This window comes from Paenibacillus sp. OV219 (genome assembly GCF_900110075.1).
Lineage (GTDB): Bacteria > Bacillota > Bacilli > Paenibacillales > Paenibacillaceae > Paenibacillus_Z.
Window position 1 is genome coordinate 864868 of sequence record NZ_FOCJ01000001.1, and the last position, 415018, is coordinate 1279885.

The window sequence follows — 415018 nt, forward strand, 5'->3', positions numbered from 1 at the left end:
TGATTTCATCATGAGCTTGCCAGATGGTTACGACACCGAGGTGCAGGAGCGCGGCAACAGCCTCTCGATGGGGCAGCGTCAGCTCTTATCCTTTGCACGCGCATTGCTTGCAGATCCTCGGGTACTCATTCTCGATGAAGCGACAGCGAGTATCGATACGGAGACGGAGCTGAAGATTCAGGAAGCGCTAAAGAAGCTGTTGAAGGGCCGTACGTCCTTCATTGTGGCTCATCGCCTATCTACAATCCGTAATGCAGACCGCATCGTCGTGCTCGATCACGGTCAAATTGTTGAGCAAGGCAGCCATGATGAGCTGATTCGCCAGCAGGGCACCTATAATGGGCTCATCGAAGCGCAGTACCGCTTTTTATCGGCATAATTCTTGATTTTTCGCGAGAGAACCTCCACAATGGAAGAAAACATTCTTCCGGGAGGTTCTTTCCTTTTATGTATGGATCACCGCTATCTTCTAACGCTCGCAAGATTATGCTGCTTGGCTCCGGTGAGCTCGGCAAGGAAGTAGTTATTGAAGCGCAGCGCCTCGGCATCGAGACAATCGCTGTAGATCGATACGACAATGCGCCTGCGATGCAGGTTGCGCACCGTTCTTATGTCATCGACATGCTTGATTCAACTGCGCTCCGCGACCTCATTGAGAAGGAGAAACCGGATTTTATCGTTCCAGAGATCGAAGCGATCGCGACAAGTGCGCTTGTCGAGCTGGAGCAAGAAGGCTTCCGTGTCATTCCGACTGCACGTGCTGCGCTGCTCACGATGGACCGCGAAGGTATTCGTCGTCTCGCTGCTGAGACGTTGCAGCTGCCAACAGCTCCATACCGTTTCGCAGATACGCTTGAGGAGCTTAAAGCTGCCGTTGCGGAGCTCGGCACGCCATGCGTCATTAAGCCGATTATGAGCTCGTCCGGTAAAGGGCAGAGCGTCTGCAAGACGGAGGCTGATACAGAGAGCTGCTGGCAATATGCGATGGATGGCGGACGTGCCAAGAAACAACGCGTAATCGTCGAAGGCTTTATTCATTTTGACTCGGAAATTACGCTGTTGACCGTTCGCTCATCATCCGGCACGACGTTCTGTGCGCCGATTGGACATGTGCAGAAGGACGGCGATTACATCGAATCGTGGCAGCCGCATGAGATGACGCAGCAGCAAATCGAAGAAGCGCAGACTATTGCTCGCGCTGTGACGGACGAGCTGGGCGGTTATGGTATCTATGGCGTGGAGCTGTTCCTGACAAAGGAAGGCGTACTGTTCAGTGAAGTATCCCCGCGTCCGCATGATACAGGCATGGTTACGATGGTGACGCAGGATCTGTCTGAATTTGCGTTGCACGCGCGTGCGATTCTTGGCTTCCCAGTACCGACAATTCGCCTATTGACGCCTGGCGCGACGTATACGCTCAAGGCGGACCGCGATTCCGAGAACTTCCGTATTGGCGGTTTAAACGAGGCGCTTGCGCTGCCTAATACACAAGTGCGCGTCTTCGGCAAGCCGGTGACGAAGCCGGGCCGCCGAATGGCGGTAGCGATGAGCTCTGCGGGTTCCTGCGATGAAGCACGAAAGCTGGCGAAGAAAGCGGCTGAGCAGCTGAGCATTTCCTACGAATAATGGCTTGAAGAGGGCTGGCGCTGAGGCGCTGGCTCTTTTGTTTCTACTCGTACGACTTTTATAGCTGTTTCTCTGGTGAAATTTGCAAATTGATCCCGAAAGCATTACTTTAAAAAGAAAACGAGTTTTTTAACATTATTGAATTTGAAATTTTCAATTATACAATTTTCTATAATGTCTCTGCGAAACGTAAGCTTTTGCCGAAATGACGGCGACAGCCGTATACACTTGACGAATGATTAAGCTTGTAGAAAAAGAGAGAGGAGATGATGCCGCGATGACAAGGTCAACATCGAATGTACTATGGCGGTCGATTGGCATAAGTGCTTTAGTATCGACCGTCGTGCTGCTGGCCGGCTTCGGCTATGCCGTCAAGGATATGATTGCGCCTGTAGCATCTACATACGAGGGTGACCAAGCTGCCGAGCCTGCTCCGAGTAAACAGTCCTCATTAAGCCAAAGCAAACAGATCACAGTAGCTGCAATTGGCGACTCCTTGACGAAAGGGACGGGCGATTCAACAGGGCAAGGTTATGTGAAGCAGGTGGTCGGTTTGTTGAAGGCCAAATATCCGTCAATACCTGTCAAGCTTGGCAACAACTTGGCTCTGAACGGGCTACGCGCGGATCAGCTAGCGCATTTGCTTAACACGGATAAAGGCTATCGCTACGCGCTGCAGCAAGCGAATTTAATAATCTTCACGATAGGCGGCAATGACTTGTTTCAAATTGCGTCCGGTCAATCCTCGAATCAAGCGACAGGCGATATTAGCCTTGATCATGTGAAAGCTGAGCTGCCGAAAGGGATTGAACGATTTACGAAGGTTGTGGGGCTGCTGCATGACATTAATCCGAACGCGCAAGTCGTCTATGCCGGCCTTTATAATCCGTTCTTCGATCTTCAAGAATTGCGCGATGGCAGCCTGCAAGTACAGAAGTGGAATGAAGAAGCGTATGCCATTATGCATCAATATCCGAATATGACGATGGTTCCGACGTTTGATCTATTCGAGCGGACGATCGGTACCTATTTATCGAATGATCATTTTCATCCCAACCATGACGGTTATGGGCAAATCGCGGAGCGAATCGTACAATCGCTCGAATAGGAGAGCAAGCCTATGCGCACAAGTGCAGCAGCAACTGATGATGTCGTGCTTTCCGTTCAGGATGTGAAGAAGCGGATTAGCGGTAAAATGATTATTAAGAATGTTTCTTTCGACGTCAGACAGGGTGAGATCTTCGGCTTCCTCGGTCCGAACGGTTCGGGGAAGACAACGACGATCCGTATGCTCGTTGATCTTATTAAACCGACATCCGGCGTCATTCGCATATGCGGTCATGATGTGCAGCGAGACCCAGAGCAAGCGCTGAGAAATATTGGCTGTATCGTTGAAAATCCCGAGGTTTACAGCTATATGACCGGATGGGAGAACCTGGAGCATTTTGCCCGGATGCAAAAGGGTATTGATGAGAAGCGAATTGCTGAGGTTGTCGGTATCGTTAGCATGCAGCAGCGTATTCACGATAAAGTGAAGACTTACTCACTAGGTATGCGACAGCGCCTCGGCATCGCGCAGGCTCTGCTTGGGCGTCCGAAGCTGCTCATTCTCGATGAACCGACGAACGGGCTTGATCCGAAGGGAATTAAGGAGCTGCGCGAGTTCGTGCGAATGCTGGCGGATCAAGGGATGAGCTTGTTCATCTCCAGCCATTTGCTAAGCGAAATCCAGCTTATGTGCGACCGGGTTGCGATCATTAGTCATGGCGAGGTGCTGGCAGTCGGCACAGTCGACGAGCTGGTAGGTCAAGCGGGCAATTACGTGCTTTGGCAGTTCGATCAGTCGGAAGCCGGCAGACAGCTGCTGATCGGTGAGCCAGGATTGAAGATAATCGGCCATGACGAGCACCACATTGATGAGAACATTATTGCAGGCTTGACGGATCCTATTATTACGACGATGAATATAGACCGGATCGCCGCGATTGTTGAGAAGGCAGTCCACTCAGGCATCGGTGTCCTGTCAGTGCAGAAGGTTGCACCAACGCTGGAAGAGTTATTTTTGCAAATGACGGAGGGTGAAAGCATTGGATAGTCTGCTCCCGCTCATTCAGAATGAGACGCTCAAGGTATGGAAGAAGAAACGGTTTTTCGTAGTCGTTCTCGTGCTTCTCGTTCTTATTCCGATTTTTACGTATGCTCAAATGAAGATTGCGCAAACAAATCAGAAGAATTTCAACGATTGGCGCAATCAGCTCGTTCAACAAATTAATGAATACCAGAACATGCTCTCAAGCGACCGGATTCCGGAGGAGTGGAAGCGTCAACGTCGAATTGCGGTTCAGCAGCTCCAATACTATCTGGATCATGATGTCAATCCGAATTCGCCGAATGGCGTTACGTTCACGCGCAGCTTCATGTCGAATGCGGTAACGTTGTTCTATCCACTGCTCGTTCTTGCCGTTGCATCGGACCTTGTCTCGGGTGAACGGTCAACGGGGACGATCAAGATGTTGCTAACAAGACCTGTCCGAAGATGGAAGATCTTGTTTAGCAAGCTCATCGCGCTCACCTTTTATGTTTCTTTAACCGTTGTCGCGAGCGCCATTCTCTGTTATCTTATATCAGGCGCAGTATTTGGCTATGGCGGCTGGCAGATGCCAGTCTTCACTGGCTTCGTTATTAACGGCTCGAGCGTAGAAAGCACTTATGTGCATGCCGTACCGCAATGGCTCTTCGTGCTTATGGAAGGCGGACTCATCTGGGTATCGTCGATGACAGTCGCGATTCTGGCGCTGATGGTGTCCGTACTCGTTCGAAGCACAGCCGCAAGCATTGTAACGATGATGGCAGCGATTATCGCAGGGACGATTTTGTCGAGTATGTCCTCCTCCTGGGAGAGCGCTAAATATATTTTCGCGGTCAATTTGCAGCTTACCGACTATTTGGCAGGCTCTCCGCCACCGATACAAGGTATGACACTTTCTTTTTCACTGCTGATCCTTGCGATTTGGGCGGCTGCGGGACTGTTCGTCTCATTCCGTGTATTTACGAAACAGGACATCATGAATTAGAATTGCTTGAAGTGAAGAGCGAATGCGAGTAAGGCGTTAAAAGATAGCATGAAGATTATAGAGGAGGAGCCTATGACTGAGCAGATCAATCTGTTTACAGGCGAAACGAATTCGGCTGCTAGCAATTATGATGCAGACGACATTCAGGTGCTGGAAGGACTGACCGCAGTCCGCAAACGTCCCGGTATGTATATCGGCAGCACGAGCACATCCGGCCTGCATCATCTCGTCTGGGAGATTGTCGATAACGCGGTGGACGAGCATCTCGCGAAGTTCTGTTCCGCGATTGATGTGACGATACATAAAGACGGTTCGATTACCGTTCGCGATAACGGACGTGGCATTCCGACGGGGATGCATAAAACCGGCATTCCGACGCCTCAGGTTGTGTTTACGATGCTGCATGCAGGCGGTAAATTTGGCGGCAACGGATACAAGAAGTCCGGCGGACTTCACGGCGTTGGCGCTTCGGTAACGAACGCGCTTTCCGAGTGGCTGGAAGTTGAAATTTACCGAGATGGCAAAATCCATAAGCAACGCTTCGAATATTGGGTTGATGATAAAGGCAAGGAGCATGTCGGCGAGTCAGTGACAGGTCTTGAAGTCATCGGCAATACGAACCGTACGGGTACGAAGGTGACGTTCAAGCCGGACGTGCGTGTGTTCCACGGTAATATTTCGATCAACTATGATACGCTGTCCGAGCGCTTGCAAGAGATTGCTTTTCTGAACTCGGGCCTTAAAGTGACGGTGAATGACAGCCGCAGCGGCAAAGAGGATCAATTCCACTATGAAGGCGGCGCGAGCCAGTTTGTCCAGTTTCTGAACGAGGACAAAACGGTGCTTCACGATGTCATTCATTTTATTGGCGAGAAGGATGAAATTGAGTTGGAGGTTGCGCTTCAATATAACGATGGTTATACAGAAACGATGGCTTCCTTCGTTAACTCGATTCCAACGCGCGGCGGCGGTACGCATGAAACAGGCTTCAAGACAGCGTACACAAGAGTCATGAACGATTACGCGCGCAAGAACAGCCTCTTGAAGGAGAAAGAGAAGAATCTAGACGGTAACGATCTGCGCGAAGGCATGATGGCGGTTGTCAACGTTAAGATGGGTGAGGTTGAGTTCGTCGGACAGACGAAGGACCAGCTCGGCAGCGCTTCGGCGCGAAGTGTAGTTGATGCGATTGTTTCGGACAAAATGCAGGTGTTCCTCGAGGAGAACCCGCAAGTGGCGCAGATGCTGCTGAAGAAAGCCGTGCAAGCTTCGAAAGCTCGCGAAGCGGCGCGTAAAGCCCGCGATGAAATTCGCAGCGGCAGGAAGAAGAGTGAGAGCTCCAATCTCGGCGGCAAGCTAACGCCTGCGCAGTCGAAGGACGTTACGCGCACGGAGTTGTTTATTGTAGAGGGAGACTCTGCGGGCGGTTCGGCGAAGCAAGGCCGCGATTCGAAGTATCAGGCGATTCTGCCGCTAAAGGGCAAGCCGATGAATCCGGAGAAGGCGAAGCTGCTTGATATATTGAAAAACGATGAATATAAGGCGGTTATCGCAGCAATCGGAGCCGGTATTGGCCCAGAATTTGATGCGGAATCGTGTAACTATAGCAAAATCATCATTATGACTGATGCGGATACGGACGGTGCGCATATTCAAGTGCTGCTTCTGACTTTCTTCTACCGCTACATGAAGCCGCTGATCGATCTAGGACGTGTCTTCATCGCACAGCCGCCGCTTTATAAGATTACTCGTAAATCCGGCAAGCTGGAAACGGTACGTTACGCTTGGACCGATGAGCAGCTGCAAAACTACTTGAAGGAGTTCGGCAAAAACTTCGAGCTTCAGCGGTACAAAGGACTTGGCGAGATGAATCCAGAGCAGCTGTGGGAGACGACGATGAACTCGGAGACGCGTACGCTACTGCAGGTTCAGATCGAGGATGCCGCGAAAGCGGAACGCCGCGTATCGACGCTTATGGGCGATAAGGTTGACCCACGTAAGCGCTGGATCGTGGAGAACGTTGATTTCACTGAATATGTAGAGTAGATTCACAAAAACTTTTTAGGAGAGTAAGGGCATGAGTATGTTAGAACAGTTTTTGCCCGCGTTTCTGGAAGAGGTTGTTGGCGACCGCTTCGGACGCTATTCCAAATATATTATTCAAGACCGCGCCATTCCCGACGTTCGCGACGGGCTGAAACCGGTGCAGCGGCGTATTCTGTACGCCATGTATGATGCAGGCAACACGCCTGATAAAGGCTACCGCAAATCAGCGAAGACTGTCGGCGACGTTATGGGTAACTACCATCCGCACGGCGATTCTTCGATCTACGAGGGTATGGTGCGCATGGCGCAGCCTTGGAAATTGGCGCATATGCTCATTGACGGCCACGGTAACTGGGGTTCGATCGATGACGACCCGGCAGCAGCAATGCGTTATACGGAAGCACGCTTGTCGCCAATTGCGATGGAGCTGCTTCGCGATATTGAGAAGAGAACGGTCTTATTCAAAGACAATTTCGATAATACAACGAAGGAACCAGTCGTACTGCCGTCCCGTTATCCAAACCTGCTTGTGAACGGGGTAAGCGGGATCTCGTCCGGTTTCGCAACAGAAATTCCGCCTCATAACTTGAGAGAAGTTATTGATGCATGTAACGCCATGATGGAGAACCCGGACATTGAGCTTGCACAGCTGATGTCCATTGTGAAAGGGCCCGACTTCCCGACAGGCGGCCTCATTATGGGCGAAGAAGGCATTCGGGATGCGTACACGAGCGGTAAAGGCCGGATCTACCACCGTTCTAAGTCGACAATTGAAGATTTGAAGGGCGGACGCCAGCAAATCGTCATTACGCAGATCCCGTTCCAGGTCGTTAAGTCGCGTCTCGTTACTGCAATGGAGAACATTCGTATTGAGAAAAAGGTTGAAGGCATCGCTGAGGTGCGCGATGAAAGCGGTCGTAACGGTCTGCGCATTGTCGTTGAGCTAAAGAAGGATGCGGATGCAACGGGGATCTTAGCGTTTCTGCTGAAGAAAACCGACCTTCAAGTGGCCTACAGCTTCAACATGGTTGCGATTGTCAATAAGACGCCGAAGCAGCTCGGTCTGAAAGAAATGCTGAGCGCTTATATCGCACATCAGCGGGAAGTGGTTACACACCGCTCCCAATATGAGCTTGAGAAGGCAGAAGATCGTGCGCATGTGCTGGAAGGGCTTGCGAAGGCTCTTAATTTGCTAGATGAAGTCATTGCGACAATTAAAGCTTCCAAGAATCGCCAAGATGCGCAGAATAACTTGGTAGCAAAGTTCACGTTCACCGAGCGTCAAGCTGATGCGATTCTAACACTCCAATTGTACCGTCTGACGAATCTGGAGATTACTTCGATTGAGAAGGAATTGAAGGAAATCCAGAAGAAGATCGCTTACCTCAACTCCATCCTGGGGAGCGATAAGAAGCTGACAGGCGTTATTCGGGAAGAGCTTCTTGAAATCCGTGAGAAATTCGGCATTGACCGCCGCTCCGATATTCAAGGCGAGATTGAAGAGCTGAAGGTTAACCTTGAGGTGATGGTACCAGCTGAAGATGTGTTCGTGACGCTGAGCCAAGAAGGCTACATTAAACGGACTTCGAAGCTGTCCTTCACGCGTTCCGGCGGTGAGCTTAATAACGCTGGCGTTAAAGAAGGTGACGTCATTCGCACGCTGCTCGACGTGAACACCATTGACCAGCTGCTGCTCTTTACACGCAAAGGCCAGTATTATCAGCTGCCTGTTCACCAGATTCCAGAGTTCAAGTGGAAGGATACAGGTACAGCCGTCGTCAACGTGGTGCCGCTGCCTAAAGATGACAGCATAATAAGCGTCTTCCCTGTGAAGGATTTCGAAGCGATGAATCAATCGCTCGTGTTCGTCACACGTCGCGGTCAGGTGAAACGTACGGAGCTGAAGGAGTACAAATCGACGCGTTCAACTGCAATCGCGGCCGTGAAAGTAGCGGACGGCGACGAGGTATTACGTGTTCTGACGAGTGACAATAGTATGGAATTGCTGCTCATCACGAAGAACGGCCTAAGCATTCGTTTCCCTGAGAATGAAGTGAATCCGATGGGACGTGTTGCGGCAGGTGTTCGAGGCATTGTGATGAAAGATGGCGACGAGCTAATCGCGGCAGAACGTGTTCTGGGAGATGAAGGAGAAGTGCTTGTCATAAGCGAGCTTGGCTTTGCGAAGCGGTCACTGCTGCTGGATTATCCGATCCAAGGACGCGGCGGTAAAGGGGTTGCGACGTTCGAGTTCAAGGTTGGCAAAGGCGTTCGTACGAACGGCAATGAGCTTATTGGCGGATTGCACTGCAAGGAAGCGCGTGAGCTTGTCCTTATTTCTTCGTCGGGGACGAATACCATCGTATCTACGGAGAAAGCGCCGATTGATGATCGCAAGTCAACAGGACGTGCGCTCGCACCAGTAGATAAGAAAGATGTACTTATTTCATTGTTTGTTCGCTCTGAGTTGACGCGGGAAGGTTAAGATAAGTACAGTAAAGATACGTAAAGTAAAGTAAAGTAAAGTTAATTTAGTTTAGTCGAATGGCAGATGTGGTGGTTCCTTACGTTCTACCATCTGCATAATAAGATCAAGCACGACCCATAATGGCGCAGGTTCATCTAGTCGATCCAGCCATCTTGGGTCTTTTTTTATGCCGAGATCCGCTAATTTACGTACGAGTTCAGCTTTGCGCTCATCCATAATTGGTCACGCTCCTTTAACGTTTTGCTTAAAAGCAAAACAGGCTTCCTCAGGTGATGCAGGTGTGGCTAAATTCGAGCCGGTACAACAGCCTATAGCACCAATGTATGTCTAAAGCTGTCAAATGGTTCTCTTTTGAGGCGATTAATGAGACAAAATATTAACTGGGTTAACCTTATATTCGACAATATGACATGCTATAATTAAGCTAAGGATACTCGTACAGAAAGCAGGTGGAGACAATCGTTTCTACGGAATTTGCCCGGTTGTGGATGAAGATGACGAAGGAATGGAAATCGCATCTCGAGGAAGCGCTGGCGCCGAATTTAACAGAAGGTCAGCTCAGCGTGCTGGAGTTGCTCAAGCAGCATCAACCGATGAAACCGTCTGATTTGCTAGTGTATTTGGAGACAACACCTGCCGCGATTACGACGCTGCTGGACCGGATGGAGCGGGGCGGACTCGTCGTGCGTAATCGCGATGAGAGCGACCGCCGCATCGTGTGGGTAACGACGACCGAGAAAGGACAAGTCGAGACCGTGCGCGGCGTAGCAATCCGCGACGCCTACATTACCGAGGCACTGGACCGGATCTCGTCACACAATCAGCAATTACTGGTATATTTGCTTGGAAAAGTAGCTAACTCATAAACATATGGTATGACAGCAGCGCAGGAGTGATCTTGCGCTGCTGTTTTTGTGTTGAGGGGGGCTCTGCGCCGAGACCGAGTAACATTCCATTATTTTGATGCTGAGAGAACGCATGCGTGCTCTCAGCGGGAGAAAAGCGTTAGTTTGGTGCTGAGAGAACATATATGTGCTCTCGTGATGGCGAGAAGGATCGAGCCTTGCCTATCGTGACCAATAATCTGAGAGTCTGCATTTACGTTCAGCATTGGAGAGTGAAGTAATGAAGATGAGAGAGGGAAAACCCTCTCTCATTGAAGGACGACGCTTGTGAGTGCCAGTGGTTTGTTTCCAGCTAAACAACAAAGAAACCTCCAGCTTTACGCTAAGCTGGAGGTTTTGATAATCTCATTGACCACCGAATTACCCGGCAGCAGGCAGCTTTAACAGCTTGCCTGACATCGCGTGGATGCGCTTGGTCAGTTGGCTGTACATGCTGGATAAGCTGCGGTAATCGGCAGAGGTCAAGTCTTTGAGCGATTTGGAGTCTATGGTTTGTTTCAGCGGGACGACGGAGAATTTGCTGATGCCGCGCGTGGTGCCGCGGTGGACCCAGGTCGGGATCGCTTCAACATCCGTGATCGTCGTTTGCTTGGACGGCCCGTCTTTGTGAATATGAACCTTGTAGATCACGCCATAGTCCTTCGACTTGCCTTGCTGACTGGAAATGAAATTTCCCATCGAATAAATAATGAGTCCCTTGTGCACGGTGCCATCTGGCTGAGCGGCCTCGACCATCTCATAGGGCTGGACAACGTGCGGATGAGAACCAGCAATGATATCGGCGCCAGCGGCGATTAGCTTGCGCGCCAGATTCTTCTGCGTATCATTCGGCGCAGTTTGGTACTCGGTGCCAAAGTGGAGGACCACTGTGATGAAGTCTGCTCCTGCAGCGCGGACCTTCTTAATGTCCTGCAGCATCTTCGTTTCGTCAATCAGTGAAACAGCGTATGGTTGATCCTTCGGAAGAGGAATTCCATTCGTCCCGTACGTGTACGCGAGCAGCCCCATCTTAATGCCTTTGCGCTCCACGATGGTTATCCGTTCGGATTCTGTCTTCGAACGAGCAGTGCCTTTAATATCAAAGCCGAGCTTCTCAAGCTTCGCCAGCGTCAGCGAAATGCCTTTGGCACCACGGTCGAGCGCATGGTTGTTTGCATTCGTGACCGTTGTGAAGCCGGCATACTTGAGCGCATCACCGAGCTCGGTCGGGGCGTTGAACCTCGGATAGCCGGAGTAGCCAAGCGACTTGCCGCCAATCGGCGTCTCCAAATTCGCCAAGGACCAATCTCCCTGTTCCAAAATCGGCTTAACCGCCGTGAAGAACGAGTTGAAGTTATACATCTTCGTCTTCTCACTGTACGCACCAGGAAGCTGAGGCATGTGCATCATAATATCGCCAACGGCTATCCATGTCGCATCGGCTGAAGGCTCCGGCTCTGATGGAGGGGGAGTCTCGGAGTTCGCCGATCCTTCACCTGAAGAAGATCCATTTGACGACGAATCAGGAGCAGCGGTGCCATCCCCAGTTCCATCATCACCGTTCTGCGACGGTGTATCATTCGACGACGAATCCGGCGCAGCCGAACCATCCCCAGTTCCACCATCCCCATTCGCAGCCGGATCATTCCCTGAGTTACCCGTCGTGTTAGTCACACCAGAATCAGGTTTATTCGAAAGTCCATCATTAACCGATGGTTCATTGCCACAGCTGCAGAGCAGCAAGATGAGCAGCGGCAGCCACAACCATCGAGCTTGTTTGGTCATGAGCCGTCAGTTCCTTTCTGCGGCAGTATCGTTCGCGCTCGAGCGTAATCCGCGTCGCTGAATCGGCTCCAAGGCTCCGTCTTCGGTGGGGCAGCATGCAACGTCAGCCACTCCTTCGTAACAGGGTGTGACACGCCGACCATGGCGGACCATAAGGCAATGTCTTGCTCGCCCTGCACCGCAGGAGCGCCGTACTTGCGGTCGTATACGAGAGGACAGCCAATCGCCGACATTTGGGCGCGTATCTGATGCGAGCGTCCAGTCAGCAGCTTCACAGCAACGAGAGAGAAGGCGCCGTGCTTCGCGACAACCGCATAGTCGAGAATCGCTTCTTTGGCATCCTGCACCTGCTTCGTATGAACAGTGACGATATTTCGTCCCGCATCTTTACGTAGAAAATGCCGCAAACGCCCTGACGAAGCTTCTGGCGTTCCATGTACAACTGCAACGTACAGCTTATCAAAAGAACGGCTGCGAACCGACTCTGACAAACGTCCTGCTGCCTTGGAAGTCTTCGCAAACAGCATCGCGCCGCCGACTGGCCGATCCAAGCGATGTACAAGTCCGACAAAGACATTGCCAGGCTTCCCGTAGCGCGCCTTCAAGTCTTCCTTGAGCAGCGTCACCATATCCGGCTCACCGGTATCATCGGCTTGGGATAGTATCCCAGGCGGTTTAATTACGGCGAGTAGATGGTTATCTTCGTAGAGAACTGGCAGGAGCGGTTCAGGGCCGTGCTCCAGGCCTTTTCCCGCTTCCTTGTCCATTGTCATCTTACTTGCCCTCCCAGCGGCCAAGGATGCCGCATGGGAGTGTAAGGCCGGATTCCGTAATCGGCAATCCAATCTCCCCACAATGAATCGAGCCCTCAAACTTGCGGCCCACCGTCATATGCAGCATGTTATGCAGTACAGTAGGGGATAGACCAGTCGTATAGGAGTTAACCAGCACAAACAGCGGATCCTCCGACAGAATCGTCGTACAGAAATCCAAGAACGGGAAGAGATTCGTCTCCAGCTTCCACATCTCGCCGTTTGGTCCGCGTCCGTAAGAAGGCGGATCCATAATGATCGCATCATATTTCTTGCCGCGGCGCTCTTCGCGCTGGACGAATTTGAATACATCATCCGTAATGTAACGAATTGGAGCGGATGCAAGGCCTGACAGCTCAGCGTTTTCTTTTGCCCACTGTACCATACCTTTAGCCGCATCGACGTGACATACCTCAGCTCCAGCAGCAGCAGCAGCGACAGTTGCGCCGCCTGTGTACGCGAACAGATTCAACACACGGATCGGACGACCTGCATTCCGGATCTTGTCCATCATCCACGTCCAGTTTACAGCTTGCTCGGGGAACAAGCCCGTGTGCTTAAAGCTCGTAGGTTTAATATGAAATTTCAGCTCACCGTACTCAACTGTCCAACGTTCCGGCATTTTCGTGCGGAATTCCCATTCGCCGCCGCCTGAGGAGCTACGGTGATAATGGCCGTCAGCCGTCTTCCATTGTTCATTCTCATTGGCAATCGGCCAAATAACTTGAGGGTCCGGTCTGCGTAAGACGTAGCGGCCCCATCGTTCTAATTTTTCTCCGTCTCCCGTATCGAGAAGCTCGTAGTCTTTCCATAAGTCAGCGTTGTACATGAAGATTTCCTTCCTTGACGTTAAATTTGTAGCCTACACCCCGTACCGTTACAATGTAGATCGGGTTTGCAGGATCGGGCTCGATTTTTTTGCGAAGATTGCTGATATGCACCATCAGAGTGCGTGTATCACCCATACTGTCATGGCCCCAAACGATCGTATACAGGTCGTCTAGTGCAAAAGCGCGATTCGGCGTCTTAGCGAGTCGAACGAGAAGCTCAAACTCCTTAGCGGAGAGGAACACTTCCTTATCCCTCACATGGACAGTTCGTGCCGGCAGGTCGATCACAAGGCCATCAAGCTGCAGCACCTCTCCGGTCATACGCTCGATTGAACGTTGCTCATTGACCGATTGGCGGCGCAGATGTGCTTTCACGCGCGCGACGAGCTGGCTAGGGCTGAACGGCTTGGTCATATAATCGTCGCCGCCTACCGTAAGACCATGTATAATGTCAGTATCGTCGCTCATGCAGCTAATAAACAATATGGGAACGTTGGAAACGGTACGTATTTGCTTACAAACCTCGTACCCATCCAAATGCTTGAGCGAAATATCGAGCAAAATCATGTCCGGAGAGATAGATTCCGCCATGTGGACGGCATCTTCACCGTTGTCTGTTGTATGTACAGCGTAGCCTTCGCGTTCCATATAAAGCGTTATGAGCTCGGTAATGTCAGCTTCATCGTCTACAACTAATATTTTGCTCCCACTCATCTTCGTTTCTTCCCCCTCTTCCTAGGCTATTATAACGAAAGGAGACAGGGGTGGGCAATCCGCGTTTCCAGGAGGTTAGCACAATTCGGCGTCATTTATGTTATTTTCTGCTTCTCGTGATTCCGCTTCTTGGATTAACGAGCTGCTCCGTCGAGAGCAAGCAAGTCGAACCTGTGGCAAAGCAAGGGACAATTGACCTTCGCAGCTGGCAGTTTGAAACAGACGGTCAAGTTGAACTGTCGGGACAGTGGGCGTTCTATGCAGGCAGGCTGCTGCAGCCGGGTGATGCTGTTCTTGAGCAGCGCACAGCGACTGTGCGAGTGCCTCGGTCGTGGAACAGCTATCGGAACGTACAAGGCATTGACGAAGGTCAAGGCTATGCGACTTATAAGCTTACAGCGCTCATACAGCCAACGGATCATGTGCTTGCGATGCGTCTGCCGAATATTTTTAGCAGCTATAAGCTGTGGGTGAATGGCAAGGAACTCGTAGAACTCGGGCATGTCGGAACAAGCAGGAGCGGCTCGAAGGCGGAGCAGTTTCCGAAGATCGTCTCGTTCAACACGAATTCAGACAAGCTCGAAATCGTCATCCAAGTATCCAATTTTCAGCATCGAAAAGGTGGCATATGGGTTCCAATGCAGCTCGGCGACAGCGATTCGATCGTTGATGCGCAGATGAAAACGACCGCTAAGGAGATGCTGATCCTCGGCAGCCTTATTATTATCGGTGTTTATCACATTGGTCTGTATGCGTTTCGGCGACAGGAGCAGTTTACGATGCATTTTGGCCTGCTCTGTCTATTTGTTGCTGCAAGGGCAAGTGTGACAGGGGAGAACTACCTGCTGCGGCTATTCCCGATTTCGTGGGAAGCAGGACTTAAGATCGAATACATAGCTTTCGCGCTAAGCGCGGTAACGGGTTTTCTCTATGTGTACAAGCTATTTCCGCTGGACGCCTCGAAGCGAGTCATTCCGTTTGTAACGGGAATTGGGCTATCTTTATGCGTGTTTGTGCTCCTAAGCCCTGCGATCATATTCTCGAAGCAGCTCCCACTGTTTCAGCTATTCGTCGTCGGCGTTGCGATCTACTCGCTTGCAGTCCTCATTACCGCTCGGATGCGGCGAAGAATCGGCTCTACATTCGTCCTTACGGGGCTTGCTGTCTTTGTAGTGACGGTGCTGAACGACATGCTGTTCTTCAATGAATGGCTCGTCTATACGCAGTTGGTCCCGCTGGGCTTGTTCTTCTTTATGCTGATGCAATCCTTTATTATCTCAAGGCGCTTCTCGAACGCGATGGTGCGAGTGGAGCATGTATCCAATGAGCTTCGCGAGCTGAATATCCATCTGGAAGAGCGGATTGAAGAGCGCACGGTCGCGCTCAGCGAAGCGAATGCAACGCTTGCACAAACGAACCGGGAGCTGCAACGGTCAGAGACATCCCGAAGGCATCTCATGACGAACATTTCGCATGATTTGCGAACGCCGATTACGCTGCTGCAAGGATATTTGGAAGCTTTCCAAGATGGCGTAGTGCAGTCGGAGCAGCAGCAGCAGCGTTACATTCGGATGATGCTCGGCAAAGTAGGAGGGCTCAACCGGCTCATCCGTGATCTGTTTGAGCTGACGAAGCTGGAGGCGGGTCAGACGCGGTTTGATTTTGCGAAGGTGCCGCTTGGGCAATGGATCCAGCAGCTGCATGATATGTACGAGATCGACGTCATTAGCAGCGGTTTACGGTTCAGCTGCGACTTCCACAGCGTCAGCTCCACTGAGGATGGCCATGCGCATGAGATGGAACAGCAGAACCGCATTCTACTAAGCCTCGACTTGGCAAGAATGGATCAAGTGCTGGCGAACGTCGTGTACAATGCAATCAAGCATACGCCCAGAGGCGGCGAAATAACGCTCTCCTTCTTCTTCGAAGAGCATACAAGCCGAGTAATCGTAACCGTGAGCGATACAGGCAGCGGGATTGCGGATGAGCATTTGCCGTACATATTCGATCGGTTCTACAAGAAAGATGTATCGCGTAATTCTGCGGATGGCGGAAGCGGACTTGGACTTGCAATTGCAAAAGAAATTGTGGAGGCGCATGATGGCGCGATAGGTGCGGTGAGTACGGTGGATAAAGGGACGATGATCTGGTTCATGCTCCCGGCGGAAGTGCGTATGGTGGGCTAATCGACTTGCTTGATGACGGCCATCATGCGGTCAATGGATGCTTTACGCTTCTCCTGATCCATATGGCTCAACAACCTAATAATTTCCATTGTCTCAGGCGTTAGTGTCGGTGATTCCCGTCTTGATGCTTCTCCTCCGATAATATAGTCGAGTGAAACGCTGAACAGGGCGGCAAGCTTCCGCAATGTGTCATAAACAGGCTGTCTATTGTTAATCTCATAATGGCTGTAGGCGGACCGGGTAATGCCGATCTGCCTTGCCACCTCATCCTGCGAGTAATTGTGGCGCAGCCGCAGCTCTCGCAATCGATCTCCCATTGTCATCATCGCAAACTCCTTACCTCTTATTTATTCATCTGATTAGATACAAAATGTCCTATTATGTACTTTATGATACAAATTGTATCGTTGTCAAGTGATTTCCTCTACGAACCACTCTAATTAGGAGAAGATTGTCAAGCTATGAAGCAAGAAGAGAAGGACCGGACGCTGTTGACTCTCTATTGTCAGTAGGCGTTCAGTCCCTTTGTGCTGCATATTAATGCAAAATATATCTTCGTGCACCGATGCTCGCACTCACCGTACCAAGCTTAAGTCTTATTGGGATAACGCGGTTTGGACGAATGTCTGAGGAGGCGTACTTAGACAATGCGGAGAAGTCCGGGTAGATGAACTGATCCTCCAGATAGGCAGATTCCGTAGCGTCAGGCGCTCGGTGCTTGTTTAGCGCTCTTATAATGCCTTCACCGCTCTCCATGCCGATCCCATGCCCGAAATAATGATCATCCCCCATCTTGATCACGTTCTCGCCTTGCCAGATTCGTTCCTCCGGATTAACCTCCGGATTCTTGAAGTAAAGAACGTCGCCGGGTTTAGAGTTCGAGCTTGGCGCATCTTCTCTTGTTAAACCGAGATTGTTATCGAATTGCCACGAGTGCAGATATAGCTTCGGAAAGAGCCGGTTGAACGTGTCTTCGCCGAGCGTTTCTAAGACCGCTTTATATTCAATGATCATAACAGCGGTCGCACATTCAAATCCATATTTACTCGCGTTCTCGAAGATGTCTCGGATGCCATCCGCCGCAGTGACGTTCCGTTTCAGCTCGAAGCCGCCCTCGCTAGTCAAATTCCAATATTCCGAATTACAGTACGACGTCCGAAACGTCGCGAATCCCACATCACTATTGCGCATGTCTCTGGCCGCAGCCAATATATTCGACCTTAAAACAGGTTCGAAATTCATCTCATTTCCGCCTTTCTTGTGCAGCTCGCACGCCTATTCCAACATTGTATGGGCAAAGGATAATGCTTGTGCATTTAGCAAAACCCTGTAAAGGTTGAAATCCGAGTTTTCTTCGAGCTTTGATGTAATAGTTTTGCATCAGTTTTACATCAGGAGTACATGGGATGTAACTTTAGCATCTATTCTATTTTCCTATAGTGTATTTTACAGTGGTACATCTGGGACAGTGGGACAGTTTCGGGAAAAACCCAGCAACGGCGCGGGTTTGTGCGTTTGACTTAGTGTCCAACTGCATGCAATTCCCGGGGGACATTCTCATTTATAAGTGGGTCAGTAGGGGAGAGGACGAAAAAAAGCAGCGCAGATTATACTGCGCCGCCTTTAGATGTAGTTTCGGACACTTAACGAATTCAGCGGTTTGCCTTGCCAACTGGAAAATACAAAAAATCGTTCGCCGCTCTCTCAAAGGTTAGCGGCTTTTAGTCGTTTCATCGCACATTCTTTCTTGTACTCGCGCAGCAATGGAATCTATTCCGTACGACAGGTTTGATTTTAATCAACTATTACCTAGTTTGATACAAGTCGCCTATGCCATGATGAACCTGTCGCAGCACGCGGCTTATCCATTCAGAAAGGGTGATTCCGATGAATGACAACCTGAACATCGCAACCGCTACGATACGGAGGGCGACGTTAGCGTAACCCTCCATAACGAATGGAGGCCGTTAACTTGATCATTGAAGATCAAATTATCGCGCAATGGTGCGCCGAGTTATACGACCAGAACTTGTTTGAGACGGATGGGGACGTTCAGTTTCTGGCGGGATTATCCGAGGCTCCTGTACGGCCTAGGCGTGTAGCATCAGTGTGTACGCTGACTATCGCTGGTCTAGTCTCAACAATATCGAAGGAGGTTATCAAAATATGCAACGACCCCAAATATGGCACTATGGCCTTGTCGCGCAATCGTGGGCGAATGCCGGGACGGAAGCTGGTCCGGAAGCGGCGTACTACAAGAAGCTGATCGAGACGTCCGGACAACCGGCGCTTGATCTGGGCTGCGGCAGTGGACGCTTGTTGCTCCTCTTTTTGCAGGCTGGTCTGGATGTGGATGGCTGCGACTACTCGGAGGATATGCTTGCAGTCTGCCAGGAGCAAGCAGCAAAGCAAGGCCTTTCACCCCGGCTCTATGCGCAGGCAATGCACGAGCTGGATCTGCCCCGGCGCTACAGGACGATATTTGCCTGCGGGGTGATTGGTCTCGGTGGAGAGCATCGTCTGACTATGCAGGCAATGCAGCGCTGCCATGAGCATCTACGTCCAGGCGGCACGTTCGCATTCAACTATATGGTGCGATGGAACGATCCGCCCGCTTGGCTGGCGAGGTTGCCTGAGTACAGGCGGGCTGAACCCGAGGGATGGCCCGCATCCAGTGAGCGCCAGCGCCTAGCCGACGGCACGGAGCTGGAAATGGCTGCCCGGACACTTGAGACAGATCCCTTGGAGAACGTCGCCACCCGTCAGATGCGAGTCCGGCTATGGCACGAAGGAGACCTTATCAAGGAGGAAGTTCACACGCAAAGGGTGGATGACTATACGAAGAACGAGTTGGTGTTGATGCTTGAGCGCGCAGGCTTCAGCGACATACAGATCTTTGGAGATTTCAGCGACGAACCAGCTACCGCAGACCACAAAGAACTGAGCTTTATCTGCCGAAAATAAAATCGCGTCCCAACCAAAACTCTGATAACGTAATCGCGAAGCTAAAGCCTGCCGGCATTGCCGGCAGGCTTTATTTTCCGAAGAAGAGAGAAACTATAATTCTTGTCCTTTCCAAAAGACAAGAAGTTGTATTGTTTTCCGATTTACGCGGAAACATTATGCTCACGGCTACTGTCCCACTCGCTTTGAAGAAGTGAGACAATCAAATGAGGATCAAACCCTTGATAATACTGAAGTATTTATATAATGTCCCACTGTCCCATATGTCCCACATAGATTGCTAGCGTAAAGAGGATATAAAAGTGGATTTCTACGTACGAAATAGTTGGAAAGAACCGTATCCACACGGAAAAGGAAGGGAAACCTTACTGCGTGGACATAAGTTTACCGGTTTGCGCTTTTGTTGCTTTTACAGCTGATTTTTGATCAATTACATCCGTTTTACATCTGGCGTGGTGAATCAGTATCTGTACAAGTGGGGGGTCATGCTTAATGACGTAACCCTGCAAAGGTTGAGACAAGTTTTAGAGTGGTGGAGGAATGTCATGCGCAAAGTTATGTGCATCTTGCAAGCCGTCTGTCTTCTTGGGATCAGCATCATGCTCAGCAGTCATCGCGCCGAAGCGGGAGATGAAGGGGCAAAGCTGCGCGTAGCCGCGAGTCCAGAATCGGTCAGGGCAACGGAGCTTGCAATCGGCAGCGATGAAGCGATATCGAAAATGTTAAGCCATGGCGTTCGCGTCCGAATTTATGCGATTCCCGTCACGGATACATTCGTTACCTTCAAGAAAGGGAGCGAGGAGAGCTCTCTTCCGGTCGATCGATACGGCGTTGTATATGACACCGTTTCGCATGAGAAGCTGATCCTGCAAGAGCCAGATCGGGTTCTTCTCTCACAACAGGTTCGCGAGCTTCGAGGGGCGCACTATGGCCGATTGCTGCCTTGGGAAGAAGCGAAGGTTTATGTTCCGAACATGTCGAGCTTCTCGCTCACTGATCTGGAAACTGGCTTAACCTTTCAGGTGCAGCGGCGGGCAGGCAGCAGTCATGCCGATGTTCAGCCTCTTACCCGTGAGGATACCGAGATTATGAAACGCATCTATAATGGCAAATGGAGCTGGAAGCGCAAAGCGATTCTCGTTCAGGCGGACGGTCAGGTGCTCGCAGCATCGATGCACGGTAAGCCGCACGGCGGAGATGGAATTCCTGACAATGATTTTCCAGGCCACTTCTGTGTTCATTTCCTCGGGAGCACGACACATAAGACACAAACCGTCGATCCGGAGCATCAGCTTATGGTGTTCAAGGCTGCTGGTAAACTGCCTGAGTATGTTGGCGCGATGAACCCGGACAAGATCGTTGCCACCTTCTTCAAAACGTTTAATTTGAAAGAAATTCAAGCTTCACGAATGTTGTTTGAAGCCCCTTATAATGACAAGCTTGAGCGTCTCATTGCACACGTGGAACGGATCGCTGCCGATCAGAAGAAAGTGATCGCTGCGAACGCTTCGGAAGACGAACTAATAGCGGATCTGTCGCAGAATGTAAGGATGTTAGCAGAGAACAAGAAAGTGCTAAAGCTGAAGCTGGGGCTGATTCTCGTTCGGGAATCGCCGGCAGAGCCGTGGAAGATCGAGTCAATTGCCGCGATAGACAATAAGGGCAAAGATATGCTTGATGCGGATAAATAAGAATCGTGGCTAATGTCAAACACCTTGCGAATTGAAAGACGCGCCTGTTTAAAGGGAGTCTCCATGCAAGGTGTTTGTTGTTTCGTTTTTCGATTCGTTCATTCGCTATATTTGTTTCGGTAATGAGCAAGTGCGAGCAGCGGCCAGATGAGCGGATAGCTCTCGTAGCAAGTATAGATATAACCGGGTAAACCGGCTCCATTCGGGTAGCGCGCAGCAAGCGATTGCTGCTGCAGATGCTCGCCAGGCAGATTGCGGAGCAAATAGGTGCAGGCGCGCTGCATCCCTTCAGTTGGCGTCTCATGGACGGCGATGAGTGCGTCCAGCGCCCAGGCGGTTTGAACGAGAGTGGAAGTGGGGAGAGGGACGAACCGCTTCACCTCGTCACTCCCGCAAGATTCGCCGAAACCGCCGTCTGCGTGTTGAATGCTGTGCAGCCAATTGACCGCGCGCCGAATTCGTGGATGCTGTGGCGACTCGTTGACAGAGGCGAGTCCGGTCAGCGCTGCCCATGTACCGTAGATATAACAGACGCCCCAACGCCCGTACCAGGATCCGTCCAGTTCTTGATGGCTGTAGAGCCAATTCGCTGCGCGACGGATGAAATGGTGCTCGGTCGTCAGTCTGGCGAAGCGGCCGAGATATTCGAGCGTCCTGCCGGTCAGATCCGGTGTTGACGGATCCGTTGCTGCATCTTCCGCACCGTCGAGCGGTACCCAGCTGATCAGCTTGTTATCTTGGTTGCGTTCGAACGCCGCCCAGCCGCCGTCGCTGTTCTGCATCGCGAGCAGCCACTTGAGTCCTCTCTCACGAGAGGTAGCAGAGACATCTACGGTTAACGAATGAATGGCTCGCAAGACAGCCGTCGTATCATCATTGTCGGGATGGATCGTATTGATGTTCGAGAAGCCCCAGCCACCTGGCTCTGGATCAACGACATTGTGCTTCCAGTCGCCAAGCTTTGTATGCTGCCGCGAAAGCAAGAACTGCCCTGCACGCATAATAGAAGGATGAGACGGGGAGAAGCCGGCAGCTTGCAGCGCATGGCTGATTAGCGCGGTGTCCCAGACGGTGGATGTTGTATTCTGGAGTGTGGCGGCTCTGCCATGCAGCGTCCAGTCTGGCGCAAGCAATGTCTCTAGCGCTTGGAGCGCTCCGGCGATAAGCGGATGCTCCGCTTTGAAGCCGAGTGCACGGAGCGAATGAACCATCAGAATGGTCGCTGTCGCATAGCTATACAGCGAGCCATCGGACTCGATGCGCGCTTGCATAAACGAGACAGCGCGATCGGTTGCTTGCTGATGTAGCTGGAGGCGATCATCATCAAGCTGCCGCAGCTTATAATGAAAATGCCTCTGCCAGCTGCCCTGCTGCAGCCTTAGCTCCTCGCTCTCGCTGCGCAGCGGCTCGAGCGGGATGATCGATGGCAGTGTGAATGCCGGCTTGCGGTCGCCGAGTATGAGCATCGGCGCCATATGAACGCGCGCATAGCCGGAGAATTGATAGAAGTGAAGCGGCGCTGATTTCGGCAGCAGCATCAAAGTGAGTGGAACAGGAAACCAGCGCGGCCAACGATATTGTCCGACAGCGGCGAGCAGGAACTTCGTTACTAAGCTCTCGATGCGGGATAGGCCGCCGAGCGCTTGCAGCGATTCGCGAGCTCGCTTCATATGCGGCTCATTCGGGGTTCTGCCGGCGAACTGCAGGGCAAAGTAGCACTCCGCTGTAGCGGCTGCATGTCCAGGCGCCTCGTTCGGGTAGATGCGCCAAGCGCCGTCGGAGCCTTGCATGAGTTCGATCCGCTCCCTCAATGCAGCAACTAGCTTAGGCTTCGGCACTTGCATGCTCTGCAGCAGCATGATCGCTGCCGCATCTGTGGACGTCCCGGAATCAATGAAGCCTAGCCGCCAGCTGCCATCAACGCTTTGTCTTGGCAGCAGCCGATTGACGAGCAAATTGATGCCGGCTTGAATCTGGTTCAGATCTGGCTGCATAGCGGCACCTCCTTCCGTGCTTACATCAGGCATTTGTAGTCACTTCGATGCTGCCCTTCGGGTATAAGTGTATGACGCTAACGCCTTCATTCATGAGGAGTTTGGCACAAAAAAGTAACAAATCTAGTTGAACTGGCGCGCAAATAAGGAAAAGATTCACGTAATGGATGGACAACTTGGCTGGAACTCTTTATTATGAAAATAATTCTCAATTGAATTCGAACTAGGCATCCAGAGGTACAAGATGTACATAAGTAAAGGTGGTTTATCATTGTGCAGTCCCATTCAATTTCTAGAGCAGAACAGCCGGACGTAACGATTCAATCGCGTCCGCTCGCTGCTATTATCCTACTCATCGGCGGGAGCGCGCTTCTCTTACTCAGCGCGGCGCTGTCGATCGCAGTTGGAGCGGCAGACATCTCGCTTGCTACGGTATGGGAATCGCTCGTTCATTTCAATCCGGATCTGACTTCCCATCAGGTCATTCACCAGCTGCGGATTCCGCGTGTTATTGCTGGAGCGTTAACCGGTGCGGCGTTCGCAACGGCAGGCGCGCTTATGCAGGGGATGACCCGCAACCCGATCGCAGATTCAGGATTACTAGGCATTAATGCAGGCTCTGGCCTCTTGCTCGCCGTATGCTTTGCTTTCTTCCCAGGCATGTCCTTCGTCAATTTGCTGTTCTTCTCGTTCATTGGAGCTGCATTCGCGGCTGTCATCGTATTCGGTGCTGGCTCAATGGTGAAGGGTGGACTTACGCCGGTTCGCCTTGTGCTTGCAGGGGCGGCAGTATCTGCTCTGATGCTTGCAATTAGCGAAGCGATTGCGATTCATTACAATGTAGGCCAAGAGCTCACATTCTGGTATGCGGGCGGCATGCAAGGCGTTCAGTGGGCACAGGTGAAAATCATTACTCCTTGGATACTTGGCAGTATCGCGATTGCTATTCTGATGTCCCGCTCCATTACACTGCTAAGCCTTGGCGAAGATATCGCGACAGGTCTCGGCCAGCGTACAGGGCTTGTCAAGGCGATAGGGGCGCTGCTCATTCTCATCTTGGCCGGCGCTTCTGTCTCCATCGTAGGCGCAGTTGGCTTCGTCGGCCTGATTATTCCGCATGTCGCGCGATATCTTGTTGGCGTTGATTATCGCTGGATTTTACCGTGCTCTGCGGTGCTCGGCTCGCTTCTCGTCGTACTCGCTGATATCGGCGCAAGAATGTTCAACCCATTCGCTGAGACGCCGCTTGGTGCACTCATCGCCATCATCGGCGTACCGTTCTTCCTCTACCTCGCCATGAACGAGAGGAGGGAGCTGTAGATGGTGTCAACTTCCATTGTCGCTTCAGCGGAAGCAGCTCGTCGTAAACGGGCTTTCTCCATAATGACGCTATTATTCGTTCTCATCGTGATTGTTTTCATTATTAGCATGGATACGGGCCAATTGAAGCTGACACCGCATGAGGTGCTGCGTACCTTAATTGGCAAAGGTGATGCGAAGCAGGAGCTGATTCTGTTCCAGTTCCGGCTTCCTAGGATGGTCATGTCGCTGCTAATTGGCGCTGCTTTTGCCGTATCGGGCTGCATCCTGCAAGGGGTTACACGCAATGCGCTCGCAGAGCCGGGCATTCTTGGCATTAATGCCGGCGCAGGGCTCGTCGTCATCCTGTTCATCAGCGTCTTTCCGGTCAGTAGCACGATCTTCCTGCTGCCGCTGCTCGCATTGGTTGGTGCAGGAGGAACAGCAGCGCTTATCTTCACGCTCTCCTACCGGCGTAATCATGGTATCTCCACGATCCGGATGCTGCTTGTCGGTATTGCGGTTGCTGCGGGAATATCTGCTGCGATGCTTGTGCTGACGCTTCGCCTCAATCCCGAGCAGTTCAAATTCGTGCAGGTCTGGCTAGCTGGCAGCATCTTGGGCACCGATTGGCGCTTCGTGCTCGCGCTTGTGCCTTGGCTTGTCGTGCTGTTGCCGCTTGTATTCTTCAAAGCGCGAGTGCTCGACGTCATGAACCTCGGCGATCTCACTGCAAGCGGACTTGGCGCTGCGCTTAGTCGTGAGCGGCTTATCATGTTTGCGTCTGCTGTCGGATTAGCTGGCGCAGCAGTCGCACTCGGTGGTGCCATCGGCTTTGTTGGGTTGATTGGCCCTCATCTGGCGAGACGGCTAGTCGGTCCGCAGCATCCGTATTTACTGCCTGCTTCGGCGCTTGCCGGAGCGCTGCTGCTTATCATTTCTGATACATTCGCACGGCTATACAATATTCCGACAGGTATTGTCGTTGCTGTGATCGGAGCGCCGTATTTTCTTTATTTACTGATGCGGACCAAAGGCTCCAGCTAGCTATCGAAAAAGGGGAGATATTCGAATGCTCGCAAGGTTCTTTTCCTATTACAAACCTTATAAGAAACTGTTCTACCTAGATTTCTTCTGCGCGATCTTCGCAGGGTTTCTGGAGCTAGGTTTTCCGCTGGCGGTGAACCAATTCGTCGATAAGCTGTTGCCAGGCAAGGACTGGATGCTGATCTCATGGGCATGTGTAGGCTTACTGTTTGTATATATCCTCAATGCACTACTCAATTATATTGTTACATACTGGGGCCACATGCTCGGCATCAATATCGAGACTGACATGCGGCGCAAGCTGTTCGACCATATTCAGAAGCTATCGTTCCGCTTCTTCGATAACAATAAGACAGGCCATCTCATGTCCAGGCTGACGAATGACTTGATGGAAATTGGCGAAATGGCGCATCATGGTCCGGAAGATTTGTTCATCGCCGTGATGACGCTCGCAGGCTCTTTCACACTCATGATGTTCATCAACTGGAAGCTGGCTGTACTGACATTCATCGTCGTACCTCTCATGATCTATCTCGCCATCTTCTTCAGCCGCCAAATGACAAAAGCATTCCATCAGCTGTTCTCTGATATCGCAGAATTCAATGCGCGTGTTGAAGATAATGTCGGCGGTATGCGCGTCGTGCAAGCGTTCGCGAACGAGCCTTTCGAGAAGGATCAGTTCCAGGTAAACAACGGAAAGTTCCGCTTAACGAAGCTGTTCTCTTACAAAATCATGGCGTTCAACTCATCCATCAACTACATGCTGAAACGCCTCGTCACACTGTTCGTCATGGTGTGCGGCACTTGGTACGTCATTCGCGGCGAGCTGACGTATGGGGAGTTTATCGGCTTCCTACTACTGGCGAACGTGTTCATTGGACCGATTGAGAAGATCAATGCGGTCATCGAGAGCTATCCGAAAGGCATTGCCGGCTTCAAACGTTATGTCGATCTTCTGGACACGGAGCCAGAGGTTGCAGACCGTCCGAGTGCGCGTGATGTGAACACATTGCAAGGAAATATCAAGTTCCAAGATGTGTCTTTCGGCTATGAGAATGAATCGCATGTGTTGGAGCATATCCAATTATCGATCCGATCAGGGGAGACGGTGGCTTTCGTTGGACCATCCGGAGCGGGCAAAACAACGCTGTGCAGCTTGCTGCCGCGGTTCTACGATGTTGTAGGTGGCAGCATTACCGTGGATGGCATCGATATCCGTGACATGAAGCTGGCTTCGCTTCGCAAGAATATCGGTATCGTGCAGCAGGATGTGTTCCTGTTCTCGGGAACGATTCGGGAAAATATCAAGTATGGCAAAATGGACGCGACCGATGAGGAGCTCCTTACGGCAGCACGTAGAGCGCAGCTTGAGGTGTTCATCCAATCGTTGCCGGAGGGGCTCGATACGATTGTAGGTGAGCGGGGCGTGAAGCTGTCCGGCGGCCAGAAGCAGCGGGTTGCAATTGCGCGGATGTTCCTCAAGAACCCGCCAATTCTTATTCTTGACGAAGCGACTTCGGCGCTAGATACCGAGACGGAGTCGGCGATTCAGCAGTCGCTTGCAGAGCTGTCGCAGGGACGTACAACTCTCGTCATCGCGCACCGACTTGCAACGATCAAGAATGCGGATCGCATCGTGGTCGTGACCGAGGATGGCGTCTCCGAGCAAGGCCGGCACGAGGAGCTGCTCGCAGCAGGCGGACATTACAGCAGGCTGCACCATGCGCAGTTCCAGCATGCATAATTCATTGTAAAAGCGAGAAGGGTAGCTAGTCGCTCATGCGGCCAGCGCACCTTTCCCGCTTTTTTTGCATCCGTCCATATGGCACTGGTATAATATTTTGCTGGAAGCTGTAACTTTAGAGGAGTGAAAATAATGAACTCATTCGAGAATCGTTTAGCGCAATATGCTGCGCTGGCAGTCGAGGTTGGCGTCAACATTCAGCCAGGACAGAAGCTATGCATTATAACTCAATTGGAAGCGGCGCCTTTCGTACGCCTCGTCGTGAAGCATGCGTATGAGATTGGCGCAAGCTATGTTCACGTGGAATGGACGGATGAGCAGATCATCCGTACTCGGCTCGAGAAGTCGCCGGAGGAAGGGCTATCGTTCTACCCAGAGTGGATCGTCGATGGGCGTGTTAAATTGGCGGAAGAGGGAGCTGCATTCTTGTGGATTACGGCCGAGAATCCAGATCTGCTGAACGGCATCGAATCGTCGCGCATCAGCGCAGTGACGAAGCCAGCTCAGACTGCACTTCAACCATTCCGCAAATATACGCTTAGCAATGATTGTGCTTGGTCCATCGTCGCTGTCCCAACGCCAGAGTGGGCTGAGAAGGTGTTCCCAGGAATGGAGTCTTCGGCTGAGCGAGTAAATGCATTGTGGGAAGCGATCTTCGCTGCGACCCGCGTGGATGCGGCCAATCCGATTGCGGCATGGCGCGAGCATGCAGATGGGCTTCGCAGCAAAGCGGAACGCTTGAACGAAAGCAGATTCAAAAAGCTTCGTTACCGCTCCACATCATCGGGAACGGATGTGTCGATCGGCTTGCCGGAAGGGCATCTCTGGGTAAGTGCGGGTACGAAGAATAAGCAAGGCAGTGTATTTATTCCGAACATGCCGACAGAGGAAGTGTTCACTTCGCCGCATAAAGGCAGCGTGAACGGAACCGTATATAGCAGTAAGCCGCTCAGCTATAACGGCAACTTGATTGACAACTTCTCGATTACATTCTCCGATGGCCGCATTACGTCATACGAAGCTGAGCAGGGCTATGAAGCGCTCAAAGGGCTTGTGGAGACGGATGAAGGCTCGCACTATCTCGGAGAGATCGCGCTTGTTCCATTCCAATCACCTATTTCGAATACGAACTTGACGTTCTACAACACCTTGTTCGATGAGAATGCAGCATGTCATCTGGCAATTGGGTTTGCATTCCCGTTTTGCCTCGATGGCGGGCTTCAGCTGAGCAAGGAAGAGCTGGCGGAGCGCGGTTTGAATAATAGCTTGACGCATGTTGATTTCATGATCGGCAATGCAGATCTCGATATTGATGGCGTGCATGAGGATGGTTCGGTTGAACCGCTGTTCCGCGGCGGCAATTGGGCATTCTAATCGCAAAATAAAAAATCGGCCCGAGAACATCTCGGCCCGATTTTTTATTTTAGCAGTTTCTCGTATAAGCAGAAGCCGCTTGGCGAAGTGCCTTTGTAGGTATAACCAATTCCGCTGTAGAATTTGTTCAAGGTTTCATTGTTTGCAATGCAATCCAGGCGAATACGGTCTTTGCCTGTGAAGGAAACCCCTTCCTCTGCCCATCTCACGATGTCGGCGCCAAGACCTTGCCTTGCGTAATCACGATTAATCGCGAGGCGATGCAGGTAAACGATAGACTCATGTCCATCTGGACCCCATAGGCTATGATCCCACTCACCTGGCACCTGCATAAGAAGGACGATACCAGCGAGCGTGTCGCCGTCCTTGAACATGAAGAGCTCGCCTTTCTCGATATGTCCGGTCACATTATGGTGATCATCACCGCTCAGAAGTGCGCTCCATTGTGTAGAGCCTTTGCTTTGCAGCCAACGCGCTGTGCTTACAAGCAGGTTCATCACATCAGCGGCGTCCGATGGTTTAGCTTGTACGACGCGGATGCGGTCGCTTACGTATTCTTGTTTCATAGTGAATGCTAGCATAGATGAGTTCTCCATTTAGATAGTGTAGTGTAGCTCTGATCTATTGTAGCATTCAAGGCTAACGGCGATCAAACTTGCGGATGTTTGGCATAGTAGTGCATGCTGAGCGGCCACCAAATAACAGCGAAGATCGGATAGATGGCCCATATTTCATCTGGTGATGAGATAGCGTTCACTATAATGAAGAGCGCGCTCGTGAGCAGCGAAGCGCATAGCGAGAAGTCGAACCATCTGCGCGAACGGGTGAAATAGATGGACATCGGCCACCATAAGATTGTATACGCCACGAAAATAATCCAAGGATACTCCGGAGAGAATAGAAGGTTGAGTGCGCCATACGATCCGATGATTAAGATACTGCTGATAATCGCCATGCCAAGTGTAGCGGCGTAACGGCCGGCGTACATGAGGATCGGCCACCAGATGACGGCTAGCGCCGGGTATAAGAACCAAGGATGGCCAGCACCTTGAATAATATTTTCCCAGATGAGATAAATAATAAGCAGTAGAGTCGATACGAGCGAGTAAAGCTTGATTCGTCCTGTCGCTGCAAAATACATCGCGATCGGCCACTGAATGAGAGCGAAGGCAGGGTGGACGAACCATAAGTAATCTGGCGATGTAATGATGTTCACAATCAATAGGAAGACGATGGACATGATGCTGCCGGTTACGGCAAAGTTTGCACGATGGTTTCTCATATTGGTGCCTCCTTAATTACCAGCCTAGCCACTTGTAGAACATGACAAGCGGCCACCAAGCGACTACGAATGCTGGGTACACGAACCAGATTGTGTTTGGCGAGTAGTACATGTTTATGAATAGGAAGAAGGCGATTATGAGGCAGCTGCCCCAAATCGAGAAGCCTAAGTGCAGGCCGAACCGCTTACGTGGATCTATTACATGCTTGTTGCGGATGACGCCGAGCTCTTCCTTGATGTCCGAAATATCGCCAAACTCGACTATCGCTTTGTTCGTCGCATCTTCTTCGCTCTTGCCGGCACGCACAAGGTCGTACACTTTTTCTTCGAGATTTTGCGTAATTTCCTCTTGAATTAATTGTTTCTGCTCGCTGTCTGGGATATCGCGGAACCATTCATCAATATGTGTGCTAATCTTCTTCATTTTATAACCCCTCCATGAAAATATTGACAATCTCTTTAATTTCGTTCCATTCCTCAACCGTTTCTTTTAAGTATGCGCGGCCAAGCATCGTAATCTTGTAGTAGCGGCGTTTGCTGCCATGTGATACGTCGCCAATATACGATTCAATTAACTCTTTGCGCTCGAGCCGTTGAAAGACGGCATACAGCGTTGCTTCCTTGATTTGGAAACGGTCATCCGTCCGCACGCTGATTTCCTTGGAGATCTCATAACCATAGCGGTCTTCTTCATAAATAAGCCGCAGGATGATCGCATCGAGATGTCCGCGAATGATGTCACTTCGTATCATGCAAGGTCCTCCTGTAAATCATAATCCTAAGCCTGTTGAACGTGACTATGATTTACTCTGTCACATAGTGCTCTATCAGGCATAGTTCTATCTGATGGAGTAAATTTATCATAGATTACTCTATGTGTCAAAGTAATCGTTAAAACTTTTTTTATACAAACTCACGACGATGCGATGCACATCGCAAACGTAAATTGGAACAGACTGAGGATCGTTTAGGAACCCGAATAATGAGATCCAATCGATCAAGCACAAGCCCGGGATGAAATTCCTGGGCTTTTAGTATGTGAGCAGAAGGCCAGCTTTGCTTTATTGATAAGGGTTTAAGTGAATATTAGGATCACCCTAAAATTATTAATAACAAAATAACTAAAATTCACAAAACTGATATACTAATTTTTTACTGTTTGCTATAGTAGAGGGGTGGAAATGAAATCGCTTACCGAAACAATGCCGCTTGACGGAGGGGGATTGGTTTTGCGTGGATTAGAGGCTTCACAGACTCCGATATTGGATGTCCAAAACGTGACGCGAGTTTTCGGAAGAGGGGAAACACAAGTTTTTGCATTAAGAGGTGCCACACTCAGTGTGGGCACGGGTTCATTAATTGCATTGAAGGGGCGATCCGGCTCAGGCAAGACGACCTTGCTTAATATTATGGGCGCTTTGGATGCTCCGAACGAAGGCTCGATCTTCTACGGCGACAGAGACGGAAGCCGAATGAGCGAACAACAGAAAAACGAGATGAGAAAAAAAGAAATCGGGCTGATTTTTCAATCGTTTGCTTTGGTGCCGTACTTGAGCGCCTTTGAGAACGTCGAACTGGGACTTCGGATAGCCGGCGTGCCGGCTTCCGACCGCAAAAGGCTGGCCGAGGAAGCGCTTAGCTTCGTCGGGCTGGCGCAGCGTATGCACCATCGCCCGCAGGAGATGTCCGGCGGCGAGCAACAGCGGACAGCGATCGCCAGGGCAATCGCCCACAAGCCAAAGCTGATTTTGGCGGATGAGCCGACGGCCGAATTGGATTCCCGCATGGGCAAACAAATCATTGAGGTATTCCGTGAACTGGTAGGCACCTTAGGCGTAAGCGTCGTGCTCACAACCCACGACCCGCACATCATGGATCTTGTCGATCAGGTTCATGCACTGGAGGATGGACGAATTGGTTCGGAAATCATCAAGTATATATAAATCCCGGGCGCTTGCGCTCGGCGTGCTGCTCATCGCGAGCTTAGCGTCGACAGGCTGCAGCCTGCTGCCGAAAGAGCAATCAACGTTAAAGCCTCCGCTAGTCAAGCCGGCGCAGGCCGAGGTTCGAACGATCGACGCCAAGAGCGGAAGCATCGTGAAGCAGGTTGCGGGCTCTGCGACCTTCGTGCCAACGAAGATCGAATACTACCAACAACAAGGTGCCGGCGTTATTCATTCGGTGGATGTCAGGGCCGGCAGCGCCGTGAAGAAAGGCGACGTGCTCGTAACTCTTGAGAATAACGGGTCCGACATCGAACTGCTGGAGCGCCAAATCGAGTACGAACGCAAGAAACAGGCGTTTAACGATGCTGTCGAAGCTGGAGACGCGGAGAGCGAGCATATCGCCAAACTTGATTTCGAGCTTGCCGATCTGCAGTACAAGAGGGCGAAGTCGAAGGCTGACAGCAGCGTCATACGCGCCAAAACGGACGGCGTCATCTCCTATTCGACTGATTTGCAGCCCGGCGATCATTTCGACGCTGAGCGGGTGCTGGCGGCAGTCGCACAGCCTAGCGGCATGCGGTTGGCTCTCGAGGTGGCCGCTAATCCGGCACTTGCCGATATTAAGATCGGAATGGATGCGGACGTCACGTATAAGGAGAAAACGTACAAAGGCAAGGTGACGCAGACACCGGCCTCCGCTCCGGAAACGGCGGACGAACGGCTGCGTGACGAATACGGTAAGACCGTCTACATCGAGCTAGGCAAGCTACCCGAAGGCGCATCGTTCGGCGCGCATGCGGAGGCGACGATCGTCGCAGCCCGCCGCGATAACGTCATTGTGCTTCCGAAGAGCGCGATCCGCGCGTATTTCGGTCGGACGTTCATTCAGGTGCTGGAAGGAGAGCGGCGCAAGGAGATCGATATTGAGACTGGTCTCACAACCGCGACGGAATACGAGATCGTGAAAGGCGTTCAGGAAGGAATGAAGATCATACTTCCGTAAGCCACCGGGGGGAATCGAGGGAATTATGTCCGTTCTCATCATGCTTCTGCGAAAGATGGCCAGAAACTATTGGCTCGTCATCTGCTTGTTCAGCGGTATGCTCTTATGTATCGCGCTGACGTCAAGCATGCCGATCTATAAGAACGCCGTGCTTCATCATATGCTCGTACAGGACTTGGAGCGGAGCTACGAACAGACCGGGGATCACCCGGGTATGATCGCCGCGCAGTTCACCATGCAGACCGACAACGCTAAGGTGCAGGCTAACGTGTGGAACCTGTTCGACGCTTATTGGTCCTCGCATATCGCCAGCAGCCCTCTGCTCCATGTTACGCAGGATCAAAGGCTGGTGGAGACGGTTCGGTTCAAGCTTACGCCAGCCGATCCTACACGCGTTGATCCGAAAGTGAAACGCAGCGCCAAGTTAGCCATGCGCTCCGGCATCGAAGACCATGTTCGGCTGATTGATGGCAAACTACCTACGGCGGCGAAGACGAATGGCGTCTACGAGGTCATGGTCACAGACAGCGCCCTCGGACAGCTAGGCATGCTGCTTGGGCAAGAATACGTCATTAAGGATCCGAAGGTGAAGGATCAAGCGATCCGCATCAAGCCGGTCGCCGTCATCGTAGAAAAGGATCTGAACGATCCGTTCTGGGGCATGCAGAATTTGAAGAACGACCAGAACACACTCTTCCTGCCTGATCGGCTGTTCGAACAGGATTTCATCGCGAAGCATCCGATCATCATCGGCAAGCTCGGCGGGACGGCGATCGGGGATTATTCCCAATTCGACTTAGATACGGCTGCTTACATCCTGCAGCTGAAGACGAACCTGGCGCCAGACATGATGGGGGCGTACAACTATTCGGTCAGCTCTTCCGTCTCCGTGCCGGGCAGCGAGGCGATGACGGCATACAGCGAACGGGAGAAGACGCTGCGCACGCTGCTCTGGTCGCTTAACGTGCCACTGTTTATACTCATCACTTTCTATTTCTACATGGTGACGAGCATGCTTGTCGAGCGCCAGCAGTCGGAGATATCCGTGCTTCGCAGCCGCGGCGCATCGCGATTCCATCTCGTCTTGATGTATGCGGCCGAATTCGGACTGCTCGCCATCGCGGCCTTCGCCATCGGTCCCTGGCTCGGTGTCTCCTTTACTCGCATTCTCGGATCGACGAGCACGTTCCTGAACTTCGTCGACCGCGGATCGATGAAGGTGCAAATGGATGCCGAGAGCTGGAAATACGCGGCAGGCGCGGTGATCGCCGCCTGGGTGCTCAATCTGGTTCCGGTCTTCATCGCAACGAAAAATTCGATCGTCGACCAAAAGCGAGCGAAGGCACGAGAAGGCAAACGGGCCATTTGGCAGCTCTTCGGCGTCGACATCGTGCTGATTGCCGTAGCGTTGTACGGCCATTACATGTTCCGCCAGCGGATGTCGGACCTCGTCAAGCTGGGGCTTGACGGTAAATCGCTGTCCGCCGATCCGCTGCTCTATACGATCCCGACTCTGTTCATTCTCGGCTTCGGCCTTCTGATGATACGGCTATATCCGTTGTTCGTGGCACTCTTCTACCGGATGGGCCGCAGACTGTGGGCGCCGCAATATTACACGACGCTGCTGCTGGTCATTCGCCGGAACCGCATCTATCACGGACTCATGCTGTTTCTGATTCTGACCGTCGGCACGGGTATCTATAATGCCAATACGGCACGCACGCTGAACGTGAACATGGAAGACCAAATCTGGTATGCCGCCGGCAGCGACATTGTGCTTCGCCAGCACTGGGAGAACGATGCGCCTGCGAACGCCTCACCGATTCCGCAGGCGACTCAGCCGGTGCAGTCGGCACCGCCGCCGGACATCATCCACTACTTGGAGCCGCCGTTTGAATTGATCGAATCGCTGCCTGGCGTCGATACGGCTGCGAGGGTGTTTACGAAGGAAGAAGGGGAAGCCTGGCTGGGCACGAAGAGCGGCAAGGTCAAGCTGGTGGGCATCGATACGGACGCCTTCGGCAATGCCGCATGGATGAAGGACAGTCTGACGCCGTTCCCATTCTATGAATATTTAAATTTGATCGCCTCGGATACGCATGCAGTACTGCTGTCTAAAACCGCGGCCGATTATTACGGCGCCAAAGTCGGCGATACACTGGATGTCGGTTGGGAAGGGATTCGTCCGACGCGCCTCATCGTGTATGGGATCGTACCGTATTTTCCGGCATTTAACCCAAATCCAGTCGCTGGGCCTAAGGAAGGCGACGGTAAGCTTCAGAATCCCATGCTGATTGTCGGCCACCTGGACACGATCCAGACCGAGCTCGGCATGGAGCCGTACGACGTTTGGCTGAAGCTGAAGCCCGGCGCGAACAGACAGGCACTGCTTAACGAGATAGGAAAACGCCAGATCAAGCTCGAGAAGTTCGATGATACGATCGGCAAAATTTCCGAGAGCCGTATGGACCCGTTCCGAATGGCGATCAACGGCGTTATGACACTCGGTTTCATCATTTCGCTTGCGATCAGCTTTCTTGGTTTCATGCTCTTCTGGCTGCTCTCACTCCAGGGACGCATGCTGCAGTTCGGCATTTATCGCGCGATGGGAATTTCCTTCAAGCAGCTTCTCGGCATGATGACGCTGGAGCAGCTGCTGACGACAGGGGCCGGCTTCTTCATCGGCATTGCGACCGGTTTCGCTGCTGGGCAAATTTACGTTCCGTTGTTCCAGCTTTCCTTCGATCCAGGCCGGATCGTGCCGCCGTTCCAAGTCATTTCCGACCACGCGGACGTCTTCAGGCTCGGCATCTCAACCTGTTTCATGCTTGCCGCCGCGCTTGTCATACTGACCTGGCTGCTAAAACGGATGAATATTCACCAAGCGGTCAAGCTCGGGGAGGATTAACTATTGATTACATGCGAGAATCTAGTTAAAATCTATAAAACTGCCGAAGTCGAGGTTGTTGCACTACAAGGATTGAATCTGCAGCTGAACCAAGGCGAAATGGTTGCTGTCATCGGCAATTCGGGCAGCGGCAAATCAACCCTTCTGAACATGCTTGGCGGCTTGGACCGCCCTTCGGCAGGCCGATTGACGATCGCCGGTAAGGATATGCTGAAGCTGACCGACAAGGAGCAGAACGTCTATAAACGTGAAACAGTTGGGTTTATTTGGCAAAATAAATCGCGTAATCTCGTACCCTACTTGACCGCGCGAGAGAATGTAGAAATTCCGATGCTGCTGCATGATCGGAAGAAGAAACGGCTCCGGGCGATCGAGCTGCTCGAAGCGGTCGGGCTCGGTTCACGAACCGGCCATAAGCTTCAACAGCTTTCGGGCGGCGAACAGCAGCGCGTGGCCATCGCTATTGCGCTAGCCAACCGACCGAAGCTGCTGCTTGCCGACGAGCCGACGGGCGCACTGGATACGCAGACGTCGGACCAAATCATGGCGCTGCTCCGCAAACTGAATTCAGAGATGGGATTGACCATCGTTATCGTGACACATGATTTGGATCTGGCCAAGCAGGTGCAGCGGGTCGTGCTCATCCGGGATGGACGGACGTCTTCAGAGATGATCCTGCGAACGGACGAGTGCGCAACGGAGGACGTGTCAGACGAAGAAACGGAGCTCGATACTCACATTGAATATGCCGTCATGGATCGTTCTGGCCGGATTCAAGTGCCCGAGCGTTATTTGGAAGCAGTAGGCGCCAAAGACGCGGATAAGGTACTGCTGCGACTGGAAGAGGATCATATCGTTTTGCGTCCAATTGCGCCGGCGGGCAAAACGGGGGGCTGAGCGCTCAAACGAAAAGACAACTAAACGCAAAATAAAAAGAGAAACGGACGGGTCATCATGAGAGCAAAAGTGAGAATTCAAGAAATCGCCGATTTAGCAGGTGTGTCCAAGTTTGCTGTTTCTCGAGCATTGTCTGGGAAGAGCGGTGTGAGCGCCCAAACGCGGGAGAAAATCCTGCGCGTCGCCGGCCAGCTGGGTTACTTCAAGAACAACGAGCAGCAGCAGCAGCAGCAGCAGCAGCGCTTCACGGGCGAGCTGCAAGAATTCGAAGAGGTTAAATGGGACGGTACGATCGTGGTCATGTTTCCAAACTTGCGCTATCAGAACAGGGAACACATTTATTGGGGGCCTGTATTTGAAGGAGTGTCGTCGCGCCTTCGCCAGCGCGGACTTGACATTATTACGATAACGGAGCCTTCCGACGATAACGTATTCAAGCTGCTGAATCCGGAGGCGATCCAGGGCATAATAACGATCGGGACCGTCTCAACGCAAATTTTGCTCAAAATCAAGCAAATGGACATTCCGGTCGTCATGGTCGACCATAGCGATCCCGTCTTTGCGTGCGATACGATCTTCACGGATAATTTCAACAGCATGCAGCAGATGATGATGAAGCTGATCAGCAAAGGCTACCGCAAATTTCAGTTTGTCGGGAACATCAAGGATGCCCAGAGCTATTTCGACCGTTGGCTTGCGTTCCGTTCCACACTCGAGAGCTGCCAGATCGAACTTCAGCAAGACCCCATGCTGATTGGTCCCGAAGCGCACGATATCTTTCTCTTGTTCAAGCAATATCGACCGGTCGATCTGCCAGAAGTTTACGTATGCGCACATGACGTTAATGCGAAGTTCTTCATCGAGCATCTGGGCTACCTGGGAATCGAAGTTCCATCGCGCTGCGCAGTAACCGGCTTCGACAACACCTGCCATTCCCATCCGATTCTCGCGACAGTGAACGTGAACAAAGAACTGCTCGGCATGCGAGCCGTGGATCAGATGCTATGGCGCATTCAAAACCCGGCAACCGCGCACGAGAAAAAATTGATATATGCAGACGTTATTCTGCGGGAGAACTACGCCTACCTGTTGAATGGGGAAGTCGAGCGAGAAGAAGCCGGCACGGAAGCTCAATAGCAAACGACTACCAACCTAAATTTTTTCTAAAATTTTGTTGATTTTGCTTCCTGTTTGTTCTTGTTTAGGTGTATCGCAAGACAGAATAACACGTCGATTTTCCCTCTACCAGCTAATATTTGACCATCATACTGCGTAAGCTGCTCTTTATCCACGCAACGTTGACGCTCCATATCATTACGCATTGCCCTAAACTACAAGAGTAATACTCGGTATGCACACTGTTAGATAGATCGATGGTATAGATCAGATCCAACACAGATTGTTCCTGGAGTCTCCGCCTCTCCGTTTAGTTTGTAAGCGCTACAAGCGAATTCGAAGAGAGCCGGGGGCTCTTTTTGTGCGCGGAAAAGGACTATCGATTTACCCTAATGAAATAACAAAATGAAAACAAATAAGTAATAACGTTGCATAAATGTTGTTAAAATTGCAAAAATATTATTGACTATTTTTGGCTACCGATGCTATTATTGGCATGTAAGTCATCAAACACTTCGCAAACCGGTGGTGATGGGGGTACGGTAAAACTAAAAATGTAAACGGTTACGAAGAAGAGATACTAAAAAAAACATCTCGGAAACCGGTGGACCTTGCCGGAGCAAACAGGTATTGCTCACTAAATAGCGGGAGGTTGTTTTGCAAATGAGAAAAATGAAAGCACTTACAATTTTGCTTGCAGCAACGATGCTTACGTTAACGGCTTGTGGAAGTGGCAGTAACAACTCAAATGGCAACGCTGCCAATAATAAGCCTGCCAACGACGCGGCAACAAACACGACAACGGGCAATGACGCGGCAGCGAACACCGGCAACGACGCCTCAGGCAATAATGCGGCAGCGACGAACGATGCTGCTATCGCACCAATTGACCTTGGCGGGCGCGAAATCCATATCTCCGCATGGTGGGACGGAACGCCAAAGGGCGACACGGCCGATTCCAAGAAAGCGCTTGATAAACTCCACGAAGTCGAGAAGAAATACAACGTCAAGATCAAATACGACAACATCCCGTTCGATAAATACATGGATAAGTTCACGACGGCCGCGCTCTCCGGAACGCCTATGGCTGACATCTCCATCTTAGAGTTCAAGCGCGCGCTTGCCCCGATCAAACAAGGCCTGATCCTTCCTCTCAGCGAATACACACAAGCAACTAGCGATATCAATAACGAACAAGAACACACGGTCAAGCTTCCACAGCTCCTTGGAGAAGAATACTTCTTCGGTGGCAAAGGTGTATCCACTGTAGGCATGTTCTACAACCGCGATCTGTTCAAGAAACTGGGCTTGCCAGATCCGCAAGAGCTGTACACAAATGGTGAATGGACATGGGATAAATTCCTCGAAATTGCGAAGCAATCGACGACGGATACGAATAACGATGGCAAGCCGGATACATGGGGCTTCGCGGACTGGGCACCAGGCGCGGCTCGCGACTTCGGCGTAACGAACGGAGCGGTGTTCGTCAACGACGACCTAACCGTCGGTTTCACGGATCCGAAGATGATCGAAACGTTGGAATTCATCAACCGGCTGTACAACAAAGAAAACGTCGTGAAAGTCAAAAAAGGCGACAAAAACAGCTGGGATGAAACGTCCACGTTCAAAGACGGCGACGTCGCTATGTCCTCGAACTTCGACTGGAACGTCGGTGGTCTGCCGTTCGAAGTCGGCGTCGTACCGAACCCGCAAGGTCCAAGTGGTGATGGTAAATACACTTACGCGAACACCGCTCAGAACGGCTGGGTCATTCCGAAGGGCGTAAAAGAACCGCAAATGGTTTACCAAATCTATGAAGAGCTGCAAGATTTGCCTTCTACGGAAGAGTACCTTGGCCAAAATGGACTGGAAGCGCTCTTCAAAAACCAAGCGGACATCGATATGGCACTGCAGCACATCAACAATACCGGCCGTATCTCGCTTGAAGAAGGCGTTGCGGACTACCCTTGGTTCACGGTCTTGGACGACATCATCAAGAAGAACCAATCCGTTACCGCTACAGTTGAGAAGTACAAAGCACCTGCACAAGCCGCACTTGATAAATTGAAATAATTTATTGACACTTGCTGGCATTGAAGGGAGGGGAGGCCGGATGTGCCGGTACGACCCTCCTTTTCTATGCAAATGAAGCCTAACAATCGGAAAAAAGTAGATAACAAATATAAAAAAATAGTAAATTATGTTTGGTATAAATATAGTTTTGTTATGTGCCAATAGGACGATGGTACGCGAGTGCGCTTTCGTCAGCGGGATGCGTGATCCGCAGATCAAGTCGCCGCCTAGGAGGGCTGACATTGAAAGGGAGAAAACTGCTTAAGAAATGGGGAATGACGGCGGCATGCGTCATCATCGCGCTAGTACTGCTCGTCGTATGGACAAGGTCGGGCAATGACGGCACGGCAGCCGCGGGAAGCCAATCGGCGTTCGCCGAAGGCACCAAGTCGATGCTTCAGGATGGCCGCGGTGATTACGCGGAATATCTGTCGAAGCATGAGAAGATCGGCTTCGCCGATCAGGAGATTGTCCTGGATGCCGCTAGCTACGCCAAGACGGAGGGTGATGGCTTCGAGAAGCTGGTCGATTATGAAGGCCAGACCGGAATGTCCCTCAAGACCGGCGAGCAAGGCAGCGTATCCTGGGATATCGATGTGACGCAAGAGGGCTTCTACAACATTAAACTCCAATACTACCCGATCGCGGGCAAGAGCTCGAACATCGAGCGTTCTCTGCAAATTGACGGCATCGTTCCATTCACGGAAGCGTCATACCTGCAATTTGATCGCGTGTGGGACAACGAGCTGGTTCAAATGAAGCAGGACAATCTGGGCAACGACCTGCGTCCGGAGCAAATCGAGAAGCCGGCGTGGCGTGAAGCGCTGCTCGAGGATTCGGACGGCTACTACGCCGATCCGTTCAAGTTTTACTTGAGCACCGGCCATCATACGCTCACGTTCGTCTCGCAGCGGGAGCCGATGGTCATTCATCAACTGAAGCTGTATAAGCAACAACAGCCTGCTACTTATGAAGCAACGCTCAAGCAGTACGAGAAGGACGGACTGAAGAAGGTGGACAGTCAGCTGATTACCGTTCAAGGCGAATCGGCTGTCGCGAAGTCGTCACCGACGTTATATCCGCAGACGGAACGTTCCACCTCCTCGGTTACGCCTTATAGTCCGAAGCTCATTCGGGTCAATACGATCGGAGGCTATAACTGGCGTCTGCCAGGGCAGTGGATCGAGTGGGAAGTCGACGTGCCGGAAGCCGGTCTCTATAAAATCGCTATGAAATCCAAGCAGGAATTCGTTCGCGGCCTGTACTCGACGCGGCGTCTGTTAATTAACGGCGAGGTTCCGTTCAAGGAAGCGGAACAAATCCCGTTCCGTTACAAGAACGGTTACCGAATCGACGTCATGGGCGGGGACGAGCCGTACCTGTTCAAGCTCGTTAAAGGCAAGAACATCATTCGCATGGAAGATACGCTCGGCGAATTCGCTCCGCTAATCCGCGAAGTGAAAGAGAGCCTATACAATCTCAATGCTATGTATCGCAAAATCATCATGATTACCGGCGCATCGCCGGATAAATACCGGGATTACCGCTTAGACAAGCAAGTGCCGAAGATGCTGGAAACGTTCCAATCCGAGAGCGAACGGCTTACCGCTGTCAGCACCGAGCTGAAACTGCTGTCGGGTGGAAGCAGCGATTCCGAGGCGCTTCTGAAGACGATGGCGCTGCAGCTGAAAGAATTAGTGAAGGATCCCGATACGATTCCGCGCCGCCTTGCCGCATTCAAGAGCAACGCCGGCGGACTCGGTACTTGGCTGCAGAAGGCAATCGAAATGCCGCTGCAGCTCGACGAAATTTACATCGCTTCGCCGGACAAGAAATTACCTTCATCCGGAGAGGGCTTCTTCTCGAAGCTGAAGCATGAGCTGTCGACGTTCGCATATTCCTTCGTGATCGATTACAACCAAATCGGGAACGATTCTGACAAGAAGAACCAGAAGTCGATAACCGTTTGGATCGGCAGCGGCCGCGACCAGGCGAACACCTTGAAGGCGATGATTGACGAAACGTTCACGCCGCAGACGGGCATCAACGTGAATTTGAAGCTCGTGCAGATGGGCACTTTACTGCCGGCAACCTTGGCCGGCCGCGGTCCGGACGTCGCGATGCAGATCAGCAACGACATTCCCGTCAACTATGCGATGCGCGAAGCGGCCGCCGACTTGACGCAATTCTCCGATTATCAGGATGTGGCGAAGCGGTTCCGTGACAGCGCGCTTGTTCCGTACACGTATGAGAAGGGCGTATATGCGCTGCCGGAGACGCAAACCTTCAACATGCTCTTCTACCGGAAGGACGTGCTGGCAGAGCTGGGTCTGGAAGTACCACAAACCTGGGACGACGTGTATAAGCTGCTCACCGTCCTGAGCAAGAACCGGATGCAGTTCGGCATGCCGATCACGGTTCCGCAGACATCGGTGCCGGTTCCTGGTCAGAACATCCCGCCGAACTCGATCTACGGCTCGATGCTGATGCAGAATGGCGGTCAATTCTACCGCAATGACGGCAAAGAGTCCGATCTGGATTCGAAGATCGGGGTAGAAACGTTCAAGACATGGACGGACCTGTACAGCGACTACAAGCTGGAGCGCGAATTCGACTTCGCGAACCGGTTCCGCACAGGCGAAATGCCGATCGGGATCGTGGATTACACCACGTACAACCAGCTCACCGTATTCGCCCCGGAAATCCGCGGCATGTGGGGCTTTGCGCCGATTCCGGGCACAAAGCAGCCAGACGGTACCATCCGCAGAGATACACCGAGCACGGGTAACGGTACGCTGATGATGGGCAGCGCGAAGGACAAAGATTCTTCCTGGGAATTCATGAAATGGTGGACCAGCGAGAAGACCCAAACGAATTTCGGCCGGGAGATGGAAGCGCTGATGGGAGCATCCGCGCGTTATCCGACGGCGAACATCAAAGCGCTCGACAGCTTGCCTTGGCCGGTCGCCGATTACGATAACCTTAAAGCGCAGTTCGAATACGTTAGAGGCGTTCCCGAGGTGCCGGGCGGCTACTTCACCGGACGTCATCTGCAGAACGCGTTCTTGAAAGTGGTTGTCGAGAAGAATACGGAAGCACGCGAATCGATTATGGATTATACCCAATACATTCAAGACGAAATCAAAGCGAAGCGCAAAGAATTCGGCCTGCCGGAATAAGGAGGGATCCACGTGTCAACGATCGGTACACCGAGTCAAACTTCAGTGACTGTAGTCGCCGGGAAGCCAGCCGTAGAAACGACAAGCTGGTGGGCGATCAAATGGAAGGAAATAAAGGCGAGGAAGCATTCCTATATTCTGATGTCACCCTATTTGCTGCTGTTTGCCGTCTTCACCGTGCTGCCTGTAATAATGTCTGTCATCATCAGCTTTACGTACTTCAACATGCTTGAATTCCCGCGCTTCATCGGGTGGCAGAACTACTCCCGCCTGTTCCTGGAAGACGATGTGTTCTTGATCGCAATTAAGAACACCATCCTCTTCGCGGTCATTACCGGACCGCTCAGCTATATGGCTTGCTTCGTCTTCGCCTGGATCATCAACGATCTTCGCCCGAAGCTGCGCGCGTTCATGACGCTGATCTTCTATGCGCCTTCCATCTCGGGGAACGTCTACTTCCTCTGGCAGATGATCTTCTCGGGAGACCGTTACGGCATCGCGAACGGTTTCCTGATCAAGATGGGCGTTCTGCTCGACCCGATTCAGTGGCTGAAGACGGAGCAATACATCATGCCAATCATCATCCTCGTGCAGCTCTGGCTCAGTCTTGGAACAGGCTTCCTCGCCTTCATCGCGGGTCTCCAAACCGTGGACAAAACGCTGTATGAAGCTGGCGCGGTCGACGGCATCAAGAACCGTTGGCAGGAGCTCTGGTACATTACGCTTCCTTCGATGAAGCCGCAATTGATGTTCGGCGCCGTCATCCAGATCACCTCATCCTTGGCGATCGCGGACGTGTCCATCTACTTAGCCGGCTTCCCTAGCGTCAACTACGCGGCCGAAACCATCGTAACGCACTTGATCGACTTCGGAACGATCCGATTTGAGATGGGATACGCATCCGCGATCGCGACCGTATTGTTCACCTTGATGGTTGGAACGAACCTGGTCGTGCAGCGACTTCTCAGGAGAGTGGGGGAATAGACGATGAGGTTAGCGCTTCCTATTCGCAAAAAACGAGTGAACCGATCTTTCACCGGAACGTTCTGGATGTTCGTGTTTCTGGCTGCTGTCGCCGCTTTCATGGCGCTTCCGCTCGTATATGCAATCAACGCGGCGTTCAAGCCGCTCGACGAAATCTTCCTGTTCCCGCCGACACTCTTCGTTCGGCATCCGACGACGAGCAACTTCATCGATCTCATGACGCTACTCGGACAATCGTGGGTTCCGTTCTCTCGTTACATTTTCAACACCTTCTTCATTACCGGGATGGGCGTGGTCGGTCACGTGCTGCTGGCTTCGGCCGCGGCATATCCGCTCGCGAAACACAAGTTTCCCGGATCGAAGTTCATCTTCACCGTCGTCGTGCTCTCTCTAATGTTCACGCCTCAGGTAACAGCGATTCCGAACTACATGGTCATGTCCTGGATCGGCCTCATTGATACGTACTGGGCCGTTATCGTGCCAGCATTCGCGTTCTCGCTGGGACTGTACCTGATGAAACAATTCATGGAGCAAATTCCCGACGCGCTGCTGGAGTCGGCCAAGATCGACGGTGCCAGCGAATACCGGATCTTCTGGCAAATTGTCATGCCGAACGTGAAGCCGGCTTGGCTGACCTTGGTCATCCTGCTCTTCCAGATGCTCTGGGGAACGGACGGCAACGGCTTCATCTATAGCGAGCAGCTGAAGACGCTTCACTATGCTTCGAATCAGATCATATTCGGCGGCATTGCACGCGCCGGCGTCGGCTCGGCCGTCGCGCTAATTCTGATGAGCGTGCCGATCGCCTTATTCGTCTTCTCGCAAAGTCGCATTATCGAAACGATGACTACATCCGGCATGAAGGACTAGGGGGAGGTGGAAGCGTGCAATTGAAGAGAGTTTTGCTGCTGGTCGCCATTATATCGCTGGTCGCTTCGATCGGCATTCCGGCTGCGTCCGCAGCTACGCCATACGAAGCCTACACGTACGATTACTACGGCGATTCATCGCCGCTGCCAGCTCCGTACGTGCCGGATGCCGCAATTACGGGCGAAAGCTTGGGGGTCGGTGACTTCAAAGAGCCGAGCGACATGTACGTTGCACCGGACAATACCACGTATATCCTGGACAGCGGCAACGCGCGGATCATCGTGCTGGATTCAGACATGCACGTGAGCCGCGTCATCGAGACGTTCACGAACAACGGCAAGAAGGACGGCTTCGCCGCGCCGCAGGGGCTGTTCGTCTCGGACAAGAATGAATTATACGTGGCGGACACCGACCATGGTCGCGTCGTCGTGCTGTCTGAGAAAGGCGATCTGATCCGCATTATCGACAATCCGAAATCGGATATTTTGCCGGCGGCTTTCAAGTTTGTGCCGTTAAAAGTGACGGTCGATGCTGCGGATCGTGTATTCGTCATCGCGCGCGGCGTATTCGAAGGCATTATGCAGTTCGACGACAAGAACAATTTCATGGGCTATGTCGGCACAATCAACGTGTCGCCTTCTGTCTGGGACCGGCTGTGGAAGTCGTTGTCCACCAAGGCACAGAAGGCGCAGATGCAGCTGTTCATCCCGACTGAATTCTCGAACGTCGACATCGACAACAAAGGCTTCGTGTATGCGACCGCTATAGACATCACGTCGGACACTCCGATCAAGCGGCTGAATCCGTCCGGCGACGACGTCCTGAAGCGGCTCGGCTACTGGGCGGTCAGAGGTGATATCCGATTCCGGATGTTCGGCAACAATTCGGGACCGTCCAAGTTCACCGACATCAAGGTGCTCGGCGGTGGCATGTACGTCGCGCTCGACTCCAACCGCGCACGGCTGTTCACGTACAACGATGAAGGCGATTTGCTGTACGCCTTCGGCGGCCGAGGGAACCAACTCGGGGTCTTCAATACGCCTGTAGCCGTCGAGCAGATCGGCGATAAGCTTGCGGTACTGGACAGCGGTAAGAAAAACCTCGTCATCTTCCGTCCGACGAGGTTCGGAGCCCTTGTTCGGCAAGCCACGACAGAGCACTATAACGGCAACGACGATGTCGCAGTCAAGATATGGAGCGACGTGCTTCGCTTGAATACAAACTATGAAATCGCTTACCTCGGTATCGGCAAATCGCTCCTCATGCAGAAGAACAATGAGCAGGCGATGGAATATTTTAAGCTCGGCATGAGCCGCAAAAACTTTTCGGTCGCTTACAAGCGCTATCGCCGGGAAGTGCTCAAGGAACATTTCGGCACGTTCATGACCGTCGTGCTTACCCTCATCATTGCGTTCATCGCTTATCGCGTTGCAAGACTAGTCATCAGAAGGAGGGCTGTGAAACATGAAGCAGGACTTTCTTAAATTTCCGCTCCATCTTATCGTGCGTCCGTTCGACGGATTCTGGGACATGAAGTACGAGGGCAAGGGCAAATTGAAGGTTGCGCTGCTGATCTTGCTCGCGCTCATCCTGACGACGATTTTGCAAAAGCAATTTGCCGGCTTTCTCGTCAACATGGTCGATCCGCGCTCGTTGAACAGCCTGGACGATCTGGAATTCACGATTCTTCCTTTCTTGTTATTCTGCATCGCGAACTGGTCGATTACTACGCTCATGGAAGGGGAAGGGAAGTTCAAAGAGATCGTGATGGCGACCGGGTACGCGCTGCTGCCTATCGTGCTCATCAACCTGCCGATGACCTTCATCAGCCGATTCATGACGCAGGAGGAGACGGCGTTCTATTATCTCTTGAACAGCATCTCCAGCATATGGTTCGTCGTGCTGCTATTCGTAGGGATTATGACCGTCCACCAATACACACCTGCCAAGACGGTGCTGACGATGGTGCTGACCGTCGTTGCCATGGGGTTCGTTGTCTTTATCGCCACCTTGGCGTTCAGTCTAGGTTCCCAGCTCTACTGGTTCATCTACGACGTTTACCGTGAAATCATATTCCGGACCTAAAGGAGGCCGCACCCTTGAAAAGACGAACAAAATGGTATGCGGCGCTGGTCTGTATCGGGATTGTCGGCGTGGGGGCACTCGCCTATAGCTTGTATACGAAAGGCGCTCCTCCCGCCGACATAGCTGCTTTCGCACGATCGGACATAAAGCCTGCTGCGACGACCGAACTGAAATATATGGCGGACCGCAGTAAAGCCGTCCCAGGCATGAAGCTCATCGCGCAGACGGATGCGCTCGCGCTCTACATGAATACGGAAACGACAGAAATCGCCATCCTTAACCTGGCGAGCGGCAAGGTGTGGCACAGCAATCCGGGGGATATCGGTTCGGATGCCAAAGCATCGCCATTCGAGAAGGACCGCTTGGCCGCGCAAGTGACATTGAACTACCGCGATTCAATCGGGACGCTAGGCGCGATCACCAATTTCACGGACAGCATCCAGCGGAAGCAGTTTAAGACGGAGGGGATCAAGAACGGTGTACGGATTACCTATACGATCGGGGATACGTCGCTCGGGATTGATGCGCTGCCGAAACGGATCAGCAAGAAACGCTTCGAGGAGAAGGTGCTGAGCAAGCTGGACGAGAAGACGGCCGCTTACGTATCGAACCGGTATTATCCACTGGACAACAATCCGGATGTACTGGAGCGGCTTGATACAGAAGTGTCGAGAGCGCTCGTGCTGAAGCGGGTGCTCGATGCCTTCGCCAAAGCCGGGTATACGGCGGAGGATTTGAAGGCGGACAATGACGAGAACGGCATGTCCGGCGGCAGCGCTTCGACGAAGCCAAACTTCACAATTCCGATCGAATATCAGCTTTCCGGCGATTCTCTTCTCGTGCATGTTCCGGTGAAAGACATCCAGGAGAGCAAAGGCTACCAGATCCGTTCCGTCGAGCTGCTCGACTTCTTCGGGGCGGCAAGCCAGGATGAGCGAGGCTACATGCTCGTTCCCGACGGTTCCGGCAGCTTGATCAACCTGAATAACGGTAAAGTGAGCGAAGAGGTCTACGTGCAGCGGGTGTACGGCGACGACGAGAACGACAATTCGAAGCGGCGCGGGCAGATCGCCGAGGCCGCACGTCTGCCGGTGTTCGGTATGAAAACGGGCGACGATGCGTGGTTCGCCACGATCGAGAAGGGCGAGGGCATCGCCAGCATTAATGCAGACATTAGCGGTCGTAAAAATTCCTACAACAACGCCTTTGCCAGCTTCACCATTCGCGGCGAAGACGAGCTCGAGCTGTACAAAGGCAACAAGGTGGACGAATTCCAGCTGCTTACAGACGATCGCTTCACGGGCGACATTCAGCTTCGGTACAACTTCCTTTCCGGTGACCAGGCGTCGTACTCGGGCATGGCGGCGCTGTACCGGAACAATCTGGTGAAGGAAAACGTGCTGCAACCGTTGAAAGCGCAGGACCAGCTGCCGTTCTACGTCGACCTGCTGGGCGCGGTGGATAAACGAAAATCATTCCTCGGCGTGCCTTATAAAGGTCTAATGACGATGACGACGATCGACCAAGCGAGCCAAATCGCCAAGGAAATCAAGAATGCTGGCGTGTCCAACGTACAGATGCGCTACGTCGGGTGGTTCAACGAAGGGATCGACCACAAGATTCCGGAGACCGTCAAGCTCGACAGCCAGCTGGGAAGCAAATCGGACCTGTCCAAGCTGGCGGCTCAGCTGAAGGGCATGGGCGGCAACTTGTATCCCGACGTCGCGTTCCAGCATGTGCTGCGCGAGAACCATGACTTCAAGCCGGCTTCGGACGCGGCCCGCTTCGTCACGAGAGAGCAGGCTCTACTGCAGCCATTCGACCGCGCACTGAACGCGATGAACACCGAATGGGGTTCCTTCTACTTATTGTCCCCGGCGAAGCTGCCGTACTTCGTGGACCACTTTGTCGATAGCTATAAGAAGTACAAGATGGATTCGGTCGCGCTGCGCGACATGGGCGATACGTTGATTGCCGATTATCGCGTCAATCGTGTCGTGTTCAGGGACGTCGCCAAGAATATCGTGACTGATCAGCTCGGCATAATCCAAAAGAGCTATCCGAACGTGATGATGACCGGAGGCAACCAATACGCCTTGAAGTACGCCGACCAGCTGCTGAACGTGCCGATGGCCTCCAGCGCATTCAGCATTGAGGACGAGGTCGTTCCGTTCTACGAGATGGTCGTCCACGGCTACAAGGATTATGCCGGCGCGCCGATCAACCTGGACGACGAGCAGGACCTGTCGTATCACCTGCTTCATTCGCTGGAATACGGCGCTGCGCCGCATTTCTTCTGGTCATACGAGTCGTCTTCCAAGCTCAAGCTGACAACTTACGAGTCATTGTTCTCGACACATTACTCGGAATGGCTAGGGGATGCGGCAGCTTTGTACAGCAAGCTTAACAAAGTGCTTGCCGGGCTACAGAGCGAGACGATCATGGAGCATGCGCAGCTGAAGCCTGGCGTCGTCAAGGTAAGTTACAGCAACGGAACGTCGATTTATGTGAACTATACGGATCAACCGGTCACCGTGCAAAACGTGCAAATCGGTGCGGAAAATTATTTTACTGTGGGTGGTGACAAACAGTGAACGTAAAACGATTAACTTTGACGCAGAAACGCGCGCTGCTCGGTATCTTGTTCATCCTGCCCTGGCTGCTTGGCTTCGTGTTTTTGTTCGCGACGCCACTGTTTCAATCGATTCATTTCAGCTTCAGCAATATGAAGATTGCCCCGGGAGGCGGGTATACGCTTGACTTCATCGGATGGGATAACTTCAAGAATGCGTTGTCGATCGATCCGAATTTCAACCGTATTCTGACTCAGTCCTTGAGCGAGATGGCATGGAACGTGCCGATGATCTTGTTCTTCAGCTTGTTTACGGCGACGATGCTGAACACCAAGTTCGTCGGACGCCCGTTCGCGCGTGCGATCTTCTTCCTGCCGGTCATTCTCGCATCCGGCGCTATTGCCGCAGCCCAGACATCTGGCCTCATTCAACTAACCGGCAGCTCCGAGATGGCGAAGGAGCTCGGGCAGCAGCAGAACGGCTTCGACCCGCTGTCGCTCGCCTTCATGTTGTCCGACGCGGGACTTCCAATGTGGTTTATTGAATACATCATCAGCGCCGTTCAGCGAATCTATGAAATCATCAAGAGCTCCGGCGTGCAGATTCTGATCTTCCTGGCCGCACTCCAATCGGTTCCCGTCTCCATGTATGAGGTAGCCAAGATGGAAGGCGCGACGGCTTACGAGACGTTCTGGAAGATTACATTCCCGATGGTCAGCCCGTTAATCTTGACGAACATCATTTATACGATCATCGACTCGTTCACGAACAGCCAAGTGACGACGACGATCTACAACACGGCGTTCCAGGCACAAAACTTCGGGCTCAGCGCCGCGATGTCCTGGATTTATACCGCGGTTATCAGCGTTGTGCTCATCATTGTCGGCATTCTCGTATCTAGAAAAGTGTTCTACTACAATTGACGGGATAGGAGGGCGAAGGCATTGAAACTACCCGATTTGCAAAACGAAGCCGTCGTCATACAAATGCAAAAGGCGCGCAACAAGACGGTATCACTGCTGTGGCTTATTTTCCGGTACATTCTGATCATCGGGATTTCTTTTATCATTCTCTACCCGATCCTGCAGCAGCTGTCGGTCGCCTTTAAGGATAAGACGGATATCTACAATCCGACGATCTACATGATTCCGGTGCATTTCACGATGGAGAATGTGCGTTATGCGATGGCCGTGCTGGATTACTGGCCGCTGCTGAGGAACACGCTAATCTTCGCGGCATCTACGACGCTTCTCCAGGCTGCTTCATGCTCGCTGGCGGGCTACGGCTTTGCCCGGTTTAATTTCCCAGGGAAAAACATTCTGTTCACGCTCGTCGTGCTGACCATCTTGATTCCGTCGAGCACGCTGATGGTGCCGATGTACATTCATTTCCGCTCGTTCGATTTGCTCGGTGTCATCCATCTGATCACCGGCAAAGAAGGCATCAACATGCTTAACACATACAGTCCATCGCTGATTACGGCCGCTTTCGCCAACGGCTTGAAGTCCGGCTTGTTCATTTATATTTTCCGGCAGTTCTTCCGCAGCATGCCAGGCGAAATCGAAGAGGCGGCGCTCATCGACGGCGCGGGCGGCATCCGCACCTTCTTCACGATCATGCTGCCGAATGCGGTTCCGCCGCTCATTACCGTCATCCTGTTCTCATTCGTCTGGCAGTACAACGACATCTTCTACGCCTCGCTGTTCAACAGCGCGAGCGACTTGATGTCAATCAAGGTATCCTCGCTGCCTGCCGACGTGAACCAGTACTTGCCGGGCATCATGGGCATCGGCACCGGAACGAACGTCAAGGTGGATCCGAACCAAGTGTCCATGATCGTCGACACTGGGATTCTGCTCGCGATTTCCCCGTTAATCGCGATGTACCTCTTCGTACAGCGCTTCTTCGTCGAGAGCGTCGAGCGTTCGGGCGTCGTCGGCTAAGCGCGAGGCAGCGGAAGGGGAGTGCGGTATGAACAAACGAATGCTTACCTTCGTCTCCATTGGAGGACTCCTGCTAGTTGCTGCGGCGCTTCTGCTATTCATCCCGGCTATTAATGGCCGTAACGAGTCTCCCCGGTCTGAGCCTGACGCTCAGGCAGGGGAGGCGTTAACAACAGCAGGAAAAGCGCCGCTCATTCGCAACGTGAAAACGAATACAGCGGATGTCGGCCTCTACGAGAAGTTTGAGCTTGCTTTCGAAGTGGATGGCGAGTACGACAATCCTTACGATCCCGACCAGATCGACTTAGCAATGGCGCTCGCCTCGCCTTCTGGCAAGACATGGAGCATTAACGGCTTTTATGACGCGACGGATGCAAAATGGAAGTTTCGATTCGCGCCCGACGAGAAGGGCACGTGGCATTACCGGTTCTACGCCGCCGGTCATGGCGGCGCCGACCAAAGCAACGAGGTCGAAGGCGATTTCGAAGCGGTCGCATCGGGCAGCCGGGGCTGGATTCAGCTGTCGCAGACGAACAAGCGGTACATGGAATACCGCAACGGCTCGACCTTCTACGGCATCGGCATTGCGTATCCGTGGAATATCACGGACGCGAGCTTGGACAAAATCGTGGCAAACGGCGGCAATCTGATCACATACTGGAACGGCAATTACGACGGCGAAGGTAATGGAGGCGGGAGGAATCAACTGCAATCGTACGAAGCCGGCGTCGACAGGATCGATCCGCTGAAAGCCCAGCGGGTGGACGATCTGCTCGCGGCGTTCGAGCAGCGCGGACTGCATATGAGCTTCGTCATCTGGCCGCACGACTCTCTGACCGAGCTATTGGAGGGCTGGCCCAATACATGGTCGCAAAACGGTTATTCGGCGCTTGGCCCGGCGAAGGATTTCTATGCGAGTGACAAGATGTGGCGCTATCAGGAACGGCTGTATCGATACATCATCGCGCGCTGGGGGTACAGCCGGGCGCTTGGCATCTGGGACTTGGTCGACGAGATCAACGGCACGGACGGATGGGCGCAAAATCCAACCGATGTGACGGATGCCTGGGTGAATAAGGTGCACGATTACTTCAAGGCACATGATCCGTACGGTCATCCGACAATGGGCTCAATGGCCGGCAACCGGCAGGACTACTGGGATTACGCCTATCGCACGCTCGATATTGCCGACCGTGAAAACTACTATAATTTCGGCTATGACGCGTATGCTCGCGACATACGCAAACGTTGGGACAGCTACGAGAAGCCGCTGATGATCGGCGAAACCGGCAACATTACCGATACGGTGAAATACCATCAGGCGATCTGGGTGTCGCTGACGAACGGTCTTGCGTCGATCCCGGTCTGGTGGGATTTCGATCATGTCAGCGACGATATGTTTCGGCAGATGAAGCATTTGGCTGCGTTCGCGGCGAAGATTGATTTCCACGAACCTCGCCTTCCCGTTAGCGTCAGCGTTGATCAAGCCTCGAAGTCGCAAGCTTGGGTCATGCAGGGTAAGCGAACATCATTCGGCTGGCTCATGACCGAGAAGGGCGGAGCGGGCGGAAGGGCGGTAAAGTTGACGGACTTTGCAGACGGTTCCTATGCCGTCTCGTGGTACGATCCATGGACCGGTACGACAATCGGCGAAGGGGGTGCGGAAGCGTCGAGCGGCTCGCTCTCCTTGGAGTCGCCTGTATCGAAGCAGCTGGATCTATCCTTTACGATTACGCGAAAATAACGATGGCGACAAGGAGAGGAAGCAGGATGAACGTCGAGTGGGCGCAGCGAATGAACGTTGAACCGAAACTGATTAATCCGCTGGCTGACGATTGTGCGAGGCGGCTAATGGCTTATCTGTGCGATACGTACGGCAAACGGATGCTGACCGGACAACAGATCGGCGTCCACGCTACACCGGAGATGGACGTGATATTCCACGAGACGGGGCACTATCCGGCTGTCGGCGGCTTCGATTTCATGAATGATTCTCCGTCACGCACGGAGCGCGGCTCCGTCGGTACGGATACGACGCTCGCCTTGCAATGGTGGCAGGCAGGCGGGATCGTCACCTTCTGCTGGCATTGGAACGCGCCCAAGGATCTGGTCGATCGACCGCCCGACAACGGCTGGCACCGCGGCTTCTACTCCTCAGCCACGACGTTCGATCTTGCCAGAGCGATGGACGATCCGTCGTCGGAGGAATACGTCTTGCTGCTTCGCGATATTGACGTTATCTCCGGCTTGCTCGTGCAGCTCCGCGAAGCCGGCGTCCCCGTCCTGTGGCGGCCGCTCCACGAAGCGTCCGGCGGCTGGTTCTGGTGGGGCGCCAAGGGATCGGAACCGTGCATCCGGCTCTGGAAGCTGATGTACGACCGGATGACGCAGCTGCACGGCCTGCACAATCTGATCTGGGTGTGGAATGGGCAGCATAAGGACTGGTATCCGGGCGATGCGTACGTGGACATCATCGGCGAAGACGTATATTCGCCCGCACAGAATTATCAATCAAATGTCGGCCGCTTCCGGCAAGCGCTGAGCTATACGGATGCCGCAAAGATTATCGCGCTGTCTGAGAACGGACCGCTTCCGGATCCCGACCTGATGATCGAGGACGGCGCGCTTTGGCTGTGGAATTGTACGTGGTATGGTAATTTCCTTCATAAACAGGAGGAAGGCGAGACGGTCGTTTCGAATCAATACACCGAAGTGGAGATGCTGAAGAAAGTTTATCGGCATCCCTTTACGGTGACGCGTGATGAGCTGCCCGATCTCGTCCATTACCCCCTGTCTCATCCCTAACAGACAGCGAACCGATTCGTACTGAGACCGACGTTCTTATTACGAGAGATTCCAATTCTAGCATAGGAGCTGATAGAAACATGAGTTTGCGAGTACTGACGGCAGAACAAATTGAACAGTTCATCAACAAAGGCTATGTGCATATTAAAGGCGCCTTCTCGCGGGAAGCGGCTCTGGAGGCGCAGTCGTTCCTGTGGGGCAAGCTGGAAGAGAAGGTCGGCGTCGTGCGTGAGGATCCCTCGACTTGGCAGGAGCCGATGGTCAGCATCCGTGAGAATTACCGCCACGCCGCTTTCGACGTCTGCAATACGGCACTGTTCGCCGACGCCGTCGAGGATTTGACGGGCGCGGATCGCACGATCCATCGCTTCGTCGCCGGCGAGACGGCGGGCGACAAGCTCCCCGGCTGGGGCTGGTGGCCGGTCAACTTCTTCGTCGGCCGCGACGAGCCTTGGTTCGTGCCGACGAACGGCTGGCATTGGGACGGCATTCATTTCCGGCATTACGTCGATTCGCCGGATCAAGGGCTGCTCTGCCTGTGCCTCTTTTCGGATATCGCGCCACACGGAGGTGGCACGCTGGTCGTCCAAGGCTCCCATAAGACGGTCGCACGTCACTTGAACAGGTTTCCGGAAGGCGTCGAGCTGGGGGAAGGCATTCGCGCTCTGCATGCTGAGCACCCGTATTTCGCCAAGCTTACGGAGCGGGACGGCGAACAGCTCAGCGCAGAGGAACGGAATGCTTATTTCATGGATCAGGCATACATCGAAGAAGACGGCACGCAGCTGCAGGTCGTGGAAACGACAGGGGAGGCCGGGGATGTCATTCTGTGCCATCCGTTCCTCGTGCATGCCGCATCGCCGAACCACAGCGGGAAGGTCCGATTCATGTGCAATCGAACGTCGCCGCTGAAGGAGAGACTGTCGCTGCAACGAGAAGAATATGGCGATTACTCACCGCTCGAGCGAAGCATCCGGGCATCCGTCCATAGCTAAAATGCGTCGACTGAAATCGTATTTTTATATACGGAGGGTTGTCTGGTGGAGAAAGAGATCAGATTTATTAAGGAAATGGATTATGAAACAGCGCATGCACTTCAGTGTGAGTATTTGGACAGAGAGACCTTTGAGGATTTTTTGCAACGGGTGAAGAGTGATCCTGACTTGTATTTCGTAACGGTGGATGGTAGTGAAGTGGTTGGTGTTTGCTATGGAAGTCCATCTAAGAAAAATGAGGCAGTCATTAATTTGAATGGGATCGCGGTTAATCTGGATCATTCAAAAAATTATGCTAGAGTTGGGCTTGGAACAAACTTGCTGCTTATTTTCGAAAAAGCCGTGAAGCAAAGGGGATACAATAAAATTGGTGTAGGCTCAGCTGATGACCCCAAAGTAGAAGCTTTTTATTTGAAAAATGGATTTAAACCAACGGAATTGGTAGTCATAGGTTCAAATCATGAGGAAATGGATAGAATCCGAGTTAATGACTTTGAAAGCGGGATTTTACGAAGAGAAGAACTAAGACGTAGTTACAATCCAAGAGAAGTCATCTTCATTTTAGAAAAATATATTGAATGAGTTTACTTCAAGGGAGTCGTGACACATGAAAAGATGGAGCATTGCGCTCGCTGCCACGCTGCTCGTGTTTGTTGTGGCAACGGGGTGTATGGACGGCTCGCAAAACCTAGGAGAGAAGGTATCAAACAAGGCGGAGAATGTCACGCCGGCAGCGAATAAAGTGGAGAAGAATACGCCGTCTGCGGGCCCGACTCCGACTGCTTTGCCCGAGACTACTCCGGATCCGAAGTTACCGAAGCGCGATCCACAGTCGGGGCCGCTTGACGTATTTCAACAGGCGAAACGGCTCGGGAGAGGCATCAATCTTGGCAACGCGCTTGAGGCACCGATAGAAGGGGAATGGGGAGTCACTTTACAGGAAAGCTATTTCAAGACGATCAAGGATGCAGGCTTCGAAACAGTTCGGGTTCCGATCAAGTGGTCGGCACACGCGGATATGAATGCTCCTTACACGATTGAAGCCAAGTTCTTCGAACGGATTGATTGGGTCGTCGACCAGTCGCTGAAGCAGGGGCTAAACATCGTTCTTGACATGCACAATTACGATGAAATCTATCAGAATCCAGATGAGCAAGAGGCTCGGTATCTGGCGCTATGGAAGCAAATCTCGGTACGGTACAAGGAGCTTCCCGGCAATGTGTATTTCGAACTGCTCAATGAACCAAATAGTTCTCTGACGTGGTCGAAATGGAATCGAATGCTGAAGAAAGCACTCGATGCGATTCGGAGCGAGGATCAGTGGCATTCGGTCATTATCGGTTCCGTCAGCTGGAGCAATTACGCTGAACTTGTGTCGCTCGACATTCCGGATGACGAACGCAACGTCATCGTTACGTTTCATTATTATGATCCTTTTCCCTTCACCCACCAAGGGGCAGAATGGGCAGGGCCTGAGATTGGAACCACTGGTATTCTTTGGCCAGGTCCCCCGGCACAGAAGGTGGAGCCGATCGCTGCCGCCAAGCAGGTACAGTGGGTGGACGATTGGTTCCGCAATTACAATACGAATCCGGCAGAAACGAATCCGGCAGGTCCCAATTCGATTGTGGAAGCATTTGATAAGGTGGCAAATTGGGCAAAGGAGAACAACCGACCGGTCTATCTTGGAGAATTCGGCGCGTACAGCAAAGCTGATATGCCTTCACGAGCACGCTGGACGACCTTTGTGCGAGAGGAAGCGGAGAAGCGTGGCTTCAGCTGGGCTTACTGGGAATTTTGCTCAGGTTTCGGCGTATATGACCCAGTAGCTAATCAGTATCGAAAGGAATTGTTGGAAGCACTTATTCCTCCTAATTAGCAAAGTTAGTGAAAAGATTTATTCGGGAGTGGATGCTATGAACACAAAAGTTCCTGTTCCTGTGCTAAATATCATTGGCCCTGTTGGCATCGGAAAGTCGAGTACCGCAGATGCCATATCAGAATTTCTGGAATATGACCATGCTCTTCCGCATGCGGTAGTCGATCTTGATCATGTGAGGCGTGGGTTTCCTCCGCCCAAAGATGATCCTTTCAACAAGGTGCTTGGATTTAATAATCTAGCTGCCGTCTGGAATAATTATCGTTCGTTTGGAGCCAAGTGTCTGATTATTCCTAGTGTCATGGAAAGCGATGAGGATCTGAACAAGATTCGACTATCAGTACCCGGAGCTGATCTATTCCTAGTTCGTCTAGTAGCATCACTTGACGTCAACCATGCTCGGATTCGTGGCAGGGAAAAGACCGTCGATTCATTGAATTGGCATCTAAAACGCTCGACCCAACTCGCTGAGGAGCTCGCCGTAAAGAAATTGGAGCATGTAGTTGTAGATACGGAGAATAAGTCTCCGTCCGAAATAGCCCGAGAAATTATCCGCAAATGGGGAATCGTTGAATGGCACACCAAGTCATGCTGAATTGGTGTAACCAGGTCAGGTAACTTATATCATCTGAGAACGCAGCCTAAAGACGGCAGCTAGCTGGTGGACGAAGGGAGAACAGCCGGATGTCTCCGCTGTTTGGAAGACTGCTTCCAAAGACTCCGTTCAGACCTGGAACGCCATAAAGGCATCTAATAGCGGCGACAAAGTCATTTATGCAGGGCATACCTAACCTATAAGCGAAAATGATGGGACCAAAGGCGTGATTCCTGGGAATGCCGAGGGTTGGATGCTAATCGCAATAACCACTATGGTAAATATTAACTGAATAGTCTAGGCTGCTTAGAAAATGCGGGCCGAGAGAGGAAAAAGCCTCTCTCGGCACCCGAGAAGGCCGAGAAAGTAGCCTTTTCTCCTCGAAGAGAGGGAAAACCCGCTCTCAGCCCCCGAAATCGCGGGAACCCCGCGGTGAGAGAGGAAGAAGCCTCTCTAGGAGAACGAAATCGCCCGAGACGCAGCCTTTTCCCGCAAAGAGCGGAAAAACCCGCCCTCACCACGCTGTTCCCGCGCTGCAGCAATCACATAAACAAGAAGAAGCCGAGAGACCAATCCTGATCTCTCGGCTTCTTCTTCCTTACCGTTTGCGAAGCATCTTCGTGTTCACCCAAGCACTGCTGCTGCCAGGCTGCGGATTTCGCTCGCCCGCTTGATCGTTGATGCTCCGGTTGACAGCGATCTGTCCGCCTTGGGTCGCTGCGAATCCGACGTGGCGGTTGATCATGCCGCCGCTTTCCGCTTTTTGAATGATTTTGATCCGATGGCCGTAGTGAATCGAAATATTGTAGGTGATGTTGACTACTTTTCTGCAGGAACAACGGTGTAGTCTGCCCATCTCTCATCCTCCAATCCTATTTGCTCTACGATATGAATCTATGAGAGGGGAGACTTGTGCGCATGTCCGCAAATAAAAAAAGGACAGCCAGTTGCTGGCTTGTCCTCTTCGTTGAACCATTAAATTTCCATGTTAAACTGCCACAAAATGCCGAACTTATCTGTTGCTTGTCCATAAAGCTTGCTCCAGAAAGTCTCTTGCAGCGGCATTGTAGCTGTACCATCACCACTAATGCGATTGTAGACACGAGTAAGCTCTTCTGCGTCGTTAATGACGATTGCAAGCGTGATGTTATTGCCCATCGTGAGCGGCATTCCCGGGAAAGTATCAGAGAACATGAGGTCGCTGCCATAAGCATGGATGCGAGCGTGCATGATGTGCTTTTCAGTTCCTGGAGGAAGCGGGTAATCCGGATGCGCCGGCACACTGTCGAAAGTTGCGAGGTTCGTTACTTCGACATTGAACACTTCAGCGTAGTATTCTACAGCTTCACGTGTGTTGCCGGGGAAATTGAGGTATGCACTGATTGCCATTACGATCATGCCTCCAAAGGGTTAGTAGAATTTGGTACAGAAGTACCTCCAATAGTTTAACATGTCCGATGCCAAAAGCAAATTTGGAATCAACAGGAAATCCCGCATTCAGTTAGCTCTCCGCCGTTTCATCCAAGTCTTCATTGTAAGCAAGTATGCCACGTTTAAAATAATGCAGCTTCTCATCGCTGGTCGTTTCCATCAGGTTCTGAATCAGAAGCTCTACGCTCTCTTTGTAGCTGTTGCTGTTGTAAAGCGCCATGGCGAGGAACACTTGAATCGCACGATTGTCTGGGAATTCCTGCCTTCCTAGACGCAGCGTTTCTACCGCTTTATCGTATTGCCCCCAATAGCGATAAGTGCTGCCGAGCCCCATCAGACACCGTTCCCGATCTGCACCGGATAGACCAAGTCGAAGAGCTGACTCGTAATAAGGAATGGCTTCCTTACCAAGGCTGGAATTGTCATGCGCGATGCCAATCTGATAGTTGATTTCGGCATCCACTGGATATTCGGCTAATAAAGACAATAATTGCGTCCGAACTTCGCCTAGCAGCGCTTGATCCTGCTTAGCACGACCTTCCTCACGTTTTTCGACCAAATCAGCTAGCAGTTCTCTTTTCATACCTGCACCATCCTAACTTTAATAAGGAGCCAACAAAGATGGACTCATTTTATCATAGCGCCTGGTATCCTTTGTATAAGTTTCCAGTAGAAATTCGTGCATGGAGGGCAACATATTTTACAATCATTTTCGAAACGATATAATCATGATAGAATTACGTGAAAATCGCGCAAGCTGAGGGAGCCTATATGAAAAAGCCCATTTTTTATTCCATCATCGGAATTAGCTTGGCCGCCTTGGCCGTTACGCTCTATTCCATGTTTACGCTATATTCCAATGACCTTGGCATGACTAACATTGCGGAGCCTGTGCTAACGTCATCCAAGCCGCATATCGTTATCATTTCTCAGGAGCAGGGCAGCTATATGATGAACGAAATCCAGCGTGGAGCGCGGGATGCAGCGGCGTCGCACGGCATGGCAATCGAGTTCTGGGGGGTCTACCGCTCGAATGTGGAAGAGCTTATTAAGCAGGTCGATATTGCAATCGCTTCCAAAGTCGACGGCATTATTATCGAGGGCGCAGATCGGCCGGATTTTGTCCAGATGGTCAATAAGGCGATATTCAGCGGAATTCCTGTCGTGACGATCAATTCAGATTCACCGGATAGTCTGCGTAAGTCGTATGTCGGATCGGACCATTATCAAGAAGGCATTCTGATGGGGAAGCATATTGCTCAGAAGCTGGTCGGGCAAGGCACGGTAGGCGTCATTACGAACACGGAAGCTTCGGACACGGATAAGCTGCGTCAGCAAGGCTTGCATGAAGTGCTGAAGAGCTATCCGGCTATCAAGCTTGTTACTTCCTCGATGGACAATGTGAATGGACCTGCGAATATGCAGACCTTTGATATCCTGAATCATTATCCAGCTGCAAAAGCATTCATTGGCTTGAAGGCGGAGTCTGGCAGAAGCATCGTGCAAGCAGGAGGGACCCGTTCGCGGTCAAGCCATTATCAAGTCTTTATGTTCGACGATTCACCTCAGACGATGAAGTTGATTCAGGAGAATATCGTTGAATCTGGCTTGTCACAGCATTATGAGGAAATGGGCAAAATGAGCGTCGATCTCGTGAAGCGCTGGCTCGACAGCGATCAGCTGCCGCTTAACAACAGTTATTTTACTCCAATCAGCGTCGTGGATTCGGCGGATGAAGGAGGCAGCAAATAGCATATGAAGACGATCCGCAGCAAAATGATGCTTTTGTCGATTCTCATCTGGATCATTATGGCGCTCATCTGGCTGTCCATGAGTGCATTCAACCAGAAGACTGTCGAGCAGTACAACCAGATTCTGCAGCGCTACTTGCTTATGAATCAAGCTTCCCAGCAGAGCCAACAGACGCTCACTTCGTTGAATAATTACCGCATTACCCCGACAGAGGCAAATTTAAGGCAGTATCAGGACGATAATAATACACTGTTCCATACAAAGTCCGAGCTGAGCTGGCTTCGCAATCCGAACAATGAGATGCAGCTGGATAACTTTCAGAATATGATCGAGAGCCAGTCTGAATCGATGGATCTCGTCGTTCGGTTCCAGACGGATAATGACGAAGACTCGGTTGCCAAGAAATTCGATGAAGCATCAAACATTTCCAAATACATTTCCGAGACTACGCTGACGCTAATCAGTGGCGAGCAGAAGACATACGATGCGTTTTACCGCAAAATCATAAAGCGCAGCAATGACTTGTTCCGAATGGGCTTCTGGACACTCGCCCTCGTATCGCTATTGCTGCTGCTGTTCTCTTTCCGATTCGTAAACAGCGTGACCCAGCCGATTCTGAAGCTGACGCAGGCGTCGCGTGAGCTCTCGCGCGGCAATTTCCAGAAGCCAATTGAGATCAGCAATAACGACGATATGGCTTTTCTTGCCAGAACGCTCGACAATATGCGGCTTAACATCGGTAATCTATTCGATGAGATCCAGAGCAAGGCGCAGCTGGAGTATGATCTGCACAAGCATAAGCTGATGCTGAAAGAAAGTGAATTGAAGAGTCTGCAGAGTCAGATTAATCCGCATTTTCTGTTCAATACGCTGAATATGCTTTCGAAGGAAGCATTTCTGGCAGGTGCTGACAAGACGAGTGAGCTGATTAGCTCGGTTGCCGGAATGCTTCGTTACAATTTGCGCAGAATGGACAGCCGGGTGTCGCTGCGTGACGAGGTTGAAGTGCTTGAGGAGTATTTGACGATTCAGAAAGCGCGATTCGATGATAGGCTGACGGTCATTCGCGAGATCGATGAGGAAGCACTTGATATCGAAGTGCCGATCTTGATTTTGCAGCCTCTGGCGGAGAACGTATTTATATATGTAATCGAACCATCTGAAGAAGGCGGAACATTGACGCTGCGTGTGAAGCAAGAGCAGGATCAAGTCATCGTTCAAGTTGAGGATACCGGACAAGGCATGAGTCTGGAGCAAATCGAGAAGCTGCTATCGGAAGCGGAGAGCACCACTTACAAAGGCCATTCTACAGGTATCGGTATTCGCAACGTCCAGCATCGACTTCAGTTGTTCTATGGCGTTGATGATATTATTACGATTGAATCGAAAATCGGCGAAGGAACATGCATTACGCTTACGCTTCCGAGGGGGAAACAACAATGATACGCGTATTAATTGTAGATGATGAGCCGATTGAACGAATTGCATTACAAAAAATAATAACCGAGGGACTCGCAGAGGTAGAGGTCGTTGGACAGGCTTCTAATGGCAGGGAAGCAATTGAGCAAACGAAGCTGCTGAAGCCAGACCTCATTACGATGGATATCAAGATGCCGGGATTAAGCGGGATTGAAGCGATTCAGGGAATTAAAGCAGCTGGCGTTCGTGCCAAATTCATTATGGTGACTGCATTCGATACGTTTGAGTTCGCCAGAGCCGCACTGCAGCTCGGCGTTAGTGATTACTTGCTTAAACCAAGCAAGAAAGCAGTCATTCTCGAAACGATCGGCAAAGTCGTTGACGAGATTATTGAAGAGCGTAAGGAACAGGAGCGCCAACGACTCGAGTCGGAGCGATTGCGAAAAATGCTGCCGATTGTGGAGGCCGACATCGTATCTCAGCTATTATTCGATGATGTGCAATCTGTTCATCTTCGCGAGAACATCGAGCTGCTTGGCGTACCGGGATCAAGAGGCGGCTTCGTCGTCAATCTGCTGCTCTCGGATTCGAAGAAGGGCGATGGCGGACCAAGCGAGCTTGAGCAGTTATACGAGACGATCATCGCTCAGCTGAATGACGCTTCGGTTCATTATTGGATCGGCAAGCTATCCGGTAAGCAAGTACCGATTATCGTGTTCGTGTCCGGGGAACTATCTTACCGCAATCATGCGGTCGGAATTGGCCGTAAGTTGGTGCAGCTCGTACAGCGGCATAGCGACTTTGAACCATTCGCCGGAATAGGTGGACTCTGCATTGACATTGGCGATGCGATGCGCAAGTCGTATCATGAAGCGTTGCTCGCTTCTGTTGATCTCACTATGCCAGCGCGCTATTGTTTGTATGAGGATCTGCCTCAGCATGAAGGTGTCCCCGCTCGGATTGAGACGCTTGAGATGGAGAAGAATGTGCTGGAAGAAGTCCGGCGCGGAAGCTGGGAAGCAGCGGCTGACCAAGCCCTTCAAATGATTGATGCCTATGAAGGAGCCGGCGAGCAACTCGGCATGGCGCAGCAGCGCATCTTCGAGGTGCTGATCATCGCAACACGGATGCTGCATGAGATGGGCGTAGGTGTGGAGACGCCCTATTATCCAAACCAAGCGGTAAGCTATGTGCAGCTGAAAGGCGAGACGCGGGCTATCATTAACCGGCTTTCACATACAGCTGCTGCGCTAGAGGGGGAGATGGAGTCTGATCTCTTGCTTACGCTGAAGCGCTATATTAAAGAGCATGCGCACGAGGAATTGTCGCTTGAGCGCATTGCGGCACATGTAGACCGCAATCCTTTCTACGTCAGCAAGCTGTTCAAAGAATATTTCGGCATGAATTATATTGATTATTTGACCGAATGCCGTGTAGAGACAGCGAAGCATTTGATGCAGGAAACAGATAAGAGCTTGAAGGAAATTACGTTCGACATTGGCTATAATGACCCGAATTATTTCAGCCGCGTATTCAGGAAGATCGTCGGCAGCACGCCAACCGATTACCGGAAACAGCTGCTGCGGCCGGCCGCGAAGAAACAGAGCTAAGGAGCGATGATGCGTGTTGCCTAAACAGAAACTTTATAAAGTGATTGGCGCAGCTTCGATCATTGCGATACTTGTGTTCACGTCATCCTGCACGCTGCTGAATTCGGATAAAGGGAAGATCGGCGAAACACTTAAACAGCCGGAGCGGTTGGATCATGTACGCGCTTCAGGTGACGACGATCGGCTCGTGATCGGGTTATCTATAGATACGCTTGAAGAGGAGCGGTGGGTAAAGGACCGCGACTTGTTCAAGGCTGCCGTTGAGGAGCTTGGCGCCAAGATCGATGTACGAGCGGCAAACGGGGACGACGCGAAGCAAATCGCGCAAGCGGAGAGCATGATCTCAAGCGGCGTCGATGTGCTCGTCGTTGTGCCGCATAATGCGGAAGCATGTGCAGCCATAGTTGCGAAGGCGCATCAAGCCGGAATCAAGGTCATTTCTTACGACCGGCTCATCCTGGATTCCGACGTCGACCTGTACATTTCCTTCGACAATGAGAAGGCGGGCGAATTGCAGGCCGAGGCCATCGTGAAGCAGGTACCGAAGGGCAACTTTGTCTTGATTGAAGGCGCGGATACGGACAATAACGCGCATATGTTCAAGCAAGGTCAGATGAACGTCATTAAGCCGCTCGTCGATAAAGGCGACATTAAGATCGTATATGATCAGTTCACGAAGGAATGGATTCCGGCTAACGCAAGAGCCAATATGGAGGTTGCATTGGCGGCGAATCAAGGCCATGTCGACGCTGTTATTGCAGCCAATGACGGCACGGCAGGTGGAGTCATTAACGCGCTTACAGACCACCATCTGGCCGGTACGATCCCGGTCTCCGGGCAGGATGCCGAGCTTGCGGCAGCCCAGCGGATTGTGGAAGGGACGCAGACGATGACGGTTTACAAACCGATCCCGAAGTTGGCGGAAGCGGCAGCTGAACTCGCAGTCAAGCTAGCGAAGGGCGAGGAGGTAAACACCGATAGGACGGTGTTTAACAAGAAGATTGACGTACCGGCCATTCTGCTCGAACCGATCGCGGTCGATTCGAACAACATGGAGGAGACGATCATTGCTGATGGCTTTCATAAGAAAGCAGACATTTACCGCAATGTGAAATAGCGGCACCAAAGGACGCTTCAGCTTATAGCTGGGGCGTTTTTCTTATGCAGATTATCCATTATCCGCTCTGCTCGTCCCAGAATCACAAAATAGTGTAGATAGACTAAAAAATGTGCTATTGTATAGCGCTTTCAACATGTTTAGCCGGTGCTATAGTTGGTTTGTAAGCGTTTTAGAAAAACCGAGAGGGGAAACAAACATGAAAAAAGGGTTCAAAGCAGTAGCGCTTCTAGTCGTTATCATGCTGTTCGCAGCAGTTGTAGCGGCATGTGGCAAAGACAACAAAGTAAGCGTAGGTATCGTACTTCCGACGAAGGATGAGCCACGTTGGGTACAAGATGAGCAGCGCTTCAAAGACGCGCTCAAGGGCACGGATTACACAACTGACATTCTGTTCAGCCAAGGTTCCTCGGCGAAAGAGAAAGAAAACGTTGAGACACTTATCAATAAAGGCATTCAAGTATTGATCATTTGTCCGCAAGACGGCGACGCGGCAGCAGCAGCTGTTGAATCCGCTAAGAAAGCCGGCGTTAAAGTTATCTCCTACGACCGTTTGATCACGAAAACAGATGCTGTTGACTACTACGTTACATTCGATAGCGTTGCAGTAGGTAAAGCACAAGCGCAATACCTCGTTGACCACGCTAAAGGCAGCGGCGAGCCACTGTACCTGTACGCTGGAGCAGCTTCCGACAACAACGCATTCTTGTTCTTTGAAGGCGCATGGTCGGTTCTTCAACCGAAAATCGCTGATGGCACATTCAAGATTGCAAACTCCAGTGAAGCTGAAGGGCTGAAAGGCAACGCAACTCTGGAGCGCGACCAAATGAGCAAAATCATCGGTCAAATCACGACGAACTGGGATGCAAACGAAGCGAAGAACAAAGCACAAACTCACTTGACTGCAGCAGCAGCTGACATGAAAGGCGACGTTGCTATCCTTGCTCCTAACGATGGCACTGCTCGTTCGATCGCAGACGTATTCGGTTCCGACAAAGATGTGAAGAGCTTCGTAGTATCGGGTCAAGATGCTGAGCAAGCATCCATCCAATACGTAATCGACGGCAAACAATCGATGACAGTATTCAAAGATGTTCGTAATCTCGTTAAAGACGCTATGGGTATGGCGCTTTCGATCCTCGACAGTAAAACACCTGAAACAACAGGCGAGTACGATAACGGCAAAATCAAAGTACCAGCGAAACAAACAGATGTTATCGTTGTTGACAAAGACAACGTGAAATCGGCTCTGATTGATTCCGGCTACTACAAAGCTAGCGACTTCCAAGGTCTGTAATCCATAAAAGGCATTTCGGGGAATAGTGATAGATCATCTATCACTATTCTTCGATTAATCATTCAGGAATGCCTATCGACAGCGATGCCAAGTTCAAGCCTGAATGATTTAGTTAAGGAGTGCGAGAACATGAGTGACTATATATTAGAGATGAGAGGCATTTCCAAAGAATTTCCCGGCGTTAAAGCTCTTTCGAACGTAAGCTTCAAAGTGAAAAAGGGTGAAATTCATTTCTTGGTCGGCGAGAACGGTGCAGGTAAATCGACGCTGATGAAGGTGCTCTCGGGCGTATATCCGCACGGCTCTTACGACGGAGATATCGTATTCGAAGGGAATGTACAAAGCTTTGCCAAGATCAGCGATAGCGTAAAAACAGGTATTGCCATCATTTATCAAGAGCTTGCGCTGTTCCCTGATTTGACGGTATACGAGAATATTTTTGCAGGCAACGAAATTAAACGCGGTTCATTTGTGGATTGGAATCACACCATTATGCGGGCGAAGGAAATGCTGCAAATGGTGAAGCTAGATGTGAACCCGGAGACGCTTATTAAAGATCTGGGCGTCGGTAAGCAGCAGCTTGTCGAAATTGCTAAGGCATTAACGAAAGAAGTGAAGCTGCTCATCCTGGATGAGCCGACCGCTGCACTTAATGAAGATGACAGTGAAAACTTGCTGGAGCTTCTAAGGGAGCTTCGTAATCAAGGCATTACATGCATCATGATTTCGCACAAGCTGAAGGAAGTCATTGCGATTGCCGATAGTGCAACCGTACTGCGCGACGGACAAACGATCTGTACACTTGACGCCTCCAAAGGTGAAATTACCGAAAATGCCATTATCAAAAACATGGTCGGCCGTGAGATCGAGGATATTTATCCGAAGCGGGCAAACAAGATGTTCGGCAATCCAATTCTGGAGCTTCAGAACTGGTCAGCATACGATCCGAATCTCGGTCGCAGCGTCGTCAAGAACGTCAATTTGCAAGTTAAACAAGGCGAAATCGTCGGTATTGCCGGCTTAATGGGCTCTGGACGAACAGAACTTGCACAAAGTATCTTTGGTAATCCGAAGTCTTATAAATTGCAGGGCGACTTGCAGCTTGACGGCAAGAAGCGTACGTTCAAGCATCCGCAGGATGCAATCAAGGCAGGCATTGCATATGTAACGGAAGACCGGAAGGGCGATGGCCTCTTCCTCATTCAAGATATTAAGAGCAACATTGTGGCAGCGAACCTGCATGGTATCGCGAAGAACGGCTTCATTAACCAGAATGAAGAAGTGAAAATTTCGAACGCATATAAACAATCACTGAATATTAAGACGCCTTCGGTCGAGCAGCTTGTCGGCAAGCTCAGCGGCGGTAACCAGCAGAAGGTATCGCTCGGCAAATGGCTGTTCGTCGGACCGAAGCTGCTTATCTTGGATGAGCCGACCCGCGGTATCGACGTAGGGGCAAAGTTCGAGATTTATACACTCATGAACAAGCTGATCGCAGAAGGAATGAGCATCATCATGATCTCGTCGGAGCTTGGCGAGGTGCTCGGAATGAGCGACCGTATCTACGTGATGGCGGAAGGCCGCATGACGGGCGAGCTGTCCATTGAAGAAGCGGATCAAGAGAAAATTATGCAACTTGCAACGCAATAGGGGGAACACACTGTGAATTTCTTTAACGAAGGAAAATCGTTGATAAAAGTAAATATTCGCGAATACGGCATGTATATCGCATTGTTCGTCATTATGCTGACGTTCTCCATTATGACTGACGGCTTGTTCATGTCATCGCGGAACATCAGTAACCTGCTTGATGCGACCGGCTATATCGCGGTACTTGCAGTCGGCATGACGCTCGTCATCGTCATTCGTCACATTGACTTATCTGTCGGTTTCATGGCGGGCTTTCTGGGCGCAATCGCTGCGATCTTCTTGACGCAGCTTGGTGTACCCTTTTACATTACGATTCCGATCATTCTCGTATTTGGTATTATTGTAGGCTTGTTAAACGGCTTCCTGGTCGCCCAGATTGGTATTCCATCCTTCGTTGCATCGCTCGCAGGGATGTTGATCTTCAGAGGCGCGCTGCTTATGGTGACAGAGAAAACAGGTACGATCATTATTAAAGATGATCATTTCAACGCGATCGGGAACGGCTTTATCCCATCGCTCGGTAAAGTGGCCGGACTGAACGTGCTATCCTTGATCCTTGGCGCTGTAGCTATTCTGCTTTACATTTTCGTGGAAATTTCTAATCGCAAAAAGAAGCAGCAGTACAATTTCGAAGTCACTTCGAACAATATTTTTGCTGTTAAGCTTGTATTTGTTTCCGCTATTATCGCTTATATCACATGGATTATCGCTGGCTACAACGGCTTCTCCTGGACAGTTGTTATTATGCTGCTCGTCGTCATTGTTTATCAGATTCTATCCACGAAGACGGTGCTTGGGCGTCATATCTATGCGGTTGGCAGCAACCCGGAAGCGGCTCACCTGAGCGGTATCAGCGTGAAGAAGATTACGTACATCGTATTCGGTTCGATGGGTATGTTGTCTGCGCTTTCCGGTATTCTGTTTACAGCGCGTTTGCAATCTGCGACAACAACAGCAGGTACGCTGTTCGAGCTTGATGCAATTGCAGCGGCTTATGTCGGTGGCGTGTCCGCGGCAGGCGGCGTTGGTAAAGTAACAGGCTCGATCATCGGTGCGATCGTTATGGCCTCGCTCTCAAGCGGTATGAACCTGCTCGGTGTTGGCATTTCGTATCAGTATATGATTCGTGGCGCGGTGTTAGCTGCTGCAGTTATTTTCGACGTCATGACGCGCAAAAAGAGAGGTTAATCCTTCATTTGTTCAATAGTTGCTTCAAGCTGCCAGGAACCTCGCGTTCCTGGCTTTTTTTTACACGTAAATTCAGGACCTCCTCTTGCCGATATAGTTAGAATGAGCGATTACATATAAACAGGACGATATTGTCCGAACCTATAGGAGGATTACATAAGAGCAATGAGGACGCTAGTACCTGATTATTATGAGAAATTCACGTGTATTGGTTCAGCCTGCGAAGATACTTGCTGCTCAGGGTGGAGTATCGCAATCGATGAGCAGACATTAAAAAAATATAAGCGCGTACCGAAGCAGCAGCTAGATATTATGTCAGGCGTGAATGGGAAGTCATTCAAGACCATTGAAGCGAACTGCCATTTCCTGACGGAAGAGAAGCTATGCCGGATTCAAGCTACACTTGGCGAAGCCTATCTGTCGCATACCTGTGACAAGTTTCCAAGATCAGTCAATGTGGTGGACGGTGTAAAAGAAGCTTCCGCGACGCTCGCTTGTCCGGAAATTGCAAGGCTTGTGCTATTTAACCCGAATGGCATCGATGTGAATTATACCGAAGAAGAGATTGAGCTCCCCGTTGATAAACGATTCAAACCAGATCCCTATATGAACATCGTACGAGACCTCGTTCTGGGCATCTTGCAGGACCGTCGATATGCAGTAGACGATCGGATGGTCATTCTTGCGATGTATTTCAATGATCTTGTGAAATATAAAGGACTTGAAGATGAGTTCTTGCATGGCGATTTCCGTGATGTGCTGCGTGATGTGAGCGGGGAATCAGCAAGCCAGTTCCAAATTGTCCGCGACATTCTACACATCCTGAAGGACGAACAGAAGGAAGCTGCGCGATATAAAGCGCTGATCGCTTCGGTAGACGGATATTTGGGCGGCTCCAACAGCAGCTACGCGGAAGCCTATGCGAAGCACTACAAGCCATTCATGGAATCTAACGCGCATATCCTTGAGAACTTCCTTGTCAATTATGCGTATCGCACAGTCGATTTCTCTAAATCAATCGAATCGTTCTTCTTAATGACCGTCCTTTACGCGATGCTGAAGTATCATCTCATTGGCATTGCTGGCGCGCATAAAGGGCTGACGGAAGAGCTTGTCGTCGATACGATCCAGCCGTTCATGAAACGGTTCGAGCATCACCCGGGTACTGCGATGATTACAAGCTTCTTCAAGAAGAACGGATACTTCTCGCTTGCTGATTTTATTCGATTAATCAAGAATTAATAGCTGAAGGAGTTGGAGGTTCAAGATGAGTAAAGAGATGTACATGCAATCGGTGCTCGACATGATGGAAACGTATCAGAAAGCTTTCTCGGAGGAAACGATTCTGCTTGTGATGGATTTGGAGAAGGTATGCGGGTTTCTGCCTACACCTTCGATTAAAGTCACAATTCCCGTTGGAACGCCACGCAGCGCCTTGGTGCAAACCGTGTCGGAGCAAGCACTCTGCCTGAACGAAGTATGCTATGAGGAACGTGGTCCTGAAGCGTACGGAATTGCGTATGTAGCTACCGCATCGCCGCTGCGATATAACGGAGAGCTTATAGGTGTACTTACCTCCGTTACGGTGAACGAGAAGTTTGAGATGATCCGTAATTCCTCGGAGAGCCTTGCTGCTTCGGTCGAAGAAATGACGGCAACCTCTAATCATCTCGCCTCCGGTTTCGCATCCATTAATAACGAGATGGATCAACTGTCTGTAATGTCGACGACGCTTGTGGATGATATTAGTGCGATTCAATCCATTATCGGTGTTGTGCAGGAATTGGCGGACACGTCGAATTTACTTGGATTAAACGCTTCTATTGAAGCGGCACATGCCGGCCAATATGGTCGGGGGTTTGCTGTCGTTGCAAATGAAATTCGCAAGATGGCGAATCAGAGCAAGGATGCCTCAGGCACGATTCGAACGCAGTTAATCGACATGCAGAGCCGATTGAATGAGATCAATCGCTTCGTGGAGACGGTCAAGACAGACATGGCCCATCATTCTGATAGCGTTAAGGAGCTGGATTCCGCATTCGAGCATATTGCAGTAACGGCGAACGAACTCCTCAATCGTTTCTCCGCGGACAATCGAAAATAATCGAATTGACGTCGCCAGCTCCTTGAATAGAAGGGGCTGGCTTTTTTTTCTTGAGTGATGCAGCATTGACAACATCTTTAACTCTCAGTTACTGTAAAACGTGGTACGAATTCGGGCTTGAGAGGGTGCAAACTGATCATGGATAATGGCATAGCTGTCATTGTAGTAGAGAAGGAGCCGGATGGACAGTTGCGGCACATTGATGAGCGGACTTGGTCGACAGCGATGATTACATCGCTTGAGCATATCAATTTCATTACGATCGGCAATCAGGAATATAAGACGATTGAAGGTCGGTTGAACTTGGATGCAGGAAAACTTGAAATTTTAGTCGTTGCTGTACGTAATGAATAGAGGCTATAGATTGCAACATGAGGAGGGGTAGTATTGAAATGGGATGAAGGTCAGGCCGAGTCGCTGCGGTCTAAGCTGTTTACGAGAGATGGCAAGCCGCTCCGGATCTTATCGACATCGCTTGGTCTTGCGCTAATTGCAAATGCTGCATTCGGTGCGATGGTCTTTGCAGAGGGGACTACTGGGGCAGAGCAGCCGAAGCTGGTGGAATTCTCAAATGAAGCCGTGAAGCAATATTTTGACCCGGCAGTGGATTGGAATTTGCCCATGCTTCAGGATGAGAACGCCGAGGAGCAAAGTGACGATACGGCAACGGGAAGCGGCGGCAGCGGTGGAGTTGTGAGCGGCGGAGGCGGAGGTACTTCGAGCTCCGGGGATACGATTATTATAAACAATGGTTCACACTCGAGCTTTGGCTGGGACGATCTTATGTTATATCATTTGCTGTTCAACCAAGGCTCGTCCTATTCGACTTCGCGTTATTATACGACTCATTCAACCTATACATCGAGCACGCACCAGCCTTACAAGCCGAAGACCTCTTATTCGAGCGACAGTTTTCAAAATAAACCGGTTACCGGCTCTAGTGTGCGTCCAGTCACTTCAAACAAGAGCGGATCGGTTACACGTCGCTCGAAGTCAACCTCGTCCTCGCCAGGCGGGATCGGCGGCAAGTCAAGCTCAATGAGCTCGTCGAGCAGCAGTAGCAGTTCGTCGAAGAGTTCGTCGCATTCTATCTTTGGAGGATTCGGTGGTTGATGACGGCTGCGAATCGGTTTGAAGTTGTTGGTGTACCGCATCCGGACCGCGCGTCTCGCATTGCACAGCTGCGTGAGCTAGGGTTCAATTGGGCGGACCTGGCGGAGGAGCCGTACTGGATTGATCAGATCGTCACGATGCCGCGGCCGTTGTTTGAAGAATTGGAGACAGCTTCTGCGAAGCTGTGGCTGATCCTGGATAAGACCGCTCGCTATATTCATGGCAAGCCGGAATTTTATGAGCTGCTCGGCATTCCTGAGGTGTTATGGGATGCGCTTGATCTTCTTCCGATTCCGCAAGATGGGCTCATTAGCCGGTATGCACGGTTTGATTTTGCCATCTCGAATGAGGGAGCCATTAAGCTGCTCGAACTGAACGCCGATACACCGACTGGTTATGTCGAAGCTTCAATTGCGACGCCATGGCTTTGTGACGAAGCGGGCATCGGATCACCGAATGCCGGAATGGCGCAGCGAGTGGCTGAGGCATGGGGCTTCGAACGCCCTGAAGCGGCAGCGTGTGTAGGTTACGGCCAGCATATAGAGGATTCAGGTACCATCGAGGCACTTATGAAGCATAGTGGCTTATCGATGCGCTGCGTGGATTGCCTTGAGCTTTGGGTGGACGAAGGTGTGCTGAAAGATGGCGAAGGCCAGGCGATTCGCAGCCTATTCGCGTTGTACCCGAAGGAATGGATGGCAGTGGACGATGGCGGGGAAGCGCTAGCTTACGCGATAGAAAGCGGCAATGTGATTTTGTATAACGGGATTCATAGCGTAATGCTCCAATCAAAAGGGTTGCTAGCCACTGTTTGGGGATTGTACGAATTAGGGCTTCTGTTCGACGATCAGGAGCGAGACGCCATTAGCCGATATATGCTGCCTGCATATAACAATCCGGTCTTCGAAGGCAGCTTCGTCTCGAAGTCCATGTTCGGACGCGAGGGCGGCTCTGTCCGTCTGTTTAATCAAACAGGCGAGCTGGAGCTTGCGGATGTGGATGGCTATGATACAAGCGAGCTGTTTCCACTGATGTATCAGAAGCGGGCGGAGCTTGCACGCATCGATACGGCAGTCGGCGAGCTGCATCTGCTTACTGGTATGTTTGTGATCAACGGAGTTCCTTGCGGAATGCTTGGCCGTGCAGGTGGTCCGATAACGGGCAATACGAGCCATTTTGTGGCAATAGGGGTGAGAGAAGAATGAGGAAGGTAGGCAGGTTGGGGCTACGGCTTTATGGGCTGACGTTGCTCGTGCTGCTTGCAGGGCTGCTGCTTGGCGCATGTGCATCGGATCAAAAGTCTGTATTTAACGTGAGTGCTGATGATATGGCTACGGAGGATTCGGCTGCAACTGGTGCTATTCCATGGGATTATCGCATCGTGCAGGGCAAGGTTGGCGATTTGGTAGGCAGCGATATGGTCATTCTGCCGGATAATACATTGATGGCGAACGATAGCAACTATGCGACGGGCGATGATATTTGGACATTGCAATATATGACCGCTGAAATGTCCTCGGACGTTAGCGGAAGCAACTCGATTAAGCTGTCGGCGTGGAATCCGATCAAGTCGTTCAAGAGTGAAGCGAGTGCAAAGGAAGATCTCGCGAAGCTGAAGCTGTCCCTGCAGACTGAAGTGCCGCTCGTTGGTGTGTATAAGACGTCCTTCCAAGGCAAAACGCGGGATTTTGCCGTCATTACACTGCCTTCGGGCAATCAGCTCAAGCAGCCGATTGACGATAAACGATATGAGAAGCTGAAGAGCTTGAAGAATGTGATGATCAACGTTGAAGAAGTTCATGACTACCTCAATTATGATCTCGCATATGCCAAATTCAGGGGGTGGGCGTAATGACCGTCTTTATTAATCTTGTCGTAAGTGTAATTGCAATTATAGGGCTTCAGCTGGCGGGCATGCTGATCTTCAGCTGGATGACGCCGTTTAAGGATATGGACGAGCTGCGCAAAGGCAATGTGGCCGTCGGTCTTGCGCTTGGCGGCAAATTCTTGGCAACAGCGATCATTCTTGGTGTCGCTGCCTACACGAACACGTCGATCTGGCATGTGATCATGTGGTTCGGGGTTGGATATGTTTGTCTCGTCGCAGCCTACTGGATATTTGAGCTGGTAACGCCGAATTTAAACATTGCCGAGCATTTGCAAAAAGGCAACGTAGCGGTTGGGACGCTGCTGTTCTGCGTGTTCCTTGGCACGAGCTTTGCTGTGAGTAGTCTAATTATTTAGTTTGATCTTGGTATAGAGTAGCAAATAACCGCCGGTTCCTTCGTGGAGCCGGCGGTTTGTCGTTGTCTGGATGAATGTGAAATGATCGCGATGATCCCGGTTGCGGCAATCGTACAAAACTGCTAACGCTTGCCGCACTGCGGGACCCAACAACGGAGTGCTTTCGCGCTCCGTTGTTTATTTTTGGCGAGAGAGAGGCTTCTGTACAAGCGCACATCGCAGAAAGCCATCTACTAGAAGGAGATGACTGGTAAGGGATGGCTTGCTTGGGTAGCGGGAGGGGAGCGGTATGGGCGACAACGGCTCGATGAAAAATGAAGTGTTTCTGGATGCTTCATTTCATCATCGAAATTATCATCATAAATGCTCCTGTACAGGTTCGTTAAGCTGTGACGGTTGCCGAGGCGTGACTGGGGCTACTGGACCGACCGGGGCGACAGGTGCTACGGGTCCGACAGGTGCGACGGGTGCTACGGGAGCGGCTGGCCCGACCGGTGCTACGGGTCCGACAGGTGAAACGGGTGCTACAGGAGCAACAGGTGTGACTGGCCCGACCGGTGCTACGGGAGCGACAGGAAATACAGGCGTTACTGGCCCGACTGGCCCGACCGGAGTAACAGGGGCAACAGGTGTGACCGGGGCGACAGGAGCGACAGGTGTGACTGGCCCGACCGGTGCTACGGGAGCGACAGGAAATACAGGCGTTATTGGCCCGACTGGCCTGACCGGAGTAACAGGGGCAACAGGGTCAACAGGTGTGACCGGGTCGACAGGCGCAACGGGTGTGACTGGCCCGACCGGTGCTACGGGAGCGACAGGTGCGACAGGTGCGACAGGTGCGACTGGGGCGACCGGAGCGACCGGAGTCACAGGTGCAACAGGTGCAACAGGTGCAACCGGAGCAACAGGTGCAACAGGTTCAACCGGAGCAACCGGCCTGACTGGCCCGACTGGCCCGACCGGTGAAACTGGCGCGACGGGGCCGAATTTTGCCGCGACGGGATTCTCTGCGTTTTTGGCGGCGTTATCTATTGCAGCAAGCACACAGCTGACGAACTGGTCCGTTGCGAGCCCATATTACGGGCACGCAAACTTCAATGCGACGACTGGCAACTTCACCGTGCCCACGACAGGCAGGTACACGATTCTCGCCACGATCAACTACTCGACTACAGCTGCGCTCTCGGTAAGCCTTGGCGCAGGTGTCAATCCGGCTTTTGCTGTGCAGCGGACTTCACCGACTTCTACGACCTTGGTAAGCGGTCTTTTTCCAATACTAAACGTTAATATCATACTCTTGCTTACGCTTCGCGCAGTTCTCGGCAGCGGTGTTGTCACGTTAGCAGGTGAAGTCACGTTGAATGCCGGTGACGTCGTTGGGTTGTTCTATAACGCGAACGGACTGACAGTTTCCATAAACGTCGGAAGCGGCGCGACGAACGGAGTTGTCTGGTCGATGCATGAGATCACCTGAGCGCAGGTGTGCCCAATTGCCTACAAAATCTTTTTTTCAAATGACCATGCAGGAGGCTGAGGCATTTAATATACTGTGCATCAATCCAAGAAGAGGGGGGACTCTGATCTATGCCATCGCCATTATTAGCCGTGAATCTCGTCGTCAAACTACCCGCCGCTTCATCATGCCCCCCAAAAAACAAGAAACCTAAATGCGTCAACTCAAAGAAGCGATGCGAACGTCATCCGAGGAAGCGGCGGCTTCGCCCAGTTTTTCCATGTCCCCCTCAAAATCCTCATCGTTACGTACCTGTAAAAGAGATGCGTTCCATCTCTTATTGCCCACCGCTTCCACCGCCGCCTCCTTTACCAGCAATCGTGCCAATCGTGCCAATCGATCCGGTGAAGCCAGCGAACAACATTATCATCGACAAGGAATGCTGCGGATCGATTTTGATCCAAGGGGTCCAGCCTGATTTTCACATATGGGAAAATGACGTAATCGCTATGATCAATCTCGTCCAAATTAGCATCACCTCAAGCGCTAGCAGCACACAGTCGCTCGAAGTGCTCATTGTAGGCAGCGAACAAAAAAAAATGACTGTACCGCCGGGCAGTACAATCAATTATATTGGGCAGCGAATCCACGCGGTTATCATCCCATCGCAGGGCGATGAGTTCACCTATGTAGAAGGGCGATTTGCCATCTCGATAAGCATTAAGCTACCGGGCTGACGACACTCGCTTTCTTTATTAGATTGTATAACGAACGGTTATGCAAAACTCTCCTTGAACCGCACCAGTAGCCACTAGGTTGATTGTATTGAAGCGGCTCACGGTAAACGTCGTGGATCCATTTGGAGGGACGATAATCGTTTGAACAGGTATGACCACACCGGTCAGCAAGAAGTTTATCGTCACCCCCACAGTGCCTGTTACGATTTTGACATAGCCGGTGCCTTTAATAATTTGGGCCAAGTTGTCGGAGTAGATGATTTGAGTGCCAGCTGCTGCAAACTGCCAGTTTATACATACTTTGTCTTGCACAGCGATGCTCTCTGAACAGCAGCTAAGCGCAGAACTAGAATCACACATGGACGGATGCCTCCTTCATGAGCGTATTAGGTAATCGGGTAACGTGCGGTAATGCAAAATTCACCTTGATAGGTCCCGGCATCTGTACCGGGTAGCGTCAATGTGATTGAAGCGAAACGACGATAAGTAAAAGCGAGACTCGTTCCAGGCTCAATGGTGATTGGGGTAATCATCGGAGCGCCAGCACTGTTAAGTAGATTGAACGTTATTGCTGCTGGGCCAACGTCGTATTGCACATAGCCGGTACCTACGAGGTTCTGATTCAAATTATTCGTGAAAACGATAACAGTAACATCGGCTGCAACGACTGTGCCGCTCCAAGGGGAGCAAACTTTATCTTGAACATAGTTCTTTTCGGAACAGCAGGTTAATGCGCTTGCGCTGTTGGAACAGGACATAGTCAGATAACCTCCTATTTAGGTTCTGAACTATTTAATGCAAGGAGGTGAGGGCTCGTTTGGACAGATGCCTGAGTGCAACTGAAATAATCGCAGTAATTTCGCTCCTAGTTATTGGGGATAGAAGCTGCCTCGTCAAACCATTCTAAGAATAGTCTCTTGAACCAATTCTGCGCAAGAAGCGTGCGGTTATCAATAAGGGGGAGCTAGCTTGACTATGACGACAGAGCAGCGTATCACGCTGCATGGCTTTAACAATTTGACCAAGTCGCTCAGTTTCAATATGTACGATATTTGCTTTACGAAGACAAAGGAAGAGCGCGAGGCCTACATCAAGTACATTGACCAGCAATACAACGCGGATCGGCTAACTGCCATTCTAAAGTCTGTTGCGGATATTATCGGTGCTTATGTGCTCAATATCGCAAAGCAGGACTACGAACCGCAAGGCGCAAGCGTGACGATGCTCGTCTCGGAAGGACCGATCGAGCAGGCGCCGGATGAATCGTTTGAAGAGTCGCCTGGCCCCCTGCCGAAGGCCGTTGCCATGCATCTGAGCACAAGCCACATTACGGTACATACGTACCCGGAGTACCATCCGGACGAAGGCATCAGTACCTTCCGTGCGGATATCGACGTATCCACTTGCGGGGAGATTTCTCCGCTTAAAGCGCTCAATTACCTCATTCACTCGTTCGACAATGATATATTGACGATGGATTACCGAGTGCGTGGATTTACACGCGATATTAATGGGTACAAGCTGTTTATCGATCATGATATCAGCTCGATCCAGAACTATATTCCGCCCGAGATTCAAGAGCTGTACCATATGATTGATGTCAACGTATATCAGGAAAATATTTTCCATACCAAATGCAAGCTCCGCGAATTCGATCTGAACAATTATTTGTTCGGGTATACGAAGGATACGCTCAGCAGGGAGGAGCAGCTGGAGATTGAGAAGAGCGTGAAGTGGGAGATGGATGAAATCTTCTATGGCAAAAATATGGTGTTCACCTAAAGCAAAAAGACCGCCAGCAAGGAGTTATGTTAACTCCAATGCTGGCGGTCTCTTCTTGTTATGTCATGAAGCAGATTACTTCATAACTGCACTCATGTGTGCTTCTGTAATGGACCAGTGAGATGCAGTCCAATATTTTGCCTTATCCTTGATGAGGATAATTTGCGGAGACTCGTGCTTCACTGAGGTATCTTCAGCGATTTGGTTGGATACCGGTCTAGACTCGATCACTTTAACGAGCACGAAATCAGTGTCGTCTTGTTCCGGGTTGTTGTTCAAGAAGTTCGAGAACTCGGTGAATGCATTCGCACTTACCGGGCAAGTTGTACTGTGCTTGAACACTACGAGCGGGCGTGAACTCGAGCCTTCCAAAGCCGTGTTCCATTCTTCGACGGATGTCAGTTCTTTTAATGCTGGCATAGAAAGCAGTCTCCTAACTGTTATGAAATGAGTTACAGAATAACCATCCTTAACATCATATCATAACGGAGAGCAGCCATTCCACTTTGCACTTAGCAAGAAAGTCTTATTTCTGCTGCAGCAGCATCGTCCACAAGGATGCCTGCTCATAGCCAAGACGCCATGCAGCGACACCTGCCAGATCATATTTCTTAGCGATGGCAAGGCGAGCTTTGACTGAGTCTGCTGTCTCTGCCCAGAACACATGCGTGTAGCCGTCTGCGCCAGTGTACTTGTACTTACGCTGGCCTGAAATCGGATCGTAAGTGCCAACAGCGCCGGTTTCTTGAATAAGGCTCGGCAGATCTCCCATAAGCAGAGCGCGGTTGCCTACCAGATTGCCGCTCGTGTCGATGCTCCATTCCCGCACGTAGAACGGAACGCCAAGCATCAGCTTACTGCGCGGAACGCCATACGCGAGGAACTGCTTCACGCCTTCCTCAACCCAAGACAGCTCAGCGACAGAGCCGGCTTCGCTGCTGCCTTTCCAGTGCTGATCATAGGCCATAATCATAATCATATCGACGATGCCTGCAAGTGCATTATGATCGTAGGCGGTCATTGCATCCCATGCCAAGTCGCCGCGAGGCAGGTCGATCGAGACTGTAAGTCCTGCCGTGTGAGCCGCTTTCGTAAGAGAACGAATGAATTCGGTATACAGTGTGCGGTCACTGCCAGCCATCATTTCAAAATCGACGTTAACACCAGCAACATGGAGAGTCTTCAGCTTACTAACGAGCGTGTTAATGAAGTTGGTCTTCGCCGCTCCATTACGCAAGAAAGCGCTCGTCAGCTTGCTGTCGAATTGGTTGCTGACGAGAGGAGTCACCTTAATGCCGGACGCAGCTAATGAGGTCATTAGCGCTGGATCGGAGTAATCGCTCAGCGTGCCGTCTGCGCTAGCAAGCTCGAACCAGGAAGGAGAATCATAATCGAGCCCTTGCGTCTGGCTGATTTGATTCATAATGCTGACTGTACGCGCTGTACCGTTCCAGCCAAGAAGCTTCAGCTTCTTCGTATTGTCCCAGACGATGCGGGCATCAGCAGTGGTTACTTCCGTATTCGCATATTGGCTGGCAAATTGTACGGCTCCCTTACGCGTATGGAAGGATCGGAGCAGCTTGTCTCCTTGTATGACACTCAGGTAAGGGATGTTCGTCCACCACGTGAGACCGTCCTTAACGACCGATGCACCGGACAAGGAGTTCGCGACAGCGATTGCTTTCGTAATGCTGTAATAGGAACCGACAACACGACCCGTTTGGGTCACATCAAAGCTCGGTTTATTCGTCTGGACGACTTGTCCCGTCTGTGTGTTAACGACGTTGCTGCCCGGCAGCGCAAGCGAAGCGCGGATCGCATCTAGCAGGAAGCTGTATGTTTTGTCGGTAAGCGATGTGCCGTCTTCGGTTTCAATGCTGTATACAGGAGCTGAGGCGCGTTGAACATTTTCCTGATAAACGGTTATGTTGTCCCAGACCCACTGATTGGTTGATAAATCGATAATATGTATGTTGCCGAATGCCTTAGCCGCTTTCTTCGCTTCGGCGAGAGTCGCGAAAGACCAGTTCGCTAATGTTTTATCTCCTTGATATAAGCGATAGGCGGGGTATTCACTCTGAACGAAGCCAGGCTTCTCCAAATCGCGGATTTGGGCGAAAGGAACTTTGCTAGCAAACTGCTTCGCTTCTGTAAGCGTGGTAAACTCGCGTCCTGGTGAGGAAACGCCATTCTCGTACACTTTGTAATGGGGGAAGTTGTCCCAGATCCATTCACGACCAATAATCTTCTCGACATGCGTATACGTGAAGTTCTTTGCATACGCAACAGCACTTGCGCTCGTCGTAAACTCTTTGATCGCGATATCGTTGTGATAGACGCGATACTTCGTCGTCTGATCGCTAGAAGAGGCGGCGTCGACTGTAACAGCTGTCGTTGCAAGGCCAGCCTGCAGTGCGATGACCAACGCGAATACGAGCGGCTTCTTGATTCGAATAAGCATGGTAAAACGTAACACTCCTCTCTTTTATCTATTCTATTAGACGTAGAATAGAGAGAGAGGTTGCGCGGATTTCGACAAAACCCGATATTTTCCATAAAAAAAGCGGGTACAGAGCTCGCTCTGTACCCGCTTCAACCTAACTTTGTGCACGATTAGTCTTCAATATCCGCCCAAAATTCTTCATCCGCATCCAGTGTGATCTGGGAGCGGAACTTCCGTATTTGATACTGCTTCCACAAATACTGCTCTATCGCTTCGAGCAAGTTCGCCTCAATCAAATATTGGTTTCGGCCATGTATCCAAACTTCCGCAGTATATCCGTATTGCTCTTCCCATGAAAGCTGTACTTCGACGTCTGTTGGCGAGACTCCGCGACGTTCAGCCATATGGAGGCAAACGGCATTAATAATCTCGTCCGTAAAGATTTTCATCGTTAGTACGGTCTCCTATGTTCAGGATTCGAAGGTTTGCGACGCGTCTTGAAGTAATGGAATATGCCGCGTATCGCGACGATTAAGATATAGATCGCCAGCACGTTAATGATTAAACCGAAGAAATCGCCTAGGAAGCCCATTCCTCCAAACATGCCACCGAACAGCATACCCGCCAATCCGCCGATCATCAGCCCCTTCATGAAGCTGCCGCCGCTGAAGAAACCGCGTTTCGTCGTCGTTGATGTAGCTGCTCCGGACTTTGTCGTGCCTGTTGTGCTTTTGTTCACATTATCTGCAGGCTTCGATGGGGTTTGCGTGTAACTCTTCTTTGGTGACTTGAAACCGCCGCCCCGTGGTTTAGCGTCTGCTGACCCTACGCTGAACGCAAAGAACAGTGCAAAAGCCATCAATAGTAAAATCCCTTTTTTCATCTGTAGTTCTCCTCCTGGTAGAAATGCGATGGCTGAATATATTGCCTTTCAGTTCAATTACGTCTAATATAGTCAAAGGTTTCAAAAAGATGTCTCGAAAACTCAGTAAATTCAATGTAATCTTGTTTAACAAGATGAGAAAAGTCACTCGAAAAGTCACATTTCTTGCAATTGAGGGGTTTCGAGTAGATCCGAGAACACATTTTTAAGCTTTTCTACGACGTTGCGCTGCATCTTCTCGGTAACATGAGTGTAAATCTTAAGAGTCGTTTTAGGCTCATCATGACCCACTCTTTTCATAATCATCCGAAGATCGACCTCAGCTTCAGCAAGCATGCTAATATGTGTATGCCTTAAAGTATGCGGAGTTACGTGCTTTTTAATTCCTGATTTTCTCAACAGACGCTGAAAACGTAACTCAATGGTAGCATGCAGCATAGGCTTTCCGTTTCTAGATAAAACGAACTCGCTATCATTGTTTCTTTCTTTCAAATTCCAAAGCATTTCCATAATGAATGGATCGACTTCAAACTCTCGAATAGAACCCTTAGTTTTAGGTGTACCTTGAACATAATTGGAATGAGTACTCCTGGTGCTGGCTGTCTTTGTTATTCTAATTCTGTTTAATGCTCTATTCAGATCCGTAAATTTTATGGCTATTAGTTCACCTATACGCATACCGGTGAAGGCCAACGTATAAACAATTTCCTCGTCTAAATCCTTTCCTGCGTCCCTCGCTGTATTTAGAAATAATGCTAACTCGTCACGCTCCAAGTATTTCTCTGAAATTGGACTGTTTTCAAGTTCCTCAACTGTGAGAATTTTCTCGGGAATTTTCGAACCCGAAACCGGGTTTTCTTTGCGATACTTCATTCTTAACGCGAACTTAAAGATCATGTTAGCAGTGGCGTTTATTCCTATTATGGTTGAGTGAGCATATTCATCATCGAACAACTCGTTTAGCAGCTTCTGATACGTTCCAGAAGTTATCTTATCTTGAACCATACGCCCAATTTTCTTCTTTAATACAGAAACACAGAATTTTCTTTGCTCAATAGTCGGAGGTTTGACTTTGCTACGCTCGTAATCCAGAAGCCACTCGTCTGCTAGATCTTGAAATCGAAGACCTTTCGTCTGTCTTGTATTAATACCGGATTCCTGAGCTTTGATGACCGCGTCAACACGTGCTTCTGCTAAAGCTTTTGTATCTCCGCGTCGTTTAATTTGTCGCCGCTCACCTGTATCTAGGTCAGCTGGGCCGTCCTTCGTACAGATCCATTTATACCCTTGTTTATTTTTTGCAAGGATTTTCGTAAATGAAGCCATCCTCCATACCTCCATTCTGAATGTGAAATCTAATGTCTATTTGAAGGATTTCCTCAATGTCACTCAAGCGCATAACGAGCCGATGAATCAATGTACAATCGAGCTGATTTCCAACCTGCCTGCATCGCTCCTCAGCAAAGGCGAAGACGGTGGGGAGGTGGACACCGACCCTATTGGGCTTGTCTTCTCGGATCGTATACGCGCTAAGAGGGACTGTGACTGAAGTAGTAGAATCATATTCATCAATCTCGGTACGCTCGAATGGTGCATCTAGAGGAATATAAAGTCTCTTCGTCCAAGTTGCTTCCGATAGTTTGCCGATTTTATACAGCAACCAGGTGGGGCATAATTCCCCGAAATAGCCACTCTCGGTGAAAATTACTGATGCTCTACCCATTTGAAACGATCACTTCTTTGTGCAGCTGGCGATGGAGCTGCTCGATGAGTCGGAGGGAAGCATCCGAAAAAATACGAGCGTCCGGATGAGATTGTCGATTTCTATGTAGTTGATCGATTCGTTCTTGTTGAATCCTCCGTTGAATTTGATTGATTCTGCGCTCAACGATGCGAAGTGGTAAAACAAACTCTTCTGCCAGTACTTTTAAGTAGTAGGAGCGATCCTGAATGGACTTAAATTCTTCAAGCATATATGCCGGCATAGCAGAGTAGAGTTGAAACAGCCCTGCCTGGGTCTCCTGCAACTCCCGGAACTGAACAGCCATATGTGTGTCTTGACATCCAGTGTGCTGCAATGGGTGACATAACTCGTGGAAGAATACATCTCGACGATGTTCTTCGGTCAAGTAGGCATTGATGAAGATAAAAGAGTAATCGTCATCCTTCCATTCAGCAAACGAGGGGCCAAGGTAGGTCCGAACTTCAACATTCCAAATCGCGGCGATTCGTTCAATTTCAATATCGCTAGCATAATGAATTCCATTCTTGCGATATGCTTTGTTTATCCATTTCTCCAAATCAGTTTCTTTATAAAGAATAAGATCTATGTAATTCATGTTGCCCCTCCTAAATACAAACATATGTTCTATTTTATAATGAAAAATAATAGCCCTTTGTTATGGGCTATTTTTCTTGATGCGAAATTCAAAAGCATGTTTCTGATAGTGCATGCCGTTGATGACGATTTCATATTTGGTATGGCGCTCGATCTGGCCACCGTAATCGTGAAGCTCACCGTCTTGCCAAACTTCGACGTGAGTACGGTAGAGGAACGCTTCGTTAAGTTCACTTGTCTTCATGAAGTCATTTTCCCTCTTGTTTATTCTTCCGTGCTTTTCTCATCGCTTCAATCGCGGCTCCAGCAGCTGCACGAGCAACTTCGATTTCTTCCTCTGTATACTTGTCGGCTCCACCGAAAAATGCTCGTCCAACAGAGGTATCCTCATTTTCGGAATGCTCTACAGCTCCTTTAGAGCCTTTAAATTTCTTATCAAGATCTATGTATTTTTGAGCTAGTTCATCAGCATTTCTGAATTGAGACTTACCAAATAAATAATCAACTGAAACTTCAAAGATGTCCGCAAGCTTTTGAGAGGCTTCGAAATCGGGTTCCCTTTTACCATTTTCCCAATTGGAATATGTAGAGCGTGCAACACCGACCTTTTTTGCAGCCTCTTCCTGTGTCCAGCCCTTTAATTGTCTTTCATTCTCAAGGTTTATGAGCTTCATGTTACCACCTCAAAGCAATTATATAGTTTCAATTTGAAACATCAAACATCGGTTTCAATAAGAATCAAAATACTGTTGACATGTTTCGTATTGAAACATATAATCAACTCATAAACGTTTCATATCGAAACATTGGAGGTGGTGAGAATGACTACAAATAGAAAATGGCTGGTGGCTCTTAGAGGTGAAATGACTCAAGAAGAGGTGGCTGAGAAAGCGATGCTCAATCGTAGTTCATATGCCAATATTGAGTCCGGTAAACGGAAGCCCAGTGTAGGTGTCGCAATGAAAATTGCAGAGGCACTCGGATTTAGTTGGACGCTTTTTTTTGACGAAAATTGTTTCGAATCGAAACATTCGGATAGGGTGTGTTCGTAAAATTCACTTGTTGAATTGGAAAATAAAGTTCATCAGCGAAACAAAGGAAGTGAAAACAATGCTTAAATTCGAGTTCGATTATGAACTGCTTCAAGGAATAATCAATGCTGCTGTAGATTCAGCACTTGAGCGGCACTCACTATCAAATAATTTACCTCCAATTCTAAACCGTACGCAATTTATGGAGCTCTTGGACATTGGCGCAACGAAAGCAGCCGAGCTCTTGAACCGAGAAGATTTCCCAGTAATCCGAGAACTGGGTCATCCGAGAGTTTTGACGCATTTATTGCTCCAATGGTGTGAAGATCACACAGATTGGGTCAATAAGAACACCGGCTCTTCATCATTAATTGGAACAAATAGATCAGTAAACCTTCGTCGTGCTAAATAAATTACATTGAAAATTCGAATTCTTGAGGGATTGAATTGACCAGCTCAGCAGCAAACACCATCCCCATCGATCACATGAGAGATCGATACTGGCGAGGAACATTACATCTCTTCTCCAAGCAACCTAAGCTTCGCGGAGTGTTCACAATCCAATATTTTAATTTGCACTACCGCTCAATTAAAGCATCTGGATTAAAACGTATCTCCGCACCTTGGTCGCAAAGCGAGAAGTTCATGCTCAATCTTGCTCTACACCTTTATAACGAATGCCATAAAGTCAACCTATGCGATATGGACTATTTAGATCCAAACAATAAGCAATTGGCATTCGAAGCAATCAAAATGCGGTTTGGATAAAATAGCGCCTGCCGGTGTTATAAACGGCAGGCAAGATAAGGGAATGTTGTTGGTGAGTAGATTGTAACAAATTGGATCGTCACATATCGACTGCTTCTTTGTGCCAGTTTGTCACAAAGCAATGTAAGCATGCGTATATGCAGCTCAGTACGATTTTATATGTGACAAGGAGATGGAATGAATATGTCATTTGGACAAGCATTACGGGAATTAAGATTGGGAAGGAAAATGTCTCAATCAGAATTTGCAAACCTATTATCTGTAGATCGTTCGCAGCTTTCACGTGTCGAGAATAACGAACGCGAAGCGACATTACAGATGAGGCAGCAGTTGTCGAGATCATCCTGGCGTATGGCGCTTATAATCGCTGACGAGGAAACTGACGGCTTTATTAGCAACATATTGAAGGATGTACCGAACCTTGATTTACACCCCGCAGCTCTTAAGGACCTATTACTCAAGGAATTGGACGAAGCTGAAGTAGCACTGGAGGCGCTTGTAATGGCGAAACATATCGATCCGGAGAAACGACGACAATCCGCCGAGCGTGTCTACCTTGAACTACGAGATGTCAGTCAAAAAGTAGCGGTAATGCAAGGTGTGCTAGAAGAAGAGTTCGGCCTTGACCGCAAACAACTCATTAAGCAGCACGAGGCTGAAGTGAAAAGAGGGGATCGATAACATGTCGCGAGAGCAATTGGCTGCAGAAGCTCAGCAAGCTGGAAGGAACGCTATTCATAATTTGATGTGGATGGGAAAGCACCCTGATCGGTATGACAGAGATAAGCACGAAGAAATGGTCGCGTATCTTCTTTTAATGATTCGCTTTGCAAATTATGAAATGAAAAATGCCCGCCGGCCAGGGCGGACATCAGTAGGATCCCGTACTAAGGAACTCTTGTTCTCTATTTTACCAATACGTAAGCGTTTGTCAAAGGGGGATATATCACTTGGATAAGCAAACTTGGACGCAGGAATTGTTATGGGTGAAACGTAATCGAGATGGTGTGATTGTTGGGATTCAAGAGAAAACACCTCAACATGGAGATATTGTTCCACTTGTACCAAGGAAAGAAGCCAGTAATAAACAGGCGGTTGTAGTGGGGGATTAAAAAAGCGACAGAGGCACTTGCCTTTGTCGTCAGCCGTCTGAGTTGATCAGGCTGTCGACGATGCAGGCAAGATTAGCATCATTGCACTTTGGCAATTAAATAGCTTCAATTGAGACGAATTGCGCATCGTATGGCCTCGAGGTGGTGAATTATGAATTATTTACGTGAGATTAACGCCTTCTTCGATTGGCTCGAAACAAATCCGTTGGAAGCATCCACACAAACTTTGTGGTTTCACCTTATGGCGGTTGCAAATAAGAGTGGATGGCCAGAGTGGTTTGCAGTAGCCAATCCCCTGTTACAGGCTAAAGTAGGCGTCACCGAAAACACCCTGACGAAGCACAGAAACTATTTGGTCCAGAAAGGGAGGATCGAGTATAAAAGTCAGGGAAAGCAACAGGCAGGCAGATATCGCCTCATTCCCTTAACCTCAAATAATGAGGTAAACCATGAGGTAAAGTATGAGGCAAAGTATGCGGTAAACCATGAGGTAAAAGGTTCAGCATTATTTAAACTAAACGAAACGAAACAAGACAGTGGTGAAATGTCCGATATCGTCAATCTGAACTTCAGGAAAGCAATTCGAGTTATTGATACCCAATTCCCAGCCAGGATTAATTCCCTTCAGTCTCAGCACCTAGAATACTACATATCCAAGGGAATGGAGCATGATCTTGTAACTAAGGCGGTTGATATAACACGGCTGAAAAAGAAAGACATTGGTTATTTATGGGGTATCCTTCAGCGATGTGATGAGCGAGGTATCATGACGCTGGCAGCCTTTGAAGCTACACAGCCGAATCAACCTCTGAAACCGAGCACAGCTTCGTATTTCGAACAGAAAGCGAGGGAAGCGGAACTTGAAGAAGTCTGAAATTTACACACTGTTTGCGTATATTAATCGTTACTACGCTAATTTTGGCGGTGATGATGAGAAGGTCGCAGCCTGGTATGAGTTGCTTACTGATGTGCCTTTTGACTTGGGATTGGCTAATTTAAAGCTGTATGCATCTACTGAACCCAAGTGGCCGCCTACTGTCGCTGACTTGCGCAAGGGTAAGGATACCGTAACGGTATTTCAGAACCAATTGCGGCATGATGCAGTCCAGTTTATTGATGAGTTGGAGCAGCATTGTCTAACGGCTACGCAGCCGCCATCAAACGTGAAAGAAAGGATGCGAGAACTTGCTGAAAGAAACTCCAATCGTAGACATCAACATGGAGCACCTGCCAAGGAGCATTGAATCAGAGCAAGCGGCCCTTGGTTCGGCAATTCTTGATTTTGAGGCATTAGACAAACTTGCTGAAGTGCTCCGAGGCGATGAGTTCTATTACGAGCCACATTCTCGTTTGTTCCGTGTCATGGTTCAAATGCGAGAGGACGGTCATCCCATTGATATTGTTACATTGAGTACAGCATTACAATCGCGAGATGAATTAGAAAAGGTCGGCGGGCTTAGTTACATCACGAAGATGGCTAGTGCTGTCCCGTCTTCGTCGAATGTTGCACATTACGCAAGTATTGTGTTGGATCGGTTTCTCCAGCGTTCTGCCATATTGGAATATAGGGATAGATTGCAAGAAGCGATCCGAGCTGGCGATGCTAGGGAAATCGTTTCGGGAATGCAGGAAACAGGGGCGACACTCGCTGAGCGGGCTGCTACAGACTCGGCATTTAAACGAATTGGAGATATCTGTGTTAGTAATTTCGAAGAGCTTGAACAGCGGTCACTGAATCGTTCCGAGAATGGTGTAACCGGAATACCTTCGGGCTTCATTGATTTGGACAAAATGACTTCCGGTTTCCAACGTAACGATTTGATTATTGTTGCTGCTCGGCCCTCAGTGGGGAAGACGGCGTTTGCTCTTAACATTGCACAAAACGTCGGTATTCGTGCTAAGAAGAACGTTGCCATATTTAGTTTGGAAATGTCAGCATCTCAATTGGTAAACCGGATGATAGCTGCTGAAGGAAATGTGGATGCAAGCCGGATCCGGACGGGATATCTGGAGAACGAGGATTGGGAGAAGGTAGCGGTAGCTTCCGGAAGCCTTCATGAGGCGAACATTTATATCGACGACACTCCAGTGCTAACCGTTTCGGACATTCGGAGCAAATGCCGAGCTCTGAAAAAGCAACTGGGCAATATTGGGATTATATTGATTGATTACCTCCAATTAATTTCGAGCAGGACACGTAAAGAGAACCGGCAACAGGAAGTCTCCGAAATTTCTCGTACGTTAAAGCAGCTCGCTCGTGAGTTGGAAGTACCGGTTATTGCCCTCTCTCAATTGAGCAGGGGCGTTGAGCAACGCCAGGACAAGCGCCCGATGATGTCAGACCTTCGTGAATCCGGTTCAATCGAACAGGATGCCGATATTGTTGCGTTCCTCTACCGAGATGACTACTACAATAAGGAATCTGAGAAGAAGAACATTATTGAAATCATCATTGCTAAGCAAAGGAATGGACCGGTTGGAACGGTTGAACTAGCTTTCTTAAAGCAGTTTAACAAATTCGTTTCACTGGATCGGCAACAAGCTAGTTAGGAGGCGAACACTTGAGCTTAAATGAACAGAAACATGCACTTATTCAGAGAGTCATTCAGAATTGCGAAGCCGGAATCGAACTTGTCGCGTTAACCGAAGACAACCGTTTTGCCGGAATGCATGATGGCATCCTAAAATCCTTTGTTGTATCGCCTTTCTGTGACGCAGCTTATACGTGGAGTAGCTCGATAGGAAGCATTATGGATCGGGGAAGAATGGTTGAAATTACTGAGCCTTATCATTTTGTTGACGATGTGATTGGCCGGCAGTTGGAGATGGAACTATGTGTATAACAATTAATATCGGGGATGAGTCTATGAGATGGGATGATTTTAGATGTAGCGATTGCCGTCAAGTTTATTCATTGCTTCAACCAGAAGGGGATGAAGTAGAAGAACCGCGCTGTCCTTGTTGTTCAAGCGAGTATTTTGTAATCGTGGACTCAACAGTGTCAAGATCGGGTTTATCACCATTCCGTGAGAAAGAAGCGGAAAGTCATTGTCTTAATAAGTATCATAATAGTGTAACGGAGTTAGTAGACGAAAATGTCGCGCTAAAGTCATCTTTGCTTCTAATCCATAAGTTATGTCAGACAGGGAGGGCTTGGAGTACTGAGGCGAAAGTATATAAAATCGCAAATGATGTTCTAGGTAAATAATGAAAGTCCGCGATTTATTCACGGACTTCGTTAAGAATAATGTTCTCTAACTGACATGAGTTATTTTATTACTAGTGATTATCATTGTATTCTTTGTTATGTTCTAATGCTTGGCGATATACTTCATTTTCACTAATATCATTAGATGACACTACTCTATAATCTTTGTGTTTCTTCAAGCTACGGTAGTGTGGGTCACGTCTTCCTAAATCAGTGTCCATACTACCTGGTGAACCAAACCACTTATTGCAATTGCCACACGAAATAACTGTGATTGATTTGAAGCCTATATTAACATTTACAGACGTTATGTCTATTTTTTGCTCATAATATTGGCCTGGTGTACAATCACACATAATAATTTGACGAATCTTTTTGATAACTTCTGCTTCAGCTCTCGCGGTTATTTCAGTAAAAATAATTCTATTATAGATTAGGGAAGTTGTCCTAAATAGTGACGATGCACGTTCTAGTACTTCTTTAGAAGGATCAAGTTTCATTGTAAATTAGTCTCCTTGTCATTAAATGTGGAATTTGTAAATTTGGGGAATTTTCCATAAAAAAACCCGGACTCTATTGGGGAATGGTCTCCGGGGCAAGGCACACTCGTACTCTTAATATATCACAGCGAGAGGATGAGGGGAATATTGGCTATGACTCTATATAAAGAACAAATGGAATTATTTCCGACAGCTGGGAGGGATGATGTCAAGGCAGCGAAATCATTGCTTTCACGATACCGGCGGATCAAGATGGTCGTTGACGATTTTGAACGAAATGGATCGGACAAGCTTCCGCCTAAGCAAGAAGCTTTGTATAAAGCCTATAAATACCAAACAGGGATTATTGAACGGGCTGTCAATCTTATAACGGATGATGAAATAAAGCGTATCATCGAAATACGATATCTTAAAGGGCAGCCGCATCATGTAACAATTGCCAGGTTTGAATTGTGGCATCCCTCTACAGTGGATCGTAAAATTAATAAAGGCATCGAGTCTGTTGCAAATACGTTGTTGTTGTGGAATTGAACAACATTATCATGTTATGGAGAAGAGAATTAATGAAAAAGCCCGTAGATAACACGGGCTTTTTTTAATTTCATTAGCTAATCGAACTGGCAATTATATTTAAAATGAGATTGTTTACAATTGGTAATAATGTTGTACCATTGAATTGTGGAAAAATCTGTTGCAGAAAAAGAACAAGTGTGCCAAGTAAAGGAGGAGTACGAATGAATCAGGATGTTCTAAATTCTCGAATTGATAGATTAGAGAAATTCCTTGATCAAGGAAAACTTCACATAAACGACGCATCTACAATAGAGTCCTTGATGAATGTAAGGCTATTACCAGATAACGTGAATGTAAATCCGGAAACTGTTGACGGTCGTGTGCGAGCACTTGCTCTAGCAGTTGAAATGATGGAGCACGAGGAAGAACTTTTGAGTATACCACTGTTAGAGACACAAAAAGCCTATTTTAAAGTGCTGGATTCATTCTTTGGGACAGTGTTTAATCAGATGATGGAGAAGGGACTTAACCCACACCAAGTTGCAACAGTAATCTCAAAGAATAAGAAAATTGTACATTCTTTTATTGAAGATCATGAGGCCCTTCAAGAAGGACTGCACGAGCTATGGCAGTATTACCTACCGATCATACAAGCACACCTTAGACGCTTGAAAGGAGTTATCTCAGTTTTTGGTGGAGATATCTTCCCATCATACTCTGGAAGCATAGCTAGGAGTGCTGGGTTATACGTTGACACCATTCTTGTCCCGGACCCAATGCTTAGGACAACGTCTTTTTTTAAACAAATGTCACCTGATAAAGCACTTTACTATTTAGCTAAGCATGCCCTTAATGCACTTCAATACAAGGAACTTGCACTTGCTGAATTGGATTCACCAATTATTGTTTTTGTACCTGATGAAACATATCTTGGCGAAAATGATTTTGATTTGCTTGACAAGCAATCACAATCAGATATTCTTGAACACTTGAAAGAAATGTTCAGAGTAAACTTCACGGATATGGATGAAGCAGATTCTTTTCTCCAAGACCTCGAAACAACCGAAGATCTCTTCCAGAAGTTAGTGAATGAAGAAAGAATGCTATTTGATACAGAATGGGAGCATCTTACTAAGACGGAACAATTTGTTAAGTGGAACAGGGAAAACTCTTGGGCTTTTAACAATATCCCTGGAGGCGGTTCAATTGGCTTTAAAGTAAAATTCATGGTTCAATCAAGAATGATGCAGTCCAAAGACATCGTTAATCGAGCATTACAGTATAACGGCATCCCGATTGTCAACGCTCCTACTTCTTGGCAGTACCTCCTTTGGTCATATCAGTATAGTTCAAACACTCCAAATTCCAGCTCCCAAGTAAAGAACATGTTGATCAGTAATTCTTTAACGAAAATTAATTACGATATTATCGGCAATTTATCAGACACAGCGCTTATCAAGTTGCGTCAAGAGAATGTATTAAACGAACTTAGAGAACTTCTATCAAAGGGTATTGAAGAAATATCAACTGCTGATAACACATCTTTCGATGAAGTGACAACTAGCGTTTTCACCAACATTCAAGAATCATTTAGTAAACATGAAGAAGAAGTACAAGAATTAAAGAGTAGGAATAAAAGATTTTGGGGACTCAATTTAACTAACTCAATAGTTACTGTTGGCCTTGACATTGCAGCTGCAGCAACGGGAAATACCAAATTAGGAACTATAAGTGCCGCTTTAACTGGGATTCTAGGTGCCCCTTCGTTCAAGGAAATATTCACTGATGGCGGAAAGCTCTTAGAACAGAATAAGAAAATTAAAAACTCAGCAGTCGGCATCCTTTACAGTAACCAAAATAGGTAAGAATTTAATTTAAGGCTTGATAAACTTATAAAGCTTCAAATACAGGGAAGGTAATGAATTATAGACACCATGGTATACGATCAGACGATTGGGTGCCGGTGTTTCAAAGGTAGAATTAGAAGCACATCAAAACATGGATTTCATCATTGGTGTAAGTAATAGTCCAATGACAGAATACGCGTGTAAATTGTATGATTGTAGCGTCAAAAATGAGAGTGCCTAAGGGGTACAGTGAAATCACAAAGAGCAAATGCTCGGGTGATACCTACTGTACCCTTATTACATGTAGGACTCGGCCATGCGGTGGGTCAATTGACCTTAGGCGCCAGTCGCCAGGCGTGTGGAGATGAGGTGGGGTTCGAAACCCCATAAGTTTTTTACAGGAGGTCACGAATTCAATCGTGAATTGTTGTGAGGAACTTATTTGAACAGAGGAGTTGATCCGGTTGTAACCGAGGAGAAAGCCAAGACCTACCGACACCTCTAAGGTGCAGCCGACTTGTTGCCGAATTACTGCAAGATATGCTGAATCACTTGGACGGAAGGTGTGGTAAGAGTTAAGATAGTATATTAGAACTATCAGATTCCCGAAATTATGGTATTATTAGTTTGTTTAACTAATACCATCATAGGGGGAGCATGAATGAGTCGTACAATACACTATTATCTATGCTACATCTTACACAATCAAAAAAAGACTAATATTGATTTTTCGGACTTTGTAGACAGAGTTATGGTACTTAATCCCTCAAAGAAATTTAGGAATCTAAAAAGTGGCCAATTCTCTATGGTTGAAATGGTGGAGCCGGATCCTAATAATGCGCAGACCGCACAACACAGAAGTGTTGCATTTGGTAAATATCGTGATTATAAACCATATACCGGGACAAAAGGTACCGATACCGCTGAATTGATTAAAAATGATGTTCTTGAAATTACTTCAACTTTATTTATTCCACAATCGCGGTTAGCCCTAATTGAATACAATCATTTTGGTGGTAGACCAAAGCACTTGTTAGATTATCTAAATTCTTTTCTTCCGAATGAGGAAGGGAATAAATGGGAAGTAGAGCTTGTTCCACTGGAAGCATTAAGAGGTTTTGGTGATGTTGAACTCTCGCAGGATATAAGGCATATTGAATTTAAGCTGAACTTGGTGAATCGTATAATTCCTAATAACTTAGTTCAACCTGGGCGACCAGAAAGTTTATTTTTAGACATCTTTGGAAAATCTATTGAGACGAATAGTATTTTTGGTGCTAATACGGCTTCGATATCTTTTGGGAATGGTAGAGCACGTAAAGATGTTATTAAGCCTGGTAACTTGATTCCCTTAATTAAGGGTCTTAACCTAGATGATGAAATGTTTGAATCAATCAAGGTTAAGTACAAGAGTCCGCTTACCGGTAATATTGAAGATATCGATCTAAAACATAGTGATATCTATAAGAGAGTAATCCTAAAAGACGATGACGCTGATGGTTGGGAACATATCGTCGAGCACATGAGGCAAGATTACTTTGCAAATGGTCGTTATGGTGATTCAGCACACTTAAAATATGCAAATGATTTAATAGTAACTAAGCTGCCTAAGATCATTGAGAGTTTTAGTAAGAAAGATTCGGATGAGACAAAAGAGAAAAATAAAACGTTTAATGAAAATATTGAACAACAGCTTCTAGTATGAGAGGTGAAAAATGGTTGATAAAATATTAGCCGGAATTGAAAAATATTCCGTTAGAGTAATCGTTATCGTTGTTCTTTGTGGTTTAACATTAAATTACCTCGCATCATTATACTTTACGAACTATTTTGTTGATGGAATAAATAAGGCTTTACTAGGTCCAATCAGTGATAATCTGGTTAAGAAAGAAGGGGTTCTAACAACTATCGCAGCGGTATTTACCGGGATTTATTTCACGGTATTTACTTTATTCGGTAGCTTAAAGCTTGAATCGACTTTTGCTCATATTTCAAAAAACAATTTTTTTCGACTAGTTGGATTTCTGAATCGAGCATTCGTTGGTGCTTTTATTTATTTGTTTGCTACAATAGCTATCTCTTTTTTAATCGATGCTGATAAGGGGATGAACATTCCTCATGTCATTATTCTTTTGGTTCTACTTTTGTATATGATGCTTTCGGCTTTTCGTTTCGGGCTGTTTTGCTATCTAATTTTTAAAAGGGATCTTGGTAAATTACATGAGCTCTTAAATGCTGTAGAAGCTGATAAGAGAGAAGTTGATAATGTCATGCAACGGATGAAGCTCTTTTTAGATGATTATGATAACGAGAGAAATTCAGAGCGGACAGTTCAAATGAAGGAATTTATAAAGAATAGAAAAAAGGAACAGTAAGGATTGAACTACTGTTCCTTTTTTATTGATTGCATTCGAACCAACGAGCAAACTGAAAGCCTGCATCGAAAGTGAACGACGATAAGGTGTTCTTGCTATAAAAGAAAATGACTCGGGGATGCTTTCCCACGAGTCATTTTCTAATTTAACGCGAAACTATATAACTCGGCAATGGGGTGGTGGTTATGTGAATACTGTACAGCCAATTACTGATCCGGAATTGATAGCAGATATTCTCGATTATTTGCGTCAAGTAAGCATGCGAAATTACATGCTGTTCTATATTGGTATTAATACGGGATTTCGAATAAGCGATATTTTACGCTTTCGGGTCAGGGATGTAATTGGTACGCATATCAACATCCGTGAGAAGAAGACTAAGAAGGAGAAGCGTCTTTTGATTTCTGCTGTTCTACGACGTGAATTGAAAGCATTTGTCGAAGGTAGGCAGCCTCACGAGTATCTTTTCCAAAGCAGGCAAGGGGTCAACCGTCCGATAGGCCGCAGCATGGCTTATAAGATTATGAGGACTATTGCAGACGTATTCAAGCTGGTGGAAGTCGGGTGCCATACTCTTCGCAAGACTTTTGGGTACTTTCACTACAAGACTCATAAGGATATCGTCTTGCTTCAGAATCACTTTAATCACTCAGCCTATAAAATAACCTTGCGGTATATTGGCGAGCTCCAAGAGACGATGGATACGTCAATGAAGAGCTTCAGAATCGTCTGAGTTCACCATATTGCGGTTACGGGTAACTCATTCTCTTAAATGCCAGCAAGCCTTGTTAAAACAAGGGGGTTAGGCTGCTGTACGAGTTACTCACAATGTACCGATATGGGTAACTCAAAGGGGGGTTTTTCATAGAGGAAAAAAATGGGTGGATGTCGAATGTTATCACAAGGAGGTGGTACATTTGGCACGGGTGAAGACATTCGCAGAAGCTCATCTCGAAGAATTGGAAGTGAGGATTAACAAGTTTATGGACAGCCTTGAGGATGTGTTAAAGGTTGTAGACGTTAAGTATGCAATCGCTCATGAGGCTGTTGCAACTGATAGCCAAACTGGCGTATATCCAAGTATGGTATATACTGCTCTCGTCTTGTATGACAGGAAGTAATGCTTTATGTAGTCTAAAGAGCTGTGCCTAATATGGCGCAGCTCTTTTATTTTGTAAAGGAGTCGAATCCATGCCGTTATCACCCAAGAAACCATGCGGCCATATCGGATGCACCCAAATAACTAGGAAGCAATACTGTGAGAAACATGTTGAGGACAAGTATCAGTATGATCGGCAACGGGGATCCGCTGCTCTGCGGGGGTATGACAGCAAATGGCGTGCTGCCAGGGCTGGGTACCTGAGGAAGCATCCTCTCTGCGTCGAGTGCTTGAATCATGAAGCGGTAACTGAGGCAACTGTTGTGGACCATATCAAGCCTCACAAGGGAGATAAGACGCTGTTCTGGGACCGCAACAACTGGCAATCGTTATGCAAAAAGCACCACGACATAAAGACTGTCAAGGAAGATGGAGGCTTCGGATATCGTTTGAACTAATTAATTTCTTTATCGATACTCTTCTTCAAAAAGTTTTGAAGGCGTGAGAGAAGTTCTTCTTCACAATCGCTACATATGGAAATGGGATAAACATTTGAAGGCTGCATAATGTATTTTTGTTTCTCGGATTCATGTCGTATTGCGGTCTTTACTTGCTTGCAATGTGCGCAAAATATGTCCAAAGCAAAGATCATATCTACAACCTCCTGTCAGTAGCTGTATTCATTATATTCAACTCATTAGGCCAAGGAACTAAGAGAGTCTAAAAACAATAGAGGTGTATTAGCCCATGAAAACCGAAGTTAAGCTGCTAGACGGCGCAGTAATTGAGATCGACGAACAGAGCGCAAATAAGCTCATGTCAAAGATTCACCAATCTGTTAATGCATCACAGGTAACGGTGATCGTGAATGACACAGGCGGAGTCACGTACTTCCTTCCATTCAGCAGCGTTCTCTACGTTCGAACACTTGAGGAAGAACTTGCTGAAGAAGCGCCAATGGCTTCTGAAGCAACTACGACTCCTGACATTGACATGACGATTGAACAACTGAAAGAAGCATTGGTATCCGCACCCGATGTAGAGGCTGTCCAACACTTCCTAACGTATGAACAGTCCAAGGAGAAGCCGCGAAAGTCGGCCGTTGAGATGCTTGAGGCGAAGCTTGTAGAGTTAACAACCGGTACCTAGGATGCCCCCGGGGGGCCGAAATCTAAGGGTAATGGGGGCGAGACCGCAGGGGTCTCGTTTGTGAAAAAATGTCCCCAAAACAAAATGAGATACGAAGCCATCATGAAAGGAGGAATTTGGAAATGAGTCAGGTCGTCCACTTTGATCATATGCGCGTCGGTCAGAAGGGCGGCGGGAAGCATTGGACAGCAGCCGAGGTTCAATCGCGGGAAGAAGCAGGCAAGGCGTTTGAGAGAAAAAAGAAGCGAAATCTGAAAGTGCCGTCTTGGCTCGATGACAATGCTCGGAAGGTTTGGCGCAAGATCGTTCGGGACATGGAAGAGTTCGATATCTTTGATCCACTTGACGAGGACGTTCTTGCAGCCTATTGTGATGCCGTTGCGAAGCACCAAGCGATGAACGAGTCAATTGATTCGCAGGGCTTTACAATAGAGGGCAAGGGCGGCATAGAAATTGTCAACCCACATGTAACAATGGCGAATAACTATGCGAGGCTCATTCTCCAGTTTGGTGAGAAGCTCGGTATTACAGCCGGTGCGCGTGCGCGACTAGCGAAGCGGATGGCCGAAGGGAAAGATCCAAATGATGAACTCTTCGACTGAGGTTGATTGGAGCGATGTTCACCCCGTTAACCGATATGCTGCAGAGATCGTAATGCAGATCCGACCAAGCTGCAAGATGGAATGGTTGACCTGCAAGCGTCACTTGGATGATCTTCAGAGGCAGGCGACGGAGGGATTCCCCTACGTCTTCGACGAAAGCCGAGCGGATCGGCTGTATGCCTGGTTCGAACGCTGCTGCCGTCATGTCCGCGGTCCTTTCTCCGGTGAGCTTATTGAGCTGCTTCCATTTCAAAAATTTGATCTTGGGTGCATTTTCGGCTGGGTTCATATGGATAGCGGCAAGCGCCGATTCAAGAAGGCATACAATCAACGGGCTCGCGGTAACGTTAAATCGACCGAGATGAGTGGGCTTGCTTTATACGGTATGTGCGGAGATTGCGTCTATCCTCCAGGTATGCCCGAGTTCAAACGTTTCGAGGAAAGCCCGGAAGTGGAGTGCGCTGCAGTCGATAAAACGCAAGCCAAGCGGGTTTGGTTGGATGCGCAGAAAATGGGTGAAGCAAGCCCCGATATTCACAAGCGCTTGCGAATTAAGCGAACGTATATTGAGCATGCGAATCGCGGTGGATGGCTGCGGCCATTATCGAAAGACACCAAGAACAAGGATTCTGGCGCACCTTGCATCGTTATTATTGACGAATACCATGCACATTCGACAAGTGAAATCGTTGACGTCCTTTACTCGGGCTTCGGCAAGCGGCTCCAGTCGCTGATGCTGATTATTACAACGGCCGGGAAAGATGCTGAGAACAGCCCGTGCAAGAAGGAATACGACGCGCTGTGTAAGATGCTCTCCGGAGATACGCCCATGAATGAAACCTACTTTGTGATGATTCGCGAACTGGAGAAGGAAGACGATCCTCACGATGAAACGGTTTGGATTAAGGCAAATCCCATTCTTCAAGAGAACAACGAGTATGCGGAGGAGCTGCGGGGGCAAATTCGCGCCGAACATGACGAGGCATACAATACTGGTGACCCGGCGAAGATTCGTGAGTGGCTGACTAAAAGGGTTAACCGATGGCAGTCGGATAGTGAACATAAATTCATGTCCGGCATCATGGACAAGTATAAAGCGCTCGGAGTTTCGCGAGACGCTTTTTTGGCATTGGTCAAAGGCTGGCGAACTTGGTGTGGGCTCGACTTGGCGAAGACAACGGATCTTACCGCTAACGCCTTTGTCTTTAAACTTGAAGATGGACGATATGCAGTGACGGCACACGGGTTTATGCCAGCAGCTCGGGCACAGGAGCACGAACACTCGGATAGGGTACCTTATACATCATGGGCAGCTGGTGGATGGTGTACATTGACTGAAGGATCGGTTACCGATTATCGCTACATCAAGAGCCATATCCAGCAGCTTGAAGAAGAGCAAGGTTGGATGGTCAAGGAAGTTTGCTACGATCCCTACAATGCCACGCACTTCACACAAGAACTGGAGGCGGAGGGGTATGAGCGGGTTGAGATTCGTCAAGGTGTTCAGACGCTCTCGGAGCCAACAAAGTTTTTTCGTGAGCTCGTCTTGAAAGGGCTGCTTGTTCACGATGGAAGCCCGCTATTGACCTGGTGTGTCTCTAATGCAATTGAGGTCGTGGACAACAACGGCAATATCAAGCTGAGTAAGAAGCATAAAGACGACAGCCAGCGGATTGACTTGCTAGCCGCCATTATTAATGCACTAGTCCGGGCTATGCTGCTTGATCAGGAAACCGATTTGAATAGTCACATCCTGAATGATGACTTTACGTTCTAAGGGAGGGGGTGAAACGTGAAATTTAAAAGAAGCTACTTCCGCCGCTGGTGGGAGCAAAGGTCGAACTTGATTTCCGATTTAAAGAACCCTCAGCAATGGTTGATGGATCTATTCGGCATCGGTAAGACAGCCAGCGGCGAGCAGGTCACCAGTGAGACAGCCATGATGAACAGCAACGTGTATACCTGTGCTTCAATTCTAGGTGGGGACATTGGCAAACTTCCGATTCAAGTTTTTCGGCGGCGTGGCGGCGGGATAGAGCGCGATACAAGTCATCCAGTGAGTAAGTTACTCGGGGTCAGATCAAACCCTTATATGAGCGCTTACACATTTAAGGAGCTCATGCAGGTGCATATGGTTTGTTGGGGGAACGCCTATGCCAACATCGAATGGCACGAAGATGGACCGTTCAACGGGATGCCCAAAGCGCTGTGGCCTCTTGATCCCTCAAAGACGGATGTGCATCTCGACCCTATTACTGGCGAAGTCTGGTATGTGACCACGCTACCGAGCGGTGAGAGGCGCAAGCTTCGACATTACGAAGTGCTCCACTACAAGGCAATCAGCAAAGGTGGATTAAAGGGCATAACGCCGATCGCAGTCATTCGTGAAGAAATCGGGGTGCAGCAGGCTCAGCGGAAATTTCTTGGCGCCTTCTACGCGAACGGAACGGCGACACGCGGCATACTGAAGGTTCCTGGTGCGACTCTCGATAAGCCGGCGAAGGACAAGGCTCGTGACGAGTGGCAGAAGGCCAATAGTGGTCTTTCGAATGCGCACCGAATCGCCATCCTAGATGCGGGCATGGAGTACCAAAGTCTTGGCATGCCTCTCAATGATGCCCAGTTTATTGAAACAAGCAAGTTCGGGATCATGGAGGTTGCAAAGATCTATAAAGTGCCGGGCTATAAGTTGGGGATAACGGATGTTAAATTCAACAACATGGAAAACCAATCGCTTGAATACGTGAAGAGCACCCTGCAACCTATTATTGTGAATTGTGAAATGGAGAATGATTTCAAGCTGTTCACCGAGATGGAACGCAAAAAGTATTATACGAAGTTCAACGTCACCAGTGAGCTACGCGGGGACAGCACTAGCCGAGCGCAATTTTACAAAGAAATGATCGCCATGGGTGCTTACACCATTAACGAGGTGCGTGAACTGGAGGAGCGGGACAACATTGGCGAGATGGGGGACAAGCATTTCGTCAGTTTGAATTTTGTCAGTCTCGATAAAATGGATCAGTATCAATTACTGAAGGCTGGGCTTGGCAAGGATGCCACGAAAGGAGGTGGAAGCAGTGAGTAAAGAGAAGGTGTTACGCTTCATTCCGGCAGATAATATCGAGGTCCGCAGCAGCGAAGGGGAATCAACCACCAGGACGATTGCCGGATATGTTGTGAAATTCAACCAGCGAAGTCAATTGATCTGGGGCGAGTTTTACGAGCGGGTCGCAAAGGGTGCGTTCTCCAGCAGCCTACGAGACAACACGATTAAGGCATTCTGGAACCATCGAAGCGATTTCGTGCTTGGATCAACAAAAAATGCTACTTTGCGGTTATGGGAGGATGATGTTGGTCTTCGATTCGAGATCGACCTTCCGAACAATAGCTGGGGGAATGATGCCTTTGAATCGATCCAGCGTGGTGATGTTGATGGGGTCAGCTTTGGTTTTTATGTGAGGGCCGACACGTGGCAGTACCTGAAGGAAGAAGATGTGTATGAGCGAACGCTACTCGACGTGAATTTGTTCGAGGTCTCGCCAACACCATTCCCAGCTTATACAGACAGCGAAGTGAGTCAGCGCAGCATTAATGAGCTAGGTATCACGTCGAAAGAGCAGCGCAAGCGTGAACTGCAACAAGAGAAAATGTTAATCGAGCTGGAACTAGACCTATTGGATTGCTCTTAAATCCTTAATAGGTCTATTTTATTTAACCACATATAAATCTGGGAGGGTTTCAAAAATGGACGAAAAAGAACGCGAACTGCGGCAGAGACTTGCCGCTAAGTTGGAAGAAGCGCGCCGATTGATGGCTGAGAGTAAAATGGAAGAAGCGCGCAGCGCAACAAGCGAGGCTAAGCAGCTTCGAGAGCAAATTGATTTGCTTAAGGAATTGCGTGACACGGATACGCCAGGTGCTACGGTTCCGGTTGAACCGGAGGCTCGTGGTAATCAATCTGGTAATCCAGCAGCATGGTCCGTTCCGTCTTACCGCAGTGCATTCTTGAAAGTATTGCGGAATCGCCCGCTGACAGGTGACGAACAGCGGCTAGTGGAAGAAGTCGAGCTGGAAGTTCGCGCTGGCATGCAGGGCGGTGTTGGCGAAGATGGTGGACTAATTGTGCCACAGGATATCCAGACGATGATCCATGAGTTGAAGCGTGAATTCGTGTCACTCGAACCTTATGTGACCGTGGAGCCGGTATCAACTCGTTCGGGCTCACGCGTAATTGAGAAGAACGCTGATATCACGCCATTCGCGGAGATTACGGAAATGACGGATATCGGTGATCTCGACAATCCGAAATTTAAACCGCTTGCTTACACCATTAAGGATCGAGGCGGAATCTTACCAATCTCCAACACGTTACTTAATGACACAGACCAGAATTTGATGCAATACATTGCAAGATGGATTGCAAAGAAGTCGGTCGTTACGCGGAACAAGCTGATTCTAGACAAGCTCGCGGCACTTACCAGAAAACCGATTGCTAATTTGGATAGCATTAAGAAGATTCTTAACGTTGATCTCGATCCGAATATCGCCCTTAATGCAATTATCCTTACGAACCAGGACGGCTTTAATTACTTGGATAACCAGAAGGATGCTGACGGAAAGGACTTGCTTCAACCGGACCCAACACAGCCAAGTCGTAAGTTGCTGAAGGGTAAACCGATCGTGGTGCTTGCTAATCGTTGGTTGCCCTCGACAGGTACAACAACGAAAAAGGCTCCGATCTACATTGGTGACCTGAAGGAATTTATTGTTCTCTTTGACCGCCAGCAGTATTCCATTACTTCGACCAATGTCGGCGGCAAATCATTTGGCCGAAATACAACAGACGTGCGTGCAATCCAACGTGAAGACCTGCAGCTTTTCGACGACGAGGCAGTCATCGCAGGCGAGATTACACTGCCGTAGGGGAGTGTCCGCTATGCTGACAACTTTGTCTCGCATGAAGAAAGCCCTGCAAATGGATGAGAACGATTCGAGTATGGACGAAACGCTCGCCATGTATGCGGAAGCAGCCTCGCAGAAGATCGAAGCGCACTTAAAGCGGTCATTGAAGCGGGCTATTTATCAGGAACGGGTGAGTGGTTACGCCAACTCCCCGTATCTGAATTTAAAACAGCATCCTATTATCGGTTCCGTATCATTAACAGATATGAACGGCGCCGCGATAGAGCCTGACTTTCTCCTTCCGGAGGAAGGTCGATTGTTCAGGAACTATGGCTGGCCGAACGGCAAACATAACATTATTGTGGAGTATGAAGCTGGCTATGTACTTCCACAAGATGCAAGTCAAGGAAATCCCCGGACACTTCCGGAGCCAATTGAACTTGCTTGCCTATTGTATGCACAGACATTAATGCGAAGTCCAGGAGTAATAGCAGAGCGATTCGGCAATGTCTCCATAACATACACAGAACCGAGTGAAGGTTTACCTCTTGCTGTTTGTTCGTTGTTAGCTCCATATGTAGGGAGCTGGGTGTGAAAATGAACCACTTATTTATTGATCAAGCATCCATCACGCGCAGGAAGGATAATTCAGTTATAGATGCTTGGGGGAAAGCGGAAGTGTTAGAACCAAGCACACACCGTTGCCGGATTGAAAGCGTCGGGCAATTAGTTATTGACCAACACGGCAAGGAAATCACAAGCGGCACTTCAATAACCTTTCTCGGAAGTGTTCCAATCTCATATGAAGACGAGGTACATTGGAACGATGCATTCGGGCATGAAATGGGGAAGACGCCGATCCGAATCGAAGCTATTCGTGATTTTCAAGGAAAAGTACGCACTACCGTGGTGAACCTTCCATGAGTTTCGAAATTAACTTAAACGATGTCTATCGGGGCATCGACTTCGCGGACCAGCGCTTCCGCGCTGCGGCTGAACGGGGCATGCAGAAAGCGATGGAAGAGCTCAAGGCAGATGCACAGGCTGGAGCTCCTAACCTGACTGGCGAACTGCGCCAGCGTGCGCATGTAAGAGTGTCTGTATCGGGATACAGTGTCACTGGGGAAGTATCCTTCTCGCTTTTAAAGAAGAACAAGCGCGGCTGGGCAACGGATGTCGCGCTGTTCTTGCACGAGCACCGGAAATTCAAAGAGCCATCGACGCCAGGTACTGGACCGAAGTACCTTGAACGGCCATTGAAGGCGAAATCAGCGCGGTACCGGGAAATCATTGCACAAGAAATTGCGAAGGAGCTGAGAGGTTAATGCTACGAGCCATTTATGTGGTTGATTATCTCAGGGATGAATTTCCTCTTGCGTACTTCGTAAATGAGTTCCCCGAGAACGCGCCAGATTCGGCTGCATATGTTCAGGTAACAGGTGGGTTTCCTCCAGATCCTGAGTCATCGTATAGGAGAACATCCTTTCAAGTGTTGATTCGGGGCAGTGAATTCGAAATGCAAGAGACCGAAGAATTAGCTCTGGAGATTCACTCTCACTTACACGGGAGAACAGAGTTCGAGCTGCAGACGGGCGGCATGTTCATTCGCCAGTGCGCAGCCGATCAACCAGCCCCGCTGTACATTGGCCGCGACGAGAACAAGCGACCAATGTATAGCTTGAATTTTACATGCGTCTATTTGGAGTGAGGTGAAGGACTTGAAAGATTCTAAATTATTAATCCGATTAACGCTCGCCGATAACCATCAAGTCAATTTCGGCACGGCGGATAAGCCAGATTACAAGACCGACGGAGATGAAGTGAGCTGCGACAAGAAGGCTGCAGCTGCACTTGTAACCGACGGTCTTGCTGTTTATATAAATCAAAGCGAAAACAAGGAGGAAAACACAGATGGCAAGTGATATTACAAAAATTCAGCTCGGTCCGTGTAGAGTGACATTCGATGCCGGACTTGGCGGTACACCGGTTGTGTTCGAAACGACACAAGGCGGGGTGCTTTTAAATTATGATGAGACCTCGCGTGAGATCAAGGTTGATCAATTCGGTGATACACCTGTTGGCGAAATCATCATTGGCAGAAATGCTTCAATAGAAGTGCCATTTGCTGAAAAGGATCTGGACAAGCTCTCTAAAATCATCCCAGGCTCTAAGCTTACGACAAATGGCACGGCTCCAACCAAGAAACGGGTGGATATCGATGCATCGAAAGTCATTAACCTCTTAAGTATTGCTAAGATGGTGAAACTCGAACCGCTCGCTGCTGATGCAACGCCAAATGATGCTATTGTTTTGTATAAGGCAGCGCCAAGAACAAACCTGAAATATAAGTTCAGTTACGACGGAGAACTGATCACAAATGTAACGTTTAAAGCGTATCCGGACACTGCAACGGGATATCTTGTCGCATTTGGTGACATAACGGCGTAATTACAACAAAGCAAGAAGAGCCCTGAAGAGGGTTCTTCTTCTTTTTTTAAGGAGGCTAAGAGGCATGCAATGGTTTAGAAAACAAGAAGATCAGGATCAGGATTTTGTCATGTTCGGAGAAAAACGGGTTGATATTCCAAAGCTCACCGTTGCGAAGTGGAAGGCACTGTTCGGCAAGGTCGAAACACTGCCCCAGCTCCTGTTGGACGTGATCGCTTCTCGCCAAACTTCGGATTTTACGGCGACTGTGTTGGTTGGCATTCAAATGGCTTTTGATGAGATCGTAGAACTCGTCGCTGTGCTGACTGAGCTGGAACCGGCGTGGATCGAAGAGAATGTCGACCACAATGAGTTGATTCAATTCATTTCGAGGACTGTCCAACGGAACAATTTAAATGAAGCTGCAAAAAAGTTCCTCGCCCCGTTCGGCAAGCTACTTCAAAGCAAGCCGGTCGCGGGCCGGTAACGCTAGACGAATGGCTGGCGGAGGCGGCTCTGAAGCTTGGAACGACGCAACTGCGATTGGAAAACGACTTCTACATGGTAGATCTCCCGCAGCTCCTATACAAGTTGGAACTGAAGATAGCCGAGGAGCGAGTGATCAATCTGCTTTCAATCTGTGCGCCAAACATGGAGCAGGAGAAATTTGAGCAATTTTATCAGTCTATTAGCGGTATTTTGCACCAAGTATCTGAGAACGATGACAATAAATTCGATGCAGAGGGCTTGGCGAAACTTCGGAGACGGCTGCAGGGGGGTGGAGAGTAGATGTCAGGAGCTACGGCGAACGCAACGGATGTCGGCGCGATCAGAGCTAGAATGGAACTCGATGCAAGCGGTTTTAATGAATCGCTATCGAAAGCTAAGCAGACCATGAGCACGTCCACGAACGAGGCGCGCCAAGTAACAAAGCAAATTCGGGATTTAGGAAAGTCCCTTACTGATACCGGTATGAGTGCTAAGGAAATGCGTCAAATTCAGAGGGAGATTCGTGAGGTTAAGCCGGAACTTCTTGAGCAGGAATTAAAGCGGGTCGAGATTCAGCTACGCAAGCTTGGCGCGAGCAGTGAGATGATCGAGAAGGTTAAGCAGAAGATGCGCGAAGCGCAGCAAGAGACCAAGGAATCCATTAACCGCGTGGAGGCCTTAAGCAATGCCCTTATCGCGCTAGGAGCGGGGGCAGCGCTAGGAAAGCTAATTGGTGAAATTGAGACTCTTGCCGATAAAGCCAACGCTTATATTAACGCACAGCGCGGGCTAGAAGAGGTATCAAAGGCGTTAGGGGTAAATGTCAAAGAAACCATTGATCTGGTACAAGATCTGGTCGACCGTGGATTTTTGAATCTTGCCCAGGCCTCTGGGACGGTAAAGACCCTTCTAGCGTCTGGACTAAATTTGGATCAGACCAAGAACCTGATTCTCGCGACAGCGGACGCCGCAGCATATAACCGTGAAGCTCACCTAAGTTGGGGAGAAGCCATTGAACAGGTTGCTCAAGGGGTAAAGACGGGCAACTCGGAATTGACAGACGCTGCGGGGATTACGACGAACCTGAGCGTTATGTACGATCGTTACGCCGGCTCTATTGGCACAACCGCTGATAAGCTTTCGGATGCACAAAAGACACTGGCTGCGTACAACGGCATTATGCAGGAATCGTCGATGTACACCGGTAATGCAGCTACAGCAATGGAAGGTTATAACGGTACTCAAGCGCAGTTCAGTCAAACGATACAGACGGCCGAAGCGGAGCTAGGCGAGGCTTTTCTTCCTTTGCTTCAGGAGCTAATGGGGCTCGTTATACCAATTATCAAATCCATCGGAGACTGGGCAAAAGAGCATCAAGGACTCGCAGTAGGAATGGCAGCAGGGACCGCAGCTGTGCTCGCAATAACGGCAGCTGTCACGGCGTTAGTGCCTCTGATTTACACTTTAACAACGGCATTAGCGGGCTTGGAGATCGCGCTTGGTCCAATCGGTTTAGCAATCGCCGCGATTGGCCTTGTTGTTGGAGGGTTTGCTGCGTATACTGCAGGCGCTTCCTCAGCTTCTCAGTCTGCGCTGGAATTCGCCAGCTCGCAAGAGATCCTGAATGCCAAGCTGATGCAGTCACCGCTTAATATGCAAGTCGAAGAATTCAAGAAGCTGACGGCTAGCATTGAGACATTAAACCCGATCATGGAAAAGCGCAATGCATTAATGGATGATTACAACAAGAGAATGGCACTTGCTCAGAGTGGCAAGGGGAACATCGACAATACGCATGAAATTTATGAGCTCGCAGATGCCATAAAGAGCTTAGACAAGGAGCTCCGAGGGCTCGGTTTTGAGTCGGGGGATGCCGCCGCAGACGCACTCGGTCGTATGAAGGAGCAAGCGAAAGGGGCCGCAGGCGCTCAGGTGGCACTAGAAGAAGAAAACGTTCGAGTGGTATCTGGGCAAGTTAAGCATATCGACGCTATGAACAAGCTACAGAAGCAATACGAGCAGCTGAGCAGTAAGGAAAAACTATCGGCGCAGCAAAAGCAGCAGCTCGCACAGACGGTGGAGCAACTTAAGCGAGAGTATCCGGATTTACTTGTGCAGCTTGATGAAGAAGGAAAATGGCATATCAATAATGTCGATGCTCTCAAACAGCTGATAGATGCAGAGAAAAGCACCGTCGATGCCGCCGCCGAAGGATCTAAGCAGCGTCTTGAGATTGCAAAAAATGAGGCACAGACGCGAATTGATTTACTTAAACCACAGTTGGCAGCGATGCAAGCGCTAGAAAATAAACCGATACCTGAACCAACGGTACCTGGTCTCGGTAACTTTACTCAAGATGCGTTAAAGCGCACGCTGAAGAACGCCATTAAAGATACTTCTGGCCAGATTAATACCGCGCAAGCAACTGTTCTACAAGCAGAGCGTGATGTCGATGCGATCACCGTTGGCAATTACAGCATCTTTGATAAACCGCTGCCTGGCAGCGCCACTACTCCAGATAAGGGGAAAGGGAAAGGGAAGGGCAAGGGTAAGACTGCTGCAGAGATCCAACAAGAGCAGTACCAATCATCTCTGAAATACATAGAACGGAAGCGGCAATTGAACCAAATGTCTGAAGCAGACGAGCTCCAATCTCTTGAACGGTTGCAGGGACGCTACCAGAAGAACAGCGAGATCCGGCAGGATCTTGAAGTCCGCGTGTATCAGCTCAAACAGCAAATGAACAAGGAAGAGAAAGAGCAACTGGATGAACAGCGCAGAAAGAAAGAAGAAGAAGCGAAGAAGCTTACTCAAGCTCAACAGGACCAGTACCAGACATCGTTGAAATTTATCGACAGGCAGCGAAGCTTGAACCAGATGTCTGACAGTGAGGAGCTTCAAGCGCTTCAGCGGCTGAAGGAGCGGTACAAAGATAACAGTGAGATCCGACAGGAACTTGAAGTGCGCATCTACCAGCTGAAGGAACAAATGGGCGATAAAGAAGAGCAGCATCAAGAAGAGCTGCTTAAGGAAAGTGAAGAGGCTGCGAGGACGAAGTTCGAGGCATCGAGCGAGTGGAGCGAACAGGAAGAGAAGCGGATGCGTTTGGCTGGAAAATCTGAAGCGGACATTACTGTTATGAAGCTGGAAGCGTGGACACGTGTAAGAGACCGTTATGCAAAAGACTCCGAGTTTTACAAGCAGGCAGACAATGAGGTCTACGAGAATAAGATAGACCTCATGCAGCGAGAAGAGGACAAACAGAAAGAAATCGAGAGCGATCGGAAGGAGCACATTAAGCAAGCATCTGATGTTGCCCTGGATGCGATTGAGCGAGAGAAACAAGCTGAGCTTGATGCGCTGGACGAGCGTCGAAAGGAAATCGAGCATTTTTACGATGGGCAGAAAGAAGCGATTGACGACTCAGAGCGAGTCATTGAGCGCAAGGCACTCATCGCTGACCTTGAAAAATATCGTCTTGCCACCTCGGAGCAGGGAAAACAGAAATACAAGGAGCTCCAAGATAAGCTGCGCCAAATGGATAACGAGGACGAAAAGCGCAAACTGGATAAAGAACGGCAGGACAAACTAGATGACCTCGAACAGAAAAAAGATGACATCGAATCGTGGTACGATGACCTGAAACAAGCCTTCGTGGATTACAGCGGGGATATGAAGCCCCTTTATCAGCTGCTCGAAGATGAGCGATTTAAGGTATTTTCGGCTACCAATGCTAAGATTAGGGCGGAGCTTGCAGCTCTGGCAAGTGAATATGCTAGGTTGTCAAGTGCGGTTGGATCTTCCTCAGGTACCGGAATAACGGACACCGGAACAGCTAGTTCGTCAACAAGCTCATCTTCATCAAATTCCCAAGGTGGAGGTGGAGTGATGGACACCGGAACAGCTACCGCGACAACAAGCTCATCTTCATCAAATACTGGTCGGAAGTTTAAGGACACGCTCGCCAATGGTGCAGTGTGGTCACCGGAGGCCGGGGGTTATGTTCTTGACGGTCGCGTAGTAAGCACAACACCCGTGTATTATCACACAGGCGGCATTGCCGGTCAGGTACCGTTTCGAATCGGCGATAAGTTGATGCCGGATGAGCTCCACTCCATTCTTCGAATGGGTGAAGTCACGTTGACTCCGAAGCAAGTAGGGTCACTAGTCGCTTCGACTCAAAATCAGCAAGCAGCACCGATCATTAATAATTATAATGCACCGCTTGTACAACACAGCGGTGATGTGCGTTTGGAAGACCAGGCTGATATACAGAGCTACTGGGGCGAACGTGATGCGGTTGCACAACGAATGCTAGCTAGGGGTGAACGTTTATGACGGTCGATAACGACGGAGCGACGTTCGATGGCATCAGTTTCGCTTCTCTTGGCCTTAAGCTCGTAAAGTCGAATATTCCATTATTGCCGGAAACGCGTCAAACGGAGGCTGAAATACCTGGACTGGATGGATCACTAGATATGGGTGCGGAATACGGCCCTCGTCTCATCGAGCTTGAAGTAATATTACAGGAGTCAAGTGAGATACAATATCAAAACAAGTTGCAACAATTGGCGAAGCTTTTTAATGCTCGTGCGGGAGCAAAATCGCTTGTTCTTGACCGGATGCCTGGTAAGCGGTGGTTATGCAAATACAACGGCAGTATTGGAATCGAGAAGCTGCTACAACTTGGGTCATTCACCTTGCCACTAAAAGCGTTTAGCCCATTCTCAGAGAGCGTGCATCATACAACGTATCCATTGAGATATGGGCAAGGGTACACTTATGGCATGGGGCTAAGGCGAGGAAGTCAGTATTCATTTGCCGTGAAGTCTTCACCTCAGCTAATCACTGTGCATCATGCGGGGACTCACGAGGCGTATCCCGTCATAACGATCACCGGTTCTGCATCGAACTTGACGATAACCAATACGACAACCGGAGAGTCTTGCAGCGTGAACGTCACGCTTGGGCCAACGGATGTACTGGAGCTTAATTGCGCTCCGATGGAGCAGACGGCAAAGAAGAACGGAATCAACGTCTTAGGCTTATTTTCCGGACGATTCCCGAAGCTAATTGAGGGTCTGAATAGTCTCACCATTACAGCGACCAGTCCAAACATGACGGTCGCTTTTCGTTTTCGGCACACTTACTTATATTAGAAAGGAGCTTGCCTATGAGTCGCTTTAAAACGATTAGTCAGGAACTAGACCTGCAGTCGCAAATTGACCTGCAGTCTAACTTTGATCAAGCGGATGCGGATCTCACTAGCCAACAGCAACAGATTACAACTGAGCAGCAGTTACGAATCACAGCCGACTCCGCTCACGCCAATGCGACAACAGCGCACACGGCCACGCAGATCGAATACACAACGGGCACAAGCGTTAAGGCGAAATTGGATGCACAGCAAGCGCAGATTAACAATATTATTGGGTCAGCTGGCAGCGGAAACTCAGAGATTGTGGATGCCCGCCTTGGCGCGGATGGAACTGCCCGATCAACGCTCGGAACTCTAGTACGAGAAATTCATGCACAGCAGATCGAGACAGCAACACAGTCGGTTACGCTCGCGCACGGCTTGAACATTATTTAGGAAAGGAGGAGCTGACATGGTTGCACAAGCAAGTACAGCCAAGGTGACGATTTATGGGAGAACCCTTGTTAATTTACTTGGGACCGATGGTAATTGCGAAGATAAGAGCAAGTGGACCTTTATCGGGAATAGTGCCTCAGACGATACCACTACTTTTGTGTACGGTAGCAGATCAATAAAGCTGGTTCCAACTTCAAACCACAATATCATGAAGCGCCAAGTAGCCTTAACCATAGGCAAGTACTATTTGCTAATGGCTCAAGCCAATCAGTCACCTACAGCAACGGGTTACAAGATTGTACAAAGAAACTCGGATATCGCGGATGGAACAGTCGATGCATCTCAAAATATGACGATTGATGGAACTTGGAGAACTGGTTACATTAAGTTCTCTCCTACAGTCTCAAATCCTTATATAGGCTTATATCGCGGTGGCAGTGATAGTGTGGATAAGACTGCATTCGTTGACGGGTTCCGTTTATACGAGGTTGACGCTGCAACGTATGCTAAAATCGACGTCGATCCCGAGTATTCCGGAGACAAGTTGGCGGACAAGTTTCCGTATGTCGATAGCGCCAAGCACGTACAAGGTGCTACGGTTCGTAAGGCAGGGAAGAATCTATTAAGCGCATATGTCGATTCATTAACAACCAGTGGTTCGCAGTCTGTACCTTATGTTCTCGATACATTCGGGACCGGTTCCAATAAATTCAACCTAAACGCCGCTCCATCTCAGCAGTATTCTATTTCATTTACAGCAGAAGGTTCGGATGCCCTTTTCTCTATATACAGCGTAAATGCGAGTGGAGCTCAGGAGTCGCCCGCACTCTATTTATCTCCAGGTGCCGGAACGAAAAACGGAACATTCACGACAAGGTCTACGACTGTCGCATTAGTTGTATACCTACAGTCAAACACATCGGCGGCCGTAAGGTTCTCTAACTGGCAGCTCGAACTAGGTTCCGTTGCAACATCATTCAAACCACACAATGCTGATTACATTTACCTTCAAACTAATCTCGCTTCAAAACCCGACGGAAGTGTTAGAGACTTGGCCTATGAGCGAGAAGGAATATGGTACAAGGAAAAGTTGTGGGTAACAGGAGTTGTTTTGGACGGATCGGCAGCTTGGTCAAATCATGCTGCACCATTATACGCAGGTTCAAAACGTGTGTATCTAAATAACACTGGACAAAATTGGGTGGCATCCGGGGCTTCGGAAGATAAGAGCCGTGTAACGCGATTCGATGGGGTTATTATACCCAACATTGATCCTGGTATAGTTACGGATGCTCAAGTTATTAGTGGTGGCGGACCTTTTAACTTATATATGTCAGTTTCGAATGCTTTAACCGGTTTTGGCGATTCATACGTGCCGAGCAATGCCGATTGGAAAGCGTATTTTTATGGGTGGAAGATGAATAATGGGACATTCGGTACACCATATGATGGAACCGGGACAAAGACTTGGACTGTGTGGAATGCAACGAGTAATACAGGGGCTGTAACGACGGCGCCGACTTCGATGGCAGCAGGATGGACTCCTTACACGATTGATTATGTCCTGGCACAATCAATTGAAGAAGTCATCTTAGGCGGGGAAGGGGTTATTTCTCTTGCATCTGGTGGCAATCAGGTTGAATTACTAGAGGGTGTCGTGCTACGAGAAAAAGTAGTGCCAACAACGGGAGGATCAACAGCTGATTATCATATTAATGCTGTAGGAGTACCGAGTGCTAGTGATAATCCCCTGAAATATAGAAACTCTAAAATCTTGAAAGTTTTCAAGAACGGGGTAGATGATACTGCAAACTGGTCGTTTGTCGTAACTCTTGCTTACGGATCGCAGCGGGTGTATCAATCTAAAACTATTTTCGATGCATCTGCCGAATATACCGTCACCTATACCGTTCTCGATAAACACACCTATACGGCCAACGCAATCGAAGCCAAGGTCGAATATCAATCTACGGCCAAGAGCATCCAAGGAGTTATCGTACAGCAAGCGGCCGACAACACGACGCAAATCGAAATCTTGGTCCGAAGCATGGCCGAAATGTACAAGCGCGTGAAAGCGTTGGGAGGGTAAACGATGAATTTAGCAGCTATTCGTGAATTTTGCATCCAGCACGGCATTCCTCCCGAGGAGCTAGATCAGCTTACCGAACCGCCTGTCATCCGCGATATTGGAAAAGCGCTGACACTTTCCATGCAAAATGATGATGACCTCGGATCGACAATGGTCGGCATTATGATTATGGTCGATGAACTATCTGCTAAGACCGCAGCTCTTGAGCAGCGGATAGTCCAACTGGAAGGAGGCGCTGTGTAATGCTTACCTATTACCGCTATAAACTCGAAAAGGGCATGATGACATTAGCGGACGTACCTGAACCATATCGGACGCAACTGCAGGGACCTTTAAACACAGATCAAGGCGATGGTGAGGAATGATATCCAGACTTGAATTATGGGACCAAGCGGGGCGGTTGGCGTTTTTGCCAGCCGCTTCTTCTGTTCGAATCCGTGAAGTGCTGAACGGAGAATATTTCGTTTCGTTCGAGCACCCTAAGTCTCCAGGCAGTGATGAGCGATATACCGGTTTGATAACTGACAACGAAATCCGGTTCCCTTCCGACATAGAAGGAGGTCAACGATTTGTCATTAAGCACGAGTCCGGTGGCAGGAAAGACAAGGTGAAGAAGAATCTAGAGGCACACCATATTGCCATTACGTTTGGTCAGTATTTCTTTGACTCTTACATCGACTTCGCTGCGGCACAACTACCGGGACCATTACTCACCCAACTGTTTGCAGGTACACCGTTTAACTACACAGTCAACGGTGTGTTTTCGCCGCAAGACATTTTCGACTGGGGAGAAAAATCGCGTCTGGCATGTCTCTATGATCTATGCGAAGTTTTTGGTGCGGAGCTTACGTTCAACAATCAGTCCATAACCTTCAGCACACGCAGGGGAGCTGACAATGGTGAGCAGATTCGGTATCGGAAAAATCTGAAAGGGATCGAGCGGACCGTCCATACGATGGATCGTGTGACAAGACTTTACGGGTATGGCAAGGATGGATTAACCATCGAGGGGATGTCAGGGCACGCCACGAAATACATTGACTCATCCTACTATGATTCGCAGCGTCCATACGAAGCAAAGCAGGAATGGCCCGATATTGATGATCAGGGGCGACTCTTGGCTGCCATGCAAAAGTACCTGTCGGAGAACGAGCTTCCGAAGGTAAGCTACGAAGTCGATCTCGTCGATTTATTCAAAGCCGGAATTGCAGTTGGTTTTATCGGCGTAGGCGATACAGTGCGCGTAATTGACGAAGAGTTAGGATTCGACTTTAATACTCGGGTATTGGAATATGAGCGTTACCCGTTCGAACCACAACATCCACGCTTAGTACTCGGAAACTTCCAAGATCGGGGCATGTCGGATTACATGCTGACGTATCGTCGTAAGCAGCGTGAGATTGAGGCAACTTTGTCTAGGCGAGCTGCTGAGCTCGATCTGCAGCAAGCCCAGCTCGCTCAGGCACAAACTGATCTGTCTAATTATATTGATGGTGCATTTAAAGACGGTGTCATTACGATTGCAGAAGCACAGGCAATTGCGGAGCATAAGCTTCAGCTGGCAAACGAAAGAGCGGATGTGGACGCAGAGTATGCTAACGTGTACAACAATACGTATTTCACTAACGCTACGCTAAAGTCTGCGCTAGGATCAGGTAAAACGAACTATGATACCGCGTACACAGCGCTTATATCCGCCATCGACACTGCAATTGCTGACAGTAGTATAACGTCGACGGAGCGGAACAATGTGACAGCAAAATTCACTGATTTGAACGGCAAGCTTGCTCTGCTGCGCCAAGCGCTTCAGAATAGCTGGGCATTCATATCACAGACTGCCGTGGATAAAGTTGCAGGACAAGGTATTGTTAGTGGTGGGATTATTTCGATACAAAACCGCACTCAAACGGTGATCAAGACGACGCTTACCCAAGCAGTGACCGGCACTGCGGCCACAGTAATTAATGTTGCAAGCACGGCTTCGTTTGATGCGAGCGGAATAGCATATGCTAGCTCAGCGAGTGGTAGTGATATAACTGATTTCAATTATACTGGGAAAACTGCAACCTCCTTTACTGGTGTTTCTGGGTTGGATGTCACCTTACCCCTTCCGGCAAGTGCTTATTTGTTTAGTCGTCCACAAGGAGACATCGTTGTATCGGCAATGGAGGTTATCATGCCGGACGGTAAATATTTGACCATCCCGGAAACGCGCTTCGCAGCTCAGATACTTGGTGCAGGCTTCTCAGATTTTGACGGATGGGAGTTTCGGTATCTTTATGTCGATTCTGGAGGCGTTGTACGACTTACAAATGCAGGTACGAGCGGGGGCTGGACGGCGTATCCTCCTAACCCTCCTACTGGTAGTATTCGGATTGGATATATTCTTATCGGTTTTGGCAAAGAAGACCCGGACGGCGGGCTAAATAGTTCCAAGGATTTTGGAACAGATGGCTTCCCAGTATTCAAGGAAAAGATTTACCATGACGTTCGGTACCGCGATGAGAGAGCAATTCGAGCGGTTGCCGGAGACATTGCTTATGGTGGTGTGCCCTACGGTGCACAGACGCTGGCCGTGAGTGCGGCAGCCGGAACGTATCAAACGTACTATGTGCAGATTGGGGCGGGTCGCCGTAGTGTTAACCTGTCGCTCTCATTGGATGATGGCAGCGGTTATGACAATTACACCTATGGGGCTCAGCTGACTGTTGGTCGGAAGGCTGCAAACAACGCAGACGGACTAGGGCGATCCTTGTGGGCGACATACGTCGATGTGGATAATGTACGCGGGCACGTGAATGGGCAACGTAATCTGTCTCCATATGGCGTACATGTCTTATCTCCCCGTGTATGGAACAAGACCTACACAATGCTCTTTGATGTGGATTTGACGCCGGACCCAAATAATGGCGGCGTTATTGCATTCAAGCTTACGTTCCGCAATTACAGCGGTAGTGTCTCTGAAAGCTTCAATTTAAAACTAAACTGGCATGCTTTATAAGCTCCGCTCTCGCGGAGCTTATTTTATTGCCAAAAGGGGAGAGGGAAATGAACAGATTTATTAGATCGCTTTTTAGCCTGGACACGCTCATCAAACCAGCAAATGGGATTATAGCATCGGTTGGTGCAGCAATCTCGCCAATAATTAGCCGAGCAACAGAGAGCGGGAAGTTCTGGGCGTTCGCATTGTTCTTTGCAATCGTCATTGCAGATTGGATCGCCGGTACTGCCGCGGCGAAGAAAACAGAGACGTATCGGAGTGAGTACGGACAAACGGGAGCTTTGCGAACTGTTTTCCTGTTGTTTATACCGTTTATCGGCATGCTGTTGGACAAGGTTGCATCCTCCACATTTGGAGTAAGTCAACCGGGTGTTGCCTTTTACGGTCTCACGTTCATGCTCGCGTACCACAGCTGGGAGAGTATGACGGCAAATACGTTTAGAGCAGGCTGGGGGCGGTGGATTCCGAAGAAGGTACTCAATTTTGTATCGTCTGAAATCAAGGCAAAGGGACAAAGGGCTTTAAATATGATGGAAACTTCGAGAGGAGAGGTTAAGGATGCAGGCAAAACAAGCAAGTGACATTAAGGTGATTGACGTATCCAAATGGCAAGACAAGATTGATTGGAAGGTAGTTAAGGTTAATGGTGTACAAGGCGTGTTTATTAAGGCAACTGAAGGAGCGAGCAGAGTAGACCTCAAGCTTTCCTCACATGCCGAAGGCGCGCAGCGCGTCGGAATGCCGTATGGCCTTTATCATTACGCTCATCCTAATCTTAACGATCCACTTAAAGAGGCGGCATGCTTCGTAGCTACCGTAAAGCTGTACAAGCCTGTGTTCCCGCATGTGCTGGATGTTGAAGGTGAAGAGATGGCGAAAAAGGTCGGTGCGGAGAAGCTAACGGCTTGGTGTGTAGCGTGGTTGCAGGAGGTAGAACGCCTTACAGGTCATCCGGCGATGATTTACACAGGCGCGAGCTTTGCGCGGTCCTATCTTGGCAAGAAACTTGCCAAATGGCCGCTTTGGGTGGCTCATTACGGAGTAGAGCAACCCATGAGCAACAGTACGTGGCAGCAGTGGGCAGTATTCCAGTACACCGATATCGGACACATTGATGGCATCAGCGGAAATGTTGATACAGATGCGATGGAGCGAGTCTTTTACGACAAATATGTTCATCCGAATGTGCCGCAACCATTAGGTGAGGACAATATCCCGGTGATTGTCAATGATAACCTGGTAGCTTACGGTCGCGTTATTGACGGTCATGTGTACTTACCGTTACGTCCGCTGGGCGATGCACTCGGTGCAAAAGTACATTGGGACGCATCAGCTGCTACAGCGTATCTCAACGGCAAGGCTGTTGGTGGTTTCAAGCTACGCGAGGGAAGAACGTATATCGGCGTCAGAGTTGCAGCCGTGATGCTTGGCGGGAATGTAGCCTGGGACGGTCAGACAAAGAAAGTATATTTTAATAAGTGATTGTTCCAGTGTGTTGGCAGCTCTGCTCAAATCTCCAAGCGCTTGGGGATTTGAGCAGGGCTTTTTTATATTCATTCAGTCTCTACTGAAAGGGCAGCGTTTTCGTCATGAATGATTACTACTGACAGGAAGTGTTTGTACCAAGAAGGAAGGACAGCTAGCTAAGCGGATTGAATCATTCCTAGTCTTTGAAAGGGAGATCGTATATCATTAAGCAGATACATTTGAAGAGGTTGTGAGAATTTGAAACCAAAACTCGGCAAGTCTTTACAGAAAGCCAATAATTGTTTGCATAATGCGAGTACCCTATATAATAGTATGAAATTCAAAGAAAATCTCAGTATGGATGAAATCGTGCAAACATGCTCATTTGTAGGTATGGAATACATTCATGGCATTGGACATTTGTTTGTCACGGATTATAACCCAAATCCCAAAATGACTGAGTATGACTATTCGTTCATGTACAACATTAATGAATATGATACAAAGATGGCGTTTGAGGCTGTACGAGGATATATCTCATGTCGATCCCTTATTGGAACTCCTACTGTCAACCATACCTATGCGGTTAAAATACTCCAACATTGTTGTTTAATATTAAGGGATAAATTGGATTCGCTTATTAAGTTGGAAGTCTCAGAATCGCTTAAGTGATCTGAGGCGACGCCATATGTAAACGGAAGAGGTGTTTCAAGCTATAAAATGATTAGCGGGAAGACATACATCGGAGTTCGATTTGCCACCGTACTTCTTGGCGGCAAGGTGTCATGGAATGGTCAGTGAAGAAGGTTTATCTAATAAAATAAAAACTGTCAGCTCTGTTCAGAACCGCTTCTTTCGTTTTAGCTTCTGATAAACGGAAATATATTTATCCAATTCTCGGCTTACTATTAATACGTTTTCATGCGTAAGACACCCGCAAATAAGTACTTGCCTATTCATTTCAATTTGCAATAAATAAATTCTTTCTTCTAAAAAATTCTCCATACACTACCGTCCTCAAAGAGAGTATGATTATTATTTACTGATGATTACTATGTATGTCGTAGGACCTTAATAATCTGATATTAGATTCCAATGACATTTCGGTCCAGTTAAATAATGTAAAAAACATGCTCATAGTCCCAAATGCTTGGGGATTTCGGCAGGGCTTCTTAATAATTCAACCAATCAATTTCTTCGGCAAGAACAGCTCTCTCAATCAAGTTCATGTCGAACCATTCCCCGTCTAATTTAAACCGGCGCAGCTGCTGGTCCACTCGCTCCACGACGCCTTCTAGGATAATCTCTTCAAATGGATCGAACAACTTCACGCGGATCAAAACATTGTGCTGCATCGAAGCTCCAAACGCCGCAGAGATGTCGTCCCATGCTGCATCATCAACTATTCGTTGATCCCGGCGCCGAAGATCGCGGTTGTGCTCGTTTAGCGTTCGCTTATGTTCAGGTAGCATCATCCTACTGTCCTCCCAAAGCCAGTTTCCTCCGGTAGTTAATTTTTTTGTATCTCCCATATAAAACCCTCCAATACAAGAACATGTGTTCCTAATTATAGATTATTTCTGATTAGAATTTCAATACGAGATTCACGCTTGATACAGCGATTGATTTATACACATCTACCCATTCATCTACCGACATAAAAAATCTTACCGAACCTTACTGGCGTTTACAGGCTAAATTACAGCATATGAAACCATACAGAACCTAAAAAAACCGGGATAAAACGCACTCGTAATGCGTAGGTCCGGGTTCAATTCCCTACATTGGACTAACGGGCACGCTAGTTCAATAACCAGCGACAGTCTAGGACTTTATTTTTCCGGTCTAAGGCAGCGGCTGGTTTTATAATGGAGTCAGTCTAAACTGAATATTTAAGGTCTTATAAATAAAACTTTTTTTGATGAAAGATTTTGCTTGATGTGGTTTCTAGGTAGTAGGAAACGGAAATAAGGCGGTTGAGACATTGATTGAATGGGATGTTACGGTGGATTTACAAGTGGTATAGAAACTAACTTAATTTTTTTATAATAACAGACGTGTTTACGTTTGTTTGTGTACCCCCAGCCAAAGTCTGAAGGGTAACTGCGGCAGCTGAACTATGATTTCGCAGAGTAAGAACATCACCGGCAGCTAGAGTGATTATAGCTTGCCCGTTGTTTTGCTGAGTGCCGGCACCTGAACCGTAAACGGTTCCTGTAACCTGAGTACCATTTTTAAATAGTGCAAACTGATTGGGCTCTACACCTGATATGAAAAAAGTAATCTCATAATTGCCGGGATTGGTAACCCCAATCTGAGAGCTTCCGAGAACATGCGTAATTCCAGGAGTAAGAATACCATTCGTATCAAAAGTAACATCAGCCTCGACAGGGACCGTTTGGGCACTTACATTAAAAATAAATCCGGAAACAATCGGGGGACCGATAGGTAATATAATCGCCATTCATACTCACTTCCTTAATGTTTGTATATTTTAGTAGTTATGTACGCAAACAACATACTCTGACGGTCATTTAAAATGAAGTGCCGACAATCCTAAATGATTAGAATTGTCGGTATTCCATCAATCAGATTAGGTTACGATTATTTCAATGATTATTGGGACCGCAGGATCGAGTGTATCACCATCAGGAATAGTAATCGCAGTCGTTGTAAGCGTTGAAGTATCTCCTTCTTGAATCTGTGCATTAATATAAAGGTTGTAGTACGTTGGAATCGGAAATGCAGTAGCAGGTACACCAGTATCATTGGTGGTGGCTGTAGCAAGAATATTATATGCAGCGCCGACACCTGTTCCATCTCCCGCTGTAGCACTAAATCGTCTAGCAGCAACAAAGGGTTTGATTATAGCCATTTGATCACCCCCCTTCACTCTGATAGTTTATGCTCTTGATAGAAAAAGGGGAGGGCTAATCAAATGAGAGAATGAATACTTTTCAATAATTATACATTTTTTAGGATTAATTGAACCGACAATCTAACTATTTCAAGTATAATTGGGGTACCTGCATATACAATTTCATTTTCGTGTGAAATGGTCAAGTCACTTGGACTTACCCTATAAGAGCCGCCAACTTGCATAATCCCGTTGATGTAGAGATTCGCATAACTATTTTGATCAAGGTCTGTGAAACCAGCAATTGATTCATCATTATCGTTTGTGAATTGGATTGCGGGAATATCTGCCGGTAGAGCAATATCAGAGCTTGCAATATAAAAATACCTTTTTGCAATTAGCATGCTGTTGACATAGGGGATGATGGTGGATCCCGTTGGCCCTGGAGGCCCCGGATTTCCTTGTGCTCCTTGCTGAGCGATTATATTAATTTGTGGCAGTGGACTTGTTACATGAATAATCTTATTTCTGAATTTTTTACGTTTTGTTTTTCTTTTCAGGCAACAAGCAATGTTTTTTTTCTTTGTACAACCTTTTCTTTGAGGGGTACAAGAGCTCCACAATTTCAGTTCGAATTCAGATGTTCTACGAATATCCCCCTTTTTGATGATACAGTCTTTTCTAAGTAATGGTTTCATTCTTACTGGAGTCATTTGATTTATATTATTGACATGATCACACATCAAGCTAAACACCTCCCTTACAAGTCATAGGATGACAATGATGGCCATCAGGGAATCCAACTTATATTACAGTATTTCCCACGTCGTAAGTACCCTTTAAGTTATGTAATGGTTCTATAAAGTGCTTGGATATTTGACAGGGAGGCAAATGATCACCCCCAATTGTCATGAAGGCATAACTGCAAGAGATTGTCCATTTTACTTATATTGCAAACGGCATGCGGAAAGCTAGAGAATGTTAAAACTGCTGGAGGCGGAAATGGTCAATCGAGAACTTAAGATTCTTTTGGTAACGAATATCTTATTTGCTTTGTTTATTCTTGGTTGGTACAAACTACACTTAAAATATCAAAATGATGTTTTGGACGGAAAGAAATCGTCACCATAAAACTTGAATGTGCGGATGGATGTAAGACAATAAAACAACACCATTACAGAAAACATTGTGACTTATGAGAATGTTAATGAACTAAGGATATTTGAAATAGATTATAGTGCAATGTTTTTCATGCACCTTTCGCTCGAAGATGGGACACAAATGAAATTCGTGGTAAACGTTGCTAACGAAGATGGACGTACCGCCTTACTCGTCGATACAGCGGATAGCGGGCAAGGCTACGAAATACCCAAAGATCAGGCAACTGAGCTAAGAAAGATTATTTATAAAGGCTAATCATGGTAAGTCTTAGTTAAGCTAACGGAGAACTTTTGCAAATCGAAGAACAGGCTGCTAATCATCGGCAGCCTGTTCTTGTTTCTCTGCATCTTATCAGCATATAATTAAGAGTAATGTTACTAAAGGAGCATTAAAAGTAAAGCAAATACTCAAAAATTGAACGTGGAGAGTCACATGAAAAGTCACGAATCCTGCGAAATGAATCGGTTTAAATTGAATGCTTTCTAAGTAAAATGAGTGAAAAAACGAGTGATTATCAGCAAAATCGAACTTGTAAAAGTATAAATGAAAACATTAAAAAGATGTCTAATATAGTCAAAGGTTTCAGATTTCATTCTCTTTTTTCGGAAAGCGAGGGATAACGGTGGAGAAGAACTATCCGGAGGCGTACGAAGCGTATCTCTATGAATTTCATGCAACTAGAGATTACTTCGAATGCCATGAGATTCTAGAAGAATATTGGAAGTCACTTCCCGGAGATCCGCTAAGTGAAACGTGGGTCGGACTCATTCAGCTGGCCGTTAGCTCGTATCATCATAGAAGGAACAATTTCCGCGGCGCACTGCTCATGATGCGTCAATCTGGGCAGCGACTCACAGCGACTAGGCTTGATGAGCTTGGACTTCATGGCGAAGCCGTTTGCGCGCTTATAATGATGAGGATTACTGCAATTGAAGCTGGAGAGCCGTTTGTGGATATCAATTTACCTATAATAGATGAAGCGCTTCTTGCGAGATGCTTGCAAAAGGCTGAGCGTGAAGGAGATCAATGGGCAGCTCTCAGCCGGGAAGCGGAAGACCTTATTCATCGCCATACGCTTCGCGACCGCAGTGATGTGATTGCAGCACGAGCGGAGGCAGCAAGCCGAAGAAGGCAGCAACCACCCCCAACACAATAATAAAAGCTTAGCTCCATGAAGAGGGAATCCTCTTGAGAAGCTAAGCTTTTTTAAATGCGAGTTATTTCGTTTCTGCCGCTGCTTCGTAACCGTCCACGATCAGATCGAGCTTGCCGGTTTCTGGATCAATAATGAGGCCATGTATCGGTGTGTTGACCGGAAGGAGCGGGTGATTCTTAATGATGCCGACGCTTCGCTCAACGCTGTCCTGTACGTTATCGAAGCCAGTCAGCCAGCGCTCAAGGTGCATGCCGGAGTTCGTCAGCGTACGAATCGTTTCATCCGTTACGCCACCTTCGTACATATGCTGAATGACCACGTCAGGATTGAGGCCAGTCATGCCGCAGCCATGGTGGCCGATGACGACAACTTCCTCAGCGCCGAGCTCATAAACAGCGATCAGAATGCTTCGCATAATGTTGCCGAACGGCTGTGTCACGATTGCGCCGGCATTCTTAATGATCTTGGCATCGCCGTTCTTCAAATTAAGTGCCTTAGGCAGCAGCTCGATCAGGCGCGTGTCCATACAAGTGACGATAACCATTTTCTTCTCAGGGAAACGACTCGTGATGTATTTCTCATACTCACGGTTCTCTACAAACTGTTCATTGTACTCCATTATCTCTTTAATGTTGTTCACAGTAGTTCCTCCTCACCCATGTCCGAGATTCTTGTGATGTTAGTATGACTTTATTAACCGCATATTAGCGGTATAAATCTGACTGTCGCTCTTCAAGCTGAACGCATTCCGGTCCTCGTTGAAATCGACCTTTAATTTCGGCTCGAAGAATACTTCGTAACGAGGCTCGTACCAAACAGAATATGGCGTACCTTCGCCGAGCTTATCATCCGCAAGCGGAGCTTCAATCACCTGCAGGGCAGGGACGCCGCTAACGACGCAGCCGCAGCCTTCCGTATCGTACAACAGCTTCAGATGCTTGGTGCCATCCTGCATGATCGGTTCAAGCTTAGCTGCTGCGGAAGGTGTAAATGTTATATGCAAGGGTAGGACTCCTTTCGCCAATGCTTGTCTACTAAAGTGAAGATGATTAGGTTGATTATACGGGTTGCAAAAAGTATGATCAAGTAGAAGCTGGTAAACGTTATGGAAAGGTGATGACAGTTTAATGACAAATTCGAACAAAGCGCTGGACTTATTCGTTGAACGAATCGCGCTCATTAAGAGTTATGAAGAGTCGCTGGGACTGCTTTATTGGGATTTGCGTACAGGAGCGCCACGCAAGGGGATGGACGTCCGTTCGGAGGCGATCGGCAATTTGTCCGGGCAAATGTTCAAGCTTGCGACAGACCCAGAGCTTGGAGAATGGCTAACAGAGCTGGAACAGCCAGCTGCATATGAGGGATTAAGCGAAATTCATCAGCGTCTAGTGAAAGAGACACGTAAGGATTACGACCGCAGCGTCAAGATCCCGCCGAAGCTGTACCAAGAATATGTCGTACTGACTTCGCAAGCAGAGTCGATGTGGGAAGATGCGAAAGCAAACAGCGATTACGCGTCGTTCGAGCCGTACCTCGACAAAATCATTACATACACGAACCAATTCATCGACCTGTGGGGCGTAAAAGGTACTCGTTATGACACACTGCTTGATATGTACGAGCCAGGTATGACTACGGATGAGCTTGACCGAGTATTCGGCGGCTTGCGTGAGAAGCTTGTGCCGCTATCGGCTGCGATAGCAAATTCGCCCCATCAGCCAGAGACCGGCTTCTTGAAACAGCAATATGCGAAGGAATCACAGAAGAAGTTCAGCCTGTTCATCCTCGATCAGATGGGCTTCGACTTTACAGGCGGCCGGCTTGATGAGAGTGCGCATCCTTTTGCAACGGGCCTTAATCCAGGCGACGTGCGGATTACGACCCGCTACTTGGCGGATGATGTGACGAGCGCGTTGTTCGGTACGATCCACGAAGGCGGTCATGCGTTGTATGAGCAGAACATCAGCAAGGAACTGATTGGCACGACGCTTTGCACAGGAACGTCGATGGGTATCCATGAGTCGCAGTCTCGCTTCTGGGAAAATGTCATCGGACGCAGCACGGGCTTCTGGAAACGGTATTTCGGTGATTTGCAGCAGCACTTCCCGAACCAACTGGACGTCGCGGTAGAAGATTTCTACCGCGCAACGAATGTCGTGCAGCCTTCCTTGATTCGTATCGAAGCAGATGAGCTGACATACAACCTGCACATTATTATTCGCTATGAGATCGAGAAGCTGATCTTTAATGAAGGCGTGAAAGCGTCAGAGCTGCCTGCGCTTTGGAATGCGAAGTATAAGGAATATCTTGGCATTGAGCCAGAGAACGACGGTGAAGGCGTTCTTCAGGATGTGCACTGGTCAGGCGGCTCGTTCGGTTACTTCCCGTCATATTCGCTTGGCAATATGTACGCTGCACAAATGACAGACACGCTCGAGCGTGAAATGCCGAACTTCTGGGAGCTTGTCGAGAGCGGCAACCTCATTCCGATCAAAGAATGGCTGACGGATAAGGTGTACCAATACGGCAAGCTGAGAACGCCTTCGGAGCTCATTACGAGCATAACAGGCAAGCCGCTTGATCCGGATTATCTGTTCCGCTACCTGCAGAAGAAATATACCGACATCTATAAGTTGTAAACTCATCCATTAGCCGCCCCCTGCGTCGCAAGACGCAGGGGCGGTTTTGTTAAACTATAAGAACGTACGCTTGAGGAGTCGAATATGGGTATACGTGTGATAAAAACCGCTATTGCAGCACTTGCAGCACTTTATACGGGGCATTATCTGGGGCTTCAGCCACCGCTCGCTGCAGGCCTGCTTGCCATCCTCGGCGTAGAAGTGACCGTAATGCGCGGTCTTCGCAATGCATTGGCGAGGTTCTTGGCTTCCGTGCTTGGGCTATTTTTTGCCTCATTACTATTCGTACTGCTCGGTTTTCACCTGTGGACGATCTCCATCTTCATTCTGATCGCGTTTCCGATTCTTTCGAGGTCTCGGCTGCTGAAGGAAGGCATCGTGACGAGTGCGGTTATCGTCTTCCACGTGTATGCGAAGGAAGAAGTAACGACTCATCTAATCGCAAATGAAATTATGCTGCTCATAACTGGAATTGGCTGGGCACTCGTCGTGAACCTGCTCTATATGCCGAAAGAGGAGCATAAGTTAATAGAGCTTCGACATGAGACAGAAGAGAAGTTCGGCGCAATTTTTATGAAAATGGCTCAGACGTTACGTCAGCCGACGTTGATTTGGGATGGAGAAGAGCTGCTTGATGCGGGGAAAGCGATAGAAGAAGGCATTCATCGGGCGGACGTAAGCCGAGAGAATTTGATCTGGCGCGGGCTTCGCAGCGACTATAGCGTGAAGATGCATTGGTCGAATTACTTCGAGATGCGTCAGCAGCAGCTCGATTCCGTCAGCCTCATGCTGACTCAATTGGCTCACGTTTTTGAAACATTGCCGCAAGGCGAGCTGGCGGCCGAGCTATTCGAGGATCTAGCCGGCGATCTGAAATCAGATGTGTACGAAGGCAAGGTGGAAACGAAGCGTAAGCTGCTCGGGGAGAGGTTCCGCAGCATGCCGCTGCCAACAGCCCGCGAAGAGTTCGAGATTCGGGCGGCAATCTGGCATCTGCTGCATGAGCTGGAGCACTATCTCTCCATTGCGAAGAGGCTGAAAAAGCAAAAAAACAGCCTAGAAGCCGCTGTTGGGGCTGATTAAGGCTGGATGCGGCAGAGCTGTTTGACTATGAAACCAACCTTTTAAAATATAGAAAGTAAAAATTTGTACATGTCAAAAAGAAATAGTCACCGTAGACGAATGTCCTGCATACACTTTAATTGAATGATTGTATGGAGGAGGTTAGATCGATGGCTTATGCAGATAAACAGCTTAAGGCTAGAGAAATTATTACCAAAGCTGTCTGCGGCAAAGGTCGTAAGTTTTCCACAGTAACTCATAACGTTACGCCGCCTCATCACCCAACGAGCATTTTGGGCGCATGGATTATAAACCATCAATATGAGGCGGTCCGCTCAGGAGACGGGATCGAAGTTATCGGTACTTACGATATCAACATTTGGTATTCTTACAACAAAAACTCGCAAACAGATGTAGCCAAAGAGACGCTCTCTTACGTGGAACACGTGCCGCTCTCCTATCTGGATCCGAAGCATCGGGCTTCGACCGAGGAAGTATCTGCGGAGTCAACGCAAGAGCCAAATTGCATTGAGGCGAATATTTCGTCTAGCGGCAATGGTGTCGTTATTCGCGTGGAGCGCGAATTCGCGGTTATTCTTGTTGCTGAGACCAAAGTATGGGTAGCCACTTTGCCAGGCGGATCGGATGACGGTAAGGATTATGAGTATGGCGATGACGGTGATTTTGAAGATTTGGATCCGGAGCTGCTCGACGACGAGCTGTAATGATGCGATTACAGCGGTTGTAATGTAATGTATGCGAGGGCAGTGAAAGATTCGAGGGCGAGAGCCCTCTTTTTTTTCGAAAAATATGAGCTGCAGCGCTTGTTTGCAGGTGCTGCAGTGAAATGGAGTGGCTGCGCGTGGGAGGCAGCGTATGGATTGTTAACGGGATTGAGCGAATTCGGATCAGCGTTTCGGGAATGCTCGAGCAGGACAAGGGTAAGGACTGGGACAAGTACGAGGACAAGTTTAAGGATAAGGTGGGCGTTAGTGATGATTGTTCTGATGTTCCCGTTCATGGCGATGTCATCATTGTTGGCGGGAAAGGCTATATAAGCACGGAAACCTTGCCAAAGTATCATGCTCTTAACGATGGTGCAAGCATATTTGCCGCGGAATCGGAGGATGCGATACGCAGGCGGCTGAGGCGTGCGGGTGTTGCTGTGTGGAGCGGGAACAGAAGTGAGAGCAGTCGTGCAAGTGCAAGTGCAAGTGCAAGTGGAAGCGAGAGCGAGCGTGCGCGCGGGAGCAGAAGTACGAGCCCCGGCACAAGCGCGAACCCGTTCGAGCAGCCGGGTGTGGCGCATAGAGGCTTTCGTGTGTCCTTGTTTCAGCTGTTGCCGATTATGGTTGAGCGACTACCCTTACACGGAAGCAGCGTCATGATGCGGGGGAGTGGGAGGAGCGAGCAGCTGCAAGAAGAGGACTCGCGATATCGCCCTCTAACTCGGCTTGCTGCTCGGGCACTCTACGCCTGCGGGCTTGATTGCGGTTCGGTGTTCATCCATGCGGATGAGCAGGGCAGATTGTTTGTTGCTTCTGTGAGTCTCCCGCCCTCTCAGCAACTTCTAGATGCTGAGAGCATTTGGGGCAAAGCGGTTACACAGCTAGCACAGCAGCTCGGAGATATCAGGATAGGAAGCGGGCAGCAACAACAGGTGCTGCTTGGCGCCGATCCTGAATTTCTGCTGCTCTCGGAGAGCGGCAAAGTCGTCTCCGCCTTCCGTTACCTGGAAGGCGGGCATGGCGCTGGCTGCGATTCGGTTCTCATCGGCGGGCAGATCAAGTACTCTGTCGCAGAGCTGCGACCTGCGCCGACAGATTCGCCGGCTGAGCTCGCACGGAACATCCAGAAGCTGCTGCAGCTGGCTGCAAAGCGCATACCGGATCAGCCACCGCTGCGCTGGGCCGCAGGCGGGATGCCCGCTGCTGGCTTCTCGCTTGGCGGCCATTTGCATTTGAGCGGTGTCCCGCTTACTGGTCGGCTGCTCCGCTTGCTGGACAGCTACATCGCATTTCCACTTGCGATGATTGAATCACCTGCGGAGCATAAGCGGCGTCCGCGCTATGGCAACCTTGGCGATTTCCGCCTGCAGCCGCATGGCGGCTTCGAGTACCGGACACTGCCGAGCTGGCTCGTGTCGCCACTTGCCGCGAAAGCAGCCTTCGCGCTGGCGCTGCTCTGTGCTCGAGAGAGCGGTACGCTCGAGGCTTGCCCTTCGGCGGAGGAACGGTATATTGACGCCTACTATGCAGGCGACCGCGACGCGCTGCGCGGCTGTCTGGATGATCTCGCCGCGTCGATTGCGCAGACAAAGTCGTACCGCGAGCTCGCAGGATGGATCGAGCCGCTTCTGGCTGCGATTCGATCGGGGAGGACATGGGACACAGGGATTGATATTCGTGTGAAATGGGGGATTTTGCGCGCCGATGCTCATTGACCGTAACTAGCGTAACCATGCGAAGAACCCGCATCCGGAAGGATACGGGTTCAGGTCGGAATGAGCGATTTTCGCATGATTGATTAATCGAAGTTATGGATAAGATTGATGATCCGTATCGCGAATGCGGTACAAGCTCATCAGCCTATCGATGGGCAGAGACTCCGGCAGAGCAGCGGCGCGGTCCTGATACCAGTACGCCGTTGATGCGTACCAGTAGGGCTTCAGATGCTTGGCTTCCCACGGATTTACGAAGGAGATCCTTAGATTTTCTTTGAATGCAATTGCGTCGCGTTCATGGAACCGGTACATGCTGATCATGGAACGGAGTGTGTCTTTGAGAGGTACACCATGCAGCTCGCTGTGGAACTCGCCGTTGCGGAAGTACCATCCCCCGTTAAAATAATCCTCCAGCCCCGTCCCTACAATCGTCGGTTCGCTGCTCTCCGTGTCAATATGGATGTACTCGGGTGCCTCCAAGTAAGATAAGTAGTTCAGCTCCTCGCCCTGCATGGACAACGCGCAGCCGACATAATGACCTACCTTTGATGTCGAGCACCGGGAGCGGATCGGGTCCGTTCAGACGATTTGTTTGGAACAGGCAATGGAACCTTCCTTGTCCGGATTGCGGCTCATCGTACTCCTCGTAATTGGCGTTAAAGAAGACGTCGCATGGAATGCTCTCGTGCAGATTTTCAAGCTCGATTCGAACTTTATTGTAAGGCATCGGGAAGTAGCAGTAGAAGCCGCCGCTCGACATGCCCAAATAACGAGAAACATAATGGCGAAACTCGCAATGCCCGATTCCGAAGAAATCACCGACTGGCGCTTCTACGGATGGATGCGGCTCGCCGTCCCAGTAAATGCGCAGAATAAGCTTTTTAAGTGTGGACGGATCGTTCTCTGCTGACACATCCCAGTGCCTCCAGAACCAACCAGGAAAAGTAAGCCACATTCGCGTAATCATCCCCGGTTTATCACTTTCGACCAGTGTTGTAGCAGGAGCGCCAGGCTCAATCCGTTTGGTCTTGCTTTTCGTGTGCGGATCGAATGTCGTAAACTGCTTCGAAGTCGTGCTCCGCAGCTCGGATATGGTGTTCAGCACAAGTATCCACTCCTTAATAGGTACTATTTTAATGAAAGTAAAGATGAAACCGCTTACGATTGGCTTGATTATATAATGCGATGTGTAAGGTGTAAACTGATATTCGGTAAACAAAATGATTCAAATTATTATTTTTGTATGTTTTGTTTAATTACACTCTGTGATAGCTGAGTATTCTCCAAGCGAGGTGCTTTTCTGCTATAATAAAGGTCTGTTGTTTATCGCTCATATCTATAGGAGGATCGACATGACTGCATATACCCCCATGATTCAACAATACTTAGGCATAAAAGAGGGCGCGCAGGACGCGATTCTTTTTTTTCGCCTAGGTGATTTCTATGAGATGTTCTTTGACGATGCGATTCATGCATCGCGAGAGCTTGAGATTACTTTAACGGGCCGTGAAGGCGGCGGGGACAAGAAGATCCCAATGTGCGGCGTTCCCTATCATTCTGCTGACAATTACATTGCACGTTTAATCGAGAAAGGCTATAAAGTCGCAATCTGCGAGCAAGTCGAAGACCCTTCGGCTGCAAAAGGCGTCGTCCGCCGCGAAATCATTCGCGTTGTAACTCCCGGTACGGTTATGGAGACGAAGTCGCTTGCGGATAAAGCGAATAACTTCATCGTAGCTGCTGCGATTCAGGACGGCGTTTTTGGCGTGGCAGCCTGTGACCTTACAACTGGGGAGCTGTACGTTACTTCGTTCGCTGCAACTGCTGAGTCGCTCTACGATGAGGTGAATGTGTATCATCCGTCTGAGCTCGTCGGCGACGCGGAAGCGCTGGAGATGCTTCGACCGGCTGCTTCAACGTGGAATCGACCTGTCTTGTTTACGGAACGGGTTCCGATGGACAAAGCTAGGCTCACCGAGCAGTTCAGCCAGCTTGCGCTGGATGCTCTAGCACCAGCAAGACATCGTGCCATCAGCCTATTGATCGGCTATCTCGATGAGACGCAGAAGCGCTCGCTCGGACACGTTCGGCGAATCTCGGTCTACGAGCCGAATCAATATATGATTCTCGATCCATTCACAAGACGGAATCTTGAGCTAACGGAAACTGTTCGTGACCGTAATAAGAAAGGCTCTCTCCTGTGGTTGCTTGATCGTACACGCACTTCGATGGGTGCGCGGCTGCTTCGCCGCTGGATTGATAAGCCGCTGCTGTCAAAGGCTGCCATTGATGAACGGATGGAAGCGGTGGACAAGCTGTACCACAGCTTTATTTTGCGCGATGAGCTTCGCCATGAATTGAATGAAATCTATGACCTTGAGCGGCTAGTTGGCCGAGTCGCATATGGCAGTGCGAATGGACGCGATCTTAATGCGCTTAAGTCTTCGCTTCAGCATGTCCCAGCACTGACGGCGCTGTGTAAGGACTCCGAGTCGGAAACATTGCGTAAGCTGGTCGATGGCGTTGATGCTTGTGCTGATCTCGCACAGATGATCGAGACCGTTATCGTTGAAGAGCCGCCGGTTTCCGTAAGGGAGGGCGGGCTGATCCGCGCCGGCTATGACAGCTACTTGGATGAGCTGCGCGAAGCGAGCGTGAATGGGAAGAAGTGGCTAGCTGAGCTGGAGCGGCGCGAGCGTGAGGCGACTGGCATCAAGTCGCTGAAGATTGGCTACAACAAGGTGTTCGGTTATTATCTGGAAGTGTCGAAGGCGAATATTGGCATGTTGCCAGAGGGCCGCTATGAGCGGAAGCAGACGCTGACGAATGCAGAGCGCTACGTAACGCCTGAGCTGAAGGCGAAAGAGACGCTCATTCTCGAAGCGGAAGACAAGATGGTCGATCTCGAGTATGCCAAGTTTGTCGAGCTTCGCGAGCATCTGACCGCACATCTGCACAGGCTTCAGAAGCTGGCGGAAGTTATCGCAGCGCTAGATGTATATCAGTCGCATGCAACAGTCAGCGGCGAGCAGCGCTATGTAAGGCCGAATGTGACCGATGACTACAACTTCGTTGTGCGTGAAGGTCGCCATCCGGTTGTTGAAGCGGTGATGGAGGGCTCAGCATTTATTGCGAACGACACGACGCTTGTGAAGGATGATGGACAAGCTTCAATGCTTCTTATTACCGGCCCGAATATGGCGGGTAAGAGCACCTACATGCGCCAAGTGGCTTTAATCAGCATAATGGCGCAGATTGGCTGCTTCGTTCCAGCGAAGCATGCTGAAGTGCCGCTGATTGACCGCATCTTTACGCGGATCGGTGCAGCTGATGATCTCATCGGCGGGCAAAGTACGTTTATGGTTGAGATGAAAGACATTCAAGTTATGACGGAAAAAGCAACAGAGCATAGCTTGGTCATCATCGACGAGCTGGGCCGAGGCACATCGACCGGCGAAGGTATGGCGATCGCGCAAGCGGTCATCGAATTCGTCCATCACGAGGTTGGCTGTAAAGCACTTGTGTCAACGCACTTCCATGAGCTTTCTCATCTCAGCGAGACGCTTCCAAATCTGGCGAATGCCTGTATGGCGGTGCAGGAGACGGGCGACAATGTCACGTTCCTGCGCAAGCTCGTTCCAGGCGCTGCGGGTAGTAGCTACGGTATCTACTGCGCTCAGCTCGCCGGTTTGCCTGGAAGCATTATCGAGCGCGCTTATTCGCTGCTCGAGCTGCATACCTCGCAGGAGGATGCGGCGGCGGTTGCGGCAGCAGCAGTTGCGTGGAAATCTCCTTCGCAGGCGCCGCACCAAGCTGCCGAGTTGGCTGCGAAGTACGTAGCGCCAGCACTGGAGGATGTACCGGCGACACCAGCAGCTGTATCTGTAGTTGTACCTGAACCTGAACCTTTACCTGTATCACAAGGAGCTGAGCTGCCATCGTCGCTCAGTGCTGGCGGCGTCGTTCAGCTCTCGATCTTCGAAGAGCCAGTGGCGAGCGCTGACACCGGCAAGAACCGCAAAGGAAGCACTCGCGCAGAACAAATTGCCGATCAGCTGCGCAAGCTCGATCTGTTTAATATGACACCAATGCAGGCCATGCAATTGTTGAATGATATGAAATTAAAGCTTCACGAGGACAAGTAGGAGGTGCTTCTTAGATGAGCAAAATCCGCATATTGGAGGAGCAGCTTGCCAACCAGATCGCCGCTGGCGAGGTGGTAGAACGGCCGTCATCCGTAGTGAAGGAGCTTGTCGAGAACGCAGTCGATGCGGGGAGTACGACGATCGATATCGTCATTGAAGACGGCGGACTTGCGCTCGTGCGCGTCACAGATAACGGCTCTGGGATCGAAGGGGACGATATCGAGACCGCGTTCTACCGTCATGCGACGAGCAAGCTCTCGTCCAGTAAAGATTTGTTCCGAATCGCGAGCCTCGGCTTCCGAGGCGAGGCGCTGCCGAGTATCGCGGCAGTGGCGCGAGTGGAATGCATATCCTCGCCGGATCATTCAGGACTTGGGCGCAAGCTGGTCATCGAAGGCGGAACCATTACCTCTAACGAGGAAACGAACGCGCCGCAAGGAACAGATATTAGTGTCCGCGAGCTGTTTTATAATACGCCTGCCAGGCTTAAGTATATGAAGACGATACAGACGGAGATCGGGCACATCGCCGATTATGTCAATCGGTTAGCTCTTGCTCATCCGGGCATCGCATTCACATTGAAACATAACGGAAGCTTGCTTCTGCGTACGCTTGGCAGCGGAGATCGGCTTCAAGCTTTTGCAGCGATCTATGGTACAGCGACCGCGAAGGCGATGCTCCCAGTTGAAGGCGAGCATCCAGATTATGAGCTGCGCGGCTACATCTCGAAGCCAGAGCAGACACGTTCGAACCGTAACGGCATCACGATTGTGGTCAATGGCCGTTACATCAAGAGCTTTATCATTAATCAAGCGATCATGCAGGCCTATCATACGTTACTGCCGATCAACCGGTTTCCTCTCATCGTTTTGGAGCTGGGCATGCATCCAAGCTTGCTCGATGTGAACGTTCATCCCTCCAAGATGGAGGTCCGTTTCAGCATGGAAGCTGAGCTGAGAGAATTTATCGAGGAAGGCGTGAAGCGCGCCCTCGGCAAGCAGCGCCACATCCCAGGTCCTGCGCAGCCGGCGGACCGTTCAAAGCCGGTCTATATTCAGGACCGGATTTCATTTCATCGGCCTGAAGCGAGCTTTGGCAGTGGCGCAGCTGGTTCGGAGTCGGCAATAGTGACGCCAGTGCAGCAGACAGCTCAGTCGGCGCAGCCTTCGATGCAGTCAACACCGTCATATGCGAACGAAATTGCAGCGTCAGCACAGCCTGCATCGGCAACGCGACCAGCCGTTTCCGTCTCCGCGAGCGATATTGCAGCAGCGCTCCAAACCGCTGAGCAATCTTTTGCAGTACAGACGGATGAAGCAGCAGGAGGCAGCTATTCTGCTGCTCCTCAGCGTCCATCATCCGATTATTCGCCGTCAACACCAACGCCATCGCGGGGCTCTTCGTACACCATCGGCAATGCTGCAGCAAGCAGCCGAGGAACCGCGACCGATTGGCAATCGCAATCAGCGAACCGTCCCGCAGTACCCCGGGACGCGACAGAACGGCTCTATGCACCGCCTAGCGTTCAGCGCGAGGAGCCTGTCCTGCGCGAACCATCTGCAGCGCCAGTCTATGCGGCCGACAGCAGCAGCAACAGCGGGACGCAGATGAATGACCGCGGTGACGCGCCGGTATTCCCTGAACTGTACTGGATCGGGCAGCTGCACGGCACGTACATCATTGCGCAGAATGAAGAAGGACTGTTCCTCATTGACCAGCATGCTGCGCATGAGCGAATTAATTACGAGTACTATTTTGACAAATTCTCAAGACCGGAGCAGGCTAGCCAGCAGCTGCTGGTTCCGCTGACACTGGAATTTACAGCTGTCGAAGCGAATGCGCTGAAGAACAAATTGCATCACTTGGTTGAGGCTGGAGTTGAGCTCGAGCCGTTCGGCGCCCACACATTTCTTGTGCGCTCCTATCCAGAGTGGCTGCCTGCAGGTGAAGAGCATAATGTCATCGAAGAGATGGCAGAATGGCTGATCAGCGAACGTGGTGCGGTCGATATCGGCAAGATGCGCGAGAAATCTGCCATTATGTGCTCCTGTAAAGCGTCCATTAAAGCGAACGACAGGCTAACGCGCGAGGAAGGCGAAGGGCTATTGAAGCGGCTAGCTGCCTGCATTCAGCCTTATACATGTCCTCACGGCAGACCGATTGTTGTCCATATGACAACCTATCAGCTGGAAAAAATGTTTAAGCGGGTGATGTCATGATCGTCACTACCCCGCAGAAACCATCTCCAGGACAGCTTGCCTACGCAGAGCAGATAGCAGCAGAACTTGGCGGCAGACTCGTTCCGCGTAAGCAGGATTCGCTCACGCTCCTTCGAGAGAAGTACGGCGATAACCGCCTCCTTGTTGCAGATGAGAGGGGCTTGCGCTATTATGAGGAATCGGAGGAGCCGCTGTATTTTCATCCCAGCATGGCTTACGTCCGAGTGAAAAGAATGCGCAAGGGCGAGCTTGATCCGCTTATGACTCTCACCGGCTGCGAGCCTGGCGATGCGGTTGTCGATTGCACGGCAGGACTTGGATCGGATTCGATCGTATTCTCTTATGCGGTTGGCGCGGAAGGCGCGGTTACGGCGATTGAGAGCGAACCCATTCTGTACACCGTCGTTCGAGAAGGGCTGCAATCCTATCACACGGAGCACACGGACGTGAACGAGGCATTCCGCCGAATCCAGATTCGTAACACGAACCATCTCGACTATCTAGAGCAACTGCAGGATAAGAGCGTCGATATCGTTTATTTCGACCCGATGTTCCGCAAACCGATGCACGATTCATCCGCGCTTCAGCCACTTCGAGGTCTCGCGAATAACGAAAAGCTCAGCGAACAATCGGTGCAGGAAGCGGTGCGCGTTGCTCGCAAAGCCGTCGTGCTCAAGGAGCATGCAGCAAGCAGTGAATTCGAGCGGCTGGGATTCAAACGCCAGCATATAAACAAAATTGCTTACGGAGTGATCCTGCCAACATGATTTCAGCATCAAATGAGAGCGGCAAACAAAGACTGCTCGTGCTCATCGGGCCGACTGCGGTTGGTAAGACGAGAATGAGTCTTGATATTGCGAAAGCATGGAACGCCGAGATTATCTCAGGCGATTCCATTCAAGTGTATAAAGGAATGGATATCGGCACGGCTAAGATCAAGCTAGAGGAACGGGAAGGTATTCCCCATCATTTGATTGATATTTGCGAGCCTGAGCATCCGTTCTCGGTTGCGGAATTTCAAGAGCGGTGCGCCGCGCTTATTCCGGACATTGCGAGCCGAGGCAAGCTGCCGTTCATCGTTGGTGGTACTGGTCTCTACGTCGAGTCGGTCGCTTTTGGCTACGATTTCGCCGATGTCGGCGGAGACGACGAATTCCGCGAGGAGATGCGCCTGTATGCTTTGTCCCACGGCGCCGAAGCGCTTCACGAGCGGCTCCGAGCGGTCGATCCGGTAGCGGCGCAGCGGCTTCATCCAAACGATCAGCGGCGCGTTATCCGAGCACTCGAAGTACATCATCTGACTGGTGGTACCGTATCTGAGCAGTTAGAAGGACAGAAAAAAGAATCTCCTTTCGAACTGTGTATTATTGGTCTTACTATGGACCGCGCGGTTCTTTATGAGAGGATCAATCAGCGCGTCGATGCGATGATTGAAGAAGGGCTGGTTGAAGAGGTGCGTGGGCTGCTCGCCAGAGGTGTTCCTTCGAATGCGGTGTCCATGCATGGGCTCGGCTATAAAGAAATCGTTCACTATTTGGAAGGGCATCTGACGCTTGAGGAAGCGGTTGAGATGCTGAAGCGGGACACGCGCAGGTTCGCTAAGCGGCAACTATCGTGGTTCCGGCATATGAAAGATATCCATTGGATTGATAGTTCGGAAAACTTTAACAAGAATTTGAACTTGATTCATGCTATAATAGCAGGAAAGTTTAGGATGAATCTTGAATATACTTTTAACCAACCTTTTGACGATGGGGGTAAAATACAATGAACAAATCAATCAACATTCAGGATACATTTCTGAATCAACTTCGCAAAGACAGCGTGCCGGTAACGGTTTACCTGACGAATGGCTTCCAAATTCGCGGTGTCATCAAGGCGTTCGACAACTTCACGATCGTCATTGACAGCGAAGGCCGTCAGCAAATGGTGTACAAGCATGCGATCTCGACCTTTACCCCACAACGTAACGTTTCGCTAATGCAGATTCAAGAGAACAATGAAGCGTGAGTGTCATGTAAGCACGTTTTGAAACCTTTTTAAACCATGTTACGTTTAATTGGATAGCGGCAAGAAAGAGCAACCCTTGCGCTCATGCGGGGTTGTTTCTTTTTGTTACGGTTATGTCGTTTCAGTATGGACCGTTGCCGTTTACACATATAGGGTATAAATAGAGAGAGAGGATATCTCACGGATGAACTGGAGGGGACCTTACAGATGACTGAAGGACCACGCAGCACGAGGAGTAGTAAGGCGGAAAAGACCGGGAAGCCCGGCAAGAAGGGTAAGAAGCGCATCAATCGGCGCAAAGCAGCGATTTGGTTATTCTTCACCGGTGCGATTGCTGTTGTTTGTGGCATTATCGGGTATTTGTTGATTATCCTGAACGGTGAACGCATTCTCTCAGAGAATCAAGATAAATTCGTGCTTCCGGAAGCGTCCACGATCTATGATTCGCAAGGCAAAGAGGTCACCAAGCTCTATCAGGCAGGCGGCAATCGTGAGAACGTCGAGTTCGCGGAAATTCCGGAGTTGATGCGCGATGCGGTAATCGCGACAGAGGACCGACGTTTCGAAGCGCATTCCGGTATCGACCTATATTCGATTGGCCGTGCCATTGTACGAGATATCGTAGCACGCAGCGCCGTTGAAGGCGGCAGCACAATTACGCAGCAGCTTGCGAAGAACTTATTCCTGACGCAGGACAAAACCTTCTTCCGAAAAGCGACGGAAGCATCAATTGCAGTCGCGCTTGAGCATAAGAAGACGAAGGATGAGATTATTACGATGTACCTGAACCGGATCTATTTCGGCAAAGGGGTATACGGGATTAAATCTGCAGCAAAGTACTATTTTGATACCGATTTGAAAGACTTACAGCTATGGCAAATGGCGACGCTTGCGGGTATCCCTAAGGCGCCGGGCACTTACAATCCGATTAGCAATCCGGATAACTCGATGGAGCGTCGCGGCGTTGTACTTCAGCTGATGCAGAGTCAGGGCTATATCACGCAAGCGCAGATGGATGAAGCGAAGTCGGTCAAGTATGTGCCTGTTGAGCATGCGAAGACGGCGAGCGATACGTATCCGGCGTTCCTGGACTTCGTCATTAACGAAGCCGAGCAGGTCAGTGGTTTGACGGAGGAACAGCTGCGCAGCGGCGGTTATAACATCTATACGACGCTGAACACGCAGGCTCAATCCGCTGCTGAGAAGCAGTTCGAGGATGACGACAACTTCGAGAAGAGCGTTGATGACCAGCAAGAGCAAGCCGCAATGATTATTGTCGACCACCGTAATGGAGCGATTCAAGGGCTTGTCGGCGGTCGGGATTATGTGAAGAAAGGGCTGAACCGCATACTTGTGCCGCGTCAGCCTGGCTCTTCATTTAAGCCAATTACGGTCTATGGTCCTGCAATTGATTCAGGTGACTGGTATCCGTGGTCAATCTTGCAGGATACGAAGACTTGCTATGGTTCTTACTGTCCGACAGATTCGAATAAAGTCAAATATGTCGGTCCGATCCAAATGAAGCAGTCTCTCAAGGAATCGCGTAACGCATCTGCGGTATGGCTGCTCAATGAAATCGGAGTGAAGACTGGACTCAAATTCGCGGACAAAATGGGCTTTACCCTCGACAGCACGCAAGACCGTAACTTGGCGATTGGCCTCGGCGGTTTGACGAATGGGGTAACGCCGTTTGAGATGGCGAAGGCATACAGCGCTTTTGCGAATGATGGCAAGTCGGTTGATCCGCATTCCTTAACCAAGATTACTGATAAGGAAGGCGATTCGCTATACGAGTATAGCGAGCCGAAGTCGGAGCAGCTAATGAAGACGGAGACTGCCACCTATATGACGCAAATGATGCAGGCTGTTCTGGAGAAGGGCGGAACAGGCGTTAATGCCCGCCTTGATCGTCCAGTAGCAGGTAAGACCGGTACGACGCAGAATGGTATCCCAGGTCTCGTGAATGGATACAACCGTGATGCCTGGTTCGCTGGTTATACACCGGAATGGACGGCCGTCGTCTGGATGGGCTATGATCATACCGATAAGGATCATATGATAAAGAAGAGCAGCTCCCAAGCCGCAGCATTGTTCGGCAAAGTGATGAGTGAAGCGATGAAAGGTGTGCCAAAAGGAAGCTTTGCGAAGCCAAGTGATGTTCAAGAAGAGCAGCCACCGGTTGGCATTACGAACTTTAACGCCATCTACGACGAGCAAGCTGCCATTGTGAAGCTGGCTTGGTCACCAGTTGAAGGCACAGGCATGACCTACCGTATCTATCGCAAAGAAGCGAGCGAGGCTCAATTCACGAAGCTGATGGATGCACTCGATGCGACTGGCGTGGACGATATGAGCGTAATGCCAGGGATGAGCTATCAGTACTATGTCACAGCGTACGATCCGCAGAAGGAAATGGAAGGTACGCCTTCTGAGACGCTCAAGGTCGATATTCCTGAGGTGGAGATTACACCTCCTGCGGAAGAAACGCCAGGCAATGGTAATGGAGGCAACCCAGGCAATGGAAACGAGGGAACACAGCCTGGTGAGACTCCAGGTAACGGAACCGAAACACCAGGTAACGGCGGACAGGAAACACCAGGCAATGGTGGGACGGAAACGCCTGATAATGGCGGTACAACGCCTGGTGACGGTGGAAACAACGGACAGACGCCTGGTAACGGCGGCACGCAGACGCCTGGGAATGGTGGACAGCCAGCTGAGCCAGGAACTGGCAGCGGCGGCAATGCCGGTACTAACAGTGGCACGGGAACGACGCCAGGTGCAAGCACGGATAATGGGGCTGGCAACGCATCAGGCGGCGATCAGACCCAGCCTGCGAATGACGGCACATTACCGGTTGACAGCCAACAAGGCCAGAACGTGCAGAGCGGCGGCACGTCCAATCAAACAACGACTACGACTACTACCCCTTAATATGTGGGACATTTGGAGGCAATTCCGAACATGATGAACCGAACTGCGCTAGTACTCATTCTGTCAGCTATGCTAATTGTGGTAGCTGGATGCGGCAGTAAATCCGAAAACAATACGATTCAGAACAATCAAGGCGCGGTTAGCGATACGACGAACAATTCGGCTGGAAATACAACGACAGGCGGAGCCTCGAATTCGGCGACAACAACACCGAAGCAATGGAAAAAGATGCCGGAGATGTCCATTGATACTGCGAAGACGTACAGTGCAGTATTCAAAACGAACAAAGGCGAGTTTACGGTCGACTTGTACGCGAAGGATGCGCCGCAAACCGTTAACAGCTTCGTCTTCCTATCTAAGGAGAAGTACTATGACGGCGTTCCGTTCCACCGCATTATTCAGAATTTCATGATTCAGAGCGGCGATCCAACGGGTACTGGAATGGGCGGTCCTGGTTATAACGTGCCAGACGAGTTCAATAACGGGTACAAGTTCGAGGATGGAACGCTTGCGATGGCCAACACGGGTCAGAAGAACACAGGCGGCAGCCAATTCTTTATTTGTACTGGAGCGGACGCAGCTTTCTTGAATAAACAGCCGAACTACACCATTTTCGGTAAAGTAACCAAGGGGATGGATGTCGTGAAAGAAATCGCGAAAACGCCGGTTGGACCTGGCAACGGTGAGCAAGCAGATAGCAAGCCGACAGAGGATGTCCATATCGAGACGATTACCATTACAGAGAAATGAGCTTGAATTGAAGAGGGGGCAGCGGTTGCTGCCCTCCTTTTGCATTTTGAGGCAAGCAGGGCTTGGTTTATTTTACTGGTTGACTGGAATATGGACGTTATGTTGTGGTAAGCTTTTTTTAATAAGGGAAATCTACCCTTCTGCAACGTTCTGACTGAGGTGTCAGGTCTGCAGGTGTGCTTCCGCGCTGTAACGTTTGGCGCGATCCTAACGGAAAGGTCGTTCCGTATGAAACGAAAATTTTCTGACCGAGCCAATTGGCGCCGCATTTTGCGAAGAAGCTATACGTGCCTTGCGATGGACGCAGACGAGTTTAGAGGACTTGTAACGTTCTACCGCATTCATGAATTGCGTGAACCGCTTTGGAAAGAATACAACGGGCGTAGATTATGCCTCGCTGACCGCGGATATTTATGGATGCAGCATTTTCCGCGAGGAGAACATTTTGTAGTGACGACGATGTTTGATGATAAGAACCGGGTCGTTCAATGGTATATCGATATTTGTAAGACGCAAGGTCTGACAGACCAACAGGTGCCGTGGTTTGACGATTTGTATCTGGATGTCGTTGTACTGCCGACCGGGGAAGTGTTCCTGCTTGATGAGGATGAGCTTGAGGAAGCTGTAAGTCAAGGTACCGTAACGATCAAGGACGCTGCCCTTGCGCGCAAGACGGCGGGAAGGCTGTTGTCTACGATACGTAACGGACGATTCCGATATTTCACGCTCAGTCTCAAGCATCGCAAAGCACTTGCTCAGAATGGAGAACTTAGCGAATCATGAAATCAGTCCCAGCTACGAAGAAGCCCAAGAAGCGCAGCGTCCGCAGTCGGTACCGGATTATTCGGCTCCTGCTGCGGATTACCGCTTTCGGTGCAGCATTCGGTGTATTCTGGTGCGCCTATTTGCTTTACCTCATTAACGGCTACGACGCCCCGAAGACCATTCCTAAGGCTGACGCTGCTATCATACTCGGTGCGGCCTTGTGGTCTGACAAGCCAAGCCCTGGACTTAAAGAGCGGCTCGATTATGGCCTCGGTTTGTACAAGCAGCGGAAGGTCGCGCATTTTATATTGTCGGGTGGACATGATCATAACGGCTCTACCTTATCTGAAGCGGAAGGGATGCGCGATTATCTGACGGCGAAAGGCGTGCCTGTGGAAGCGATGGTGCTGGAGGAGGATTCACGCAGTACATACGAGAATTTGCTGTTCAGCAAACCGCTTGCGCGTAAGCACGGGTGGAACCATCTGTTTATCGTGACGAATGACTTCCATGCGCCGCGGGCTCTGGATATTGCCCAGTACCTTGATTATCCGGGCGATACGATGGCGCTTGGTTTCAAGTCACAAGTACTCTCAATCAGTTACAATTACTCGCGTGAGGTACTTGCCTTCACGAAGTGGAAGCTTGATGAACTGCTGCTGAGGATGGGCGTTCAATTGCCGAATTCCTTTTGACATAGACTCTGTAAGCCTGGCTTCGAAAACTGTTAATATGGCAGATATCACTAGAATACAATGGATTATACGTGCAGCTGATGCCGATGATCCAGCGAAGGATAGGTGATGAAGCAGATGGACGATCGAGTCGTATCAACAGGAGGGGGCGGCAGCGGCAGACCTTCGCGGCAAATTAATGTGGTGCTTCGCAGCAGTGAAACTTTTGCAGCATCGACGAGCAGCTCGGCGCAAGCGCTTGACAGCGAGCCGGTAGCTGCGGCAAGACCATTGTCCGCGAATGATCCATACCTCGAAATCCAGCGGGAGCTTGATCCGATGGTCGGTTTGGACAATGTCAAACTGCTCATTTATGAGATTTATGCGCTGCTGCAGATTAGCCGAATGCGCTCAGACGCAGGGCTGTCAGGCGGCTCGCATGTGTACCATATGATCTTCACAGGCAATCCGGGGACAGGCAAGACTTCTATTGCGCGGATTGTAGCGAAGCTGTTTAACAAGATGGGCGTCCTCTCGAAAGGTCACATGATTGAAGTCGAACGAGCTGATTTGGTTGGCGAGTATATCGGTCATACTGCTCAGAAGACGCGTGATCTCGTGCGAAAAGCGCTTGGCGGCGTTCTGTTTGTGGACGAAGCGTACAGCTTGGCTAGAGGCGGCGAGAAGGATTTTGGCAAGGAAGCAATTGATACGCTCGTGAAGGCGATGGAGGATTATCGGAATCAATTCGTTCTTATCTTGGCCGGTTACCCGCTTGAGATTGAGAATTTCCTGATGACGAATCCGGGCCTTCCTTCCAGATTCCCGATCCAAATTGATTTTCCCGATTACTCCATAGACCAGCTCATTCAGATCGCGGAGCTCATGGCGAAGGATCGGGACTACACGCTTATGCCGCAGACGATATTTAAGCTGAGGCAGCATCTTATGCAAGAGAAAGCGATCTCGATGTTTTCTTTCAGCAACGCGCGATATGTGCGCAATATAATAGAGAAAGCGTTCAGGCATCAAGCTGTTCGCCTCTTGAATCAATACTCGAGCAGTTCTCCTGGGAAGCAGGAGCTGATGACTGTTCGCCCGGAAGATTTGAAATGGGATAAGTAATAGGCAAGCATAGAAGGAGTTGCATGGCAAGTATGCGGCAAAGTACGTACGATACAGAAAATGAACTGCAGGATCGCGCGGTCCTCGTCAGTCTGGTAACGCCAAATATAAAGCGGGGTACTGGCGATCCTGAGCATTCCTTGCAAGAGCTTGTCAGCTTGGCTGAGACGGCAGGCGTTGAAGTGCTCTCCACGTTGACGCAGAATAAAGAGTCGGTGGATACCAAATGGTTTATCGGCAAAGGGAAAGTCGAGGAGCTGCGAGCAGTTGCTGAGGAGTTAGGCGCTACGACGGCGATCTTCGATCAGGAGCTCTCCGGTGCGCAGGTGCGCAATCTGGAAGCGACGCTCGATCTGAAGATTATTGATCGGACGCAGCTCATCCTCGATATCTTCGCGCAGCGGGCTAAGACGCGCGAGGGTATTATTCAAGTTGAGCTGGCACAGCTGAGCTATTTGCTCCCGAGGCTGTCTGGCCACGGCAAGAATCTCTCCCGTCTAGGCGGGGGGATCGGAACGAGAGGTCCCGGTGAAACGAAGCTGGAGACGGACCGCCGTCATATCCGGGATCGAATCTCTGATCTAAAGCATGTCCTCGACGAAGTTGTCCGCCATCGGACGCTGCACCGTGAACGCAGACGGAAGTCCGGCGTGCAGCAGGTTGCTCTGGTTGGCTATACGAATGCCGGCAAGTCAACATTGCTTCGTGAGCTGACAGCCGCGGACGTTTATGTCGAGAACCAATTGTTCGCAACACTTGACCCGACATCAAGAACGCTGGAGCTGCCGAGCGGCAAAGAAGTAATACTCACCGATACGGTTGGATTTATTCAGAACTTGCCGCATGACTTGGTAGCGGCTTTCCGGGCAACACTGGAAGAGGTGAACGAAGCAGATCTCGTTCTGCATGTCATCGATAGCTCATCCATTATGCGTGAGGAGCAAATTCGCGTTGTAGAGCGGATTCTGAACGAGCTTGGGGCGGCAGGCAAGCCGACGCTGATGATCTATAACAAGATCGATATGTGCGAGGATGTTGACTCTGAGCTGATACCGGCGAACGGACAAGATACCCTCGTCATGAGTGCGTACAACACAGACGATTTGCTCCGTTTGAGACAGATGATTCAAGATCGGATGACGGGGGATACGAAAACTTTTATGCTGCCGGCTGAACGCGGTGATCTGATCGCTCTTGCGTACCGAACAGGTGACGTTATCGAACAGACCGTTGATGGCGATTATATGCGATTGACTGTGCAGCTGAGCAAACAGGACTACGAAGTGCACGGGTATAAGCTAGAAGCATTCGTGGAACTGGCATAACGAAGGAACTATTGAGGAGAGACATCTATCGTGAGGCAGCATGAAAGTGAAAGTTGGCTGGAATTAACCAAGTGGGCGGAGGCTGCGGAGACGCAGACCGCCCCTGTTTTTCGTTCTATCGATGGTATTAGTGAGCGCAATCAGTGGAAAGTTATCGCTGCATTTCAGAAGCACAAAGTAAGTGATTTTCATTTTAATGGCTCCACTGGATATGGATACAATGATACAGGGAGAGAAGTACTTGATCTCGTCTATGCGGATGTGATGGGGGCGGAAGCTGCGTTAGTGCGACCTCATTTTGTGTCAGGTACTCATACAATTAGCTGTGCTTTGTTCGGCTTGCTGCGCCCAGGCGACGAGCTTCTCTACATCACTGGCAAACCTTACGATACACTGCATAAAGTCATTGGTAAGCCTGGTGACGGGCAAGGCTCACTCCAGGATTTTGGCATCAGGTACGGGGAAGTTGCACCGCTATCGGATGGCTCGATTGATTGGGATACGGTAGGGGCACGCATGAATGAACGTACGAAGGTCATTGGTATTCAACGCTCTCGCGGCTATGACTGGCGTTCCTCGTACACGGTTGCTCAAATCGGGGAAATGGTGAAGCGTGTCAAAGCGTTAAAGCCGGATGTGTATGTGTTCGTCGATAACTGCTATGGGGAATTTACAGAGGAGCTTGAACCGACGGAAGTAGGCGTTGATTTAATGGCCGGTTCGTTGATCAAGAATCCAGGCGGTGGCTTGGCGCCAACTGGCGGTTATGTGGCTGGCACTCAGAAAGCGGTAGACTTAACTGCTTATCGGCTTACAGCGCCTGGTATTGGAGGCGAAGTTGGTGCAACGCTCGGCACTCTTCGGGCGATGTATCAAGGTTTGTTCTTGGCGCCGCATATTGTGGGACAAGCGCTTAAAGGAAGCGTGTTCGGCGCCGCGATGTTCGAACTGCTAGGATTCGAGAGTAATCCGCGCTATGATGCGCCGCGGACAGACCTCATTCAAGCGATCCGTTTCGACCGCGCGGAGCAACTGATCGCTTTCGTACAGGGCGTGCAGCGCGCATCGGCAGTAGATGCGCATGTCGTGCCAGTGCCGTGGGACATGCCTGGTTATGAGCATCCTGTCATCATGGCGGCAGGTACGTTCATGCAAGGCGGCAGCTTGGAGTTATCTGCGGACGCGCCGATTCGTGAGCCTTATATTGCGTATATGCAAGGCGGCCTCACGTATGCCCATGTCAAATATGGTGTTCTGAATGCTTTAACTGTACTCGCCGAACGAGAATTAGTTGTAATTAAACCTCACACAACTTGACACGTTTTTGGCATGGCGGTACAATGTAAGTATATATCAGATACTGGAAGGTTGATGCGACATGGGTGACGAAATACGCAGAAATATGGCGCTTTTTCCAATCGGCATCGTGATGAAGTTGACCGACTTGACCGCTAGGCAAATCCGTTATTATGAACAGCATGACTTGATTGTTCCAGCTCGGACAAGTGGCAACCAACGACTATTCTCGTTCAACGACGTAGAGCGGCTGCTAGAGATCAAATCATTGATTGAGAAGGGCGTCAACATTGCGGGCATTAAGCAAGTGATGAATCCTGTTTCGAAGGAATCCGAAGACGCGACAGTCGTCAGCGAGCTGTCGGAAGTGAAGAGACGCGAGCTGTCGGACGCGCAGCTGCACCGTTTGCTGAAGCAACAGCTGCTTGAGAAGAGACCGGGCAAAGCTTCGATGATTCAAGGTCAGCTGTCCCGTTTCTATAACAAGAAATAAAACAAACATTCGCCTAAGGAGATGATTTGAGTGAGTTTCACAAAAGATGACATCAGACGTATCACCCAGGAACAGAATGTCCGTTTTATTCGTCTTCAGTTCACCGACTTGCTTGGAACAATTAAGAACGTAGAAATTCCAGTCAGTCAGTTAGAAAAGGCACTTGATAACAAAATGATGTTCGACGGTTCTTCGATCGAAGGCTATGTACGGATTGAAGAATCCGATATGTACCTGTATCCGGACCTTGACACATGGGTTGTATTCCCATGGGTTGCGGAAGATCGCATTGCTCGTTTGATCTGTGATGTATATATGCCAGACGGTACACCGTTCGCGGGCGATCCGCGCGGTATCTTGAAACGTTCGCTTAAAGAAGCAGAAGAGCTTGGCTTCACGGCGATGAATGTTGGTCCTGAACCAGAGTTCTTCTTGTTCAAGACAGATGCGAAAGGCAATCCGACGACAGAACTGAACGACCAAGGCGGATACTTTGACCTTGCACCGATGGATCTTGGCGAAAACTGCCGCCGCGAGATCGTACTGACTCTGGAAGAGATGGGCTTCGAGATTGAAGCTTCTCACCATGAAGTGGCGCCAGGTCAGCACGAAATCGACTTCAAATATGCGGATGCGATCAAAGCAGCTGACCAAATCCAGACGTTCAAGCTCGTCGTTAAGACGATTGCACGTCAGCATGGTTTGCATGCGACGTTCATGCCTAAGCCGTTGTTCGGCGTAAACGGTTCCGGTATGCACTGTCACCAATCGCTGTTCCGCGGCAACGAGAATGCATTCTATGATGAGAGCGATAAGCTTGGTCTTAGCCAAACTGCTCGTTATTACATGGCTGGCGTACTTCGCCACGCTCGTGCGTTCGCAGCAATAACAAACCCTACCGTTAACTCGTACAAGCGTCTCGTACCTGGTTACGAAGCACCTTGTTATGTAGCTTGGTCTGCAAGTAACCGCAGCCCGATGATTCGTATTCCGGCATCCCGCGGTCTTAGCACACGTATCGAAGTGCGCAGCCCGGACCCTGCAGCGAATCCTTACCTCGCGCTTGCTGTTATGTTGAAAGCGGGCCTTGATGGCATCAAGAACAAGATTGCTCTTCCAGCTCCGACAGACCGTAACATCTATGTGATGACGGACGAAGAACGTATCGACGAAGGTATCCCGAGCTTGCCGGGCGACCTGAAAGAAGCGTTGACAGAGCTGCTTCGCAGTGAAGTCATCTGTGACACACTTGGCGATCACGCACTTGCACACTTCTATGAACTGAAAGAAATCGAATGGGACATGTACCGTACGCAAATCCACGAGTGGGAACGCGATCAGTACTTGACTCTGTTCTAAGAAACGTTTCTAATCCCCTTGTGGCCATTGTGGCAGCAAGGGGTTTTTTATTGTAGAACGGATACGCTGCGCTCCGCTTCTTCACCCGTGACCTCTGTCCCGCATACACTATATGTTAAGAGGGTACAGGAGAGAGAAGGCGACAGTGATGAACGGAAAAGTGGGAACGGACGCGCAATTTCGGCTAACAGGAGCGATACTTCGGAAGGTCGCGGGGATCATGATTCCGTTCTATCGTAAGATCGCGTGCAATTATTCATTCGCGCTGAGATGGTCGAAGGCTGTTCGTACGACGGATATTGATACGTTAGCGAAGATGTTCAAGTCAGTTGCGCCATCGGCAAAGCTGAGCAGCTTGTCATCCAACGGAATCGGGTATTTCTTCGACTTCGAATTTCCGGATCCGATTATCCAATACTCATGCGGTTTAACCATTCCACCAGGCAGAACGCAATTTACGTTCTCTACACCGGTTCACCGAATGATAGCTCGAGCGATTCTGCCATTCTATCGCGCACTACGCTCGTCGAGTGCCTATGCGGCAGCCGTAGCGAGAGCGATCAATTATCGTAATATCAAACGGCTGAGAAGGCTGGTTCGCCGGAAAGTCAACTCGCTTGCGCTCAAGCGAATTCTTATCGCGTTCTCGGGCGTAGCGTTTAACTTTAAGTACAAACGAAGTAAGTTTATGTATCAAAGCTTGTTATTTCGGGAGCTTGTAGGTTAATTGACATCCTGGGAGAGAAAAGAGAGAGGGCCATCTGAGGTGCTGCGGCAGCACTTTCAGATGGCCCTTTGTGATAAATAGTATTAGTGAATGTCTCTGAACAAGCCGATGACTTTGCCGAGAATGGAGACATTGCGAAGACGGATCGGTTCCATCGTTGAATTCTCCGGTTGAAGGCGGATGTGATCCTTCTCCTTGTAGAACGTCTTTACCGTTGCTTCATCTTCCTCAGTCATTGCGACTACGATATCACCGTTGTTCGCGGTTTGCTGTTGACGAACGATCACATAGTCACCATTGTGGATGCCTGCTTCAATCATACTCTCGCCAATAACATTAAGAATAAAGACGGTATCATCGCCAACTCTATCCGCAGGAAGAGGGAAATAGTCTTCGATGTTCTCAGTTGCGGTAATCGGTACGCCTGCGGTTACTTTACCGATGACAGGCACTTTGGAAATTGCGAGCGGGAACGGTACGATCTCGTCGCCGTCCAAAATCTCAATTGCACGAGGCTTCGTCGGGTCGCGGCGAATAAGACCTTTCTTCTCAAGGCGGTCCAGATGGCCGTGAACGGTCGAGCTGGAAGCGAGTCCAACAGCTTCGCCGATTTCACGAACAGAAGGCGGATAGCCTTTCTCGCGTACTTCCGTCTTGATGAATTCTAGTATCGCCTGCTGGCGGTTTGAAAGTTTCGACACCGGAATCACTCCAAAGTTTCATTTGTGTCAAATTATAGCACAGAACCGGAGTTCGTACAAACATAAGTTCTTGAAAACACAGGTTCGCGTATTTGTACGAACAAATGTTCCAAAAACGCTTGACTACAAACAAATGTTCGTGTTATTGTTAATTCAACGACAACAGAACAAACGTTTGGGGTGCTGGATAATGATGACAACGATATCTTCTTACTCAACTACTTATAAAGGAAACACGAGAAACAACCATACAACGAAGCATGTATGGAATGACTCTAGTAAGCAACGTCTTCTATTAAGACTAGCAGTTGCGGGATTACTGTTCGTACTGCTGTTCACGGGTCTGACATTGATGACGAGCTACGCTGGGAGCGAGCATCCTGCTGAACCAACTGCAATGGAGCGTATGGTTGTGATCGGAGCAGGCGACACGCTGTGGGATATTGCTGGCAGAGTGCGCGAGTCGGGACAAGATATTCGTGAAGTGGTGTACAGCTTGAAGAAGCGGAACAATTTAACGAATAGTACACTGCAAGCTGGGCAGTCTTTAATTGTACCTGTTGAATAACACTTATAATGAATGTATGAACTAGAAAGTTAAGCCTGAGCGCATGATTCGCTCAGGCTTCTTCAATCTCTGGAAGGACCTGTGTTACCTTGACAATGGCTCCTTATTAATGTCAAAGTAAAGGTTGACATGTTGACCTTAGGCAGGGAAAGGAGTGCAGTAGAAATGAACGCTATAGACAAAGTCATTGCCCGTATTAACGAGCTCTCTCGCAAGAATAAAACCGTCGGTTTAACACCGGAGGAGCTTGTTGAACGAGACGAGCTACGCCGTCAATATCTCAACAACTTCAAAAGCAATTTCCGTAATCAACTCGATACCATTAAATGGGCGGAAGATGAAGAGAACGGAGAGAACGGCGGAGGTTCGGTTAAGCACTAATGACTTCTATCATGTAGGAGGGGACGAGCATGGAGTATCGGTTACTAGGCAGAAGCGGCCTAGCTGTGTCTGAGCTTTGTTTGGGAACGATGACGTTTGGCAATACAACTAGCGAGACAGATTCCATCAGTATGGTTCACCGGTTCATGGAGCAAGGCGGTAATTTCCTGGATACAGCCAATGTATATGTAGGCGGACTTTCAGAGGAAATTGTCGGACGAGCCATTAAGGACCGTCGCTCGGATGTTGTTCTGGCGACGAAGGTCAGATTCGCTACCTCTACCAATGCGAACGGGGTTGGAGTATCGAGAAAACATATTATGGATGCTGTCGAAGCAAGCTTGAAGCGGCTCGATACTGACTACATAGATCTCTATCAAGTGCATGTATGGGATCATGCGACACCAATCGAAGAGACACTGCGTGCGCTTGATGATCTAGTAACAGCAGGCAAGGTCAGATATATCGGCTGTTCGAACTTCTTCGCATGGCAGCTAATGAAGTCGCTTGCAGTTAGTGACTGGAACCGCTATGTTCGGTTCATCTCTATTCAACCACAATACAGCTTAGTCAGCCGCGAGATGGATCGTGAGATGATCTCGCTGTGCCTCGAAGAGAATGTTGGTATTATTCCTTGGGCACCACTTGGCGGCGGGTTCTTAACTGGCCGCTATGGGGCAGAAGAGCCGACTAGCGGACGTCTGACATCCAAGGTAGGCGAGAGCTCATGGGCGAATCGTTCGACCTCGAACAACTTCGCAGTGCTTGAGGCGGTTAGGCAGGCTGCGAAAGAGCTGGATAAGACGCCTGCTCAAGTTGCGCTCGCATGGCTGCTACGCAGGGAAGGTATTACGTCGCCGATCTTCGGTGCGAGTACGCTTGCCCAATACGAAGAGAATATGGGTGCAATAGGCTGGTCGATACCAGAGGCAGTATGGAAGCAGCTTGATGAGGTTAGTGCTTTGCCAAGTGAATATCCGAACCGATTTATTGCCAAATTCGCTCGACAGTTGTAATGAAAGAACAACAATTAATTTGTGATTATGTATTGTAGGAGGAGCATCCTTGTCAAGATCGTGGGAACGTAAAGTTCAGAAGAACCAAGCTCAAATTAACAAACAGCGGAAGAAGCGCGGTCAAAAGCCACTTTTGTCCGCGGCATCTAGCGTAGAAACGCTCGATACATTCAGAGGCCGCAGCTATCTAATGCCTGCGTTCCTGCTTCTGTTCATTTTATTCTATGTCATCGTTACTGTAACATCGGAGAACTTTAAGGAAACAGGCTCTATGTTCTGGGTAACAATCGGCTGTTACGTCGTATTGGCACTGCTCTTCATGTTCCGTCGTCCTTACCTTGCGATTGGCAAAGATTTTATTCGCTCCCGCCGGTTTACAGGCGATCGTTCGATCTATGTTAACAACATTAAAGCGATCAATGTCCAGAAGGGCTATATCGTGATCGAGCAGCACAAAGGCGGCAACTGGGTGTTCTCCCGCCTTATTAACCGTTATCCGACTGAGCAAATAACAGACCGCTTGCGTTCGTTTGCCGGGCAGCATGCTATTGCTTTTACAGAAAAATAAGTAAACGAGAGTGGAGTGCAAATCATGGCGAAGCAAGCAGTTCTATTTGATCTAGATGATACGCTGCTATGGGATGACCGCAGCGTACAGGAAGCGTTCGACGCAACTTGCGAAGCAGGAGCAGCCCAGAGCGGCGTAGATGCGAAGGCGCTTGAAGAAGCGGTACGCCGCGAAGCGCGTGCGCTCTATGAATCGTATGAGACTTTCGCATTCACGAAGATGATCGGTATTAATCCTTTCGAAGGGCTATGGGCGAACTTCCTCGAGGGCGAACAGAAGGAATTCCGGATGCTGCAGGAGCTTGCGCCAGGATACCGCCGCGATGCTTGGACGCGTGGACTTTCGTCACTCGGTATTGATAATCCGGAGCTCGGCGCGCAGCTTGCGGAACAATTCCCTGCGGAGCGCCGCAAGCGTCCTTACGTATACGAAGAGACGTTCGCTGTACTCGATCAGCTGAAAGGGAAGTACAAGCTGCTGCTGCTGACGAACGGTTCACCTGACTTGCAGCGCGAGAAGCTGGCCGGCGTACCTGCGATCGTTCCGTATTTTGACCACATCATCATCTCTGGCGAATTCGGCAAAGGGAAGCCTGCCGCTGAGATTTTCCACCATGCGCTGGAGCGTCTCGGCATCGAGCCGGAGCACGGCATTATGGTTGGAGATAAGCTGACGACTGATATTCTCGGCTCGAATACGATTGGCATGACATCCGTTTGGATTAACCGCCATGGCATGAAACGTACAGACGAAATCATTCCAGCTCATGAAATCAAACATCTCGAAGAACTGCTGCCGCTGCTCGTGTAATGAAGCTGCAGCCACCTAAAAGAAGAAGACCCGCCATCATGGCAGGTCTTCTTCTTTTCTTCGTTTATCATCCAACTGTTATGCAAAAGCCGGATCTTCGAGATTCGTTGCAACCCAGCCATCCTTCTCGATGAAGAGGCGAACTGCGATAATTTCGCGGTTGTCCATTAGCGTGAAGAAATGCGCTCTGTTCTCAGGAACGGAGATGACATCGCCAGCTTCCAGCTCAACATCGAAGTAACCCGTTTCCTCATCACCTTTAATAATGAAGATGCCTCGGCCAGATACGATACCGCGAATTTCATCTTCTGTATGCGTGTGGATCTGCTCGAATTTCTTCAGCAGCTCCTCGATGTTTGGAGTCGCGTCCGAGAGGGAGATGACATCCCAGATTTGATAGCCGCGGCGTGCAGCGAGCTCGCGGATCTCTTCATCGTACGTAGACAGAATCGTTTGTTTCTCTTCATCGGAAAGAACGAATTTGTTATGAAGTTCAGCGGGCAGCTTGCTTGCTTCCCAGTGCTCATACAGCACTTCTTGATTGTCTAGAAACGCACGGACGTTCTCTTCGCCGGAGATGCGTTCGTTCGTGCTGCGAATACGAATTTCAGCCATCGAAATAATCCCTCTTTTCACAAAATCATAAATGCCAATACGATTAAGTATAGAACAATTTGGTTGCCCTGTCGACAGCACGGACCCTATGCCTGCAAAAGGTTCTTTGCACTTACGGTGAATTCTGGTAGAGTAAAAGGAAATGATTTTTTTGGTGGAAAGGAAGACATCAATGACGAAACCGACGATTGGGGAAATGCTCGAAAGACGCATTCTTATACTAGATGGTGCAATGGGTACGATGATTCAGCAGGCTGATCTCGGGCCGGATGATTTTGGCGGCGAAGAGCTGGATGGTTGTAATGAAATGCTCGTTCTCACGCGTCCTGATGTCATTCAAGGCATTCATGAGGCTTATTTGGAAGCTGGCGCTGATATCTTGGAAACGAACACGTTCGGTGCGACAAGTGTCGTACTGGTGGAATATGATATTCCAGAGAAAGCACGAGAAATCAACCTCGCAGCAGCTAGAATCGCTCGCGCTGCTGCGGACAAATATACGACGGCGGACAAGCCTCGTTATGTTGCAGGCGCGCTCGGTCCAACGACGAAGACGTTGTCTGTTACAGGCGGCGTAACGTTTGATGAGCTCGTAGAGAGCTATTTTGAACAAACTGTTGCTCTAATTGAAGGCGGTGTGGATGCGCTCCTTCTTGAAACCTCCCAAGATACACTTAACGTTAAAGCGGGTACAATCGGCATTCATAAAGCGTTCGAAGCGACAGGCATTACGCTCCCACTCATGATCTCTGGTACGATCGAACCGATGGGAACAACACTTGCCGGTCAAAATATCGAATCGTTCTACATCTCGCTGGAGCATATGAACCCGATCTCGATCGGTCTGAACTGTGCGACAGGTCCAGAGTTTATGCGCGATCATATCCGTTCGCTGTCGGGCATTGCCCGTTCAGCAGTCAGCTGCTACCCGAATGCAGGCTTGCCGGATGAGAACGGCAATTACCATGAGTCGCCGGCTTCGCTTGCGAAGAAGATTGCTGACTTTGCTGAGCAAGGCTGGCTGAATATTGCCGGCGGCTGCTGCGGTACGACACCTGCCCATATTCGCGCGCTCGCGGAGACTCTCTCGAACTACGCGCCGCGGACGAAGATGGGCGAGCATCCACCTGCAGTTTCCGGTATTGAGACGGTTTATATCGAAGAAGAAAACCGTCCAATTATGATCGGTGAGCGGACGAATATTTCCGGTTCGCGTAAATTCAAACGTCTCATTAAAGAAGAGAAATTCGATGAAGCGTCTGAAATTGCTCGCGCACAAGTGAAGAACGGCGCTCATATTATCGATATCAACTTACAGGATACTGATATTGATGAGGCATATGCGGTGCATAAGTTCATTCCGGAAGTTGTAAAGAAGATTAAAGTTCCGCTCATGCTCGATTCAACCTACGATCACATTATCGAGCTGGGTCTCAAATATTCTCAAGGTAAAGCGATCATTAATTCCATTAACCTTGAGGATGGCGAATCGAAGTTTGAGAAGATTTTGCCGCTCATTCATCGCTATGGCGCAGCCGTCGTCTGTATCCTGATTGACGAGCGCGGCCAAGCGGTATCGCGTGAAGCAAAGATGGAAGTGGCGACTCGCTCGTATGAGCTCCTTACGGAGAAGTATGGGATGAACCCGGAAGATATTATTTTTGACCCGAATATGTTCCCAGTTGGCTCTGGTGATCCGCAGTACATCGGTTCTGCGGTTGAGACGATCGAAGGTATCAAGATGATCAAGGCGAAATATCCGAAGGCGAAGACAATTCTTGGCCTAAGTAACATCTCCTTTGGCTTGCCGGATGCAGGCCGCGAGGTGTTGAACTCGGTCTATCTGTACCACACGACCAAAGCCGGCCTTGATTACGCGATCGTAAACACAGAGAAGCTGGAGCGATATGCATCCATTCCTGAGGAAGAGCGCCGTTTGGCGGAAGATCTCATCTTCAATACGAATGATGATACGCTCTCGGCATTCGTCGCTGCGTTCCGTGAGAAGAAGGTCGAGAAGAAGGAGAAAATATCCAATCTAACGCTCGAGGAGCGGCTTGGCTCTTATATCGTAGAAGGCACGAAGGAAGGGCTCTATCCGGATCTCGACGAAGCGCTAACCAAGTACGCGCCGCTTGATATTATTAACGGTCCGCTGATGCTAGGGATGAGTGAGGTCGGCCGTCTATTCAATAATAACGAGCTGATCGTAGCTGAGGTTCTTCAGAGCGCCGAGGTCATGAAAGCTTCGGTTACGTATCTGGAGCCGCATATGGAGAAGGCTGATTCTGCGGTCAAAGGGAAGATTATTCTTGCGACAGTTAAAGGCGACGTGCATGATATCGGCAAAAACTTGGTTGAAATCATCCTGTCCAATAATGGCTATAAGATTATCAACCTTGGCATTAAAGTCGCTCCAGAGCAGCTCATCGAGGCTTACCGTAAGGAGCCAGCAGATGCCATTGGCCTGTCGGGTCTTCTTGTTAAATCGGCTCAGCAGATGGTGTTGACGGCACAGGATTTGCGCAATGCTGGCATCGATGCACCTATTCTTGTAGGTGGTGCAGCGCTCACACGTAAATTCACCAAGAATCGAATTGGACCTGAGTATGACGGTCTTGTACTGTATGCGAAGGATGCGATGGACGGACTTGATATCGCGAACAAGCTGATGAATCCAGATTCTCGCCGTGTTTATCAGGAAGAGATGGAAGCGTTCAAAGCTTCCGGCGGAGTCGAAGAAGAAGAGAAGAAGCCATTGCCTGAGCTGACACGTGCGGTGAAGTCTTCGATTAATCAGGATGCACCAGTGTATATCCCGCCGGATACTGACCGACATGTGCTCCGAAACGTACCTATTCCACACATCGTGCCATACATCAATATGCAGATGCTATTAGGTCACCATCTCGGATTGAAGGGTAATGTCGATCAATTGCTCGCAGAAGGTAATGAGAAGGCTGTTAACTTGAAGGAAACCGTTGACGGGCTGTTGGCAGATGCTGCGAAAGGGCTGCTCCAAGCTCACGGCATGTATCGCTTCTATCCGGCGCAGTCTTCGGGCAATGATATTATTATCTATGATCCGAAGCAGCCTGGCGTGGAGATTAAGCGCTTCTCGTTCCCAAGGCAGCAAGTAGAGCCATACCTGTGTCTGGCGGATTACTTGAAATCGGTAGAGAGCGGCGTGATGGATTACGTCGGCTTCCTCGTTGTCACTGCCGGTGAAGGAGTCCGTGAGAAAGCAACTGAGCTGAAGGATAACGGTGACTACTTGCGTTCGCACGCATTGCAATCCGTTGCGCTTGAAGTTGCGGAAGCGATGGCAGAGCGTGTCCATCATCTGATGCGTGATACATGGGGTTACCCGGATCACCCGGAAATGACGATGAAGCAACGCCACGGTGCCCGTTACCAAGGCATTCGCGTCTCGTTCGGCTATCCGGCTTGTCCGAACCTCGAAGATCAGCAGCCGCTGTTCGAGCTGATGCAGCCGGAAGATATCGGTATAGAGCTGACTGAAGGCTTCATGATGGAGCCTGAAGCTTCAGTATCGGCAATGGTGTTCGCGCATCCGCAAGCACAGTACTTCAACGTTGATAAGGCATAGCAAATAGTTTCTTATACCCACCCTCCGAAAAGCGCGGTTGAAGCCCGTGTTTCCGGAGGGTATTGTTATAGCTGATGATTGGAGGGATAGATAAGTGAAGCTTACGTTTCTCGGAACGAGTGCAGGTAGGCCGACAAAGTCTCGCAATGTGACGTCGATCGCATTATCGCTGCCTGAGCCGTTCTGCGGATTTTGGCTGTTTGATACAGGAGAAGGAACGCAGCATCGTCTGCTTGCGAGCGGGCTGAAGCTGAATAAGCTGGAGCGGATCTTCATCACGCATCTGCATGGCGACCATCTATATGGATTGCCAGGACTTCTTAGCAGCCGCTCGTATTTCGAAGGTGCAGGACCGCTGCAGGTCTATGGACCGAAGGGTCTGAAGGCATATTTGGACGTTATTTTTCATCATAGTGGCGTGCATTTAGGCTATGAGCTTGAAGTCATTGAAATACAGGAGGGTGTCGTTGCCGAGGATAGTCGCTTCATTATTGAAGCTGCTGCGCTCGAGCACCGCATGCCTTGCTTTGGCTATCGGATCACGGAGAAGTCGCAGCTGGGTCAGTTGAATCTGGGTTTGCTCGCTGAGCTTGGAGTTAAGCCTGGGCCTCAATACGGCAAATTGAAGCGTGGGGAAGACATTATGCTTGAGGATGGACGTCATGTCTGTTCGGCAGAAGTGGTCGGACCACCGATTGCCGGTCGGGTTATTACGATTCTTGGAGATACGAAGCCATGCGATAATGCGGTCGTGCTGGCGGGCAGTGCTGATTTGCTCGTCCATGAGGCGACGTTTGCCGGCGGCATGGAAGTGAAGGCGGAGGCGTATGGGCACTCGACGATTCGCCAAGCAGCCGAGATAGCACAGAAAGCCGGCGCGAAGCGGCTCGTCGTGACGCATTTCAGCTCGCGCTTCGACGAGGAAGCGGTTGCGGAGATGGTAGATGATGCGAAGCAACTGTTTCCGAACATCGAGCCTGCGTCGGATTTTGCCGAGTTTATCGTAAAGCGATAGCTACTGCTGATGCAGCCCACTGATGCCATACTTACAAAAACATCATCAATCTCAAATCATCTCTTTACAGTCTGCTGTTACGCTATTTGCGTTAAAGCATTATAGCGCAGACTCGCGAAGGGATGATGGTGGATGGATACAGGAAGTCACCTCTTGTTTGGCGCCACGTTGGCAGGACTTTCGCTCGTTGATCCGACAGTTAGCGCACATCCTGATCTGTTGTACGCGGTATTAGCCGCGACGCTGATTGGCAGTCATGCTCCTGATTTTGATGCGGTTATGCGGTTAAAGGGTGGGTCGGCTTATATTCGCAACCATCGCGGATTAACCCATTCGCTGCCTGCACCTCTCGTCTGGGCGCCGCTCATCGGCTTACCGATTGCGTGGTTCTTCGGAGTTCAGGAATGGAGCTGGACCGTCATCCTATGGGCGTTCATCGCAGTCTGTTTCCATATTACACTCGATTTGTTTAACGCCTATGGCGTACAATGCATGCGGCCATTCACTAGGCGATGGCTGCATCTCGATGTACTATGCCTACTCGATCCTTATCTATTCGCGATGCATGCAGCCGTTGTGTTACTCTGGACCACCGGCGCGACGCCGAATCCGGTGAGGATGTTTCTGCTCGTATATGCCTTGACGCTGATTTACATGTTATGGCGGTTTCTCGTATCCCGTTCCGTAATTAGAAGCTTATGCAGAGCTTACCGAGTGAATCTGGGGCAAATCACGTTAACCCCGACGCTGTTCGGTATGGCATGGCAGTTTGTAATCGACACTGGTGATGCTTTCATCAAAGGTAATCTGAATCGCAGCGTTGTCCATGAAGAAGCGATGCTGTACAAAAGAAGCCCAGAGAGACTAGCCGCTGCCGCTGAAGCGACAATCGACGTAGACGGGGTGCAAGCTTTTCATCATCTTGCCGCTTGTATCCATGTGGACGTTGAGGAGCATGCGGACGGCTACTTGGTGATTTGGAGCGACGTCCGATTCTGGCATAAGAAGCATACGCCATTCACCGCCGCAGTGAGGCTGGATCGTAATTTTAATGTCATTCATGAACGTGTCGGATGGAACAAGAAAATGTGGGAGCCGCCGTTTGTATAATAGGAGAACCGACTTTGTTTGCCTCGGTGGGCAGACGAAGACGGTTTTTTGCTTTAATTGCGAGACTGACGAGATTAATTATTTCCATGCCCTTTTTGGGGCTTTTACTGATAGGTATTGAAGGGTTATAATTACGAGAACAACCGTTCTATAGAAAAGAGTTGAAACTATGACCTTTAGAAAGAAAAACTTGACCGAGGTTATCCAAGAGCTTAGGACAAATGAAAATATAGTCAATTGGCACGAGATCGAACCACAGGAAGCGCGATATAGCCCAATCCCGGAGGCTGTTGATCCGCGAATCAAAGACGCTTTTGCCAAACGAGGGATCGAGCAGCTGTATTCCCACCAGTACAGTGCCTTTCAAGCAGTCACGAATGGTGAGAACATTGTAACGGTAACGCCAACGGCTTCGGGCAAAACCATGTGCTACAACTTGCCAGTGCTGCAAGCGATCGCAAAGGACGACACGAGCAGGGCACTGTATCTTTTTCCGACGAAGGCGCTCTCTCAGGATCAAAGAAGCGAACTAAATGAAATTATCGATGAAATGGGAATCGACATAAAAAGTTTCACCTATGACGGCGATACTTCGCCGGCTATTCGTCAGATCGTACGCAAGGCTGGGCATATCGTGATCACAAACCCGGACATGCTGCATTCCGGTATATTGCCGCACCATACCAAATGGGTTAGCTTGTTTGAGAATCTAAAGTATGTCGTTATCGACGAGTTGCATACATATAGAGGCGTTTTCGGGAGTCACGTAGCGAACGTATTGCGCCGTCTTAAACGAATTTGCAGCTTTTATGGCAGTAATCCTACATTTATTTGTACGTCTGCTACAATCGCGAACCCAAAGGAGTTAGCAGAACAATTGACGGGGCAGCCGATGCGCTTAATTGACGATAACGGGGCGCCTAGAGGCAGGAAGCATTTTGTTTTCTATAACCCGCCGATTGTAAATAAGGCACTTAATATTAGAAAAAGCGCATCTGTTGAAGTGAATCATTTGGCGACGGAGTTTCTAAAAAACAAAATTCAAACCATCGTCTTTGCGAGGAGCCGGGTTCGCGTAGAGCTGATTCTCAGTCATCTGCAGGAACTGGTTAAGAATCAGATCGCTTCTAAATCTATTCGAGGCTATCGGGGCGGTTACTTGCCGAACCAGCGAAGAGAAATTGAGAAGGGTTTAAGGGCCGGGGAAATCTTAGGCGTAGTTAGCACGAACGCATTAGAACTGGGTGTAGATATCGGCCAGCTACAGGTGTGCGTTATGAACGGCTACCCTGGAAGCGTGGCAAGCACTTGGCAGCAGGCAGGCCGGGCAGGGCGCCGTCATGGCGAAGCCCTCATCATTATGGTAGCTAGTTCGACTCCGATAGACCAATATATCGTAAACAATCCAGATTACTTCTTCGAACGCAACCCGGAATCTGCGCGGATCAACCCCGAGAATCTTATCATCCTTGTGGATCATTTGCGGTGCGCCGCATATGAATTGCCTTTCAAGCACAGCGAAGAATTTGGTACGCAGGGCGTAACGGACATCATGGACTATTTGGTAGAGGATCGAATACTGCATAAGAATGGCGACACATATTACTGGGCGAATCAGTCTTTCCCGGCGAATAACATCAGCCTGCGTTCTGCTTCCCAGGAAAACGTAGTTATTGTAGACCAATCGAATGTAGCTGATGTAAAAATAATCGGCGAAATGGACCGCTTTAGCGCCATGACCTTGCTGCACGATGAGGCAATCTATTTGCACGAAGGGGTACAGTTCCAGGTTGAGAAGCTGGACTGGGACCATAAGAAAGCTTACGTTCGCGAAGTGGACGTAGAGTATTATACCGACGCTAACCTAGCTGTACAGCTTAAAGTATTGGAAATAGATCGAACCACGAATAGGAATAAAGCCGCACTTCATTACGGTGATGTTTCGATAAACGCCATACCTACTATATTTAAGAAAATCAAACTGACGACCGGTGAGAATATTGGGAGCGGACCCATTCATCTTCCGGAAGAAGAATTGCATACGAGCGCAGCCTGGATCGAGTTGAAAGAAGTAGACCCTGAAATAGGGGTGAAGACTTTGGAACAGTTATTACTAGGAATTTCAAACGTGCTACAGCATATCGTGCCTGTTATGGTCATGTGTGATCGCAATGACATCCATGTCGTATCGCAAATTAAGGCGTCGCATTCTGGGCTTCCTACCGTGTTTCTTTACGATCATTACCCTGGCGGTATCGGACTGGCTGAAGAAGTTTATAAGCGCTTCGGTGAAATTAAGGAATCTGCACAGAACCTTATCGGAAAATGCATATGTGAGGACGGGTGCCCGGCATGTATTGGAACGGAAATAAATGGAATAAACGGGAAGAGAAGAAGCATCCAGCTGCTAGCGCAGCTTTAATTCGTGCGTTAGTCACAATGAAGAATACACAGAGCCATAGCTGTCTAAGCGGCTGCCCGGCAAGTGTAGGCGTGTCAACATGAGCGGGCTGCGCGATAAGCTGCTAAGGATGCGCAGCAGTGCGGCTGCCCAAGCGGAACGGCTTGCGGGTATGGTCACGGAAGAGACGGTTGATCAGGTAGCAGAGGTATTGGATGAAGAGATATCGTCCTCTGCGCCAGCTATTGCCGAAGAGTCTAATGAACTGTCCGCTGACTGGGAAGAGCTGAACGTTCGTATTGTCGAGTCGACCGAAGGAACCTTTCTTGTACGCGAAAGTCGTTATCCTTTAATGCATCGGCATGGCATTCATCGACTGGGGGAACTGGAAGAAACACAGCTGCACATGGACGTATTCCGTAAGCCGGAGCAGACGCAGCTCGACTACACCAATCTGCTTTTCCTCGACCTTGAGACGACGGGGCTAGGCGTGGGCACTGGGAATGTGCCCTTTATGGTTGGGCTGGCTTATTTGCAAGAAGATGTATTCGTCGTTGAGCAAATGCTGATTCGCCATCCTGCTGAGGAACGCGCAATGATTGGCTACTTGTGTAATTTGCTGCCGAGCTTCACGCATCTCGTTACGTATAACGGCCGTACCTTCGATTGGCCAGTCCTTCATAATCGATTCATCTTAAATGGCTTCCGCACCTTCAAGTGGGAACCGATTCATGTTGATCTGCTGCATCCATCACGCTCCATCTGGCGCAACACGCTCGTTTCCTGCAGGCTAAGCCATGTTGAGGAAGAGCGCCTTGGCATTACGCGGGAAGATGATGTGCCTGGTTCGCAGGCGCCTGCGATTTATTTTCAATATCTTGCAGACGGAAAGCCGCAGCCGCTGCTTGGCGTTTTCGAGCACAATGAATGCGATATGCTCTCGCTCGCCGTTCTTGCCATCCGGTTCGGATATTTGCTGAGCGGTGGACTAGGCAAGCAGGTCGCGCTGCCGAGTGAAGCCGAGGAGCTTCTTCGTACAGGTCTTTGGCTCGAGCGGATGGGGAAGAAAGAGCTTGCAGAGCCGCTATATACGCTTCTGACAGATCATCCTCAAATCTCCCCAAAATGCTTGTGCATGCTGGCGGAGCGGGACAAGAAATGTGGAAATTGGGAGCGTGCTGTGTTATTGTGGCAGAAGGCTGTGCAAGATGCAGAAGCTGCCAATTGGCCGGATTATGAGGCTCATATCGAGCTAGCGATGTATTATGAACATCGGACCAAGGAACTGCAGGCAGCGCTCTCGCTAGCAGAGGAAGCGCATTCGATCGCACTGCGTAGGCACGCTGGACTTCGAATTCAGAATAAGCGAAGAATAGAGCTTGAGCTGATTCGCAAGCGGATCGACCGATTACGCGGTAAACTGCAGAAATGGAACCGAATTGAACAAGCAGAATAGGGGTGGACGATTATGGGCGTTTCACACGCACTTCGCGGTCTGCTCATTGATTTGGACGGAACGCTTTATCATGGCGGCATTATGATTCCTGGTGCTGATGAGCTTATACAGATGCTCCGAGAGCAGGAGCTCAGTTATTTATTTGTAACGAATAATTCAACCGCAACGCCTGAGGTCGTAGCAGAGCGGCTGCAAGCAATGGGTATTCCCGCAAGTGCGGATGAGGTGTGCACCTCCGCGCAAGGGGCGGCAGCCTACATTGCGCAGCAACAGCCGAATGCTCGCGTGCATGTCATCGGCGAATCGGGTTTGCGCGCAGCGCTGGAAACAGCAGGCTTGCAGCTTGTCGAAGACGAACCGGATATTGTCGTGCAAGGCATCGACCGGCAGCTGACCTATGATAAGCTTGCCAAAGCGGTGCAATTCATTCGCAGCGGCGCACAGTATATTCTTACGAACCCAGACCTGCTTCTTCCTTCCGAGCATGGTCTCATTCCAGGGGCAGGCTCAATTTCTGCGCTCCTTCGCACTGCGACAGGCGTCACGCCAACTGTGATCGGCAAGCCATCGTCGATATTGATGGATTTTGCTCTGCAGCGCATGGGTCTGGAAGCTGGAGAGGCATGGGTAATCGGCGATAATCCGGCAACTGATATAGCTGCTGGGCATGCCGCAGGTTGCAGGTCGATCCTTGTTTTAACTGGACTCGCAACTGGCGACAATTATAAAGAGCTGTTGAGTGCTGCAGGCTGTGAAGCAGACGTCATTATCCATGACTTATATCAATTAAAGCAGTACATTCGTGATCAGCTGGCGCGTTTTTAACGCCCATAGGAAGGAAGTTGTACGATGCCGGAATATCCGGAAATGGAACATTATCGCATGATGCTGGCGGAACGCATATCTGGCCAACCAATTATGAAGGTTGCCGTCAATAGGGAAAAGTCGATCAACGTTCCCGTGGAGACATTCGAAGCAGAGCTGGTCGGCCGAACGGTGTGGTTCGTCGAGCGCCGTGGAAAAATGCTTCTCTTCCATCTCGATAACGGGAAACGGTTGCTCCTTCATCTCATGCTTGGCGGATTAATCCGTTATGAATCGAATATTCCAAATGATGATGGAACGATGCCGGAACGATCAGACCGCTCCGTTCAAGTTGCGATTAGCTTCCCGCTAGGCGATCTTTGCTTCAGCGGACTCCGTCTCGGCTATTTGCATCTTCTCTCCGTTAAGGAAGCCACTGCAAAGCTCGCTGATCTCGGGCCAGAGCCGTTCGACAAATGGCTTACATTGCCGAAGTTTATTGAGCGGTTCAAAGGCAAGCGCGGATCGCTCAAGACGGCTTTCGTCGAGCAGCGCGTCATTGCGGGTATCGGTAACTGCTATGCAGATGAGATCGCTTTTGCCGCTGGAGTGAAGCCGGCAGCACGCATATCGGAGATCGAGTCCGAAACATGGGAGCGCATCTATAATGCCATGCACAGCGCACTTGAGCGGGCAGTAGGGTATGGCGGCTATATGGAGCTGCCGCTCACGAACAATGATACCGTGACTGGCGGCTACAACGAGCATTGCCTCGTCTATGATCGCGGCGGCGAGCCGTGCGTCAACTGCGGAACACCAATCACGCAAGAAGAGCTTAATTCACGCAAAGTGTTCTATTGCAGCCAATGTCAGAAGGACAGGTGAGCAAGACGTATGCGACTCGGCTTTCATGTATCGACGAGGGGCGGTTACGTTCAAGCGGCGCGCAAAGTGAAACAGCTTGGCGCGAACGCATTTCAATATTTTCCGAAAAATCCGCGAAGTCTTGCCCTTAAGACGCCTGATTTGAACGATGCACTGCGGTGTACTGCATATTGCCGAGATCAAGGAATCGTGTCGATCGCGCACTCGCCATATTTGACGAACGTTGCGTCAGAAGACGTGGAGCTTCGGGCAAGGACGGTGCTATCGCTGCTGAACGATCTCGAGATCGCGGAAGCATGCGGGTCGCTGGGAGTCGTTGTTCATTTCGGTGTATACAAGGGTGCAGATCCGCTGGAAGGTTATCGTAACGCGGTGCTGGCGCTTAGTGCGGTTACGTCACAATGGCAAGGTAGTGCGAAGCTGCTCATTGAGAACCAAGCTGGCGATTCAACGTTCATGGGGACGACGATGGAGGAGCTTGCACAAATCCGCAGCCTAGCTATCGATCCGCACAAAATCGGCTTTTGCCTCGATACTTGCCATCTGTTCGCCAGCGGTGTCTGGAATGGGAGTCCGGATGCCGAATGGTTTCATAAAGCGAAGGAGCTTGGGGTGCTTGAGCATTTGTCAGCTGTGCATCTGAACGATTCGGTTTATCCGAGCGGGGAGAAACGTGATCGCCATGCGCGCATAGGCGAAGGTTACATCGGCGAAGCAGGGCTTGAATGGCTTCTGAGGCATCCGCTTATGGCTGAGGTGCCTTTCGTGCTTGAGACACCAGCTGATTCTGATGGTACACATCGGCAGCAGCTTGAACGTATTCGGCGTCTAAGGGGAGTCGAGCAGGTTGATTAACGTTTATTTAGATGATTTTCGGCCATGTCCAAAGGGTTTCGTCCTTGCTAAGACAGCAGAGGAATGCAAGCTGCTGCTGGAGCATGAAGAAGTAGACCTTCTATCGTTGGATTTCGATCTCGGATGGGGACAGCCAACCGGTCTAAGCGTCGTGCAGTATATCGTCGATAGCGGCCGGTATCCGCGCACTTGTTATTTTCATACTTCAAGTCCTGCTGGACGTATGCAGATGATACATTTACTGACGCAGCATGCGCCATTACATATCAGTATTCATCACGGCCCGATGCCGGGGTGAGTGTGGCTCGTACATATGGGAGGGTAATTTGTGATTACGTTAAAAGACATAACGTTCCGTCGTGAGGAGCGTCAAATACTTAGTGGCATTAATCTTCAAGTGAATAAAGGTGAACATTGGGTTATTCTCGGCCGCAACGGCTGCGGAAAGACGACGCTGCTTGAAATGATGACAGGCTATCAGTTCCCATCCTCGGGTACTGTAGATGTGCTTGGCAATCGCTTCGGCGAATGCGATGTGCGGGAAGTGCGCAAGGAAATTGGCTACATTAGCCAATCGGTTCTAGAGAAGCTGACAATGCGTGACCCGGTATGGGAAGTAGTCGCAACTGGCGAGTACGCCTTCCTGCGTTTCTACCAAACCATCGATGAGGAGGTTCGTCAGAAGGCGCTTCGTCTACTGGATGAGGTTGGGATCCTGTATACAGCGGGGCAAACACTGGCGACACTATCTCAAGGTGAACGCAAAAAGGTTCTGCTTGCTCGTGCGCTCATGTCGAATCCGAAGATTCTCATTATGGACGAGCCATGCGCGGGACTTGATCTCTATGAACGCGAGAAGCTGTTGATTGATCTTGGCCACTTGAGCAAGCGTGACATTACTGTCGTTTATGTGACGCATCATATGGAGGAAATTATCCCGCTGTTCACGCATGTTGCACTTGTGCAGGACGGAAAGATTCTATCAGCGGGACCGAAAAAAGAAGTGCTAAGCCCAGAATGGCTCAGCCGTGCATACGACTGGCCAGTTGAAGTAGAATGGGCGGATGACCGCCCGTGGATTCGGGCATTACCAGGAGGCATAATAAAGTGAGTCATTGGATAGGGACAGCGAACCACGGCTTTGCATCGCTCGCGATGGAAGAGCTGCGTCGGTTCGTTAATGGCATTAAATTCACCCAGCTAATCGCGGGTGAAGTATTCAAGATGGAAGTACCTCTTAGCCGCGAGGAGCTGCTCGACCTTCTGCAGAAGAATGAACCAGTTTTCTTACGCCACATTCAGCACATCGAGCGCGCTTTGCCGATCCAAGGCAGTGCAGACGATCTGCAGGCGCTGTCTGATCTGGTTCGTCACGCACGCTCGCGCGTAGATAATCAGACTGTAGCGGTTCATCTCCGCCGCGTCGAGAAAACGCCGTTCATGTATTCCGCTGCCGACACGAAGTCAGTGCTGGATGCAGTCTTAATGGAGGTCGGCGCTGAGACAGTCATGCAGTCGCCTGACGTGATCCTATCGATCTTCGCTGGAGCGGAAGAGCTTTATGTTGGCTGGGGTACACCGGCTGAACAGTTGTCTGATTGGCCGGGAGGCGCAGTACGCTTTCAACGCGAAGAAGGGCAAATTTCACGTGCGAAATTCAAGCTGCTCGAAGCCGAGCGTGCTTTCAAGCTATACTTTGAGACCTATCGGCAAGCTGTCGACATCGGCGCTGCACCAGGCGGCTGGACACAGCTGCTGCTTGAGCGTGGACTGCGCGTAACGTCCATTGACCCGGCTAACCTGCATCCGTCGCTTTCGGCTTACCCGAGACTGACAGTAATGAAGAAGAATGCGTCGGATGTCAATTTTCCATCGGGAACGTTCGATCTTCTTGTCTGCGATATGAGCTGGAGCCCGATGCAGATGGCGAAGCTCGTGCTTGAGAAGACAGACGCACTCTCAGATGGCGCAACAGCGATTATTACGCTGAAGTTGATGCATAAGAAGCCGCTGCAGACGATCCGCGACGTTGTCGCGAAGCTGGAAAGCGCGTTCGAGCTGAAGAAGGCAAAGCAATTGTTCCACAACCGCGACGAAATTACGTTATACTTGGTAAAGAAGTAGCACGATTATACGCAAGATGGGAAAGCATCCCGATTGAAACGACTGCCTGGCAGTTGTTCTTTCGGGGTGCTTTTTTTGTTTAGTCATCTTTTTAAGAATCAGGAGGGATCGTTATGGAACGGAATGAGCATGCCATTCACAGTTATGAGCCTGGCGTCATCATTGGCGGACGCTATCGGGTAATTGGTCGTATTGGACGCGGAGGTATGGGCGAGGTATATGCTGCTGAGGATATCCGTCTGCAGGGCAAGCTTCGTGCTGTGAAAATGAGCCTTGCGAACGTCGATCATGTATCAAGCAGTGCTGAAGAAGCAGGACTGCTCATGCGGCTGAACCATCCACATCTGCCGCTTATTATTGATTATTTTCCGCCAGACCAGCATGGTCATGAGCTGTTAGTCATGGATTATATCGACGGCATGACCTTGCAGGCTTATATGGCTGAGCACGAAGGCATTATTCCGGCTGCCCGCGCAGCCGATATCGGCATACAGCTGGCAGATGCGTTACATTACTTGCACACTCGAAATCCGGCCATTATTCATCGTGACTTGAAGCCTACAAACGTCATGATTGATCGGAGCGGCTTTGTGCGTCTGATTGACTTTGGCATTGCGCGGGAATATAAGCCTGGGAAGGAGCAGGACACTGTGCAGCTAGGAACGCCGGGCTTTGCCGCCCCTGAGCAGGAAGGGGAGCAGCAGAGTGATGTTCGGACGGACGTATTCGGTTTAGGAGCGCTTCTCTATTACTTGCTTAGTGGCGGGAGGAAAGTAGCAATTGATGGCGATACACCGAATTCGGGATCTCATCAGCTATCACATGTGCCCAGAGAACTAGCAGCTGTAATGAACCGAATGATCGACCCGAATCCGAGCTTCCGGTATAGCAATGTCATGGAAGCGCAAAACGCGCTCACGAAATGTTTCGCGACACTGCCAGTAATAAGTGATATCCGCCATGAGAAGACTGGGTCCTCTCGGAAACAAAGCATCATTATTGCTTCGTTATCGCCTGGAGCCGGCGGGACATTCATCGCATTAACACTTGCACACTTGCTACAGGCGCGCCAAATCCCATGTGCGGCAATTGAACATCCAGAGCTCGAGCCAGAATGGCATGCGCTCCTAACGCAGCCTGCTAAGCAGCATACTGTTGCGCTCACAGTACCCATGTATCGCAGCTTCTACTCGTCTACCTCGCGACTGCTTCAGTGGTTCGTGCTTGAGCCAGCCTTCTTGCAGTCCAGTCTCGACTCTGCGATGCAATACAAGCTGTTAAACGCCTCCATTTCAGCGCCGATCCAGATTACGGATGTCTCTAGTAAGTGGACTTCACAATCATTACGGACATCTGATCTGGAGTTGGAGTTGATCCAATGCGATATGCTTGTGTTCATAGTTGATCCCGCGGTGTCCAAATGGACGCCTCATCGTATGAAAGCAGCCGAGCGCATTAGCTATGAGCGTGATCAGGCGGGCAAAGAGACCTACTGGCTTGCGAATAAAACGATGAAGTTCCGATATCGCAGCGAATGGATAAGCGCGATTCCAAAGAAGCCGCTGTGCGAAATCCCGATGCTGCCAGCTGAAGAATGGGTGCAGCAGCAATGGTCAGGGTCATGGGCAACAGCGAATAGAAGCTGGCTTCCCCAGCTGGAACGTGCTTTAAACCCGCTCATTGCGCGGATCGACAAGGCTCGCTAATGCTTGCATTGGCTCATCGGCTTCTTTATGATAGTGAAGAAGTCTACTACGAAGTGGGTGCGAACCAAGAATGAACGAACGCATTCTAGTCATCGAAGATGAGGATGGTATTGCCAGAGTCCTCCAATTAGAGCTGGAACATGAAGGATATGTAGTCGGTCGCGCTGCTGACGGCAGGAGTGGCTTGGAGCAAGCGATGAACGGCGAATGGGATATGCTGCTGCTAGATGTCATGCTGCCAGAGCTGAACGGTATTGAAGTGCTGCGCCGAATTCGCCAGTCCGGCAATCCGATTCCGATTATTTTGCTGACTGCACGCGATACGATTCCTGATAAAGTAAGCGGCTTTGAGCATGGCGCTAACGATTATATTACGAAGCCATTCGCGATGGAAGAGCTGCTAGCACGAGTCCGCAATCTGCTGCGAATTTTTCAAGCTCAGCCGAAAGAAGCGGAGAGCCCAGATGTGCTTAAAGTGGCTGATCTGTCAATTGAGCTGCGCACACGCAAAGTGTATCGCAAAGATGTGCTGATCGAGCTCACACCGCGAGAGTTTGAGCTGCTCGTCTACTTGGCGGAGCATCGGAACGACGAGAAGTCACGGGAAGATATTTTGTCCGAAGTATGGGGCTATGATTTCATCGGCGAGACCAATCTTGTCGACGTGTACATTCGATATTTACGGCAGAAGATTGATAAAGGCTATCGGCATAAGCTCATTCATACCGTGCGCGGCGTCGGGTACATGCTGAAGGAGCCGGATGCATGACGCTGCGAAGAAGGTTTACGTTCTTTACGATCTTTTGGCTCATTTTCATTCTGATCTTGTTTAATATATTCGTTTATTTATTTGTGATAAAAATCACGATGAGAAGCGAAGATCAGCTGCTTACGAATAAAGTAAATATTCTGCTTGAGGATAGGCGGATTAGCGAACCTTCGCAGCTGTCGAACGCGGATCTGCTCAGAGATTATTACAATGTCGACGAGCTGATGCGCATCGTGAACAGCAGCGGCAAGATTCTCAATTCGCAAGGGTCAGACCCTGAACTGCTGGCGCTCAAGCCTGTGTTTACAAACAAGCATGATACGGGCATGTTCTTCATCGAAGGACGCAGAGTGCTCTATATGAAGGTGCCGCTATACAAGAATAACGAAGTGATCGGTACGCTGGAGATTTACCGCAAGCTGCAGCTGCTAGACAGTTACTTGCAAGTGCTTGTCATCGCGCTGACGATTACGAGTATCGGTGCCATTCTATTCGCCATCTTCGGTACTTATTGGTTCACCTCCAGGCTCACGTCGCCAATTCAGCATATGGTCCAGACGATGAGAGAAATCGACAGAAGCGGGAAGCTGCGGCAGATTGAGCTTGCGCAGCGCGATCAGTCTGCTGAACTGCTACAGCTGGCGCGGGCGTTTAATCAGATGATTAATCGTCTCGATCGGCAGTTTGAGCGGCAGAAGCAGTTCGTCGCAGACGCATCGCATGAGTTGAAGACGCCGCTTACGGTCATCAGCAGCTATGCCGGCATGTTGAAGCGGTGGGGGCGCGATGACGCGAATATTCGCGATGAAGCGATTGAAGCGATTAGCAAGGAATCACAGCGGCTGCAGAATTTGACGAAGTCCATGCTGCAGCTGGCGCACGCAGAACAGGAAGATTGGCTGAACATCGAGAGCTTCAATCTCGTACAATTAGCGGATGAGACGGCAGATATGCTGCACTTGACGTTCCAGCGGATGATTCGTGTACATACTGGCAAGCAGGATGTCAGGCTGAATGGAGACAAGGATAAAATCCGCCAGCTCCTCGTCATTCTGCTCGATAATGCCATTAAATACAGTAAAGACGCGATTGATATTACATTATCGGTGAACAAAGGTATCGTACGTTTGTCCGTGTCGGACAAAGGGATCGGCATTCCTGAGGACGAAATAGCGAATCTGTTCGAGCGATTCTACCGCGTTGATGGAGCGAGAAGCCGGGCTACCGGGGGAGCAGGTCTTGGCTTATCTATCGCCAAACGCATCGTCGATATGCATGAGGGCAAGATCGACGTGTTCAGCAAGCCGGATCAAGGGACGACAATTTCGGTCGCGCTGCCGCAAAAGAAATAAATGAATAGGGGATGCAAAATGAGCAGTTTACGAGTATGTGCCGTGCAATACAAGCTTGCGGATATCGCAAGCTTCGACGAGTTTGCCGCGCAATCAACACACTATGTAAGGAACGCATCCGAGTATGGCGTTCAGTTTGTTTTGTTTCCGGAGTTTTTCACGACACAGCTTCTGTCTATTGGAGACGAACAGGGACGTCCGCTCCCGATCGAGCGGCTACCAGAGTTTACAGATCGCTACATCGCGCTGTTTCAGTCACTCGCAGCCGAATACAACATGCAAATCATCGGCGGTACGCATGTCATTGATGTTGGCGGCGGCAAGCTGAATAACGCTGCGCATCTGTTCTATCCAAGCGGCCGCATTGAGCGGCAAGCGAAGCTGCATATGACGCCGACCGAGCGTGAAGAATGGAACATGCAACCAGGCGAAGGACTGCAAGTGTTTGATACGGAGTTTGGCACAATCGCGATGCTGACCTGTTATGATATCGAGTTTCCGGAGATCGTTCGGATGGCGAGAGCCAAAGGTGCGGACATTATTTTCTGCCCATCCTGTACGGATGACCGCCATGGCTTCTATCGTGTTCGCTACTGCTGCCATGCTAGAGCGGTTGAGAATCAGGTATATATCGTAACGACAGGTACGGTTGGTTCGCTGCGCAAAGTCGATTTCATGCGTGCGAACTTCGGACAAGCAGCTGTTATTTCGCCTAATGACATTCCGTTCCCGCCCGCAGGCATCATGACAGAAGGCATTATTAACGATGATATGCTCGTTGTTGCTGACCTCAATGTCCAGCTCCTTCACGATGTTCGCGCAGCCGGTTCTGTTACGACTTGGCGTGACCGCCGAATTGATCTATACGGCGATTGGAAGTGAGCCTTTACAGGAGGGAGTCTTTAGCGAGATGCGTAAATCGTTAGTCGTCTACTTGAACGGCAAGCCCATCGAGATTGTCATTCGCAATTATACGGCTGCCGATATTGAAGGCATGATTGAGATCCAGCGGGTCAGCTTCCCGCCGCCATTCCCATCCGAGCTGTGGTGGAATGAGGAACAACTCAAGCAGCATACTGCGCTGTTTCCGGAAGGTGCAATATGCGCAGAGATGGGCGGCAAGCTCATCGGTTCGATGACTGCGCTTCGAGTAAGTGACGAGCAGTTGCAAGCTGATCACAGCTGGCAGTCCATCACAAGCGGCGGTTATATAACGAATCACAATCCGCAAGGCTCTACGCTCTATGTCGTAGATCTGTGCGTCATTCCGGAGCTGCGCAAAGCCGGCATCGGCAAGTGGCTTATGCTCTCCATGTATGACGTCGTCATTCACCTTCGGCTCACTCGTTTGCTGGGAGGCGGACGGATGCCAAGCTATAATAAAGTGAAGGATGAAGTATCTGCGGCGCAATACTTGCAGGGGGTTATCGAAGGGAAGTTCAATGATCCTGTCATCTCATTCCTGCTTAGGTGTGGCCGGATGCCGGTCGGTGTTGCGGACAATTATTTGGAAGATGAAGAATCCTGCAATTATGCTGCTTTGATGGAATGGCGCAATCCTTTTATAACCTAATCTACCTGTCGAGAGGATGTATTGAACAATGGACTATATCCGTATAATATCCATTCATGATCCGCTGTTTGCCAGCATGCACAAGCTACTTGAAACGGTTTTCCCTCCTGAAGAAGTGTATGCCTTTGAGAAATGGGAAGGTCCGCTGCAGGATGACAGCATCCATGTGTACGTAGCGGTACATGAGGGTCAGGTGGTCGGCACAACTGAATATCGTTACTATCAGAAGCTTCGCGTAGCGATGACGGATTTCACGATTATTGGTCGCCCAGGTCTTGGCATCGGCCGTTTCCTGATGAAGAACAGAAGCGCTGATCTGGCGCGCTTGGCGGCAGCGAGCGAGACGGAATCACTCGGCATGTTCGCGGAGATTTATAACCCAGCGCTTGCGCAGTCAGATTTCGGCGGCATCTACCCAATGAGCCCGTTTGTCCGTCGCGAGGTGCTGTCGCATATCGGTTATATGCGACTTGATTTCCCATATGTACATCCGTCTTGGGAAGAGGACGGCGCAGCTGTCGGCGGCTTGGACTTTTGCTTCCTGCCACAGGACGAGGACAGAACGGAGCTCCCGGCATCGCTCGTGACTGATTTTCTAACAACCTACTATTCTGCGCTACCGATTAAGCCGGATGAATGGTATGCCATGATGGAGCAGCTAAAGAAAAAGACAACAATCGCACTCCTTCCTCTGTAGGCGGAGGCTTGTCTACTCAAAGGAGTGATCATCATGACCCTATCTATCACCTTCTGGGGAACAGGTGATTCTATGGGGGTTCCACGCGTTTATTGCTCTTGTGCTGTCTGTGAAGAAGCGAGAGGAAGCGGGCTAAATCGCCGATTTCGCTCGCTCGTCCATTTGGCAGACGAAGAGTTCGGCACGATGCTCATCGACTGCGGTCCGGATTGGCGCAGCCAGATGGAGACGGCATCGCTTCGGCAGATCGATACGATGCTGATTACACATGCGCATTTCGACCACATTGGCGGACTGCCGGAGTGGGCGGATATGAATAGATGGCTTGGACGAAGAGGACGGGCGTATGCGATGCCTGATGTCATTGAAGCGATCAAGCGCCAATTCCCATGGATATCGAACCAAATTGATTTTCTTCCGATTGAAGGTTTGATGCAGTTTGGCGGATGGGAAGTGCTCTGCTGGCGCGTGAATCATGGCAAGAACGGACATGCTTATGCATTCCGTTTCAGCCATCTGGCTTCTGGCCGAGCGTTCGCGTACTGCTCGGATTCGATTGCGCTTCAAGGCGAGGAACTTGTGCCGCTCGCGGAGCTGGATCTGCTTATCATCGGAACGAGCTTCTACAAGGAACAGTTTCCGTTTGAGTCGAGATCGGTGTACGATGTGACAGAGGCGCTGGAGCTCATTCAGGAGCTTGGGCCAGGTAGAACCATGCTGACGCATATGTCGCATGATATTGATCTCGCACATCATTATGCGCTGCCAGAAGGTGTGACATTTGCTCGGACTGGTATGACTCTTATCGTATAATCATATGGATAGGCGATTGTCCGCTTGACTTCTGAGTGGCTGGAAAGCTATATTAAAAATAACTTTATGCAGTAAGGGGAAATTTTAATGCGGGTTATGGTTCTTAACTTCTAAATTGGATAAGACTTGGAGCCTCAAGTGCTTCAAGTGGCGTTTGGCAGAAACAACTTTTGTGTGTTGTTCTAAATTTGCGGTTTATCCGTAAGTTTATTTCATCGTGAAGTTGTCATGCTTACGCCGACCAATGAGTTAAGAACATGACAATTTCCGCCTGCTGGACGGTAAATTAGCGTGCTCTTGGAGCACGCTTTTTTCATTGTATTCAATCTGCCTGATCGCAGGTTGAGAGTCAATGGGGATTTTCCGTCAACTTGAGACAGGGATGGGAAGCGTGATGCGCTACTCATCCCTGTTTTTTTATGTTCACAATCTAATAGACGAAGGATGGATCATTAATCATGAATAACCGCACAATGACGAAATTAGAATTCGATAAAATTAAAGCGATGCTGCTTTCCTATACGGTCTCAGGTCCGGGAAAAGCACTCGCAGAGAGGCATGAGCCAAGCGCGCAAGCAGGCCAGGTTAGTGCGTGGTTGACGGAGACGGCAGAGGCTGTTCGATTGCTCGCAACCGGAGCAAGCGTGCCGATCTCGGCGATGGAGGGGATGGAAGCTTTCATGGCGCTGCTCGGCAAAGGCAAAATCTACTCCGAGCTCGAGCTTGGCAACCTAGCCGTATGGCTTACTTCAGTCGCACAGATGAAGAGGTACATGGCAAGCAAGCAGATGACAGCTCCAACGATTAGCAGCTACGCCGATTCGATGCATGACTGCCCAGAGCTATTGCAAGAACTTGACCGTTGCATTCGGCACGGTGTGCTGACCGATCAGGCATCGCCTGAATTAGGCGATATTCGCAGACATCTTGCTGCTGCAGAGGATCGGATTGAGCGCAAGTTGAACCAGCTGCTAGGCAAATACAAGTCTGCGCTGCAAGATCCACTAGTCAGTAAAAGGAATGGGCATTTCGTTCTTCCCGTGAAACGTGAGCTGCGCAAGCAAGTGCCGGGCACGGTTTGGGACGAATCGGCAAGCGGTCAGACATTGTTCGTTGAGCCGGTCGACGTTGCCGATCTTCAAGTAGAGTGGCAGATGTGGAAGTCAGAGGAGGAGCGGGAGCGCACGGCCATATTGTCACAACTGTCCGATCTCGCAGAGGAACAAGGCTATAAGCTGAAATGGAATGTTGAAGCGATGGCATCGTTTGATTTCATATTCGCTAGAGGGAAGCTGGGTCGTACTTATAATGGCATTGCAGCAGCAATCGCTGAGAAGCCTTATGTGCGGCTCGTTGGAGCTCGCCATCCACTGTTGGGAGAGAAGGCTGTGCCGCTTACCGTTGAAATCGGCGGCGATTGGCGCCAGCTTATTATCACTGGGCCTAATACAGGCGGCAAGACGGTCGCCCTCAAGACGATTGGATTGTTTGCGCTTATGACACAATCGGGCCTACTGATACCGGCACAGCCTGGTACTGAACTCGGCCTTTTCCAGTCGATTCAGGCCGATGTCGGCGACGGTCAGAGCATCGAGCAGTCGCTCAGCACGTTCTCCGCTCATATGGACTGCCTTAGCGAAATGCTTCGGAGTGCAAATGCAAGATCGCTTATTCTACTCGATGAGCTTGCAGCCGGAACGGACCCGGGCGAAGGCATTGCGCTCGCCATTGCTGTTCTTGAAGAGCTGCTCCAGCGGGGTTCGCTCGTCGCAGCCACGACACATTTTAACGAAATTAAACGATTCGCTGCTCGCACGAAAGGCTGTACGAATGCGCGGATGGCATTCGACGCAGAGACGTTGAAACCGATCTATCAGCTAGAAGTCGGCGAGGCAGGGGACAGTTATGCACTTGCCATTGCAAGACGGTTCGGCTTGCCGGAGAAGGTTGTTCAGCGTGCCGAAGAGCGGCTGAAGGCGACAGCGCGAGCTGCTGCCTCCGCTGCTGCGGGGGATTCGACAGAGGCCGAGGATGAGTTTGCACTAGAGGGAAAAGAGTGGAAGCTTGCTCCTGAGAGAGAGAACAAAGTAAAGCGTCCGAAAGCTCAATCGAATGAGGAGCCACAAGAAGGGGCTAAGAAACCTTTTGAAGTCGGAGATTGCGTATGGATCTATCCGCTGAAGCGAACCGGGATTGTCTATCAGCCAGCCAATGAACGTGGGGATGTCATCGTTCAAGTGCAGAAGACGAAGATGACCTTCAATCGCAAACGGCTGTCGCTCTATATTCCAAGCAAGCAGCTATATCCAGAAGGCGAATACGATATGGATATTGTGTTCGAATCCAAGGAGAACCGCAAAGTGCGTCATCAGATGAAACGGAAATATGTGCCGGGGCTTGCGATTGTCACACCTTCGGAGGAACAGGAGGGATAACGATAAACAAAACAGCCAGCTCCCACGCAATAGCGCGGTGGAACTGGCTGTTTCTCTATTTACAATTAGTCGCGACTCCCAATCACAAGCAACAGGCCATCTCGCAGTTCAATCGAACCTTGTTCACCAAGCAGCTTATTGCTAATTCCGAGCGATTGGCCGATTTCAAGCGTTGCCTCTTGTAACGGATACTGGAATCCAGTCAATGTGATGCCTGTCACTTGTTCAGTTAGAGGTAGCAGTGATATGTAAGTATAGCCTTTGTTAAGGACATTAAGTATTCCTGTAGATGCTAGCTGGATACAGTTATGCTCGTCAATAATCGCGGCGGATATGCCTTGTTGCTGAGCCATTCGAAGCAGATGCACATTCGCGAGCGAGTGATCGAAGCGAGTTCCGAGCGCGCCAACCATTATGATCTGCTGCGGATTTCGAGACAAGGCGAGACGCCAAGCAAGCTCCGTATCGGTGTAATCTTTATCAATCGGATCGTAATCAAGGGTTTCATCACTCATCTCGCGGATGAATGCAAGCTGTCCTTGCGTCACTGAGTCGAAATCGCCAAGCGAGATATTCGGTTCATACCCATTCTCTGCGAGGAAGAGCGCCCCCGCGTCCGCACCGATCAATAGATCGCCATCCTCAATTATATTGAGCGCCCATTTGCCCAGACGACCACCGGTAAAAATAACGATTCGTTTAAGCTCCATTTGCTTCACCTGCCAGCCTTTCAATCTAGAATCTACGTTACACTGATTTCGCTTTAGCCAGTATACTTCCGATTGCCATGCGTTGACTAGCTGATATTCGGTCATAATGAATGAAGGTAATGCTTGAAGTATACGAAGACCGCGGCTACAATGAGTAAGGATTATGAATCGGGGAGACACGCGGGGGCATCATGAGATGAATATTCAGATGGACATGGATATTTTCACGGTATTCAGCATTATAGGGACGATAGCGTTCGCCGTGAGTGGAGCCATCGTTGCGATGGAAGAAGAGTATGATATTTTGGGTGTGTACGTGCTTGGTCTAGTTACTGCTTTTGGCGGAGGGGTCATTCGAAATCTGCTCATAGGCGTTCCAATTCCGACGATATGGACACAGGGGATGCTGCTGAAGACAGCAGTCGTCGCTATGACAGTCGCATTTTTTCTACCAGTCAAATGGCTCAAAACGTGGAAGAAGAGTGAAGCGTTCTTCGATGCTATCGGGTTATCTGCCTTTGCCATTCAAGGGGCGCTGTATGCAACGGGTAAGTATCCACTTAGTGCTGTGATGGTGGCAGCGATGCTGACGGGGATTGGCGGCGGTATGATCCGTGATGTGCTGGCTGGGCGGAAGCCGCTTGTATTGAGGGACGAGATCTATGCCGTGTGGGCAATGGCGGCAGGTGCTGTCATCAGCTTAGGCTGGTTCCATACACCGGCGCAGCTGCTTATTTTGTTCGTGATCGTCATTGTTTTCCGCATGCTATCTGTTCACTATAACTGGCGCTTGCCGCGCCGGTCGTTGAAATATGCGCTAGCTCAATCCGTTCATACCGATGAGAAGAGAGCCGCCGCAGCAAATCAAGAGCAAGTCGAGAGGAATCAACATGATTAACGTATTGTTTGTATGTCTGGGCAACATTTGCCGCTCGCCGATGGCAGAAGCCGTATTTCGGCATCAATTGAAGGAAAAACATCTGGAGGATCGCATCACAGCTGATTCGGCCGGGACGGGCGATTGGCATCTTGGCAAGCCACCTCATGAAGGCACACGGAAGCTGCTTGACGAGTATGGCATCTCGTATTCAGGCATGCGTGCTAGACAGGTGCTCATACAGGATTATCAATCGTATGACTATATCATCTGTATGGACAGGAACAATGAGCGTGATGTGCGCCAGCTGTTCGGCAACAAGTCGGACGGTCATGCGAAGGTGTTTAAATTTATGGATTTATTGCCAGAGCAGGCGAGTAAGGATGTGCCGGACCCGTATTACACTGGTAATTTCGAAGAAGTGTATGGACTGGTATCCGAAGGCTGCGCGAGGCTGATTGAGCGAATCGGTGCGGAGCAAAGCGAGCTTACATAGACGTTGAAGTAGAAAAGGACCGTATTCCCGAGTTGGGAGTACGGTCCTCTTTCATTTCGTGCCAGCTTAAGCCTCTGCGTGCAAAAAAGTACGAAGAGCATCCGGGATATGCTGCTGCCAGAAGCCCCACACGTGATCGCCATTGTGCTCACTGTACGCGATACGAGCTCCTTTGCGCTCTAGTATCGCTCTCATCTCGCGGTTAATTGCCACGAAATCATAGACTGTATCACTATCGGATTTAAATGCAGTTTCTTGCAAGCCTACGATCATGAACAGAGATAGCTGACTAAGATCAGGAGCTATCTCGACGATTGCACGTGAAGCGGGATAAAAGGCGCCAGACAAGGAAATAACTTGATCGAACAAATCCGGATAGGAGAGTGCGATATGAAGACTTACAGTTCCGCCTAACGAATCGCCTGCAAGAATACGAGCGCTCTTCTCCCGTCTAGCTGGATACTTGGACTCGATATATAGAATAAGTTCATCTCCGAAGAAAGCGACATAACCCTTATGGCGATCACCATTCGGTGCATACTCTGCCGTACGGTGCGCGAGGTCGACCTCGACGCCTACTATAATGAACGGTTCGATTCCTTCATCGAGAATGAGCTGGTTCGCTGTAGTTGCTATACGTCCGAAGTTAAAGAATTGTTCGCCGTCCTGACAGTAGACGACAGGATAGCTGAGCAGCTCGTTGTAGCCCGGCGGCAGATAGATGCGTAGATTCCGCTGAACTTCCGGCAAATTTTGACTAGAAATAACATCCTTCACGATCGTTCTCTTCAAATAACGTGCATCAGTCATGAATAAAACTCCTTTGTCCTTGCATGGTTTGTACGTGTTGTGGGTAAACAAAAGGGAGGCGGTTCAATGCAGATTTTACAAGTGTTTCCTATTCTGCCTCAGTTGTATTATCCTGTACTAGTACATTGATAGTTCTGTTACATATACAATTTAGCAGGCTGATAGATGAAATGTTGCAAAATACAACGGTTTATACAGTTTTATGCTTTGACCATTTCGGTTAAACAGGTTTATAATCATTCTATAACAGAGATACTCGTTTTTTCAAATATTCAACTGAGGTGAACAATATGAGCAAGCTGCCTTACGAAGTTCAGACGGAGCCTGTAACTCCACTTTCTGTTCTGTCCCCAGAAGGAGAAATCGTCAATGAAGCGATGATGCCGAATTTGTCGGATGAGCAATTGAAAGAAATTATGTATCGTATGGTTTTCACACGCACATGGGATGAGCGTGCAGTTAACTTGGGAAGACAAGGACGTCTAGGATTCTACGCTCCTGTTTCCGGTCAAGAAGCTTCGATGGTCGGTAGTGAGTACGCCCTGAATAAAGATGATTTCGTTTGCCCGGGCTACCGTGATATGCCACAGATCGTATGGCACGGACTTCCGCTCTATCAAGCATTCCTATATTCCCGCGGTCACCAGCACGGCGGTCAAATTCCAGCAGATGTGCACGTATTGATGCCACAAATCATCATCGGCGCACAAATCTTGCACGCAACAGGCGTTGCAATGGCATTCAAGAAAAAAGGCGAGAAGCGCGTAGCGATCACTTATACAGGTGACGGCGGCTCTTCCGAGGGCGATTTCTACGAAGGCATGAACTTTGCCGGCGTGTTTAAGCTCCCAGTTATTTATGTAGTACAAAATAACGGCTATGCGATCACAACTCCTTACTCGAAGCAAACTGGCGCATTGTCCGTAGCTCATAAAGCAGTAGCTGCAGGTATCCGCGGCATTCAAATTGACGGCATGGACGTTCTTGCCGTTATTAAAGCAGTACAAGAAGCAGCAGAACGCGGCCGTAACGGCGAAGGCGCGACGCTGATCGAGATGCTGACTTACCGTTTCCGTCCGCATTCCATGGCGGATGACACTTCGAAGTACCGTACGAAGGACGAAGAAGCGGAGTGGGTGCTGAAAGATCCAATCACTCGTTTCGCGAAGTTCCTGGAGAAGAAAGGTCTGTGGACCGAGGAAGATACAGCTCGTGTGAAAGAAGAAGCGAAAGCGACTGTGAACGAGCACATCAAGAAAGCAGAACAAACAGAGAAAATGACAGTGAACGGCTTGATCGACTCCATGTTCGAACATACACCGGCACACCTGGAAGCGCAAAAAGCCGATTTTCAATAATGGGATGACAACGTAAAGCAAGCTAAGGAGGAACTCGCGACAATGGCTCAAATGAATATGAAAGAAGCGATCCGCGATGCAATGCGCGTGGAGCTGAAGAATGACCCGAACGTGTACGTCTTCGGTGAAGACGTCGGTAAGGTCGGCGGCGTATTCCGTGCGACTGAAGGACTTCAAGGAGAGTTCGGCGAAGACCGCGTATTTGATACGCCGCTTGCTGAATCTGCAATCGCAGGTATGGCAGTAGGTATGGGACTTCAAGGTTTCCGTCCAGTTGCGGAAATCCAATTCGTCGGCTTCATCTATGAAGCGATGGACCAAATGTTCATCCAAGCAGCGCGTATGCGTTACCGCTCTGGCGGCCGTTACAACTCGCCAATCGTATTCCGTACGCCTTTCGGCGGCGGCGTTAAAGCGGCTGAGCTGCACACGGATTCGCTCGAAGGCTTGGCAATCCAAACGCCTGGTATCAAGGTTATCGTGCCTTCCAACCCGTACGATGCGAAAGGTCTGCTTGTAGCGGCAATCCGCGACAACGACCCTGTATTCTTCATGGAGCACCTGAACTTGTACCATGCATTCCGTCAAGATGTGCCTGAAGAGGCGTACACAATCGAGATCGGTAAAGCGAACGTCGTTCGTGAAGGTTCCGATGTGACGATTATCGCTTACGGCCTGATGGTTCACACTGCGGTTAAAGCAGCTGAAGAGCTCGAGAAGAGCGGCGTGAAGGCTGAAGTTATCGACCTTCGTACGTTGCTTCCACTTGATATCGAGACAATCGTAACTTCGATTAAAAAAACAAACCGTGCGATCGTTGTGCAAGAAGCACAAAAAACGTCCGGTGCAGCAGCAGAAATCATTGCTCAAATCAACGAGAACGCGATTCTCCACCTGGAAGCGCCAGTACTCCGCGTAGCTGGTCCAGATACGGTGTATCCGTTCGCGCAAGTTGAAGATGCTTGGCTGCCAAATCCGGCACGGATTGTTAAGGCTGTTAATCAAGTGATGAACTTTTAATCATAGACATCAGGTTGTGAAGGAGGTCACGGAACGTGGCAAAATTCGAATATCGTTTCCCAGAGCTCGGCGAAGGACTGCATGAAGGCGAAATCGTCAAAATGCACATTACGCCTGGTGCTACGGTAACGGATGAAGATATTATCATGGAAGTGCAGAATGACAAGGCGATCGTAGAAGTTCCTTGTCCTGTAAACGGCAAAGTGCTTGAAGTGCTCGTGAAGGACGGTCAAGTATGCCACGTCGGCGATATCGTTGCGATTATCGACGCGGAGGGCGAACTTCCTGAGCAAGCGGCTCCAGCCGGTGACAGCCATAGCAATGCAGCTCCGGCTGCGGCAGCTCCAGCAGCGGCACCTGCGCCAGCACAAGCAGCGGCTCCGGCTGCACCTGCAGCTCCGGCAGCATCGCCAGCTCCTGCGAAAGCAGCTGGCGGTCTTGTACTTGCAACGCCAAGCGTGCGCAAATACGCTCGTGAGAAAGGCGTAGATATTTCAACAGTTGCGGGCTCGGGCAAGAACGGCCGCATCACTCGTGAAGATATCAACGCATTCGCAGCAGGCGGCGGCTCAGCGGCACTTGCAGCAGCAGGCGCAGCGGTTGAAGCACCGGCAGCAAGCGAAGCGAAAGCTAGTGCTCCAGCAACAACTGTGCAAGTTGCCCACGACCGCGTTGAAGAGCGCGTACCGTTCAAAGGCATCCGCAAAGCGATTGCGAACGCAATGGTGAAGTCGATGTACACGGCTCCTCACGTTACAATTATGGACGAAGTTGATGTAACGGCACTTGTTGAGCTTCGTACGAAAGCGAAGCCTCTTGCAGAGAAGAAAGGCGTTAAGCTGACTTACCTGCCATTCATCGTGAAAGCACTCGTAGCGGCATGCCGTCAGTTCCCGATCATGAATGCGATGCTCGATGAAGAGAAGCAAGAGATCGTCTACAAGAAGTTCTACAACATCGGTATCGCTACAGATACAGACAACGGCTTGATCGTTCCTGTTATCCACGATGCTGACCGTAAGAATGTGTGGATGGTAGCTGATTCCATTAAAGACTTGGCTACACGCGGCCGCGACGGCAAGCTGACGCCAGCTGAAATGAAGGGCAGCACAATTAGCATTACGAACATCGGTTCCGCAGGCGGGATGTTCTTTACACCAGTTATCAACTTCCCTGAAGTTGCGATTCTGGGTACTGGCCGTATATCCGAGAAGCCGGTTGTGAAGAATGGACAAATCGTCGCTGCTTCCGTAATGGCTCTTTCCCTGAGTTTTGACCACCGCCTCATCGACGGCGCAACAGCTCAAAACTTCATGAACTACATTAAACAGCTGCTTGCTGATCCGCAATTACTTGTAATGGAGGTCTAAAACGATGGTAGTAGGAGATGCTTCTCTAGATATTGATTTGCTCGTTATCGGCGCAGGCCCTGGTGGCTATGTGGCAGCAATTCGTGCCGCACAGCTTGGTCAAAGCGTGCTCGTTGTAGATAAACAATATGTTGGCGGTGTGTGCTTGAACGTAGGCTGCATCCCTTCCAAGGCGCTAATTTCCGCGTCGCACCAATATGAATCCATTGGCCACGCATCTTCCTTCGGTATCACGGCATCCGATGTGAAAGTGGAATGGAGCAAAGTGCAGGAGTTCAAGAACGGCGTCGTTAAGAAATTGACTGGCGGCGTTGGCGCCCTGCTCAAAGCAAATAAGATCCAATTCTTCAGCGGCGAAGTGATGTTCATTAACGAGAACGAAGCTCGTGTATTCAATGAACAAGAAGCACCTCGTTACCGCTTCAAGAACTGCATTATCGCAACTGGCTCGCGTCCAATCGAGCTGAAAGCATTCCCGTACAGCGGCCGCATCGTGTCTTCGACAGAAGCACTTAGCCTGCCTGAAATTCCGAAGAGCCTCGTCGTTATCGGCGGCGGCTACATCGGTGTAGAGCTTGGCCAAATGTACGCTCGCTTCGGCACGCAAGTTACTGTAGTTGAAGGCTCGGATTCGATCCTTCCCGGCTTCGACAGCGACATGTCTGCACTCGTAGCGAAGAAGCTGAAAGCGTCCAAAGCGGAAATCGTAACTGGCGCACAAGCGAAGAGCGCTGTTCAAACAGAGAATGACGTTACTGTAACATACACCGTTAATGGCGAAGATAAGACAGTAACAGCAGATTACCTGCTCGTTACGGTTGGCCGTCGTCCGAATACGGATGGTGAGCTTGGCCTTGATATGATCGGCGTAAAAATGACTGACCGTGGCATGATCGAGGTTGATGAGCAATGCCGCACTAGCATTCCACACATCTTCGCAATCGGCGACATCGTTGCAGGCCCAGCGCTTGCGCACAAAGCGATGTACGAAGGTCGCGTTGCTGCTGAAGCGATTGCGGGACAACCAAGCAAGATCGACTACAAGTGCATTCCACTTGTGGTCTTCTCCGATCCAGAGCTCTCGAGCGTAGGCTACAGCGAGAAGGAAGCGAAGGAGAAAGGCTACAACGTGAAGGTTGGCAAGTTCCCGTTCAACATCAACGGACGCGCGTTGTCCCTTGGCGCGAACGAAGGCTTCGTGAAAATCATTGCGGATGCGGATAACGGTCTTGTGCTTGGTGCGCAAATCGCTGGTATCGAAGCTTCTAACATGATCGCAGAGCTTGGTCTTGCGATTGAAATGGGCGCAACACTTGAAGATATCGCCCTGACGATTCATGCTCACCCAACGCTTGGCGAGATCGTACTTGACGCAGCTGAAGTTGCGCTAGGTCACCCGATCCACGCAATCTCCAAATAATAAGCTTCATTTGATACAAGAAGAGGTCGCGCCGCAGCTCACTGCAGCGGGCCTCTTTTCTACATAAATTACTCTTCTTCTCATTCATTCTATAGCAAGGTGGTGCAGCTACATGTCAACAGATACAGGCAGCAAATTCACGAGTGAATCGAGATCGACGATGATGCAGCTTATTTTCCCGCTCGATACGAATTATCATGGTACGATGTTCGGCGGTAAGGTGATGGAGTACATGGACAAAATCGCTGCGATTGCAAGTATGCGCCATGCACGCGGTCCTGTCGTGACAGCGTCGACGGACAGCCTTGATTTTGTTGCACCGATAAAGGTTGGCGATATGATTGATGTTGAAGCATTCGTAACCTGGACGCATAAGAGCTCGATGGAGATCTACGTTAAAGTACAAACGGAGAATGTGTATACAGGCGAGCGGAAAACGGCAGTCACTGCATTCTTCACCTTTGTTGCGCTTGATGAGAAGGGGAAGCCGACTAGAGTCCGAGCAATCGTCCCAGAGACCGAAGAAGAGAAGCAGCTTCATGCGTCTGCGCCTGATCGCTACGAACTACGAATGCAGCGAAAACAGGACAGACAAAAGGGCAAATAAATGGTATAATCTTGGGATAGGTATTGTTAAGAGGAAGGGGTTTGACGTCAAGTGAGAGCTTATCTAGACTTGCTTCGCGATGTGCTTGAGAACGGTGTTGAGAAAGAAGACCGGACGGGGACTGGGACGAAGTCCGTGTTCGGGCGCCAGCTTCGGTTCGATTTAAGCAAAGGCTTCCCTCTCGTTACGACGAAGCGAGTGCATATGAAATCCATTATTCATGAGCTGCTCTGGTTCTTGAAAGGCGATACGAACGTGCGTTATCTGCAGGAGAACGGCGTTCGGATTTGGAATGAATGGGCCGACGAGAACGGCGACCTCGGTCCTGTGTATGGCTCGCAGTGGCGCGCTTGGGAGACGTCGGATGGCCGCAAGATTGATCAAATCACAGCTGTTGTCGATTCGATCAAGCGCAATCCCGATTCCCGTCGCCATATCGTTAGCGCATGGAACGTTTCGGAGATCGATAATATGAAGCTGCCGCCGTGCCACTTCGTATTCCAATTCTATGTCGCGGGTGGCAAGCTGTCCTGCATGCTGACGATGCGCTCCTCGGATACATTCCTTGGCCTGCCGTTCAACATTGCACAGTATGCTCTTCTAACGCATATGATTGCACAGCAATGTGATTTGGAAGTCGGCGAGTTTATTTATTCCGGCGCAGATGTTCATATATACAGCAATCATATTGAACAGGTCGAGCTTCAGCTGACGCGTGAGCCGTTCCCATTGCCAACTCTTCATATTAAAAGGAAACCGGACTCGATCTTTGATTACGAATACGATGATTTCGAGATCGTAAACTATCAGCATCATCCAACGATCAAAGCGGAAGTCGCGATCTAAGAAGGGACCGAGTTCTCGAACATGACAATTACGATGATCGCCGCAATGGCACAGGGTAGAGTTATTGGTGTTGATAATGGAATGCCGTGGCATCTGCCTGCCGAAATGGCTCATTTTCGCCGTTCGACTCTTGGCCGGACGGTCATTATGGGGCGCAAAACGTTTGAATCATTCGGATCGCGTCCGCTTCCGAAACGTCGAAATATTATTTTGACGCGGAGTCATGACTTTGCGCCGGAAGGCTGTGAAGTTGTTCACTCGATTGAAGAGGCCCTTACGAAGTATAGCGCCGATTCTGGGAATAACGATGAGCTGATGGTTATAGGCGGGACGGAGATTTATAAGCAGTTCCTTCCATATGCAGACAAGCTGCTGTTGACTGAGGTGGAAGCGGATGTCGCAGGTGATGCGCATTTCCCGGAATTTTCCTTAGGTGAGTGGTCTGTTATGAGCCGTGAGCCATATGCAAAAGATGAGAAAAATGCATATGACTTCGAGATCGTAACGTATGTAAGGAATTGAAATGCCGTACAATATGTGATAAAGTGCAAATGATTGTACGGAAAATCCATTTATAGTGATGAGCCTGCTTGCTACGATAATGAGAATAGTTAATCAGGTTTATAATGGGAAAGTTTGATATTGAATAATAGACTGATTCCCGATATAGTTTTAGAGAGATATGCAACATTCGGAATGGGAAAATGGATGGAGGAAAAGCAGTCATGTCTACACCTACAGGTTTTATGGACTACAAACGCGAGCTGCCGGCAGATCGCGATCCGCTTGAACGGATTAAGGATTGGGAAGAATTTCATAAACATTTTAGCGATGATCAATTGAGAACCCAAGGCGCGCGCTGCATGGATTGCGGAACGCCTTATTGTCATACAGGTATGGAATTGTCGGGCGGTGCTTCCGGCTGTCCAGTGAATAACCTCATTCCGGAATGGAATAACTTGATCTACCGCGGCCTATGGCGTGAAGCGCTGGATCGTTTGCACAAAACGAACAATTTCCCTGAATTTACAGGTCGTGTTTGCCCGGCACCGTGCGAAGGCTCTTGTACAATCGCTCTGATCGGCGATGCGGTTACTATTAAGACGATCGAACAGTCGATTATCGACAAAGGCTTCGAGGAAGGCTGGGTTGTACCACAGCCGCCGCTAATGCGTACAGGCAAGAAGGTTGCAGTTGTTGGCTCCGGTCCCGCTGGCATGGCTACTGCTGCACAATTGAACAAAGCTGGTCACACAGTAACGGTTTACGAGCGTGCAGACCGCATTGGTGGCTTGCTGACATACGGTATTCCGACGATGAAGCTCGATAAGAAAGTCGTTCAACGCCGCGTTGACCTGATGGAAGCGGAAGGCATTAGCTTCGTTACGAATGCTGAAGTTGGCGGCAACGTGCCTGCTGAGCAGCTGATGAATGAGTTCGACGCAATCGTTCTTTGTGGCGGTGCGACGAAAGCTCGCGAAGTGGATATTCCAGGCCGTGACCTGAATGGTGTTCATCTTGCTATGGACTACTTGAACGGTACAATTAAGAGCTACCTTGACTCCAATTTGGAAGATGGCAACTATATTTCGGCAAAAGATAAAGACGTCATCGTTATCGGCGGCGGCGACACAGGTACAGACTGCGTAGCAACAGCGCTTCGTCACGGCTGTAAGTCGATTACACAATTCGGTACAGTGGGCAAAGCTCCGCTCGTGCGTGATAACGAAAAGAATCCTTGGCCGCAATTCCCGAACGTGTACACGCTTGATTACGCTCAAGAAGAGGCGAAAGCTCTGTACGGTGCTGACCCTCGTGCATTCTCCGTGCTGACGAAGAAATTCGTAGGCGACGAGAATGGCAACTTGAAAGAGCTGCATACGGTCCAAATTGAGCGTACAGTTGATGAAACTGGTCGTAGAATTTATACCGAAATTCCAGGTACAGAGAAAGTATGGCCAGCTGATCTCGTTATGATTGCAGTTGGCTTCGACGGACCTGAGCAAACTTTGGTTCAGAAGCTTGGTCTTGAAACTGACCGCCGTTCGAATGTGAAAGCGGCATACGGTCAATACAAGACTAGCGTAGACAAAGTATTCGCTGCAGGCGACATGCGCCGTGGACAAAGCTTGGTAGTTTGGGCAATCAACGAAGGCCGCGAAGCTGCTCGCGAAGTGGACCGCTACTTGATGGGAACAACCATGCTGCCATAAGATTAAGCTGCATAAGTAACGGCTGATTACAAAAGCGCCTTCGGGCGCTTTTTCTTTCTTTTTAGCGAATAGATAAAGAGGAGTGTTGGTGGAGATATGATTCAGTATGGAGCGGATACAATAACACAGCTGCGATTTCTGTCCTTTAAGCCGCGGTTAGAGCGCCGTAACAACCAGTGGGTTGACATCGTGATGCGTGCGGAAGTTGCTGAGGAGACACCTGTACCAGAAGGCTTGATTGAAATGTCGATCTATGTCATTTGTACGCTTAGCGGTGCCATCGCGCAGATCGTTCCGCTTGACGAGGATTGCGACTGCGAGTTTCAGTTCACATCAGACGAGAAGGAACAGATTCGCGCTTACATCGAGAGTGAAGAAATTCAGTCTCAAATTGCGAAACTAGCACTCTCTTAACGCTAGCGGTTTGTGGTAAAATGTACCTGATTGTATTGCTGCGATCAGGAGGATGATGGCCACGTGACAGGACTAGCTGCAGGTGTGCTCACACGGACAGATATTCATAATATCCGCCATTATGTTCAGTATAAATATGGCGACTTGCCAAGTGAGCGGCGTGCAGAGATCGTCGCTGACGCGATGCAGCGTGTTGTACAGCGGCAATTGCCGGATTTCCCGGCTGCGTACAAACGTCAGATTAGCACAGAGCTGCTAAGAAGCATTGCAACTGGCAAACAAATGCCTATTCAAGAGAAGCATATATTTGAAGCCTGTCTCTCACTTTCATTCGAAGACGAACCGGAGCTTCTTGCGGTGCTACAAGTTTGGACGGAGCGTTGTCTTGGTGTGAAGCTAGAGCGGGACGTATTTCGAGGCATTGTCGATGAGGCCAAGCATATCATAAGCAATCCATTGCTTAATATGGAAGCTTGGGATGCTGTTATTGGAGCAGCAGCTGCTAGAGCTGAGAATAGCGGATTACTGGCAGAAGTGATCGAGTTGACGCATACGCACACGATGAACACAGGGCTGAGGGGCAAATCCCGCCAATTTCTAATGATGGCAGTGCTGCTTGTTGCTGCTATCCTTAGCTATTATGCATCGTATTCGTTGCCGTTTTTTGATTCTGAGGCAAAGCAACCGATGAAACCGATCTCGGTAGAGATTAAGGCTAAGCAGCCGGAAATAAAGCAGCTGCAAGACGGTCTTCCCAAGGAGCTTCGATATATCGAGGTTGACCAAACGAAGCTCGTCCAATTTCTGAGGAAGAAATCATCACTTCTTGCAGAAGAACCGTACTTAAGTGCAATACTAAGTGCGGCTAAGGCGAATAATATTCACCCACTGCTGCTGTTTGCCATCACAGGGCAGGAGCAAGCTTTTGTACCCAAAACCTCGAAGAATGCCCGCGATATCGCGAACAATCCGTTTAATGTGTTCCATAGCTGGCAGGAGTTTAATACAACAATCGCGGATTCGGCGAGAATCGCATGTAAAACCATTAATCGGATCAGTGCCGATCGACCAGCAAATAACGACGCCTTCGTATGGCTGAATATGGAATATGCGGAGGATCCAAACTGGTCAAACGGTGTGAGCAGTATAATGGATACGATGGTTCGCCAAATTATGATTGAATGAACGGTAAAGAGGCGATTGTTTGAAGACGTTAATTATTGCAGAGAAACCCGATATGGGCCGGACAATTGCTGCTGTAGTAGAACCGCGAGCACAGAATAAACGATCGTATCTGGAAGGCGAGAACTATATCATCACTTGGGCGATCGGACATTTAGTCAGTCTCGCTGAGCCGGATCAGTACGATCCGAAATATAAACGGTGGAATGCAGAGGACTTGCCGATCATTCCGGACCGTTTCAAGCTGTGGCCGAACGCGCGCACGAAGGATCAGCTGACGATGATTGCAGAGCTCTCGAAGCGCTGCAACCGTTTAGTCAATGCATGCGATGCGGGGCGCGAGGGACAGCTTATTTTTCATTTGATTAGGCAGTATTTGAAGATGCCGCAGCCGACGGACAGGCTGTGGATTTCCGACTTGACGCCGGAGACGATACGCCGTGGGTTCGATTCGCTGCGCAGCGATCAAGATTATGACCCCCTCACACGTGCTGCACGAGCGCGCAGTGAAGCGGATTGGCTCGTAGGCATGAATGCATCGAGAGCGTTCACGATTCGTCATAAGACGCTGCTATCCGTCGGGCGGGTTCAAACTCCGGTACTGGCACTGCTTTATGATCGTCATAAAGAAATTACGGCTTTCGATAGTGAGACATATTTTGTCGTGCAGGCGACATTCAGCCAAGAGGACTTCATCTATAAAGGCGCTTGGCAGGGTGATCGAATTACGAAGCGAGAGCAAGCAGATCAGCTGGCAGCTAAGGTTGCGAACAAGCCGGCGAAGATCATTAGCTATACGGTGAATGAATCGAAGGAATATCCGTATCGGCTGTACGATCTGACGCTGCTGCAGCGCGAAGCAAATGGGAGATTCGGCTATCCGGCGAAGAAGACACTGGATATCGCGCAAGCGCTGTATGAGAAGCATAAGGTGATTACATATCCGCGGACAAGCTCTAACTATGTGACGGAAGAAAATATCCCAGTCATGGGTAATGTTCTTAACATGCTTAAACAAACTCCTTATGCAGATTTGGCTAATGGCGCGGATCGGAGCAGAGTGCATAAAGGGAATAAAGCTGTGTGTAATCCGGCAAAAGTAGAGGATCACCATGCGATTCTGCCGACGCCGAAGCGTCCAGGTGCTCTAAGCAAGGAAGAGCAGAGCATTTATGACATGATCGTGCGACGTTTCCTGTCGCATTACTATCCGCCTGCGGTATACAACAACCATGATGTACTGACAGAGGTCGAAGGTGAGCAGTTCCGTACACGAGCGAAGGAACAGCTCGAAGCTGGCTGGCGGGTTGTGCTGAGCGGCGCAGACGATGGGGATACAGGGGCTAAGAGCAAAGGCAAAGGGAAGAAGAAGACGGATGACGGCGCAGATGATGGCGATGATGAGCTCGTCGAGACAGATCGGCCGTTCTCTGTGAAGCAAGGTGAACCGGTCCACTGTGACGCTGCAGAGGCGCTGGAGAAAGCAACTACTCCGCCGAAAGCATTCACTGAGGGAACGCTGCTCAAGGCGATGGAGAGCGCGGGCAAGGCCATCGAGGACGAAGAGCTGCGAGATGCAATGAAGCAGACGGGACTTGGCACGCCAGCGACGCGAGCTGCGACCATTGAGCGGCTGAAGCAAGTCGGCTATATCACGACCGCAGGGAAACGGCTAGATATTACGACGAAGGGCTGCGCTGCGATTGAGCTAATCCGCGGTGCTGGCGTCGAGCTGCTTGCTTCGCCGGAGATGACAGGCAGATGGGAGCAGCGGCTCCATCAGATCTCGCGAGGCGAAGCATCCGATGAGCAGTTCATTGCGAAGGTGAAGCAGTTTGCCGAGATGATCGTCGGCAAAGTGAAGCTGCAGCGTCCTGCGGCGGCAAGCGTCTTCGCGGAGTCTGAGTCCGCAAGAGGCGGCTCGAAGAGCGCCAAAGGCAAGGGACGAGGCGCAGCGAAGTCAAGCGAAGCAGGAGAAAAGAAGCCGCGCTCCTCGCCTGGCAAGGAGAAGACGAGCAAAGCGACGGCTTCCGCTCCTACAAGCAAGTCAGCGACAGCAGCTTCTCCGAGCAGCGGGCCGACAGTGATTGCTCCGTGCCCTAGACCGGGGTGTGGCGGCGAGATCGTCGAAGGCAAACGAGGCTATGGCTGTATGAAGTTCCGCGAAGGCTGCAAGTTTGTCATCTGGAAGGAACACCAGGGTAAGAAGGTGACAGCGGCGATGGCGAAGGCACTTGCGGTGAACGGAGAGACACGTAAGTCGACGTTCAAGCTCGAAGACGGAGAGAGTGTTTCTGGAAAGCTGATTCTAGTTGACTCATCGTCTGGCGACGTGCAATTTCAGCCTGCTCAATAGCGATTCTAGCATGGGGGAGACACAATGACTCGTAACGTAGTAATTGGCATCGACGGCGGGGGAACGACGACAAGGTTGTTAGCAGCGAACTTGAATGGCGATGTATTGGCTTATGTTGAAGAAGGCTGCTGCAATCCGGGCAAGGATCCACATGCGAAACAGCATGTACAGAACGGGATTAATCGTATCCTGACTGCTGCCAACGTTGGCCTCGATCAGGTTATTGCTATCGCGGCAGGTTTCGCAGGATTAGATCGTGTTGAAGATCACGAATGGGCAGCAGATTTCTTAAACATCGATGGCCTCGATTGTTCTAAAGTAATCGTGAACGATGCCGTGGTTGCCCATTCAGGCGCATTAATGAACAAGCCGGGCATCGTTGACATATCCGGCACTGGCTCGATCATCTTCGCTATTAATGAGGCGGGCAGGCAGATTCGCAACTATGATTTCCGTCACTATGCGCCTACAGCGTCAAGATTTCTAGCTTTTGACGCGGTGTATGAGATCATTGCTGGCAACGGAGTAGCTGAGGACGAACCATTCGTGCAAGAAGTCCTTCACTTCTGGGGGATAGATGATGTCGCTGCTCTAAGTAAGTTTGGCAGCAACGGATTTATTGCTGACGATGTCGAGCTCACTCTCCGATTCGGCTTGATGGGGCCGCTTGTTACCGCAGCAGCAGCGAGTGGGAGTCCGCTCGCGCGAAAAGTATGCGATAACGGAGTACAAGCGCTCGATACGGGAATACGGCTTCTCGGCTCTTGCTTCGAAGCAGAGTCCATTAACGTCGCTTTCATAGGCAGCGTCATTCGTGATGATTATGTTCGCACGCAGCTCACGCACGCTCTAGAGCGCATATCGAATCGCACATACCATGTTGTAGAGCCGGTACTCCCTCCGGCAGCGGGTGCCGTACTGCTTGCTATGGAGGCAGTGGGTCAGACGGCGGATGAGAAGATGGTAAACAACTTGAGACAATAGCGTCAGTCCATAAACGAAAATAAGGCTTGTCCCGATTACAGAGGAGCAATATGCTCTAGTAATGGGACAAGCCTTATTTGTGCGCATTAGCGGTTGGAACAGCCGAACGAGCATCATTGCGGCGCATTAATTACCGCGCTTCTGCAAGTAGCTGTATATGCTCGTTGGGATGTCACGCAGCTGATTGAGTGTGAAGAATGCGCCTTTCGGCTCTACGTCAATGCCTACGATATTGTAGGCCCATTCGGAATCAGCCTTCATATGAATGGCATTAATGCCATTCGTAAGAGCAGGGATAACGTCAGTACGGATGGAATTGCCGATCATCCACGTATCTGGGCGATTAAATTTGCCTTCACGCAGAATACTCTCCATCGCTTCAATGTTCTTCTTGGACCGGACGTAGATACGTGGTCCGAAATATCGCTCAAGCTGCATCTGTTGAATCTTCCGCTGCTGGATGAGCAACTCACCGCCAGTGTACAGATGAAGCTCATGTCCTCTTGAAGCAAGCTCTTCGAGTGTCTCCTCCATATGCGGATAAGGTTCTACCTCATGCTCATAAACGCTGCGACCAAGCTTCCACAGCTGCTCCTCTTCGATCGGAGAGGTGCGTCTGCCGACAAGGTTAGAGAAATGACGGTACGTATCAACGAACGACTGGGGGAAATGATCGCTCTTGAACCCAACAACATGAACGCCTGCGATATCAATTTCCGTTTGCTTGTCGCGAATTTCCGCAACCGTAATGTTATAACCGCGGAACCAATCTGTCATTAGATCGGTGAACTGGTCAATTACGAAGTAAAAATATTTGTTGCAATAAATGAGGGTATCATCGAGATCGAATAAAATGGTTTGTTTCATCTTAGGCACGGCTCCTTCTCCAGATGACTTCGATGTAGATACAATCTACCGCATCTTGGGATTCGCCGTCAAATCGAATAGGATTGGAACAATTTACAAATACTGTAGCCGGAGGTGAATGAAGAGATGCCAACGAATCGAAACACGAAGAGTAAGAACCGCGACAGGGAAACCGGAATGAAACAATACTACGTCAGTATTAGCCCGGAGAAACAAGCGAACAGACCGCCGAGTATGAACGGAATTAATAAGCAATTACCATAAACGAGCTGTAATAGGGAGATCAGTCTCTATATGTACTCGTTAGCGAAGTCTATTGCCGCTGGCGAAGCCATATAGAGACTGTTACATACATACATCTAAGCGCATTTATTCAAGCATATTTATTAAGTTTCGCAGTCAGATCCTGCTTAATATAAGCGATCCGCTTACGTACATAGAAATCATAACTAGCGCCTTTCAATTCACGAGGACTGATAACCGATTCCGAACTGTTGTCAATAATGGTCAATGAGCCGTTGGAGAAAAATTTAAACGTCAAGTCTCTGAAAGGGCGATGCGTCTCGATAAAACGATAATTTTCACAGTTGTTCATGATGGTCAGCCTCCTTATGATTGGCGAGTAGTTTAGAACACTTGTTCTTATTTCCAGTATAGCAAACATTTGTTCGTATGGAAACTATTATTTTTTTCCCTTAAACTAGATTCATAGATTTGTACGAATTGTTAAATGGATGCAGCAGCAATCGCAATTATAAAGGAGCCCAATCATGATCAGAGTTAGTCAGTTAACGAAACAAATTCCCGGCGGACCGAAAGTGCTAAAGGGAATCAGCTTAAATATAGAACCAGGTGAATTCATCGCCATCAAGGGTGCTAGTGGAAGCGGCAAATCAACGCTGCTTCGTTGCCTTGCCATGAGAGAGAGCTGGACAAGCGGAACTTACCATGTGAATGGCGTTGATATTCTGAGGAAAGGCATCTTAGGCAAAATGAAAATTCGCCGCGAGATGGCATATCTCGAAGCGAAACCGTCGCTGATCCCAAACCGTTCGGCGCTGAAGAATGTGCTTATCGGCGCTGTAGGTCAGACGCCGTTCTGGCGCAGAATGACAGGCATGGTACGCAATGATGATTATATGGGCGCCATGGATATGATTGAGAAAGTAGGCTTGCTCGAGAAAGCGCATCAGAAGGGTGATAAGCTTAGCGGCGGCGAGCAGCAGCGAGTCGCGATCGCCAGAGCGCTCGTGCACGGTGCGACCACGCTGCTTGCGGACGAGCCGGTAGCAGGACTTGATCCGCATGCGGCGGAGCAGGTTCTTGCTGACTTGAAGCGGATGTGCAAGATCCAGCAGATCTCAGTCGTTGCAGTTATGCATCAAGGGGATTGGGCAGAACGGTTTGCCGACCGGATTATCGGACTGAACAACGGTGAGCTCGTGCTCGATATTAAAGGCAGAAGATTGACGGAACGGGAGAAAATGCTGCTGTGAGCCTCTCATTGAACTTGCAAGCAAGCGGTATAAAGCTCCGACCTATCGAACATGATGAGCTGGATGCTGCCCACAAGTTAGAGCTGTCTTGCTACACACCTGAAGCGGCGGCCAGCCGCGAGGCGTTTACGTTCCGTCAGGCGAATTTCCCACAATACTTCTGGTCTGCTTGGAATAGTGATGAACAGCTTGTTGGGCTCGCTTGTGCTATACGCACTTATGCCAGCAGCTGTGAAGAAGACGAGGTCAAAGGCGCGCATCGTGCGGAGCCAGGCGGTGAACACCTTTGCGTGCTATCTGTGGCCGTATCGCCATCAGCGCGGTTAAGCGGCATCGGCAAGGCGTTAATGGAAGCGCTTCTCCGGCAAGCAGAGCTTGATAAGCTAGCTTCGGTTATCCTTATGTGCGAGGAGCATCTCATTCCTTTCTATGAAGGACTTACGTTTCGTTATATCGGGCCTTCCAAATCCGCACATGGCGGAATCGCCTGGCATGAGATGAGCAGAATCATCGAGTAGGTAAATGGCATACAATGGAGCATTAACCTATATAGGCAGGTGTTCCATCATGGCATTTCAGTTTCCGGCTGTAGTCCAGGCATCGCGGATTACGTTCCCAAAAGCAGAGATTTGGGTTCCCGTAGTCAGCGGGCTGCATAATGCGGCTGCGCGAAACAGCATAAACGGCAAGATCCGGCAAACCGTCCGCGAGCTTGTTGAGAATCAAGGCTCGCTATCTGATCCAAGAGCAGAGATGCAAGGTTACTTTGAAGTGAAGACGAACGAGAAGGACGTGCTCAGCCTGTCATTGTTTAATTATGCGTATACAGGTGGTGCGCATGGGCTGACGCTTCAGGAGTCGCTTACGTTCGATACGACAACAGGAAAGTCCTATTCGCTTGCTGAGCTGTTCAAGCCAGGGAGCAACTATGTGAATCGACTCTCGGATATCATTAGGACACAGATCGCAACGCGCCAAATTGCGACGCTCGATCCGTTCCAATCCATCCGGCCTGATCAACCGTTTTACGTTGCCGATCGCTCTCTCGTCGTCTATTTTGCGCTCTATGAGCTGACGCCGTATGCGTTTGGATTTCCGTATTTTCCGATTTCGGTGTATGATTTAAGTGATATTATTAATCCGAACGGTCCGCTTGGACGGATGGACGTCAACAATTAACTACAGGGAGATTCCTATGATTTATGTTCTCATCCTTCTGCCAATTGCACTTATTCTCTTAGCCCGCAAAGCCAAGCAGAAGCAGCGGGAGAATAATAAGCCGGTCATTGAGCGAAGCCCTCTCGGCGACATCAATATGCAGCCCGTTCCGGCTCATAGGAATGCTCCATCAGTTCAACCTGCTCTCCATAGTGATGCGTCTAGCAGTGCAGAGCAATCCGTGCTTATCGTAGATGATCAAATGGCGATTCGGATTTTGCTGCGGGAGCTCTTCGAGCAAGAGGGACTACAAGTATACGAGGCGGCGAATGGTACGACGGCGATTGAAGTTGCGAGAAATTATAAGGTAGACTTCATTCTTCTCGATCTGAAAATGCCGGATATGGACGGAATCGAAGCGCTGCAGGAGATACGCCGGTTCAACCAAACGGTGCAAGTCGCGATGATTACCGCCTTTGTCGACCCAGACAAGCTCGATAAGGCGAGAGCGCTTGGTGTGAAATCTTTCTTTACAAAGCCGTTTGACATTGAGTACTTACGCAGTTATGTAATAGGGAGCTTGCAGAGTGAATAACGCGATCTGACCGAATACTAATGCAACAACCGCCGCAGGCTATGCTGGCGGTTTTTTAATCTTTTAGGCAAGTGCTGACATTTGGAGGCCGCTCATAGAGTCAATTAGGGGGTGGCGCTAATGATATGGCTTGGTGTGGGGTTCGTATGCTTTATCGCTCTATGTGTATTCGCCCTCTTCCTAGCAAGATCGGCTGAGCAGCAGTTAAAGCGGTCGCTGCATCAATCGCTACATAATCATTCTGCATATGTGCGCTACATGCAAGATAAGCATGACTTGAATGGGATTGGATATCCGCAGCAGCTCACCAGGCATATAGGTGGGTTCTCTTCCTTTGGCATGGCTTTCTCAACGATGGCATTAATCGGCGGTGCTGTGATGCTGCTTGGTCCTGCTATTGCGGCAGGAGGGCCGATAACGGTCGGCTTCGGCTGGCCTATTCTCGCGTTGTTCGGACTTGTAACGGCTTGTTCGCTCGCATCCTTTGCATCTGCGACGCCAACTGCAGGTGGGAGCTATCATTGGGCGCTAGCAGCAGGGGGGCGGAGATTCGGGCTCTGGTCCGGCTGGCTGCATCTATTGGGCTCTCTACTCATGCTTGTTACTACGAATCTTTTGTTAGCAGACTGGATCTACGCCCTTATGGTAGAATACCTTCATTACGCAGGCGGCAAAGAATTGTTCTATATGCTGCTGCTCGTTATCTGCTTCACGCAGGCAGTCGTAAACGCGAAAGGGGCTCACGCGATTGGGCGGCTCCTAGGCGGCAGTGCAATACTCCAATTACTGCTCGTCGCGGCTATCATATCGTATCTTGCTTATCTTGTATGGCCTGGTATCTATCCGGTTCAGCTGCTTGCAGGAGATCGAAATCTATTTAGTAAGGCGCCATCGCTTACGGCCTCAGACTCGGGAACCCATTCGCTAATACTCGGCATGCTATTGCTTCAGCGGCTCTTTATTGGCTGCGAGAGTCCAGCTCAACTCACTGAAGAGACGAATGATCCGCGCATTAACGCACCATGGGCTATTTTCTTCTCGACGGTTGTGACAGGTGTTCTAGGCTTCGTACTATTCACATTCCTTCTGTTGCATTATCCGCTCGGTGGTTCAGGAGGTTACAACTCCTATTTAGAGATGACGAATTGGTTCGTTAGCATGTGGTCCAAATGGGGCTCAATTCTAGAATCAGTCTTCTTGATGGCGATTGTCGCTGCGTGTTGGATAAATGGAACAGCCATTATGGCATCTGCCTCGCGTAATCTATTTGCGCTTGCGCGCGATGATTCAACACCTTGTGCCAAGTGGCTGGGGATTGTCTCTGTCCAATATCGGACCCCTGTGTACGCCGTCATAGTTGTATCTAGCGCTGCATGCTTGGCGATGCTTGGGTTGAAGGCCGCTTCTCTAGGTATGACTTCACAAGCTGCTCTCGTCCAACTGATAGCTTTGACAATCACACTGATCCATGCTGCATACGCATTGCCCATAGCTGCAAGATTGAGAGAAAACTTGCGTACGATCAGAACGGGCGGGCAGGCGAAACGTCATAGAGGGCCATGGCACCTAGGGAGATATAGCGGGGTCATTGATGTTACCGCCTTCTGTTGGCTGGCAGCGAGCAGCGGGATTGCTTTGTTTGAGTTGAGCGCAGGTGTATTGTTATGGTTCTGTGCGGCGCTGTTAGCCGGCTGCGGGTGTATTGAGCTGAAGCACCATGCCATGATGAAGAAGCAGCCGGTGAAGATCGTAGGCTCCTCCAGATTTACGCGAACCTCCATCGACGAATGTATCAGAATTGAAAGAAAATTCCCGCAACATTGAAAATATCTCTTGAGAAATAGATCAGAAATAATTCGGTAATATTTCCTCATTTCCTTATGATCATTTCCCGGGTAAGCGCACAAAGCAACAGGAAGAGATTGGTTTCGACAATCATTCAATCGACGTAGGTGTCGAAAATAGGCATTTGAGGTTAATGGCATTAAACGTTGCCATTCCTTTCATTTACGGCGTATAATTCGCCTAAGGCTGTAGTGAATCGGAGGAAAGATATGTGGAACTTGGAACGGTATTGTCAATAAATGTGGGAAATTTGCAGAAGATGCTGCATGGCTCCAAGGAAATAATTACAGGCATCAACAAATCAGCAGTCGGGAAATTTCCCATCTCATTGTCGCGGTTAGGGCTTGAAGGCGACGCCCAAGGCGACCTTGTTTACCACGGAGGAGAAGATAAGGCGGTATGCGTATATTCTGCAGATCATTTCCCATTCTGGTCAGGCAGATGGCAGCGTGCTGTAGAAGCAGGAGCGTTTGGCGAGAACTTCACCGTAACGCAGCTTACGGAAGGCGATCTCTGCATCGGCGATATTCTAAGCGTTGGAGAGGCAATTGTCCAGGTAAGTCAGCCGAGACAGCCGTGCTATAAGCTCGGCATGAAGCACGGACTGCCGCAGCTTGCGCAGGAGGTGCAAGAGACAGGGTATACAGGGTTTTATTTGCGCGTATTGAAGGAGGGAATCGTTCAAGCAGGAGACAAGCTGATTCTGCAGGAGCGCCATCCGGCTGGTATAACCGTTACAGAAGCAAACCGTGTCATGCATATGGATAAGAATGATCTCGCAGGAATCCGCAGCTTGCTTGCAGTTCAAGAGCTTGCAGTAAGCTGGCAGCAATCGCTGAGCAAGAGGGGGGAGGCGCTTCGCACCAATGGCTGAACAGCAGATGAAAGATGAATTCGCCGTTTATTTGGATGCCTATCCGCTCGAAGCGGGATGGCGTGCGGAGAAAGAAGAAAGCGGCATGAACAATACGACGCGAATGATATATTCCGGCAACGATAAATACGTGCTGCGTGTCTATAATAATCATCAAGATCAGGCCATCGTTGCTCTCGAGCATCACTTCCTCGAACAGCTTCAGCATTCGGAGCTGCCTTTCAATGTGCCGAAGCCTGTGCAGAATATACACGGTACAACGATTACGGTCGGTCCTGGGGGCAAGCTAGCCGCCTTGTTCTGCTATATTAGTGGTAGTCGGCCAACACCGGAGTTGCCGGCACATCTTCTAGGGCTAGGCAATTCGGCAGGTGAGCTATCCCGCGCATTTGCGAGGTTGGAAGCGAGTGTGCCTAGCGAGCTGAAGCCGCAATACCTACCATATTATGAGTTGCGCGAAACGTATGCCTATTTAACCAAAGCAAAGCTTGCGGAGCTATGCGATAGCGCTGAAACACCAGAGGAACAAGTCGATAAGCTCGAATTTATTATGGAGCAGCTCGATCAGTTAATGACATTAAGGAATCAACTCACAGAGCTGCCTCATCAATGGATTCATGGCGATATCGGGTACACGAATGCGCTTGCGGATGGAGAGCGGATCGTTGGCATCCTAGATTTTGAATTCTGTTCAATTGATGTGCGGGCAATGGAGCTGGCTATTGTACTCTCTGGGCTGCCGAATGAGCAGACCGATGAATCATTAAACCGAATCGCGCTGTTCGCCCAAGGCTACGGCGGAGCAACACGGCTCACGGAAGCGGAATTACTATTGCTGCCGTCGCTCGTTAAGCTTAGGATGCTCGATATCTTTTTTCATTTTGCTGGTCGGCTGCTCGCAGGTCTCGATGAAGCGGTCGTTTGGCACCATCAGATCAACAGCGTCCATTTCATCTGCAAGTGGGTCGATTTGCACGAGGATTCGCTTCAAGCAATCTTACGACAATATCTCTTACTATCATGAATGAGAAGACAAACCCAATCATTTCATCCTTCGCGAAGAAGCATGAACGATTGGGTTTTTGTCATATAGATAAGATTGCAGGCTTACCATACGGGTAGCAGGAGGGCATCCTTATGAAAAGTACAGCAGAGCAGCTTGGATATGGCCCGAATGAGAGAGTGCTTATCATTAATGCGGATGATTTCGGCTTATGCCACTCATCGAATAAAGGGATCCAAATGCTGCTCGACAACAGGGTCGTCTCCTCTGCGTCGCTGATGATGCCCTGCGGCTGGGCGAGGGAAGCGGCGCTATGGTGCGCAAGGCATTCGCAGATGGATGTCGGGGTTCATTTGACTACGACAAGTGAATGGGACCTCATGAAATGGGGACCCGTATATAGAGGTGGATCAACGCAATCGCTTGTAACGAGCGAGGGATATTTTCACAGAGATGTCAAGACGTTCGAGCGCCGGGCAGATGGGCAGCAGGTGAAACTGGAACTCATTGCGCAGATCGAAATGGCTCTGCAGTTAGGCGTCAATGTCAGCCACGCGGACAATCATATGGGCAGTTTGTATGGTTTGCAGACAGGCCGAGATTTCTTGAAAGATGTATTTGACGTATGTGCAGGCTTTGGTCTACCCTTCCGGCTGCCGCGGTTCCTACTGCTCGAGTCAGGTGATCCAGCTCCACCTGAGCTTGCTGCACAAGCGATGAAGTTTGCGCAAGAAGCAGACGCAAGTGGTGTTGTTGTTCTCGATTATTTGGTTGCACTGCCGTTTCACTCGCCTAGTCCGCATGAGACATACGCACAGTTTAAAGCGCAGATGATCTCCCTCATTCAGCGTTTGAAACCTGGCGTGACCGAGCTGTTTATTCACCCGGCACTCGTTACGGATGAGCTGACAGCTTTCCATTCGGATCCGCTTAGGCGCGGCATGGAGATGGAGATTTTTCGGGATTCCGATGTGCTGGAAGCGATGCGTGCCGAGAATATTATTCGTATTGGATGGCGGGAACTGCGTCATTATCAGCGGAGAAAGGGATAGCCGAAAGAGCTGTTGCTCGGTTGTCCGCTGCTGGTAGGCAGGTGTCCTGTGCCATCCTTGTTTATGTAAACTGGACAAGCTGTACTAACACAGGCAAGAGCCTGATTTAGCTGTAATAGTCGTATTAAGGGGCTGTTTTGGAAAGAAACGCTATTCGGCTTTTACAACTAATGGTATACTGATAGTTGTGAATTTATAAATTATTCAGTCAATTCAGCAGTCAATTCAAGAGGGGAGTGGATCGAGTGTCGGTACTTCCAAAGCAGAATGACCTGGGATTCTTCGAAATTAGACTGGAATCGATCGGCGGATTGGGCGCGAACTTGGCTGGCAAAATGTTGGCTGAAGCAGGCGTTGTTGGAAGCGGATTCAATGGTGTGAGCTTTTCCTCGTATGGATCGGAGAAGAAAGGCTCGCCGGTTAAAGCGCATATTCGGTTCTGTGATATGGAGACGAATATCCGCGATACAACACCGGTCGAGCGGCCTCATATTGTCGGTGTGTTTCACGAGAACCTATCCAAAACAGTCAATGTCATCAGTGGAATCTACGAGGATAGCGTCGTACTGGTTAACTCTACGAAATTGCCTGAACAGCTGAAAGAGAAGATGAATTTGTCCGCTGGTACACTCGCCGTTGTTGATGCAACAGGGATCTCCCTCGAGGAAAACAATCGGGTTAACATGGCGATGCTAGGCGGCTTGTTCCGACTCTGCGACTTCTTGGATTTTGAGCATATGAAAGGCATTATCCGCAAATCGCTTGAGAAGAAGTATCCGCAAGCGGTTGATCCTGCGCTGCGTACGTTCCAGCGGGGCTACGACGAGGTGAAATTCCAGACGTTCGCGCTGCCGGAAGGCGAACAGATGCCTGAGCCGAAGCGGTGGGATACTCCGACGCTCGGTTACGAGACTCAGCCAATCGGCGGGATGATTATCAATCCCGGCAACAGCGTGCTGAAGGACCTTAGCATCTCGAGACAAGGGATGATGCCGCATTTTGACGATGAGAAATGTATTCACTGCGCCGCATGCGATACCGCATGCCCGGACTTCTGCTTCGTATGGGATGAGCAGCCGGACAAGAAGGGACGTCCACAGATGTTCCTGCAGGGAATCGATTACCAATATTGCAAAGGCTGCTTGAAATGCGTTGTCGCTTGTCCGACAGAAGCGCTCTCATCGCAGCGTGAGACGGACGGCTATGGTGAAGAGCACCGTGTACCGCACAGATTTGTTTGGGCAAATGCGAATTAATGTCGTTGTAACTCTTACGTAAAAGTCAAGAGAGGAGCGGATTAGCAATGGCCATCGAGATTAACAAAGAAGTGAGTCAAGGTACTGTCGAGCAGCGAATGGTGTACGAGTCAGGCAACGAAATGGCAGCGTATGCCGCGCATCAAATTAATTATCATGTGATGGGGTATTTCCCGATCTCGCCTTCAACGGAGGTCGCTCAGTTTCTAGATTTGATGAAAGCGAACGGTCAGCATGACATTAAGCTGATTCCGGCGGATGGAGAGCATGGCTCCGCAGGTATTTGCTACGGTGCATCTGCCGCTGGCGGACGCGTGTTTAACGCGACAAGCTCGAACGGTTATCTTTATATGCTAGAGCAGATGCCTGTGCAGTCGGGTACACGGTTCCCGATGGTTATGAACTTGGTGTGCCGTTCGGTATCCGGTCCGCTTGATATTCATGGCGACCATTCCGACCTCTACTACGCACTGAACACGGGCTGGCCGATTCTTATGTGCCGCGACCCGCAGGCGGTTTATGACATGAATATTATGGCGATTAAGCTGGCGGAAGATCCGGAAGTTAGACTCCCGGTTCTCGTTGCATCCGACGGCTATTTCACGTCCCATCAGAAGCGCCGCGTGCAGACATTCGCACATCGCGCGGACGTTCATGCGTTTGTCGGCGAGCATTCGCCGGAAGGGTTCAAGCATGTGCTCGACCGCAATAATCCGGTCACAGTCGGCCCTTACATGAACGAGCCAGACTATATCAACAACTGCTTCCAGCAGTCTGAAGCGATGTACAGAGCTGGCAAAGTGTTCGATCGTATCCGCGAAGAATATGCGGTGATAACAGGGCGCGATTATCCAATTCTCGATCAGTACCGGATGGAAGACGCTGAGGTGGCGGTATTCCTGATGAATTCCGCATCGGAAATTATTAAAGACGTTGTCGATCAGCTGCGTGCCCGCGGCATTAAAGCAGGCTCAATTGCACCGAACATGATCCGTCCGTTCCCGGCTGAGCAGATTGCTGAAGCGCTTCGCGGCGTCAAAGCAGTCACCATCGGCGACCGAGCCGACTCATATGGCGCTCACGGCGGCAATATGACGAATGAAATCAAGGCTGCCTTGTTTACGCAAGGCGTGAAGGACACGCTTGTCATTAGCCGGATATTCGGCCTCGGCGGCAAAGACTTCTATGCGGAGGACGGTCATCATCTGTTCGAGCTGGCGATTGAAGCGGCGTCAACAGGTAAAGTGGCAGTTCCGTTCGATTATTGGGGCCACACGCCGGGAGATCCGGACAAAGCGCCGAAGCGCGTGCTTGAGCCGCTCGTGTACGAAGACTTGAAGACGGGTCTTATCACCGTAGACCGTGATGAAACGACTGGTAAGCTGAAGGTGAAAGTGCCTCCGATTCGCCAGCTGATGAAGAAGCCGAAGCGGCTAGCTCCTGGCCATGGCGCATGTCCGGGCTGCGGTATCTTCTCCGGACTTGAGCTGTTCTTCAAAGGCATCGAAGGCGACATTGTCGCGCTCTATCAAACCGGCTGCGCGATGGTTGTAACGACAGGCTTTCCGTATTCCTCTCACAAAGCGACGTATATCCATAACTTGTTCCAGAACGGCGCGGCAACGCTGTCGGGTGTTGTGGAAATGTTCTGGGAGCGCAAGCGCCGCGGTGAGATGGATCAATACGGCTTGAAGGATGACTTCACGTTCGTCATGATTACAGGCGACGGCGGTATGGATATCGGTATGGGCCCTGCAATCGGCAGCGCACTCCGCAACCATAAGATGATTATCCTCGAGTACGATAACGAGGGCTATATGAATACAGGCGCGCAGCTGTCCTACTCGACGCCGCTCGGCCACCGCACGTCGACATCGAACGTTGGCAAGCACCAAGGCGGGAAGCTGTTCCACCACAAGGACACGGCGCAAATTATGGCGGCAACGAACATTCCGTACGTCTTCACAGGATCGGAATCGCTGCCTCAGGATTTGCTCCGCAAGGCGGCGAAGGCGCAGTATTATGCGCAGAATGTCGGTCTTGTGTACGGTAAAATTCTGATCACTTGTCCACTCAACTGGCTGTCCGAAGAGAAGATCGGTCAAACGCTCATCGACGAAGCTGTAAACTCTTGTTTCTTCCCGCTCTATGATGTAGAGGAGGGCGTGACGACAATCACGTACAATCCGGAAGAGAAGGGTAAGCGGATTCCGCTCGCTGATTGGCTGAAGAACATGGGCAAGACGAAGCATATGACCCGACCAGAGTACGCACCTGCGCTGAAGTCGTTCGAGGACGAAGTCGAGCGCCGCTGGAAGCGCCTCAAAGCGAAGCACGAGAACGAGTTTCTGTAAAATTAAAGCGATCGGCTGGTCGTAAAATAAGTTAGGCGGAACAGGGCGCGGCGGCGAATAGGCGTCTGCGCCTTGTTTTATTCCAATTAAGTTAAGGTGGATGGAGCGAGAATGGCAATCGTGCTGAGGCATCGGGTAACAGGGGAAATCGCATGCGGTATGCTGAGCAACGTGTATCAGTTTGTATATTACGGCGCGCTCTGGTGGGAAGATATGGAGCAGGCGGAGACGCTGTTCGAAGAGGAGCTTATAAGTGCAGGTTATGAGCAAGATTCGAACTGGGATCTGCTCGAGGTGAAAGAAGCGCGTTTGAAAATATTCAATGTCAAGCTGAACAACGACCCAAAGCGCAAGCTACTGCTTCAGAATGACGGGAGCATTACGCTGATAAAGGCTTAATTTGGAGCTTATACAAGAGGGTGAGGCGCGAGCATGCAGATGACGGATGATGCTGGGATTCAGCAATTAATGAGCTCGCAGACTGATGAGGACATTCAGTCCTTCGGTCAGCAGCTGCATGGCGGCGGGTTCACGGCGCTGCGCCGTTTTCTCGATGATTTCCGGGACTACCTGCGCCAGTATGAGGATGGAGCTTGCGATCTAGCGGATGAATTGATTAGGCGTGCGAAGCTTGCGGTACCGGAGCCAGGCAGAACAAGCCCATCATGGACGTATATTTGGACCGAGTTCGAAGGCATTATCCATACGAAACGGGATGTGTTCCAGTCCATTCCCAAGAGCCAACGGGATGGGGAATGGCAAGTGCTGCTGGATAATCCTCACTCGAATCAGAACATCGCCGTATATCCGGGACTCACATTCATTGAAGCGGTTTATATGTTTGCTTATTTCCGAACGGGACTGACCAATAGCGAGTACATTAGGCTACAGAAGATCTCCACAGTGATGACGTACACTGGTGCCGAGAGAGACGGACCGCAACCGATTGAGAGCCTATAACTGAACATGCATGAGCAACATAAGAGGCTTTGATTCCAACGATCAGCGAGCGAACGCTGTGCGGGATTCAAAGCCTCTTTGGTGTTTAAGATTGTAGCGGTGTGCTGCTTCTACTTATTCCCTTCTGCTGCAAATGCGCCGCGATCTTCCGCCCGTGGAATCGGCCGGATTCGATGAAGATCTCGTTCGCTTCTCGCCTTGATGCGACGACTCCAGCTAAGTAGATGCCGGGGACGTTGCTCTCCATCGTCTCATCGTTGAACGTCGGATAGCCTTCTTCCTCGATTGTGACACCGAAGGAAGAGAGGAAGCCGCGGTCGGGGTGGAAGCCGGTGAGTGCAAGAACAAAGTCATTCGGCAGCTCATCTCGCTCACCTGTTTCATTGTTCGAAATGACGACATTTCGTGGATGAATTTCGACAACGCGTGAAGAGAATTTCATTTGAATTCTTCCTTTGTTCACGAGACTTTCGAAGATCGGACGAACCCACGGCTTAATGCTGGAGGAATACTGATCTCCGCGATATACAACGGTGACCTTTGCTCCTGCCCGTTCCAACTCAAGCGCCGCATCAATAGCGGAGTTGCTTCCACCGATAATTGCCACCTTCATACCTGTATAAGGATGCGCCTCGCGGAAGAAATGAGTCACTTTATCGGCCTTCTCGCCAGGGATGCCAAGTTCATTGGGGTGATCGAAATAGCCGGTAGCGACGATAACAGCGGCTGCGCGATATTGAATAAGCTCGCCGGAGCGATCATGGCTGTCTAGTTCGAAGCTTCCATCCTCCTGTGAACGGATTGCGGTCACCGTCTCGTAGGCGTTTATGCGAACGCCATGCCGCAGGGAGACATTACGATAATACGACAGTGCTTCTACGCGAGACGGCTTATCATTCGCAGTTGTGAATGGGATACCCCCGATCTCGAGCAGCTCCGGCGTGCTGAAGAAGTGCATATACGTCGGATATTGGGAGATGGAATGGACGACATTGCGTTTCTCGATGATGAGCGGCGTTATGCCAATCGCCTGCAGCTCAATTGCAGCGGCAAGACCGCACGGACCAGCGCCAATAATGATAACCTGTTCAGCTTGCATAGTAGACGAATCAGCTCCAATAGGGGTTCACGAAATTTTGAACAATCAAGCTCTATTTTAGCACAGCTAGCAGGTCATGGCTTGCTATAAAACAAGCATATGACTCTGTGTTGCGTGAGTAGATTTGTTGTATAATGAGCTAAGCTTGTATAAAGGGGGAGATGGAATGCGACGGCGATTTGTGATTGAAGCCGTAATGGTAGCAACCTATGGACAATTGCTTGTGCCAAGCCGGCCTGTCGATTTTGTCTTGCCATATTCGACGATAATGGAACTTTACGACATGAAGGACGGCGCAGATCCGGTTATGGATGATCCGGAAGAAGATGCTCATGTGAAAAGCAAGATCAAAGAGCTGATCGCTTTCTTCGAGGATCCGTTCAACCGGAAGAAGATTGAGCGTGCGCTGCAGATGCCTTGGCGCCAAAGCTCGCCGCTGCTGCTGAATGACCGCATCCAATTTACGGTTGTGCATGCCGTTGATAATGCGCAGTACGGGGAATATTTTGACCCGATTGAAACCGAGCTGCTGCTTACATCGCAGAAGCTGAGCATCCCGCTGCTATCCGATCAGTTCGAGTTCCAGGATAAGCTGCTCGAAGCGGAAGTGCCAGTGCAGGTGTATGATATCGAGGACTACGAATTCGCAGTTGAGCAGGGGATAACTGCCGCTGATTTCGAAACGAGAAACGATATATAGTGTGGTTTGGTGGAGAATAAATAAATTTGTAAAAAGCCTCTTGCGCTTCGCGACAAAGGGATGATAAGATTTGGATGTTCCATTTAACGGAAAACTAACTAACGAAAGGAGGGCGATGGATATGACTAACATGACATTTGAAGTGCGCAAATCCATGCAGGATCAGCTCCATCGGCCCGACTTCTTACGCAGAGTGCAGCAGCTGTAACTAGCGCTGCAACCGATTCTGTGTGTGAGGAGACTTTGAGCCATGTGGCTCGAAGTCTCCTTTTTTGTTACACAGAATGTGTATTCGCCTATCGCGAAAGGCGAAGAAAGTTCGATTTTCGTTCCGGAGCCTATGCATGTCTGCATAAAGGGGGAAGCAAGACAATGAAAGTGTTATTAAGACTTATGAAATATATGCGCCCCAGCATGAGATGGGTAGTTATCTCAACTGCGCTCATGCTGCTCGGTACGCTGCTTGACCTCATTGCGCCATGGATGCTGAAGCAGATATTCGATGAGGGCATCGGGGAGAGCAATGCGAAGATCGTGCTCGTGTTTACACTCGGACTTATCGTATTGCAAATCGTGAAGAGCTCCGGCATGTTCTGGCAAGGTTATGCGCAGGAGCTTGTCGGCCAGAATGTCGTCTATTCGCTGCGAAGACAGATGTATAACCACTTGCAGCGTCTGTCCTTTACGTACTATGACAAAGCGCAGACGGGACAGCTCATGTCACGAATGACGGGCGACATCGAGTCGGTGAAGAACTTTATCGGCTTCGGAGCCATGGCGATGTTCATGGGCATTGCGACTTTTGTCGGAACAATCGTGTTCATGCTCTTCATCCAATGGAAGGTTACGCTGCTCAGTATGGCAACCGTGCCGCTGCTGCTCTTCGCATTGTACCGGTTCAATAAAAAAGTCGGTCCGGCATGGGGCCAAATTCGGGAGCAAATGGGCAAGCTTACGACGACGCTGCAGGAGAACATCTCCGGTATTCGTGTCGTGAAAGCGTTCGCTCGTGAGAAAGTCGAGCAGAACAAGTTCGAATCGCGTAACGATCAGAACTTCGAGACGAACATGGATCGTGCCAGACTCGAAGCCAAAGCATTCCCGTTGATGAACTTCTACGGCGGTGTCGTATTCGTCACCATGGTGTGGTTCAGCGCTTACTTCGTCGCGAAGGGTGAGATGTCGCTCGGCTCATTCATGGCGTTCCAATGGTATACATGGGGCATAATCTGGCCGCTCAACATGCTTGGCTGGCAGATCAACATTATGCAGCAAGCGCTCAAAGCGGCTCCGCGCGTGTTCGAGGTGCTTGATACACCTGTCGACATTAGCTCGGAGACAGGGGATACGCAAGATTCGAACCGCATCCGCGGCAACGTTACTTTCGATGGCGTATCGTTCCACTTCGCAGACCAGAATCCAGAGACGGATACGGGCATTCTGGAAGGAATCTCGCTTGGCGTGAAGCAAGGCGAAGTCATTGCAGTGCTTGGTTCTACTGGCTCTGGCAAAAGCTCGCTAATCGCGCTGTTGTCTCGCTTCTACGATGTAAGTCAAGGCAGGCTGCTTATCGACGGCATTGATGTTCGCGACTATGAGCTCGAGGGGCTTCGCCGCAAGATTGGCATCGTGCCGCAGGAGACATTCCTGTTCTCGGCTACAATCCGTGAGAACATCGCATACGGCGTGCCTGAAGCGACGCAGGAACAGATCGAATGGGCTGCACGCAAAGCGCAAATCCATTCCTTTATTGAAACGATGCCATTCAGCTATGACACGATTATCGGCGAGCGCGGAGTAGGGCTATCCGGTGGTCAACGCCAGCGTGTCGCGCTTGCACGTGCGATTCTGATGGATCCGCCGATTCTCGTACTTGACGAAGCGACGGCAAGCGTGGATACAGCAACAGAGTCTGCGATTCATGAAGAGCTGTTGGAAGTTATGAAAGGACGCACAACTTTCATCATTGCGCAGCGGTTGTCTTCTGTGAAACGTGCTGACCGCATTATCGTGCTCGACGGCGGCAAAATCGTGCAGCAAGGCACGCATCGCGAGCTGTTCGAGGAAGATGGATTCTTCCGCAATCTGTTCAAGCAGCAAGAGGCTGCTTCGGCGAGATAACAAGCAAGCCACTACTCAATTAACCGCATTAAATAATAGAGATTAATGGCATAAAGGAGGGGGACGGCATGAGTCAAGTCGAATGGGATTCCGACGAAGATTTGGAAGAGAAGCCGTTTAACAGAGCGTACATGAAGCGGCTTATCCGCTATGTACTGCCTTATCGTAAAGTATTATCCATCGTTCTTGTAATTGTCCTTTTGAACATGAGCCTAAGCTTAGCCGAGCCGCTTCTGCTTCGATATATTATCGATGAAGGCATTGTGAAGCAAGATTTCTTTGTCATCAATATGATCGGTTTGGTGCTGCTCTCGTTCAAAGGACTGGGTTGGCTGTTCGGCTTCTTGCACACAAGAATGATTAATTTCACCGGACAGCGCATTCTGTTTGATCTTAGGCAGCAATTGTTCAATCATCTTCAAACACTTTCATTTCGTTTCTTCGACGGACGTCCTGCGGGCAAGATCATGTCCCGTATCACGAATGACACGAATGCGATCGGCGAGCTGATTAACGGTGGCTTGATCACGATGGTAATGGAGTTCACGCATCTTATCGGGATCGTGGTCATTCTGCTGTGGATGGATTGGAAGCTTGCGCTGCTGTCCTTTGTGACACTACCGCTGCTCTACATTATCGTTGGCAAGATGCAGCCGAAGATTGAAGGCTCTTGGACGCGATCACGCAAGACAATGTCTGCGATTAACGGGAATTTGAATGAGACGATTCAAGGCATTCGCGTCATTCAGGCATTCTCTCGCCAGTCGGAGAACAACCGCCGATTCGAAGAGCTTAACGCCCGTAACAAGTTTGCTTTCATGCGTGCAGTAAAGCTGGAGTCGATGGTATGGCCGTCGGTTGAGATGGTCGGTATGATCGGTACTTGCGTCGTGCTATGGTTTGGTGCGAAGCAGGTTATGGATAAAGAGCTGACGCTTGGCTTCATCATGGCGTTCATCAATTATCTATGGCGGTTCTGGGGACCGCTCAGCGCGCTCTCCAAGGTGTACAGCCAAGTGTTGTCTGCGATGGCATCGGCGGAGCGAATCTTCGAAGTACTCGATTCCGAACCCGAAGTGAAGGATCGAGCTAATGCGAAGGCGATGAAGGAAATTAAAGGCGAAGTTGTATTCGAAAATGTTTCGTTCCGCTATGAAGCGGATAAGCCGGATGTGCTGAAGGGCATTCATTTGCGAATTAAGCCAGGCCAGCGAGTTGCGTTAGTGGGTCCGACAGGAGCGGGCAAGAGTACGGTTGTAAACCTGCTCATGCGTTTCTACGATACGACAGGCGGTCGCATTCTGATCGACGGTCAAGACGTGAAGGATGTGACGCTTGAATCGCTCCGGCGTCAAATGGGCATCGTGCTGCAAGATTCGTTTATTTTCTCCGGTACGATTGAAGAGAACCTACGCTATGGTAACGAGGATGCGACCGACGAAGCGCTGCGCCATGCGGCGGAGAGCGTCCGTGTCGACAAGTTCGCGTTTCAGTTCGCAGACGGCTATCAGACACAGGTCGAAGAGCGCGGCTCGAAGCTATCTGTCGGCCAACGCCAGCTGCTCGCGTTCGGGCGAGTGCTGCTGTCTGATCCACGTATTCTCATTCTGGATGAAGCGACTTCGAGTGTTGATACCGAAACGGAGCAGCATATCCAAGCAGCGCTTCAGACGATGCTGGAAGGCCGCACAGCGTTCATTATTGCGCACAGACTGTCGACAATACGGGATGCAGATGTCATCCTCGTCGTGAAGGATGGTCAGATTGAAGAGCAGGGCTCGCATGATGAACTGATGAGACAAAGCGGCTTGTACCACAAGCTCTATATGACGCAATACGAGATGCAGCAATCGCTCGCGATGCAGACGGGGGCATAAACTTTACTGAATATGAACGAGGCCTCTTACTCCGCTTAGTTAGGATAAGAGGTCTTTTTACGCGAATGATAGTAATAATGAAGGAGGCGATGCCAGATGACTCAGGAAGAAGTGTTAACGGCAGGCAATGTGAATCACATTGTCCGTATCGCGAACACCATTCACCCTACAGGTTACTGGAGTCCATACGTGCTGAGCTTCTCCAACATTAGGGAAACAAGGCTTTGATGGTGCGCCTACAGTGGTGCCGCTGAAGGAAATGCTGCCTATCATAAAATGGTAGACGACAGACACTTGGCGCATTATGAGAGTGAAATTCGGTTCGTTAATGATCATTTCATAGATTAGAGCTAACTGCAGGCGATGAGATCTTTTCATTTTATATGAGTTTGTTTCCATCCTATACGGGTAAACTATATAAATGAATTGACATTAAGGCGCAAATTTAATAAGCTTACAAGGAATTTTCAAATCTACAAAGCGGGAGATTAAATATGAAATTCAACATGAAAATTAAAGATTTTGCAGCGGCAGATACAAATGTGGCAGCAGGATTATATCATTTTGTCGTTACAATGTCGGATAACACGCAGTGCCGACTGATTTTCTCGAAGAGCCCGGATTGGAAGTTGATCGGTGTTAATCGTCTTCTGACTGTACCATGCCCGATTTGCAGAAGAGATTACTACTGTAACTGCATGTCCAAATATGCAGAAGCGTTTGAGCGCGAAGTGCTTGATAAAGAGCTTATTTCATCCGTTCTTTAATGGTACAAGCCCAAATGGGCGATAAGCTGCTTGCTCATGCGGCAGCCGATCTGTTATACTTACGAGCAATAAGCACACAGGCCGATGAAGAGTATCCAACTCGGAGGCGTTGCGTACAGCGTTTGGCTGCTTTTGCGATTGATCGCTATGGCTGAACACTCCAAGCATTCCGGTTCTCGCACCGTTACCTGCGAACTAAAGAGAGCTAACTTGTTTAGCTAATTTGGGTGGCACCGCGAACGCGTTCTTCGTCCCATGTCAGGGGACTGGAGGAGCGCGTTTTTTCGTTTATACAACATTTGACGAGGAGTGTTCACCATGCTAGACATTAACGTAATTCGCCAGCAAGCAAATGAGTTCCAGGAGGCGGCAGATCAGAAGCGCATCACGATTGATATTCGTGAGCTGCTTGCCATTGATGACCGTAGGCGGGAGCTGATGCAGTTAACTGAATCGCTGCGCGCGGCGCGTAACCGTCGGTCGAAAGCGATTGAAGGGTTGATGCGTGAAGGCCGCAAAGCGGAAGCTAAGGCGGAGCGGGAGGAAGCTGCTGCCCAGCAGGAGCAATTGAAGCAAGCGGAAGAGGAGTACCGCGAGGTTGTCGCCGCGTATGAGGCTCTGATGCTTCTTGTACCGAACCTGATGTCGCCAGATACGCCAATTGGCAAGAGCGATGAGGATAATGTGGGAATCAGGCGAGTTGGCGCGGCACCTGAGTTCGATTTCACGCCACGAAGCCATATCGAACTGGGGCAGCAGCATGAAATGATTGATTTGGCACGTGGCGTGAAGATCGGGGGTACGCGCCAATATGTACTGCGGAATTACGGGCTACAGCTCCATCGCGCCGTTCAGCAGTTAGCGCTTGATCTGCTAATAGATAAAGGCTTCGAGACGCTCGACGTACCTGTTCTCGTGAAAGAACAAACACTTGTGGCAACGGGGTATTTTCCAGCAAATCGGGACCAGACCTACGCCATTAACGGTGAAGACAAGTGGCTTGTCGGCACATCGGAAGTGCCGCTAATTGCATATTGCAGCGATGAAGTGATTGATCTGACCGAGCCGAAGCGGCTTGCGGCGGTCACGCCTTGCTACAGGAGCGAGGTAGGATCGGGAGGGCGCGATGTTCACGGGTTATACCGGGTGCATCAATTTGCGAAAGTCGAGCAGGTCGTACTGTGCCGCGCTGATTTGGCTGAATCGCTTACATGGCTGGAGAAGATGACGGCAAACAGCGAAGAGCTGCTGCAGCTGCTAGAGCTTCCTTACCGCGTCGTTGCGGTTTGCAGCGGCGATATGTCGCAGAAGAACTACAAACAGTACGATATTGAGACATGGATGCCGAGCCGCGGCAGCTATGGCGAGACGCATTCGGCGTCGCTTCTGCTTGATTTTCAGGCGAGACGCTCGAATATTAAGTACCGTGACGAAGATGGCAAGCTGAACTATGCCTATACGCTGAACAACACGATGGTCGCTTCGCCGCGCATCCTCATACCGCTTCTTGAGAACCATCAGCGGGAAGATGGCTCGATCTACATTCCCCACGCACTACGTCCCTATACGCGAGGGCTTGCCGAGCTTAGGGCCATTCCGAAAGTCTAGGTCTAGCCTGCCTGTCCAATAGCGGGTATACTGGAATGGATAATCTTCCACGGAATGGGAAACGAGAGGGGAACCGCCTGTATGAGTTTGGGGAAAATCGCACACGCAGCAGATCGTATTCGTTCTAATGTCAGTAAAGTCATTGTCGGTAAAGAAGATATCGTAGATAAGCTCATTATTGCGATACTCACATCAGGTCATGTACTTCTGGAGGATGTGCCGGGTACGGGCAAGACCTTGCTCGCTAAGGCGCTCGCGAAGTCGATAGACGGTGAGTTCAAACGGATTCAATTCACACCGGATTTGCTGCCGTCAGACTTGACTGGCATTCATTTCTACAATCAGAAGCTCTCTGAATTTGAGTTCCGCCCGGGACCTCTCTTCGCCAACATCGTGCTGGCTGACGAGATTAACCGTGCCACACCTCGTACCCAATCGAGCCTGCTAGAGAGTATGGAGGAGCGTCAAGTGAGTATTGACGGAACGACGCACCAGCTCGGCAAGCCGTTTCTTGTCATTGCAACGCAGAATCCGATTGAACAGCAAGGTACGTTCCCGTTGCCGGAAGCGCAGCTTGACCGTTTTCTATTTAAGTTAAAAATGGGTTATCCGACGAATGAGGAAGGCATCGCGATCATGAAACGTTTCATGGCGAACAGCCCGCTCGAACAGCTGGAGCCTATCATCGGAGTCTCTGAACTTGAGGAAGCGAAAGCGATCTATACGAGCGTGGCTGTCAGTGAAGAGCTGCTCAGCTATATGCTTGCGATTGTTGAAGCGACTCGCGTTCACCCGGATGCGGCGCTTGGCGCAAGTCCACGAAGCTCGCAAGCGCTGCTTCGCGCATGCCAAGCGAAGGCTGCAATTGCAGGAAGGCAATTCGTGCTTCCTGATGATGTGAAAGCGATGGCCGTTCCCGTACTTGCGCATCGTATTGCGCTGCGGAGTGTTCAGCGTATGCGCGCAGACGCGGCAGAGCATGTCATTCAGGCGATCCTGGCGGCGGTACCGGTGCCAGCAGACGCTCCGCTCGTTTCCCGTTCATAAGCGAAAAGGCGGGAGGAGGAGCGAGCGATGGGAATTCAATGGTATATATTAAGCACGCTGATGGTCATTATTGTGCAGCGTTTTATTTTCAAGTATCGGGCGATGCGAGGAGTTAGTTATACGCGTTCCTTCAGTGTGGCAACCTGCTTTGAAGGGGATCGCATTGAGATGGTGGAGCGGATTGCGAACCGCAGAATAATTCCAGTGCCATGGCTTCGCGTCGAATCGCAGATGCATGCCGGCTTGAAATTTGACAGCGATTCCAATTTCGATGTGAGTAAAGGGCAGTTCTACCAGAATCACCGAAGCTTGTTCAGTTTAATGGGCAATAAGCAGCTGACAAGGCGACATACAGTGCAAGCCGTAACGCGCGGCTGCTACCGGATTTCCAGTGCGTCATTAACGTTTGGCGATTTGTTTGGCGCGTTCAGCGCTTATCAGTCTGTACCGCTTGAGGTGGAGTTGCTCGTCTATCCACAGCCTGCCGATCCTTCGCTAATCCAGCTTCCATCGCGAAGCTGGCAGGGGGATATTACGGTGAAACGATGGATTGTCGAAGATCCATTCGCGATTAGCGGCGTACGGGAATACCGGGCTGGCGATTCCCTCAAGTCGATTAACTGGAATGCGACTGCGCGTGCGGGAGCGCTGCAAGTTCACCGCCGTGACTATACAGCGGACTACCGGCTGGTTGTGCTGCTGAACGTTGAGGATCATGAAGGTATGTGGGAGGTCGTGAACAATACGCCGCTCATAGAGGAAGGCATTCGGTATGCGGCGGCTGTTCTGCAATATGCGACAGAGCAGGGGATGGAGACGGCTTTTGCTTGTAACGGGCATGAGCTCGATCAACCAGGGGCTGTGATGTCCGTGGAGCGAGGGAGCGGGGCAGAGCATCTGGTCCATCTGTACAATCAGTTGGCGAAGCTCGTCATCGTACGAGCGTTGCCATTTGATACGATGATTGATAACCTCGCCGAACAGTGGGAAGAGCGCTACGATGTCGTCGTGATCTCAGCATTTATGAGTGAGAAGATTGAGCGTGCGATGCGTAAGCTTCGTGAGAACGGACATTCGGTCGATTGGCTTCCGGTTCGGGACCAAGAGGAGGCTGCAGGATGATAAAAAGGCTTACGGGCACAAGACTGCTCCTCCCGACTGCGTTAATAGAACTTCTCTTGCATTTGCCACTTGTTCTGATTGTCTATGTTTATCGGCCAAGCTTTGCTCCTACGCTTACGGAAATGCTGCTGCTCCTACTCGTAGGCTACGTCATCGGCTATGGTGTGAATGCGATCATTCGGTTCGTTCGTGCGTTCCCGCGTGTGCTCGTTGCGGCCGTTATCGGTGGAGCGGGCGGCATAGTGTTATTCGGCGTGAATTTCGATGGCATCTATACGGCTCTCCTGCTTGCCGCAGCTGCGTACCGTGGCGGCAGATATGTGATTTCGCCGGCGTCCAATCGCTTGATGCCGCGGGAATTTGTGCTCGGACTGATGTATTATTTCTTCGGTTCGATCGTATTCAGCTTCAAGGCGGAGTTTGATCATTACCAGAAGCTGGTGCTCGTCTGTGGGCTGTTCGCGCTCGTGGTGACCTTGTTCCAGACGAACAGAAGCAATGTGAATCGTGAAACTCTATCCGGCGCAGTGAAACCGGTGGTCGAACCTACAGTTAGGCGCCATAACCGGATCTTTGTCGGTATCATCGCAGGTATTTCGGTCTTAATCGTCATCTCGTACCAGATGCAGGCGATCTTTAGTGCCATATACCGTTATTTTGAAGAGTTGTACCGGCAAATGCCGAAAGAAGACGTTAAATCACCGCTTCAGTCAGGTGGTCAAGATCAGTCGCCTTTCCCAACTGAGTTGCTAGGCAAGCCTACGAGAACAATGCCGCATTGGGTGGATATTGTACTTTATATTATTGTGGGTCTTGTAGTCTGCTTCATCCTATGGCTATTGCTGCGCCAGCTGAAGCATCTGCCAGAATGGCTCCGATCCCTTCAGCAGAAGCTGAGAGATCTGTTTAGCAGGGATAAAGGTAGCTCATCTAAAGGGTATGTCGACCAGGTGGAGCGAATTCAAAAATCTCGAAAGCTGAGCGAGCTATGGAGGGGACGGTCCAAGGAGCCTCGTGTCCGTTGGAAGGACTTAGTGGATAATGAAGCGCGAGTTCGCTACTTGTACCGGCGCTGGATCGGCAATAGCGTGAAGAAAGGGTATGCTTTCAGACCGAATCTGACTCCTCTGGAGGTTGCGGCAGAATTGCAGTCCCAGAAACTGATTCATGCAGATACAGCAGCTACGACAGAGCTTGTACAAGCATATCAGCAAGTGCGCTACGGTAGCGGGAAATTATCGGATGAGCAAGTTGGTCGGCTCGCCGACTCGATGGGCCGTACGGACGAAAAAAGCAAACGTTAGTGAAATGAACATATTTAACCAGCAGCTGGGCATCCTACTTGCGGACAACTTGAATAGTGTCGCGAGGGAGGACTAGCGAATGAATATGCAAAATCAACCGCCAGTGAACAGCCAACAGCTCAGCTATGAGCAGTTTCAAGCACAGGTGAGGCAGCGTGAGCTGCAGGAGCAGGAGCAGGCACAGCAAGCGCTGAAGCGTGTGGGGCTCGATCCAAAGTCTCAGCAGGTGCAGCAGGTGATCCAGCAGCTGCGCAGCATTGAACAGGAACTGCAGCAAGCGGAGAATCAGCTTCAGATGCAAATGGATGCTCAGCGCCGCCAAATTAAGCTGATCCAGCAGAAAATCCAGCATACTGTGGCGCAATTCCAAAGCGCAAGCGCAAATTCGAATTCTTATATGCAATAAAGAGTGACCGGTTTGAAATAGCCCTTCTCGCGATCCCGTTCGGATCTAGACGAGAGGGGCTTTTATTTTGCGACAATAATGTAATATAAGTGTTATGTAAATTAACATAAAAAGCTTGAAAATAAGAACGTATGGAACTATTATGTTATATAATATAACATTTATAGCTGAGCTGCACTACACGATGGACATGTCAGGATCATTCAGGGAGGGAGCCCAGCATGGATATTGTTTCGTTGCTCGCTGTATTGGACGGAATGGAAGAAAGGACAGTATCTCCAGTTCTCGCTACGATTGTCCGGACCACTGGACATTCGTACCGTAAGAAAGACGCCGCCATGCTGATTCTGCCCGGTGGAACCAAGGCGGGAAGCATTAGTCCCGGATGCTTGGAGGATGACCTGCAAGCACGAGCAGACATCGTTGCTTCGTCAGGAATGCCGGAGCTGGTCGCCTATAACATGAAACCGCATGAGGATGCGATTTGGGGAGAAGCGATAGGTTGCGGCGGCGAGATTACGGTGCTGCTGGAAGCGGTACAGGGAGAGCTTCTACTCTTGCTGCAAGCAGCATCACAACTGCTGCAAAACGGTGAGCCAGCCCGGCTCTGCAGGCAATGGCAAGGTCCATTCATGGGCTATACGCTCAGTCGAGGTCTTATTAGAGGTACCGGCTTCAAGGCGGCGAGAACGGATCAAGCGTTTCTTGATTCAGTGTGGATGCCGAAGCCGAGATTGATCCTGTTCGGCGCAGGTCATGATGCAGAAGCGATTGCGGCACTAGCAGAAAATGCGGGATTTCACGTAATTACTACTGATTGGCGCGATGGTCGTCTGATATCGGGTCATAGCATGATCGGTTCGCCGGCTGAGATTCAAGATTCGCTGAACATGGGGCGAGGCGATTACCTTATTGTTTGCAGCCATCATCAGCTGAAGGATCGTGCAATGTTGGAACAAGCGCTGCCACTTGGACTGAGCTATATCGGCATTCTTGGCTCAAGAGCGAGAATCGCCATGCTGCTAGATGGTCTGATCGTTACAAGCAATTTGCATGCCCCAGTCGGGCTGCCGATTGGAGCTGACGGCCCACTACAAATTGCAATTAGTATCGCCGCAGAACTTATTGCTGTTCATTCCCGATCCGTTCATGCGGCAGTGGAGAGGGAGGATATGTATGAGAATCGGCTGCATTTATTTGGCGGCGGGCTCGAGCAGGAGGATGGGCGAGCCGAAGCTGTCGCTGGAGCTGGCTCCGGGCATCACGGTTGGAGGCCAGGGCTTGCATGAGCTGCGCTATTGTGGCTTTCATCCGCTCACGGTTGTCGTACGGTCGGATGATCCGCTGCTCTGGCTGTGTGATCGTAATCGGAAGGATCGGCTGACTTCACTTCCGAAAATTCGTATAACGCCATGTAAGGATGCGGTGAATGGGATGTCTTATTCACTGCGAAGTGGGCTTACAGCGCTGCTGCCGGAGAAGATGGATGCTGTGCTCGTTGCCCTCGCTGACCAGCCGTTTATTTCAGCGTCGCATCTGAAACGACTTGTCTATGTATATCGCGAGGACCCTTCGTTGCACTATGTTGCAAGTGGCTATGGAGAGACAGTAGGACCACCGCTTATTATGAATAAATCGTTGTTTCCGCAGCTGCTGGAGCTGGATGGAGATCGTGGAGCTAGACATATTTTGAAATCGCCGGATTATGTTGGGAAAGTCGTTCGTTATGCCGCCGAGTGGACATTCATGGACATTGATACGCGAGAGGAGCTTGGAGAGGCGCGCCAGCTCTGGTCGCAAATGCAGATGAATGCGAATTAGAGGAGGGATCGCCTGTGGCAGCGCCACTTAGCATGGCCGGGGAATACGCGATCGTCTGGCAACCTCACGATGCGGCAGAGGCATGGCGGCTGAAGCAGACCTATGGCCCTGATTGCGAATATATCGCAGGCGGGACGTGGCTAGCGGTTCAATGGGAGAATGAATCGTTCGCAATGCCTCGCCATCTCATTGATCTTGCCTCAATCCCTGGCGTTAGAGGAATAGCGGTGCTGGGAGATGAGTTGTTCATTGGTTCCTTAACGTCATTAAACGTATTACGTAGTGATCCGCTTGTTGCAAGTGAGTATCCTTTAGTGACAGAGGCGATCAGGACGATTGCTGCGCCTTCCATCCGTAATTTAGCTACAATTGGCGGTAATGTAGGCTCTAGGACAGGTGATCTGCTGCCTGCGCTTCTTCTCTATGAAGCCGAACTGCTCTGGCATGATGGTCATAGCTCGAAATGGGAACCTGTGTCTGAATGGCTGGAACAGTCGAAGGATGTTATTAGGCAGCAAGGGCGGATCTTGCTCCAACTCAAGCTGAAGCCGTCTTCTCATAGAGGTCAGGTGCTTGCCTACTATGAGAAAGTGGGGAGAAGAGAAGCATTCACGCCATCTGTCGTCACTTGCGGATTTGTAGCAGAAATAGAAGGTGCATGCACTTGTCGGAAGGTTAGCCGAATCCGAATCACTGCAGGTGGCGGTCTCATGAAACCAGTGAGACTGCCGAAGTCGGAGGTGCTGCTCGTGGGGAAGGCGCTGGAGCCTCAGCTTATGGAGCAGTTCTATGAACAGCTGGTAGATGAGATTGAACCTGCTGGCGATCTATTCGTATCAACAGCCTATCGAAAGCAGACTGCCGCTAATCTAATTGCCGCAGGACTATGGCAGAAGTGGCAACGTTCGGAGGGATGAACATGCTGTTAAACCGGGAATCCAGCAGCACGCGCTGGCGTACGAGACCGGACGGTCGTGAAAAAGTGACGGGTCAGCTATCCTATCTGACCGACCGGATAGCGCCTCATATGCTCATTGGCAGAGTTCTTCGCAGTCCTCATCCGCATGCGCGCATATTGGCTATCAACACGGAGAATGCGGAGAGGTTGCCAGGCGTACATGCCGTTCTTACTTACAAGGATGTGCCAGGCATGAACGGATTCGGTATTGCCGTGCAGGATCAGCCAGTGCTGTGCTACGACAAAGTGCGTTATGTCGGCGATGCCATTGCTGCTGTGGCAGCTGAAACCGCACGTCTAGCGGAGCGTGCGCTGGCGCTCATCGAAGTGGAATATGAAGTGCTGCCCGTTGTCGATGACCCATCGGCTGCGCTTGCGACGGACGCGCCGCGACTACACGCGAAGGGGAATGTGCTGCATCGAGCGGAATTCAAACGCGGCGATGTGGAGAAAGGGTTCATGCGCTGTAAGCACATTGTTGAGGAGACCTATCATTCGTCGCGGCAGATGCACACCTATATGGAGACCGAAGGTGGTCTGTTCGTCCCAGAGGAAGAAGGAAGGCTCACTGTATACGCACCAACGCAGCATGGCTTCATGGATCGGTTGCAGCTCTCCAGAATTACGAAGCTGTCTGAACAGACGATTCGGATCGTCTCCAGTCCAATCGGCGGCTCCTTCGGCGGAAAAGATGAGCTTAACGTTCAGCCATATGGAGCGCTGCTTGCATTGCACACGCAGAGGCCGGTCAAACTCCACAACTCTCGCAAAGAGTCGGTCCGAACCGGGCTGAAGCGCCATCCGATGACAATTAAGATGCGTACGGGAATCGACGAAGCGGGTACGATTCTAGCTCATCAGGTCATCATCACGGCAGATACGGGCGCTTATGCGACGCTTGGCGCTGAGGTGCTGAACTTCGCTACCGAGCATGTGCTTGGTCCATATCGCTACGAACATGTGGATGTACGAAGCGTATCGGTCTATACGAATAACGGGATGTCAGGGGAATTTCGCGGCTTCGGCGGCAATCAGGCACTCCTAGCACTGGAGGGGCAGATGGATCGTCTTGCCGAGATGAGCGGCATGGATCCGTGGGCCTTCCGCCTGCACAATATGCGAAGAGCAGACGATCCGGGCCCGTTCGGGCAGCCGATTGCGCCAACGAATGGCGCTCAGCTCGTATGGGATGCGCTCGCTGCATCGCCGCTTTGGAATGAGAAGCTGCGGCAACAGCATGGTGGCCGAACAGCATCGGAGGAACAAGCAGCTGATTCGCGGCTGCGCACAGGCATCGGCGCCGCCTTCATCATGCACGGCGCGGGGCTCGGCGCAGGCATCCCTGATCCGGCGGGCGGCAGGCTTGTCCTCGCCGAGGACGGGAAGATTGAAGCGCAATTCGGCTACGAAGAATGCGGACAGGGACTGCTTGCGACACTTGAGCTGATGATGATAGAGCAGTTCGGCTTCGCTGCTGAAGACCTGAGGCTCGTCATCGGCGATACGGATGCGGTGCCAGACAGCGGTTCAACGACCGCATCAAGGGCGACAACGATGATGTGGCAATCGCTGCAGCAGCTTCGGCCTTCTTTTGAACGGAGAGTACTTGAGGCAGCGGAAGCTATAACCGGACATCCTGCAGAAGAGTTACGGCTTGGTGCTGGCGGCGTGTGGCAGAAGCTAAAGCAGCCTGAGCAGCAAGTGGGGTCGACAGCCAACGATGTTGAACTGATCATTAGCTATAAACAACTGGCAGCTAGTTCGCAGGGTACAGAACAGAAGATTCGCGTTGAAACGAAATTCGCTTTTCCGACAACGTCTTTCAATCGAACTGGCGCGCATTACTTATACACCTTCGCCGCTGTCGCAGTGAAAGTCGAGGTGGATACGTTAACGGGACGGGTTCATGTCCTTGACCAGTTTCATACGATTGCAGCCGGTCCGGTTATGAATCCGCAAGGCTACCTCGGGCAGATCGAGGGCGGCAGCATTATGGCGCTCGGTTACACCTTGACCGAAGAAGCGCTAATGCAGGGTGGGCATTATGTAACCCGAAACTTGGATACGTATCTCATTCCGACCATGAAGGATGCAAGCGGACGGATTGCGGTACAACCGATTGAACAATTGGCTGAAGGTGACCATTATGGCCCGCGAGGCATTGGAGAGATCGGCTCCGTCGGATTGGCTCCAGCGATCTTGTCGGCTGTTCATGACGCGACCCGCAAGCGGTTGAACCAACTGCCAATCGACCCGCATTCACTCATCGAACGAACGAGATTTGCGTAAGAAAGGCGGAGGGGATCGCGATGAAGAAACTATCGGAGCTGCAGCATTTTCCGCATCCCATGTTCAATTGTACCGTTAATGATGAACCGCTTGCATTGCATGTACCTGCAAGCAAAAGATTGCTGTCGATCCTCCGTGAAGACTTGCTGCTTACCGGCACGAAAGTGGCATGCGAAATCGGTAGATGCGGAGCTTGTATGGTTCTCATTGACGGCAAACCGGTGAATGCGTGCTTAACGATGGCTTATCAGTGCGCAGGCAAGCGCATTACGACGATTGAAGGTCTTGCAGGCGAAGGAGATGATCTTCATCCGGTACAGCAAGCTTTTCTCATGGAAGGCGGTTATCAATGCGGTTATTGCACGCCGGGCATGATCGTATCCGTCACAGCGCTGCTCAAGGAGAATCCGAATCCGACGCAGGCTGATGTGGAGGAAGCGTTGTCCGGCAACCTGTGTCGTTGCACTGGATATGGCGGGATACGGCGAGCTGTGCAGCATGCAATTGAACAAGGGAGGGATTCGACATGAACGACAGGCTTCAGCTCTGGCAGCTGAATACGATGAGCCGTGAACTGTTCACGCAGCAGCTCGGCGGGATATTTGAGCATTCGCCTTGGGTAGCAGAGAGGGCGTGGGGGATGAGGCCCTTTCATTCGTTATTGGAGCTGCATGAGGCCATGATTCAAGTGGCGAGGGAAGCGCCTGAGGAGCAAGTTCTCACCTTGCTGCGCGCGCATCCCGACCTCGCTGCCCGAATTCAGATGACAGCGTACTCTGAAGAAGAACAGACGGGAGCAGGGCTGCAACAATTGACGCCGGAGGAGTTCAGCCGATTTACCGAACTGAATGCTGCTTACATGCGGAAATTCGGGTTCCCTTTCATTATCGCGGTCTACGGCAAGAGCAAGTCGGAAATTGCAGCAGCGATGGCAGTCCGGCTCGAACATTCCGCAGCGCAGGAGCGCAGGCAAGCACTGCTTGAAATTCAGCGCATCTCTTGGCTGCGTATTCAGCGGAGTATCGAAGAATAAAGAAGGGAGATGATCACATGCTGCAGCTACGAGATGGCCGTACGTTGTATTACGGCAAAGGCGATGTGCTCACTTACCGCACGTATGCGGCACCACTTGGAGTAAAGCCGATCCCAGAGTCGGCTTATATCGGGGAATCCAATGTGATTTTCGCCCATAATGTGAAGTTCTCCGTATGCAGCGAGCAGCTGCTCACTTCGTTCAGCAAAGGCGATAACTCACTCATCGTTGCAACCGATTCGATGAAGAACTTCATCCTCCGGCAAGCTGCTAGGTATAGCGGAAGTACTACGGAAGGCTTCCTCGCGTTCGTTGGCGACGCATTCCTTAATCAATACCCGCACATCAGCACAGTTGACATCCAGGCGGACAAAATCCATTTCGACACTGTACGCGCAGGCGGCCGCGAGAGCAGCGGGCTCGTCTTCAAACCATCGCATAATGAGCATGCGCATGCATCGCTTGTTATGAATCGCAGCGACCAGGGAGGCGAAATCGTATCGCATATATCCGGCCTGGCTGACCTGCAGCTTATTAAAGTAAGCGGTAGTTCGTTCTACGGCTTTATCCGGGATGAATATACGACGTTACCCGAAAGCTACGACCGACCGCTGTTTATTTACTTACACATGAACTGGCATTACACGGATACCGCTGACGCACTCGACAGCTCGAGAGGACGATACGTGCCGGCAGAGCAAGTCCGGGATCTTGCGCAGCATATCTTTCATTCCATCGCATCGCCGTCCATCCAATATCTCGTCTGCCAAATCGGGCTTCATCTGCTGAAGCGTTTTCCGCAGCTGGCGGGAGTCCATTTCGAATCGAACAACCGAACGTGGGAAGCGATCGCCGATCACGATCCGCATGCGCGTGCTTGCGTTTACACGGAACCGCGTCCTCCTTATGGGTTTCAAGGCTTCTCACTCAATCGCTCTGATCTGACGAGCGGCGAATTTGAAATGGCGGACTGCGGTTCTGCTTCGCGCGCTTCGGTCAAGCCGCTGGCTTCGCCATGAGAGGGCGGCTTACTACACATGTGCTGGATACGTCCCAAGGGAAGCCGGCTGTCGGCATGCGTATTGAGCTATGGGTACGTTCATCGCTTGGAAGAGAACCGCAGCTGGTGAAGTGCGCTGTCACCAATGCCGACGGCCGCGTTGATGAGCCGCTGCTCGGCAGTGGCGAGCTTCACATCGGTGAATACGAGCTGATCTTCGCGGTTGGGGAGTATTACGGACTTCTCGAAGCTGCGCCATTTCTAGGCAGTGTCCCCGTTCGCTTCACCGTAACCGATTCGAATTCGAATTATCATATTCCGCTGCTCGTAGCACCTGGTGGATATAGCACCTACCGGGGAAGCTGAAGCAAACTTTGCATTCCAGCTGGCAGAATGGTAGAATATTTTACCAACCAACCATGTAGGGAGTGCATAACTTATGTCAGATCAGCCAATACCCTCGGTGCATCCATACTATCAGCATGCGATTGAAGCGTTTAAGCTGCTGCCTGCCGCGTCAGACGGGCTAATCCAGCTACAGAATGCTTTTGCAGCATCGAATGAGGATTTCCTCGCGATCGAGCTTAAACATATGATTGCAAGACTAGAAGAGATTAAGGTGCTGTTCTCCAGTGGGCCGCAAGGCTAAATTAGTTCAGGCAAAGTCGGTTGATAGCGAAACCCGCGTGTTTTCACGACGGGTTTTTTTGTGCATTTTCTGGCGAGCGAGAAAGAGGCGCGGAAAGTGGCCGAAGAGTATCTCTCGATGATACACTTTGGCGTGAATTTGCCGAAAGTGGCAAAAAAAGAATCACTCAGTGATACACATTGATTTGATTTTCGCTGAGATAGGAAAGCCGCGATTGGTGCACTCCAGAAGGTCGCCATTCGCCGCACTGAAGCCGAGCGAAAGACTCATCAATCTACCAATTAGACCTAGTGTGTTGTCTCGCGCCTTTTACTCTAGCAGTTCATACGATAAAGGTATGGAAGAGTAGAGGAGGCGTCCCTATGCCGATCTTGGATACAGGACTGCTCGTTAATCGGGAAGCACGGCGCACCGTATCGTTGACCATTCATGTCATGAATCGTGGCAGACAGCAAGCGACAGCCGGCATTCAGATCTATTCGGCAGTTTCGCCGCGCAGCAAGCAAAGCGAATCAATGGAAGGGGATGAGGAGAGCCAGTATAGCGGGTACGGACAGATTCAAATGGAGCGTTCGACGCTCGTTCAGCTTCAGCCAGAGCAAAAGGCATCATGTACGTTTATGATGGAGCATGACGTCAGTCATTTGCAGCTGTATGGGGTGCGGATTACGACGACTGGGCTCGCTGCGGGGGAAGTCACTGCGGCGGTTGCGGAGCGAGATGAGGATGGCGCGCTTATTGTGCAGCAGCAGGTGCCCGTCACAGGAGGTTATATGGATGAAATGATGCATGCCTATGTCGCGAATCATACGCAGCATTCCATAACGGTCATCCAAACGGCCACGCATACCCGAATTGCAACGATCCCACTTCCGGCAGGCAGCAGTCCGAGATCGCTCGACTTTACGCCAGATGGTCGCGAGGTATATGTCACCTGCCAAGGGGACAAAACGGTCCGTGTCATTGATACGCTAACCCACGAAGTGACCGGCGAGTATATGTTGCCGCAAGGCGCTGTGCCCATAGCGATTGCGATTGCGAAGCATGCTTCAATTGCGTACATTACGACACTGGTCGAAGATTATTTGATCATCGTGGATACTCTAACGAGATCGCTTGTGAAGCTAGTGCCGCTGCCAAAAGGGAGTGATCCGGTTCAAATGGCCATTGCGCCAGATGGAAAGCGTGTGTATTGCTGTCTCATCAATAAAGCCGCGATTGCAGTACTGGACTCGGTGAAGCAAACGCTTCTGCCGATGATTAAGCTTCCGCATGGGGCGAAGCCGTCGTCTATTGCCATTACACCTGACGGGGCGCTTGCCTATGTGACAGATGTACATCATGATCGTATCTATGTTATGCGGCTCAGCTCGAATACGATGGTGACGTCGATCAGGCTGGATGCTGGCGCAGATCCGCAGAAGATCGTCATTACACCGGACGGCGCGCTTGCTTATGTGGCAGCGCGTGGCGGGGATGAAGTGACGGTCATTAACCTGTCACGGAACGAGATCTTGACCAACATTGAGCTGCCAGGTGGCAGCAATGCGAGTGATGTCGCGATTACACCAGACGGCGCGAAAGTGTATGTGAGCATTCTTACCTTCGGTTATGTAGCGGCGATTGAAGTAGCCAGCCAGCTGCCCATTGCGATTCTACCCACTGGGAGCTTCCCGTCAGGCGTTGCGATATCGCCAATATTGCTCCACTAAGTTAAGCGTAAAAAGCCGCAGAACCCGCGAGTGCGTTCATGACATGCACTCGCGGTTTCTGCGGCTTTGTCTTCATTAGAGAGGCAGCCATTCCAGCACACGCTGGATTTGTTTATCCCAATAGCCCCATTCATGCTCGCCCGGTCCTTCTTCATAAGTGAGCGGCAAGTTCAGCTGCTTCACATGATCACGGAATCGGATGTTGTCCTCATATAGGAAGTCTTCCGTGCCGCAGCATTGGTATAATAACGGTATAGGGATGTCTGCTTGCGCTGCAAGCGTATCCGCTGCGAGGTACAGATTGTTCGGCAGCTCATTCACATAATTGTCCGTACCGAAGACTAGCCTAGCTTCTTCCGGCATCCGATGAGTGAAGCTTGCCACATCGAAACCGCCGGACAGGCTGGCTGCCGCTGCATATTGCTCTGGCTTATTCAGCGCCAGCTTGAATGCGCCGTAGCCGCCCATAGACAAGCCTGCGACGAAGTTATCTTCTCTGCGGTCCGATAGAGGGAAGAATGAACGCGCGATTGCCGGCAGCTCTTCGCTGATGAAGGTCCAATATTTGCCGCCGGCTGCCATATTGGCATAAAAGCTGCGGTGGACGGCGGGCATGACGACCGCGATGCCAAGCGATGCGACATAGCGCTCGATCGAAGTGCGGCGAAGCCAGATCGAGTGGTCATCGGACATCCCGTGCAGCAGATACAACGTGCGGTGCTTCGTCTGTGCTGCCGCTTTGGAATCCATGCCGATTTGAGAAGGGGCCGATTGCGGTAAGATAACGTTCATTGAAGTGGAAAGTCCGAGTGTTTCCGAGAAGAAATCACATTGAATAAGTGCCATAAGCGCCTCCTAGACAGATATGTAATCGCTGTAATCTAATCTCTTTTATTGTACACGCAATACAAAAAAACTTAAACGAGCAAGTGAGGAACAACCACAATGAAGCTGACTTCACTCGGCACCCCGCGGGGCTTGCTGACAGACGAACTGCAAGAGCAGCTGTACGCTTGGAAAATAAAAGATGTCGCCTTGCTGCAAGGCGGCTCGCTGCTCTGGAAATGGCATGACAAAGGCGGAGATCGCATCGGCGCAGTCTATTCCTGTACGAAGAGCATTTTATCCGCGCTAATTGGCATTGCGATTGAACAAGGGCTGATCGATAGCATCGAAACGCCAATCAGCCGATACTTTCCGCAACTTGAACGAGCAGAGGATGAGCGGAAACACGCAATTAGAATCAAGCATCTGCTCACCATGACTTCTGGCATAGAGTGGCCGGAGTTTGATAAGCCGTATTGGCAGATGAAGCGCACGGATGACCCGGTTTCATTCATCCTCTCGCAGCCAATGGAGCATGAGCCTGGAGATGCTTTCGCCTACAATTCCGGCGGATCGCATCTGTTATCAGCGATATTGACGCAAGTGACAGGCATGTCCACCTATGACTATGCCGATCGGATGCTGTTCAAGAAGCTCGCATTCCGACGACCGAGATGGAACAGTGATGCTGCAGGCATCTATGAAGGTGGAGTGGGGCTGCATATGACCGTCGCTGATATGGCGAAGTTCGGTCAGCTTTACTTACAGGGCGGTCGCTGGGAAGGCGAGCAGGTGGTGCCAGAAGCGTGGGTAGCGGCATCAACGACGGCGCATCACAAAGGGTTCTCCCACTACGATCCTCCGATATTCGGGGAGTACGGGTATCACTGGTGGGTTTCCTCGCAGGCACATAACGGGGTAATCGGCTTCTATTTTGCAAAGGGATATGGTGGTCAATATATTGCCGTTGTCCCTTCCCTTGAGCTCGTGGCTGCGATACGCAAGGAACCGGAAGGGAAGAGCAGCGCCATCTACGCCAAACAACTTCTACTCGAAGTAATCGTTCCATTCTGTTCATCTTCTGTTCATTAACCGGTGATAATATTTCGCTCATAACACCAAAGGGGAAGGACAGGATGAGTCATGGAAGAGAAAGAACCTAAAGAAACGAAAGGAAATTGGAAGCAGCTGCTGAGGTTGATTGCGAGGACGAAGCCCTCGAAAGCATTAATTATATTTGCAATTATTATGAGCTTGGGAGGAACGGCTGTCTCGCTGATCATTCCGCTGTTTACGAAAAATCTCATTGACGGATTTTCGATAAGCAATCTGAGCTGGCAGCAGATCGCCGGCTTCGGCGGGATCTTTATCCTTCAGGCGGTTGTCAGCGGCTTCTCCGGTTACATGCTTAACGTAGCGGGCCAACGCATCGTCGCGAATTTGCGGGATCGGCTGTGGAAGAAGCTGCTTGTGCTTCCGATCCCATATTACGATAGCAATCGGACAGGCGAAACGATCAGCCGCATGACGAACGATACCGGCATTGTGAAGCAGCTAATCGCTGAAAATTTAACGAATTTCTTGTCCGGCATTATTAGCGTCATCGGATCTGTCATCGTCTTGTTCTACATGGATTGGCAGATGACCTCGGTCATGCTCGGCGTCATTCCGATTGCGGCACTGTTCATGGCTCCGCTCGGCAGGCAGATGTATCTTATCTCCAAAGGGCTGCAGAAGGAGACGGCTTCGTTCACAACGACGCTTACACAGGTGCTCTCGGAAGTGCGGCTTGTGAAATCAATGAATGCAGAGCGCAGAGAATATGCAACAGGCAGCAAATGGATTAAGAGCTTGTATCAATTCGGGGTCAAGGAAGCGAAAGTGCAGGCGTTAATTGCGCCGCTCATGTATTTCGTTATGATGATGCTGCTCGTCGTCATTATCGGCTACGGCGGGATGCGCGTCGCTTCAGGCGCACTTAGCGCAGGCGAGCTCGTCGCGTTCATTCTATATTTGATTCAGATCGTGATGCCAATGACGCAAATTACGACGTTCTTCACGCAGTTCAAGAAGACGGTCGGCGCAACGGAAAGGATTAGCTTCATACTCGATTCGCCAGAGGAGGATCACGAGCAAGGGAAGTCGGTTAGCGAGACGGCACAGCCAATCACGTTGAACAGTCTCGGCTTCGCTTACGGCAGCGGTGAGCCGGTGCTCACGAACCTTGATTTCCGCGTTGAACCCGGCACGGTGACAGCGATTGTTGGACCGAGCGGAGGCGGCAAAACAACGCTGTTCTCTCTGCTGGAACGTTACTACGAGCCTACAAGCGGCAGCATCAAATATGGGGGCGAAACGATTGATAGCTTTAATCTGCGGGAATGGCGGAGCCAGTTCGGGTACGTGTCGCAGGAGAGCCCGCTAATTGCAGGCACGATCAAGGCGAATATTAGTTATGGCATCGAACATGACGTTAGCGATGAAGCTCTTATGAAGGCGGCCGAGATGGCTTACGCGCATACATTCATCAGCGAGCTGCCGGAAGGTTATGATACGGAGGTTGGTGAGCGAGGAATCAAGCTATCAGGCGGACAGCGGCAGCGGATCGCAATTGCAAGAGCGCTGCTGCGTGATCCGAAGATACTCATGCTCGACGAAGCGACATCAGCACTGGACAGCAAGTCCGAGGTCGTTGTGCAGGAAGCGCTGAAGAATCTGATGGCTGGCCGTACGACGCTCGTAATCGCACACCGGCTGTCAACGGTCGTCGACGCGGACCAAATTATTTTTGTTGAGAAGGGCAAGCTTACGGGAAGCGGCACTCATGAGGAGCTACTGGCTACGCACCCACTTTACCGAGAGTTCGCAACTAGGCAATTGCGCTTGCAAAGTGTAGAAATCGTAGAATAAGCGTAGTCACATTGGACATGCACCGTGTATAGTGGTAGCTGCAAACCAAATTATAACGGTATTAGACTTTAGGAGGAAAAAGCTCTTGCAAACGAAATTTTTGAAACCTCTATGGGGAATGGAAGGCAGTTACCGCGAGATGTTTACCCGCATTCAAGCAGCAGGCTTTGACGGGGTTGAAACACCGATGCCGGATGTGGCAGAAGAATCGGAGTTTAAAGAGCTTCTTCAAGAGTTCGGTCTTGATTTCGTACCACAGATCTTCACAGGCGGCACTGATCATGCAGCAAGCTTCCAAGAGCAAGTGGAACGCGCTGTATCGTTCAAACCGTTGTTTGTGAACTCGCATAGTGCACGCGACTCGATGACATTCGATGAGCAAATTGATTTCTTCACAAAAGCACTTGCGGTTGAGCGTTCGACAGGCCTTATGGTTGGTCATGAAACACACCGCCAGCGCGCAATGTTTACGCCTTGGACGACAGCACGTTTGCTCGAAGCGTTGCCTGAACTGAAGTTGACGGCAGATTTAAGCCACTGGACATGCGTATGTGAATCGCATTTGGAAGACAACCAAGCGGATATCGCGCTTGCAGTTTCCCGCACGCTGCACATCCACGCTCGTGTTGGCTATGCTGAAGGTCCGCAAGTACCAGACCCATCCGCACCTGAATATGCAACTGAGGTTGCATTGTTCGAGGGCTGGTGGAAGCAGATGATTCAAGCACGTGCCGCACAAGGCCAGCAATTCGCTTACGTTGCGCCAGAATTTGGCCCTCCAGGCTACCTGCACACACTACCGCACACGAATGTGCCGGTTGCAGACCTGTGGGAAGTGAACGACTGGATCTACAGACGTTTCCGTGAAAATGTGAAGCAGTGGGTTTAATAATTCCATTCTCAATGATAATTATTATCACTGTTGGCTATACTACGGTATAGAGGGACAGGATGAGCCGCCTCTGACAAGGCGGCTCATTGTTTTTTTACACCAAATAGAATTTGAACTTTTGCCATAGGGACGGCGACAGCCGTTTACACTTGACGGCTTAAATTTTTGACTCGAATGTTTTGCAGTCTGTCTCTTCCGAGTTTTTCGCGTTCTGTCCGCGGTTGTTGACTACATAGATGGACGAAGCATTGCAGTTATTGCCTGCAGCCCAATACTTGCAGGAGTTCACTTCACATAGTACGTCTTTAGCCATAAGTAGATCACCTCCATTCTTAATTAGGATGGGCGTATTGGCATGCCTTTTATACCCCATACGAGAAGTTTATTGCCGATGTCATATTGAAACAGCTATGATGGGAATAACTTTTTCGGGTAGAAAGGTAAGAGGGCGGCAAGCAAATGCGTACGATTATAAATTGGGTCCTATACGGATTAATTGTTGGGGTATTTTCTGGCTTAGCGTCCGCGCTGTTCTTAGCTGGGCTTGATGCTGTGACGAATGTGCGCGAGGCGCATGCATGGCTGCTGTTTCTGCTTCCGCTTGCAGGAGCGATGGTCAGTTATGGGTATATGAGGTGGGGCGGAGCAGCTTCGCGCGGTAACAATCTCATTGTGGAACAGATTCGTTCTTTGCAAGTGGATCGGGTAGAACGTGTTCCGCTGCGGATGGCGCCTATGATATTGCTGGGCACGTGGGTCACGCATTTGTTCGGCGGATCAGCAGGACGTGAAGGGACGGCTGTTCAGATGGGGGGCAGTCTCGCGGATCTCGCTGCACGCTTCTTTCGGGCCGATGCAGTGGATCGGCGGATCCTATTATTATGCGGCTTAAGCGGCGGCTTCGGAGCCGTCTTCGGAACTCCGCTCGCTGGCGCTGTGTTTGCTCTTGAAGTGGTAACGTTGGGGGGGCGAATGGCATACAAGGCGATCGTCGCTGTTGTCATCTCGGCATTCGTGGGAGATTGGCTAACGCGCGCAGTTGGCATCAAGCATTTATCGTACAGCATGGGCGGCATTCCGTCATTCTCGATGCTGCTGCTCGTGAAAGTGGCTGCAGCTGCGATCTGTTTCGGCCTTATGAGCTGGCTGTTCGTGACGGGAGTCAAGCAGTTGAAGGGTGTCCTCAGCCGTATCGTTCCGCGTGTCTATGTAAGGAGCTTCATTGGCGGAGCTGTAGTGATCGCGCTCGTCTACATCGCCGGATCGCGAACCTATCTCGGGTTAAGCTTGCCCTTGCTCGTGCAATCGTTTCAAGAGCAGCTCCCTTCTGTTGATTTCGTCTGGAAGAGCGTAATTACGGTCATTACGCTTGGCTCGGGCTTTCTCGGCGGAGAAGTGACGCCGCTCTTCGTAATTGGCGCCGCACTCGGTAATGCGCTCGCGCCGGTTCTGCATCTCAGTGTACCGTTCCTCGCTGGACTTGGACTGATTGCCGTATTTGCTGGGGCAGCCAATACGCCGCTTGCTTGCATCGTGCTTGGCTATGAATTGTTCGGCGGCGCAGGGATCGGCTATATGTTCGTTGTTTGTCTCATCAGCTATATGTTTTCTGGGCACGCAGGTATTTACGAATCGCAGCTGCTCGGAGTGCCGAAGCCGCGCTTTCTCATTCGAGTGCCTGGCGCGGGGTTATGGCTTGGACGCGCAAACGCGAAAAAGAAGGGAAGAACCGCTCCTCATTAGAGCGTTTCTTCCCTTCTTGTATTCTTGCATTAGACGCGGCGTGCCGTTGTATAGTGCTGGCTCCACCAACCGGACTTGATGCTCGAGACCACAACGCCCGGCTTGCCATATGTGTGCAGAATTTTGCCATTACCGAGATAGATTGCAACATGGTGAACGGGCTTATAGAAGAAGACCAGATCGCCAGGCTTCAAGTTGCTGCGGCTTACATATGAACCAACCTTTGATTGGCTCTTAGAGGAACGAGGCAAATTGATGCCGTACTTCTTGTACACATATTTCGTGAACGAAGAGCAGTCGAATACACGTGTAGTACTTGTCGAAGCGCCAAATTTATAAGGTGTTCCCAAGTATTTTTTACCCGTGCTGGTTATGCCTGCTGCCGTAGAAGATGAGGTTGCGTGTGCCGGCTTTGCTTGCAGCGCCACAGTGCCGCCCATTAATAATGAAAAACTAAGTGTTACGCTCAAAGCTAGTTTGCTCATGTTTGTCTTTTTCATAATTGTTCCCCCATTAGTTGTTTTCGGTAGGACAAAATGACCTAAAGCCACTATAGCACAAGAAAAAATCCCATCATTTACTTGGTAAGCGGATTCTTAAGCAATTTCAAGGTATCTGAGCGAAGTATGAGAATTCGATTAGAAAATCTTCATTGAGCGCATATTGACAGGCACGATCGAATACTATCATGGAATGATGTGAAAAGTTAGGCGGATAAAGGGGCGGCATGCGTGATGGATTACTTCTATTTCTGCAGCATTGCTGGTATTGTCGGCTTGTCCGGTTATTCCATCGTTCGTACGCGGCGGCGAAGCGCGAGGCTTAGCTGTATGGCGGGCATGATGATTGCGATGACGATTGCGATGATGGCAAGTGTCACCGTCGGCACGATTATGGGTATCCTCTATCCGCATGACCTGACTTCGCCAACCGTACTTGCCGTGCTGCTCGGCATCGTTTGCGGTTATATGGCAGGACAGCCGATCAGTGCGATGGCGGCGCTTGACGGTATGCTTGCAGGCATAATGGGCGGCATGATGGGCGCTATGCTTGGTGTTATGCTTGGCAGCCATCCTGAGATGATGGCCGTGTTCATTGACGTTATCTATTTGTTCATTCATGTTGTACTTCAGCAGCTCATTCGCGAGGAGTCGCAAGGTGCAGGGGAAGAAACAACGGCGAAGGTGAAGGAGTCGGTGCTGTTTCATCCGTATGTATTCGCCTTTGGCATCTTCGTTCTGGCAGCTGTGTTTCTATATCAAATCTAAATCTAAGCGGGCTTAGGCGGATGTACCCGAATTAATGTCTCCCGGTCAAACACCCAATCCATCAGCACCTTCTGTACATAATTTAAAGAGTACTCAATACCCCAGGAGGTGCAATGCTCATGTCTGGTCATGTAGGTGGAGCTTTTACGAGCGCTGGTGTAATTCTCGTACTTTTCATTCTGCTCGTAATCGTAATTTGTGGCTGCGTTGGCGGAGTAGGCGGAGGTCACGGCGGCTATGGTCCTGGTAATATGCCAGGAAACGTCGCTGGTGTCGCAGGCCCAGGTCCTTACAAATACTAATATAACAACGCGAGGAGGTGTCTCGCAGGCCACATGTTGGCTTGCGGGATGCCTTTTCTTTTGCTCAGTTGTATACCCCTGGGTGGTATGATATAGTTCGAAGCAGAAGGAGGTGTGCGGTATGCAAAATAGGGAGGAAGCAGCTTGTGATAGCCATCAGCACTCGCGTGCGGATGGACACCGGAAGAGCGCGCATTCGGACGAGGTCAAGAATAAGCTTATTACGCGGCTTAATCGGATCGAAGGCCAGATACGCGGGGTGAAAGGGCTGATTGAGAAGGATACTTACTGCGATGATGTCCTTAATCAGATCGCCGCGGCGCAATCTGCGCTGAACAGCGTAGGGAAGCTGCTGCTGGAGCATCATATGAACAGCTGTGTGATTGATCGTATTCAGCAAGGGGATAACGATGTCGTGAAAGAGCTGCTGATTACGATGAACAAGCTGATGAAGTAAAATCCTGCGAGCATGGCATGTAGATGCACATGTTTGTAGGATCATTTTTTCGCCTATTGAAATACCCCCATGGGGTATGTTAAGGTAGATGTAAGATATACCCCTGAGAGGTATACGAACGGTGAAGGGGATTGAGAGCATGGCGACGACGCAGAAGACGACGCTTCAAATTAGCGGCATGACCTGTGCTTCATGTGCAGCGCGAATCGAACGAGGGCTGTCGCGCATGGATGGTATTACGAGCGCTTCGGTTAATCTGACAATGGAAACGGCAAGCGTAGAATATAATCAGGCAGTTATTGAGGTTGCTGCTGTCATTACGAAGGTGGAGGGTCTTGGATTCCACGCAGAGGTGAAGTGGGAATCGAAGTCACCGGCAGAGATGCGCCAAGCGGACATCCGCAGGCTGCGCAATCGGCTTTTCATCTCTGCGCTTTTATCGCTGCCGCTGCTGCTAGCGATGGCAGGGCATTTGCCCTTTACCGCATCCATTGCGCTTCCCACGTGGCTGATGAATCCGTGGTTCCAGCTCGTACTGGCAACACCAATACAATTCTATATCGGTGGACCGTTCTACATAGGAGCCTATAAAGCTGTTCGGGGCCGAAGTGCGAATATGGACGTTCTTGTCGCGATGGGCACATCAGCCGCATACTTCTATAGCCTCTATGAAACGGTAGCATCCATCGGCGGCGGCATGCATAGGTTGGAACTGTACTATGAAACAAGTGCGCTGCTTATTACCTTCCTGCTGCTCGGCAAGCTGCTCGAGGCGCTGGCGAAGGGCCGATCCTCGCGAGCAATCAGCGCGTTGATCGGTCTGCAAGCGAAGACGGCAACCGTCGTTCGGGCAGGCGAAGAGCTTGTTGTTCCCGTGGAGTCAGTCGTGCAAGGTGACCTTGTCGTTGTAAAGCCCGGTGAGCGGATTGCCGTGGACGGCGTCGTTATGGATGGCAGCTCTTCCGTAGATGAAGCGATGTTGACCGGCGAGAGTATACCGGTACAGAAGGTCGAGGGCGATTCGGTCATTGGTGCAACAGTGAATGGCACCGGCATTATGCGCATCCGTGCCACGAAAGTCGGCAAAGATACGTTACTCGCGCAAATCATTCGAATCGTTGTGGAGGCGCAAGGGTCCAAAGCGCCGATCCAGCGTATAGCAGATGTGATCTCTAGCGTGTTTGTTCCGATTGTTATCGGCCTCGCGCTTATTACGTTCCTCATCTGGCTGTTCTTCATCGAGCCTGGCGAGCTCGGCACAGCGCTTCGCGTGGCCATCGCTGTGCTCGTCATCGCTTGCCCGTGCGCGCTTGGACTGGCGACGCCGACCTCGATCATGGCAGGCTCCGGTCGAGCGGCTGAGCTTGGCATTTTGTTCAAGGGCGGCGAGCATCTCGAGCGTGCCCATCGGATCGATGCGGTACTGCTCGACAAGACGGGGACGGTGACGGAGGGAAAGCCTTCGCTCACCAGTTACATGGTGGAGTCGGCATTTGAAGAGCGCCAGCTGCTCAGCTGGATTCGAACAGCGGAGAGCAGCTCGGAGCATCCCCTCGCCAGCGCGATTGTGAGCGGCCTCGCAGAGCAAGGAATCGCGCTGGCGGTTGGCAGCGCTGAGCAGTTTCGAGCGGTACCCGGCTACGGAATCGAAGCGCTCGTCGATGGGCGTATGATCGTCATCGGCACAAGGCGATATCTTGCGTTGCATCAAGTGGAGGTACCGGCATCGGCGCTCGCTCAGATCGAGCAGCTTGAAGAGATCGGCCAGACTGTCGTGCTCGCCGCAGTTGACGGCATCTATGCGGCAAGCTTGGCTGTCGCCGATACGGTGAAGCCGACTTCGCGAGCAGCGGTTGCGGCTTTAAAGCAGCTGGGGCTGAAGGTCATGCTTATCACAGGCGACAATGCGGCAACCGCTCATGCGATCGCGAAGCAAGCAGGGATTGATCAGGTCCTTGCCGAAGTGTTACCCGAAGGCAAGGCGGAGCAAGTTAAAGCGCTGCAGCAGCAAGGCATGAAAGTCGCAATGGTTGGCGACGGCATTAACGACGCGCCAGCGCTCGCGACTGCGGACGTCGGCATGGCGATGGGAACAGGCACCGATGTGGCGATGGAGGCAGCAGACATTACGTTGATGCGCGGCGATCTGAGCAGTATTTCTGAAGCCATCGCAATCAGCCGTAAGACGATGGTCAATATTAAGCAGAATTTATTCTGGGCGCTTGCCTATAACGCGATTGGTATTCCAATTGCGGCAGCGGGCTTGCTGGCGCCATGGGTAGCTGGCGCAGCGATGGCGCTAAGCTCCGTATCCGTCGTACTCAGCTCGCTTCGGCTACAGCGTTTCAAACGATAATTTTACAAGAGGAGTTGTTACTCATGACAAGCACCATTCAAGTAAAGGGCATGTCCTGCCAGCATTGTGTGAACAGTATTGAAGGCGCGTTGAAGAAGAAAGACGTAAAGGCAAAGGTTGACCTGCCGGCAGGTCGCGTGACGGTTGAGTTCGAAGAGAGCCGGATAACGATGGCGCAAATAAAAGAAACGATTGAAGACCAGGGCTTCGACGTTGTATAACCAAGCAAGCCAATGCTATGGCAAGTGATACAGCGTGCGAAATCGATGCAGGAAAATGCAGGCTAACCCAACGCGGGATTAGCCTTTTTCGCTATAAATATGCTATGATGAGGGCTTGATCATTGCAACTGGAGGCCTAATTTTCGTGAATCCATATCCTTTTGAATTTGACCCTAAACAGCCATTCGTCCAGCAAGCTAGTGACTGGATCGCGGATGTCTTCTATGAGCGGCTGCCGGAGGCAGGCTTTGAGCTTCGGGATGAACAAATTTATATGGCGTTTCAGCTGGAACGCGCGTATAACGAGAAACAGACGATTTTTGCAGAAGCTGGCGTAGGGACAGGCAAGACGTTCGTCTATTTGCTTTATGCCATTAATTATGCCAGATATACACGTAAACCAGCGATTATCGCTTGCGCCGATGAATCGCTTATTGAACAGCTCGTGAAGGCTGAGGGAGACATTGCGAAGCTTGCGCAGCATCTCGGACTTACGATTGACGCAAGACTTGGGAAATCCATGAATCAGTACATCTGCTTGAACAAGCTGGATGAAGCCCGCGCAGGCTTCGAGGATACGGAGCTATACGATGAGATGTACAAGACGCTTCCTGATTTCGTGAACAATCCTGGCACGATGAAAGCTTTCTACCCGTACGGAAACCGCAAGGATTACGCGGATCTGACTGATGAGCAATGGGCAGGCGCGGCATGGGATGTATTCCAGGACTGTCTGGTGTGCAACCGTCGGCACCGTTGCGGACAGACACTCTCTCGCGAGCACTACCGTAAAGCGGCGGATATTATCATTTGCTCGCATGATTTCTATATGGAGCATGTATGGACGTATGAAGCGCGGAAGCGGGAAGGTCAGATGCCTCTCTTGCCGGAGCATAGCTCGGTCGTGTTCGATGAAGGCCATTTACTCGAGACTGCAGCTCAGAAGGCGCTCACCTATAAGCTGAAGCATCATGTGTTCGAGTCGATTATTATCCGACTTCTGCAAGGTGAAATTCGCGAAGAGCTCGCGGTCGTCATTGACGAAGCGATTGATCAAAGTGAATTTCTTTTCAAGCTGCTTGCTGAGAGCAGCCGCTCGGTTGTTGCCTCTCATCGCAAAGAGGTCATCATGTCAGATGAGCTTCTGCGCGAAGTAAATAAGTTCGGCTCTGTGCTCAGCGCGATTGAGGAAGAGTTAGTCTTTGAGAGCGGCATGTTCACGATTGATCCGTATCAGCTCACCATCGTTGAGGAGCATATCGAGATGCTCCAAATTGCCCTGAATCTGTTCAAGCAGCCGCAAGGCTTGATCTCCTGGGTGGAAGAAGATCATGAGGGCGTTACGCTCGTCATTATGCCGAAGCTGGTGAAGGAGATACTGCGTGAGCGTGTATTTTCAAAAAATATGCCGATTGTGTTTTCCTCTGCAACGCTGTCGGTCGGCGGTTCTTTCGACTATATTGCTGAGAGTCTTGGCGTTCAAGACGCGCTCTCTTTCACAGTTGCATCACCGTACGATTACGAGCAGCAGATGAAGGCGTCTGTGGCTTTAACGGACGATGTGGCGCTGAAGCATAAGCTGACCCTTGAGAGATTACGGCAGTCAGAAGGACGAGCACTCATTCTGTTCCCTTCGAAAGAAGAGCTGCAGCAGTTCCGTACAGATATGGCGCATATTCCGGGCTACAGCCAGTATCGGTTCTTATTCGAGGGCACATCGGAAATTAGCCATCTGATCTCCGCCTTCCAAAATGACGAGCCGAGCATTCTATGCGCGGTCACTCTCTGGGAAGGACTGGATATACCTGGACCATCGCTGTCGCAAGTCATCATGTGGTCGCTGCCGTTTCCTCCGAACGATCCGGTATTTGCTGCGAAGCGCAGAGATGCCGAGATACCTTTTGAGACTGTAGATATGCCTTATATGCTGCTTCGACTCAAGCAAGGTCTAGGAAGGTTGATTCGCGGACGCGATGATTCAGGCATCATTACAATCTATGGACAGGAGCTGGCTGACCAGCGCGTCATGGATCAGGTGAAACGTATTATGCCGGAAGGCGTGGAGCTGCAACAGTTGTAAACGCGCGGAATTGACATCTAGTAAAGCGGACTCTACAATTTGAGATATGAGATAGAATAGGCTTAATAGATAAGGATGGGAGTAATAACGATGACGCAACCGATGAACAAATCTGCGTACAAAAGCCAGCGTAAAGCTGAGCAGGAGCGTCTAGAGAAGCAGCGGAAGCTAATGCGCAAGCTGATCTGGGCGACTGGAATTATCGTGTTATTAGGAATTGTTGCCGCACTTATTTTCACCCCGAAGTCAGATCCGACTACGTTCGAGTATGACAAGCTGCCTGTTCTTGGTCAAACGGATGCACCTGTGAAAATCGTTGAATTCGGCGATTACAAATGCCCGTCCTGCCAATATTTCAGCCAGCAAATTAAGCCGCAGCTGGAGAAGGAGTACATTGACACTGGCAAAGTGTCGTTCTACTTCATGAACTTCCCGTTCATCGGCGAAGACTCGCAGACTGCAGCGCTTGCCGCACAGTCGGTATTCCATCAGAACAATGAAGCTTTCTGGAAATATTACGATCTCCTTTATAAAAATCAACAAGACGAGCATACCGTTTGGGCGACCCCAGACTTCCTTGTGAAGCTGGCGAAGGACAATTCGCTGCCGATCGACTTTGACAAGCTGCAGTCTGACATCTCGAAAGCGACATACGAGAAGGAAGTCAACTCTGACGCATCGACAGCGAGAACGGCGAAGATTCAATCGACGCCGACGCTGTTCATTAATGGCAAAGAGTTTAAAGGCGAGTTCTCTGACTACCCTTCGATCAAGAAGGCGATTGACGACGCACTTGCGGCAGGTACAACCAAATGACGTCCGAGTCGCGGGTATTCGCGTTCTTCAGCAGATATGCGCTCTACTTGGCGTGGGTTGTTTCCATTGTCGCCGTTGGCGGAAGTCTTTATCTCAGCGAAATCATGAAGTTCGTGCCATGCAATCTGTGCTGGTATCAACGGATCTTCATGTACCCGATTGTCATTCTTCTTGGTATTGCAAGCTACGGGAACGATCGCAAAATCATCAAATACGTGCTGCCGCTCTCAATTATCGGCGGAACGATCTCGCTGTATCATTACTTGGAGCAGCAAATTCCAGCTTTGGCGAAAATGCTTCCATGTACGGTCGGTGTACCATGCAGCGAGGATTACCTGGATTGGTTCGGCGGTTATGTGACGATTCCATTCCTTGCGCTAATTGCTTTTGTTCTCATTTCGGCGCTGCTTATTAACGGTCGCAAGCATGAGGATGTTAGCGTGGACGATGAAGAGGATGAAGCGGAGTTTGAGTCTGCGGTGAACTGAATATTTTGTTGGGGGGGCGACCATGGTGGTCGCCCTTTTTTAGTTGGTGTGAGTTACAGTCACGCTGAGAGAGTGTATAGAGAGAGGCGATGCACTCGTTGGTTGGTTGGAGATGCTGAGAGTGCATAATACGAACTCTCAGCATATTGATCGGCCGATTGGAGCTCTGAGCGTGCAGATTCAGCACTCTCAGATAAGGGACCAGCCGAAAACGACAGCTTGGCGATGCTGAGAGTCCATAATACGAACTCTCAGCATAATAATCGGCCGAATGAAGCTCTGAGAGTACAGATTCAGTACTCTCAGATGAGGAACCAGCCGAAATCGACAGCTTTGGACGTCAATGGCTCGAATGGTCGGAATTCCGGTCTGTTGGACGTCATTAGCTCGAATGGCCGGATTTCCGAGAAAGTAGCTGGTCCCGATGGGACTTCTTTAGCTCGAATGGCCGGATTTCCGCGAAAGTAGCTGGTCAGATGGACTTCATTAGCTCAAATGGCCGGAATTCCGCAAAAGTAGCTGGTCAGATGGACCTCTTTGGCACGAAAGGCTGAGTTTCCGAGAAAGTAGCTGGTCAGATGGACCTCATTAGCTCGAATGGCCGGATTTCCGAGAAAGTAGCTGGTTTGTTGGACGTCATTGGCTCAAATGGCCGCAATTCCGCAAAAGTAGCTGGTCTGTTGGACCTCATTAGCTCGAATGGACGGATTTCCGCGAAAGTAGCTGGTCAGATGGACTTCATTAGCTCGAATGGCCGGATTTCCGAGAAAGTAGCTGGTCAGATGGGACTTCTTTAGCTCAAATGGTCGGAATTCCGCAAAAGTAGCTGGCCTGTTGGACCTCATTAGCTCAAATGGCCGGAATTCCGCAAAAGTAGCTGGTCTGTTGGACCTCATTAGCTCGAATGGACGGATTTCCGCGAAAGTAGCTGGTCAGATGGACTTCATTAGCTCAAATAGCCGCAATTCCGCAAAAGTAGCTGGTCAGATGGACCTCATTGGCACGAAAGGCTGAGTTTCCGCAAAAGTAGCTGGTTTGTTGGACCTCATTGGTTCGGTTGCCATCCCGCGCTGAGTAACGAAGTTCATCTCTTAAGCCAATCGCTCATTCAGCTCTAATAGCGGATGATGCGGATTTAGCCCGAATATTGAAATCCTGGACGCGATTTGCCTGAATATTGTGGCTTTTGAAGCCTTGATTCCTTTAAAAATGGGGATCAGGGCTGTATTTTATGAACTTTACATGGACATTTGCCTATCCATTTGGTCCTGTTGGTTAATTTCTGCTATCATGTATGGATGGATATACTAAAAGTTAAATTTGTCTGATAACAGATATTTTCACAACATGAGCTGGAGGTAACCGGTCAAAATGACAGCAGCGAACAATAACCTGAAGTCACCGTGGGAGTCCTATTATGGACCGAACATGGGGTACATTGAAGAAATGTACGAAAATTACCTGCGTAACCCTGAAGATGCCGATCCTGCTTTTCGCGATCTCATCGCCAAATGGGGACCGCCAACGTCAGCCGCAGCGGTAAATGTGGCAGCACCGACTACTGTAATCGGCGTTTCCGGTTCAAATAATGTACGTGCGATGGACCCATCATTTCTGAAAAAAATCGTTGATGCCGGCAAGCTTGTGCGGAATATCCGCATGTACGGCCACCTTGCTGCAGACAATGATCCGCTTGGAATCGTTGCGCCCGCGGATACAAGACTGCTTGAGCCAACTACATTCAATCTGTCCGCAGACGATCTGGAAGCAATCCCTGCTTCGCTTATTTGGGAAGAAGCGCCTGAGTCGATCCGTGACGGAAAGCAAGCGATCGCGCATTTGAAAGAGTCGTACACGAAGTCGTTCGGCTTCGAGTTCGGTCACATTCACGATCAAGACGAGCGTCTCTGGCTGCAGCGTCAAGCTGAGATTGGCATGGCGAGCAAGCCAATGAGCGCGAAAGAGCGCATTGCACTACTCGACCGTCTTATCCAAGTGGAACAGTTCGAAACTTTCCTGCACCGTGCATTTGTCGGTCAGAAACGGTTCTCTATCGAAGGCACAGATGCGCTTGTACCAATTCTGGACGAGATCATCAGAGAGCTTGCGCATGAAGGCGCGCAGCACGTTATGATGGGGATGGCGCACCGCGGCCGCCTGAACGTACTCACACATGTTCTTGGCAAGTCGTACGAGGCGATTTTCTCCGAGTTCCATCACTCGCAGAACAAAGAGAAGGACCTGCTGCCATCCGAAGGCGCAATGGGCATTAACATCGGTTGGACAGGCGACGTGAAGTATCACCTTGGCGCTCACCGCTCGGTGAAAGAGAACGAGACCGTTGAGACACGGATCTCGCTTGCAAACAATCCAAGTCACTTGGAATACGTCAATCCAATCGTTGAAGGCTATACTCGTGCCGCACAGGACAACCGCAAAGAGCCTGGTTATCCGAAGCCGAACTTTGACAGCGCTGCTGCGATTCTTATGCACGGCGACGCTGCTTTTGCCGGTGAAGGTATTGTTGCGGAAACGCTCAACTTCAAGAAGCTCGCGGGCTACGAGAACGGCGGAACGATTCACATTATCGTAAATAACCGATTGGGCTTCACTACAGAGAGCCGCGATTCGCGTTCGACACATTACGCGAGCGACCTTGCGAAAGGCTACGAAATTCCAATCGTCCATGTTAGCGCCGATGATCCAGAGGCGTGTATTGCTGCGGCTCGGATCGCTTGTGAGTACCGTTTGAAGTTCCACAAGGACTTCCTGATCGATATGATTGGTTACCGTCGTCACGGTCATAATGAAACGGACGATCCGGAAACAACACAGCCGCTTGTTTATCAGAAGCAGCGCAATCATCCGGTTGTTACCCGCATCTATGGCGGCAAGCTGAAAGAGAAAGGCTTGCTGACAGATGAACAGATCGAAGCAATGCGCCAGGAAGGGCTATCCAGACTGCAAGCTGCGCTAGATGAAGTGAAGCAGAACGACAAGTCGTTCAAGCAGCCGCGTGTCGATGAAGCAAGCAAGCGTCGCAAGAAAGAGATTGTGACAAGCGTGCCGATGCGTAAGCTGAGCGCGATTAACGAGGAGCTCTTGAAGTGGCCAGAAGGATTCAGAGTCAACGAGAAGCTGGAACGAATCTTGAAACGCCGTACGACTGCACTTGAGAAAGACGGTAAAGTGGATTGGGGTCTGGCAGAGACGCTCGCGTTTGCGACGATTCTGTCCGATGGCACACCGATCCGTCTGAGCGGACAGGATTCCGAGCGTGCGACGTTTGCATTCCGTAACATCGTGCTGCATGACATTGAGAACAACAATACGTTTTCGCCACTGCACAAGCTGCCTCAAGCGAACGCTTCGTTCGCGGTGCACAACAGCCCGCTGGCTGAAGCATCCGTACTTGGCTTCGATTATGGATATAACGTGTTTTCACCGGAAACACTTGTTATTTGGGAGGCACAGTATGGTGACTTTGCCAACTGTGCGCAAGTTATTATTGACCAATTCATTACAGCAGGTCGTGTAAAATGGTCGCAGAAGTCCGGTCTCATCATGCTTCTGCCGCATGGATACGAGGGACAAGGTCCAGAGCACTCCAGTGCGCGGTTTGAACGCTTCCTGCAGCTTGCTGCGGAAGATAACCTAACAATCGTGAATCTGTCTTCGGCAGCGCAATATTTCCACCTGCTGCGCCGTCAAGCTGCGATTATCAATACGGATGAAGCGCGTCCGCTCATCGTGATGGCGCCTAAGAGCTTGATTCGTAACCCGTCTGTTGCTTCCGAGCCGTCGGAATTTAGCGGCGGCAGCTTCAAGCACGTGCTTGAACAGCCTGGTCTTGGCACGAAGCCGGAGCAAGTTGAGCGCCTGATCTTCTGTACAGGTAAAGTTTCGATTGACCTTGAGACTGGGCTTGAACTGAAAGCAGGGCAAGCGCCGGATCAATGGAACTGGCTGCACATCGTTCGTCTGGAACAGCTTTATCCGTTCCCGAAAACTGATGTGGAGCAAATCATCAGACGCTTCCCGAACTTGAAAGAAGTGCTTTGGGTCCAAGAAGAGCCGCAAAACATGGGCGCTTGGAACTACGTCGAGCCCCGTATCCGCGCTCGCGTATCGAATCAAACGAATGTCCGTTACATTGGCCGTCCGAAACGGTCGAGCCCAGCGAGCGGTTTCCAATATGTTCATAACATGGAGCAGCAGCGAATTGTTAGTGTCGCGCTGAACCGTAGCACGTTAAACTAGTACATCATAGAACAGGAGAACAGCAGCCATGAGTGAAGTAAAAGTACCCGAAATGGGCGAATCTATCGTAGAAGGCACGATCTCGAAGTGGCATGTCAAAGTTGGCGACAGCGTAAATGTCGGTGACGTATTGGCAGAGCTTGAAACAGATAAAGTCAACATCGAAATTAGCGCAGAGCAAGCAGGTTCGGTTGAGCAACTGCTTCGCGGCGAAGGAGAAACTGTAGCAGTAGGCGAGACGATCGCAATGATCGGCAGCGGAGCAGGTGCAGCAGCGCCTGCTCCTGCAGCGGCAGCGCCAATATCGCCTTTCAATGACCCTGCAGCAGCACCTGCGCCAGCTGCACCGGTTGCTCCGGTTGCGGCACCAGTTGCGGCTTCGACACCTGCTGTTGACGTTGCAGCTACGCCGGCAGCGCGCAAGCTCGCTAGAGAGCGCGGTATTGACCTCACACAAGTACAAACGCTTGATCCGATGGGTCGCGTCAACCAAGGAGATATCCAAGCTCATGCTTCCGGCGCGAAAGCTCCAGCAGCAGCACCAAGCGCTGCTCCAGCGGCACCAGCTCCGGCTCCGGCTGCAGCTACAGAGTTCGGCAAGCCTGTAGAACGCCGCAAAATGTCCCGCCGCCGCGTGACTATCGCAAAGCGTCTCGTAGAAGCACAACAAACAGCTGCGATGCTGACAACGTTCAACGAAGTTGACATGACAGCGATTCTTGAAGTAAGAAAACGCCGTAAAGATGCATTCAAAGAGAAGCATGACATCGGTCTTGGCTTCATGTCCTTCTTCACGAAAGCAGTTATCGGCGCGCTCAAAGCATTCCCGCTGCTGAACGCAGAAATTCAAGGCGAAGAAATCGTCGTGAAGCAGTTCTACGATATCGGTATTGCAGTGTCCGCGAAGGAAGGTCTCGTTGTTCCTGTCGTGCGCGATGCGGATCGCCTGAGCTTCGCTCAAATCGAGAAGTCGATTGCTGATCTAGCTGGCAAAGCGCGTTCGAATACGCTTGGCTTGAACGATCTGCAAGGCGGAACATTCACAATTACGAACGGTGGCGTATTCGGTTCCCTTCTGTCCACGCCAATCTTGAATGCGCCGCAAGTCGGCATCCTCGGTATGCACAAGATTCAAGTGCGTCCGGTTGCTATCGACGATACGCGCATGGAGAACCGTCCGATGATGTACATCGCACTCTCTTACGATCACCGTATCGTTGACGGCTCTGAGGCAGTGCGCTTCCTCGTAACAGTGAAAGCATTGCTCGAAGATCCAGAAGCGCTCCTTCTAGAGGGTTAGTCCATCTATATGACTGAAACCTTACTTGTTCACGTTAGGACTTATGTCCCGATACGTCAGCTCGTAAGGTTTTTTCATTTGCGAATGTCACCTGTTCACCATAGAATAAGGGTAATACCGAGCAAACGGAGGGGATACAGATGCAGATGAATGTTCGAAAAATGCGGCTGTTTGATTATGAGAATATCCACTCTAGCGATGATCGGGATGAGTATGAGAAGGATTATGCGCGCCTCATCCAGTCACCGGCTTTCCGGCGTCTGCAGGGCAAATCGCAAGTTTTTGGCGCTGGATCTGGTGATTATTACCGGACTCGGCTGACTCATTCGCTCGAAGTGTCCCAGATCGCACGAGAGGTTGCCCGCAAGCTAGGGAAGAGCTACGCGTTCCTGGCGAAGAAGGAGCATCCAGGCTTAATGCTAGACCCGGAGGTCGTCGAATGCGCATCGCTTGCGCATGATCTCGGACATCCTCCTTTTGGCCATAAAGGGGAAGAAGTGCTTAATGAGCTGCTCCAGGCGGATTGCGGCTTGAAATACGAAGGGAATGCGCAGAACTACCGCATTCTTATGTTCTTGGAGAAACGCGCAGGAAGCGATAGCGGCCTTGATCTTACGGCTGCCGTCCTCCTGGCGATTAATAAATATCCGTTCTGTATCGAAGACCCAGGCAGGGTAAAGGGCGTTTACAGCATGGAGTGGGAGGGCATTCAATCCTTGCGTCAGAAGTGGGGGATGCCGGAAGGCTGCGCAACGCTAGAAGCGCAGCTGATGGACCTGTGCGACGACATCGCCTACTCTACGCATGACATCGAGGACGGCATTCGCGCCGGTAAGATCCAGATGAATACGAATTTGTTCGAGGATGACCGGCTTGTCGCGAACGTCATGCATGAGATTCAGAACGACCCTGGCAACGAAGTGATGCGTTGGGATCAAGTCGATATGAAGCAGATGGTGAAGCAGGCGCTTCATCATTATTTACAGCAATGGGAATCCATCTATGTCGAATGCGGCAGAGAGCCTTCGCGCACTCGGCGGGAAATGAAAGCACGATGGGTGCGCAAATTTGTTAGCGGCGTGGGCATTATCGACGATGCTGCGACAGGCTGGAAGCGCGTGACGTTCATCCGCGACGGTGAGCAGGATATGGAGCTGCTGCGTACGATGGAGATCCTGAAGAAGCTGGCATGGGTGACGTTGATTAAGGATTTTCGCGTACAAAGGCTGCATAAGCGAAGTGAGATTATGATCACTCGGCTCTGGGACAGCTTCAAGCACCCGGACACAGGACGTCTTATTCTGCCGCCAGACTGGCTTGAGAGCTATGAACGGCAGAAGGGCAAATGGCGGTGGGAGCGGATGGTGTCCGATTATATCGCAGGAATGACAGATGCGTATGCGGAGAAGGTGTATGCGGAGTTCTATGCAGGCGGACCGGGTACAAAATGGGGTTCATTGTACGATAGAGATTAACAATAAAGTTCAAGTACAGCCTTAATCTCTTTAGTCTCTCCCATACGGGCAAAGGTGACGTTTATTTCTGTCTCCTTGTCCGTTTCTTCATTTAAATGCTCCCGCAGTCTATTTGCGCTACGTAGGTTGAGACGCTTTTGCCAACCGGTACGGTTTAAGGTGGAAGGCGGCAATTGAGAAGAGATGAACTTCACAAAATTTGAAAAATAGATAAAATTTAGAAGGAATAGGACCTAAGGCGTAGAAATGGTCATTTATTCCCTAACACTTAAGAAGCAACTTCCAACAATAGAATTTATTATATATGCCTCCAGATGAGGGCGACTTGGTATTACGCACGTGGAGAAGATCCTGTACTTGTCGAAAGTGATTTGCAATGTTTTCTGATTAGAGTCGAGGGAGCTGCGTCAATGATGAGGCGCAATTATGTAGCAACGATATTATTCGATTTGGACGACGTGCTTGCCGACTTCTTATCTTCCTTGATTGAAAGGTATAATTTCCGCTACAACGATTCTCTAATGATTGACGATGTCACGCAATGGGACCTAAGCAAGGTCGTAAAGAAGGAATGCGGTTCCCGAATTTATGATTTTTATCAAGAGCCGGGTTTGTTTCGCTATCTCAAGCCAAAGGAACATGCAACGGAGGTTCTTAAACGGTTAATCGACACTGGTTTCGAAATCGTGATCGTATCCGATGCACCGGCCGGTCATTCGTATGACGATTTTGTTTTGGACAAGACCAAAATCACGAATCCCTCGGACGATAAACGAAAGTGGATTTCCGAGAATTTGCCGATGATCGACAAAAATAACATCGTCTTCACGTCGCAGAAGTGGAGAATCATGGGCGATATTTTAGTCGATGACCGGCCGGATACGTTTAACAAGTTCCAGGAACTAGGAAGAAATGCGATTTTGATGGATCAGCCCTATAACCAGGAAATCGACACGAAACAGCGTGCGAGAAACCTTTTGGAAGCGGAACAAATGATTTATTCGTATCTGAATATGAACCAAATGAACCCAAAGGGAGTGCTTCGATGAACCCGCTTATATCCGTTATCATCCCTACCTATAATCGTCCTGGCGCGCTTTGCGAATTGCTGGAGTGCTTATATCGCCAGACCTACAATCATTTAGAGGTCATTATCATCAACGACAATGGTGAAAATATCGATTTCGTGAGCCAGTTATACCCGGAGTTGAACATCGTCGTCATTCATTTAATAGAGAATGCCAAGCATGTCGTTGCCAGAAACGAAGGCATCCGTAGAGCTTCGGGCGATTATATCCTGTTATGCGACGATGATGATTTGTTGGTGCCGACTCATGTGGAGACGATGCTCGAGCGGATCGCCGACGTCGATCTGGTTTATTCGGATGCGGAAATCGTTGAATACGAAACGGTCGGAAAAACAAGAATACCAGTGAATAGGTCGCTGTTCGCCTATGACTCGGATCGGGAAGCGATGAGAAGCTTTTCGACTTTCGTGGCATCGGGCTGTTTATATCACAAAAATATCCATCATCAAATCGGCATGTTTGATGAAGAAGTCTATCACTATTGGGATTGGGACTTTTACTTGCGTGTATCCGAGAACCATGCGGTTAAACGCGTGCCGATCGCCGGTACGCTGTATTCGTTCGCGGCATCGGGGGATAATTTGTCCGGTTCGCTGTCCGACATGGAGCCGTTCTTGAAATTATTATCCGAGAAGCACGATTTGGGCCCACTGCCGACGAAAAACTTCTTCTTATTGTTGGAAGAGCCCGAGATACTGAAACGCAAAGCTGAGAGCAAGGTCGTATGGGACGGCGAACCTACGATCTCTCGATGGGCGAATATTTCATAAGGTGGGGAATACGGACGGATGATGGATTTTTTAATCTTGGTTACGCCAGACGGACATTTAGACGAATCGAAAGTTGTCAAAACGGAAGAGATCAGCAAACAAAAAAACGTCGACCGTTTAAGCTTAACCCGTTTTTGGATCGATAGCGAGCAAGGGTTAAGAAGCTATATCTTTAAACCGTCCAAGGACAGAAAGCCGATTCAATTCGAGCTTTGGCTGCAATCCGTAGTGCTTCCGCGGCTTGAAAACGTTCCTTCTCCGAAACTGCTGGCCAGCAGAATCGACGAAGAGGCGAACGTATTTTGGATGATTTTCGAAGACATGGGCCGGATTGAGCCGGTCTTCAATCATGAGGTAAGAGTCAAAGCGGCCAATAAAATGGCAAGCTGGCACAGCTTGCCGCTAGACACGATCCAAAAGCAGCAACAGAGCTTTATGCCGCTGATCGATGAAACGATGCAAGATCTTCTCAATGATTGGGCTACATATGCCGGGCTTCTGCAGAACACGGGAATAGCGGTTGAACAAACGGAGCTCTTTTTTCGAAAATTGATGGAGGTTAACGGTTCGTTTCCGGATGAACAGGTCGTTTGCCACGGGGATTACCATTGCTTAAATCTATTGGAACGCGTCGATGATTTGATCGTGTTGGACTGGGAATTCATTCAGATCAACTCTATCTATTGGGATTTCTATACGTTATTCGATATGGCCACGCCAAGGTACGAGATCCGGATAAACAAAGAAACCAGATTAGATGCGTTACATCAGTATATCGATCAAAGGACCCAGTTGGGCTGGAACGCGCCACCGGATTTCGTATATAACTACCATTTGTACAGCCTCATTTACTCCGCCTGGATTCTTCGCCTGCTGGAAAACGATCTGAAGGCAGACCGGTTCGACCGCGACGCGCTATTGCGCCAACGCCGGGAGATGACGGAAATCATCGGCGATTGCTTCGATATGATTTTGCCTGTGATATCACATCCAAGCCATCAAATACGGTAAACAACCGCATTACGAGTGGGATACGATGCTTTTGGAGAAGGCGGATACGCATGTTTTAATCGGTTGTGTTACAAATCATAAAAGAACCGTCGGATGTACATGCCAACGGTTCTTTTGCGATTTGCAAACTAAAATTTTAACTTTTATTAATAATATTAATCCCTTGTTTACCCATATCACGTGTTATTTGGTCCATCGTTTCCGAACTCATACTCTTCCACCAAGACGTTCGAAACCAGTCGATCGTTTCTTTTCTCAACTCTTCATATTTCTTCTTAGTCTTTTCAAGAAGATGTTTCACTAACCTTTGATAAGAATGTAAGGCAATCGTTAAAGCTAAAACAAGCATAAAATGGGAATTGCTCATAATGTGATCGACAAATTGAAGTAGATCAGTCTCTTTGCCAACTCGTGCTATATTAATGTAGATGAAGATGAGAAACAATGAGGTGAGTGCGAATGCAAATACGGTGAGCGCTCGATACTCTGTTTTATATCGATCATACTTCTTTTTTCTATCTACAAGGGTATCAAGAATTGCTTTCGCATCTTCAGAGATCTCATCCCGCCACGACATGCTTCATCCGCCCCAATGTATAGGTTATAGTACATGCTATGCGGATAGAAATCGACTCATACCAAAGAACCAATGTGTAACGATGAAGTGAAATCACGTATAAGAAGGTGCTTTAATTGCATGGATAACTTTAACAATGCAAATACTGTGAAATGTACGGTAATCCGGCTCGGCGTGGTGATGGTCATTCATGAGCAATGCGCGGTCATTGAGGTGAGCGACAAGCTGATAGAGATCGCACGGGACAAAATCGCAGACAACGCGGCGATTGGCGATGAGGTGCGGTGGGATGGGCGTTTGTGGAGTGTTCACGAGAGCCGCTGAAGTCCAGCTAGCATCCGTAACAGGTGGATCATGAGAAAAGCTTAATCCCCTCTGCACCCTCTTATGCACGAAGGATTACGAATCTTTCAGTGAGAGGTGATAAAGGGAATGGAACATATGGAATCGAAACGTTGTTTATTTTGCGATGAGCTCGTGCAAGTAAAGAGAAAGGGATCATGCGAGTGGTATATCGGCTGCATTTGTGCGCCTGGCGGCGCTTATGGTCTGCGAGAGGGAAGCTTTGAACCCTTCCGTCAGCTGTCCTATACGGAGAAGCGAAGCACGTTTCCGCTGATCTCTGCTTATATCCGCGAGCAGAATGATAATGAAGAGGCGGTCGTCCTGGATTTTGAAGACCGCATTCGTATTCTGCAATCGCCGGAGCTCCCGGTCACGAGCGAGGATAAGGGCATTCGCCTGCTTCGCTATCTGCACCGCCATACCAGTGGACCGAATGAGCCGCTTGTCATTAGTCAGTTTGCACAAAGTTATAATTTGACTTATTCGCCGAATTTGCAAGAGTTCGTCTATATTACGGAGAAGCTCAAGGAAGAAGGCTTCATCGAACGCATTGGCTCGACGCTCAAGCTGACGGAGAAGGGCTGGGTCGAAGCAGCAGCGCACGCCACAGGCAAGGTGCTCAAGCAGTGCCTTGTTGTACTCACTGGGGGCGAGGAGGAAGCGCGCGAATGGATGGATGCCATCTTCCCGAGGCTGATCCAGCTCGGCTATGCACCCAAGTTGCATGAAGAAGATCGGAGCGCGAAGCTCGAGATGAAGCCGATAGAGTCTGTGCTGCAGCAGTTTGCGAGAGTGAAATTGCTCATTGCGGATGTGTCGGAGCCGAGTGGGGAGATGTGGCTTCGAATCGGATATGCGTATGGTTGCGAAGTTCCGGTCATTCTGACCAGTAGGACAAACGGCGGGGATGAACTGCCAACAGGAGTCAGGCCGCATCGCTATGAGGATATGAACGAGTTGACAGGGCTGCTGCAGAAACAACTGTGCTAGTGAACGTAATAAGTAGGGCTGCATGAACTTTGGGGTTGCTCCTGTTACGCTCATAGGCTACAATGATTTTATACAATTTAATTAGATACAAACTATGATCGTATTTCAGGAGGTGTCTGCACATGAGTATTTATGATTTCACGGTCCGGACGATTACTGGCGAAGAGCAATCGCTATCGGCTTACAAAGGCAAGACAGTGCTGATTGTCAACACGGCGAGCGCATGCGGATTGACGCCTCACTATAAAGGGCTTCAGCACATTTATGATGCGTACAAGGCGGAGGATGTCGTCGTACTCGGCTTCCCTTGTAACCAATTCGGCCTGCAGGAGCCTGGCACGAATGAAGAAATTGCATCATTCTGCGATTTGAACTATTCGGTGACTTTCCCGATGTTCGCGAAGATCGATGTGAAAGGTGACGATGCTCACCCGTTGTACAAGTATTTGGTTGAAGCGGTTCCGGCTCCATATCGGACTGGCGATATCGAATGGAACTTCGTGAAGTTTCTCGTGGACGCGAATGGCGAGGTCGTGAAGCAGTATTCTGCTCGGACAGAACCGTCGGCAATTGAGTCGGACATTCGGAGCTTGATCGACAACGGTAGCATCGGCGCTGCGCCGAACACGGTGAATGACTAAGCTAAGCATTCGTTAGACTATAGAACGTACAAGAGCGCCCTCTAGAGGGCGCTCTTTGATCTTTCAAGCCGTATCTTGCTGCGCAAGATCATTGATTTGAAGGTATTGCCTTGCGTCCGGTATGCATGATAGATAATGCCGAAGAGCAGCCAACCGAAGCCCATAAGCAGTGCGTCCTTACTAAGCAGAGCGAAGAGCCATAAGATAATAATCGCGCCAATGCCGGGGATAATCAGAAACTTTATCGTTTCGACTGTCGATCTTTGTCGTAATTTGATATAATAGTGCCCTATGACTGCTAAATTTACAAAGAAGAAAGCGGTAAGTGCTCCAAAATTAACGAATTTGACAGCTGCATCGAGTGAGATCACGAGGGCGAGCAGAGATACCATGCCGACAATTAAAATATTCACGATCGGCGTATTCAGCTTGGGATGTACATAAGAGAAACAGCGGCTTGGCAGAATAGATTCCCGGCCCATCACATACATCAATCTCGATACACTGGAGACGGAAGAGATTCCTTGCGTAAAGATGGCGAATAAGAGCACAATGATGAAGACTGATCCAAGCGCTGCTCCGCCGACCTTTTGCACAATTTCAAGACCTGCTGCATCAAGATTTACGAATGCGATTGCTTTGGGTAATGCAAGCTGAGTCAAATAGGATGGCGTGATATATAATACGCTCGCAACACCAATAATAATGCCGATCGCTCTTGGGATGTTCTTGTGTGCATCCTTCGTTTCTTCCGTCATCGTCGTGATGGAATCGAAGCCGAGGAATGAGAAACAGATGATGGAGGCGCCTGTCAGTATCGTGGTGATGGGGACTTGTGTTTGCAGAAGCGGCTCTAAAGCTGTTGTATGCATCGAAAAGTTTCGGATTAGCAGTATACAAAACAGCGCAATGAAGCACATTTGAAGAAGGACGAACAGCTTGGATAGATTCGCTGAGAAAGTTGCGCCTTTAATGTTGACGGCAGTCATGAGCAAATTGAGCCCGATCATCCACATATAAGCGGGAATGGCCGGGAATTGTGCATGCATGTAGATGCCGAACGTAAGGCACGCGATAATTGGCGAGAAGAGATAATCCAGCAGCAGCGCCCAACCGACAAGAAACCCGAGATAGGGGTGAATCGCTTTCTTCACGTAAGAATAAGCAGAGCCGGAAGTCGAATGAGCTCTCGCCATCATGCTGTAGCTGTAAGCTGTGAACATAATGGCAATGAATGCGAAGAGATAGGCTTGTGTCAGCATGCCTCCCGCAGCTTCGTACGCGATGCCGTAGATGGAGAAGTAAATCATTGGAGTCATCCAGGCGAGGCCTAGAAAAACAATGTGGTGAAGGGATAAATTTTGTTGAAGCTTCGCTTGTTCTTTCATAGGCAGCATTCCTTTGCATGTACTCTCGGCCTGTTCTAGTTAGCTATTCTGTCATCAACATGTGAATTAAACTTACATGTTAGATAATATAACACGATTGGCCAGATGGTCAATCGAAATAATTTGTGCATCATGAAGAGCATGGGATGGAAAGGATGAACTACAAGTTGTCAATCACCGAAGAAGAGAAACCGAAGCTAATTGCGACAAAGATTTGGAAATGTAAAAATGCGGAGTGTAAAGCGTGGGTAAGAGAGGAATTTGCGAATGAGGGCGAGCAAGCTTGTCCGATCTGTAAAGGTCCAATGCATCGCAGCATGAGACACTTGCCTGCCGTTCAAAATAAAATTAAAAAGCCGCCGCGTAAGCCGAAATCCGAGTTTGATATTTAGTTTATTGGGAACGAGAAAAGCCGCCATTTGGCGGCTTTTCTCTGTATCGTGCACTTGTTGACGTTTCACGAATTCGCTGCAGAAGAGCGGCGTTCATTTCTCGAACTATGTAAACTTATTTAAGGAGCAGGAGATCGGACGTTACTTTTCGAATATCGTTATATACACCGTGACAGCCTACATCGGAATTATCCTCGTAGCCGCTCCAGCCGCTTACATATTGGGGCGCGCTAGCTTTAGGGGGCGAGGGCTTGCGAGCATGATGTTTATGTCCTCGCTGGCAATTCCGAGCATCCTCATCTCGATCCCGTTATTCTCCAGCTTCGTCGAACTGAAGCTCACCGGCTCCATCCTGACACTAATACTGATCTATATTTGTACGTACGAATGTGCCGTTCGCAGTCTTCTTCTTAACGGGCTTCTTCTCGTCGGTCCCAAGAGAATTTGAGGAGTCTGCAGCCATTGATGGATGCGGCCTAATTCGCGCGTTCGCAAATACAGGCAACTATGGAGGCAGCATTTACGCAGTGTGTATGATCATTTTCCTTCCAAGCTTTATCGTCTATTTGTTCGTATCGAAGCAGATCATTGCTGGTTTGACCGTCGGAGCTGAAAAAGCATAAGCAGGAGAGGAAGGTGAAGCATGAAAGTAACGACTTCCACTTTAACGATTGAAGGTGCAAGGCTCGAAGGGGAAAATCCGTTGCCGATATTCCGAAGCAGTCAGCGGCATCGCGTCGTCACCGACAATGGCAGCTTGACGCCGGAATTGAAGCTTCATATGGGCGAGAACACAGGGGAGAGGTATTTGCCATACCGCATTCAGGACCGGTATTCGCGGAAGCGCGATGCGATGGAGCTGAAGACGATCGTACTGGAGAACGACATACTAAGAGCGGTATTCCTGCCTGAGTATGGCGGGAGGCTCTATTCGTTGCAAGAGAAGTCGACAGGCAGAGAGCTTTTGTACAAGAATCCGGTGTTTCAGCCGGCGAATCTGGCGATTCTGAACGCGTGGTTCTCGGGAGGGATTGAATGGAACATTGGGCAAGTGGGACATACGTTCACGACATGTTCGCCTCTCCATGCGGCGAAGCTTAGCGACGATGAGGGCAATGAGTTTCTGCGGATGTATGAGTATGAACGGTGCAAAGGCTTGTTCTGGCATATCGACTTCCATCTTCCGCCGGGAGTGGGGCAGCTCGGCGTCTATGTGCGGATTGTGAACGATCAGACAGCTGCGGTTCCGATGTACTGGTGGACGAACATTGCGGTCGAAGAATCGGAGAAGTCGCGCGTGTTCTCGGGAACAGGTGATGTCATCTACATAGATCCTGAGCAGCGAGGCTATGGTGCGGATCGACTGCCGTATTTGCCTGCGGTGCCGAATGCCGATGTGTCGTATCCGATGGCGTTCCCGTACGCGAGCGAATATTTCTTCCAGACGCCAGTAAGCGAACGATCGCCATGGGAAGCAGTTGCTTACGGGGATGGACGAATGTTCTTCGAGCGTTCAACTTCTGTGCTGCGCTATCGGAAAATGTTCTGTTGGGGCGCTCACATTGGCGGCAGACGTTGGTGTGACTTCCTCGCAAAGCCGGGCGAAGGTCATTATATCGAGGTGCAGGCGGGTCTTGCACCGACGCAGCTGCACGGCATTGAGATGCCTGCTGATTCGGTATGGGAGTTTACCCAGCTAATTGGCGGTCTGGGCGATGCTGACTTGGATCGCGTTTATCAGGAAGATTGGGAGCAAGCCCGTCAATACGTAGAGTCGCGGATTGATGAAGTGCTCAGCGAAGATGACGTATATGTCACGCATGCGAAGCATCGGTCGCTCGCGGATAAAGCTCCTGAAGCACTGCTGCATATCGGATCGGGATGGGGAGCTTTAGAACGGCTGCGCAGAGAGAGTGAGGACGGTCGCTCGATCCCGCAAGGCTTTACTTTTGCGGATGAGAGTTTGGGTGCACAGCAGCAGCTGTGGATGGCGCTGCTCCGGGAAGGTGAGCTGCCTGCTCATGATGTAAATGAAGTTCCTTCATCTTGGATGGTTCAAGAGGAATGGATGGACAGGCTTAGCGCCAGTATTCAGCAATCGCTTGGCGCGGGTCAGACATGGACTGCCTATTTGCATTACGGTGTGATGCTCTATGAGAGAGGGCGGGAGGCTGAGGCAATAGACGCATGGGCAGCTTCGCTTCGATTGGCTCCTTCAGCTTGGGCTTATAGAAATTTAGCTGTAGTGAAGCGTCAGCAGGGGGAGTATGAGCAGGCGCTAAGTTATTATGAGCAAGCTTATGCCGTATCCGGTTCGTTTCCGGATCGAGCTTTTGTGGAGGAATACCTGGGACTTCTTATTCAGCATCGAGCGTTCGAACGAGCTTGGAGCATCTATGAGTCGCTCCCGCAGGCGTACTATGATAGCGACCGCATCCAAATCATTGTCGGTGCTGCCGCGTTGGAGCTCGGGCATGATGCGTTTATGGAGAAGCTGTTTATGTCGGAGTTCGCAGTCATCCGGGAAGGGGAGACGCTGATCATTCAGCTCTGGTATGCGTATAACGCGAAGAAGCTGGCGATGCAGCAAGGTGTGGAGCTGACGCAGGAACGCATCGAAGAGGCGAAGCTGTTGTTTCCTCCGCCTGCGGCAATTGATTTTCGTACGATCGGCTGATGTGGGCGAGAGAAAGGAAACTTATAAAGGCGATACAGCAGCATTCTGCTGTGTCGCCTTTATAAGTTAACTGATTTGCTTCCGTTAGGCTGGCAGGCTGTGGGTTTTCGTTGAGTTGTTAATGCCTGGCGAGTGGAACCAGTGATAGTGGCTGACGCGTTTGAACGAACTCACCTACAACGCGGTTTGCCTTTGGTCCACGCAGCTCTTAATACAGCAATCGCCACAAGTAGAACGTTGCATATGCTTTCCAGTCGCCCCAGCCGGCGGATAGTTCTTTGATCTCTGCGATGGATGGTTTATCAGCTCTATCGAGCAGCAGCTTGAGCGCATTATGAAGTCCAACATCCGCGATAGGAAACGCCGCGGGCACGCGAAGGCAGCGCATGAGCACATAGTTGGCGGTCCACGGACCAATTCCGCGGATGCTCGTCAGTGCTTTTTCAATCTTCGCCAAATCACCTAGCGCCAATAGCTGCTCTTTGGACAACCGCCCCTCGACCATTTCCTTGGCAGTGCCAATTAAGTATTCGGCTTTGCGCGTCGTTAGCTGCATGGGTGTTAAGTCCTCTAAACTAAGGCGCGCGATGGTATCAGGTGTAGGGAAAGTGAAGTAACGTTTGCCTTCATAGTCCTGATAGGCGCCGTATTCTTCTACGAACCGCCGCTTGAGCGTGTAGGCGAATGGCAAGTTGATTTGCTGTCCCATAATGCCCCAGCACATCGCTTCGAACAGATCGTCGATGCCAACAAGACGCAAGCCATAGAATCTACTTGCACACTCCCGAAGCAGATCATCCTGCTCAGCCAACTCAAAGAAGGGTGCAAGATCTCGATCCAAGTCAAACCAATCTCGCACATAGGCTGCGGCTTCAGTGCGAATGTCTTCCGTGAGGTCGCTGTCATCAGCTGCTCTAGAAGGGAATTCGAGGTTTATGCCGCCGTCCACAAGTGATGACAGACGAATCAGAACGGGGCCGGATGAAGTGGTAATCAGTCTTGTTACCATTCGGTCCTCCACAAGAAACATGCACTCCTTGTCGGAGCGACTTAAATAGTCAACCGTGCGGTCATAGCTGAACGCGGACGGCGGTTTAATTTGAATGGAATAATCTCCGATCGTCAAATGAAGCACCTCCTAGCCAAATGCGGCTGTGTATAGAGAGTATCATACTTTTGAAGTAGGAGGCTTTTCTATTCTTGCTGTTTCATCTGGTGCTACTTACATGCAGGTAGGTACAGCGGGTATACTTGGCTAAGAGGTGAAGCGAAAATGATGACCGATGAGCGCTGGAATGCGATCGTCAATTGTGATGCCGCCTATGACGGTCAATTCTATTATGGAGTCACGACGACGGGCATCTTCTGCCGGCCATCGTGCAAATCTAGATCGCCGCTCCCAGGGCATGTGCGGCTGTTTGAATCAGCGGCGGACGCGCTGGCTGACCGCTTCCGGCCATGCAAACGATGTAAGCCTGACGGCATGCGTCTGCCTGATGAAGAGTGGGCGGCTGCGATCAAAGAAGTGATCGAAGCTCGCTATCAGGAGCCGCTTACGCTGCCAGTCCTGGCAGAGCTAATGCATGTGAGTCCTTATCACATGCACCGGACGTTCAAGCGGATGACAGGCGAATCGCCGGCCGCACGGCTAAGTCGGACGCGGATCACAGCCGCGAAGCAGCTACTTCGCACATCGGCGCTGCCGGTCCGGGAGATTGCAGCGCAAGTCGGATTTCCGAACGCCGCGCACTTCGCGACGGTGTTTCAGAAGGCAGAAGGCTGCTCGCCGACTGCGTACAGACAGCAGCAATAATGCTCTCACGCTCTCACGCGACGTTTTAGATAAATTAAGGGATAGGTGATTACATTGAGCAGCATTTATTGGACGATATTTCACCATGATACTTGGCGGCTCTACGTGGCTGCAACAGATGAAGGGCTTTGTTATGTCGGTACGCCGAATGCGCCTTTCGCTGAGCTAAGCGAATGGGTGCAGAAGCGATTTCCTGGACACCAACCCGAGCAGAACGATACAGTTATGACTCCTTATTGCGAGGAGCTCCGACAGTATCTAAGTGGTCAGCTTCAGCAGTTCGAACAGCCCTTACACCTGATCGGAACGCCGTTCCAAATGTCAGTATGGCAAGCGCTGCAGCATATCCCGCACGGGCGTACGTGCTCGTACTCGGATGTCGCCACGGAGCTCGGCAAAGAGAAGGCGGTTCGTGCCGTAGGTACAGCAATTGGCGCGAATCCGGTGCTCTTCGTCGTTCCATGTCACCGTGTTGTAGGCAAGGATGGCTCATTAACAGGCTATCGCGGAGGCATGGACGTGAAGGAAATGCTACTAAAGCTGGAAGGCGTGCTATAATAGAGTGATACCAGAGGCGTTTGCAGCGAAAGGATGACAGTATGTTTACGATTACAGAGTTTGAGGTTAATAAAATTAAAGACCCGTTCGGCATCGTTATTGGCGATCGGTATGAGTTCCGACTGGATCTTGACATTGAAGAGGATGACGAGCTTTATACTGAGAGCGGCGTCTATGTCAGAGTTATCTTCCGTGTAGATGGCGAGGAGTCCAGCGTTGTGAAGTATGAGCTTCACGAGCGGGGCAGCGGCAACTATCTAGACTTTGATCTGGAGGAAGAGGAAGAGCAGTTCATTGAAAGCTTCTGTAAAGAGAATTTCTCCAAGTGGAATCAATAAACTAGAACAGCAAGACGAAGGCGAGATAGCCTGACCACAGCCATTTATAAACAAAAGGACCTTTCGCGTGAGAAGCGAAAGGTCCTTTGTTTGTTATGATGCGCTAGTGATCTTCAATCTGCGTTCCTCACGTTGTTCATCCGTCAGCTTCGGACAGTTGTAGCACTTGTCACCGTTCTCGCGGCAGTAGAACATGCAGCAGCCAGAACGAATGATTATCTTGCTGCCTTGCTGGTAAGGACTATCAATATAGCGCGGCTTATGCTCGAATGGATTGCGCCGACTGCCGAATAGCTCTCCGCTCAGCTGTTCTGTCAGCACGGATTGATATTGTCGGAACCGCGCAAGTGCCTCATCGTCAGATTCCTTATTCGTTAAGGAGCTAGAGAAGCTGATCATTAGACTTCCGGCTTGATTCCAAATGATCCCTGGCTTGACGTTTCCAGCAGCGGCAATGCCTTGAACAGCAGGAGTAATTGTATGCTCGAACAGCTTCGTAAGGGCTTCACGAACGAATGAATCGCGCGACTCCAGGTCTGCAGGGAGCGAGGTGGTGATAACTTCGCGGATTCGGAAACCGAAGCCTGCATACTCGCCAAGATCGTTGATTTGCAGCTCGAGATTTTCAAGAGACAAGTCGAGCGCAACGCCGTTTCTCGCCATAATGACCATCATTCCAGCGCATAAGCGAAAGAGCGTAGTTCCAATCAGCGAGGCTGCAAGCTCGTAGCCAAGCGATTTATAGATGCGTCCGGTAAACAGTAAAGCTTCACGTGCGGTATCAGGTCTGAGCATGTCAGCAGCTGGCATAACGAATGATGGCGATGAAGAGCCTTCTGGCGACAGCTGTATGTAGAAAGACTCCAGTGCTTTGAAATCGATCGAAGAATGATTCATGGACTTTCGCACACCTCTTTGATAATCGTTCTCAAGTAGCATGAATAGTAATTATAGAACGACTTCCTCGAAAGTGTCAACGCTTTCTTGGTACGTCTTCCAGTGCTCCCAAGTGGACAGTCTGAGCATGTGCCGCTTATAATGGAGGGATGTTATCGGATGGAAAGTTATTATGGAGTGTCATGAACGGGGCGTAACGCGGATGAAAAAGTTTAAGAAGTTCTATATCGAAATTACGAGCGTGTGTAATCTTGCTTGCTCTTTCTGTCCGCAGACGAAGCGGCAGGCTAATTTTATAAAGATAGACGCCTTTACGAAGATACTCGATGAAATTCGGCCTCATACCGAATTCATCTACTTTCACTTGAAGGGCGAGCCGCTCCTGCATCCGAAGATCGACGAGCTGCTGGATCTGAGTCACGAGCGCGGGTTTAAGGTTAATATTACGTCGAACGGCACGTTGCTTCATAAGGCTAAGCATAAAATTCTCGGTAAGCCAGCGCTTCGGCAGATGAATTTCTCGCTGCACAGCTTTGATGGACATGAGGGCTCGGTAGATAAAGAAGGCTATGTCGGGAGCGTGCTTTCTTTTGCCAAAGAGGCGGTTGCGACATCCAATATGCTCGTCTCCCTTAGGTTATGGAATTTGACTGAGGATAATACGACGAACATGGAACGCAGCCGTAATCAGGTCATTCTCGATCAGATTGAGCGCGAGTTTAACCTCGATTATAAGATCATGGATCAGTTTAAACGAGGCAGTGGCGTCAAGATCGCCGATCGTATCTACGTGAATCATGATCATGAGTTTAAGTGGCCGGATTTGAAGGAGAAGGAAGACGAAGGAGTAGGCTTCTGTCACGGACTTCGCAATCAAGCAGGCATTCTTGTAGACGGAACGGTGGTACCTTGCTGCCTTGACGGTGAAGGTGTTATTAATCTTGGCAATATTCACGAGAAGCCGTTCGGCGAGATCATTGAAGGGGAGCGGGCGAACAAGCTTTATGACGGTTTTTCGCGCAGAGAAGTGGTCGAAGAGCTGTGCCGCAAGTGTGGATATCGCCAACGCTTCAGTATGTAACGGAAAGAAGGTAAGACGAACAATTATGAGTTATTTACCGCTCGGGAACAGGCGGGAGCTGCTCGCTCTTAACCAGAGCAACAAAGGGCGAATTCCGCTGTTTTATGTTGCGATCGTTGTTTTTGTCCTGAAAATGGCGCTGCTGCGTCATTTTCTATTTAGCGGCATTGAATGGAGCCGCATTGCTGCAGACCTATCGGCTGTACTCGTCATTTTGTCTCTGGTAGAACTTATTACGCCTGCGCGGCTGAAGAAGTACGCATATGGCGGCGTGAATGTAATCTACTCGCTGCTGTTGTTCTCGTCAGCAGTTTATTTCGAGCATTTTGGCTCGGTGCCGACGTATACGGCGCTGTACGAGCTGCACCAAGTGACGAAGATTAAATCAAGCGTCGAGTCGACCATTCAGTACAGTCACTATCTCTTCTTCACTGACATTGCACTCGCGGTTGTCATCTGGGTTGTCACTATCATTCTGCGTTCGCGCGGAAGACGTGACAGTGGCCGTAAAGCTTCAGCTGCGACGACAGCGCCGATGTATCGAGTAGTGCTAACGGTGCTCTTTATTGTCAGCGTCGCGCTATCCGCTCGTTTCATTCAGCTTGGTATGCCAATTCAGAACGAGCTGGTTGAAGCGGAGCAAGAAGGCTTCTTGAATTATCAAGTTTCTGCTGTCATCAAGGCTGAGCGGGATGAAAGTATCGCGTCGGAAGGGAATACGGCTGATATTGTAAAAGAGGTGAACGACCTCCAAGCGACCTATCCGTACAAGGACAAGCCTCAGAATGGCACTCCAGCCTATTTCGGGGCGGCTAAGGAGAAGAACGTCATCATCATTCAGATGGAGGCGTTCCAGAACTTTCCGATCCATCTAAAGCTTGGCGGTAAAGAAGTAACGCCTGTGCTTAATAAGCTGGCTGGCGAAAGCTTGTATTTCCCACATGTATTCCAGCAGATTGGGCAAGGTAACACATCTGATGCTGAGTTTATGTCGAATACGTCGATCTACCCAACGGCGAAGATCGCAATGTCGACCGGATATGGCGATCGAATCATTCCGAGTCTGCCGAGATTGCTGCAGCAATTCGGTTATAATGCGAACACATTCCACGTTAATGACGTGACGTTCTGGGACCGCAATAAGCTCTACGCGGCGCTGAACTTCGATCATTACTATGATAAGCCGAGTTATACGAATGATCATTTCAACAGCTTTGGCGCGTCGGATGAAGAGCTCTATCGTGTAGCGACGGAGAAGCTGACGGCTGATAAGCAGCCGTTCTACGGGCAACTCATAACGGTATCCAGTCACTTCCCGTTCGATGTGCCGGTGGATCGAGTGAAGATGACGCTCCCGGATGAACTCAAGGGAACGCAGCTTGGCAGCTATCTGCTTGCTGTCAACTATACCGATTATGCTATTGGTACGCTCATTGACCGACTGAAGGCGGACGGGCTGTGGGACGATACGGTGCTCGTATTGTACGGCGATCATTTCGGCCTACAGCCGAATGACAATGATCCTGAGCAGGTGAGCAAATCACTTGGCGTCAAGTATGATCCGAAGGTTAGCCGGTTCAACATTCCGCTCATCATTCACTTGCCAGGAGCGACAGATGGCAAAGTGGTGGAGCAGGTTGGCGGCCAGCTCGACATTATGCCGACAGTAGCGAATTTGCTCGGTATCTCGCTAACGCAGGAGAAGTTCACGGCGTTTGGGCATGACCTGATGAACATTGACCACAACGTATTCGGAATGCGCTATTACTTGCCGACAGGCTCGTTCTTTAATAATGATATTCTGTTCGTGCCGGGCCAAGGCTTCGATGACGGCACCGCTATTAATATTAAGACGTTAGAGCCGGTAACCGATCTAGCGCCGTACCGCAAGGATTACGACTACATCATGAAGCTGATGACGTTATCGGATCGATATGTGAAGTCACTACCTAAACGGTAAAAGGATATAGATACGTCGATAAAAGCCTCTCTCGCTAGCTTGCGGGAGAGGCTTTTAGCATAGCATGAGAACATCCTAACGAACGTTAATGTAATATTACCTAACATAAGTGTTGACACTTTTCTGTTGCTCCCCCTATAATACGAATCAATAGCAGGTTTTAACAATTGCATATCGGTTCTCATGTCAGGTATTAGCCCATCGAGAATGACAAAGCTATCTAGGGTTCCGTTGATGAGTGATTGCGTTCATCAAGCTGGTCCGAGAGATAGTGTACGGCGCGCGAACGCTGTATAACACGGAAGGACAAAAGCCTGGGAGAACATCTCCTTGGCTTTTTTGTTTATATAACCATTCATTCGTAGGGGGTCATTAGGATGACAACGGTATGGAGCAAGACGATGAATCCAGGGGACAAATGGTCCGGCACGATCAGCAAAGGACGGTTACTTCGGTTTACGTCACTGCAAGACGACGCCAATCTGGCGATGATGTTATTTAACGCAAACGACTTGGCGGAGCGCTACAATATGCCGGATACGCTCAAAGCACAATACACGGCGCACCTGACTCGCGGCCATGTGTTGATGAGCGACAACGGTCGCGCACTTGCGAGCATTGTAGAGGATGAGCTCGGTTGGCATGACACGATTAGTGGTCTGACGACTCGGGCCAGTACGGATACCAAATATGGTACAACGAATTATCAGCAGCTTCGCAATGAATGGCTGCACAGCGGCTACGAGAATATGGTCGTGGAGCTTATCCGCAGCGGGCTTGCAGTTCGTGACCTTGGGCCTGTCATTAACCTGTTCTCTAGAGTGTACTGCGATGAGGAAGGCAGAATGATCTATGACGCCGGCCATTGCAAGGAAGGCGCTACAGTTACACTTCGCACCGACATGGATGTACTCATTGTCCTATCGAATACGCCGAATCCGCTTAATCCGACGACGAGCTATCCTATCGCATCCGTTCAGCTCGAAGTGTTAGAAGCTCCGACACTCGACCCGGCAACGGATTACTGCTACAACTTCCGCGGTGAGAACCGCAGGGCGTTCGAGAATACTGCGGAATATTATCTGCTCGCAGGTCGCTAGTAACTTAAAACCCGCCGCCATTATTCGAAGGAGGAATATGAGATGACCGCATTTGTGAGATATGAGAGTAAGCTGCAGGCTGAGACAGCTATTATAGATGAGATTGTACCGGCAGGGGATGGCTGGATGAAAGAATTGCTGCCAGGTCAGGTGATCCGCATTATGGATCTGGAGGGTAACCAAGCAGCAGATACGTTGTTCTTCGATGCAGATAATCCGGACGATCATTACAGTGCAGTTGCGACTATCGCCGGTCAAGGCAATATCTACTTGACAACAGGCTCTGCGTTGCGAGCGGAATCCGGCAAGGAGCTGCTCAGAATTGTTGCCGATACATGCGGGAGACACGATACGGTTGGCGGCTCTTGCTCAGCGCAGAGCAATACGGTTCGCTATTCGCATGATAAGCTGCACATGCACAATTGCCGTGATACGTTCATGCTTCAGCTTGCCAAACATGACGGAGGCTACAATTATACGAAGCGCGATCTTGCGCCGAACATAAATTTCTTCATGAATGTGCCGGTCACACCGGAAGGTGGACTACGCTTCGCAGATGGTGTATCCGCGCCAGGCTGCTATGTCGAGCTAGAGTCGCTTTGCCGTTCGATGGTGCTAATCAGCAACTGTCCGCAGCTCAACAATCCGTGCAACGCTTATAACCCAACCCCGATTCGGGTACTGGTGTGGAATCCATAGATTATTTGCCCTATAAGTCCATAGAGAAGAGAATCCGGGAGGGAACCTTATGTTTACGAAAGTTCTAATCGCGAATCGCGGCGCAATCGCCGTTCGAATTGAACGTACACTCCGCAAGCTAGGCATTCAATCGGTCGCTGTGTATACAATCGCCGACCAAGACAGCCAACATGTCGACGGAGCAGATGAAGCCGTATGCATTGGTGCAGGGGCGGCGAAGGAAAGCTACCTCGATATGGATCGTATTCTGCAAACGGCGATTGATACAGGAGCACAGGCGATCCACCCTGGATACGGCTTCCTAAGCGAAAATGCTTCCTTCGCACGCGCTTGCCGGGAGCGCGGTATCGTGTTCATCGGACCTACGCCTGAGCAGATGGAGATGTTCGGCCTCAAGCATTCCGCACGTGAAATTGCAGAGCGCGCCGGTGTGCCGATGCTGCCTGGAACTGCGCTTATTACAGATCTGGATGAGGCGATTGCTGAGGCGGAAATCATTGGCTATCCGGTCATTCTGAAGAGCACTGCTGGTGGCGGCGGAATCGGGATGCGGGTATGCAATGACGGGGATGCGCTTCGCGCGGCGTTCGATGGTGTGCGCCACTTGGCGGAGACGAACTTCAAGAACGGCGGTATTTTTCTGGAGAAATATATTGCGCGGGCACGTCATGTCGAGGTGCAAATCTTCGGCAACCGTTTCGGAGAAGTTGCTGCACTAGGCGAGCGCGACTGCTCCATTCAGCGGCGCAATCAGAAGGTCATCGAAGAGAGTCCTGCACCGAACTTATCCGAGGAAGTGCGGCAAGCGATGTTTGCTTCAGCGAAGCGGCTGGCATCTGAGGTTGGTTACCGCAGTGCGGGAACCGTCGAGTATCTGTATGATCCCGAGGAGTGCAAGTTCTACTTCCTTGAAGTAAATACGCGTCTTCAAGTGGAGCATGGCGTGACGGAAGAAGTGCTCGGCGTGGATCTCGTGGAATGGATGGTTCGCGAAGCGGCAGATGAGCTTACTTCTATTGAATCGCTTGTGCAGCCGGCGAAGGGACATAGCATTCAAGCGCGGATCTATGCAGAGGATTGCTTGCAGAACTTCCGACCGAGCGCTGGGAAAGTAGACAAAGCAAGGTTCACCGAGCATGCTCGCATCGAAACATGGATTCGTGATGGTATTACGGTGACGACACTGTACGACCCAATGCTGGCGAAGATTATCGTTCATGGGGAGAACCGATTGGATGCAATCGGTAAGCTCATTCAAGCGCTCGATGACACCCGGCTTTATGGGATTACGACGAATTTGCAATATGTGAAGGCGCTGCTTGGAGAAGAGGAATGCTTGAGCGGTCATGTATATACACAGTTACTGAATGGCTTCGAGCCAGCCGAGCATGCGATTGAAGTTGTTGACGGAGGCGTACAGACGACGGTTCAGGATTTCCCTGGCCGGATCGGACACTGGGACGTCGGCGTACCGCCTTGCGGTCCGATGGACCCGTTATCGTTCCGCATCGGCAACAAGCTGCTTGGCAACGCGGATGATGCTTCTGGGCTTGAACTCACACTGCGCGGTGGCTCGTATCGGTTCCGGGATGACATGTGGATCTGCCTAACCGGCGCAGATATGGAAGCGATGCTGGATGAAGCGAAGGCTCCATTGTATCATCCGATCTTTGTTCGAAAAGGTCAACTGCTTAGCTACGGCGAAGCGAATAGCGGCATGCGCAGCTACTTGCTCATTGGCGGCGGCCTCGATATGCCACAGACACTCGGCAGCTCAGCGACATTCACACTAGGCGGCTTCGGCGGGCACGGCGGTCGCGCGCTGCGTGCCGGTGACGTGCTTGGCGTGAACCGGAGCGGCAGCAATCCGCGGTCCGATATCCAGCTGCATGAGCTGGACCGCCCGTCAATGACCCGCTCATGGACGATCGGCGTCATTCCTGGTCCTCACTGCACGGGTGAGTATTTGAAGCCTACTTATCTGAGGGAACTGGCGAATACACGCTATGAAGTGCATTTTAACAGCTCCCGTACCGGTGTTCGCCTTATCGGTCCAGCACCACATTGGGCTCGCGAAGATGGCGGTCAAGCGGGACTACATCCGTCCAACATTCACGATAACGCGTATGCGGTCGGAACGCTGGATCTGACCGGAGACATGCCGATTCTGCTCGGCCCTGACGGCCCAAGCTTAGGCGGCTTCGTCTGCCCGGTAACGACAGCATCCGCTGAGTTCTGGAAGCTCGGCCAATTGAAGCCTGGAGACAGTGTTCGCTTCCAGCTGCTGACGCTTGCGGAAGCGGATCAGCTGCGCAAGCAACAAGAGAGTAATCTCGAAGCGATTGGTCTCGCACAGTGGCATCGGCTAGTAACGGTAACACTGCCACAGCCGGAGCGTGAGCCAGAGCCTTCGTATCCGCTAATTGCTCAAGAGACGGAGAATCGCCGCTTCCCGATAACGGTTCGCTGCAGCGGTGATGAGAATATCCTCGTGGAATATGGCGAGATGGAGCTTGACCTACTGCTGCGGTTTCAAGTGCATGCGCTCATGCAGGCAATCGAAGCGAGTGGTACGATTCCTGTTCTTGATTTGACGCCAGGCATTCGTTCTCTGCAAGTTCATATTGATCCTAAGCAGACAAACGTGCTTGAAGCGTGCGAACGTATTCTCGAGCTCGACAGCAGCTTGCCGGATCTTTCTTCTATCACGGTACCATCGCGGATCGTGCGGCTGCCGCTCTCATGGGATGACCCAGCGACGCAGCTCGCCATTGATCGCTATCAGAAGAATGTCCGTCCCGACGCGCCATGGTGCCCGAGCAACCTCGAGTTCATCCGCCGCATTAACGGGCTGGATAGTATTGACGAGGTGCAGAGTATCGTGTACGACGCGAACTACCTCGTACTTGGACTTGGTGATGTTTATCTAGGCGCGCCGGTAGCAACGCCGGTTGATCCTCGTCATCGTCTTGTGACGACGAAATATAATCCGGCTCGGACTTGGACGCCTGAGAATGCTGTAGGCATAGGCGGCGCTTATATGTGTATCTATGGTATGGAAGGCCCGGGCGGCTATCAATTCGTTGGACGTACCATTCAAATGTGGAACCATCTTAACCGCGAGTCGGCAAGCTTCGAGACAGGCAAGCCGTGGCTGCTTCGCTTCTTCGATCAAATCCAGTTCTATCCGGTCAGTGCGGATGTGCTTCTGCAATTGAGAGAGGATTTTACGCGTGGACGGTTTGAAGCGGATATTACCGAAACGACGTTCCGTTTAGGCGATTATCTTGCATTCTTGAACTCAATCGAGGAAAGTGCTGAAGCGTTCCGCGAAGTACAGCAAGCAGCTTTCACAGCTGAACGCGAGAGCTGGAAGTCGCAAGGCTTGGCGGAGTATGTCTCCGAATCGGCTGATCTGGGTAAAGAATCTGCCGAAGATGAACTGCCTGAAGGGACGATTGCTGTACGCTGCACGATGCCAGGCAGTGTGTGGAAGGTGCTCGTAGAGCCAGGCCAAGAAGTGAAGAAAGGCGAAACGCTCATTATTGAGGAAAGCATGAAGATGGAGTTCTCGCAGACAGCTCCTTGTGACGGCATTGTCGCTTCCATCTTCGTGAAGCCAGGTGATGAGGTGCACGCAGGACAACTAATTGTTGGTCTTGTGAAAGAAACGGCAAGAGAGGTGACGCCAGTATGACAGGAACTGTGAAATGGCCAGAACAATTGACGATGGACTGGCTGCGAGAACAATACGCCGCGAAGCGAATCACGCCGGCTGAAGTAGTGGCAGAAGTAATTCGACGATCGTCACGAGACGAAGCGATGAATATATGGATAACACCGCCTTCTGCGGAGCTCATTCAGCCTTATCTGGATCAGCTCTCTCGCGTGGATGCAGCAAGCTCACTGCTGTGGGGTATACCCTTCGCCATTAAAGATAATATCGACCTGGCCGGTGTGCCTACGACTGCTGGCTGCGAGACGTTCGCCTATACACCGGATTCGAGCGCTGCCGTCGTTCAGCGGCTTATCGACGCAGGAGCAATTCCAATCGGCAAAACAAATCTCGACCAGTTCGCCACTGGGCTCGTCGGGACGCGCAGCCCGTATGGAGAGACGCATAATGCGCTCCGCGAGGAGCTCATTAGCGGCGGTTCCAGCTCCGGCTCCGCAGTTGCAGTTGCTCGTGGGCAAGCGGTATTCTCGCTTGGCACGGACACGGCGGGTTCCGGCCGTGTACCAGCTGCGCTGAACGGCTTGGTCGGTTACAAGCCGAGTCTTGGCGCTTGGCCGACCAAAGGGGTCGTGCCGGCTTGCGCGAGCTTGGACTGTGTGACTGTATTCACACACAGCTTGAATGATGCGCTAGCAGTTGACCTAATCGCACGCGGCCCAGAGGCAACGGATCCTTGGTCGCGGAATATTCCGCAGCCGCTGACGGGTCAGTTGCCCTCCAAACTGTGCGTGCCGATTGAAGCGCCTGCGTTCTATGGGCCGTTCGCACCCGCCTATCGCGAAGCATGGGAACTGGCGCTGGATCGTGTAAGCGAACTTGGAATAGCGCTTGTCGAGATCGAGCTAGATCTGTTCAATGAAGCGGCGTCGATTCTATACGGCGGTCCGTGGGTTGCGGAGCGATGGGCAGATCTCGGAGCTTTCGTTGAAGCGAATCCGAGCGATGTATTCCCGGTAACGGAGCAAGTGCTGCGCACTGGTGCGTCGCCTGTTTATACAGCAGCATCTGTGTTCCAAGCGGCTCACCGGCTGCAAGCTTTGAGGCTAGCTGCACATCGTCTGCTTGAAGATGCCGTGCTTGTCCTGCCAACTTGCGGAGGCACATGGTCGCGCGATGAAGTGCGCGACAATCCGATTGCGACGAACAGCGATATGGGACGGTACACGAACCATTGCAATTTGCTCGATCTGTGCGCGGTTGCTCTCCAAGCGGGAGAGGCGGATGCAGATTTGCCTTTCGGCATAACGATGTTCGCAACGGCAGTGAATGAGACGCTGCTGTGCAGCACGGCGAAGCGGTTTGTTGAAACGGAAGCATCCGCTGAGACGTCGACAGAAGCGGGAGACAGTATTGCTGTTTCTGAAGCCGTTCCCAATGCAATTTCTGAAGCCGTTCCCGATGCAATTGGCGGAACGCGGCAAGTTACCGTTTCCTCAAACACCGAGACGATGCATGTCGCGGTATGCGGTCTGCATATGCGGGGCTTCCCGCTAGAGAAGCAAATGCAAGCGTGCGGCGCTGTATTCGTGCGTGAGACCGAGAGTGCGCCGAAATATAAGCTCGTCAAGCTGCCGACGACACCTGCGAAGCCAGGTATGATTAAGCAGGAGCAGGGCGGATCAGCGATTACGCTTGAAGTGTGGGAGATGCCGATAGCCTCGTTCGGAGCTTTCGTCGCAGGAATACCTGCGCCGCTTGGTATTGGCAAGGTCGAGCTTGCCGATGGGACGGAAGTGTCGGGTTTCATCTGTGAGGCTTACATTGCCGGTCAATCCGAAGATATTACTGCTGCCGGCTCTTGGCGTAATTTTGTACATCAATAGCTAAACGTGTTCACAAGCCGATTAACGGCATTCGTGAATTCGCAGGCACGCAAGCCGTTTCCCGTTCAGTCATGGCGGGGGCGGCTTGTTCTCGTTTGGAGCAATCGGCGCTATAATAAGGGGATCAGGAAGGAGAGTGCCTTTTGATTCGCAAATGGCTGATTTCTATTATAGTGCTCATTCTACTCCTTGCAGGCGCTGGCGCACTCGCAATCTGGTACGTGAAACCAGAGGAAGACTTGAACTTAAACTACGACCCGGTTCCGATCGTGGACCGAGCACTTACGATGATACGTCATCTGGATACGGAATTCGTGCTCTCCGAAGCAGATATCAATAACATTGGCAAAGCGACTATCCGCTTGCATCCCGATTACAGCCCAGACATTCGAATAACCGGGGCGAGATTTGAACTGCAGGAGGATAAGCTTGTTGCACATGTGAATGTGATGTATAAGAAGCGGATTCCGGCAGGACTTGTCATCACGTATGGACTACGATGGAGCGAGCCCAATGTCGTTGCTGTTGTCGAAGAGGCGAAGCTGAAGGGGATCACGCTGAAGAAGAGTGATTTTGACAATATGGAAATTCCGCTTAGCAGTGAGCTGCCGAAGCTGGTACATATACAGAAGTTGGATGTACAGGGGAAAAGCGTGGTCATTACTATCCGCAAGCCGACGCTGCGGGAGCTGCGAAACCTTCTTTCGCAAGAGCTGAAAAAGCAGGTCGGCTGGACGGATTAGTGTTCAAGCGATGGCTAGCGGAGTTTAGGCATGAGCGGGCGCAGCGTTCGGATGAGGAACGTCGCTGCAATGGCTTTGACCATATCACCGAATAGGAATGGATAACAACCGGACACCATTGCTTTCTGGAAAGAATAGTTCGCTTTATAGGCAAGCCATGGCACGCCTCCAATGTAAGCGAGGACAACGCTGAATAAGACAAGGCTGATGAATAGCAGGATGATTTGATTGCGGGACAAGGATTTGGTACGCGCGAACAAACGGTCGCTGGCAAGTCCGATCAACAGTGCGGATATTGGGAACATCCATATGTAGCCGCCGGTGAAGCCGAAGATCGTTGACAGTCCTCCACTGCCGTGCAGAAGAGGCAAGCCTGCGGCCGTTAACAAGACGACGATTGCGATGCTCCAGAAACCGTATCGCGCACCGAGCAGACCGCCTGCGAGCATGATGGCGAAGGTCTGGAGCGTAATTGGTACGGAAGTGAAGCCGAGTGGGATGCTTACATAACCGAAGGCGATGAAGAGTGCTGCGAACAATGCGGTAAACACAATGCCGCGAATCCAGTATGTAGTCTCGGATTGGTTGCTAGCCGATATCGGAGTATGGCCTGCAGTAGCTTTAGATGATTCCATTGTCATTTCTCCTCTCTAATGTTAACCTTGTTATCTAGTTGTGGTTAACAATTAAAATGTATCACGTGAATTCGATTTTGGGAAGAGGGAGTTTTGTGATCTTGCAGGCACCAGTTGATAGCTTGGTTCTAACAGACGTTAATATTGAACGTATTCTTGAATCTGGCGAGGTTTCTCCTCGTCTAGATCATATTGATTTCTCCATTGCACCGAGCGAGTGGGTGAATATAGTTGGGACGAATGGAAGCGGAAAGTCGACTTTGGCTAGGCTGCTTGCCGGGTTAACAATTGACGGCGTTCATGGATCATGGAATCGAGGTTTTGCTGGCAACCGGCCTATGCCCTATGTCATGCAGTCCCCGGATTCTCAGCTGTTTGCCGAAACGCCAAGGCAAGAAGTTCGCTTCGCGCTTGAGTGGCAGGGCATTGAAGCGGATGAGATTATACAGCGTACGGAGCTTGTTCTGGAGCATACAGGACTGCTCGCGATTGCCGATGTTCCGTGGAATCGCTTATCTGGCGGGCAGCGTCAGCTTGCTGCTGTTGCGGCTGCAACCGCTGCGAGCGCACCGCTCATCGTCTTCGATGAAGCGACTTCCATGCTTGACGACCAATCTTGCGCAGAGGTCATGCGCCTCGCAAGTGCGCTTCACTTGCAAGGAACAGCAGTCGTGTGGGTGACGCAGCGGCTGCAGGAGCTAGGAGGCGGCTCGCGGGTTGTCGCGATGAGAGAGGGACACATCGTGTTCGATGGATTAGGGAGGCATTTTCTATATGGCGCTCATGAAGAAGCGCTTCATCTGAATCCCTTCACTCCCTGCCAAGCTTGTGGACTGCGGCTGCCTTATTTGCCAGCGTTAGCGCTTGAGCTTGGGCGGCAAGGAAAGCTTGCAAGGCCATATCCCGAAACAGCGGCGGAATGGGAGCAGGTGCTTGCGCGGCTATGAACATTATGAACATTGCTAATTGGAACCGAGCTGATCTCACGATACAAGGATTGAAATTCACCCGTGCTGGGGTACATATAGAAAGTGAACGATCAAACGGAGATTCGCAGTCTTCGGAACCGATTGTTCTATCGCAAGGAGAGATTACGGTACTCCTTGGCGCTAACGGTGTCGGCAAAACGAGGCTGATGGAGATCATCGCAGGTTTGCAGGGACCAAGCGGTTTAGCCATACGTTACGGCGATACGGAATTATGGACCGATTCACCACGAACTTCGATCCTCTCGCGAATTACTCGCCGTGTAAGATTGAAACGCAACCCGCAAGCGCTGCATGCATATAGTTATTCCTGCCAGTCGCCTGAAGAACAGCTCTTCGCGCGGTCGGTCAAGGACGAGTTGCACTATACGCTGCGGCCTTACTGCTTACGCGAATCCGAGCAGCGGGAACGAATCGCAATTGCACTCGCTGCTGTCGGCTGGGACGAGTCCTGGCTTGCGCGCGACCCGTATTTCATGAGCGGCGGTGAACGAAGAAGAACCGCGCTTGCCTGTCTATTCGCTCCTCCTGCCAACTGGCTGCTGCTTGATGAACCGACCGCAGGACTTGATGCCGACGGTCAGGAGCAGCTCCGCAAACAGCTCACGCTCTTCGCGGCAGCAGGGCAAGGCGTGCTGCTGATCTCGCATGAGAGCGACTGGGCGCTACAGCTGGCAAGCCGAATCATGCTTATGAAACTGGACGGAAGCGCAGTGCTCTGCACGAGAGATACGCTGCTTGCAAATCCTGAATTGCTGCTCGAAGCCGGAATGGACGTGCCGGACTGGCTGCGGATCGCGCACCAGCTGCACCGAATGGGCATTCCAAGTGAAGCCGTTTGGCGTGCATCTGAGCTTGCAGGCGCTCTCCCGCAGCTGCAAGCTCAGTCGCTGGCTTCCGGCAGCGTGGCTGCTACGAATCGGGAAGCCACTACCGTTGCCTCGCAAACAGGGCAAACAAGCAGAACGCCTTTTCAAGCTCATATCACAGCAGATAAGTCGTCACCACTAACCAAGTTTGATCCGCGCTCGGTATGGCTGACTTATATCCTGATGTCCGCGGCAATTCTAACACAATCGACCTGGCTCGGTGTCGGTGTGATGAGCATCCTTACTGTTATTTGTATCTATGCAGGTCGTATCCCGCTAAGGCGTTGGAGAAACGCGATTATCGCACTTGCTGTCTTCACACTTACACTGTCTATTTTCGCTGGTGTAGGTCCGAATGGACATGGTGATTATTTTAGCGGAAGCAACTTCCTGCAATCGTTGCAGTCGCTCGTTCGACCGTTTATTGCCATGCTGCTCGGTCTAGGTCTGCCGCTAGCCGTCACGCCGCTGCGTCTGCGCAGGTCGCTCGAACAATTGCTTGGCATTTGGGGAAAGGTACCGCTATGGGGGACCAAAATGATTCTAACCGTCACGCTCCTCTTGAGATTTATACCGGTTCTGTTATCTGAATGGGAGCGGTTCGGCCGTGTCACATTGGCGCGAGGCAAGCAGACTCGTCGATCCGGGCGCAGTGCGATCCGTCAGCTGCGGGAAACAGCCGTTCCGTTCATGCTCGCGTTATTTCGCCTCGGGGAACAGGTTTCGGATGCGCTCGAAAGCCGCGGTGTCGGTAAGAAGCGTCAGCCGACCTTGCTGGTAACTGAGAAATGGAAGCTGCGAGATACACTGCTTGCGGTTTGCGGACTTGTTATTCTGCTCTTTATCCGATTGTAGAAAATAGGATTTTGCCTCAGAATCAGCTATGATAGAGGTACCCTCGATTTCATAAAGGAGTGCATGGTAAGCTATGGGTATACCTCTTAAACCGAATTTAGACCGTCATTATACGATTCAATTGCTCGAGCAGCTTCTTTCTACTCCTAGCCCAAGCGGCTTCTGCATGAAGATCATGCGCCTGATTCATGAGGAGGCGTCTAAGCTTGGCTATTTGCTCGAGTTTACGCCTAAGGGGAACGGCATCATTACGATTCCGGGCTCCGATCCGAGAGAAGATGAAGTGATCGCCTTAACTGCGCATGTCGATACATTGGGAGCCATGGTTCGTTCCATCAAGAGCAATGGCACCATTCGGTTCACACCGGTTGGCGGCTACGCGATGCATTCCGTTGAAGGCGAGTACTGTCTCATTCATACGCGGGATGGGCGAGCTTATGATGGAACGGTCTTGACGACGAAGCCATCTGTTCACGTCTTCACGGATGCTCGCGATCTGAAGCGCGAAGAAGCGAATATGGAAATTCGTATTGACGAGACGGTCAAATCGAAGGACGATGTTCAGAAGCTAGGCATCGGCGTGGGGGACTTTATTTCTTGGGATGCTCGGACACGGGTGCTGCCGAGTGGCTTCATTAAGTCGCGGCATCTGGACGACAAAGCAAGTGTAGCTGCAATCTTCGGTCTACTGAAATGGCTGAAGGATGAAGGCAAACAACCCGTTCGTACGGTCAAAATCATCATTTCGACGTATGAGGAGGTGGGCCACGGCAGCTCCTATATCCCGCAGGATATTACAGAAATGATCGCAGTCGATATGGGGGCGATGGGCGATGACCTATCCACAACCGAATATGACGTGTCGATCTGTGCCAAAGATTCAACCGGTCCTTATGATTACTTAATGACTTCTGCGCTTATTGATTTTGCGAAACGTGAGGAGCTTCCCTATGCGGTCGACATTTATCCGCATTACGGCTCGGATGCATCCGCAGCGATGCATGGAGGCAGTAACATTAAAGCGGCGCTGATCGGCCCTGGCGTGCACGCTTCCCACAGCATGGAACGCACACATAGTCATGCAGTTATGAACACTGCAGCGCTGCTGCTCGCGTACATTATGGAGCCTCGCGCATAGCGGAAACTTCAATTTTGGAAAAATTACGAGTAGACAACTCAGAAACGATCATTATATGATGAATGACGGGTGAATAAAAATGACAACTAATAATGTAGACAATACGAATGAGACGGAATTGCCAGCAATTCCGGAAGAAGAGTTAAAACAACTCATTCAAGCCCTATTAGATAACGGGCTGAAAGCACTCCGTTTTAAGTTTGAAGAAGACGGAGTAGATGGACAAGTTATGATGCATGAAGTTTACGGACCGTTATTTGTGTTCAAAGTTGAACGACTAAATGGCCGTAATGTAGTATGCGGATTTTTCATGCGAGAACTATTGAATATATTCCAAAACAATGATGATCCGTCGTTGTGGATGGCTTCTTTCTTCTTGGATCTGTTGGACAAGGGTGGCGATCAATTGCTTCCTAGCCCTCCGCAAACAGAAGATGAAGCTAAAGGAATTATTGATCACTATCTCGTTCCGTATTGCGCGAAAGCGATTCGCGAGGAGTTTCCTGACGAGCAAGTGTATGTAGATCTCGACTTGAACGAGCAGCACGGAGCCGTTCTGGAAGCTGGATTCCCTACGATTAGCGACGGCAACAATATTTGTGCATTGCCGCTGCATATTCTCATGGCACATCATCTGCTTAACCGTGATCCGGCTGAACCGATTATTCAAGGCTTATACCGCATTCGCGAAGAACACGGCTTGGAATAATTGAACATGCATAACAAAAAAAGCCTGAGCAATTGAACTGCACCCCACTTGTTAGACACCATCTAACAAGTGGGGTGTATTTTTGTGGCAAAGTTTACTGAGGAAGAGAAGTATCAAGCCGTACAAGCCTATCTATTGGGTAAGGAGTCCTTCAGGGAGATAGCTGCACGTATTGGTGTGGCCCATTACGCTGTTGTAAAATGGGTAGCCCTTTACCAGGCCAATGGCAAGGAAGGTTTGACCAAGAGATAAGCAACCTACTCAAAAGCGTTTAAACTAGACGTACTGAATTTTATGAACGAGTCAGGGGCGTCTCTTTTAGAAACAGCTGCGAGGTTTAACGTTCCAGCACTCTCAACCATCTTGCAATGGAAGAAGATGCTGGAGCAGCGAGGTGAAGACGCCCTAATACCTAAGAAAAAGGGGCGTCCCTCGATGAAGGATGAAACGAAAAAACCAACTCCACTTGAAGGTTCTGTCGAAGCGTTACAAGCTGAATTAGAGCATTTGCGTATGGAGAATGCCTACTTAAAAAAGTTGAATGCCTTAGTTCAAAGCAAAGAAAAATTACGAAGCAAGACAAAGCGAAAGTAGTCTTTGAGCTGAGGCAAGAATACCCCATTACATCGTTGCTAGCGTTGGCTCAGATTCCGCGCAGCACGTACTATTACTTGGTCGGCACATTCGATCGTCCAGACAAGGATGAAGCCTTAAAAGCTCGTATTACAGCGATCTATCATGATCACAAAGGGCGTTATGGTTATCGTCGTATAACCAGTCAACTTCACAATGAGAAGCACCTTGTTAATCACAAGAAAGTGCAGCGCATCATGCAAGAGCTTGGCTTGACCTGCATCGTGCGTATGAAGAAATATCGCTCGTACAAAGGGAATGTGGGTAAAATTGCGCCGAACATATTAGAAAGGAAGTTCAGCGCTTCAAAGCCAAATGAGAAGTGGGTAACAGATATTACGGAGTTCAAGCTATTTGGGGAGAAACTATACTTATCTCCAATGCTCGACTTATTTAATGGCGAAATCATCGCTTACACAATGGACTCCCGACCAGTCTACTCGCTTGTTTCCAATATGCTGGATAAAGCTTATGAAAGGTTGAATGCCGAAGATACACTACTCATTCATTCCGATCAAGGGTGGCACTACCAGATGCGTCATTATCAACATGCATTGAAGGAACGTGGAATAACCCAAAGCATGTCACGCAAAGGAAACTGTTACGATAATGCAGTCATGGAAAACTTCTTTGGCATCTTAAAGTCTGAGTTCCTATACACGCAGGAGTTTGAAAGTATGGAGCAGTTTAAACAGGAATTGGACGAGTACATGACTTACTATAATCACAAACGAATCAAAGCGAAACTAAAAGGCATGAGCCCCGTACATTACCGGACTCATGCCTCAAAGGTTGCTTAACGATAGTTGTGTCTAACTTTTTGGGGTCAGTTCACAATCAGGCTTTTTTTGTTGCCTTATTATGCGCTCACAGGCTGCTGAGCACTTTGCTCCACAGGCTTCTGCTTCTCAGCACGCATGTATAGGATGAGTCCGATGATGATAAAAGCTCCGCTGATGAGCTGGAAGCCGCTTATCATTTCGCTAAACAGCATCATGCCCAAGAGGCTTGCTCCAACGGGCTCAGCCAGCACTGACATGGAAATCGTCGTCGGCTTGACGTACTTGAGCAGCCAGTTGAAGATCAGATGGCCGAACACAGTTGGTACGATGGCGAGCAGCAGGAACACGATCCATTCACGCTGCGCATAATCCGTCATCGAGATGCCCATCGTAACATTGTAGATGAAGAAGCATACTGTCGTAATGCCGAACACGATACAGCTGTACAAGTACGACGAGACGCGCTTCATAATTTGCTTCGCAAGCAGCATATTTACGGATACAGCGAGTGCGCCGAGGAATGACAGCATGTCGCCGAAGAATGCGCGCGACGACAATACAATATCGCCTGAGCCGATGCCCATAGCGCCGACTAGCGCGATGACTATGCCGATAATGGCTAGTTTGTTCGCTTTGTCTCGGAACAGGAAGTACGCCCCTACCAAGACGAATACAGGCTCGAGCGCAAGCAGGATGGTGGAGCTGGCAATGGATGTGTACGTCAGTGATGCCATCCAGAGCAGGAAATGCAGGGCCAGGAAGATGCCGGCGAGGATGAGCATGAGCCAATCCTTCCTCGAAATATGCTTCACGTCACCAAACTGTTTGGAACCGAAAGGCAGCATGAGCACGAAGGTGAACAGCATTCGGTACATACCTTGGACAGATACAGGCGCGTGTGAGTAACGGACAAGTATAGGCGCGAACGAAATCGCAAGCATGCCGATTAGCAGCGGGATGACAGGAGAGACGGGCAGTTTGGATGATGTTGGTGCTAGCTTCAAATTCTAGTTTCCTTTCTTACACGGGATCATGCTTAATATCTATAAAACGACCTTCATCATTATGCACCTTAAGCAGATTTGCTGCAATAGTGTGAAAAAGTCAAAATGTGTTCATTTGTCGAAACCAAATGACATCTGTTATGCTTTTGATATAGAGGCAAGCATCCCTTCAGGTAAAGGAGAGAGATTAGATGGGTGTACCGACAGGAGTTTGGATTTCGGCAGCAATTATCGCGATATTAGTCACTTGGATTACCATTTGGGTGACGAATAAAGCGTATTCGAGAAGATGGGAAGACCACGGCATGGAGAATGAGCACAAAAATAAGCAGTAATCGTCAATTGACATGAAACCAAAAGGTGTCATATAATCAAAAGCGAAACCAAATGGTTTTGCTTTTTTCAAATCCATCCAAATGAATCTAACACTTCGAAGGAGATAACGCCTACATGGAAACACAAAACTCACTTCCAGATATTAGCCAAACACTTACATTCAAAGCACCGATTCTCAAAGTATGGGACGCTGTCTCGACCTCGAAGGGACTAAGCACCTGGTTTATGCCCAATGACCTTGAAGCAGTCGTTGGCCATGAGTTCAAACTTGATGCAGGACCTTTCGGCGTTCAGACATGCATCGTGAAGGAAGTGGAAGCGCCTAACCGCATTTCGTTCAGTTGGGGAGTACATTGGACGCTTACGATTCTTTTGAATGAGCTTGCTGATAATGAGACCGAGTGCACGCTTATTCACGCAGGCTGGAGAACAGACATTGTCGAGCACGGTATGCCGCATGCCGCTATCCGCGAACGGATGAACGATGGCTGGGCCGGTATCCACCGCGCACTTGGCAAGTTCGTCGAAGCTTAATATGGCGCTGCCATCCGGGAAGCATGATGTCTTTCAAGCGATAGCGGACCCTACCCGCCGCGAGGTGCTAAAGCTTCTTGTTGACCATGAAATGCCGGTCACTGCGATTTCAGGCCATTTTACTATGACGCGTACTGCGGTTTCCAAGCATCTGCGTATTCTTGCGGAAGCGGGGCTTGTGAAGGAGCGGAAGGTCGGGCGCGAGACACGCTACCGGCTTGAGACACAGCCTTTACAGGAACTTAAAAACTGGTTGAACTACTATGAACGGTACTGGGAAAATAAGCTTACTGCCTTGCAAAGATTCGTCGAAGCTGAAGATGAATAGTAATAATTAGGAAACCCGCGATTTACGTATCGCGGGTTTTTCTGTTACGCTTAAAGGGAGAGGAGCGTGCTTGCCATGAATTCGAATAGAAGTGTTGAAACAGCAGCAATTCAGTATATTGGCCAGGTTGGCGTCATTATTCGCCGCAATGGATTCACGGTTGCGATTGATCCTTATCTCACTGATTCGGTGGATCGTTTGGTAACGGAGCCGGCTAATTTCTGGATTCGCAATTATCCGCCGCCGGTACAGCCTAGCAGCTTAACAGACATTGATCTCATTCTCATCACGCATGAACATTTGGATCATATGGATCCAGAGACGCTGCTGGCTATTGTAGAAGCTTCGCCTCGCTGTAAGATTGCAAGTCCTCGTATATGTGCACCGATGCTTCGGGAAGCGGGCATTGAGGAACACCGCCTGGTGCAGCTCAAGCATGGCGCGCCAATGCTGTGCGAGGCTGGGCTCATTATTCGTCCGATTCCGGCTTGGCATGAAGCGCGGGAAGTCGACAACGAAGGCTGGGACCGTTATTTGGGCTATATGCTCGAATGGGACGGGCTCACGATCTACCATGCTGGCGATACGCTCGTGACAGAACAGCTCATTACGATATTGAAGACGTTTGACATTGATGTTGGCATGCTGCCGATTAACGGAAGAGATCTGTTTCGGGACCGGGCAGGCATCGTCGGCAATATGAATGCACGCGAAGCGGCAGCGCTCGCGTGGGAAGTAAAGATGGATATGCTCGTTCCGCTCCACTTCGATATGTACCCAAACAACAGTGAAGGCATCAGCGGATTTGTGGAGGAGCTGTATCAGAAGTACCGCGGACAGAAATATCATATTTTTCAGCCTGGAGAGACGTGGATGGTTTGCCGTTCTCGCCGTGTATAGCGCAGATAACAATTTCGTAAAGGGTACACATTGACGCATTTACCGCTTGAACGCCACGTATATTGATTGTACGGCATGGCTTGGCTGCTCGCAGATCATGTGGAGAGAGGGAGCAAAGCAGATGGAACGGGGACCGATACTCATCCTTACCGGAGACTACGGCTCAGGTCATATTCAAGCTGCGGCGGCGCTGCGAAATGCGATAAAGGCGACTCATCCGGAGCTTCCCACGATTGTTATGGATTATATGGCACAGGCGCATCCGCTTGTGCATCCGTTCAGCAAATATATGTATTTGAACGGCGTGCAATCATTTCCTCGTACTTATGGTTATATATACAGTAAGACGCGCGGGCAGAATCGGCTGTCCAGCAGCCTCAAGTATATGCACGGATTCGGCCTTGGCAAATTTCTCGCCATGCTGGATCGAGTGAAGCCTTCGGCCATTATTTCAACATTCCCACTGGCGGCCGGCGCTGCTTCCCTCATGAAGGTAGGAGGGTATTGCCATGCTCCGCTTATTACTGTCATTACTGATTTTACAGACCACAGCTACTGGCTTCACCCGCAAACAGACCTATATATCGTCGGCTCTCAGGAAGTCGCGCAACGCTTAACAAGGGTTGGCGTCGATCCTGGTCGCATCGCAGTCACAGGCATTCCAATCCGTCCTGAATACAGCCGTTCCTATGACAAACAAGCGATTCGGGCTGAGCTCGGATTGCGAAGCGAGCTGCCGACTCTACTCGTCATGGGCGGTGGCAATGGCTTGATGGGGCAGGAAGTGACGGAGTCGTTGTGCAGCTGGGTGCAAAGCCATGAACGTCCGGATTTGCAGCTCATCATCGTTTGCGGGCATAATGATAAATTGAAGCAGCAGCTTAGCCGGCTTCGTGAGATTTCGCGAGTGCCGCTGGTCGTCACTGGCTTCACGGATCGTATCCCGGAGCTGATGGCAGCTGCCGACATTCTCATTACGAAGTCGGGAGGGCTAACGTCCTCGGAGGCGCTTGCATCGGGGCTGCCGATGCTGATCTACAAACCGCTGCCAGGCCAGGAAATCGACAACGCGAACTTCTTGCGTCATTCCGGTGCGGCGATGCATCTGTCCAGTCTCGATGAACTGAAGCACGCAGTCCAGATGCTGCTAAGCAACCCTTCGCATTTGGAGGCGATGCGCCGCCAAGCACTGTGCGTCAGCAAGCCTTACGCTGCTGATTCAGCAGCTCAAATCGCAGCAGCACTTGTCTATCAGGCGAACAAAATAACCGTATAAGAGGAGTAGTGGCGATTTATGAAATATCGGAGACTTGGCAAGACGGATCTGAACGTATCTGTTATCGGTATTGGTACATGGCAATTTGGAGGCGAGTGGGGTCAGGATTATACGCAGGCTGAAGCGGACGCGATTCTTGACCGTGCAGCAGAGCTTGGTATTAACTTGATCGACACGGCGGAGTGCTATGGCGACCATCTGTCGGAAGCGTTCATCGGGGATTATCTTTCACGCCGGAAGCGGGAAGAATGGGTCGTCGCTACGAAATTCGGCCATCACTTCCATGAGCGCTTCACCCGGACGGATAAGTTCGCGCCGGAAGACATCGTGCAGCAGCTTGATGCCTCGCTGAAAGCGCTTCGGACAGATTACATAGATCTCTACCAGTTCCACTCCGGCCCGGATGCCGTGTTCGATAATGATGAGCTCTGGACGGTGCTCGATAAGCAGGTAGCTGCGGGCAAAATCAGACATCTCGGTACTTCTATCGGGAGTAACAGCAACTCGCATCAAGTTGATGCCTCCACAAAGGTCGGTTCGAAGGTCATCCAAGTGGTATATAACCGTCTGGATCAAGCTCCTGAGAAAGACGTATTCCCATCCTGTATCAGACAGGATCTTGGCGTATTGGCGCGTGTCCCGCTTGCAAGCGGCTATCTCAGCGGCAAGTACAAGCCGGGCGCTGTGTTCGACACGACTGATGTGCGTCATCGCCATGACCAGGAGAGCACGCTGCTCAAGCTGCAGGAAGTGGAGCGGATCGCGAAGGAAGAGGTGCCATCAGGCGTTGATATGGCGGCATGGGCGCTTGCTTGGTGCTTGAAGCATCCAGCCGTTACCGCTGTAATTCCAGGCTGTAAGAACCCCGCGCAGGTCGATTCCAACGCAAGTGTCGTTGCACTGCTCGAAGATTCGCATCCGCAAGATATGAAGCAATAAAACGCGAGGGGCTGCTTAATGTGAAGCTGATAATTAGCTTCCGGGGCAGCCCTTATTTTGTCCCATAAAATAATAATTGAAGTACATCCCGTCCAGATGGTACGTTTATAGTTGATTATCGTTTCATGTGAAAGGCTCTGGGAGGTTGACACTTATGCTGAAACTGCGCCGAACAAGCTGCTTCAGTGCATGTTTATTGTTGTTTATCCAAGTATGTTTTCTTGCGTCGCCCTCGCATGCGGAAGGGCTAACCAATGATGAACCGAATATCATTTCTGAGTCAGCTGTGCTCATGGATGCCCAAACGGGGACTGTTCTGTATGCGCAGAACGCGGATAAGGAGCAATTTCCAGCAAGCATCACGAAGATTGTGACCGGCATTGTAGCCTTAGAGAATGAAAGCGCTTTATCAAGCTTGGTAACCGTCTCTAAAGAAGCGCGCGGTGAAGACGGCACACGAATCTACTTGGCAGAAGGCGAGCAGGTGACGCTGGAGAAGCTGCTGTATGGTATGCTAATGAATTCGGGCAATGACGCAGCGACTGCGATTGCTGAATATATGGATGGTACGAAGGCGAAGTTTGCTGAGCGGATGAACGCTTGGGTGAAAGAAAAGGCTGGCGCGGAGCATACCCATTTCGTTAATCCGAGCGGCCTGCCGGACAAGACACAGGTGACGACGGCGCGCGATATGGCCAATATCGCGAGGTATGCCATGCAGAACGAGAAGTTCCGCCAGATCGTGGCTACGAAGCGGATGCCTTGGGTCGGCAAAGAATGGACGTCTACGCTCATCAACCATAACGAGCTGCTCAAGGACTATGAAGGCGCAACCGGCATAAAGAATGGCTATACAGAAGCGTCAGGTTTTACACTGGTTGCTTCGGCAAAGCGAGATGGGATGGAGTTGATCGGTGTCCTGTTGAAGTCGCCTTCGAAGGCAGTTGTGTATAAGGATATGCGCAATTTGCTCGACTATGGATTTGCGAGTTATGAGCTTCAGCAGGTAATAAGTAGCGATCAAGCTTATCCATTTATGAGCGAGGAGCCAGCGCATTTTATCGCGAGAGAGCCGATATGGGCGGTGCTGCGTAAAGGGGATATACCTAGCGTGGGCGTGACGGAAGACGGCGATGTGATGGTTACCAGCTCGCTTGGCACGGTCAAGGCGGGTACGATGGAACCGGTGAAGCCGACGGTAGAATCGGTGATTGCGGAGTCTCCAGAAATGACTGCAGATATAGCTAGCACTGCGGTTGCTAAGTCGGCTGATGCGTCAACTGAGCCAACGCGCGGGCAGAAGCTGTCGATCTTTTTTGTATGGATGGGCTTACTTGTTTATTTGGCAATCCTCGCGTATATTCGATTGAAGCGGCAGCAGCAGGAGCACGGTCGTGGGTTATAAAGCTATCCTTTTCCATAATTGGCAAAGAGGTAATTTGGTGTTCGGTGGCGTATATATTACATGTAACCGTATCCAAAACGAGGAGATGGGCGCGATGAGAATTGTGGTGGAACAGTCGGCTGCACGCTGGTATATGAGAGAATTGGATTTAACTAGTGGCGATCATTTGCGGATATTCGTTCGGTTAGGTGGCAGCGGCAGCGTTCAACCTGGTTTTTCGCTCGGAGTAATGAAGGATACACCTCGAAATCCAGGCCTGCATCAGGTTGTGGAAGGGATTACGTTCTACATGGAAGAAGACAATTTATGGTATCTGGAAGAGAAGGATCTGTACCTGCGGTTTAATGATCATGAAGATGATATTTTGATGGAAATCGGATAATTGGGTAAGGGTCGGACATAGTCGAACATAAATAGGACGGTGCGCCTCACTTGTTGTATCACTTTAGCGAAGACCCGAATATCAAGTTATTTACGCCGAGACAGCTGGAATACCGGCTTGACGAACCGGCGATGGTGTGGGCGATTGACGCTTTCTATGCGGTGCATTATTACTTCCCGCGGGATTGTCCTCGGATCTGTTTGTGGCCTATGAAGGGGACGACTGCTGAAGACAGAGAGCGGTTCTTCGGTTTGTCTTGTACGGAGCGGCTATTGGCGATTGAGTCTGCTTGGCTGGATCGACTGCGGACGACGGTATTGTATCGGTACAGATTTGATGATGCGGACTTCGAGTTGTACGAAGCGAATGCGGGGTATTATACAGCGACAAAGGAAGTGAAGCCGGTCTCGGTCGAGCGGATGGATGATCTGCTTCAGTGGATTGTAAGCGCTGGTGTGGAGCTTCGCGTTATGCCGAGTTTGCAGCAGCTTCGAGATGCGGTGCTGACGTCGACGGTAAATTTCTCGATGATACGGATGAAGAATGCAAGGTCGACGTGAGGGCAGGCTATTACAGCTTGCCCTTCTGTTATTTGGCAGGCTATAATGATTCATCAACGTTTACAGGGCGTGAGTGCGATGGATTTCAAGAAATATAAGACATTCCAGGTTGTTGCCGATACGCTTAACTTAACGAGAGCGGCTGATCAGCTCGGATACACGCAGCCAACCATTACGCTGCAGCTCCAGTCATTGGAGAGCGAGCTCGGTGTGACGTTGCTCGACCGAGTGGGGAAGAAAACGTATTTGACCCCTGCGGGCAAAGTAGTGAAGCAGTATGTGGATCAGACGTTTGCGCTCATGGATGAAATGGAAGCCGAGCTGCGCAAGCTTGATGACCCTCATGGTTTGCTCACTGTTGCAGCGCCTGAATTTTATTGTACGCAATATTTGTCGCTCATCATCCATTCCTATATTTCGGAAAATCCGAAGGTAAAGCTACAGCTGTTCTCCTGCGACAGCAACGATGCGATGAAGAAGGTCGCGGTGGGCGAAGCGGATTTGGCGATTATCGCAGGGCCATGCGATTCCCCGCAGATGGAAACGATGCCGCTCGGTAAAGAAGACCTCGTGCTCGTGACGACGAAGGAGCTCTTCGAGCAGCACGATACGCAGGAGCTGCTGGCGTCGTATCCGTTCATCACGTACAAGTCGGGCTCCAACATCCAGCGGCTGGTGAACGAATGCTTGCAGGATTATGGCATCACGCCGGACAAGTACATCGAATGTGTATCCGACGAGACGATCAAGCGGACCGTGATGTACCACACAGGCACGGCCCTTCTCGGATCGGCGCTCGTCGAAGAAGAGCTACGCAAAGGCACACTCGCCGAGATCCACCGCTTCCCTGGTGTTATCGAAACGTCTATGGTCATCCTAAAAAAACGTGCCGACGAGCAAAATATCCGTTCCTTCTCCGAGATCGTGCAGCGGATTTGGAAGGAATGGGGATAAAGGGCTCGGCTAAGCGGCAAGTTTGTGTTTAACCTCCAGTTCTCGCGAGTTAGCGGGGAGTGGAGGTTTTTTTGTGCTGAGGCAGCCTACCGTGACTGTGGCGGACCTGTATCTTACCGTCAACCGGCAAGTCCCTTCGACTTCGGCGCGTGGGAGTCGCCGCACTGCTGCTCTCCCTCGCGATGTAGTCGAACAACAGACTTTTCGTTCCTTCTTGATGCATAAGCATTTCCAATCGTAATCATTGATTTATTCAATTTTTTCGCGAAAACGGGCTATGTTACAATACATGTACACGAAAAGATGGAAGGAGTGCTGCACATGAACGCGGTGAAGAATAACAACATTTCCATTATTGGTGTACCGCTGCAATACGGCGCAGACCGTAAAGGTGTCGACCTTGGACCGGATGCGATCCGCGGCGCGAATTTGCATGAACGACTGAAAGCGCTTGGCTTTAACATAAATGATTTGGGCAACCTCGATGTCCACCGGATGCTCACTGCTCCCCAAGAAGGAGAGAAGCTGAAGCATCTGAGCGAAATCGTACGCGTCAATCAGGAGCTGTGCGAACGCGTCTCAAGTGAAATGGGCAAAGGCCAATTCCCGCTCGTACTGGGCGGTGACCATAGCATTGCAATTGGAACAATCAAGGGCGTCCTGCAGCACGTGAAACGGCTCGGCGTTATCTGGTTTGATGCGCATACGGATGTGAACACGCATGAGACGACCCAGTCTGGCAACATTCATGGCATGTCGCTCGCTGCGGCGCTCGGATACGGACATCCCGAACTTGTTAACATTGGCGGGGCGGAGAACAAGCTGCTTCCGGAAAATGTGGTCATTATCGGCGCTCGCTCGATCGATCCAGGCGAGCGTGCGTTCCTTAAACAAAAAGGAATACGCGTGTTCACGATGCATGACATCGACAAGAGCGGTATGAAGCAGGTGATGGAAGAAGCGATGGAGATCGTCACGAACGGAACCGACGGCGTCCACCTGAGCTTGGACCTCGATGGCATGGACCCAGGCGTGGCGCCAGGTGTAGGTACTCCTGTGAACGGAGGCATGTCGTATAGGGAGAGCCATTTTGCGATGGAGCTTCTGTTTGAACGCAATATTCTTGTATCTGCGGAGTTTGTGGAAGTGAACCCGATGCTTGATCAGCATAATATTACAGCCGTTGCGGCAGTTGAATTGATCGGCTCTGTTTTTGGCGAACGTATCCTGTAGGTGCATACGATACAGGAGATAAGTATAGAGGAGAGTGGCAGGATGGAAACGACAACAAGCCGCATTATCGAGCAAACGGAGCGTTTCGGCGCGCATAACTATCATCCGCTGCCAATTGTCATTTCGAAGGCGGAAGGTGTATGGGTTGAGGATCCGGAAGGCAACAAGTTCATGGATATGCTGAGCGCTTACTCGGCGCTTAACCATGGTCACCGCCATCCGCGTATCATCGCGGCGCTCAAGGAGCAAGCGGATAAAGTCACGCTCACTTCGCGTGCGTTCCATAACGACCAGCTCGGGCTGTTCTATGAGAAACTGACGGCGCTTACGGGTAAGAGGATGATTTTGCCGATGAACACAGGCGCGGAAGCGGTAGAAACAGCGCTGAAGGCGGTTCGCCGCTGGGCTTACAGCGTGAAGCAGGTGCCGGAGAATCAAGCGGAAATTATCGTGTGCGATGGCAATTTCCACGGACGGACAATTACGATCACTTCATTCTCCTCCTCGGATGAATATAAGCAAGGCTTCGGCCCATTCACACCAGGGTTCAAAATCATCCCTTATGGCGACATTGAAGCGCTCAAGGCCGCGATTACGCCAAACACGGCTGCTTTTCTGGTCGAGCCGATTCAAGGCGAAGCAGGCATCGTAATGCCACCGGAAGGTTTCCTGGGGAAAGCGTCAGAGCTCTGCAAGGCGAACAATGTACTGCTCGTGGCGGATGAAATTCAAACTGGCTTCGGGCGTACGGGCCGCATGTTTGCGAGCGACTGGGAATCCATCGTCCCTGACATGTACATCATGGGCAAAGCGCTCGGCGGCGGCGTGTTCCCGATCTCGGCTGTAGCAGCGAATGAGGACATTCTCGGCGTGTTTAGTCCCGGCTCTCACGGTTCCACTTTTGGCGGTAACCCGCTCGGCTGTGCAGTTGCGATTGCTGCGCTCGACGTGCTGCAGGACGAAGAACTGGTGAAGCGCTCGAATGAGCTAGGGAATTATTTTATCGAGAAATTGCGTCAAATTAACAGCCCTGCTATAAAAGAAGTACGCGGCCGTGGCTTGTTCATCGGGGTAGAATTGCATGGAGAAGCACGTCCCTATTGCGAGAAGCTGAAAGAACTTGGTATTCTATGCAAAGAAACACATGAGACGACCATTCGCTTCGCGCCTCCGCTTACGATTTCGAAGGAGCAGCTCGATTGGGCGATCTTGCGCATTAAACAGCTTTTCTAAGTAGAGGACGGTGCAGAACATGACAGAATCGACAAATTCAGCAAACCGCACGAAGAAGCTAAGCTTAATTCATGTGCCATTCGGCCTTGGAGCCGGCCGTCCTGGGACGGAAGAAGGCCCGGAGAGCATGGTGCAGATCGGCCTCATGAGACAGCTTCGCAAAACCGCTTTCGAAGTTGCAAGCGAGCATAAAGTGAAAGTACCCTCCCACCCGGCAGCAACAACAGGAGACCATATCGGTGGCGTGAAGCATCTCGCAGAAGTGAAAGAGATGGGCGCTCTTGTTGCGGAGCAGGTGTCACTTGCAGCGAGCAAAGGGCATCTGCCGCTTGTGCTTGGCGGCGACCACAGCGTGACGATAGGCGCACTCGCCGGGATGGCTGCGCAAGTGGGAAAGCTAGGTGTAATCTACTTCGATGCACATCCAGGCTTGCAGACAGAAGAGTCGCATCCGATTAGCAGAATGGGCAGCATGTCGCTATCCGTTGCACTTGGCAAAGCAAAGTTGAAGCTGGCTGAGTTGAATCGAGATGTACGCGAGAATGCTATAGACAAAGCCAACGTTGTCCTGATCGGTGTGCGCGACGTGGAGCCGGAAGAGCGCGCAATCATTAAAGCTGAGGGCATTACCGTATTCTCCATGCACGAGATTGACCGTATGGGAATCGAGAAAGTAATCTCGAAGGCGGTTGAGGTCGCTGGAAACGGCACAGACGGCATTCATGTCAGCTTCTCGGCAGACTGTCTTGACCCAATTGAAGCACCAGGAGTTGACATGCAGGTTCCGGGCGGTCTGACGTACCGGGAAGCGCATTTTGCATGTGAGCTGCTTGCAGAAACGGGCCTCATTCGTTCCATCGACGTTGTCGAAGTGAACTCCAAGTTGGATGAGAGCAGACGGACAGCTCGTCTCGCTATTGGACTTATTGCATCGCTACTGGGCAAACGCATTCTGTAAAGTAAAGTGAAGTGAAGTAAACATGAACAAAGCCGTTACGGTGAAGATCCCGCATGGATGCGAGATAATCACTGTAACGGCTTTTTGCTTGGCGCGAGATGGCCTGCTACTAACGTTATTCCAGCCCGAATTCTTTCATCTTGTTGTATAGTGTGCCGCGCGAGACGCCAAGGAGCTTCGCTGCCGCGCTCTTATTGCCCGCGGTCTTCGCTAACGCATCATGAATGAGCGTTTGCTCATCCGCTTCAGCGGCAACAGTTGGGCGCAGCCTATTCTCGGCCATTGCCGAAGCTGCGGCGAAGTTGGCATCGCTCAACTGCTGAAGCACTAAGCTAGGCTGCTTCGCTTGCAAGACAGGGGGCAGATGCTCGAGCGTAATCATATCGTCATCGCACAGAATGACACAACGCTCCAGCACATTGCGCAGCTCGAGGATGTTGCCTGGCCAACTGTAGTTCGAGAAGGCGAGCATCACTTCCGGCGACAGGGAAGGGAGTGGCTTCTGATACTGCAGCGAGAATTGCTTCAAGTACATTTGAATCATTGCCGGAATGTCTTCGATCCTCTCGCGCAGCGGCGGGATCGCAATAGAAACGACATTAAGCGCGTAATAGAGATCGGCGCGGAATGTGCCTTTCTCGACTTTAGCGGCGAGATCCTGCGTCGATGCCGCAATAACTCGCGTGCGCAGCTCGATAGGTTTATTGCCTCCTGAACGCACAATGGTCTGCTGCGACAGATAATGGTACAGCTTCGCCTGAAGCTCGAGCGACAGCCGGTCGATCTCATTCAAGAACAGCGTGCCATCTTTCGCAAGCTCTAGCTTGCCGGCTTGTCCAGCTTCGCTGCCGGTAAACGCGCCGCCTTGGAATCCGAACAGCTCGCTCTCGAGCAGGCCCATTGGCACGGTACCGCAATTGGCGGAGAGGAACGCCTGCTCCGCGCGCGGGCTGGAGTTGTGAATGATCTGCGCGAGCTGCTCTTTGCCAACTCCGCTCTCTCCTATGAGCAGAACAGGAGTGTCAGCAGCCGCAACCTTACGTGCCCATTGAATGACGCGGAAGATGGCAGGACCTTTTCCTTTTACAAGCGAGAATAGCTCCGTATTCGCCGTCCGATGCTGATGGGCGTAAGTATGGGCGCTCGTCAGCTCTTCATTCAGCTTCACCAGCTGAGTAATGTCCTGCTCAGCCGCGATTCCGCCGATAATCGTCCCTTCCGCATCGCGAACAGGGGAGGCATTAATAAGTACATGCGTGTCCGAGCGAGGACGGTGATACGTGTTGCGAATGAGTCTGCCCTCATCAAGAATTTTGAGCACCATAAGCGTTTCTTTCTCAAAATGCTCCCCGATTCGCCGACCCAAAATATCCGCCTTAGGCAAATGATAAATATCTTCGGCGACCGGATTCCAGCAAATAACCTCGCCGCTTCGATCCACGACAGTAACCGCTTCTGTAACCGTCTCTGCCAATGTGGAGAAATAGGCTGACCAACGCTGCTGTTCCTTCATACTGTGGCTCAGTAGCTTATTTAGAGGCACATAGCCAATAATGGTTTCACTGTTATCAGCCCTAATGACTAGTGGACGATCGTTCAGTAATTGAAGTTCCGATTGCAAATCGGTGGAGCTGTTACAAATAGTCGCGTAATAAGGGAAGTCCCGTAGCGCTTCCACAGCATCCATATCGCGATTCATGAAGCAGCGTTCAATAATAGGGAGCTCCTCTGGCAAAATCAGAATAGAGCGATCAGCGTGATCTGCAAGCTCGATGATTGCAGCGGATTTCTCCGTGAGCGCATGGAGCACATGTTCAATTGTTGCGCCAGTAGGAAGCGAAATGAAATTGGTGTACAAGTAGTGCTGTTCAATTTTGAACATAGATGTCCTCTCCGCTTACTGTGATTTGCATCAAATTTAACATACCTTCAACACTTAGATCAATCATTGTCTCATTAATCTGTCAATTATGTTCTGTATAATTGTCCAGTGCAGTGGATAAACATGAATTTTGAACATATACTGTTCAAATCATAAATATTATTGTACAATTCATGTAGAGAAATTGAACAACAGTGTACAACTCCAACGGGGGTATAAAATATGGAAATGATGCTGCGCAACATGTTTCAAGCGCTGGGCAAGAGTCGGTCAGCGAACCGACTTGCCAAGAAATATGGACTGCGCTTTGGAGCAGCGCGTTTCGTTGCTGGCGAGACAATTAAACAATCGATCGAAGCCGTGCGCAATTTAAATGACGATGGCCGCGTCGCAACGTTGGACCATCTTGGTGAATTTGTATTTAGTGAAGCGGAAGCAGCAGAGTCTGCAGACATGTGCATTCAGACGCTGGATGCGATCGCAAACTCAGGCGTGCAATCGAACTTATCGCTCAAGATGACGTCACTTGGCCTCGATATTAGCAAAGAGCTATGCGTGAGCAATATGAAGCGTATCCTGAGCCGGGCCCAAATGCACAATAATTTCGTTCGTATCGACATGGAAGATCACGCGCATTGCCAAGTATCGTTGGATATTTACCGCGAGCTTCGTCAAGAATTCGATAATGTCGGTATCGTGATTCAAGCTTACTTGTTCCGCACTGAGCAAGACATTGTCGATCTGAACGAGCTAAACGCTAACCTTCGTCTCGTGAAAGGCGCATATAAGGAGTCGCCTGAGGTTGCTTTTCCAGAGAAGAAGGACGTCGATGAGAATCTTAAGAAGATCATCAAGCAACACTTATTGAATGGCAATTATGCAGCTGTCGCTTCTCACGACGAGGCGATCATTAATTATACGAAGACGCTTGTGCAAGAAAATGGTATCGCGAAGGACCGCTTCGAGTTCCAGATGCTGTACGGCATTTGCGAAGATTTGCAGAAGCAGCTCACTGGCGAAGGCTACAGAGTACGCGTCTATGTTCCTTATGGCGTCGATTGGTTCGGTTATTTCATGCGCCGCCTTGCGGAGCGTCCGGCCAATGTATGGTTCGTGCTTAAGAACATGTTTAAATAAAATAACCGGATATACGGAGAGGAGCCTTACCCTACCATGACAACAACACCTTACACACAAGTGAAACCATATGCGAATGAGCCGTTTACGAACTTCACACTCGATGAGAACAAGCAAGCAATACAAGCAGCGATTGCGAAAGTAAAGACAGAGCTTGGACGGGGCTACCCGCTTACAATCGGCGGCGAGAAGATCGAGACGGAAGCAAAAATCACGTCGATCAACCCAGGTAATGTGGACGAAATTATCGGTTATGTGAGCAAAGCGGATCAGCAGCTGGCTGAACAAGCGATGCAAGCTGCACTCGCAACTTTCGAGACTTGGAAGAAGGTTCCTGCTCGCGAGCGTGCGGAATATCTGTTCCAAGCTGCGAAGCTAATGCGTGAGCGCAAGCATGAATTCTCCGCACTCATGATGCTCGAATCCGGCAAGAACTATGTAGAGGCTGACGTTGATACAGCAGAAGCGATCGACTTCCTGGAGTTCTATGCGCGTGAAGCGATTCGTCTGAGCAAAGTCGATGAAACGTTGCCGCTCGCGAAGATTCCAGGCGAAGACAACCATGTCACTTACATTCCGCTTGGCGTTGGCGTTGTTATACCACCGTGGAATTTCCCGCTTGCGATCTGTGTGGGCATGACGGCAGCCGCAGTTGTATCAGGCAACACAGTATTGCTGAAGCCGGCATCGACGACTCCGGTAATCGCGCATAAATTTATTGCGCTGATGGAAGAAGTGGGCTTGCCAGCTGGCGTCATCAACTTCATTCCAGGCAGCGGTGCTGAAGTAGGCGACTACTTGACGACTCATCCGAAGACTCGCTTCATTAGCTTTACAGGCTCCAAGGAAATCGGTCTTCGTATTAACAAGCTTGCGGCAGACACGGTTCCAGGCCAAATCTGGATCAAGCGCGTTATTGCGGAGATGGGCGGTAAAGATGGTATCGTCGTTGACGAAACGGCAGATCTGGAAGCAGCAGCGACTGCTATCGTGGCAGCGGCATTCGGCTTCCAAGGCCAGAAGTGCTCTGCTGGCTCTCGTGCGATCATCGTTGAATCGGTATACGATCAAGTTGTCGAACGCGTAGCGGAACTGACAAAGCAGCTGCAGGTTGGACCGCAGGAAGACAATTATGCAATTGGTGCGGTTATTGATAAAACGTCTTATGATCGTATCCTTGATTATATTGAAGTCGGCAAGCAAGAAGGTACACTGCTTGCAGGCGGCGGCGCAGCAGAAGGCAATGGCTACTACATTCAACCGACTGTATTCGGCGATGTGAGCGGCAAGGCGCGCATCATGCAGGAAGAAATCTTCGGACCCGTTCTTGCGATTGCGAAAGCAAAGGATTGGCAAGAAGCGATTGCGATGTACAACGATACAGAGTTCGGTCTGACAGGCTCGTACTTCTCGACAGACGAAGCGCGCATCGAAGTGGCACTTGAGACTGTACACTGCGGTAACCTATACATTAACCGTAAGTGTACAGGAGCTCTTGTAGGCGTGCATCCGTTCGGCGGCTTCAATATGTCCGGTACGGATTCCAAAGCAGGCGGTTACGACTATTTGCTGCTCTTCTCGCAAGCGAAACTGACTTCCCGCAAAATGTAATGAGCTTTGCGGCCCTCTACCTAGCTGGTTAGAGGGCCTTCTCTATGCACATAAATAGCTGAGGCAGCAGGTTCTTCACTTACCAAGGGGGATAACAAGATGCTTAAGGTCAAAGAAAATGTCGATGTACTCGCAAGAACACAGCAAGTCATTGAAACGGCTTTAACTAAGTTTGGTTTTGATAGCGCTTACTATGAGCTGCTGAAGGAGCCATTACGACTTTTGACAGTTCGAATCCCGGTTAAGATGGACGATGGTAAAGTGAAAGTGTTTACTGGCTACCGTGCTCAGCACAACGATGCTGTTGGCCCGACGAAAGGCGGCGTTCGGTTCCACCCGGATGTCACAGTCGAAGAAGTGAAAGCGCTCTCGATGTGGATGAGTATCAAATGCGGCTTAACGAATTTGCCGTATGGCGGGGGCAAAGGAGGTATTCAGTGCGATCCGCGCACGATGTCTCTTGGCGAGCTTGAACGGCTTAGCAGAGGGTACGTACGCGCGATTAGCCAGATCGTCGGCCCTTCCAAGGATATTCCAGCGCCAGATGTGTTTACGAATGCGCAGATTATGGCGTGGATGATGGACGAGTATAGCCGGATCCGCGAGTTCGATTCGCCAGGCTTCATCACAGGGAAGCCGCTTGTGCTTGGCGGTTCGATTGGCCGCGAATCCTCGACGGCACAAGGCGTGAGCATTGTGCTGCATGAAGCGGCAGCCGTTCTCGGCATTCCGATTGGGGGCGCTCGCATTATCATTCAAGGCTTCGGTAACGCCGGCAGTTACTTGGCAAAGTTTCTTCATGAGGCAGGCGCTCTGGTAGTAGGCATCTCAGATGCGGCGGGGGCGCTGTACAATCCGAATGGTCTCGACATCGAATATTTGATGGACCGCAGAGATTCATTCGGCTGTGTGACGAACCTATTTCCAAACCGGATTACAAATGAGGAATTATTGATCCAAGATTGCGATATCCTAATTCCAGCAGCAATTGAGAACCAGATCACTGAAGATAACGCATACTTGATTAAAGCGAAGCTGCTCGTTGAGGCTGCGAACGGACCGACGACGCAAGCGGCTACGGAAATTTTGACAAAACGTGGTATTATGATTGTACCGGATGTGCTTGCGAGTGCAGGCGGCGTAGTCGTATCGTACTTTGAATGGGTGCAGAACAATCAAGGGTTCTATTGGAGCGAAGAAGAAGTGAACACACGGCTCAAGAAAATTCTCGTCGATGCGTTCAATAACGTGTACCAAACTTCGCTTGAGAAGAAGACGGACATGCGTCTGTCGGCATATATGGTTGGACTGAAGCGAACAGCTGAAGCTATGAAATGGCGGGGGTGGGTATAAGATGGCAAAAACAAGTATCATCTTTCGACTTGAGCTGGATCATAAGAAAGTAACCTTTGCAGATGTAGCGGCAACGCTAAGTAAAGCAGGAGGCGACATTACGTCCATCGACGTCATTCGTCCAGGACATGATACTTCGACGCGCGACATTACGGTGGATCTGCCGGATAAGAACGAAGCGGCGGCGGTTGACGCGCTGCGTAATCTCGATGGTATTACTGTGATTAACGTTTCAGACCGGACATTCCTCGTTCACTTAGGGGGCAAAATCACCATTCAACCGACGCTTCCGATTAAGAATCGCGACGACTTGTCCAAAGTGTACACGCCTGGTGTGGCGAAGGTCTGCGCAGCGATTGCGGAGAATCAGAACAAAGCGTACTCGCTTACGATCAAGCGGAATACAGTTGCCGTCGTTACGGATGGCACAGCGGTGCTCGGTCTCGGTGACATTGGACCGCATGCTGCGGCGCCTGTTATGGAAGGAAAAGCGATGCTGTTCAAGCAGCTTGCTGGCGTTGACGCCTTCCCAATCTGCCTCGATACGAAGGATACGGAGGAGATTATTCGCACCATTAAGGCAATGAGCCCGATCTTCGGCGGTATCAATCTGGAGGATATCAGCTCTCCGCGCTGCTTCGAGATTGAGACTAGGCTCGCGGACGAGTTGGACATCCCTGTATTCCATGATGATCAGCATGGTACGGCGGTTGTCGTTATTGCAGGCTTGCTTAATGCACTCAAAGTGGTCGGCAAGCGAATAGAGAACATTCGCGTCGTCGTCAACGGCATTGGCGCAGCTGGTGTTTCGATCTGTAAAATGCTCCTGCAAGCAGGCGTGAAGCGTCTCGTTCCGGTTGATCGTGACGGAGCAATCGTCCGCGGAGGCAGCTACGATCATCATCCGATGTGGCAATGGCTTGCGGAACAGCCGCAGGTTGAAGCGCAAGCAGGGGATCTGAAGACCGTCATCGCGGATGCAGACGTCTTTATCGGTGTCTCGCGTGGCCGCTTGTTGGGTGAAGAGGACGTGAAGAAGATGGCGCCGGGCAGTATCGTATTCGCAATGGCGAACCCAGAGCCGGAGATATCACCGGAGGAGGCGCTGCCTCACGTCGCTGTGTTTGCGACCGGGCGCAGCGACTACCCGAACCAGATTAACAATGTGCTCGTGTTCCCAGGCTTATTCCGCGGAGCGCTTGACTGTCGTGCCCGCCGCATTAACGAGCCGATGAAGATGGCAGCTGCCCGCGCAATTGCTGCAGTCGTCTCCGGGAGCGAGCTGAATGAGCATTACATAATCCCGAGTATATTCAATGAGCAGGTCGTTGCCAATGTGCGCAAAGCGGTCATTGATGCCGCGATTCTAACGAATGTCGCACGCAGAACGCCGCCGGAGTTCCGATAGTTAATAGCACGAAAGGGCTTCCCATCATCACCTAGATGACGATGGGAAGCCCTTTTTCTTTAAAGGCTTAGTCTGGTTAAACAGGAAACTTCGCTGCCCGAATGTTCCTACGATCGCAGTTGTTTTCAGAATCGCGGGATTGACATGCTGAGTGCACATATATGATCTCTCGGCCAACTTTGGGAGCGATTCCCATGCTGAGAGAGCGTATTTGAACTCTCAGCTTCGCCCAGCTGCCGATTTCGGCTGGTTCCTTATCTGAGAGTGCTGAATCTGCACTCTCAGTGCTTCAATCTGCCGATTTCCATGCTGAGAGAGCGTATTTGATCTCTCAGCTCCGCCAAGCTGCCGATTTAGGCTGGTTCCTTATCTGAGAGTGTTGAATCTGTACTCTCAGAGCTTCAATCTGCCGATTTCCATGCTGAGAGAGCGTATTTGATCTCTCAGCTCCGCCAAGCTGCCGATTTCGGCTGGTTCCTTATCTGAGAGTGCTGAATCTGTACTCTCAGAGCTTCAATCGGCCGATTTTCGCGCTGAGAGAGCGTATTTGATCTCTCACCAAACTTTTCAGCGTGATTCTGATTTTACACGTGCGTCTCATATAATGGATCTGATATCAACGGATGATAAGTTGATGCGTAAGGGGCTGAGAGTCGATGGAATGGCAGGGCATACATCACATCGCATTAACGACCAAGGATTTAGAAGAGACAATCCGTTTTTATTCTGAAATGCTAGGTATGCAGTCCAGCCCTATCTTTCCGGCTAATCCGTTTCACGGGCGGCATGCTTTTATCCATCCAGGAGCTCCTGCAACAGCATTGGGCCTTCATTTCTTTGAGGTTGCTGACGCTCAGATCCACACCCATCCCGAAGCGCTGCAGCGGCTCACCTTCATTCCCGGTGCAATGCAGCATATTGCTTTTGCGCTTCAAGATGAGGCTGCCGGATTGCTCATGCGTAATCAACTGGAAAGTCGCCAGATTGAGATGACCGCCTTGCTCAGCAACGGGCCGACGCGAAGCTTCGGGTTTCTAGATAATAACGGCATTCAGCTGGAGGCAATCTGGCCTAAGCCACCGCAATGATCATTTCATAGGAGATGATTCCTGGATATGCTCTGGAGTCATCTTTTATTTCACTAAGCGGGCATTTTGCGAGCTATATCCTGCGATTAGGAATATTTCATTCCTTCGATGAGGTGACTCGCTTATTTTCCAATCATAGCCCATCTCGCCTTTAATTAGTTCAATCGGGCTTTTAATGTCGTTCGTTTTACGCCACTTCCCACGAATGATTTTGCCTTGTACGAGGCTGTTCCAAATGTACGTCCCATCGCTAGAAATAATCAGCCCGCCGTTTAGTGCTCCTACGCTTGTCTTCGTGATGTAATAGTCTTCTGTCTCGAGGCTCACAGTCGAGCCAGGTATGTACACTTGATAAGTATGACAGATGAGAGACATCGTCCGGATTGATCGTGAACTGAATTGTACCCTTTGCATTGGCGCTCGGCACACTCCACGTTCCGCTTAAATGATTGACATCGGTCATTCGAACAGTAATTGTATTGCTAGGAAAATCATATACATTCCCTTTATAAGTACGACTTACTTGACTAAATACGAGCTTATCGCTTTGTACTTTGCCTTGGTTCGTATCCACATAGCCATAAACAATCTCGTCCCAGACAATTGTTCCGCTGAAAGTGCCTATCTGCGCATCATAATGATCAAACGTGATGTACAAGAAATCACCATACGCTTTGCCGTTCTGGAGGGAAGAGCCGTAATTACGTTTCCCCGACTTTAATGCCGTTAACACCGTGTACTTCGCTAGAACGCTATTAATAAACTTGCCGGTTACTTTCTTCCCATTCGCGTAATAGAGTGTTCCGTTGCCATCGATCATACCATTCTTAAATTCACCTACATACTTCTTCACATCGCCCTTTGGATACGTCAATGTTCCCTTGCCATGCGGAACTCCATTCACCAGCTGTCCGGTATACTTGCTGCCGTCCTTGTACTTTATGCTGTCTTGTTTGGCTGCCGCTGCAGCTGCCGCAGGCGATTCACGAAGACCTCTAGTTACGGTGAAAATCAAAATCATGCTTAGTACAATACAGAGAATGCGTTTCAATCCGTTCCCCATCTCCATTATTTTCCAAACCAAGGCAATTCGATTATATCAGAGGACTTCTAACTTTAGACTTTGACAGGGATATGATTTAAAATCTAATCGTCAACTAATAAAGGAGAAACGCTTTTTAGGTCGAAAGATAACGATAACGGAATATAGATACAAAAAGGAGCAAGGAAGTGGAGCAAATGTTACGTGATAAACTATTAGCGAAGAAGCCCGGCATCATTTCTTATGGCATGACGCCGCCGAAGGCAACAAACACGACGGAGAAAATTGCGGAGATTGCGCAGAAGCAGTGTGAACGGCTGCGTGACCTCGAGCTTGATGCACTCATCCTTTATGATGTTCAGGAAGAGGCGGACCGGATCGAGCAGGAGCGTCCGTTTCCTTATTTGCAGACGGTATCACCGGATACATACAGTAAGCAGTATTTGAGCGGGCTTGATGTACCCAAGATTATCTATAAATGCGTTGGCAATTATTCAGAGGCTGAATTTACAGATTGGGCGACAAGTGACGCTGATCAGGACAAGTATTCGGTATTTGTCGGCAGCAGCTCGAATAGACAGCATGTGCATCTGGGGCTGAAGGATGCCTATCAGTTAAGCAAGCAGCACAACCGAAACCTTACTTTCGGAGGCGTCATCATCCCTGAACGGCATATGACGAAGCAGGACGAGCATCTACGGGTCGTAAGCAAAATGAAAAATGGCTGCGATTTCTTCGTCACACAAGCGATCTACAACGTAGAGGCTTCGAAGAACTTCTTGTCCGATTACTATTACTACTGCAATGAGAACGGTATCGACATGGTTCCGATTCTGTTCAATTTGGCGCCTTGCGGCTCAACGAAAACGCTGGAGTTCATGAAGTGGCTCGGCATCAGCATTCCGAAATGGCTGGAGAATGACTTAAAATATTCGAGCGATGTACTGGATCAATCGATTCGTCATTGCCAAAAAATATTCGAAGAAATATTCGAATACGGTCTCGAGAAGGGCATCCCGATTGGCTGCAGTATCGAGAGTGTTTCGACGCGGAAAGTCGAGATTGATGCTTCCGTACAGCTTGTGAAGAACATTAAGTCTGTTCTGAACAAGAAGCTTAATCACACGGCTGTGAAGTAGTGTATGTCAGCAGCGTAGAGCAGAAACCACTGGAAGAACTCGATCGTTAATGGGGTTAATAAAACGATGTCAGTCGCCCCGAGGCTACGCGGCGGCACCACCTATATTCCTCTTCGCTTCATGAGCGACGCTACAGGCGGTCAACTCATTCTCTATGGGAAAGACGGAGGGAATGTTGCCTGGTTCCTCTCTGCCAACCAACAGATGCTGGAGAGAGCCTTATACCGTGTCGATCTTGTAACAACGGAGAAATGGCTGAAGCTTGGCGCGGATCCATCTGTTGAGCTTGATCCCGGCATCCTGCACAGCGCAATATCGAACAACAGAATTAACATGGTTAAATATCTGCTTGATAACGGTGCAGACCCGACTCTTGATTCTTTCATTGGCTCACCGCTTGAAATTGCCAAACGCGACGCCTCGTATGAGATTATCCAGCTCGTAGAGAGCTACTTGAACAAGGATGGCATCAACGATGAGACCGTGCATGAATCAGCAACAGCCGAGTAATCCATAACCTATAATAATAGTAAAGCCGTCTTCAGGAGGACATGATTCTCCGAAGACGGCTTTTTTCTTTACCCAGTAGAAGGGCTATTCGGTACATGACCTTTCTGGTTGCGGTTGCGATCGGTAGAGCCTGCAACGTCATTCTCGGCCTGGCTGTCCTTCATTTCCATCGCCTGCATCTTCGCGCCATACGGCTGGTTCTTCTTGCGGGACACGCTGCTTCCTCCCTTCACAAGCGTCTATTCTTGCTTAGACAAGCTATTCTAGATTGCCCAATCGGCTTTGAATCCAATCCATTTATTTGATAATCCGTCCGAATCGGAGAATTTATTGTCCAGATCAGCCATGAATTGATTGGATGAGACACGTATGATGAGAATAGTAACCGTTTCCATGAGCAGTCCCAATACCATTCATGACGGAGGGAATGTATGAATGAGACGAAAGGCGTTGGTATTCTCGGCTTCGCGCACGGCCATGTCAACGTTTATTGTGAAGAATGGAAAAACGCAGAGTTAGGCGTTAAAGTAATCGCCGGTTGGGATCATGACGCTGCTAGGCTAGAGACCGCCAAAGGCAGTTTCGGCTTGGAAGTGTATGAGCATGCAGCCGATCTGCTGAGTCGAGATGACATTGACGCTGTTGTCATAGGCGCAGAGACATCCAGACATGTCGATCTTGTCGAGCTGGCCGCGTCACATGGCAAAGCGATTATCGTGCAGAAGCCAATCGCGCTGACCATGGCGGAAGCAGACCGGATCGTTCAAGCGGTGGAGCGTCATCAAGTGCCGTTCACGCTTGCTTGGCAGATGCGCGTCGATCCGCAAAATGTTCAGATGAAGGAATGGATCACGAGCGGCGAGCTCGGTCAAGTGTTTATGGTACGTCGCAGACACGGTCTGCCGATGGGGTTAAACGCTGATTTTGCAAACTCTTGGCATGTCGATCCTGCATTGAACCGTGATATTTGGGCGGATGATTCGTCGCACCCGATTGATTTCATCCACTGGCTGCTAGGTGAGCCGGAGAGCATCACAGCCGAGCTCGGCTCGCTGTATAATCCGCGAATCCCGAATGACAATGGCATCGCGATCTTCCGTTATCCGAATGGACCGATTGCCGAAGTTAGCTGCTCGTTCACTTGCAACGCAGCACAGAATACGACAGAAATTATCGGCGAGCACGGTACGGTTGTTCAGAACTACGGCGATGCGATCAGCTGTAATGTGCCAAGGCCGACGGACGGAGCAGGTTTACTTAAATATACGGCATCAACCGGGGAGTGGACGGCTAGCGAAATCGCCTCACCAGCGAGCCATGTTGCCCGGCTGCGAGGCTTGGCGAGACCGCTGGCTGAGTTTTTGCACGGAAAACGGGAGCCGATTGCGACCGCAGAGGAAGGCCGCACATCACTGCGCATGGTGCTCGCTACATATGTAGCTTCACAAGAAGGACGCCGCATTTCGTTGAGTGATGCGAAGATTGAAGCGGTATAAACAACATTTTGAGGAGGAAATAGAAATGGCAGTTAAGATCGGTATTGTTGGTATGAACGGAATCGGGAATCATCACGCTGTTTGTCATAAGGAAGATGAGTTGGCGGATCTGGTCGCAGTGTGCGACGTAGTGAAGGAGCGCGCAGATGCTGCGGCTGAGAAGTATGGTGTGAAGGCGTACTACAGCCTGAAAGAAATGATCGAGAACGAACCGGACATTGAAGTCATTGACGTCACGACAGGCGGGATCGACAACGGCAGCTGGCACTTTGAGCCGGCGATGGAAGCGATCAGCTATGGCAAGCATGTGCTCGTTGAGAAGCCACTGTGCCACGATATTCGTGAGGCGCGAGAGCTAGTTGCCTTCGCAGAGAAGAAGAAGGTTTATCTCGGCTGCAACCTGAATCACTACTTCACAGAGCCTGCTGCTAAGGGCAAGCAATATGTAGAGAACGGCGAAATTGGCGAGCTCGTCTACTGTCTGGCGAAGATGGGCTTCAATGGCGGGGAAGCGAACTACGGACTTGCAGGCTCGGATAAAGTGAAAGGCCATCCGTACTTCCATATGAAGGCGTTCCTGACACATCCACTCAGCGTCATGCGGCACTTCTGCGGCGATATTACGCACATCCAGACGTTCTCAGACCGTCCAGGCTTCAGACGTAATGCGGGAGATGTTATGGCATCGATCAACTCCATTCATGTCAAGTTCCAGAACGGCGGCGTCGGCTATCTGCTCAGTCAGCGCGGTGATGCGGTTTATGGTCTCGGCGGCTGGTGGAGCCTTGAAATGGCAGGCTCAAAAGGCACGTTCTGCATCGAGAACTGTGTCGAGAAGATCTCGTACTGGAAGGCAGAGAAGGGTGTACCTGCGATCAGTACGCCGATAGTGCCAGAAGTAACGGATTACGGCACGACGGACTTCAACCGCACGTTCAACAACCGCTTGCATGCGTTCCTGGAGGATGTATCGAACAAAGTATCGTTCGATCAGCTGCGTGCGAACGGACGCGACGCGCTCGCTGTACTGGAATACACATTCGCGGTAATTGAGTCGTATGAGCGCGGAGGCGAGATGGTTCGTCCACATCCATTGCCGCCACTGCACGGCGATCCGCTGTTCCTTAAATAATAATCGAACTTGAAGCATAGGAGGCTATCATTCCATGATTAAATTAGGCGTAAATTCGGTCTTATTCAAAGAGTATGATTTCGCACAAGCAGCTCGTTCCATCGCGGCATGTGGCTACGATGGTGTTGAAATTTCTGCAATTCAAGGGATGTGCGAGCACCTTGACCTCAGCCGCTGGAGCGAGCAGAAGGAAGAGCTGCAGTCCATTATGCAGGAGAATGGCTTGAAGTTTCTGTCGATGGAGGTTGCATCGCTTGATGAAGAGCGGCTCCGGCTTGCTTTTGAAGCGGCGGCTGCAATTGGCATCCCGGTCGTGAATATCGGCCCTGGCGGCAAGTCCGGCGTAGAAGAAGACTTGGCAGCCTCGATTGCCAACCTGACACGTTTATCCGAGATTGCCGACTCTTACGGCGTAACGCTCTGCGTTAAGGCGCATGTTGGCAATGCGATCTACAATACGCCGACGACGCTTGCCGCGATGGAGCAGATTTCATCCTCGTCGTTCGGAATTGACATGGACCCAAGTCATATTCACCGTTCAGGTGAGAATGCAGAAGAAGCTCTACCAGCGGTAATTAACCGCGTTAAACATATTCATATCCGCGATTGCAAAGGCAGAGCGCAAGGCCCTGGTCCAATTGAGCTGCAAGCTTGCGGCAGAGGCGATATCGATCTCTATGGCTACTGTGAAGCAATGGTGCAAGGCAGCTACGACGGACCGGTCGTGCTGGAAGTGATCGGCGCGCAACCTGCGCACACCTTGGATCAAGTGACAGCCGTTGCGGCTGAATCGTACGGCTATTTGAATGCTTGCTTGAAAAAACTCGGCGCACGCTAGCGCTACCCATATTAGGAGGCGAAATTCTAATGTCCGCAAAAAAACCTAACGTTATCTTCTTCGGCATCGACAGCTTGCGCCGTGACCATATGAGCAGTTATGGCTATGACCGTCTAACGACGCCATATCTCGATAAACTAGCTTCACAAGGGGTACTGTTTGAGAAGCATTTCAGCCCTAGCATTCCGACGACACCGGCGTACGCTTCGATGCTGACTGGCATGGACGTCTTTGGGACGGATGTTGTGGCACTGCGCCATGAAGGACCACTCGGCGGTCACGTGCATACGCTTGCTGAAGTGCTTGAATCAAGCGGCTATAATACGACCTGTATCGGATTTACAGGTAATCCGTCCTCGCGCGGCTTCCAGAACTATCTCAATTATGAGTCATGGCTGCCAGACTCCGAGAGCGGTCGTGCGCCGAAGGCAGAGCTTCTGAATGATGTTGCAATTCCAGAGCTGGAGCGACTTGCAGCGGAAGACAAACCGTTCTTCCTGTTCATGCGCCATATGGACCCGCACTCCCCGTATTTGCCGCCTGCGCCATTCGAGCGGATGTTCTACGGCAAGGATGAGAGGGACTCGTCGAATCAATCGATGGAATCGGTATATAACTTCAAGCCGTTCGGGGACTACATCGGCTCATGGATCCCGGAAGGTACGACAGACCATGAATATGTGACCGCGCAATATGACGGCGCGATTGCTTATATGGATATTACGATTCAGACGCTCCTCACGAAGATTGCTGACATGGGCCTCGAAGAAGACACGCTTATTGTCATCACATCCGACCACGGCGAGACGCTGTATGAGCATGATTGCTACTTCGATCACCATGGTCTATATGATTGTACGCTCGTCGTTCCGCTCATTCTCAAATTCCCAGGACGCGTGCCATCAGGCCGCAGAGTGAGCGATGTCAGCCTGATCTCTGACATTATGCCAACAGTGCTTGATTTGCTGCAGATTGAGACGGACATTGCTTTTGATGGCCGCAAGTTAACGTCTGCAATCACGGGAACTGCAGAAGCGAGCACGCAGTTCAGCGAATTCTATATTACAGAATGCACATGGATGCGCAAACACGGCTGGCGTACGCCGGAATGGAAACTCATCTGTGCGCTTGAGCCGGATTTCCACTTCAAGCCTGAGATTGAACTGTACAACCTGACGAAGGACCCGCTCGAGAACGTGAATATCGCCGAGCAAGAGCCAGAGGTTGTCGCGTTCCTGACGCAGCGTATGCATGATTATATCGCAAGACGTGAGGAGCAGACGGGCCGGACGAATCCGATCTATACGAACACGAACTGGCATGGACAGAACAAAATTTTCACCTCTTCCCAAGAAGCCTACGACTCGCTATATATCGGCTCGATTAACGTAGCGCGCTCCCTGCAATCGAAGGAGAAGGTTCAAGAAGAACAGAAAGAGCCGGTAGAGAGCAATGATTAGAGTTGCTGTCGTCGGTGTGAATCACATCGGCAAGATTCATTGCGGGGTGTATAAGCGTCACCCCGATACCGTACTTGCCGCGGTGTGCGACTTGATGCCTGAGCGTGCAGCGGCAGCGGGCCGCGAGCACGGTGTACCGCACTATACCAATCTGAGCGTGCTGCTCGAACGTGAAGCAGTTGATGTGGTCATCGTTGCAACAGCAGGCATCGAGAAGGGCAGTCATCACTATGAACCCGTCATGATTGCCATTGAAGCAGGGAAATCGGTCTTCGTCGAGAAGCCGATTTCCAACAATATTGAAGAGGCGCGCCGAATGGTTGCTGCTGCCAGAGAAAAGGACATCAGGCTCGCATGCAATCTGAATCATCGCTTCACGCCAGCAGCTTATAAGGCGAAGGAGCTTATCGATGCCGGGAAGATCGGCACGGCGCTGTTCATTAACATGAGGCTGACGATCCGCAACCCGCAGGAGGATACCGAGTGGCTGCACATGCGCGCTCTGCATCCTCATTCCATTGATGTGATGCGTTACTTCGGCGGTGACATCAAGCGTGTACAGTCCTTCATGACGAAAGCGCCTGATCGCAGTTCTTGGTCGACGGTGTCCATTAACATGGAATTCGCATCCGGTGCGGTCGGTCATCTTACCGGCAGCTACGATATGTCGATGCGCCATCCGATTGAGTTCTGCGAAGTGGCGGGCAATGCCGGACGAATTATCGTGGACAATGTGTATGAGAGCATGACATACTATCCGCATGAATCCGACGAGCTGACCGTCGTGCGCAACTCGCTGTTCGGCGGCATGAAAGGCTTCGACGATACGTTCGATCAACGAATCAACCGTTTCATTGAGGAGCTTAAGGCGGGCGTGAAGCCTGAAGAAATCACAGCGTCCGGCGCAGACGCGCTCGCGGCGCAAGAAGTAATAGAAGCGGCAATACAATCGCATCAGCTTGGCGGCGTTCCAGTTACAGTCCCTGCCTAGGGATGCAGATGGAGGGGGAGCAAGCATGAACAACACCTATGGCTCGGTATTATGGTTCACCGGATTATCCGGAGCCGGCAAAACAACGACAGCGATGAGCGTAGAGAAGAAGCTCCGCGAACGCGGACGGCGCGTCGAGCTGCTCGACGGCGATGAGCTGCGCACCACCGTATGTAAAGGGCTCGGCTTCAGCCGAGAAGACCGGATTGAAAATGTGAAACGAATCGCTTATATCGCGAATTTGCTCTCCCGCAACGGGGTTGATGTGCTGGTCTCAGCCATCAGCCCTTATAAGGAGATGCGCGATTATGCAAGACAGCATATTGCTAATTACGTCGAGGTTTACGTGAATTGTCCACTTCATGTGTGCGAAATGCGCGATGTGAAGGGGTTATATGCGAAGGCGAGAGCAGGCGAGATCCAGCATTTTACCGGTATTACCGATCCGTATGAAGTACCGGAGAATCCAGAGCTCACGCTGTCTACGTCTAATGGAGCGCTCGAGCAGAACGTGCAAGCTGTGCTTGCTTTTCTGGAGCAAGCAGCGACATCATCGAGCATCAAGAAAGGAATTAGCCTTAGATGAAAATCATTCTAGTTTCACTCGATACGCTTCGTGCCTCGAGGCTGAGCGGATATGGCTATGGGAAGTCAACAAGTCCGCATCTGGACCAGATCGCGCGTGATGGGGTTCTGTTCGAGCGTGCCTACGCAGCAGATATTCCAACCGAGGTAGCCCATACGGGAGTATTCACTGGCAAAATCGGCCTGACAACCGGCGTCATCTCCCATGGCTCCGATCTGACACATTTGCCAAAGTCAGTCGAGTGGCTGCCAAACCTGCTTCGTTCAGCAGGCTTCACGACCGGCGCTGTCGATAATATGTACCAGCTCAAGGAATGGTTCGCACGCGGTTACAACTATTACATCAACTCTGTCGGCGGCAACCGCTGGATCGACGGGCGTAAGGTGAATGATCTGGCACTGCCATGGATCGAGCAGCATCAGGACGAATCGTTCTTCTTGTTCCTGCACTACTGGGATGCGCATACACCATATTTGCCGCCAGAATCGTATATCCCGCAGTTCTACGCCGAATCGAAGGACCCGTTCGATCCAAGCAATAAGAGCATGGAGCCTGCATATAATCACACAGCGTATCCGTTCTTTAAACATCACCATTACGACCTCGTCGGTCAAGTTACGGACACGGACTACTACGATGCGCTGTATGATGCAGAGATTCGCTATCTGGATGACCGTTTGAAGGAGCTTGACGATCATCTTCACAAACTTGGCATCCAAGAAGAAACGCTGCTCGTCCTGTTCGGAGATCACGGTGAAAGCTTGACTGAGCATGATATCTATTGGGATCACTGCGGACTCTATGAGCAAACGGTGCACGTTCCAATTATTATGCGCTGGCCGGGTAGAATTGCTGGCGGTCGAAGAGTGCCAGGGCTCGTTCAGCAAGTGGATCTGCTACCGACGTTGCTTGATGCGGTACGGCGTGAAGCGCCGGCGGGCATTGATGTGAGCAAGCTCACGGATCCTGCGGGACTCGACGGTATCAATTTGTGGCAAGCAATTGAAGGAGAATCCGATGGAGCGCACGAAACTATCTATTTGAGCGAGTGTGCATGGCAGGCGGCGAGGGGCATCCGAACGGGGCGGTATAAGTTTATCCGCACGTATGACTCAGGACCGTTCACGCGTCCGCCGCGGGAGCTGTATGATCTGGTACTTGATCCGGAAGAGAAGGTAAACCTTGCTGAGTCAAACCCAGCGCTCGCTGAATCATTCGAGCAACAGCTTGATGAGGTGGTAAGCCGTAAGCTTGGTGGACGGCCGGACCCGATGGTACAGCAGCTACAGGAGCGAGGGCTTCCGTTCAGACGCAGAATCGAGCAGATTCTGGCGGAGTCCGGCATGAGCTGGGAGGAATGGCAGCGCAATCCTGACCGGGAGAAGTTTGATAACGCCACATTAGCACACAGCCGCGCCAAATCGCATTAGCACTAGCATGGCATTTTGTCGTAGGGGGTGGGTGTGAATGAAAGACATACTAAGCAGCAACCGTTATATGAAAGTCGAGTTTCCGTTCTGGATCACCCGCACCGTGCAGGGCTCAATTGCAGAACATGGCCATGAGTTTGTCGAGCTTGTCTATGTCGTTCGCGGCAAAGGCATGCATGTATTCCAAGGAACACGCTATGAAGTTCATGCCGGGGACGTGTTTATTATTAATCCCGGAGAGACACATGCCTATGAGACGGAGAAGGGCGAGCAGATGGAGATTATTAACTGCTTGTTCATGCCTTCTTTTATACCAGATGCCTTGCTTACCGAGCTTGAAATTACCGGTTCCATGGACTACTTCTATGTACATCCGTTCCTCGATCATGATGTGCGCTTTAACCACCGGCTTAACCTGCACGGACAGGATGCGTCCAATGTATTGACCTTGCTCGAAAATATGATCCGAGAAATCAATAACCGCTCGATCGGTCATACGACGCTTATTCGCTTGCAGATGATTGAGCTGCTCATCCTGTTATCGCGCTACTATACGATGATGCCCCAGCAGCGGATTCACCCGTCGCCGCGCCAGCTGGACCGCGAAATGACCGCGAAACGGATCTATGGATATCTCGAGCGAAACTATGAGAAGAAAATCACCCTGCAGTCGCTGTCACTGCTGTTTACTGCGAGTATTCGGCAGTTGAATCGGCTTATGCAGGAAGAATACAACCGCAGCGTGTTCGAGGCGCTGCATGAAATTCGGATAGAACGCGCCAAGCATCTGCTGCTGGAGACCGAGGAGAAGGTAATTGTCGTCGCGACGATGGTCGGCTACGAGGATCAATCGTTCTTCAATCGGTTATTCATGCGTCATGTCGGCTGCTCGCCGAAGCAGTACCGCGTTACGGGCTAACGAAGAGGAGAGTGTGCATGCAACGGCAGCCTAACATTCTATTCATAACCGCCGATCAGCTGCGTTCTGATTGCGTCGGCTACAGCGGCAAATATCCGGTCCAAACGCCGAACCTCGACCAATTGGCAGCGCGGAGTACCGTGTTCCATCACGCGTACTCCCATTTCCCGGTATGTAGTCCGGCTAGGCAGTCGCTGCTTCATGGCAAGCGTCCTGAGACCTTCGGCGCGTTGTGGAACTATAATTCATTCCTGCCAGTTGGCTATCTTCAGCCGGACCAATATACATGGACGAAGCAGCTCGCTGATGCTGGATACCGGTCCGCTTTTCTAGGCAAATGGGGAGTCAATCCCGAGTTTGGTCCTACTGCATTCGGGTATGAATCTTATGTGAGTGAAGGAGATTACCGAGCGTTTAGACAGAGCCGTTATCCGGACCTCACCTACACGAACGGATTTTTTGGCGAAAATAATCCAGTTGCGTTGGCTGATTCGGAAACGCACTGGTATGCGGACCGCGCAATAGAAACAATAGAGACGCTGAGTCAGGGAGATCGTCCTTGGCACATCGCGCTTCACTTCGCTGAGCCGCATCTGCCTTGCCGCCCATCGGAACCGTTCGCGGAGATGTATGATCCAGCGCAAGTGCCGGAGTGGGATGGCTTCCGCGATAATTTCGCAAGCAAGCCGTATATTCAAGCACAGCAGCTCGCAAGCTGGGGTGTAGAATCCTTTACTTGGGAAGATTGGGCACCGATCGTCGCCAGATATTACGGCATTATTAGCCAGCTGGACGATGCGATCGGGCGAGTGCTTGCTGCGCTTGCGCGGCTTGGGCAGGCGGACAATACGATCATCGTGTTCACAGCTGATCATGGCGACATGTGCGGCTCACACGGGATGATGGATAAGCATTATATTCTGTACGACGATGTCATTCGAGTACCGCTTATCATTTCGTTTCCAGGGGAGTCTTCGCAGGCTGTAGGGTTAGAGCGGGAACAGCTCGTTTACAACTTGCTCGACCTCGGACCAACGCTGCTTGACCTTGCGGGGTTAGACTATTCGGCTGACAGCTTCCACGGAAAATCACTTGCGCCGCTGCTGCTTGCTGCGAATGCGCCGAGTGATGCCGATTGGCGCGACCAAATCGTTGCCACGTATAACGGTCAACAGTTCGGGCTGTATACGCAGCGGATGATTCGGACGAAAGAATGGAAGTACGTTTGGAACCTGACGGATATTGATGAGTTGTATGATATGCAGCACGATCATGCTGAGCTGTGCAATGTTATTTCGTTGCCAGAGCATCAAGAGCGAATTGCCGAGCTGAGAACAAGACTATATGAACAGCTGAAGAAGGAAGAAGATCCCGTCATCTCGAATGAATGGACAAGACGTCAGCTGTTAAACGGAGCGAAACGGAATCAACGTGCATAAGACGAAGGCATCAGGAAGACCATCCCCCGGATTGGTCTTTTTTTCATGGACGCGGGCGGACATCTATGTTAGATTATGTTACATATAAAAAGGAGGGAGGCTTGTCTTATGCGTACGCTATGGAATGATCGCAAATCATGGGCTGGATACGCGTTCGTCATTCTTGCCTTGCACATTACCGGTATCATTGGACTTGCCATTGCTGGCAGACATGATCCAGCTTTCTGGAGCCTCGGATTGCTAGCCTATTCTTTGGGTCTTCGTCATGCGTTCGATGCGGATCATATCGCCGCGATTGATAATACGGTGCGTAAGCTCGTGCAGCAGAAGCGCAGCCCGCTCGGCGTTGGTTTCTACTTCTCACTCGGTCATTCCTCTGTCGTGTTCCTGATGGTGCTCGCTGTTGCGTTTTCTGTCAAATGGATTCAGCGGGAGATGCCGATGATGGAGGAGACGGGGAAGCTGATCGGAACTTCGGTGTCTGGAATCTTTCTTATCCTAATCGGCATTCTGAACTTGATTATTCTAAGCCATTTGTTTCAGCTATTCCGCAAAATGAAATCAGGCAGCTATAACAACGACCAGCTGGAACAGCTGCTTGAAGCGAGAGGGCTGTTCTCGCGGATCTTCCGCCCGCTGCAGCAGTTCATTAGCCGTAGCTGGCATGTGTACCCGCTAGGGTTTCTATTCGGACTCGGCTTCGATACGGCAACGGAAGTCGGCTTGCTCGCGCTATCAGCAGGAGCCGCGAAGAGCGCTGTACCGCTGTTCGGAATCATTGCACTGCCGCTCTTGTTCGCTGCCGGGATGAGTCTGCTCGATACCGCAGATGGCATGTTCATGACGAAGGCGTATCGCTGGGCATTCCATACACCACTACGCAAGCTGTTTTATAACGTGACTGTGACGAGTGTTTCCGTCATATCTGCACTTCTCATCGGCATCGTTGAGCTGCTGCAAATCATATCCGAACGGTTGGAATGGTCATCACCATTTTTCAAATGGCTTGCAACGATGGATCTCGGCGATCTCGGTTATGTGCTGGTCGGACTCTTTCTCGCCGCATGGCTCATCTCGGTAACGGTCTGGAAGACGCTAAAGGTGGAACAGAGATACTAGAACGTTCACGCTGATCTTGCTATAATGGTTGCAGATAATACGAGGTGATCATATGGCGAAGAAGATGAAGAACAGAGTGGCACAGCAGCATCAGGCTGCCGCTGCGAAAGAAGAGAAGCCGGCGACGCTTAAAGATCTGCTGCGACCGGAGATGCTGGATAAGCTGAAGGCAGCTGGGCAAGAGCTGAAGTCCGCAGAGGAAGCTCGCAAGGAAGAAGTGCGCAAGCAAGAAGAAGCAGCGCGTGCAGCCGAGAAGAAGCGGCAAGAGAACGACTTTGAGTATTTGCTGAACAACAGCAAGATGGATTGGCGCTCGAATAAGAGCTAAGCTAGCATGAATGAAGCTTCCGGTCTGGGTAAGATACCAGGCACGGGAGCTTTTTAATATCCTATAAGATACACCTGTCCAATCTTTTTCTTACTGGTAACATATGGTATATGAAAAGGAGGTGATCATTATGGTAGCTAGTTTGTTAGATTCGAAGACATCTCAGAACGCAAGCTATGCCAACTCGATTTCAATTCCGATCACGGTCATCAATACGCCGAACTTGATCGCGCAGCAAACGCTTAATCTCTCCGCTGGAACGGCTGGGCAAACACGCGTAGAGTTCTCAGGCGTCGCTGCAGTTCAGCTTCCGCTGCTTCCGCTTGCTACGAATATCACCATATTCGTAACAAGGGGCTTAACCTCCGGTGACGTTAACGTCTTCTCGGCTGCGCAGAACTTGGACCTTAGTATACTCGGTCCTCAGCTGATCGCATTCTCAGGTTCGGACTTCAACGCGCCCAATATTGCTAGTCAAGCCTATTCGGTGTTTATTCAATCCTCCGCGCTCGGCACAGTGCGGGTAGGTCCGGAGAGCTTCAACTTCACCGCTTTCACAGGCTAATGGTTCCATTTCTCCGAAGAGAGTGGTGCACAATCATTTTTTACATGCTATAATGGGGTATCTTGTAAGTACGTAGGAGGTATCCATTTAGACATCATGTGGACTTAATTCCCTTATCGTTCATGATTTTCGAACTGACGATTAGAGAAGCTCAGCCTGTGCGCTAGAGCGGAATTGGTTACGTATGTCTATAGGAGCTGACTCCTAATAAATCTCTATTCCCATGCGATGCGCATCGGTGTATTAGAGCTTTATTTACGTATCTCTATTCCGTTCATTGTCAGCCGCAGGCGCGATCCTGCGGTTTTTTGTTTTGTCTAAACAACGAATCGCGCTACCAAAGTCGCCCGAAGATCATCGCCCTGTCAGTTATTAAACTTTAACTAAAAGTGGTGATCCATATGACATTATTAACGATACGCGCATTAAAGAAGAGCTTTGGCGACACCGCCGTACTGAAGCAGGTCGATCTGGACCTGGCAGCGAGAGAACGCATTGGACTTGTCGGTATGAACGGAGCGGGCAAGACTACGCTTGCCAACTTAATATTTGGGACGCTGCAGCCGGATGAAGGGAAGCTCACATACCATCATGAGCAGTTGAAGATCGGTTATTTACTCCAGTCAACGTCCTATACCGTAAATACATTCAGCAGCATGATTGGTGATGTAGAGCAATCCCAGGGAGGCGAACAGTTCCTTCATGTGACGAGCCATCTAGGATTGCGGAAGGTGAAGGAATGGGATGGCGAACGGCTTGCTGGCCTAAGCGGTGGAGAGAAGACGAAGCTCGCTATTGCACATATTTGGGCATCGAGACCTGATATTTTGCTGCTTGACGAGCCGACGAACCATCTTGATTTTCAAGGAGTCGATTGGCTTGTAGCGGAGCTTGGGAAGTATGCAGGCACGACGATTATTATCTCGCATGACCGTTACTTCCTCGATCAGACGGTTGATCGGATCATTGAGCTGGATGACGGCAAGTCGATCAACTTCCCGGGCAACTATACGTTCTATCGCGAGGAGAAAGCACGGCGCTATCAGAGTCAGCTGCACCATTTCGAAGAACAGCAGAAATACGAGCAGAAAATTGAAGCGGAGATTAACCGTTTGAAGAACTGGTCGGATAAAGCGCACCGTGAAGCTGGGAAGAAGGGCAAGATGGCGGAGATGCGCACGGGCGTGAAAGAATTTTATCGCAGCAAAGCGAAAGCGATGGATAAACAGATCAAGTCGCGCCTCCATCGGCTGGAGAAGATTGATCTCGAAGGCGTGAAGAAGCCGAAGGAGGAAGCAAAGGTAGCTTTTGGCTGGGATAATCCGGAGAAACGTGGCCGCCGCATTGTGGAAGCATCACGCATTGGCAAAGGCTACGGTGGACGATCACTGTTCGGGGACAGCTCCTTCTATATGCAGCGCGGTGAGAAAATCGGGCTTATCGGGCCGAACGGCAGCGGTAAGACGACGCTTATCCAAATGCTGCTCGGCGAGAAAACGGTAGATACCGGTCAGCTGTGGCTCAGTCCAACCGCGAATGTTGCGTATCTGACGCAGGACGTTACCGATCTTAGCCAGCAGCAGACCGTACTTGAGCTGCTCGAGCAGACGCATGAGCTTCGCAGCGATGTCGGCAAGTCGCGGACGCTGCTCGCGAATATGGGTTTCGATGCTTCCATGCTTCAGAAGCCAATTCACCAGCTTAGTCTCGGCGAGCGCACGCGTATAAAGCTGGCACAGCTTATTAGGAGAGAACATGATTTACTCATTCTTGATGAGCCAACGAATCATCTCGATCTTGCCAGCCGCGAGCAGCTCGAGGAAACGCTCGAAGACTATCAAGGAACGCTAATTATCGTCTCTCATGACCGCTATTTGATTGATCGAATTTGCTCGAAGCTGCTTCTGTTCCAAGACGGTAAGATTAAGCGAATTGAGAGCGGCTATGCGCAGTGGCGAGAGCGCGATGCGAGACCGGCTGACTCAGCGGAAGCGGCGAAGCTGCAGCTTGAGGAAGAGAAGCTCCTCATTGCGAACCGAATGACCTATCTGCTTGGTGAGCTGAGTAAGCTGAAGCCGACAGACGGCGGATACGCGCAGCTTGATGAGGAGTTCAAGCAGCTCGCTCAGCAGAAGCGGAATCTGTCTGCACGCTGAAACTTTTTGGAAAGCTGCGTCGTATGGAGCTGTAGAGGAGGCGGTAGCATGAATGGTAACATGAAGCTGTATTTTCGCGATAATTTCTTTAATGCAGGGCAGACGGAGATCATGAACGAGCAGAACGAACGTGTCGGTGAAGTCGATCTGCGCAGCATGTTTGGTGCAGGACTCGACGTCTATGACGGCACCGGCAACCCGATCTACAGTGGTAGTTTCCCATTTCTGTCGGGCAAATGGGCGATTTCGGGACCGTCGGGCGAAGAAATGGGGCTACTTCGTGCGCGAATGTCGTTCCTCTCCAAGAAGTTTGAATATGAAGCATACGGGCGCGGGGTATTTGAGTTGATATCGCCGGCATTCTCCCAGGAATACGAGATCATTAATGAGAACGGAGCGCTCGCGGCTTCCTTCGCAAGGGTCAGCAGCTGGTTTGAGTCGTCGGCGTATTGCTTGGATAACTTCACGCAAACCGTTGACAGCTATGAATGGATTACTGTCATTCTCGGAATGCATGAAATACAGAAGCGACAGAGGTAGTACCTGAATATAATGAGGTAATGTTTGCAGCGTGAATGAATGACAACGTATTCAGCGCCGCATACTAATCGCGAGAAGGCTGTGCAGTCTGCTTCAGCTTCAGACAACAGGGCGGTGACGACATCATGCATGCAGATGTTACCTCGGAATGGGATGTATATTTATTAGCGGGCATAGGGTCAAGGCGTACGATCTTTGCTGAATGCGTCAAGGAGCTGCAGCACCGGCTGACCGATAATGGAAAGATATCCGCGATACGCGAGCTATTCCCTTACGGCGATCATACGCACAACTTCTTCCAGCAGCTGCTCCAGGTACGTAAAGATTTGTATCGGCTGCGAAGAGCGGTACAATTCGGCGCAAGAGCGGTAGCTGCTCAGGTGCGAAAGCTCTCTACTGGCAGACCGGTGATCTTCATCGGGCACAGCGGAGGCGGTGTTGCCGCCTATCAAGCGGCTGTAATGCTGAGTGAAGAGGGGGCTATATCCGATTGGCGAGTCATTCAAGTCGGTTCACCGAAGCTTCCGATCAAGCGGGAGCACAATCATAAGGTTCACTATGTCGTGGCGGTGAATGAGGACGGTGAATGCGCGGATTACATTACGCGGCTTGGCAGTTGGGGAGGCGTTAGTCGGAACCGGCTCGGTATCTGGTACTGGAACCGGTCGAAGTATGCACCGAAGCATGTCATTCCGCTTACGCTTGTCGGCGGTCATCAACATTATTTTCGCAGGGAAGCGCCTTATGTGCATCCAGAACGCGGAGCGAACCTCATTATCACTATTGATACGATATGGGACCGGGTTCTGCGTGATATATGCGCACCAGCATCCCGCGTGATATAAAACGAAAACAAAACCGCGGCCATCAGGCCGCGGTTTTTCTCTATTATTCGGTTCGTTCAGCAGCTGCAGCTGATTGCGCTCTGCGAGGCTTCGCCATCTCTGCATCGAAATATGCTTCAAGCTCGATAACTTTCCGTGGATCCTCGAGTGATATTTTGTCCGTAAGCACATGCTCTACAATCATTGCCCAAGTAGGCGTCACTTTCTGCTGCGCGATAAGGCGAATGGCATTCTTCACGAGCTTGCGTTCTTTGGCATTGGAGTAGACGTCAACATACTGCTGGATTCGGCTGAAGTCGAGCTCCTTGAACACGGCTCGGAAGATGTCGCCAGTCATTCGGGCATCCTCAAGCGCGCGATGGGCATTGTTGTCTTCGCCGCCTAGACCGAGATCGAGCAGGGCTGCTTCGACGCTAACGTCATTCGAGACACCTTTGTAGCGTATGTAACCTTTAAGCAGGTCGTAATACTTTGCTTCAAGCCAATACGCATCGTCCATCTTATGCATCCGCGTATCGAACACGATCCGCTTCATATCTTCTCCGCCCCATGTGAGAATCAGGAAGTTCTCATGCGGTCCAAGCCAGCTCAAGAAATCAGTCATGACACTTGGAAAGCTGTCAGCGGCATCAATGCCTTCCTGGGGGATGCCGGTTTTCTTCTTAATGAATTCATTCAATTTGGAAAAATAAACCGGTTTAATTAATGCCGTAAATTCATCGACAGGCTCGAGAGCTTCATTCAATCGCACAGCGCCTATCTCAATGACTTCCATCGGCAAATCGCTTGCAAATTTACGTCCGTTAAATTCGATATCAAGAATAATGTAGTCCACGTGGTGCCTCCGCTGTTTACCTAATATTCGTCTTACTTAAACAGTCTAACGCTGCTGCGCACAAAGAGCAACATTGGCATTTCATTTGGATTTCATAGATAATGAGATTATTGATTTCAGGCTTCTTGCCTATTGATGTGGAGGGACTTCGTGGTTACTTTTCTTCAGCTGAATACGATCTTTCTAAGCATGATTATGGAAGCCATTCCATTCATTCTGCTTGGTGTCATTGTGTCAGGACTTATTCAAACGTTTCTATCAGAACGGTGGATCGCACGGCTTCTCCCGCAGAATCGATATCTCGCGTCGCTGCTAGGGTGCGGTGTCGGACTTTTCTTCCCCGCTTGCGAGTGCGGGATCGTACCCATCACGAGGCGACTCATTCGCAAAGGCGTCCCGCTTCATGCAGGCATCGCTTTCATGCTGACTGGACCCATTATTAATCCGGTCGTCTTATTCGCTACCTACATCGCGTTCGGAAACGATTGGCGGATGGTGCTTATACGCGGGGGTTCTGCCGTTGTTGTCGCTTATGTGACGGCAATTGTCATCTCGTACCTGTATCCGAAGCTTCCGATGAGGCTTCATGAAGCTGCCATTATGGAGACGGCTGCTGGCGCTGGCGATGCTTCTTCTGCTCGGTTCGCAAATGATGGATTGCGTGAGCCGCTTCAAAGGCGGCTGTACGATGTCATGCTGCACGCAATAGAGGAATTCTTCTCCGTGGGCAAATATTTGGTGCTTGGAGCATTCATCGCGGCATCGATGCAGACGTTCATTCCAACTTCTTCGCTCATGCATATGGGCAGCAATCCGGTGACAGCCTCGCTCGTCATGATTGGTCTTGCTTTCGTCATGTCGCTCTGCTCGGAAGCGGATGCCTTCATCGCGTCATCGTTCCGTAGTACGTTCTCGGTCGGCGCATTGTCTGCTTTTCTCGTCTTCGGCCCAATGATTGACATTAAGAATACACTTATGCTGCTTGGCGTGTTTAAAGGGCGTTTCGTAATCGTGCTCATTGCACTTGTCGCAGCGTGTACACTAGGCACATCATTGCTGGTAGGGAGGCTGTTCGGATGATTCGTCTCTATATTTTGGCGGGATTCTCCTGCTTATTCCTGATGATGCATTTGAACGGCAATTTGAACAAATACATTAACACGAAATATGCTTATCTGTCAGAGAGTGCGATTGTGCTGCTCGGCATATTGTTCGTCTTCGAGTTTGTTCGATTGTATGTGCTCGAGAGGGAGGCGAATCGGCGTAAGACGAAAGAGCTTCTTGGAGTTGAGGAAAGCGATGAAGGGCAGGGGCATGATTCTCATGCTGACCATGACCATATTCACCATGAGCATGAGCATGAGCATGAGCATGTAGGACATGCCCACCACCATGGGAACGAACACCATCACCACGGGCATTCGCATGCGCACCACGATCATGATCACCACGGGCATTCTCATGATGAGCCGATTCGGTGGAAGAGGTATCTCGGCTATGGCATTTTGATCTTTCCGCTCATAACCGGCTTCTTCTTGCCTGTTCAGACACTAGACTCCAGCTTCGTGAAAGCGAAGGGATTCTCATTCCCGAACTTCGACGCATCTGCGGACAACCCTGGCTTTCACCAGTTTCTGAAGCCGGACACAAGTGTCTTCTACGGCAAACAAGGTTATGCGAAGGTGTCCAAGGAGGAGCTTGAAGAGTTCAAGCAGATGAAGGATGTAGAGCTGAATGACGTCAATTTTCTAAAAGGACTCGAGTCGATCTACAACTTCCCGACTACGTTCACGGGTCGGACGGTCAGCTTCGACGGCTTCATCTATAAAGGCGAGCAGGTGGAAGGCAATCATTACTTTGTATTCCGGTTTGGGTTCATACACTGTGTTGCGGATTCCGGCGTGTTCGGAATGCTCGTCAATTTCCCAACTGACGCCAGCTTCCAAGACGATGATTGGGTGCATGTTACCGGTAAGCTGAATTGGACATTCTATCAGCCGTTCAAGCAGACGATTCCCGAGCTGACCGTGACGGAATGGAAAGCGATTCCGAAGCCTAAGGATCCGTATGTGTACCGATAGAAGTTAGCATTTTTACAATACGATGTAATGTGGATCGTACTCAAATAATAAAGGCTCTTCACTTACAGTGCTATGATATATACGCACTGAGGTGGAGAGCCTTCTTTTAATGTAACGCCGCTACTCATCATGTGTCTCAATAATAATGGCGACTTCGTTCGAATAAACGGTGTTGGTAACTAAGGTTCCATTCACCTCGTACGACAATACGGCGCGGACACGGAACCGAATGCGGCTCTGAAACGGATGATCGGAGAGACGGAGTCGATAGGTAATGACGACAGTTGCGCCTGGATCGAGTATGCCAATGAAGACACCTTCACCTGGAATAACGGACACTTCGCGTCCATTTACATAGATAACAAGCCCATCGAGCGATGTTTCACTTGGAATGAGATCATACAAAGTAACAGCAGCGGGATAATTGCCTGTATTCGTAATACGCACGGTTACAGCGATAAGCTCGCCCGGAACGACAACAGGCGGCGCAGCAGCAAGATCGGCCACGATAACGGGGAGAATGAGTGCGACAAGTACAGTGTTTGTGAACACGGCTTCGCTCACGATGACTCCATTTGGCAATCGGTAGCTGTATTCAACCTTCGCACGGTTAACGAGCTCGTTCCTGGCTGGACTAAGTACAGATCGGGTCACTGTTACTTGAAAAGAAAGGTCGAACAGATGACCAGGACCGAGTGATCCAAGCGCGATGCCGTTATCCGGGTTAGCGGCCGGAAGCGGCCGTCCATTAACGACTGCACTCCCCTGCACGAATAGAGTGCCTGCTGGAATGGCGTCGCGGACGATCACATCTGCGGCAGTCGTGCCTCCGTTATAGATCGTAATGCTATATCGGACCGTATCGCCGACAGTTGCTTGCGCGACGTTCGCGGATTTGGTGACGGACAGCGCTGGACCGGAAATGATCGTCGTCACCGGATCTGAAGTAATTGACTGATCGAATATCCCAAGCTTGAAGCGAAGCGTAGCCTCGTTCGTCAGAAGTGTACCGACCGACCCTTCAAGTACAATAGCTTTGAATTGCACTTGTACGGTGATACTTGGCAGGATGTTGCCTAGCCCAATCCCGGTTATTGGAGAAGAGGATGGGGAGCGTACACCATCAATGGTGACGCTCCCTTGCACAAAAGACATTCCGACAGGCAGTGGATCTATAAGTACAGATTGACGAAGCGTCTCAGAGCCGATGTTGGCAATCGTTACGGAATAGGTGAGCATATCGCCGACAAAGGTGAAGGCCGAATTGACGCTTTTGCTGATGGTAACATCGAGAACCGTGACTGTCAGTGATACAGCGTTCGAGCTGACAGAGCCGGTAATTGTCCGATCATCCTTCGTAATAAAGAAATAATCCGCGGTCGCTGTATTATCCAGTTGACCCGACGGCGGGACCGAGACGAGCAGCAGCTGGAACAACACCGTTACGGTATCTCCTGGAAAGACATCCCCGACTGGAATGCCGTCCTCCGGCGTTATGCCGGGGATCGGCGCCCCATTCACAATAATCGAGTTCGCGACAAATGTTGTACCGGGTGGCAAGATATCATAGATCGTTACATTGCCCGAACGATTGCCGCTGTTTCGCAGCGTAATTTGATACGTAATTGGCAGACCTAAGCTAGCTTGTGTGGAAGTTGTACTCAGCTCGAGTGTGAAGTTCGGACCGTTCACCATTGTATTGACCGTGTTGGAATAGGAGAACGATGTCGAGCTGCCGTCCGAGAACGTAACGACGGACTGATTCGTAATAGTGAGCGGTGGACCTGGATCTGCCATCATACGACCAACACCTGGAATGTTACCGTTGCGACTGCACCAGCCGCAATGGTGCCGATTTGGATACCTGTATTCGGACTATCTGCCGTCCGAGGGGAACCGTTGACCGTTACGCTGCCTGCGATAAAGCTGGCGCCTGCAGGAATCGGGTCGACGAGTGTAACATTGTTCACCGGCGAGATGCCGTTGTTCGTAGCCGTGATCGTATACGTGATCGTATCGCCGACGACGGCGTCGATCGCATTGCTGCTCTTCACAACCGACACGTTTGGAGACGATACCGGAATGACAACCGTGTTCGATTGCACCGTACCGCTGAGCAAACGGCCGTCAGGCGGAGAGAAGCTATAGTTCGCGGTCGCCGTATTGACCAACTGCTGCGGCGATGGGAGTGCATCTACAGTGACGTTCAGTGTCACGAGAACATGGACGGTCGCTCCTGCAGCAACGACACCGACATTAATGCCTGTTGTTGGATCGGCGCCTGGTTGAGGAACGCCGCCGACTGTGACGCTGTTCGGCACGAAATCGGCTCCGGTTGGAATCTGATCGAAGAGAGTGACCGTTGCGGCAAGGTTACCTGTGTTCGTAACATCCATCGAATATGTGATTGTATCCCCGACGGTTGCATTCGCGGTGTTCGCGGTCTTCAGAACGGCGATGATCGGGTTATAAACAGGGGTTGTAACGATATTAGAGCTTCCCGTACCCGAGAAGGCGCCGGATGTAAAGCTGACCAATGCCTGATTGCTAATTAGGCCGCTGACAGGCAGAGTATTGACGGTGACCACGAACGTAACGGTGACCGAATTGCTCGGTGTGATGCTGCCAAGCGTGATACCAAGAGCGGGGTCGGCTCCTGGACGAGGGACGCCGCCGACCACTACACTGCCCGGCACGAACGTCGTGCCGACAGGAACTGTATCGGTGAGAACGGCGCTGTTTAAGTTCGCGATGCTCGTATTGGTCACCAAGATCGAATAGGTTACGTTATCTCCAATGACAGCGTCCGTAGCAACGGTGCTTTTCACGAGGCTGATATTCGGTGATGTGACCGGAACATTGAGTGTATTGGAGAGCGACGTACGCGCGAATGAACGGTTATCCGGAAGTGTAAATATATAGTTGGCAGTTGCCTGGTTCGTCAGTTGCTGATTAGGCGGCAGTGTATTGATTAGCAGGGTGAAAGTTGCAGTGACGCTCGCTCCAGCAGCGACAGTGCCGATGCTGAATCCGGCTGTTGGGTCGGCGCCTGCTTGCGGAAGGCCATTCACGACTACCGTATTCGGCACGAACGATGTGCCTGCCGGTATCGGGTCGCTAATCGTAACGACGGCCGGATAATTGCCGCTGTTCGTTGTAACGATGTTGTAGTTAATCGTGCTGCCGACACTGCCAGTAACGGTACTTGAGCTTTTCTCAAGATTAATGACGGGCTGATACACAGGTGTCGTAACGGTATTGGAGAACGTGACAGCTGAGAAAATGCCGGATGTGAAGCTCACAGAGGAACGATTGCTGACGAGCTGTTCGTTCGGGACGGATGTGATGGTCACGCTGAATGTGACCGTCACTGTCACGCCTGCTCCGATGGAGCCGAGCGAGAAGCCGGCAGCCGGGTTGGCATCCGGACGCGGTACCCCATCAACGGTTATGCTGCCGGATACAAACGAGGTGCCCGCAGGAATCGGATCAGAGAAGATCACATTGTCGACCGGCGCAATCCCACTGTTCATAACCGTGATCGAATAAACCTGCGTATCGCCGATCGTTGAAGCTGTCAGCGTAGCGCTCTTGACGACATCAACATCCGGAGCGGATACCGCATACGTTAATGAGTTTGATAGCACTGAGCCGCTGAGCGTTCGGTTATCCGGTAACGTATAGCTGAACGCGGCAGTTGCTTGGTTGGTCAGTTGCTGCGATGGCGGAAGCGAAGTAATAATGGCCGAGAACGTCACGTTTACCGTCGTGTTCGGGAACACAACGCCTACGGGGATACCCGTTGCTGGATCGGAACCCGCTTGCGGCTGGCCGCCGACGATGACGCTGTTTGGCACAAAGGACAGCTGCGGTGCAAGCGTCGTATCCGTTAGTGTGACGGCCGCGGCATAGTTGCCGGAGTTCGTGACAGCAAGCGTATACGCAACCATCAAGCCGACGGTTGCATTCGTTGTATTGGCGCTTTTGACGACGGAGATGACCGGTTGGTACACCGGAATATCCACGCCATTGGAGAAAGAGGAGCTAGAGAAGGCGCCTGATGTATAGGAGACGGATGCTTGGTTCGATATAAACGCCGGTGTCGGCACGCTCGTAACAAGCAAGGAGAAAGTGACAGTGGCGGTTGTTCCGTTCGGAACCGTACCGATGGTAACGCCGGCAGCAGGATTCGCGTTCGGCACGACGACGCCGTTAACTGTCACAGAGCCGGCGACGAGCTGAGTACCGCTTGGAATGCCATCGATGAAGACGGTATTCGTTACCGGCGCAATCCCGTTATTCGAGACGAGGATCGTGTAAGGAATGATGTCGCCAATCGATACGGCAGTTTGCGTAGAGCTCTTACCTACGGTTACGTTCGGTGAGGATACCGAAATCGATAAGGTGTTAGACAACTTCGAGAGAGTAATCGTCCGGCCATCAGGCGGCGTGAACGTATAAGTCGCGGTTGCTTGGTTGACGAGCTGCTGTGGATTTGGAAGCGTATCGATGACGACTGAGAACATGACGTAGGATGTGCCGCCAGGGTTCACCGTACCGGCATCGATGCCGCCTGTCGGGGTGGAGCTCGGTTGCGGCAGGCCGTTCACGATGACGCTGTTCTGGACATAAGTAGATGATGGAGGTATCGTATCGGTTACGATGACGCTCGCCGGCAAATTGCCGGTATTGCTCACTGCGATTGTGAAGGTGACCGTGTCGCCGACTTGTGCGTTTGACGTGTTGGCGGTTTTGATGACGCTAATTTCCGGTTGGGTAACGGGCGTCGTTACGACATTGGACGACGACGTGCTCGAGAAGCTGCCGGACGTAAAGCTGACGGTCGACTGGTTAACGATTTGATCGGACACAGGCATGATTAACTTCACCTCGTAGGTCACGGTCGCAAAGGCGCCAGGGCCAAGCGCACCGATCGGGATGCCGGCGGTCGCATCCGCCTGGGGAACTGCTACTCCATTCACGGTGACACTGCCAGCTACGAAGGTCGTTCCTGGAATGCTCGGCCCAACGAAGATGACATTGTTAACGTTCGTAATGCCGTTGTTCGTAACGACGCCTGTATACGTAATCGTGTCGCCGGTGATGACGTCTGGCGCAGTAGTGCTGAGTACGACGGACAAGTTCGGCGCTGAAACCGGGATGGATACGGTATTCGAGCTCACTTCACCATTCAAGATACGCCCGCCTGGCAGCGTGTACGTATACGTGCCGCTTGCACTGTTAACAAGTTGCTGCGGAGAAGGCAGCGTATCAACGGATACCTCGAACGTGACGGTACTGATGCCAAAAGGAGGTACTGTAAAGATCGGGAAGCCTGCCGATGGATCGCTTCCTGGCTGTGGCACGCCATTAAGGATGACCGAGTTCGCGACAAAGGAACAGCCCGAAGGAATATTGTCGCTAAGCGTCATGTTCGCGGCAATATTGCCATTATTGCTGACCTGCAAGGTATAGACGACCAAATCACCGAGTGTAGCTGCTGAAGTGTTCGCGCTCTTCGTGATCGAAATAATTGGCTGATAAACCGGAATCGTAATCGTATTCGAGAACGATGAACCTGTGAATGCTCCGGAGGTGAAGCTGACAGCTGCCCGATTGGAGAATTGCGCGGGCGTTGGCAGGGACACGGCAATGACCTTGAACGAAACGGTTTTAGAAGCTCCAGCCGCGATCGAGCCAACGGCAACCCCAGATGCTGGGTTGGCACTAGGCGCAGGTACACCCCCAATTAGGACGCTGCCTGATTCGAAGATCGTCCCAACAGGGATGGGGTCAGAAACGATAACTTGACTAACCGCTTCTATACCGTTATTGGTGACGACAATGGTGTAAGTGATTTCATCTCCGACGGCGGCTTCCGGTTCACTGATGCTTTTGCTTACGTTCACATTCGGGGCAGAAGCCGGAATCGTGACGCGGTTTGAGCTGCCGCTGCCGTTCATTACCCGAGAATCCGGGAGCGTGTACGTATATGCGAAAGTTGCCTGATTGGAAAGACTCGGCGGATTAGGAAGCGTCTGTAATAAGACTTGAAAAATGACGGTTACCGTTGCGCCAGCAGCGACAGTGCCTACCGGGATGCCGGTCTGCGGCGTCGCACCAGGGCGCGGCGATCCATTAACGGTGATGCTGTTTGCCACATAAGTGGTCCCTGCAGGAAGCGAATCTGTTAATGTGAGCTGTGCATTGATATTGCCAGTATTCGGTATCGAGAACGTGTACGTAATCGTGTCGCCGACTGTCGCTTGGGTGAAATTCGCGGATTTGGATGCGCTAATAATCGGTTGGTAGACCGGCACGTTGATCGTATTCGATAAGGAAATACCGTTGAACGTGCCAGAGTTATAAGAGATCGAAGCTCGGTTCGTAATTTGAGCCGGGTTCGGCAATGATGTGACGAGCAGCTGGAATGCGACGGTCACGGATGTACCGTTGTTAATGGTGCCAAGCGATATCCCGCTCGCAGGGTTGGCTCCGGTTACCGGAGTGCCGCCTACCGTGACTGAGCCTGCAACAAAGCTTGTGCCTGTCGGAATCGGGTCATTGAAGACGACATTGGTTACAGGCGCTACGCCGCTGTTTGCAACGACTGTTGAGAACGTAATCGTATCGCCAACTGTAGTCGCTGTTCGGTTCGAGCTCTTCGATGCGGTGACGTTCGGCACTGAGACCGGAATCGTTAACGTGTTGGATGCAGCGGAGCCGCTCAATACCCGGCCGTCCGGTGGAGAATACGTGTATGTGGACGTCGCTTGGTCCGTCAGCTGCGGCGGAGACGGGAGGGAGTTAACGACGACCTGGAATGTCACCGTTGTCGTTGTGCCCACGGCGACAGTCCCAATCGGGAAGCCTACTGCTGGATTCGCGACTGGCTGTGTCACACTGTTCACGGTTACGCTGTTCGGAACAAGCGTACTGCCTGTCGGTATATTATCGGTTAGCGTTGTTGTTGCGCCGATGCTACCAGAGTTGTTGACGAGTATCGTATACGTGACCGTCGTCCCTATAGCGGCATTCGACGTATTAGCTGATTTAATCAGATTCAGCACAGGAGAATAGACCGGCGTAGAAACCGTATTGGACGGAATTACGCCAGTGATGGTATCGCCGCCGGCGACACTTTGGAACGTAAAAGCAGCGTTTGCGGTGTTATTGACGGTAGGTGGACTCGGAAGAGAGGTAATTCTCGCTTTGTATGTAAGAGTAACCGAGCTGTTCAGCGCAAGAGTACCAATCGGAACACCTGCCGTTATGTCGAAAGTCGGCTTAGCTACGCCTGCTAGCACTACACTTCCTGCGACGAAGGCAGAGCCTGCTGGCAGAGCATCGGTGACAACGACGTTCGATGCATTAGCAGTACCGGTATTGTTGACTGTCACGGTGTATGTGACTTGATCGTTAATGACGGTACCAGCTACATTCGCACTCTTCGTAAGGGAGACGACAGGGGCGTTAATATTGATTTGCAGCGCATTCGCGTTAACGACATACGCATCGCCTGACGTTGTTAGTGTAAGAACGGCAGACGATTGGTTATTGATCAGCCTTGCTGAAACGTCGACATTCGTAATATCCCAGCCTTGACGGCCGCCGATGATATTCGTTCCTGGCGCTCCGTTCGTCTGGTTGCGCGTGCCGAACGTACCGGTCGTATTGAGTGCCCCGGAGTCGTTGTTAATCTGTGATGCAAAGAAGTTGTTAGCGAAATTGTTCGTACCTGACAATGCGACCTGTGTGCCAGAGCTTGGCCCGAACAACGCCTGGTCGCCAGTACGGTTCGCATCGCCTTCTTGCCCGCTAAATAGCGCCCGGCCGCTGAGTGCTCCTGATGTAGGTGTCGCAAAGCCAGTAATTGTCGTCACAACCGGCGCTGAGGTCGATTGGATGAGTACGGCACCTACACGCAGCGACATGTTGCGGAAGGGAAGCGTAGGATTTCCATAAATAACTGCAAGTGTCCATCCCGCATGATTTGCAGTCGGGTCTGTTACCGTTGCGGTTCCCACGACAGCTCCTACATTATAGGTGCCTGCGCCGCCTTGTGAAATTTGCGAGGTGACATTCGCTGTGCGCGTATAACCGAGCGCGCCGCTCCCCAAGTCGAAGTTGTTCGCCGTTGCCGCATCCGGAGATACGCTGAACGTGGTGCTGTTAGGGAGTTTGAGATTGACAGGATTGTTAATAGCGGCTGACAGGTTAACGCCCGGCACAACATAGGTTCCGCCCCAGATTAGCTCCGCGTAGAGAACCGTACTTCCGGCAGGAATGACGAGAATGGCATCCGCATTGTTCAGCAAATAATTGCTCGTCGTGCCGAATGGGTAAGTCCCGACTCGGACAGAGGTATCCGTTGTCACGAACGCGCCGATGCTATCTTGTGTACCGGGAACGCCTACTGTGTCAGAACGGCTAAGACCGAGCGTATTACCAGTAAAAGTAATGGATCCTGTGGCATTAAACTGAGCTCGAACGACTAGTGCAATGCTGCTCACCCCCTTACAATGAACAAGCATATGAGTACAGCAATGTGCACACTAACTGAACATATGCGCCTTAAAATGGAGGTATGCTACGAAGCAAAGTAGCGGCATACGGTTCAGGTAAGGATTGTTCACACAGAGTCAGCCATTCGTTCTCCATCATTGGAGCTTTCACAACGACGTAATGATACATAATCTCATCCACGACATTTGCTTGCAATTCCTTCAGCAATTCAAGCTCTTCCGGTTCGTAAAGCGAGGTTTGATAGGTCTGATTATAGAAGAGCTCCATTCGCAGCAGACGAAAATCATAGGGAGGCGGCGGAAAATACTGATAGGGAACAAGCTGCGGACATGGCGGGCTGCCAGGGGGATCGCGGAACACGGTCGTTAAGTAACGCGGCGTATGTTCATCAAAGCGGCTCTTCAAATACGGATTCGAGCTGTATCTGAAATTATGAGCATAGGGGCAGAGTAGACAGATAATTGCGCCATGCGTACTCACGCGATAGAGCTCGCCCATCGCGTAGTTTAGATCGTTCGCATAAGCTAGCATGCGGCTGACAAGTATAAGCTCAACCGAATTGTCTGGAAACGGAATTTCTGAATTTAGATCGCTGACAAGGTTCACGCCAGGCAGCGCCGTGCGGTCAATGCCATAATAGCCCGGCTGCTTATTCGATCCACAGCCGATATCCAGTTTCATAATCAGGCCTCCTTACAGCGGTAGAGGCTGGTTTTCCTCTTAACAACTAGTGTATGGATCAGCATGTAACCCAGTTAGTACGCTTGCCCACAGCAACAGCAAAAACGTGCAGCACTTCTTATTGAAGAAGCGCTGCACGCGAAGGTTGGCTTTTATGAAATTAGATAACTCGGCGTGCTGTTTTGTACGTCTTGTCCCAGATACTGCCTTTGAACGTTGAGATCGTTACGCCAATGCCAACACGATACGTTTGCAGTACTTTGCCGTTCCCGATGTAGAGGCTCACATGATTAATGATGCCGTCACGGTTCGTATCAGAGAAAATGAGATCGCCAGCCTTCAGATTGCTCTTGGACACAAACGTACCTGCGCGAGATTGATCACGCGAAGAACGTGGAAGTGTAATTCCATTCTTCTTGAATATATATTGAGTGAACGAGGAGCAGTCGAAAGAGCTTGTGATGCCCGATTTGGCACCGAATTTATAAGGTACGCCTAGATAGTGTTTGCCAGTTGAAATAATATTATTTACGAGCCGCGTGTCCGATGCCGTAGAAGCATGTGTCGTCTGTGGTTTGAGCAGCAATCCTGCTGAGCATGCGATTGCTACACTGAGCGTAACGCCGAGCAGTTTCTTGCCGATCCGGTATGTAGTTTTGGTCGTCAATTTCGTATTCATGATGTCATCCTCCTGCAATGAATAGTAGTAGTTGGCTTATACCGTGTTGTCGTCTTGACCAGAGAACACTATAGCACGGCTTGTCTTGCCACTACTTTCCAATGTGGACGGAAGTCCAGTGAATCCGCATGATAGGCTGCATTTGTTAGAATCTCGTGAGAAAAACTTCATGATAATGGCATTGACAATGAAAAAAAGCCAACCAGGACGCCCTGATTGGCTTTTTCGCTTATACGAGTAGGTTATTTATTAGTGCTGGAAATGAGTTTGAAATCATCATAATGGAAGCCAGGTGCTACGACGCATGAAACGAATACAGGTTCATCGCCGAGCGGCTTCGCTTTCTGCCATACGTTCGCAGGGACGAGAGCTTGAGGCCGCTGACCCTTCGAAATATCAGGTCCTACGATAATCTCCTCTGTCGTATGCGGATCATCGTCAGTACCGCCAAGCGATAGAAGCAAGGGACTACCGGAATGCCAGAACCACAGCTCGTCCGACAGAACGACATGCCAATCTGACACTTCATCGGGGTGTAGGACAAAATAGATAGATGTTGCTGCCGCGCGGTTGCCGGAATAACGATCACCGAGAACGGCTTGCGGAATTTCAAAGGATGCTTTCCAGAGCTCTTTGTACCAGCCGCCTTCAGGATGCGGCTTCAGATCCAGCTGCTGAACGAGCGGGGATAGCTGTTTAGTAATCATCAGTATGTGTTTCTCCTTGTTGTCTAAATTTGTCTAATCTCTATTTCTTACCAACTCCATGTAACAATGTAGCCTACCGGCTCTAAGTTGTAAACGGCCATCGACTTCGAAAACAAGCGAAGTGATGACCGTTCCGTGAATAGTTCTTGTTATTGAATAACGCCGCAAGCGATGCGGTCGCCGGAATTGCCAGATGGATCGGTCTTATAATCATCTGCCTGCGCATGGATGACTATTGCTGTGCCGCCTGTTTTCTTTAACGAATTCGGCTGATTCGGCGCGAGCGTAACGATTTTCGTCTCAATATCAACTTTGACCGTACCGTCTGCCGCTACTTGAATGTTCGGCAAATCACCGACGTGGAAGCCCTTCGGATTGTTAAATCCATGCTGCTTCGTCTGTGGATTCAGATGGGCGCCTGCAGATGTGAACTTCGGCCCTTCGCATTTGCCCGTTTCATGGAAGTGAATGCCGTGTATGCCCGGCGGCAAGCTCTTTGCCTCAACATGTAGCCGCACCGCGTCCTGATTCTGCGTTAGTGTTGCGGTGCCAATCTCAGCACCGGAACCATTAACAATCTTCACGTTAACCGTCTCGCCGCTTGTATCCGCCGGAGCGGGATGTGCCTTCACGGATGCGCCAACCGATAGACCAAACAGCATGACGCACAACGCTGTCTTGCCCAGTATGGAACTTGTCATTTTCATAATTGTCTTAGAATCCTCCTGCTTGTTTCATGGTCATAACGTTCCATGCTTATCATTACCGCATTCCTGCTCATACAAACATGGACTATTTGGATCGAAGACAATCATGTTTTGTCGTATTTTTGGATTGGTAGGCGTTATGATTTGTGATAGGTTTAGGGAGTATCTTACATACTTATCCATCACGGGAGGTTAAAGGGCAATGAGTAAAGTTCGTATTGGCATGATCGGCACTGGCGGCATCGCCAATTGGCATGCAAGACAGCTGCTGGAACTGCCTGAGGCATCAATTGTCGCAATTGCAGATCCAAGTGAGCAGAACCGCATTCGATTTGTGGACGAGCATAAGCTCGATTCCGTAAGCGCTTACTCGGATTACAAAGAGCTGCTCGCGCATGCCGAGCTGGATGCTGTCGTGATCTGCTCGCCGCACACCCTTCATTACGAGCAAGCGACCGATGCACTGAACAGTGGACTGCATGTCATGATGGAGAAACCGATGGTTTGTTCATCTGAAGAAGCGCAGCAACTAATTGAACTTTCGAATCAAGTGGGCAAATTGATGCAGGTGTCGTATCAGCGTCATTTTCAACCAGAATTTCTATACATCAAAGAAGCAATTGAAACCGGCGAAATCGGCAAGCTGACGTCGATCACCGCATCGCTATATCAGGAATGGAGACAAGGAACACCTGGCTCATGGCGGCAAAATCCGGCATTGTCCGGTGGCGGTTTCCTGATGGATTCCGGCAGCCATATTATTGACGTCCTGTTATGGACGACAGGTCTTACTCCAGTAGAGGTGAAGCCGCAGCTGCATATGCACGGCTCACCAGTCGAGATTGATACCTTCACGTCGATCCGGTTCGCTGAAGGTCCAGTCGCTGGACTGAATTTGGTCGGCTTCTCGCCATGCTGGCATGAAACATTCGTGTTCTGCGGCGAGAACGGCGGTATTTTCTATGACAATGGCAAGATTACGCTCCGCCGTCTGAACGAGGAGCCGATTGTGCCTGAGCTGCCAGTCGCTGTGACGAATCAGGATAAGAGCTTCGTAGATGCGATACTTGGCCGTCACGAAGTGCTTGTTCCGGGCGAATTCGCTCTGAAAGTTACGAAGCTATCTGAAATGATCTATGAAGCAGCAGGCTATTCACCGCTTGGCACTGCTATCAAAGAGGAGGCAATATAAGGATGAACGTACAAATTGGAATGCGGATTCCGCCAAAGATTGGCGATGAGGGTATTCAGAAGACGGCAGCTTGGGCGGCTGAGGCAGGACTTGACGTGCTGGACGTTTCAAACTTGACTGTCGAAGTGAAGGAAGCTTGTTCTGCGGCAGGCATTGGCATTGGTTCGATAGACGCGCACTATACCGCTCAGCTGCTTAGCCGTGATGAAGCGAAGCGCGAGCAAGCAATTGAAATGCAGAAGAAGCAAATCAGCGGCATCGCTGAGCTTGGCGGCAAAGTGTTGTTCATGTGTCTTGTGCCGGAAGATCTTACATTGCCTCGTCGTGAAGGCTTTGCGCTCTTCAAAGATTCTTTCCCTGAAGTTGTGAAGCATGCTGAACAGAACGGCGTTTATATTGCGATCGAGGGCTGGCCTGGACCGGCGCCGCATTATCCGACTCTCGGCTGTACGCCAGAGATGTGGCGAGCGATGTTTGAAGCGATCCCTTCGAAGCATTTTGGACTTAACTATGACCCATCCCACCTCGTGAGACTTGGTATCGACTACCTGCGAGCGCTTACGGAATTCGGCGAGCGCGTTAATCACGCTCACGGCAAAGATACAGAAATTCTTACGGATGAGCTCTACGAATGCGGCGTACTGGAGGCTACCTTCGGCGAGAAGTACGACTTCTCGGAAGGCTCCTGGCGATATACGATTCCAGGCCGCGGCGCTGTAGAGTGGGGCAAGGTTGCGGTGCGTCTTGACCGTCTCGGCTACAATGGCGCAGTTAGTATCGAGCTTGAGGATCACAGCTACTGGGGCTCGATTGAAGCAGAGCGTCAGGGCATCGTGAAGGCTGCACAGCATTTGAAGCAATATTTTAAATAAGCATCAATTGATTTGTGGCAGGGATCTGGAGCGTGTATCACGCTTCCCGGTCCCTGTTTTCTTTCTGTGCGAGTTTCAAGTAAACTAACGAAGGAGGAGTGATGACGAGCGTGGAGCAACCAATATTTACAATGAGTGAAGCGAATGCGATGCTGCCGCAGTTGCAAGAGGATTTATTTAAGCTTCAGCTGCTAGCTCAGCAGTTCGAAGAGAAATATGAAGAATTACAGATACTTAAAGGGAAACGTGAGCTAGTGAAGCCGCAAGGAAGTACCGAATCCGACCCTTTCTTCGAGCTGGAAAGCCAGCTTGAATTTATGAGAATGGAGATTGATCTGGGCATAAGCAACTTCGAACGCAAGGGCGTCATGCTCAAAATGATTAATCCAGGACTCATTGATTTCCCCTCTCTATTGAATGGTGAGAAAATTCTAATTTGTTGGAAGCAAGGAGAAACTCGAATCTCGCACTATCATGGCTGGAATGACGGTTTTATTGGACGTAAGCCATATCCGGAGTGCTAATATCCGCCCATTTCGGAAGCCTGAAAGCTCAGGCTTCTTTTTTGTTCGTCAAAAGGAGTATGTCATCGACAAAACTACAAAATTTTCTCGCAGAAGGTTTGACATGTTTTTCATAAGATAGCCTTTACAATCTAACCTATATCGGAAAGGCCCTAATAAATACAAGAAAGAGGTGTGTTTATGTCTAGGAGCATCCAATGGAATGTAGTGGCTTATATGATTATCGCGGCGCTGCTTGCGTCGTTCGTCCTTTCTTTTAACCATACGTTTAGCTTGTGGAGTAGCCGATCCGCCGATAATATTTTAACGCAGAAGTTTACTTCGAATAAGCAGATCATGATTGAACGTTTAACGTCCTCCTCGATTATCTCCAAATCAGCGTTTCAGCCGGTTACCGTCGTGAAGAAAGCAACGCCGACGTCGGCCATCTCTGCTCCGATTGCTGCCACTGAGAAGAAGAAGCCCGTCGCAATTGCGAGTGCAAAACCCCTTTATACATATAAAGTAACGTCATTTTACCTCAATGTCCGTTCGGAACCGAATGCTGATGCCAAAATCATGTACGAGGTCAAGCAAGGGACACAGCTGCAAGTGTTGTCCAAGGATGATGCCGGATGGCTTATGCTGAAGAGCGGCGGTTATGTCCATGGCGGATATGCGACTGTAATTGGCATGAAGCAGGCGCCGGCAGAAGTAACAATCCAATCTGCAGAATCTGCTGTCTCTACTGTCTCTACTGTCTCTGCCGTATCTGCCGTATCCTCGGCGGTTACGTCGGCTAAAGTTCTGCAGAACAAGTCGCTACAGGTGGATGTTAGGCCAAAAGTACATACGATGGACGTTAAGGTTAGTCCCATTGAAGATCAAGTGGCAACCGTAGATACGAGTATTGCAGAGGATGATAACGGAAATCCGGTTAAACCGACTTCCCGTGTGAATACGGACTCTGGCTTATCCTCGAAGCAGATTGCACAGCTGCTGAACGGGACGAAGTTATCTGGCCAAGGGCTGGAGCAAGCGGTATTGAGCATTGAAGAGGAGTATGGCATTAACGCCTTCTTCACGATAGCTGTTATGAAGCTCGAGAGCGGCAACGGGAAGAGTAGGCTGGCGAGGACCAAGAACAACTTGTTCGGCTTAAATGCAACTTCCAGCAATCCATATCGAAAGGCAACTTACTTCGAAACGAAAGGGGATTGCGTTCAGAAATTTGGACAACTATTATCGGACAATTATGTGGAGCGGGGCTATACGACCATTGAGAAGGTGGCGAGGAAATATTGTCCCGTGAATTCGAAATGGGCATCACATGTCAGAAGTATAATGCGAAGCGATTTCAGTAAACTTGCCTAATAAAATGGGCCTAATCGGCGGTTGACATTCATAAACTTCTCCTGTAACATTCCAAGAAGTGAAACACAAACCGCATACGAAATTCGTATAACCTCACAACAGGGTGAGGGTTTCTACGGGAAGCCTAAACTTCCTAACTACGAATACGGAATTATCGTAATTGATAATTTTGTATTTGCGGTTAGGAATTTTTTATTGCTCGGAGGGGGCAGCTTAGATATGAAATACTTGTTATCTGTTTTTCTAGGTGCGGTTAGCTACGGCATTCTATCCACAATTGTGGTTCATGCGTATGATGCAGGCTACGATCTCGGTGAAGTTGTCGGGACGCAGCTGTTGATTGGATTTATACTATCATGGCTTATGGTCATGTATATGAAGGTAAGGAATAAGCGCCAGTCGGCGAAAGAAGCTGGCGTGACACAAGAGAAGAGCCTTACTTGGAAGCAACGCTTCATGCTCATGTCAGCGGGTATTCCAACCGCTCTGACTGGCTTGTTGTATTACCAGTCGCTTCGTTACATTCCGAACTCGCTTGCGATCGTGCTGTTGTTTCAATTTACGTGGATGGGTGTTCTTATTCAAGCGATCAGCTCGCGTAAACGGCCAAACGGCATTATGCTGCTGACACTCGCCATCTTGTTCGGTGGGACCTTGCTTGCTGCCGGTATTATGGAGCAAGGCTTGGCGGACTTCGACATGACTGGTGTCGTGCTCGGATTGCTTGCAGCAGTGAGTTACTCGTTGTTTATTCTGTTCAGTGGCAAAGCGGTGCCATCCGTACATCCGGCCTATCGCAGTGCATGGATGATTACGGGCGGACTTATCTTCGTCTTCATTCTATTCCCGCCAACATTCTTGTTTAACGGTGTCATTTGGAGCAGCCTGCTCTTGTTCGGCTTCCTGCTCGGTTTGTTCGGCGCATTCATTCCACCTGTGCTGTTCGCCATCGGTGTGCCGCATATCGGCGGCGGCATGGCAGGCATTGTCGGCGCAGCCGAGCTGCCCGTAGCGGTTATGCTCTCAGCAGTCGTGCTGCATGAGCATGTGAGCATGCTACAGTGGGCTGGGGTTGTAATCGTCCTGCTTGGTGTTGCGCTCCCGGAGCTTATGAGAAGCGTCTCTGGAGGCGGTCCGAGAATGAGCCGCAGAACGCGTCTGACGGAAGTGACATCAACGATCCATTAGCATAAGTGAAGCCCGATTCCGAAGTGATGCGGATCGGGCTTCTTTTTTGTCAGATGTCGATTGAATTATTCGTTCTCTTTGAATGCATCTGCCGCACTTGCAGCAGCCTGATTCGCGCCATTACTGTTCTCGAACGCTTCTGCAGCTTCTTCAGCAGAGAATTCTGTGTCAGCCTCGCCAGCTACGGGTAGCTTGTTTAGTTCTGTGGATTGGACTTCTGCTTTCGATACACCATTACCCTGTTTAGTCATGTGTGTTAGAACCTCCTGCTTCATGTAAGTTTTTTAACAAGCGTTATCGTGCCCGATATTGGGGTAAGAATATACATTTTTGATTTGTAAATTTTTCCTTGACCGATTTTCCCCTATACGCATATAATCTTGAACAGGAATAAATGGAGAGGAGCGATGCTGCTTGATGACGAAGAAGCAAAGAATCAACCGTCCGGCAGTGGAAATACGTTCTTTCCTCCAGTAGTTCAATGGGATTCACGAAACACTAAAGCGTATGTGCTTTAGTGTTTTATTTTTTTAAGGGGGCTGATGTGCGGATGAGCAAGTACAAGCGCGTGTTAATCAAGCTAAGCGGCGGGGCAATTGCAGGCGAGAGTGCGTTCGGATTCGATCCGGAGCGGATGGAGCACATCGCAAGCGAGATTATGTCGGTGGTGGAAAAAGGTATTGAGGTATGCCTCGTCATCGGCGGTGGCAACATATTCCGAGGGAACATGGCTGCGCTATGGGGAATCGAGCGCGCCGAGGCAGACAACATCGGGACGCTTGCCACCGTTGTGAACAGCTTAATGCTTCGCGGGGTACTCAAGGCAAAAGGCAGCCATGAAGTCCGCGTCATGACAGCTATTCCGCTGACATCCGTCGCTGAGCCTTACATTCGGCTTCGAGCCGTTCATCATCTTGAGAAAGGGTATATTGTCATCTTCGCCGGTGGCAATGGCCAGCCGTACGTGACGACGGACTACCCATCTGTCCAACGGGCGATAGAAGTGAGCTGCGATGCACTGCTTGTCGCGAAGCAAGGGGTTGACGGTGTATTCAGCTCCGATCCGAAGAGAGACGTCAATGCGCGGAAGTTCCGGTCGTTGCATTACAACGATGTGCTGAAGCAGGATTTGCGCATTATGGATCAGGCTGCGTTTATTTTGGCGAGGGACTATGAACTCCCAATTCATGTGTTCAACTTCGATGAACCTGGCTCCATGAGCGCGATCTGTGACGGCCAGCATCGGGGGACAGTCATAAGCAGCGAATCTGTGCTCGCCTATGAAGCGGTGGAGAAAGAAGCAGAACGCAATAAAGCACCGTCCTGATGAGGACGATGCTTTAAAGTTACATAGATTAATCGTAGCTTTAGTCTAACGTAGTTCGCAGTGCTGATTAGAGGTTAGCAGCTTTTTCCGCCGTTATTATTCGCTGCCACATTATCGCTCTCCGCCGACAATCGCTCTCCGTATTGATCTAACCGACCGGGATGCGAGGCAGGACCTTTATTCTTCGGCTTGCTGTTTCTTCCTGTCATAAGCTTCTCACCTCCGTCCTCCATAACATGAACGGGGAGAGAGGATTTCATGCGAGCTGAAATAACGTAAGTGAGGCGAGTGGACCTGTTTAACCCATATCAACCATATGCGTTTGTTGTGCGTCCGTAGAGTTCGATACCTTCGGACGCTTCAGCGTCACAGCAAGAATTAATCCTAAGATGGCAAGTCCCGCAAGTGATAGATACGTATCATGAAAAGCATGCGACATCGCGTCTGGCATCGGCTTCTCGCCAGCAGCAGCATGATGATTAGTGCGGCTAACAATTAACGTCGTTAATCCTGCCACTGAGAACGAGGTGACGACCTGCTGCGCTGCGCTTGTCAGCGAAGTGACTCGGCTGACGAGATTGCTCGGGGCGGATTGAATCAGATGTGTGTTCAGCGCCAGGAAGGAGAGACCCATGCCCATACCGAGCAAGGCGCGTGGCAAGAGGAACATAATTGCGTTATCACTCGGATCGATGCGCGATATGAGATAAGCGCCAACGGTTACGATCGTTAAGCCGGTAAGGACGAGCGGCCTAGCACCGATACGGTCGTACAGCCGTCCGCCGATAGGCATGAATAGGCCAGCAGCAATCGCTTGCGGCAGTGTCCACATGCCGGCGTGGAAGGCGGTCATGCCCATCAGCTTCTGCATGAAGAACGGGACAGTGAAGATAATGCCGAACATAACGAATTGCAGCACCCACTGCACTATAATGCCGCGCGTGAAGAGCGGGGAACGGAAGACGCGAAGCTCGAGCAGCGGCTCTTTCTTCCGAAGCAGCTCGACGACAACGAATCCGATGAGAGAAGCACCGCCAACAACGAGGCCGATTATCGTTTTGTCCGATGACCAGCTCGTTGAGCCTTCACTTAGACCATAGGACAAGCCAGAGAAGGCGAGTGGACCAAGAATAATCCCCAGGATGTCAAGCGACGTGGACGCCTTTCTCGGCAGTTTTGGCAGAAGCAGTCCGACTAGTATGACACCGACGATGCCGACAGGGAGATTAATGAGAAAGATCCATTCCCATTTCACATAGTCGACCAAATAGCCGGATATAATCGGGCCTAGCGCTGGAGCGAGAAGAATCGGCATGCCCATAAGGCCCATAATCGAGCCTGCTTTCTCAGGCGGGCTCAGCCGATACGTCATGGCGAATGCGATCGGTGTGACCATACCGCCGCCAAGACCCTGCAGGATGCGGTATGTAATAAGCTGATCGACGGTCGTCGCTGTTGCACACAGCACGGATCCGATCGTAAACAGGACGAGGGACAGGAGGAACACTTCCTTTGACCCGAACCGGTCGGTCATCCATCCAGAGAGCGGGATGACAGCCGCCTGTGCAAGCGCATAGCCGGTTACGGTCCATTGCACCATTGTCAGAGTACTGTGGAAGTCATCCACGAGCACAGGGATAGCGACGTTAACCGCTGTACTGTCGAGAATAACCATGAAGATTCCCACAATAATAGCAATGAGCGGTCCTACAAGTTGGCGCATCGATGTGAATGGTAGTTCTGGAGCTTCAGATTGCATAGGTCATTACAGCCTCCTCAAGTATGTCTGTCTTATCTTTCCACTTTACTGAAGTTAGCAGCATCATGTCAAAAAGATTCAATGAACAGTCTGGAATGGCGAAATTCGCCCTCCAGGCTGCCGGTTTTCGTTACAATATTTTGAAAGCTGCGTTCGGTTTACGGTTCTTTAGCCGGGCCAACGGCTGTCAGAGGTCAGCCATGCTCGGGATATGGAATAACCCAGAGCGCTTCATATAAAAAAAGAGAACCCCGCGGTTTAATAAAAACGCGGAGTTCTCTACACTCTGGAGAGCGAAATTCGCCTCTCCTTCTTTATTCCTCACTATCGCTATCGCTTTGGCTGCGGAAGGCTTGATTATAACACCGTCTGCAAACCGGCTTATAGTCCTCGTTGCCGCCGATTTGGATCTGCTGCCCGGCGTTAACGGGCTGGCCGTCGCGGAACCGGATAACCATCGTTGCTTTGCGGTCGCAGTACCAGCAGATCGTCTTAATCTCTTCGATCTTGTCCGCTTGCACGAGAAGATTGTAGCTGCCTTCGAACAACTGGTTCTGGAAGTCGTTCTTCAGCCCGAAAGCCATAACCGGGATGTTCAATTCATCAACCACTTGCGTTAGCTGGATAATATGATGTTTCTTCAGAAATTGAGCTTCATCAATAAGGACGCAGTAAATTTGCTTCGGTCCGGAAGTGGAGAGATGTGACTTTACGCTCTCATACAGATTCGTCTGCTCATCAACCGGAATGGCTGCCCGCTCGAATCCGACCCGGGAGCCGACAAGCTCTGCGCCGTCTCTTGCGCTGAACGATGGCGAGTAGATGAGGACCCGTTTGCCTTGCTCCTCGTAGTTATGCGCCACTTTAATAATTTCGAACGATTTGCCGCTGTTCATAGTTCCATATTTGTAATAGAGCTGTGCCACGAATGAATCTCCTCCAAGCAATATCATCTATACTCTTTTAACATATTCGAGTGCTTGTGACAAGGAAATGATCTGGACAAAAAAAGGCACATAGGATCACTTAGCTCGTGCATAAATGATAGAGTTGTATTGTTGTTGTTTTATCAGGTGAAGTTCCAGTAAAGGCTTGACCCGCTTCGCGCCGTGCGTTCGTTTACGATTTCTTCATAAACAGGGGGAGACGTCTAGATTACTTTCAATATTGTAAACGGAGAGATAAATCTTTCAGCGAAGGATTGAATTGTATTTATGTGCAAGTTATGCTGAACAAAGCAACACGAACTAATATTAAAACCACAATAACCCAAACACCTCGAAGGATACACTAACATGAAAAATATAGTTTTTATCGACCATAGCAAGCCTATTTACAAAGGTAATCTCCATCTTCATACCACATGGTCGGACGGAAGGAGGTCGCGCAAATGGAAATGAAATCATACATGCGAACAGAGGGGGATATTAATTTATCCCCGGAGCGCCAGCTATGGCAGGATCGGCATTTGAGTGAGGATACTTTGGACATCTTGGAGGAAGACAGCCGTTATTTCATTCATCAGTCGATGTCGACGCCATGCCTGAATGTCATTGTGAATGCAGAAGGCATCTATCTGGAAGATCAGGATGGCCGCAAATATATGGATTTCCACGGTAACAGCGTTCATCAAGTTGGCTATAAGAATCGGTACGTTCTGGATGCCGTCATGAAGCAGCTCGAGGAGCTGCCGTTCCTGCCGCGTCGCTATACGAATCCGGTTGCAATCAAGCTGGCGAAGAAGCTGGCGGAGCTTGCTCCAGGTGACTTGAATAAGGTGCTGTTCACACCTGGCGGCACGAGTGCGATTGGCATGGCACTTAAGCTGGCGCGCAAATTCACGGGCAAATTCAAGACGATCTCGACGTGGGATTCATTCCACGGTGCAAGCCTAGATGCGATTTCGGTCGGAGGAGAAGGGGTGTTTCGCAATCATATCGGCCCGCTCCTGCCTGGCACAGAGCATATGATGCCGTTCAATTCCTACCGCTGCATCATGGGGGAATGTGACGACTACGGGATGAAATGTCTCGATTACTTAGAATTTATGCTGGAACGCGAAGCCGATGTTGGTGCGATTATATTGGAGCCGATTCGCAGCACCGATGTGCAAATTCCGCCAACCGCTTACTTCAAGCGACTTCGTGAATTGTGTGACCGCTACGGCGTGCTGCTCATTTTGGACGAAATTCCGACTGCCTTCGGACGGACCGGCAAGATGTTCGTACACGAGCATTACGATATCATTCCAGATATCGTCGTGATCGGCAAAGGCTTCGGCGGGGGAGTATTCCCAATGGCAGGCATCATCGTCCGCGAAGGGCTTGATATCGCGCAAGATATTTCGCTAGGTCATTACACGCATGAGAAGAGCTCGGTCGGCTGCGCGGCTGCGCTGGCGACGATCGAATACATCGAGAATAATAGGCTGCTCGAACATGCACAGCAGATGGAGCTGTTCCTTAAGGAAAGGCTCACCGAAATGATGGCGAAGTACGAAGTGATCGGTGACATCCGCGTGAAGGGGATGCTGGCTGCGATTGAGCTGGTGACAAGCCGTACGACAAAAGCGAAAGCAGTGGAAGGTGCGGAGAAAGTGATGTACATCTGCATGGAGCGAGGACTCAGCTTCAAAGTGTCGAGTGGCAACGTACTGACTCTAGTTCCGCCACTCATTACGACGAGAGAGCAGCTGGAATGGGCGCTGCAGCAGATTGAAGAAGCGATCGCTGCAGTATTTTCGTGTAATCTCACATAAAAAAGAATAATCAACAACAATACAAAACATTAACGTTGATTTAATCCTCCTTTTGCGTGAGCTCGGACCGCTTGGATGGTATGATCCGACTGCTGACAGCCAATGAAACGATTGTGAACAGCGGCGATACCGTCTATATGCGTATCCGCGGCGACAAGTTCCATCTGTTCGATGAGACGAATAACGGCTCCAATTTGATGCAGTACCGCTAGCAGCTCGAGTATTGCATTTCGCATGTCGAAGAAGGACACTATTACTAGCCAGCCATAATTTGCTATAATTAATGCAATAAAGAATTAACAGGGGGGTAAACGCTTGTCCCTTGCAGGTGAAGAACGGAAGAGAAGCATTATCGCTATGCTCGGTGAGCATGGCAAAGTCAATGTAAGCGAGTTGTCTCGGCATTTCGAGGTGTCGACGGAGACGATTCGCCGCGATCTTGATGAGCTGGAGAAGGACAATAAGCTGAAGAAGGTCTACGGCGGCGCTGTTAAGCATAAAGCGGATATCGAGCTTGCTTACTCAGAGCGAGAGATTATTTATGCTGAAGAGAAGCGGATTATCGGCGCCTTGGCGGCGAACTTAATCGATGACAACGACGTGATCGTCATCGACGAGGGCAGCACTGCCATGCAGATATTGCATTGCCTTGATGGCAAGCGGAATTTGACGATCTTCGTCTGTTCGATTCCGACGCTAACGCTGCTGATTGACTATTATAATCGGGGCTCTTTTGACGGCAAAATCATCTTTATCGGCGGTGAAGTGAATCCGAAGCATCTACGTGTCTCAGGACCGATCGCTGAGAAAATCATGGAGGACTTCTATGTAAACAAGTCGTTCATCTCCGTGGACGGCGTGTCGCTTACGAATGGCCTTACAAGCTACGATTATGATCGTGCGCTGTTCACGCGCAAGCTGATCCGCAGTGCAGAGATTGTCATTGCGCTGGCGGACGAGTCCAAGATTGGCAAGCGGACTGTCGCGAAGATCGCCGAGCTAGGCCAAGTCGGATATGTCGTTTCGAATATCGCTCCGCCTAACGGCTGGCGGCAAGGGCTGCAAGATTTAGGCATATCGTGGATCAACCCGAAATAGAATCGTTAGAACGAATAAAGCTCCCTGTGTGCGACTGTTCAAGCACAGAGAGCTTTTTTGGCATTGGCTATGAAAGTTATTGAACTACGATCAGGTTTCTACATGGAATCTCAACACCGTTCTCATCTTGGACGGTTCAGTCTTGCGAGGATCAGACAAATAGATTTCCCGATGGAGCTTGCTAGAGCGGATATAGCCATGTTCGGCACAGTATGCTTCCATTCGTGCGAAGCTTTCAGGTTCATCGTCGAAACGACCGATATGCATCATTTGACAATTCAAGCCATCTTCGACATGTTCAAACCGAACTCTGTCTAGGTACGGATTTGACTTCTTCAGCTTTGTCTGACTCAAAAAACGTTCGAACAGCTCTACCGTCAAAAAGTCAGGTTGGCGTATCATGAGGGTGTACTTGAAATTGTTTTTGTCAGTTGAGGGCTTTGAGTAATCCATTAAGTCCCATACTCCCTCAAGAGGGAAGACCGTATATTCATAGTACCCAAGGGGTACATCATCACTTTTGTAGGACATTCTCACCGCATAACTCAAGCTGTACAAAGCTTCTGTTGCCTTGGCGAATTCCTCGCCATTAGGATCTCCGGATCCACTTACGATAAAGAAGGGCATCCGCGGCACTTCCACAATTTAGGGATGCGTTCGTGCCATATAGAGTGGCTTGAAATCCTTCTTATAATCTACTTTTTTAATCAAAGTCATCATCCTATTAGGTAAAATATAATCTCAAACCAATTATAGAACAAATGTTCGTAAACATCAAATCACATCTACTTTGTTTAACATATCCCATGCAATTAAAAAAACAAGCTGTCGGTGCATCGGCAGCTTGCTTCAAAAAAACATGGAATTGTGAGTGCTTAGGTGTTCGCGTATCTGTTTACAATTTGTTCTTGAGATCCATAAAGTACTTGAATACAACTCCGAATGCGCCGACGTAATACGCGGTTAACATGATCCAACCCGAAGAATCGAAGGAAGCATCCATGTTCGCCATCAAGAACAATGGGAGTACATAGTACATCATGTCTTTCAGATACATTGTGAACATGTCGCTAGTCATACTGCCTGCCATAAGTCCTTTGTAGAGACCAAGCAAGAAGTTCAGACCCATCATGCCAAGAACAACCCACATGGAATATTGCATCCAATCTGTAAGTGCAAATGTCATTAAGAATCACCTCCCCCTGAGGAAGAGTGTTATTGCATACGTTATCATATGTGGGATCGTCCGAACGGGTACGGGGCAACGTCCTAAATGATGGAAAAAGAAACTTTGTACAGGTAAGTGTCGTATAAGCTTTCAAATCAATGGAAGAGGTGGTGCAGGATATGGAATCGAACAAAATCATTTCGGCTTTATGCTATTTCAGTATTTTCTTCGCGGGCTTCATCGTACCGGTTGTCATCTACTTCGTAACGAACGATTATGAAGTGAAGCAGCATGCCAAGCGAGCGCTATTCTCCCATCTCATCCCTCTGATCGCGGTGCCGCTGTTCCTCGTTGCGATTTTCGGTGGTCATGTTGGGTCGATATTGTTCATTGGACTGATAGCGGCACTACTAGGTTTTACAGTTGTGATCTGGAATGTCGTGATGGGCATTCGCGTGCTCAGCCGGTAAGCATCATCCCAATAGAGGGGAATGGCGTAAAATGACGAATACTATCGAAGCACATCACTTTATGAGGAACGCATAGGAGGACTAGAGCATGGCAAACCTATTAGGCGGGTTGTTTGGCAACTATTCAGAAGTATCCGTACAAGATTTAACGAATCAATATGGCGTGTACTTAATGCCGAATGAGAAAATCCAAATGGGCTTCAAGCTTGTCCGGGACTCGTTCATTATTACAGATGAGCGCCTCATCTTCATTGACCATCAAGGGGTTACGGGGAAGAAGACGCGAGTCGCTTCGATTCATCTGGATTCCATCATTGATGTGACGATGGAGACCGGGGGCACAGGCTTCGACGATAGCGAATTGACGATTCATTACATCACTTCGCCGTATTACAAAACCAATAATTTGCAGGTCGCCAGCTATAAGTTCGAGTTCGGCAAGAAGTTTAATTTGCAGCCGATCTATGTGAATTTCCTGACGCTTGCACACCAAAATCACAAACGTTTAAACGGTTAATAAGGAGCAAGAGCAGCAACATGACAATGGCAGAACAAACTTTACTCGAAGCGTTTAATGCAGCACCCTACCCAGTTACAGGTAATAGTAAATGGAATGTAAATCAATTGCTTGAGGCTTTCCAGTCCGTAGACGGGGAGCGGGACAGTGATGTTTATGGCACGGGCCGGATCATCGAGGAGTTCCAGGCGAAGATCGCAGCATACCTTGGCAAGCCATCGGCAGTCTTCTTCCCGAGCGGCACAATGGCGCAGCAGATCGCGCTTCGTATATGGAGTGATGGCGCGGGCAATAAGAAAGTGGCCTATCATCCGCTGTGCCATCTGGAGATCCATGAACAGAACGGCATTCGTGAGCTGCATCAACTGGAGCCGGTGCTTCTGGCCGATAAGAGCAGAACGATCGGACTTGCAGACATACAGCAGCTGGAAGAAAAGGTATCGTGTATACTGCTTGAGCTTCCACAGCGTGAAATCGGAGGCACATTGCTGCCATTCAGCGAGCTTGAATCGATCTCGGCTTATTGCCGCGAGCGTGGAATTAAGCTGCATCTGGATGGAGCGCGTCTATTCGAAGTGTTGCCATATTATAAGCGGACCGCAGCCGAAATCTGCCAGTTGTTCGACAGCGTCTACGTCTCGTTCTACAAAGGCATCGGCGGTATTGCAGGCGCCATCCTCGCAGGTGATGAGTCGTTCACGACAGAGTCGAAAATTTGGAAAAGACGCCATGGCGGCGATTTGATCAGCTTATATCCGTACATCATTAGCAGCGATTACTATTTCGAGCAGCGTCTGCCGAAGATGGAGCAGTATTACCTCGCAGCCGTTGAGCTTGCAGAGCTGTATAATAACTGTCAGCATATCGAGACGAAGCCGCAGGTGCCGGTATCGAACATGTTCCATGTTCATGCTGCTGTGCCGAAGGAGAAGCTGGAGCAGATGTTCAAAGCGATCTATGCGGAGACCGGCGTCGGTCTGACCCGCTATATTCGTGAAGTGGACGAGAGTAACAGCTACTACGAAGTTAGCCTTGGTGACCGCTACTTGAACTTGCCGAAGGGCAAAGTCCGTGAGGCTTTGGAGCTGTTGGATATGCGATTGGCTGAACTGAAACAGTAATCGTTGATTGGAACAAGTAAACAAGAGGAGAAGGTAGGGTGCTTCACACTTGCCCATAATCTGTTGAAGATGGTAGCAGTGGATGTCAAAAAGCAATGGAGCTAAGCAGAAACAAGCCGCTTAGCTCCTTTTCTATTCAGCGATCTCTACTACGTTTCGACCAACAGCTTTTCGATAGCCGATTTCAGCGAATTTTCGACGATGCAGTGCCTCGTGGACCCCTCATTAACCAATGAAGTCCACCAAACCAGCTACTTTACCTCATCTCGTCGGTTATCCTCAAAAGTAGTCCAGCAAACCAGCTACATTGCCACATCTCGCCGGATTTTCGCCAATGTGTATCCCAGGAGGACACACATTGCCTCATCTCGTCGGTTTCCCACCTATGTGTATCCCAGGAGGACACACATTGTCTCATCTCGTCGGTTTTCTCTTTATCCTCCTTGTTCCTTGCGTCGCGAGGAAGTGGATTCCCTATCTAATTTTGGATAAATAGGACTTTGGAAACAGGATTTTCCTTATGGATGTCGAATCATGTGATGCTGTGGTCATGCCTAGCCAATCATACCTATACCACGGATGGAGGATTCGACATGTTTTGTGTACAATGCGGAAACCGCCTGCTGGAGGAAAGCAAGTTTTGCAGCAAATGCGGTACTCCGGTTCCAGCGAGTGAACCGATACCACCTGAGGTGCTTGAAGAGCTGTCATCGGGCGAGAGTGAGACGGCTGCTTCACTTGCCATTGCGAGTCCCGCTTATGAGGAACACCTAAACAGAGAAGAGGCGGAGGCACCAGTCGATCGGAAACATTCGGCTGTAGCCAAATCGCGTACCGTGCTGTGGGTGCTGCTTCCGATTATGAGCTTCCTGCTCGTCTCGATCGGAATCGCAGGGGACTATCTGTATCAGCAGCATATAACGAAACAGGTTGAAGCGATGATCCGAACAGCGGAGCAGCTGTCTTTGGACGGCAAGTATGCCGAAGGCCAGCAACAGATCGAGCTTGCATTGAAGAAGCGCCCTTCGCATCCGGTACTACTGAATGATCAAGCCGTTCTGGCTGATGTTCTTAAGCTGGTTGGAACCATACAATCGATGGACCACCAGGTGGAAGCGAAGCAATATGAGCAAGCACTCAAGGCAGTCTCGGAGCTGAAGAAGTCAATTGCCTCGCGGAATGGCGCGGTGTTTACACGACTTGCCAGCCAAGCTTCACTCAAGGAAGAGACGTTTACCGTTCTTCAGGTGACCGACCGCCTTGCTAAACGGAAGACCGTGACAGAGCTCGTGCCGCTGCTTGCGGACCTTAAACCATACTCTGGGGAGGCAGCGAAGAAAGCGATACAACAAGTGAAGCAGAAAATCGTCGACCTCTCCTATGAGAAAGCGTCGAAGGAGCTGCAAGCGAAGAACTTTGAACAAGCGCTGCAGACAGTCGATGGCGCGCTCAAGCAAGACGTCCAGAATGCGAAGCTGCTTTCGCTGCAGAAGATGATAACTACAAAGCAGAAGGCGTTCGAAGAAGCGGAGCAGCAGCGAATTCAGAAGGCGATTGAGGCATCGACAAAGGAGGATGTGCGCAATCGGACAGAAGGTGTCCAATTGGTCGACATCCACACCGGCGTAGATGATTATGGCAACTTCGTGGTAAGCGGTACGGTGAAGAACGTCGCGACAAGATCGGTCAACTACGTGACTGTTTATTACGACATCCTCGACAGTTGGGGGAATGTCCTCTACAGCGATACGCTCTATGTAACGCCATACGATTTGCCAATTGGCGAGCAAGGTAGCTTCACGAATAGCTACTATAATGATGGCTCATTGTCATCGGTGAATGTAACTCGTATCGAATGGCAGTTGGAATAGGAGGGGGCATACAACATGAGACTAAGAAGCTGGTTATCGATATCATTATCTGTGTTTATCTTACTGGGAGGCACAGCAGCCGTATATATGCTAGACCAGAGATGGGACAACCCTGTTGTGGAAGCTGCGTCGGCACTTGGCAAGCCGGGGATGAATCCTTCTGCGGCTCAAGTGAAGCATAGTTTAAAAGAATTGATCCAAGTGGATCAGAAGAAGGTCGTCTCCATCGAGGTGGACGTAGAGGAAGGCAAGGCAACCGGTTCGGGCTTTATCTATAATGACAAAGGCGATATTGTCACCAACGCGCACGTCGTCTTGGATGCGACAGGAATTACGGTCAAAGCTTCCGACGGTAGTTTGTATGTGGGCAAGCTAATCGGGATTAATCCGGAGAAGGATATCGCCCTGCTTCGTGCCGAAGGGCTTGCAGGTCGTGAGCCGCTTGCGATCGATGCGGAGACGAATGTCGACATCGGCGATGAAGTGATGGCTTTCGGCAGTCCGCTCGGGCTAGACAATACAGTGACGACGGGCATCATAAGCGGCGTCGACCGGGATTTCGAGATTGAAGAGACGAACTATAAGGGGCTATATCAAATTTCCGCTCCGATTACGCATGGTAATAGCGGAGGACCGCTTGTCCTGCAGGCAAGCGGCAAAGTGATCGGAATTAATACGGCTGTCCAAGAGCAGGGGGCGATCGGATTCAGCATCCCAATCGGGCAAGTCAAGGCGATGCTCGAAGCGTGGAGCCAGCATCCCGATGAGGAGTTGGCGAAACGGTCAACCGCGACTTCGGGTACGGGCGGCACAGATAACGAAGTGTACACGAAGGAAGCGATGTCGGATGGAGCGGATTATATCGTCCAACGGTTTTATGAGAGTATTGGAAGCAAGGACTACGTGAACGCGTACAGCTTGCTCGGTAGCGATTGGCAGACGAAGACGGATTACGAAGCGTTCCGAAAAGGCTACCTGTACACGCTTGAAGTCTACATAAAGAATATCTCGATTACATCGGCTGACTCGCAATCCGCGATCGTTGATGTCATCATTGAAGCGACAGAAGATAAGCAGGGCAGCGATGTTGTTGTAAACTCCTACAGCGTACAATACACAGTCAAGCCGGAGAATGGATTGCTGAAATTGATTTCAGGAAAAGGGAAGAAATTATAAAGTAAACCATTAGCAGACCGCCAATAATTGGCGGTCTGCTTGCATTTTACGAATAATTTCCAGCTCTAATTGGAACAATGAGGAAACGGATGGAGAGATCCTGAACACGAAGGACGGTGGAGCAAGAAGTGGAATTATTTTATCGTTTATTCAAATTGATAACTCACCGCCAAATTGTCATGCAGAGGCAGTCCAGAGAGGATCATACGCCAGATCGAGGTACAGTTGAATTAAGCTTGAAAGAGAATCTGGCTAAGTTGCAGACCATCTTCAGTAAAGCGCCAGATCTGATTATAAGAACGTTTATTTATAAGCAAACAGGTCAGAAGGCGGCACTCGTCTATTTGTGCGGCCTCGTGGACAAAAATTCGATCAACAATAATGTGCTCTACCAGCTCATGTTCGAGCCGATTGTAGACAATGAACAGATGAGCCATTTACCCATTACGGTCGGTGATCTGAAGTCGACGACACAGTGGAGCAATATTGAGCTTATGCTGCTGGAAGGACATAGCATTTTGTTCCTGGATGGCGCAGAGCTGGCGTATTCACTTGATACACAAGGCTGGCCGCAGCGTGCGATTTCCGATTCGCAGATCGAAGCGTCGCTGAAAGGCTCACATCAAGGCTTCATCGAATCTGGCTGGCAGAACGTTGCCCTTATTCGCCGCTTGGTCAGTACCCGAGAGCTGAAGATGGTCGAAATGTATATCGGCAGCAGAGTGCCCTGCAAGGTGACCATTCTATATATGGAGGATTTGACGCAGCCGGATCTGCTGCAGGAGCTTGAGAAGCGGTTAAAGGCATTAAATGTGGATTGCATTCTAAATACAGGAGAGCTTGCGGAGTATTTGGAGGATCGGCCCTTCTCGCTGTTCCCGCAGTTCATTACAACAGAGCGACCGGATACAGCCGCTTCTCAGCTGCTTCAAGGCCGATTATGTCTCGTCGTTGACCGCTCATCAAGCGTCTTGATTGCGCCTGTTGGCGTCGCAGCCTTCTTCCAAGGCGTTGATGATTACAGCACGCGCTGGCCGATTGCAACTTTCCTGCGCATCATGAGATTCATCGCTTGCTTCGTTGCGGCGTTCTTGCCGGGCATTTATATCGCTTGCATTTCGTTCAATGTGGAAGTTATTCCGCTTGATCTGATTTTGTCGATCGGTCAGTTTAGAGCTTCAGTCCCGTTCCCTCCATTCATTGAAGCGTTGATCATGGAGATGATGCTTGAGATGCTTCGCGAAGCAGGGGTTCGGCTGCCTGCGCCTGTCGGTCAAACGGTTGGAATTGTAGGTGGTATCGTTATCGGGCAAGCTGCCGTGCAAGCGGGGATTGTAAGCAATCTGATGGTCGTTGTCGTGTCTTCAACGGCAGTCGCATCGTTCATTCTTCCCAATTACGATATGGCTGCATCAATTCGGCTGATTCGATTCCCGGTGATGCTGATTGCTTCCTTATTCGGCATCATTGGCATCGTCGCATGCTTCATGGGGTTACTCATCCATGTCATCCAATTGAAATCGCTTGGTGAGTCTTACAGCACACCGCTTGCGCCTATGCGTCTTGGGGATTGGAAGGATGTCTTCGTTCGGATGCCGCTCTGGAGTATGAAGAAACGGCCGGATAGCATCAGAACGCTGCAGAAGACGAGGATTGGACCAAAACGATCTAAAGGTGATGAGGAATAATGGATGCCGTATTAAAGCCTGGAAAAGCTACCCAAATTACGACGCTGCAATTTATCCTCATCATTCACAGTATGCAGCTTGGAGTAGGCATAATCTCCATACCCAAGGATGTTGCAGCGATTAGCGGGACAGATGGTTGGATCGCGATCATTCTTGGCTGGCTCCTGTCAACAGTAGCCAGCCTAATCATTGTACAAGTGATGAAGAAGCATCCGAATGGTACGATCATCGACTTGCTCTCTCATTTTTTTGGCAAATGGATAGGAAAGCTTGGGATGCTTGTATTTGCATTGTATTTCGCTTTGTACGCTTATCTGATTTTTGACCGAATGGTGATTCTGATTCAAAGCTGGATCATGCAGCAGACCCAAACATGGGTGCTCATGTTATTGTTTATCCTACCTGCGTATATGCTGATTAAAGGCGGGGTCCGTGACATAGGGCGCTTTTCTGAAGCTACATTCCTCGTTTCCGTCTGGATGTTCGGTGTACTGGTGACGTTGTTTCATGAGGGCTCTTGGCTGCATCTGCTTCCTGTCCTGAAAGAAGGCTGGATGCCTGTGCTGCGTACGGTAAATACGACGATCCTGTCGTTCCTCGGATTTGAATGTGTATTCTTCATCTATCCCTACTTGGAGAAGAAACAATCGGCAGCAGTCGGCGTTATTATTGCCAATACGTTTACGATGCTGGTCTATCTCTATGTGACGATCATTTGTTTTGTTGTTCTCAGCCCGGATGAGATTACTTACTTCAACGATACGGTCATTTCGGTTGTGAAAATTATCGAATTCCGGTTTATCGAGCGGTTCGATTTGGTGATGCTGTCTTGTTACTCCATGGTCATCTCCAAAACATGGATTCCGGCTACTTACTTGTCGAGTTACTGCATAAGCCGTTTCTTTACTTTTGGGAAGCATTATATGTACGGCGGGATCATTCTTATCTCGATGGTCGTACTCAATTATTGCTTGAACTCCGGTTGGAATGAGAGTATTAAAGCGGCTAGTATGTTTAGCAAACTCGGTATAGCGGTGGCATTCATATTCCCATTCTGTCTTTGGCTGTTGCTTGCGGTAATGACGCAATTCCCGAGGTGGCAGAAATGAGTCGCTTGAAGCGTATTATGCTGCTCGTGCTTGCCATGAGCCTCACGCTAACGGGCTGTAAGGATCGAGTAGATCTAGAGAATATTACGCTCGTTCTTATGGAAGGCTTGGACCTTGATAAGGACAATAATTTGCTTGTGTATATTTCTAGCCCGGTATTCAACAAGGAAGCGAAGAAACAGAACGAAGCGACGAAAGTTAAAGCGATCTCGCCTCGTGATTCACGCGGTTATTTGGAAGCGAAAGTATCTGCATTAGTCAGCACGGGTAAGCTCCAGAACTTGCTAATCAGTAAGAAACTGCTGCAGCAACCCTATTGGTACAAGCTGCTTGATGTGTTTTTTCGAGATGCGAAAGTGCGCGCAAACGCAAGAATTATTATGGTTGACGGCAATGTAGGGGACGTCGTGTTCTTCGAACCCGATGACAAGCGGAGGCTTCCGCTCCATATCGCTAAATTAGTTGATACGGCACATGAGCGTAATCTCGTTGAAATGACGACGCTATTCACGATACAGAGACTGATTTACGAGAAAGGTGTTACCCCTTATATCACGGAGCTGCGCAAGGAACCAAAAGAAATTCGATTAATGGGTACGGCACTGCTCGATAAGAAGGGCAAGTACGTCACATCCATCAATTTGGTGGAGAATGAATTGCTTCAGATCTTGCAGGATGAGAAATTCCAAGACCTTACGCTTACAGTCGTTCTTCCAGAGAAAGATAAGCCCGGTACGGTCTTTCATATGGGAACGGTTAGTTTCTATGTGAAGAAAGTAAATCGAAAGATTAGAACTTCCTATAAGGACGGCAGATTCCAGTTTACATTTGACATTGGCTTACCGATTCAGATCACGGAGCGACTATTCGATTATGATGTGCAGGATGATGCGCATAAGCTGGAGAAAATGATCAATGAGCAACTGGACAATAAACTGCGTGAGCTTGTGGGCAAGTTTCAGAAGAACAAGGTGGACCCCATTGGACTTGGGTTATTCGCACGGGCGTATCAATACCACAATTGGAAGAAGGTCCAGAACGATTGGCCTGAAGCTTTCGCGGAGGCAAAGATTGATGTTCATGCCCACACGAGCATTAAAGATTATGGTGAAATCAAATAGTGTGCACTTTTGCACTTCGCGTGAGGAGCCGCGCGAGGTGCGGAGAGTGTCGGAGCGGCCCGAACGACGCAGCAGGAGAGGATCTGTGCGGCTCGGGCTATATTTTCGTAGGCTCTGGCGAATCTCGTTATTGAGTTGCTAAGCGCATGACGCTATAATAGTACGAGAAAAACTGTGAATATATAAAAAGTCTAAGCAGAAAAGGTGCAATTATGAGCATATTAAACGTAGAACGACTTAGCCACGGCTTCGGTGATCGGGCGATCTTCAATGACGTCTCGTTCCGGCTGCTGAAAGGCGAGCATATCGGACTAATCGGCGCGAACGGCGAAGGTAAGTCCACTTTCATGAACATTATTACAGGTAAGCTTCAGCCGGATGACGGTAAGGTCGAATGGTCCAAACGGATGCGCGTCGGCTACCTCGATCAGCATGCGGTTCTGAACAAAGGAATGACGATCCGCGATGTGCTCAAAGGCGCCTTCCAATATTTGTTCGACATGGAACAAGAGATGAACGACATGTATGGCCGCATGGGTGAAGTGACGCCAGAAGAGCTTGAGCAAATGCTAGAGGACGTAGGTACGATTCAAGATATGTTGACGAATCAGGATTTCTATATGATCGACGCGAAGATTGAAGAGACGGCGCGCGGTCTCGGCCTCACTGACATTGGTCTTGATCGTGACGTTCATGACCTCTCCGGCGGTCAGCGGACGAAGGTTTTGCTTGCAAAGCTTCTGCTTGAGAAACCAGACATCCTGCTTCTCGATGAGCCGACGAACTATCTCGATGAGCAGCATATCGAATGGTTGAAGCGTTACTTGAATGAATACGAGAATGCCTTCATTCTCATCTCTCACGATATTCCGTTCTTGAACAGCGTTATTAACCTGATCTACCATATGGAAAATCAAGAGCTGAATCGCTATGTGGGCGACTACGATCACTTCATGAACGTACATGAAATGAAGAAGTCGCAGCTGGAGTCCGCGTTCAAGCGCCAGCAGCAGGAAATTTCCGATTTGAAAGACTTCGTAGCCCGCAATAAAGCGAGCGTTGCGACGCGGAATATGGCGATGTCCCGCCAGAAGAAGCTCGATAAGATGGATGTCATCGAACTTGCGAAGGAGAAGCCGAAGCCGCAGTTCAATTTTAAGGATGCGCGGACTTCCGGTCGACTGATCTTCGAGGCGAATGACCTCGTAATCGGCTACGACTCTCCGCTCTCGAATCCGCTGAACCTGCGCATGGAACGTGGACAGAAGATCGCCCTTGTCGGTGCCAACGGTATCGGTAAGACGACTTTGCTTCGCAGTATTCTTGGCGAGATCCAAGCTCTCTCCGGCACGGTACAGCTTGGTGAGACGCTGCACATTGGCTACTTCGAGCAAGAAGCGAAGGACGCGAACTACAATACTTGCATTGATGAGATCTGGAACGAGTTCCCTTCCTTCAATCAGTTTGAAGTGCGTGCTGCACTCGCGAAGTGCGGTTTGACGACCAAGCATATTGAGAGCAAAATCACGGTGCTAAGCGGTGGCGAGAAGGCGAAGGTTCGCCTCTGCAAGCTGATCAACCGTGAGTCTAACTTGCTCGTGCTCGATGAGCCGACGAACCACTTGGACGTTGATGCGAAGGAAGAGCTGAAGCGTGCGCTCAAGGCGTACAAAGGCAGCATCCTGATGATCTCCCACGAACCGGAATTCTATCGCGATATCGTAACCGAAGTGTGGAACTGTGAGTCTTGGACGACGAAGGCTTTCTAAATGTAATGTGAAGCGGCGGCTCCGATGACCTGGCTTGTATGGCCAGCTCTTCGGAGCTGTTTTTTTATATACAGATATGAAATAAAGGTAATTTGGCGCTTATTCGCTTGACGGTCGATTGGGCAAAAAGCTACATTGTCATTATGTGGAGAGGGGGACGAGTTTCTTGAAGCTTCATTATGACAGAGCAGCAAACGTATGGACGGAAGCGCTTCCAGTTGGGAATGGCCGACTCGGCGCGATGATATATGGCGGTGTTGAACAGGAAGAATTGCAGTTGAATGAAGATACGTTATGGTCGGGTTATCCGGCTGATGGTACGAATCCGCATGCGCATGAGGTACTCCCTGAGGTGCGCAAGTTGATTGAAGAAGGTCGTTATGCAGAGGCAGATAAGCTTTCGAAAGAAATGATGGGGCCATATACGCAATCGTATCTGCCGCTTGGCCATCTGCGGCTTACGTTTGAGCATGGTCATTGCTGGACCTCCTATGAGCGTTCGCTTGACTTGGAGGAAGGAATTGCGCAGGTTCGTTACTCGATTGGCTCCGTAGACTACACGCGCGAGACGTTCGCATCCTATCCAGATGGCGTTATTGTGATGCGATTAGAAGTAAGCGAGCCTGGTCGGCTGAGCTTCCATGCGCAGCTGGACAGTCTGCTTCGGTTCGAGACGAAGCGGGACGGCGACCGTTATGTAATGAGAGGTGTAGCGCCGGAGCATGTCGCGCCAAGCTATTATCCAGTCGATCACCCGATCGTCTATGCGGAGGATCCCGCTTCGTCGCGGGCGGTCGCTTGGGAAGGCGGACTGAGCGTTAGTCTAGGCAATGGAGGCGGCCGGTGGTCGATTGATCAGAACGGACTGCGCGTTATAGGAGCTACTACGGTCATGCTCTATTGGAGTGCGGCAACGAGCTTCGAGCGGTTCGATCTTGTACCAGGCAGTGGAAGCAGACAGCCGGGGCCAACTGTTGCTGCTGCGCTGGAAGCGGCTGCTGCGATGCCGTATGAGGAGCTGCGTGCGCGGCATGTTGCCGATTATCAGTCGCTCTTTGGCAGGGTAGAGTTGAAGCTCGGTCCATCTGCTGCGCCGATTGGTATGCCGACGGATAAACGCGTTACCGAATATGGCGCGGAAGATCCTACACTCGTGGAACTGCTCTTCCAATATGGGCGTTACTTGATGATCGCAAGCTCACGTGAAGGAACGCAGCCAGCGAACCTGCAGGGCATCTGGAATAAGGAAACAAGGCCGCCATGGAGTAGTAACTATACGCTTAATATTAATGCCGAGATGAATTATTGGCCCGCGGAAAGCTGTAATTTGGCGGAATGCCATGAGCCGCTGCTTACCTTCGTGAGCAACCTTGCAGTAAACGGTGCGCGGACAGCGTCCGTTAATTATGGTGCTCGTGGTTGGACCGCGCATCATAACTCGGACATATGGGCAGGAGCAGACCCGGTCGGCGATTACGGTCATGGTGATCCGATCTGGGTGAGCTGGCCGATGGGCGGAGCATGGCTTAGCCAGCATCTGTGGGAGCATTACGCATATGGGCGAGATGAAGCTTATCTGCGTGAGAAAGCTTATCCGATCATGAAGGGAGCGGCACTATTCTGCCTCGATTGGCTGATCGATAACGGCGAAGGCAGGCTCGTTACAAGCCCGTCGACTTCACCTGAGCATAAGTTCCATACAACGGATGGGCTTGCTGCAGTCAGCGCAGGCGCAGCGATGGATTTGGAGATCATCTGGGACTTGTTCACAAACTGTCAGGAAGCAGCGGCAGTGCTTGGTGGCGATGATGCATTCAGCTCGCAGCTTGCAGAAGCGAAGGAACAGATGATGCCGCTCCAGATTGGCCGTCATGGTCAGTTGCAGGAGTGGACGAGCGGCGATTTCGAAGATGAGGACGTACATCATCGCCATGTGTCGCATCTGTTCGGTGTGTTCCCGGGGCGTCAGCTGACTGAGCGTACTGCGACAGAGCTGTTTTGCGCCGCGAAGCGATCGCTTGAACGCCGCGGCGACGATGGAACAGGCTGGAGCTTAGGCTGGAAAATCTCACTTTGGGCTCGCTTCGGCGATGGAGATCGTGCACTTAAGCTAATCTCGAATCTGCTTACAGTCGTACGTGAGAACGACCCGAATGGGCATCATGGCGGCGGTGTCTATCCGAACCTGTTCGATGCGCATCCGCCATTCCAGATCGACGGCAATTTCGCCGCTACCGCGGGCATTGCGGAGATGCTGCTGCAATCGCATCAAGGCGCTTTGCAGCTGCTGCCTGCGCTTCCGAGTACTTGGACTAGCGGCTCGGTGAGGGGGCTGCGCGCACGCGGCGGATTCGAAGTCAGTCTCCAGTGGCATGATGGGGCATGGACGGAGATAGAAGTGGTTTCAGTTAGCGGTGAGGATTGCGTAATCGCATTGAATGCGGATGATGTTACTCCTGCTTTGTCAGTACAAGTATCGGGTAACGACGGAGAAGTGGCGATACGAGTCGTTGCCGAAGACCGTATATCGTTTGATACGGTCGCAGGCGAACGGTACGTGCTGCAGCGCAAGTAATGCGTCAACTGATACCCAAATAAGAAGAAGCAAGAAGCTTGGCCTCTCTCTCGAATGCTCGAGATGAAGCCTCTCGCTTCTTGCTTCTTTGTTTCGTTAGCGCGTTCGTTTAGCGCGTAAACCATAAATCGCGGAACCTTACCCAGCCGAGCGATTCAAGTGAAATGCCGCGGATTGAAGGATGGAACGCGGTCTTCAGATGCTTGCGGTAAAGAAAGAGCAAGCTGTGCGATTCCAAGAGCTGCTTCTCAAGCTCCAGGAAGGCAGCTGCGCGGCGCAATGGTGAGCGTTCGGTCAATATGTCCGCGATCTGCTTCTGCAGCAGCAGCCGCATATGTGGTTTCCTGTGATGCTGCATGCTTGTATACAAATCAATGAGCCGTAGTTCACGGTGCTCATCGAGCATGATGGCGAACAGCAGCAGGTCCGCGCTTAGCCGCTCCTCACCTTTGAACAGTTCGGCTTCGATTAGCTTAATCGCAATGGTGATGCCGGCGTCCTCGCATACTTGCTGCACGATGAGGGCATCGGTCTCGTACTGTGGAATCGTAGCGAGAACGATGGGCTCACCTTGGTAGCCAGAAGCTCTCACTCGTTCTTTAATGGCCTCTATGTCAGTGATAGCGATTGTGGTGTCGACGCTGCTTTCTGATGAATCCATCTGCCTATCAGCAGCTTGCGGCCAGAAGCTGTCGGCACGCTCAATGACATCGCCAGACAGACGAGTAATGAGCTCTGAACGGTCAAGCGCGAGATCGAGTGCTTCACGAACAGCAGCAATTGAGAGCGGTCCGTCTCTCAGCTCGTTGACGGTAATGAATTTGCAGGTCATACCGGATTGGCGCACCTGCTGCCATCGGCTTGCGGCAGACTTCGACAGCCGCACATTATGCATCACTTGAAACGAGGCCAGTTCCTCAGCTTCGTCCAGTGGCTTGTCTCCGGGCTGTGACCATACTTCAACCCTGTCAAGGAATCCGCGTCCTTGGAAGTAGGAGGGGAATGCTTCCAGTACGAACACGCCGCTTACTTGCTCCATAAGTCGAAACGGTCCCGTGCCAATCGGCTTCGTCCCGATACTGCTGTATTGTTGCTGGTGCAGGGCATCATCCTGGACTCGATTTGGAGCTGGAACTATGGATGCGCGGTTCGTCGTCAGGAAGGCGAGGAACAGCTCATTCGGCTCGGACAGCGTCATGCGCACCGTTCGTTCATCGGGGGTCTCGATGCGAATAATCTTCATGTAGACCCAGTTAAATAATCCCTTCGGCGCGAGCGTCTGAAGCCGCTCCAACGCATATTTCACATCGGCTCCGAGCATTTCTGTACCGTGATGGAACAATACACCTTTGCGGAGGTAGAATGTCCATACCGTTCGGCTCTCGTCCACCTCCCATGCATGGGCGAGATGCGGCGAAATAGTATCACCGGCAGCACTCATTCGGACAAGTCCGTCATAGAGCTGATTCGCCAGATGGCTCTCACCAGAATAATGGATGCTAGCAGGATCAAGCGAATGAATTCTCTGAGGCAGCGGGAACCGCAAAATATCCATGCGGCGTTCACCCTGCAGCTCCGAATGAAAGCCAAATCGTCCTGATAGCCACTCCTGAAATTGTTGACGCAGCACGTGAGTACCTTCATCCATCGTCTGCAAATATGAGATGGCAGATTGCAAGTCCTGTTTCTCTGCGATTTCCTGCGCCTCTTGCAAGGCAATATCTTCCTTACGCGCTAAGAATTGCAGCACCGAGCGATTGCCGCGCCCGCGTCTAGACTCCCAGCTAAGCCACTGTTCCTGTTGCATCCGCTTGAGCAGCAGTACCATATTGCGGTGTGTGCAATCGAGCACTTCAGCGAGCTCGAGCGTCGTAATCTCAAGCGGCTCCTGCTCTTTATACTTCGGATAGTAATTTCGGAGCGCTAGATAATGCTGCCGAATCTTCATCTCGTTCCCCCTAACAAGCAAACACCTAAAATACGAAATTTCTATTGAAAATCTTACACTTTATGTTCTTATTTTATAGGCTACAATAAAAGGGAGTAAATTACAATTCGCTTCCAGAGCAAGCGAAACTTTAGGAGTGGAGTGAGAGCATGAGAGATCCGGCACCATGGCAGCGTAGATATGAGCGAATCGCTCTGCTGTCGTTGCTGTTTGGTTTGATCAGTCAATATTTAAAGATCGGGCATTCATTAGGCCTCAACGTGCCTCTATTTACGGCGCTGTTCTATGGCTTATTCTTCTATGCCGTCAAGGGGAGAATCGGTGGGTTCGATAATTGGCGAGGTCAGTCCAAATCCGGATGGCTGCTCAGTCTGCCGATTGCGCTCCTGTCGCTAAGTTACGTACTCTTCGCGAATACGATGTTTCAATCGCTTAACATGATCCTTCTCCTAGCGCTTGCAGCTGCCCAGACGGTGCTTCTCACCAGAAGTAGCAATAAACCATGGTATCGTGCCGCATTTTATCATGATGTCTTATACGTTGCATTATTTAGACCAATTACGTATATTACGGTTCCTTTCGGACTGTTAGCAGCACGATTCTTGCCTGATTCCGTCACTCGCGAAGGGAGTAGTCCAGCGGCAAGTACGTTAAAGCGCGTTATGCTTGGCTTACTGCTCGCAGCTCCACTTCTGCTCCTAGTCACGTTGCTGCTCGCTTCCGCCGATACGATTTTTCAAAGCTTAGTAAATCGAATTCCTAACCTGTTTGGCGATTTCTCCATTGGGAATGGGATCGTACGGTTAATCTTCGCTATCGCTATTGGGTTGTATGCCTTCTGCTATCTATGGACGCTGTTGTTCAGGAGGACGGAGAATCAGGTATCAACACCATCGGTTCGAGCTGGCAAAAGGTTCGATTCCATTGCAGCTGCGACACTGCTTATGAGCTTTAATTTCGTTTATTTGGTGTTCGCCGGCATTCAATTCTCCTATCTATTTGGCGCTGCGTCGGGCTTATTGCCCCAAGGGGCTGCTTATGCCGATTATGCAAGGCAAGGCTTCGCACAGCTCGTCGCTGTCGCGCTCATCAATCTCGGATTGCTGCTCGCCGGACTTCACCTTGTGAAACGAGAAGGACAAACGGTAGAGGTGGTCCGTAAATTGTCACTCAGCATGCTAGTCGGCTGCACCATCATCATGCTCGTATCTGCGTTCAGCAGGCTCTCGCTCTACGAACAGGCCTATGGCTTTACACAAACACGTCTGCTCGTACATGGATTTATGTTATTTTTAGGCTGTATTCTGATTGTGTCGCTTATCCGGATATGGAGGGAGCATTTCTCGCTCGCCAAAGCCTATATCGGTCTTGCAGTAGCAGCGTATGTTATCATGAACTATATCAATATTGATGCCATAGTAGCTCAGAGCAATAGCGAACGTTATACAGCCACTGGCAAAATCGATCTCGATTATTTAGCTACATTGTCCCCAGATGCGTTGCCCGCACTTGTTAAACTGCAGAAGGAACAGCAGGGCAATGGTGAGCTGGCAATATTGTCGCATATTATCGAGAGCATCCGACATGATGCAATCGAGAACAGCAGTTGGCAATCCTGGAGCTGGCCGAAGCAGCAATCACAGGATATGAACAGGTAATTAATAAGGTTAACTAAGCTCTACGAGAAATGATTCATGGCATTAACTATTGGTTGAGAAAGGAGTGATCTTGCAAATGAACCAGGATACTGCTGCGAAGAATACGCTGAATGATATCCCGTCTGGACTATCGAAACCGGCGATTCGTGCGCTAAGCAATGCAGGTCTGCAAAGCTTGGCTGATATCGCGAACATGAGTGAAGCAGAGTTCAGGAAGCTGCATGGCATCGGCCCCAAAGCGGTGGATCTGATCGTTGCTGCTTTCGAGGCGAATGGAATTGCTTTTGCAGACAGATAAATTGCAGCAAATTGATGGCTGGCTACGAAAGGCGGAATAAACGATGAAACTCACGTTTCTACGTGTGGAATCAGCGGAACAAATCACAGAATTAGCTCGGTTAGCAGCAGAGATTTGGCGCGAATATTACGTCTCCATCATTACGATGGAGCAGATTGACTATATGATCGGTAAATTCCAATCCACACAGGCGATTGAGGATCAGATTCATCATCAGGGTTACGAGTATTACTTGATTCAGCAGGATGATTCGGCGGTTGGATATATGTCGGTCAGGCAAGAAGAGGAGAAGCTGTTCCTGAGCAAGTTCTATATCGCAAAGGAGTATCGGGGACGTGGTTATGCTAGCAAGGCTATGGTGTTCCTGGTGCAGGTATGTCAGGATCGGAACCTGAGCTATATTGGGCTGACGGTCAATCGTCATAATGAATCAAGTATCGCGGTTTATGAGAAAAAGGGTTTTCGGATCGTGCGGGAGCAAATTGCAGATATTGGAAACGGTTATGTGATGGATGATTATGTGATGGAGAAGAGAATTGAGTCGAGAGTTACATAATAATAGTTATGTAAACAAATTGTGATTCGAAAGTGAACCAAACCAAAAAGGAGCTATCCCATATCATCGGGATAGCTCATTTTCGTGACATAGGTTTACATAACTAATATTATGTAAATAAAAGTATTACCAGTTGTACTCGTTATCCTTTATGAGATCAGCTTCGTGATAGAACAGTACGCGCGCATTCGTCGCTTCTGGTGGTATCGGAATCAGGAATCCGGGTTTATTTCCGACCGGATAGGTCAAATCACTAAATTTACCTTGTTCCCCGCGATAGATGACTTTTACTGAATCGATGTTTGCATTAATCGCATTGTCGTGAATACCGATACCCAGATAATCGCCATAATAGCTGACTGTCAAGCCGTCTTCGGGCATGCTCATTCCGTAGCGAACAATCTCTTCGCCGAGTGCACCGTTCTTGAGTCGCTGGATCAAGAACATCGACACGTCCGAGTCGGATATCTCCAGAACCACTGCCGCGTATTTCGATACGATAGCATAGTCGACGATTGACGTATTGCTCTGCGCGATATAAGCATCAATCTCGTCTTCCGTAATTGATTTCCCGGAAGGGTCGTCATCCGGAAGTGGATATTGGCTCAGCCAGGCTGCCCAATGTTCGGGCGATCGAAGAATGCTGCGATATTCGTCGTTCGTACGCAAATTCACTACATTCGTGCTTGCATTCCAGCTTACAGATAAGCCGAGCTGTTCCGCAACGAAACGCAGTGGTACAAGCACTTGACGGTTCTGCTCGAATGGGACTGCGTCTCCCAAGTCGCCAGACTCCGGAGGATCGTTATCCGATCCGAAGCTGTTATAGAAGCTTTCACCGACGCGCAGCGAAAGGGTTGTCTGCTGGTTGTAGATACTCACTTCGCGGTTCCCCTCATAGTCCATAATAGAGAATTCCGCTTGAATATCCGGATGGTTAAACAGCTCAAGCGGCGCATAAAGCCGATTCCCCGCGCCCCATACAACCGCTATGTCCGTATTCCCAACAGGCTCGCCGTTAATACTCAGACTAACTTGCTGCTTCTCATGTAACCGAACGCTCTGAGCGGCAGCATGCCCCGTGTGCTGCGCTCCAACCGCAATGCTTGCGGCTGCGATCATTGCCATACCTAATTTCAACGCTTTCATACCCATCACTCCACTCCGATAGTCGTAGCCTCTTCCTGTCTAGTTATCGGTAGGAACGATCCATTCTTTTACAAAACATTAAATATATGCATCCGTCGTGCCGCAACGTTCTTAGCAGCATTTATCGAGAAAATGTTCTTGTCACCCAACTGTTGACTTCTCTCTCTAGTTGCTGTAATTTAGTTGACAACAAATTGAACGACATTGATCAAGGATACGCACTCTATATGTTTGTCTGCGCCCAGAGAGGAAGCCTTAAGCTGAGAAGCTTCCCGCAGCTGCTAGAGTCGCCCAGCCTTGTAGTCGCTGCAAGGAACTCGCCTTCGTATTTGCAGCCGGGTCATTCCCGTTATCAAGAGCAAAAGAGCCTTTTTTTAGGCTGAATTTTGGGTGGTACCACGAGAACACGCACTCGTCCCTTAACCAGGGATGGGTGCGTGTCTATTTATTTGGAAGGGGACTGTATCTAATGAGACAAAAACAAGCTTTCGTTCCAACGATGAGAGAAATACCAGCAGATGCCGAAGCGATCAGCCATCAGCTGCTGGTGAAAGGCGGGTTTATCCGCCAGCTTACGGCAGGCGTCTACTCGTTCCTGCCACTTGGGCGCCGAGTACTTCGCAACATTGAAGCGATCGTCCGTGAGGAGATCGACCGCACCGGTGCGCAAGAGGTGCTGCTGCCTGCATTGCAGCCGGCTGATCTCTGGCAGCAATCAGGTCGCTACGAGGTGTACGGACCAGAGCTTGTCCGGCTGAAGGATCGCAGCGGGCGCGAGTTCGCGCTTGGTCCTACGCATGAGGAAGTCATTACGCACCTTGTGGCTGGGGAGATTTCGTCGTACCGGAAGCTGCCGGTTACGCTCTATCAGGTGCAGACAAAGTTCCGCGATGAACGCCGTCCGCGGTTCGGCTTACTGCGGTGCAGAGAATTCGTCATGAAGGATGCTTACTCCTTCGACACGGACCCAGAAGGTCTCGATAAGACATATAACGCAATGTATAACGCGTATCACCGGATATTTGAACGTTGCGGCCTCCAAATTCGCGCAGTAGAAGCTGATGCCGGTTCCATTGGCGGTGAAGGCGGAACCCATGAGTTTATGGCGATCGCCGAGTCTGGCGAGGATGACGTCGTCACGTGCAGCTGCTGTACGTATGCCGCGAATATGGAGAAGGCGATCAATCGTGAGTCGGTAGATTTTGCATCAGACGAACATCAGGTCTCAGCTATCGCTCGGGAATCAGCTCCACTGGATCCATTTCATACTCCTGGAATGCGAACAATAGAAGAGTTGATCGAAGGGCTTGGCGTCAATGGTGCTGAGCTTATCAAGACGCTATTGTATATGGCAGATGGCAAGCCGGTTGCCGTTCTCGTACGCGGTGATCACAGCATCAATGAGACGAAAGTGATCAACGCGCTTGGCGCCATAACGCTCGAACTTGCAGATACAGAAACGGTGAAGCGTGTTACTGGTGCAGGAACAGGCTTCGCGGGACCAGTCGGATTAGATGTACCGCTGCTCGTCGATTACGAAGTGAGCATCATGCCTAGAGCGATTGCTGGTGCGAATGTGACGGATTATCATAGCCGCAATGTCGTTCCTGGTCGTGATTTTGCACTCGCACAAGTCGGTGACTTCCGCAATGTTCAGGAAGGCGATTCATGCCCGAGCTGTACAGAAGGTAAGCTTACGATCATCCGAGGCATTGAGATTGGGCACGTCTTCAAGCTGGGGACCAAGTACAGTGAAAAGCTTGGCGCGCAATTCGTGAATACAGCAGGAGAGTCGAAGCCAATGATCATGGGCTGCTACGGGATTGGCGTAAGCCGTTTGCTCTCAGCGATTATCGAACAAAATAACGACGAGGGCGGAATGATCTGGCCAGCATCAATTGCACCTTACAAGGTGCATCTGATCCCAGTCGCTCATCAAGATGCTGCACAGATGGACGCGGCTGAACGCCTGTATGCGGAGTTGACTGCTGCTGGAATTGAAGTGCTGCTAGATGACCGAGAAGAACGGCTTGGCGTGAAGCTAAAGGACAGTGACTTAATCGGTATACCGCTGCGTGTTGTTATTGGGAAAGGGATCGCGGATGGTATGGTGGAGTGGAAGGAACGCCGTAGCTCAGGACCGGCAGAACGAATCGCGATTACGGAAGTGTTAGCTTCCATTAATGCCCATATTGCACAATCATAAAGGTTCACTCGAGTAAAACAGCCCGCTTCCTTAATAAATGGAAGTGGGCTGTTCGTTTGTTACCCTTCTAGTACTTGCTCGAGACGACCGAGGTGCGCTGAGGCTCACCGTACTAAAAATCTTAAGTTTGTAGTGTGAGGGAGAATTGGTTGGATGGTCATCATGGCTTCCTTTTTAGCTTGATCATTGACATGGGTATAGATTTGTGTAGTTGAAATGTCAGCGTGGCCAAGGAGTTCTTGTAGCGTTCTCAGATCAACCTTACCTGTAGCAAACAAGTTTGTTGCAAATGAATGCCGCAGCTTGTGGGAAGACAAGGAGACGTCTTTATATTGTTCATAGTCTTTTTTAAATGCCTCGAACGTTTTCTCAGCTACATTTTGAATGGCGCTCTTGGAGATTCGGCGGCCAAGACGAGAGATGAACAATGCTGTTTCCTGGCTTCTCTTAGGCAGCAATCTTTCTGCAAGGCAATTATGCAGGAGATCAATTAAAGCAGGCGGAAGGGGGATGTACCTCCATTTCCGTCCTTTACCTAGAACGGCAAGAAGAGCGGCTTTATCATTAAAGTCAGTGATGTTAAGTCGGTGGATTTCCCCTACGCGAAGTCCGCAATATGACATAAGGGCAAGGATTGTGATATCTCTGGTTTGATAGCGGGAGTTGACCTTCTGAAGGAATTCCCCAAGATCATCCTGCGCAATGTAGACAGGGACTCTATTCTTTTCTACTTTCGATTTTTGAACATCTATAGCCGGATTTGTTTGAACCCGATTGAATTCGATCATTACCTTGAAAAAGAGACGTATGGAAGACAACGCCCTATTACGGGCGCCATCACCGGCCCCGCCGTTTCGTATTCGAGTAAGGTGTGCCATGATATCAATTTTACGCAATGTATCGAGAGGCTTCTCAGAGACACTGCGCAAGAATGACCTTACATCATGGAGATAGCCTTTTTGCGTCTCCTGAGAATAGGATCGATCTTTAAGCCATATAAGAAACATTTCCATATCTTCATCATGTTGAGTTGCTATGTTCATTATGTCCACTCCTGTTTCGACTAGGTGAGATTTATTGGTTAGATCGTTAATTCAGCAGAAGGTAATAGGTCATTTTCCTAAAATAAAATGGCTCACAGATCGAACTATATTAAATATGGATTTAATAGAGTTCAGTTCATCTACATATTCGCTTTTCCATCGCTTAATTCCTCTTCATTTTTTGAATAGAATAATCATTTTGGTTGGTGAAGCATTATTTCCCTTTACGATCTCGGCAACAATACTTCAAAGATAGTCGAAGCTTACAGCGGCGGCAGCCTGTTCGACTAACGGGCGGTTTCGCTCAAGACTATATTGACGAAAGGTGGCATTAGAAATTGAAGAGTCGCGATGAACTTGTCCTAGAACCCGAATCTACCATGGCTCTAATCAACGGCTGGGTCACTGAGGGGAATAACGCCAATCAGGGACTCATTTTACCTTGCAACACTAAACAGGGAGAAGAAATTGTTGGCGTTTATAAATAAGACACAATATCAGGAAAGTATTCTATTTACCATAAAGGTGAGATAAGACCCTCTTCGTTCGAGGAATGCCAAGAACTAGAAACCACAGCAGTATGGGCAGATAATCATATCGTAGATAGAATAATGGGAATTACTGTATGGCATGAGAATATGTAGAGATAACAGCAGAAATATTGCGCTAACTAGGAACATTAGTTGAAAAGACTAAGGAGCAGTTTGCCGGTGGCAGCTGCTCCATTTTTCATTAAGCTAACGGGGCAGATTAACGCAGTGAACTTTTTCTATAAGCATCAAAATAATGTGGGATTAACCTATCTCTTGATTAGATAACCCACACTCCGTTGGACAAGTTAGAATACGCTATCACAAAAATAATGAGGTGAGTAAGGAGGAAAATACCATTTGGCTAATACAACCGGAGTTATCCAGAATAATGTCCCAAATCCAGCAGCTATGGTAACCGTCATATTGAGCAATGATGATGTTAGTACTACAGGAATTGTTGAACTAGAGTTATTTGTTAGCTTTGGAGGTGCACTAACACCAATTGTACATGAACTTTTTTCAATTTCTCCACTTATTACCATGATAAGGACATATAGTGTTGCAGGAGGCGCTTCTTTTGAAGTTCAATATAATGTCTCGAACACTCCTGACGTAATAATAAATGTGTTCTCGACAGATTCAGGTGGTAATCTTATTGGAGCCCAACGAGTCCTGAGCATTGAAACCCAAGAGATTTCACAGTTAAAGCCTGTTCCTTAAATAAATTTTATAAATGCAAAGGAGGAGAAATATGCCGAGAACAACAGGCCCTATTCTTAATGATGGCAAGGCTACCGCATTGATTTTTGATATAAACAACGATAGTTTGACACAATCCGTTATTTTTGAACTTGAAGTGTTTATTATTACTGGAAGTGGGATTGCAAAGACACCTATAGCACATGAGCTTTTTTCGATACCACCTCTTGCTAATATAATTAAGACCTATAGTATAGCTGGGACTAAAGCTTATGAGTTTCAAGCCGATGGAATTTCAGGTGTTGATTTTACAGCTAATATCTTTTCGACAGATGCTAGTGGAAACCTTATTTCAGCTCAAAGAGTTTTAGGTTCAGAAACAGTAAAAATTACCACATTAACACCTGTTCCTTAACTGTGGAAAATACAAACATGTTATAGATGAGCTGATTGAATGGAGGGTAGGGAACGTCTAGCATCTATTAATTGTGTCATAAATAGATATCTCCTTTTTCGTGACATACATTAATTAATGAGTACATGCAGGAATCGGCTTGTCCCTGTGATGACTTCATCGTATAAACAATGAAATTTAATGAGAAAAAAACGATGAGGGTTCTCGATCTAACGGAGAACGTTACTTCAACAATAAAGGAGCAGTTAAAACCCATTGGGGGACGAAATGGAGAATGGCAGAGAGTGAAATTGAACCACTCCATCCATAACTGAAGGAATTGGAAAGGAGAGTTTCCTCCAATAATCGGGCATTATGGACTGGAAGAAGTAGTTTAGAATGATGACAAGTGGGCTCAGTTTCTCAAACAAGTAGATGAAAAAACACCTCAAATGAAAAGTTCGGTCGTCTGATTTCAGACGACCGTTTCTTTTTATTGAGAAATATGGTGGAATGCTTGTCCGCTACACAAGGTGACGTCCCATAATGAATCGGTTGTTGAAATAACCGCTCGTAAGGCTCTTGATGTTCACACCAACTCCAGGTTGATTATTAATAAATAGACCATTTCCGATATAGATGCCGACGTGCTGAATTTTGCCCGGAGTACCAATGCTGAACATGACCAGATCGCCTACGCGCAAATCGGATTTCGATTTGACGAGCGTGCCACTTTTTGCTTGTGCTCTAGAACCCCATGGGATGTCAATGCCATTATTCTTAAATACCAATTGGGTGAACGATGAGCAATCGAGAATAAGTTTTTGTAAGTTGCGGGTACCAAAGTGATAACGGACTTTTCCGATATACGATTGAGCATTAGCAACAATATTTTGTTCGGTAGGCGTTACGACGACAGATTGCGTGGATACAGCTTGTGTGGATTTTGAGGTTGCGGCGAACGCCCCGGTTGGCGCTAAGCTAGCACAAACGATAGTTAGAGTAGATACGAAAGCAAGAAACCATTTTTTCATTGTCATGTACTTCCTCTCTTAGTTGAATTATGAGATCGTGCTGATACAGAACCGATTGTAGCACGATTATATTATCCAGATTAACCCAATGAGAAAGGGAAAGCAGTCAGTGTATAGTTATAAACACTTAATGAAAATACGATTAGAAACATCTCATATTTAGCCTGTTGAGTGACAACCGATCGTGAATGCCAATCGATGCAGTACAACTTCGCACACCATGAAATCTTCATGGTTTGGATAGATGACGATCTTTTCATTATAGCAACCGATTTTTTGTTAATAATAAATTAAGTTTTGATTCACAGTAGTTTTAGAATTTCAGGCTAATGTGTGAAGGAGATATTCGTAGCCCCGAAAGGAATTAGATTTCATGAAGAAGGACCCTTGCAACTCGAACTTTACCTCACTTTCGGCAATGGCCATCTCCAAGCATCTACAGCAATCCGTGAGCTCCTCGTAAAAACCGAGAGAAAAACTTCTTAAATTCATTAAGGGGGCATGTACAAACCGTTATATTGCATCAGCCATTCTCATGTTTATCATTGTTATTGGCATCGTGAGACTCATGTTTGGACGAGTTATCATCACAATGAAGTGATGATACCAATAGGAGAGGGGAAGTTACATGTCAGCACATCCCAACAAAATGAAAGTTTTGCTTAGCAAAGTTCCCGAGGTTACGATTTTCTTCTGGATCATTAAGATTCTCTGTACGACTGTCGGCGAAACATTCGCGGATTTTCTGAATTTCAACCTTGGGTTCGGCTTAACGAATACGACGATTATCATGGGAGTCGCGTTTTTCATCGTATTGATCTTTCAGTTCAAAGCAACAAAATATGTACCCGGCATCTATTGGCTAACCGTCGTATTGATCAGCGTTTTTGGAACCCTTGTAACCGATAATTTGACGGATGCGATGGGAGTACCATTGGAGAAAAGCACGATTGTATTCAGCATATTGTTAGGATTGACTTTCCTGGTTTGGTACGCAAGTGAAAAGACGCTTTCCATTCACTCGATCTACACGAGAAAACGCGAAGTTTATTATTGGCTAACCATTCTATTCACATTCGCCCTTGGAACAGCCGTTGGCGATCTGTATTCCGAACAACTCGGACTTGGTTACTTTAACACGGGTATCACGGTTGTTATTATCATCGCGATTATGTATTTTACTTGGAAATGGCTGCGTCTGGATGCGGTATTGGCTTTCTGGGTCGTTTATATTCTGACTCGACCGCTGGGAGCGTCCATAGGTGACTACTTGTCCCAAACCAAAATGAATGGCGGATTAGGCTTAGGTACAACGATAACGAGCATCGTATTTCTAGCAGCGATTTTGGCAGTCATCATTTTCTTGGCTGTTACCAAGATCGATACGGCACCGAAAAGCGATACCGTAGAATCGGGACATGCAAAAGAAAGCAAAAGAAACGTTCTCGTTCAAACTGTTGCCGTACTTTGTGTTTTCTTAGCTATAGGCATCGGTGGATATGTCCAGTTGAGCCATAATATCGTATCGCAAATCGATTCTTCCGGATCGGCCTCATCGTCCAATTCGGCTTCATTAGCCGGACAGCTGCTGGATTTCGTGAATATAGAAAATGATATGTTGAACGCCGTGAACGCGAAGGATTTTGCTGCCGCGAAAAAGGGTGCTGACAATTTAGAGCATCAATGGGACACGGCGGAGCCCAAGCTTAGAAAAATTGACAGCTCCACTTGGACCCAAATCGATGGTACGATCGACGTGGTGTTGGCTGCCGTTCGCAGTGGAAAACCCGATGCGAATCAAAGCAAAAACGCACTTCAAGATTCACTGAAAGTATTGAACGATGCCAACAAAGCAGCGGCTTCACAAGCTCCCGCGTCATCGCAATCCGAGACTCCTCAAGCACCGGCAGCTTCACCGGAAGCGACGACCGATACACCGCAAGCGAAATTGGCCGGACGATTATCGGATTTTATCGATATTGAAAACGAAATGATGAAAGCAGTAAACGCAAAGGAGTTTGCTGCAGCCCAAAAAGACGCTGACAATTTGGAGCACAAGTGGGACATTTCTGAGCCTAAGCTTAGGAAAATCGACGGCTCAACATGGACTAAGATCGATGGTACGATCGACGTTGTATTGGCAACCGTTCGCAAAGGTAAACCAAATGGCAGTCAGTGCATCTCTGCGCTTAATGACTCACTTACTATCATGAGCGGAGCAAATAAATAAAAATAAAAGAACGGTCGTCTGAAGTCAGACGACCGTTCTTTTATTAGAGTCGATGGTCTCGTCCGTTACACAATGTGCCGTCCCAGACGTGATTGCCGGATGGCCAGCGGTTGGAAGAATACTTATTTCTAAGAGCATCATTGCAAGCCCACGACAGCCATAAATGTTTGACATATGATGTACCATCTTGTGTGGCGATTCGGGATGGTGAAGAAGTGAAAATTTTGATGATGGTTAACAGATTAAATATTGGGGGAACGGAGAGACACATTTTATCCATTTCACGAAATCTAATTTCGCGTGGGGTCAGGGTTGGTATTGTAGCTCGTAGTGGTCCGCTTGCCTACTCATTTAAAAGAGCTGGTATTACGAGGCATCTTCTGAAACGAAATCATTTTTCACTTCTATCCGGTATCGCAAAAAGTGGTAAATACAACCTTATTCATGCCCATGATTCCAAATCATTTTATCAGTCGGCAGTTTTATCACGCAAATTAAAAATTCCTTTAGTTGCTACGGTACATGGAAAGTATCATCATCGGGCATCTATGATAAAAGCAGCTCGTACTGCAAAACGAATGATAACGGTCTCTCCAGGGTTAACTAAATGGTTAGTGAACCACAACATCCCAGTGAACAAAATCCGGATGCTACCTAACGGAATCGATTTAAATACATTCAAGCCATCAAGGAAAAAGAATCATTGGAGAAAGGTTCTTCGTTTACCGACTAAAGCTCAAATCATACTGTATGCTGGTAGGTTTTCGAATGATAAATATATCGCCATCCGGAGTTTGGTCTTGGCCGCCCAACGTGTTAGTAAAAGCAACCGTAATTTGATCGTGGTTCTGATTGGTCCAGGATCCCGTCGCTCAGATTTGATCCAACTTGCGGCTAGTGTGAATCGACGGCTTGGTCGTATGGCAATCGTGATCCGACCGCCGATGACCAATATTCAACAAGCTTATTATGCCGCGGACATTGTTGTTGGTACTGGCCGAGTAGCGCTTGAAGCGATGGCATGCGCGAAACCCGTGATTGCAGCAGGGGTAGCAGGGTATTGCGGAATCGTCCGACCAAGAAATATGTCTAAGATGATCCATTGCCACTTTGGCGATCATGGAGCCTTTTCACCAATCACACCTGATAAGTTATCAAGAGATATCCGCATCATGCTGGGCAATATTAAACGAGGTCATTATTGGGGCACTTACGGTGCTAAAACTGTCAAAATGAGATTCTCATTGAATTCAATTGGTATCCGATTGCTACGAATTTATAAGGAAGTCATACTTTAAAAACCAGAGAGCAAACTGAATACGGTACTAATTTGTAAGAGGACATGACCTGACGGAGCTCGGGAAAGACAATGTCTACCCAGAGATGAAGTTCCTGTCTTGGGGCGGCCTAAAGAATTATTCACATGTCTGACGACAAGAACATCTATACAACGGAAGTCGCATAAACTGCGGCTTTTTTATTTACTGTATAGAAAAAAAAAGACGCACTTATTAAAGTGTTAATGTTTAAACATACGATCAGCTTACTTAGTGCAAAGCACAACGTCCGTTAAACGTATAGGTGAAGCGAATCCGTGAGCGAACAATCGCAAAATGTAATTGGGAAGTCATCTTTAGAAGGATAGAACATTCAATTCGTGAAATAGCCAAGACTACTAGAGCATCTCTATATTATTTCGAGAATGGAAAACGATTTCGAGAAGACCCTGATGGTCAAAAATATGTGTTGATAATTGAATCTGATGACACATTATCCGAGTATCTTATGTCTGAAAGTAAGAATGAAAGATATAAGTATGAATTATTCAAAAACAACTCGTAATGCAATCCTATGTAAACATTGTCTAACTGAAATTGAATACCTGCATATGTGGCAAGGTGAGCATTGACGGCGGACGCGATTACTTAAATGAACAGGGAATTTAGAAGATTATTTAGAACTATCAGAATTGATTTCTTCTCATCATAATAGCTCCATGAAGGTTTAGTATGGAGACAAGAGGTGGTTACAGGGTGAATTTTTAAATCACTGAGGAAATGTTTAATAGATTAAATCAATGGGATTCGTGTATTGCAATCGATGTAGCAGGTGCTAAATTGCATACACATTCATTCCTACAAGATTGGGATTAGTTATTAAAGACCATTGTGATGTTTGTAATAGAGAGCTTGATCTTACAGATGATTTTTTACGCTGAAGATGTCGTACAAGAACATCTATACAACGAAGTCGCATAAAATGAAGTGCTGTAAAAAATGGAACTAACGACGGGCGTTAGATGCACCTTGTCGCAGTTTGCCGGCGGCAGCTGCTCCACTTTACGTTACTCTAAAGGACACGATAGTACAAAAAACAGGCTGCCGGTCATCACTTTCGGGTGCCTATTCTGCTAACGGGCAGATAGCTTTATTGGTGCGAGTGCAGGAATCGCATTCTTTATAAAGAAATTGCTAGTGTACATTTTGAATATAAAACAAAATTTAAGAGTTGCTCGCATTGCCCTGAAAGAGGGAATTGAAATAAGAACCATTTCCAATAGTTGTTTTCTTATGGAACGATGTACTTGGCGTTCGTACTGTTACGGATGAGAACTTTCGCATTACGATGGAACAGATGATCAAAGCCGGCATTTACAAAACGTTTGTAGCGTTACATGAGAATCGAGTTGTTGGTTTCATATCTATCGTTCATGCATTAGCTGTAGGGTCTGCGAATGGTTATCTGCATATAACTGGCCTTGCTGTTCATAATGACTTTCAGCGTCTTGGGGTAGGCACTGAACTTCTACGATACACTGAAATTCATGCAAAACACAGCAGAATATCCAGCATTATTTTATGTACAGGAATGAAGCGAACCGGTGCCCATGCTTTCTATGAGAATAATGGCTATGACAAAGATTCATTCTGCTTTGATAAGATTATTAAACTTGACTAATGAAGGACCATTTTGCGTTCAACTACCGGGTAGATATATGGTATTAGAACATTAGCTCGTTACGGATATCGATTAGCCGGTTGAATAATCGCATGTTATCTCTACATACTAAAAACCGCCCTAAATAAGGGCGGTTTTATCAATTAGCCAGTATATAGTATTAGCATTATGCTTCCTTCTGCCGGTCGATCGCCTCGGCCATCGTTTTGTCCGTGAGATGCGCATAAATTTGTGTGGTCTCCGGTGAGGCGTGGCCCAGCTGCTCTTGTGTCTTGTACAGATCATTACGCAAGTAGTAATCGGTTGCGAACGAATGGCGCAGCTTATGTACAGACAAGTATGGCTTGCCGAACCGCTTCGCATACTTGATAACCATCTCTTGTATTGCGCGCTTAGTCATGCGTGCACCTTCCTTCTTGCCATTGGCTATGGCGAGGAAGAGCGCTTTCTCCCGCTTCGGCGCTTTGTACTGCGAATCCCGCTGAGCAAGGTAAAGCTGCAAATCGCGAATTGCTTCTTGGCGGAAGTACACAGGCGTCTTGAACGTATCGTCGTTACTTCCTTTTCGATAGACGTAGAGAAGCTGCTTCTTCATATCGAGATCGTCCATGTTCAGATTGAACAATTCGGATACACGAAGGCCGGAATTGAGAATGAGGCTAACGATCGTCGTGTCTCTCGTCCGGTTGTTCTGATAGGAGTAGAGCGCCTGCTTATTCTCCTTGACCTCTGTACCGTAATCTTCGTTGATATAACGGATAAACTCGTCGATCTCCTGCTCCTGCAGAAGCTTACCCTCCAGCTTAGCGGCAGTATCCTTCGGCTTCCCCGACCGTTTAATGGATACTTTAGCCATGACATTACGCTTCAGAAGCGGGTAGAACTGATCGTCCTCGGCAATTTGGCTCAAGTAATGGAAGAGCGAGCGAAGCGAGGAGAGCTTGCGAGAAATCGTCGTTCTGCTGTTGGACGATTCGGGACGTGTTGCGAGATGCATTTTGAACGAATCAATATTGTCCATATGCAGCTTCTCAAGCTCTTCAAGCGTCACATCTCGAATGGTCGGTCCAGCCGCTATTCCTTCTGCAATAAGCCAACCTAGGAACGCGTCGTAGTCACGCACATATTCGAGCAGCGAGGACGGGGATAGGTCCGGCAGCTTATAGCCGATAAACTTCTCAATATACCAAGGCATCGAAGGTGTTCTGCGGTCGAGCTCCTTTCGGTCCTTCACTTTAATAATATTCAAGCTCGGTCAACCTCCTAACGGCCACGATGTGATTACGTACCGGGATATGCTATGTATATTCTTTATTGTAATCATTATCCGTTGTGCTGCGCAACATTCATCCAGCTGTAAGCGTCAAAGGAGTATGGTATGCTCGCAGACAATTAAATGAATGATAGAAGGAGACTTTTCCAAAATGAGACAGTATCGCAGTCGCTTCGCTCGGAAGCCCATTCTTACACTGATCATGGTATTCATGCTGCTGGCATGTTCACTGCCGAGTCTTGCACTTGCAGAGCAAGCACCAACAACTAAACCTGTTTTCACACAAATTATTGCAGGCACGTACTATTCCACTGCGCTGCGCAGTGATGGAACAGTGTGGGGTTGGGGACGGAACCTATGGTCGGAGCTCGGCATTCAGGAACAAATGGTTTCGACTTCAATTGCTGCGCCCGTTCGGCTTGCAGGATTGACGGACATTGTAGTGATCTCGACAAACAGAAGCGGATACCAGACGGCTGTGAAGAAAGACGGCACGGTCTGGGAGTGGGGAGCTTCGCTTGAAGATGTGAAAAAAGGAATACTCCCTAGGCAGCTTAAGCCATTGACCAGTATGAGCCAAACGATTGCTGGGTCCAAGTTCGGGTTTGGCCTCCGCTCTGACGGTTCGGTCTGGGCATGGCCGCGCAGCAAGGAGCCATCTGCTGGTGGCGCTGCAGTTACGGTGCTGCCTACACAAGTAAGCGGGCTGACAAATGTGAAACAGATCACATCGGTTGATGATACTGTTTATGTGATTAAATCAGACGGCTCGGTCTGGCAGTTTGCGGCAAAGCTGGATTCCGCTACAGCATCCGCATCGACTCCGACTCCGATATCGGCTTCGCAGGTTAGCCTGACATCGCCTGCTCGAATGGTTGGACTGCCGGCGGTGCAGCAGTTTGTTCCGAATTATAACGGCGCATTAGCCCTCGATCTGAAAGGCCAAGCTTGGTTGCTGTCATGGACGCCTGGTGTAAAGCCGAAGCTGTTCCATCCTGAGCTGAAATTGAAGGCGATTAGTACCGGTGCCTACAGCTTGACGCTGCTGTTAACGCAGAGCGGAGAGGTGTACAGCATCAACATGTATAACAGTGCGGACAAAGGGAAGAAGATTCGCCTCTCTTCACCGATACAGGCGATTGCAGCAGGCACTTATCACGGTTTAGCGATGGATAGAGAAGGCCGCGTCTTCGGTTGGGGCGCTGACAATTGGAACGAGACCGGTGGCCCGGCTGTCTCACCGGATCATATGGTGTATGCTCCGATGCAAGTGCGTCGTGATATTACGATGAATGCGAACGGCAAGCCTCTGGCTACAATCTTCCCAGCTATGGCAGGCAGCTCGATCTCTGTACCGCTCAAGGATACTCTTCGCAGCCTCGGCGGCGATTATAAGGTGACGGTCAATAGCAATGCGCAATCCGTCATGGCAATTATCTATAAAGGTAAACAGTACGAAGTGCGATACCAAGACAATCAAGTACTATTGAACGGTGTAGCTACTGGCGTGATAATTCCAGCGAACTTCGGTGCGACCTCCGGCGTCACAATGATTCCATGTGGTGTATTGAAACAGATCGGTATTGGCTGCATATGGAACTCGCTGACGGGTACTCTAAATATTACAGGTTAAAATCAGGCATCGAAGCCGAGCCGCACTCTCCAGGGGGTGCGGCTTTTTTGTTGTAAGCACCATCAGTGCAGCGAATGGCATACGGATCAGTACCCTCAGGCTCCAGGCTCCGAGCTTCCTTGCTTCCCGGCTTCCGGATTCTTATCTGGAGCGGGTGGTGAGCCAACTAAGCAGTGTTTGGTAGATCCATAACAGCAGACCGCTTATGCCGAATAACAACGCGATTGAGGCGGCTACTTGCATGCTGGAAGTGGAGATTAGCAACACAAAGAACGCGAGGGCGCTAGGGATGATGAAGTAACCAACTAGCGCAGCCAATTGCCTTTCAATGCCGGGGAAAGGGATGAATCTCGCTGCGCAAGCGTCTGCGAACAGTGAGAGCGGCAGAATAATTAAGACGGTAACGGTAAGCATCAATAATGAACCAACCGTCAGCTGTCGCTCGAATGAATAGAAGTAATCCAGCTCAGCAATTACCTCATCGTGACCCCATAGTGCAGTTGTGAAGGCCAGTGTCAATGCGGTAAGGAGCGTGGCTATCCATTTGCTCATCCAGGTCAGCTCCTTGAAATGAAGTGTTGAGGTAGTTAAGTTACGCTGGGTATTAACGGAAATTAAATTCGATCTATTGACTTCAATGCTCAGTTACTTATATAGTTAGTTACATGAGTAACTAACCAATGTGGTGGTGCGACAAACAATGGCCAATCAAATCGACGACAGTCGTCCCATTTTCGTGCAAATCGCCGAACGAATTGAGGATGACATTATTGGAGGCGGTCTGCCTGAAGAAACGCAGGTCCCCTCAACAAACCAATTTGCTGCTTTCTACGGTATTAACCCAGCTACGGCAGCCAAAGGCGTTAATATGCTTGTAGATGAGCAAATCCTGTACAAGAAACGAGGAATCGGTATGTTTGTAGCTGCTGGAGCCAAAACAAAGCTGATGGAGAAGCGGAAGGAACAGTTCTATGAGCAATATGTCATAACGATGATTCGAGAAGCCGAGAAGCTCGGCATTACAACAGAACAATTGACCGAAATGATCCATAAGAGAGGGTGAGTGCAATGAGTACGAAAGTCGTAGAAGCCATTCATTTAAGTAAGACGTACGGCAATGTAAAAGCGGTGGACGATGTCAGCCTTACCATTGAAGCGAACAAAATCTATGGTTTGCTTGGCCGCAATGGAGCGGGTAAGACAACGATCATGCATATGATTACCGCTCAACTGTTCCAGACGAGCGGCGAGCTTCGTGTCTTCGGTGAAGCACCATACGAGAATAACCAGGTGTTGCGCCAAATTTGCTTTATTAAAGAAAGTCAGAAGTACCCCGATGCATTCCGCGTGGTTGATGTGCTCGCGACAGCTGCATTATTTTTCCCCAACTGGGATGCTGCCTATGCGCTAGAGCTTCTTGAAGAGTTCCGCGTACCGCTGAAGCGTCGGATGAAGAAGCTGTCGAGAGGGATGCTCTCTTCTGTCGGCATCGTCATGGGGCTTGCAAGTAGGGCACCGCTCACGATTTTCGACGAGCCTTATCTGGGGCTTGATGCGGTAGCGAGAAGCCTGTTCTACGATCGCCTTATGGAGGATTACGCTGAACATCCGCGGACGATCGTTCTGTCAACGCATCTGATCGATGAAGTGAGCCGGCTGCTCGAGCATATCATCGTCATTGATGGCGGGAAGCTGCTTCTGGATGAGGAAGCCGATCTGCTGCGCGGGCGAGCGTATTCGGTAACAGGGCCTGCTGCGAAAGTCGATACATTCGTTACCGGTAAGAAAGTGATTCACGACGAGCTGCTTGGCGGCTTCAAGTCGGCCACGATTTATGAAAGCTTGATTGCTAGCGAGCAGCGGAAGGCAGAGTTGCTAGGGCTTGATTTTGCACCAGTGACGATTCAGCAGCTTATTGTTTATTTAACGAATAACAGCAAATCACGCAAGGAGGGCATCATCTAATGCATCCTGTACAAGGCGTTGTCAAAATGTATTTGAGAGAGAAGATGGGCTGGGTTCTGCTACCGTGGATTATTCTCACCTCTAGCTTCATCATTAATCTATTTATAGCTGCACTTATACCGATGGACGACAAAGTGACGACTGGCGGGCTTGCTTCGATCTTTATCTATATGGGCGTCATTGGCATCATGTCAATGTCCCAGACCTTCCCGTTCGCGCTTGGTCTTAGTGTCCGCCGGAAGGATTTCTTCACTGGCACGATGCTCATGGTTGTTCTGGTTAGCTTCTGTACGTCGATTGTCCTGTATCTGCTCTCGTATATTGAAGGCTTTGGCTTGGTTGGGTGGGGAGTGGAGCTGTATTTCTTCCATTTGCCATACTTAAGCGACGGCAATGCGGCTGAGCAGATCTTCGTATTCTTCTCGATTATGCTGTGTCTGTTTGTTGTCGGCTTCACCATCGGCTGTTTATTCCGTCGATTCGGCAAGACAGGCATGACCGTGCTGACAATCTGTAGTATCGCGTTGCTCACACTGTTCTTCTATGCTGCAAACTATCTGGACTGGTGGATTTCGATTGGACATTACTTTGCTAATCATTCGGCTGTACAGCTAGCGTTCGCTCTGCTTCCAATTACAGTTTGCTTAGGCTTCATTGCCTACTTCTTACTTCGCAGAGCGACGGTGTAGCAAGAGTCTACTTACCTGAATCTGTAAGAATGAGAGATTTTTTAGATGATTAGAAATTCCCCTTAAATCGCATGGCGGGCGTGTGAGATGCTACAATCAGCGTCATACCAAACGTTTGGAGAGGAATGAAGCATCATGTTTAAACAGAGAAGGATAGCGGCACTGGCACTCGTCATGCTTGTATCGGGGGTTCTCGCGGAACAGGTGCCTGTAACAGCAGCAGCTGCACCAGTACTCAAACAAGGCAGTAAGAATAGCGACGTAGCGGACTTGCAATTCCGGCTGCAGACGCTCGGTTACTATAAAGATACAATCACGACCACATACGGCATGACAACGCGTAGTAGCGTCGTGAATTTTCAGAAAGCAAACGGCATTAAGGCGGATGGCATAGCCGGCCCTCAGACGTGGGCGAAGCTGAAGAAGCTCTCTGTCAACAAGCCTGAGCTCTCGAAGCTCGCGCGTATTATCTACTCTGAAGCGCGGGGTGAGGTGTACAAGGGGCAGGTTGCTGTTGGAGCGGTCGTTATGAACCGCCTGCAGTCGCCGCTGTTCCCGAAGACGCTTAGTGACGTGATTTTTGAACCTTACGCGTTCACAGCCGTTGCGGATGGCCAGTACTGGCTCCTCCCGAATAATTCTGCGTTCCTCGCCGCGAAGGATGCGGTTCGTGGATGGGATCCGACGAAGAATGCGGTCTATTATTACAATCCAACGACCGCGAAGTCGAAATGGATCTTGACTCGTAAAGTAACGACGAAGATCGGTAGCCATGTGTTTGCTGTATAGTGTTGATGATCAATGAAATCAGAGAATCGATGAATCCGCCTTCGGGCGGATTTTTTTTCGTTGCAGCCGCAACTTAATAAGCGAGAGACGCGTTTGGAGTGTAAGGAGAACGCGATACCAGGAACTTTGCAGGGGGTCTTACATTTAACACCATTAAAAACATATTTTTCTAAATCACCCCCGAAAAGCTGCATGAGATGACGAAACTTATCTATAGTGGAGCGTTTTCACTAATTTATGGTGTTGGGAGAGAGGCACATGAAGAAGTGGGCAGTCGTCATGCTCGTCCTATCGATGTTTGCATTCACAAGTAGTATAGCTCTTGCACATGGCAATGATCATAAGGATGACTGGAACAAGAGTAAGCTGCAATCCTGTAACGAGGTAGTCGCAAGTCTGAATGTCACGCTAGCAAAGGTGAAGAATGATTGGACTCGCACTGTTCTCAAGCGGATGATCGCGAATTTCAAGGCGGAATGTACACAGGGTAGCAATACTGGCAATCAGAACGACACGAATATCGTGAATGCTGATAAATCGGATCTAGCGCTAACATTCTTAGGCATTGATAATGCGAACTCGGTTACACTGCCGATTATTCTACCACAGACAGGCAAGAACGGCTCTAGTATCAGCTGGGTGTCCAGCAATCCAAACGTTCTCTCGAATGACGGCTTGTCGATTCACCGTTCAACCAACGTCGATATTGCCGTTAATTTAACGGCTGTCATCAAGCGTAACAGCGCATCGGTCAGCAAAACTTTCCGTGTCGTTGTAAAAGCGAATCTGCCGCAAATGACAGACGTAGAGCGCGTACAGAAGGATTCAGCAGCCCTTAAGATTACTTTCGGAGGATCTGACACGATTAACAGCGTGACTCAGCCTTTGATAGAGCTGCCTGCAAAAGGTGTGAACGGATCGACGATCAAATGGACTTCCATGCTCCAATCTGTCATCTCCAATGATGGCAAAACCGTCGTTAGACCCAATAATGGAGCAGGCGATGCTATCGCAGTATTTACAGCAGATATTAAATCCGGCAATTATTCCGAAACGAAAATATTCGTGCTCACTGTAAAAGCAGGCCTTCCGGATGCACAGCGTGTTGCGGCTGACAAGGCAGCGCTGCAAATCACGTTTGGCGGTACCGATACGATTAATCGTGTTACTAGACCTGTCGTACTGCCAAGCGTTGGCGTGAACGGTTCGAAGATTACTTGGACTACGAGCTCGCCTACGATATTGTCGGCAGATGGCAAGACGATTCATCGTCCAGCAGCAGGCGCTTCAGTGAGCTACGTGGCAATGACAGCGATTATATCCAGCGGTTCCTCCACGGATGTGAAAGTATTCGTACTGACGGTCAAACCGCAATTTACGAGCGCTGAGAAAGTTGCTGCGGATAAAGCAGATCTCGCGATCAGCTACAAGGATGGCGATAGCGCCTCAAACGTTACTGGAGCGATTACATTGCCGACAAGCGGTTATTATGGCAGCAAGGTCGTCTGGTACTCTAGCAACCCATCCTTGCTGTCTGACAACGGAACTGTGCTTTATCGTCCAGCGTACGGTCAGAGCGATATTAGCGTGACGTTGACTGCTTTTATCAGCAATGGCGACTCCGGGGATATTAAGACGTTCACTGTGAAAGTAAACCATCTGTAATAAAAGCTTGGTTCATTGGATAGAAGTGGTTGAACTCTGCAAGACTCGGAGCTATTATATACGAGAGCAGTATTCGCATTCTTCTATTCCAATTCGAACCGGGAGACTAATAAGCGATGGAGATTAATTATTGCATGACCTGCGGCACTCCGCTTGCGGTGCGCGACGTAGACGGTACACCCCGCAGTGCGTGTACGGCAGAAGGCTGTAACTTTGTACATTGGGGCAATTATAGTGTCGGTGTCGGCGCTCTAGTTGTTCGGCAGGAGAAGGTGCTTCTCGTTCGCAGAGCGCAGGAGCCAGGCAAAGGCTACTGGACCAATCCAGGCGGCTATATCGAGCAGCATGAACTTATTCATGAGACGATCCGCCGCGAGGTAAAGGAAGAATCCGGCATTGATGCAGAGGTTCGCAGCGTCGTTGCCGTACGAGATCATCCGAGAGGCATTCATAACGTATACATCGCGTTCGCGATGGATTACGTTGGTGGCGAGCCGGTTCCGGATGGCCTCGAGGTTGATGCGGCTGGCTTCTACAGCTTGCAGGAGATGGAAACGATGAATGTCGCCGGATTCACGAAGTGGCTAGTCGACGTTGCATTGCACCGTAGTGGCGAAGGATTGACCGAGGACAAGGATCCGATCGTGAAGTTTGACGGGTACGGATTGTTCCGAGTCTAAGCTAGCAGCTTGCGTAAAAAGCAAAAAGAGCTGGATTGAAATCGGTGCTCCATGCACTCATTTCATCCAGCTCTTCTTTGATTCCTGAAGTGGATTCATTAACTTATAACTCTTCTTGCCGTTACATAAGCGCTCTTCCAATAGCTTGAGTTCAAGTCTGAGATTTCAACGCCTTTGTTCGCGCTGTGCAATATCTTGTTATTGCCTGCGTAAATCGCAACATGGCTAATGCCATACCCGTTTGTCTTGAAGAAGACGAGATCGCCCATGCTCAGGTAGCTTTTTGCCACCTTCTGGCCTTTCAAGGCTTGATCAATGGAAGTACGCGGAAGGTTGATATCAAAGTTATCGTATACATATTGCGTAAAGGATGAGCAATCGAATGAATTCGTCATGTAGGGAACTGCGCCATAAAGATAAGGAGTGCCTATGTATTTCTCACCATACGAAATCAGTTCTTTGGCTTTCTCTGTTGCGGCAGACGCTTGCGTCGCCGTGCTAATTGTTAGTGCTGCAAATCCGATCGTGGCGCAAAGGCTCACACTTAGGACGCTCTTGAGTAAACGTTTGTTTTTCCATTTCATGTTTAATCCCTCCAGCTTCTACAAGGTGCCATTTGTCATTTACCCACTATAACACACGAAAAAGCACCCGCTTTTTCACATTAGGAGTCGAAAGTGGGCATTTACAAGGGTCTGGATTGGTTTATGAGAATTAAGTGAGAAATTTCTCATTAATTTCGTGAGAAAGATGAGAAGACATGAGAAGCCGTACATTTGGAAAGATCGGGCAGCTTGAGTTATGATAGAGTTATGGAAACATTCGACTAAGAAAGGTGATTAGACCTATGCATAAGGATGAGAATCAAGTTGATAATGGGCAAGATAATCGCTTCGAAAAAGCGACTTTCGCAGGTGGATGCTTCTGGTGTATGGTAACTCCTTTCGATGAGCAGCTGGGTATCGAGAGCGTCGTGTCTGGCTACACGGGCGGACATACGGTAAATCCGACATATAAGGAAGTGTGTACAGAGACGACAGGTCATGCGGAAGTGGTGCAAATCACGTTCGATCCTGCTATTTTCCCTTATGAGAAGCTGCTTGAAGTGTACTGGCGCCAAATTGATCCAACAGATACAGGGGGACAGTTCCATGACCGTGGCAGTTCCTATCGGAGCGCAATCTTCTATTATAGCGAGGAACAACGTATTGCGGCTGAGCGTTCCAAAGCAGAATTAGCGGCTAGCGGTCGCTTCGATAAACCAATCGCTACGGAGATCGTGCCGGCAGCGCCGTTCTATCCAGCTGAAGAGTATCATCAAGATTATCATCATAAGAATCCACTTCGTTATCGGATGTATCGCCAGGGCTCTGGCCGGGATGCTTTTATCCAGCAGCACTGGAATACGCAGTCGGATCGTGAAGCAAGACGCAGTCAGTTGACACCGATTCAATATGAAGTAACGCAAAATAGCGGCACCGAGCCGCCATTCGCCAATGAATATTGGGATTTCAATGGGGAAGGGATCTACGTCGATATCGTCTCTGGCGAGCCGCTCTTCAGCTCTGCTGATAAATTCGACTCCCACTGCGGTTGGCCGAGTTTCACGAAGCCGATTGTGAGCTCCAATGTGAAAGAAAAGCAGGATCTGACCCATCGCATGGTCAGGATGGAAGTGCGCAGTGTTTCAGCAGATTCTCACCTTGGCCATGTGTTCGACGACGGTCCAGGACCAACAAAGCTGCGTTATTGTATCAATTCGGCTGCGCTGAGGTTTATTCCGAAGGAAGAGATGGAGAAAGAGGGATACGGGTATTTTTTGAAAGAACTGAAGGGGTAATCACGCGGGGTAATTAATGTAGCTAATTATAGCTGAACAGGGAAAGGGACCATGGAGTGAAATACTCGATGGTCCCTTTCTTGTGATTCATGACTCACAGACCCAACAACTATGTACTACTCTTTATCAATTGTAGTGATCGTGTTTTCCTTGTACTCAAACTTCACTTTCGTTCCTTGTTCCCATTTGGATACCTTGTCGGCAAGCTCGGCGCTGAGCTGATAAGAAAGCGGTCCAACGCCGGTTTCGATCTCAATAGTCTTGTCCGCATTAATTCCGTTGAATACGCCAGACATAACGACAGGAGCATCTTCTTGCGACACCGCTTCGTCTGTCGACGAACCAGTGTTCGCAGCAGCCGAATCCGAGGAGGAGTTATCAGCTGCAGCATTGTTAGCAGCAGCATTAGAATTCGAAGCTTTTGCCGAAGTGTTATCAGCGGCATTGTTGTTGCTGTTACCGCATGCCGTTCCCAGAATCGTCAAGGAGAGAACGACTACAATGATGGACAGTTTTTTTACAAGATTGTTTTTCATGTTTTTCACCTCCAGACGGTTAAACGTGCATGAGGCTGGAAAAGTTCCGCTGATAATTGTTAAGAATATGTAAATCGAGCTGGTGAACGCAACTTTGCAGATAGTGATAAAGCGATGAAGTGATCTTTATAGATGGAATGGTATATTCATGAAAATCAATGAAAAGATTAGATGGATAATTCAGGATGCAATTGGTTAACATAATATTAGTTATGTGGACTAATTAGAAACAGCTTGTGATTGGAATCAGTTTCAATACAAAATCAGTAATGATTTAATCGGATTGAAACCACAACTGAAATTGAAACAAAACCGAAATTGAATCAAACTTTTAGGTTCAAAGATTTAAAACAAAAACGGAAAGTCCAATTTCAGAAAAAACAAAGAAGTAAAATGAAGAAGAAACAGAAGAACTTTGAAGAAACGAACGGCGCAGCAAAGCCACGGGAATTCCCGTGGCCATTTGTTGTATCTGCGTTACTTTTTCACAAAACCCGTATTTTATACAGATGTCTTTCTTCCTCTGCCATGAATTGACGAAATTGCCATGGAAGTGGATAATATTGCTCAAAATTACATGAGGAGCTTCCGCATGATTAATGAGTATATCGCCCAGTTCAACACGCGGTTCGGACACCGCCGTTCAGTATCCATTTTCATCTGCATCAAGGCTGCGAAATCTTCTTTCTGATCCGGGGCGATGTGAACTACTTCGTCGATAAAGCCGTCTATCCGCTTCAGCTGGGCGATCTGATCATTACGAACGAGCATGAAATCCATAAGCCCGCCCTCACGACAGATGCGCTTTATGAGCGGGTGACCATTGAATTCAACCCTGCGCTTATCGCCTTATTTCAAACGAAGCAGCTGCAGCTGCTTCATTGCTTCTATAACCGCCCGATCGGCGAGCATAACAAAATCACGTTGAACGAGCAGGAGAAATTGCGGCTTACCGAGCTGTTTGCCAAGTATAACGATTGCGTGAAGAATCCCTCCCACGAAGCTCGGGCTGCCTGCCTTCTCGCTATGAGCTTTTTTTAAACCGAAACGTGCAAGCGATTATGCATATAAGTTCTTGTCCTCTTACAGACGACAAGAACTTACTTGATCCCATAAATAAAAAATCCGCGATTTTCACCCGACAACCACTTCAATCGCATATTATTTTCTTATTCTGTTCGGATCTACATAGCCCATTTTATAGGGATAAGTGCCCTTTTTTCGTTCAAAGCATATTGTAGTGTATATTAATAAGGAGGCGCAGCATGATAAGCAATCAGTCATATATTCCACAATCGGCTGTTAAACCCGAGTATTACCAACAAACGCAATCAAATCCGAATCAGGCCAATTGGAGGCCTCAAATGCAACCAAGTCCAAACCGGGCCAATTGGGGACCTCAATCTGTTCATGAGCAGCCTGTTCACCCTACGCATCATAGCAGCGTTGATTATAGTCAGATGCATCACTCACCTTACATGCACGACTCCCACCACATGCATCACTACCATCCCATGATGGATGACTATCATCCGATGATGCATGAAATGTGGGATGAGCACATGTCCTTCGATCATCATCACGATGGATGGGAGCTCGAGGAATTTGATTATCATCATGCTTGGTTTTATCCTATGCCTATGATGCATGTGCATCATCACCTTCATTTCACATTAGATGATCTCCAGAAGCTGGAAGCAGCTCATCAGCCTAAAGCAGCAGTTCAACAGCCTAAAGGTTAAAAATGATAAAAGGCAGATTGAATGGTAATGACATTCAATCTGCCTTTTCTTTCAAAATCAATTATTGAGATAAACTACCCTCAAGCCGTGAACGACTCCGACATGGGCCGATTGGAATTTGGATCAAACTCGTTTGTCCGAGCGGAGTCAATCCATATAGCTCATTCATGGAACTAACGTCAAATCCTAGCAGCGGACGTCCCTCCATTCCAGATGCGCAAGCAGCGAGAAGCAAGCGCTGAACCAACATTCCCGCTTCCATTTGTAGAATCCGATAGCCGCGATAACCAAGCTCGGCGTGGAGATATCCCAGATCACCCGCGACATGAAAACTCAGCGGCACCTGGAATAAGTTCACGTTATCCAACGACATCCCATTCTGAAGCCATGACCTTTGATCGCCGCCCCGAACAAGCTGCAACGTATGTGCTTTATCATCATAATGATAGGCACCATCACGAATTCCTTTAACGCCATAAAAACAGCCAAATAGGTTTACTCGAGACATTGGACTCTGGGTCGAACCATCCAGATCATTTCGATAGTGATAGGAAATCATAACCTCTTGCAACAGTGCCGCTAAATCCGACTGACTCACTTCTTCCCATACAAATTCATTTTCTGGCGAGTAACGCTGCCTGCACACCTCTGCTAAATCATACGTCAGTCTATTCACTTGAGGCAAAACATGAAAATCGGTTTGAGGGACTGCCCTTTGCTCCTTGCCAAGCTGTTTAAATGAAAGGGTGGAATCCATTATGGATGCTTCATTCAACTTGGTCAGCATTGGATAGTCCAATACTTTTTTTGAACGCCTATAGTGATCATGCTTTATGATTGGAAGCTCACTGCATAATTCTGCTGACGACATCCGATTTTGATTGCTAATGTCATGGTGGAACCATTCAATACTTGGATCTGCTGCAAGAGGAATTACAGCATATACACTTTCCTCTGCTTCAGGTAATCCAAGCAAATGGTTGATGGCACGGTCAAGAAACTGAAAGTACACCCCCGCCTCAAAGTCAAAGCGCTTCGCCACCTCATGCAACTGGCCTATTAACAAACCTGCGTCCAGCCCCTGTAAACGATACGAGAAATTATTGTATTTAAAAAAGTTTTTCCAAAATACAGTCGATACAAAAACAGCTGCGAAACAGCTTGTTAAGTCGCAGCGATTGCCTAAGGCCTTGCCCACGTAGGAATCAAATTGACCTTCACGCAATAAAATCAAACGATGATGAGCCGCATCATAATGATAGATACCGTAAGGCAATTCCTCCAGCTTCAAATACAAATAAATTTCGCTCGGATAAAGCCCTCCGCCTGAAGGAACAAATCGTCTGCAGAGCTGTAATGAGCTTTCCCATTTTTCTCCCGTATATTGTTCAATAACAGATTGACTAACCTGTGCCAGACCGAAGGTGTACCAAAGAAAATACCCGATATCCCTAAGTGTTGGTTTCTCTTGCCTTCGCTTGCCCGTTAGTTTTAGCGGAACGTCGGAAGCGAGAGGAAATACAGGCAAATGACGATATAATTTATACGGCAGAGGCGCGTTCTCCCAATCTACCTCCACATCTTGTGGTTTCGTTTTGTCAGGCTCGTATTGCAAGTGGTGCAAAAATGTCTTCAGACTCATTTTTCCTCCTCCTAAGTCCCAGCCCAAGGAAAACCAACGTTTAGGGGAAATAACTGCTTATGGAAAAGGATGCGGATGACAATTAAGTTCTTCTTGCTTAAGCTGCTCCTTCACATAGCCCAGCTCTGCTGGTATTCGCAGCACCCGCTCCAGGCCAGTCAAGCGGACAAGGTGTTGGCCGAACGTCATGGGAAGCATGCCGGGTATGAGCACCTTCACACAATGAAGTCCATTTCTCAGCGTCTCTGGCGTTGACTGATTAACAACAATGACCTCTAGATTAAGATTTCTGAAAGTTTGGATCAACATGTTTAATTCATCGGTTAAATCCACATGCTGTGTCCTTGGTTTGAAAGCTTCTTTAAAAGATAGAACTGGACGATCATTATTTAGCAGGAAATCCAGACGATCTTCTGCTTCCTTCAAACTGTACAACATGGAGTGATCTTCCATTTGCCGAACGAGAAAAGGATCATGCAGCATTTGTTGATATTGCCCGCGGTTCGCCTCTAACTTTTCGTTAAACGCAAGGAGCATGCCCGCTATCTCATGAATTGCACCTTTAGCCGCCCTCACGGGATCAAGATGCGCCCCTGCAGCGCAAATCATATTTACGCCTTGATTAGTTCTGTTTTTGGCAAGCGCCCACACACTTGGAATGCCGTGCTCCATCGTCGAATCGAACAAATGCACATCATAACCGACGACATCGCGTAGCCGCTCCACCATTAAATTCATTTCAAGATCACCCGAGGAATAGGGATCTATAGGAACGAGCGGCAGCTGCGCATACCACGTCATTAGAAAAGAATCCCGCTCTATAACCTCCAATATGCCGTAAAATATCGCTTCCTCCAAGCTTCCTCCTAAGGCGCACCCATTTGAGGTTTCATATACAAAGCCGTGACCGCAGCCGGAGCTGTAATAAGCGAGCAGCTCTGGCACGAGAATCGGCTTCTCCTGCAAGAACGAATATCCCCACACCCAATCTATTTTCTTGTTTGGATCAAATGGTCGAAACGGAAAATCGGGCCGCTCATACAGCGCCTTATCATGTGTTCCTACTCGAGAAGGGTCCAGCGCAATCTCTGTTAAATGATTGAAACTGTCATGAACCGCTGTCTTCTTTCCTCGCGGCGATATGCCGCAATAACGTTCCAATCCTTCTAATATCGCTGTCATTTCACTGTCCCCAAAAGAATGCGTACGCCCAGCGCAGCCTTCATCCCCTGAGAACATCGGTAAATTGATGCTAGCGTCGGCAAATGGTGACATAAGGTCAATCATTTTTCCGTTCAAGAGGCCGCTGCGATTGTCCAGATAATCATTGGAAAGAACCGCCTTCAACTCAACCCTTGAACGGGTGCGGTAGCTGTTTTCACTGCTTTTCGGGCTGGACTGCAGCTTTATTCGCGAAACTATGGCAGTGTCATCCGGTATTTCCCCACATATGGTACACTGCGGATCTGGTAAAAAAAAATGAGACGAGCTGTTGAGCGTTTGCAAATGTATGAGCTTAATATGATTTTCAAGATGAGTCGTATGACGGATAAGAAAGTTGTGGACTTCTGCTGCAATAAGATGAGCCATATGCAATAGTCCGCTGCGAGAAGACCAAATATCAGGGAGAACTTCTCCATGCATGAACAAATGTTGCAGCTCCCACATGTCCTTTCGATCATTTCCAGCCATTAAACGCCGCAAATCAGCGCATTGTGAGCAGCCTGCCTTCCCATGAACGACAAGCGGACCAATGACGCCTTCACCAAATGCTACAAACCCGCGCAGCCACGGAACTCCAGCTTTCTTGAAAACATTCTCTGCCATAAGATGAGAGGATGCATCGTTACCATCACTAAGCACGAGCGCAAGTTCAGTTGATTCTGGTAACTCAGAAGCCATTTCATTCATTTCATTCATCCTTACAAGCTGACAGCTTGCAGATAAAATATCGTTTACATAGTCAGCAAGCTGGCCTACGCCAACAACTGCCACAACAGCGCTCATTCTTCAACCACCTCTCGAAGCGAGACGCCGTATACGCCCGCCAGTTCCTCTCTCAAAAAAGGTTCTGGTGTTACGTCAAATACGAGCAAACGCTTGTGGATGCGATTTAATTGCTGCACGGCCATCTGCAAAACCTCTCGATGCTCGAATGGATCAGAAGCGGGTATCGAAATAGAGTTCATATTAGATTCTTTTACATTTATTGCCGCATGATGCACTTTCCCCGCAATATGATCCGCTTTGTTTTGAGCATCCAATAAGGAAATCATTAACACGTTCCGAAGTGCCCAAGTTACATTGAGATCTGCGGCGTCATACCATCGGTCATTTGCTTGTAACCATACAATAGGAAACCCTAATATATCCTCACCCAGTCCGAACGTTGGTGCCCCTTGCATCGTTGTTAAGGCATTTATATAGTAACGGCAGCGTTCATCCTCTACCTGACTCAGCTTCACCAGCGTGATCGACGGTGTATGAGTTTCATACCGCTTCATCCGTGCATTCATTAGATACTTTTGCAAAGCGCGGCAAACGCCCTCCTCAATCGTTTCACCAGCACCTACGTTAGCAAACTCATCGAATCTTAAAACGTCAGATATACCGTTTTCTTCATACGTCTGATTGATTAGAAAATTAGACATACGCGACACGTAAGCTTCGATTCCACGAAGACCCGCTTCTCTTCTTGCCTCTACATGCTTATAACCATTACATATAATTTCAGGAAGTAGAAGCGCAGGGCCAACTGACAGCGGATCAACAGGCTGAACACAGCACTGCGAAAGCGGAAGCTGCCGCAGCTCCCCTTCCTCCCAAATATGCAAGATGCCTGTCTCCGTTGATGTTAGCTGACTGAAGAAAGGCAGCAATTCGCTTGAAACTCGATTCTCTGCATCCGTTCCCGCTAGCAGCTCGACATCTTCTATCCTCTCGATGAAGCGGTGACCATTTACTAATGGATGGGGAAGAAACGAATGCCAATTCCCTTCCAGCGTCTCTAAATTAAGTAGAAAGAGCTTATTATTTTTCTCGAGTTTTGTTACTTCTGCTGCTGTTTTCAACCATTCGAAGACGATTACATTAGCAAGCAGCGCTTCCGCAACGGAAGAAGCGGCATGATCAGCTGTATCCTTATAAATCGCAGAATGATGGACTCTGCGCCATGCTGATTCCCAATCGCCTACCGAATTAGAATACGAAAATGGAACCGCTAGACCAGCTTGTTCAAAAATAACAGCCAGCAGCAGAACCTTGTTTTTTTGTCGGCAAATTTCATTAAGCAATCTTAGCTCCGGTTCTCCATCTTGATCCGAGACGAATATTACAGCAGTATAAGGCTCTACGATCGAAGACCAATCTGCAACCACATTCTTCGGCCAGCTAATCTCGTCCACCTTGACCTCTGAATCACACTTACGATAATGCTGCTCCAGCTCCCAAATCCGTGCTCGATTCTCCGTTTCTAAGTTCAAGCCTAGAAAGTGGAATTGCGGTAAGCCAGATTCAAATAATGATTTGACAAGAGAAACCAAAAAAGTACCAGTTCCAACAACAAGCACGCTGGACTGACGATACAATTGAAATCGGTATGCACCTGATCCGTCAAAGCTGTCCAAAAATTCAATTTGAGAATCATATTTCTTAACAATACTCTCGTGCAGCTGATTTGGACGATCCTGACTTACATCTTGGACATAACCGTTCGCATATAATACTTTTGCAATCTCATAAACATGATTACGATGTTGTTCCGGCAATCCATCCGTTAAATCATGCATCGTGTGCTCACCATTAAATACAGGTAATAATTTTTCAATCCATTGATTAATTGTGCTGCCTTCCATCCGAAATGAACCAATATTGTTGCGAAAAAAAACACTTCCGTCCGAACTGGGGAGAAAAAAGGTATCTCCTCTTACTTTAAAACGCGTAGAAGGATCCAAATTTCATTCCTCCTTATTATGAAATCTAACTATTCGTAACATGACTTCCTTTATAAAGGTATGTAAGGCCACTTGTCCGTCATGCTCGCACATACATAGAAAGACACCTCTGCAACCCAAAAGCGATTGCAGAGGTGTCTTGAACCATTATTTACAATTAATTGATCATTTTTAACGACAACGGGCACAGCCTGCACAACGGACACAGCCTGCACAACGTGCGCAGCCGCCAAAGCCTCCACATCTAGCACAACCGCCACAGCCGCCACAGCCGCCACAGCCGCCACAGCCTCCGCATGAACAAAATCCGATACAAGATCCGATGCAAAGGCCTATACATAGACGAACATTATTAGGATCCACTTGACCTTGACCTGCATTCGGCGTCATGCTGCTCGCTTTAAAAGCATCTGCATTCAGATTTTGAAGATCGTTCTTAAATTCATTCATTTTATTAGCCTCCGTTATATGTTCATGTGATAATCATCAGCACTTACAAAATAGGAAATGTAAATGAGAACAGCCCAAACTGGTCATATGCCGATAATCGTTCATGACATATACGTATGAAAAAAACTCCGCTGGTGTTACTATGCCAATCGCCTACCAGCCTGAATAGCCCGTTGACGGATTTTGCCGAAAATAAAAGGTTGAATAAAGATTTCTATTCTTTCATAACAGTAAATCAGAGACCAATTTCCAAAACGACAAATAACTCTTGTCTCCGTGCAAGAGCTGGTGTTTTTCATATGCATGTTCATCCTACGTCTAGCAAGAAATTGGGGGGATCGTAATGTATCATGACGGCTCTTCACATAAGCGATTTAGATCATCTCGTACCAAGCTTACTAAATTTGCTGACGAGCTTCCCATTCCCCCTGTTTTAAAACCGCGATGGAAAGATCGAATTCAGACGTATTACGAAGTGAATATGAGCGAATTCAAACAATCGCTCCATAGCGAGTTAAACGACACAACGGTATGGGGCTACGAAGGCAGCTATCCTGGACCGACAATAGAAGTTGAAAGTGGAGAAAAAGTGTTTATAAAATGGAACAACAATCTACCGGACAAGCATCTGCTGCCTATCGATTATTCTTTGCATGGCGCTCATAAGGATGTACCGGAAGTGCGAACGGTTGTGCACGTACACGGCGCTTGTGTCGAATGGGAAAGCGACGGCTATCCGGAAGCTTGGTTTACAAATGGATTCAAGCAAGTCGGACGCTATTTCAAAAAGCAAATCTATCGGTATGATAATTGCAGTCCAGCTTGTACGCTCTGGTATCATGATCATACGATCGGAATTACAAGACTTAACGTTTATGCCGGGTTGGCGGGCTTCTTTCTAATCCGAGATCAACGGGAACGTTCATTTAATTTACCAAGCGGCAAGTATGAAATTCCACTAATTATTCAAGACAAGACATTGAATGAAGACGGATCTCTCTACTATCCAACGCAGCCGAATCCACCTGTCCCGGAATTAGAAACGTCCGTCAGTCCTCAATTTATCGGAGAGACTAATCTGGTTAACGGCAAAGTACACCCTTATTTAAACGTAGAACCGCGAAAATACCGATTTCGGATGTTGAATGGCGCCAATACCCGCTTTTTTAGAATGATGCTTGATTCGGGACAATTGATGTATGTAATCGCTACGGACGGAGGCCTTATGCAGCACCCGGTAGGAGTAACCGAAATGATGTTATCTCCTGCAGAACGAGCGGACGTTATCATTGATTTTACCAATCTGGCAGGCAAGCATATCAACTTGACGAACGATGCCCCTACACCTTTTCCAAGCGGGGTTCCAGTAGACGAAAATACGAGTGTCGTGATGCAGTTTAGAGTGGTGCTCCCGCTCTCCACGATTGATACAAGCGTGATTCCGGCTATGATGGTTGCGATGCCAAAACTAAACGAACAAGCAGCCGATAAGACCAGATACCTTCCATTTCGAAAAGATCTGGATAGATTCGGTCGGCCATATATGCTATTGGATAATAAACCATGGGATGCCCCAATAAGTGAAAATCCTGCATTGGGGTCCATCGAAATATGGTATTTGATTAATGTATCTCCGGATTCACACCCGATTCACCTTCATTTAGTAGATTTTCAAATCATAGACCGAAGAGATATCGATGCCGATAAGTTCGCTAAGGAGGGAATCCTCCAGTTTACGGGGGCGGCGATCCCTCCACAGCCACATGAACAAGGATGGAAAGATACCATACAAGCGAATCCTAACCAAGTTACCCGCATTATTATGCGGTTTGGTCCTTATACAGGATTGTATGTATGGCATTGTCATGTCTTGGAGCACGAGGATAATGAAATGATGAGACCGTTTATCGTTATCAAGTAAGCTGGTACTGACTTCAAGAGTAGCGGATCAAACCTCCATTAACATGGACCACTTGACCTGTGACGTACATGGATTCATCCGCTGCAAGGTATACGTAGGCAGGCGCAATCTCGAATGTCTGCGCCGCACGTCCGATCGGGCTGTTGGTGCCTAGCGTAGCTACATGCTCCTTGGAGTATGTGCTCACATTAAGCGGCGTCCATGAAGGTCCTGGAGCGACCGCATTGACTCGAATCCATTTATCAGCCAAAGACAGCGCCATACTGCGAGTAAAGCTTACGATTGCTCCTTTCGTTGCGGAGTAATCAATGACATCCTTGTCTCCTTCGTATGCGACTCTTGAGGTTGTATTGATGATGGAACTGCCTCTATTCAAATAGGGTAGAGCCGCTTTCGTCAAATAGAACAATGGGAATATGTTGGTTCGAAATGTGAATTACGATCAGTAGTTTTATCCAACAAGAAAAGGCGGAAGAAGCCAAGAAACTGCTGGATTTCTCAACGGACTCCATCTCTACCATCGCAACTCGATTGAACTATTACGACCAGACCCATTTCATTAAGTCATTCAAACGGAATGCCGGTGTCACGCCAAAGCAGTATCGTGACCGCAAGAAGGTGAAGAGGCCAACACCATAAAAATGTTCGTATGATTTAAAAGTAGAATATTAAACATACAAAACAGCTCATCCTAGTTCAGAATGGGCTGTTTTTTCTCGTTCACTAGGCCAAAGCTATAGACTTCTGGCATTCTTGGTAACAAAGATATGAATCACCTCTTTGGTTCAGGTTTCTCAAACCCCAGTTCATACTTCATCATGAAATCGACCCAACGATCGGGGTCCTTGCTGATAGCATCGACGGTGTCTGAAACGGCCGATTCGGGCAATATATCGGCTACTTCTTTCCGCTCCTTTTCCGGATAGGTGACAATCTCAAAGCGCTCGCGTTCAAGTTCGTACAAATAGTGCTCACGGTCCGTCCAAGTACCCGCCCAATCCCATGGCAATGGAGCCCGCGGCGATCCCGGCAAAGCCTGCGACGACAACAAGATTAGAATTGGAGAGCGTACCCGACAATCCAGCAGCGAGCGCGAAAAGCACCGTTAATCCGTCCGCCATCCCAATGACAATATCTTTTATGATATCCGATGCCGTGAAGTGCGCTTCAAGATGCTCTCCATTGTCTGAAGCCATCGCATTCTGTTGGAATTTGGCCATTTCCATACCTCATCTTCTTGTTCAAATGATGGATCATCGTGCCTGACGTGTTCCGGCGAAGATGGATCCTAGACTTTAAGGCGGTTTTAATGCTCTTGTACAGTCTGTTTCGCGTTGCTTGCCGACTTCTCTAGCAGATAGACGAGGCAACCGACCGCGATCGTTGCAGCAGTGGCAATGATCGCCGAACCGCCAGCATGTAACCACAGCACCGGAACCCACAGTACGCCGAGCGTACGATGGACGGTCCGCATCCAATTGTTCCGCACCTTATTGATAAAATAGCCGTACCCGGCTAGGGCGAGTAAAATCGCAAATCCGGCAAGGCCGGAGTAAATATTCTCGTCATGAATTTTCGTGAACAAGAAATAAATGCCGTGAGCGGCAACCAGGATGAACGTCGCCCAGCCCAGCAGCTTATGCAAGGAATAAAACAGCTTGCCGGCTTGGCGGACGAGCATCGATGGAGATTTCCGCTTCTTTTTGAACCAGAACCAGGAGAACCCGGCCGCTCCCAAAAATACGGCGATCGTGCCAAATGTGGAGAAATAACCGCTTAATGTACTGTCTTCCCCATCGGGCCTGTGAATCTCGCCTTTCGGAATCGCTCCATTACCGCCTTGCGCCGGGTGAGGGTGAAATTCTCCTTTGGCATGAGCGTAAATGTAGTAGCACACGACAAGAACAGCAGCTGTTAGAAGGGCGATGATCGCAGGAATCCAAATTTTCTTGCTTTTGCTCATAAGTGTCACCTCTGGTATGTGGATAATGGTTTCTGCTTCTGCCGGTTCGCGGATAACCGCATCTTAAGGACGTGAACAATATTACCAGCCAGCAGTCCGATTAATAGATACAATAAGCCACCGTAAATCCCGTATATGACCGCTCCCGTAACAGCCGCAATTACTCCGAACAAGATTTGATCCATCGTTTTTGCGGGTGAAGTCGGCGGGTCCGTCAGCATGAAGAAGCCGAAGAACAGCGCAGCGTTTATAAACGGTGAGCGCAAGGCATCCACGGAATCTCCCACCTGGATATAGCCCATCACCAGCTGCAAGATGAAGTAGTGCCGAAAAAGGCGAACACTTGCGGAAATTTGCGCACCCGGTCCGTGACTAGGTAACCGCCGACGAAAAGAAGCAGCGCGCTCCAAGCCGGAAGATCACCGAATGCTCCCCACCAGCTTTGTTCGGTGTGAAAAGCAATGACGGAGACGAGCAGCCCGAAAGCCGCCGGGTTCAGCACCGGTTTCTTCTTGTAGACGAGAAGATGCTTGGATGAAATCGCCTTGCCGCGACAACCAAGTGCGACGTATGGGTGCCGAGTATCATCGCAATAATCAGCCCAGTAATGACAGCGCCATCCGGCAATATTCGTTTGCGTTTCTCAAGCAGGCAGCAAATCGTGTCCACCGCCGCTGTTACAATAACGGCGAGTATGCCGTTTACAATCCCCTTCATATCTTGCGACAATGCGATAACAATTAGCATATATGAAGTCAAGGCGATTACAACATACCCTTTAGGCGTCTTCAGCCATTGTTCCAGCGTCATCGAACCTCACCTCCTCCGATCTGGAATATCCTCAGCTCTGGTGTGATCAACACGCCGTCTAAATCGGCTTGCAAGATAAGGCGTTGGCAACTAGCCCGATATCCGTGTGGTTTGGGATGCCAGCACGGATAAAGGAGTCGCCGTTACGGCATACTCTGCAGAGTAGATTGCACCTATTGCGGCGGAACATAGAATCATTTTAGCCATTATGCTACCCCCTTCATTGCGGTTCAGACCAGGGACTTCAACCCGGCATTCCGTGATCGACTTTCTTCATTGGAGGACGAGCTCTTTTGGCTGAGCGGGAGGACATGCTTCTCGCCCATTGATAGAGATTACCGGCCATCAGCCCGATGAACAAATACATCAATCCTCCCATATATCCGTAAGCCAATACGCCGACCACGGCCGTGAGGAAACCGAAAACGACCTGGTCCCCGACTTTATTCGGAGAAGTAGGCGGATCCGTCAGCATGAACAAGGCGAAGAAAACCGCGGCATTGACGAATGGAGGACGGAGCGCGTCGGAGAGGCCCGCCGCGTCGAGATAAGTCATTCCGATATGAACCATCCCATTCCCCAACACGAACAATAATATGAAATACGTTCCGAGAAACGTAAACACTTGCGGAAATTTGTTGATTCGATTGACGACCAGATACCCGCCGGTCAACAGCAGAACGAAATACCATGCGGACAGGTCGCCGAACGCGCCCCACCAGCTCTGCTGGGTTTTAAAGAGAACAATGGAAACGAGCAGGCCGAACGCCGCAGGATTGAACACTGGTTTTTTCTTGTGGGTCAACAGGTGCTTGGACAAAATGGAAATGACCGAGACGGCTGCCACCATCCAAGGAGAAGTCGTGAGACTTAGGATCGAGGCGATGATCAGCCCCGTGACGGCTGCGCCGTCGGGAAAAATCCGTTTCCTTTTCTCAATTAGTCCGCATATGACGTCTACAACAATGGCCGCGACAATCGCGACGCCTCCGTTCCGAACGCCGTTCATGTCATGCGAAGCGTAGGACGCAACGCCAAGATAAATGGCTAAACAAATAAACACCCACGCTTTCGGCGTTTTGAACCATGTTTTGAAACTCATCTATATCCCTCCAACCTTGGTTATTTTCATATCGGGTGCGATCCATATTCCCTTCAGACCCGCTTCTTCGACGAAATCCTTCCCCTCCGCCGAGCCCATCGCGAACGCTGCGGTCGAGAACCCATCCGCCAGCATGGCGAACGGAGCGACGACGCTGCAACTGATCCAATCGCGCGGAGAATGCTGGGCTTTGGGGTCGACGATATGATGCGCGCCCTCCTTTACCGTGCTCCTCCGCTCGTAGCTTCCGGACGTGCAGACGGCTTCGTTGGAAACTTCGACCGTCTCGATGATCCGATCTTTCTTTGCCGGATGACGGATCCCGATTTTCCAAACGTTCGCACGCGAATCCGAGCCTCCTGCGTAGAGATCTCCGCCTGCATTCACAGAGAATCTCTCAAACTCCTTCAGCTCGTTTGCGGCCAAATCGATCGCGAAGCCTTTAGCAACGGCTCCCAAATCGATCACCATCGGTTTCTTAAAGAGCAAAGTGCTCTCCCGGTCGTTCAAAACGATATCCCGGTACGTAACCGAACCTTCCGAAAGACTATCCATGAGCGCTCCGGTCAGGTAATGGCGGTTAAAGCCGAGCTGTTCCATCGTTTTCCCCACGGTGGGATCGAACGCGCCTTCCGTTCTTTCGGCAATTTCCATCGCGAACCGGAGAGGATGGAATACATACGGGCTGAGAGGGACCGGCGTTCCGATCTGCCGGCAGGCCTTCATGAGCTCGCTGTCAGGCTGAAACCGGCTGCAGGCTGATTCCACGATGCGGAACGCCTCGAACGCCCGGTCGACTTTCGCTTCGGTCTCGCGTTCCGGCTGTTCGGACTCCACTTGGATTTCTACGACGGTATCCATGAACAATTTCGCTTTTTTCATATCTTGAAGTCTCCTTTCAAGAGTTCCGAGCTTGGTCCAGGGCATTCTGGACGGCATCCTCGAAGGCTCTGGTGCTGTAAGTCGCGCCTGATACGTTGTCGACTTGCGCGCTCTGATATTGCAGCACCTCGTCCGGTAAGCCTACCACATCGGACTCCGAATAATGCATGGCGAAATCGCTGATTACGACGTCGGTGATTTTGTCATTGTTCAAGGTAACGTCCACTTGGATTGACCCGCGCCGATTGCTTCCCATCCCTGTATAGGTGCCGTTCTTGTAAATTTTGGCGGTCACCGTACTGGACACTTGAGCGTTAGAAATTGGGTCCGCGGATTGGTAAACCGCAGACGGCTGCGCTGCGGACGCTTGAGATTGTGTAGCGATATATTCGGTGGCGTACAATGCTCCAATGGCTGCGGAACAAAGGACGATCCATTTTTTTCCCATTTTCGCCATGAAGTTTCTCTCCTTTAAGGGTTCTTTATCTTCTAACTCGAACTCAGTATAACAAGCAAACCTTTAAATTTTCTTAAATCCGGCCTTAGTGAAAATAAGGCCGGAGGAGACGACCTGCTGCCCGGCATGAGCAGGGTGGAAATCGTGAAACGATTAAGAGCCCACGCCAGTCATTCTTCTAACGGCCAAAGATATCCGGAAGGAATCGTCTCTGTCGGGATCGTCAAAAGTTTGGGAGACGTAGATCTCACGCTGCAACTGCTGCTCGCGGATATCATCGCGGCCTTAGGCGGAATTTTCTTGATCTTTGCTGGCATGTTTCTGTCAGGGCGCGCATTGATTCCCATCCGTCGTTCCTGGGACAAGCAGACGGCTTGGCAAGCTGGTGAACGACCTTCTGACGCTGGCGAGGTCCGATTCGAACCAGACGCTGATCCAACCCGTACGCCTGTCGCTCGATTCCGTATTACTTGAGGTGACGGAGTCGTTACTGCTCCGCTTGATTCTGACGTTGCTTGTGCTTGGTCCGCAGCAACGGAGAACGTTAGTTTAAGTACCAAAACAATGAAGGAGCTGCCGCGGCAGCTCCTTTTGCTTCTTCACAACATCAGAGATTTGGTCTCCAGTTGAAGCTGGATGACTCACTTCCGCTCGACGAAATTGTCCAGGTTAATTGGCGCCGACGACCTTGAAGTCTGCGCTGACGAAGACGTGGTGCGGCCAGCTGACGCCCATGATGTGGACGTTATACTCGCCGTCGCTCATCTTCGCAACACGGTTGACAACGCCCCCCGGATAGGCGTACAGCACAGCTTCCGTCACTTTATCCGCCTCTATTCCGCTAACGATCGTTCCCGATCCCTCACTATAGTCTGCCGGGATCTGACCGACAGACTTTGTCGTAGTCGCTTGATCTTGATCTTGGCCATTACCTTGACCTTGTTTTTTCACGAAGGGGATCACCTCTGAGGCAGTCGCAGATTGGCCTCCAGGCGGTGTCAAGATAACCTGCGATGCCTCAATAGTAGGTCCGTTAGCCGTTCCCAGTGCGAGGACGAAGTCGCCCTTTGCAATGGCATTTGCCGATGTTGAACTCGTTCCCTTCATGTACGTCGTAGAGGACGTTTCGTTGACGGTCACCTGCAGCCCCGTTGATGTCGTCATTGTGAAGCCAGACGTGGACACACTGTCGACCGTGCCAGATGCTCCACCTTGAGCCGGGGCAGACCGAGCGTTTGGCGCCTGGCCGTTTCCTACGACAGATCCGTCCTGTGTCTTCATTGGACCGCCATTTTTCTGTGTTTGTTGTTGTGTTTGTGGAGAACTAGATGAATTAGAAGCTGGTGTATTCGTATTCAGAGAAGAGCATGCTACTAAAGAGGCAAGACATATTCCCATTGCAGTTACTGCAAAAATCTTTTTCATAATGATCACTCCTACTTATAAACTTAATGTTGTTGTGTCTTTCAATAGCTTTATATCCAAGTACCAACTGAAGGCGGGTTTTTCTTTTGGTTTGAAATCAACAATTATTGATTGTTGCTTTGACCGGAATTTTGTTTGCCTCCTGGACCCTTTCCATTTCTGGTATTACCGCGATTGATGTTCATTTTCCCTTCGACTTGATTTTTAGCCTGATCCGTCCATTGCACCTTGCTTTGATTGATTTCGTCATCGGTTTTGCCTTGTTGTTTGGCAACCTCCACTCGCTGTTCAACTATTGCATTGACAATCTGATCCTCCGTCACGCCTTGTTCTTGTCCGATTTCCACAAGTGTTTTACCGTTCTTCAAGTCGGCTTGCAGCGTTTGTTGATCTATTTTCAGTAAGGATACTAATGCCGGATTGTTTAACATACCGCCGCCGCGAGGGCCGAAGCCTGGATTGCCGTTCTCGCCTCCGAAGCCCTTTGCTGCAGAAGCGGGAGGTTGCGAATTGGCGGTTGGCCCCGCAGCCAACGAGCCCGGTTAACATGGCTGCCAAAGTCAGTACGCCTACTCCGTAGCTTGAAGGCGCACGCTCGTATCCATCAAGTACTTGTTCTCAAATCGGTTAAATACTTCAATTGCCATTTGCCTTACGCTCCCTTCTAGTTCCACTTTGGCGTTGCCGCCGCCCTTCCATGTCTGTAGCTTAAGGCGCGAACCTTTAACGAAACTTAAATTGTTAAGTCAGTGTAATTTTTAATAGAAGCATGACAGATGAAGGAGTTGGGGGCAATGTGGATCCTTATTGTAGAAGATGAGGTCCATCTGGCGGAGGCGCTCTCGCAGATATTAATGAAGGAGAATTATGCGGTTGATGTCGCTCATGATGGTCAGGAAGGACTCGATCATGCGCTGAGCGGCATTCACGATTTAATATTGCTGGATATAATGCTTCCTGGCATAGATGGCATTTCGCTGCTCAAGACACTTCGCCGGCAAGGCAATCCGGCACCGGTTATCCTGCTGACAGCAAAAGGTGAGGAGCCTGATAAGATTGCCGGACTCGATTACGGAGCGGACGATTATGTGGCCAAGCCCTTCTCGACATGTTCTGGTCTGGTTTATTAAGAATGCTTGTGAGCTCAAAAACCTGGCCCATTCCACATGCAATAAAAAGGCGTGGCCAACTATAATCATAAAAATGCTTATAAAAATAGGCCAACCAGTATATTCTGGTTGACCTAATAATACGAAAAGCCCGTAGTTTACGTGGAACTCCTGGCATAGAATCCACTACGCCCGCATGAGTCCATACTGGTGACGGCTCAGACTTACCGTACCCTCCCGATATTGGCTTACAGTTATCATTGAACATGAACAGCGCTTTGTTCCGTGAACTGGGCTGTTTTCTGCTGCGTCTGTTTGTACTGCACAAGTTGCTTGTCAATTTCTTGTTGCAATACAGGGGAAGAAGCATTATACAGGTTTGGGATTATACCCGCTTCATTACGTCCACTTCGCGGCCCACTGCTTCATCTCATGCAAAATGCCGTGCAGATCCACGCCTTTGGGGGTAAGCGAGTATTCCACCGTTACGGGGACTGTCGGGAAGACGTGGCGTTCCAGCACGCCTTGGCTTTCGAGATGGCGAAGCGTGTTTGTCAGCGCCCGCGGGCTGACGTAAGAAATTTGACTGCGCAGCTCGCCGAAGCGGCGCTTCTCGCAGAACAGCTCTCGAAGCACGAGGAAGGCCCATTTTCCGCCGATGACATCCAGTGTTTTCTCAATATTGCACTCGATCATGGCAGTTTCTTTCGGAACATAATTGCTTAGGTTCATGGTATTAATGCCTCCCTTTATATACTTAGTATAGCAGATATAATCTGTATACTATAATGAGATTTTTCACATTACTATCTAATATATAGCCTTCGCTGATAGAATAGGGTATCGCAGCCTATAAATCATCATCAAAGGCCGATTAATGCCAAAAATATTTCCGCATTCCGATGATCGCTCACCGTGATCGGGTTCGGCCGTCCGGCATTATTGCAGTACGGGCGTATGTCTACCAGCGCGTTTTGGGATTCTCCCAGAACGCGATGCCTGCTCAGTGCCGCTATGATGCCGTCCGCGTTTTTGATGCCGATTCCGTGCCCGAAATAGAGATCGTCGCTCATTTAGATGACGTTCTCACCTCTCCATTTCCTCCGAGTTGACTTTCTGGTTTTTGAAGTACAACACGTCACCGGGCTGCTGAACAACAAAATCGAAAGGCACCCTTAAGGGTGCCCTTCGAGAAGTGATCATGAGTTAGAATTGTCCGAAAGGCGAACCGTATTCGCCGGCAACAGCCATCAGTCTTTCCTGCTCTTCCTCATTCATCTTGCGGTACCGTTTGGCAGCTTCGACAATCCCCGGAAGTAGGTGGATATCGCCTGCGCTCGCAAACCCGGTTATGCCTGGATGCGAGAGCACGAAAGACACGCAGCGATCGGTAATCGACTGCTCATCGAAAGGCTCGTACCACGTTGCGTATTTCCTCTCTTCATCTTTTGCCCACTCCCCTTTGGCCACGGCTTTGATGACCATCAAGCCGGTGTTTTGATGCGTCGTCTCTTCCACCAACTCATTAAAAATGCGGCGATATTCCAGGTTCTGATATAAAATAAAGTTAAGCGGCGTGAGAACCGTTTCGAACGGAAATCGGCGCAGCGCTTCCAGATGAACGGCCGGCGCGATGTGACCATGCCCAGTGATGCCGATATGCTTTACCAAGCCCTGTTCCTTCGCCCAAATGGCGGCTTCAAGTGCTCCGCCTTTGGCGGTAACCGCGTCGAGTTCTTCGAAGCTCGTCACGGCATGAAGCTGAAGCAAATCCACCTGATCGGTCTGAAGCCGGATTAATGACTGTTCGATTTGCCGCATCGCCGGATCCTTCTGGCGTTCGCCGGTTTTGGTCGCAAGAAAGATATCTTTGCGGATCTTCGGCATCCAAGGACCCATGCGTAATTCGGCATCGCCATAGCTGGCCGCTGTGTCGAAATGATTTATTCCCATATCCAAAGCGTACTGAATCGATTCGTCTGCCTGGTCCTGCGTGACATTTCCCAAACTGGCCGCTCCGTAAATAACGACTGTGCTTTCTTGATCGATCCGGCCAAGCTTGCGGCGTTCCAATTTGTTTTCCATTCATTAATCGTCTCCTTCGGATAAATATAATCACTGCCAAACGATTCGAATTAAGCTACTATAAGAGAGAACGTAAACCGCCTATAAGCGAGGGGAAACACAAATGAAATTCGATCACACCAACGAGCACTTGGATGAAGAAATGGTTGTTATCCAGGCCAATATTGACGATATGAACCCGGAATTGAGTCCTTTTGTGACGGACAAGCTGCTCGAGCTGGGTGCCAACGACGTCTATTGGATCCCGATCATCATGAAGAAAGGAAGACCCGGACTCATGCTGAACGTACTGCTCCACGCGAATTTGCTTGAGAAAGCGGAGAGCGTCATTTTTCGGGAAACAACCACGTTAGGAGTTCGCTATATGCGCGTCGCCTGCCACCGTTTGGGAAGAGGATTCGAGAAAGTGACCACGCCTTGGGGGGAAATAACCGTAAAAACCGGCTATCATCGCGGCGAGCTTATTCAGTTTGCCCCTGAATTTGCGGATTGCGAGCGGGTGGCGAAAGCACATAACGTTCCGTTACAAGCCGTGTATGAAGCGGCACGGAGGCAGTTTGGCATAGAAAAGGACAAATAGACAGATCAGCATTGCCGCTTCAAATCTCTTCCTCGCCAGCTTGATGTTGATTATCGCGAGAATGATCGTGTTCATGCCGGTCTCCGTGTTGGTGATCATGTTCATGTACGTGTTCATGATCGTGTCCATGCCGGTGTCCGTGTTTATGCGCTTCTTCATGAGGCTGCCTGCTGCCATCGCCGTGCAGCGCTTGGAGCTGCAGGCGATCCAAGCGTGGCTGGTCCAATGTGCCGACCACGACGCGGAGAACGTTCGGTTGATCGGGAAGGTCCCGGGTGCCCGCGCCGTAACCGATGGATTCGACAACCATGGGAGGCAGTCCAGAGGAAAATTCGTCCACGATTCCCGAAACGATACCCGCGCCGGTAGGTGTCGTCATTTCCATCCGGTACACGGTCGCGGCAATCGGCAATCCGACCATCATCTCCAGCGTTGCCGGGGCCGGTACGGGGTACAAACCATGGCTGCATTTGACCGTTCCCGATCCGAGCGGCACGGGAGAGCAATAAATTCGTTCGATGCCAAGCGAATCAAGTGCAAGCGCGGCTCCGATGACGTCCACGATGGAATCGATCGCCCCGACTTCATGAAAATGGACGGTTTCGACGGGAATGTTATGGATTTTCGCTTCCGACGTACCGATTTTATCGAAAATGGCAAGACTCAGCGATACGACCCGTTCATTGAAGTCCGCCTGCCGGATCATCGTCACGATTTCCGAATAATGGCGATGATCTTGAGGCTCAGACTCGAGCAGAACGTCCATTTTCAGAGCCGATATCCCCTGCTTGGAAACGCGTTTCCACTGCAAAGTGAAAGGTTCGATGCGAATTTTGGCCAATTCACGCTCAACATACTCCTTGTCAGCACCAGCATCGACTAGAGCGGCCAGCGTCATATCGCCGCTAATCCCGGAGAAGCAGTCGAAGTACAGGATTTTCAAACTATCCCAACCTTTTTGATATATTTTGATTGATGAGTCCCGCCATATAACCGGCACCGAAGCCATTGTCGATATTGACGACCGAAACTCCAGGGGCACACGAATTCAACATGGTCAGGAGTGCCGCCAAACCCTGCAGGTTTGCGCCGTATCCGATGCTTGTTGGTACGGCGATGACGGGGCTGGCGACCAGGCCGCCAATTACGCTCGTCAGTGCGCCTTCCATTCCCGCAGCGACAACTATCGCGTTCGCGCCGCGGATCAAGGGGAGTTTCTTGAATAACCGGTGGATGCCAGCGACGCCGACGTCATATACACGCTCCACCTTGCTCCCCATATATTCCGCCGTTAAGGCGGCCTCTTCCGCTACAGGTAAATCCGAAGTGCCTGCACAGACGACCGCGATATAACCGTTTTGCTTCACCTCGGGCGGGTTGTGAAACCAGGTTACCGCGCGAGGAATCGGATGGTACACTGAACCACCGATTGCCTCGATAATCGCAACCGCTTTCGTGGAATCAATTCGTGTCGCGAGAACGCGATCGTTGTGCGCCATCATCTTCTGCATAATAAGAATGATTTGCTCCGCCGTTTTCCCTTCTCCGAAGATAACCTCGGGAAAACCGGTCCGCAGCTCGCGGTGTAGGTCCAGTTGCGCGAAACCGAGATCTGTTTCGGCCGGTATAATGTTCTTCAACCGGAGTTCGGCGTCCTCAGGTGACAGGTCTCCCGCTTGAACGAGCTTCAGAATGTTACTGATATCCATCATGGGGTGGCCGCTTTCTTGGCTTTGTCCACCGTAACACTGCTGAGCACCTCGTTCATGCTGCCGGTCCGGTAGCCTTGCAGATCGAGCGTGACATAAGAGAAACCAAGCTCGATGAATTTGGCATAGATTTGTTCCCGGTGTTCAAGGACTTTTTGAATTTCTTCCGGCATCACTTCGATTCTCGCGATTTTGTCATGGTGACGCACGCGAATCTGGTAAAAGCCTAACGTGGACAGAAAATATTCGCCCTCATCCAATTGGTCGATTTTATTTTTCTCTATTTTGGTGCCGTATGGAATCCGCGAAGACAAACAGGCAAAGGAGGGCTTGTTCCAAGTCGGAAGTCCCAATTCTTTGGAAAGCTGACGGATCTCGTCCTTTTTCAATCCCGCTTCCTGCAGGATGCTGCGGACCCCCTGCTCATTTTTGGCTTGAAGGCCGGGTCTATAGTCGCCAAGATCGTCTATGTTGGAGCCGTCCAGTAAATAGGGATAATCCAATTCCGCCGCAACCGATTGCAAGTGAGTATATAGACCGGTTTTGCAGTGATAGCAGCGGTCCGGGTTATTGGCAACGAAGCTGGCGTTTTCGAATTCCTTCACTTCCGTTTTATAAATCTGAACCCCAATTTCGGCGGCAAGCTGCACCGCGGCGTCGAATTCGCGGGTTGGGAATGTCTCCGAGGCAGCCGTTATAGCGAGCACTTGATCGCCCAACTCCTGCTTGGCGCGTTTCAAAACGAACGTACTGTCGACCCCTCCGGAAAAGGCAATCATAACGCGGCCCATTTCCCTTAGAGTTTCACCAAGCTTCCGATCCTTTTCACGCAAGGTTGACGTTGTATCCATTTCCGGTTCTCCTCCATATCCTACAAATCGTTTTTTCGATACAGAAATTCATTACGCTCGTTGTTCCAACATTCGACCAATGCAGCTATTCGATCGCTTCTTCTCTTCGATCCGTTGCCGGCGGAGGTGTTATCGAAAGCGCGGAAATTTCCTGACGCCATTCCGGAGTCATTTGGATTTGCAGTGCCGCCAGAGAAGTTTCAAGCTGTTCCACATTGCGAGCACCGATGATCGGCGCTGTAACCGCAGAATGAGACATGACCCATGCGACGGCAAGCGATGCCGGATGCAACCCGTGAACCTGCGCATATTCAGTGAATCGTTCCGCGATCTGGTAATATTGATTATCGCCATACCGCAGATTATACATCTTCTGCTCAACTAAACGGCCTTGAACCGATGCATTTCCGGATCCGTATTTTCCAGTCAACAATCCGCCTCCGAGCGGGCTGTACGAAATAATACCTACTTTCTCGGATTCCGCCATCGGCAAAATTTCCACTTCCGCCTGTCTTTTGACTAAATTATACATGGGTTGAATGCATTCGAATCGTGCCAAGCATTCCTTGGCGGAAATGCCAAGCGCTTTGGTGATTTGCCACGCCGCCCAATTACTGACAGCCGGATAAAGAATTTTCCCTTGCCGCTGCAAATCATCTAAGGCTCTCAGCGTTTCCTCTATTGCCGTATTCGAATCGAAATGATGGACGAAATAGAGATCCAAGCGATCGGTGTTCAATCGTTTTAAACTCTTCTCAGCTTCCAACATAATATGCCGGCGGGATAACCCTCTCGCGTTCACGTCTTTCCCGATCGGCATACACACCTTGGAAGTAAGCACTAATTCATCACGGCTGCCGGCAATCAATTTCCCAAGTATTTCTTCCGAGCGTCCTTCGTTATACACATTGGCTGAATCGAAGAAATTGATCCCCAGTTCAAGGCAGCGCCGAAACATGGCGGCCGATGTCTGTTCGTCGGCGTTGCCGCCAAAGGACATGGTCCCGAAGCAAAGGCTTGAAACTTGAATACCCGTTTTCCCAAGCGATCTGTACTCCATTTTCTTCCCCCCCGTTCATTCATGTTGCATGAATATCGAGTATTTCCCACTGACTCTTCAACCTATTTCACAGCACCAAATACCCTGAAGTTCACACTCTGTCGATCCATTCACTAAATAAGCTCGGCCTCCTGCGACTATCGCCTGAGGCCGAACTGGATGAATGCACAATTATTACTAAAAAGTATAGGGCAAAAAGGCTTAGCCTTACTCCAAGGCTATTTTGCGGATTTCCGCAAGTGTTGCTTCATCCAAAGTGACATCGACGGCCGACAGTACACTCAAGATATGGCTCGGTTTACGAACACCTATAAGGGCGCTGGTCAATGCTGGATGGGCAAGATCGTACGCGATGGCAAGCTGCGGCAAGGTAATGCCGTAACGACTCGCGATAATTTTCAACTTCTCGACGCGGTCCACGTTTTTCCTTAGACCTTCCCCGGTATGGGCAACATTGCGGGAACGCCAATCATCATCCGAGAATCTGGTGTCGTACGTATAATTTCCGGACAGGAGACCCGAAGTCAGCGGGCTGTAAGCGACGACACCTATTCCTTTCTCCAGACAGAACGGCAGAATCTCCTTTTCGATGGCAGGCCTCAGAATGGAATACGGCGGCTGCAGAGAATCGACATGCCTTACGGAAAGCGATGCTTCCAATAATGGAACATTATAATTGCTTACGCCTACGTAACGCACTTTGCCGTCTTGTACGAGCTTATCCATGGCGCGCATGGTCTCTTCAGCAGGAGCGTTCGTATCCGTATCCGGCCAGTGCAATTGATATAAATCGATGTAGTCGGTTCCCAAACGACGCAGCGATGCTTCTGCTTCGCGAAGGATGGAGTCATAGGTACCGTTTTTTGAAATGCTCTTGTTTTCATCCCAAACGAGACCGCATTTTGTCGCCAGCACAACTTTGTCGCGGTCGCCCTTCAATGCTTTTCCGATGACTTCCTCAGAATGGCCCAACCCGTAAACGGCCGCCGTATCATAAAAGTTGATTCCGTTGTCCAATGCGACACGCACGCTTTCCACCGAAAGATCGTCGTCCTGGTTGCCCCAAGCGCTGGCCCAGCCTCCTCCTCCAATTGCCCACGAACCGAAGCCAATCACGGATATTTCGGGGCCGTTCTTGCCGAGTTTACGATATTTCATACGTATGACGCCTCCTGCTTCCACGCTAATTTCCAATTATGTTTTCATTATTATTCATGTAATGTTGCAGCTAAACCATCACCACGCATAAGCTTGCGGAGCTTCCCCACCCGGTCCTGGGAAAATGTCATCCAAACGTTTCATCGTTTCTTCCGTAAGTTTGAGATCTACGACTCTCAGCGTATTCTGGAATTGCTCCAACGTTCTCGGTCCGATAATCGGCGCTGTCATGGCCGGATGCATCAGCGTCCATGCCAGTGCGACGTTGGCTTCGCTTTCGCCGATTTCCCGGCAAAGCGCCGCGAACCGTTCCAGCTTGTC

Annotated in this window: 397 protein-coding genes, 5 pseudogenes and 2 riboswitches (1 of these 404 cut by a window edge); of the genes and pseudogenes, 302 read left to right on the plus strand and 100 right to left on the minus strand. The window is 49.9% G+C overall.

The genetic code is table 11. The annotated features are described in order from the left end of the window. From BMY11_RS03780 to gyrA, 7 genes are all read left to right on the plus strand, one after another. On the plus strand, positions 1–379 hold the 3' end of the coding sequence (locus BMY11_RS03780; RefSeq protein WP_090573110.1) for an ABC transporter ATP-binding protein. It extends 1460 nt beyond the left edge of the window; the window shows 379 of its 1839 coding nt (coding positions 1461–1839); its start codon lies off the left edge, out of view; the stop codon is at positions 377–379. Positions 380–447: 68 nt separating this feature from the next. Beyond that, on the plus strand, positions 448–1626 hold the full coding sequence (gene purT, locus BMY11_RS03785) for a formate-dependent phosphoribosylglycinamide formyltransferase (protein ID WP_090573111.1): 1179 nt from the start codon (positions 448–450) through the stop codon (positions 1624–1626). Between the two features lie 277 nt (positions 1627–1903). Beyond that, on the plus strand, positions 1904–2734 hold the full coding sequence (locus tag BMY11_RS03790; RefSeq protein ID WP_090573112.1) for a GDSL-type esterase/lipase family protein: 831 nt from the start codon (positions 1904–1906) through the stop codon (positions 2732–2734). A 12-nt stretch (positions 2735–2746) separates the two neighbouring features. Further along, positions 2747–3721 carry an ABC transporter ATP-binding protein gene (locus BMY11_RS03795; RefSeq protein WP_090573113.1) on the plus strand — a complete coding sequence of 325 codons (975 nt, stop codon included), beginning with the start codon at positions 2747–2749 and terminating at the stop codon, positions 3719–3721. Next, positions 3714–4700: an ABC transporter permease gene (locus tag BMY11_RS03800; protein ID WP_090573114.1), complete on the plus strand. Its 987-nt coding sequence runs from the start codon at positions 3714–3716 to the stop codon at positions 4698–4700. The genes BMY11_RS03795 and BMY11_RS03800 overlap by 8 nt, the downstream gene beginning before the upstream one ends. A 72-nt stretch (positions 4701–4772) precedes the next feature. Next, positions 4773–6746, plus strand: coding sequence for a DNA topoisomerase IV subunit B (parE, locus tag BMY11_RS03805; RefSeq protein ID WP_090573115.1), 1974 nt, complete (start codon positions 4773–4775; stop codon positions 6744–6746). A 31-nt stretch (positions 6747–6777) separates the two neighbouring features. Further along, positions 6778–9231, plus strand: a complete 2454-nt coding sequence (gene gyrA / locus BMY11_RS03810) for a DNA gyrase subunit A (RefSeq protein ID WP_090573116.1) — start codon at positions 6778–6780, stop codon at positions 9229–9231. A 51-nt stretch (positions 9232–9282) separates the two neighbouring features. On the opposite strand, the gene BMY11_RS28705 is transcribed toward gyrA, so the two are convergent. Further along, positions 9283–9450: a hypothetical protein gene (locus BMY11_RS28705; RefSeq protein WP_177182478.1), complete on the minus strand. Its 168-nt coding sequence runs from the start codon at positions 9448–9450 to the stop codon at positions 9283–9285. Positions 9451–9692: 242 nt separating this feature from the next. Between BMY11_RS28705 and BMY11_RS03815 the strand changes: the two genes are divergently transcribed. Further along, positions 9693–10100: a MarR family winged helix-turn-helix transcriptional regulator gene (locus tag BMY11_RS03815; RefSeq protein WP_090573520.1), complete on the plus strand. Its 408-nt coding sequence runs from the start codon at positions 9693–9695 to the stop codon at positions 10098–10100. 399 nt (positions 10101–10499) lie between these two features. Here the strand turns inward: BMY11_RS03815 and BMY11_RS03820 are convergent, their stop codons facing one another. The 4 genes from BMY11_RS03820 to BMY11_RS03835 are packed head-to-tail and all read right to left on the minus strand — an operon-like array spanning position 10500 to position 14259. Next, entirely contained in the window at positions 10500–11903 is a 1404-nt protein-coding gene (locus BMY11_RS03820) for a CapA family protein (RefSeq protein ID WP_090573117.1), read from the minus strand. Further along, positions 11900–12676 carry an RluA family pseudouridine synthase gene (locus tag BMY11_RS03825; RefSeq protein WP_371262752.1) on the minus strand — a complete coding sequence of 259 codons (777 nt, stop codon included), beginning with the start codon at positions 12674–12676 and terminating at the stop codon, positions 11900–11902. Before BMY11_RS03825 ends, BMY11_RS03820 begins: the two co-directional genes overlap by 4 nt. A 1-nt stretch (position 12677) precedes the next feature. Then, complete coding sequence (locus BMY11_RS03830) at positions 12678–13544, minus strand: class I SAM-dependent methyltransferase (protein WP_090573118.1); 867 nt, start codon at positions 13542–13544, stop codon at positions 12678–12680. Continuing rightward, positions 13531–14259 (minus strand): response regulator transcription factor, encoded by a 729-nt coding sequence (locus BMY11_RS03835; protein WP_090573119.1) that lies wholly within the window; start codon positions 14257–14259, stop codon positions 13531–13533. The genes BMY11_RS03830 and BMY11_RS03835 overlap by 14 nt, the downstream gene beginning before the upstream one ends. Positions 14260–14309: 50 nt before the next feature. Here BMY11_RS03835 and BMY11_RS03840 point away from each other — a divergent pair, with 50 nt between their 5' ends. Further along, entirely contained in the window at positions 14310–16445 is a 2136-nt protein-coding gene (locus BMY11_RS03840) for a sensor histidine kinase (RefSeq protein WP_090573120.1), read from the plus strand. Here BMY11_RS03840 and BMY11_RS03845 read toward each other — a convergent pair. Both BMY11_RS03845 and BMY11_RS03850 read right to left on the minus strand, forming a co-directional pair. Then, positions 16442–16771: a helix-turn-helix domain-containing protein gene (locus tag BMY11_RS03845; RefSeq protein WP_371262753.1), complete on the minus strand. Its 330-nt coding sequence runs from the start codon at positions 16769–16771 to the stop codon at positions 16442–16444. The genes BMY11_RS03840 and BMY11_RS03845 overlap by 4 nt on opposite strands. Before the next feature lie 211 nt (positions 16772–16982). Next, a complete protein-coding gene (locus BMY11_RS03850; protein WP_090573122.1) occupies positions 16983–17687 on the minus strand; it encodes a hypothetical protein in 705 nt (234 codons plus the stop codon). A 924-nt stretch (positions 17688–18611) separates the two neighbouring features. Between BMY11_RS03850 and BMY11_RS03855 the strand changes: the two genes are divergently transcribed. Continuing rightward, complete coding sequence (locus tag BMY11_RS03855) at positions 18612–19409, plus strand: class I SAM-dependent DNA methyltransferase (protein WP_090573123.1); 798 nt, start codon at positions 18612–18614, stop codon at positions 19407–19409. 545 nt (positions 19410–19954) lie between these two features. Further along, entirely contained in the window at positions 19955–21100 is a 1146-nt protein-coding gene (locus tag BMY11_RS03860; protein WP_090573124.1) for a hypothetical protein, read from the plus strand. A gap of 98 nt (positions 21101–21198) precedes the next feature. On the opposite strand, the gene BMY11_RS03865 is transcribed toward BMY11_RS03860, so the two are convergent. Beyond that, complete coding sequence (locus BMY11_RS03865; protein WP_090573125.1) at positions 21199–23094, minus strand: terpene cyclase/mutase family protein; 1896 nt, start codon at positions 23092–23094, stop codon at positions 21199–21201. Positions 23095–23364: 270 nt separating this feature from the next. On the opposite strand from BMY11_RS03865, the gene BMY11_RS03870 reads away from it, so the two are divergent. From BMY11_RS03870 to BMY11_RS03885, 4 genes are all read left to right on the plus strand, one after another. Then, positions 23365–24414: a FecCD family ABC transporter permease gene (locus BMY11_RS03870; RefSeq protein ID WP_090573126.1), complete on the plus strand. Its 1050-nt coding sequence runs from the start codon at positions 23365–23367 to the stop codon at positions 24412–24414. Next, a complete protein-coding gene (locus tag BMY11_RS03875; RefSeq protein ID WP_090573127.1) occupies positions 24415–25440 on the plus strand; it encodes a FecCD family ABC transporter permease in 1026 nt (341 codons plus the stop codon). Positions 25441–25465: 25 nt separating this feature from the next. Then, positions 25466–27184, plus strand: coding sequence for an ABC transporter ATP-binding protein (locus BMY11_RS03880; RefSeq protein WP_090573128.1), 1719 nt, complete (start codon positions 25466–25468; stop codon positions 27182–27184). Between the two features lie 132 nt (positions 27185–27316). Continuing rightward, on the plus strand, positions 27317–28558 hold the full coding sequence (locus BMY11_RS03885; protein ID WP_090573129.1) for an aminopeptidase: 1242 nt from the start codon (positions 27317–27319) through the stop codon (positions 28556–28558). A gap of 44 nt (positions 28559–28602) precedes the next feature. On the opposite strand, the gene BMY11_RS03890 is transcribed toward BMY11_RS03885, so the two are convergent. From BMY11_RS03890 to BMY11_RS03905, 4 genes are all read right to left on the minus strand, one after another. Then, positions 28603–29139 carry a GNAT family N-acetyltransferase gene (locus BMY11_RS03890; protein ID WP_090573130.1) on the minus strand — a complete coding sequence of 179 codons (537 nt, stop codon included), beginning with the start codon at positions 29137–29139 and terminating at the stop codon, positions 28603–28605. 68 nt (positions 29140–29207) lie between these two features. Beyond that, positions 29208–29840: a hypothetical protein gene (locus BMY11_RS03895; RefSeq protein ID WP_090573131.1), complete on the minus strand. Its 633-nt coding sequence runs from the start codon at positions 29838–29840 to the stop codon at positions 29208–29210. Positions 29841–29856: 16 nt separating this feature from the next. Continuing rightward, the gene (locus BMY11_RS03900) at positions 29857–30264 is read right to left on the minus strand and encodes a permease prefix domain 1-containing protein (RefSeq protein ID WP_090573132.1); all 408 of its coding nucleotides are present in this window, start codon (positions 30262–30264) and stop codon (positions 29857–29859) included. A 1-nt stretch (position 30265) separates the two neighbouring features. Further along, positions 30266–30592, minus strand: coding sequence for a PadR family transcriptional regulator (locus tag BMY11_RS03905; RefSeq protein ID WP_090573133.1), 327 nt, complete (start codon positions 30590–30592; stop codon positions 30266–30268). A gap of 450 nt (positions 30593–31042) precedes the next feature. On the opposite strand from BMY11_RS03905, the gene BMY11_RS03910 reads away from it, so the two are divergent. The 20 genes from BMY11_RS03910 to BMY11_RS04005 all read left to right on the plus strand — a co-directional run bounded on the left by BMY11_RS03910 (position 31043) and on the right by BMY11_RS04005 (position 57691). Then, the gene (locus BMY11_RS03910; protein ID WP_090573522.1) at positions 31043–31783 is read left to right on the plus strand and encodes an ABC transporter ATP-binding protein; all 741 of its coding nucleotides are present in this window, start codon (positions 31043–31045) and stop codon (positions 31781–31783) included. After that, positions 31755–32789 (plus strand): efflux RND transporter periplasmic adaptor subunit, encoded by a 1035-nt coding sequence (locus tag BMY11_RS03915; protein WP_177182479.1) that lies wholly within the window; start codon positions 31755–31757, stop codon positions 32787–32789. Before BMY11_RS03910 ends, BMY11_RS03915 begins: the two co-directional genes overlap by 29 nt. A gap of 25 nt (positions 32790–32814) precedes the next feature. Continuing rightward, positions 32815–35697 (plus strand): ABC transporter permease, encoded by a 2883-nt coding sequence (locus tag BMY11_RS03920; protein ID WP_090573135.1) that lies wholly within the window; start codon positions 32815–32817, stop codon positions 35695–35697. A 3-nt stretch (positions 35698–35700) separates the two neighbouring features. Next, positions 35701–36594, plus strand: a complete 894-nt coding sequence (locus tag BMY11_RS03925; protein ID WP_090573136.1) for an ATP-binding cassette domain-containing protein — start codon at positions 35701–35703, stop codon at positions 36592–36594. A 57-nt stretch (positions 36595–36651) separates the two neighbouring features. Continuing rightward, positions 36652–37731 (plus strand): LacI family DNA-binding transcriptional regulator, encoded by a 1080-nt coding sequence (locus BMY11_RS03930; protein ID WP_090573137.1) that lies wholly within the window; start codon positions 36652–36654, stop codon positions 37729–37731. Positions 37732–38373: 642 nt separating this feature from the next. After that, complete coding sequence (locus tag BMY11_RS03935; protein WP_090573138.1) at positions 38374–39783, plus strand: ABC transporter substrate-binding protein; 1410 nt, start codon at positions 38374–38376, stop codon at positions 39781–39783. 275 nt (positions 39784–40058) lie between these two features. Next, positions 40059–42962: an extracellular solute-binding protein gene (locus tag BMY11_RS03940; protein ID WP_177182522.1), complete on the plus strand. Its 2904-nt coding sequence runs from the start codon at positions 40059–40061 to the stop codon at positions 42960–42962. A gap of 96 nt (positions 42963–43058) precedes the next feature. After that, entirely contained in the window at positions 43059–43946 is an 888-nt protein-coding gene (locus BMY11_RS03945) for a carbohydrate ABC transporter permease (RefSeq protein WP_256217323.1), read from the plus strand. 3 nt (positions 43947–43949) lie between these two features. Beyond that, positions 43950–44816, plus strand: coding sequence for a carbohydrate ABC transporter permease (locus tag BMY11_RS03950; protein ID WP_090573139.1), 867 nt, complete (start codon positions 43950–43952; stop codon positions 44814–44816). 14 nt (positions 44817–44830) lie between these two features. Beyond that, the gene (locus BMY11_RS03955) at positions 44831–46300 is read left to right on the plus strand and encodes an NHL repeat-containing protein (RefSeq protein WP_090573140.1); all 1470 of its coding nucleotides are present in this window, start codon (positions 44831–44833) and stop codon (positions 46298–46300) included. After that, positions 46281–46901 carry a Yip1 family protein gene (locus BMY11_RS03960; protein WP_090573141.1) on the plus strand — a complete coding sequence of 207 codons (621 nt, stop codon included), beginning with the start codon at positions 46281–46283 and terminating at the stop codon, positions 46899–46901. The genes BMY11_RS03955 and BMY11_RS03960 overlap by 20 nt, the downstream gene beginning before the upstream one ends. A 14-nt stretch (positions 46902–46915) precedes the next feature. After that, the gene (locus BMY11_RS03965) at positions 46916–49495 is read left to right on the plus strand and encodes a DUF5696 domain-containing protein (RefSeq protein ID WP_090573142.1); all 2580 of its coding nucleotides are present in this window, start codon (positions 46916–46918) and stop codon (positions 49493–49495) included. Continuing rightward, complete coding sequence (locus BMY11_RS03970) at positions 49492–50397, plus strand: carbohydrate ABC transporter permease (RefSeq protein WP_090573143.1); 906 nt, start codon at positions 49492–49494, stop codon at positions 50395–50397. Before BMY11_RS03965 ends, BMY11_RS03970 begins: the two co-directional genes overlap by 4 nt. Before the next feature lie 63 nt (positions 50398–50460). Beyond that, positions 50461–51417, plus strand: coding sequence for a carbohydrate ABC transporter permease (locus tag BMY11_RS03975; protein ID WP_090573525.1), 957 nt, complete (start codon positions 50461–50463; stop codon positions 51415–51417). 28 nt (positions 51418–51445) lie between these two features. Further along, on the plus strand, positions 51446–53161 hold the full coding sequence (locus BMY11_RS03980; protein ID WP_090573144.1) for a DUF5060 domain-containing protein: 1716 nt from the start codon (positions 51446–51448) through the stop codon (positions 53159–53161). A 26-nt stretch (positions 53162–53187) separates the two neighbouring features. After that, entirely contained in the window at positions 53188–54222 is a 1035-nt protein-coding gene (locus tag BMY11_RS03985; RefSeq protein ID WP_090573145.1) for a glycosyl hydrolase, read from the plus strand. A gap of 80 nt (positions 54223–54302) precedes the next feature. Then, positions 54303–55217: a phytanoyl-CoA dioxygenase family protein gene (locus tag BMY11_RS03990; RefSeq protein WP_090573146.1), complete on the plus strand. Its 915-nt coding sequence runs from the start codon at positions 54303–54305 to the stop codon at positions 55215–55217. Between the two features lie 45 nt (positions 55218–55262). Beyond that, positions 55263–55799, plus strand: a complete 537-nt coding sequence (locus BMY11_RS03995; protein ID WP_090573147.1) for a GNAT family N-acetyltransferase — start codon at positions 55263–55265, stop codon at positions 55797–55799. A 25-nt stretch (positions 55800–55824) separates the two neighbouring features. Continuing rightward, complete coding sequence (locus BMY11_RS04000; RefSeq protein ID WP_218150159.1) at positions 55825–57096, plus strand: glycoside hydrolase family 5 protein; 1272 nt, start codon at positions 55825–55827, stop codon at positions 57094–57096. A gap of 37 nt (positions 57097–57133) precedes the next feature. Next, positions 57134–57691, plus strand: coding sequence for a hypothetical protein (locus tag BMY11_RS04005; RefSeq protein ID WP_090573148.1), 558 nt, complete (start codon positions 57134–57136; stop codon positions 57689–57691). Positions 57692–58289: 598 nt separating this feature from the next. Here the strand turns inward: BMY11_RS04005 and BMY11_RS04010 are convergent. The 3 genes from BMY11_RS04010 to BMY11_RS04020 all read right to left on the minus strand — a co-directional run bounded on the left by BMY11_RS04010 (position 58290) and on the right by BMY11_RS04020 (position 59705). After that, on the minus strand, positions 58290–58547 hold the full coding sequence (locus tag BMY11_RS04010; RefSeq protein ID WP_090573149.1) for a hypothetical protein: 258 nt from the start codon (positions 58545–58547) through the stop codon (positions 58290–58292). A gap of 119 nt (positions 58548–58666) precedes the next feature. Further along, on the minus strand, positions 58667–59080 hold the full coding sequence (locus tag BMY11_RS04015; protein WP_090573150.1) for a VOC family protein: 414 nt from the start codon (positions 59078–59080) through the stop codon (positions 58667–58669). 112 nt (positions 59081–59192) lie between these two features. Beyond that, positions 59193–59705: a tetratricopeptide repeat protein gene (locus tag BMY11_RS04020; protein ID WP_090573151.1), complete on the minus strand. Its 513-nt coding sequence runs from the start codon at positions 59703–59705 to the stop codon at positions 59193–59195. Positions 59706–59893: 188 nt separating this feature from the next. Here BMY11_RS04020 and BMY11_RS04025 point away from each other — a divergent pair, with 188 nt between their 5' ends. The 15 genes from BMY11_RS04025 (at position 59894) to BMY11_RS04095 (ending at position 76090) form a co-directional block, all read left to right on the plus strand. Beyond that, positions 59894–60874, plus strand: coding sequence for a substrate-binding domain-containing protein (locus BMY11_RS04025; RefSeq protein ID WP_090573152.1), 981 nt, complete (start codon positions 59894–59896; stop codon positions 60872–60874). A gap of 3 nt (positions 60875–60877) precedes the next feature. Next, positions 60878–62317, plus strand: coding sequence for a sensor histidine kinase (locus BMY11_RS04030; protein ID WP_090573153.1), 1440 nt, complete (start codon positions 60878–60880; stop codon positions 62315–62317). Next, on the plus strand, positions 62314–63903 hold the full coding sequence (locus BMY11_RS04035) for a response regulator transcription factor (protein ID WP_177182480.1): 1590 nt from the start codon (positions 62314–62316) through the stop codon (positions 63901–63903). The genes BMY11_RS04030 and BMY11_RS04035 overlap by 4 nt, the downstream gene beginning before the upstream one ends. Before the next feature lie 16 nt (positions 63904–63919). Further along, complete coding sequence (gene xylF, locus BMY11_RS04040) at positions 63920–65020, plus strand: D-xylose ABC transporter substrate-binding protein (RefSeq protein ID WP_256217293.1); 1101 nt, start codon at positions 63920–63922, stop codon at positions 65018–65020. 199 nt (positions 65021–65219) lie between these two features. Next, complete coding sequence (locus tag BMY11_RS04045) at positions 65220–66317, plus strand: sugar ABC transporter substrate-binding protein (protein ID WP_090573155.1); 1098 nt, start codon at positions 65220–65222, stop codon at positions 66315–66317. A 129-nt stretch (positions 66318–66446) separates the two neighbouring features. Then, positions 66447–67967, plus strand: a complete 1521-nt coding sequence (locus tag BMY11_RS04050) for an ATP-binding cassette domain-containing protein (protein WP_090573156.1) — start codon at positions 66447–66449, stop codon at positions 67965–67967. A 12-nt stretch (positions 67968–67979) separates the two neighbouring features. Then, entirely contained in the window at positions 67980–69155 is a 1176-nt protein-coding gene (locus BMY11_RS04055) for a sugar ABC transporter permease (RefSeq protein WP_090573157.1), read from the plus strand. Positions 69156–69320: 165 nt separating this feature from the next. After that, the gene (gene fliB / locus BMY11_RS04060) at positions 69321–70397 is read left to right on the plus strand and encodes a flagellin lysine-N-methylase (protein ID WP_090573158.1); all 1077 of its coding nucleotides are present in this window, start codon (positions 69321–69323) and stop codon (positions 70395–70397) included. A gap of 25 nt (positions 70398–70422) precedes the next feature. Further along, on the plus strand, positions 70423–71259 hold the full coding sequence (locus BMY11_RS04065; RefSeq protein WP_090573159.1) for a methyl-accepting chemotaxis protein: 837 nt from the start codon (positions 70423–70425) through the stop codon (positions 71257–71259). 138 nt (positions 71260–71397) lie between these two features. Beyond that, positions 71398–71613: a hypothetical protein gene (locus tag BMY11_RS04070; protein ID WP_090573160.1), complete on the plus strand. Its 216-nt coding sequence runs from the start codon at positions 71398–71400 to the stop codon at positions 71611–71613. Positions 71614–71646: 33 nt separating this feature from the next. Continuing rightward, a complete protein-coding gene (locus tag BMY11_RS04075) occupies positions 71647–72372 on the plus strand; it encodes a hypothetical protein (RefSeq protein WP_090573161.1) in 726 nt (241 codons plus the stop codon). Beyond that, positions 72372–73577: a glutathionylspermidine synthase family protein gene (locus tag BMY11_RS04080; RefSeq protein ID WP_090573162.1), complete on the plus strand. Its 1206-nt coding sequence runs from the start codon at positions 72372–72374 to the stop codon at positions 73575–73577. Before BMY11_RS04075 ends, BMY11_RS04080 begins: the two co-directional genes overlap by 1 nt. 14 nt (positions 73578–73591) lie before the next feature. Next, positions 73592–74224 (plus strand): hypothetical protein, encoded by a 633-nt coding sequence (locus tag BMY11_RS04085; protein WP_256217294.1) that lies wholly within the window; start codon positions 73592–73594, stop codon positions 74222–74224. Continuing rightward, positions 74224–74616 (plus strand): DUF350 domain-containing protein, encoded by a 393-nt coding sequence (locus tag BMY11_RS04090; protein ID WP_090573164.1) that lies wholly within the window; start codon positions 74224–74226, stop codon positions 74614–74616. Before BMY11_RS04085 ends, BMY11_RS04090 begins: the two co-directional genes overlap by 1 nt. 289 nt (positions 74617–74905) lie before the next feature. Further along, a complete protein-coding gene (locus tag BMY11_RS04095; RefSeq protein ID WP_177182481.1) occupies positions 74906–76090 on the plus strand; it encodes a collagen-like domain-containing protein in 1185 nt (394 codons plus the stop codon). Between the two features lie 198 nt (positions 76091–76288). On the opposite strand, the gene BMY11_RS28710 is transcribed toward BMY11_RS04095, so the two are convergent. After that, positions 76289–76426, minus strand: a complete 138-nt coding sequence (locus BMY11_RS28710; protein WP_177182482.1) for a hypothetical protein — start codon at positions 76424–76426, stop codon at positions 76289–76291. Between the two features lie 32 nt (positions 76427–76458). Between BMY11_RS28710 and BMY11_RS04100 the strand changes: the two genes are divergently transcribed. Beyond that, positions 76459–76806: an S-Ena type endospore appendage gene (locus BMY11_RS04100; protein ID WP_090573165.1), complete on the plus strand. Its 348-nt coding sequence runs from the start codon at positions 76459–76461 to the stop codon at positions 76804–76806. Positions 76807–76824: 18 nt separating this feature from the next. Here the strand turns inward: BMY11_RS04100 and BMY11_RS04105 are convergent, their stop codons facing one another. After that, positions 76825–77166: a DUF3992 domain-containing protein gene (locus BMY11_RS04105; RefSeq protein ID WP_090573166.1), complete on the minus strand. Its 342-nt coding sequence runs from the start codon at positions 77164–77166 to the stop codon at positions 76825–76827. Between the two features lie 26 nt (positions 77167–77192). Next, positions 77193–77564 carry a DUF3992 domain-containing protein gene (locus BMY11_RS04110; protein ID WP_090573167.1) on the minus strand — a complete coding sequence of 124 codons (372 nt, stop codon included), beginning with the start codon at positions 77562–77564 and terminating at the stop codon, positions 77193–77195. 211 nt (positions 77565–77775) lie between these two features. Here BMY11_RS04110 and speD point away from each other — a divergent pair, with 211 nt between their 5' ends. Then, positions 77776–78588, plus strand: coding sequence for an adenosylmethionine decarboxylase (gene speD, locus BMY11_RS04115; protein WP_090573168.1), 813 nt, complete (start codon positions 77776–77778; stop codon positions 78586–78588). Positions 78589–78663: 75 nt separating this feature from the next. Here the strand turns inward: speD and ytxJ are convergent, their stop codons facing one another. The 8 genes from ytxJ to BMY11_RS04160 form a co-directional block, all read right to left on the minus strand. Then, a complete protein-coding gene (ytxJ, locus tag BMY11_RS04120; protein WP_090573169.1) occupies positions 78664–79008 on the minus strand; it encodes a bacillithiol system redox-active protein YtxJ in 345 nt (114 codons plus the stop codon). A 106-nt stretch (positions 79009–79114) separates the two neighbouring features. After that, the gene (locus tag BMY11_RS04125) at positions 79115–81049 is read right to left on the minus strand and encodes a glycosyl hydrolase family 18 protein (protein ID WP_090573170.1); all 1935 of its coding nucleotides are present in this window, start codon (positions 81047–81049) and stop codon (positions 79115–79117) included. 152 nt (positions 81050–81201) lie between these two features. Beyond that, entirely contained in the window at positions 81202–81480 is a 279-nt protein-coding gene (locus BMY11_RS04130; RefSeq protein WP_090573171.1) for a YxcD family protein, read from the minus strand. A 2-nt stretch (positions 81481–81482) separates the two neighbouring features. Beyond that, the gene (locus BMY11_RS04135) at positions 81483–81914 is read right to left on the minus strand and encodes a hypothetical protein (protein ID WP_090573172.1); all 432 of its coding nucleotides are present in this window, start codon (positions 81912–81914) and stop codon (positions 81483–81485) included. 156 nt (positions 81915–82070) lie between these two features. Then, positions 82071–83240, minus strand: a complete 1170-nt coding sequence (locus BMY11_RS04140; protein WP_090573173.1) for a tyrosine-type recombinase/integrase — start codon at positions 83238–83240, stop codon at positions 82071–82073. Positions 83241–83629: 389 nt separating this feature from the next. Then, positions 83630–84253, minus strand: a complete 624-nt coding sequence (locus BMY11_RS04150) for an ImmA/IrrE family metallo-endopeptidase (protein ID WP_177182483.1) — start codon at positions 84251–84253, stop codon at positions 83630–83632. A gap of 60 nt (positions 84254–84313) precedes the next feature. Further along, positions 84314–84496, minus strand: a complete 183-nt coding sequence (locus tag BMY11_RS04155; RefSeq protein WP_090573176.1) for a hypothetical protein — start codon at positions 84494–84496, stop codon at positions 84314–84316. A 4-nt stretch (positions 84497–84500) separates the two neighbouring features. Then, the gene (locus BMY11_RS04160; protein WP_090573177.1) at positions 84501–84926 is read right to left on the minus strand and encodes a helix-turn-helix domain-containing protein; all 426 of its coding nucleotides are present in this window, start codon (positions 84924–84926) and stop codon (positions 84501–84503) included. Positions 84927–85073: 147 nt separating this feature from the next. Here BMY11_RS04160 and BMY11_RS04165 point away from each other — a divergent pair, with 147 nt between their 5' ends. The 9 genes from BMY11_RS04165 to BMY11_RS04205 all read left to right on the plus strand — a co-directional run bounded on the left by BMY11_RS04165 (position 85074) and on the right by BMY11_RS04205 (position 90006). Next, positions 85074–85304 (plus strand): helix-turn-helix transcriptional regulator, encoded by a 231-nt coding sequence (locus BMY11_RS04165; RefSeq protein ID WP_090573178.1) that lies wholly within the window; start codon positions 85074–85076, stop codon positions 85302–85304. A 58-nt stretch (positions 85305–85362) separates the two neighbouring features. Further along, positions 85363–85695 carry a hypothetical protein gene (locus BMY11_RS04170; RefSeq protein ID WP_090573179.1) on the plus strand — a complete coding sequence of 111 codons (333 nt, stop codon included), beginning with the start codon at positions 85363–85365 and terminating at the stop codon, positions 85693–85695. A gap of 539 nt (positions 85696–86234) precedes the next feature. Then, complete coding sequence (locus BMY11_RS04180) at positions 86235–86732, plus strand: helix-turn-helix domain-containing protein (RefSeq protein ID WP_090573180.1); 498 nt, start codon at positions 86235–86237, stop codon at positions 86730–86732. Between the two features lies 1 nt (position 86733). Beyond that, positions 86734–87009, plus strand: a complete 276-nt coding sequence (locus BMY11_RS04185; protein WP_090573181.1) for a hypothetical protein — start codon at positions 86734–86736, stop codon at positions 87007–87009. Further along, positions 87002–87163 (plus strand): hypothetical protein, encoded by a 162-nt coding sequence (locus tag BMY11_RS28715; protein ID WP_177182484.1) that lies wholly within the window; start codon positions 87002–87004, stop codon positions 87161–87163. Before BMY11_RS04185 ends, BMY11_RS28715 begins: the two co-directional genes overlap by 8 nt. Before the next feature lie 151 nt (positions 87164–87314). Next, entirely contained in the window at positions 87315–88037 is a 723-nt protein-coding gene (locus tag BMY11_RS04190; RefSeq protein ID WP_090573182.1) for a DnaD domain protein, read from the plus strand. Beyond that, a complete protein-coding gene (locus BMY11_RS04195) occupies positions 88024–88407 on the plus strand; it encodes a replicative helicase loader/inhibitor (RefSeq protein WP_177182485.1) in 384 nt (127 codons plus the stop codon). The genes BMY11_RS04190 and BMY11_RS04195 overlap by 14 nt, the downstream gene beginning before the upstream one ends. Beyond that, positions 88382–89713, plus strand: coding sequence for a replicative DNA helicase (dnaB, locus tag BMY11_RS04200; protein ID WP_090573184.1), 1332 nt, complete (start codon positions 88382–88384; stop codon positions 89711–89713). The genes BMY11_RS04195 and dnaB overlap by 26 nt, the downstream gene beginning before the upstream one ends. An 11-nt stretch (positions 89714–89724) precedes the next feature. Then, a complete protein-coding gene (locus tag BMY11_RS04205) occupies positions 89725–90006 on the plus strand; it encodes a hypothetical protein (RefSeq protein ID WP_090573185.1) in 282 nt (93 codons plus the stop codon). 436 nt (positions 90007–90442) lie between these two features. Here the strand turns inward: BMY11_RS04205 and BMY11_RS04210 are convergent, their stop codons facing one another. After that, on the minus strand, positions 90443–90871 hold the full coding sequence (locus BMY11_RS04210; protein ID WP_090573186.1) for a hypothetical protein: 429 nt from the start codon (positions 90869–90871) through the stop codon (positions 90443–90445). Positions 90872–91024: 153 nt separating this feature from the next. Between BMY11_RS04210 and BMY11_RS04215 the strand changes: the two genes are divergently transcribed. The 29 genes from BMY11_RS04215 (at position 91025) to BMY11_RS04360 (ending at position 118442) form a co-directional block, all read left to right on the plus strand. Then, entirely contained in the window at positions 91025–91402 is a 378-nt protein-coding gene (locus tag BMY11_RS04215; RefSeq protein ID WP_090573187.1) for a hypothetical protein, read from the plus strand. Positions 91403–91605: 203 nt separating this feature from the next. Continuing rightward, entirely contained in the window at positions 91606–93249 is a 1644-nt protein-coding gene (locus BMY11_RS04220; RefSeq protein ID WP_090573188.1) for a hypothetical protein, read from the plus strand. Between the two features lie 643 nt (positions 93250–93892). Beyond that, positions 93893–94936: a DUF6731 family protein gene (locus BMY11_RS04225; RefSeq protein ID WP_090573189.1), complete on the plus strand. Its 1044-nt coding sequence runs from the start codon at positions 93893–93895 to the stop codon at positions 94934–94936. A gap of 10 nt (positions 94937–94946) precedes the next feature. Beyond that, a complete protein-coding gene (locus BMY11_RS04230; RefSeq protein ID WP_090573190.1) occupies positions 94947–95606 on the plus strand; it encodes a hypothetical protein in 660 nt (219 codons plus the stop codon). Positions 95607–95793: 187 nt separating this feature from the next. Next, positions 95794–96339 carry a tyrosine-type recombinase/integrase gene (locus tag BMY11_RS04235; protein WP_090573191.1) on the plus strand — a complete coding sequence of 182 codons (546 nt, stop codon included), beginning with the start codon at positions 95794–95796 and terminating at the stop codon, positions 96337–96339. Between the two features lie 193 nt (positions 96340–96532). Continuing rightward, positions 96533–96727, plus strand: coding sequence for a sporulation protein Cse60 (locus BMY11_RS04240; RefSeq protein ID WP_256217325.1), 195 nt, complete (start codon positions 96533–96535; stop codon positions 96725–96727). Positions 96728–96797: 70 nt separating this feature from the next. After that, positions 96798–97163: an HNH endonuclease gene (locus BMY11_RS04245; RefSeq protein ID WP_090573193.1), complete on the plus strand. Its 366-nt coding sequence runs from the start codon at positions 96798–96800 to the stop codon at positions 97161–97163. 289 nt (positions 97164–97452) lie between these two features. Further along, on the plus strand, positions 97453–97854 hold the full coding sequence (locus tag BMY11_RS04255; RefSeq protein ID WP_090573195.1) for a hypothetical protein: 402 nt from the start codon (positions 97453–97455) through the stop codon (positions 97852–97854). 122 nt (positions 97855–97976) lie between these two features. Then, complete coding sequence (locus tag BMY11_RS04260; RefSeq protein ID WP_090573196.1) at positions 97977–98456, plus strand: phage terminase small subunit P27 family; 480 nt, start codon at positions 97977–97979, stop codon at positions 98454–98456. Beyond that, entirely contained in the window at positions 98437–100233 is a 1797-nt protein-coding gene (locus BMY11_RS04265; protein WP_090573197.1) for a terminase large subunit, read from the plus strand. Before BMY11_RS04260 ends, BMY11_RS04265 begins: the two co-directional genes overlap by 20 nt. Before the next feature lie 15 nt (positions 100234–100248). After that, positions 100249–101544 (plus strand): phage portal protein, encoded by a 1296-nt coding sequence (locus tag BMY11_RS04270; RefSeq protein WP_256217295.1) that lies wholly within the window; start codon positions 100249–100251, stop codon positions 101542–101544. Continuing rightward, the gene (locus BMY11_RS04275) at positions 101537–102148 is read left to right on the plus strand and encodes an HK97 family phage prohead protease (RefSeq protein WP_090573198.1); all 612 of its coding nucleotides are present in this window, start codon (positions 101537–101539) and stop codon (positions 102146–102148) included. Before BMY11_RS04270 ends, BMY11_RS04275 begins: the two co-directional genes overlap by 8 nt. A gap of 55 nt (positions 102149–102203) precedes the next feature. Beyond that, on the plus strand, positions 102204–103382 hold the full coding sequence (locus BMY11_RS04280; RefSeq protein WP_090573199.1) for a phage major capsid protein: 1179 nt from the start codon (positions 102204–102206) through the stop codon (positions 103380–103382). A gap of 13 nt (positions 103383–103395) precedes the next feature. Further along, the gene (locus BMY11_RS04285) at positions 103396–103956 is read left to right on the plus strand and encodes a phage head-tail connector protein (RefSeq protein WP_090573200.1); all 561 of its coding nucleotides are present in this window, start codon (positions 103396–103398) and stop codon (positions 103954–103956) included. 2 nt (positions 103957–103958) lie between these two features. After that, entirely contained in the window at positions 103959–104285 is a 327-nt protein-coding gene (locus BMY11_RS04290; protein WP_090573201.1) for a hypothetical protein, read from the plus strand. Continuing rightward, positions 104282–104686 (plus strand): HK97 gp10 family phage protein, encoded by a 405-nt coding sequence (locus BMY11_RS04295; protein ID WP_090573202.1) that lies wholly within the window; start codon positions 104282–104284, stop codon positions 104684–104686. Before BMY11_RS04290 ends, BMY11_RS04295 begins: the two co-directional genes overlap by 4 nt. Continuing rightward, positions 104686–105069, plus strand: coding sequence for a minor capsid protein (locus BMY11_RS04300; protein WP_090573203.1), 384 nt, complete (start codon positions 104686–104688; stop codon positions 105067–105069). The genes BMY11_RS04295 and BMY11_RS04300 overlap by 1 nt, the downstream gene beginning before the upstream one ends. Positions 105070–105079: 10 nt before the next feature. Then, positions 105080–105283, plus strand: coding sequence for a hypothetical protein (locus tag BMY11_RS04305; RefSeq protein ID WP_143069203.1), 204 nt, complete (start codon positions 105080–105082; stop codon positions 105281–105283). Continuing rightward, the gene (locus BMY11_RS04310) at positions 105273–105809 is read left to right on the plus strand and encodes a hypothetical protein (protein WP_090573205.1); all 537 of its coding nucleotides are present in this window, start codon (positions 105273–105275) and stop codon (positions 105807–105809) included. The genes BMY11_RS04305 and BMY11_RS04310 overlap by 11 nt, the downstream gene beginning before the upstream one ends. A 64-nt stretch (positions 105810–105873) precedes the next feature. Next, entirely contained in the window at positions 105874–106275 is a 402-nt protein-coding gene (locus BMY11_RS04315) for a hypothetical protein (protein WP_090573206.1), read from the plus strand. A 104-nt stretch (positions 106276–106379) separates the two neighbouring features. Next, entirely contained in the window at positions 106380–106577 is a 198-nt protein-coding gene (locus tag BMY11_RS04320) for a hypothetical protein (RefSeq protein WP_143069204.1), read from the plus strand. Beyond that, complete coding sequence (locus BMY11_RS04325) at positions 106578–110615, plus strand: hypothetical protein (RefSeq protein ID WP_090573208.1); 4038 nt, start codon at positions 106578–106580, stop codon at positions 110613–110615. It begins immediately after the preceding gene. After that, positions 110612–111436 carry a phage tail family protein gene (locus tag BMY11_RS04330; protein WP_090573209.1) on the plus strand — a complete coding sequence of 275 codons (825 nt, stop codon included), beginning with the start codon at positions 110612–110614 and terminating at the stop codon, positions 111434–111436. The genes BMY11_RS04325 and BMY11_RS04330 overlap by 4 nt, the downstream gene beginning before the upstream one ends. 14 nt (positions 111437–111450) lie before the next feature. Then, complete coding sequence (locus BMY11_RS04335) at positions 111451–111870, plus strand: hypothetical protein (RefSeq protein ID WP_090573210.1); 420 nt, start codon at positions 111451–111453, stop codon at positions 111868–111870. A gap of 16 nt (positions 111871–111886) precedes the next feature. Next, entirely contained in the window at positions 111887–113959 is a 2073-nt protein-coding gene (locus tag BMY11_RS04340; RefSeq protein ID WP_090573211.1) for a hypothetical protein, read from the plus strand. 3 nt (positions 113960–113962) lie between these two features. Further along, positions 113963–114202 carry a hypothetical protein gene (locus BMY11_RS04345; RefSeq protein WP_090573212.1) on the plus strand — a complete coding sequence of 80 codons (240 nt, stop codon included), beginning with the start codon at positions 113963–113965 and terminating at the stop codon, positions 114200–114202. A gap of 118 nt (positions 114203–114320) precedes the next feature. Further along, on the plus strand, positions 114321–116960 hold the full coding sequence (locus tag BMY11_RS04350) for a phage tail protein (protein WP_090573213.1): 2640 nt from the start codon (positions 114321–114323) through the stop codon (positions 116958–116960). 47 nt (positions 116961–117007) lie between these two features. Further along, complete coding sequence (locus BMY11_RS04355; protein WP_090573214.1) at positions 117008–117541, plus strand: phage holin family protein; 534 nt, start codon at positions 117008–117010, stop codon at positions 117539–117541. Continuing rightward, positions 117519–118442, plus strand: coding sequence for a GH25 family lysozyme (locus tag BMY11_RS04360; protein WP_090573215.1), 924 nt, complete (start codon positions 117519–117521; stop codon positions 118440–118442). The genes BMY11_RS04355 and BMY11_RS04360 overlap by 23 nt, the downstream gene beginning before the upstream one ends. Positions 118443–119267: 825 nt before the next feature. Here the strand turns inward: BMY11_RS04360 and BMY11_RS29650 are convergent. The 5 genes from BMY11_RS29650 to BMY11_RS04390 form a co-directional block, all read right to left on the minus strand. After that, positions 119268–119432 (minus strand): aspartyl-phosphate phosphatase Spo0E family protein, encoded by a 165-nt coding sequence (locus BMY11_RS29650; RefSeq protein ID WP_090573217.1) that lies wholly within the window; start codon positions 119430–119432, stop codon positions 119268–119270. A 167-nt stretch (positions 119433–119599) separates the two neighbouring features. Beyond that, positions 119600–119902 carry a YolD-like family protein gene (locus tag BMY11_RS04375; protein WP_177182488.1) on the minus strand — a complete coding sequence of 101 codons (303 nt, stop codon included), beginning with the start codon at positions 119900–119902 and terminating at the stop codon, positions 119600–119602. Positions 119903–120456: 554 nt separating this feature from the next. Next, a complete protein-coding gene (locus tag BMY11_RS04380; RefSeq protein WP_090573219.1) occupies positions 120457–120891 on the minus strand; it encodes a BclA C-terminal domain-containing protein in 435 nt (144 codons plus the stop codon). A gap of 129 nt (positions 120892–121020) precedes the next feature. Beyond that, positions 121021–121302, minus strand: a complete 282-nt coding sequence (locus BMY11_RS04385; RefSeq protein WP_090573220.1) for a DUF4183 domain-containing protein — start codon at positions 121300–121302, stop codon at positions 121021–121023. Between the two features lie 89 nt (positions 121303–121391). Continuing rightward, positions 121392–122027 carry a DUF4183 domain-containing protein gene (locus tag BMY11_RS04390; RefSeq protein WP_090573221.1) on the minus strand — a complete coding sequence of 212 codons (636 nt, stop codon included), beginning with the start codon at positions 122025–122027 and terminating at the stop codon, positions 121392–121394. Between the two features lie 538 nt (positions 122028–122565). On the opposite strand from BMY11_RS04390, the gene BMY11_RS29170 reads away from it, so the two are divergent. Together BMY11_RS29170 and BMY11_RS04400 are read left to right on the plus strand one after the other, a co-directional pair. After that, on the plus strand, positions 122566–122700 hold the full coding sequence (locus tag BMY11_RS29170; protein ID WP_256217296.1) for a hypothetical protein: 135 nt from the start codon (positions 122566–122568) through the stop codon (positions 122698–122700). Between the two features lie 367 nt (positions 122701–123067). Beyond that, complete coding sequence (locus BMY11_RS04400; protein WP_090573223.1) at positions 123068–123601, plus strand: DUF309 domain-containing protein; 534 nt, start codon at positions 123068–123070, stop codon at positions 123599–123601. Between the two features lie 61 nt (positions 123602–123662). Here the strand turns inward: BMY11_RS04400 and BMY11_RS04405 are convergent, their stop codons facing one another. Beyond that, positions 123663–124241 carry a beta-class carbonic anhydrase gene (locus BMY11_RS04405; RefSeq protein ID WP_177182489.1) on the minus strand — a complete coding sequence of 193 codons (579 nt, stop codon included), beginning with the start codon at positions 124239–124241 and terminating at the stop codon, positions 123663–123665. A 39-nt stretch (positions 124242–124280) separates the two neighbouring features. Continuing rightward, positions 124281–124604 (minus strand): iron-sulfur cluster biosynthesis family protein, encoded by a 324-nt coding sequence (locus BMY11_RS04410; protein ID WP_090573224.1) that lies wholly within the window; start codon positions 124602–124604, stop codon positions 124281–124283. 124 nt (positions 124605–124728) lie between these two features. Between BMY11_RS04410 and BMY11_RS04415 the strand changes: the two genes are divergently transcribed. From BMY11_RS04415 to BMY11_RS04430, 4 genes are all read left to right on the plus strand, one after another. Further along, a complete protein-coding gene (locus BMY11_RS04415; protein ID WP_090573225.1) occupies positions 124729–126240 on the plus strand; it encodes a carboxypeptidase M32 in 1512 nt (503 codons plus the stop codon). 84 nt (positions 126241–126324) lie between these two features. Then, entirely contained in the window at positions 126325–127323 is a 999-nt protein-coding gene (locus BMY11_RS04420; protein ID WP_090573226.1) for an aromatic acid exporter family protein, read from the plus strand. 149 nt (positions 127324–127472) lie between these two features. Next, complete coding sequence (locus BMY11_RS04425; RefSeq protein WP_090573227.1) at positions 127473–128027, plus strand: outer spore coat protein CotE; 555 nt, start codon at positions 127473–127475, stop codon at positions 128025–128027. Positions 128028–128149: 122 nt separating this feature from the next. Next, positions 128150–129745, plus strand: a complete 1596-nt coding sequence (locus BMY11_RS04430; RefSeq protein ID WP_090573228.1) for a putative amidoligase domain-containing protein — start codon at positions 128150–128152, stop codon at positions 129743–129745. A 93-nt stretch (positions 129746–129838) separates the two neighbouring features. Here BMY11_RS04430 and BMY11_RS29655 read toward each other — a convergent pair. Further along, positions 129839–130712: pseudogene (locus tag BMY11_RS29655) on the minus strand (glycoside hydrolase family 172 protein). Positions 130713–131097: 385 nt separating this feature from the next. On the opposite strand from BMY11_RS29655, the gene mutS reads away from it, so the two are divergent. The 15 genes from mutS to BMY11_RS04515 all read left to right on the plus strand — a co-directional run bounded on the left by mutS (position 131098) and on the right by BMY11_RS04515 (position 149567). Next, a complete protein-coding gene (mutS, locus tag BMY11_RS04445) occupies positions 131098–133890 on the plus strand; it encodes a DNA mismatch repair protein MutS (protein WP_090573230.1) in 2793 nt (930 codons plus the stop codon). A 14-nt stretch (positions 133891–133904) separates the two neighbouring features. Continuing rightward, positions 133905–136109, plus strand: a complete 2205-nt coding sequence (gene mutL, locus BMY11_RS04450) for a DNA mismatch repair endonuclease MutL (RefSeq protein WP_090573231.1) — start codon at positions 133905–133907, stop codon at positions 136107–136109. After that, entirely contained in the window at positions 136106–136876 is a 771-nt protein-coding gene (locus BMY11_RS04455) for a class I SAM-dependent methyltransferase (protein WP_090573232.1), read from the plus strand. The genes mutL and BMY11_RS04455 overlap by 4 nt, the downstream gene beginning before the upstream one ends. Further along, positions 136873–137880 (plus strand): tRNA (adenosine(37)-N6)-dimethylallyltransferase MiaA, encoded by a 1008-nt coding sequence (miaA, locus tag BMY11_RS04460; protein ID WP_090573233.1) that lies wholly within the window; start codon positions 136873–136875, stop codon positions 137878–137880. Before BMY11_RS04455 ends, miaA begins: the two co-directional genes overlap by 4 nt. Next, complete coding sequence (gene hfq / locus BMY11_RS04465) at positions 137877–138119, plus strand: RNA chaperone Hfq (RefSeq protein ID WP_090573234.1); 243 nt, start codon at positions 137877–137879, stop codon at positions 138117–138119. Before miaA ends, hfq begins: the two co-directional genes overlap by 4 nt. Positions 138120–138326: 207 nt before the next feature. Next, a complete protein-coding gene (locus BMY11_RS04470) occupies positions 138327–141053 on the plus strand; it encodes a PBP1A family penicillin-binding protein (protein WP_090573235.1) in 2727 nt (908 codons plus the stop codon). Between the two features lie 30 nt (positions 141054–141083). Further along, positions 141084–141803, plus strand: coding sequence for a peptidylprolyl isomerase (locus BMY11_RS04475; protein ID WP_371262754.1), 720 nt, complete (start codon positions 141084–141086; stop codon positions 141801–141803). A 228-nt stretch (positions 141804–142031) separates the two neighbouring features. Beyond that, positions 142032–142586, plus strand: coding sequence for a ribonuclease FAU-1 family protein (locus tag BMY11_RS04480; RefSeq protein WP_090573534.1), 555 nt, complete (start codon positions 142032–142034; stop codon positions 142584–142586). Continuing rightward, positions 142583–143263, plus strand: coding sequence for a YdcF family protein (locus tag BMY11_RS04485; protein ID WP_090573236.1), 681 nt, complete (start codon positions 142583–142585; stop codon positions 143261–143263). The genes BMY11_RS04480 and BMY11_RS04485 overlap by 4 nt, the downstream gene beginning before the upstream one ends. Positions 143264–143380: 117 nt before the next feature. Then, complete coding sequence (locus BMY11_RS04490; RefSeq protein WP_090573535.1) at positions 143381–144367, plus strand: AAA family ATPase; 987 nt, start codon at positions 143381–143383, stop codon at positions 144365–144367. A 32-nt stretch (positions 144368–144399) separates the two neighbouring features. Continuing rightward, on the plus strand, positions 144400–145692 hold the full coding sequence (gene hflX, locus BMY11_RS04495; RefSeq protein WP_090573237.1) for a GTPase HflX: 1293 nt from the start codon (positions 144400–144402) through the stop codon (positions 145690–145692). Between the two features lie 30 nt (positions 145693–145722). Next, positions 145723–147009 carry a methionine gamma-lyase family protein gene (locus tag BMY11_RS04500; protein WP_371262755.1) on the plus strand — a complete coding sequence of 429 codons (1287 nt, stop codon included), beginning with the start codon at positions 145723–145725 and terminating at the stop codon, positions 147007–147009. Positions 147010–147070: 61 nt separating this feature from the next. Continuing rightward, on the plus strand, positions 147071–147481 hold the full coding sequence (locus BMY11_RS04505; RefSeq protein WP_090573238.1) for a MerR family transcriptional regulator: 411 nt from the start codon (positions 147071–147073) through the stop codon (positions 147479–147481). Positions 147482–147511: 30 nt separating this feature from the next. After that, the gene (gene glnA / locus BMY11_RS04510; RefSeq protein ID WP_090573239.1) at positions 147512–148840 is read left to right on the plus strand and encodes a type I glutamate--ammonia ligase; all 1329 of its coding nucleotides are present in this window, start codon (positions 147512–147514) and stop codon (positions 148838–148840) included. Between the two features lie 148 nt (positions 148841–148988). After that, positions 148989–149567: a hypothetical protein gene (locus tag BMY11_RS04515; RefSeq protein WP_090573240.1), complete on the plus strand. Its 579-nt coding sequence runs from the start codon at positions 148989–148991 to the stop codon at positions 149565–149567. A gap of 83 nt (positions 149568–149650) precedes the next feature. On the opposite strand, the gene lexA is transcribed toward BMY11_RS04515, so the two are convergent. Further along, positions 149651–150268, minus strand: a complete 618-nt coding sequence (lexA, locus tag BMY11_RS04520; protein ID WP_090573241.1) for a transcriptional repressor LexA — start codon at positions 150266–150268, stop codon at positions 149651–149653. Positions 150269–150458: 190 nt separating this feature from the next. Here lexA and BMY11_RS28720 point away from each other — a divergent pair, with 190 nt between their 5' ends. From BMY11_RS28720 to BMY11_RS04545, 5 genes are all read left to right on the plus strand, one after another. Beyond that, positions 150459–150836 (plus strand): LysM peptidoglycan-binding domain-containing protein, encoded by a 378-nt coding sequence (locus BMY11_RS28720; protein WP_177182490.1) that lies wholly within the window; start codon positions 150459–150461, stop codon positions 150834–150836. 165 nt (positions 150837–151001) lie between these two features. After that, positions 151002–151217, plus strand: coding sequence for a DUF896 domain-containing protein (locus tag BMY11_RS04530; protein ID WP_090573242.1), 216 nt, complete (start codon positions 151002–151004; stop codon positions 151215–151217). Positions 151218–151246: 29 nt separating this feature from the next. Beyond that, positions 151247–152233 (plus strand): aldo/keto reductase, encoded by a 987-nt coding sequence (locus tag BMY11_RS04535; RefSeq protein ID WP_090573243.1) that lies wholly within the window; start codon positions 151247–151249, stop codon positions 152231–152233. 49 nt (positions 152234–152282) lie between these two features. Next, positions 152283–152801 (plus strand): hypothetical protein, encoded by a 519-nt coding sequence (locus BMY11_RS04540; protein WP_090573244.1) that lies wholly within the window; start codon positions 152283–152285, stop codon positions 152799–152801. A 24-nt stretch (positions 152802–152825) separates the two neighbouring features. Next, positions 152826–153611: an HAD family hydrolase gene (locus tag BMY11_RS04545; RefSeq protein WP_090573245.1), complete on the plus strand. Its 786-nt coding sequence runs from the start codon at positions 152826–152828 to the stop codon at positions 153609–153611. Between the two features lie 78 nt (positions 153612–153689). Here BMY11_RS04545 and BMY11_RS04550 read toward each other — a convergent pair whose 3' ends face one another. Beyond that, the gene (locus BMY11_RS04550; protein ID WP_090573246.1) at positions 153690–154226 is read right to left on the minus strand and encodes a 1,2-dihydroxy-3-keto-5-methylthiopentene dioxygenase; all 537 of its coding nucleotides are present in this window, start codon (positions 154224–154226) and stop codon (positions 153690–153692) included. A 172-nt stretch (positions 154227–154398) separates the two neighbouring features. Between BMY11_RS04550 and metH the strand changes: the two genes are divergently transcribed. From metH to BMY11_RS04645, 19 genes are all read left to right on the plus strand, one after another. Continuing rightward, positions 154399–157836, plus strand: a complete 3438-nt coding sequence (gene metH / locus BMY11_RS04555; RefSeq protein WP_090573247.1) for a methionine synthase — start codon at positions 154399–154401, stop codon at positions 157834–157836. A gap of 94 nt (positions 157837–157930) precedes the next feature. Next, positions 157931–158851: a ribonuclease Z gene (rnz, locus tag BMY11_RS04560; protein WP_090573248.1), complete on the plus strand. Its 921-nt coding sequence runs from the start codon at positions 157931–157933 to the stop codon at positions 158849–158851. A gap of 132 nt (positions 158852–158983) precedes the next feature. Beyond that, positions 158984–159961: a metal-dependent hydrolase gene (locus tag BMY11_RS04565; protein ID WP_090573249.1), complete on the plus strand. Its 978-nt coding sequence runs from the start codon at positions 158984–158986 to the stop codon at positions 159959–159961. A 169-nt stretch (positions 159962–160130) separates the two neighbouring features. Continuing rightward, positions 160131–162383 carry a DEAD/DEAH box helicase gene (locus tag BMY11_RS04570; RefSeq protein WP_090573250.1) on the plus strand — a complete coding sequence of 751 codons (2253 nt, stop codon included), beginning with the start codon at positions 160131–160133 and terminating at the stop codon, positions 162381–162383. Positions 162384–162462: 79 nt separating this feature from the next. Then, positions 162463–163818 carry a ribonuclease H-like domain-containing protein gene (locus BMY11_RS04575; RefSeq protein ID WP_090573251.1) on the plus strand — a complete coding sequence of 452 codons (1356 nt, stop codon included), beginning with the start codon at positions 162463–162465 and terminating at the stop codon, positions 163816–163818. 12 nt (positions 163819–163830) lie between these two features. After that, entirely contained in the window at positions 163831–164643 is an 813-nt protein-coding gene (locus BMY11_RS04580; RefSeq protein ID WP_090573252.1) for a TIGR01457 family HAD-type hydrolase, read from the plus strand. Positions 164644–164667: 24 nt separating this feature from the next. Further along, positions 164668–165507, plus strand: coding sequence for an Fpg/Nei family DNA glycosylase (locus BMY11_RS04585; RefSeq protein ID WP_090573253.1), 840 nt, complete (start codon positions 164668–164670; stop codon positions 165505–165507). Between the two features lie 9 nt (positions 165508–165516). Next, entirely contained in the window at positions 165517–166362 is an 846-nt protein-coding gene (locus BMY11_RS04590; protein ID WP_090573254.1) for a deoxyribonuclease IV, read from the plus strand. Then, positions 166355–166660 (plus strand): cyclic-phosphate processing receiver domain-containing protein, encoded by a 306-nt coding sequence (locus BMY11_RS04595; protein ID WP_090573255.1) that lies wholly within the window; start codon positions 166355–166357, stop codon positions 166658–166660. The genes BMY11_RS04590 and BMY11_RS04595 overlap by 8 nt, the downstream gene beginning before the upstream one ends. Positions 166661–166690: 30 nt before the next feature. After that, positions 166691–167473, plus strand: coding sequence for an ABC transporter ATP-binding protein (locus BMY11_RS04600; protein WP_090573256.1), 783 nt, complete (start codon positions 166691–166693; stop codon positions 167471–167473). Further along, positions 167470–168486 carry an SAM-dependent methyltransferase gene (locus tag BMY11_RS04605; protein ID WP_177182491.1) on the plus strand — a complete coding sequence of 339 codons (1017 nt, stop codon included), beginning with the start codon at positions 167470–167472 and terminating at the stop codon, positions 168484–168486. Before BMY11_RS04600 ends, BMY11_RS04605 begins: the two co-directional genes overlap by 4 nt. A gap of 113 nt (positions 168487–168599) precedes the next feature. Further along, complete coding sequence (locus BMY11_RS04610) at positions 168600–170192, plus strand: serine/threonine-protein kinase (protein WP_090573257.1); 1593 nt, start codon at positions 168600–168602, stop codon at positions 170190–170192. 70 nt (positions 170193–170262) lie between these two features. Then, positions 170263–170961, plus strand: coding sequence for a response regulator transcription factor (locus BMY11_RS04615; RefSeq protein ID WP_090573258.1), 699 nt, complete (start codon positions 170263–170265; stop codon positions 170959–170961). Then, positions 170958–172313, plus strand: coding sequence for a HAMP domain-containing sensor histidine kinase (locus BMY11_RS04620; protein WP_090573259.1), 1356 nt, complete (start codon positions 170958–170960; stop codon positions 172311–172313). Before BMY11_RS04615 ends, BMY11_RS04620 begins: the two co-directional genes overlap by 4 nt. Positions 172314–172331: 18 nt before the next feature. After that, on the plus strand, positions 172332–173195 hold the full coding sequence (locus BMY11_RS04625) for a carbon-nitrogen hydrolase family protein (RefSeq protein ID WP_090573260.1): 864 nt from the start codon (positions 172332–172334) through the stop codon (positions 173193–173195). 28 nt (positions 173196–173223) lie between these two features. Next, entirely contained in the window at positions 173224–173886 is a 663-nt protein-coding gene (locus BMY11_RS04630; RefSeq protein ID WP_090573261.1) for a GNAT family N-acetyltransferase, read from the plus strand. 28 nt (positions 173887–173914) lie between these two features. After that, positions 173915–174583, plus strand: coding sequence for a GNAT family acetyltransferase (locus BMY11_RS04635; protein WP_090573262.1), 669 nt, complete (start codon positions 173915–173917; stop codon positions 174581–174583). A gap of 33 nt (positions 174584–174616) precedes the next feature. Next, positions 174617–175396, plus strand: coding sequence for an MBL fold metallo-hydrolase (locus BMY11_RS04640; RefSeq protein WP_090573263.1), 780 nt, complete (start codon positions 174617–174619; stop codon positions 175394–175396). Positions 175397–175854: 458 nt separating this feature from the next. Continuing rightward, the gene (locus BMY11_RS04645; RefSeq protein ID WP_090573264.1) at positions 175855–177831 is read left to right on the plus strand and encodes an endonuclease MutS2; all 1977 of its coding nucleotides are present in this window, start codon (positions 175855–175857) and stop codon (positions 177829–177831) included. A gap of 65 nt (positions 177832–177896) precedes the next feature. On the opposite strand, the gene BMY11_RS04650 is transcribed toward BMY11_RS04645, so the two are convergent. Further along, the gene (locus tag BMY11_RS04650) at positions 177897–178541 is read right to left on the minus strand and encodes a thiamine diphosphokinase (RefSeq protein WP_090573265.1); all 645 of its coding nucleotides are present in this window, start codon (positions 178539–178541) and stop codon (positions 177897–177899) included. A 214-nt stretch (positions 178542–178755) separates the two neighbouring features. Between BMY11_RS04650 and BMY11_RS04655 the strand changes: the two genes are divergently transcribed. Both BMY11_RS04655 and BMY11_RS04660 read left to right on the plus strand, forming a co-directional pair. Continuing rightward, entirely contained in the window at positions 178756–179439 is a 684-nt protein-coding gene (locus BMY11_RS04655) for a trimeric intracellular cation channel family protein (RefSeq protein WP_090573539.1), read from the plus strand. Further along, positions 179432–179914 (plus strand): low molecular weight protein-tyrosine-phosphatase, encoded by a 483-nt coding sequence (locus tag BMY11_RS04660; protein ID WP_090573266.1) that lies wholly within the window; start codon positions 179432–179434, stop codon positions 179912–179914. Before BMY11_RS04655 ends, BMY11_RS04660 begins: the two co-directional genes overlap by 8 nt. A 66-nt stretch (positions 179915–179980) precedes the next feature. On the opposite strand, the gene BMY11_RS04665 is transcribed toward BMY11_RS04660, so the two are convergent. Then, entirely contained in the window at positions 179981–180724 is a 744-nt protein-coding gene (locus BMY11_RS04665) for an alpha/beta hydrolase (RefSeq protein WP_090573267.1), read from the minus strand. A 290-nt stretch (positions 180725–181014) separates the two neighbouring features. Between BMY11_RS04665 and pdhA the strand changes: the two genes are divergently transcribed. The 12 genes from pdhA to BMY11_RS04725 all read left to right on the plus strand — a co-directional run bounded on the left by pdhA (position 181015) and on the right by BMY11_RS04725 (position 194494). Further along, the gene (gene pdhA / locus BMY11_RS04670; protein ID WP_090573268.1) at positions 181015–182082 is read left to right on the plus strand and encodes a pyruvate dehydrogenase (acetyl-transferring) E1 component subunit alpha; all 1068 of its coding nucleotides are present in this window, start codon (positions 181015–181017) and stop codon (positions 182080–182082) included. A 42-nt stretch (positions 182083–182124) separates the two neighbouring features. Then, a complete protein-coding gene (locus BMY11_RS04675) occupies positions 182125–183102 on the plus strand; it encodes an alpha-ketoacid dehydrogenase subunit beta (protein WP_090573269.1) in 978 nt (325 codons plus the stop codon). 35 nt (positions 183103–183137) lie between these two features. Continuing rightward, positions 183138–184472, plus strand: a complete 1335-nt coding sequence (locus BMY11_RS04680; protein ID WP_090573270.1) for a dihydrolipoamide acetyltransferase family protein — start codon at positions 183138–183140, stop codon at positions 184470–184472. A 4-nt stretch (positions 184473–184476) separates the two neighbouring features. Further along, entirely contained in the window at positions 184477–185892 is a 1416-nt protein-coding gene (lpdA, locus tag BMY11_RS04685; RefSeq protein WP_090573271.1) for a dihydrolipoyl dehydrogenase, read from the plus strand. A 112-nt stretch (positions 185893–186004) separates the two neighbouring features. Further along, a complete protein-coding gene (locus tag BMY11_RS04690; RefSeq protein ID WP_090573272.1) occupies positions 186005–186499 on the plus strand; it encodes an acyl-CoA thioesterase in 495 nt (164 codons plus the stop codon). A gap of 51 nt (positions 186500–186550) precedes the next feature. Continuing rightward, positions 186551–187345 carry a thymidylate synthase gene (gene thyA / locus BMY11_RS04695; RefSeq protein ID WP_090573273.1) on the plus strand — a complete coding sequence of 265 codons (795 nt, stop codon included), beginning with the start codon at positions 186551–186553 and terminating at the stop codon, positions 187343–187345. Between the two features lie 21 nt (positions 187346–187366). After that, positions 187367–187867 (plus strand): dihydrofolate reductase, encoded by a 501-nt coding sequence (locus tag BMY11_RS04700; protein WP_090573274.1) that lies wholly within the window; start codon positions 187367–187369, stop codon positions 187865–187867. Between the two features lie 203 nt (positions 187868–188070). Continuing rightward, complete coding sequence (locus tag BMY11_RS04705) at positions 188071–189558, plus strand: glutamate synthase subunit beta (RefSeq protein WP_090573275.1); 1488 nt, start codon at positions 188071–188073, stop codon at positions 189556–189558. A gap of 96 nt (positions 189559–189654) precedes the next feature. Continuing rightward, the gene (locus BMY11_RS04710) at positions 189655–189972 is read left to right on the plus strand and encodes a hypothetical protein (RefSeq protein ID WP_090573276.1); all 318 of its coding nucleotides are present in this window, start codon (positions 189655–189657) and stop codon (positions 189970–189972) included. 63 nt (positions 189973–190035) lie between these two features. After that, positions 190036–191157 carry a glucosaminidase domain-containing protein gene (locus tag BMY11_RS04715; protein ID WP_090573277.1) on the plus strand — a complete coding sequence of 374 codons (1122 nt, stop codon included), beginning with the start codon at positions 190036–190038 and terminating at the stop codon, positions 191155–191157. Between the two features lie 19 nt (positions 191158–191176). Further along, a complete protein-coding gene (locus BMY11_RS04720; protein ID WP_090573278.1) occupies positions 191177–193510 on the plus strand; it encodes a type IA DNA topoisomerase in 2334 nt (777 codons plus the stop codon). A 24-nt stretch (positions 193511–193534) separates the two neighbouring features. After that, a complete protein-coding gene (locus BMY11_RS04725; RefSeq protein ID WP_090573279.1) occupies positions 193535–194494 on the plus strand; it encodes a BadF/BadG/BcrA/BcrD ATPase family protein in 960 nt (319 codons plus the stop codon). 126 nt (positions 194495–194620) lie between these two features. Here the strand turns inward: BMY11_RS04725 and BMY11_RS04730 are convergent, their stop codons facing one another. Then, positions 194621–195361, minus strand: coding sequence for an HAD family hydrolase (locus BMY11_RS04730; RefSeq protein WP_090573280.1), 741 nt, complete (start codon positions 195359–195361; stop codon positions 194621–194623). Between the two features lie 126 nt (positions 195362–195487). Here BMY11_RS04730 and BMY11_RS28725 point away from each other — a divergent pair, with 126 nt between their 5' ends. Then, positions 195488–195625, plus strand: a complete 138-nt coding sequence (locus tag BMY11_RS28725) for a hypothetical protein (protein ID WP_177182492.1) — start codon at positions 195488–195490, stop codon at positions 195623–195625. Between the two features lie 109 nt (positions 195626–195734). On the opposite strand, the gene BMY11_RS04735 is transcribed toward BMY11_RS28725, so the two are convergent. Then, on the minus strand, positions 195735–195956 hold the full coding sequence (locus tag BMY11_RS04735; RefSeq protein WP_090573281.1) for a hypothetical protein: 222 nt from the start codon (positions 195954–195956) through the stop codon (positions 195735–195737). 175 nt (positions 195957–196131) lie between these two features. Here BMY11_RS04735 and BMY11_RS04740 point away from each other — a divergent pair, with 175 nt between their 5' ends. The 12 genes from BMY11_RS04740 (at position 196132) to BMY11_RS04795 (ending at position 207954) form a co-directional block, all read left to right on the plus strand. Continuing rightward, a complete protein-coding gene (locus BMY11_RS04740; protein ID WP_090573282.1) occupies positions 196132–196857 on the plus strand; it encodes a phosphonate ABC transporter ATP-binding protein in 726 nt (241 codons plus the stop codon). Then, positions 196854–197375: a GNAT family N-acetyltransferase gene (locus BMY11_RS04745; protein WP_177182493.1), complete on the plus strand. Its 522-nt coding sequence runs from the start codon at positions 196854–196856 to the stop codon at positions 197373–197375. Before BMY11_RS04740 ends, BMY11_RS04745 begins: the two co-directional genes overlap by 4 nt. Before the next feature lie 49 nt (positions 197376–197424). Next, a complete protein-coding gene (locus BMY11_RS04750) occupies positions 197425–198036 on the plus strand; it encodes a DUF3298 and DUF4163 domain-containing protein (protein ID WP_090573284.1) in 612 nt (203 codons plus the stop codon). Between the two features lie 16 nt (positions 198037–198052). After that, positions 198053–198610, plus strand: coding sequence for a response regulator (locus BMY11_RS04755; RefSeq protein ID WP_090573285.1), 558 nt, complete (start codon positions 198053–198055; stop codon positions 198608–198610). A 120-nt stretch (positions 198611–198730) separates the two neighbouring features. Beyond that, on the plus strand, positions 198731–200434 hold the full coding sequence (locus tag BMY11_RS04760; RefSeq protein WP_090573286.1) for an APC family permease: 1704 nt from the start codon (positions 198731–198733) through the stop codon (positions 200432–200434). 232 nt (positions 200435–200666) lie between these two features. Beyond that, positions 200667–201329: an MOSC domain-containing protein gene (locus BMY11_RS04765; RefSeq protein WP_256217297.1), complete on the plus strand. Its 663-nt coding sequence runs from the start codon at positions 200667–200669 to the stop codon at positions 201327–201329. Further along, the gene (locus BMY11_RS04770; protein ID WP_090573287.1) at positions 201322–202353 is read left to right on the plus strand and encodes a phosphotransferase; all 1032 of its coding nucleotides are present in this window, start codon (positions 201322–201324) and stop codon (positions 202351–202353) included. The genes BMY11_RS04765 and BMY11_RS04770 overlap by 8 nt, the downstream gene beginning before the upstream one ends. A 113-nt stretch (positions 202354–202466) precedes the next feature. After that, a complete protein-coding gene (locus tag BMY11_RS04775; RefSeq protein WP_090573288.1) occupies positions 202467–203384 on the plus strand; it encodes a polysaccharide deacetylase family protein in 918 nt (305 codons plus the stop codon). A gap of 245 nt (positions 203385–203629) precedes the next feature. Further along, a complete protein-coding gene (locus BMY11_RS04780) occupies positions 203630–204640 on the plus strand; it encodes a 2-oxoacid:acceptor oxidoreductase family protein (RefSeq protein ID WP_090573289.1) in 1011 nt (336 codons plus the stop codon). 47 nt (positions 204641–204687) lie between these two features. Then, on the plus strand, positions 204688–206994 hold the full coding sequence (locus BMY11_RS04785; RefSeq protein WP_090573290.1) for a thiamine pyrophosphate-dependent enzyme: 2307 nt from the start codon (positions 204688–204690) through the stop codon (positions 206992–206994). Positions 206995–207105: 111 nt separating this feature from the next. After that, entirely contained in the window at positions 207106–207393 is a 288-nt protein-coding gene (locus tag BMY11_RS04790) for a hypothetical protein (RefSeq protein WP_090573291.1), read from the plus strand. A 33-nt stretch (positions 207394–207426) separates the two neighbouring features. Further along, positions 207427–207954, plus strand: coding sequence for a hypothetical protein (locus BMY11_RS04795; RefSeq protein WP_090573292.1), 528 nt, complete (start codon positions 207427–207429; stop codon positions 207952–207954). Positions 207955–208039: 85 nt separating this feature from the next. Here the strand turns inward: BMY11_RS04795 and BMY11_RS04800 are convergent, their stop codons facing one another. Beyond that, a complete protein-coding gene (locus tag BMY11_RS04800; protein ID WP_090573293.1) occupies positions 208040–209053 on the minus strand; it encodes a YpdA family putative bacillithiol disulfide reductase in 1014 nt (337 codons plus the stop codon). Positions 209054–209219: 166 nt separating this feature from the next. Here BMY11_RS04800 and BMY11_RS04805 point away from each other — a divergent pair, with 166 nt between their 5' ends. The 20 genes from BMY11_RS04805 to BMY11_RS04895 all read left to right on the plus strand — a co-directional run bounded on the left by BMY11_RS04805 (position 209220) and on the right by BMY11_RS04895 (position 229467). Further along, complete coding sequence (locus BMY11_RS04805) at positions 209220–209753, plus strand: ADP-heptose synthase (RefSeq protein ID WP_090573294.1); 534 nt, start codon at positions 209220–209222, stop codon at positions 209751–209753. 372 nt (positions 209754–210125) lie between these two features. Beyond that, on the plus strand, positions 210126–211874 hold the full coding sequence (locus tag BMY11_RS04810) for an ABC transporter ATP-binding protein (RefSeq protein WP_090573295.1): 1749 nt from the start codon (positions 210126–210128) through the stop codon (positions 211872–211874). A 68-nt stretch (positions 211875–211942) separates the two neighbouring features. Next, complete coding sequence (locus tag BMY11_RS04815; RefSeq protein ID WP_090573296.1) at positions 211943–213751, plus strand: ABC transporter ATP-binding protein; 1809 nt, start codon at positions 211943–211945, stop codon at positions 213749–213751. Between the two features lie 96 nt (positions 213752–213847). Beyond that, positions 213848–213979: a hypothetical protein gene (locus BMY11_RS29175; RefSeq protein WP_256217298.1), complete on the plus strand. Its 132-nt coding sequence runs from the start codon at positions 213848–213850 to the stop codon at positions 213977–213979. A gap of 266 nt (positions 213980–214245) precedes the next feature. Beyond that, positions 214246–214518 carry a hypothetical protein gene (locus BMY11_RS04820; protein WP_090573297.1) on the plus strand — a complete coding sequence of 91 codons (273 nt, stop codon included), beginning with the start codon at positions 214246–214248 and terminating at the stop codon, positions 214516–214518. Positions 214519–214836: 318 nt separating this feature from the next. Continuing rightward, complete coding sequence (gene serS, locus BMY11_RS04825) at positions 214837–216126, plus strand: serine--tRNA ligase (protein ID WP_090573298.1); 1290 nt, start codon at positions 214837–214839, stop codon at positions 216124–216126. Between the two features lie 81 nt (positions 216127–216207). Beyond that, complete coding sequence (locus BMY11_RS04830) at positions 216208–217173, plus strand: AAA family ATPase (RefSeq protein ID WP_090573299.1); 966 nt, start codon at positions 216208–216210, stop codon at positions 217171–217173. Positions 217174–217200: 27 nt separating this feature from the next. Next, positions 217201–218295 carry a DUF58 domain-containing protein gene (locus BMY11_RS04835; protein WP_090573300.1) on the plus strand — a complete coding sequence of 365 codons (1095 nt, stop codon included), beginning with the start codon at positions 217201–217203 and terminating at the stop codon, positions 218293–218295. Next, the gene (locus BMY11_RS04840; RefSeq protein WP_090573301.1) at positions 218292–219599 is read left to right on the plus strand and encodes a DUF4129 domain-containing protein; all 1308 of its coding nucleotides are present in this window, start codon (positions 218292–218294) and stop codon (positions 219597–219599) included. The genes BMY11_RS04835 and BMY11_RS04840 overlap by 4 nt, the downstream gene beginning before the upstream one ends. A 79-nt stretch (positions 219600–219678) precedes the next feature. Continuing rightward, entirely contained in the window at positions 219679–220005 is a 327-nt protein-coding gene (locus tag BMY11_RS04845; RefSeq protein WP_090573302.1) for a hypothetical protein, read from the plus strand. Positions 220006–220226: 221 nt separating this feature from the next. Continuing rightward, positions 220227–221294, plus strand: a complete 1068-nt coding sequence (locus BMY11_RS04850; protein WP_090573303.1) for an XdhC family protein — start codon at positions 220227–220229, stop codon at positions 221292–221294. Then, complete coding sequence (locus BMY11_RS04855; RefSeq protein ID WP_177182494.1) at positions 221227–221826, plus strand: nucleotidyltransferase family protein; 600 nt, start codon at positions 221227–221229, stop codon at positions 221824–221826. Before BMY11_RS04850 ends, BMY11_RS04855 begins: the two co-directional genes overlap by 68 nt. Before the next feature lie 14 nt (positions 221827–221840). Continuing rightward, positions 221841–222743 carry an FAD binding domain-containing protein gene (locus BMY11_RS04860; protein ID WP_090573304.1) on the plus strand — a complete coding sequence of 301 codons (903 nt, stop codon included), beginning with the start codon at positions 221841–221843 and terminating at the stop codon, positions 222741–222743. A gap of 2 nt (positions 222744–222745) precedes the next feature. Continuing rightward, a complete protein-coding gene (pucD, locus tag BMY11_RS04865; protein WP_090573305.1) occupies positions 222746–225073 on the plus strand; it encodes a xanthine dehydrogenase subunit D in 2328 nt (775 codons plus the stop codon). Positions 225074–225093: 20 nt separating this feature from the next. Continuing rightward, positions 225094–225603 carry a (2Fe-2S)-binding protein gene (locus tag BMY11_RS04870; protein ID WP_177182495.1) on the plus strand — a complete coding sequence of 170 codons (510 nt, stop codon included), beginning with the start codon at positions 225094–225096 and terminating at the stop codon, positions 225601–225603. Next, complete coding sequence (gene uraD / locus BMY11_RS04875) at positions 225600–226106, plus strand: 2-oxo-4-hydroxy-4-carboxy-5-ureidoimidazoline decarboxylase (RefSeq protein ID WP_090573306.1); 507 nt, start codon at positions 225600–225602, stop codon at positions 226104–226106. Before BMY11_RS04870 ends, uraD begins: the two co-directional genes overlap by 4 nt. A 17-nt stretch (positions 226107–226123) precedes the next feature. Then, the gene (gene pucL / locus BMY11_RS04880) at positions 226124–227125 is read left to right on the plus strand and encodes a factor-independent urate hydroxylase (RefSeq protein ID WP_090573307.1); all 1002 of its coding nucleotides are present in this window, start codon (positions 226124–226126) and stop codon (positions 227123–227125) included. Next, positions 227122–227472, plus strand: coding sequence for a hydroxyisourate hydrolase (gene uraH / locus BMY11_RS04885; protein ID WP_090573308.1), 351 nt, complete (start codon positions 227122–227124; stop codon positions 227470–227472). The genes pucL and uraH overlap by 4 nt, the downstream gene beginning before the upstream one ends. A gap of 73 nt (positions 227473–227545) precedes the next feature. Then, positions 227546–227755 (plus strand): hypothetical protein, encoded by a 210-nt coding sequence (locus BMY11_RS04890; protein ID WP_090573309.1) that lies wholly within the window; start codon positions 227546–227548, stop codon positions 227753–227755. Between the two features lie 362 nt (positions 227756–228117). Further along, entirely contained in the window at positions 228118–229467 is a 1350-nt protein-coding gene (locus tag BMY11_RS04895) for a beta-propeller fold lactonase family protein (RefSeq protein WP_090573310.1), read from the plus strand. A gap of 75 nt (positions 229468–229542) precedes the next feature. Here BMY11_RS04895 and BMY11_RS04900 read toward each other — a convergent pair whose 3' ends face one another. Further along, a complete protein-coding gene (locus BMY11_RS04900; RefSeq protein WP_090573311.1) occupies positions 229543–230313 on the minus strand; it encodes an alpha/beta hydrolase in 771 nt (256 codons plus the stop codon). A gap of 99 nt (positions 230314–230412) precedes the next feature. On the opposite strand from BMY11_RS04900, the gene BMY11_RS04905 reads away from it, so the two are divergent. The 3 genes from BMY11_RS04905 (at position 230413) to BMY11_RS04915 (ending at position 234091) form a co-directional block, all read left to right on the plus strand. Further along, entirely contained in the window at positions 230413–231384 is a 972-nt protein-coding gene (locus tag BMY11_RS04905) for a serine hydrolase domain-containing protein (RefSeq protein WP_090573312.1), read from the plus strand. Between the two features lie 51 nt (positions 231385–231435). Beyond that, the gene (locus BMY11_RS04910; protein ID WP_090573313.1) at positions 231436–233202 is read left to right on the plus strand and encodes an ABC transporter ATP-binding protein; all 1767 of its coding nucleotides are present in this window, start codon (positions 231436–231438) and stop codon (positions 233200–233202) included. Positions 233203–233287: 85 nt separating this feature from the next. Then, a complete protein-coding gene (locus BMY11_RS04915) occupies positions 233288–234091 on the plus strand; it encodes a sugar phosphate isomerase/epimerase family protein (protein WP_256217299.1) in 804 nt (267 codons plus the stop codon). A 160-nt stretch (positions 234092–234251) separates the two neighbouring features. Here the strand turns inward: BMY11_RS04915 and BMY11_RS04920 are convergent, their stop codons facing one another. Then, positions 234252–234407 (minus strand): DUF1540 domain-containing protein, encoded by a 156-nt coding sequence (locus BMY11_RS04920; protein WP_090573314.1) that lies wholly within the window; start codon positions 234405–234407, stop codon positions 234252–234254. 146 nt (positions 234408–234553) lie between these two features. On the opposite strand from BMY11_RS04920, the gene BMY11_RS04925 reads away from it, so the two are divergent. Then, entirely contained in the window at positions 234554–235837 is a 1284-nt protein-coding gene (locus BMY11_RS04925; RefSeq protein ID WP_090573315.1) for a voltage-gated chloride channel family protein, read from the plus strand. 29 nt (positions 235838–235866) lie between these two features. On the opposite strand, the gene BMY11_RS04930 is transcribed toward BMY11_RS04925, so the two are convergent. Continuing rightward, a complete protein-coding gene (locus tag BMY11_RS04930; protein WP_090573316.1) occupies positions 235867–236337 on the minus strand; it encodes a C40 family peptidase in 471 nt (156 codons plus the stop codon). A gap of 234 nt (positions 236338–236571) precedes the next feature. Between BMY11_RS04930 and BMY11_RS04935 the strand changes: the two genes are divergently transcribed. From BMY11_RS04935 to BMY11_RS05005, 15 genes are all read left to right on the plus strand, one after another. Further along, entirely contained in the window at positions 236572–237105 is a 534-nt protein-coding gene (locus BMY11_RS04935; protein ID WP_090573317.1) for a hypothetical protein, read from the plus strand. Positions 237106–237224: 119 nt separating this feature from the next. Then, a complete protein-coding gene (locus BMY11_RS04940) occupies positions 237225–237407 on the plus strand; it encodes a hypothetical protein (protein WP_090573318.1) in 183 nt (60 codons plus the stop codon). 121 nt (positions 237408–237528) lie between these two features. Then, a complete protein-coding gene (locus BMY11_RS04945) occupies positions 237529–237864 on the plus strand; it encodes a metal-sensitive transcriptional regulator (RefSeq protein WP_090573319.1) in 336 nt (111 codons plus the stop codon). A gap of 139 nt (positions 237865–238003) precedes the next feature. Then, a complete protein-coding gene (locus BMY11_RS04950; protein ID WP_090573320.1) occupies positions 238004–240220 on the plus strand; it encodes a heavy metal translocating P-type ATPase in 2217 nt (738 codons plus the stop codon). Positions 240221–240243: 23 nt separating this feature from the next. Then, positions 240244–240441 (plus strand): copper ion binding protein, encoded by a 198-nt coding sequence (locus BMY11_RS04955; RefSeq protein WP_090573321.1) that lies wholly within the window; start codon positions 240244–240246, stop codon positions 240439–240441. Positions 240442–240586: 145 nt separating this feature from the next. After that, positions 240587–242521, plus strand: a complete 1935-nt coding sequence (locus tag BMY11_RS04960; protein ID WP_090573322.1) for an ATP-dependent DNA helicase — start codon at positions 240587–240589, stop codon at positions 242519–242521. A 90-nt stretch (positions 242522–242611) separates the two neighbouring features. Next, complete coding sequence (locus BMY11_RS04965) at positions 242612–243337, plus strand: thioredoxin domain-containing protein (RefSeq protein WP_090573323.1); 726 nt, start codon at positions 242612–242614, stop codon at positions 243335–243337. Further along, the gene (locus BMY11_RS04970) at positions 243334–243825 is read left to right on the plus strand and encodes a disulfide oxidoreductase (RefSeq protein ID WP_090573324.1); all 492 of its coding nucleotides are present in this window, start codon (positions 243334–243336) and stop codon (positions 243823–243825) included. Before BMY11_RS04965 ends, BMY11_RS04970 begins: the two co-directional genes overlap by 4 nt. Before the next feature lie 578 nt (positions 243826–244403). Next, on the plus strand, positions 244404–244622 hold the full coding sequence (locus BMY11_RS04975; RefSeq protein WP_090573325.1) for a hypothetical protein: 219 nt from the start codon (positions 244404–244406) through the stop codon (positions 244620–244622). A 574-nt stretch (positions 244623–245196) separates the two neighbouring features. Next, on the plus strand, positions 245197–248085 hold the full coding sequence (locus tag BMY11_RS04980; RefSeq protein ID WP_090573326.1) for a 2-oxoglutarate dehydrogenase E1 component: 2889 nt from the start codon (positions 245197–245199) through the stop codon (positions 248083–248085). A gap of 28 nt (positions 248086–248113) precedes the next feature. Beyond that, positions 248114–249385 (plus strand): 2-oxoglutarate dehydrogenase complex dihydrolipoyllysine-residue succinyltransferase, encoded by a 1272-nt coding sequence (gene odhB / locus BMY11_RS04985; protein WP_090573327.1) that lies wholly within the window; start codon positions 248114–248116, stop codon positions 249383–249385. Positions 249386–249531: 146 nt separating this feature from the next. Then, on the plus strand, positions 249532–250860 hold the full coding sequence (locus BMY11_RS04990) for a deoxyguanosinetriphosphate triphosphohydrolase family protein (RefSeq protein WP_090573544.1): 1329 nt from the start codon (positions 249532–249534) through the stop codon (positions 250858–250860). Between the two features lie 410 nt (positions 250861–251270). Further along, on the plus strand, positions 251271–251909 hold the full coding sequence (locus BMY11_RS04995; RefSeq protein ID WP_177182496.1) for a 5' nucleotidase, NT5C type: 639 nt from the start codon (positions 251271–251273) through the stop codon (positions 251907–251909). Then, positions 251906–252718: a glycosyltransferase family 2 protein gene (locus BMY11_RS05000; RefSeq protein WP_090573329.1), complete on the plus strand. Its 813-nt coding sequence runs from the start codon at positions 251906–251908 to the stop codon at positions 252716–252718. Before BMY11_RS04995 ends, BMY11_RS05000 begins: the two co-directional genes overlap by 4 nt. A gap of 18 nt (positions 252719–252736) precedes the next feature. Continuing rightward, positions 252737–253729 carry a phosphotransferase gene (locus tag BMY11_RS05005; RefSeq protein WP_090573330.1) on the plus strand — a complete coding sequence of 331 codons (993 nt, stop codon included), beginning with the start codon at positions 252737–252739 and terminating at the stop codon, positions 253727–253729. 136 nt (positions 253730–253865) lie between these two features. Here BMY11_RS05005 and BMY11_RS05010 read toward each other — a convergent pair whose 3' ends face one another. Continuing rightward, the gene (locus tag BMY11_RS05010) at positions 253866–254306 is read right to left on the minus strand and encodes a DUF2663 family protein (protein ID WP_090573331.1); all 441 of its coding nucleotides are present in this window, start codon (positions 254304–254306) and stop codon (positions 253866–253868) included. Between the two features lie 120 nt (positions 254307–254426). Here BMY11_RS05010 and BMY11_RS05015 point away from each other — a divergent pair, with 120 nt between their 5' ends. From BMY11_RS05015 to BMY11_RS05025, 3 genes are all read left to right on the plus strand, one after another. Beyond that, positions 254427–254630 (plus strand): hypothetical protein, encoded by a 204-nt coding sequence (locus BMY11_RS05015; RefSeq protein WP_090573332.1) that lies wholly within the window; start codon positions 254427–254429, stop codon positions 254628–254630. 108 nt (positions 254631–254738) lie between these two features. Then, a complete protein-coding gene (locus BMY11_RS05020) occupies positions 254739–255641 on the plus strand; it encodes a MarR family transcriptional regulator (protein WP_090573333.1) in 903 nt (300 codons plus the stop codon). A 122-nt stretch (positions 255642–255763) separates the two neighbouring features. Beyond that, on the plus strand, positions 255764–256282 hold the full coding sequence (locus tag BMY11_RS05025) for a glutathione peroxidase (RefSeq protein WP_090573334.1): 519 nt from the start codon (positions 255764–255766) through the stop codon (positions 256280–256282). Positions 256283–256323: 41 nt separating this feature from the next. On the opposite strand, the gene BMY11_RS05030 is transcribed toward BMY11_RS05025, so the two are convergent. Next, positions 256324–257670: an APC family permease gene (locus BMY11_RS05030; RefSeq protein WP_090573335.1), complete on the minus strand. Its 1347-nt coding sequence runs from the start codon at positions 257668–257670 to the stop codon at positions 256324–256326. Between the two features lie 155 nt (positions 257671–257825). Here BMY11_RS05030 and BMY11_RS05035 point away from each other — a divergent pair, with 155 nt between their 5' ends. The 3 genes from BMY11_RS05035 to BMY11_RS05045 all read left to right on the plus strand — a co-directional run bounded on the left by BMY11_RS05035 (position 257826) and on the right by BMY11_RS05045 (position 260739). Then, a complete protein-coding gene (locus BMY11_RS05035; protein ID WP_256217300.1) occupies positions 257826–258062 on the plus strand; it encodes a cold-inducible protein YdjO-related protein in 237 nt (78 codons plus the stop codon). A gap of 259 nt (positions 258063–258321) precedes the next feature. After that, positions 258322–258510: a hypothetical protein gene (locus BMY11_RS05040; RefSeq protein ID WP_090573336.1), complete on the plus strand. Its 189-nt coding sequence runs from the start codon at positions 258322–258324 to the stop codon at positions 258508–258510. A 195-nt stretch (positions 258511–258705) separates the two neighbouring features. Then, on the plus strand, positions 258706–260739 hold the full coding sequence (locus BMY11_RS05045) for a DUF5107 domain-containing protein (protein ID WP_090573337.1): 2034 nt from the start codon (positions 258706–258708) through the stop codon (positions 260737–260739). Between the two features lie 208 nt (positions 260740–260947). On the opposite strand, the gene BMY11_RS05050 is transcribed toward BMY11_RS05045, so the two are convergent. Continuing rightward, the gene (locus BMY11_RS05050) at positions 260948–261865 is read right to left on the minus strand and encodes a DNA-3-methyladenine glycosylase family protein (RefSeq protein ID WP_256217301.1); all 918 of its coding nucleotides are present in this window, start codon (positions 261863–261865) and stop codon (positions 260948–260950) included. A 147-nt stretch (positions 261866–262012) separates the two neighbouring features. On the opposite strand from BMY11_RS05050, the gene BMY11_RS05055 reads away from it, so the two are divergent. Genes BMY11_RS05055 through BMY11_RS05065 form a run of 3 tightly spaced genes read left to right on the plus strand, consistent with a single transcriptional unit; the run spans position 262013 to position 263448 of the window. Then, positions 262013–262552 (plus strand): bifunctional transcriptional activator/DNA repair enzyme AdaA, encoded by a 540-nt coding sequence (locus BMY11_RS05055; protein WP_090573338.1) that lies wholly within the window; start codon positions 262013–262015, stop codon positions 262550–262552. A 45-nt stretch (positions 262553–262597) separates the two neighbouring features. After that, positions 262598–263110: a methylated-DNA--[protein]-cysteine S-methyltransferase gene (locus tag BMY11_RS05060; protein ID WP_090573339.1), complete on the plus strand. Its 513-nt coding sequence runs from the start codon at positions 262598–262600 to the stop codon at positions 263108–263110. A gap of 41 nt (positions 263111–263151) precedes the next feature. Continuing rightward, the gene (locus BMY11_RS05065) at positions 263152–263448 is read left to right on the plus strand and encodes a DUF6509 family protein (RefSeq protein ID WP_090573340.1); all 297 of its coding nucleotides are present in this window, start codon (positions 263152–263154) and stop codon (positions 263446–263448) included. Positions 263449–263541: 93 nt separating this feature from the next. Here BMY11_RS05065 and BMY11_RS05070 read toward each other — a convergent pair whose 3' ends face one another. Next, a complete protein-coding gene (locus tag BMY11_RS05070) occupies positions 263542–264345 on the minus strand; it encodes an IucA/IucC family C-terminal-domain containing protein (RefSeq protein ID WP_177182497.1) in 804 nt (267 codons plus the stop codon). 202 nt (positions 264346–264547) lie between these two features. Between BMY11_RS05070 and BMY11_RS05075 the strand changes: the two genes are divergently transcribed. From BMY11_RS05075 to BMY11_RS05105, 7 genes are all read left to right on the plus strand, one after another. Continuing rightward, positions 264548–265426 (plus strand): radical SAM/SPASM domain-containing protein, encoded by an 879-nt coding sequence (locus BMY11_RS05075; RefSeq protein WP_090573547.1) that lies wholly within the window; start codon positions 264548–264550, stop codon positions 265424–265426. Between the two features lie 25 nt (positions 265427–265451). Then, positions 265452–267386, plus strand: coding sequence for an LTA synthase family protein (locus tag BMY11_RS05080; RefSeq protein ID WP_090573342.1), 1935 nt, complete (start codon positions 265452–265454; stop codon positions 267384–267386). 209 nt (positions 267387–267595) lie between these two features. Beyond that, positions 267596–267709, plus strand: a riboswitch (guanidine-I (ykkC/yxkD leader). Positions 267710–267763: 54 nt separating this feature from the next. Next, positions 267764–268486 carry an urea amidolyase associated protein UAAP1 gene (locus BMY11_RS05085; protein WP_090573343.1) on the plus strand — a complete coding sequence of 241 codons (723 nt, stop codon included), beginning with the start codon at positions 267764–267766 and terminating at the stop codon, positions 268484–268486. Positions 268487–268528: 42 nt separating this feature from the next. Further along, the gene (locus BMY11_RS05090; protein ID WP_090573344.1) at positions 268529–269185 is read left to right on the plus strand and encodes an urea amidolyase associated protein UAAP2; all 657 of its coding nucleotides are present in this window, start codon (positions 268529–268531) and stop codon (positions 269183–269185) included. A gap of 49 nt (positions 269186–269234) precedes the next feature. Next, a complete protein-coding gene (gene uca / locus BMY11_RS05095) occupies positions 269235–272882 on the plus strand; it encodes an urea carboxylase (RefSeq protein WP_090573345.1) in 3648 nt (1215 codons plus the stop codon). Next, complete coding sequence (gene atzF, locus BMY11_RS05100) at positions 272879–274744, plus strand: allophanate hydrolase (protein ID WP_090573346.1); 1866 nt, start codon at positions 272879–272881, stop codon at positions 274742–274744. The genes uca and atzF overlap by 4 nt, the downstream gene beginning before the upstream one ends. 143 nt (positions 274745–274887) lie before the next feature. Beyond that, complete coding sequence (locus tag BMY11_RS05105; RefSeq protein WP_090573347.1) at positions 274888–275487, plus strand: hypothetical protein; 600 nt, start codon at positions 274888–274890, stop codon at positions 275485–275487. A 14-nt stretch (positions 275488–275501) separates the two neighbouring features. Here the strand turns inward: BMY11_RS05105 and BMY11_RS05110 are convergent, their stop codons facing one another. After that, a complete protein-coding gene (locus BMY11_RS05110) occupies positions 275502–276122 on the minus strand; it encodes a biotin transporter BioY (RefSeq protein ID WP_090573348.1) in 621 nt (206 codons plus the stop codon). A 101-nt stretch (positions 276123–276223) separates the two neighbouring features. Between BMY11_RS05110 and BMY11_RS05115 the strand changes: the two genes are divergently transcribed. From BMY11_RS05115 to BMY11_RS05135, 5 genes and pseudogenes are all read left to right on the plus strand, one after another. Next, a complete protein-coding gene (locus BMY11_RS05115; RefSeq protein WP_177182498.1) occupies positions 276224–277069 on the plus strand; it encodes an energy-coupling factor ABC transporter ATP-binding protein in 846 nt (281 codons plus the stop codon). Then, positions 277066–278832 carry an ATP-binding cassette domain-containing protein gene (locus BMY11_RS05120; RefSeq protein WP_177182499.1) on the plus strand — a complete coding sequence of 589 codons (1767 nt, stop codon included), beginning with the start codon at positions 277066–277068 and terminating at the stop codon, positions 278830–278832. Before BMY11_RS05115 ends, BMY11_RS05120 begins: the two co-directional genes overlap by 4 nt. A gap of 73 nt (positions 278833–278905) precedes the next feature. Further along, positions 278906–279970, plus strand: a complete 1065-nt coding sequence (locus tag BMY11_RS05125) for a M42 family metallopeptidase (RefSeq protein WP_090573351.1) — start codon at positions 278906–278908, stop codon at positions 279968–279970. A 79-nt stretch (positions 279971–280049) separates the two neighbouring features. After that, positions 280050–280679, plus strand: coding sequence for a hypothetical protein (locus tag BMY11_RS05130; RefSeq protein ID WP_090573352.1), 630 nt, complete (start codon positions 280050–280052; stop codon positions 280677–280679). 84 nt (positions 280680–280763) lie between these two features. Next, positions 280764–282112 (plus strand): annotated as a pseudogene (locus BMY11_RS05135) (IS3 family transposase). 59 nt (positions 282113–282171) lie between these two features. Here the strand turns inward: BMY11_RS05135 and BMY11_RS05140 are convergent. Continuing rightward, positions 282172–283098 carry a DMT family transporter gene (locus tag BMY11_RS05140; RefSeq protein WP_256217302.1) on the minus strand — a complete coding sequence of 309 codons (927 nt, stop codon included), beginning with the start codon at positions 283096–283098 and terminating at the stop codon, positions 282172–282174. Positions 283099–283289: 191 nt separating this feature from the next. On the opposite strand from BMY11_RS05140, the gene BMY11_RS28730 reads away from it, so the two are divergent. The 13 genes from BMY11_RS28730 to rocF (BMY11_RS05200) all read left to right on the plus strand — a co-directional run bounded on the left by BMY11_RS28730 (position 283290) and on the right by rocF (BMY11_RS05200) (position 294136). Continuing rightward, complete coding sequence (locus BMY11_RS28730) at positions 283290–283433, plus strand: hypothetical protein (protein WP_177182500.1); 144 nt, start codon at positions 283290–283292, stop codon at positions 283431–283433. Between the two features lie 115 nt (positions 283434–283548). Continuing rightward, positions 283549–283968 (plus strand): SRPBCC family protein, encoded by a 420-nt coding sequence (locus BMY11_RS05145; protein ID WP_090573353.1) that lies wholly within the window; start codon positions 283549–283551, stop codon positions 283966–283968. 1 nt (position 283969) lies between these two features. Then, positions 283970–284296 carry an ArsR/SmtB family transcription factor gene (locus BMY11_RS05150; RefSeq protein ID WP_090573354.1) on the plus strand — a complete coding sequence of 109 codons (327 nt, stop codon included), beginning with the start codon at positions 283970–283972 and terminating at the stop codon, positions 284294–284296. Between the two features lie 75 nt (positions 284297–284371). Next, positions 284372–285196, plus strand: a complete 825-nt coding sequence (locus BMY11_RS05155) for an MBL fold metallo-hydrolase (RefSeq protein WP_090573355.1) — start codon at positions 284372–284374, stop codon at positions 285194–285196. Between the two features lie 121 nt (positions 285197–285317). Continuing rightward, positions 285318–286472, plus strand: a complete 1155-nt coding sequence (locus BMY11_RS05160) for an MGDG synthase family glycosyltransferase (protein WP_177182501.1) — start codon at positions 285318–285320, stop codon at positions 286470–286472. Between the two features lie 18 nt (positions 286473–286490). Then, the gene (locus BMY11_RS05165; protein ID WP_090573357.1) at positions 286491–287411 is read left to right on the plus strand and encodes an aldo/keto reductase; all 921 of its coding nucleotides are present in this window, start codon (positions 286491–286493) and stop codon (positions 287409–287411) included. Between the two features lie 154 nt (positions 287412–287565). Continuing rightward, positions 287566–288816: a D-alanyl-D-alanine carboxypeptidase family protein gene (locus tag BMY11_RS05170; RefSeq protein ID WP_090573358.1), complete on the plus strand. Its 1251-nt coding sequence runs from the start codon at positions 287566–287568 to the stop codon at positions 288814–288816. A 94-nt stretch (positions 288817–288910) separates the two neighbouring features. Beyond that, a complete protein-coding gene (locus tag BMY11_RS05175; RefSeq protein ID WP_090573549.1) occupies positions 288911–289198 on the plus strand; it encodes a HesB/YadR/YfhF family protein in 288 nt (95 codons plus the stop codon). A gap of 50 nt (positions 289199–289248) precedes the next feature. Then, the gene (locus BMY11_RS05180; RefSeq protein WP_090573359.1) at positions 289249–289758 is read left to right on the plus strand and encodes a DUF6886 family protein; all 510 of its coding nucleotides are present in this window, start codon (positions 289249–289251) and stop codon (positions 289756–289758) included. Positions 289759–289803: 45 nt separating this feature from the next. Further along, a complete protein-coding gene (locus BMY11_RS05185) occupies positions 289804–290712 on the plus strand; it encodes a LysR family transcriptional regulator (protein WP_256217303.1) in 909 nt (302 codons plus the stop codon). 321 nt (positions 290713–291033) lie between these two features. Further along, a complete protein-coding gene (gene rocF, locus BMY11_RS05190; RefSeq protein WP_090573360.1) occupies positions 291034–291945 on the plus strand; it encodes an arginase in 912 nt (303 codons plus the stop codon). Between the two features lie 42 nt (positions 291946–291987). Next, positions 291988–293178, plus strand: coding sequence for an ornithine--oxo-acid transaminase (locus BMY11_RS05195; RefSeq protein ID WP_090573361.1), 1191 nt, complete (start codon positions 291988–291990; stop codon positions 293176–293178). Positions 293179–293197: 19 nt separating this feature from the next. Further along, positions 293198–294136 (plus strand): arginase, encoded by a 939-nt coding sequence (gene rocF, locus BMY11_RS05200; RefSeq protein ID WP_090573362.1) that lies wholly within the window; start codon positions 293198–293200, stop codon positions 294134–294136. A 115-nt stretch (positions 294137–294251) separates the two neighbouring features. Here the strand turns inward: rocF (BMY11_RS05200) and BMY11_RS05205 are convergent, their stop codons facing one another. Next, on the minus strand, positions 294252–296018 hold the full coding sequence (locus BMY11_RS05205; protein ID WP_090573363.1) for a sigma-54 interaction domain-containing protein: 1767 nt from the start codon (positions 296016–296018) through the stop codon (positions 294252–294254). 222 nt (positions 296019–296240) lie between these two features. Here BMY11_RS05205 and BMY11_RS05210 point away from each other — a divergent pair, with 222 nt between their 5' ends. The 5 genes from BMY11_RS05210 (at position 296241) to BMY11_RS05230 (ending at position 302615) form a co-directional block, all read left to right on the plus strand. Further along, entirely contained in the window at positions 296241–297155 is a 915-nt protein-coding gene (locus tag BMY11_RS05210; RefSeq protein ID WP_090573364.1) for a proline dehydrogenase family protein, read from the plus strand. Positions 297156–297191: 36 nt separating this feature from the next. Beyond that, positions 297192–298766: an L-glutamate gamma-semialdehyde dehydrogenase gene (gene pruA, locus BMY11_RS05215; protein ID WP_090573365.1), complete on the plus strand. Its 1575-nt coding sequence runs from the start codon at positions 297192–297194 to the stop codon at positions 298764–298766. A gap of 99 nt (positions 298767–298865) precedes the next feature. Then, complete coding sequence (locus BMY11_RS05220) at positions 298866–300119, plus strand: Glu/Leu/Phe/Val family dehydrogenase (protein ID WP_090573366.1); 1254 nt, start codon at positions 298866–298868, stop codon at positions 300117–300119. Position 300120: 1 nt separating this feature from the next. Beyond that, positions 300121–301527, plus strand: coding sequence for an NAD-dependent malic enzyme (locus tag BMY11_RS05225; RefSeq protein ID WP_090573367.1), 1407 nt, complete (start codon positions 300121–300123; stop codon positions 301525–301527). Positions 301528–302183: 656 nt separating this feature from the next. Continuing rightward, positions 302184–302615: a VOC family protein gene (locus BMY11_RS05230; protein ID WP_090573368.1), complete on the plus strand. Its 432-nt coding sequence runs from the start codon at positions 302184–302186 to the stop codon at positions 302613–302615. A gap of 250 nt (positions 302616–302865) precedes the next feature. Here the strand turns inward: BMY11_RS05230 and BMY11_RS05235 are convergent, their stop codons facing one another. Further along, on the minus strand, positions 302866–303666 hold the full coding sequence (locus BMY11_RS05235; protein ID WP_177182502.1) for an MORN repeat-containing protein: 801 nt from the start codon (positions 303664–303666) through the stop codon (positions 302866–302868). A 188-nt stretch (positions 303667–303854) separates the two neighbouring features. Here BMY11_RS05235 and BMY11_RS05240 point away from each other — a divergent pair, with 188 nt between their 5' ends. Both BMY11_RS05240 and BMY11_RS05245 read left to right on the plus strand, forming a co-directional pair. Further along, a complete protein-coding gene (locus tag BMY11_RS05240; RefSeq protein WP_090573370.1) occupies positions 303855–304796 on the plus strand; it encodes a methylenetetrahydrofolate reductase in 942 nt (313 codons plus the stop codon). A gap of 42 nt (positions 304797–304838) precedes the next feature. Then, complete coding sequence (locus BMY11_RS05245; protein ID WP_256217326.1) at positions 304839–305306, plus strand: ankyrin repeat domain-containing protein; 468 nt, start codon at positions 304839–304841, stop codon at positions 305304–305306. 68 nt (positions 305307–305374) lie between these two features. Here BMY11_RS05245 and BMY11_RS28735 read toward each other — a convergent pair whose 3' ends face one another. Further along, positions 305375–305521: a hypothetical protein gene (locus BMY11_RS28735; protein ID WP_177182413.1), complete on the minus strand. Its 147-nt coding sequence runs from the start codon at positions 305519–305521 to the stop codon at positions 305375–305377. Between the two features lie 216 nt (positions 305522–305737). On the opposite strand from BMY11_RS28735, the gene BMY11_RS05250 reads away from it, so the two are divergent. From BMY11_RS05250 to BMY11_RS05320, 15 genes are all read left to right on the plus strand, one after another. Then, complete coding sequence (locus tag BMY11_RS05250; RefSeq protein ID WP_090573372.1) at positions 305738–306802, plus strand: Gfo/Idh/MocA family protein; 1065 nt, start codon at positions 305738–305740, stop codon at positions 306800–306802. A 25-nt stretch (positions 306803–306827) separates the two neighbouring features. Then, positions 306828–307934: a Gfo/Idh/MocA family protein gene (locus BMY11_RS05255; protein WP_177182503.1), complete on the plus strand. Its 1107-nt coding sequence runs from the start codon at positions 306828–306830 to the stop codon at positions 307932–307934. 34 nt (positions 307935–307968) lie between these two features. Further along, the gene (locus BMY11_RS05260) at positions 307969–308772 is read left to right on the plus strand and encodes a sugar phosphate isomerase/epimerase family protein (protein ID WP_090573374.1); all 804 of its coding nucleotides are present in this window, start codon (positions 307969–307971) and stop codon (positions 308770–308772) included. Between the two features lie 29 nt (positions 308773–308801). After that, positions 308802–310232 carry a sulfatase family protein gene (locus BMY11_RS05265; protein WP_090573375.1) on the plus strand — a complete coding sequence of 477 codons (1431 nt, stop codon included), beginning with the start codon at positions 308802–308804 and terminating at the stop codon, positions 310230–310232. Next, positions 310225–311223: a Gfo/Idh/MocA family protein gene (locus BMY11_RS05270; protein ID WP_090573376.1), complete on the plus strand. Its 999-nt coding sequence runs from the start codon at positions 310225–310227 to the stop codon at positions 311221–311223. The genes BMY11_RS05265 and BMY11_RS05270 overlap by 8 nt, the downstream gene beginning before the upstream one ends. Positions 311224–311248: 25 nt before the next feature. After that, positions 311249–311809: an adenylyl-sulfate kinase gene (cysC, locus tag BMY11_RS05275; RefSeq protein ID WP_090573377.1), complete on the plus strand. Its 561-nt coding sequence runs from the start codon at positions 311249–311251 to the stop codon at positions 311807–311809. Then, positions 311806–313239: a sulfatase family protein gene (locus BMY11_RS05280; RefSeq protein WP_090573378.1), complete on the plus strand. Its 1434-nt coding sequence runs from the start codon at positions 311806–311808 to the stop codon at positions 313237–313239. The genes cysC and BMY11_RS05280 overlap by 4 nt, the downstream gene beginning before the upstream one ends. Before the next feature lie 37 nt (positions 313240–313276). Continuing rightward, entirely contained in the window at positions 313277–314158 is an 882-nt protein-coding gene (locus tag BMY11_RS05285; protein WP_090573379.1) for an AraC family transcriptional regulator, read from the plus strand. A 17-nt stretch (positions 314159–314175) separates the two neighbouring features. Then, entirely contained in the window at positions 314176–315597 is a 1422-nt protein-coding gene (locus BMY11_RS05290) for a sulfatase family protein (protein ID WP_090573380.1), read from the plus strand. Between the two features lie 108 nt (positions 315598–315705). Next, entirely contained in the window at positions 315706–316716 is a 1011-nt protein-coding gene (locus tag BMY11_RS05295; protein ID WP_090573381.1) for a HoxN/HupN/NixA family nickel/cobalt transporter, read from the plus strand. Positions 316717–316768: 52 nt separating this feature from the next. Continuing rightward, the gene (locus BMY11_RS05300; protein ID WP_090573382.1) at positions 316769–317044 is read left to right on the plus strand and encodes a YqkE family protein; all 276 of its coding nucleotides are present in this window, start codon (positions 316769–316771) and stop codon (positions 317042–317044) included. 130 nt (positions 317045–317174) lie between these two features. Next, a complete protein-coding gene (locus BMY11_RS05305) occupies positions 317175–317609 on the plus strand; it encodes a hypothetical protein (protein WP_090573383.1) in 435 nt (144 codons plus the stop codon). Positions 317610–318010: 401 nt separating this feature from the next. Then, positions 318011–319765, plus strand: a complete 1755-nt coding sequence (gene abc-f / locus BMY11_RS05310) for a ribosomal protection-like ABC-F family protein (RefSeq protein ID WP_090573384.1) — start codon at positions 318011–318013, stop codon at positions 319763–319765. Between the two features lie 48 nt (positions 319766–319813). Further along, positions 319814–320305: an LURP-one-related family protein gene (locus BMY11_RS05315; protein ID WP_256217304.1), complete on the plus strand. Its 492-nt coding sequence runs from the start codon at positions 319814–319816 to the stop codon at positions 320303–320305. A gap of 125 nt (positions 320306–320430) precedes the next feature. Then, complete coding sequence (locus BMY11_RS05320) at positions 320431–321150, plus strand: hypothetical protein (RefSeq protein ID WP_090573385.1); 720 nt, start codon at positions 320431–320433, stop codon at positions 321148–321150. A gap of 43 nt (positions 321151–321193) precedes the next feature. On the opposite strand, the gene BMY11_RS05325 is transcribed toward BMY11_RS05320, so the two are convergent. Then, positions 321194–321985 carry a 3'-5' exonuclease gene (locus tag BMY11_RS05325; protein WP_090573386.1) on the minus strand — a complete coding sequence of 264 codons (792 nt, stop codon included), beginning with the start codon at positions 321983–321985 and terminating at the stop codon, positions 321194–321196. 135 nt (positions 321986–322120) lie between these two features. Here BMY11_RS05325 and BMY11_RS05330 point away from each other — a divergent pair, with 135 nt between their 5' ends. Beyond that, a complete protein-coding gene (locus BMY11_RS05330; protein ID WP_090573387.1) occupies positions 322121–323065 on the plus strand; it encodes a permease in 945 nt (314 codons plus the stop codon). After that, positions 323062–324066 carry a TIGR03943 family putative permease subunit gene (locus tag BMY11_RS05335; RefSeq protein WP_090573388.1) on the plus strand — a complete coding sequence of 335 codons (1005 nt, stop codon included), beginning with the start codon at positions 323062–323064 and terminating at the stop codon, positions 324064–324066. Before BMY11_RS05330 ends, BMY11_RS05335 begins: the two co-directional genes overlap by 4 nt. A 120-nt stretch (positions 324067–324186) precedes the next feature. On the opposite strand, the gene BMY11_RS05340 is transcribed toward BMY11_RS05335, so the two are convergent. The 6 genes from BMY11_RS05340 to BMY11_RS05365 all read right to left on the minus strand — a co-directional run bounded on the left by BMY11_RS05340 (position 324187) and on the right by BMY11_RS05365 (position 335366). Then, the gene (locus BMY11_RS05340) at positions 324187–325866 is read right to left on the minus strand and encodes a COG1361 family protein (protein WP_090573389.1); all 1680 of its coding nucleotides are present in this window, start codon (positions 325864–325866) and stop codon (positions 324187–324189) included. Then, complete coding sequence (locus tag BMY11_RS05345; protein ID WP_090573390.1) at positions 325863–332579, minus strand: DUF11 domain-containing protein; 6717 nt, start codon at positions 332577–332579, stop codon at positions 325863–325865. Before BMY11_RS05345 ends, BMY11_RS05340 begins: the two co-directional genes overlap by 4 nt. A 61-nt stretch (positions 332580–332640) precedes the next feature. Beyond that, positions 332641–333273 carry a methyltransferase domain-containing protein gene (locus BMY11_RS05350; RefSeq protein WP_090573391.1) on the minus strand — a complete coding sequence of 211 codons (633 nt, stop codon included), beginning with the start codon at positions 333271–333273 and terminating at the stop codon, positions 332641–332643. A gap of 160 nt (positions 333274–333433) precedes the next feature. Beyond that, positions 333434–333952, minus strand: a complete 519-nt coding sequence (locus BMY11_RS05355; protein ID WP_090573392.1) for a C40 family peptidase — start codon at positions 333950–333952, stop codon at positions 333434–333436. 242 nt (positions 333953–334194) lie between these two features. Further along, on the minus strand, positions 334195–334656 hold the full coding sequence (locus BMY11_RS05360) for a cupin domain-containing protein (protein WP_090573552.1): 462 nt from the start codon (positions 334654–334656) through the stop codon (positions 334195–334197). A 152-nt stretch (positions 334657–334808) separates the two neighbouring features. Further along, positions 334809–335366, minus strand: a complete 558-nt coding sequence (locus tag BMY11_RS05365) for a superoxide dismutase family protein (protein WP_256217305.1) — start codon at positions 335364–335366, stop codon at positions 334809–334811. A 202-nt stretch (positions 335367–335568) separates the two neighbouring features. On the opposite strand from BMY11_RS05365, the gene BMY11_RS05370 reads away from it, so the two are divergent. The 5 genes from BMY11_RS05370 to BMY11_RS05390 all read left to right on the plus strand — a co-directional run bounded on the left by BMY11_RS05370 (position 335569) and on the right by BMY11_RS05390 (position 340495). Further along, on the plus strand, positions 335569–336558 hold the full coding sequence (locus tag BMY11_RS05370) for a Gfo/Idh/MocA family protein (RefSeq protein WP_090573393.1): 990 nt from the start codon (positions 335569–335571) through the stop codon (positions 336556–336558). Positions 336559–336560: 2 nt separating this feature from the next. Next, positions 336561–337430: a sugar phosphate isomerase/epimerase family protein gene (locus BMY11_RS05375; protein WP_090573394.1), complete on the plus strand. Its 870-nt coding sequence runs from the start codon at positions 336561–336563 to the stop codon at positions 337428–337430. Positions 337431–337540: 110 nt separating this feature from the next. Then, complete coding sequence (locus tag BMY11_RS05380; RefSeq protein WP_256217306.1) at positions 337541–337954, plus strand: DUF2203 domain-containing protein; 414 nt, start codon at positions 337541–337543, stop codon at positions 337952–337954. Between the two features lie 180 nt (positions 337955–338134). Then, positions 338135–339307, plus strand: coding sequence for a glucosaminidase domain-containing protein (locus tag BMY11_RS05385; protein ID WP_090573396.1), 1173 nt, complete (start codon positions 338135–338137; stop codon positions 339305–339307). 63 nt (positions 339308–339370) lie between these two features. Continuing rightward, positions 339371–339467: riboswitch (purine riboswitch) on the plus strand. Between the two features lie 59 nt (positions 339468–339526). Then, entirely contained in the window at positions 339527–340495 is a 969-nt protein-coding gene (locus BMY11_RS05390) for an EamA family transporter (protein ID WP_090573397.1), read from the plus strand. A 65-nt stretch (positions 340496–340560) separates the two neighbouring features. Here BMY11_RS05390 and BMY11_RS05395 read toward each other — a convergent pair whose 3' ends face one another. Continuing rightward, positions 340561–340746, minus strand: a complete 186-nt coding sequence (locus tag BMY11_RS05395) for a hypothetical protein (RefSeq protein WP_090573398.1) — start codon at positions 340744–340746, stop codon at positions 340561–340563. Between the two features lie 299 nt (positions 340747–341045). Between BMY11_RS05395 and pyrH the strand changes: the two genes are divergently transcribed. Continuing rightward, entirely contained in the window at positions 341046–341822 is a 777-nt protein-coding gene (gene pyrH / locus BMY11_RS05400) for a UMP kinase (RefSeq protein ID WP_090573399.1), read from the plus strand. Positions 341823–341896: 74 nt separating this feature from the next. On the opposite strand, the gene BMY11_RS29180 is transcribed toward pyrH, so the two are convergent. From BMY11_RS29180 to BMY11_RS05410, 3 genes are all read right to left on the minus strand, one after another. Continuing rightward, entirely contained in the window at positions 341897–342031 is a 135-nt protein-coding gene (locus BMY11_RS29180; protein ID WP_256217307.1) for a hypothetical protein, read from the minus strand. 89 nt (positions 342032–342120) lie between these two features. Further along, a complete protein-coding gene (locus BMY11_RS05405) occupies positions 342121–343581 on the minus strand; it encodes a DHA2 family efflux MFS transporter permease subunit (RefSeq protein ID WP_090573400.1) in 1461 nt (486 codons plus the stop codon). Between the two features lie 314 nt (positions 343582–343895). Next, entirely contained in the window at positions 343896–344507 is a 612-nt protein-coding gene (locus tag BMY11_RS05410) for a thymidine kinase (protein ID WP_090573401.1), read from the minus strand. A gap of 464 nt (positions 344508–344971) precedes the next feature. Here BMY11_RS05410 and BMY11_RS05415 point away from each other — a divergent pair, with 464 nt between their 5' ends. From BMY11_RS05415 to BMY11_RS05420, 3 genes are all read left to right on the plus strand, one after another. Further along, positions 344972–346339 (plus strand): aspartate aminotransferase family protein, encoded by a 1368-nt coding sequence (locus BMY11_RS05415; protein ID WP_090573402.1) that lies wholly within the window; start codon positions 344972–344974, stop codon positions 346337–346339. A gap of 71 nt (positions 346340–346410) precedes the next feature. Next, entirely contained in the window at positions 346411–346551 is a 141-nt protein-coding gene (locus BMY11_RS28740; protein WP_177182504.1) for a hypothetical protein, read from the plus strand. A gap of 103 nt (positions 346552–346654) precedes the next feature. Continuing rightward, positions 346655–347437 (plus strand): DeoR/GlpR family DNA-binding transcription regulator, encoded by a 783-nt coding sequence (locus tag BMY11_RS05420; protein ID WP_090573403.1) that lies wholly within the window; start codon positions 346655–346657, stop codon positions 347435–347437. A 90-nt stretch (positions 347438–347527) separates the two neighbouring features. Here BMY11_RS05420 and BMY11_RS05425 read toward each other — a convergent pair whose 3' ends face one another. Then, positions 347528–348079, minus strand: coding sequence for a GyrI-like domain-containing protein (locus BMY11_RS05425; RefSeq protein WP_371262756.1), 552 nt, complete (start codon positions 348077–348079; stop codon positions 347528–347530). Between the two features lie 253 nt (positions 348080–348332). After that, positions 348333–348623: a hypothetical protein gene (locus BMY11_RS05430; protein ID WP_090573404.1), complete on the minus strand. Its 291-nt coding sequence runs from the start codon at positions 348621–348623 to the stop codon at positions 348333–348335. Positions 348624–348784: 161 nt separating this feature from the next. Between BMY11_RS05430 and BMY11_RS05435 the strand changes: the two genes are divergently transcribed. From BMY11_RS05435 to BMY11_RS05480, 10 genes are all read left to right on the plus strand, one after another. Further along, complete coding sequence (locus BMY11_RS05435) at positions 348785–349075, plus strand: magnetosome magnetite crystal formation protein family (RefSeq protein ID WP_090573405.1); 291 nt, start codon at positions 348785–348787, stop codon at positions 349073–349075. Positions 349076–349163: 88 nt separating this feature from the next. Then, the gene (locus tag BMY11_RS05440) at positions 349164–349592 is read left to right on the plus strand and encodes a PH domain-containing protein (protein ID WP_090573406.1); all 429 of its coding nucleotides are present in this window, start codon (positions 349164–349166) and stop codon (positions 349590–349592) included. A gap of 20 nt (positions 349593–349612) precedes the next feature. After that, positions 349613–350713, plus strand: coding sequence for a threonine aldolase family protein (locus BMY11_RS05445; RefSeq protein WP_371262757.1), 1101 nt, complete (start codon positions 349613–349615; stop codon positions 350711–350713). A gap of 593 nt (positions 350714–351306) precedes the next feature. Continuing rightward, a complete protein-coding gene (locus BMY11_RS05450) occupies positions 351307–352584 on the plus strand; it encodes a zinc-ribbon domain-containing protein (RefSeq protein ID WP_177182505.1) in 1278 nt (425 codons plus the stop codon). 15 nt (positions 352585–352599) lie between these two features. Continuing rightward, positions 352600–353760: a S1C family serine protease gene (locus BMY11_RS05455; protein WP_090573408.1), complete on the plus strand. Its 1161-nt coding sequence runs from the start codon at positions 352600–352602 to the stop codon at positions 353758–353760. A gap of 128 nt (positions 353761–353888) precedes the next feature. Further along, positions 353889–355448 carry a spore germination protein gene (locus BMY11_RS05460; RefSeq protein WP_256217308.1) on the plus strand — a complete coding sequence of 520 codons (1560 nt, stop codon included), beginning with the start codon at positions 353889–353891 and terminating at the stop codon, positions 355446–355448. Further along, a complete protein-coding gene (locus tag BMY11_RS05465) occupies positions 355448–356557 on the plus strand; it encodes a GerAB/ArcD/ProY family transporter (RefSeq protein ID WP_090573409.1) in 1110 nt (369 codons plus the stop codon). The genes BMY11_RS05460 and BMY11_RS05465 overlap by 1 nt, the downstream gene beginning before the upstream one ends. After that, positions 356554–357678, plus strand: coding sequence for a Ger(x)C family spore germination protein (locus BMY11_RS05470; RefSeq protein ID WP_090573410.1), 1125 nt, complete (start codon positions 356554–356556; stop codon positions 357676–357678). Before BMY11_RS05465 ends, BMY11_RS05470 begins: the two co-directional genes overlap by 4 nt. Positions 357679–357890: 212 nt before the next feature. Beyond that, a complete protein-coding gene (locus BMY11_RS05475) occupies positions 357891–359447 on the plus strand; it encodes an ABC-F family ATP-binding cassette domain-containing protein (protein ID WP_090573411.1) in 1557 nt (518 codons plus the stop codon). Between the two features lie 166 nt (positions 359448–359613). After that, positions 359614–362022 carry a glycoside hydrolase family 95 protein gene (locus BMY11_RS05480; RefSeq protein ID WP_090573412.1) on the plus strand — a complete coding sequence of 803 codons (2409 nt, stop codon included), beginning with the start codon at positions 359614–359616 and terminating at the stop codon, positions 362020–362022. A gap of 109 nt (positions 362023–362131) precedes the next feature. On the opposite strand, the gene BMY11_RS05485 is transcribed toward BMY11_RS05480, so the two are convergent. After that, complete coding sequence (locus BMY11_RS05485; protein ID WP_090573413.1) at positions 362132–363970, minus strand: ABC transporter substrate-binding protein; 1839 nt, start codon at positions 363968–363970, stop codon at positions 362132–362134. Positions 363971–364119: 149 nt separating this feature from the next. Here BMY11_RS05485 and BMY11_RS05490 point away from each other — a divergent pair, with 149 nt between their 5' ends. The 3 genes from BMY11_RS05490 (at position 364120) to BMY11_RS05500 (ending at position 366482) form a co-directional block, all read left to right on the plus strand. After that, complete coding sequence (locus BMY11_RS05490; RefSeq protein ID WP_090573414.1) at positions 364120–365628, plus strand: DUF4153 domain-containing protein; 1509 nt, start codon at positions 364120–364122, stop codon at positions 365626–365628. 76 nt (positions 365629–365704) lie between these two features. Beyond that, positions 365705–365926: a helix-hairpin-helix domain-containing protein gene (locus BMY11_RS05495; RefSeq protein WP_090573415.1), complete on the plus strand. Its 222-nt coding sequence runs from the start codon at positions 365705–365707 to the stop codon at positions 365924–365926. A gap of 43 nt (positions 365927–365969) precedes the next feature. After that, complete coding sequence (locus BMY11_RS05500; RefSeq protein ID WP_090573416.1) at positions 365970–366482, plus strand: GNAT family N-acetyltransferase; 513 nt, start codon at positions 365970–365972, stop codon at positions 366480–366482. A gap of 126 nt (positions 366483–366608) precedes the next feature. Here the strand turns inward: BMY11_RS05500 and BMY11_RS05505 are convergent, their stop codons facing one another. Then, positions 366609–367631: a stalk domain-containing protein gene (locus tag BMY11_RS05505; RefSeq protein WP_177182506.1), complete on the minus strand. Its 1023-nt coding sequence runs from the start codon at positions 367629–367631 to the stop codon at positions 366609–366611. A 469-nt stretch (positions 367632–368100) separates the two neighbouring features. Here BMY11_RS05505 and BMY11_RS05510 point away from each other — a divergent pair, with 469 nt between their 5' ends. Next, positions 368101–369837 (plus strand): proline--tRNA ligase, encoded by a 1737-nt coding sequence (locus tag BMY11_RS05510; protein ID WP_090573418.1) that lies wholly within the window; start codon positions 368101–368103, stop codon positions 369835–369837. A 104-nt stretch (positions 369838–369941) separates the two neighbouring features. Here BMY11_RS05510 and xerC read toward each other — a convergent pair whose 3' ends face one another. Beyond that, positions 369942–370880, minus strand: a complete 939-nt coding sequence (xerC, locus tag BMY11_RS05515; protein ID WP_090573419.1) for a site-specific integrase — start codon at positions 370878–370880, stop codon at positions 369942–369944. Positions 370881–371770: 890 nt separating this feature from the next. On the opposite strand from xerC, the gene BMY11_RS05520 reads away from it, so the two are divergent. Together BMY11_RS05520 and BMY11_RS05525 are read left to right on the plus strand one after the other, a co-directional pair. Then, positions 371771–372133 (plus strand): hypothetical protein, encoded by a 363-nt coding sequence (locus tag BMY11_RS05520; protein ID WP_090573420.1) that lies wholly within the window; start codon positions 371771–371773, stop codon positions 372131–372133. 31 nt (positions 372134–372164) lie between these two features. Then, a complete protein-coding gene (locus tag BMY11_RS05525; protein ID WP_090573421.1) occupies positions 372165–372527 on the plus strand; it encodes a hypothetical protein in 363 nt (120 codons plus the stop codon). Positions 372528–373030: 503 nt separating this feature from the next. On the opposite strand, the gene BMY11_RS05530 is transcribed toward BMY11_RS05525, so the two are convergent. After that, entirely contained in the window at positions 373031–373540 is a 510-nt protein-coding gene (locus tag BMY11_RS05530) for a C40 family peptidase (RefSeq protein ID WP_090573422.1), read from the minus strand. 628 nt (positions 373541–374168) lie between these two features. Here BMY11_RS05530 and BMY11_RS05535 point away from each other — a divergent pair. The 3 genes from BMY11_RS05535 to BMY11_RS05545 all read left to right on the plus strand — a co-directional run bounded on the left by BMY11_RS05535 (position 374169) and on the right by BMY11_RS05545 (position 378728). Continuing rightward, the gene (locus tag BMY11_RS05535) at positions 374169–375770 is read left to right on the plus strand and encodes a COG4705 family protein (protein ID WP_090573423.1); all 1602 of its coding nucleotides are present in this window, start codon (positions 374169–374171) and stop codon (positions 375768–375770) included. A 110-nt stretch (positions 375771–375880) separates the two neighbouring features. Continuing rightward, positions 375881–377068, plus strand: coding sequence for a glycosyltransferase (locus BMY11_RS05540; RefSeq protein ID WP_143069208.1), 1188 nt, complete (start codon positions 375881–375883; stop codon positions 377066–377068). A gap of 1327 nt (positions 377069–378395) precedes the next feature. Then, complete coding sequence (locus BMY11_RS05545) at positions 378396–378728, plus strand: GNAT family N-acetyltransferase (RefSeq protein ID WP_090573425.1); 333 nt, start codon at positions 378396–378398, stop codon at positions 378726–378728. Positions 378729–378894: 166 nt separating this feature from the next. Here the strand turns inward: BMY11_RS05545 and xerS are convergent, their stop codons facing one another. After that, a complete protein-coding gene (gene xerS / locus BMY11_RS05550) occupies positions 378895–379977 on the minus strand; it encodes a tyrosine recombinase XerS (RefSeq protein WP_090573426.1) in 1083 nt (360 codons plus the stop codon). A 175-nt stretch (positions 379978–380152) separates the two neighbouring features. Between xerS and BMY11_RS05555 the strand changes: the two genes are divergently transcribed. Next, positions 380153–381634, plus strand: coding sequence for an RCC1 domain-containing protein (locus tag BMY11_RS05555; protein WP_090573427.1), 1482 nt, complete (start codon positions 380153–380155; stop codon positions 381632–381634). 141 nt (positions 381635–381775) lie between these two features. On the opposite strand, the gene BMY11_RS05560 is transcribed toward BMY11_RS05555, so the two are convergent. Continuing rightward, entirely contained in the window at positions 381776–382186 is a 411-nt protein-coding gene (locus BMY11_RS05560) for a hypothetical protein (RefSeq protein WP_090573428.1), read from the minus strand. 148 nt (positions 382187–382334) lie between these two features. On the opposite strand from BMY11_RS05560, the gene BMY11_RS05565 reads away from it, so the two are divergent. The 6 genes from BMY11_RS05565 to BMY11_RS05590 all read left to right on the plus strand — a co-directional run bounded on the left by BMY11_RS05565 (position 382335) and on the right by BMY11_RS05590 (position 387422). Further along, entirely contained in the window at positions 382335–382697 is a 363-nt protein-coding gene (locus tag BMY11_RS05565; protein ID WP_090573429.1) for a GntR family transcriptional regulator, read from the plus strand. 5 nt (positions 382698–382702) lie between these two features. Beyond that, the gene (locus BMY11_RS05570; RefSeq protein WP_090573430.1) at positions 382703–383599 is read left to right on the plus strand and encodes an ABC transporter ATP-binding protein; all 897 of its coding nucleotides are present in this window, start codon (positions 382703–382705) and stop codon (positions 383597–383599) included. Continuing rightward, complete coding sequence (locus tag BMY11_RS05575; protein WP_090573431.1) at positions 383599–384288, plus strand: hypothetical protein; 690 nt, start codon at positions 383599–383601, stop codon at positions 384286–384288. The genes BMY11_RS05570 and BMY11_RS05575 overlap by 1 nt, the downstream gene beginning before the upstream one ends. Positions 384289–384423: 135 nt before the next feature. Beyond that, on the plus strand, positions 384424–385077 hold the full coding sequence (locus tag BMY11_RS05580; RefSeq protein WP_090573432.1) for a cell wall hydrolase: 654 nt from the start codon (positions 384424–384426) through the stop codon (positions 385075–385077). 258 nt (positions 385078–385335) lie between these two features. Further along, on the plus strand, positions 385336–386742 hold the full coding sequence (locus tag BMY11_RS05585) for an immunoglobulin-like domain-containing protein (protein WP_090573433.1): 1407 nt from the start codon (positions 385336–385338) through the stop codon (positions 386740–386742). Between the two features lie 116 nt (positions 386743–386858). Beyond that, positions 386859–387422, plus strand: coding sequence for an NUDIX domain-containing protein (locus BMY11_RS05590; RefSeq protein WP_090573434.1), 564 nt, complete (start codon positions 386859–386861; stop codon positions 387420–387422). A 98-nt stretch (positions 387423–387520) separates the two neighbouring features. Here the strand turns inward: BMY11_RS05590 and BMY11_RS05595 are convergent, their stop codons facing one another. Continuing rightward, a complete protein-coding gene (locus tag BMY11_RS05595; protein WP_090573435.1) occupies positions 387521–388006 on the minus strand; it encodes a C40 family peptidase in 486 nt (161 codons plus the stop codon). 263 nt (positions 388007–388269) lie between these two features. Here BMY11_RS05595 and msrA point away from each other — a divergent pair, with 263 nt between their 5' ends. Continuing rightward, a complete protein-coding gene (gene msrA / locus BMY11_RS05600) occupies positions 388270–389262 on the plus strand; it encodes a peptide-methionine (S)-S-oxide reductase MsrA (protein ID WP_090573436.1) in 993 nt (330 codons plus the stop codon). A gap of 116 nt (positions 389263–389378) precedes the next feature. On the opposite strand, the gene BMY11_RS05605 is transcribed toward msrA, so the two are convergent. Then, positions 389379–389798: a hypothetical protein gene (locus BMY11_RS05605; RefSeq protein ID WP_090573437.1), complete on the minus strand. Its 420-nt coding sequence runs from the start codon at positions 389796–389798 to the stop codon at positions 389379–389381. 337 nt (positions 389799–390135) lie between these two features. Next, entirely contained in the window at positions 390136–390435 is a 300-nt protein-coding gene (locus BMY11_RS28425; protein ID WP_143069211.1) for a hypothetical protein, read from the minus strand. 11 nt (positions 390436–390446) lie between these two features. On the opposite strand from BMY11_RS28425, the gene BMY11_RS05610 reads away from it, so the two are divergent. Both BMY11_RS05610 and BMY11_RS05615 read left to right on the plus strand, forming a co-directional pair. Then, positions 390447–390839 carry an AraC family ligand binding domain-containing protein gene (locus BMY11_RS05610; RefSeq protein WP_090573438.1) on the plus strand — a complete coding sequence of 131 codons (393 nt, stop codon included), beginning with the start codon at positions 390447–390449 and terminating at the stop codon, positions 390837–390839. Between the two features lie 224 nt (positions 390840–391063). Next, complete coding sequence (locus BMY11_RS05615; protein WP_090573439.1) at positions 391064–391540, plus strand: hypothetical protein; 477 nt, start codon at positions 391064–391066, stop codon at positions 391538–391540. A 61-nt stretch (positions 391541–391601) separates the two neighbouring features. Here the strand turns inward: BMY11_RS05615 and BMY11_RS05620 are convergent, their stop codons facing one another. The 4 genes from BMY11_RS05620 to BMY11_RS28745 are packed head-to-tail and all read right to left on the minus strand — an operon-like array spanning position 391602 to position 397413. After that, positions 391602–393182, minus strand: coding sequence for a SagB family peptide dehydrogenase (locus BMY11_RS05620; protein WP_090573440.1), 1581 nt, complete (start codon positions 393180–393182; stop codon positions 391602–391604). 57 nt (positions 393183–393239) lie between these two features. Continuing rightward, positions 393240–395189, minus strand: coding sequence for a TOMM precursor leader peptide-binding protein (locus BMY11_RS05625; protein WP_090573441.1), 1950 nt, complete (start codon positions 395187–395189; stop codon positions 393240–393242). Further along, positions 395186–397135, minus strand: coding sequence for a putative thiazole-containing bacteriocin maturation protein (locus tag BMY11_RS05630; RefSeq protein WP_090573442.1), 1950 nt, complete (start codon positions 397133–397135; stop codon positions 395186–395188). The genes BMY11_RS05625 and BMY11_RS05630 overlap by 4 nt, the downstream gene beginning before the upstream one ends. Before the next feature lie 50 nt (positions 397136–397185). Next, a complete protein-coding gene (locus BMY11_RS28745) occupies positions 397186–397413 on the minus strand; it encodes a hypothetical protein (RefSeq protein WP_177182507.1) in 228 nt (75 codons plus the stop codon). A 515-nt stretch (positions 397414–397928) separates the two neighbouring features. Here BMY11_RS28745 and BMY11_RS05640 point away from each other — a divergent pair. After that, the gene (locus tag BMY11_RS05640) at positions 397929–399506 is read left to right on the plus strand and encodes a multicopper oxidase family protein (RefSeq protein ID WP_090573444.1); all 1578 of its coding nucleotides are present in this window, start codon (positions 397929–397931) and stop codon (positions 399504–399506) included. Positions 399507–399519: 13 nt separating this feature from the next. Here the strand turns inward: BMY11_RS05640 and BMY11_RS05645 are convergent. Next, a pseudogene (locus tag BMY11_RS05645) lies at positions 399520–399939 on the minus strand (SDR family oxidoreductase); the annotation flags it as partial. A gap of 8 nt (positions 399940–399947) precedes the next feature. On the opposite strand from BMY11_RS05645, the gene BMY11_RS29660 reads away from it, so the two are divergent. Continuing rightward, positions 399948–400145: a helix-turn-helix domain-containing protein gene (locus tag BMY11_RS29660; RefSeq protein ID WP_371262760.1), complete on the plus strand. Its 198-nt coding sequence runs from the start codon at positions 399948–399950 to the stop codon at positions 400143–400145. A gap of 133 nt (positions 400146–400278) precedes the next feature. Here BMY11_RS29660 and BMY11_RS29665 read toward each other — a convergent pair. The 8 genes and pseudogenes from BMY11_RS29665 to BMY11_RS05680 all read right to left on the minus strand — a co-directional run bounded on the left by BMY11_RS29665 (position 400279) and on the right by BMY11_RS05680 (position 404720). After that, a pseudogene (locus BMY11_RS29665) lies at positions 400279–400732 on the minus strand (VIT1/CCC1 transporter family protein). 80 nt (positions 400733–400812) lie between these two features. Continuing rightward, a complete protein-coding gene (locus BMY11_RS05660) occupies positions 400813–401469 on the minus strand; it encodes a hypothetical protein (protein WP_090573447.1) in 657 nt (218 codons plus the stop codon). A 5-nt stretch (positions 401470–401474) separates the two neighbouring features. Then, positions 401475–401744: an RnfABCDGE type electron transport complex subunit D gene (locus BMY11_RS29195; RefSeq protein WP_256217311.1), complete on the minus strand. Its 270-nt coding sequence runs from the start codon at positions 401742–401744 to the stop codon at positions 401475–401477. A gap of 26 nt (positions 401745–401770) precedes the next feature. After that, positions 401771–401971, minus strand: a complete 201-nt coding sequence (locus BMY11_RS29200; RefSeq protein WP_256217312.1) for a hypothetical protein — start codon at positions 401969–401971, stop codon at positions 401771–401773. After that, positions 401965–402279, minus strand: coding sequence for a hypothetical protein (locus BMY11_RS29205; protein WP_256217313.1), 315 nt, complete (start codon positions 402277–402279; stop codon positions 401965–401967). Before BMY11_RS29205 ends, BMY11_RS29200 begins: the two co-directional genes overlap by 7 nt. A gap of 244 nt (positions 402280–402523) precedes the next feature. Next, positions 402524–403381, minus strand: coding sequence for an RnfABCDGE type electron transport complex subunit D (locus BMY11_RS05670; protein ID WP_090573448.1), 858 nt, complete (start codon positions 403379–403381; stop codon positions 402524–402526). Further along, positions 403382–404263 (minus strand): FAD:protein FMN transferase, encoded by an 882-nt coding sequence (locus tag BMY11_RS05675; protein WP_090573449.1) that lies wholly within the window; start codon positions 404261–404263, stop codon positions 403382–403384. A gap of 16 nt (positions 404264–404279) precedes the next feature. Further along, complete coding sequence (locus tag BMY11_RS05680) at positions 404280–404720, minus strand: FMN-binding protein (protein WP_090573450.1); 441 nt, start codon at positions 404718–404720, stop codon at positions 404280–404282. 144 nt (positions 404721–404864) lie between these two features. On the opposite strand from BMY11_RS05680, the gene BMY11_RS05685 reads away from it, so the two are divergent. Then, a complete protein-coding gene (locus BMY11_RS05685) occupies positions 404865–405194 on the plus strand; it encodes a hypothetical protein (protein ID WP_143069212.1) in 330 nt (109 codons plus the stop codon). Positions 405195–405389: 195 nt separating this feature from the next. Here BMY11_RS05685 and BMY11_RS05690 read toward each other — a convergent pair whose 3' ends face one another. Beyond that, positions 405390–406001 (minus strand): hypothetical protein, encoded by a 612-nt coding sequence (locus tag BMY11_RS05690; protein WP_143069213.1) that lies wholly within the window; start codon positions 405999–406001, stop codon positions 405390–405392. 248 nt (positions 406002–406249) lie between these two features. Further along, on the minus strand, positions 406250–406576 hold the full coding sequence (locus BMY11_RS05695; RefSeq protein ID WP_143069214.1) for a hypothetical protein: 327 nt from the start codon (positions 406574–406576) through the stop codon (positions 406250–406252). Positions 406577–406939: 363 nt separating this feature from the next. Between BMY11_RS05695 and BMY11_RS05700 the strand changes: the two are divergent. Continuing rightward, a pseudogene (locus BMY11_RS05700) lies at positions 406940–407254 on the plus strand (response regulator); the annotation flags it as partial. Positions 407255–407653: 399 nt separating this feature from the next. Here the strand turns inward: BMY11_RS05700 and BMY11_RS05705 are convergent. From BMY11_RS05705 to BMY11_RS05715, 3 genes are all read right to left on the minus strand, one after another. Further along, a complete protein-coding gene (locus BMY11_RS05705; protein ID WP_090573455.1) occupies positions 407654–407986 on the minus strand; it encodes a winged helix-turn-helix transcriptional regulator in 333 nt (110 codons plus the stop codon). Between the two features lie 131 nt (positions 407987–408117). Further along, entirely contained in the window at positions 408118–408327 is a 210-nt protein-coding gene (locus BMY11_RS05710; RefSeq protein WP_090573456.1) for a hypothetical protein, read from the minus strand. Between the two features lie 133 nt (positions 408328–408460). Continuing rightward, positions 408461–409339: an aldo/keto reductase gene (locus BMY11_RS05715; RefSeq protein ID WP_256217314.1), complete on the minus strand. Its 879-nt coding sequence runs from the start codon at positions 409337–409339 to the stop codon at positions 408461–408463. A gap of 103 nt (positions 409340–409442) precedes the next feature. On the opposite strand from BMY11_RS05715, the gene larC (BMY11_RS05720) reads away from it, so the two are divergent. Beyond that, the gene (gene larC / locus BMY11_RS05720; RefSeq protein WP_090573457.1) at positions 409443–409919 is read left to right on the plus strand and encodes a nickel pincer cofactor biosynthesis protein LarC2; all 477 of its coding nucleotides are present in this window, start codon (positions 409443–409445) and stop codon (positions 409917–409919) included. Positions 409920–409938: 19 nt separating this feature from the next. Here the strand turns inward: larC (BMY11_RS05720) and larC (BMY11_RS05725) are convergent, their stop codons facing one another. The 6 genes from larC (BMY11_RS05725) to BMY11_RS05750 all read right to left on the minus strand — a co-directional run. Beyond that, the gene (larC, locus tag BMY11_RS05725) at positions 409939–410862 is read right to left on the minus strand and encodes a nickel pincer cofactor biosynthesis protein LarC (RefSeq protein WP_090573458.1); all 924 of its coding nucleotides are present in this window, start codon (positions 410860–410862) and stop codon (positions 409939–409941) included. A 1-nt stretch (position 410863) separates the two neighbouring features. After that, complete coding sequence (larB, locus tag BMY11_RS05730; protein ID WP_090573459.1) at positions 410864–411631, minus strand: nickel pincer cofactor biosynthesis protein LarB; 768 nt, start codon at positions 411629–411631, stop codon at positions 410864–410866. Next, positions 411628–412479, minus strand: coding sequence for an ATP-dependent sacrificial sulfur transferase LarE (larE, locus tag BMY11_RS05735; protein ID WP_090573460.1), 852 nt, complete (start codon positions 412477–412479; stop codon positions 411628–411630). The genes larB and larE overlap by 4 nt, the downstream gene beginning before the upstream one ends. Positions 412480–412564: 85 nt before the next feature. Beyond that, the gene (locus BMY11_RS05740; protein ID WP_090573461.1) at positions 412565–413539 is read right to left on the minus strand and encodes an aldo/keto reductase; all 975 of its coding nucleotides are present in this window, start codon (positions 413537–413539) and stop codon (positions 412565–412567) included. A 207-nt stretch (positions 413540–413746) separates the two neighbouring features. Then, positions 413747–414697, minus strand: a complete 951-nt coding sequence (locus BMY11_RS05745) for an aldo/keto reductase (RefSeq protein ID WP_090573462.1) — start codon at positions 414695–414697, stop codon at positions 413747–413749. A gap of 78 nt (positions 414698–414775) precedes the next feature. Further along, positions 414776–415018 (minus strand): aldo/keto reductase (locus tag BMY11_RS05750; protein WP_177182508.1); only part of this gene is annotated, 243 nt, incomplete at its 5' end.

Coding starts and splice junctions, on each gene's coding strand:
- purT (WP_090573111.1), top strand. CDS start 448: ATGTATGGATCACCGCTATCTTCTAACGCTCGCAAGATTATGCTGCTT.
- BMY11_RS03790 (WP_090573112.1), top strand. CDS start 1,904: ATGACAAGGTCAACATCGAATGTACTATGGCGGTCGATTGGCATAAGT.
- BMY11_RS03795 (WP_090573113.1), top strand. CDS start 2,747: ATGCGCACAAGTGCAGCAGCAACTGATGATGTCGTGCTTTCCGTTCAG.
- parE (WP_090573115.1), top strand. CDS start 4,773: ATGACTGAGCAGATCAATCTGTTTACAGGCGAAACGAATTCGGCTGCT.
- gyrA (WP_090573116.1), top strand. CDS start 6,778: ATGAGTATGTTAGAACAGTTTTTGCCCGCGTTTCTGGAAGAGGTTGTT.
- BMY11_RS28705 (WP_177182478.1), bottom strand. CDS start 9,450: ATGGATGAGCGCAAAGCTGAACTCGTACGTAAATTAGCGGATCTCGGC.
- BMY11_RS03820 (WP_090573117.1), bottom strand. CDS start 11,903: ATGACCAAACAAGCTCGATGGTTGTGGCTGCCGCTGCTCATCTTGCTG.
- BMY11_RS03825 (WP_371262752.1), bottom strand. CDS start 12,676: ATGACAATGGACAAGGAAGCGGGAAAAGGCCTGGAGCACGGCCCTGAA.
- BMY11_RS03830 (WP_090573118.1), bottom strand. CDS start 13,544: ATGTACAACGCTGACTTATGGAAAGACTACGAGCTTCTCGATACGGGA.
- BMY11_RS03835 (WP_090573119.1), bottom strand. CDS start 14,259: ATGAGTGGGAGCAAAATATTAGTTGTAGACGATGAAGCTGACATTACC.
- BMY11_RS03845 (WP_371262753.1), bottom strand. CDS start 16,771: ATGATGACAATGGGAGATCGATTGCGAGAGCTGCGGCTGCGCCACAAT.
- BMY11_RS03850 (WP_090573122.1), bottom strand. CDS start 17,687: ATGAATTTCGAACCTGTTTTAAGGTCGAATATATTGGCTGCGGCCAGA.
- BMY11_RS03855 (WP_090573123.1), top strand. CDS start 18,612: ATGCAACGACCCCAAATATGGCACTATGGCCTTGTCGCGCAATCGTGG.
- BMY11_RS03860 (WP_090573124.1), top strand. CDS start 19,955: ATGCGCAAAGTTATGTGCATCTTGCAAGCCGTCTGTCTTCTTGGGATC.
- BMY11_RS03865 (WP_090573125.1), bottom strand. CDS start 23,094: ATGCAGCCAGATCTGAACCAGATTCAAGCCGGCATCAATTTGCTCGTC.
- BMY11_RS03875 (WP_090573127.1), top strand. CDS start 24,415: ATGGTGTCAACTTCCATTGTCGCTTCAGCGGAAGCAGCTCGTCGTAAA.
- BMY11_RS03880 (WP_090573128.1), top strand. CDS start 25,466: ATGCTCGCAAGGTTCTTTTCCTATTACAAACCTTATAAGAAACTGTTC.
- BMY11_RS03885 (WP_090573129.1), top strand. CDS start 27,317: ATGAACTCATTCGAGAATCGTTTAGCGCAATATGCTGCGCTGGCAGTC.
- BMY11_RS03890 (WP_090573130.1), bottom strand. CDS start 29,139: ATGCTAGCATTCACTATGAAACAAGAATACGTAAGCGACCGCATCCGC.
- BMY11_RS03895 (WP_090573131.1), bottom strand. CDS start 29,840: ATGAGAAACCATCGTGCAAACTTTGCCGTAACCGGCAGCATCATGTCC.
- BMY11_RS03900 (WP_090573132.1), bottom strand. CDS start 30,264: ATGAAGAAGATTAGCACACATATTGATGAATGGTTCCGCGATATCCCA.
- BMY11_RS03905 (WP_090573133.1), bottom strand. CDS start 30,592: ATGATACGAAGTGACATCATTCGCGGACATCTCGATGCGATCATCCTG.
- BMY11_RS03910 (WP_090573522.1), top strand. CDS start 31,043: ATGCCGCTTGACGGAGGGGGATTGGTTTTGCGTGGATTAGAGGCTTCA.
- BMY11_RS03920 (WP_090573135.1), top strand. CDS start 32,815: ATGTCCGTTCTCATCATGCTTCTGCGAAAGATGGCCAGAAACTATTGG.
- BMY11_RS03930 (WP_090573137.1), top strand. CDS start 36,652: ATGAGAGCAAAAGTGAGAATTCAAGAAATCGCCGATTTAGCAGGTGTG.
- BMY11_RS03935 (WP_090573138.1), top strand. CDS start 38,374: ATGAGAAAAATGAAAGCACTTACAATTTTGCTTGCAGCAACGATGCTT.
- BMY11_RS03940 (WP_177182522.1), top strand. CDS start 40,059: ATGACGGCGGCATGCGTCATCATCGCGCTAGTACTGCTCGTCGTATGG.
- BMY11_RS03950 (WP_090573139.1), top strand. CDS start 43,950: ATGAGGTTAGCGCTTCCTATTCGCAAAAAACGAGTGAACCGATCTTTC.
- BMY11_RS03960 (WP_090573141.1), top strand. CDS start 46,281: ATGAAGCAGGACTTTCTTAAATTTCCGCTCCATCTTATCGTGCGTCCG.
- BMY11_RS03975 (WP_090573525.1), top strand. CDS start 50,461: ATGCAAAAGGCGCGCAACAAGACGGTATCACTGCTGTGGCTTATTTTC.
- BMY11_RS03980 (WP_090573144.1), top strand. CDS start 51,446: ATGAACAAACGAATGCTTACCTTCGTCTCCATTGGAGGACTCCTGCTA.
- BMY11_RS03985 (WP_090573145.1), top strand. CDS start 53,188: ATGAACGTCGAGTGGGCGCAGCGAATGAACGTTGAACCGAAACTGATT.
- BMY11_RS03990 (WP_090573146.1), top strand. CDS start 54,303: ATGAGTTTGCGAGTACTGACGGCAGAACAAATTGAACAGTTCATCAAC.
- BMY11_RS04000 (WP_218150159.1), top strand. CDS start 55,825: ATGAAAAGATGGAGCATTGCGCTCGCTGCCACGCTGCTCGTGTTTGTT.
- BMY11_RS04005 (WP_090573148.1), top strand. CDS start 57,134: ATGAACACAAAAGTTCCTGTTCCTGTGCTAAATATCATTGGCCCTGTT.
- BMY11_RS04010 (WP_090573149.1), bottom strand. CDS start 58,547: ATGGGCAGACTACACCGTTGTTCCTGCAGAAAAGTAGTCAACATCACC.
- BMY11_RS04015 (WP_090573150.1), bottom strand. CDS start 59,080: ATGGCAATCAGTGCATACCTCAATTTCCCCGGCAACACACGTGAAGCT.
- BMY11_RS04020 (WP_090573151.1), bottom strand. CDS start 59,705: ATGAAAAGAGAACTGCTAGCTGATTTGGTCGAAAAACGTGAGGAAGGT.
- BMY11_RS04025 (WP_090573152.1), top strand. CDS start 59,894: ATGAAAAAGCCCATTTTTTATTCCATCATCGGAATTAGCTTGGCCGCC.
- BMY11_RS04030 (WP_090573153.1), top strand. CDS start 60,878: ATGAAGACGATCCGCAGCAAAATGATGCTTTTGTCGATTCTCATCTGG.
- BMY11_RS04035 (WP_177182480.1), top strand. CDS start 62,314: ATGATACGCGTATTAATTGTAGATGATGAGCCGATTGAACGAATTGCA.
- BMY11_RS04045 (WP_090573155.1), top strand. CDS start 65,220: ATGAAAAAAGGGTTCAAAGCAGTAGCGCTTCTAGTCGTTATCATGCTG.
- BMY11_RS04050 (WP_090573156.1), top strand. CDS start 66,447: ATGAGTGACTATATATTAGAGATGAGAGGCATTTCCAAAGAATTTCCC.
- fliB (WP_090573158.1), top strand. CDS start 69,321: ATGAGGACGCTAGTACCTGATTATTATGAGAAATTCACGTGTATTGGT.
- BMY11_RS04065 (WP_090573159.1), top strand. CDS start 70,423: ATGAGTAAAGAGATGTACATGCAATCGGTGCTCGACATGATGGAAACG.
- BMY11_RS04070 (WP_090573160.1), top strand. CDS start 71,398: ATGGATAATGGCATAGCTGTCATTGTAGTAGAGAAGGAGCCGGATGGA.
- BMY11_RS04080 (WP_090573162.1), top strand. CDS start 72,372: ATGACGGCTGCGAATCGGTTTGAAGTTGTTGGTGTACCGCATCCGGAC.
- BMY11_RS04090 (WP_090573164.1), top strand. CDS start 74,224: ATGACCGTCTTTATTAATCTTGTCGTAAGTGTAATTGCAATTATAGGG.
- BMY11_RS04095 (WP_177182481.1), top strand. CDS start 74,906: ATGGGCGACAACGGCTCGATGAAAAATGAAGTGTTTCTGGATGCTTCA.
- BMY11_RS04105 (WP_090573166.1), bottom strand. CDS start 77,166: ATGTGTGATTCTAGTTCTGCGCTTAGCTGCTGTTCAGAGAGCATCGCT.
- BMY11_RS04110 (WP_090573167.1), bottom strand. CDS start 77,564: ATGTCCTGTTCCAACAGCGCAAGCGCATTAACCTGCTGTTCCGAAAAG.
- ytxJ (WP_090573169.1), bottom strand. CDS start 79,008: ATGCCAGCATTAAAAGAACTGACATCCGTCGAAGAATGGAACACGGCT.
- BMY11_RS04125 (WP_090573170.1), bottom strand. CDS start 81,049: ATGCTTATTCGAATCAAGAAGCCGCTCGTATTCGCGTTGGTCATCGCA.
- BMY11_RS04130 (WP_090573171.1), bottom strand. CDS start 81,480: ATGAAAATCTTTACGGACGAGATTATTAATGCCGTTTGCCTCCATATG.
- BMY11_RS04135 (WP_090573172.1), bottom strand. CDS start 81,914: ATGAAAAAAGGGATTTTACTATTGATGGCTTTTGCACTGTTCTTTGCG.
- BMY11_RS04140 (WP_090573173.1), bottom strand. CDS start 83,240: ATGGCTTCATTTACGAAAATCCTTGCAAAAAATAAACAAGGGTATAAA.
- BMY11_RS04150 (WP_177182483.1), bottom strand. CDS start 84,253: ATGAATTACATAGATCTTATTCTTTATAAAGAAACTGATTTGGAGAAA.
- BMY11_RS04155 (WP_090573176.1), bottom strand. CDS start 84,496: ATGAAGACAAGTGAACTTAACGAAGCGTTCCTCTACCGTACTCACGTC.
- BMY11_RS04160 (WP_090573177.1), bottom strand. CDS start 84,926: ATGAAGCTCATAAACCTTGAGAATGAAAGACAATTAAAGGGCTGGACA.
- BMY11_RS04165 (WP_090573178.1), top strand. CDS start 85,074: ATGACTACAAATAGAAAATGGCTGGTGGCTCTTAGAGGTGAAATGACT.
- BMY11_RS04170 (WP_090573179.1), top strand. CDS start 85,363: ATGCTTAAATTCGAGTTCGATTATGAACTGCTTCAAGGAATAATCAAT.
- BMY11_RS04180 (WP_090573180.1), top strand. CDS start 86,235: ATGTCATTTGGACAAGCATTACGGGAATTAAGATTGGGAAGGAAAATG.
- BMY11_RS04185 (WP_090573181.1), top strand. CDS start 86,734: ATGTCGCGAGAGCAATTGGCTGCAGAAGCTCAGCAAGCTGGAAGGAAC.
- BMY11_RS04190 (WP_090573182.1), top strand. CDS start 87,315: ATGAATTATTTACGTGAGATTAACGCCTTCTTCGATTGGCTCGAAACA.
- dnaB (WP_090573184.1), top strand. CDS start 88,382: ATGGAGCACCTGCCAAGGAGCATTGAATCAGAGCAAGCGGCCCTTGGT.
- BMY11_RS04210 (WP_090573186.1), bottom strand. CDS start 90,871: ATGAAACTTGATCCTTCTAAAGAAGTACTAGAACGTGCATCGTCACTA.
- BMY11_RS04215 (WP_090573187.1), top strand. CDS start 91,025: ATGACTCTATATAAAGAACAAATGGAATTATTTCCGACAGCTGGGAGG.
- BMY11_RS04220 (WP_090573188.1), top strand. CDS start 91,606: ATGAATCAGGATGTTCTAAATTCTCGAATTGATAGATTAGAGAAATTC.
- BMY11_RS04225 (WP_090573189.1), top strand. CDS start 93,893: ATGAGTCGTACAATACACTATTATCTATGCTACATCTTACACAATCAA.
- BMY11_RS04230 (WP_090573190.1), top strand. CDS start 94,947: ATGGTTGATAAAATATTAGCCGGAATTGAAAAATATTCCGTTAGAGTA.
- BMY11_RS04245 (WP_090573193.1), top strand. CDS start 96,798: ATGCCGTTATCACCCAAGAAACCATGCGGCCATATCGGATGCACCCAA.
- BMY11_RS04255 (WP_090573195.1), top strand. CDS start 97,453: ATGAAAACCGAAGTTAAGCTGCTAGACGGCGCAGTAATTGAGATCGAC.
- BMY11_RS04260 (WP_090573196.1), top strand. CDS start 97,977: ATGAGTCAGGTCGTCCACTTTGATCATATGCGCGTCGGTCAGAAGGGC.
- BMY11_RS04265 (WP_090573197.1), top strand. CDS start 98,437: ATGATGAACTCTTCGACTGAGGTTGATTGGAGCGATGTTCACCCCGTT.
- BMY11_RS04280 (WP_090573199.1), top strand. CDS start 102,204: ATGGACGAAAAAGAACGCGAACTGCGGCAGAGACTTGCCGCTAAGTTG.
- BMY11_RS04285 (WP_090573200.1), top strand. CDS start 103,396: ATGCTGACAACTTTGTCTCGCATGAAGAAAGCCCTGCAAATGGATGAG.
- BMY11_RS04290 (WP_090573201.1), top strand. CDS start 103,959: ATGAACCACTTATTTATTGATCAAGCATCCATCACGCGCAGGAAGGAT.
- BMY11_RS04295 (WP_090573202.1), top strand. CDS start 104,282: ATGAGTTTCGAAATTAACTTAAACGATGTCTATCGGGGCATCGACTTC.
- BMY11_RS04300 (WP_090573203.1), top strand. CDS start 104,686: ATGCTACGAGCCATTTATGTGGTTGATTATCTCAGGGATGAATTTCCT.
- BMY11_RS04310 (WP_090573205.1), top strand. CDS start 105,273: ATGGCAAGTGATATTACAAAAATTCAGCTCGGTCCGTGTAGAGTGACA.
- BMY11_RS04315 (WP_090573206.1), top strand. CDS start 105,874: ATGCAATGGTTTAGAAAACAAGAAGATCAGGATCAGGATTTTGTCATG.
- BMY11_RS04325 (WP_090573208.1), top strand. CDS start 106,578: ATGTCAGGAGCTACGGCGAACGCAACGGATGTCGGCGCGATCAGAGCT.
- BMY11_RS04330 (WP_090573209.1), top strand. CDS start 110,612: ATGACGGTCGATAACGACGGAGCGACGTTCGATGGCATCAGTTTCGCT.
- BMY11_RS04335 (WP_090573210.1), top strand. CDS start 111,451: ATGAGTCGCTTTAAAACGATTAGTCAGGAACTAGACCTGCAGTCGCAA.
- BMY11_RS04340 (WP_090573211.1), top strand. CDS start 111,887: ATGGTTGCACAAGCAAGTACAGCCAAGGTGACGATTTATGGGAGAACC.
- BMY11_RS04345 (WP_090573212.1), top strand. CDS start 113,963: ATGAATTTAGCAGCTATTCGTGAATTTTGCATCCAGCACGGCATTCCT.
- BMY11_RS04350 (WP_090573213.1), top strand. CDS start 114,321: ATGATATCCAGACTTGAATTATGGGACCAAGCGGGGCGGTTGGCGTTT.
- BMY11_RS04355 (WP_090573214.1), top strand. CDS start 117,008: ATGAACAGATTTATTAGATCGCTTTTTAGCCTGGACACGCTCATCAAA.
- BMY11_RS04360 (WP_090573215.1), top strand. CDS start 117,519: ATGCAGGCAAAACAAGCAAGTGACATTAAGGTGATTGACGTATCCAAA.
- BMY11_RS29650 (WP_090573217.1), bottom strand. CDS start 119,432: ATGGAGAATTTTTTAGAAGAAAGAATTTATTTATTGCAAATTGAAATG.
- BMY11_RS04375 (WP_177182488.1), bottom strand. CDS start 119,902: ATGATGCTACCTGAACATAAGCGAACGCTAAACGAGCACAACCGCGAT.
- BMY11_RS04380 (WP_090573219.1), bottom strand. CDS start 120,891: ATGGCGATTATATTACCTATCGGTCCCCCGATTGTTTCCGGATTTATT.
- BMY11_RS04385 (WP_090573220.1), bottom strand. CDS start 121,302: ATGGCTATAATCAAACCCTTTGTTGCTGCTAGACGATTTAGTGCTACA.
- BMY11_RS04390 (WP_090573221.1), bottom strand. CDS start 122,027: ATGTGTGATCATGTCAATAATATAAATCAAATGACTCCAGTAAGAATG.
- BMY11_RS29170 (WP_256217296.1), top strand. CDS start 122,566: ATGAAATTCGTGGTAAACGTTGCTAACGAAGATGGACGTACCGCCTTA.
- BMY11_RS04415 (WP_090573225.1), top strand. CDS start 124,729: ATGACAAATTCGAACAAAGCGCTGGACTTATTCGTTGAACGAATCGCG.
- BMY11_RS04420 (WP_090573226.1), top strand. CDS start 126,325: ATGGGTATACGTGTGATAAAAACCGCTATTGCAGCACTTGCAGCACTT.
- BMY11_RS04425 (WP_090573227.1), top strand. CDS start 127,473: ATGGCTTATGCAGATAAACAGCTTAAGGCTAGAGAAATTATTACCAAA.
- BMY11_RS04430 (WP_090573228.1), top strand. CDS start 128,150: ATGGAGTGGCTGCGCGTGGGAGGCAGCGTATGGATTGTTAACGGGATT.
- mutS (WP_090573230.1), top strand. CDS start 131,098: ATGACTGCATATACCCCCATGATTCAACAATACTTAGGCATAAAAGAG.
- mutL (WP_090573231.1), top strand. CDS start 133,905: ATGAGCAAAATCCGCATATTGGAGGAGCAGCTTGCCAACCAGATCGCC.
- BMY11_RS04455 (WP_090573232.1), top strand. CDS start 136,106: ATGATCGTCACTACCCCGCAGAAACCATCTCCAGGACAGCTTGCCTAC.
- miaA (WP_090573233.1), top strand. CDS start 136,873: ATGATTTCAGCATCAAATGAGAGCGGCAAACAAAGACTGCTCGTGCTC.
- hfq (WP_090573234.1), top strand. CDS start 137,877: ATGAACAAATCAATCAACATTCAGGATACATTTCTGAATCAACTTCGC.
- BMY11_RS04470 (WP_090573235.1), top strand. CDS start 138,327: ATGACTGAAGGACCACGCAGCACGAGGAGTAGTAAGGCGGAAAAGACC.
- BMY11_RS04475 (WP_371262754.1), top strand. CDS start 141,084: ATGATGAACCGAACTGCGCTAGTACTCATTCTGTCAGCTATGCTAATT.
- BMY11_RS04480 (WP_090573534.1), top strand. CDS start 142,032: ATGAAACGAAAATTTTCTGACCGAGCCAATTGGCGCCGCATTTTGCGA.
- BMY11_RS04485 (WP_090573236.1), top strand. CDS start 142,583: ATGAAATCAGTCCCAGCTACGAAGAAGCCCAAGAAGCGCAGCGTCCGC.
- BMY11_RS04490 (WP_090573535.1), top strand. CDS start 143,381: ATGGACGATCGAGTCGTATCAACAGGAGGGGGCGGCAGCGGCAGACCT.
- hflX (WP_090573237.1), top strand. CDS start 144,400: ATGCGGCAAAGTACGTACGATACAGAAAATGAACTGCAGGATCGCGCG.
- BMY11_RS04505 (WP_090573238.1), top strand. CDS start 147,071: ATGGGTGACGAAATACGCAGAAATATGGCGCTTTTTCCAATCGGCATC.
- BMY11_RS04515 (WP_090573240.1), top strand. CDS start 148,989: ATGAACGGAAAAGTGGGAACGGACGCGCAATTTCGGCTAACAGGAGCG.
- BMY11_RS28720 (WP_177182490.1), top strand. CDS start 150,459: ATGATGACAACGATATCTTCTTACTCAACTACTTATAAAGGAAACACG.
- BMY11_RS04530 (WP_090573242.1), top strand. CDS start 151,002: ATGAACGCTATAGACAAAGTCATTGCCCGTATTAACGAGCTCTCTCGC.
- BMY11_RS04535 (WP_090573243.1), top strand. CDS start 151,247: ATGGAGTATCGGTTACTAGGCAGAAGCGGCCTAGCTGTGTCTGAGCTT.
- BMY11_RS04545 (WP_090573245.1), top strand. CDS start 152,826: ATGGCGAAGCAAGCAGTTCTATTTGATCTAGATGATACGCTGCTATGG.
- BMY11_RS04550 (WP_090573246.1), bottom strand. CDS start 154,226: ATGGCTGAAATTCGTATTCGCAGCACGAACGAACGCATCTCCGGCGAA.
- metH (WP_090573247.1), top strand. CDS start 154,399: ATGACGAAACCGACGATTGGGGAAATGCTCGAAAGACGCATTCTTATA.
- BMY11_RS04565 (WP_090573249.1), top strand. CDS start 158,984: ATGGATACAGGAAGTCACCTCTTGTTTGGCGCCACGTTGGCAGGACTT.
- BMY11_RS04570 (WP_090573250.1), top strand. CDS start 160,131: ATGACCTTTAGAAAGAAAAACTTGACCGAGGTTATCCAAGAGCTTAGG.
- BMY11_RS04575 (WP_090573251.1), top strand. CDS start 162,463: ATGAGCGGGCTGCGCGATAAGCTGCTAAGGATGCGCAGCAGTGCGGCT.
- BMY11_RS04580 (WP_090573252.1), top strand. CDS start 163,831: ATGGGCGTTTCACACGCACTTCGCGGTCTGCTCATTGATTTGGACGGA.
- BMY11_RS04585 (WP_090573253.1), top strand. CDS start 164,668: ATGCCGGAATATCCGGAAATGGAACATTATCGCATGATGCTGGCGGAA.
- BMY11_RS04590 (WP_090573254.1), top strand. CDS start 165,517: ATGCGACTCGGCTTTCATGTATCGACGAGGGGCGGTTACGTTCAAGCG.
- BMY11_RS04610 (WP_090573257.1), top strand. CDS start 168,600: ATGGAACGGAATGAGCATGCCATTCACAGTTATGAGCCTGGCGTCATC.
- BMY11_RS04615 (WP_090573258.1), top strand. CDS start 170,263: ATGAACGAACGCATTCTAGTCATCGAAGATGAGGATGGTATTGCCAGA.
- BMY11_RS04620 (WP_090573259.1), top strand. CDS start 170,958: ATGACGCTGCGAAGAAGGTTTACGTTCTTTACGATCTTTTGGCTCATT.
- BMY11_RS04625 (WP_090573260.1), top strand. CDS start 172,332: ATGAGCAGTTTACGAGTATGTGCCGTGCAATACAAGCTTGCGGATATC.
- BMY11_RS04630 (WP_090573261.1), top strand. CDS start 173,224: ATGCGTAAATCGTTAGTCGTCTACTTGAACGGCAAGCCCATCGAGATT.
- BMY11_RS04635 (WP_090573262.1), top strand. CDS start 173,915: ATGGACTATATCCGTATAATATCCATTCATGATCCGCTGTTTGCCAGC.
- BMY11_RS04640 (WP_090573263.1), top strand. CDS start 174,617: ATGACCCTATCTATCACCTTCTGGGGAACAGGTGATTCTATGGGGGTT.
- BMY11_RS04645 (WP_090573264.1), top strand. CDS start 175,855: ATGAATAACCGCACAATGACGAAATTAGAATTCGATAAAATTAAAGCG.
- BMY11_RS04650 (WP_090573265.1), bottom strand. CDS start 178,541: ATGGAGCTTAAACGAATCGTTATTTTTACCGGTGGTCGTCTGGGCAAA.
- BMY11_RS04655 (WP_090573539.1), top strand. CDS start 178,756: ATGGATATTTTCACGGTATTCAGCATTATAGGGACGATAGCGTTCGCC.
- BMY11_RS04660 (WP_090573266.1), top strand. CDS start 179,432: ATGATTAACGTATTGTTTGTATGTCTGGGCAACATTTGCCGCTCGCCG.
- BMY11_RS04665 (WP_090573267.1), bottom strand. CDS start 180,724: ATGACTGATGCACGTTATTTGAAGAGAACGATCGTGAAGGATGTTATT.
- pdhA (WP_090573268.1), top strand. CDS start 181,015: ATGAGCAAGCTGCCTTACGAAGTTCAGACGGAGCCTGTAACTCCACTT.
- BMY11_RS04675 (WP_090573269.1), top strand. CDS start 182,125: ATGGCTCAAATGAATATGAAAGAAGCGATCCGCGATGCAATGCGCGTG.
- lpdA (WP_090573271.1), top strand. CDS start 184,477: ATGGTAGTAGGAGATGCTTCTCTAGATATTGATTTGCTCGTTATCGGC.
- BMY11_RS04690 (WP_090573272.1), top strand. CDS start 186,005: ATGTCAACAGATACAGGCAGCAAATTCACGAGTGAATCGAGATCGACG.
- BMY11_RS04700 (WP_090573274.1), top strand. CDS start 187,367: ATGACAATTACGATGATCGCCGCAATGGCACAGGGTAGAGTTATTGGT.
- BMY11_RS04705 (WP_090573275.1), top strand. CDS start 188,071: ATGTCTACACCTACAGGTTTTATGGACTACAAACGCGAGCTGCCGGCA.
- BMY11_RS04710 (WP_090573276.1), top strand. CDS start 189,655: ATGATTCAGTATGGAGCGGATACAATAACACAGCTGCGATTTCTGTCC.
- BMY11_RS04725 (WP_090573279.1), top strand. CDS start 193,535: ATGACTCGTAACGTAGTAATTGGCATCGACGGCGGGGGAACGACGACA.
- BMY11_RS04730 (WP_090573280.1), bottom strand. CDS start 195,361: ATGAAACAAACCATTTTATTCGATCTCGATGATACCCTCATTTATTGC.
- BMY11_RS28725 (WP_177182492.1), top strand. CDS start 195,488: ATGCCAACGAATCGAAACACGAAGAGTAAGAACCGCGACAGGGAAACC.
- BMY11_RS04735 (WP_090573281.1), bottom strand. CDS start 195,956: ATGAACAACTGTGAAAATTATCGTTTTATCGAGACGCATCGCCCTTTC.
- BMY11_RS04740 (WP_090573282.1), top strand. CDS start 196,132: ATGATCAGAGTTAGTCAGTTAACGAAACAAATTCCCGGCGGACCGAAA.
- BMY11_RS04750 (WP_090573284.1), top strand. CDS start 197,425: ATGGCATTTCAGTTTCCGGCTGTAGTCCAGGCATCGCGGATTACGTTC.
- BMY11_RS04755 (WP_090573285.1), top strand. CDS start 198,053: ATGATTTATGTTCTCATCCTTCTGCCAATTGCACTTATTCTCTTAGCC.
- BMY11_RS04760 (WP_090573286.1), top strand. CDS start 198,731: ATGATATGGCTTGGTGTGGGGTTCGTATGCTTTATCGCTCTATGTGTA.
- BMY11_RS04770 (WP_090573287.1), top strand. CDS start 201,322: ATGGCTGAACAGCAGATGAAAGATGAATTCGCCGTTTATTTGGATGCC.
- BMY11_RS04775 (WP_090573288.1), top strand. CDS start 202,467: ATGAAAAGTACAGCAGAGCAGCTTGGATATGGCCCGAATGAGAGAGTG.
- BMY11_RS04785 (WP_090573290.1), top strand. CDS start 204,688: ATGGCCATCGAGATTAACAAAGAAGTGAGTCAAGGTACTGTCGAGCAG.
- BMY11_RS04790 (WP_090573291.1), top strand. CDS start 207,106: ATGGCAATCGTGCTGAGGCATCGGGTAACAGGGGAAATCGCATGCGGT.
- BMY11_RS04795 (WP_090573292.1), top strand. CDS start 207,427: ATGCAGATGACGGATGATGCTGGGATTCAGCAATTAATGAGCTCGCAG.
- BMY11_RS04800 (WP_090573293.1), bottom strand. CDS start 209,053: ATGCAAGCTGAACAGGTTATCATTATTGGCGCTGGTCCGTGCGGTCTT.
- BMY11_RS04805 (WP_090573294.1), top strand. CDS start 209,220: ATGCGACGGCGATTTGTGATTGAAGCCGTAATGGTAGCAACCTATGGA.
- BMY11_RS04810 (WP_090573295.1), top strand. CDS start 210,126: ATGAAAGTGTTATTAAGACTTATGAAATATATGCGCCCCAGCATGAGA.
- BMY11_RS04815 (WP_090573296.1), top strand. CDS start 211,943: ATGAGTCAAGTCGAATGGGATTCCGACGAAGATTTGGAAGAGAAGCCG.
- BMY11_RS29175 (WP_256217298.1), top strand. CDS start 213,848: ATGACTCAGGAAGAAGTGTTAACGGCAGGCAATGTGAATCACATTGTC.
- BMY11_RS04820 (WP_090573297.1), top strand. CDS start 214,246: ATGAAATTCAACATGAAAATTAAAGATTTTGCAGCGGCAGATACAAAT.
- serS (WP_090573298.1), top strand. CDS start 214,837: ATGCTAGACATTAACGTAATTCGCCAGCAAGCAAATGAGTTCCAGGAG.
- BMY11_RS04830 (WP_090573299.1), top strand. CDS start 216,208: ATGAGTTTGGGGAAAATCGCACACGCAGCAGATCGTATTCGTTCTAAT.
- BMY11_RS04835 (WP_090573300.1), top strand. CDS start 217,201: ATGGGAATTCAATGGTATATATTAAGCACGCTGATGGTCATTATTGTG.
- BMY11_RS04840 (WP_090573301.1), top strand. CDS start 218,292: ATGATAAAAAGGCTTACGGGCACAAGACTGCTCCTCCCGACTGCGTTA.
- BMY11_RS04845 (WP_090573302.1), top strand. CDS start 219,679: ATGAATATGCAAAATCAACCGCCAGTGAACAGCCAACAGCTCAGCTAT.
- BMY11_RS04850 (WP_090573303.1), top strand. CDS start 220,227: ATGGATATTGTTTCGTTGCTCGCTGTATTGGACGGAATGGAAGAAAGG.
- BMY11_RS04855 (WP_177182494.1), top strand. CDS start 221,227: ATGGGCGAGCCGAAGCTGTCGCTGGAGCTGGCTCCGGGCATCACGGTT.
- pucD (WP_090573305.1), top strand. CDS start 222,746: ATGCTGTTAAACCGGGAATCCAGCAGCACGCGCTGGCGTACGAGACCG.
- BMY11_RS04870 (WP_177182495.1), top strand. CDS start 225,094: ATGAAGAAACTATCGGAGCTGCAGCATTTTCCGCATCCCATGTTCAAT.
- uraD (WP_090573306.1), top strand. CDS start 225,600: ATGAACGACAGGCTTCAGCTCTGGCAGCTGAATACGATGAGCCGTGAA.
- pucL (WP_090573307.1), top strand. CDS start 226,124: ATGCTGCAGCTACGAGATGGCCGTACGTTGTATTACGGCAAAGGCGAT.
- uraH (WP_090573308.1), top strand. CDS start 227,122: ATGAGAGGGCGGCTTACTACACATGTGCTGGATACGTCCCAAGGGAAG.
- BMY11_RS04890 (WP_090573309.1), top strand. CDS start 227,546: ATGTCAGATCAGCCAATACCCTCGGTGCATCCATACTATCAGCATGCG.
- BMY11_RS04895 (WP_090573310.1), top strand. CDS start 228,118: ATGCCGATCTTGGATACAGGACTGCTCGTTAATCGGGAAGCACGGCGC.
- BMY11_RS04900 (WP_090573311.1), bottom strand. CDS start 230,313: ATGGCACTTATTCAATGTGATTTCTTCTCGGAAACACTCGGACTTTCC.
- BMY11_RS04905 (WP_090573312.1), top strand. CDS start 230,413: ATGAAGCTGACTTCACTCGGCACCCCGCGGGGCTTGCTGACAGACGAA.
- BMY11_RS04910 (WP_090573313.1), top strand. CDS start 231,436: ATGGAAGAGAAAGAACCTAAAGAAACGAAAGGAAATTGGAAGCAGCTG.
- BMY11_RS04920 (WP_090573314.1), bottom strand. CDS start 234,407: ATGGCTAAAGACGTACTATGTGAAGTGAACTCCTGCAAGTATTGGGCT.
- BMY11_RS04925 (WP_090573315.1), top strand. CDS start 234,554: ATGCGTACGATTATAAATTGGGTCCTATACGGATTAATTGTTGGGGTA.
- BMY11_RS04930 (WP_090573316.1), bottom strand. CDS start 236,337: ATGAAAAAGACAAACATGAGCAAACTAGCTTTGAGCGTAACACTTAGT.
- BMY11_RS04935 (WP_090573317.1), top strand. CDS start 236,572: ATGGATTACTTCTATTTCTGCAGCATTGCTGGTATTGTCGGCTTGTCC.
- BMY11_RS04940 (WP_090573318.1), top strand. CDS start 237,225: ATGTCTGGTCATGTAGGTGGAGCTTTTACGAGCGCTGGTGTAATTCTC.
- BMY11_RS04945 (WP_090573319.1), top strand. CDS start 237,529: ATGCAAAATAGGGAGGAAGCAGCTTGTGATAGCCATCAGCACTCGCGT.
- BMY11_RS04950 (WP_090573320.1), top strand. CDS start 238,004: ATGGCGACGACGCAGAAGACGACGCTTCAAATTAGCGGCATGACCTGT.
- BMY11_RS04955 (WP_090573321.1), top strand. CDS start 240,244: ATGACAAGCACCATTCAAGTAAAGGGCATGTCCTGCCAGCATTGTGTG.
- BMY11_RS04965 (WP_090573323.1), top strand. CDS start 242,612: ATGACGCAACCGATGAACAAATCTGCGTACAAAAGCCAGCGTAAAGCT.
- BMY11_RS04970 (WP_090573324.1), top strand. CDS start 243,334: ATGACGTCCGAGTCGCGGGTATTCGCGTTCTTCAGCAGATATGCGCTC.
- BMY11_RS04975 (WP_090573325.1), top strand. CDS start 244,404: ATGGACCTCATTAGCTCGAATGGCCGGATTTCCGAGAAAGTAGCTGGT.
- BMY11_RS04980 (WP_090573326.1), top strand. CDS start 245,197: ATGACAGCAGCGAACAATAACCTGAAGTCACCGTGGGAGTCCTATTAT.
- odhB (WP_090573327.1), top strand. CDS start 248,114: ATGAGTGAAGTAAAAGTACCCGAAATGGGCGAATCTATCGTAGAAGGC.
- BMY11_RS04990 (WP_090573544.1), top strand. CDS start 249,532: ATGAATGTTCGAAAAATGCGGCTGTTTGATTATGAGAATATCCACTCT.
- BMY11_RS04995 (WP_177182496.1), top strand. CDS start 251,271: ATGATGAGGCGCAATTATGTAGCAACGATATTATTCGATTTGGACGAC.
- BMY11_RS05000 (WP_090573329.1), top strand. CDS start 251,906: ATGAACCCGCTTATATCCGTTATCATCCCTACCTATAATCGTCCTGGC.
- BMY11_RS05005 (WP_090573330.1), top strand. CDS start 252,737: ATGATGGATTTTTTAATCTTGGTTACGCCAGACGGACATTTAGACGAA.
- BMY11_RS05010 (WP_090573331.1), bottom strand. CDS start 254,306: ATGTCGTGGCGGGATGAGATCTCTGAAGATGCGAAAGCAATTCTTGAT.
- BMY11_RS05015 (WP_090573332.1), top strand. CDS start 254,427: ATGGATAACTTTAACAATGCAAATACTGTGAAATGTACGGTAATCCGG.
- BMY11_RS05020 (WP_090573333.1), top strand. CDS start 254,739: ATGGAACATATGGAATCGAAACGTTGTTTATTTTGCGATGAGCTCGTG.
- BMY11_RS05025 (WP_090573334.1), top strand. CDS start 255,764: ATGAGTATTTATGATTTCACGGTCCGGACGATTACTGGCGAAGAGCAA.
- BMY11_RS05030 (WP_090573335.1), bottom strand. CDS start 257,670: ATGAAAGAACAAGCGAAGCTTCAACAAAATTTATCCCTTCACCACATT.
- BMY11_RS05035 (WP_256217300.1), top strand. CDS start 257,826: ATGAACTACAAGTTGTCAATCACCGAAGAAGAGAAACCGAAGCTAATT.
- BMY11_RS05040 (WP_090573336.1), top strand. CDS start 258,322: ATGATGTTTATGTCCTCGCTGGCAATTCCGAGCATCCTCATCTCGATC.
- BMY11_RS05045 (WP_090573337.1), top strand. CDS start 258,706: ATGAAAGTAACGACTTCCACTTTAACGATTGAAGGTGCAAGGCTCGAA.
- BMY11_RS05055 (WP_090573338.1), top strand. CDS start 262,013: ATGATGACCGATGAGCGCTGGAATGCGATCGTCAATTGTGATGCCGCC.
- BMY11_RS05065 (WP_090573340.1), top strand. CDS start 263,152: ATGTTTACGATTACAGAGTTTGAGGTTAATAAAATTAAAGACCCGTTC.
- BMY11_RS05070 (WP_177182497.1), bottom strand. CDS start 264,345: ATGAATCATTCTTCGATCGATTTCAAAGCACTGGAGTCTTTCTACATA.
- BMY11_RS05075 (WP_090573547.1), top strand. CDS start 264,548: ATGAAAAAGTTTAAGAAGTTCTATATCGAAATTACGAGCGTGTGTAAT.
- BMY11_RS05080 (WP_090573342.1), top strand. CDS start 265,452: ATGAGTTATTTACCGCTCGGGAACAGGCGGGAGCTGCTCGCTCTTAAC.
- BMY11_RS05085 (WP_090573343.1), top strand. CDS start 267,764: ATGACAACGGTATGGAGCAAGACGATGAATCCAGGGGACAAATGGTCC.
- BMY11_RS05090 (WP_090573344.1), top strand. CDS start 268,529: ATGACCGCATTTGTGAGATATGAGAGTAAGCTGCAGGCTGAGACAGCT.
- uca (WP_090573345.1), top strand. CDS start 269,235: ATGTTTACGAAAGTTCTAATCGCGAATCGCGGCGCAATCGCCGTTCGA.
- atzF (WP_090573346.1), top strand. CDS start 272,879: ATGACAGGAACTGTGAAATGGCCAGAACAATTGACGATGGACTGGCTG.
- BMY11_RS05110 (WP_090573348.1), bottom strand. CDS start 276,122: ATGGAATCATCTAAAGCTACTGCAGGCCATACTCCGATATCGGCTAGC.
- BMY11_RS05120 (WP_177182499.1), top strand. CDS start 277,066: ATGAACATTATGAACATTGCTAATTGGAACCGAGCTGATCTCACGATA.
- BMY11_RS05125 (WP_090573351.1), top strand. CDS start 278,906: ATGGGTATACCTCTTAAACCGAATTTAGACCGTCATTATACGATTCAA.
- BMY11_RS05130 (WP_090573352.1), top strand. CDS start 280,050: ATGACAACTAATAATGTAGACAATACGAATGAGACGGAATTGCCAGCA.
- BMY11_RS28730 (WP_177182500.1), top strand. CDS start 283,290: ATGGGTGTACCGACAGGAGTTTGGATTTCGGCAGCAATTATCGCGATA.
- BMY11_RS05145 (WP_090573353.1), top strand. CDS start 283,549: ATGGAAACACAAAACTCACTTCCAGATATTAGCCAAACACTTACATTC.
- BMY11_RS05150 (WP_090573354.1), top strand. CDS start 283,970: ATGGCGCTGCCATCCGGGAAGCATGATGTCTTTCAAGCGATAGCGGAC.
- BMY11_RS05155 (WP_090573355.1), top strand. CDS start 284,372: ATGAATTCGAATAGAAGTGTTGAAACAGCAGCAATTCAGTATATTGGC.
- BMY11_RS05160 (WP_177182501.1), top strand. CDS start 285,318: ATGGAACGGGGACCGATACTCATCCTTACCGGAGACTACGGCTCAGGT.
- BMY11_RS05165 (WP_090573357.1), top strand. CDS start 286,491: ATGAAATATCGGAGACTTGGCAAGACGGATCTGAACGTATCTGTTATC.
- BMY11_RS05170 (WP_090573358.1), top strand. CDS start 287,566: ATGCTGAAACTGCGCCGAACAAGCTGCTTCAGTGCATGTTTATTGTTG.
- BMY11_RS05175 (WP_090573549.1), top strand. CDS start 288,911: ATGAGAATTGTGGTGGAACAGTCGGCTGCACGCTGGTATATGAGAGAA.
- BMY11_RS05185 (WP_256217303.1), top strand. CDS start 289,804: ATGATTCATCAACGTTTACAGGGCGTGAGTGCGATGGATTTCAAGAAA.
- rocF (WP_090573360.1), top strand. CDS start 291,034: ATGAACGCGGTGAAGAATAACAACATTTCCATTATTGGTGTACCGCTG.
- BMY11_RS05195 (WP_090573361.1), top strand. CDS start 291,988: ATGGAAACGACAACAAGCCGCATTATCGAGCAAACGGAGCGTTTCGGC.
- rocF (WP_090573362.1), top strand. CDS start 293,198: ATGACAGAATCGACAAATTCAGCAAACCGCACGAAGAAGCTAAGCTTA.
- BMY11_RS05205 (WP_090573363.1), bottom strand. CDS start 296,018: ATGTTCAAAATTGAACAGCACTACTTGTACACCAATTTCATTTCGCTT.
- BMY11_RS05210 (WP_090573364.1), top strand. CDS start 296,241: ATGGAAATGATGCTGCGCAACATGTTTCAAGCGCTGGGCAAGAGTCGG.
- pruA (WP_090573365.1), top strand. CDS start 297,192: ATGACAACAACACCTTACACACAAGTGAAACCATATGCGAATGAGCCG.
- BMY11_RS05220 (WP_090573366.1), top strand. CDS start 298,866: ATGCTTAAGGTCAAAGAAAATGTCGATGTACTCGCAAGAACACAGCAA.
- BMY11_RS05225 (WP_090573367.1), top strand. CDS start 300,121: ATGGCAAAAACAAGTATCATCTTTCGACTTGAGCTGGATCATAAGAAA.
- BMY11_RS05230 (WP_090573368.1), top strand. CDS start 302,184: ATGGAATGGCAGGGCATACATCACATCGCATTAACGACCAAGGATTTA.
- BMY11_RS05240 (WP_090573370.1), top strand. CDS start 303,855: ATGTTACGTGATAAACTATTAGCGAAGAAGCCCGGCATCATTTCTTAT.
- BMY11_RS05250 (WP_090573372.1), top strand. CDS start 305,738: ATGAATGAGACGAAAGGCGTTGGTATTCTCGGCTTCGCGCACGGCCAT.
- BMY11_RS05255 (WP_177182503.1), top strand. CDS start 306,828: ATGGCAGTTAAGATCGGTATTGTTGGTATGAACGGAATCGGGAATCAT.
- BMY11_RS05260 (WP_090573374.1), top strand. CDS start 307,969: ATGATTAAATTAGGCGTAAATTCGGTCTTATTCAAAGAGTATGATTTC.
- BMY11_RS05265 (WP_090573375.1), top strand. CDS start 308,802: ATGTCCGCAAAAAAACCTAACGTTATCTTCTTCGGCATCGACAGCTTG.
- BMY11_RS05270 (WP_090573376.1), top strand. CDS start 310,225: ATGATTAGAGTTGCTGTCGTCGGTGTGAATCACATCGGCAAGATTCAT.
- cysC (WP_090573377.1), top strand. CDS start 311,249: ATGAACAACACCTATGGCTCGGTATTATGGTTCACCGGATTATCCGGA.
- BMY11_RS05280 (WP_090573378.1), top strand. CDS start 311,806: ATGAAAATCATTCTAGTTTCACTCGATACGCTTCGTGCCTCGAGGCTG.
- BMY11_RS05285 (WP_090573379.1), top strand. CDS start 313,277: ATGAAAGACATACTAAGCAGCAACCGTTATATGAAAGTCGAGTTTCCG.
- BMY11_RS05290 (WP_090573380.1), top strand. CDS start 314,176: ATGCAACGGCAGCCTAACATTCTATTCATAACCGCCGATCAGCTGCGT.
- BMY11_RS05295 (WP_090573381.1), top strand. CDS start 315,706: ATGCGTACGCTATGGAATGATCGCAAATCATGGGCTGGATACGCGTTC.
- BMY11_RS05300 (WP_090573382.1), top strand. CDS start 316,769: ATGGCGAAGAAGATGAAGAACAGAGTGGCACAGCAGCATCAGGCTGCC.
- BMY11_RS05305 (WP_090573383.1), top strand. CDS start 317,175: ATGGTAGCTAGTTTGTTAGATTCGAAGACATCTCAGAACGCAAGCTAT.
- abc-f (WP_090573384.1), top strand. CDS start 318,011: ATGACATTATTAACGATACGCGCATTAAAGAAGAGCTTTGGCGACACC.
- BMY11_RS05315 (WP_256217304.1), top strand. CDS start 319,814: ATGAATGGTAACATGAAGCTGTATTTTCGCGATAATTTCTTTAATGCA.
- BMY11_RS05320 (WP_090573385.1), top strand. CDS start 320,431: ATGCATGCAGATGTTACCTCGGAATGGGATGTATATTTATTAGCGGGC.
- BMY11_RS05330 (WP_090573387.1), top strand. CDS start 322,121: ATGTGGAGGGACTTCGTGGTTACTTTTCTTCAGCTGAATACGATCTTT.
- BMY11_RS05335 (WP_090573388.1), top strand. CDS start 323,062: ATGATTCGTCTCTATATTTTGGCGGGATTCTCCTGCTTATTCCTGATG.
- BMY11_RS05340 (WP_090573389.1), bottom strand. CDS start 325,866: ATGATGGCAGATCCAGGTCCACCGCTCACTATTACGAATCAGTCCGTC.
- BMY11_RS05350 (WP_090573391.1), bottom strand. CDS start 333,273: ATGAAACTGGATATCGGCTGTGGATCGAATAAGCAGCCGGGCTATTAT.
- BMY11_RS05355 (WP_090573392.1), bottom strand. CDS start 333,952: ATGAATACGAAATTGACGACCAAAACTACATACCGGATCGGCAAGAAA.
- BMY11_RS05365 (WP_256217305.1), bottom strand. CDS start 335,366: ATGAAAATGACAAGTTCCATACTGGGCAAGACAGCGTTGTGCGTCATG.
- BMY11_RS05370 (WP_090573393.1), top strand. CDS start 335,569: ATGAGTAAAGTTCGTATTGGCATGATCGGCACTGGCGGCATCGCCAAT.
- BMY11_RS05375 (WP_090573394.1), top strand. CDS start 336,561: ATGAACGTACAAATTGGAATGCGGATTCCGCCAAAGATTGGCGATGAG.
- BMY11_RS05385 (WP_090573396.1), top strand. CDS start 338,135: ATGTCTAGGAGCATCCAATGGAATGTAGTGGCTTATATGATTATCGCG.
- BMY11_RS05390 (WP_090573397.1), top strand. CDS start 339,527: ATGAAATACTTGTTATCTGTTTTTCTAGGTGCGGTTAGCTACGGCATT.
- BMY11_RS05395 (WP_090573398.1), bottom strand. CDS start 340,746: ATGACTAAACAGGGTAATGGTGTATCGAAAGCAGAAGTCCAATCCACA.
- pyrH (WP_090573399.1), top strand. CDS start 341,046: ATGAGCAAGTACAAGCGCGTGTTAATCAAGCTAAGCGGCGGGGCAATT.
- BMY11_RS29180 (WP_256217307.1), bottom strand. CDS start 342,031: ATGACAGGAAGAAACAGCAAGCCGAAGAATAAAGGTCCTGCCTCGCAT.
- BMY11_RS05405 (WP_090573400.1), bottom strand. CDS start 343,581: ATGCAATCTGAAGCTCCAGAACTACCATTCACATCGATGCGCCAACTT.
- BMY11_RS05415 (WP_090573402.1), top strand. CDS start 344,972: ATGGAAATGAAATCATACATGCGAACAGAGGGGGATATTAATTTATCC.
- BMY11_RS05430 (WP_090573404.1), bottom strand. CDS start 348,623: ATGACATTTGCACTTACAGATTGGATGCAATATTCCATGTGGGTTGTT.
- BMY11_RS05435 (WP_090573405.1), top strand. CDS start 348,785: ATGGAATCGAACAAAATCATTTCGGCTTTATGCTATTTCAGTATTTTC.
- BMY11_RS05440 (WP_090573406.1), top strand. CDS start 349,164: ATGGCAAACCTATTAGGCGGGTTGTTTGGCAACTATTCAGAAGTATCC.
- BMY11_RS05445 (WP_371262757.1), top strand. CDS start 349,613: ATGACAATGGCAGAACAAACTTTACTCGAAGCGTTTAATGCAGCACCC.
- BMY11_RS05450 (WP_177182505.1), top strand. CDS start 351,307: ATGTTTTGTGTACAATGCGGAAACCGCCTGCTGGAGGAAAGCAAGTTT.
- BMY11_RS05455 (WP_090573408.1), top strand. CDS start 352,600: ATGAGACTAAGAAGCTGGTTATCGATATCATTATCTGTGTTTATCTTA.
- BMY11_RS05465 (WP_090573409.1), top strand. CDS start 355,448: ATGGATGCCGTATTAAAGCCTGGAAAAGCTACCCAAATTACGACGCTG.
- BMY11_RS05470 (WP_090573410.1), top strand. CDS start 356,554: ATGAGTCGCTTGAAGCGTATTATGCTGCTCGTGCTTGCCATGAGCCTC.
- BMY11_RS05475 (WP_090573411.1), top strand. CDS start 357,891: ATGAGCATATTAAACGTAGAACGACTTAGCCACGGCTTCGGTGATCGG.
- BMY11_RS05485 (WP_090573413.1), bottom strand. CDS start 363,970: ATGAAGATTCGGCAGCATTATCTAGCGCTCCGAAATTACTATCCGAAG.
- BMY11_RS05490 (WP_090573414.1), top strand. CDS start 364,120: ATGAGAGATCCGGCACCATGGCAGCGTAGATATGAGCGAATCGCTCTG.
- BMY11_RS05495 (WP_090573415.1), top strand. CDS start 365,705: ATGAACCAGGATACTGCTGCGAAGAATACGCTGAATGATATCCCGTCT.
- BMY11_RS05500 (WP_090573416.1), top strand. CDS start 365,970: ATGAAACTCACGTTTCTACGTGTGGAATCAGCGGAACAAATCACAGAA.
- BMY11_RS05505 (WP_177182506.1), bottom strand. CDS start 367,631: ATGAAAGCGTTGAAATTAGGTATGGCAATGATCGCAGCCGCAAGCATT.
- BMY11_RS05510 (WP_090573418.1), top strand. CDS start 368,101: ATGAGACAAAAACAAGCTTTCGTTCCAACGATGAGAGAAATACCAGCA.
- xerC (WP_090573419.1), bottom strand. CDS start 370,880: ATGAACATAGCAACTCAACATGATGAAGATATGGAAATGTTTCTTATA.
- BMY11_RS05525 (WP_090573421.1), top strand. CDS start 372,165: ATGCCGAGAACAACAGGCCCTATTCTTAATGATGGCAAGGCTACCGCA.
- BMY11_RS05530 (WP_090573422.1), bottom strand. CDS start 373,540: ATGAAAAAATGGTTTCTTGCTTTCGTATCTACTCTAACTATCGTTTGT.
- BMY11_RS05535 (WP_090573423.1), top strand. CDS start 374,169: ATGTCAGCACATCCCAACAAAATGAAAGTTTTGCTTAGCAAAGTTCCC.
- BMY11_RS05545 (WP_090573425.1), top strand. CDS start 378,396: ATGGAACAGATGATCAAAGCCGGCATTTACAAAACGTTTGTAGCGTTA.
- BMY11_RS05555 (WP_090573427.1), top strand. CDS start 380,153: ATGAGACAGTATCGCAGTCGCTTCGCTCGGAAGCCCATTCTTACACTG.
- BMY11_RS05560 (WP_090573428.1), bottom strand. CDS start 382,186: ATGAGCAAATGGATAGCCACGCTCCTTACCGCATTGACACTGGCCTTC.
- BMY11_RS05565 (WP_090573429.1), top strand. CDS start 382,335: ATGGCCAATCAAATCGACGACAGTCGTCCCATTTTCGTGCAAATCGCC.
- BMY11_RS05570 (WP_090573430.1), top strand. CDS start 382,703: ATGAGTACGAAAGTCGTAGAAGCCATTCATTTAAGTAAGACGTACGGC.
- BMY11_RS05575 (WP_090573431.1), top strand. CDS start 383,599: ATGCATCCTGTACAAGGCGTTGTCAAAATGTATTTGAGAGAGAAGATG.
- BMY11_RS05580 (WP_090573432.1), top strand. CDS start 384,424: ATGTTTAAACAGAGAAGGATAGCGGCACTGGCACTCGTCATGCTTGTA.
- BMY11_RS05585 (WP_090573433.1), top strand. CDS start 385,336: ATGAAGAAGTGGGCAGTCGTCATGCTCGTCCTATCGATGTTTGCATTC.
- BMY11_RS05590 (WP_090573434.1), top strand. CDS start 386,859: ATGGAGATTAATTATTGCATGACCTGCGGCACTCCGCTTGCGGTGCGC.
- BMY11_RS05595 (WP_090573435.1), bottom strand. CDS start 388,006: ATGAAATGGAAAAACAAACGTTTACTCAAGAGCGTCCTAAGTGTGAGC.
- msrA (WP_090573436.1), top strand. CDS start 388,270: ATGCATAAGGATGAGAATCAAGTTGATAATGGGCAAGATAATCGCTTC.
- BMY11_RS05605 (WP_090573437.1), bottom strand. CDS start 389,798: ATGAAAAACAATCTTGTAAAAAAACTGTCCATCATTGTAGTCGTTCTC.
- BMY11_RS05615 (WP_090573439.1), top strand. CDS start 391,064: ATGATAAGCAATCAGTCATATATTCCACAATCGGCTGTTAAACCCGAG.
- BMY11_RS05620 (WP_090573440.1), bottom strand. CDS start 393,182: ATGAGTCTGAAGACATTTTTGCACCACTTGCAATACGAGCCTGACAAA.
- BMY11_RS05625 (WP_090573441.1), bottom strand. CDS start 395,189: ATGAGCGCTGTTGTGGCAGTTGTTGGCGTAGGCCAGCTTGCTGACTAT.
- BMY11_RS05640 (WP_090573444.1), top strand. CDS start 397,929: ATGTATCATGACGGCTCTTCACATAAGCGATTTAGATCATCTCGTACC.
- BMY11_RS05660 (WP_090573447.1), bottom strand. CDS start 401,469: ATGAGCAAAAGCAAGAAAATTTGGATTCCTGCGATCATCGCCCTTCTA.
- BMY11_RS29205 (WP_256217313.1), bottom strand. CDS start 402,279: ATGACGCTGGAACAATGGCTGAAGACGCCTAAAGGGTATGTTGTAATC.
- BMY11_RS05670 (WP_090573448.1), bottom strand. CDS start 403,381: ATGAGTTTCAAAACATGGTTCAAAACGCCGAAAGCGTGGGTGTTTATT.
- BMY11_RS05675 (WP_090573449.1), bottom strand. CDS start 404,263: ATGAAAAAAGCGAAATTGTTCATGGATACCGTCGTAGAAATCCAAGTG.
- BMY11_RS05680 (WP_090573450.1), bottom strand. CDS start 404,720: ATGGCGAAAATGGGAAAAAAATGGATCGTCCTTTGTTCCGCAGCCATT.
- BMY11_RS05690 (WP_143069213.1), bottom strand. CDS start 406,001: ATGAAGACACAGGACGGATCTGTCGTAGGAAACGGCCAGGCGCCAAAC.
- BMY11_RS05695 (WP_143069214.1), bottom strand. CDS start 406,576: ATGTTAAACAATCCGGCATTAGTATCCTTACTGAAAATAGATCAACAA.
- BMY11_RS05705 (WP_090573455.1), bottom strand. CDS start 407,986: ATGAACCTAAGCAATTATGTTCCGAAAGAAACTGCCATGATCGAGTGC.
- BMY11_RS05710 (WP_090573456.1), bottom strand. CDS start 408,327: ATGAGCGACGATCTCTATTTCGGGCACGGAATCGGCATCAAAAACGCG.
- BMY11_RS05715 (WP_256217314.1), bottom strand. CDS start 409,339: ATGGAAAACAAATTGGAACGCCGCAAGCTTGGCCGGATCGATCAAGAA.
- larC (WP_090573457.1), top strand. CDS start 409,443: ATGAAATTCGATCACACCAACGAGCACTTGGATGAAGAAATGGTTGTT.
- larB (WP_090573459.1), bottom strand. CDS start 411,631: ATGATGGATATCAGTAACATTCTGAAGCTCGTTCAAGCGGGAGACCTG.
- larE (WP_090573460.1), bottom strand. CDS start 412,479: ATGGATACAACGTCAACCTTGCGTGAAAAGGATCGGAAGCTTGGTGAA.
- BMY11_RS05740 (WP_090573461.1), bottom strand. CDS start 413,539: ATGGAGTACAGATCGCTTGGGAAAACGGGTATTCAAGTTTCAAGCCTT.
- BMY11_RS05745 (WP_090573462.1), bottom strand. CDS start 414,697: ATGAAATATCGTAAACTCGGCAAGAACGGCCCCGAAATATCCGTGATT.